Here is a 461,373-nt window from a genome sequence, read left to right as displayed (position 1 = left end):
TGCACCATCGAAAAAAAGCCCACCAGGGGTACTGGTGGGCAAAACAGCAAGAAACCGGTCCCTGATCTTCAGTCAGGTTTGCGCTTGAGTCTGTGCAGCGCATCATGACGGAGATGGCCGATGCTGCCGGTCAAAAACTCGTGCAAGGCGGCCAGTTGGCCCGGATTGTGCTGAGCAGTGGCCTTGATAATGTGCTGCGCAGCGTGTTCCATATTGGCGATCAGGCGTTTACATCGTTCCTGATTGGGGTAGAGGCAAGTCATGCGTCCATCGCGAGGGTGTGGCTTGCGAGTCAGATAACCAGCGTGCTCCAGCCGGGTAATCAGGGCGTGGTTGCCACTAGGGCTAAGGTGCAGGAGCTGGGCCAGCCTGCCCGGCGACAAGTGTTTGAGCTCCAGTACAAATTCCAGTGCCTTGTATTCGTTCAGGCTCAGGCCCGCTTCTTGTGCCAGTTCGTGCTTGTTGGCTTCCATATAGACATCGAACTGACGCACCATCATGCGCACAATGTCGCCTCGCATATGCCCTGACAGCACCGTATCCGGAGGATCGGTGTCGATCCAGGTCCTGGTCAGTGTCTGTTTATCTGGCATACGCACAAATCCTTAATGTGGTGCGCCACCCAGCAGTCCGCTGAGCAGACCCGTGACGGGGCTCAACAAACTGCTATTGGCTGCTGTTGTTGTGGAGCTGTCCGCAGGCAGTGATGCCTGCGCCTTATTTACGGGGCTGGTCGAGATATTGCCCAGCAAGCCTGTGACAGGCGTCAACAAACCATTATTGCTGTCTGGTGTATTGGGCAAGCCGCCTGCCAGTCCGCCCAGCAGATTGCTGACCGGAGCAAGCAGGCCGTTATTGCTTGTGTCGGTGTTGAGCAAGCCCCCGCCCGCAGCGTTGACCAGATTGGTGACGGGGGAGAGGAGATTTACGTTGCCAGGATTGTTGCTTGCCAGACCATCGAGCGGCCGGCTGTTGGCAGGTGCTTGAACTCCACCTTGACGCAGAGCGCCTGTTGCATTGGCTTGGCTGCCTGTCAAATCGGTAAGCGTGCTGCTAATGGGGTAAGGGCTGCCCGGATTATTTCTGACCAGGTCACCAACGTTGCCAACAGTGTCACTAACGACGTGGAGTACTGATCCGGCAGTTTGTCCTGCATTCAGGGGAAGCCACGTTAGTTCAAGCTCTTGAGCCAGATCGTCAACTTCCTGTCTTATTATATAGACAGCCGTCTTGTAAAACAGGTCATAATCTGTGGCGTAATAAAATAAGTCGAAAACGGGGAGGAGGGCGTTGGGCTGCTCCATTAGAGATGCTTTATCGAGTGCTGGATCGACATTCATCAAGCTCGTAGCAAATGTGCTGGATGCTGGCAGGGGCAGACTGTTGATACCCACGATGTCAGCCTGCGCGCTTAGTGAAACCAGGCTCGCTGTCAGGCCGAGTAAAATGATCCTGCTGGATGCAAAGCGTGTCTTTGTAGTCATGACTTACTCCATCTAGTGATCAGGATTGCTCAGACATTTCTGCTGGAGATGAGAGAGGTCCTGGGATTAGGGAATGGGGCGGTGTGTGCCCCATTCTCCTGTCCGGTTCAGCGAGAAGCGCCCAGCAGACCGCCGAGCAGCCCAGTTACGGGGGCTAGCAGCCCGTTTTGGTCTGCAGAGCTGTTGTCTACGATGTTGATTGCCCCTGTGGAGTCGTTAGTAGAGGGATGAGAAATCGGGTGAAGCAGGCCCTCTGCCAAAACGGTCACTGGTGCTAGCACGCCTGTGGAATTAGCATTCACTGCGGATAAGCTGCCCGTCAGCCCAGCAAGCAGATGTCCAGCTGGAGCTGACAAGCCATTGTTCGTGGGCAAGACACTTAGAGACTGCAGCTGATTGTCGTTCTGTAAGAGAGCAGTGGCTGCATCTGCCACCCCGCCGGTGACGTAACTGAGGGCTGACGTTAATGGATAGTGGGTGTCAGTTGCGTCATATAGCAATCCGCTAGCACTGCCAATTGCATCGCCTACGCTGTGAACGAGCAAGCCAGATGCTTCGCCCAGACCGAAAGGCAGATCGGATTGTTCAATAAGTCCTTCCAGGATATCGACAGCGTCACTTGACACAATGTTGATTGTTTCTCCTGTTTTGGAAACGACATAACCTAAGTCAATGGCGTCATATATGCGTTTTTCGTAATCCGAAATCTGTCGAATCTCCTCTACCAAGAGTGGCTGTTCCAGGTGAAAGTAGTTAGGTCTGTTTGGAAAGATAATGTCGACAGTTCTATCCAGGTTTCTCAGCGTCATTTCTGCTGGGCTGGTCGCCTCTGCAGTTGAAATAAGGTGTGCCGGAATATTTGAAACTGAAGGGGGGGCTTGGTGATCCATTGCCGGTCCGCTAGCATGGGCAGACAGCGCCAGTAAGGGGCCCAGCAGGCTGAATAAAATGGTCCTGCTGGATGCAAAGCGTATCTTTGTAATCATGACTTACTCCATCTAGTGTTCAGGATTGCTTAGCCATTTCAGGTAGCGATGCGAGAAGTCCCGGGATTCAGGAAGAGGGCGGTGCAGGCCCCATTCGCCCGTCTTGTTCAGCGAGGGGGGGCCAGCAAACCACCGAGCAGCCCGGTTACGGGGGCCAGAAGGCCGCCATTGCTGGTGTCTCCATTTCCATTAAGACCGGCAAGGACATTCGTGACGGGGGCAAGCAGACCATCAGTGGTTCCCGTATTCAGGCTTATTCGTGGGGCCGAGTCGGGTGCTAAGGTTGGCAAGGGAGACAAAAGAGTATTCCCTTGAAGTAAAGCGTCTGTAGCCGCAGCAATTCCGTTGGTTGCATGTCCCAATATGGACGCCAGGGGATTAGGTTCATTAGGGATGTCGTAGAGCAGGCCGCCTGTACTGAGAACGGCATCGCCTACGCCATGAAGCAGTCCCGATGCAGCCTGTCCTGCTTGCAAGGGCAAATCGGTAGCAGCCACGGTGTCACCCAGAGAGTCGAGTGATTCATGTGCCAACTGGAGCGCGGGGCTTAACACCTGCCCCGGCTTGAGCCAGGAATGAAGTTGATTGTGCAAAACTTCAAACGTCACCTCGAATTGGACGTAGTCTAGAACGGAGTTGTCCAGGCCCTGACCCAGTAGTGTTGTTGTCGGTTCAAGTTCAAGGGGAAGAAGATTGTCAACCGCCCTTCCCAAGTTGCCCAGACTGCTTTCTAGAACTTGGGCCTGCGCGGTCAGCGAAAACAGGCTGGCTGTCAGGCTGAGCAACATGATCCCGCTGGATGCAAAACGTGTCTTTCTAGTCATGACTTACTCCATCTAGTGATCAGGATTGCTCAGCCATTTCAAGCAGAACTGAGGGAGATCCTGGGGTTAAGGAATAGGGCGGTGTACGCCCCATCCCCTGTGCTTAGCGAGGGCCGCCAAGCAAGCCACCAAGCAGTCCGGTTACCGGTGCCAGCAAGCCGCCATTGTTGGTGCCTGCAGTGGCTCCACCACCAGCGCTTGCGTTGCCAGAGGCGCCTACATCAACCGATGCAGTGACACCACCCAACAGTCCGCCGGTCAGTCCACCAACCAAGCCGGTGACAGGAGACAGCAAGCCGCCGTTAGCGCCTTCGCCACCACCCAGGCCACCCAGCAGTCCTGTGACGGGGGCCAGCAAGCCACCGTTGCCAGCCTCACCGCTACCCAAGCCGCCGGTCAGTCCACCGACCAGGTTGGTGACAGGAGACAGCAAGCCGCCGTTAGCGCCTTCGCCACCGCCCAGGCCACCCAGCAGTCCTGTTACGGGGGATAGCAGGCCACCGTTGCCAGCATCACTGCCGCCCAAGCTGCCGGTCAGTCCACCAAGCAGGTTGGTGACAGGAGACAGCAGGCCGCCGTTAGCGCCTTCGCCACCGCCCAGGCCACCGAGCAGTCCTGTTACGGGGGATAGCAAGCCACCGTTGCCAGCATCACCACCGCCCAAACCGCCAGTCAGTCCGCCGAGCAAGCCGGTTACTGGCGAGAGCAGCCCGCCTTCCCCACTACCTGTCAGCCCGCCAGTCAAGGAGGCGACAGCTTGTGTGGCGTGATTCAGGGTGTTGCCCAGCGGGTTCGTGTTGGTATCTGTTTTATGCAAGAGGCCACCGACCGAGGCAACAGCCTGACCCAAGTGGTTAACGGTGCCGCCCAGACCCAGAGGGGTTGCGCCATCAATCTGCGTACCCACATTGCTCAGGGCGCTGCCTACGCCACCCAGCAAAGCATTGATAGGCTGACCAACACCCAGACCGTCACCCACTTGTTGGGTGACATGAGTGACCGTTGCACCAACAGGAGCGACTACGGTGTCCAGGGTCTCGCCGACATTGCCCAGGATGGGGTTCAAGCCAATGGGCAAAATGTTGTCGACTGTCTGGCCTACATTTGCCAAGGCAGGTTCCAGGATAGGGGCAGCATCAGCACCATTGAGCAAGTCGCCCAGCCCCAATTGTCCTGTCAGGGGATACAGCAGACTGCCTTCACCCAGCAGGGAGCCTGTCAGTGCAGCAACACCGCTGGTTGCATGGCCCAGTACGGCTGTCAGCGGCTTAGGATTGTTTGCATCAGCGTGAAGCAGGCCGCCTGCGCTGCCCACGGCATTGCCCAGACCGCTCAGCAAGCCTCCAACACCCTGGCCCAGATTCAGGGGCAGGCCGCTGTTACCCAATTGCTCGCCCAAGTTGGTGACGACGCCGCCAACTTGCTGTGTCAGACCATTGATGGGTTGGCCCAAGCCGGTTGCGCCACCAATTTGTTGAGTCAGACCTGTTGCCGTGTCCACGACAGGAGCGACTACGGTATCCAGTGTTTTGCCCAGTTTGCCGCCGGTATCTTGCAAGCCGACTGGCAGGACGTTGTCGACGGCTTCACCTACATTATTCAGAGTGGTTTCCAGTGGGCCCGGCGTACGCGTGGGGGGATTACCGCCGTTATCGCCACCGCCGTTGTCACCACCACCGTTGTCACCGCCGCCGTTATCACCGCCGCCGTTATCGCCACCGCCGTTATCACCGCCGCCGTTGTCGCCACCGCCGTTATCGCCACCGCCGTTGTCACCACCACCGTTGTCGCCGCCGCCGTTATCGCCACCGCCGTTGTCACCACCGCCGTTGTCGCCGCCGCCGTTGTCACCGCCGCCGTTGTCACCACCACCGTTGTCGCCGCCACCAGTGCCTGGGCCTGGATTGGTGGGGGTTTCCGATCCGCCGCCACCGCTGCCACTACTGCCACCACCGGATAAACTGCCGCAGGCAGTCAGCGCTAAAGTGCTGGCCATCAGGGTGGCCAGGAGTGTCAGGCGCAGGCCTGGTTTCTTGCTGTCTGTATTTTTATGCATTGCTTGCTCCAATAAATCATCGGGGGACTTGCTTGCTTCCTGAGTCTAGTTAAGCAATTCACGTGCCAATTTATTGGATTGCCTGCAAGCTGCATGTAAGCTGGGTTTGGTGAAAAGTAGAGGAAAAAAAGAGGGCTATTTGTTACGGGTTTTAGGGGCTGGGCGGAACGTGTTACGTAACAAAAAAAGAACCGCTGACAAGCAGCGGTTCCGTAGGGGCTGAGCAGGGTGCTCAGGAGGCTCGTGGCACCAGGGCCTTGGCATCCAGCCAGGCTTTGGTGTTTTGCCTGAAGGTGCTCATGCTGTCGACCAGAAAGTCGTACATGGCAATCAGCTGGGCAGGGTTTTGATTCGCTGCCGTGTTGATCGCCTGGTTGATAGCACGTTCCTTCACAGCCAGGACTTCACGGCATTTGTCCATTACCGGATGCAAGGCAATCACACGCTTGTCCAGGGGGTGGCGGCCGCGGGTAATGTAGCCCCTGTGTTCCAGACGGTTGATCAGGGCGCTGACACCGCTGGCACTCAAGTCCATCAAATGAGCCAACTGACCTGTAGGCAATGCATCGAATTCCATGATGTATTCCAGTGCTTTGAAATCATTCAAGGGGATATTCGCTTCTTCGGCCAAGCTGGCTTTCAGGGCTTCTGCGTAGATGGTGAACTGACGGCCCAGCATTTTGCCCAGATCCATCAACATCTTTTCTGACAACATGCTTTGCTCATCGCTGTGTGAGGACCAGTTGGAGCGGGCCCCGGCGCCTTGGGCGCCAGGATGAAAGCTTACTGGCAAACTGACCGGGTTCATGACTTTATTCATCATTTCCGGCCACCTCCCAGCAAGCCACCGAGCAGACCCGTTACCGGGGACAGCAAACCACCATTGGCTTGTTCGCCGCCGGCTGCGCCAGCGTTTGCCTGTACGTTGACGCCACCTGTCAGGCCACCGACGAGACCACCGACCAAACCGGTAACGGGTGCCAGCAATCCACCACCAGCCTGACCTTCCGCTGCTGCGCCACCACCGATCGAAACACTGCCTGTGATGCCACCCAAAAGACCCGTGACAGGAGCCAGCAAGCCACCGTTGGAGGCATCACCACCCGTCAGGCCGCCAGTCAAACCGCCCACCAGATTGGTGACGGGAGAGAGCAAGCCGCCGGCCGCGCCGTCATCGCCACTCAAGCCACCAGTTAATCCACCGACCAGATTGGTGACAGGGGAGAGCAAGCCGCCGCTCGCGCCGTCGCCGCCAGCCAAGCCACCAGTTAGTCCACCGACCAAGCTGGTGACAGGGGCCAGCAATCCACCGCTAGCACCATCGCCGCCACCTACACCACCTAACAGTCCGGTAATGGGTGCCAGCAAGCCACCACCTTCTCCACCTGTGATACCGCCCAGTCCGCCCGTCAGGGAGGCAACGGCCTGGGTGGCGTGATTCAAGGTATTACCCAGGGGGTTGGTGTTTGTATCAGTCTTGTGCAGTACACCACCCACCGAGGCGACGGCCTGACCCAAATGGCCTACCACACCGCCCAGCCCCAGAGGTGCTGCATTGTCCAGTTGGCTGCCCACATTACCCAAAGCGCTGCCAACACCACCCAGCAAGGCGTTGATGGGTCGGCCAACACCCAGGCCATCCCCCACTTGTTGGGTCACATTGGTGACGGTGGCAACCACAGGCGCTACCGTGTTGTCCAAAGCACCACCCACATCACCCAGAATCGGGTTCAGCCCCAGTGGCAGAATGTTATCTACGGTTTGTCCGATATTGCCCAGTGCAGGCTGCAGGACAGGTTCTCCCCCCTCTGCCAGCAAGATACCCCCCAGACCTAGCTGCGCTGTCAATGGATGCAGCAGGCTGCCTTCTCCCAGCAAGGAGCCGGTCAGCACTTCTATGCCTTTGGTGGCGTGGTGCAAGGTGTTGCCCAGTGGATTGGGGTTCTTGGGATCGTTGACCAGCAAGCCGCCGACCGAACCCACGGCTTGACCCAAGTGGGACAGCAGACCGCCCGCACCCTCACCCAGGTTCAGGGGCAGGCCGGTTTTGCCCAGTTGATCGCCCAGATTGGTCACTACACCGCCGACTTGAGTAGTCAAGCCGTTGACGGGCTGCCCCAGTCCGGTCACACCACCGACGGTGCGTGTGGCATCCGTCACGATATTGGTAACGGGTTTGAGCGCGCCATCCAGCGTTTTGCCCAGTTGATTGCCTGTTTTGCTCAGGTTCAAAGGCACTACGTTGTCGACAGCCTGGCCCAGATTGCCCAGTGCATTTTGGGTCAGGCTAGTGTCCTTGCCACCGCCGTTATTTCCGCCGTTATTGCCGCCGCCGTTGTCGCCACCGCCGGTACCGCCGTCACCGGGCTTGGGCAGGTTAGGGTCAACAACAGGGGGGCGAACCGACACATCCAGGCCGTCGCGAACACCGCCGCGCGAGGAGCAACCGGCCAGAACGGCGGCGCTGATGACCAATGTAGCGACAACGGCACGTTGCAAGTTGCGGTGTACCGAGGCGTTTCTTGCTGAATTCCTTGCTTTCATGTCTGACTCCGATTTGAAGTGTAAGCACGCCCTTCAAGGGCTGTTGATAGACATGAAGCAAGTAGCGTGCCAAGTTCTGTTTTTGTTGTTGTGTTTTATTTTTATTGTTGTTAATCAGCGGGTTGTGAGTTTTTCTGGTTTTTGTGGATCAGGATTTCATCAAAAAACAGGGTCGGTGTGAGCGTGTTTAGGGCTGTTTTTGTGGGGTGTTCCGTTCCTGTTACGTAACGTTTTTCGTAACACCTGAGGCCGGAATCTGCCGAAATGGAAAACAAAAAAGGCCATCTTGCGATGGCCTTGGGGAAAAATCGGCAGTAAGGGTACCGGCAGGATGCCTGCTAAAAACCGTCGTAGAAGAACAGAAAGTTGGTGTTCAAGCGTACTTTGCGTTTGTCGGAGTTAACCGGCAAATCGCCCAGCGGTTTGGCGACGTTGATGTCAAACAGATAGTGTTTGTTATTGGACAGCCGTACACCAATGGCAGCGGAACGCAGGCGTCGATTGTTATAGCTGTTCAGTCGCTCCAGGTTGTACCAGGCGCGTGCCCAGTCATAGGCAATATAGGGTTGAATGTTGTTGAGCCAGGTGGAGGAGTTCGTAAAGCGTCGATTGATTTCCAGCGTGGCGCCTATGCCTTTATCGCCAGCCAGCTCGCCTTGCGGATAGCCATAGCCATGTCGCCAGGCACCAAAAGAAACCTGTTCGGAGTTTGGCAGGACGTTCGAGCTGTACTGGCCGCTGGCCGAAAAGCTCATGCCAAATTGCCCTGGCAAGGCCAGATTCTGCTTGAAAGAGGCGGTCCAGCGGGTGAAGTCCAAGTCCAGATCGGACTCGGCATCACGTTGCAAGTAGGTGTTCAGAGACTTGCGGGCGCCCATGGCATCCAGGCCCTTGTAGACCCCCAGATTGACCTCGCGAGATTGACGCTGCGAGGCATCGGTATAGCGCAACTCAGCCTTCAGGGCGCGTACGTCGGTGGTGTTCTCGATCCAGACATTGTCCAGCGTCTTGTGGGTGTAGTCGTCCAGGGAGCGACTGGCATAAAAACCTGCCGTGCCTTTCAGACTGCGTTGATTGTTCAAAATAAAGGGATAGCTGATCGCCGCCCCGATACGTTCGTTGATGACCTTGCGGTTCCAGCCCTGGCTTTCCAGAACTTCATCACGCGGCTTGGAACGGTAGTGATAGCCATCAATCTCCAGATTCAAGCCATTACCGGTCAGGGGAATGGTCAGGTTGCCGCTGACGTACTTCACGTCCTCAGAGCTGGTGGGGATGGCGGCAGTCAGCTTCAGCTCTTCGCCCAAAGGCGTCAGGCTATTGGCGCTTAACTGCACCAGAGCCTGTTTGCTGGAGCCCATTTCCGCCACGCTGGCATTTGCGCTGAAAGATTTGTGCTGTGCATTGATGACCAGCTCGGAGGCGCCATCAGTACGTACGGGCATGTCCAGCTTGGGATCTATTTTCAGGCCCGGAACGGTGCGCAGCAGATTCATGGTGCGCTCCAGCGTGCGCTGGGTAAGCGGCTTTTCATCCACCATGGCTTTGGCGATACGCTCGATGCGAGCCTGGCTGCGACCTGGATCGCCTTCAATACGAACACTGCCTACATGCCCTTCCACCACTGTGACTTTGATGTGTCCTTGCGCAAAGTCCTGTTGCTGCAAGATGGCAAAAGACAGGGGGTAGCCCTGCTGCTGATACAGGGCGGTGATCTTGTTCACCTCGTTGATCAGCTGGGCAATGCTAAGCGTTTTACCGGCCAGTGGTTCCAGAATCGCGGTGATCTGTTCAAAAGGAATGCTGCGACTGCCGCTGACATCAAAGCTGCGCACCACCACTTGCAGTTGTAGTTGCTGCTGCAATTGAGTCTGGGCGGCAGCGGGCGGAATGTTTAGAGATGGCGCACGCGTGCTGGGGGCCGGTGCATTAATGGGCGGCAAAGAGTCGACCGGGTTCCCCCGCAAGGGGGCGTCCGCCCAACTTACTGAACCAGTAGCGGCCAGCCCCATAAATAATCCCAAGCTCACAATCAGGCTGGGATTTTTTTTTCTAAGGAAGGCCAGTGACAAGTGATGCTTGGGATTCATATTCATTAATCATTATTCGCTGTAAATCGGGCGCTTTTTTCTACTGTGCCGTAGTTTAACTTCGCTGTCACTTTTTGCTGTTTGAAAGCAGGGTATTTCCTGTTAGTGCTTTAAAACACTTTAACTATTACATTTTGAAACGTAAAAAAAATAGCCCTGATTTAGCTCGTTAGCAAACAGTCTTGTATGTCTGTATTCATGCTTAGTTGAGGCTGCGCGGGTTTTCCCTTGCTAACAGCAATAAATTGAAAAAAAGCTACTTTCTTTCAAGTAATTAAAGCTGGCTTGCAGACGTCTTGCAGCAGTAGCCGGTCAGTTTTTCTGTTGCATTCTGAAATGATAAAAACAGTAACATTAACAAACTTCGACACAATACAGGTAAGTAAAGGTTTCAAATTAGCTGTTTTTTGGCCTTTTTCTATGGGAAATTGGCTGTTGTAAATACACAATCATGCGTTTTTCGTATCTTTGGGCTAGAATTCGTTTGTGTATTTGATGTTTGTTACACGTAAACCCTAGTAAAAACAGATACATACATGGGTTTAAGATGATTTCAACTGAAAAATACAAAAATTGATAACAGTTAGCAGTGGAAGTTGCCAAAGTTGGCAAAGTGTTGTGCCCCAAGGGGCCTTGAATCCTCGCTGTTGAGGGTAATTTTTTCTTTTTGAATGGGGACAGTCATGAAGACTCAACTTCAGCAATTCTGGAACGATGAAGACGGTGCAACGGCTATTGAGTACGGCCTGATCGCAGGGCTGATCGCTGTGGCGATCATAGCGACATTGACCGCAGTGGGAACAGACTTGAAGGCAATGTTCCAAAAAGTCTCTGAGGCCGTTAGTGGTGCAACAGAAGCTAGTGGGACAAATTAAAGAGTAAGTCTTGTTTGAGCATCAGCCATTTAAATCCTGGCTGTGCCTTTTAGCTTGAATGGCTGATGCTTATGCCCGTTTTAATTAAGCTTTCCTTTATTTTTATTCTGCTTTTCTTTTCCTCTCAGATTATCTATAGCGATCTGAAGCTCCGGAAAATCCCTAATGCCTTATTAGTTTTTTATGGTTTGGCGGTTCTGTTGCACAAGGTTTTTGTCAGTGTGTCCTATGGCCTTCCCTGGGGATGGGTGGCGGGCTGGGGGGACTCCCTGATCGGTTTTGCCGCCGCCTTGATCGTGTTTTATCCAATCTGGTTATTGCGTTTGATGGGTGCGGCCGATGTGAAGCTGATGGCCGTGCTGGGCCTGGCCCTGGGGTGGAAGGAAGCAGGCATGGTGGTGTTGTTTGGCACGGTACTGGCGGGTTTGCATGCCTTGGTATTGGTGCTGATTCCATCCTTGGAACGTAAGTACGGATTTGCTTTGCCGGGAACCCGCGTCAAGGCGCGTAGTGTGCCTTTAGGGGCCTGGTTATCCCTTGCAACAATGGGGTGGGTATGGATTCAAAATCAATAAAGCCCCCACGAGAGGGCCAATTAGCAAAACGGCGTGGCGTAGATAAAAAATACCAATATGGAGCCTACGCACTGGAATTTGCATTCGTTTTCCCATTGTTGTTTCTCTTCATGTATGGCTTGCTGACGTTCGGTCTGATCATGACCGCGCAGCAGTCTCTTAATTTTGCGGCCGAATCCGGTGCCCGCGCTGCTTTGATTGAGCCAGGCGCAGGGCCGGGTGGCCCCATGCTCAGTCCGGATCGCCTGCAAGCACGAGTAAATCGGGCCAAGGAAGTGGCCGCCGATCAGGTTCAGTGGCTAAGCACTTGGGTAGGTAGTGAGCATGTGCGCATCACCACAGATTTGCTCAGTGATGAGCTGCGTGTGGGGATTGTGTACGACTACCTCCAAGCCCCCCTGATTCCTCGTTTTGCTCCCGATACCTTGTTTGCGCTGGTTGTGCCCGAACAGTTAAAGGGCAATGCGCAGATCAATCTGCTGGTTGCCGGTGAAGTGGGCACAGCGGGAGACACGCCATGACGCGTGCCGCCTGTTTCCTTTCTGCTGCACAACGTCAGCAAGGTGTTGCTGCCATCGAGTTTGCCTTGATGGTGGGGATTCTGTTGTTGATCTTCAGCGGCATCATCACCTTCAGCTCCTTGTTTCTGGCCAAGCAAAAAATGGACCATCTGGTCGGCGATCTTTCTCGCCAAGCGACGATGCAGGTCAAGAACGCCGATGAGATCGCGCCTTTTATAAATCAGGAACTGGCCAGGAACTATGGCAGGGGCCAAGCCAAGAGCGACGCGTTCTTGCATTGGTTTGGCGACCTGAGTGCGGATGTTCAATCCCAGGCTTGTGCCTCGGAGCCTCAGTATGACTGCGCCCAGCTTTCCCTGAAGCTGGAGCTTGAACCCGGAATTCTTTCTCAAACCCTGGATCTGTTCAGGCCTGAAGAGGGTCAGGCAGATCAATTGCGCAGCTTAAGCGCCAAGACACTACTCGTACTCAGGAGACCACATTAATGAGCGGCATTATGAAGGGGGCGGCAGTCCTTTTATTGCTGATCGCAGCCGTATTGGTTGCGTTTGCCTTGTACCTGGGCATGAAGCCCAAACCCGAGGTGGTCCAGCCTGTGCTCAGCACGCACAGCGTAGAGCCAGCGGCCAACTTGCAGGCGGTGGTCGTGCTCAAACGGGATGTGAAAGCGGGGGAAACCTTGCAGGCTGATGCTCTGGAATTGGCGCAGTGGCCTGCGGCCCCTGCCCAGTCTTTCAACACGCTGGAAGCCTTGAGCGGGAAAACCCTGCGTTTTGACTTGGGCCAAGGGCAGCCAGTGTTAAGCAGCTTCATCGCCAAAAGTCTGGCCAGCTATCTGGAAGAGGGTGAGCGCGCCGTCAGCATTCCCATTGATGTGATTACTGGCGCCAGCCACAGGGTAGAGCCGGGCGATCTGGTCGATATCTTCATTACCTTTAACAGCAACAACGAAGTCAATGACACCCAGGCCCGCCTGTTGATGTCGCGTGTGCGCGTGCTGGCCTATGGCGGCGCTTCGCTGTCCGGGCCAGATCCGGCAGAGGCCAATGCGACGAATCGTGCCGAGACTCAGGCGCGCCACGCCATGCTGGCCGTTCCCCTGGAGTCGGTGAACGAACTCCTGCTGGCCAGCCGTAGCGGCAGCCTGCAACTGGTCCTGCGTGCTCCCAAGGACGAGAGCTTGCCGGACGCCTCCTTGTTCCCTGAATTTGCGGGTCTGATTCCCGCGCGTGCTGGTCTGGATGCGGATCAGCGCGATGCCTTGAAACTGCCGGACAACCGCGCCATGGCCGGTTTGGGTTTGCGTGAATTTGCAATCAGCCAGACCGAAAAAGAACAGGTGCAGGCACGAGCCCTGGCCAGCGGAGAACCGCATGCTGCGCCGCCGCGCCGCACGGAAGTTATTCGCGGGGGCCGTTTAGAGGTCATTCAGTATTAAGCAATACAGAGCTTGTTGTGGGGACGGGTCAGCCTGCCTGTGAGGGCTGACGGGACGCGACGCAAGGCAGCATGGATTAAACACATGAGACAGAAAATCAAAAAAGCAGGTCTGGGTTTGGGGTGCTGGTATGCGCTCTGCTTGTCGGGTTTGGCACCGGTGCCTGTCATGGCGCAAACGGCTCAAACCAGCGCCAGTCAGAAGGTGATACGCCTGGTGGCCAACGATCAGGATATTTTGCGCTTGTCGCAAGTTCCACAGCGTGTGGCAATCAGCGATGAAAGCGTGGCGGATGTGCAAATTCTGTCCGCATCGGCCGGGCAGCGCGGCGAGGTGCTCCTGATCGGCAAACGCGCGGGTACGGCTGATTTGCGTGTCTGGATGCCTGGTCGCACGAATCCGGATCGCTGGACGATTGAGGTGACCAGTCAAGTGCAACAGCAACTGGCACAGGCGGGTCGCCCCATGTCGGCGCAGGTGTCCAGCGCCGGGCAGCAGTCCTTGATTACGGGTAGCAGCCCCTCTTTGCTGGATCACCAGGATGCCATGGCCGCCGCACGCTCCGGCACTGGTCCGGATGCGCCGGTGCTGGACCTGTCCGAGGTCAGCACCAGTGGCATGGTGCAGGTGGAAGTCAAAGTGGTGGAAGTTTCCCGCGAAGTCATGAAAGACATTGGCCTGAGTGCCAATGCCATTGGCGGCAAGCCCTGGTCGGGCGGGGTGAACTTGTTGCCCAAGGCTCTAACGGGTGGATTGAGCCTGGGGTACAACTCGAGCAACTTCAGTGCGACCTTGAATCTGCTGGAGCAAAATGGCCTGGCCCGTGTGCTGGCTGAGCCGACTTTGGTGGCCATGTCAGGTCATAGCGCCAGCTTTTTGTCCGGTGGCGAAATTCCTATCCCCAGTTCGGGCGGTTTGGGAACAACGACAGTGGAGTACAAACCTTTCGGGATCGGTCTGACGGTAACGCCAACGGTGCTGTCTCCCGAACGTATTGCCCTGAAGGTTGCCCCTGAAGCCAGTGATCTGGATTACTCGAATGTGGTGCAAATGCCCGGTGGCGGTGTGATGCCTTCTTTGCGTACCCGTCGAGCCGATACAACTATTGAGCTGGGTGATGGCCAAAGCTACATCATCAGCGGGCTGGTGTCGCGCCAAACCGCCGCTGCCGTCAAAAAGATTCCCTTCCTGGGGGATTTGCCGATTCTGGGTAGTTTTTTCCGCAACGTGCAGTACAGCCAGAAAGAGCTGGAACTGGTCATTGTCGTCACTCCCCGTCTGATCAAACCTATCCAGAAAGGCGCCACGATTGCCTTGCCGGGTGGTCGTCAGGAAAAACTGGATGACGCACCCAATGCCTGGGGCTACTTCTTGCTGGGCCGCCATGGTTACGAGCAGATGCCAGGGTTTTCGCGCTAAGCGCGTGGAGTGGTGACGTGCAACGATATCGGGAATACCTCTTGTGTACAGAGCACCCCGAGCTGGCTGTGATGATCAACACGGCAGCTGCCGGGCTCCTGACGGTAAGGGCGATTGAGCCCACGACCGAGAGTTTGCGCCGGGAGCTGGCCAAGCAAGCGGAACCTTTGGTGTTTTTTGACTTTGTTCATGGACAGCATGGGGAAGAGAACGGACAGGTAGTAAGTTTGGTACGCAGCCTGGCGCGGCTCGATGCCAGTGTGCAGCGTGTGGCGGTAGGGCGGGCATCCGTGCCCCAAGGCCCCGTCAATGCCTTGCGGGCGGGTGCCAACGAGTTCCTGAACCTGGACACGAACGAAGATCTGCATCATCAGTTGCAGATATTGATTGAAAAGCTGGGTCAGACCCAGCACAGCCCTTTACTGGACAAGCCTTTTCGCAGTGTGCTGTTGATGGGCGCGCGTATTGGTGTCGGTTGCAGTACCGCTGCCAGCAGTCTGGCCTGGCTCTTGCAACAAGAGATGAACCGCATGGGCAAGGAAGTACGAGGTTTGACGTCGGCCAAGCCCTTGCCGGTTGAACTGGTGCCGCTGTCCGAGCGAGTCGGTTTGCTGGATCTGGGAGCACCTACCGGGGACTGTGCCTTGTACATGGGCCTGGGTTCGGAATTTGACTTCATTCAGGCGGCATCACAGCGTCATCGAATGGACGACACCATGTTGCATTCGGCACTGGCACAACACAGCAGCGGCTTGAACCTGCTGTCTTTGCCCGCCGATGTGAATACCTTGAATCAAATCAGTCTGGAAGATTCGCTGGGTTTGTGCAGTTATTTGCGTGAACGCATGGGCTGCCTGGTGATTGATGCTGGCGGTTTTCCCAATCCGCGTTTTCTAGTGGAACTGGAATCGCTGGTGGACGAGGTGCTGGTGGTCACAGACCAAAGCATGGGGGCGCTGGTGTCTCTGGCCGAGTTCATGGCCTTGCGTGCGCAGTTCGATGCGCTGGCCAATGTGCGTCTGGTGGTGAATCAGTTTGATCCAGCTTACGGTTTTTCTGGGCAGGCCATTGCCGAGCGCTTTGATCTGGAGTTGGCCGCCGTGCTGCCGGATCGGCGTCTTGGGCATATGCGCAGCGCCGGTCTGGGCAAGATTCTGGTGCAAGTAGATGAGAAGGACCCCTATACCCGTGCCTTGCAAAGTTTGGCATCGGGTTTGACGGGGCGCAGGCAGGGGCTGTCACAAAACAAGGTCAGTACGGTTTTGGGACGGTTGAAATTCAGGTTCGGGGGCTGAACAGGCCCAAGCATGGAAAAGTAAGGCATGAACAATACTTCATTGCTCGGTGGGCGTCCCGACCTGATTCAGGTCCGGGAACAGGCCCATGAACATTTGCTGGCTCGCATCGAAGAGTTGGGAGCCGAGTTTGGTCGCTGGACACGGCAGGCCATACAGGATTTTGTTGGCATCGAATTGGCCAGCTTTGTTCGGTTGAAACGGGTGCCCGTCAACGAACAGGAAGTGCGCGAGATCGTGCAGGCGCTGACCCGCGAACTGGCGGGCCTGGGGCCTTTGGAAGACCTGCTGGAGGACCCGGCGGTTGAAGATATTCTGATCAACGGTTACGACAAGCTGTTTGTGTCGCGCGGTGGCGTGTTGGGCCAGGAGCCCAGTGGGTTTACGGATGATCAGCACGTGCTGCGTATCGTGCGCCGTATTCTGGCTCCGTTGGGACGCAGACTGGACGAGTCGGTTCCGATGGTGGATGCCCGCTTGCCCGATGGTGGCCGCCTGAATGTGGTCATTCATCCCCTGGCGGTGGATGGCCCCATGGTCTCTATCCGTAAGTTCCGCAAGGACCCGCTAAAGCCTGAAGACTTGATGCGTTTGGGCGCGTTTGACGAGCCGGTGGACCGGCTGCTGCAAGCCGCAGTGAAATCGCGTTGCAATATTCTGATTTCTGGCGGGACCAGCTCCGGCAAGACGTCCTTGCTCAATGCCCTGGCTTTTTACATCCCCAAAACCGAGCGTGTCGTAACGGTGGAAGATACCGCCGAACTGGCCTTGAATCACCCGCATGTGGTGCGCCTGGAAGCACGTCAGGCCGGGTATGACGGCAGCGGCGAAATCTCGATTCGCGAACTCCTGCGCAACAGCTTGCGTATGCGTCCGGACCGGGTGGTCGTGGGGGAAGTGCGGGGTGCCGAGGTCATCGACATGCTGCAAGCCATGAATACTGGTCACGAAGGCTCCATGGCCACGATCCACGCCAACTCGCCGCGCGAATGTGTGTATCGCGTAGAAATGCTGGCCGGGTTTGCGGGCTTTCAGGGCAGCGAGGACAGCTTGCGCAGACAGATCGCCAGCGCGCTGGACTTCATTATTCAGATTGGCCGCCTGCCCAATGGCAAGCGCCGGGTGCTGTCCATTACAGAAATTACCGGCATGGGTGATGGCGTGATTGCCATGCAAGAGCTGTATCGCCACGAATCCTATGTGCTGGATGATGGCACCGAGCAGGATCGCTGGGTCAGCCTGGGCATTCATCCTCATACCCGCAAGCTGATGCAGTACCGCGATCAACTGGCTAATGAGCAGGTTCAGGCTCAGGACAACACGCCTAAAGAAGGCGGTGGTTTCTGGGATTGGAGACGCTAAATGATGGCTTTGTATATCGCTTTGGCGGCTGTGATTCTGATGCTGGGCGCGGTGCTGCTCTGGGCCAAGGGTGCTCAGCGTCAGCAGGCCCAGCGTTCGGCACAGGTGCTCGAGCAGCAGCTGGCTTTGCGCCCGGCGGTGCAAAGTAGCGTACGAGCCCAGCCTAGTACGCAGGATGCCTGGTTGGGAGCACCCAAAGGCTGGCGGGAGTTCATGCTGCGCACCGGCATTCAGCCTTCACGCCGTTTTTATCTGATTCTTTTGCTGGGCACGCTGGTGCCGCCTGCCTTGTTGCTGGCCTTTGTCGGGCCGGTTGCAGGCGGGGCCATGCTGCTTGCCACCGTATTGGGCGCCTATACCTTTCTGTGGTTTCGCAGTGATAAGCGTCACCGCAAAATCGTCTCTCAAATTCCGGACTTTCTGGATCTGATGGTGCGCTTGATCACCATTGGCAACAGCATGGGAGCGGCCTTTTTGAATGCGGCTGACAACACGCCACAACCCCTGGGCCAGGTATTGCAGGATGCAAATTCCCTGCACCGTTCCGGGCAGGATCTGGACGTAGCCTTGCGTGCTGTTTCGCGTCAGCACGGCTTGCACGAGCTCTTTCTGGTTGCCGCTGTAATCAGTGTGGCAATGCGTTTTGGCGGTCGCAGTGATCAGACCATGGAACGTATGGCCGGCTTCATGCGAGACCGGGAAAACGCCCGCAGCGAGTTGGTGGCCTTGTCTGCCGAGGTGCGCCTGTCCGCCTGGATTCTGGCGTTATTGCCGATCCTGATCGGTGTCTACATTCTGATTTTCAATAACGAGCTGTTCCTGACCATGTGGAACGACCCCGTGGGGTTTCGCATGCTGCTGTTCGCAGCAGTCTTGCAGTGTGTGGGCTGTTATTGGCTGTATTGGATGGCACGCAATGTCTAGGAGCAAGACATGATGGCCTTGGAAGCACAAACCGTTCTGGTCTGGGGAGCTGTGGCTTGCGCTCTGGCTGGCCTGATTCTGTTTGCCTTGTGGTTTCACAACCATTGGCAGCAGCGTCAGCAAGCCATGCGTTTGAGCCAGGCGGTGGATGAACGCCTGAAAGGCGCGCCGCACATGACGCAGGCGCCCAGCCAGTCTCGCCAGACGGTGGAACAGATCAAGATGCAGGCAGGCAGTCTGGGCGAGCGCTGGCTGAAAGGGCGTTTCGGGTCCAGTCTGCTTAGCGAGGAAGATCGCGTACTCATCATGAATGCGGGCTTCAAGCACATTGATGTGGCGCGGCAGTATTTCGTCCTGAGTCGAGTCGGCCTGAGCATCGTTCTGATTGTCCTGTTCAGCTTGTTGCCCATGACTCGCAGGCTGAATGAGTATGTGCCGTTTGTGTCTGTGTTCATTGGCTTTGCCCTGGGCTGGATGCTGCCCAAATGGTGGCTGGCGCGCCGGGTCTCGCAACGTCGTCTGCGTATCGCTGCGGAGCTGCCCCTGTTTGTGGATTTGCTGCGTTTGCTGCAAGGCGTGGGCCTGTCCATGGACCAGACCTTGCACACTATCGAGCGCGAGTTCCATGACGTGATTCCCGTCATGGGCTCAGAGCTGACCATTGCGGTCGAGCAATATGCCCGTGGTCGTACTCGTGAACAGTCGTTGGAGCGGATTGCCAGCGGCTTTACCAACGAGGATCTGGCCGTGATCTGTCGCCTGATTGTGCAGGTGGACCAGCACGGTGGTGCGATGCAGGAACCCTTGCATCGCTTCGGTGTGCGCTTGCGCGAGCAGCGTCGCCTGGAGCTGAAAGCCAAGGTGGGCAAATTGACCGTAAAGATGACGGGCGTCATGGTGCTGACTTTGCTGCCTGCCTTGTTGATTATTACTGCGGGGTCAGGTTTTCTGGCCTTGTTCCGTGGCTTGAGCCAAGTGGCCGGAGGGTGACTTTGATGAAAATGTCGACATGGACTCGTCCCTTGATGCGCTGGGCTGCGCTGGGTTTGGGGAGTACTTTGCTGGTGGCGTGTTCCACCACGGACTCCGCCTATGAGCTGGTGCGTCAGCAACAGGAGCAGGAAGCCTTCTTGCAGAGCAAGGAAATTGAGCATTGGGAAAAGCGCAGGCCGACTGACAAGCAGATGGCGGTACGCATGCTGGAAGAGACGCAAAAACAGGGCCGCTACTTTGCGTCCCTGGCCTATGCCGAAGCCATGGAAAAGGAATATGGCGCAGACCCGGAGGTCATGGTGTTGCGGGCTGAAGCACAGCGTCAAACCGGACAGCTGGAGCAGGCAGCGCACACCTTCAAGTCCCTGTTGAATACGCCCGTGGCCGGACGGGCTTATCAAGGTTTGGGTTTGATTGCTGGCTCGCAAGAACACTTTGATCAGGCTGCTCATTTCCTTAAACAGGCGGCTGGCCAAGACCCCACGAATGCGATTGTGCAAAGCGATCTGGCTTATGCCTACTTGCGTTCCGGTCGCCCTCACGAAGCACGTCTGGCCCTGGGCAAGGCGGCCGAACTGGCCCCGGATAACCCCAAGATACTGAGCAATATGGCCTTGTATTTGCTGGTCAGCCAGGAAACGCAACGGGCTGGCTTTGTGATGCAGCAAGCAGGTATGGACGCCGCAACCCAGCAAGCCATTGTGCAGATGGCCGAACAGATTGGACAGGATCTGGAGCAATTGCACGCCCGTCAGCAAATGCAGAAACAACACGAGCTGCGCATGGCAGCGGCTGCAAAGGATGAGCAGGCCAGAGCCCAGGCGGTGGCATTGAGTCCGGCTACTCCGACGGCGATGGGCCAGGTCGTCTTGAACCGATCCGCCCAGGCACAAAACCCGGCCGTGGCTCGTCCTGCTGCGGTTGTGGTTTCTTCTACGCAAGCGGGCTTGAACCGTCCCTTGCTGGAAAGCCTGGGCCCTGTGTCTTCGTCAATGAATTGATTGCCGTTTTTTCAAGGATATCGCAATGAACCGATCCCGCATTTTGGCCTGCTGCACCTTGTTGATGGCCAGTAGTGCCTGGGCGCAGACACAAGCTCCGCTGACTGGAACCATGGTTTCAGGCACCAGCACCTACCCGGTCAGCACCAGCCCGGCAGCGGCCAGCAATCAGGGTGTGCACACACCGGCCGCTCCGGCGGCAGAAACAGCGCCTGCTGAGCGTCAGCCTTACGAGAAGTACCGCTTGAGTGATGAGGAAGTACACCCTTGGCCTGAAGTGGAGGGCCTGCCTGTGCATGTACAGAACGAGCGCCGCCATATTCCGCCGCGCATCGAGGTGGGGCCTGATACCCGCAGCCTGCTCAGCATGCAGGCCGACCCGGACCGAGAAGGCAAGGTCTTGCCGGTGCATGGTGCGGCAGCCAATCTGGCCTGGGAGCGCTATTTGGAGAGCTTCAAGCATCCCATTCCTGAGTACATGAAAGAGCGCATCAAAACAAACGGTAGTGATTAAAGCCCACAGGGCTGGAGTGGGTCAGGAGAGCGAGATGAAATGGGGAAGAACTCGAACCCAGAGCGAGCAGGCACATAAGCAGCAAGGTTCCATTATTGTGCCTGCAGCCGCCGCGTTGCTGGTGGGGCTGGTGTTGCTGGGGGCGGCGCATCTGGGGCATAACTTCCATGTGAAGCGGGGGCTGCAGAACGCGGCTGACCTGGCTGCACTGGCGGGGGCGCAGGCCTTGGGTTCCGGGGATGCGCTGGGCTGCCAGCAAGGTGAAAGCATGGCCAGGTTCAGCCTGAATAGCCAGCCCGATTCGCCTGCTGCGGGTTTGACGGGCGATGGTGCCAAAGTCTTTTGCGGTAAATGGAATAGCAGCCACAGTGATCCGGCCCAGCGTTTTGTTTCTGCCTTGCCCGCTGATTCCGTGCGCGTGCATTTGAGCTATCAGCCGCCTTCCCTGTTCCCTTTCTTTACTTCCTCGGTGATTGAGGCGGTTGCCACCGCCAAGAACAGTGAGCCGGTTGCGACCTTCTCCGTGGGCAGTCGCCTTTTGTCCTTGAAGCGCAATGGTCTGGTCTATAACCTGCTGCGCGGCGTGGGCCTGCGCCCGGACCAGTTGACGGTGCTGGACTCGGCCGGTTTGGTCAATGCCAAGATTACGCCTTCCGGTTTGTTGAAAGCCTTGGGATTGCCCGCCACGGTTATCGCAGGAGTGGGCACACCTGAAGAATTGGCCCGGCTGGAGCAGCTGACTTTGGCCGATTTGCTAAGTGCCAGTCTGGCCTTGCTGGACCAGCAAAAAACACTGGGTCTGGACGTTGGGGCCTTGCAGGAATATATCCGCTTGTTGCTGGGCGTCGGTCCTCTGGATTTGCCCGTCAAACTGCTGGGTGAGGGCGGTATTCTGGCCTTGATCGATGGTGTGGATCCCTTGTCGGCCTTGAATGTGAACCTGGACGTGCTGCAACTGGTCAACACGGGACTGGTGGTGGCTAATGGTCAGAATCTGATTGATTTGAACCTGACTGCGCTGCCTTCCGGTTTGACCAATATGTTCAATAACGCCCTGGATTTGCGAGTGCGGGTTGTGGAGCCGCCCAGCATCGCCATGGGCGGGATAGGCACTAAAGCGAACTCGGCAGGTGTACGAGTCTATCTGAATCTGGATACTTCCAAGATTCCATTGGCCGGCCCGATCCTGAAGGTGCTGGGAACCGAAGTCAGCTTGCCGGTCATTATCGAGTTGTCCCAAGCCACTGGGGAGCTCGTCAATATCTGCCGTGCCCCGATTGCCGAGAATCAGGCCACGATTGCGGTCAAATCCTCCTTGGTGAATGTGTGTCTGGGCAAGTTCCCGCATTCGGATTTCTTCTCGACCAGCAATAGCTGCAAGGACGAATCCTTCGGGCAGATTCAGCGCCATCGTGTCATCAATGTGCTGGGTATCTTGCCTTTGACTGCCAAAGTCACCTTGCCCCTGATTGATACCAAAAACCCGGTTCATGTGACGCTGACCGCGCCTCCGGGCGAGCCTTCGGAAGCAACCGTGAACGCAACTCAGCTGGACTTGTCCCGCAGTGTGCGCCTGCTCTCCGATGCGGTTCTGTCGGGAATTCTGGGCGACTTGCTGAACACGCCCTGGAGTGGCGCTTCCGGTAAACGTCAGATGGCAGAAAGTCTGGTCGGTGATGGGGCGGGCCGCTCAATTTCTGCCGTTGTGAACGAGATGAACTGGTCCAAGGAACGCATGGAGCAACTGTCCCGCACCATGAGCCAGAACGGTTTGATTGGTGTGTTGGGCGGAACTCTGGGCTTTGTCGATAATTTGCTGACAACCCTGCTGGGTGCTCCCTTGAGCGATCTGGCTTGTGTGATTGGCGGTATAGGGGGCCAGAAAGCCATGCGCGAGTGCCGGACAGGCGCGGTAGAGGTGCTGGTCTTTAAAGACTCCAACCTGGTGGGTGCCGTTCTAAGTTTGGTTGTCGCTTTGTTAGACCCTGTATTGCAAGGTTTGAGCGCGCTGCTGGAAGAACTGCTGAAGCTGCTGGGCCTGAGCCTGGTCGAGGCGGATGTGAAACTTCACGATGTGCAGTGCGGTACTGCCTATCTGGTGCAATAGGGCGGGAGGCGAATACAGCAATGAGCGTCAGCTTTATGGGTAATGAACCCGTTTTATACGTCTGGGAGGGGAGTTCCGATCTGGTGACGCGTGCCGAGCGCGCCATGGAACCCAGTTCGGTAGCGGTCATGCGCGTAGAGCCTTCCCTGGTGCTGGACGCCGAGCGTCATCCCACGCGCCATGCGGTTGCATTGGTGTCCGTCAGTGTGATGGCCCAGGGACGTTTTGAGCAGCACCAGTGGCTGGTCGAGCACGCCATTCCGGTGATCTGGGTGGCCTCGGAGGACCGAGGCTACGACCCGCGTTTTTACCCCTCGGCCTACTCCTATACTTTGCCGCTGTCTTTCAGTCAGGCTGAGCTGCGCACCCTGGTGGCCAAGCTGGCCGGGCTGACCGCACAGGTCGAGCGCGAAGGGCAGGGTGGTCCTCAACCATTAGTAGCCGTATCGCCTGTGATGCGGGCCTTGATTGCTGAAGCGGATATGTACGCCGATAGCGGGGCCAGTGTTCTGATTCATGGTGAAACAGGTGTGGGCAAAGAACGCATCGCTCAATTGCTGCACGAACGTTCTTCACGAGCGCAAGGGCCCTTTGTTCCGGTGAATTGCGGGGCGGTGCCTGAGGGACTGTTTGAAGCCCACTTCTTCGGCCACGCGAAAGGGGCTTTTACTGGTGCTATTGGTGCTCATAAAGGTTATTTCGAGCAGGCGGATCAAGGCACCTTGTTCCTGGATGAAATTGGGGATTTGCCCCTGCATCAACAGGTCAAATTGCTGCGTGTACTGGAACAGCGTTCCGTGACGCGTCTGGGGTCGACGCAACAGATTCCGGTAGATTTTCGTATGGTGGCCGCTACCAATAAAAACCTCTTGGGACTGGTGCAACAAGGCCAGTTCCGTGCGGACTTGTATTACCGTTTGGCCGTGGTTGAGCTGCTGATTCCGAATCTGGAACAGCGTGGCTCCCAGGAAAAAATCGCCATTTTCTGCGCCTTGCTGGAACAGGCCCTGGAGTGTGACGTCGAGGACATCCCTCAATGGGTTCTGGATGCGGTGGGCAGCATGCGCTTTAACGGCAATGTGCGCGAGCTGGCTAATCTGGTGGAGCGCGTTGCTGTCATGAGCAAGCAGTTTGGGGCCTGGGAGTCGGTGCAGTTGCGGCAAGTGCTGGAACGTTTCAATGCCCCCGTTATGGCCCCGGCTCTGGCTTTGCCTGAAGGTGCGCCCATTTTGGAGCGGCCCGAGCCCGTCATCAGCCTGAGCGCACAGGAGCAGGAAGAGCGTGCACGTATTATTTCGGTTCTGGATACCCAGAACTGGCGACGGCAGGATACCGCTGCCGTATTAGGGATTTCTCGTAAAGTTTTGTGGGAAAAGATGCGCAAATTCAACATAAAGGCACAAGATGCGACAAGCCGCGTTTAGAATACGGGCTGATTCTGTGTATCAAGCTAAACACAAAAAAATTGTTTATCAAGGGATGGGTATGGTGAACCTTAGTCAGAAGACGGCGGTGTTGCTGTCCTTGGGGGGACTTCTTTTCTTGTCAGCGTGCAGCTCGGTGTCTTTGGTGCAGGAGCCAGAGCGGCCCGTGGTCGCGCAAACCCAGGAACAAGAGGTTGAAGAGGTAGCCCCGGTTGCGGCTCCAGCTGCTCCAGCGCCCGCAGCGGCCCCGGCTTATCAAAACACCACTGTGGCTCAGTTGCAGCAGCTGATTCAGGCCCGTGCCGTGCAAGAGCTGCGTACCGCCTATAACGGTCGCTTCGGTGCCAGTCTGTTGTTCTCTGCCGAAAGCATGACCTACTACGTGGCCCTGTTCCAGCAGCGTGAGTTCTGGCGCGTCTTCAAGACCACCGACGAATCCCTGGCCGAGCGCATGTACACCCAGTACCGTCAGGACACGGTGGACTATGCCGCCGCCGATCTGGAGCGCATCAAGCTGCAGGCTGAAGTTGCCAAGGCTGAAAAGCAATTGAATGAAAGCGCCGATCAATTGACCGTGCTGCAGAACGACTTGGCGTTGCAGCGTCAGCAAGAGGCCTTGGCCATTGCTCAGCGCGAGGAGTCCCGTCGCGAAGCCCAGGCGCTGGCCGAACAAGAGCGTGAAGCCCGAGAGCAGTTGCGTGAATTGCAGAGTCAGATCAAGGATCTGGAGCGACAGCGTGCCGGGATGTTGCAGCGTCAACGAGGTCGCTGATCGCTGCAATAGCAAAGCCTGATTGAAAGCCCGCACAGTCGCAAGACTCTGCGGGTTTTTTAATCGTAAATAAAAAAAGACCCGAAATTCGGGTCTTTTAACTTGCTGCTTGATAAAGGTCTGATGCTACCGCGACAAGTACCGCATTGCCTCTTCCAGCCCTGCGCTGGTGACGGGGTACATATGGTCGGACATCAGATTCTGAATGATGGCAATGGACTGGCGGTACGGCCAGTAAGCCTGCGGCTCGGGGTTGAGCCAGGCAATACGTGGCCAGTGGTCGTTCAGTCTTTGCAGCCAGGCTGCGCCGGTTTCCTTGTTGTAGTGCTCGACAGAACCACCTGGGGCCATGATCTCGTAAGGACTCATGGTGGCATCGCCCACGATAATGACGCGCCAGTCCTCGTTGTACTTGCGCAGCAAATCCCAGGTTTCCAGTCGTTCGCTTTGGCGGCGTGAATTGTTCCGCCATACCGATTCATACACGCAGTTATGGAAGTAGTAGGCCTCCAGGTGTTTGAATTCGGAACGTGCGGCCGAGAACAGGGACTCAACCTGGGCGATGTGGTCATCCATGCTGCCGCCTATATCCAGCAACATCAGCACATTGACGCGGTTTTGTCGCTCGGCCTGCATTTGCAGGTCCAGCATGCCCGCATTGCGAGCCGTCTCGCGTATGGTGCTGTCCAGATCCAGCTCGGTAGGGGCACCTTGGCGTGCAAAGCGTCGCAGGCGACGTAGCGCCATCTTGAAGTTGCGTGTGCCCAGCTCTTGCTGGTCGTCGTAGTCCACGAACTCGCGCTTTTCCCAGACCTTGATGGCGGTACGGTTCCCTGCCGAAGGGCCACCAATGCGGATACCTTCGGGGTGATAGCCACCATGTCCAAACGGCGAGGAGCCGCCGGTTCCAATCCACTTGTTGCCGCCTGCATGACGCCCTTGCTGCTCTTTCAGACGTTCCTTGAACATCTCCAGCAGCTTTTCCAAGCCATGCTTTTCCAGTGCGGCTTTCTGTTCCGGAGTCAGGTTGCGCGTCAGGGTTTTGCGCAGCCAGTCCTCGGGCAGGGTTTTTTCTTTGGCCAGCGCTTCCAGCTGCGGCTGATAGAACTCCCCAAAGGCCAGATCAAAGCGGTCGTAAAGCGTTTCGTCCTTGATCAGCACCAGTCTGGATAGATGATAAAAATCGTCCAGCGTGGGCGGCATGATGCCTTTGCACAAGGCGTCCAGCAGCGTCAGGTGTTCCTGAATGGACACTGGCAGGCCACGTTCACGCAGGTGGTAGAAGAAATCAAGCAACATGGCTGTGCTGCCTTAGTTTGTCCAGCAAGTGGGCGCGGGTATCGGGCCACTCGCCTGCCATCAAGCTGTAGAACATGGTGTCGCGTATCGTGCCATCGCGGCGGATGGCATGGTGGCGGACACGACCATCGAAACGCGCTCCCAGCCGGGTGATGGCTTGCTGAGATTTGAAATTCAGGTGGTCGGTACGCCAGCCCACGACTCCGGCTCCCAAGGTCTCGAACGCATGTTGCAGCAGGAGCAGTTTGGCCGCGGTATTGACGTGGCTGCGCTGGGCGCTGCGCGCGTACCAGGTGTAGCCGATTTCCAGGCGGGACACTGGCGCAATAATGTCGTGATAGCGCGTAGTGCCGACAGCCCGGTCTGTTCTCAGGTCACGCACCAGAAAGGGCAGCATATGGCCTTGCTCCAGGCCGTCCAGCGCCTTTTTTACATAGTCCTGGGCCTGGCCGGGGGCGGGCACGCTGGTTACACGTACATTCCAAAGTTCGCCATCGGCAGCGGCGGCTTCCAGTAACTCCACGTGCGCCAATTGCAAAGGCTCCAGACGCACGTCCCATCCTTCCAGCGTCACGGGGGCCAATGGCTGGGAAAAAGCGCTTGTTTGCATATCAGCTCCGGCGCTGGCTGCGTTGGCTCATGGCGGCCAGACGCTGCATCAAGGACAAGTCCTGTTCGTTTTTCAGCAAGGCACCGGCCATAGGGGGCAAGCCTTCATCCAGCTCGTGCAGGGCATCGGCAGGAATGTCGTTGGCCAGCAGCAGACGCAGCCAGTCCAGGAATTCCGAGGTAGACGGCTTTTTCTTCAGACCGGGGACATCTCGCAGGGCAAAGAAGGTATCCAGGGCGCTGGACAGAATGTCGCTGCGCAGATTGGGGTAATGCACCGCCACAATCTGTTCCATGGTTTCGCGCTCGGGGAAGCGAATGTAATGGAAGAAACAGCGGCGCAGGAAGGCGTCGGGCAGGTCTTTTTCATTATTGGAAGTAATGATGATCAAGGGACGATGGCGCGCCTTGACGGTCTGGCGAGTCTCATAGACATGAAACTCCATGCGGTCCAGTTCCTGCAGCAAATCGTTGGGGAACTCGATGTCGGCCTTGTCGATCTCGTCGATCAGAACAACCGTGGGTTCCTCGGACTCAAACGCTTGCCACAATGTGCCTTGCACAATGTAGTTGCCAATGTCGCGAACTTTTTCATCTCCCAGTTGGGAGTCACGCAGACGCGACACCGCATCGTATTCATACAGGCCCTGGTGGGCCTTGGTGGTGGACTTGATGTGCCATTGCAGCAGGGGGCGTCCCAGGGCACGGGCCACTTCCAGGGCCAGCAGTGTTTTGCCGGTACCGGGTTCACCTTTGATCAACAAAGGGCGTTGTAGCGTCAAAGCGGCGTTGACGGCCAGCTTCAAATCATCAGTGGCAACGTACTGATCGGTGCCTTCAAAACGGGTCGTAGTAGTCATAAATCGGCTCAAACTTGTACTTAAAATGTTGATCTGTCAAGAATAGAAACTCGGGTATAAATACTAGTATCAGTCATCCTTGGCAATTATCATACAATCGACTCAGTACTCGTCGGTCAGCATCACAGAGCCAGGTGTCGCGTTGATTCCTTTTTGCTGCAATAGACGCAGAGCCTGACCCGGACCGTTTTCAACTCCACGACAAAGCGAATAGCGATGATGAAGTTGCAAATGAAGCGGTATGTCTCTTTCTTTCTTCTGGCCTCAAGCTCCTGTCTGCCCTGGGCAGCCCAGGCGCAGGATTCCGAGCCGATCAAGGCCAATCCCGAGGCGGCGCGCGACAAGATCTCCATGTGTATAGGCTGTCATGGCTTGCCCGGTTACAAGGCCAGCTTTCCCGAGGTCTATCACGTCCCCATGATTGCCGGGCAGGGGGCTGCTTATATAGAAGCAGCGCTCAAGGAGTATGCCAGCGGCGCTCGAACCTTCCCCACCATGCAAGCCATTGCGCTGAGCTTGTCCGAACAGGACATGGCGGATATTGCCGCGTATTACGCGGGCAACAAACCTTGAGGACGGGGAGGCACCTATGAGAAAAACAGTCTTGCTGGTGGCAATGGGGCTGATGGCCGGGGTGGCCGGTCAGGCAATAGCCGCTGAGGATCTGGCCAAGGCCGGCGGGGAAGCCTGGAAGAATCTGAATTGCGCATCCTGTCATGGTGACGATGCGAAAACGCCCTTGAACCCGGAATATCCCATTCTGGCCGGTCAGCATGCCGATTATTTGCGGCAGGCCTTGATGGCTTACAAGCGTGGGCAGGCCGGGGCACCGGCAACGTCCAATATCCGCAAGAATGCCGTTATGGGGGCTATGGCCAATACCATGAGCCAGGCGGATATCGACAGTATCTCCGTATGGCTGTCGCGTCAGCCCGGCCCCTTGAGCAATAGAAAGTAAGGCAGCCTGCGACTTTAGTCGCGCGTGCTGTGGCGCAAAATCAATTCGATATAGCGCTCGTTGTTCAGCGGTGTGCCCAGACGTTGTGCTTCCCAGATCACCTCGCCCAGCGCTTCCATAATGATGTGCGCTGCGGCGTGCTGATCGTGCCGGGTCAATAGGCGCTGATACGCTGCCTTGATGCCCGGAGGCTGGTCAATGGACAGTTGTTCATTGATAGCCAGGTGCATGGACAGATGCAGGAAGGGATTGCTGCGTCCTTGCTCCACGGAATAGTCCTGGTTGACGGCGTCGGCGTTGCGCAAGTCGTCGTGGTATTCAGGGTGCTGTTGCACCAGATCCACCGCCATGGTTTCCAGAGCGGTCAGCAGATGACCACTTTGGTGCTTGTCCCAAGCTTCAATGAAAAATTGGCGAACCTGCTCGCGAGAGGGGTTGAACATGGTGGAATCGAGATAAAAATAGTCAGAAAATGCGAATCTTCGGCGCGTGTTTTGCGTGAAATGGTGGGGGCGCAAGGCCGGCACAAGCTGCAATCGGGGCCGTGTAGAATGGATAAGTTGCCAAGAATGCAAGCATTTTTGGCAAGCTTTGAGTTTACAGGTGCCTGAATACGCGCGAATTAAGTTAAACTCTTATATAAGACTTCGGAAACGCGAAAGCGTTCCGTGTTTAGCTATCCCTAATATTGGAGCACAACTGGAGCATCCATGTCCTATCAGCATATCAAGATCCCCGCGTCGGGGCAGAAAATTACAGTTAACGCGGATTTTTCCCTGAATGTTCCCGATCAACCCATTATTCCTTACATCGAGGGTGATGGTACGGGCGTGGATATTTCGCCAGTCATGATTAAAGTGGTCGACGCTGCTGTTGCCAAGGCTTATGGCGGCAAGCGCAAGATCGAATGGATGGAAGTGTTCGCCGGTGAAAAATCCACCAAGGTGTACGGTTCCGACGTCTGGCTGCCAGAAGAAACTCTGGATGCCGTTAAAGACTACGTCGTGTCCATCAAAGGCCCTCTGACCACTCCCGTTGGCGGCGGCATCCGTTCCCTGAACGTGGCCCTGCGTCAGCAACTGGACCTGTACGTCTGCCTGCGCCCAGTGCGCTACTTCAAGGGTGTTCCTTCGCCTGTGCGTGAGCCAGAAAAGACCGAAATGGTCATTTTCCGCGAGAACTCCGAAGACATTTACGCCGGTATTGAATTTGCTGCCGAGTCCGAAAGCGCCAAGAAGCTGATCGACTTCCTGCAAAACACCCTGGGCGTGAACAAGATTCGCTTCCCCAATACCTCCGGTATCGGTGTCAAGCCTGTTTCCCGCGAAGGTACCGAGCGCCTGGTGCGCAAGGCCATCCAGTACGCCATCGACAACGATCGCTCTTCCGTGACCATCGTTCACAAGGGCAACATCATGAAGTTCACCGAAGGTGGCTTCCGCGATTGGGCTTACGAACTGGCTCAAAAAGAATTCGGCGCTGAATTGATCGACGGCGGCCCATGGTGCAAATTCAAGAATCCCAAGACTGGTCGCGAGATCATCGTCAAGGATTCGATTGCTGACGCCTTCCTGCAACAGATTCTGCTGCGTCCTGCCGAGTACGACGTTATTGCCACACTGAACCTGAACGGCGACTACATCTCCGACGCTCTGGCTGCTCAAGTGGGTGGTATCGGTATCGCTCCCGGTGCCAACCTGTCCGACTCCGTGGCCATGTTCGAAGCTACCCACGGTACTGCTCCCAAGTACGCTGGCAAAGACTACGTGAACCCAGGTTCGCTGATCCTGTCTGCCGAAATGATGCTGCGTCACATGGGCTGGACCGAAGCTGCTGACCTGATCATCTCCAGCATGGAAAAATCCATCACCTCGCGTAAAGTGACTTATGACTTTGCCCGTCTGATGGAAGGCGCGACTCAAGTGTCCTGCTCCGGCTTTGGCGATGTCATGATCGAAAACATGTAATGAATACAGGCTGTTAAAGCCGGTTTTCTGCATGACAAACCGCCGACCTTCGGGTCGGCGGTTTTTTTTCGTCTCATGCTGGCGCAGGCCATTTTTCTCTCTTTTTCTGCTTTTTTTTGTGCTCAAAATATTTTTGATCGTTAGTTTTATGCAATTAAAAATAAGCTTGGCACATGATTTTTACTAGGTGAAAACCCGAATAAACTCAATAAAACAAGCAGGTTTAGCGGTTTCCATGATTATTGATATTGCGATTAACTGACGATAGCTATAAATTTGCCATATCAAATAATTCTAAGGAGCTGTTATGACTATCACAGGAGCTACATTGGTCGCCGAGCGCGAGCGGATCACCGTTACCCAGGCGCCATCCCGTCAGGAGACAGAGGAGATTTTGGAGCGTATCCACGAGATCGGCCCGCTGCTACGTGAGTTGGCCCCGCAGGCTGACCGTAATCGCATGTTGTCAGACGAGGCGGTTCAGGCTTTGGAGTCCACCGGGGCCTGGCGCATTTCGGCCTTGAAGCGCTACGGCGGTTATGAGGGTGGGGCGGAGATGCTCTTGCAATGTGCCAGCGCCGTGGGCTATTACGATCCGGCAGCAGCCTGGTGTGTGGTGATCTCTAATGGTTCGGTCATGCTGGCCAACCGCTTTAGCGATGCCATGCTTGATGAGGTGTTTGCAGACGGTCCAATCCGTGCGGCGTCCATTTTTGCCCAACCCCAAGGCACGGCAACGCCGGATGGCGATGGCTGGCGCATTACGGGCAAGTGGCCTTTTGCCTCGAACAGCAATCACTCGGACTGGGCACTGGGGATTTTGTTCATCAAGGAAAACGAGCAGGTCGAGCCTACCGTGGGCTTTGTGCTGATGCGTCGTGATGAGTTTGAAATTCAGGATACCTGGTACACCATCGGTATGCGCGGCTCGGGCTCCAACACCATGGTGGCAGAAAACCTGTGGGTGCCCAAAGAGCGCCTGATTACGTTTCAGCAACTGATGGGTGATGTGCAGGAGCAAGATCCCTTGGCTACATTTGGTCGTCGTTTGACGCCGCATCTGACCATGTCCACCTGCATTCAAGCGCCATCTTTAGGGGCCGCGCAAGCCGCCGTGGATTTCACTACTGGTGTCAGTGGCAAGCGCGGCATTACCTATACCCATTACAAGAAGCAGTCGGATTCGGGGGCGTTTGTGCAGAACCTGGGAACGGCCAGTATTCAGATTGATGGTGCCCGCTTATTGTTGGAACGCGCTGCGGCTCAAATTGATGCTGCTGCCTCTGGCACCGTGCCCATGCCTTTGGAGCTACGTGCCCGTCACCGCGCCGGAATCGGCCATGCCGGACACGAACTGGTGGATGCGGTGAACAATCTGTGCTGGTTACATGGCACGGCCTCTTTTGCGGAAAACAGTTTGCTGGGCCGCATGTGGCGGGATATTAATACAGGTACTCGCCATGCTTCGATTACCGCCCCTATGGGTTATGAGCTACACGGTAACGGCATGACCGGTACGCCTTACATTTCCAACAAGCTCTAAACCATGACGGCGACATTGCTGGTCAATGCTCCCTCGCGACGTTGTCATGCCGATGGCGTAGAGGTGCGGGCCTGGTATGGCCTGCGTTACGCCCAGGGTACGCGTCGTTTTGAAGCGGCGCAGGCGGCGACGGGGCGAGTGGCAGCGACCTCTCTGGATCAGGTGCCCGTATTCCCGCAGCGCCCCAGCCGCCTTGCGGCGGTGATGGGCGCAGGCAGTGCCAATCCGCAATCTGAAGATGCTTATTTTCTGAATGTGTGGGCTCCCGCCCAAGCGCAAGGTCTGCCTGTGCTGTTCTTTATCCACGGTGGAGCCTGGATGAGTGGCGGCGCTTCTTTGGATTGGTATGACGGCACCCGCCTGGCAGCGCAGGGCATGGTGGTGGTCAATGTGAATTACCGTCTGGGTGCCTTGGGGCACCTGGGCGATGCACAAGCTGACGATTTGCCTTTGCCGGCAGCCGACCTGCTCTTGGCACTGCAGTGGATGAAAGATCGTATCCATGCCTTTGGCGGAGACCCGGACAAGATTACCTTGATGGGGCAATCGGCGGGTGGCTGGTATGCGCATTTGCTCAGCGTGCTGGAGTCCACACGAGGCTGGATTGATCGTGTTGCTTTGCTCAGCATGGGAACGCGCACGCCGTGGTCACCCGAGCAACAAAGGAAAACCACAGAGCGCCTGCGACAAAGCCTGGGTGATCAGTGGCTGACGGCGAACGTGGATATCTTGATGCAGCACGGCATGATGGCCTTGGACAAAGAGCCGCCACGTTTGGCTCATGCTCCTTCGGCATTCTTGCCTGTGGCCAGCGCCGGGATGCCGCCCGACTTCTTAAATCCTGACTGGGCGGCACAAGCCTGCCATGCGCAGGCGGTGTATCTGCGTTGTACTGCCCAAGAGTCCTCGGTGTTCTTTTTTGACGTGCCTTTTCATCGGCAGGCGACGCAAGAGCAGGTCGATCAGGCTTTGGGTGTATGGCCTGTGGGAGACTTGCCAGACAGCCTGCTGCGAAATGGGGTGTATCAGGGAGCAGGTTCGGGTCTGACGCCGTATCAGCAAGTGGTGGCCGCGTCGTCCTGGTTGCAATTCCAGCGTTTTCCCACGCAGTATGCGGCTAGTCTGAAAGCAGCGGGGCGCTCGGTGGTCTGGAGTGGCTTCATGGAACAAAGCCCGCTTGAAGCGGTGTTCAGCGGGCATTGTTTTGATTTGCCTTTCCAGTTTGGCAACTTCCGGGCCTGGCGGGATGCACCCATGATGCAGGGGGTGACGTCGGAGCGGTTTGAGCGCGTCGCCCAGGATTTGATGGGCGACATTGCACGCTTTGCAGGGGCCTGAGTAAAGGAGCAGGTTTACTCCGTGCCGCGGGCCTTCCAGTTTGGAATGGCCTGCTGCACGTGCTGCGAGCTCAAGGGACTAAGCAGTCGATGCAAGTCACCGAACAATTTGCGGGCGGTATTGCCTACCCAGTTGTCTGGCAATAGCTCGGGTGCCAGGCCTGGGTCCAGAAAGGGCAGTCTGCGCCAGCGTGTCACCATAGGCATATAGAGTCGGAAGGCTTCCAAAGGGTCGGCCGTGCCTTGGCGTAAAGCGGTTTGCCACGCTTCGACTTCGTGTTGATACGAGTTCAAGAAGGACTGGTACTCATTGGCCAGCTTGTCCCAATTCCACCAGCGGGAGATTTTTTCCTGAATATCGCTCAGGCCGCTGGGTTCGCAGGTGAACAGCTCAATATAGGGCCAGAGCTGGTGCTCGCGTATGTACTCGACAGCCTCTGCCTGCAAGCGCGCCGGACCTATATACAGGCCCGCATTTACCGTGCCAAACCCCATGCGAGCCAAGCCTGTACGAATCTTGTGACGGTTCTGGCGTTCGCTTTCCGGAACGGAGAAGGAGACCAGCAGCCAGGGGTCCCGAATATTCATGGAGGGGGAGGAAAAAATCCGCTCGTCACCGGCCTGCATATGCGGCTCCAGTTCGGCCGCCAAGGCATAGCCTTTGCCCGAGGCGGCTTGTTGGCTAACTAGTACGCCTTTTTTCTTGAGCCGGGAAATGGCGGAGCGCACGCTGGACGGTTCAGCACCCAGGTCGGCCAGTAGTTGAACCACGCTGGCCACGGGAATGATGACGCCGGTGGGGCGGGCGAACAGACCGTAGAGCGTCAGAATGTAGTGGTGCGGGGCAAGTTGCTCGTGCTCGCCATGGTCTCGGCTAGCGATGAACTCATCAATCGCGACGCTTGCTTTCATTCTGTTTTCCGGTGGTGGGGCTGATTGCTACCCATTTTTGATAGTAGGTTTGTAGCGGGCCATTTTACCGTGCGTGCCCCGGCGGCGCTAGCGTAGCCGCACTGGGGCTGCTTGCGTCCTGTTTGCCAGGGCGCCAGCTTGAGCTTCTTAGGGCAGGCTTTTCTCCAGCACGCTGTCCAGCACGACGATGTCCTGAATGTGCGGGGCGATGGCATCCAGCATGGCCTGGTGAGCATCACTCTGTCTGTAGGCGTCCAGTGCTTCTTGAGTGCGGAATACAGAAAGCAGGGCATGGCTGTAGCGCGCCGAGCTGCGTGACAGGTTCGGCACCCATTCAAAGCGTTCTATGCCGGAGCATTCCTGATGTATGCGGATAAAGGCCTGGTCCAGCTTGGGGGCGAGTTCCGGGCTGACAGGGGTGTGGGGTGCCATCAAAACGATATGTAGATACATGCTGTCCTTGTGGATTCCGGGAGGTTTTAAGCTCATAACTTATTGCAAATAAATAATGACGAAAGATAATACGCAATAATATTCGGTTGAATTGTATAGGCCTATAGCTTTTAAAACGACGAATTTTCATAGGGTTAATACCTAAATTCAACAAAAACCATCCTTATTTGCCTATTTTGTTATTGCAAATAAATGACGATCGAGACAGAATTGAGGCCAAGCGAGTGTGTTGTCGCAGAGCTCGCCTCATTTTGGGTTTTGGGTCTTTAACGCCTGAGCAGAGTCATCGTCATGAAAGAAAACATAAGTGGGTTGGGAGCCAGGGTGGTGCGCGAAGCCTTCGGACATTTTCCATCCGGGGTAGCGGCCATTGCCGCCGTACTCGATGGCAAGCCGCAAGTCATTGTTGCGTCCAGTTTTTCCGTAGGGGTTTCGCTGGATCCGCCTTTGGCCGCCTTTTTTGTGCAGAAAAGTTCCTCGACCTGGGCGCTGCTGTCTCGCGCCTCGCGTCTGGGGGTGTCAATTTTGAGTGCTGAACATGCGGCTATTTGCCGTCAGCTGGCCGGACCGGACAAGGACAGCCGATTCAGCGATATCGAGGTCGAGCTGACCGAGGAGGGGGCCGTCCATATACAAGGGGCATCAGTCTGGTTTGACTGCAGTGTTTTTCAAGTGCATCCCGCCGGGGACCACGATGCCGTGCAATTGCTTATCCACGATGTGCAGATCGAGCGCGAAATTTCGCCACTGATCTTTCATCGTTCTCGTTTCACGCAGTTGGTGGCCTGAGCCACCGGATCAAAAACAATAAACAAGAAGCATAACTATCACAGTGAAGGGGACATCTCTTGGACGCACATACACCATCTTTGCGCGAGCAGCCCATGACTGCCGCGCAGCGTCGACGCGTTATTTTGGGGGTTGGGGCGGGTAACGCCCTGGAGTGGTACGACTGGACGGCTTATTCGATTTTTGCCGCTTATTTTGCCAAGCAGTTTTTCCATAGTGAGGACCCGCTGGCGGCTTTGCTGGGCACACTGGCGGTATTTGCTGTGGGTTTTTTCATGCGCCCGCTGGGAGGCATCTTTTTTGGCTGGTTGGCCGATCGCAAGGGGCGGCGTTTCACCATGACCCTGTCCATGCTGGTGACAGCCTTGGGCAGTTTGGTGATTGGTATTGCTCCTACGTATGACATGGTGGGGCCGATTGCCGCCCTGTTCTTGTTGATGGGCCGTTTGTTGCAAGGGATTGGCCACGGTGGGGAGGTGGTTTCTTCCTTCACCTATGTCACCGAAATGGCACCTGCTCATAAACGTGGACTGTGGTCCTCCTCCGTGTTTGTGTTTGTCACGATCGGGGTATTGGCGGCTGTGTTGCTCAGTGCCTGCCTGACCAGTCTGCTGGGTGAGGATGTTGTTCGGGCCTGGGCATGGCGTGTGCCTTTTGTCTTGGGTGGGGCCTTGGGGGTATATGCGCTGTATCTGCGTAGAAAGCTGGATGAAACTCCCATGTTCAAAGCCCGTCAGGCCGCAGCGCAAGCGGCAGGCAAAACGGCGCGCCCGGGCGCCCGCGTGTTCTGGTCGGAGGTCTGGAAGTATCGCAGTGCCTGCTTGCGCGTATTTGCCTTGTCGGCCGGCGGCACCGTGCTGTATTACGTCTGGGCCATCATGGCGCCCACCTTTGCCATTACCTCCCTGGGCATGCCTGCCGCCAAAGTGATGTGGGTGGGGGTAGGGGCCAATCTTTTCCTGATTCTGTGCCTGATTTTCTGGGGCGCATTTTCGGATCGTTTTGGTCGCAAGGCGAACTGGTATTTCTTCTCCATCGGTTCAATCATCAGCATCATCCCGCTGACCATGGTGCTGACCGGCGGCCAGGGCGAGATCTGGCGTCTGGTGGTGTTCATGGCGGGCGGCATGCTGTTGATCTCGGCACCCACCGCCATCATGCCGGCCTTTTTCCCCGAGCAGTTTCCGACTCGCATTCGTGCGGTTGCCATGGGCTTGCCCTATTCGGTTGCTGGTGCCCTGACGGGCGGGACCGCTCCCTATTTGCAAGCCTGGCTGCATTCCATCAATCAAAAACAGGTTTTTGACTGGTACCTGATCGGCCTGTGCGTTCTGGCCCTGTGGGCCACCATTGCCTCGCCCGAGACCAAGGGCAAGGATTTGCACGACTGATGTGTACAGGCGCTGCCCGGTTGAACGAACCGCGCAGCGCCTTTTTTGAATTTTCAAGGAGTAGTGAGATGTTGCGTGAGCATATTGAAGGTAAGTGGATTGCTGATTTTGTAGAAGTGTTTGGACTATGCAAAGTACAACCCGGCGAAATGGCAGTCGTGCTGTCCGAGACGCAATCGCGCTCCGTGCTGGCCGAGCTGGCTGAGTTGGCCCTGACGCAAATGGGGGCACGGGTTTGCCATGTGAAACTGGTATCGCCACGTCTGAAAAGCAATATTGCCCTGCGCTCGACCGGGACGTCTTTGGCGCTGGAAGGTATGGACCCGATTGTCCAGGCTTTGGCGGGTAGCCAGTTCATTGTGGACTGCACCGTAGAAGGGCTGCTGCATTCGCCCGAGCGTGCTGCACTGTTGGCCAAAGGTGCCCGCATCATGATGATCAGCGACGAGCATCCCGAGATTCTGGAACGGGTCAAACCCAGTCCTGATTTGCAAAGCAAGTGCGATATTGGCGGCAAGCTGATTACCGATGCCAGTGTCATGCACATTAGCTCCGAAGCCGGCACGGACCTGACGGTCAGCCTGGCGGGTGTGATCGGGCGCGGCAGTGCCGGGATAGCCGACAAGCCGGGCAGCTTTGGGTATTGGCCTGCTGGCCTGTGCATTTGCTACCCCAGCAATGGCAGTGTGAATGGCACGCTGGTGCTGGATAGTGGAGATGTGAACCTGACCTTCAAGCGCTACCTGGAATCGGCGGTGACCCTGCGTATCGAAAACGATTATGTCGTGGCTATTGAGGGCAAGGGCGTGGATGCCGATTTGATCCGCTCCTATTACGCCAGTTGGAATGACAAGGATGCCTATGCGGTCAGTCATGTGGGCTGGGGCATGGCGCCGGCGGCACGCTGGGACTCCATGGCCATGTATGACAAGCGCGATACCAACGGAACCGAGTTGCGCGCCTTTGCCGGTAACTTCCTTTTCTCTACGGGCGCAAATCCAGCGGCTGGCCGTTTCTCCGATTGCCACTTCGACTACCCAATGCGCAATTGCACGGTTAGCCTGGATGGCCGTGAAGTCGTCAGCAAGGGGGTGTTGCAAGGCGATCTGGCCTAAAGCGCTAGCCAGGGCGGTACCAGCAGGCGAATGGGCCTACAGGGCCCGGCCGGCTGAGGCCGCCCTTTGATATTCCGTGGTACAAAACCAAGCTCAATGGTTTATGGCTAGATGGTTCAATAGTCATCAAGCTGTGCAGGCGTGTCGTTGCTGCTATTTTGTTTTGTGTGAAGGCAGCGCGACCCAGCCTTGCTTTGTTTTCAAGGGTACGGATTATGCGCGAAGGATTGGAGAAGCTACTGGCGGCAGGCAAGGATAATGCTTTGTTGCGCTTTGGCCTGGGCAATGCATGTATGGGCGAGGGCGATTTGGAAGCGGCTCGCGAACATTTGTCCAAAGCCGTGGAAATGAATCCGCGTTACACCGCAGCCTGGAAGCTGTTGGGCCGGGTGCTGGTGAACCTGGAGCAATTCAAACAGGCCAGGGAAATTCTGGAGCAGGGCTTGGTGATTGCCCAAGAGCAGGGCGACAAGCAGGCTGAGAAAGAAATGCAGGTGTTTTTGAAGCGGGCCGTGAAGGCTTTGGACCAGGCAGCAGAATAAAGACTGCGAATGGGCGACTGATATTTTCTTACCATGCGGGTATCAGTGCATTCCCTAAGTGTGACAGCTTTATAAATGGGGCACAATACGTTTCATGCAGGTGAGGAGACATAGCCCCGCAACGCTGGGCAATAAAGACCGAAATAAAACGGTCACTATTATAAAAGCAATAGGCAGTACAACATAACAACAACAAAAAAAAGGCCAGCGAAAGCTGGCCTTTTTTACGTCTGTACCTAATGGAAAAAATCAAACGCCGGGTTCGGACATGGCTTGCAGCACCAGTTTGACGGCACCTTGCCCACCTTCGTTGGGCGCGCATTCCATATAAGCCAGAACGCTGGGCAGCTGGGTTAACCAGCGACGCACGGCATGACGCAAAACGGGTTCGCCATTGCGCGAGCCGTAGCCCGTGCCATGGACAATTCGTACACAGCGCACGCCGTGCTCCAGACAGGAGCGCAGAAAGTTGTCCAGTCGCTCGCGGGCCTGTTCCAGATCCGAGCCATGCAAATCCAGGCTGGACTCAATCGGCCAACGGTTGCGTTCCAGATCGCGCAAGACATCGGTGCCACAGCCAGCACGCAAATGTCGTAGATCGTTGCTTTCACCTTGCACGCTGACATATTGATCAGAGGCCTGGGGCAGGGCAGGAGTATTGACGGGCGCACCTACCGCGTGGCGACGACGTTGCTCCAACTGTTCCGGGCTAGCCGCAGGACGGCTCATGACTACGCTTTGACCGCGTTTTTTCAAGGGGGCGACGTCCCGCATGGACTGGCGTAGCCAGGCCCTGTCGCTGGGGTCCAATAAGGAAACGGGGTCTTGGGCCGCTGTAGCATTACTGGCAGGAGCCAGTTTGGCTGGTTTGCCACCGGGATCCGGTGGGCGGGGGCGCTTGCGAGCCTGGGGACGGGCGGGGGCCGGGGGCGGATTGAGATCCTGGCGGACCTGACCTTGTAACTTCTTCAGGTCTGCCAGACTACGCCCTACGGCTTTGGGCTTATTTGTTTTCATCCAACCAGCGCTGTGCGTCCAGGGCGGCCATGCAACCGCTGGCTGCACTGGTAATGGCCTGACGATAGATATTGTCTTGCACATCGCCCGCGGCAAAAACGCCAGGAACGGAAGTCATGGTGGCCATGCCTTTCAGACCGCTGCGAGTCGTGATGTAGCCGTCGTGCATCTCCAGCTTGCCTTCAAAGATCCCGGTGTTGGGCTTGTGGCCGATGGCGATAAAGGCACCAGTCACAGCCAGGTCTTCAGTGGCCTGGGTCTGGTTATTGATGATGCGCACACCTGTCACGCCCGAAGCGTCACCCAGCACTTCTTGCAGTTCGCTGTGCAGTTTCAGCTGGATATTGCCATTCTGGACGCGGTCCATCAGCTTGTCGGTCAGGATGGGTTCGGAACGGAAGGTATCGCGACGGTGAATCAAGGTCACGGTCTTGCAAATATTGGACAGGTACAGGGCTTCTTCCACGGCGGTATTGCCACCACCGACCACGACCACGTCCTGGTTCTTGTAGAAGAAACCATCACATGTTGCGCAACCGGACACGCCACGGCCCATGAATTCCTGCTCCGTTGGCAGGCCCAGGTACTGAGCCGAGGCGCCTGTCGCAATAATCAGCGAATCGCAGGTGTAGACTGTGCCACTATCACCATTCAGGGTCAGGGGACGGGTGGACAGATCAACCGAGGACACCATGTCAAAGATTAATTCTGTTTCGAATCGTTCCGCATGAGCCTGGAAACGTGCCATAAGATCAGGTCCCTGGACGCCTTGGGCATCGGCTGGCCAGTTATCTACATCCGTGGTGGTCATCAGTTGGCCACCTTGCTCCATGCCAGTGACCAAGACGGGGTTGAGGTTGGCGCGGGCTGCGTAGATCGCTGCGGTATAGCCGGCCGGGCCTGAGCCCAGAATGAGTACTTTTGCGTGCTTAGTAGTCGACATCACAGAAAATCCGAAAAAGACGATCTCCAATTATAATGAGTCCATGGCAAGAATACCTGCAACATCCCCTCGTTCGTCCCGGTCATCCAAAAATGTGCGTAATGGGCCTTCAGCCCTGCAACAGCGCCTGACAGGACTGCTGCGCGAAGCACGGTGGATTATCTTCGCTGCTCTGGCAGCCTGGCTGGGCCTGGTACTGGCAACCTGGGATCCGGGCGATCCCGGCTGGTCGCATTCCGTGCACTCGGGTCTGACCCAAAACGGCGGGGGCATCTTTGGTGCCCACATCGCCGATTTCCTCCTGTTTCTATTTGGTCTGACGGCCTGGCTTTGGGTGGTGCTGCTGGTGCAGCGCGTGGCCGTGGGCTTTTACCGTCTGACTGCTTTGCTCTTGCCCAGCACAAAAAACGAGGATGTTCTGCCTCGGGTGCGCTGGGAAATTGGCATAGGCTTTTTCTTTTTGTTTCTGGGCAGCATGGGCCTGGAATCGCTGTTTTTTAAAGACCTGGGCCAGCAATGGCAGCTCCCTGCGGGGGCTGGCGGGCAGTTGGGCCAATTATTATCGCAACTATTAGTAACTTCGATAGGCTTTGGTGGAGCCTCTCTGGTGCTGATGGGCCTGCTCGCCGGTGGGGCCAGTTTGTTTTTCGGTTTCTCCTGGCTGACGTTGGCAGAACGTCTGGGCGGCTTCATCGAAGGGGCGATTCGCCGTGTGATGACTTTGTGGTCGGCCCGTCAGGATCGTCGCGTGGGCGAGGTCAAACGTGCCGAGCGTACGGAAAGCGTGGTCGCCAAGCAGGAGCAACTGGTACACGAACAGCCTGTGCGTATCGAACCTGCTTTTGTGGCTGTGCCCAAATCGGAGCGCGTCGAGAAAGAAAAGCAGCAGACCTTGTTCAAGGCGCCTCGTCAGGCTGGCGAAGCGGGCGATTTGCCTCCGCTGTCCCTGCTGGACCCCGCCTCTGACAATGTAGAGACGGTGTCGCCGGAAACCATTGAGTTCACCTCGCGCCTGATTGAAAAGAAATTGTCGGACTTCGGTGTTGCGGTGACGGTAGTGACCGCCCAGGCGGGGCCGGTCATTACGCGCTACGAGATTGAGCCTGCCACGGGCGTGAAGGGTAGCCAGATCGTGAATCTGGCCAAAGACCTGGCCCGCGCCTTGAGTCTGGTCAGCATCCGGGTGGTGGAAACCATTCCCGGTAAAAACCTGATGGGCCTGGAACTTCCTAACCCCCGCCGCCAAATGGTGCGTCTGGAGGAAATCGTAGGCTCGCAGACCTATCACAGCAGCGCCTCTTTGCTGACCATGGCTTTGGGCAAGGATATTGCCGGCAAGCCTGTGGTGGCGGATCTGGCCAAGATGCCTCACTTGCTGGTGGCCGGTACAACCGGCTCCGGTAAGTCCGTGGGGATTAACGCCATGATTCTGTCGCTGCTGTACAAGGCAGACCCGGCGGATGTGCGCCTGATCCTGATCGACCCCAAGATGCTGGAAATGAGTGTCTATGAAGGCATTCCTCATTTGCTGGCACCGGTGGTCACGGATATGCGTCTGGCCTCCAACGCCTTGAACTGGTGTGTGGCTGAAATGGAAAAACGCTACCGCTTGATGAGCAAGTTGGGCGTGCGTAATCTGGCCGGTTACAACGCCAAGATACGCGAGGCGCAAAAGCGTGAAGAGCCTATCCCCAATCCTTTCTCTTTGACGCCGGACGCTCCCGAGCCGCTGTCTGTTCTGCCCATGATTGTCGTCATTATTGACGAGCTGGCAGACTTGATGATGGTGCAGGGCAAGAAGATCGAAGAGTTGATTGCTCGTTTGGCCCAGAAGGCCCGTGCGGCTGGTATTCACCTGATTTTGGCTACTCAGCGCCCTAGCGTGGACGTAATTACAGGTCTGATCAAAGCGAACATTCCTACCCGTATCGCTTTCCAGGTGTCCTCCAAAATCGACTCGCGCACCATTCTGGATCAGATGGGTGCGGAAACCTTGCTGGGCATGGGCGATATGCTCTATTTGCCGCCCGGTACAGGTTTGCCTAAACGAGTGCACGGCGCTTTTGTCAGCGACGAGGAAGTTCACCGCGTGGTTGAACACTTGAAAGAACACGGCGAACCTGATTACATCGAAGGCCTGCTGGAAGGTGCTGTCGAAGGCGAATCGGGTGAGGGGGTCAACCCCGCTACTGGCATGGTCGATGCTGAAGCGGACCCGCTGTACGACCAGGCTGTTCAAGTCATTATCAAGAATCGTCGCGCTTCGATTTCGTCGGTGCAGCGTCATTTGCGTATCGGTTACAACCGGGCAGCCCGTCTGCTGGAACAAATGGAACAAGCCGGTCTGGTATCGGCTATGCAGCCTAACGGTAACCGTGAAATTCTGGTCCCCGCAGGAGGTGCCAAAGATGAAGATTAAGACACTGCTGGTCAGCATGTTGCTGGCCGCTACACCTGCCTTGACCATGGCCGCTTCGGCCAGCGAGCAATTGCGCTCTTTTGTACAAGATGTGCGTGCTGCAAAAGGCGAGTTTTCCCAGCGTACGGTCGATAGCAACGGCCAGTCCAAAGGTGCGCCGCAATCCGGGCAATTCGTGTTTCAGCGTCCCGGTCAGTTCAAATGGCATGTGCAACGCCCTTATGAACAATTGATCGTGTCTGACGGCAAGCTGCTTTATCAATACGACCCGGATCTGGCCCAGGTCACCGAGCGTGGTGTGGACCAGTCCATCGGCGCTTCGCCTGCTGCGATCTTGTTTGGTACTGGCAATCTGGAAGACTCCTTCCGTCTGGTTGAGCAAGATGCACGGGATGGATTGGAGTGGATCCGAGCCACGCCTTTGCAAAGCGATGCCGGCTTTTCCTACGTAGACATCGGCTTCAAGGATCGTGAGCCACGTCGTCTGGAATTGCAGGACTCGTTCGGGCAAACCACGTATATCGACTTCACCGGCTTGGAACCGAACCCTCGGATTACCTTGGGTACCTTCACGTTCAAGGCTCCTGCCGGAGTGGATGTCGTCTCCATGCCTTGATGCACATTCTGTTTTTGTGCAGCTATCGTCAGGGTCAGTGTTGGCTGGCTTTGACAAAACAAGTTTTCAATACAGACCTGGTCCGCTTGGCCAGGTCTTGCCATTTTAGGAAGGGCGATCGCCATGCGTGATTTGTTCGCTCAGGAACCCGCCGCACCCTTAGCCGAAGCACTACGCCCCAAAACTCTGGATCAGGTGGTAGGGCAGTCTCACCTGCTGGGCGAGGGCAAGCCACTACGTTTGGCTTTTCAGTCCGGCAAACCACACTCCATGATTTTCTGGGGGCCTCCCGGCGTGGGTAAAACCACGCTGGCACGTTTGACGGCCAGTGCATTCGAATGCGAGTTCATCGCCTTGTCCGCCGTCTTTTCAGGCGTGAAAGATATCCGAGCCGCCATGGAGCAGGCCCAGCAGAATTTGGCCATGGGCAAGCACACCATCCTGTTTGTGGACGAGATACACCGCTTCAACAAGTCTCAGCAAGACGCGCTGCTCCCTTATGCTGAAAGCGGCTTGGTGACCTTTATTGGTGCCACCACGGAAAACCCGTCCTTCGAGGTTAATTCGGCCTTGCTGTCGCGGGCGCAAGTCTATGTGCTCAAGTCCCTGACGGATGATGAACTCAAACTTCTGCTACGCCGTGTACAGGAACAAAATGCCCTGGATGGCCTGGAGTTTGAGGATCAAGCCGTCGACACCTTGATCGGTTATGCCGACGGCGATGCCCGACGCTTTTTGAACCTGCTGGAGCAGACCAATACGGCCGCCAAGACTTCCGGCACCGAGCTGGTCACGACAGACTTCCTGCAAAATGCGCTGACCCTGAACTCCCGGCGTTTTGACAAGGGGGGCGACAACTTCTACGACCAGATTTCTGCTTTGCATAAGTCGGTACGTGGTTCCAACCCGGACGCTGCCTTGTATTGGCTGACCCGGATGCTGGACGGCGGAGCAGATGCCCGTTATTTATCGCGCCGTATCATACGTATGGCTTGGGAAGATATTGGTCTGGCCGATCCGCGCGCCATGCAAATTGCCAACGATGCTGCCTTGACCTTCGAGCGCCTGGGCAGCCCCGAAGGAGAACTGGCGCTGGGGCAGGCCGTGATTTATCTGGCGATCGCGGCCAAGAGCAATGCCGGTTATATGGCATACAACCAGGCCCGCGCCTTTGTGAAGCAGGATAAAAGCCGCGAAGTGCCAGTGCATTTGCGCAACGCGCCGACCAAGCTGATGAAAGAGCTGGGCCACGGTCATGCGTATCGCTATGCGCATGACGAGCCTAATGCCTATGCGGCGGGTGAGACCTACTTGCCGGACGGCATTCCCGATCCCCACTGGTATCAGCCTGTGCCTCGTGGTCTGGAAATCAAGATTGCTGAAAAAATGGAGCGCCTGCGTCAGCTGGATGAGCAGGCCGGTAAAAAAGACACCTAAGACAGGACAGGCGTTGCCTGACCTGTCACCCCCGTATTTCCCGATACCTCAGTACTGCTTGCGCTGTGCTGCGCTTGTGGTGGCTTGTGGTTAAAATCACCAGATCAATCGGGATTGAACCATCACCTATATGGCTATTAAATGTTAGATCTGAACCAATTACGCAAAGACTTGGAGCCGCTGGTACAGGGCCTGGCGAAACGTGGCGTGCAATTTGACACCGAGCGTTTCCAGCAGCTGGAAGCCCGCCGCAAAGCGGTACAGGTGGAAACCGAAACCCTGCAGGCCGAGCGCAATGCATTGGCCAAACGCATCGGCCAGCTCAAGTCCAAGGGCGAAGACGCCAGCGAAGCATTGGCTCAATCCCAGCAAATTCCGGTGCGCCTGAAGCAGCTGGAGCAGGACTTGTCCCAAGTGCAGGCCGAGCTGTCCTCCTGGTTCGCCACGATTCCTAACCTGCCGCACGAAAGCGTGCCGGTAGGCGAGTCCGAAGAAGACAACGTCGAAGTACGTCGCTGGATCCCGGGTCCTAAAGATGATCAGGGCAAGCCTGCGCACATCACCTTTGAGCCGCGTGATCACGTGGATCTGGGTGAGCAGTTTGGTCTGGATTTTGAAGCTGCTCGCAAGCTGGCTGGCGCCCGTTTCATGGTTCTGCGTGGTCCTCTGGCTCGCTTGCACCGTGCTCTGGCCCAGTTCATGCTGGATACCCAAGTGGAAGAGCACGGCTATACCGAGTGCTACACCCCATACATCGTGAACGCGTCCACGCTGTATGGCACCGGACAATTGCCCAAGTTCAAGGACGATATGTTCTGGGTCACTAAAGGTGGTCAGGACAACGAGTCCACTGATCCCGCAGAGTCCAAACCTGAAGACCTGTACCTGATCTCCACCTCCGAGATCAGCCTGACCGGTATGGTGCGTGACGAGATTCTGGCTGGTGACGCCTTGCCGATGCGCTTGACGGCTCACTCGCCTTGTTTCCGTTCGGAAGCGGGTAGTGGTGGCCGTGATACACGCGGTGTGATCCGTCAGCACCAGTTCGACAAAGTTGAAATGGTGCAGATTGTTCACCCCGAGCAATCCTACGAAGCGCTGGAGTCTATGGTTGGCCACGCCGAGCACGTTCTGCAGGCTCTTGAACTGCCATACCGTGTAGTGCAACTGTGCACTGGCGATATGGGCTTTTCTGCTGCCAAAACCTACGATCTGGAAGTGTGGTTGCCTGCCCAGGACACATTCCGCGAGATCTCCTCGGTGTCGAACTGCGAGGCTTTCCAGGCTCGTCGTCTGCAGGCGCGTTTCCGCGCCGACAGCAAGGCACGTCCGGAGTTTGTGCATACGCTGAACGGCTCTGGCCTGGCCGTAGGCCGCGCCTTGGTGGCTGTGTTGGAAAACCACCAGCAAGAAGATGGCAGCGTGATTGTGCCCAAGGTTCTGCGTCCTTATATGGGCGGACTGGAACGTCTGGTGCCTGCGAAGTAACGCCTCTGCTTGAATAGCAAAAGGGCTGATGACCTTTGTGGTCCTCAGCCCTTTTTCATTCATGGTTCCGTAGTGATGGATTAGTCATCATCCCAGTAACGCTCCTGCTGTTTGCGCCAGCGCTTGTGAGCGCGTCGCTGCTCCTTGCGCCATTCCTTGTTGGAGCGACCATATTCCACGTAGCCGGGACGATAGACGTAACGTGGCGGGTGGTAAACCACTGGGGGTGGGGCGACATAAACCGGGCGTTCCACAACATGAGCGGGTGGGTAGTAGATCGGCCCGTAACCGATACCCGGAATACCGACATTGATATCGACATTTACACCGCCCGCAGAGGCGGCGCTGGTGCTCAAGGCCATTAAACCGGCTAATAGTAGTTTTTTCATAAGCTGCACCTCTAATGACACTAGCTGCAGCGATTGTTGCCTAAAACCCGTAGTCCAAACGTTAGGTAATCCTGGCAAAGCACTTCCAAACGCAACACGGCTCGTATGCGCTATGCCAGGGGTTTACCTTTCTTAACACATGTTTCTCCTTTTTCGGCAGGAGGGCATGAGTGCATCTAGAAGGTATGGCGTTCAACCTGACGATGGCGGACAGGGCGCCGGTTGTAGTTCGCGTGTAGTTGCCGACCGTGCACAGAATCCAGTTGCTTGTTCAAGTGTGGCGCATGGCGTACGTTGCGCTGCGCAGGCTCTGCACGTGGCTTGGAGTTGACTTCCAGAAACCAGAGACAGAGTGCGGCCCAGAAGAATAACGACAGGATATTGACCAGTCCGCCTCTCAAAGAAGCGTAGCCTGTCGCTTCTGAAGCCTGGATACGCAGTAGATCAGACAGAACCGGGATGGAGCCCAAGGTTTCAACTACCAGGCTGCCTGGTATCCGAAAAGCCCAGCGCAGAGTCTGGAGAACCTCATTCAGGCTGTATATGCCGTCGCCGTTGGCGTCGATAATCCATTGGAAGGTTTGCATGACAATTCCTTTTATCAAGTCCAGCAAGCTGCGCCGGAATTACAAGGACTGCCTTGGAGAGGCAGGGCTGCGATGCATCAATGTGTGTTTCCAATATAGGCCTGCGGCTCAGGGTGAACAAGTGAATTAGGCCAAAACAGAGGGTAAACCCTTGATTGAAAAGAGCTCTTTGGTTTGGTTGGCTAGTCTTATCAAGAAACTCCGCTCTTTGACGCAAGTGCTATGTCTCTTTAGTGCTTGTCAAAGAGTATTCTTTGATCTATATTTATGGGCTTGCTTGTAACCATATAAGCAATCGCGGACAGGTGGCAGAGTGGTCGAATGTACCTGACTCGAAATCAGGCGTACGTGCAAGCGTACCGTGGGTTCGAATCCCACCCTGTCCGCCACCTGGAATTTTGAAAGCCCTTGATTATTCAAGGGCTTTTTTATTTTCTGCTGGTTTGATCGTCCTGCTCCCTCAGCATGGTTTATTTGCTGTTTTGTCACATAAGAACGTTAAGGTAAAAGTGTCAGTCGCGGCCGATGTTCGGAAAACTCATCCGCAACATTGTGTATGGCCGACTTTTCCCCGCGCAGGCCGAAGTTCTAGGGGTAATGCGCTAGTACGTGGTCCGATGGTGTTTGGCCTTGTTTTGCAAGCCTTGATGATTGCGGACAAAACGAGCCCATTGCATTTCCCGGCAGTGCAGGCCGGCGAGTACACTTGGGGTTTCAGTTCCCTGTTGTCCATACTCACGAGGTATCTATGCTGAAAGGTAAAAAAGCGGTCGTAACAGGATCGACCAGTGGTATCGGTCTGGCCATGGCCACCGAGTTGGCGAAAGCCGGTGCAGATGTGGTGATCAATGGTTTTGGTCAGCCTGAAGATATCGAGCGCGAGCGCAGCACGCTGGAGTCCAAGTTTGGTGTCAAAGCCTATTATCTGAATGCTGATTTGAGCGACGCACAGGCCACGCGTGACTTTATTGCCAAGGCGGCAGAGGCCTTGGGCGGTTTGGATATTCTGGTCAATAACGCTGGTATTCAGTACACCGCGCCTATCGAAGAATTCCCGGTGGATAAATGGAATGCCATCATTGCCTTGAACCTGTCAGCCGTCTTCCACGGCACAGCGGCTGCCTTGCCCATCATGCAAAAGCAGGGTTGGGGGCGGATTATCAATATCGCCTCGGCACATGGTCTGGTGGCCTCGGTAAATAAATCGGCTTATGTGGCTGCCAAGCATGGTGTCGTGGGCCTGACCAAAGTGACCGCACTGGAAAATGCTGGCAAGGGTATTACCTGCAACGCAATCTGCCCGGGCTGGGTACGCACTCCCTTGGTGGAAAAGCAGATCGAAGCTATCAGCCAGCAAAAAGGGATTGATATTGAAGCTGCCGCACGCGAGCTGCTGGCTGAGAAACAACCTTCCCTGCAGTTTGTGACTCCTGAACAATTGGGCGGTGCTGCTGTGTTCCTGTCGTCTGCCGCCGCAGACCAAATGACGGGTACGACACTAAGTCTGGATGGTGGCTGGACGGCTCGCTAATTGCTGTCAAAGCGTGTTTTGTAGATGGCAGATAAAGGGCATGGCCCTTTATCTGTTTGGATAGAAAGGATATAGGCGCATGTTGTTATTGCTCTCGCCAGCGAAAAAGCTGGATTACGATTCCCCTGTACGCACGCAGCTGGAAACCCAGCCTCTGTTTGTGGAGCAGGCGCAAGGCTTGATTGATATTTTGCGCACTCAGTCCGAAGAGGATATTGCCGGCTTGATGAAGCTGAGCGACGACCTGGCGCGCTTGAATGTCCAGCGTTACCAGGAGTGGGAGCCCAAGTTTGACCGCTCCAATGCCCGTCAGGCCATTCTGGCTTTTAATGGTGATGTATATGAGGGCATGGCTGCAACGGATTTGTCGGACAAGGAGCTGAAGTGGGCGCAGGACCACATTGTGATTCTTAGCGGTTTGTACGGTGCTTTGCGTCCTTTGGATTTGATGCGTCCTTACCGTCTGGAAATGGGCACTCGCTTGAAGAATCCCGAAGGTGCCAATTTGTACGCTTACTGGGGCAGCCGGATTGCCAATTATTTGAACGAGCGTCAGGAAGGCGAAGCCAAGCCCGTTGTCTTGAACTTGGCCTCTGAAGAGTATTTCAAGGCAGTCGATCAAAAAGCCTTGCGTGCCCGTGTGGTTCAGTGCGTTTTCCAGGACGAGAAAAACGGTGTCTGGAAGATTATCAGTTTCTACGCCAAGAAAGCCCGTGGTTTGATGGCCCGCTTTGTCATCGACAAGCGTGTGCAAACAGTGGAAGGCTTGAAGGCGTTTGATCGCGAGGGGTATGTATTCCAGCCTGAGCTCTCCAGCGAGGACAAGCTGGTGTTCCGTCGCTCCGAGCAGGATGCCAAGGCTTGATAAGTAGTTAGCGTTGTTGCTTGCGCCGTAAGAACAGCTCTTTAGCTGATCTGCGGTCTTGCAGGTAAAAAAGGAAAGGCAAGGCCATGTATTTGCGCCTTGCCTTTTTATTTTTGGTCCTGCGAACTGAGGAGGGCTTGGCACCCTATGCTCTTTTGCTTTGTGCTTTGTGCTTTGTGCTTTGAGTTCTTGTTTATTTGGTCCCGACAACGAGCTCCAAATGTATACGGGACATGGCATGGCCATCAGGCCCCTTGCTGTTTCAGTTCCTGCTTGCGCTCAGGCGGCAGTTGCGGGCCAGCGCTGTATTCCAGGCCTCTCATATCCTGACGTATCAGTTGGGCGGCCTTGACCATCTGACGGATCGGGTAGGCCAGCATGGCCAGCTCACCGTCGGTTTCGATGGAAGCAGGCGGGTCGGCATCCTGGTCGTTAATCAGTGCGCCAATGGCATCCAGGGAGTTCTGGATGCCTGGCGGAATCTGACTCAAATTAGCCAGAAGCGGGGCAGCGGCGCTGATCTGCGAGGCCAGCACGTGGTTCTGAATCAGCAGATTATTCAGCAGGGATACATTGGCTTGTCGGCTAACTGGTTCATCCATCATGCGATAAAAGGCCGAGGCAAAGTTGCTAAAGGCAATGTGTACGTTCTTGTTTGCCACTTGCCAGGCGGTGTCGGCTTCCATCAAGTCCAGATCTACCTGGTTTTTCTGGGCCTCTGTCATAGTGGGTTCGCCTTCCTGGCCGCTTTTAAGGATCTGGTTATGCAGGCGGCTCAAGCGAGCGAATTCCAGCCCTGCACGCCAGAACTCTTTGTTGGCGGCCAAGGCTGCTCGGGCCAGACCTGTCATGGCGCTGGATTCCCAGTTGGGGAGCAAATAACTGGCGGCCATGGCAATACCGCAACCAATCAGCGTATCCACCAGACGTTCTCCAATAATGAAGGAGCCGCCCGTGGACAGGAATTGGAAGGACAAAATCACAAAGATTGTGTTGAACAGGGCCGATAGCAGGAAGTTCAGCTGAACCAGGCTGTTACCCAGCAGGTAGGCCAGCAACATGGCGATCAGATACAGCTCGCGGTTGTCCGTTAGCTTCAGGAGCAGGAAGGCCGCCCCGCAGCCCAGTACCGTGCCAAAAAGGCGCCAGCCATTGCGTTGGCGTGTGATGGCAAAGCCTGGCTTCATAATGACCAGAATCGTCAGGATGATCCAGTAACTGTGTGCTGTCAGGGCGCTGACCAGGCCCAGTTCGCTTTGGAAATGGGCGCTGAGTGCGCCAACTCCCAGGGCCACCATGGACGCAATGCTGACACGTGCCGCATAGCGGAAGTGCGAGGACTTCAGCTTCATATTGCTGCTGAGCATGCCCAAACGCAGTTCTTCACGCGAGAGCATGCGGCTTAGCGATTTATTCAGGTACTGATCGACTGGCAGGTTCTGGCTGGCACGATGTGATAGGCTTGCCATGCTGTCCACAATACGGTTCAGGTTACGCAGTCGGCGCAAGACCTGGACTAGCAGGGCGTAGGTTTCCGGGTCTGTTTGCGACATGCCCTGGCGTTTGTACTTCTCCAGCTCGTATTCCATGGCGCGGATTTCCGCTTTGACGCTGGAGCGACGGGTGGTGCGAGCGCTTCGTGAAACATTCATGGCAATGCGGCCGATATCCAACGAAAGCTTGTGCAAGCCATCACGCGCAAAAACCATGAAATCGCTGTCGGAAAGCTGACGGCGCAGGACGGTGTAGTCGGTATAGGTCGCGACCAGCGAGTCCAGAATGCTGACCATATTCAAGAAGATTGTCAGCAGTGCCTTGCGGTGGTGATCGCCTCGTCCATAACCGCGCGGCAATTCACGTAGCACCACGTCGCGAGCGGCCTGGTGCTTTTCGGTCATATTGGATTGAAGATTGATCAGCCGTCTATAGCAGGCGTCCAGATCCGAGGTGGAGTCATAGAATTGCGAGCGCGCTTCCATGTATTCAGCCGTGGCAAACAGGGCTACCGCCAGTGTCTGGCGCTCTTCCCGATACCAGAACAAGCGTCGGAACAGGGTGCTGAACAAGTAATAGGACAGACCACCGGCAAAGGAATACAGCGTGTGCGCCAATACCTCGTGAGGCTGCATGGGAAAGCGCATCGTCAAGGTCATCAGCAGCAGGGCGGCAAAGCCGATCAGCCCGCCGCGACGACCAAAGACGGAGAACATGCTGTACAGAAAGCACAGAAACGGTACGCACAGGACCAGCAGCAGCGGAGAGCTGGAGGCCAAACCTGTCAGGCCAACGGTGACCGTGCCCAGCGCAATACCGCCCAGCATTTCATTGTTGCGATAGCGGCGTGGGCCGCCGGGTTGGTCAATGATGGCAACGCAGGTGGCACCCATGGACGCAATGACGCCAATGTCATAGTGACCAAAGAAGCGGCCCAAAATAATGACCGGCAACAGCACACCGATGGACTGGCGCAGTCCGCCGAAAAAATAGTGGCTATACAGGAATTGTTTTAATTGTGGGATGGGCGATGCCATAAAATACCCGGACAGCTCGTCATAGGTAGACAGTATATCGTTTTACGTATGCAAGCTTTAAGCCTGTTTTTTTGCACTTTACCAACAATCACAGTTGCTCGGTTTGTGCAGTCAAGGTAAAGTAACCAGGTGTTTTTGCTCCTTATCCGAGCAAATTGTAGCGAGGCACTGTTAACCGGGCCATCCGCCCGGTTTTTTGCGCCTAAAAACTTTGTTGCTGGCCGCGTCACAAGCGTGGGATGCCAGGACTTCCGTTTCAAGCTAACGCATACGTTTTTGTATGCACGCACTGGGTGTCGAAGAGTGCAGGCCGGACGGTAATGTGTCTGGGTGGTGTGGTCCTGTGGGCCATGAAGCGCCAGATCATGTTGCTGACATCGGTTCAAGCTCGGACCGTCGTGGTCAGTCGATATTGCAGAGCAAGACTGAAAGGAAAACTCATGTCTGAATTAAATGGCGCAGATATTGTGGTGCGCACGCTCGCGGACGAAGGCGTGGAACACGTTTTCGGTTATCCGGGTGGTGCCGTTCTCTATATCTACGACGCAATCTTCAAGCAGGACCGCTTCCAGCACATTCTTGTGCGTCATGAACAGGCTGCTGTTCATGCTGCGGATGCCTATTCCCGTTCGTCCCAAAAAGTTGGCGTGGCACTGGTAACCAGTGGCCCGGGCGTCACCAATGCCGTCACCGGTATTGCGACCGCTTACCTGGACTCCATTCCGATGGTCATCATCAGTGGGCAGGTCAGCACCCAGGCAATTGGTGAAGATGCTTTCCAGGAGTGTGATGCCATCGGTATCACCCGTCCTTGCGTCAAGCACAACTTCCTGGTGCGCGATGTTCGTGATTTGGCCGATACCATTCGCAAGGCATTTTTTATTGCCACGACGGGCCGTCCCGGTCCTGTGCTGATTGATATCCCCAAAGATATTACGACTGCAACGTGCAAATACACGCCCAAGCGTGGCGAGGTCAAGATGCGTTCCTACGCACCTGTGACCAAAGGCCATCAGGGGCAGATCAAGAAAGCCGTCCAGATTCTCAATAGCGCCGAGCGCCCGCTGATTTATGTTGGTGGTGGTGTGGTGCTGGGTAATGCTGACAGTGAGCTCAATGAGCTGGTCAAGTTAAGCGGTGCTCCTTGCACGACTACCTTGATGGGTCTGGGTGCCTATCCAGGTACGGCGGATCAGTACATCGGCATGCCCGGCATGCACGGTACTTACGAAGCCAATATGACCATGCAGCATTGCGACGTTCTGATCGCAGTGGGTGCACGGTTTGATGATCGAGTGATTGGTAATACCCGCCACTTCGGTCAGAACCCACGCAAGATCATTCATATTGATATTGATCCTTCGGTAATTTCCAAGCGCGTGAAAGTTGATGTGCCTATCGTGGGCTGTGTCAAAGACGTGCTGACCGAGTTCAATGAGCTGTATGCGCAAAGCCGTCAGGAATCGCAGAACCAGCCCTCCCTGAATGATTGGTGGAAACAGATCAATGTCTGGCGGGGCAAGAACTCCTTGGCCTACGCCAAGTCGGACGAGCTGATCAAGCCGCAATACGTGGTGGAATCCCTGTGGGAAGTGACGGGCGGCAACGCTTTCGTGACTTCTGATGTGGGTCAGCACCAGATGTGGGCGGCTCAGTACTACAAATTCAATAAGCCTCGTCGCTGGATCAATTCCGGTGGCCTGGGCACGATGGGCGTGGGCTTGCCTTACGCAATGGGTGTGCAAATGGCCAACCCTGGTCAGGATGTTGCCGTCATCACGGGTGAAGGCTCCATTCAGATGAACATCCAGGAACTGTCTACGTGTAAACAGTACCGCTTGAGCCCCAAGGTTCTTTGCCTGAACAATCGTTATTTGGGCATGGTGCGCCAGTGGCAGCAAATCGACTACGGCTCGCGTTATTCCGAGTCTTACGTGGATGCACTGCCTGACTTTGTCAAACTGGTGGAAAGCTATGGTCATGTGGGTCTGGAGATCGACAAGCCAGCCGATGTGGTCCCCGCTATTCGCGAAGCCTTCACCACGCACAAAGACCGCCTGGTATTTCTGAACTTCATCACGGACCAAACCGAAAACGTGTTCCCGATGGTGAAAGCAGGCCGCGGCCTGACAGAAATGCTCTTGGGCCCGGACGATCTGTAAGGAGAGAATCATGAAACACGTCATTTCTATCCTTCTGGAAAACGAGCCCGGCGCACTGTCCCGTGTGGTCGGCCTGTTTTCGGCCCGTGGCTATAACATCGAGACCTTGACGGTCGCTCCAACCGAGGACGACACCCTGTCTCGCATGACTATCGTTACCCGAGGGGCGGACGACGTCATCGAGCAGATCACCAAGCACTTGAACCGTCTGGTTGACGTGGTCAAGGTGGTGGATCTGTCCGAAGGCCCACACATCGAGCGTGAACTCATGCTGATCAAAGTGCGGGCGGTGGGCAAGGAACGTGAAGAGATGAAGCGCATGGCGGACATTTTCCGTGGTCGCATCATTGATGTTACGGACAAGACATACACCATCGAACTGACCGGTGTTCAAGACAAAATTGCTGCTTTCATCAATGCGCTGGATCGTACGGCCATTCTTGAAACAGTGCGCACCGGGGTCTCTGGTGTCAGCCGTGGCGAACGTGTCTTAAAGCTGTAAGCCAAGGCTTTTTCAGGACATAATTACCGCTTTTATTCAAGGAGCTGCTTTTCAAGGCAGCTCCTTATAAAGGGTAAACACGGCCTGACGCTGTGTAGACCGCGGTGGCCCTGTTCTGAAAGTAATGAGTCAAGGTCCTTTTTGTGCCGCTGCTGCATGAGCGGCCATTCTCGAATTGCTGTTTAAGCGAAATTATTAAATTTGGAGCACCTGAAATGAAAGTTTTCTACGACAAGGATTGTGATCTTTCCCTGATCAAAGGCAAGACCGTTGCCATCATCGGTTACGGCTCGCAAGGCCACGCCCACGCCCTGAACCTGCACGAGTCCGGCGTGAACGTGGTTGTTGGTCTGCGTAAAGGCGGCGCTTCCTGGAGCAAAGCCGAGAACGCTGGCCTGAAAGTTCAGGAAGTGGCTGAAGCCGTCAAGAGCGCTGACGTCGTCATGATCTTGTTGCCTGACGAAAACATTGCCGAGGTTTACCGCAATCAGGTTGCCGAGAACATCAAGCCCGGCGCCGCTCTGGCATTTGCTCACGGCTTTAACGTTCACTACGGCCAAGTTGTGCCACGTGACGATATCGACGTCATCATGATTGCTCCCAAGGCTCCTGGTCACACTGTGCGTGGCACCTACAGCCAAGGCGGCGGCGTTCCTCACCTGATCGCTGTTTACCAGGACAAGACCGGCGCTGCTCGCGACGTAGCTCTGTCTTACGCATCGGCTAACGGCGGTGGCCGTGCCGGTATCATCGAAACCAACTTCCGCGAAGAAACCGAAACCGACTTGTTCGGTGAACAGGCTGTTCTGTGCGGTGGTGCGGTTGAGCTGATCAAGGCTGGTTTCGACACGCTGGTTGAGGCTGGTTACGCTCCTGAAATGGCTTACTTCGAGTGCTTGCACGAACTGAAGTTGATCGTGGACCTGATCTACGAAGGCGGTATCGCCAACATGAACTACTCGATCTCCAACAACGCCGAATACGGCGAATACGAGACCGGTCCGAAGATTGTTACCGACGAAACCCGCAAAGCCATGCGCCAGTGCCTGGAAGACATCCAGACCGGCGTGTACGCCAAGAACTTCATCCTGGAAAACGCCGCAGGCGCTCCTACCCTGATCTCGCGTCGTCGTATCAACGCCGAATCGCAGATCGAGCAAGTGGGTAGCAAGCTGCGCTCCATGATGCCTTGGATCGCCGCTAACAAGCTGGTCGACAAGTCCAAGAACTAAGTTTGATATCGGGGCAACCTCATAAGCTGCCCTGGTCTTGAGCCTGAACCGGCTGACGTCTTGCGGCGTCAGCCGGTTTTTTATTGCTGCAAGAATTTGGCTTTCAGTGCCGTCTCTGCTTGGGCTGAGAAAAGGATGGAAGCGCCTTGTTCTCGTCTTATAGCCGTATCGGTGAGGGCGCGATAAAATGCAGTGCTTGGTTTGACCATCGTGCCCCTGTTGGGGTGGTGCGCAAGCGGGTTCGATAAAATCCACTGTTTATCCATGAACTCCCTGGCCGCAGGCCTCTTGGCCATTTCTGTTCGCTCTGGCTCATATATGCTGGAATTATTTGCACTCTGTAGCCTTGGGGACAATGCTACATTCGAGTGTTCAGTCCTTAGCAACAACTCTTAAAGCATAAATTATGCCCAATTTGCTCAATGATGAAACCCGTCGTCGGCGTAGCATCTATCTTCTGCCCAACGCATTTACGACCGCCAATTTGTTCGCGGGGTTTTATGCTGTTGTGCAGGCCATGAATGGCCGCTTTGAGGCGGCAGCCATCGCCATTTTTCTGGCGCTGGTGTTTGATGGTATGGACGGGCGGGTTGCTCGTTTGACCAATACTCAGTCCGCCTTTGGTGAGCAATACGACTCCATGGCAGACATGATTTCCTTTGGTGCGGCGCCCGCGCTGGTCATGTACGTCTGGGCCATGCAGGGGCTGGGGCGTTGGGGCTGGTTGGCCTCCTTTATTTACGTAGCCGGTGGGGCACTGCGCCTGGCCCGCTTCAATACCAATATTGAAGTGGTTGACAAGCGCTTTTTCCAGGGCTTGCCCAGTCCGGCAGCCGCAGCGCTGGTGGCCGGCTTTGTCTGGCTGGCGGTGGACAACAAGCTGTCCTTGCAAGTGAATGTGATTCCCTGGGTTGCCTTTGGTTTAACCATTTATGCCGGCCTGGCCATGGTCTCCAATGCGCCGTTCTACAGCGGTAAGTCCTTTGCGATCAGCCGTAGCGTGCCATTTTGGGTCATGTTGCTTTTTGTGCTGGTCTTCGTGTTTGTCTCTACAGATCCGCCAGTCTTCCTGTTTGGCCTGTTCTGCCTGTATGGCTTGTCGGGCTGGTTTGTGATGGCCTGGCGCTGGCGTCGAGCCCGTGCTTTGGCACGACTTCGGCGTGGAAACAACTAAAATCCCCGGCTTTGGCAGGCCAGCTGGCCGAAATGCTTAACGCCTTGTCCGGTTTTTCGTTATAATCGTTTGCTTGCACTTGGCCTGATGGGCCCGGTGCACTCAATCTCATTTTCAACACGTTAGGGCACCTCGGTCCTAACGCAAGTCTTAGAGGCTAAATAAAATGGCAGTTGCAGATATCAAAAAAGTCGATATCGTTTCCGAGTTTCAGCGTAAACAAGGCGATACAGGCTCCCCAGAAGTGCAAGTGGCTTTGCTGACCGCTCGCATCAACGAATTGACCGGCCACTTCAAGGCTCACAACAAAGATCACCACTCCCGTCGTGGTCTGTTGCGCATGGTTAGCCGTCGTCGCAAATTGCTGGATTACCTGAAAGGTCGTAATCCAGACGCTTACCGTGCTTTGATCGAAAAACTCGGTCTGCGTAAGTGATACCGGGGCTGGCTCCCCGCTAAACAACCGTGCATTCGGCGAACTGGTTTCGCTGTGTGCACGGTTTTTTTATTGTAAGGATTCTCCTAATGTTCAATAAAGTCACCAAGTCTTTCCAGTACGGCGAGCATACCGTCGTTCTGGAAACCGGCGAAATCGCACGTCAGGCGTCAGGTGCCGTGCTGGTTTCGATTGAAGACACTGTTGTGTTGGCCACTGTTGTTGGCAAAAGCGAAGCGAAAGCGGGTCAGGACTTTTTCCCTCTGACCGTTGATTACGTCGAAAAAACATACTCCGCTGGCAAGATCCCTGGTGGTTTCTTCAAACGTGAAGGCCGTCAATCCGAGCGCGAGATCCTGATCTCCCGCCTGATCGACCGCCCACTGCGTCCTCTGTTTCCTGAAGGCTTCTACAACGAAGTTCAGGTCATCATTCACACGGTATCGGTCAACCCTGAAATTGATCCTGATATCGCTGCCATGATCGGCGCCTCGGCTGCCCTGGCTATTTCCGGCATTCCTTTCAACGGTCCTGTGGGCGCTGCCCGTGTGGGTTACGTTGATGGTCAGTACGTGCTGAACCCATCCGCTACTCAGCTGAAATCTTCGGCTCTGGATCTGGTTGTGGCTGGTACCGAGCAGGCTGTGCTGATGGTTGAGTCCGAAGCCAAGCAATTGTCCGAAGAAGTCATGCTGGGTGGTGTGGTGTTTGCTCACGAGCAAATGCAAGCAGCCATCAACTGCATTCACGAACTGGTTGAAGAAGCTGGCAAGCCCGAGTGGGATTGGCAGCCTGCTGCTGTTAACGAAAGCCTGTTGGCTGCGGTAACCGCTGCTGCTGAAGAAGGTCTGACACAGGCCTACCAGACTCGCGAAAAACAAGCTCGTACCGAGCAAGTGCGCGCTGTCTACGCTCAAGTTAAAGAAACGGTCAAGGCTCAAGCTGAAGCCGCCGGTCAGGATCAGCCTGATATGGTCGCCGTCGAAAACATGATGTTCGACCTGGAAAGCAAGATTGTGCGTTCGCGCATCTTGAGCGGCGAATCCCGTATTGACGGTCGCGATACCCGCACCGTTCGTCCTATCAGCATTCGTCTGGGCGTTCTGCCCCGTGCTCACGGTAGCGCCTTGTTCACACGTGGCGAAACTCAGGCCTTGGTGGTCACCACTCTGGGTACCAAGCAAGACGAGCAGATCATTGATTCGATCATGGGCGAGTACCGCGATCGCTTCATGATGCACTACAACATGCCTCCATTCGCCACTGGCGAAGCTGGCCGTTTCGGCGCTCCCAAGCGTCGTGAAATCGGTCACGGTCGTCTGGCCAAGCGTGCTTTGACTCCCTTGCTGCCAGCCGCTGAAGACTTCCAGTACTCCATCCGCGTGGTGTCCGAGATCACTGAATCCAACGGTTCCTCCTCCATGGCATCTGTGTGTGGTGGCTCCCTGTCCATGATGGACGCTGGTGTGCCTGTGCAGGATCACGTGGCTGGTGTGGCTATGGGTCTGATCAAGGAAGGCAACAAGTTTGCTGTGCTGACCGACATTCTGGGTGATGAAGATCACCTGGGCGATATGGACTTCAAGGTTGCCGGTACCGAGAAAGGTATTACTGCTTTGCAGATGGACATCAAGATCCAGGGCATCACCAAGGAAATCATGCAGGTTGCATTGGCTCAGGCTCACGAAGGCCGTATGCACATCCTGGGCAAGATGAAAGAGTCCATCGACGGTTCCCGTACCGAGATGTCCGAATTTGCACCTCGCATGCTGACCGTGAAGATCAACCCCGAGAAGATTCGTGACGTGATTGGTAAGGGTGGTGCAACCATCCGTGCCCTGACCGAAGAAACCGGTACACAGATCGATATTTCGGATGACGGCACCATCACGATCGCCAGTGCTGATCTGGACAAGGCCCGCGAAGCCGAGCGCCGTATTAAGGAACTGACCGCTGAAGTGGAAGTGGGTCAGGAATACGAAGGTCCTGTGATGCGTTTGCTGGACTTTGGCGCGATTGTGCAAGTGCTGCCAGGCCGTGACGGCTTGCTGCACATCTCCGAGATTGCCAACTACCGTATCGCCAACATCAATGACGTGCTGAAAGTGGGGCAGGTTGTTAAGGTCAAGGTCATCGAAGCTGACGAGAAAGGTCGTCTGCGTCTGTCGATCAAGGCTATCGGCGGTATCGAAGCTCAAGGCGGCCCAGCTGCTCCTGCTGCTTCCTGATAGCGCTTGCAGTCTGCTTGAAGAAAAACCCGCTGAAAGGCGGGTTTTTTGCGTTTGGCATTGCCCAGGGTTGGAGGGGGCTGGTTTGAATGCGCCATGTTTAAACGTTGTACATTCTGGCTAAAGCCTTGGTCTTCGTACTTTAGAGGAAATCTATCGTGGGTTTTAGTAGTGCTTGTCTTGGGTTTGCAGGGCTTTATTAAGCGCTGTCTGAATGTCGAGATCATAAAATCCATAAACAGAGAGTGATGCGATGTCATGCTGATCCAAGTTTGAGTTGTCGCTTGGGTGGGTACTGGCCGAGCATGATCAAAAGCTGAGGCAGGAGACAGTCAATGATGGGGATAAACAGGCTATTCAGGTGCTTGTGTGCTGTGATGCTAGTTGGGTCTACGGGGAGCGTTGGCGCTAATGAAGTCGCTGATACGATCTTTCTGGACGCGAAGATCTATACCGCTAATGCCAATTCACCTGATGCCGAGGCGATGGCCGTGAGCCAGGGCCGAATTCTGGCCATAGGCAAGAGCGAACAGATCTTGCACTATCAGGGAGCGAACACTCGCATGCTAAGCCTTGAGGGTCGACGCGTTATGCCTGGCCTGATTGATGCGCACTCCCACGCTATTTTTGCGGGCCTGGCTGCCTTGGCGCCAAACCTGGAGGATCAAGAGCTCAGTCCGCTTGAACTCGCTCAGCAATTGCAAACCTGGCTGGTGGAAAAAGAGTCCGGACCAGATGTGCCTATGGTGGTGTTTGGGGTGAATCCAGCGGTGTGGTCTGCGCCCGAGTCATTGAGCGATTTGCTGGATGCTGGGGCTTGGCAGCATCAGGCTGTGTTGCTGATGGGGGCTGACTATCATACGGCCTGGGCGAATCAGGCAATGCGTGAAAAGGCGGGAATTGACGCTGCTTACGTGCAGTCATTGCCTGCGAAGTCTCAACACACCATCGGTGTGGCCAGTAATGGACAGCCTGATGGGGTGTTGGTGGATGCTGGCCTGGATAAGGTAACGGTGATCTTGCCCAAACCAGCTGAAAAGCAGCTACTGGCAGCTGCAAAAATCGCTGTTGAAACCAATAATCGCTATGGCATTACGGCCTGGATGGATCCGGCGGCCAACGCCGGGCCGGGGGAGGCGTTGTTTTCTCGATCTCTTGGCAGTGTTGGAGAGGGCATATTGCCGGCTTACCGGGTTTTATCAGAAGCGGGTTTATTAACTGCTCATGTTGCTGCCTTGCTGGTGGCCAGTCCGGAGAGTGATGCTGCGGATCTGGAGCGGCTTGATAGTGTCCGAAAGCGCTTTGCGCACATCCCTAACCTGAGTTTGCCGGGTATCAAGGTGTTTGCTGATGGGGTGTTGGAGTATCCGGCTCAAAGCGCAGCCTTGCTGGGCCGCTATGAAAACTCTGGCAAGCAGGGCGAGCTGCTGCTGGAGCAGCACAAGATGACGCAGCTGGTTGATGCTATTGATCAGCGTGGCTGGCTGGTGCATATCCACGCCTTGGGTGACAGAGCAGTGCGTGTATCTTTGGATGCTATTGAGTCGGCGCGCAAAAAGCGTAGCAGTGGTGTACCGCATTCCATTACGCATCTGCAGTTGGTAAGCCCGGCTGATTATCCCCGCTTTAAACAGCTCGATGTGATGGCTGTCATGCAGTTGCACTGGGCCGAGCTTGATAACTATCTGCTTGATCTGGTCAAGCCTTATATTCCTGATTCGGAGTTTCAGGGTCAGTATCCAGCTCGATCGCTGCAGCAGCATGGAGCGGTGATTGTGGGTGCTAGTGATTGGCCTATTTCTACGGCGAATCCGTGGGAAGCCATGCATCATGCAATGACACGCTCTGGGCCGGGTGGCGGTTTGAATGCAGGCGAGCGTATGGATAAAGATAGTATGTTTAGGGCCTATACCATCAACGCGGCCAGGGCTATCCGAATGGAGAGGGAAATTGGCTCTCTGGAGGTGGGTAAGCAGGCAGACTTTATTATGCTGGATCGCGATGTGCTGGAGGTAGATGTAGAGGCTTTGAAGGACACTCAGGTTCTGGCGACTTACTTTGCCGGTCGGCAGGTCTACGGCGCAGCTCCGTAGAAGGAGCCTGGCAGTGTTTTTCTGATTGACAGGGTTTGAACAGGCAGTGTGTATGCCGTATACGGCTTATATAGAGGCAGATGGTTACTGCCCCATTCGATGGTTGGTGAAACAAAAAAGCCCACTATGCGTAGTGGGCTTTTTGTCGCCTGGTTTTTGCTGCAAAACCAACGCAGGTTCGGGCAAATTCAAGGCTTATGTATCAGTGCAGACCGCTTCAGGTCTATGGTGCATCCAGCCGGAATCGAACCGGCACGATCAAAGATCGAGGGATTTTAAGTCCCTTGCGTCTACCAATTCCGCCATGGATGCAGCGGGAGATGATGGCGGAAGCGGTGAGATTCGAACTCACGGATGGGTTACCCCATCGCCGGTTTTCAAGACCGGTCCATTCAACCGCTCTGGCACGCTTCCTGTCTGTCGGGCTTTTCTTCCTGACAAGTCACATGCGCAAAAAAGCACGGAGGCCAGGAAAGCCTTAAAGTGTAACGTATAAATTTGCCAGCGTCATCGAAATAATCTGTTTTCATGGCTGGAATAGGGCGTTGATGCCAGTGCCTGTGATAGATTGCAGCAGGTAAGGCGGCTGCTTATGGTTTGTACTTGCAGCCGCGCTGGAAAAATAGTCTAGATATCAGGGAGTAGGTATGCGAGCTGTTGAAATTACCGAGTTTGGAAAGCCGGAAGTGTTGCAAGTGGGCGAGCGCCCCATGCCACAAACAGGTCCGGGTGAAGTGCTGGTCAAGGTGCTGGCGGCGGGCGTGAACCGTCCGGACGTCTTGCAACGAGCAGGCGCTTACCCGCCGCCGGCTGGTGCCTCTGATATTCCCGGCCTGGAACTGGCCGGTGAAATCGTATCGGGCGATGTGCAGGGCAGTGAGTTCAAGATTGGGGATCAGGTCTGTGCGTTGGTCACTGGTGGTGGCTATGCCGAATATTGTGTGGTGCCAGTACAGCAATGCTTGCCTATTCCTGCGGGTTTCAGCTTGCTGGAGGCGGCGGGGCTGCCAGAAACTTTCTTCACTGTCTGGAGCAATGTGTTCGACCGTGGTCAGTTGAGCAAGGGTGAAACCCTGCTGGTTCATGGTGGTGCAAGCGGAATTGGAACAACAGCGATTCAGCTGGCGGTGGCTTTGGGGCATACGGTATATGCCACGGCAGGCAGTGATGAGCGCGTGGAGGCCATTAATCGCTTGGGCGGGATCGGCATCAACTATAAAACCGAGGTTTACGAAGACGTCATCAAAAGCAAAACAGGCGGCCGTGGCGTTGATGTGATTCTGGATATGGTCTCTGGCGACTACATCAACCGGGATTTGACGTGTCTGGCTGATGACGGTCGTATCGTCATTATTGCTTTGCTGGGTGGGGTGAAGGCCACGATTAATTGTGGGGAGATCCTGCGTCGTCGCCTGACTATTACCGGCTCAACCTTGCGGTCCCGCTCTGTCGAGTTCAAGGCGCAACTGGCGCAGGCTCTGAAAGAGCGTGTCTGGCCTTTGCTGGAAGCAGGGCAGGTACGTCCCTTGATTCATGCCACTTTCCCCTTGGAAAAGGCGAGCGAAGCGCATGCCATGATGGAGGCGGGTGAGCAGGTGGGCAAGATCATTCTTGTTCCATAAAAGCAGCAAGGGTGGCGCAGCCACCCTTTTTCTTGCTGTTCTGAAACGAATTTTCTGTCAAATATGCGCGAAACGGATTAGCACGCGCTACAATAGCCGGTTAGCTGCGCCTTGATTGTGGGCGTTGGTGTAACTTTTTGACTGGCATCAAGGGAGCAATGAGCGTACATTCTTCGCGTAAACGACTGGTTGCGGGTAATTGGAAATTAAATGGCTCGCTTGATGGCAACAGCCGTCTGCTGCAAGAACTGCTCGTTCAGCCTGGTGCGCAGGCAGATTGTGATGTGCTTGTATGCGTTCCTTATGTGTATTTGCCTCAGGTGGCAGGTATCTTGAAAGATTCGACCATAGCGGTCGGCGCTCAAGATGTCAGTGTCCACGCCAAGGGTGCATACACGGGGGAAATCTCGGCGGCAATGCTGGCTGATATCGGCTGTCGCTGGGTGATTGTCGGGCATTCCGAGCGCCGTCAGTATCACCAGGAAAGTAGCGCTCAGGTTGCCGCCAAAGTTGTTGCGGCACTGGATGCGGGCTTGACGCCCATTGTCTGTATTGGCGAGCAGTTGGCCGATCGTGAGGCGGGGCAGGAAACCTGTGTGGTGCAAGATCAGCTTGAACCCATCAAAGCTCTTGGGGCTGAAGTGGTATCCAAACTGGTCCTGGCGTATGAGCCAGTTTGGGCTATTGGTACGGGCCTGACTGCAACGCCGGAGCAAGCGCAGCAAATGCATCAACAGATTCGTGCCTATATGGAGTCGGATCAGTTGCGTATTTTGTACGGTGGCAGCGTGAAGGCAGATAATGCCGCCGAGCTGTTTGCCATGCCGGATATTGATGGTGCCTTGGTGGGTGGTGCATCTTTGGATGCGCAAGAATTTTTACGTATTGTGGCCGCTTAAAGGGTCTGGAGTCTTTAAATGCAAGATTGGATGTCTTCCGTTCTGATGGCGGTGCAGGTTATCTCCTCGCTGTTGATTATTGGTCTGGTTCTGCTGCAGCAAGGCAAGGGCGCTGATATGGGCTCGGCCTTTGGTGGCGGCTCGGCAGGGAGTGTGTTTGGTGCGGCAGGTGCGGCGAACTTTTTGTCGCGCATGACCAAATGGGCGGCAATCGTCTTTTTTGTGTCCACCGGTGGCTTGGCTTGGGTTGCTCACCATCCTGCGCAGAAAGTGGATGTGGGCGTGATGCAAGGTTACGAATCGTCTGTTCCTGGCGCAGCTCCATCGGGTGCAGCTTCGGTTCCGGCCCCTGACGCTTCTGTGCCAGCTGCTGTACCTTCAGCAACTCCTGAGCAAAGCGCTCCTGCGGTTCCTGCTGCTGAGTAAGTTCGATCTGCTTGGGGATTCAATGCTGCTCTATATATAGAAGACAGCAAGGATCAAAAGCAGGATCGGAAAATACGATATCAAAGCCCGCCCTAATGGCGGGCTTTATTCATTTGGCTGTGTTTGTGTGGAATATGCCTGCGTACGTGCTTTTTTAGGCGTTTTAGGCTGTTTTGTACTGACAGCTTTACTTTTGTCATGCTAATATCGCTGTCTTGATTGCTTGCCGACGTGGTGGAATTGGTAGACACGCTATCTTGAGGGGGTAGTGGCGAAAGCTGTACGAGTTCGAGTCTCGTCGTCGGCACCAAACAAAAAAGTTAAAAAGTTCTGCGATTGCGGAGCCTGGAAATAAAACCTGATCCTGGCAAGGGCAGGTTTTTTTTTCGCCAATTTTTGGGTGTTTTGCCTTCTTGTGTAAGTTGCTTGCGTTGTGATTTCCGGAATCCGTTCTTGATTGCCAGGAAAGTGATTGAACCGGGTCAGTGCATGCTGAATCCTATGTTGGTGTTAGCTCTCATAATGTGAGAATTTATCAGGTGAATTGAGTAGCCAGCTTTGGCGCTCGATAGGCTGGGGTCGGCGATCTTGTCTTTTTCGGTGCCGATTTCATTTTTTGCCTTGTTTGCAGAAAACCAGCATTGGCAACCGATTGCTCGGATCACTTAAAGCAAGTTCTTAAGAAGATTCCGGCTTTAGCCTGCTAATTGTCGTGCTTGCTCAAGGCGGCATGGAAAGCGGCTTCAAGTGGGTTTTTGTTGTGTATAGCCAACAAGCTGTGCACAAAGATTCACGTTTCCGAAGGGTTTCGTAGTCAAGCGACGGGAATTTTGATGCAATAGCGTTAACTTCCCATCGCGGAGTTAGAAAGAGCAGCAGCACTGTTGTAGTTGGGCTGCTCTGATTTACTCAAATCTACGGAGATTTCTTACATGAAAAAGACTCTGCTCGCTGCTGCTCTGATGGCCGGCTTCGCTGGCGTCGCACACGCAGAAACGTCTGTCACCCTGTACGGTATTCTGGACGCTGGTATTGGTTACCAAAAAGTTAAAGGTTCCGAAGGCTACGTTACCAGCGGCCCACAAACTGAAATCAACTCCAAGCGCACTGGTTTGATCAACGGTATTCAGTCCGGCAACCGCTGGGGCCTGAAAGGTTCCGAAGATCTGGGTGATGGCCTGCGCGCTGTGTTCGTTCTGGAAAGCGGCTTTGATCTGGGTACCGGTAACTCCAAGCAGGGCGACCGTTTGTTTGGTCGTCAAGCCACTCTGGGTCTGGCTGGCGACAGCTGGGGTCAACTGGACTTCGGTCGTCAAACCAACATCGCTTCCAAGTACCTGAGCGCTGTTGCTGATCCTTTCGGCGGTGGTTTTGATCAAGCTAACATCGGTGGTGCTTTCACAGCCGCTAACACCGTTCGTTACGACAACATGGTCATGTACCAAACCCCTAATTTCTCCGGTTTCCAGTTCGGCGTTGGTTATTCTTTCAATGCTGATGGTGACCAATCTTGGGATAAAGATCTGCCGTTGGTAAACGCTGCTGGTACTACAATTGGTACAGCTAACAACAAGGACTTCAATAACCAAGCTATTACTGCTGGCTTGCGCTACGCTAACGGCCCTGTCGGTGTGGCTGTGACGTATGACCAGATGCGTAAGCGTGGTTTGAACCCAGCTACCACCAGCACTGGTGCTGCCGCTGCTACTTACATTGATGCCGAGGATACTACGGTTAAATCGTGGAATATCGGTGGTAGCTACGACTTCGAAGTTGTCAAGGCTTACTTGGCGTTCGGTCAAACTCGTAACGGTCTGTTCGAAGGTCAGACTTTTGGTGAGTTGAAGGCTCCTTCTCTGTTGGGTAAGGGTCTGAAAGTTAACTCCTACCTGGTTGGCCTGTCTGCTCCCGTTGGTGCTGGCACCGTGATGGGTTCTTGGACTATGGCTGATCCAGACAAGGCCCCTGATTCGTTCTACAACACCTACGCTAACGATTCTTGGGAAATGAAGAAGCAGCACACTTTCAGCCTGGGTTACAGCCACCCACTGAGCAAGCGCACGAACGTGTACGCAATTGGCTCCTACGTCAAGAACGTGTACTTCATGCCTGATGCTAAGTCGACTCTGATCGGCGTTGGTCTGCGTCACCAGTTCTAATCGTTTTGCGTAGCATGTCTACGCATCGCGATGAGCAAGTCTTCGGGCTTGCTTGAGCTGAAGAAGTATAAAAAGCCATCCTTCGGGATGGCTTTTTTATTGCTCGCTATTTGGGGTGTTCAGGTCAGTCTGTTTGGATTGCGGCTCTTGGGCTGTTTTGAAACTGTTGCTTCTAGGGCTGTTGGTATGTGCTTCTCCTCGCTCTTGTGGTTTTGTGTGTGCAGCTCTGTTGAACGAGGTGGTGTTGTGGTCCTCTGTGCTTGGCGTCCGAAGCGGTTGTGAGTAGTGCTTGTCTATCTACTGTTCCGACTGCTCGGTCTTGTTTGCCTTGCTTACAAAATAAGCGCGAAAAATCGTTGTCTTGGCTGTTGTGGCTGACATTTTCCTTACAAAAGCGGGTAAGATAATTAATCAGCGCTTGAAAATGCAACCCTTAATAAAGTAAATAATCAATAGTTGAAGGGTTTTTGGTCAGGTAGCTGACAGTTTTTGCGGCATGGGTGCAACACCCGTGCATAGATGTAATGGTTTGGGGTTATCCCCCAAAACTGTGCTCTCAAAATGCTACAATCCAAGAGTTTATTTACTGCGATTGGATGCTTTGCATGAACCTGCAAGAGTACTTTCCCGTTTTGCTATTTATCATCGTCGCCACTGGGATTGGCCTGGCTCTACTTTTAGTCGGTCGAGTGCTCGGTCCAAACCGGCCCGATGCTGAAAAGCTCTCTCCTTACGAATGCGGTTTTGAAGCATTCGGCGATTCGCGCATGAAGGTGGACATTCGTTACTACCTGATCGCGATTCTGTTCATCATGTTCGATCTGGAAATCGCTTTTCTGTTTCCCTGGGCCATGGCCAATGGAACAGTAGGCCTGGTCGGTTTCTGGACCGTTATGGCGTTCCTGGCCGTTTTGACGGTCGGTTTTATCTACGAATGGAAAAAAGGCGCTCTGGACTGGGAGTAAACCCATCCATAGAGAACCCTGCTAGGGGTTTTCGCGTCTGCTGCTGGGCATAAGGGGCACGAGGATGCGTCTTGATGACAGCGGGTTTGGTCAGCAACAGGATAGGCCGGGGCTTCCCAGGGTCTGATCCGGCAAAAGGCAACTACTATGGCTATCGACGGCATTCTCAAAGAAGGTTTTGTGACGACCAGTGCAGACAAGTTTCTGAACTGGGCAAAAACAGGGTCCATGTGGCCCATGACATTTGGTCTGGCCTGTTGTGCAGTGGAAATGATGCACGCTGGTGCAGCTCGTTATGACCTGGACCAATTCGGCATTATTTTCCGTCCCAGCCCACGTCAATCTGACTTGATGATTGTGGCGGGCACCCTGTGCAACAAGATGGCACCCGCCTTGCGTAAGGTGTACGACCAGATGGCCGAGCCACGCTGGGTCGTCTCCATGGGCTCCTGTGCCAACGGTGGCGGTTACTACCACTACTCCTACTCGGTCGTTCGCGGCTGTGATCGCATCGTGCCGGTAGATGTGTACGTGCCAGGCTGCCCTCCGACTGCTGAGGCTTTGGTTTACGGCTTGCTGCAAATGCAGAACAAGATCCGTTTGACCAATACCATCGCACGCTGAACGGTTAGAACAGGCTAAACAAGACTATGACACGGCTAGAAACTTTAAAAACCAACTTGCTCTCTATCCTTGGCGAGCAGGCTGCGTTGACGCAAGCGCGCAATGAACTCACTTTGGAAGTGCCCGCTGATGCATGGGTCGACACTTGCACATTGCTTCGCGACCACGCTGATCTGCGCTTTGAGACCTGTATCGACTTGTGCGGGATTGATTATTCCGCCTGGAAAGCGCCCACCTATCAGGCTGCATCGGCTCAGTTCCCCCATCGCTTTGCCGTTGTACTGCACCTGATGTCCTTGAAGCACAACTGGCGCCTGCGTGTGCGCTGCTTTGTGCCCAACGACGATTTCCCCGCGTTGCCAACCCTGTTCGAGGTCTGGCCGTCGGTGAACTGGTTCGAACGCGAGGCGTTTGACCTGTACGGCATTATTTTCGAGAACCACCCTGATCTGCGTCGCATCCTGACCGACTATGGTTTCATCGGTCATCCGTTCCGCAAAGACTTCCCCATCTCCGGCTACGTCGAAATGCGCTATGACACCGAGCAGAAGCGGGTCATTTACCAGCCCGTCACCATCGAGCCGCGTGAAATCACGCCACGAGTGGTGCGCGAGGACGATTACGGAATTGGGCGATAAGCATCATGGCAGAAATTCAAAACTACACCCTGAACTTTGGTCCTCAGCACCCAGCCGCACACGGTGTGTTGCGTTTGGTGCTTGAGCTGGACGGCGAAGTCATTCAGCGTGCTGACCCCCATATTGGTCTGTTGCATCGCGCCACCGAAAAGCTGGCCGAGCACCGCACTTTCCTGCAAACCCTGCCATACATGGATCGTCTGGACTATGTGTCCATGATGGTCAACGAGCACGCTTACTGTATGGCCGTGGAGCGTCTGGTCGGTGTTGAGGTGCCGTTGCGTGCTCAATACATCCGCGTCATGTTTGACGAGATCACCCGCATCCTGAACCACCTGATGTCGGTCGGTTCGCATGCGCTGGACGTGGGTGCCATGGCCGTGTTCCTGTACGCCTTCCGTGAACGTGAAGACCTGATGGACTGCTACGAAGCGGTCTCCGGCGCCCGTTTGCACGCGGCCTACTACCGTCCTGGTGGCGTTTACCGCGATCTGCCCGGCACCATGCCTCAGTACAAGGCCAACAAATACCGCTCCGACAAAGAACTGAAAGCCATGAACGAAGCGCGTTCGGGTTCTTTGCTGGATTTCATCGAAGACTTCACCAACCGTTTCCCCGCTTGTGTCGACGAATACGAAACCCTGCTGACCGATAACCGTATCTGGAAGCAGCGTTTGGTGGGCGTGGGCGTGGTTGATCCCGATCGCGCCAAGGCGTTGGGCTTTACCGGCCCCATGCTGCGTGGTTCGGGCGTGGAGTGGGATCTGCGCAAGATGCAGCCCTACGAAGTCTATGATCGCGTCGAATTTGATATTCCTGTGGGTCGCAACGGTGACTCTTACGACCGTTACCTGGTTCGTATCGCAGAAATGCGCGAGAGCAACCGCATCATCCGTCAGTGTGTACAGTGGCTGCGTAACAACCCCGGTCCTGTCATCACGGATAACCACAAAGTGGCGCCGCCATCGCGCGAACGCATGAAAACCGGGATGGAGGACTTGATCCACCATTTCAAACTGTTCTCCGAAGGTATGCATGTGCCTACTGGCGAAGTGTATGCCGGTGTGGAGCATCCCAAGGGCGAGTTTGGCATTTATCTGGTATCTGACGGCGGTAACAAGCCTTACCGCATGAAGATCCGTGCTCCGGGCTTCGTCCACTTGCAGGCCCTCGATGAAATGAGCCGCGGTCACATGATTGCCGACGCGGTCACGATCATCGGCACGCAGGACATTGTGTTTGGCGAGATCGACCGCTAAGGTCGCGCCTGGAAAAACGGAACCGAATTATGTTGCTTTCCGAAAAAGCCTACCAACAGATAGATAAGGAACTGAGCAAGTTCCCGGCAGATCAACGTCGCTCTGCCATCATGGCCTCCCTGGCCATTGCCCAGCAGGAAAAAGGCTGGGTATCGCCAGAAATTATCGAGGATGTGGCCCAATACATTGGCGTGGAGCCTATCGCTGTGCAGGAGGTTGCGACCTTCTACAACATGTTCCACACCAAGCCCGTTGGCCGCGTCACCATTTCCGTTTGCACCAACTTGCCCTGTGCGCTGCGTGATGGCGTCAAGGCTGGCGAGTACCTGAAAGAGAAACTGGGTATCGAATACGGTGAAACCACGGCGGACGGCCAGTTCTCCCTGATCATGGGAGAGTGCATGGGTTCATGTGGTGATTCGCCCGTCATGCTGCTGAACAATCAGCACATGTGCGTGCGCATGGAAGCCGAGCGCATTGATGCCATGCTCGAAGAATTGAAGACACACGGAGAATCGGCATGATTGCACCGGACATTCTGCGCAAGTTCGCACAGGGATTGGAACCTAACCCTGGTGGCGACCTGTCGCGCAGCATGATTTTTCATGATCGTCATATTCAGCCACAGATTCTGGCTGGTTTGAACGGCGATAACTGGGGCCTGGAAGAGTACGTCAAGCGTGGTGGCTATGAAGCTCTGCGTAAAGTACTGACTACCGGCATGAAGCCCGAAGACGTGATTGCTGAAGTCAAGACTTCGGCCTTGCGCGGTCGTGGTGGTGCAGGTTTTCCATCGGGTTTGAAGTGGAGCTTCATGCCCCGCAGCTTGCCCGGTCAAAAGTACCTGGTATGTAACTCCGACGAGGGCGAACCCGGCACTTTCAAAGACCGCGATATCCTGCGTTTCAACCCGCACATCGTGATCGAAGGCATGGCCATTGCAGCCTACGCCATGGGTATTACCGTGGGCTACAACTACATCCACGGTGAAGTGTTCGAAATCTATCAGCGTTTTGAAGAAGCGCTGGAGCAGGCCCGTGCGGCTGGCTTTCTGGGTGACAAGATCCTGGGTTCGGATTTCAGCTTCCAGCTGCATGCGTTCCACGGTTACGGTGCCTATATTTGCGGTGAAGAAACTGCGCTGCTGGAGTCCCTGGAAGGCAAGAAGGGCCAGCCTCGCTTCAAACCACCATTCCCGGCCAGTTTTGGTCTGTACGGCAAGCCGACAACCATCAACAATACCGAAACCTTCGCGGCTGTACCCTGGATTTTGCGCAACAGCGGTCAGGAATACCTGGAAGTGGGTATCCCCAATGCGGGCGGTACCAAGATCTTCTCCATTACTGGCGACGTAGAGCGTCCCGGTAACTACGAAGTGCCTCTGGGTACACCGTTTGCCACCTTGCTGGAATTGGCAGGCGGCATGCGCGACGGTCGCAAACTGAAAGCTGTGATCCCTGGTGGTTCCAGCTCGCCCGTTTTGCCCGCCGACATCATCATGGCGACCAACCTGGACTATGACTCCATTGCCAAGGCTGGTTCCATGCTGGGTTCGGGCGCTGTCATCGTGATGGACGAGACTCGTTGCATGGTCAAGTCCCTGCTGCGCCTGTCCTATTTTTACTATCACGAAAGCTGCGGCCAGTGCACGCCGTGCCGGGAAGGCACAGGCTGGTTGTGGCGCATGGTGCATCGTATCGAGAACGGTCAAGGTCGCCCAGAAGATCTGGACATGCTCGATGACATCGCACAGAACATCATGGGTCGCACCATTTGCGCCCTGGGTGATGCTGCTGCCATGCCGGTGCGCAGTTTCGTTAAGCATTTCCGCGACGAGTTCGCACACCACATCGAGCATAAAGGCTGTGTGGTGCCTCAATATTTGTAGGCCAGGACAACGTAATGGTAGAACTCACCATCGATGGCATTAAAGTTGACGCCCCGGAAGGCAGCATGGTCATTCAGGCTGCCCATGACGCCGGGGTCTACGTGCCGCACTTCTGTTATCACAAAAAACTGAGTATTGCCGCCAACTGCCGCATGTGTTTGGTGGACGTGGAAAAAGCGCCCAAGCCTTTGCCTGCTTGCGCCACTCCCGTCACCAACGGCATGGTTGTGCGTACTCGTTCGGAAAAAGCCATTGCCGCTCAAAAAAGCGTCATGGAATTCCTGCTGATCAACCACCCCCTGGATTGCCCCGTGTGCGATCAGGGCGGTGAGTGTCAGCTGCAGGATCTGGCCGTGGGTTACGGTGGCTCCGAGTCGCGCTACAAGGAAGAAAAGCGCGTTGTGGCCGCCAAATCCATGGGCCCACTGATCTCGACCGAAGCCATGCAGCGTTGCATTCATTGCACCCGCTGTGTGCGTACTGGCGAAGAAATCGCCGGCGTTCAAGAGGTTGGTATGCTCAACCGCGGCGAGCACGCTGAAATCACCACCTTTGTGGGTCGCGCAGTCGAGTCTGAATTGTCGGGCAACATGATTGACGTTTGCCCCGTGGGTGCCTTGCTGTCCAAACCCTTCCGCTTCAATGCCCGTACCTGGGAATTGGCCCGTCGTCGCAGCGTTAGCCCGCACGACAGCGTAGGTGCCAACCTGGTGCTGCAAGCCAAGATGGACAAGGTACTGCGTGTTGTTCCTTTCGAGAACGACGAAGTCAACGAGTGCTGGATCAGCGACCGTGACCGTTTCTCCTACGAAGGCCTGTACACCGAAGATCGTCTGACTCGCCCCATGGTGCGCGGTGATGACGGCCAGTGGCGCGAAGCCTCCTGGAACGACGCCATGCAAACCATCGTTGCCGGCATGAACGCCGTGCGCGAGAAGTTTGGTGCAGATCAGCTGGGCTGTATTGGTTCGGCTACCTCCACGACTGAAGAACTGGCTTTGCTGGCTCGTCTGGGTCGTGCTCTGGGTACCGAAAACGTGGACTTCCGTCTGCGTCAGACCGATGCCCGTCTGGATGGTGCTCTGGCCGGTGTGCCTTGGTTGGGTATGCCTCTGACCGCCTTGAACGAGCTCGATCGCGTTCTGGTCGTGGGCTCCTTCCTGCGTAAAGATCACCCCTTGATGGCCCAGCGTCTGCGTCAGGCTGTCAAACGTGGCGCTCAAGTTTCCTTTATTGATTCGGCTGCCGATAATCCATTGTTCAATGCGATTGCTGGCCGCATGACGGTTGCTCCCAGCCAGTTGGCCAACTCTCTGGCTCAAGTGCTGGTTGCCGTTGCCAAAGCCAAAGACAGCGCAGTTCCTGCGGGTCTGGAAGGCGTGCAAGTTTCTGCTGAAGCTCAGCAGATTGCTGACAGCCTGGTTTCCGGCGAACGCGTCGCTATCTTGCTGGGCAATATGGCTGTCAACTCGGATCAGGCTAGCGTAATTGCTGCCAACGCCAATGCGATTGCACAGGCTAGCGGTGCCAAGCTGGGCTTCCTGACTGCCGGTGGTAACACCGTGGGTGGCTACTTGGCTAACGCCGTACCGGGCAAGGGCGGTTTGACTGCCGAGCAAATGCTGGCTCAAACCCTGCGTGCTTACCTGGTTCTGAATGTTGAGCCAGCACTGGACAGCGATCTGGGCGAACGTGCAGTAGAAACACTGAAGTCCGCCACCTTCTCGGTCGCGCTGACTTCCTATCGTTCCGCTGCCGAGCAGTGGGCCGATGTGATGCTGCCCGTGTCTCCTTTCACTGAAACCTCCGGCACCTTCGTGAACGCCGAAGGCCGTGTACAAAGCTTCAAGGGTGCTGCTGCTCCTGTGGGCGATACACGTCCGGCCTGGAAGGTTCTGCGCGTGCTGGGCAATCTGTTCCAGCTGGATGGTTTTGACGATGAAACCTCGGAATCGGTTCGTGACTCTGTCATGGCTGCCGGTGTGGAATCGCGTCTGTCCAACCAGATCAATCTGGCTGCCAGCGTTCTGCCTGCAGCAAGCGGTCTGGAGCGTGTGGCAGATGTGCCTATCTACCGCAGCGATGCGCTGGTACGCCGTTCGGCTCCCTTGCAGGAAACACCCGCTTCGGCAGCCCCTACGGCTCGCATGGCCGCTGCCACGCTGGCCCAACTGGGTCTGGCTGACGGCGATCTGGTAAAGGTTCGTTCTTCGCAAGGCGAAGTCAGCCTGCCAGCTCAGCTGGATGACACCGTGGCATTGAACTCGGTGCGTGTTGCCACCGCTTTTTCTGAAACAGCCGCTTTGGGTAGCGCATTCGGTCAATTGACAGTGGAGCGTGCATAACATGGAATTTCTCTCTGCCATCAATAGCTACGGCACGGATCTGCTGGGTCCGACTGCATGGTATGTGGTGTGGACGCTGCTGAAGGTTGTTGCCATCGCTGTGCCCGTCATTCTGTGTGTTGCCTACCTGACTTACTGGGAACGCAAGATGATCGGCTTCATGCACGTTCGTCTGGGACCAACCCGTGTTGGTTACCGCGGCTTGCTGCAGCCTTTCGCTGACGTTTTCAAACTGCTGACCAAAGAGCTGATCGTTCCTGCGAAGTCCAACAAGGTCCTGTACCTGTTGGCTCCGGTTGTGACGCTGATGCCTGCTCTGGCTGCCTGGGCTGTGATTCCTTTCAGCCCCGATGTGGTTCTGTCCGACGTTAACGCCGGTCTGCTGTACATTCTGGCGATTACTTCGCTGGGTGTGTACGGTGTGATCGTGGCCGGTTGGGCTTCCAACTCCAAGTACGCCTTGCTGGGTGGTCTACGCGCAGCCGCTCAGGTGCTGTCTTACGAACTGGCCATCGGTTTCGTGCTGATTACCGTGTTGCTGGTTTCCGGCACGCTGAATCTGTCGGGCATCGTGCTTGGTCAGACTCAGGGTTACTTTGCGGACAAGGGCTTGAACTTCCTGTCCTGGAACTGGCTGCCACTGCTGCCACTGTTTGTGATCTACGTGATTTCCGCCGTTGCTGAAACCAACCGTCACCCGTTTGACGTGGTGGAAGGCGAATCGGAAATTGTGGCTGGTCCCATGGTGGAGTACTCCGGTACCGGTTTCGCTCTGTTCTTCCTGGGCGAATACGCCAACATGATTTTCCTGTCGGCTCTGGCGTCCATCATGTTCTTGGGTGGCTGGACTCCCATTGTCGAGTTCGCTCCATTTACCTGGATTCCGGGGTGGCTGTGGCTGGGTCTGAAGACCTTTGTCGTGGTCTCCATGTTCATCTGGTTCCGTGCAACGTTCCCACGTTACCGCTATGACCAGATCATGCGTTTGGGCTGGAAAGTATTTATCCCGCTGACCGGTGTTTGGCTGGTTATTGTGGCGATCTGGATGCAGACGCCCTGGAACATCTGGCATTAAGGCTAAGGGGCAAGATTATGGAAGCAATCAAAGATTTCTTTGGCAGCCTGATGCTGTCCGAGATGCTCAAAGGCATGCGCCTGACGGGGAAGTATTTCTTCAAGCGCAAGGTAACCCTGCGTTATCCCGTTGAAACCACGCCCGCTTCGCCACGTTTTCGCGGTCTGCACGCTTTGCGTCGCTACGAAAACGGCGAAGAGCGTTGCATCGCGTGCAAACTGTGCGAGGCCGTATGTCCCGCCATGGCCATCTCGATCGAATCGGCAGAGCGCGAGGACGGTACCCGTCGTACTACGCGTTATGACATCGATCTGGCCAAGTGTATTTTCTGTGGTTTCTGTGAAGAAAGTTGCCCGGTCGATTCGATCGTGGAAACGCACATTCACGAGTACCACGGTGAAAAACGCGGCGATTTGTACTACACCAAGGACATGCTGCTGGCTATTGGTGACCGTTACGAAGACGAGATCGCTCGTCGTCGTGCCGCAGATGCACCTTATCGCTAAGGCCGGAGCTCTACACTCATGTTATTTACTACTGTTCTGTTTTATGTGCTGGCGCTGGTGATGGTGGTGGCCGCGTATCGCGTGATCGCTGCCAAGAATCCGGTTACAGCCGTATTGCATTTGATTCTGGTGTTCTTCACGGCCGCCATGATGTGGATCACGATGGGCGCCGAGTTCCTGGGCCTCTTGCTGGTGGTGGTCTATGTGGGCGCCGTGATGGTGATGTTCCTGTTCGTCATCATGATGCTGGACGTTCGTCAGGAATCCGCTGCCAAGAAATTCAAGGCTCACGTGCCTATGGGGCTGTTGATCGGCGCCATCATGGTTCTGGAAATGGGCTTTGTGCTGACCAAACTGTGGTTCACAACGGCACCTGCTGCCGCGGTGGCTGCGGACTACAACAACACCCGTGTTATTGGCGAGTTGATGTACTCCCAGTACGTGCTGGCGGTGTTGCTCGGTGGCATTGTGCTGCTGGTTGGCATGATCTCGGCCATTGCACTGACTCTGCGTAAACGTGAAGGTGTCAAACGCACCGTCTCCAGCGAACAAGTCAAGGTTCGTTCGCAAGACCGTCTGCGCATGGTTTCCATTCCTTCTCAAACCGAAAAGCCGTCGGCGTCCAGTTCGGCTGACGCTGTCGTGCCAGGAGACAAATGATGATGACGCTGACGCTTGCGCACTATTTGGTCCTGGGCGCTGTGCTGTTCACGATCGGCCTGTTCGGCTTTTTCCTGAACCGTCGCAACCTGATTATTTTGCTCATGTCTGTTGAGCTGATTCTTTTGTCGGCCAACATGAACTTTGTGGCCTTCTCCACCTGGATGGGCAACGAGGCAGGTCAGGTGTTTGTCTTTTTCGTCCTGACGGTCGCTGCGGCCGAGGCGGCCATTGGTCTTGCAATTCTGGTTCTGTTGTTCCGTAACCTTAATTCGATCAATGTCCAGGATCTCGACCAGCTCAAGGGTTGATGGGATAGCACACTAATGAACTCCATAAATCTTTACTTAACGATTGCGCTTGCTCCCCTGGTGGGTTCGGCGCTAGCCGGTTTGTTCGGTACCGGCTTTCTGGGTCGATTTATCGGCAAGACAGGCGCTCACCTGATTACGATCGCGGGCGTGCTGATTTCCTTTATCGGCTCGGTCATGGTCATGTTGCAGGTTCTGGAAGGCCAGACCTTCAATGGTCCGGTCTACACCTGGATCACCATTGGCAGCATTCAGTGGGATATCGGTTTCCTGATCGACAAGCTGACTGCCCTGATGATGGTGGTGGTGACGTCCGTGTCGCTGATGGTGCATATCTACACCATTGGCTACATGAAAGATGATCCGGGCTACCAGCGCTTTTTCTCCTACATCTCGCTGTTTACCTTCTCGATGCTGATGCTGGTCATGTCCAACAACATGCTGCAGCTGTTCTTCGGTTGGGAAGCGGTGGGTCTGGTGTCTTACCTGCTGATCGGTTTCTGGTATGAGCGCAAGACTGCAATTTTTGCCAACATGAAGGCCTTCCTGGTCAACCGTGTGGGTGACTTCGGTTTTGCTCTGGGTATTGGCTTGCTCTACGCCTACACCGGCTCCATGAACTACAGCGACGTGTTCGCCAAGGTTCAGGAACTGAGCACCATGACATTCCCCGGTACTGACTGGCAATTGCTGACCGTTGCTGCTCTGGCCCTGTTTGTGGGTGCCATGGGTAAATCGGCTCAGGTTCCTTTGCACAGCTGGCTGCCTGACTCCATGGAAGGTCCTACTCCTATCTCGGCGCTGATTCACGCCGCGACCATGGTGACGGCCGGTATCTTCATGGTGGCTCGTTTCTCGCCTGTGTTTGAACAGTCGACAACCGCGCTGTCCTTCATCATCGTGATCGGTGCAACGGGTGCCTTGTTCCTGGGCTTGCTGGGTATTATCCAGAACGACGTCAAACGCGTTGTGGCTTACTCCACCTTGTCCCAGCTGGGTTACATGACGGTAGCTCTGGGTGCTTCGGCTTACTCGGCTGCTGTGTTCCACCTGATGACACACGCTTTCTTCAAAGCCTTGCTGTTCCTGGGCGCTGGTTCGGTGATTATCGGTATGCACCACGATCAGGACATCCGCAATATGGGTGGTCTGCGCAAGTACATGCCTATTACCTGGCTGACTTTCCTGATCGGTACGCTGGCTCTGGTGGGTACGCCGTTCTTCTCGGGTTTCTATTCGAAAGAGCACATCATCGAAGCCGCAGGCGAAGCTGGTATCTGGGGTTCGACCTACGCTTACTACGCCACACTGATCGGTGTGTTCGTCACCTCGCTGTACTCCTTCCGTCTGTACTTCCTGGTATTCCACGGCAAAGAGCGCTTCCGTGACGTCAAGCACGACGAGTCGCATGGTCACGACGACCATCACGCTCACGGTGGCGATCCTCACGAGTCGCCTTGGGTGGTTACGCTGCCTCTGGTTCTGCTGGCCATTCCGTCGATCTTCGCCGGTATCTGGTTCGTTGATCCATTGCTGTTCGGTGGCTACTTTGAAGGCATTGTGACGGTTCTGCCTGAACACCCTGCAATGGCAACGCTGGCCGAGCACTGGACCGACTGGATGGCTTACGCCGTACACGGTTTTGGCACACTGCCATTCTGGCTGGTTGTGGCTGGTGCTGTGGTGGCCTGGTACATGTACCTGGTTAATCCTGCTTTGCCTGCCGCTATCAAAAAGAACTGCTCTTTTATCTACCGTATCCTGGAGAACAAGTACTACGTTGACTGGTTCAATGAGCAAGTGCTGTCTCGTGGCGTTCGCTGCCTGGGTACGGGCCTCTGGAAAGGTGCTGACCGCGGTCTGATTGACGGCCTGGTGGTCAACGGTAGTGCACGCGTAGTGGGCTGGGTGGCTGCAATCAGCCGTCATATCCAGTCCGGCTATGTCTATCACTACGCCTTTGCCATGATCCTCGGGATCCTGGCGCTCTTATCCTTTTTTGTACTGACGGTTCGGTAAATGGCTAGCGATATGGCGTCTTCTACTCTTCCTTGGTTAACGCTGGCGATTTTCGTACCTATCGTCGCTGGCCTGTTGGTGCTGGCTCTGGGGCGTGATGATCGTCCCACCTTCACCCGCTGGCTGGCTCTGCTGGGTTCGATTGCCGGTCTTGTTGTCACTATTCCTCTGTACACGGGCTTCAATCCCGGTACGGCCGACATGCAGTTTGTCGAGCTGGCCCCCTGGATTGATGCCTTCAAGGTGAATTACCACCTTGGCGTGGACGGTATTTCCATGTGGTTTGTTCTGCTGACCGCTTTCATCACGGTGATCGTGGTGCTGGCGGGCTGGCAGGTGATCAAGAACCGCGTGGCTCAATACATGGGTGCCTTCCTGATCCTGTCGGGTCTGATGGTTGGCGTGTTTGCCGCTCTGGATGGCTTGCTGTTCTACGTGTTCTTTGAAGCCACGCTGATCCCGATGTACTTGATCATCGGTATCTGGGGTGGTCCGAACCGCGTGTATGCATCGGTCAAGTTCTTCTTGTACACCTTGCTCGGCTCGCTGTTGACCCTGATCGCATTCATCTACTTGTGGAATGTGTCCGGCGGTACTTTCGATATCCTGACCTGGCATAAAGTGCCGCTGGATTACACCACTCAGGTGCTGATCTTTGCTGCTCTGTTCATGGCTTTTGCTGTGAAGGTGCCTATGTGGCCTGTCCACACCTGGTTGCCGGATGCCCACGTGGAAGCACCTACTGGTGGTTCCGTGGTGCTGGCTGCCATCATGTTGAAACTGGGTGCTTACGGTTTCCTGCGCTTTTCCCTGCCCATCGCTCCTGATGCTTCGCAAGGTCTGGCCGGAATCATCATTGCCCTGTCTCTGGTCGCGGTGATCTACATTGGTCTGGTCGCCATCGTTCAGGACGATATGAAAAAGCTGGTGGCTTACTCCTCTGTGGCTCACATGGGTTTTGTCACGCTGGGCTTTTTCGTGTTCAACACCACGGGTATGGAAGGCGCGATCATGCAAATGATCTCGCACGGTTTCGTGTCCGGTGCCATGTTCCTGTGTATCGGTGTTCTGTACGACCGTCTGCACAGCCGTCAAATCGCCGATTACGGTGGTGTGGTCAAGGTGATGCCTCGTTTCGTTACCTTCTTTGTGCTGTTCTCTATGGCCAACAGCGGTTTGCCAGGCACCAGCGGCTTTATCGGTGAGTTCACCGTCATCATGGGCGCGGTGGAGTACAACTTCTGGATCGGTCTGTTGACTGCAACAGCGCTGATTACAGGCGCGTCTTACTCGCTGTGGATGCTCAAGCGCGTGGCCTTTGGCCCCGTGGGTAACGACAATGTTGCCGGCATGAGCGACCTGAGTGGCCGTGAGTTCTTCGTTCTTGGCGTAATGGCGATTGCGGTGCTGGGCATGGGTGTGTATCCCAAGCCATTTACCGAGGTCATGCACGTTTCGGTTGAAGCGTTGCTGCAACACGTCTCCATCTCGAAACTGTAGGCCGAATCACTATGGATACTACCTTTAACTTTTCTCTGGCTTTGCCCGAGATCCTGCTCCTGGTTCTGGCTTCGTGTGTGCTGATTTTTGATGCGTTCAGCAAACACAAACAGCGCCACTCGACGTTTGTTCTGAGCCTGTTGACGCTTGCCGTGGTTGCGGCCAGCGTAGCCTGGCAGTGGTCCAAGGGCGTGAGCGGTGTCTCGTTTGGTGGCCTGTTCGTCGCAGACGAGTTGGCGCACTTTCTGAAGCTGCTTTCGTGTGTGGCCGTGGCTGCTACCCTGATCTACGGTCGTGAGTACGCCGAACAGCGCGACATGATGGAACGCGGTGGTGAACTCTACACTCTGACTCTGATGGCTCTGCTGGGCCAGATGATCATGATTTCGGCCAACAGCATGTTGACCGCTTATCTGGGTGTGGAGCTGATGTCCTTTGCGCTGTACGCACTGGTTGCCCTGCGTCGTGAACACCGTCAGTCCATTGAAGCGGCGTTGAAGTACTTCGTTCTGGGTGCGTTGGCATCGGGTATCTTGCTGTACGGTATGTCCATGATTTTTGGCGCTACCGGTCATCTGGAATTCCCACGTATCGCTGAAGTCATCGCTAACGGTCAAGCCGAGCGTCTGGCTCTGGTCTTCGGTGTGGTGTTTGTTGTGGCAGGTCTGGCCTTCAAATTGACGGCTGCTCCTTTCCATATGTGGACACCGGACGTCTATCAAGGCGCTCCTACTACCGTTACCCTGATCATCGGTGCTGCTCCTAAACTGGCTGCTTTTGCCGTAACCATGCGCTTCCTGGTTGAGGCTCTGCACGGTATTGCCGTGGACTGGCAGCCCATGTTGTTGATCATGGCTGTGCTGTCGCTGGCTCTGGGTAACCTGACTGCGATCATGCAAAAGAATCTCAAGCGTATGCTTGCGTATTCGACCATCTCGCACATGGGTTTCATTTTCCTGGGCTTGCTGGCTGGCGTGTTCAATGGCGAGACTCACTCTCAAGCCTACGGTGCTTCGCTGTTCTATGTGGTGATCTACGTTCTGACCACCCTGAGCACTTTCGGTCTGATCCTGATTCTGAGCCGTCGTGGTTTTGAATGCGAAAACATCAGCGACCTGAAAGGCCTGAACCGCCGTAACCCTGGTTTGGCTTTGATCTGGCTGCTATCCATGTTCTCCCTGGCTGGTATTCCTCCGCTGTCCGGCTTTGCTGCCAAGCTGAGTGTTCTGCAAGCTGTGGTGGGTGCGGGCTATGTCTGGCTGGCTGTGTTTGCCGTGATCATGTCCTTGATTGGTGCTTTCTACTACCTGCGTGTCGTGAAGGTTGTTTACTTCGACGAACCTGAAGGTGAAGAGCATCCTGTGGCAACGGGCTTGCTGACCAAGCTGGTCATGCTGGTAAACGGCGTTCTGATTATCGGCCTGGGCGTGTTGCCTGGTGGCTTGATGGACACCTGCATCCGCGTTATTCAGTCTTCCTTGCAGTTTTAAGTAGGTAGCACTATGGACCAAAGCCTTTCCATCTGGGTCTTGATTGTTCTTTCCGTGATTACGGCTAATCTGCCGTTTCTCGTGGAAAAGCCCTTGCTGGTTTTGCCTTGGTCCATGCCGGGCGAGCGCTCAGGTCTCTCGCCCTGGCTGCAACTGATTGTTGGCCTTGTGTACCTGGCCGTGCTGGCTGCTTTGGGTTTGGGAATCTACACGGTGATTGCCTCCAGCTCCGGCCTGAGCTCCTTGCCAGTCATGTTGGGCAAGTTGTTTTTGGGTCTGGCTTTGGTGGGGGCCATGTTTTACTTCCCGGCCTGGCGCTCTCGCCATCAGAAAGTTTCCAAAGGCTTTTTTTCTCGCCTTCTGGAAGTCTGTGCTTTTTACGGGATTATGGGTGCGTTCGGCTTTGCTTTTGAAGCCAGTATCGGTAACCCGTTCAAGCAAACTTGGGTGTTCTACACCATTACCTTTGCTCTGTTTTTGGTGATGGCGTACCCCGGCTTTGTGTATCGCTATTTGATGCGTCACCCCAAGGGCAAGTTTGAATAGTGCTGAATGCATGAAAAAAACCTCGCAATTTTGCGAGGTTTTTTTTGTCCTGAATGTCTGGGCCATGCCGTCAGCGGCTGGCTTTGACGCATGTGAGGGGCTGCACACCGCGTGTGCAGCCCGCAGAATCGATCAAGGTTTGTCCAGGGGAGCATGGGTAGCGCCAGCCACGCCCAGACGCTTGCAGACGCCCTGAGCCTCTTGGGCGAGAACCAGTGTCAGTTCCTCGGCAGGCAGGGCACGACCCAAGGCAGCGCTTTGTCCGCTCCAGAGGGAACTGAATTCGGTACGGCCTTGTTTTTCGGCTTCGATACGCAGCGGGCTGAGAGCCGAACCCGCATGGGGAAATACCGGAGCGCTGGCACTTAAAGGACCGATTTCATCCATCAGACGAGTGCGGATACTGCGGGCAGGGCGGCCGGAGAACAGATTGGTCAAGGCTGTGCCGTCCGAGCGACTATTGGACAGGGCTTCGCGATGCAGTGGAGTGATCTTGGATTCAGGGCAGAACAGGTAGGCCGTGCCAATTTGAGCGGCGCTGGCGCCCAAGGCCAGGGCGGCAGCAATACCGCGTCCATCGGCAATACCACCGGCCGCAATCACAGGAATAGTGACGGCATCGGCAATCTGGGGAACCAAAGACATGGTGCCCACTTGTGTATGCACTTTATCGTCCAGGAATATGCCACGGTGGCCACCGGCTTCCAGACCCTGGGCGATGATGATGTCGGCGCCGTGCTCTTGCAGCCAGACCGCCTCAGCCGTCGTGGTAGCGCTGGACATGACCAGGGCACCGGCTTTTTTTACACGCTGGACCAGCTCGGGGGAGGGCAAGCCGAAGTGGAAGCTGACGACTTCGGGTTTCAGGTCTTCGACCAATTCTGCATGCTGACTGGAGAAGGGCGCGCGTGCCGCTTTGGGCAATTCCTGATTGGGGTCCTGGCCGTATTCCTGGTAGTAAGGCATCAGGCGCAGACGCCACTCTTGCAGAGCCTCTGGCTCCAGGCGCAGGTCTTCATGACAAAAGAAGTTCAGATTGATAGGGGCCGATACGGCTTGCCGGAACAAGCCTACTTGTTCCCGAATCTGCTCCGGACTGAGCATGGCGCAGGCCAAAGAGCCCAGACCGCCAGCACGAGCAACGGCAATGGCCAGTTCGCTGTCTTGGGCGCCGGCCATAGGGGCTTGAACGATGGGGTGTTCGATGTGGAGCAGATCCAGCAAGGTATTGTTGGGCCAGATGTACATGGAGGGCGTCCTCGGTCATTTCGCGATAGCTTTTATCGTAGCAGGATGAGTTCAGGCTGAAAACTGACATTGTCGCCTGTTGGCAGGGCCGTGCCGGGGCTGTAGCAGGCTACAATAATCGTCTTTTGGCACAGTGGCTGTGCTGTATTTTCTTGCTTTGTGGACGATCTGATGTCTCATCTCATTCTTCAAGGGCCGCGCCTGGATAGCGCCATCATCGAAAAAATTGCGGCAGTGGTGCAGGCCGATGGAGTCCAGGAGTTGGGTCCTACCGCCGTGCGCCTGCTGGGTGCAGATGCTACGCAACGCGCTGAGGTGCAGGCCCTGTGCAAGACCGGCGCGATGGACTTTGCTTTTCTGGAGCAGATTGATCGCCTGAAAGAAATGCGTGTGCTGGCAATGGACATGGATTCCACGCTGATCAATATCGAGTGTATTGACGAGATCGCTGATATGGCTGGCCGCAAGGAGCAGGTTGCCACAATTACCGAAGCGGCCATGCGCGGCGAAATCAAGGACTTCACCGAAAGTCTGAATCGCCGTGTCGCATTTCTGGAAGGTGTGCCGGTCAGCGATCTGACTCGCGTCTATGAAGAGCGCTTGCAGCCTAACCTGGGTGCGGATCGTTTGATTGCGACGGCCCATGCCCACGGGGTGAAAACTTTGCTGGTGTCGGGGGGCTTCACCTTCTTCACCGAGCGCATGAAAGACCGTTTCAGTCTGAGCTACGCCCACTCCAATACCTTGGAAGTGGTGGACGGCAAGCTGACCGGTAAAGTGTTGGGCGCAATTGTAGATGGTCAGGCTAAAGCCCGTTTCCTGCAGGAACTGGCGGCTGAGCTGGGTGCAGGTCCAGAGCAGTGTATTGCGATTGGAGATGGGGCCAATGACTTGCCCATGATGTCCAAGGCCAAGTACTCGGTGGCTTATCGTGCCAAGCCGGTGGTGCAGGAGCAAGCCAGCTTTGCCTTGAATCACTCTCCGTTGGATGCCGTGTTGAACTGGTTCCGTTTGGACGTTTGATGTCGGCGGATCGTCAGCGTAGTCTGGCGAAAAAATGAAAGTGGGCGCCGCAAACTCAAGGCTTACCAAGAGTCGGTCTGTATATAGGCCTTCCAGCTCACCAGCGTAAACGCACAAGGCAGGAGTTTGGCTGTCAAAAATAAAAGAGCGCTGTCCTTGGGCAGCGCTCTTTTTTATATCCTAGCCTTGTTGTTAAGGCTTACTTCTCTTTGCGCAAGCTGTTCAAGACATTACGCACGGCTTGAATACGGTTCTTGATTTCCTCGCCTTTGGTAATTTCAACCTTGAGCTTGTCCGGCCCAGCCAGGCGTACCTGCTTGTTCTTTTGCACCAGTTCAATAATGCTGACCGCGTCCACATTGGGCTTGGAAGAAAACTGAATCGTCGCTTGAGCTTCGCTGGCATCGATTTTCACAATACCCAGCGGTTCGGCCTTGATGCGCAAGCGATGCACGGCTAGCAGGTTCTCGCCGGCTTCTGGTAGCAGGCCGTAGCGGTCGATCAGCTCCTCATGGATATGGATCAGGTCGTCTTCGGTACGGGCGTGTGACAGGGCTTTGTAGTGTCCCAGACGGGCATTCACATCCGGACAGTAGTTGGCTGGCAGCAGCGCAGAAGTATGCAGATTCACTTCGCACTGCAAGGCAAAGGGCGAGTCCAGATCAGGTTCTTCACCGGCCTTCAAGGCTTTGACAGCGGTGTTGAGCATATCCGCATACATGGAATAGCCCACTTCCTGAATGTCGCCGGATTGGGATTCGCCCAGCACTTCACCGGCACCCCGAATTTCCAGATCGTGCATGGCCAGGAAAAAGCCGGCACCCAGCTCTTCCATGGCTTGAATGGCTTCCAGTCGTTTTTTCGCATTGCTGGTGATGGCATCCTCGCCAGGGGTCAGCAGATAGGCATAAGCCTGGTGGTGGGATCGACCCACTCGTCCGCGCAGCTGGTGCAGTTGAGCCAGACCCAGGCGATCCGCACGATGGATGACGATGGTATTGGCCGTGGGTACATCAATGCCGGTTTCAATAATCGTGGTGCACAGCAGCACGTTGTAGCGTTTCTGGTAGAAGCCCTTCATGACGGCTTCCAGTTCGCGTTCCGGCATTTGGCCGTGGGCCACTGCAATACTGGCTTCCGGCACCAGTTCTTCCAGACGGGCACGGCGGTTGTGAATGGTCTCGACTTCGTTATGCAGGAAGTAGACCTGACCACCGCGTTTCAATTCGCGCAGCAGCGCTTCGCGTATGGTGCTGCCATCTTCACGACGCACGAAGGTCTTGATCGCCAGACGTTTTTGCGGTGCCGTGGCAATGACGGAAAAGTCCCGTATGCCTTCCAGGGACATGCCCAAGGTGCGTGGAATAGGTGTAGCGGTCAGGGTCAGGATATCGACTTCGGCACGCAGCTGCTTCAAGGCCTCTTTCTGGCGCACACCAAAGCGGTGTTCCTCGTCGATGATGACCAGACCCAGTTGTTTGAAACGCACATCCGAGGACAGGATTTTGTGCGTACCAATCACAATATCGACGCTGCCGTCGCGCAGGCCCGCAATCGCGGCCTGCGTTTCCTTGGTCGAGCGGAAGCGGGACAGTTCGGCAACACGGATGGGCCAATCGGCAAAACGGTCCGAGAAGGTCTGCGCATGTTGCTCGGCCAGCAGGGTGGTTGGGCACAACAGGGCAACCTGTTTGCCATTGGCCACGGCCAGAAAGGCGGCACGCAGGGCGACTTCGGTTTTACCAAAGCCCACATCCCCGCAGACCAGACGGTCCATAGGCTGGCCGGACGTCATGTCGTTCACGACGGCTTCAATGGCAGCAGCCTGGTCCGGTGTTTCCTCAAAGCCAAACCCTTCGGAGAAGGCTTGATAGTCATTGAGCGGCAGCTTGAACTTGAAGCCTTCACGAGCGGCGCGCTGAGCGTACAGGGCCAGCAATTCCGCAGCGCTGTCACGAGCTTGTTTCGCAGCGCGGCGGCGGGCTTTATCCCATTGGCCGGAGCCTAGCTGGTGTAGAGGTGCATGCTCGGGATCAGCACCGCTGTAACGGGCAATCACGTGCAACTGGGCTACGGGCACATACAAGGTGCTGCCTTTGGCGTATTCCAGGTGCAGGAACTCGACCGGGCCTTCGCCCAGGTCCATTTCTTTCAGGCCGCAGTAGCGTCCAATTCCGTGCTCGGCGTGAACGACGGGGTCACCTTCACGCAGTTCGGACAGGTCCCGCACCATGGCTTCCACATCGCTGCTGCGCTCGTTGCGGCGACGGCTGCTTTGGGTGCGAGTCTGGGTGGGGTAAAGGTCGTTTTCAGTCAGCAGGCTCAGGCTGTCATGCACCAATGCAAAGCCACGCGACAAAGGCGCGACGACCAGGGCAAAAGCCGCGTCTGACTCCAGGAAATCGGCCAGACTCTGGCAGTCTGTTGCGGGTGACAGATCATGTTCACGCAGCATCTGCAGCAGCGTTTCCCGACGACCTGCCGAATCTGCACACAGCACGGTCCGGTTTTTCGGGTCCAGCACTTCTTGCCGCAGTTGAGCCAATGGATCCTTGTCGCGTCGGTTCACCGCGACCACAGGCAAAGGCTCGAAATCGGGATGAGCGATAGGCTGGTTGTCAGCCTGGGCGCTCAGGCTCAGGCGGCTGAAAGGCTTGATGTCATTGAAAAACTGCTCGTCTGACAAAAACAGGCTTTCTGGCGGCAGAATCGGGCGTTCACGGTCGTTCTTCAGGAAGGAAAAACGGCTATGAGTATCGCTCTGGAAGCGGCCAATCGCGTTTTGTGCATCCCCGTGAGTAATGACCAGGCTGCCTTGGGGCACATAGTCCATCAAGGTGGCCGTTTCTTCAAAGAACAGCGGCAGATAGTATTCAATACCGGCAAAGGCAATGCCATTGCCTACATCTTTATAGGGCAGGGCGCGTGAAGGATCGCCTTCAAAGAACTCGCGAAAACGAGCCCGGAATTGTGTGCGCGCCTCTTCATCCATGGGGAATTCACGGCCGGGCAGCAGCTGGATTTCCTTGACCGGATACAGGCTGCGCTGGGTGTCGATATCAAAGCTGCGTATGCTTTCAATTTCGTTGTCGAACAGGTCCAAACGGTAAGGCAGCACTGAACCCATAGGGAACAGGTCAATCAGGCCACCGCGAATGCTGAATTCGCCTGGAGCGCTGACCTGTGTCATATGGGTGTAGTTGGCCAACATCAACTGGGCGCGCAGTTGCGCCTCATCCAGCTCGTCGCCCTGGCGGAATGAGAAGGTGTAGGCGGCCAGAAAGGAGGGCGGTGCCAGACGATACAAGGCGGTGGTGACGGGGACCGTCAGTACATCGACCTCGTGCATGGTCAGGGCATGCAAGGTGCGCAAACGCTCGGAGATCAGATCCTGGTGCGGAGAGAAGCTGTCGTATGGCAGTGTTTCCCAGTCCGGCAGTTGGCGCACGCGCAGGGCGGGGCCAAACAACAGGATCTCCTCGGCCAGCCTTTGGGCCGTCAGGGGATCGGCGCAGAGCACCAGAATAGGCGCTTTATGTTGGCGGGCCAGGTCGGCAATCAGGCAGGCATCACCCGAGCCGGGGGGCATGGGCTGCGAGTAGCGTTGACCGGGGCGTAAGGCAGCCAGCACATCTTGGGTGCTGGGCAGGGACAGGGAGTGCTGTTTTTCGGTTTCCATCAGGATTGTCATTATAAAATCACCCACCTATGAAGACTACCTTGATTGCAATTGTTCCAGCCGCCGGTATTGGCTCGCGCGCCCTGGATTCTGCCACGAAGGCGCAAGGCTTGCCCAAGCAATACCGTTTGCTGGGTGGGCAGCCCATGTTGCGCCGCTCGGTACAGGCTTTGCTGGCTGATGAGCGCATCAGCCAGGTGCGGGTGGCCGTGGCCCCCGGTGATACCTGGGCCGCCGCGGCACTGGAAGGTTTGCCGCGCACGATTTGTCTGCCTTGTGGTGGGGAAACGCGGGCAGAAACAGTGCTCAATACCTTGCAGGGCCTGGATAAGGACGAACAAGCCTGGGCTCTGGTTCACGATGCTGCTCGTCCCGGTTTGCCCAGGAAGGCTTTGGCGCGGCTGATCGATGCCTGCTTGCAGGCGCAACGCGGTGGCTTGCTGGCTTTACCCGTGCCTGATACCGTCAAGCGCGCAACGCCCGCCGAGCCAGCCGCGGTGCAGGAAACAGTGGACAGAGATGGACTGTGGTTAGCGCAGACTCCCCAGCTGTTTCCTGCCCATACTTTGCGTGAGGCTCTGCTAGCGGCTAAAGAACAGGGTTTTGCGGTGACGGATGAGGCCAGCGCCATGGAGTTGGCGGGCAGCCAACCCTTATTGATATTGGGTTCGGCGCGGAATTTTAAAGTCACCTGGCCTGAAGATTTTGAATTGATGGAGAAATGGTTATGAGCATGCCGATTCGCGTAGGACAAGGTTTTGATGTGCATGTGCTGTGCGAAGGCCGGCCTTTGATTCTGGGCGGCGTCACCATTCCGCATACGCATGGCCTGATGGGGCATTCGGATGCTGATGCCTTGCTGCATGCGATTACCGATGCGATTCTGGGGGCGGCAGGCCTGGGGGATATTGGCCGTCACTTTCCGGACACGGACCCAAAATACAAGGGGGCCGATAGTCGAGTGCTGCTGCGCCATGCTTATGAGCAGGTACGTGCGGCTGGCTGGTTGGTAGGCAATGTGGATGCCACGATTCATGCGCAAAAACCCAAGATTGCACCACATGCTCCGGCGATGGTGGCCAATATCGAGGCCGATCTGCAATTGGAACCCGGCAGTGTGAACATCAAGGGAAAAACAAACGAGGCGATCGGCTTTGTGGGACGCCAGGAAGGGATTGCGGTGACCTCAGTTGCCTTGTTGTACCGTGCTTGATCGACTGCGGGACTGAGTCCGGCCTTGGGCAAGGGCTGTCCCCTGCCCAAGGCTCATGGTACTCAGGAAGCTTTGGTGTCTTTATCGCCCTGGGTTCCAGGCGCATTACGACTGGCGCGGATGCGGGGCAATTGAATGCGGGCGGTCAAGCCCTCGGACGGAGCACTGACCAGCTCGAAGTGGCCGCCAACTTGTCCCAGCAAACGCTCCACAATAGCCAGTCCCAAGCCTGCGCCACTGACGCCTGTGCGTGCAGAGACGCCGCGCGAGAAGGGGCGCAGCAGGCGCTGGATATCGCCTTTTTCAATACCGGCTCCCTGATCCTTGACGGCAATCACCAGAATATTGCCATGCTGATGCGCCGACAGCTCAATGCGTGCCCGATCATCCTCAGGACTGCGTCCATAGCGACGGGCATTTTCGATCAGGTTGGATACGATGCGTTTCAAGTCGTGGGCGCTGATGCGGGCATACAGATTGGGTTCGACGGAGGCTGTCAAAATCCCACCCAGCGATTCGGTATGCGTGCGTTCGCGTTCGTAGACATCATTGAGCACGGCGGAAACATCAATGCCATGTTCAGGAACGGCAGCAGCGGGGCGGGCGTATTCCATCAGTTGACCAATACTGTGGTCAATCTGTGCCAGGTCCTCGTCAATGGCGGCGCGGGTTTCGTCCGATACCTGACTTAATTCAATTTCCAGACGCATGCGCGCCAGCGGTGTGCGCAAGTCGTGCGAAATGCCGGCCAGCATGATTTCCCTGTCGGCCTCCGTCTGGCGAATGTCGCGCGCCATGCGGTTAAAGGCAATATTCATGTCGCGGATTTCAACCGGACCTTTTTCAGGCAGGGTACTGGGGGTTTCGCCACGGGCCAGTTGCTGAGCCACTTTGGCCAACTGAGCCAAAGGCCGGTTCACAAAACGCACACTGACAGCGGCACCAATCAAGGCCAGCAGCAAGGCGGTAGCGCCCCAGCCCAGCCATTCCACGCCGGCAGTCAGACTTAATTGTTCGCGATCAAAGACCAGCCAATACTGATCTTCATTGATATCAAAGGAAACCCAGATGCCCGGCACGCTGTTGACCGACCACATGATCAAGGTCTGGCTGCCCAGTGCACCACGCACTTCGGTAGAGACGTGCTGCCAGTAGTTGGAGCGCGGCAGGGGTTCCAGTTCGTCCGTGTTCTCGCGTGGTTGCACGCGCAGACTTTCCTTGGTGGCCAGATCCAGCAACAGGGCAGGGCGTACCGCCGGGGGCGCGTACACCAGGGCCGAGCGGGTGATGCTGACAATGGACGCCACGCGCTGCGCCATTTGGGCTGCGCGTGGGCCTTCTTCCATACTGAAGAATACTTGCAGCCAGGCACCCAGGCTGACGAGCATCAACGCTGCGAGCAATAAAAAAGACCGGCTGAATAAACCCAGCCGGATACTTGAGTTTTTTGTTGCTCGGCGTTGGGCGGCCACGGCGGGCCGCCCTTCTTGCTGACCGGAAGACAAGGTCAGTTACCGCCGTCTGGAACAAAAACGTAGCCCAGACCCCAGACCGTTTGAATGAACACGGGCTTGGAGGCATTGGGTTCGATCAGCTTGCGCAGACGCGAAATCTGCACGTCCAGGCTGCGGTCAAAAGCTTCGTATTCGCGGCCACGCGCCAGTTCCATCAGTTTGTCGCGCGACAAGGGGATCTTGGGATGACGGGCAAACACCTTCAGCACGGAGAACTCGCCCGTTGTGATGGGGACGACTTCGTTGTTGCGTGTCAGTGTTCGTGTGGACAGGTTCAGCACATAGGGGCCGAACTCGATCGATTCATTTTCCTGACTAGGTGCGCCGGGGTGTTCCTCGGTACCACGGCGTCGCAAGATAGCGTTGACACGGGCTAGCAGTTCGCGGGGGTTGAAAGGTTTGATGAGGTAGTCATCGGCACCCATCTCCAGGCCCACGATACGGTCGATTTCTTCGGCCTTGGCAGTGAGCATGATGATGGGAGTGTTGTCGTGTCCGCCGCGCAGCCGACGACAGATGGACAGGCCATCCTCGCCTGGCAGCATCAGATCCAGTACCAGCAGATCGAAATGCTCGCGTTGCCAGAGTTTGGCCATTTCTTTACCGTCTTCGGCGACGAAAACGTTGAACCCTTGTTCAGACAAGTAGCGGCGCAATAAATCGCGCAGCCGGGGATCGTCGTCAACGACAAGGATTTTGCGGGTGAGGGGGGGGGTCGGCGTATTCATAGCGAAAATGTAACAGGCATCAGAAACCGCGTATAGGGGGGTGTAGAAAAATATTACACATTAAGCGTTTTGTACTATTTATGCGCCTTGCAGCGGATTTGGACTGGCTTCACAGAAGATTATATGGTGGCAAATAGTTTGACTGCCCGGCTTGAGTCAGGTCAAAAAAAGAGCGGCCAGAGGGCAAATACACCCGAAATTCCATGATGGACTGCTTTGTCCTTGTCCGATCCCAGGGAGCTGCCTATTTTGAGTCTGCTTAAACTAAAATAGCGCGATGGATGCACATATTCTTGCCCTGGAGACTTCCTCCAATCTCTGTGAACTGACCTTGTTGTCTCGCACCCAAGCGGGTATTTCGCTGGTGGAGCTGAGCCACGAGGGGACTGGCGATCATGCCGAACGCCTTTTGCCCATGGCTGAGCAACTGCTGGAGCAGGCCGGTCTGGATAGGCACGCTCTGACGGCGATTGCTTTCGGCCAAGGCCCTGGCGGTTTTACCGGCCTGCGCGTGGCCTGTGGTGTAGCTCAAGGTATGGCTTTTGCTCTGGACCTGCCGGTGCTGCCGGTCTCGTCCTTACTGGCGGCTGCTGCTTGCGGTACGCCTGTAGAAGGCACCGCCTATGTGGTGGCACAGGATGCGCGCATGCAAGAGGTCTATGCTGCTGTGTACTGCTGGACAGCTGAGAAGTCCTGGTCTGTGCTGCAAAGCCCGGTCTTGCTGGATGCCGCGCAGGTCACTACCTGGATCGCCCGTTTGCAGGCTGAGGGTTTGATCGCAGAGCAGCAGCCTATTCAAGTCGTCGGTGACGCATTGGAGCAGTTTCCTGATCTGGCCCCAGCTATCGTTGCGCAGGGCTGGGAAGTGGGCCAGACATGGCGTGCAACAGGTGCCAGCGTGGCGCATTTGGCTCTGCATGATCTGGATGAAGGGCGGGGTATCTCCCCGGATCTGGCCATGCCGCTGTATGTGCGCGAGAAAGTCGCCTACACCATCCAGGAGCGTGAGCAGGGCCTGGGCGGAAACCCGGCGGCTCTGGATCAACCTCTACAAATTGAAGCCATGCAGGCCGGGCATGTGTCCGCCGTGCTGGATATTGAACGTCGTGTGGAAAGCCATCCCTGGACGGCTGGCAACTTCACGGATGCCCTGGGCAATAGCGCGTACTGCTCCCGGATCATTCACAAGCAAGGCCAGGTGCAAGGCTATGCCATCTGGCTGCAAGCTCCCGATATGATTGAGCTTTTGCTGATTGGGGTGGCCCCTGAACAGCAGCGGCGCGGTCTGGCTCGGCAATTGCTGGATGACGGCCTGCTGTGGGCTCGTCAGCATCAACTAGAGCGCGTGGTTCTGGAAGTGCGGGCCTCGAATGCGCCAGCTATTGGTCTGTATCAGAAGTACGGTTTCAAGGCGGATGGTCTGCGTAAAAACTACTATCCGCTGGGCGATGGACAGCGTGAAGACGCGGTCTTGATGAGTCTGAACCTGGCCAGCAGGGCTGGGGCATGATCGATTTTCAGCCTATCTCCCCTCTGCAACGCACCTGGCTTTTGGAGTTGGGGCTGGAGCGTGCTTTTCTGGCGCGTCTGCCGCAGGCACAGCCGCTTGGGCAATCCGCAGCCATAGCAGCGGCCCCTGCGCAAGAGGCTGCAGCGGCCCCGCAGACGGCTCAGTTTGCAGGCCGAAATCTGGATGATGCAGGCAGCCCTGCGCCTGCTTCGGCTCCCGCAGCGGCTACTGATGCCATGTCGGCGCGTGATCAGGCGCTGGCGGTCTTGCGTAAATCCGGCGCTCGACCTGTTGCAGCGGCTCCTGTGGAGGAAGTGGTGCAGCGGCCTGCTGTACTGATTCAGCCCGAAAAAGCCCAGGATATGGCCAGCTTGCTGGAGCAGGTACAGGCTTGTCAGGAATGCGGTTTGCATACGGGCCGCGCTCAAGTGGTATTTGGTTCAGAACTCTTATCTGAACCGGACTGGATGATTATTGGTGAAGCGCCGGGCACCAGTGATGATCGCAGCGCCCAGCCTTTTGACGGCAAAGCCGGGCTGCTTTTGCAAGCCATGCTCAATAGCGCGATTCCTGATGCTTCGGTCTATAAAACGCATCTGGTGAAATGCCGCCCCTTGGGCAACCGTCCACCTACCCAAGAGGAGCTGGCCGCGTGTCGGGCCTTTCTGGATGCGCAGATTCGCTTGGTACAGCCACGTCGCTTGCTGGCCGTTGGCCATTTGGCGGCGGTGGCATTAAGTGGTCGTGATGAAGATCTGGAGGCTTTGCGGGGCCAGGCCCTGACGTATACCGATGCCCAGGGTCGTAGCCTGCCTTTGGTGGTGACTTACCATCCTGCCTCGCTGTTGCTGCGCCCGCAGCACAAAGCCAATGCCTGGCGGGATTTGTCCTTGCTGCGCGAGTTGCAGGGCCAGTCTTGATCTCAGTTCTTGCAGGTGGCTTTTAGCGCTGAGTTGCCTCGTCAGACGTCATCATGGAAAAACACCCCAAAGATTGGATTCATGTCCAACTTTTGGGGTGTAGTGCCTTTTTGGGGCTGTCCCTTACTTGGCCGTCAAGGCCTGCCCATGACCTTCCTGGCCTATGCAGGCTTCCAGCTCGGGGTGCGCGCGCAGATTGGCGTTTTTCCAGATGATGAATACCGTCATCAAGGACGCTACCATCAGGCCAAAGAACACAATGATGTAGTTGATGGGCAAACGCAGCCACAGCAGCAGGCTGTACAGCGCCAGCATGAACAGAATGTTCAACTGTTCATTGAAGTTCTGCACGGCAATGGAGTGACCGGCCGACAACATGACGTGCCCGCGATGTTGGAGCAGGGCATTCATGGGAACGACGAAAAAGCCGGACAAGCCGCCAATGCCCATGAGCAGGGTGTAGACCGCCCATTTCTCGTGTACCAAGGGCATGAGCAGAACCACAAAGCCCATTGCCACGCCTACAGGCAAAACAGCCAGTGATTTCTTCAGGGGAACGCGGGCGGCAAAGACGGCGCCAAAGACCGTACCCAATGCGGCCACGCCCATCAGAACCGAGGCCTGGTCCAGACGGTAGCCCAGATGCTGAGCGCCCCATTCGATCACAATGAATTGCAGTGTGGCACCGGCCCCCCAGAATAAAGTGGTTACCGCCAGCGAGATCTGGCCCAGCTTGTCACGCCACAGAATATGTACGTAGGTACGGAATTCCTTGAGCAGCAGAATGGGGTTCTTTTGTTGGGGCGGGTAGTCGATATTGGTGCGGGGAATCAGCAGATTGCACAGCGCTGCCGACAGATAGATAAAGGAAATCAGCAAGATAGCGACTTCGGCACGCGTCTGGGCCAAAGGTGCAATCAGTGGGTGTTCGGCTAGCGAACTGGCGATCGACGGGTTGATCAGAATGCCGCCCAGTACCGTGCCGCCGATGATGGACAGAACGGTCAGCCCTTCAATCCAGCTATTGCCCTTGACCAACTGTTCGGGCTTGAGCATTTCGGTGACGATGCCGTATTTGGCGGGAGAGTAGGCAGCAGCACCGATACCTACCAGGGTGTAGGAGACAAAGACCAGAACCAGCTGCTGGGAGTCGTTCATGCCAAAGTACTGGTGGCAGAACATCAACATACAGCCTATCAGCTTGATGGCATTGGTGGCGAACATCACCCGGCCCTTGGGATACGAGTCGGCAAAGGCCCCTACAAAAGCGGCCAATAGCACGTAGGACAGCGCAAACCACCATTTCATCATGGGGACCATCCAGATAGGTCCGTGCAGGTCAGCGATCAGGGCGATGGCGGCAATCAGCAAGGCATTGTCGGCAACTGACGACAATGCCTGCGCGGCCATGACCAGATAAAATCCTTTATTCAAAATACATCCCGAATACGTGTGCCCACAGGTGCAGTCTCGGGACTGCAGAGCACGAATCAAAGCCAGGTGTCAGGCCTGGGGAGCTTTTTCAAGGCGGCTCCCCATGGTTTTTCTGACCAAGCCTGAGCCGGTGTGAAATTTACGAAGAGAGATGGGGAGCAAGAATAACAGGGACTGCGGGGGCAGTGGTATCAGAAATTCATTGCGGCTATCTGTCTGCGCGGATTTTCTGGCCGGGCGGGCGCTGGCAAAGCGCTATTGTAAATGCCCTGTCTGACGCTCTTGTCCTGCTTGCCAAGCAGGGTAAACAGGACTTGACGGCAAGGGGGAGTTTACTGCCTTATCATCCCAGCAGCCGTGCCGTGGTTTTCATTTGTTTTTTGGCGTGTTTTGCTGTGGGTGGCAGGTGCTGCGGTATCATACGACTCGCGGTGCCGGGCAGATCAAGATGCGCCTGTGCGCCTGTTCAAATTGGTCTTTTCTGAGCTGACTTCTACCCTGTGCGTCTAACCCAGATCAAACTAGCTGGTTTCAAATCCTTTGTGGACCCGACCTCCATCCCAACTCCCAGTCAGTTGGTTGGCGTTGTCGGGCCCAACGGCTGTGGAAAATCCAACATCATCGATGCGGTGCGCTGGGTGCTGGGCGAGAGCAAAGCCTCCGAGCTGCGTGGCGAGTCCATGCAGGACGTGATTTTCAATGGCTCCTCGCAACGCAAACCGGCGGGCCGCGCATCGGTTGAGCTGGTTTTCGATAATTCTGAAGGGCGGGCCTCGGGTCAGTGGAGCACCTATGCCGAGATCTCGGTACGGCGTGTCCTGAGCCGGGACGGGACCAGCAGCTACTTTCTGAACAATCAGGCTGTTCGCCGGCGTGATATTCACGACATCTTCCTGGGTACGGGCTTGGGGGCGCGGGGTTACGCCATCATCGGGCAGGGCATGATCAACCGCCTGATTGAAGCCAAGCCGGAAGAACTGCGTGTGTTTCTGGAAGAAGCCGCAGGCGTGTCGCGCTACAAGGAGCGTCGCCGCGAAACAGAAAGCCGCTTGCGCGATACCCGTGAAAACCTGCTGCGAGTGGAAGACATTCAAAGAGAACTGGATGCGCAGTTGGAGAAATTGCAGGCGCAGGCCGAAGTGGCACGCCAGTATCGTGACTTGCAGCAAGACGGTGAGCTCAAGCAAAACCTGCTGTGGCTGCTGAAAGAGTCCAATGCACAGAGCGATCAAAAAGCCCGTTTCCTGGCGATTGAACAGGCTCAGACCAAGCTGGAAGAATCCATTGCCGGTTTGCGGCATGCCGAATCCACGTTGGAGTCGCAGCGACAAGCTCATTTACAGGCTGGCGATGCCTTGCATCTGGCGCAAAGCCAGTTGTATGAGGCAGGCTCTCAAGTGTCCAGCCTGGAAGCGGAAATCCGCCACGTGCTGGATTCGCGTAGCCGTATGGCGCAGCGCCGCGAGCAGCTGGAACAACAGCAGCACGACTGGATTGAGCAACAGGAGCATTGCCAGCTGGAGCTGGAAAACAGCGAGCAGCAACGCGAGGAAGCAGCGGTAAAGCTGGAAGAATTACAGATTCTGCTGGAGGAGGCGCAAGGCGCCTTGCCCGATCTGGAGCTGCGTGTACGCGAACAGGCCCAGCGTCGGGACGAAATGCGCATGGCTTTGGCGCGTCTGGAACAGAGCTTGGCCCTGGCTGCGCAATCACAGCGTGATGCCGACCGCCAGATTCAAGGCGTGGAGCAGCGTCAGGAGCGCTTGAAGCAGGAATTGCGCGAACTCAATGCCCCGGACCCGGACAATCTGGAGCGCCTGCAAGGCGATCTGAACATGCTGCAAAATCAGCTGCAGCAAGCTCAGGAACATATGCAGCATCTGGAGGCCCAGCTTCCTCGACTGGAAGAGGAGCGCAAGAAGGCGCAGGAGCAAGCCTTGCAAGGCGGGCAGGATATGGCCCGTCTGGAAGCACGTCATCTGGCCTTGAGTCGTTTGCAGGAGGATGTGGCGCGCAAGGGAACTCTGGAACCCTGGCTGGCCAAGCATGGACTGGAGAACATGAAGCGTCTATGGCAAAGCCTGGACGTGGAAAAAGGCTGGGAAACCGCGCTGGAGGCTGTGCTGCGCGAGCGCATGACGGCCTTGGAGCTGCGCCGCCTGGATATGGCCGCAGCTTTCGCCAGTGATGCACCACCGGCCCGTTTAAGTTTTTATCAGTTGCCCGAGGCGGGAGCGCCGGCCAAGCCTGCCCTGGATTTACCCTTGTTGACTTCGGTGTTGCGACAGCAAGAGGGTGGCTTGCGCAGCTTGCTGGATAATTGGTTGCACCAGGTTTATGTCTGTCAGGATTTGAAGCAGGCCCTGAGCTTGCGCGATCAACTGACAGAGCAAATGGCAATCGTGGTGCGTGACGGCCATTTGGTGGATAAGCACAGCATTCGCTTTTATGCACCCGACTCCGAACAAGCCGGGATGCTGGCACGTCAGCAGGAAATTGCTCATCTGGAGCGCGAGCTGCGCGGCGCTCAACTGATTGTCGATGAACTGGGCCATACCAGCACCCAGGCCGAAATGGCCTTGCAGCAAGTGCGTAACGGCCTGGTTCCGGCCCGAGCCCGCGTGGGCGAGCTGACAGCTCGGATGCACGATGTGCAGCTGGAGCACTCCAAGTTGGCCCAACAGGCGCAGCAGTCGCAAGAGCGTGGTAGCCGCATCAACGAAGAGTTGGAAGAACTGGCAGTACAGCGCGAAGAGCTGCAGGCGAACCGCGAGGAATTCGAGGCCCGCTTTGAAACGCTGGATGAAGAGCTGGCCGAACATCAGGGCGTGTTTGCCGAAGCGCAGATGGAAGGCGAGAAGGGCGCCGAACAGGCAGAACAGGCCCGCCGTACCGTACACGAGCGTGAGCGCGCCGTGCATGATGCCCAATTTGCCGAGCGTGCTTTGGTGCAGCGCATGGCCGAACTGCAGCGCAATCTGGCCCTGGCGCAGGAGCAGGCACAACGCACGGCCGGTCAGCTGGAAGGTTTGCAAGGCGAACTGCTGGATCTGGATGCGTCCGCCGCACAAGCCGGTTTACAAGATGCCCTGGAGTTGCGTGCCGAACGTGAAGAAGCCGTTCGTCTGGCAAAAATTCAACTCGATACGCTGGCTGCCCAATTGCGTGAGCATGAACAGGCCCGTGCCGAGAACGAAAAGAATCTGGCCCCCTTGCGCGAGCAAGTCACTGAATTGCAGTTGCAGGAACAAGCGTCGCGTCTGGCGGTCGAACAGTTTGCTGAACAGCTGGACAGCAGAAAGGTAAACCGTTCCGAACTGTGGAGCTTGTTACAGGAAAAGACACCGGAATGGCAGCGTGTGGGCTGGTTACAGTCTGAAGTGCAGCGCATCTCGCGCCAGATTGAAGGCCTGGGTCCGGTGAACCTGGCGGCCCTTGAGGAGCTGACTACGGCCCAGGAACGCAAGACCTATCTGGATGCTCAGCATAAAGATTTGAGTGATGCCATCGAGACTCTGGAAGATGCGATTCGCAAGATTGACCGCGAGACTCGCCAGTTGCTCATGGAAACATTCAACATCGTTAATCAGCACTTTGGCGAGCTTTTCCCAAGGCTATTTGGTGGTGGAGAGGCTAAACTGACGATGGTGGGCGATGAAGTGCTGGAAGCTGGGGTGCAGGTCATGGCTCAGCCACCAGGCAAGCGCAATAGCACGATTCATTTGCTCTCTGGTGGTGAAAAGGCATTGACAGCGACAGCGCTGGTTTTTGCCTTCTTCAAGCTCAATCCCGCACCCTTTTGTTTGCTGGACGAGGTGGATGCGCCACTGGATGATGCGAATACCGAACGCTATGCCAATCTGGTGGCCAGCATGAGTGACCAAACCCAGTTTTTATTTATTTCTCACAATAAAATTGCCATGCAGATGGCCAAACAACTGATTGGGGTCACCATGCAAGAGCAAGGTGTATCCCGAATTGTGGCAGTGGACGTAGACGCTGCCATGCAAATGAGCAGTGTGTAAGCCTGTTTTTTTTAATCCGCTAGTGTTGATTCGACGGAACTGACAATGAGTGATTTGCAAATCGCACTGATTTTATTGGGCATTTTGCTCATCTTGCTCGTGGTGGTCTTTAACTGGTGGCAAGACCGCCGAGTGCGCCAGCAGATGCAAAGCCAATTCCCGGATGGGGATACCGATCCCTTGATGAGCCAGCTCACCGAGCTGGAGCGCCGCGAGCCCAGCATGACGCGTGGCGGCGATTCTGCGTCTGCTGACGGTGAGCACGATGCGGCCGAGGCCGACTGCACGACCGAGGCCGTTATCGATATCAGTTTCAGCCAGCCCGTGGATGCTCAGGATCTGGCTCAGGCCTTGCAATCGGTATCGCGTACCGGTGCCAAGCCTGTGCGTTATTTCGCGGAATGCGAAGGGGGCGGTCATCGTGCTCGCCTGCGTTCGGGCGAGTCCTACGCCAGCATGCAGATTGCCGTTTTGCTGGCCAACCGTAGTGGCCCCTTGTCGGCGATCGAGTGGTCGCAGGTCTGGATGGCTGCGCAAGCGCTGGCACAGCAGTTTGATGGTTCGGTAGAAGGTCCGGAACAGGATGATGTGCTGCGTCGTGCGGCTGCCCTGGATAATACCTGCGCTGATCTGGATGCCCTGGTGGGCGTGTCGGTGCGCTTGCCTGGCCCCATGCCTGCCTCGTCCGTGATTCAAATGGTCAAGGATGCCGGCTTTCTGCCCTTTGGCCAGCAACTGGCCTGGTTGGCAGATTCGGGACAGCCCCGTTTCACCGCCATGTTCGATGGTGCTCAGCCCAAAGATATTCAGTCGGCCAGCATTGAGCGTATCGACTTGCTGCTGGATTTGCCCAACAGTCCGGCGGACGATCATGCCTTCAGCCGCATGGCAACGGTGGCCCGTGATCTGGCCAGCCGTCTGGACGGCGTGGTGCTGGATGATCAAGGTCGCCCCTTGCCCGAGAGCACCGACCAAAACATTGATGAACAACTAAGTAATCTGTACGAACGCCTGGAGCAGGCTGGCTTTACAGCAGGCCAGGAACGTACAGGCAGGATTTTTTCGTGAGCTTGAAGCGAGTACAGCAGTTACATGAAGAACTGGCCCAGCATAACTGGGCCTATTACGTTCAGGATGCGCCCAGCATTTCGGACGCGCAATACGACGCATTGATGAACGAGCTGCTGGCGCTGGAAGCCGAGCACCCGGAATGGATTACTCCGGACTCGCCCACACAGCGTGTGGGTGCAGCGCCTCTGGATGGTTTTGATACGGTTCAGCACGCTGTCCCCATGCTGTCCTTGGGTAATGCCTTTGATGCTGAAGAAGTTCAGGCCTTTGACAAGCGTGTCGCCGATACCCTGGTCGAGGCAGGTGTGGTGGGACTGGATCGTCGGGTAGATTATCTGGCCGAATACAAGTTTGACGGTCTGGCGATCAGCTTGCGCTATGAGCAAGGCCTGTTGGTACAGGCATCGACTCGCGGTGATGGCACCACGGGCGAGGACGTCACCAGCAATATTCGCACCATCAAGTCCATTCCTCTGCGCTTGCGTGGCGAGGCGGCACAATTGCCCGCCGTGCTGGAAGTGCGAGGCGAGGTTCTGATGAACCGGGCGGACTTTGAGCGCCTGAACGAGAACCAGACCAAGCGTGGCGAGAAAGTATTTGTGAATCCGCGCAATGCGGCCGCAGGCAGCTTGCGTCAGCTGGACCCGAAAATAACTGCTAAACGGCCTTTGCGCTTTTTCGCCTATGGTTGGGGTGAAGTCAGCCCCATGCCTGCCGCGAATCAGCCACAAAGTGCCTTGTTTGCGGAACCCGCTGGTGAGGCACTGCCTCGTGATACCCAATCGGGCATGATGGACTGGCTGGAAAGCCTGGGTATGCCGTTGAGCCGCGACCGTAAAGTCGTGAAGGGCGTGCAGGGCCTGCTGGATTTCTATGGTGAAACCCAGCAACGTCGTCCCGGTTTGCCCTTTGAAATTGACGGTGTGGTCTACAAGGTCAACTCTTTGGCTGCGCAGCGTGTTCTGGGCTATGTGGCCCGTGCGCCGCGCTTTGCCGTTGCTCATAAATTCCCCGCGCAAGAAGAAATGACGCGTGTGGAGAGTATCGAGTTTCAAGTGGGCCGTACCGGGGTTGTCACACCCGTCGCGCGTTTGAAGCCGGTGTTTGTGGGCGGTGTCACAGTCACTAATGCCACGCTGCATAACGAAGACGAAGTGCGTCGTAAAGATGTGCGAGCGGGCGATACCGTCGTGGTACGCCGTGCCGGTGATGTGATCCCTGAAGTGGTTGCTGTGGTGTTGGAGCAGCGTCCCGAGAGCAGCGTGCCTTTCGAGATGGTCAAGGAGTGTCCAGCTTGTCAGTCGGCACTGGAGCGTCTGGAAGGAGAGTCTGCCTGGCGTTGTACTGGTGGTCTGATTTGTCCTGCCCAGCGCAAGCAAACCCTGATTCACGCCGCCAGCCGTAAAGCGCTGGATATTGAAGGCTTGGGTGAAAAGCTGGTGGATCAGTTGGTGGAAACCGGGCTGGTGCATACCTTGGCCGATATCTTCAAGCTGCAAGTCGAAAAGTTGGTGCTACTGGAGCGTATGGGACGCAAATCGGCCGAGAATCTGATCGAGGCGATTGATAAGGTGCGCGAGCCGGCTTTGAATCGCTTGATTTACGCCTTGGGCATTCGCCATGTGGGTGAGACCACGGCGCGCGATCTGGCACAGCATTTTGGCTCCTTGCAGGCATTGGAGCAGGCTGATGAAGAAGCGCTGCTGCAAGTCAATGAGGTGGGCCCGGTTGTAGCGGCTTCCGTGCGGCACTTTTTCCAGGAGCCGCATAATCGTGAGGCCCTGGATGCGCTGCTGGCGGCTGGGGTCATACCTCAACAGGCGCAAGCCCGCGCCAATAGCGCTAATCTGCCGCTGGCGGGCAAAACGGTGGTCATTACGGGTACGCTACCCAGCATGAGCCGGGACGAAGCTACACGTCGTGTATTGGAAGCAGGGGGCAAGGCCAGTGGCTCGGTCTCCAAAAAGACGGCCTATGTGCTGGCAGGTGCAGAGGCGGGTTCCAAGCTCACCAAGGCGCAGGAGTTGGGCGTGACTATTCTGGACGAAGCCCAGTTCCTGGCTTTACTGGCGGGTGAATAGCGCAGGGGGAAGAAGTGAAGTTCTGCCACCTTGCAGGCTTAGCTTTTTTGCCAAGAGTCTATGAGTCAGCAGGATATTTGCTCTGGTAGCTATTTTTCGACTTTTAGGCAGTGCGCTAAGCACGCTCTGCCTTTTGTTTTAATGCGCGTTGAATAGTCCTGGTGGTGGTTCAGCAGTGATCTGGGCTTTTAATTACCGCATGAACGACCTGCACAACAAACAAATATGGCGCCATTGAGGCGCCATATTTGTTTTTCCTGCCAGCTGCTTTATCGGGAAAACAAAGCGGCTGTCAAAGCCATTACTTGATGTTGGCTTCTTTCAGGATTTTCTGCTGGTACTCAGCCAGCTTGCGCTGACGCATCATTTCTTCCAGCTGAGGCTTCACTTCGGCCATGGCGGGGAAGGTCACAGGGCGAGCATCGTCCACCTGGATGATGTGCCAGCCAAACTGCGACTGCACAGGTGCAGCGCTCAGCTCGCCTTTTTTCATCTTCTCTACAGCCTGAGCGAACTCGGGCACGTAGGTGGAGCTAGGAGCCCAGCCCAGATCGCCGCCTTGCTGGCCGCTGCCGGTGTCGATGGAGTCTTTCTTGGCGGCATCAGCAAAGCTGATTTTCTTGGACTTGATCTTGGCCAGCAAATCTTTGGCGGCAGCTTCGTCCTTGACCAGAATGTGGCGCACCTTGTATTCCTGCTGACCTTCTTCCATCGCCTTGATGGTGTTGTATTCCTTGGTCAGGTCGGCGTCGGTGACGGGGTTCTTTTTCAGGTAGTCAGCCATCAGGGCACGGACCAGAATGCTCTGGCGGGCCAGTTCCAGCTCTTGCTGAACCTGGTTGGTCTTGTCGATACCGGCTTTTTCAGCGGCTTGCACCACAGCCAGACGGTTGACCATTTCCTGTTTGACTTGCTCACGCAGCTCGGGCGAGTCCTTGGCGCCTTGCTCGACCAGAACGGCGACGAACTGATCCAGGTCTTTTTGCGTGAGGTTTTTGCCGTTTACGGTGGCAATCGTCTGTGCATAGACGGGAGCAGCCATAGCGCAGGTCAGGGCAAATGCGGCAATACGTTTCATGAGCATCCTTAAGCGGTGGTTTTGGCTTGAATAGCCAATGCGTGAATCGGGAAAGGCATTAGATCGTGGACGCGATCATACACAAGTCTGTGTCGTGCCAGTGTTGAAATTCCATCAAATTGTTTCGAGGCGATGATCACCCGAAAGTGGCTTGCACCACCTTGTGCACCGGCGTGGCCAGCGTGCAGATGGGACTCATTGATGATGTCCAGCTCCGACGGTTCCAGTGTCTGGAGCCGTTCGTGAATCAGGGAAGCAAGTGCGTCTGTCATGGCGAAATCAAGATTTTGGGGGAGTGGAGTTGTCGGAAGAGTCTTGCAGGTAGCGGCCCAGCCACAAGGATTGGGCAACGACAAACACCAGCATCAAACCCAGCAGGCCGAAGGCCTTGAAGTTGACCCATTGGGATTCGGTAAAGTGGCCCGAGAAGGCAACGTACAGATTGACCAGGCCCATGGCGACAAAAAAGCTTGCCCAGACCAGGTTTAATTTGTCCCAGACATGGCCGGGCAAGACCAGATGGGTGCCCATGAATTTTTGCATCAGATTGCGATGCATCAGGTAACGTCCGCCCAGCAGTACCAGAGCAAAGATCCAGTACAGCACCGTGGGTTTCCAGCGGATGAAGACATCATTGTGGAAAAACAGGGTGGCACCGCCAAAGACCACAATGACGGCCAGATTGATCCAGTGCGAGGTCTCGATCGCCTTGCGGGTGAGCTTCAGCCACAGTATCTGCAGGACCGAGGCGGCCATGGCCACGCCGGTGGCGACATAAATGTCGGAGAAGCGAAACGCCAGAAAGAACAGTACGAGCGGGAATAGATCAAATAAGAGCTTCTTCATGCTTCGGGTTCAAAAGTCATGGATAGAGAGTTAATGCAATATCGTAGCCCAGTGGGTGGGGGACCGTCTTCAAAGACGTGCCCCAAATGAGCATCGCAGACATTGCAAAGCACTTCGGTACGGCGCATGCCGTGACTGGTATCCAGCTCCTCGCGCACATTGTCCGGGTTCAGGGGCGTGAAGTAGCTGGGCCAGCCGCAACCGGCATCAAACTTCGTGTCCGAGGCAAACAGGGGCGTGCCGCAACCGACGCAGCGGTAGATGCCGGGCGTGGTGGTGTCCCAGTAGCGACCGGTAAAGGGGCGCTCCGTCCCTTTCTGACGGGTGACATAGAATTCTTCGGGGCTGAGCTGGGCGCGCCACTCAGCGTCTGTTTTACGTACTTTTTCCACGTGTGCTGCCTTATGAAAAACAGTTCAATGCCTACAGGAGGTGCAGTCCTACATAGTAATCGACAATTAGAGTGCGTTTGGAACAGAGGGTTCCAAAGTGCAGATCTTCCTGACCTCCAGTGGGCTCTCCAGTGAAGAAAATCGCGGCACAGGGCACTTAATTAGTGAGCTATCACTTTAGTTAGTGCACTATTTAAACTTTTAATATTTAAGGTAAACACCAATATCTGAAATTCTCGTGACTTGATACGTTTCTGGTATGTGCTGGTGATTATCTGTATTACGATTTTTTGACCGTTGAATCGGTCCACAACAATGAACAAAATTTGGGAGAAAAGGATGAACTGCATTACTACTGGTCGCCTGACGACATTGGCTGCAGCCCTGGCCTTGAGCCTGCCCGTGGCCGTGTCCGCGCAGATCAAGGTGGGTGTGACGGTGGCAGCGACAGGACCGGCGGCCTCGCTGGGCATTCCTGAGCGCAATACAGTCAGCCTGCTGCCTACTGAAGTGGCCGGCCAGAAAATCGAGTACATCGTTCTGGACGATGCAACCGATACCACCGTAGCCGTACGCAATATGCGCAAGCTGATCACCGATGACAAAGTGGACGTGGTGATCGGTACTTCCGTGACCCCTGGTTCCCTGGCCATGGTGGACGTTGCCGGCGAAACCAAGACTCCCATGATCAGTGTGGCCGCCAACGCCAAGATTGTTGATCCTGTGGAAGGCGCCCGTACCTGGGTGTTCAAGACCCCTCAGAATGACCAGTTGATGGCCGGTGCTCTGGCCGATGCCATGGTCAAGCAGAACGTCAAAACCCTGGGCTTTATCGGCTACAACGACGCCTACGGTGACGGCTGGCTGAACGTGATTACCGAAGCCGCTCAAGCCAAAGGCATCAAAGTGCTGGGCGCCGAGCGCTATGGCCGTAACGACACCAGCGTGACCGGTCAGGTTCTGAAGCTGCTGGGCACCAAGCCTGATGCCGTTCTGATCGCCGGTTCCGGTACCCCTGTTGCCTTGCCTCAGCGCGAGCTGAAAGGCCGTGGCTACGCTGGCATCATTTACCAGACACACGGTGCCGCCAACAGCGACGTGCTGCGTGTGTGTGGCAAAGACTGTAACGACATGATCTTGCCAGCCGGTCCATTGCTGGTTGCCGAACAACTGCCTGACAGCAGCTCGGTGAAAAAGACCGCCATGGACTACAAGGAAAAATACGAAGCCAAATACGGCGCTGGTTCCATCAATACCTTTGGTGGTCACATGTGGGATGCCGGTCTGCTCGTGACCGAAGCCATTCCGGAAGCCCTGAAGTCCGGCGCCAAGCCAGGTACCCCCGAGTTCCGCGCAGCCCTGCGTGATGCTCTGGAGCAAACCAAGGAACTGGCTGCTTCCCAAGGTGTGTTCAATATGTCTGCAACGGACCACGCCGGTCTGGACAAGCGTGCCCACGTGATTGTGAAAGTGGTCGACGGTAAATGGACGTATCAGCCTGATCTGTAATATCTGACAGGCAAAAACCGGCTCAAGAGCCGGTTTTTTCCAAGGCGGGTGCTGGCTGATCCTGGCACCCGTTCCCGCTACAGGCCTGCGTTTGCCGTAAGCCCTTTGCCCTTTTTGTTGTACAGGATGTTGTCCGACATGGATACCACCATCGCTTTAATTTTGTTGCAGGATGGCATATTGAATGGCGCCATCTATGCCTTGCTCGGGCTCGCCCTGGTTCTGGTTTTCCTGGTTACCCGCGTTATCTTTATCCCGCAAGGTGAGTTCGTCACCTTTGGCGCCTTGACCCTGGCCTTTGTGGTCAATGGCCGCATGCCGGGAACCGTTATTTTGCTATTGATCGCTGGTGCGCTGGTGTTCTTGCTGGAGTTGCTCTCTGCCTTGCGCAGCCGCAGCCTGGCCGGCATGCCCCGCAAGTTTCTGGTCAATATCGTGATCCCCGTCGCGGTTTACTTTGCCGCTCCCGCCATTGTCAGCTCGGAGCTGCCATTGTGGGTGGCCGTGCTGTTCTCGCTGGCGGTGGTGATTCCTCTGGGCCCTATGGTCTACCGCCTGGTATACCAGCCTATCGCCGAAGCCAGTGTGCTGGTGCTGCTGATTACCTCGGTCGCCGTGCACTTCGCGCTGACGGGTCTGGGCCTGGTGTTCTTCGGTCCGGAAGGCTGGCGCACGCCTCCCTTCATGGAAGGTGAGGTGTCCCTGGGGGCAGTGAGCTGGTCCGCTCAAACCTTCTTTGTGATGGGCGCTTGCGTGGTCCTGATTCTGGCCTTGTGGGGCTTTTTTGGTAAGACCCTTTACGGTCGCGCCCTGCGTGCAACGGCGGTGAACCGTCGTGGTGCCCGTCTGGTGGGTATCAGTACCAATATGTCCGGATCCCTGACCTTCACTCTGGCTGCGGCCATCGGTGCCTTGTCAGGCATGCTGATTGCGCCTGTAACGACCATCTACTACGACACGGGCTTTTTGATTGGTCTTAAAGGCTTTGTGGCTGCAATCTTTGGCGGCCTGATCAGCTACCCCGTCACCCTCTTGGGTGCCTTGTTCCTGGGGGTTCTGGAAGCGTTTTCCTCTTTCTGGGCCAGTGCCTACAAAGAAGTTATTGTATTTACCATGGTGATACCGGTGTTGTTGTGGCGCTCCTTCGGTAGCAAGCACGTGGATGATGAGGAGTAAATCACATGAGACACTGGCTGACGCTACTATTTATTGCGGTTCTATTGGTTTTGCCGCAGCTGGGCGCAACGCCCGAATTCTGGATTACCCAGCTTAACTATATTGGTTTGACCAGCTTGGTTGTGCTGGGTCTGGTGTTGTTGACTGGCGTGGGTGGTCTGACTTCTTTTGGTCAGGCTGCATTTGTGGGCCTGGGTGCATACACTACGGCGTACCTGACGGCTCGCCTGGGCTGGTCGCCCTGGTTCAATCTGCTGATTGGCATGGCCATTACCATGATGGTGGCCTACATTCTGGGCGCGATCACACTGCGCTTGTCCGGTCACTTCCTGCCCCTGTGTACCTTGGCCTGGGGCCTGGCCTTGTACTACCTGTTCGGTAACCTGGAGTTCCTGGGGCAGTACGATGGTATTTCCGGTATTGCTCCTTTGGAGTTCTTCGGTATTTCCCTGTCCTCCGGTCGGGATATTTACTACCTGATCTGGGCCTTTGCCTTGCTGGCCATGTGGGGTACGCGTAACTTGCTGAACTCCCGTCCCGGACGTGCTATTCGCGCTCTGAAGCATGGCAGCGGCATGGCCGAGTCCTTTGGTGTGAACATGGCCAATTACAAGGTCATCGTGTTCGTTTACGCCGCTTTGCTGGCTTGTGTGTCCGGTTGGCTCTACGCGCACTACCAGCGCGCCGTCTCGCCCAGCCCCTTCGGTTTGAACTACGGTATTGAATACCTGTTCATGGCCGTGTTGGGCGGAGCAGGCAGTGTCTGGGGTGCCGTTCTGGGTTCGGCCCTGGTGCTGAGCCTGAAAGACCAGTTGCAGAACTGGTTGCCCAAGCTGCTCAATACCGACATCAACTTCGAGCTGATCGTTTTCGGTATCTTGATGGTTCTGATTTTGCAGTACGCGCGCGACGGTTTGTGGCCCATTCTGCACAAGGCCTGGGAACAGGTTTTCGGTGCACAGAAGCGTCATCAGGCTGCTCCCCCACAAGCCGAGGCTTTGCCTCAACGTGAGCGTCCGCAGGCCGGTTCGCTGGTTCTGGAAGTGAACAAGATTCGCAAGGAGTTCGGTGGTCTGGTGGCTGTGAATGACATCAGCTTCACCTTGAATGCAGGTCAGATCATGGGCCTGATCGGTCCTAACGGTGCGGGCAAGAGCACGACCTTTAACCTGATTACCGGCGTGCTGTCGGCCACCAGTGGTCAGGTCAGCTTTCTGGGGCAGCGGATTGATGGCAAACCTGCACGCGAGATTTCTCGTCTGGGCGTGGGCCGTACCTTCCAGCACGTGCAGTTGCTGCCAACTATGACTGTGTTGGAGAACGTGGCACTGGGCGCTCACTTGCGTCGGAATGTCGGTGTGGTGTCCGCCGTCCTGCATACCGAGCGTCGCAGCGAAGCCGAGCTGTTGCACGAAGCGGCTGTTCAGCTGCAGCGTGTGGGTCTGGGTGACTATCTGTACGAAGAGGCGGGCAATCTGGCCCTGGGCCAACAGCGTATTCTGGAAATTGCCCGTGCTCTGGCTTCTGATCCGCTGCTTTTGCTGCTGGACGAACCGGCTGCCGGCTTGCGCTACAAGGAAAAGCAGGAACTGGCCAAAGTGCTGGATCAGCTGCGTAGCGAAGGCATGAGCATTCTGCTGGTGGAGCATGACATGGACTTTGTCATGAATTTGACGGACAAGCTGGTTGTCATGGACTTTGGCACCAAGCTGGCCGAAGGTTTGCCCAAGGAAATTCAGGAAAATCCAGCCGTGCTGGAAGCCTACCTGGGTGGTATTGATGACGACCTGGATCTGGATCAGGTCAATGAGCCCGCCTCGGCAGGAGCAGCGCTATGAGTTCGGCACAATCGAAAGACATTATTCTGAAGGTAGACAATCTGGCGGCTCAATACGGCAAAGTCAGTGCCGTGATGGGTGCCAGCCTGGACGTGCGTGCCGGCAGCATTGTGACCGTGATTGGTGCCAACGGCGCCGGTAAGTCCACTTTGCTCAATTCCATGATGGGTTCTTTGCCCAGCGTGGGCCGCAGCACAGGCTCGGTGCAGTACGAAGGGCAGGAGATCAGCCATTGGGAAGTGGAGCGTCGCGTTGCGGCCGGTATTTCCCTGGTGCCAGAACGCCGCGAGCTGTTTGGCAGCATGACAGTAGAAGACAATCTGCTGCTGGGCGGTTTTCGCCTGTATCGTGCCCGCCATCCCGGTTGGCGCGACACCATGGACAAGGTCTACACCTTGTTTCCACGCTTGAAAGAGCGTCGTACACAGCTGGCAGGGACTTTGTCAGGCGGGGAGCGGCAGATGCTGGCCGTAGGTCGTGCCTTGATGGCGCAACCCAAAGTGCTGATGCTGGATGAACCCAGTCTGGGCCTGGCGCCGCGTGTGGTGCGGGAGATCTTCATGATCATCGCCCGACTGCGCAGTACCGGTGTGGCTATCTTGCTGGTCGAGCAAAACGCTCGTGCCGCTTTGCAAGTGGCTGACTACGGTTATGTTCTGGAGACGGGCGATGTGGTGCTGCAAGGGCCCGCGTCTGACCTGGCTCATAATCCCCGAGTGATAGAAAGCTATCTGGGCTTGGGGCAGGGCAAACGCGAGCAGGAAGAGGCGACAGCTTAGAAGCGGTAGCCGACCCCGATGGTGGCAACCACGGGGTCCAGCTTGGCTTTGCCAATGGACTGGCCGTTCAGCTTCACGTCTGGGCGGATGCTGATGTAACGCACGTCAGCATTCAGGAACCAGTTCTTGTCCAGCTTGTAATCCACACCGACCTGGGCTGCAAACCCCCAGCTGTTTTTCAGCTTCAGGTCGGAACCCGCCAGAGCACCGCGCGACTCGGTGTCAAAGAACATGGTGTAGTTCACGCCCACGCCCACATAGGGCTGGAAGTCGCTGTCAGGCAGGAAGTGGTATTGCAGGCTCAGGGTTGGGGGCAAGTGCTTGGTCTTGCCGATACGACCCAGATTGCTGTCGATATTGTGCTGGAAGGGGAAAGCGCCCAGCAGCTCAATACCAATATTGCGGGTGGCCATGTAAGTCAGCGAGAAGCTGGGGCGGGCATTATTGCCTACGTCCAGCTTGACGGTGCCATCAGCCACAGAGCCGTTATTGGATTTTGGGGATACCCAGGTCACGCCACCTTTGAGCAAGAAATCACCCGCTTCGTGTGTTTGGCCTTGAGGCGCGTACAAAACAGCGGCCAGTCCAACAGCAAGCAAGGACAGGTGCAGACCTGGAATCAAGTGGCGGGATTTCATAGGAGCTCCGTAGGTGTGTGTAAAGCCTACAGAGTGCATGAGGGCTGGGCCTGCGGATTTGATCCAAAGCAAGCTTCAGAGGTAGTTGGCCGCCTGACCTTGTTGTAGATCAAGTAAGCAGAATTCATGCGGGGCCAATTTGGCCGCTATGTCTGTTTTTAGCATCACCTGGTAACAGCCCGGAAATGGAAAGCCTTGGAACCTGTCCGGTTATTTCTGGGCGTTTTTCCACTTTTCGGGATGCCTGTTTATTGGGATCCTGTATCTGCCTTCCAGGCAAGGACAAGCAGGGGGAAGACGCAGGTTTGGAGCTTGGCGAATCAAGTGCTCATACATTCAGGAGTGCGTGCAGGGCTTCGTATTTATGGCTTAATTCGTTGCGGCTGAATCGCTCGACAATTTGCCCTTGTTCCAGCACATGAAACTGATCGCTGAACTCTGCCGAGAACTGCGGGCATTGTTCGGCCAGCACAATGGTGTAGCCCTCATTGCGCAGCGTGCAGATCAACTTGCTCAGTGTCTGGGCCTGCACCGGGGCCAAGCCCTCGGATACCTTGTCCAGAAGCAGCAGATTCACACCCGTGCGCAGCAAGCGCGCAATCGCCAGTATCTTTTGTTCCCCAGTAGACAGGTGGGTAGCCATATGGTGGCGACGCTGCTCCAGACTGGGCAATAGTTCATAGATTTGTACCAGCGACATTCCACCACCCAAGGCTGTTCCTATGGCAGGTGGCAGCAGGAGATTTTCCTCGCAGCTCAAGCCGGTAAAAATGCTTTGTTCGTAGGGGCTGTAGCCCACGCCCAGATCTGCCAGCTGATGCTGGTTCAGGTGAATGGCTTCGGTGCCCTGGATACGGATGGAGCCGCGGCGGCTATCCGTTAAACCCACGATGGCGCGTAGCATGGCGCTGCGGCCGGCCCGGTTGCGGCTCAAGACAGTGCAGATTTCGCCGGAAGCGACCTGCAAATTCAAACCGCGCAAGAGCGGGAACTCTCGGTGCCAGGCGTACAGATTCTCAATATCCAGGGCAGCCCGTGTCATGAGAACGCTCCTTGTCGTGAGTCGTCAATATGGGCCTGTACGTTGGCTGGTCGGCGCAGGAACCCGTTACGCGTCCTTTGCCTCTTACCGCGGTGATTCCATCGCCAGCAAACTATAGGCAGAGTCCTTCATGCGTTTCAGTATGGAAGCGCCGACGAAGCAAAACTATGCGGGTTTGTCATAGGATGGTCCGGTTTAATGCACTGTTTGGTAAACAAATGTTGTTAAACCGGGTATGTGTTACTTAAGTGTTAACGGTTTTCGGTTTGAAGTCGCACAAATCCGAGATGCCGCACTGGGGGCACTTGGGCTTGCGGGCTACACAAATGTAGCGGCCATGCAAAATCAGCCAGTGGTGAGCGTCCAGCAAAAAAGGCTTGGGTATGACTTTCTCCAGCTTCTTTTCCACTTCGACCACGTTCTTGCCGGGTGCAATGCCGGTGCGGTTCGCTACACGGAAAATATGTGTGTCTACCGCAATGGTGGGCAGGCCAAACGCGGTGTTCAAGACCACGTTGGCAGTTTTACGACCTACACCGGGAAGCGCTTCCAGAGCGGCGCGATCACAGGGAACCTTGCCTTGATGCAAGTCCAGCAGCATCTGACAGGTCTTGATGACATTGGCGGCCTTGGTCTTGTACAGACCGATGGTCTTGATGGCCTCGCGCAAGCCTTCTTCACCCATGGCCAGAATTCCTTCGGGCGTGCCATGCTCGGGAAAGAATCGGGCTGTGGCCAGGTTCACGGAGCGATCAGTGGCCTGGGCCGACAAAATCACGGCAATCAGCAGCTGAAAGGTGTCAGCGTATTCCAGTTCGGTGGTGGGTTTGGGGTTGGCAGCCTGAAAACGACTGAAAATCTCGTAGCGCTTGGCAGCGTTCATGGTGTGGTTCCGCTTGCAGTCTTGCTGGCACGGCGGGCACGGGCGCGAGCCAGGGCAGAGGCGATGGATGCCTCGCGTTTATCAGCCTGATCGGCATCATTGGCCAGAACGGGTTTATTGGCCAGGGTACGGGCCGCCAGGTCCGAGCTTTCCTTGTGGCGATTCAGCAGGCGCTCCCGGCGCTGTTCGGTATCCAGGCGTGCTTGAGCGGCCTGTTCGGCGCTCCAGTCGTCGGTGGGCACCATGCTGATGCAGTCCACCGGACAGGGTGGTACACAGAGCTCACAGCCCGTGCAGCGATCGGCCAGCACGGTATGCATCAGCTTGTTGGCGCCAATAATGGCGTCCACCGGACAGGCCTGGATGCACAAGGTGCAACCAATACAGTGTTCTTCGATAATCACCGCCCGACTGGGGCCGGTGAATTCGCCACAGGACGGATCCAGGGGCAGGGCCTCACGACCCAGCAGCTCGGCCAGGGCTTGTACGCCTTCCTGCCCGCCTGGCGGGCAGCGGTTGATGGCCTCGCCCTCAAGCGCGATGGCTTGGGCATAGGGCAGACAGGCGTCGTAACCACAGCGGGTGCACTGGGTTTGAGGGAGCAGGGCGTCAATACGCCGTATTAAGGTGTCGGACATGAATGCAAAAACGGGGCCATCTGGCCCCGTCAGAAACGGCCTAAGCCAAATATCAGTTGTGCTGACGGATGAAGTCCCTGATTTTAGGACAGATCAGCGTGCGCCAGCGACTTCCGGAGAAAATCCCGTAATGCCCACAGTTGGGTGCGGTGAATTGTTGCTTGAGTTCAGGGGCAATTTTTGCGCACAGCGCTTGAGCCGAATGGGTCTGGCCCTGGCCGGAAATATCGTCCAGTTCGCCTTCAATGGTGAACAAGGCTACGCCATCAATATCTTGTGGACGAACCTGTTCGCCATGCACGTGCCATTGGCCCTTGGGCAGGCGGTGCTCCTGGAACACAATGCGGATCGTGTCCAGATAGAACTCGGCGGGCATATCCAGCACGGCATTGTATTCGTCGTAGAAACGGCGGTGTGCTTGTGCGTCGTCATCATCACCCTTGATCAGGTGCTGATAAAAGTCGTAGTGCGAGCTGACGTGACGATCCGGATTCATGGCCACAAAGCCGGCATGCTGCAAAAAGCCGGGGTACACGCGACGGTGAGCACCGGGGTACTTGGTGGGCACGCGATGAATCAGATTGTTTTCAAACCAGGAGTAGGACTTGGTCGTGGCCAGACGGTTCACTTCCGTAGGCGACTGACGCGTGTCGATGGGACCACCCATCATGATCATGCTGCGCGGCATCACGGCCGAGCGGCGGGTCGCCATTAGCGAGACGGCAGCCAGTACTGGCACTGTGGGTTGGCAAACCGACATGACGTGCACCTTCGAGCCCAGCGCCTGGATGAACTCCTGCACATACAGAACGTAATCGTCCAGATGGAAGGGGCCGGCCGAACGGGGCACCATGCGGGCATCAATCCAGTCGGTGACATAGACGGAGTGATCGGGCAACAGCGCACGTACGGTTTCACGCAGCAAGGTGGCGTGGTGGCCGGACAAAGGGGCTACCAGCAAAATTGTGGGGTCCTGAGCGGCTTTGGGGTGATCACGCTCGAAGTGGATCAACTTGCAGAACGGCTTGCTCAGGTGTTCGACCTCGCGCACGGCAACGGTCTGGCCGTCGATCTGGGTTTCGTTCAGCCCCCAGGCTGGCTTTTCGTAATCCTTGCCGATACGGTGTACCAGTTCAGAGGCCGCCGCCAGTTGGCGCGACAGGGGCGTGTAGGCCAGTGGACTGTATGGGTTGGAGAACCATTGGGAGCTGGTGCCGGTAAAGGCAGCCAGCGGGGCCAGAAAGGACCGCTGAAGTTCGTGCAGATCGTAAAGCATAGTGTGCGCCTTGGTGTTGCCTAATTTGATACAGAGGAATGTATATGCTTATTCCTGTGGGAAACAATACGACGTTTACCGTTCCTCTGTACTTGGGATTTTCCCTTGCTGCAGTGCGGCAAGTTTTTTTATCAAAAGGCGAGATTGGGCGCAAGAGTGGCTGGATAGGAACGCAGCCACCGGGTCGGACTTCTATAGAGCGAGCGAAGGGCTTAGCGCTCCAGATACTGTAGTTTGTTCTCCACACCGTTCCAGTCGTCCGCATCTTCCAGCGGTTTCTTGGAGCGGTTGATGCTGGCAAAAATAGGCGTCAGTTCTGCGTTCAGTTCGATGAAGGGAACTTGATCCTGCGGCACATCTTCTTCAGCAAAAATGGCATTGGCCGGGCATTCGGGAATACAGACGGCGCAGTCAATGCACTCGTCCGGGTCAATCACCAGAAAGTTCGGGCCTTCACGAAAACAGTCGACGGGGCACACATCCACACAATCGGTGAATTTGCACTTGATACAGTTTTCGGTGACGACGTGGGTCATTTCAGTAACACTCCTGCGGTATCGCTAAGGCGGTCAGTCACGGCAAAGGGCCGCGGATGGGGTGCGCGACAACGCACAGGGCCTGAACGATAAAAATGGGATTTAAATCGAATCTTTCGATTTTAACGAATATTCAGCTTCTTGCTTATTGAGATGGCGCAATAGCTCACCTGCTAGATAGCTGTACGCAAGAACTGGCGCCCGTGCTATGGTTGCGCAATCAAAATCGGTAGGTTTGTGATGATCATTACCTCTTTACTTGATACGGACCTGTACAAGTTTTCCATGATGCAGGTTGTTTTGCATCATTTCCCGGCTGCGCACGTGGAGTATCGCTATAAGTGCCGTACTCCCAATATTAATTTGAGCCAGTACCTGGACGAGATTCGGGCGGAAATTCACGCACTGTGCCAGTTGCGTTTTTCAGACGCCGAGCTGGATTATTTGCGTAGCCTGCGCTTTATCAAAAGCGACTTCGTCGATTTTCTGGGCTTGTTCCACTTGCCCGAGCGCTGCATTCAGGTGCAGGCCGGTGATGTGCCCGGCGAGATCGAAATTTCGGTTCAGGGGCCCTGGCTGCACACGATCCTGTTCGAGATCCCGGTGCTGGCCATTGTGAACGAGGTTTACTTTCGCAACGAATGTCCGCAGCCGCCATGGGCAGAAGGGCGCGAGCGTCTGCAGTCCAAGATGCGGCTGGTGGTGGATGATCCGGCCCTGAGCGACTTTCGTGTGGCTGACTACGGTACGCGCCGTCGCTTTTCCAAGCAGTGGCACGAAGAAGTGGTCACTACCATGATCGAGCAGATGAAGCCGCACTTTGCGGGCACCAGCAACGTCTGGTTGGCCATGAAGTATGGGGTGACGCCGCTAGGCACCATGGGCCACGAATACTTGCAGGCTTGTCAGGCTCTGGGCCCCCGTTTGCGTGACTCGCAGATTTTTGCTCTGGAAGTGTGGGCCAAAGAGTATCGCGGTGACTTGGGTATTGCCTTGTCGGATGTCTACGGCATGGATGCCTTCCTGCGCGACTTTGACATGTACTTCTGCAAGCTGTTTGACGGTGCTCGCCATGACTCGGGTGACCCATTCATTTGGGGCGAGCGCTTGCTGGCGCACTATCAGGCCAACCGTACCGATCCACGTACCAAGACCTTGGTGTTCTCTGACGGTTTGACCATACCCAAAGCCATTGAGCTGGCCCTGCGTTTTGCCGGCCGCTGCAAGGTGTCCTTCGGGATTGGCACCAACCTGACCAATGACCTGGGCCATGAGCCCTTGCAGATTGTCATGAAGATGGTGCGTTGCAATGGCCAGCCCGTGGCGAAAGTGTCCGATGCTCCGGAAAAGACCATGTGCGACGATCCGGCGTATCTGGCGTATTTGCGGCAGGTTTTTCAGCTGCCTCCGGCTTAGAGCTTGAGGCTTCCCTTCTTGAGGTCCTTGCTGCTTGAGGCAAATGCTGCTTGGGTAGGGGAGCTAAGGGCATCGTAGTCAGTGATGCTCGTGATTTCAGGCGGGTGGCATCGTTTTAAAGCGATAAAGCTATAGCACTAAAAGTTTGAATCAAAGCCCTTTGCACACGCAAAGGGCTTTTTCATAAACACAGCAGTGCTGCCAGATGCCCACCGGCTTCCCGAGCTTGGGCAATTTTCTCTTCGCTCAAGGTCTTGGGAGCCAGAATGGCTTCTGGCGTCTGGGCGTGAAAATTGAAGATGCGGATGGGGGCGGCCAGCTCCAGCCGCCAGCCCGTACAAATCCGTTCCAGTTGCCGTTGCGCACCTTGCCCGTCGCTACCCGCACTGATCAGGGCGGAATAAGGACGCCCGTTGAGTTGATCCAGCACCTCGTAGTAGTTGCGGTCCAGACACTCTTTCATGGCACCGCTCAGACTGCCCAGATTCTCGGGCGCGCAGAACAAATAGGCGTGGGAATCGCGCAAATTCTGTGCTTGCACCTGATCACAATGCAAGCGTTTGATACAGACCTGCTCTGTCTCGCCCAGTTCTTTGAGGACCTGCAGCGCGCCTTCCTCGGCCTGTTCGGCCAGTTGACGGGCGGCGCCGGTACGGGAGTGCCAAATCAACAGAAGCTGGCGGCATGTGTTCAGACTCATAAGCTCTTACTCGCGGTGATAGACTAGCGTCTACAGTATAGAGAGCCACTTCAGCGCTGAGTGGCCACATCGACGTAATCCACATGAATCACACCGCTTCTCCCCCTATGGCCGAGTCGGCCTTCAATCCTCAATGGTTCGCGCAAGCCAGCCACGGACTGGATGAAGCAGGGCGTACGCTATTGCAGGCGGCTGCCGACTGGGCGGGGCCTATTTTGCTGGATCTGGCCGGAAGTACCGGCGAACCCTTGGACAGCCATTGCGCTCAGGTCGCGCTTATTTTGGCTGGCTTGGGTGTGGACGCTCAAACCCGTGCCAGCGCCTTGTTGGCCGTTACTCCTGCTCCTGGGCCGGAGGTCAAGCAGGACCCGGTTCAGAAAGCCTTTGGTGCCGAAGTCATGACGCTGGTACGTGGCTCACGCGCCTTGTACCGTCTGGGCTCGCTGACCGGCCAGGCCAAGGAGCAGACAGGCGGGGGCGATCAAAAGGAAATGAAGCGCAAGATGCTGCTGGCGATGGCCGCTGACTTGCGCATTGTGATGATGCGCCTGGCTTCGCGCCTGCAGTCCTTGCGCTGGTATCGGCAGTCCAAGACCGTCTGCCCGGTCGAGTTTGCGCGTGAAACGCTGGAGCTTTATACGCCCTTGGCGAATCGTTTGGGGATTTGGCAGATCAAGTGGGAAATGGAAGATCTGGCCTTTCGCTTTCTGAATCCCGAGGTCTACAAGAATATTGCCAGTAAGCTGGAAGACAAGCGCGTAGAGCGCGAAACCCTGATCAGTCAGGTCCGCGACCAACTGCTGGCAGCCTTGAAACGCGAGCATATCGTGGCTGAGGTTTCAGGCCGGCCCAAGCATATCTTCAGTATCTGGAACAAGATGCGCAACAAGCATCTGGATTTCGATCAGCTGTTTGATCTGCGCGCCTTGCGTGTCATTGTTGATGACGAGCGCAGCTGCTACCACACCCTGGCGGTGGTGCATTCGCTGTGGACGCCGGTGCCCGAGGAGTTTGACGATTACATCTCCCGGCCCAAGCCCAATGGCTACCGTTCCCTGCATACCGTTATTGCGGATGCACAGGGGCGCTGCTATGAAATCCAGATCCGCACACGCGACATGCACCAGTTCGCGGAATACGGGATGGCTGCCCATTGGCGCTACAAGGAAGCTGGAGCCCAGGGCGGACAGCAGGTGGCCGATGGTGAGGACGATAGAAAGATCGCCTGGATGCGTCAATTGCTGGCCTGGGACAGGGAGGCGTCCACCTCGAACGCTACCGAGCCTGCCCCGCAAGCAGACAGCAGCAAAGATTCGGCTTCCGAAAAGGTAGTGGAGCCCGTTGCCAGCAAGAAACCAGCTGTTGCCAGGCCTTTGAAGGCTCAGGAAGACGAACATATTTATGTGCTGACGCCGCAGGCTCGGGTTATCGAGCTGCCTGTGGGGGCGACGCCGGTGGACTTTGCCTACTACCTGCATACCGATCTGGGCCATCGTTGCCGGGGTGCGCGGGTTGATGGGCAGATGGTGCCTTTGTCCACGCGCTTGTCGACTGGTCAGACGGTAGAGATTGTGGCGGCCAAATCCGGCGGTCCATCGCGTGACTGGCTGAACGTGCAGTTGGGCTTTCTGGCCAGCCCACGCTCGCGCTCCAAGGTGCGCGCCTGGTTCAACGCGATTGAGTTGCAGCAGCGCATCTCCCAAGGCCAGAGCATGGTCGAAAAAGAGTTGCAACGGCTGGGTCGTACGGCCGTGAATCTGGAGCAGATGGCGCAACAGCTGGGCTTTGCCAAGGCGGATGACTTGTATGTTGCCGTGGCCAAGGATGAATTCAGCCTGCGCCAGGTGGATGCCTTGTTCCGTGAGGATGTGCAGGAGGAAGAACCCGTACAGCGTGTGTTTGATGCGGCCCGGGAAAGTGTTTCCAAGACCGGGAAAAGCGGCGTGCTGGTGGTGGGTGTAGATTCGCTAATGACGCAACTGGCCCGTTGCTGCCGTCCCGCACCCCCTGATCTGATCGCTGGTTTTGTGACTCGTGGCCGGGGAGTGTCCATACACCGTGCCGACTGCAAGTCCTACCAGGAACTGGCTGATCGACAACCTGAAAGGGCTATTAGCGTCGATTGGGGCGATACGGGGGATACTCAGTATCCCGTGGATCTGGCCATTGAGGCTCAGGAGCATCCCAGCCTCTTGCGTGATCTCTCGGAAGTGTTTGCCCGCCTGCGTTTGAACGTAACGGGTATCAACACCTTGAGTCGCCGCTCGTTGACGCGCATGATATTTACTATTGAAGTGCGTGATGGCGAGCAAATTCAAAAGGCTTTAGCGGCCTTGAACGAGTTATCGGGCGTCAGCGCCCGCCGCTACTCGTCCTGAACTGCTAAAATCGGTAAACCTAAACCTCGCGGGCGTTGTGCCCGCGATTGTTCTTGTCAATCAAGAGAGCGAGCTTTGAAAACCTATACCTTGCCCGACCCGGATGGACATTTTGGTCAGTTTGGTGGTTCGTTTGTCGCTGAAACGCTGGTCCACGCCCTGGACGAGTTGAAAGCAGCCTACGAACAGTATCGGAACGATCCTGAGTTTCTGCGCGAGTTTCACTACGAACTCAAGCATTTTGTCGGTCGTCCCAGCCCCGTGTACCATGCCCGTCGATGGTCGGAGCAACTAGGTGGAGCTCAGATCTGGTTCAAGCGCGAAGATCTCAATCACACTGGCGCACACAAGATCAACAACTGTATCGGTCAGATTCTGCTGGCTCGCCGCATGGGCAAGCCCCGTATTATTGCTGAAACCGGTGCAGGCCAGCACGGCGTGGCAACGGCTACGGTCGCCGCCCGCTATGGTCTGGAGTGTGTGGTCTACATGGGTAGCGAGGACGTGCGCCGTCAGGCTTCCAATGTGTACCGCATGAAGTTGCTGGGTGCGACGGTCGTTCCTGTGGAATCCGGTTCGCGCACCCTGAAAGACGCGCTGAACGAAGCCATGCGCGACTGGGTCACCAATATCAGCAATACCTTCTACATCATTGGCACGGTGGCTGGCCCTCATCCTTACCCGATGATGGTGCGCGACTTCCAATGCGTGATCGGTGACGAGTGCGTGGAGCAAATGCCTCAGGACGCCGGTCGTCAGCCGGACTACGTTTTGGCGTCGGTGGGCGGTGGTTCCAATGCCATGGGCATTTTCTACCCCTACATCGAGCACAAGGATGTGGAGCTGATCGGAGTGGAAGCGGCTGGCCGCGGTCTGGATACTCTGGAGCACTCGGCTTCCCTGAACAAGGGCATGGTGGGTGTGCTGCACGGTAACCGTACCTATGTGCTGCAGGACGATGACGGTAACGTCATGCCTACGCACTCGGTGTCGGCTGGCCTGGATTACCCCGGTGTGGGTCCCGAGCACGCCTGGCTGAAAGATTGTGGCCGTGCGCAATACGCCACCTGCACCGATGAAGACGCCCTGAAAGCGTTTCACGATTGCTGCCGCATCGAAGGCATCATGCCCGCGCTGGAGTCCTCGCACGCGCTGGCGCATGCGGCTCGCATTGCCCCGACTTTGCCCAAGGATAAAATCATCCTAGTCAGTTTGTCTGGTCGCGGTGATAAGGACATGCACACGGTCGCCGAGTACGGCGGCTTGACTCTGTAAGCAATCGGGAACGGATATGTCGAGTAATGTGCGTCTGAAAAAGACGTTTGAAGGTTTGAACGGGCGCTGTGCTCTGGTGCCTTATATTACGGCCGGAGACCCTTCGGTGCCCGCTACCGTGGCCTTGATGCATGCCTTGCGTCAGGCCGGGGCAGATGTCATTGAATTGGGTGTACCGTTTTCTGATCCCACTGCCGATGGCCCGGTGATTCAGCAAGCGGCTGAACGTGCCATCAGCCGTGGTGTGGGCTTGCGTAAAGTGCTGGAGATTGTGCAGCAGTTTCGCTTGATCGACGAGGAAACGCCGGTTGTTCTGATGGGTTACGCCAATCCCATTGAGCGTATCGGTCAGGCTGAATTTGCTGTCATGGCAGGCAAGGCGGGTGTGGACGGTGTGCTGACGGTGGACTACCCACCTGAGGAGTCCGAGGATTTCACCCGTTTGCTGACCGAGCAGGGCGTGGATACCATTTTCCTGCTCTCGCCTACGTCCACGGACGAGCGTATTGCCAAGGTAGCCGCTTTGGCGCAGGGCTATGTGTATTATGTGTCCCTGAAAGGTGTGACCGGTTCGGCCCAGATTGATGTGGCTGATGTGGAACACCACTTGCAGCGTATTCGTCAGCACGTCAAAATTCCGGTCGGAGTGGGTTTCGGGATTCGGGACGCGCAAAGCGCCAAAGCCATTTCCCGTAGCGCGGACGCGGTTGTCATTGGCTCCAAGCTGATCCAGACCATGGAACAGGCTGTGCAGGAGAACGCTGGCAAGGAGCAAAAGGATATGGATGCGGCTGCGGTTGCAGCAGCCAGCCAATGGCTCGCACAGATACGTCAGGCACTGGATAATTAGCCTAAATACCTATTCCGCGTATAGAATCATCTGCCTGTTCTTTAGGAACAGGCGCTTTTTTTCAGAATAAAGAGCTTGGTGGGCCGGGTGCCGGCCAGGCGAAAACAGGATCTAACAATGAGCTGGATCGAGAAAATACTCCCGCCGCGAATTAACCGTAACCCCGAAAGCAGCCGTCGCGTTCCCGAAGGGCTGTGGGTGAAATGTCCGTCGTGTGAGTCTGTGCTCTACAAGGAAGATCTCCAGGCCACCTTGAATGTCTGCCCCAAATGCAGCCATCACATGCGCATTGGTGCTCGTGCCCGGATCAAGTCCTTGCTGGACCCCGAAGGCCAGACCGAGATTGGTTCCAACACCCGTCCTATGGACCCCTTGAAGTTCCGCGATTCGCGCAAGTACACCGAGCGCGTTTCCGAGGCGGCCAAGCAGACGGGCGAAACTGAAGCCATGGTGGTCATGAGCGGCACGATTCTGTCTGTGCCTGCCGTGGTGGCCTGCTTCGAGTTTGAATACATGGCCGGTTCCATGGGTTCCGTGGTAGGCGAGCGTTTCACACGTGGTGTGCAGGCGGCTATTGCCAACCGTAGTCCTTTTATTTGCGTGGCCGCTTCGGGTGGTGCGCGTATGCAGGAGAGCTTGTTCTCTCTGATGCAGATGGCCAAGACGACGGCTATTTTGGCTGAATTGTCCGATGCGGGTTTGCCGTTTATCAGCATTTTGACTGACCCCACCATGGGTGGTGTGTCGGCCAGTTTCGCTTTTATGGGCGATGTGGTGATTGCCGAGCCTAATGCCTTGATCGGTTTTGCCGGTCCTCGCGTGATTGAGCAGACTGTGCGCGAGAAACTGCCCGAAGGCTTCCAGCGTGCCGAGTTCTTGCTGGAGAAGGGCGCTATCGATATGGTGGTTGATCGTCGCGAGCTGCAGCGTGAGCTGGCCGAGTTGCTGGCTTTGCTGACTCGTCAGCCTGCTGAGGCTGTGTCGCGGCATTCTTGATTGCCAAGGAATTGCTAAAGAAGAACGCCACCTGGGTTTAGGTGGCGTTTTTTTTTGGGCTGATGTTTTTTTGGGTGGAGAGGTTTGTGCTATTGAAGCATAGGCTTCTGGGTGGAGACCTCAGGGCGAGATTGGCTTGGTTTTCTTGGTGTGGGGAGTACGGCTCTGGGGCGGGGCCTTGGCCCGTGCTGCGCACGGGTACCCTTGGCTATTGAACAATCCAGGCGCCCAGTGAACTCACCAGGTACTTGGTCCCCCGGACCAAGTACAAGCGTCTGGCTCGAACAGCACTGGGCTTGCACCCTGGATTGTTCAATGGCCCGCGGCCAAGTCCCTGACTCGCCCCAGAGCCGTACTCCCCACACCAAGAAAAAAGGAATATCGCAGAGGGTTCAAGAAGAGGGAGAAGGAGCCTAGATGGCTGCTCTTTATGGATACGAGAGGAAAAAAAAACGCCGCCCCAAAGGGCGGCGTTTTTAGTCTTGCTGTTTACTGCGTTTCGACCTGTTGCAGCGGCTCGCTGTTCTCGGTTTCTGCAGCACGTTGCTTGCGTGGGCGACCCAGGCGCACTGGTGCGGGCTGGTAGTCGTCCTGTGTTGCCGAGCGAACGGTTTCCACCAGTTCGATGCCCGCTGCGTTTAGTACGGCTTCCAGAGGGGCGGCTGCGGGCTTCTGTGCTTGTTCGGCAGCAGGGGCTTTTGCAGCTGCAGTCGTTTGAGTCTCAACGCGAGTCTCTACGGCTGTGGTTTCCACTGGAGTGGCTTCAACGGCCGGGGCTTCAACTGCAGGTTGTGCTTCTGCGGGAGTAGCAGTTGTCTCCACGGCTTCAGCTTGAGCTTCGGTGGCTTCTGCTTTGGCTGGTTCGGCAGCAACTTCTGCTTGCGCAGGAGCAACAGCTTCTTCAGCGGCAGGAGCTTCTGGCGCTACCTCGGCCTGAGCGGCTGGAGCAGCAACTTCTTCCTGGGCAGTAGCGGTTTCTACGGCTGCAGTTTCCACTGGAGCGGCTTCAACGGCTGGGGTTTCTGCTGCGGCTTGCGTTTCTGCGGGCGCTGCGGCTGTTTCTACAGCTTCAGCTTGAGCTTCGGTCACTTCTGCTTTGGCAGGTTCGGCGGCAGCTTCTGCTTGCACAGGAGCAACGGTTTCTTCTGCGGCTGGAGCTTCTGGAGCAACTTCGGCCTGAACGGCTGGAGTGGCTACTTCTTCCTGGGCTGGAGCGGTTTCAACAGCGTTTACCGGGGTCGTAGCGACTTCTTCAGCTTGTTGTGCGGCTTGAGCAGCGGCAGGAGCTTCTTCAGAGGCCTCTACGGCGACAGGAGCTGCTTCTCGGGCTGCAGGTGCCTCTACGGCTGCTTGTGGCTGTTCAGGCTCGGCTGCTGCGGTTTGGGCGGCAGCTTGTTCCTGGGCATCCAGGGCAGCGGGGTTGAAGCTAGGTGTTTCGTGAGCAACGTAGGCGCTGGTATTGCCTTCTTCGTTGTTCTCTTCGCTCTCGGCTACGGCGTTGGCGTCGGTATTGCGACGACCACGACGGCTACGACGACGGCGACGTTTGCGCTCTGGGTCCAGAGCGCCGTTTTCGCTGTTCTCGTCGGTTTCGGCATCCGAGTTGTCGCTGGTATCAGCGCTGTCGGCCTCGGCCAGCTGTTCAGCGCGGTTTTGCGCTTCTTGCTTGGTGGCGGCCACGGCAGCAACTGCGGCGACGCTGGCCACTGCGGCAGCAGCCTGTTCGGGCTGGGTTTCTGTGCTGGCGACGTCTTTGTTCAGCTCGACGTTTTCTGCGCTGCCTTCTTCACGGCGTTGACGGCCACGGCCACGGCGGTTGCGTGGGTTGCGGCTGTTGCTGCTGCCTTCGTCGGCAGTGGCGGGCGTCGTGTTGGCGCTTTGTGGAGTTTCTAGAGCAGATTCGTTACCTGCTGAGGCGTTGCGGCGGCGACCACGGGTATTACCGCCGGTGCTTTCCGTGCTGGCTTTTTCTTCCTGAGCCGCTTCCGGGCGGTTGGACTGGCGACGGCCACGACTACCTTGGCCACGGCCACTATTGGATTGGCCGGGACGACCTTGGCGGCGGCCAGAGGAGGATTTGCTGCCTTCGGATTTGGTGGTCTCGGCCACGGGTTCGGCAGGTGCGCCGGACAACCAGTTCAGCAGGCGCTTGAGCAGGCCGGGTTTGTTGTCGCTAGCAGCGGCGCTGGCGGCTGCGGCGGCAGCAGGCTTGCTCATGGGAGCTGGCTGGGCCGGTGTGGTGCTCTTGACCAGGGCTTCTGGACGAGGCTTGATTTCGTGGCTGCGGTGCGGCACCAGGCTGTCTTGCTGCTCAGGCTGCTGGACCAGCTCGTAGCTGCTGCGCAGTTCATCCAGGCGTGGGTCGTCGTGGCGCAGGCGCTCGATGATGTGGTGCGGGGTTTCCAGATTCTTGTTCGGAATCAGGATCAGGGCAATGTTCAGGCGCGATTCGATCTTGGTGATGTCAGCGCGTTTTTCGTTCAGCAGGAAGGTAGCCACATCCACCGGCACCTGAGCGTGCAGGGCGGCCGTGCCTTCTTTCATGGCTTCTTCTTGCAGCAGACGCAGTACATGCAGAGCGCTGGATTCGGCATCGCGAATGACGCCAGTGCCGGTGCATCGTGGGCAAGTGATGTGGGAGCCTTCATTCAGGGCAGGGCGCAGGCGCTGACGGGACAGTTCCATCAGACCAAAGCGCGAGATCTTGCCCATCTGGACGCGAGCACGGTCCAGGTGCAGGGCATCGCGCAGGCGTTGTTCGACAGCACGCTGGTTCTTGCTGTCTTCCATATCGATAAAGTCGATAACAATCAGGCCACCCAAGTCACGCAAACGCAACTGGCGGGCCACTTCGTCGGCGGCTTCCTGGTTGGTGCGCAGGGCGGTTTCTTCAATGTCGGCACCACGTGTGGAGCGGGCCGAGTTCACGTCAATGGCAACCAGGGCCTCGGTGTGGTCGATAACGACAGCACCGCCCGAAGGCAATTGCACGGTACGCGAGTAGGCGGTTTCGATCTGGTGTTCGATCTGAAAGCGCGAGAACAGCGGGATGTCATCGCGGTACATCTTTACGCGATGCAGATTGTCGGGCATGACCACGCTCATGAAAGCGGCGGCCTGCTCGTGAATCTCGTCCGTGTCGATCAGGATTTCGCCAATATCGGGCGAGAAGTAATCACGGATGGCCCGGATAACCAGGCTGGATTCCAGATAAATCAGGATAGGAGCTGCATTGTCGCGGGCAGCGCCGTCAATGGCGGTCCACAACTGCATCAGGTAGTTCAGGTCCCACTGCAGTTCCTCGACGCTGCGGCCGATACCTGCGGTGCGGGCGATGATGCTCATGCCCTGCGGGATGTCCAGCTGGTCCATGGCTTCGCGCAGTTCCTGGCGGTCTTCGCCTTCAACGCGGCGCGATACGCCACCCCCACGGGGGTTGTTGGGCATCAGAACCAGATAGCGGCCTGCCAGGGAAATGAAGGTGGTCAGGGCAGCGCCCTTGTTGCCACGCTCTTCTTTTTCAACCTGGATGATCAGTTCCTGGCCTTCAACCAGGGCGTCCTGGATGCGGGCGCTGCGTACATCAACCCCTTCCTTGAAGTAGCTGCGAGCTACTTCCTTGAATGGCAGAAAGCCGTGACGCTCTTCACCGTAGCTGACGAAGCAGGCTTCCAGGCCGGGTTCGATGCGGGTGATGACCCCTTTGTAAATATTGCCTTTGCGCTGTTCGCGCCCGGCTGTTTCGATGTCGAGGTCAATCAGTTTTTGACCGTCGACAATGGCGACGCGTAGTTCTTCTTGATGCGTCGCATTGAACAACATGCGTTTCATGAGTGTGGATCTCCGTTGTCATGGAGCACCGAAATATCGGCGCACGACCGCGGGTCACAGGTGTGTAGCGCTATAGCTGCATCAGTTTGGTGCAGGCAGGCAAAATCGGCCTACCGGCTTATAGTCTGGGAGGCACGAGTCGCGCCAAAGCGCGAAGTTCAATCAGCAGGGGGGTCAGAGTCACGGTGTGTGTTTGACGAATATAAAATTGCTGGGGGAACGGCAGCCGCATAAATCATGCGGCTGGTGCAAAAGAGCGGGACAATCTGTGCAGGAATTCAGCGCCGCACGCGGGAGGAAAACATCTCTTGGAAAGCGGGCCTTCTTGCCACACGACTTTCGCTATTTCGGACTCACCCCGGCGACCTTATGACCCGGAAGCTGGAACTCAAGGATACAATTATCAGTCCTTGGTCATCCAACGGAGACGCACCCTTTGCATCTCTACGCTGGACCCAGTCTCAGCTTCCATAGGCTGAAGCGATTATATGCCCCTTTTTGTTATGTGCAAACCTCATGAATCACAAAGATCAGCCCCTCAAGTGCGAATATTACGCATTGATGAAACGCGGGCAGGTCAGCGTATAGATAATTTTTTGTTACGTGAATGTAAAGGGGTGCCAAAAAGCCACATTTACAAAGCGATCCGTGGCGGTCAGGTGCGCGTGAATAAAGGCCGTATCAGCAGTGACTATCGTTTGCAGGACGGCGATATGGTGCGCATTCCGCCGCTGCGCCTGCCCGAGCCCGAGCAGCCGCGTCATGTTCCCGCTGCCGTTTTCCCGGTGGTGTTCGAGGACGAGCACCTGATGGTCATCGACAAGCCTGCTGGTGTTGCCGTGCATGGTGGCAGTGGTGTGTCTTTTGGTGTCATCGAGCAGTTGCGTGCTGCCCGTCCTCAGGAGCCCTTTCTGGAGCTGGCCCACCGTCTGGACCGGGATACCTCCGGTTTGCTGATTATCGCCAAGCGTCGTGCTGCCCTGGTTGGTTTGCACGATATGTTCCGCGAAATCCGTGCTCGCAAATTTTATTGGGCGCTGGTGCAGGGCGATTGGGTGAACGATCGCCAGCATATCCGTTTCCCCTTGCTGCGCTGGCTGACCGAAAGCGGGGAGCGGCGCGTCAAGGTTGACCCCACAGGCAAGCCTGCGCATACCATCATCACCATGCAGCGCCGTTTTGGTCGCTTTACTTTGGTACAGGCGGAGCTGAAAACCGGCCGCACTCACCAGATCCGGGTTCATTTGGCCCATTCGGGCTTTCCGATTGTGGGCGACGACAAGTATGGCGACGATGCCATTCGCGATCAATTCGCCCGCCAGGGCTTCAAGCGCATGTTCCTGCATTCGGGGCGCCTGGAGTTCAATCATCCTGTCACCGGACAGCCTCTGGTTCTGGAGGCCGCCTTGCCGGCTGCCTGTCAGGCCGTTCTTGAGCGTTTGGAGAAGTAGTTATGACGCGTTACGCCGCCGTTCTGTTTGATTGGGACGGCACAGTTATGGATTCGACGTACTCAATTGCCAGTTCTATTCAGTTGGCCAGTGCGGATCTGCAATTGCCTGTGCCCTCGATTCAGCAAGCCAGCTGGGTTATTGGTTTGTCGCTGGAAAGCGCCTTGTATCGCGCTGTGCCGGATTTGACTGCCGAGCAGATGCCGCTGTTTCTGGAGCGCTATCGACATCACTTTATGCAGCGCGACCCGCATATCAAGCTGTTTGACGGAATTTTGCCTTTCATGGGTGAACTTCGTGGCCGCCAGATTGCCTTAGGAGTGGCAACGGGTAAAAGTCGTCAAGGTTTGGATAGAGTGCTGCAGCAGGTCAATCTCAGCACTTTTTTTGATGCTACCCGTTGTGCAGATGAAACCCGCAGCAAGCCGGACCCGGAAATGCTGCATCAATTGCTGGCCGAATTGATGTTGGAGCCCGAGCAGGTCTTGATGGTGGGCGATACCGTACACGATATTCATATGGCGGCCAATGCGGGCATGGATAGCGTGGCTGTCACTTACGGCGCGCATGATCCTCAAACCCTGGCCAAGGCTGAGCCCACGGTCATGGTTGATAATGTGGCGCAAATGCGCGATTGGGTATTGGCACGGATTTAATAGGCGGCAAGCCGGTTTGACGACCATCTTGCCAGACAGGTTCAGGAGATGGAGATGTTCAAATCACGTTCGCAGCCCATACGTCCCTCTGAAATTACCGACGAGTCGGTCTGGCGGGCGCGCCGCCGCCTGCTTTTGCAGGCTCCCGGCGCCTTGGCCCTGGCGGCCAGCTTGCCGGGTCGGGCTCAGGCGGTCCCGGTAGGGCAGGACTTGTCGTTCACGCCTTCCCAGCGCTGGAAACTGGACGATATGCCCACCAGCGAGTCCGATGTCACCTCCTACAATAATTTCTACGAATTTGGCACGGGCAAGGAAGATCCTGCCCGCCATTCGGGGAAATTCAAGACTGAACCCTGGACTTTGCAGATTGACGGTTTGGTGAACAAGCCGCTTACCTTGGATATGGACCAGATATTGAAGCTGGCCCCTTTGGAAGAGCGTATTTATCGTCTGCGTTGTGTTGAAGCCTGGTCCATGGTGGTGCCCTGGGTGGGCTATTCCTTGTCGGCCTTGCTAAAGCAGGCGTCGCCCCAGGGCTCGGCCCGCTTTGTTCGGTTTGAAACAGCGGCGGACCCGGAAACCATGCCGGGTCTACGCTCTCGTATCTTGGCCTGGCCCTATGTGGAGGCGCTACGGTTGGACGAGGCCATGCATCCTTTGACTCTGCTGGCTACCGGTCTGTACGGAAAAAGCCTGCCTGTTCAGAATGGAGCGCCTGTGCGGCTGATCGTGCCGTGGAAGTATGGGTTCAAATCGGCCAAGTCTTTGGTGCGCATCACCTTGACGGACATCATGCCCGAGTCCAGCTGGATGAAGGTGGCTCCGCATGAGTATGGCTTTTACGCCAATGTGAACCCGGAAGTGCCGCATCCCCGCTGGAGCCAGGCCACTGAACGTGTCATCGGTTCGGGATTCTTCGCCACCAAAAAGCCGACTTTGCCTTTTAACGGCTATGCCGAAGACGTGGCAGGTCTGTATGCCGATATGGACTTAAGGCGTTACTACTGATGAGTACCTGGAAGGCTGCGCAGTTGGATAGGCTCAAGCCCTTGGTATTCTTGCTGGGCTTGTTTCCCTTGGGGCGCTGGGTATGGTTGGGTTTCAACAATGGCCTAAGTGCCAATCCAGCTGAATTTTTGACCCGATCCAGTGGGGTTTGGGCCTTGGTGCTCTTGCTGCTGACCCTGGCTTTAAGTCCTGTAAGGCGTTTGCTGGCTCAGCCCGCCTTGGTGCGTTGGCGCCGCATGTTGGGCTTGTTCAGTTTTTTTTATGCAGCTTTGCATACCTTGGCCTGGGCCTGGTGGGATCGCTCGGGCGACTGGCTGTCCATGTGGCAGGACGTGATGCAGCGGCCCTTGATTGCGATCGGGGTAGTGGCTGTGCTGATTTTATTGGCCCTGACCCTGACCTCCACGCATGGCTGGCAGAAACGTTTGGGTCGTGGCTGGAGCCGCTTGCATCAAACCGTGTATTTGGCGGCGGTCCTTTCCATCCTGCACTTTTACCTGATTCGTACTGGTAAAAATGATGTGGTGGAAGTTTATGTCTATGGTTTGGTTCTGGTGGGCTTGCTGGTTTTGCGCCGCTGGCCCGTATTGAATAAGACAGCGCACTAAGAAAAACAGGTAATGAGCATAAGCCCATTGCCTGTTTTTTTATCAATCCAGACTTTGCAGAATGGCGGCTGTTTCGGCATCCAAAGTGCCGTCGTAGCGGGCTGGGCGGTAGTGCATCTGGAAGGCGGCGATCACGTTTTGTGTGGCCTTGTCGAACACGCCGCTGTCAGGCGTTTCGTAGCCTGCTTTGCGCAGCAGGGCCTGGGTTTGAGCAGCAGAGGGCAGGGGGCGCGTGGCGTACTGCGCCTGCAGTGCTCGGGCCTGTGATTCCTTGTACCAGCGGCCTATGCCTGCTTGGGCCAGTTCCTTCCAGGGGAAATGAGGGCCGGGGTCCAGCTTGCGTTGTGGGGCAACATCGCTGTGGCCAATAATATTGCGGGCAGACACGCCATGGCGCTGAGCCAGGTCTTTCAACAGTGCTTTGATTGCTTCAATCTGCCCGGACGTATACGGAGCCCAGCGACCATCTGCCAAGCGGCCCATATTAACGATTTCGATGCCGATAGAGCCGGTATTCAGGTCTGTGAAACCGTACCAGGAGCCCAGACCTGCATGCCAGGCGCGGCGTTCCTCTGGAACCAGACGGTAGACAGTGGGACGGCGCTCATCACTGACCAGGTAATGGGCGCTGACATCACGCTGTGTCAGCACCTTCAGGGAGGTGGCGTGGTCGCCAGCGGTGTAGTGCATGACCAGATAACGCACTCGGCTGTTCTGGCCCTGAGCGCTATAGCTGTCATCAAGTTTGAAGGGGCCGCTACTGCCACAAGCCGCCAATAAGGCCGTCAGGCTAAGTACGCCAATCTGAACGCTGCGCTTCAAGGCGGGTGTAAGAAAAGACAGGGATTTCATCTTAACGACCAGCCAGAAACAGGAAAATGCAGGGGGTTTTATCCAGGGCAGGCGGCTGGCGCTCGCGCCATTGTTCAACTGTGGCGGTCTGGATCAATTCACGCGTACCTGTCAGGTCACGAGCCAGGCACAAGCGTGTTGTGGGCTTGAGGGACTGCAGCAAGGTGCTGTACATGGCCTGGTTGCGATAAGGTGTTTCGATCAGGATCTGGGTTTGTTTCAGGGCTTGGGACTGGCTTTCCCATTGTTTGAGCTGCTTGGCGCGTGCGCCGCCATCCACGGGCGCATAGCCGTGGAATACAAACTGCTGACCGTCCAGGCCGCTGGCCATCAGGCTCAGCAAAATGGAAGAGGGGCCAACGTGAGGGCGTACGGGGATCTTCATTTCGTGGGCCATGGCAACCACCAGCGCACCGGGGTCGGCGACGGCGGGGCAGCCAGCTTCCGATACCAGACCAATGGCTTGACCTTGCAGGGCTGTTTTCAACCACTCACGCATTTCACCGGGTTTATTGCCGCGCTTGTCCAGCGTGTGAATAGTGATTTCTTGCAGAGGTACCACGGGCTCAACCAGTTTCAGGAAAGCACGGGCGGTTTTGGCGTTCTCGGCAATAAAGACGGTCAGTTCGCGCGTCAAAGCCTTGACGTCGGCGGGTAGCCAGCCGCTGATCGGGCTCTCGCTTAAGCCTACGGGGATCAGGTGCAAAGGGGCGGCTTGGGGCATGGCGTATCAGTCCTAAACGGAAGGGGGCAAAAGGGTGGGGCGCAAGGGGTTCAAGCCAAAGTGACGCAGCATGGTGCACAGCTCGATCAGCGGCAGGCCAATGATAGCGGTTGGGTCGTCCGAGCGCATGGACTCCATCAGGGCAATACCCAGGCTTTCGGCCTTGGCGCTGCCAGCGGTGTCATACGGTTTTTCCTGCAGCAAATAGTGCTCGATTTCTTCATCACTCAATGTGCGAAAACGACAATTGGTAACAATATCGCTGCACAGAAATTCCTGGCCATCCGTCACGCATAAAGCGCTATGGAAATCGATGTCTTGACCGCTCAGGCGACGCAGTTGTTTCTGCGCACCGGCATGGTCGCCAGGCTTGCCAATAGCATCCTGGCCCGATGTGGCGACCTGATCGGAGCCGATCACGAGGGCGCCTGGGTTCAACTGGCTGATACGGGCCGCTTTTTCACGCGCCAGACGCAGGCTGAGCTGGGCGGGAGCCTCTGCGGGAAGTGGGGTTTCATCAATGTCAGGAGACTGACAGGTGAAAGGCAAGCCCAAACGCGCTAACATAGCGCGGCGATAGACTGAGCTTGATGCAAGGATGAGACGCATAGTGTGTTTTAGCTGTGCTTTGGTTTGACTGCCTTGTGCTTGGCACGGTATTATCTAATGTTTTCTTCGTTATTGAAATGGTTGTGGGCTAGCTTGGCGGTTTGCCGACTGCGCTTTACATGCTTCAATACCGAGGGGCAGGAAAAAAAGCAGTACAAGAAAAAGTGGTAGAGCCCCCAAGCGATACCAAGGCAGTGAAACAAGCAAGCAGCAAACAAGCGAAAGCGACAAATAAAGCAGAACAAACAAGCGGTTCCAGATCCTGGTAAAACCGTGGTTTGATGCCCTAAGCATACTTATGACGACACAGTATATCGACACCTTGAATCTAGCCCGTGCCCCTCAGGAAATATCGGGCCAGGTGCTGGTGGAAGATTTGTCTCGTCTGGTATCCGATTTGCCCGATCAAGGCGATTTGCGCATTGACTGGAGTGTGTCGGGTCGGGAAGATTCTGCCCGGCGTCGTTTTGTGCATGTGCAGGCCAAAGGTAGTGTCATTTTGGAATGCCAGCGCTGTGTGAAGCCTTTTGAGTGGCCCATCGATATTTCCAACGAAGTACAGATTGTGGCAACCGAGGACGAACTTGAGCTGGATGATGACGATACGGAAGGTCCTGATCGCATCTTGTGTGAAGGCCAGTTGGATGTCCTGGGACTGGTCGAGGACGAGCTGATTCTTAGCGTGCCTTATGTGCCGCGCCATGAGGTTTGTCCCGACGCGCAGTCGCTGTCCATGGAAGCCAAGTCTGACGACCTGGATGAGTCCGCCTTTGAGCGGCCGTCCCCGTTTGCCGTATTGGGCTCGCTCAAGAAGTCTTGATTGTTTGTTACTAATTCGTTAATTTTTTCGGGCTGCACCCATTTATTCGGGGTTGTCCATCTACAGGAGTCATCATGGCTGTTCAGCAGAATAAAAAGAGCCCGTCCCGGCGTAACATGCGTCGTTCGCACGACGCGCTTACTGGTCCTTCGACGGCTATCGAGCCTACGACTGGCGAACTGCACCTGCGTCACCACATCAGCCCTAACGGCATCTACCGTGGCCGTAAAGTGCTGAAAACAAAGAACGACGAGTAATAGTCTCTTTGTCGTTGCAAGCAACATAGGTTGCATGCTTGATGTCTAACAAAAAAATACGTATTGCCATCGATTGCATGGGCGGCGATATCGGTTTATCCGTCACTGTCCCTGCAGCGCTGCTTTTTGCCAAGCGCTATCCGGATGTGCACTGCTTATTGGTTGGCGAGCCTCAGGCCATCGAGCAAACATTGCGTGCGCAAGGTAATGTCGATACCTCCTGGTACGACATTCTTCCCGCATCCGAAGTTGTCACCATGGCCGATTCGGTCGAGGTGGCCCTGCGCCGCAAAAAAGACTCCTCCATGCGAGTGGCTGCTCAGTCCGTCAAGGATGGGATAGCTGATGCCTGCATTTCTGCGGGCAATACCGGCGCATGGATGGCAATTTCGCGCTACGTACTCAAAACTCTGGATGGGATTGATCGCCCAGCTATTGCCACGTCCATCCCGAACCAAAAGGGCGGGGCCACGATCATGCTGGATCTGGGTGCCAATGTGGATTGCTCCGCAGAACACCTGTTGCAGTTCGCCATTATGGGATCTGCCCTGGCCAGTATCGTGGATCGCCACGAGCGTCCCACCGTGGGCTTGCTCAATATTGGGGAAGAGGTCATCAAAGGCAACGAAGTCGTCAAAAAGGCGGCTGAACTGTTGCGTTCCAGCGGACTGAATTTTTACGGCAACGTAGAAGGTGACGATATCTGCAAAGGTACCGTCAACGTGGTCGTGTGCGACGGTTTCGTGGGCAATGTGGTCCTTAAATCCATTGAAGGGCTGGCCAAGATGGTCGGCAGTATGCTGCGCGACGAATTTACCCGTGACCCATTGAGCAAAGTGTCCGCTTTGCTGGCTCGTCCTGTCTTGAATCGTTTCCGCGACAGGGTGGATAATCGCCGTCATAACGGTGCGGCCCTTTTGGGTTTACGCGGTATTGTTATCAAGAGTCATGGTTCTGCCGATGCCTACGCTTTCGGTTATGCTTTGCAACGGGCCCGCGGTGCGGTGCTCAATGGTCTGCTCAGCGGTACCAGCCAGGCAGTCGAACGCATCATGCAAAGTGTGAGCTTGCATGAAGAGCAAAGCGGCGAACCAGATACACGCCATACTTCAGAGCCCTCGTCCTCATAAGAACGGGCTTGATCGGGAACATAAAATGACGATATTTGCCAAGATTATCGGTACAGGCGGCTACCTGCCTCCTCGGATTGTGTCTAACGATGATCTAGCGGTGGAGCTGGCTCAAAAGGGTATCGAAACCTCCGATCAGTGGATTGTCGAGCGTACCGGTATTCACCAGCGTCATCTTGCCGATCCCGGTGTCCGTACCAGCCACTTGGCAACCCAGGCCGCGCGTCAGGCGCTGGAAGATGCGGGCATTGCTGCCCAGGATCTGGACCTGATTGTGGTGGCTACTTCCACTCCCGATTACGTTTTCCCCAGCACCGCGTGTCTGGTGCAGGCCGAATTGGGCAACAAGGGCGCTGCCGCGTACGACGTACAAGCGGTGTGCAGCGGCTTTGTCTATGCACTGACGACTGCCGACGCCATGATCAAGGCTGGCCGTGCGCGCAATGCGCTGGTCATCGGTGCCGAAGTGTTCTCCAGCATCCTGGACTGGAACGACCGCTCTACCTGCGTCCTGTTTGGCGACGGTGCGGGCGCTGTGGTTCTGCAAGCCAGCGATGAACCCGGTGTTCTGGCTGCCCAGCTCAATGCAGATGGCAGTCAAATGGGTATTTTGTGCGCGGCCGGCAATGTCTCGCACGGTCAGGTAGTGGGCGATCCCTTCCTGCGTATGGATGGTCAGGCTGTGTTCAAGCTGGCTGTCACTTCTCTGGCCGCTTCGGCCAATCAAGTCTGCGAACAGGCTGGCGTCTCTCTGGCCGATATCGATTGGCTGGTGCCGCACCAGGCCAACGTTCGTATCATCAATTTTCTAGGTCGTAAGCTGGGTATCCCCTCCGAGAAGGTGGTTATCACGGTTGATCAACATGCCAACACCTCGGCAGCCAGTGTGCCTTTGGCCCTGAATGCCGCTCGCCGGGATGGTCGTATCCGTGCCGGTGATCTGGCGCTGTTGCAAGGCGTGGGTGGCGGCTTTACCTGGGGTTCGGTGCTGGTCCGCTGCTAAGTAGCGCGATCCGGATTACCGCCTCATCTCTTTGGGTTTTTCTACCATGAAAATTGCGTTTGTCTTTCCAGGACAAGGCTCGCAGTCCGTAGGCATGCTCGATGCCTGGGCCGAGTCTGCTGTCGTACAGCAAGCCATTGCACAAGCCAGCCAGTCGCTGGGCCAGGACCTGGCTCAGTTGATGGCACAAGGGCCTGCCGAGGCTCTGAACCTGACTACCAATACTCAACCTGTCATGCTGGCTAGCGCCGTGGCCATGTATCAGGCCTGGATTCAGGCCGGTGGCCCCGCTCCTGCCGTGATGGCCGGTCATAGCCTGGGTGAATACTCGGCCCTGACTGCTGCCGGTGCTCTGAGCCTAGAACAAGCAGTTCCGCTGGTTCGCATCCGTGCCGATGCCATGCAAGCTGCCGTACCTGTGGGTGTCGGTACCATGGCTGCCGTGCTGGGTCTGGATGACGATCAAGTGCGCGATGTGTGTGCTCGTGCCTCTGAGGGGCAGCAGATTGTTCAGGCTGTTAACTACAATGCGCCTGCTCAGGTTGTGATAGCCGGGAATGTGGAAGCGGTAGATCGTGCATGTGCGCTGGCTAAAGAAGCCGGTGCCAAGCGTGCCTTGGTGCTGCCTGTATCGGCTCCTTTCCACTCCAGTCTGTTGGAACCGGCAGCTGCTGTGCTGGCCCAGGCTCTGGCCTCGGTTCAAGTGCAAACGCCTGCTATTTCCGTGATCAATAACGTGGACGTAGCCGCGCCTACCGACCCCGAACAGATTAAAGATGCGCTGGTCCGTCAGGCCTGGCATCCCGTGCGTTGGGTTGAGACCATCCAGGCCATGAAGGCTCAAGGAGTCACCCACGTGGTCGAGTGTGGTCCAGGCAAAGTGCTGACGGGACTGGTCAAGCGTATTGACCGTGATCTGGTCGCCTTGTCGATCAGTGACCCTGCGTCCTTGCAGGCCACTTTGGAAGCCCTGGAGGGAGCATAAATGCAAGAATTGGACCTAAGCGGCAAGACTGCACTGGTAACCGGCGCATCGCGCGGTATCGGTCAGGCGATTGCTAAAGAATTGATGGCACGAGGTGCCAAGGTGGTTGGTACCGCTACTTCCGAGTCCGGCGCACAGGCGATTTCCGCTGTGCTGGATCAGAATGGCAGCTACGGCCATGTTTTGAACGTGGACGACCCGGCTGCTTGCGAAGCGCTGATTTCGGCTTTGAGCAAAGAAGACGGTGGCCCGCACATTCTGGTTAATAATGCCGGTATTACGCGTGACAACCTGGCCATGCGCTTGAAAGATGAAGACTGGGACGCCGTTATCCAGACCAATCTAAGTGCCGTGTTCCGCCTGTCGCGTGCCGTTATCCGCCCCATGATGAAAGCCCGCTGGGGCCGTATCATCAGCATCACTTCGGTGGTGGGCGAGAGCGGTAACCCCGGTCAAGCCAACTACGCAGCTGCCAAAGCCGGTGTCGCCGGCATGAGCCGTGCCTTGGCGCGCGAGCTCGGTAGCCGTAACATTACAGTTAATTGTGTCGCTCCGGGCTTTATTGATACGGACATGACACGCTCTCTGACCCCTGAGCAGTCGGCGGCAATTTTGTCGCAAATCCCCCTGGGACGACTGGGTGCTGCTGAAGATATCGCTAATGCGGTAGCCTTCCTGGCCGGGTCGCAAGCGCAATATATTACGGGCAGCACCATCCATGTGAATGGTGGTATGCACATGTAAGGCTTGGCATCGCGCCCGGCTGAGGTAAAATTGCGGGATTATTTGGGGCCTATTGCTTGAGCCGGCGTTGTAAGAATAACGTTGGGCCTCATACAAGAACGCCGTTTTTTGTCATAGCTTATCCCTCTTAGCAGTATGGATTGGCTATAATTTGCGGGAATTTTTCCCAACTTGGAGAATCTGCATGGAAAGCATCGAACAGCGCGTCAAGAAGATCGTCGCTGAACAACTTGGCGTTAACGAAGCCGAGATCAAAAACGAATCTTCTTTTCTCGACGACCTCGGTGCCGACTCGCTCGACATGGTCGAGCTCGTGATGGCGCTCGAAGACGAATTCGAAACCGAAATACCAGACGAAGAAGCTGAGAAAATCACGACGGTCCAGCAAGCTGTGGACTACATCAATTCTCACAGCAAGCAGTAAGTTCAATTAAGAGGGTGGGCGGCATTGTGCACGCCCTCGCTCCAGAGCGGTTTCCAGAGAGTAGCCTGTGCCCGGCGGCTTTAGCTTGCAAGACGCAGTTATTCCCTTTAAACCGCTTTTTTTGTGTTTAGGAGTCATCCGTGAAACGACGTGTCGTGATTACCGGGCTGGGTATTGTTTCCCCGGTCGGCAACGATATTCCTACCGCGTGGGATAACATCGTCAATGGGCGTTCGGGCATCGGGCGTATTACCCGTTTCGATCCTTCGGCCCTAACAGCCCAGATAGCGGGTGAGGTCAAGGATTTTGATTTAACACCATACATTTCGTCCAAAGAAGCCAAGCAGATGGATACCTTTATCCATTACGGCGTGGTCGCAGGTATGCAGGCCTGGAAGGATTGCGGTCTGGATATCAACAGCATCAATGCTGAGCGTGTGGGCGTTATCGTCGGTTCGGGGATTGGTGGTTTGCCCCGCATTGAAGAAACCCAAAAAGATTATCTGGAACGGGGCCCACGTCGGATTTCCCCGTTCTTTGTGCCTGGCTCCCTGGTCAACCTGGTGTCTGGACAACTGTCCATCGGCCTGGGCCTGAAAGGTCCTAGCTACGCTGTTGTGTCGGCATGTACAACCGGCCTGCACTCCATTGGTGACGCTGCTCGCTTGATCGAGTATGGCGACGCTGATGTGATGATTGCCGGCGGTGCCGAATCCACCGTGTCCCCTCTGGGCATTGGCGGTTTCGCCGCCATGCGTGCTCTGTCCACCCGTAACGACGATCCTGAAACAGCCTCGCGTCCTTGGGACATGGACCGTGACGGCTTCGTACTGGGTGAGGGCGCTGGTGTGCTGGTGCTGGAAGAGTACGAGCATGCCAAGAAACGTGGCGCACGCATTTACGGCGAGTTCTCCGGCTACGGCATGAGCTCTGACGCTCACCACATCACTTCGCCTGACCGTGACGGTCCGCGTCGTGGCGTGATGAATGCCTTGCGTAACGGTGGCATCAACGCTGACGAAGTTCAGTACGTCAACGCACACGGTACTTCTACGCCACTGGGCGACGTGAACGAGTCCGAAGCATTGAAACTGGCTTTTGGCGATCACGCTTACAAGCTGGTGGTCAACTCCACCAAATCCATGACGGGTCACCTGCTGGGTGCGGCCGGTGGTATTGAAGCGGTGTTCACCACCTTGGCGGTGTATAACCAGATCTCGCCTCCAACCATCAACATCTTCAACCAGGACCCTGCCTGCGACCTGGATTACTGCGCCAACCAGGCGCGTGACATGAAGATTGATGTCGCTCTGTCCAACTCTTTCGGGTTTGGCGGCACTAACGGTTCGATGGTGGTTCGTCGTCTTCGCTAAGTTAGACTGCCCCACTCGTAACGCCCAGTCCTGGTCGATCGGAGCTCCGGCTCCGGTGCGCCGACTGGGCGCTTTTGTCTGTGCCTTGCTTGCAGCAGGCCTGGCCTGGACAATGTCTAGCTGGCAATGGCCCTGGGGCCTGGCAATATTGGCAGGTGCTTTGTGGGCTTATTTTTTGTATGCTCGCAGTCGTGGGGCATGGGATGAGCGCGCTACACTAGCGCATCGTGCAGGGCTATACTCCTTGCAGTGCGAGGGGGCAGCAAAGGAGTCCGTGCAAATAGAGCAGATCTGGCGTTGTGCCTGGTTCATGACCTTGCATTTGCGCCGTGATTGCACCAAGGCTTGCCGTACCGTGACCGTATGGCGCCGCGCCCAGTCGCAGCAGGACTGGTGGGCCTTGTCTCTATGTGCCAACCGACTGTCTCATCAGGTCCGTGCTCAGAATAAGGATTCTTAATGAGTGAACGCGATACCGATGCCGAACTAGTTGCACGTGTTCAGCGTGGGGATAAGCGAGCCTTTGACCTGCTGGTACTGAAGTACCAGCGCAAAATCATGCGTCTGCTCAGCCGCATGGTACGTGACCCGTCTGAAGTCGAGGACGTGGCTCAGGAAACCTTCATCAAAGCGTACCGAGCTCTTCCCCAGTTCCGGGGCGAGAGTGCTTTTTACACCTGGCTGTACCGCATTGCGATCAACACGGCCCGTAACTGGCAGGCCTCGGCCGCCCGACGTCCCAATACTTTGCAGAACGTCGAAACTGAAGAAGGTGAAACTTTTGACCGAATCGACAACCTAAGCGATATAAGCACGCCAGAATCCATGATGGTCAGTCGCCAGATTGCTGAGACGGTAAATACAGCGATCCAGGCACTGCCCGAAGAGTTGCGGACGGCTATCGTGCTACGTGAAATAGAAGGTATGAGCTACGAAGATATTGCTCAGACCATGGACTGCCCTATAGGAACTGTACGCTCACGCATCTTTCGAGCCCGTGACGCCATTGCTGCGCAATTGCGTCCCATACTCGATGGTGAAGATAGTGAACGACGGTGGTAAGGATTGATGATGCAAGCCCTGAAATCCCATTCCGATGATGATCAACTCAATGCCTGGGAGGCCGCCGTGTCTTCCTGGGTGGATGGCGAGGCTGAAATACGCCCCGAGGAACTGGACTCCCCCTACGGGCGTCAAGTCTGGGATACCTATCATTTGATTGGTGACGTCATGCGTACCGATGCGCTGGCGATCCGTACGTCGGATCGCTTTTACGCGCGTCTGTCCAAAGCAATCGACGAAGAGCCTACCGTGCTCGCCCCGAATGCCATGAAACGGCCCCTGGTGCAGCGCTATGGTGTTAGCGGCCTGGCCGTGGTGGCTGCCGTGGCTGCCGCCTTGTGGGTGGGCCTGCCGTATATGGGGGTGAACTCCGTGCCAGGCACGCTGGTGGCCAGCGCCCAGGATGATCAGCTCTGGAATGATTACGCGGATTTGCACCGCGACTTTGTTGGTACCGGTCCGGTACGCCATGTTTCCTTTGAAAGTGGAGCCCTGGGTCAATGAGGTCTGTACGTATGCCGTCGCAGGTGGGCTTGGCGCGTCTCTATAAGGGCTTGTTTGCCCTTTCTCTGGCGGTGCTGTGCACACCTGTACTGGCTCAGGATGCCAGCGGGCTGGAGCCCCTGGATCTGCCCTGGTTGCAGAAAGTCCATAAAGCGGCGCGTGACCTGGATTACTCCGGGGTCATTATTTACACCCAGGATCAGGCCAGCCAGTCCATGAAGCTGGTCCACATTATTGACGGCACCGGCGAGCGCGAGCGTCTGGAGATTCTGGACGGCGAGCCGCGTGAGTTTCTGCGTCAGAACGAAGTCACCCAATGCCTGATTCCCGAAAAGAAAATGGTGGTGATCGAGCGTCGTGAAAACGAGCGCTTTCCCAGTTTTCTGGTCGGTGATGTCAGCCAATTACCCAATTTTTACGATATGCGCCGCTTGCCATCGCGCGAGCGTGTGGCCGGTCGCCCTTGCGACCTGATCGAGCTGGTTCCCAAGGATGATCAGCGTTACGGCTACCGCGTGTGTGCCGATACCGATCATCATTTGCTATTGAAAATGCAGACTCTGGACCCACAACAAGCGGTAGTGGATCAGATCGCTTTTGCCTCTGTTGCCTTTGGCGAGCAGGTGGATTTGCAGGAACTGCGTACCAGTTGGAACCCCAGCAAGTGGGAAGTGGTCGAACCCGAAGTACGAAAAATAGATTTGAACGAGCTGGGTTGGCATCTGGCCATGCCTGCCGGTTTTACCTTGCGGTCCGAAATGCTCCGACCCATGCGTGCGGGGCGTCAGGTTACCCATTTGATGCTGTCTGACGGTCTGGCTGCCATATCCGTGTTTCTGGAGAAGGTAGGCACCCCCGAAGCAGAAGAAAACAGCCTGGGGGCCTTTCACCGTGGCTCCATGAATATGTACCGCAGTCGCATTAATGATTATGTTTTGACCAGCACGGGTGCCGTACCTGTACAGACCTTGCGCGCCTTGCTGGAAGGTACCCAGTTCACCCCTCTATCCCGGACACATTGACTATCGTCCACCAGGAGTATTTGAATGGAAAAATCGAGTCAAAAAATGCGTATTCCTGTTCTCTCGGCCTTGACGGTGGCCGTGATGCTGGCGGCGGGTGCGCCTATGGCCCACGCGCAGGCTCAGCCTGTCACGACAACCGAGCAAGTCCAGAGCACGACGCTGGGGCTGCCTGACTTTACTGGCGTTGTTGCCAAGACCGAGGATGGAGTAGTCAATATCCGTACCACCGAGGCCGTCCGGGTGCGCTCCCCCGCCATGGGTCCGGGTTCGGATCCTTACGATATGTTCCGCTGGTTCTTTGGGCCCGATTTCATGCCGCCCGGCATGGCGCCGCAGCGCCCTCGTGGCGGTGGCAATGAAGGCCAGCAACCTCAAGAGCGCACAGTACCACGTGGTGTGGGTTCGGGTTTCATCATCTCTGCTGATGGCTACATCCTGACCAATAACCATGTGGTGGCCGACTCCAACGGCATTTTCGTCACGCTAAGCAATGGCAAGGAATATCCAGCCAAGATCATCGGGACGGACGAGCGCACCGACGTGGCCCTGATCAAGATCGAAGCCAAAGACCTGAAGCCCATGGTGATAGGGGATTCCAAACAGCTCAAGAAAGGGCAGTGGGTTCTGGCTATCGGTTCGCCCTTCGGTCTGGAATCCACCGTGACTTCCGGGATTGTCAGCGCTATCAACCGTGAAACCGGCGATTACCTGCCTTTCATTCAGACCGATGTGGCTGTGAACCCCGGTAACTCCGGAGGTCCGCTGATCAATCTGAATGGCGAAGTAGTGGGTGTGAACTCCCAGATCATTTCGCGTAGCGGTGGCTTCATGGGTATTTCCCTGGCCATTCCTATCGACGAAGCCATGAATGTGGTCGAGCAGCTCAAGTCTGACGGCAAGGTGACTCGCGGTCGTATCGGTGTGCAGATCACTCCGGTAGCCGATGATGTCGCTACCGCGCTGGGTCTGAAAGACAGCAAGGGTGCCTTGGTCAGCAGCGTGGAAGAGGGCGGTCCTGCCGCCAAGGCCGGTATCCAGTCTGGCGACGTGATCCTGAAGTTCAACGGTCGCACCATTGATCAAATGACAGACCTGCCCCGTATTGTGGGTGGTACCAAGCCAGGTCAAAGCTCCACGCTGGAAATCTGGCGCAAGGGCAAGTTGCAGACCATCAAGATTGATGTCGAAGAAATGCCTTCCAGTAGCCCCACTGCTGCCGCCAAGGACGAGAAAGGCAATCCTGCTGCCAGCACGGCCGATGCCTTTGGCTTGAAAGTGACGGCAGTTCCTGCCGCTGATTTGAAGCGTTTGGGCGTGGAAAGTGCGGTTCAGGTAACAGAGGCCACGGCTCCTGCCAGCGAAGCCGGTCTGCAGCCTGGTGACCTTATTTTGCGTGTCAACGATAAAGACGTAGGGACGCCGGATCAATACGCTAAAATGGTGGCTTCCTTGGATAAATCCAAAGCAGCAGCCTTGCTGGTTTTGCGTGCGGGCCAGTCGCAATGGGTTTTGATTACGCCATCGAAATAAAAATTCTGTAAAACGGCTAAAATGGTAGTCATTGATGAACTCCGGCCAGGGGCCGGAGTTTTTCCGCCGCTATTCGCGGGGGCAGTTTGCCCCGAATGGATACTGGCTCCACGTGCGCCCGTCTGACAGGACGGGTCTTGCGTTTTCGGCGCGTGGACTGAAAAGGGGCGTCATGGGCGCCCCTTTCTTGTGCCGTCTCTCTGGCATTGCGCCTCAACATTTTCTTTGTTTATTAACGGGTTTATGGATCACATCCGCAATTTCTCTATTATTGCCCACATCGATCATGGCAAATCGACCTTGGCTGACCGCCTGATCCAACGCTGTGGTGGCCTGGCCGACCGCGAGATGTCGACCCAGGTTCTGGATTCGATGGACATCGAGAAAGAGCGTGGCATCACGATTAAGGCCCAGACCGCCGCTTTGCACTACAAGGCTCAGGATGGCAAGGTTTACAACCTGAACCTGATCGACACCCCCGGCCACGTTGACTTCTCCTATGAAGTCAGCCGTTCCTTGTCGGCCTGTGAAGGTGCCTTGCTGGTCGTGGACGCTTCCCAAGGTGTGGAAGCGCAGACTGTAGCCAACTGCTATACCGCTTTGGATCAGGGCGTGGAAGTGATTCCAGTGCTCAACAAAATGGACTTGCCCTCGGCTGACCCGGATGCCGCTCGCCAGGAGGTGGAAGACGTGATTGGCATTGATGCCAGTGACGCAATTGCCGCCAGTGCGAAAACCGGCCTGGGTATCGACGAGATCCTGGAAACCATCGTGGCGCGTGTTCCCCCGCCAGTGGGTGATCCTACCGCTCCCTTGCAAGCCCTGATCATTGACTCCTGGTTTGACAATTACGTGGGCGTGGTCATGCTGGTGCGCATCGTCAACGGTGTGCTCAAGCCCAAGGAAAAAATTCTGCTGATGGCCACCCGTGCGACGCACCTGGTCGAGCATATCGGTGTCTTTACCCCCAAGTCTGAAAACCGTCCTCATCTGTCTGCAGGCGAGGTGGGTTTCATCATTGCCGGTATTAAAGAGCTGGAACACGCCAAGGTGGGTGACACCATCACTCTGGCCGGCAAACCGGCTGAAAAAGCCTTGCCGGGCTTCAAGGAAGTGAAGCCTCAGGTGTTTGCCGGTTTGTACCCGGTGGAGAGCAGTGAGTACGACCAGCTGCGCGACTCCCTGGAAAAGCTCAAGCTGAACGACTCGTCCCTGATGTTCGAGCCCGAAGTGTCCCAGGCGCTGGGTTTTGGTTTCCGTTGCGGCTTCCTGGGCCTGCTTCATATGGAAATCGTCCAGGAGCGTCTGGAGCGCGAATTCGACATGGATATCATCACCACCGCGCCGTCGGTGGTGTACGAGGTCGAGCGTCGTGACGGCGAAGTCTTGATGATTGAAAGCCCTTCCCGCATGCCGGAAGTGTCCCATATCGAAGACGTACGCGAGCCTATTGTTGTGGTTTCGCTGCTAATGCCGCAGGAATACGTGGGCCCGGTCATGACCCTGTGTACAGCCAAGCGCGGTTTGCAGTTAAATATGACCTATCATGGCCGTCAGGTGAACCTGGTCTATGAGATGCCTCTGGCCGAGATCGTGCTGGACTTCTTTGACCGACTCAAATCGGTATCGCGCGGCTACGCTTCCATGGACTACGAGTTCAAGGAATACCGTTCGGCCGATGTGGTCAAGGTGGATATCCTGATCAACGGCGACCGGGTTGATGCCCTGTCCATGATTGTGCACCGTAGCAACGCCCGTTACCGTGGACGCGAAGTGGTCGCCAAGATGCGCTCTCTGATTCCGCGGCAGATGTTTGATATTGCGATTCAGGCTGCCATTGGCGCCGAAGTTATTTCTCGCGAAAACGTCAAGGCATTGCGCAAGAACGTGCTGGCCAAGTGTTATGGCGGTGACATCTCTCGCAAGAAGAAGCTGCTTGAGAAGCAAAAAGCCGGTAAGAAGCGGATGAAGCAAGTTGGGAACGTGGAAATTCCGCAGGAAGCCTTTTTGGCAATTTTGCAGGTCGAGGATAAGTAATGCTCTGGTCGGCAGCTCAAGCCGACCACAGCCAGGACTGCTTTAATTTCTTTAAAGGAAACCGATGAGCTGGGATTTCGCTCTGATTTTGTTTGTACTGCTGATACTGACCGGCGCAATCTGGTTTTTGGATCGTTTTTCCCTGCGCTCGCGCCGTCTGGCGCGTGCGCAGGCCGCGATGCAGGCGGTACCGGAAACGGCAGCTCAAGACCCCGAGCACTTGCAGCAACTGCGCCAGGACGCTTATGACCAGGCCAACCGCATGCCGTGGTGGATTGAGTATGGCGTCAGTTTTTTCCCAGTCATTCTGTTCGTGTTTGTATTGCGCTCTTTTATCATCGAGCCTTTTCGCATTCCGTCGGGCTCCATGTTGCCCACGCTGAAAAATGGCGATTTGATTCTGGTGAACAAATACGAGTACGGCATTCGCCTGCCTGTCAGTGGTACCAAGGTTGTGCCTTTGGGCCATCCTGAGCGTGGCGATGTGATTGTGTTCCGCTATCCCGTTGATACCACTGTGGATTACATCAAGCGTGTGGTTGGTGTGCCGGGTGACCGCGTGGAGTACCGCGACAAGGTATTGTCCGTGAATGGTCAAGTCATTACCCAAGTGCGCAGTGGCGATTACTACGAGCCGGATCGCTCCGCTTACATTGGGCGCTATCTGGAAGAGCTGGGCAAAGTGCAGCACAACATCTTGCTGAACAAGACTCAGCCTCAGGGTTTGATGCCTATCGTGGCGTTCCCCAACCGCGACTCCTGTGAGTATTTCTCCAACGGTATCTCTTGTGTGGTGCCCGAAGGTAATTACTTCGTCATGGGAGATAATCGCGACAATAGTCTGGACAGTCGTTATTGGGGCTTTGTGCCCGATGAGAATATTGTGGGACGCGCCTTCTTTATCTGGATGAATTTCCGCGAACTTAGCCGTATAGGTCGCTTCCATTAATGAAACGTCTTGCTTTGCTTGAAGCCGCTATCGGCTACTCCTTCAAAGACACAGGCCTGCTTGAGCAGGCCTTGACCCATCGTAGCCACAGCGCTCGCCATAACGAGCGGCTGGAGTTCCTGGGGGATTCGGTCTTGAACTTCACGGTTGCGGCCTTGTTGTTCGACCGTTTCCAACGCATTGATGAAGGCGATCTGTCCCGCCTGCGAGCGAATCTGGTCAAACAGGCCGCTCTGGCGGAAATCGCTACCCGTCTGGGTTTGTCGGATTATTTGCGTCTGGGGGAAGGGGAGCTGAAAAGCGGTGGTTTCCGTCGTCCCTCCATTCTGGCAGACGCGCTGGAAGCCATTTTTGGCGCTGTCTTTCTGGACGCGGGCTTTACGCAAGCCCAAACCGTCATCACCCAGCTTTATGAGCCCATGCTGGTAGATGTGGACCCCAAAACCTTGGGGAAAGATCCCAAGACCTTGCTGCAGGAGCTGCTGCAAGGTCGCAAGCTGGATTTGCCGGTGTATACCGTGGTGGCCACCCATGGCGCAGCCCACGATCAGCTCTTCGATATCGAATGCACGATCGCCAAGCTCAACATCCATGTTCGTGCCAGTGGCAGCAGCCGTCGCGCTGCTGAACAAGCCGCCGCGACGCAGGCCATTGCTATTTTAGAAGCTGAATTTCCAGCCAAGACGATGCGCGCCAGTCGCCATCGTCGCCCCTCACAATTGACATTGCCCGTGGCAGTGTCGCAGGAAACAGAATGACAGAGACCCCTTTTCGCTGCGGCTTCGTGGCTATTGTTGGACGACCGAATGTCGGCAAGTCCACGCTGGCCAATGCCCTGATCGGCAGCAAGATTTCGATCGTGTCGCGCAAGGCGCAGACCACGCGTCACCGCATCAACAGTGTGCTGACGCGTGATCACGATCAAATGGTGTTTGTGGACACCCCCGGTTTTCAGACCAAGCACGGCGGGGCCATGAACCGCATGATGAACCGCGTCGTGACCCAGGCCCTGGCCGATGTGGACGTGGTGGTGCATGTGGTTGAAGCCGGCAAGTGGTCCGCTTCGGACGCCGAATTGCTGCCCATGCTGCCTAAAGGCGGCAAGACCATTCTGGTCATCAACAAGGTTGATGCCTTGAAAAGCAAGAATGACTTGCTGCCTTATATCGCCCGCCTGTCGCAGGAGTTCGAGTACGGCGCCGTGATTCCGGTCAGTGCTGCCAAGCGCCTGCAACTGGACCCTTTGCTGAACGAGATCGCCTCCCGCCTGCCTGAAGGTGAGGCCATGTTTGACGCTGACACCATTACCGACCGCTCGGTGCGCTTCATTACCTCGGAGCTGCTGCGCGAGAAGATCTTCCGCCTGGTGGGTGACGAGCTGCCGTACGGGTGTACCGTGGTTATCGAACAATGGGACGAGAACGAGCAGGGCGCGCGTATTTCGGCTTGCGTGGTCGTAGAACGCGAAAGCCACCGTCCGATTCTGTTGGGAGCGGGTGGCATGCACATGAAGCGCATTGCTACGGAAGCTCGCCAAGATATTGCCAAGCTGATCGACAAGCCCGTGTTCCTGGATGTGTATATCAAGGTGCGCAAGGGCTGGTCCGATCGTGAAGCGGTCCTGCGCGACCTGGGGTATGAGTAATCCCCGTCATCGCTTTCAGGACGAAGCGGGCTACATACTGCACACCAGTGCCTGGCGTGAAACGTCCCTGATCTGTCATGCCTTTACGCGTAACCACGGGCTGGTGCCTCTGGTCGCGAAAGGCGCCAAAAGGCCGCATTCCATTTTGCGGCCTGCTTTGTCTGTGTTTCAGCCTTTGTTATTGGCCTGGTCGGGCAAAAATGAAGTCAAAACGCTGACACGGGCGGACTGCGCCGGGATGCGCCCCTTGAAAGGTCGTGCTCTGATGTCGGCCTGGTACATGAACGAATTGTTGATTCGTTTGTTGCCGCGTGAAGACCCACATCCTGTTTTGTTCGATGCCTACGAAGAGGCTCTGGTGCACTTGGCCCAGATACCTCGTCCACCCGTGGCGGGGGCCTTGCGGCGCTTTGAGTGGGTGCTGCTGACCGAAACCGGGTATGGCTTTGATGAAGCCACGCCAGACTTCGACGATCCTGTTGGTGAGCCTGAGTTGCGCATACGCTTGCGTGAACGCCTGAACAGCTTGCTGGGTCGTCCCTTGCATACCCGCTCCGTTCTTATGCAGCTGCAACGCTATTGATATGGCCGTCTCCCTTCCTTCCGTGCTGGTTCTGGATACCTGCGTACTGATCTCCAACGTACTGCGCCGCTTGCTCCTGGCCCTGGCTGACGAGCAGTTGTTCAAGCCTGTCTGGAGTCCGGTGATCGGGGACGAATGGCGGCGTAATGCGGGCAGGTTGTGGAAAGTCATGCCCACCTCTATCGAGGAGCAGTGGGAAGCGCTGCAACAGCGTTACCCCGAAGCCGATTTAGGCGATAGCAGCGAGTTCAAGAAGGACTTGCGTTACTCCGATGCCAAAGACTGGCATGTGATCGCCACTGCCCGTTTGGCACAGCAGCGTTATCCCGATCAGCCGGTCGGCATCTTGACCCGTAATCTGAAAGACTTTAATCGTTCCGAGCTGCGTCGCCTGGGGATCAGCTTGTGGGAGCCGGATCAGCTTTTGAGTTTGTACATGGCCGCGCACCCGGATTTGATGCAGCGTTTGCTGGATGGTTTGCCCGCTTTGATGCTGACGCCCGAAGCGCAGGCACTGGATACGCATACCTTGTTAAAGCGTGATCGTCTGTTCAGTGTGGGGCAGGCTTATTTGCGGCGTCAGAAAATGGACGAGGCGCACTCATGAAGCAAGGTGTATTGCTGTCGGTTCTGGCCTCCGCTTTATTTGCCTGCCTGTACTACTACGCTACCGTCTTGCAGCCGCTTAGTGGCGAGCAGGTTTTTGCCTGGCGTATTGTGCTGGGGCTGCCTGCTTTGGCTTTGGTGATCACTCGGGCACGGCGCTGGCGGGAAGTGCGTTGGGTATTGCGTCACTGGCCCGGGAATTGGCGCTATTTTGCCTTGCTCTTGCTGGCTGCAGCCCTGGTCGGGGTACAGCTCTGGATTTTTGTCTGGGCGCCTTTGCACCAGATGGCGCTGGACGTGTCCCTGGGCTACTTCCTCTTGCCGCTGATGATGGTGCTGGTAGGGCGGGTGATCTACAAAGACAGATTGAGCACTATTCAGTGGATTGCTGTGGCATTGGCCGGCGTGGGTGTGCTGCACGAGCTGTTCCGCGTAGGGAGCGTCTCCTGGGCGACAGCGGTGGTGGTTGTGGGTTATCCACCTTATTTCATGCTGCGCCGTTATCTGCGTCTGGGCTCGCTGGCTTCACTCTGGTTTGATCTGAGCTTCTTGTTCCTGCCAGCTTGCTGGCTGCTCTTTGTTCAAGACACGCAGATGTGGGGCCTGTTCGCGGATCAGCCTCGCTTGATCTGGCAGGTCCCGGTTCTGGGCCTGATCAGCTCGGTTGCGTTGGTCAGCTATCTGTCTGCCAGTCGTCAGTTGCCTTTGGCCTTGTTTGGCATTCTGGGCTATGTGGAGCCGGTGCTCTTGTTCTGGGTGGCGTATTTGCTGCTGGACGAGCCCATGAGCGCGAATCAGTGGTGGACCTATATTCCGATCTGGATTGCCATTTCCTTGATGGCTATAGAAGGTTTCATCAAGATGTGGCGACCCGGACCGCCTGTGCCGCCTCCCAAGGCGTAAACTCTGCTTGTTAGTACCCAGCCAGTGCCGAAGGGCAGTTAGCGTCTACCCAGACGTTCTGGGGGCTTCCTGAATGATGCGGAACTCCAATAGAAAACGACTCCTGAGAGTCCCTCTTCAAAGTTGGATAGCTATCCATGCTTTTTGGAAGGACATGACAGGAGTCGTTTTTTTTACTACGGGGCTCTTCTAGAGGAGATAGTCCGGGCCGTACCAGACTGGGTCCTGCGCGATATAAGCAGGCTGCTTAGCGCAGTTTCTCCGGGCAGTCAGGTTGATTGCGCAACAAATTTGCCTGGGTCACCGAACAACCCGCTGGTACGTCTTCCGTAATCCAGACATTACCGCCAATCGTAGAACCTGCACCCAGAGTGACGCGCCCCAGGATGGTGGCACCCGCGTAAATAACCACGTCGTCTTCCACGATGGGGTGACGTGGCTGACCTTTCAGCAGTAAGCCTTTTTCGTCCTTGCTAAAGCGCTTGGCACCCAGGGTGACGGCCTGATAAATACGAACCCGCTTGCCGATGATGGCGGTCTCGCCAATCACAACGCCGGTGCCGTGGTCGATGAAACAGGAATGGTCAATTTGCGCGCCGGGGTGAATATCAATACCGGTCTGGCTGTGGGCCAGTTCTGCAATAATGCGCGCCGTCAGGGGCAGTCCCAGATTGGTCAGAGCATGGGCGATGCGGTGATGGATCATGGCCAGCAGACCGGGATAGCACAGCAGTACCTCGTCCACATTGCGGGCAGCCGGGTCGCCTTGATAGGCGGCGACCACGTCCAGATCCAGGGTGCGGCGTAAGTCTGGCAGCTTGTTGGCAAAAGCCTGTATGGCCTTGTGTGCCTGCTCTTCAATGGTTTCGCGGTCGTACTTGTCACCACGGAGCAGGGCAGCGCGTTGCAGCTCGATACGCGCCTGTTGCAGCAGCGTATTGAGCGCCTGGCCCAGGTGGTGGCCGACAAAGTGATCTTCGTACTCGCGACGCAGCTCCGGGCTGCCCAGGCGCATGGGAAACAGGATGCCTTTGAGCTGCTCGGTCACTTGAATCAAAGCTTGTACCGACGGAAATTCCTGGCCTTCAAGCTCGTTCAAGCGTTGATGCGCCTGTCGCCACTCTTCGCGGGCCCCGCGCAGATTGTCGACGATATGTTGAGTTTCAAAGACTGCCACCAGTGTTCTCCAAAGGGGAAATTTTCTACAAGGTTTACTATACCCGCGCGTCAGAGCAAGGACACGAAAAACAGGGCGCTGCGTCAGGGTGATTCCCTTTGCCATGGCTCAGGCCTGGTCGTGCCGCTTCAAGGCCCCATGAGCTTGGGGCAAGATCAAGCAGATGAGGGGCATGGTCAGGTTTTCAAGCCAGCGTGCTTGAGCGTGCGGATAATAAAAAAGCCCCCTTCGAAAAGGGGGCTTGGGGAGTGCGGGGTCCGCGATCTTATTCGCGGTTACCGCCCAGCACGCCTAAAAGCACCAGCAGGTTGCTGAAAATGTTGTAGACGTCCAGATAGATCGCCAGGGTGGCCGACACGTAGTTGGTTTCACCACCGTTGATGACGCGCTGCAGATCAACCAGCAAGAAGGCCGAGAAGATACCGATAGCCATCACGGAGATGGTCAGCATCAGCGCAGGCAGTTGCAGGAAGATGTTGGCCAAGGCCGCAACCAGCAAGATAACGGCACCGACAAACAGGAATTTCTGCATGCCGGAGAAATCACGCTTGGTGGTGCTGGCAATAGTTGCCATGGCGCCAAAGACTGCGGCGGTACCGCCAAAGGCCAGCATGATCAGTTGTGCGCCATTACCCATGCCCAGGACAAAGCCCAGCAGACGGGACAGCATCACACCCATGAAGAAGGTAAAGGCCATCAGCAGGGCGACACCCAGCGAGCTGTTCTTGTTCTTTTCGATCAGGAACATCAGGCCAAAGGCACCGACCAGGAAAACAATGGCGCTCAGGCCTGGGCTGGCGCCCATAACCCGGTTAATGCCGGAGGACAGGCCCAGCAAGGCTCCCAGCACGGTGGGAATCATGGACAGGGCCAGCAGCCAGTAGGTGTTGCGCAGGACGCGATTGCGAGCAATCAGCGACTGGGCGCCCAGGGTGCCGTTATGCTCAGGCAAGCTTGATTGACGAAATTCGCTCATGATGAGTCCTTAGAATACAGAGAGATCAGTGGTCAAGAATAACTGACAACTACCTGAATAATCAAGAATCTTCTTTATTATTCAAGCACCCAGTTTATGAGCATGCACTTGGCAGCCTTGCGCCTGGTAGACACGCCAGCGTTCGCGAGCCTGGGTACGGTCAGCTTCCCGTTCGGAGACAATTTCCAATATACGCGGGAATTGTTCAAAACCGGGCGGGCATTGGGCATCCAGATTCAACAGCCAGCTTTGCTCACCTGCGGGCACGGGGGCGGCACTGGTCAACAAAACAGGGGTGGTGGCTGCCAAGGGGTCTTCCACTCCGACGTGCGGGACAAAAGCCGTGGATTCAAAACCCCAGAGCAGGCGATCGAAACGGGCCAGTTGGCGGGTATCGGAAAGATACACCACCACCTGACGGCCCGCCTCGTAGTGCTTGCGCACGACCTCGCAGGCCATACGCAAGCGATCTGGCGCGCCGAAAGCGAAATCGACGCGGCTCATGCTTAGCGACACTGATTAAGCAGGTACTGAACCAGCAAAGGCACGGGACGGCCTGTGGCGCCCTTGTCCTTGCCGCTGCGCCAGGCAGTACCGGCGATGTCCAGGTGAGCCCAGCGGTACGCTTTGGTGAAGCGGGACAGGAAGCAGGCGGCGGTTACCGAACCGGCTGGTGGGCCACCAATATTGGCCATATCAGCAAAATTCGAGCGCAGTTGCTCCTGGTAGGCGTCGTCCATGGGCATGCGCCATGCCGTGTCACCCGTTTGCTTGCCGGCTTGCATCAGTTCATCAGCCAGGTCGTCGTCGGTCGAGAACAGGCCGGTGTTGACGTGGCCCAGAGCGACCACGCAAGCGCCGGTCAGGGTGGCCATATCAATCACGGCAGCGGGTTTGAAGCGCTCGACGTAGGTCAGGGCATCGCACAGGACCAGACGGCCTTCGGCGTCCGTGTTCAGGATCTCGATGGTCTGGCCAGACATGCTGGTCACGACGTCGCCCGGTTTATTGGCGCGGCCGCTGGGCATGTTTTCGCAAGAAGCCACCACAGCGATCACTTCACGGTCGATGTTCAGTTCGGCAATGGCGCGCATGGTGCCCAAAACGCTGGCAGCACCGCCCATGTCGTACTTCATTTCGTCCATATTGCCGGCTGGCTTGATGGAGATACCGCCCGAGTCGAAGGTCAGGCCCTTACCCACCAGAACGATAGGGCCGTCCTCGTGTTTGGTCTTGGTGTTGGGGGTGTGGCGCAGCACGATGAACGCAGGCGGTTCATCCGAACCCTTGGCCACCGACAGGAACGAACCCATCTTCAAGGCTTCGATCTGCTTGCGCTCCAGCACTTCGGCTTTCAGTGTCTTGAATTCCTTGGCCAACTGCTTGGCGGTTTTGCCCAGGTAGGTGGGGGTGCAGATATTGCCGGGCAGGTCAGCCAGCAAACGGGTCAGGTTCACACCGTTACCAATGGCCTGACCTTGCTCCAGACCCGCCTTGGCTTCGCTGGCTTGGGTGCGGGCCGTCCACAGCAGGAACTGGCTCAGTTGGGGAGCAGGTTCGGGCTTGCTGAACGTGGCGGTGTAGCGGTAGCTGGCGCGGCATACGGCCACGGCAGCGTCCTGAGCGCGGCTGCGCAAGGTGGTGCCTTTGCAATCAATGCTGGCCAGGGCCGAAACGGCTTCTTTCAGGTCTGCTTTCAGGCAGTAAGAAGCAAGGCAGGCCTGGGCTTGCGTATGAGTTGCTGCTTTGTATTCCTCTTGAGCGCCTAAGCCGACTAAAATAACGCGTTCGGCCTTAACACCGGGCAGATTGCGCAGCACCAGGTGGGTATTGGGCTTGCCTTTAAACTCGGCTTTGACAGCAGCGCTCACAGCTCCGTTGCTGGCGCGGTCGATAAGTTCCGCTGCGGGGCTTAGAATGCCCTCGGCAAAGACGCCTACGCCTAGTGCGGCCGTCTTAATTTGGTGCAAAGAAGCGGATGTCTGTGTGCTAAATTCCATTCAACTATCCTCAGTGTGTCGCAAATCGTACCTGCGATTATCTCGCAAATTCTCATATGTCTCTATTTAAACGCTCTGCGGTATCCGAAATCTTAAGTCACAGTGGCGTTGTACTGTCCACTTTGCTGATTGTGTGGCTTAGTGTACTTCTGGTGCGTTTGTTAGGCGAAGCGGCCAATGGCACGATTGGCCCTGATGTGGTGCTGGGTCTGGCCGCCTTTTCCAGTATTACCGCCTTGCCGATTATTCTGGCCGTTTCCCTGTTCATTGCCGTGCTCACTACGGTGACGCGCAGCTTTCGGGAATCCGAAATGGTGGTCTGGTTTGCCAGCGGCCTGTCCTTGAAAAACTGGGTAACGCCCGTTTTGCAGTGTGCCGTGCCGGTTGCCATTCTGATTGCCGTTCTGACCTTGCAGGCTTCGCCCTGGGCTTATCGTCAGATTGCCGAGTACCGCCAGCGTTTTGAGCAGCGCTCGGACCTGAGTAAAGTGACCGCCGGGCAGTTTATCGAGTCCGATGATGGTGCCCGTGTGTTTTACGCCGACTCCCCAGAAAAAGAAGGGGATGAGCTGGGTAATGTGATCGCCCGCGTGATCGACCCGCAGTGGCTCAGCATTGTGACTGCGCAAAGTGCTCGCATGGAAGAGCAGCCCAATGGCGATCGCTTTCTGGTCTTGAGCGAAGGCCATCGCTACGACTTGAAGCCCGGTCAGGCCGAATTCCGTATGGTGGACTTTGAAAGTTACGGCATGCGTCTGGAGAGCCGTGATGCAGGCAATACCGCTGAAACGATCCGCGCCCGTGCCGAGCAGCAGATCAAGGCTCGTCAAACCACCTTGTTACTCAGTGATGACGATGCCGAGGCGCGCTCACAGATCATGTGGCGCTTGGCTTTGCCCCTGGCGGCACTGAATCTGGCCTTGCTGGCGATTCCTCTGGGAGCGGTGAATCCCAGGATGGGACGCTCAGGCAATATTCTGGTGGCTGGTCTGGTAGGTCTGCTCTATATGAACCTGATCAACCTCTCGCGCGGCTGGATTCGTAATGGCCAATTGGGTTTTGAAATCGGTTTGTGGCTGGTTCATGCCATCTTCTTGCTGATCATGGTCTTCATGATGTGGCGTAAATTGCGCATCAAGGCACCTAAACCACCAGCGACAAGCTGAAGTAGAAAAGGGGCGTGACGCCCCTTTTTTGTACCTGTTACTTTTGGCTTGATTGAGCGATTCAAGCTCCATCCAGCAAGTCTTGTCGCTCCTGAACAGACTGCTTCAGAAAGTGCCAGAGCCGGGTCAGGCTGGGGTTTTGGCGTTGCTCCTCATGGCAGAACATCCAGAAGCGTCGACGCAATTCCACCTGGTCGGGTAGAACACAACGCAGGCGCGGATCGGTTTTTGCCAGGAAGCAGGGCAGAACGGCAATTCCTTGTCCCTGCAGGGTAGCCTGATACTGCGCAATCACGCTGGTGCTGCGAAAGCGTACGGCGGCGGATCTGACGATTTCTTCCAGATAGCGCAGGCTGTCGCTGAACACCAGATCATCCACATAGGCAATAAAGCGATGCTGGGACAAATCCTGCACGCTTTCTATGGGCGGATGGCTGTTCAAATAATCCTGATGGGCATAGAGCCGCAAGCTGTAGTCTGCCAGGCGCGTACACCAGTAAGGGCCGCGTTGGGGGCGCTCCAGTGCAATGGCCAAGTCGGCATCCCGGCGTGACAGACTGATAGGGCGGGGTACAGGCAACAGCTCCAAGGTCAGCTCTGGGTATTGGGCCTGGAAAATGCTGAGCAAGGGCGTCAGGACATAACTGCCAAAGGCTTCAGTGCAGCCCAGGCGCAGCTTGCCGGTCAAGGGTCTGGCCTTGCCCGTAATCGCATCGCGAGCCGCCAGCAAGCGGCTTTCTACCGGCTCCATACGTTGCTGCAGATTCTGCCCTTCGCTGGTCAGGCTATAGCCGCTGACCGTGGATTTGTGGAACAGCCGCAAGCCCAGCTCCTGCTCCAGCGCCTGGATACGGCGTGCCACGGTGCTGTGTTGAACGCCCAGCCGTTGAGCGGCAACGCTGATACGCTGGCAGCGGGCCACTTCCAGAAAGTAACGCAGATTATCCCAGTCCATCGTGATGGGCCCGCCCTGAAAAAGACTTGTGCATAAATGCCCAGCTCCTGTGCATTTTTCAACATGGTAAACGGGTCTTGAGGCTTCTACACTCGATGAGAACCCTCATACAAGTGGGATAACAAATAAGGCTTAGCCGCCTGAGCAATTCATTGGAGACATGCTATGACGGAAGTGGTTCGTGTACCTTTGCTGATCGATGGACAACATGTTCAATCCAAGAGCACCCGTTGGGACGATGTGCTCAATCCAGCCACCCAGGAAGTCGTGGCCCAAGTGCCTTACGCCACGATGGAAGAGCTGGAAACCATTATTGCCAGCTCGGCCAAGGCTTATGAGAGCTGGCGCCATTCCAGCCAGGGCGCGCGCATGCGCGTCATGCTGAATCTGCAGCGTCTGGTGCGTGAAAACAGTGCCAAGCTGGCTGAAGCCATTTCGCGTGAACACGGCAAGACCATGCCTGACGCTGAAGGTGAAGTAGGCCGCGGCCTGGAAGTGATCGAATACGCGTGTTCCATTGCTTCGATGCAATTGGGCGAATACGCAGAAAACGCTGCGGGCGGTATTGATGTCTACACCCTGATCCAGCCCTTGGGCGTGTGTGCCGGTGTGACCGCGTTCAACTTCCCGGTGATGCTGCCCTGCTTCATGTTCCCGCTGGCTGTGGCTTGCGGTAATACCTTCGTGCTCAAGCCTTCCGAGCAGGATCCTAGCGCCAGTCTGATGCTGGCTGAACTGGCTCTGGAAGCTGGCCTGCCTCCAGGCGTGCTGAACGTGGTCCACGGCGGTGCAGATATTGCCAATGCCCTGGTGACCCATCCTGAAGTCAAGGCTGTGTCCTTTATTGGTTCGACAGCTGTTGGCACCGAAATTCACCGTCGTGCCACTGAAGCTGGCAAGCGCTCGCAAGCCATGATGGGCGCCAAGAACCACTGCATTGTGATGCCTGATGCGGATCGTGATGTGGCGATCAACCAATTGCTGGGCGCTGCTTTTGGCGCGGCCGGCCAGCGCTGCATGGCGATCTCGGTAGCCGTGATGGTCGGCGAAACTGGCGAGTGGGTTGATGAACTGGTCAAACGTGCTGCCACCATGAAGGTCAACGTAGGTACGGACCGTCAGGCCGATCTGGGCCCCTTGGTCTCGCCGCGTGCTCGCCAGCGTGTGGAATCCTTGATTGAAGCCGGTGTACAGGAAGGTGCCAGCCTCTTGCTGGATGGCCGTGGCGTGAAAGTGCCTGGCTATGAAAGCGGTAACTTTGTAGGCCCAACCATCTTCAATGATGTGAAAGCCGATATGCGCATTTATGAAGAAGAAATCTTCGGACCCGTGCTGTGCATTGTGCGTGTCAACACGCTGGAAGAAGCGGTGCAGTTCATCAACCGCAACCCCAACGGTAATGGCGTGTCCATCTTCACCCAGGACGGCGGCCATGCGCGCTACTTCCAGAACCGTATCGACGTAGGCCAGATCGGTATCAATATTCCTATCCCTGTGCCGGTGGCCTGGTTCAGCTTTACTGGCTCGCGTGCGTCCAAGCTGGGTGATCTGGGTCCGAACGGCAAACAAGCCGTTCAGTTCTGGACACAGACCAAAACCGTGACGGCCCGTTGGCAAGCTCATGCCAATACGATGAATACAACAATCAGCATGACGTAATTGTTGAATCTATATATATAACTTAATGCAATAAGTGAGCTGTTCCTTATTACATATAATAGCCCTGTACCTGGGGCTATTAACATATGAATATTCAACAATTCCGCTTTGTCCGAGAGACCATCCGACGTAACTTCAATCTGACTGAAGCCGCTCGCTCGCTCTATACCTCCCAGCCGGGGGTGTCCAAAGCGATCATCGAGTTTGAAGATGAACTGGGCATCAAGATTTTTGAACGTCATGGAAAACGCATTAAGGGCTTGACCCGACCGGGCGAAGCTGTCGCCGAGGTGATTGACCGCATCATGCGCGAGATCGACAACCTCAAGCGTGTCAGCGACGACTTCGCCCGCCGTGATGAAGGCACCTTGGTGATCGCTTGTACCCACGCCCAGGCACGATATTTGCTGCCCAAGGTGATCCCTGAATTTCGCCGTCGCTTTCCCAAGGTCCATATGTCCTTGGCTGAAGGCAGCCCGCCTGTGCTGGCCCAGATGGTGATACATGAGCAGGCTGACGTGGCCATCGCTACCGAAACCCTGGCACTGACGCCGGGCCTGGTCGCCTTGCCGGTTTACACCTGGGAGCATACGGTGGTGGTGACGCCGGACCATCCACTGGCTGATCTGCCTGCCAACAAGCAGTTGTCCATTGAAACCCTGGCGCAATACCCCATCGTGACTTACGACCATGCTTTCTCGGGCCGAGGTTCGATCGACGAGGCCTTTGCCAAGCACGGCATCACTCCGGATATTGTGCTGGAAGCTATTGATGCTGACGTGATCAAAACCTACGTTGATGTCGGTCTGGGTATCGGTATCATCGCGGGCATCGCGTTCGATCCGCGTCGTGATAAGGGTCTGGTGGGCCTGCCAGCAGGGCATTTGTTTGGCGCACACCACACCAAGGTGGCGGTGAAAGCCGGGGCTTTCCTGCGTGACTATATTTTTGAACTGCTGGAGATGCTGGCACCGGAATTGACCCGGGATGTGGTGCTGAGCGCTCTGGACGAGAAACAAGCTGGTGGCCCGTTGTAGAGCTAGCCACTGTTTAGTTGGCAATAAGGGCCATCGTGATTCCACGGTGGCCCTTATTGTTTGTGCGGTCGGCGTGGTTTTGCAGGGCAGGTGAGAGCTTATGGTCAAAGGCTATAAGTAAAAATTGAAACAAGCTATCGACTCAATTGACTATGATAATAAGAATGATTATCATTATCCAACTTTCTTAGCCAATGGAGCTTCCTGTGTCTCAATACGTCAGTGCAGTCGTGGTTGGAGCAGACCGTCTGGGGAACATTCCTGACTTGCTCAAGATCCACAATATCTCGATCAAACATCATATTAGCGGGCGTGATCCAGCCCACCAGAAAAAAACCCTGCAGTTGCCTTCCGGCACCGATTTGCTGATTTTGCTGACCGACTTCTTGGGTCACAACGTCATGAAAACCTTCCGGGCCGCAGCCTTGAAGTCCGGTATTCGAGTAGTTGCCTGCCGACGCTCGGTTTGTAGCATGAAGCAAGCCTTAACCCAATGCGGCTATTGTGAATCTTGTCCGCTCGGTAAGTCCAAGAGCCACTAGATTGGCGGCATGACTTACTGGGGCAAAGAAGGAATCTTTACAGACTAAAAAAAAGCCACTGTTTCATAACAGTGGCTTTTTTGTGTGCTGCCGGTTTGGCAGCAGGGCGGTCTTATTTGACGCTACGCAAACGAGCTTCGGACTGCTGCGTATCGGCAGCCGCCAGACGGCGTGCGCCGTTATAGCGTTTTTTCCAGTAACCCACTTCCATGCTCTCGACGCGGACAACCGCGCCAGTGCGAGGAGCGTGGACAAATTTGTCATCACCCAGGTAAATGCCTACGTGAGAGAAACGAGCGCCACGAGTATTGAAGAAGACCAGGTCACCTTTGCGCAGCTCGCTACGGTTAACCGAAGTGCCTTCTTTGGCAATGTCCTTGGATTGGCGGGGCAGTTTCAGACCCAGGGACTTTTCAGCCACGTAGGACACTAAACCGCTGCAATCAAAGCCAGTGCTGGGAGCATCGCCACCAAAACTGTACTTCACGCCCAGGAAGTTCAGGGCGGCGTTGGCAAGGCCGTGGGTAGAGGAAGAAGCTTGGCTACTGCGGCTTTCGGCGCGCCCCTGGCGACGATCGCTGCTGTAAGCAATATTGATGTCATTGCGAGCGCGGTTAGCTAGATATGTACCCAGCGGGTCGGACTCGGTCTGGAATTCGTAGTCGGCGTAATAGCCGTGATCCAGTTCTGCACGATCTTTGTTCTGGCTGGACTGTTGAGTTCCAGTGGTGGCACACCCTGTCAGAGCGAGCGCGCCGGCTAACAAAAGATACTTGGCGCTGCGATAGGTAATGTGCAAAAGTGCGGGTGGATTCAGGTAATGTGGCGGCATGACCAGGGCTTTTTTAAGGACTTGGTGGGCAGCAGCACAACCTTGATGCCTATTTTTGCTGAAATTAGCAGCAATTGATGGGTATCAGGGCTGTAAGTATGGCTAAAAGCACCATACTTTGCCGGACGTTGCTGTGCGTTGAATGTTTGGCAGTGTACCGGATGATAATTGCACCGTAAAGCATTGTAGGAGTGTATTTTGCGATTGAATCATACTGTTGCAAAGTGCGGCTGACAGCGGTTTTCAAGCCCTGTGCATGGGTCCAGTGCTGTTCTTGCTGACTTGTTGAAAGTTAGCCGAAATAGAGCGAAGTTTTACTGTTTATAGGGATTGAATGATGCGATTTATGGGACAAGCCCTAGGGAAAGCCCTAAACGAAGGAGTACGGCTGCGCGAGTTGTGGGCTTGGGCTATGTATGATTTCGCAAACTCTGGCTACACCACCGTCATTTTGACCAGTGTTTACAGTGCCTATTTTGTTGGTGTCGTCGCCGAAGGCCGCAGCTGGGCTACCTTGGCGTGGACCTTGGCCTTGTCCGCTTCGTATTTGAGCATCATGTTGACCATGCCGGGGCTAGGTGCAAAAGCCGATGCACGTCAAGGCAAAAGGCGGCTTTTGTTCAGCAGCACCATAGGCTGTGTGTCGGCAACCGTGATGCTGTATTGGGCCGGTCCCAATGACATTGTCTGGGCCCTGGTTTTCATCGCTTTATCCAATTATTGCTATTGCATAGGCGAGTCCATCATCGGCGCTTTCTTGCCGGAAATTGCCCGGCCTGACGCCTTGGGGCGTGTCTCCGGTTGGGGCTGGGGTTTTGGTTATTTTGGTGGCATGTTGGCCTTGGGCCTTTCCCTGGCTTTTCTGACCTGGGCGACATCGCAAGGATGGACGGCCCAAGAGTATGTGCCCGGTATCGCCCTGATTACGGCTGCCTTGTTTGCCTTGTCAGCCTTGCCTTCTTTTCTGTTTCTGCGCGAACGCAGTGCACCCAGCGGGGCAGAGCAGCAGGGCATGTTGTCGCGCCTGATTGCATCGGCGCGTGATGTGCATCAGCATTTTCCCGATTTCCGCACCTTGTTGTTATGTGGTGCTGCCTATCAAGCCGGAATTGCCGTCATTATTACTTTGTCGGCGGTGTACGCCACCGAGGCCATGGGTTTCACCATGGCGCAAACCATGACGCTGATTTTTACCGTCAATATTGCGGCCGCTGTGGGGGCTTTGTTGTTTGGACATGTGCAAGATCGCATCGGCCATAGACGTGCTCTGGCACTGACGCTGTGTGCCTGGCTGGTCATGGTGGGAATTGCTGTCAGCACGCGTTCCTTGGCCGGGTTCTGGGCGGCGGCAGCCGTCGCCGGGCTATGCATAGGGAGTAGCCAAAGTGCGGGGCGAGCCATGGTTGGACTGCTGGCTCCCAAGAGTCGTCTGGCTGAGTTTTTCGCCTTGTGGACCTTTGCCATTCAACTGGCCGCAGTATGTGGTCCGCTGTCTTACGGTCTGGTGACTTGGCTAAGCGGCGGGAACCACCGCTTGGCTCTGGCCTGCACGGGATTATTCTTTCTGGCGGGCCTGCTGATCCTGTCGCGTTTGAATTTTCAGCGCGGCATTTTGGCCAAGAATCAAGCCGATCTCAGTTGTCAGGATTGAGTAAGTAAGGCGCGTTACGTTTATATAAAATTAAGCTGGGCTGCCCATGCGTGGCCCAAAAAAAACACCAAATCTGGAAAATAAAGGAGCCAACACCATGAGCGGTCCAACGTCTATTGAATCCGTCCTGTCGGAAAGCCGAGTCTTTCCCGTGTTCCCCAAACTGGAACGCGAAGCAAGCATTGCTGGCATGGCGGCCTACCAGGAGCTTTGCCAGAAAGCCGAGCAGGACAACCCCGGTTTCTGGGCGGAGTTGGCCCGCGATCGTCTGGTCTGGACCAAGCCTTTTACCCAGGTTCTGGACGACAGCAAGCCCCCGTTTTACAAGTGGTTCCATGATGGCGAGCTGAACGTCTCGGCCAACTGTCTGGACAAGCACCTTGGCACCCCCACTGAAAACAAAACTGCACTGATCTTTGAAGCCGACGGTGGTGAAGTCACCAAAGTGACCTTCCGCGAGCTGTATGAACAGGTTTGCCAGTTTGCCAATGGTTTGAAAGCCCTGGGTTACAAGACGGGCGAACGTGCCCTGATCTACATGCCCATGTCGGTGCAGGCCATTGTGGCCATGCAAGCATGTGCCCGTTTGGGTATTACTCACTCCGTCGTGTTTGGTGGTTTCTCGGCCAAGAGCCTGCACGAACGTGCCGTGGACGTGGGTGCCTCCTTGGTCATTACCGCTGACGAACAGCGTCGTGGTGGCCGTGCCATCCCCCTGAAAAATGCAGTTGACGAAGCCCTGAGCGGCGGTGACTGCGAAGCCGTGCGTCACGTCATTGTGTACAAGCGCACGGGCGGTCCCGTTGCCTGGCATGAAGGTCGCGATCTGTGGTGGGAAGATGCTGTCAAAGGTCAAGGTAGCGAGTGCCCAGCCGTGTCCGTGAATGCAGAGCACCCTCTGTTTGTTCTGTACACCTCCGGCTCTACGGGCAAGCCTAAAGGCGTGCAGCACTCCTCGGCAGGTTATCTGCTGGGTGCCATGCTGAGCGTGCAGTGGACCTTTGATGCCAAGGACAGCGATGTGTTCTGGTGTACCGCCGATATCGGTTGGGTAACAGGCCACACCTTCATTACTTACGGCCCTCTGGCTGCCGGCGTGACGCAGGTTGTGTTTGAAGGCGTGCCTACCTACCCGGATGCCGGCCGTTTCTGGAACATGATTGAACGCCACGGCGTGACGGTGTTCTACACCGCACCCACCGCTATTCGCTCCTTGACCAAGGCAGCCGAAGCGGACGAGGCCATTCACCCCAAGCAATACAATCTGGACACCCTGCGCATCATCGGTTCGGTGGGTGAACCCATCAACCCCGAAGCCTGGATGTGGTATTTCAAGAATGTGGGCCGCGAGCGTTGCCCCATTGTGGATACCTGGTGGCAAACGGAGACCGGCGGTCACGTCATTACTCCCTTGCCTGGTGCCACTCCTCTGAAACCCGGTTCCTGCGGCCTGCCGTTCCCCGGCATGGACGTTGCCATTGTGGACGAGGTGGGTGAAGAAGCGGAACGCGGCAATGGCGGTTTCCTGGTCATTCGCAAGCCTTGGCCCAATATGATCCGCACCATCTGGGGCGATCCAGACCGTTTCGTGAAAAGCTACTTCCCACCCGAGCTGAAAGGCTATTACCTGGCCGGTGACGGCGCACAGCGTGATACTGACGGTTACTTCTGGGTCATGGGCCGTATCGACGACGTGCTGAACGTTTCGGGTCACCGCTTGGGCACGATGGAAGTGGAGTCTGCTCTGGTGGCACACCCGCTGGTCGCTGAAGCCGCTGTTGTGGGCAAGCCTGACCCAACGACAGGTGAAGCCATTGTGGCCTTTGTGGTGCTGAATGGCGATCTGCCTTCCGGCGAAGAGGCCGACAAGGTTGCCACTGAGCTGCGCAATTGGGTAGGCAAGGAAATCGGTCCTATCGCCAAGCCTCGTGAGATCCGCTTTGGTGAAAACCTGCCCAAGACACGTTCGGGCAAGATCATGCGTCGTTTGCTGCGCTTTGTTGCCAATAACGAGCCGATCACCCAAGACGTATCCACGCTGGAGAATCCGGCCATTCTGGATCAGTTGTCCGAAGCACACTAATTTTTTTGGTAGTTCCTGTTTGACCCTGGTTTCTTTGCAGAGCCAGGGTTTTTTTATTTCTCCTGATTATTTTGTTACTGAAAACCTGCGCAGTGTGGAATTAGCCTAGCATTGAGTCCGTGGCCAAAACATCGGTCCATGAATTCAAAGAAAAGGGGAAAGGTTTGAGCGGGGAACAGCAGGCAGACAGGGGCGCTTTGGCGCTGATGGGCTTGGTGGTACTGACCTGGGGCATGAGCTGGGTCGTGATGAAGGCGATGACCGTCTACATCGGGCCAGTGGATCTGATTGCAGCACGCTATGCGGTGGCATTTGTTTTTTTATGGCTGGTGCTGCGTCTTAAAGGCGGGCATTTACGGCCTACGCCATGGAAGCTGAGCCTGGGTGTTGCCATTTTCCAGACTACCGGCTTTCAACTGCTTAGCCAGTTTTCCTTGCAAGCCGGTGGGGCAGGCAAGATGGTGGCCCTGGCCTACACCATGCCAATCTGGATTCTGCTGTTGTCCTGGCCCATGTTGGGGCAACGACCTCAGAAACGTCACGTAATGGGTATGGTGCCCGCGATTTTGGGCTTGATGCTTCTGATTGCGCCCTGGGAAGGAATGGGCGGCATACTTGGTTCGGTTCTGGCGACATTGAGTGGCGTGAGCTGGGCCTTGGGGGCGGTGTTCTCCAAACAGCTATTTGAGCGCCATCGAGTGGAGCTGCTCAATGCCACTGTCTGGCAGTGTCTTCTGGGGATTGTGATTGTTCTTCCCTTGAGCTTCCTGATTCCCCAGCGTCCTATCGTGATGGAATGGCAGATGTTCAGTGGCGTTCTGTACCTGGGCGTGATTGCAACTGGGGTAGGTTGGCTGCTGTGGATGGCGGTAGTCAGTCGTGTCAGCGCGACCTTGGCGGGGATGTCCAGTCTGGGCGTGCCTGCACTGACTGTTTTGCTGGCCTGGCTGTTGTTGGACGAATGGCCAACTCAACTGGAGTTAATGGGGACAGGCCTGATTCTATTGGGGCTGTTCGTAGTGAACTGGCCCAGCCGATCTCGCAAGTCATAGAGCAAAAAAAAGCCACCCTGAGGGGTGGCTTTTTCGACATTAATACTTCTGGCCTTGGCGGTGACACCAAGGCCAGAGTTGTTTTTACATGCCGTTGTACACCGGACCTTCGCCGCCTTGCGGGGGAACCCAGACGATATTCTGGGTGGGGTCCTTGATGTCACAGGTTTTGCAGTGCACGCAGTTCTGTGCATTGATCTGCAGCTTGTCGTCGCCGGTTTCAGTCTTGATGAACTCGTATACGCCAGCCGGACAGAAACGGGCTTCGGGGCCACCGTAGCGAGCCAGGTTCACCGCCACAGGAACGGACGGATCTTTCAGCGTCAGGTGGACAGGTTCGTCTTCTTCGTGGTTGGTGTTTGAAATAAACACGGAGCTGAGACGATCGAAGGTGATCTTGCCATCTGGCTTGGGGTAGTCGATACGCGCGCATTCGGCTGCAGGCTGCAAACAGGCGTGGTCAGGCTTGTTGTTGCGCAGTGTCCAAGGCATTTTTCCTTTGAACAGGCCTTGCTCCACAAAGGTCATGACGGACGCAATCGAGCGGCCTTTCTTGAACCATTGCTTGAAGTTGCGGGCCTTGTTCAGCTCCTCATGCAGCCAGGACTGTTTGAACTTCTCGGCAAATTGTGACAGCTCGTCTTGCTTGCGTCCGGCTTGCAAGGCTTCAAAAGCGGCTTCAGCGGCCAGGGAGCCGGATTTGATCGCAGCGTGGCTACCTTTGATGCGTGAAGCATTCAGGAAACCGGCATCACAACCGACCAAAGCACCACCGGGGAAGCTGAGCTTGGGTAATGCCAGCAAACCACCGGCGGTCAGGGAGCGAGCCCCGTAAGCAATGCGCTTGCCGCCTTCAAACGTGGCGCGCAGGGCAGGGTGGGTTTTGTAGCGCTGAAATTCTTCAAAGGGAGACAGCCAGGGGTTGGCGTAATCCAGACCGACTACCATCCCGACCATGACCAGATTGTTATCCAGGTGGTACAGGAAAGAGCCGCCGTAGGTGTCCGAATCCAGTGGCCAGCCAGCGGTGTGGATCACCAGGCCGGGCTGCGATTGGGAGGGGTCTACTTCCCACAATTCTTTAATGCCAATGCCGTAGCTTTGGGCATTGCGGGACTCGTCCAGCTTGAAACGTTCGGTCAGCTCACGGCCCAGGTGGCCACGCGAACCTTCGGCAAAAATGGTGTAGGACGCCAGCAGTTCCATGCCGGGTTGATAGTGGGCGGTGTGCGTGCCGTCACGGGCCACACCCATATCGCCCGTCAGGACGCCACGGACCGCGCCGTTGTCGTCATACAGAATGTGGGCAGCGGCAAAGCCGGGGAAAATATCCACGCCCAGGGCCTCGGCCTGTTCACCCATCCATTGCACGACATTGCCCAGGCGAACAATGTAATTGCCATGGTTTTTAAAACAGTCAGGCAGCAACCACATCGGGGTGCTGCGTGCGCCTTTTTCGGTCAGGAAAAGGAATTTGTCTTCAGTCACCTCTACCGAAATAGGAGCGCCTTGCGCTTTCCAGTCTGGCAGCAGCTCGTCCAGGGCGCGCGTGTCCATGACTGCGCCTGACAGGATATGGGCACCCACTTCAGCGCCTTTTTCCAGGACACAGACGCTGATTTTTTGTTCTTTTTCTTGGGCGAGCTGTTTAAGACGTATCGCGGTGGCCAGGCCTGCAGGGCCAGCGCCGACGATAATAACGTCATATTCCATCGATTCACGTTCAGACATTGCTGCTGATCTCCTATTACGGCTTAGCGCTTTGTTCTTGATTGTTGGCGGGTGAAATTCGTGTACTGTGCGTACGGTCGATTGTATTGTAGTCTGAGCAATCCCGTTTTGAGTTCAGAGGCCAGAGGCAGTGCCCCTTGGCTTCCGGCTTCATCAGTAAATATCAGTAAGGAGAGCATGTAATGACACAAGTAGTAGATTCTGGTGCAGGAGCCACTTTTGATATTGCCGTGCGCTGGGGCGATCTGGATGCCATGAATCATGTTAACAATACGGTCTACTTTCGCTACATCGAGGAAGCCCGGGTCCAGTTAATGATGAAGCTGGGCATGGTGCCACCTTCTCCACGTACCGGGGTGCTGGCGCACGCCAGCCTGGATTTCCTGCGTTCGGTCCTGTATCCGGCCACTGTGCGGATTGTGCACAAATTGCTGAAAGTCGGTGGCAGCAGCATTGAGTTGGAAGTCTTTGTATGTGACGCAAATCAAGCTGATGTCATTTATGCACGTGGCCGCTGTGTGCTAGTGTCCATTAACCCCCAAGGCGGCTCACAACCTTGGACCGAAGATGAGCGTAAACAGATACACTCGGTTTTTCAGGGTTAAGCTTTACGTATACGGAAAGCATAGTCAAGTCGTAGAATGCCTGATAGCACTGTATGGTGCATAGCGGCATTATTGGACAAAGTTTGCTGTTTAGGCCAATTAAAGAGTTATTGGAGAGTCAATTGAATAAAGTCTATCCAAGCGCCAAGGAGGCGTTGCAGGGGGTCGTTGCCGACGGACAGACAGTCGCGGTAGGTGGATTCGGCCTGTGCGGAATTCCCGAAGCGCTGATTGCTGCGCTGCGCGATAGCGGAGTCAAAAACCTGACCTGCATTAGCAATAATGCCGGGGTGGATGGCTTTGGTCTGGGTCAGTTGCTGGAAACACGCCAGATCCGCAAGATGATTTCCTCCTATGTGGGCGAAAACAAGGAGTTCGAGCGCCAGTATCTGGCGGGCGAGCTGGAACTGGAGTTCACTCCTCAGGGCACACTGGCTGAAAAGCTGCGTGCCGGTGGCGCAGGCATCCCTGCGTTCTTTACCGCAACGGGTGTGGGCACTATCGTGGCTGACGGTAAGGAAATCCGCGAGTTCAATGGTCAGCAATACGTGATGGAAGAGGCCCTGGTGCCCGATGTATCGCTGGTTAAAGCTTACAAGGCCGACCGCAGCGGCAACCTGGTGTTTCGCAAGACCGCGCGCAACTTCAACCCGAACGTGGCCATGGCTGGAAAAATCACCATTGTCGAGGTCGAGGAAATTGTCGAGACCGGCAGCCTGGACCCGGATGATGTGCATTTGCCCGGCATTTACGTGCACCGTATCGTGCTCAATGCCCAGCCCGAAAAGCGCATTGAACAGCGTACCGTTCGTTCTTCCTGATTAGCGAGGCAAGATAATAATGGCTTGGAATAGAGATCAAATGGCGGCACGCGCCGCTCTGGAGCTTCAGGACGGCTTTTACGTCAACCTGGGTATCGGTTTGCCTACGCTGGTTGCCAACCACGTGCCCGAAGGCATTGAGGTCTGGCTGCAGTCGGAAAACGGTTTGCTGGGTATCGGCCCCTTTCCGACTGAGGACAAGATTGACGCTGACCTGATCAACGCCGGCAAGCAAACCATCACCACCTTGCCCGGTTCGTCCATCTTTTCCTCGGCAGACTCGTTTGCCATGATTCGTGGCGGCAAGATCAATATCGCGATTCTGGGTGCCATGCAGGTGTCGGAAAAGGGTGATCTGGCCAACTGGATGATTCCCGGCAAGATGATCAAGGGCATGGGTGGTGCCATGGACCTGGTCGCTGGCGTTGGCCGTGTCGTGGTTCTGATGGAACACGTGGCCACCAAGAAAGACGGCACAGAAGACCTGAAAATTCTGCCTTCTTGCACCTTGCCCCTGACTGGCGTGGGGGTAGTTGACCTCATCATTACCGATCTGGGGGTGATGGAAGTGACGGAAAATGGTTTAAAGTTGCTTGAGTTGGCACCAGAAGTCAGCCTTGAGTACATTCAGTCCAAGACAGGCGTCCCGCTGGACGTCAGTGCTTTGGCCTGATCGGTCTCTCTGGCTAAAAAAGCTTCGGCGCGAGTCGGAGCTTTTTTTATGCTTGATCGGTGCGTGAACGCTGTTTATGTAAAGGAAGTTGGCATGGCCCATCCCCCCGTTGCCGCACGCTTGCAGGCGCTGCGCGAACAAATGCAATTTCAGTCCGTGCAGGCAAGTATCTGGCCTACATCTGACCCCCATCTGTCTGAATACCTGCCCGATCGCTGGAAAAGCCGTCAGTGGCTCAGTGGCTTTGTTGGCTCGGCGGGCTTGCTGGTGGTGACAGCGGATTGGGCCGGTCTGTGGACCGATAGCCGTTATTGGGAACAGGCGGCCAAGGAACTGGAAGGCAGCGGCATTCAATTGCAGCGCGCAGGGGAGGCGGGTGTGCCCGAGCCCGCCAACTGGCTGGCGGAACATTTACCTGCCCAGTCGCGAGTCGCGCTGGATAGCCAGTCGGTGTCGGCACAAAGTCTGCTGGCCTGGCAAAAGGCTACGCCGGAGCTGGAGTGGGTGCTGGAGGCCGACTTGCTCAGCCCGATCTGGACGGAGCGACCTGCTGCACCTGTTGGTCAGGTGGTGGAGCATTTACCCCCGTTTGCCTGCCGCACTCGTCAGGAAAACTTGAACAGCACGCGGGCGGCCATGCAGGAGCAGGGGGCACATTGGCATTTGCTGAGTGCGCTCGATGATATTGCCTGGACCTTGAATTTACGCGGCAGCGATGTGTCCTATAACCCGGTGTTCCTGTCGTACCTGCTGATAGGCCCGGATCAGGCGTTTCTGTTTGTGGATAGCAACAAGCTGTCAGCAGGCATACAGGAGGCGCTGGTTGCGGATGGCGTGCAAGTTCAAGGCTATACCGAACTGTCCTCCTTCATGCGCGCCTTGCCTGCCTCCATGCCCATCTTGCTGGATATGGCTCGGACCACGGCCTGGGCCGCCCAACTGGCTGCGCATCTGAATGTGGTCGAATACATCAACCCGGCTCAATTGCTCAAGTCCTGCAAGACCGATGCCGAGCTGGATCATGTGCGTGAAACCATGGAAAAAGACGGCGCTGCCTTGTGCGAGTTCTTTGCCTGGTTTGAACAGCAAAGCGATGTCAATGAGCTGGATGTGGACGAACATATCTGCGCGGCGCGTGCTCGTCAGGAAGGTTTTGTCAGCCCCAGCTTTGGTACGATTGCCGCCTATAACGCCAATGGTGCCATGCCGCACTATCAGGCTACCCAGCAGTCCCATGCCCGTATTGAGGGTAATGGCCTGTTGCTTATCGACTCAGGTGGGCAGTATCAGGGTGGGACGACCGACATTACCCGTGTCGTGCCGGTAGGTCAGGTATCTGCCGAGCAGATTCGTGACTTCACGCTGGTGCTCAAAGGCATGGTGTCCTTGTCCATGCTGGTGTTCCCGGAAGGCATTGCCGGTCAGCAAATTGATGTACTGGCCCGTCAGCCTTTGTGGGAGCAGGGCCTGGACTTCGGTCATGGCACTGGCCATGGCGTGGGTTACTTCATGAATGTGCATGAAGGCCCGCAGTCCATTTCCTGGCGCGGTCGTATCGGACCTCATTCCGCCATGCGTGCCGGCATGATTACCTCCAACGAGCCTGGCTTGTATCGTCCCGGCCAATGGGGCATTCGCATCGAGAATCTGGTGGCGGCGGTTCCGGCCCTGCGCAGCGAGTACGGGCAGTTCCTGCGTTTTGAAACCCTGACCCTGTGCCCCATTGATACGCGTTGTATAGATGCCGCACTACTGACGGCTGCCGAGCGTAACTGGCTCAATGAATATCATCAGCAAGTGCGTGAACGTCTCTTGCCTCGTGTTCAGGGGGATGCACGCAAGTGGCTTGAGCAAAGGACGCAGGCGGTCTGATCGCCACCCTCTGCTCTTGTCAATAGCTGTAAGGGCTAGTGGTATTTCCGCTGTGAAATGCCACTAGTCGGGTCGCCAAGCATGGGCGCTTGCCGTTATAATCCAAATTTCCCGCTATCGCCTGATTTGACCTCAGGCGCCTTTTATAATGACCACCAAATATGTATTCGTAACGGGAGGCGTTGTGTCCTCCCTGGGCAAAGGTATTGCGGCTGCATCCCTGGCTGCCATCCTGGAGTCCCGCGGTTTGCGCGTGACTATGCTCAAGCTGGATCCCTACATCAACGTAGATCCGGGCACCATGAGCCCATTCCAGCACGGTGAAGTGTTTGTTACTGAGGATGGTGCGGAAACCGACCTGGACCTGGGCCACTACGAGCGCTTTATTTCCGCTCGCATGCGCAAGGTCAACAACTTCACCACGGGCCAGATTTACGAATCCGTGCTGCGCAAAGAGCGTCGCGGGGACTATCTGGGCAAGACCGTGCAGGTTATCCCGCACATCACCAACGAAATCCAGGATTTCATCATTCGTGGCGCCAAGGCTGCCTACAATGGTGAGGCCGATGTTGCCATCGTCGAGATCGGCGGCACAGTGGGTGATATCGAATCCCAACCTTTCCTGGAAGCTGCCCGCCAGATGAATCTGCGTCTGGGCCGCAACAACACCGCTTTTGTTCACCTGACGCTGGTGCCTTTCATTGCATCGGCAGGCGAGCTGAAAACCAAACCTACCCAGCACTCGGTGCAAAAGCTGCGTGAAATCGGTATTCACCCACACGCTTTGCTGTGCCGTGCGGATCGCGTCATTCCTGACGACGAACTGGCCAAGATTTCGCTGTTCTCCAACGTGCCCATGGACGCCGTGATTTCGGTGTGGGATGCGGATTCCATCTACAAGATTCCAGCCATGCTGCACAAGCAAGGTCTGGACAGCCTGGTGTGCGATGCACTGGCGCTGTCGCCTCCACCGGCTGATCTGTCCATGTGGGATCGTCTGGTGCAGGCCCTGGAAAATCCGGAGCACGAAGTGCGTATCGGTATGGTCGGCAAGTACGTAGACCTGACCGAATCCTACAAGTCGCTCAGCGAAGCACTGGTTCACGCCGGTATTCACACCCGTACCCGTATCAATATCGAGTACCTGGATTCCGAAGTCATCGAGAACGAAGGCACCGATTGCCTGAAAGGTCTGGACGCCATTCTGGTGCCAGGCGGCTTTGGCAAACGCGGTACCGAAGGCAAGATTCGCGCCATTCAATACGCTCGTGAAAACGGCGTGCCATTCCTGGGTATCTGCCTGGGCATGCAATTGGCGGTGGTTGAATTTGCTCGTAATGTGGGCAATCTGGTGGGCGCGAACTCGACTGAATTCGATCCATCGGCCGTGCACCCGGTTGTGGCCTTGATTACCGAATGGGCAGACCGCGAAGGCAAGATTGAGCACCGTGATGGTTCCTCCGATTTGGGCGGCACCATGCGCAAGGGCGCACAGCGTTGCCCAGTGAAGCCAGGTTCGCGTGCTGAAGCCATTTACGGTCCGGAAGTAAATGAACGTCACCGCCACCGTTTCGAAGTGAATACCTTGTATGTGCCACGTCTGGAAGAAGTGGGCATGGTGATTTCCGCTCGTACTCCTACCGAGAACCTGCCGGAAATCATGGAACTGCCTGATCATCCCTGGTTCATGGGCGTGCAATTCCATCCGGAATTCACTTCCACTCCGCGTGATGGCCATCCGCTGTTTACCAGCTATATCAAAGCTGCTCTGGACCACCAGAAAAAATCAGCCTGATAATTTGGTATGACTGAAAAGGCCCGCGCTACGCGGGCTTTTTCATTCGGGGCGACAGAGTGTGTTGCCCGCTTTCCTGGGAGTAATCATGATCGAACAGCTGGATCATTTGGTGCTGACCTGTACCGACCCGCAAGCCACGACCCATTTCTATACACAAGTGTTGGGCATGAAGCAGGAAGTCTTTGGGCAAGGACGCATTGCCTTCTGCTTTGGCTCGCAAAAGATCAATTTGCATGTGCGTGGGCAGGAGTTCGAGCCCAAGGCGCATTTGCCGGTGCCGGGGGCGCTGGACCTGTGCTTTATTGCCAGCATTCCGCTGGAGCAGGTGATCGCGCATCTGCAGTCACAAGCTTGGCCCATTATTGAAGGGCCGGTGCAGCGTACAGGAGCTACCGGCCCGATTCGCTCAGTCTATGTGCGCGACCCGGACTTGAACCTGATCGAAATCTCCGAACGATTGGGCTGACAGGCTTGCTGCACTGCGGTGCAGCAGCGCCGTCAGGAATGTGGGAGAATGCAGAAATACTGAAACGAGGTCTATTATGGATTTATGCGGTTACGACGTTGGCCTGGATCGGCCCTTTTTTCTGATCGCTGGCCCTTGTGTGATTGAATCGCGTCAAATGGCGTTTGATACAGCGGGCCAGCTTGCCGAGATTACTTCGGCTCTGGGTATCCCCTTTATCTACAAAAGCTCGTTTGACAAGGCCAACCGGAGTTCGGACAAGTCTTATCGTGGCCCCGGCATGGCCGAAGGTCTGCAGATTCTGGCGGATGTGCGCTCGCACTACAAAGTGCCGGTCCTGACCGATGTGCACGACAAGGACCAGGTCGATGATGTGGCGGCCGTCGTGGATGTGCTGCAAACCCCGGCTTTCCTGTGCCGTCAGACCGACTTTATTCAGGCCTGCGCTGCTACCCTGAAACCTGTGAATATCAAGAAGGGCCAGTTCCTGGCTCCTCAGGATATGGTGCAGGTGGTGGCAAAAGCACGTGCGGCAGCGATGGAAATGGGCGGAGATGGCTCCACCATCATGGTCTGTGAGCGTGGTGCTTCCTTTGGCTACAACAACCTGGTGTCCGATATGCGGTCCCTGGCGATCATGCGCGCCACGGATTGCCCGGTCGTGTTTGATGCCACGCACTCGGTACAGTTGCCGGGCGGGCAGGGCACGACATCGGGGGGGCAGCGTGAGTTTGTGCCCGTCCTGGCGCGTGCTGCTGTCGCAGCGGGTGTGTCGGGCGTGTTCATGGAAACTCACCCTAACCCGGACAAGGCCTTGTCTGACGGCCCGAATGCTGTCCCTCTGTCGCAGATGGCAGACTTGCTGCGGACATTGCAGCAGATCGATTCGATTGTTAAAAACAGCGGTGCCTTACAGCACGGCTATTAAAAGTAGTTTGGAGACACTATGTCCGCATTTTTGATTGCTAATGTCGAAGTAACCAACCCCGAGCAGTACAAGCAGTACCAGGAGTTTTCCAGCATTGCCATGAAAACCCACAACGTGAAAGTGTTGGTACGTGGCGGTGAAACGGTCACTCTGGAAGGCAATGCGCCTTTGCGTACCGTGGTTATGGAGTTCGACACACTGGAACAGGCCCAGGCGTTCCACGATTCCGAGGAATACCGCCGTGCTCGTCAAGCACGTGAGGGTGCTGCCAACATGACGATGTACGTGGTGCAGGGTCTGTAAGAAGCGGACTACGCCATGTAGTCAGGCAGGAAAAAGGGAGTGTGAGAACACTCCCTTTTTTGATGCTTGCAGGGACACAGTCCGACCTTCTTGAGCACGATGGCAGGAAGGAGTTGTGTGGCTGTTTAGAAACGCGGATCACGCAGGGCTGGTAGGGTCAGCTCGCGTATAAAGCTGGCGGGAGACAGTTGCAGCAGGCTACGCACAATCGTGAGCACGTCATGCACTGGAATCGTCTCGCCCTGGTCACGCTCTGCGGCGGCGTGCAGTGGCACATCCAGGCCGTCTTCCGTATTCAGGTAGCCCAGTTGCAGGCAAGTGACGGCCAGGCCTTGATCTCTATAGCCTTCACGCAGACTGTCTGCCAAACCATTCAAGGCAAATTTTGTCGCTCCGAAGGCAACTTCTGGGCGACCGCTTTGACGCAGACCCGAGGTGGAGCCAGTCAGAATCAGGCGGGGCTTTTTGCTGCGCAGTAAATGAGGCAGCAGATGACGTATGGCCAATAAGGCTCCAGTCAGATTCACATCGACCAGACGACGGATAGCCTGATCGTTTTGCGACAGAAAATCGTAATCCTCACTGAAGGCAGTGTCTTCCCAAATCCCAAGGTTATAAATCAGCACGTCCAGTGATTGCGGGCAGGCGGCTGCTAATTGGCTGGCGGCGTCAGGCTGGGACAAGTCGGCACTGATCCAGTGTTGATTGATGCCGGGATCGGGACTGAGCGGGCTGGCCGATGGTGCGGGTGTCCGGCGAGCCACGCCATAAAGCGTGTTGCCGTCTTGGGCCAGGCCGTCCATCAAGGCGCGTCCCAGCCCCATGCTGGCACCGACAATCATGATATTCATACTGTTTTCCTGTGGGGAGGATGTGCTTGGAAAGCGGTGCTTTCCGGATGGTCGCTATTGTGTACCGGGATGCCGGGATAAGGGTTGATTCAGGCAGCGCTTGTCAGGTTTTTATCACTCTCGTAAAATTGTTGACTAGGCAATAATTGCATGGTCAATGGAAATGGTAAACGTATCGGAAACAGCACAAAAGACGCCGGGGCGGGTCTTGTCAGTCACAGAGTCCATACTGGCGATGATGGGGCTGTGCTTTGTGGTGATGTTGGTGGCAATTGATCAGACTGTGGTCGGGACAGCCTTGCCCACCATTGTCTCCGAGCTGCATGGTTTTGAACTGTATGCCTGGGTGGCAACGGCGTATTTGCTGACTTCAGTGATTACCGTGCCTATTTTTGGCCGTCTGGGAGATTTTTATGGGCGCCGCCGCTTTGTGCTGGTGTCCATCGTTTTGTTTACCCTGGCTTCCGTGCTCTGCGGCATGGCGCAAAGCATGTTGCAGCTGGTACTGGCACGTGCCTTGCAAGGGATTGCGGGGGGCATGCTGGTGGGGACCGCATTTGCCTGTGTGCCTGATCTGTTTCCTGACCCCCGTGTGCGTTTGCGCTGGCAAGTCATGCTGAGCGCTTCCTTTGGGATTGCGAACGGGATAGGGCCCTTTCTGGGCGGAATTCTGACCGAGCACTATGGCTGGCGCTCCGTGTTTTATGTGAATCTGCCCGTGGGTTTGTTAAGCCTGTATTTTGTCTATCGCTATTTGCCGCAGATCCGTCATTTTCGTCAAACCCAGGTCCGCATGGATTACTTGGGTGCTTTCTTGTTGATGGTCGGTTTGGCCTGTATCCAGTTGCTGGTAGAGTTGCTGCCGCAATATGGGGGCAGCTATTTGATGGTTTTGCTTGGCCTGTGCAGTGTGGCCGCTTTTGTTCTGCTGGTGACCTGGGAGCGACGGGTGGCAGAACCTTTGCTGCCCCTGGTCTTGTTCAGTAGCCCAGCCCAATTCTCTTTGCTGGTTCTGTCTGCGGGCTTGGGCTTTATTCTGTTTGGTCTCTTGTTCTATGCGCCCTTGTTGTTGCAAGGGGGGTATGGGCTGCGACCACAAACCGCCGGTTTGTTGATCACACCCTTGGTCGTGTTCATTACGGTGGGCAGTATCATTAATGGCCGTACGATTACACGCCTGCGTCGTCCTACCTTGATGCTGTATCTGGGCCTGGTGTTGTTGACGATCGCCTGCCTGGGTATGGTGTTCATCAAGAAAACCGATCCGCACTGGCATTTTGTGATCTATGCCACTATTGCTGGCACCGGGGTCGGTTGCATCATGCCCAATCTGACGGTATTTGCGCAGGAAATTGTGGAACGCTCCATGCTGGGCATTGCCACGGCCATGCTACAGTCCATGCGCATGGTGGGTGGCATGTTGGGTACTGCTGTGGTCGGAACCCTGATCAATTATCAGTATGGGGAGGCCATCCGCACGCAATTGGAGGCTTTGCCCACAAGCTTGGTCAACTCCCTGCAAGATCCGCAAGTTCTGATGAGTGTGAGTCAGCAGACGCGGTTTCTGGAGCAGGCCGGGCAGGAAGGGCAGGTGTATCTGGGCTTGGCCCGCGACGCCCTGGCACATGCCGTCAATATGGGGATGGCCGTGACCTTGCTGCTGATAGTCTGGTGTTTTTATTGGGTACGCAAAGTGCCACCGATACGATTTAATCGTCAAGAACAGTCTTGAACATGATGAATGAATTTCCGCAACTTCAAGCGGCTCAGCAGCTGGGGCGCACGTATCGCAGCCTGATGGCGGCATTTGACCAGCAGTTGGGGATGCCCTTGCCACGCTGGCGTATCCTGATTTCCCTGTACCAGGAAGAGGGCAGCTTGTCTCAAAAGCAGTTGGTGCGTCTGCTGCGCATTGATCCGGCTGCGGTGACACGGCAGCTTAAAAGCATCGAGTCCCTGGGGCTGGTCGAGCGTTTCACGGATGAGCAGGACAACCGGCTGACCAATGTGCGTCTAAGCCCCGCTGGCCGCGAGCTGGTGGAAGCCACCTTGCCCCGGCGTCGTCGTCTGGTGGAAGCCATGCTGCAAGACTTCTCTGATCAGGATCTGAATCAGTTGATCACCTTGCTGGGCAACTGGGAAAGCGCCTTGTTGAAAGCGGCCGACAAAGATTTACTTTGAGACGTATCGGTACTTTTTGTATTTACAGAGACGCCGCCTAGTCTCGGAATTTCTGGTGATAATAAACACGTGCCGGTTTCGATCAGGATGAAGGCAGGGTCTTGAATCCAGGCTTTTTTCCAGCTTTCGGGACCAGACATGGCACGGCTGTGTCATGGGCAGGTACAATCCTGTTTTAGCAGGAGGGCAGGGGGCGCTGATTGCACTATAGCTGTCGCGCTTGCTGATCTTTTCAACTTCCAGGCTAGGCGCCTTTTCAAGCTGATTTTCACATCGGCTTACGGCGATATGCCCGGCAGCAGGATTGTTTAACTTATCTAGCTTAATGCTACTTCAGGCAGGACTGTCAAAATCATGAGTGCAATCGTAGATATTATTGGCCGCGAGATTCTGGACTCCCGTGGTAATCCAACGGTGGAGTGTGATGTATTGCTCGAATCGGGCGCTATGGGGCGTGCCTCCGTTCCATCTGGTGCATCCACTGGCGCTCGCGAAGCGTTGGAGCTGCGTGATGGTGACAAGAGCCGTTACCTGGGCAAAGGTGTTTTGCGCGCTGTCGAGAACCTGAACACAGAAATCTCCGAAGCCTTGATGGGCTTGGATGCTCAAGAACAAACCTTTATCGATCGTACCCTGATCGAGCTGGACGGCACCGAAGACAAGAGCCGCCTGGGCGCTAACGCCATGCTGGCTGCCAGTATGGCTGTGGCCCGTGCCGCTGCTGATGATTCGGGTCTGTCCCTGTACCGCTACTTCGGTGGCAGTGGTGCCATGGCCATGCCCGTGCCGATGATGAACGTCATCAACGGTGGTGCACACGCCAACAACACCCTGGATCTGCAAGAATTCATGATCATGCCCGTGGGTGCCAAGAGCTTCCGCGAATCGCTGCGCATGGGTGCAGAAGTATTCCACACCCTGAAAGGCCTGATCCACGATCAAGGCATGTCCACCGCTGTGGGCGATGAGGGTGGTTTTGCTCCTAACGTGGCCAATCATGAAGCCGCTATCGAACTGATCCTGCGCGCTATCGAACAAGCTGGCTACGAGCCCGGCACCCAGATCGCTCTGGCCCTGGATTGCGCGGCTTCCGAGTTCTACCGTGACGGTAAATACCACCTGGCTGGTGAAGGCGGCGTGTCCCTGAGCTCGCAAGACTTTGCCAACCTGTTGGCCAACTGGTGCGACAAGTACCCCATCATCTCCATCGAAGACGGCATGGCCGAAGACGATTGGGACGGCTGGCGCATTCTGAGCCAGCAACTGGGTGACAAGATCCAGTTGGTTGGTGACGATTTGTTTGTGACCAACACCAAGATCCTGAAGAAAGGGATTGAGCTGGGTATCGGTAACTCCATCCTGATCAAGATCAACCAGATCGGCACCCTGACCGAAACCTTTGCTGCCATCGAAATGGCCAAGCGCGCTGGTTACACCGCCGTGATTTCGCACCGCTCGGGTGAAACCGAAGACTCCACGATTGCGGATATCGCTGTGGCTACGAATGCCATGCAGATCAAAACAGGCTCCCTGTCCCGTTCCGATCGCATGTCCAAGTACAACCAGTTGTTGCGTATTGAAGAAGAATTGGCAGAAGTTGCTACCTTCCCAGGTCGCGAAGCGTTCTATAATCTGCGCTAATTCTGTTTGATGAACCGGGTCGGAAGACCCGGTTCTTATATCGCCATGCGCCTTATCGTCCTGCTTCTGCTGTGCCTGACCCTGGTAACCCATTACGCTTTATGGTGGGGCAAGGGCGGTTGGCTGGATGTACGGCAAATGCAGACCAGGCTGGTTGCGCAAAAAGAAACCAATGAAGCCCTGACGGCGCGTAATAACGCCTTGCTGGCCGAGGTTCAGGATTTACGCTCGGGTACCCATGCAGTCGAAGAGCGCGCCCGTAGCGAGTTTGGCATGATGCGTGAAGGCGAGATCTTTGTGCAGATTGTGCCTCCCGGTGGTTCGGCTTCCACAACAAGCAGCCCACGTTAAGAAGTAGCGCGCAAGGCGCTGCTGGAACGGCTGTTCAGCCGGTTCCTTTCTGATAATTCTTCTTTTTTCCCTTATTGCTGTCCCGACTACGGCCACAACTGCTGATTGCGGCGACTGTACGTCTGTTTCCCGCTTGGGTCAGGAATGCGTTTATCGCGTCCTATGCTGCCGCCACCTGCCACCCGCTCTGGCTGGCTCGGCGATTAGTAGCAAGCAGGGTTTGGAGGTGAGTAGTCAGCTCCTCCTGAGTCTGGTGTGGGGGCGGCAGGCCCTGGAGAAGGGGATGCATCACCTGATCCTTGAGCAGGGCCATCCCATGATGGCAGACGGCCATCCCCGTCCGTTGATGGCGGTTCTGCTGGCTCCAGGTCTGTGGACCAGCCTGTTTGGGAAACTGGCAAGGCAAGCTCGTTTTCAGTCTGCTGGGCATAGACGACCCGACCGTCAGCCAAGTCATCCCACTGCACGGCATTGGACTGCATAGGGTGTCTGATTTCCAGGCGTAGCCAGACCGCTGCCGAACCTGAAGGGCCAGGCATGCTGGCAGCAAGCTTGGGTAGCAGGCGAAGCAAGGAAAGAGGGCCCGGCTTATGGGCATAGAGCAGGTACAAGTGCAATGTGTTGGCCTGGTAGATGCTGGGGCCGCCGTGGCTGGCTTGATCCGCTTGTTGTGCCTGCCAGCCCTGGGTAATGCTTGTACGCCCCTCATGAAGCCGGGAAGGCCTGCCATGCAGTATAAAAGCCTGTGGCGAGGGCGACAGGATCTGGATCTGCCATTGATCGTGCAGTGGCACTTTGGCAGCAGCCAGTGTTTGGCTGAATGCCAGGGCAATGGTTTCAGGCCGGGCATGCTGCACACTGGCCTGGCGAGCCGCCTGTAACAGGCCGTGCTGCAGGCGTACGCGCAAGGAGTACAGCGTCAGCACGTCCAGCACCAGCCAGCTCAGCAGGATGATCGCAAGCAGGGCTCCCATGATGTGAGCGCCAGCCAAACCAGATTGAGGATGGGGTGAGGAAAAAGAATCAGCCATGATGCTGCCATCATGGCTGAGTGTCTTTTAGCTTGGTAGAAGGACTTGTGCGGGTGTAGTCCTTCGTAGCGGTTTCTGCTTAGTGCAGGGTATCGTCACCAGGCTGGGTATCGCCCTTGTCGACAAACAGGGACGCGCAGTCAATTGCATCGTACTGATAGGGCTTGCCGCAGAAGTTGCAGGACACATTGATGGTGTCTTGTTCTGCCAGCATTTGCTCGATTTCTGCCCGGCCCAGCATGCGCAGCATATTGCTGACGCGTTGACGGGAACAGGGGCAATGCCAGCGCACGGACTGAGGTTCAAAGACCTGCAGGTCTTCTTCCCAGAACAGGCGATGAATCAAGGTGTCGCTATCGAGTTGCAGCAATTCTTGTGTCTGGACGGTGGAGCCCAGCGCCAGGGCGCGTTCCCAGGTGTCCAGGTTTTGCGCCAGGCTGTGGCCGCCTTGGGGCGGGATACGTTGCAGCAACAGCCCTGCACAACGGTTTGCGTCGGCGGCCAGCCACAGGTGGGTATCCAGTTGCTCGGAGGTGCGCATATAGGTTTGCAGAACCTCGGCAACGGTCTCGCCTTCCAGAGGCACCACGCCTTGGTAGGGGCGGAAATCCTTGCTGCTTTGACGCGGAGCCAGTACTACGGTGAAGCGGCCTTGGCCTTGCGGGTTCAGCAGGGTTTGCAAGGTGCCGGTTTGGGGCACGGGATGGTTCTCACGCAGCGACACCGTTGCGCGTATGTCCATGTCCGACGTGCATTCCACCACCAGCAAGGCGATCGGGCCGTCGCCCTGGATTTGCAAAATCAGGGAGCCGTCAAACTTGAGGTTGCCCGCCAGCAGTACCGAAGCGGCTACCAGCTCGCCCAGCAAGTCGCGGATGCAGGCAGGATAGTGCTGGTGTTCCAGACCCATTTGCCAGGCTTGCTCAAGATGAACAATCTGGGCTCGTGTGCTTTGGTCGGCGAACAAGTATTTTTTTAAAATGTCAGTCATGACTTTGCTGTACTACTAAAAAATGAAGAGGCAGCCTGCCTGCTCAGGTGGCTGCCGAAGTAACACGGGTAGGGCGCGCATCGATCAGGCGAGTCTTGCTAAGACGGTCGTGCAGGAACTGCTGGTCTTTGTCGAACCAGGTCCAGATGAAGTTCAGAAAAGGCGTAAACACGATAAGCAGGTCCGTGGACGCATAGCCTGTGTAGCCAGACAGAAGCTGAACCAGCAAAGCTCCCAGCAAGGGCAGGGGCCATAGCAGAATATAACGCAGCAGCAGGGTACGCAGGGCAGGAATCTGACCTTGCTCGTCTACCAGTCTCATATGCCAGGTTTTCATGGGCAGGGTCTGGCCCACTTTGCGCCAGCACAGCACGAAATAAATCCCCAGCGCAATAAATAGAACGACCTGACGCACATGACGCAGATCCAGGCCGCTACGGCTTTGGGTCAAGGTGTCAAACAGATAGCCGGTGGTGAAAATAACGCCAAATAGCAGGATGGATTCATACATCATGCAGGCAAAGCGTCGCCAGCGGCCAGGAGTAGTGAAAGTGGGTGTCATGGTGCGTCTTGAGGCAGGGAAGACTGCCATTATCGCGTATATCGCTGCCTAACGGAATGCTGCCGGTTCGGGGCTGGAACAGAAGGCATGGAGTCGGGCGGGCCCCAGAAGGGTAGAAAAGTAATCAAGATATGGGGGGCTTGTTTCAATAAACAAGGGCCAAGCCATTTTCATGGACTTGGCCCTTGTCGCCTTGTGCAAGACGGCTTGACGCTTACTCGGCGCTGGCTGAGTCTTCGCTGGCGTTCGAGGCTGTCTCGTTATTGCGATAACTGGCCGGAACCATGTCAAAGCAGAACAGACGGCAATCCAGAGCACCGTTGTACAGCGGGTAACGACGCTTGGGCTTGAGGCGCATATGACGTGGCAGCTCCAGGTCGCTGCTGATCATGTTCACGCTCCAGTTGGCGAAGTTTTGCTTGAGGTTGCTGGCCCAGTTTGGCCAGAAGTCCTCGTCCTGATGTTCCAGGCGCTCGCCGTAGGGAGGATTGGTGACAATCCAGCCGGCTTCCGTTTCTGGACGAATCTTCAGGGCATCGCCTTGCTCGAAGCGAATCGTCTCCAGCGTCAGGTGCGAACGTTCCAGGTTGGAACGGGCCGCATCCAGAACGGTGGGGTTGATGTCGTAGCCAATCAATGGAGTATCCAGACGAGGAGCGATCATGGAACGCGCTTCGTCTTTGATATCACGCCACAAGCGCTGGTCGTGGCAGCGCAGACGCTCGAAGTGGAAGGGACGCCAGATGCCGGGAGGCGCTCCCAGGGCCATCCAGGCGGCTTCGATCAGAATCGTGCCACTACCGCAGAAGGGGTCGATCAAAGGCTTGCTGGGATCCCAGCCAGACAGGGCCAGCAGGCCCGCTGCCAGGTTTTCACGCAAAGGCGCATCGCCCTTGTCGTGACGCCAGCCGCGCTTGAACAGAGACTCGCCACTGGTATCCAGGTAGAAGGTGGCACTGGTCTCGTCCAGGAACAAATGCACCTTGGCATCCGGGCGTACGGTATCGATGGAAGGACGTGCGCCTTCCAGATCACGCAGGCGGTCACAAATCCCGTCTTTGGCGCGCAGATTGCAGTACTGCAAGCTTTGCATGGGGCTGCGTACGGCCGAGGTGTCGACACGCAGTGTCTGCTCGGGGCCAAACCAGCGTTCCCAGGGAGTCACCCGAGCCAGGGCCAGAATGTCCTCTTCGTTGGTGACAGGAGCGTGCGAGACTTCCAGCAAAATGCGTGTCGCCAGTCGCGAGGACAGGTTGGCACGCATGACACCGATCCAGTCCGCATCAAAATGGCAGCCCGCACGGCCGGTTTGAACGTTCTCGTAGCCTAGTGCTTGCAGTTCCAGCGACAGCGCTTCTTCCAGCCCTTGTGGGCAGGGAGCAAACAGACGGTAGCGTTCCCCTTGCAGAGCCTTGACCTGGACGCGCTCGTTTTGCTCGATATTGCTATCGGGCAGGCGCTGACCGGGCTTGGGGGCCTGGGGGCTGTCTACACGCTGAATAGGCGAGACATATTGAGGAAAGGCATCGGAGTCACCGGCCGGGCTAAACAGCTTGCTGGGCATTTTGCCGGCAGGGGTACGCTCCGAAGATTCCTTGTCGCCCTTGAAGGCTGGACGCTCGCGGCGTTCACCCGAGAAATTGCGGCGCTCGCCCGTTTGAGGGCGGCTGTCGCGGTCACGATTGAATGCAGGGCGTTCACGACGCTCACCGGAGAACTCACGACGTTCGCCCGATTGCGGACGGCTGTCACGGTCACGGTTGAATGCGGGACGCTCACGGCGTTCGCCGGAGAATTCACGACGTTCGCCCGATTGCGGACGGCTGTCTCGGTCACGGTTGAATGCAGGACGTTCACGACGCTCGCCGGAGAATTCGCGACGTTCGCCCGATTGCGGACGGCTGTCTCGGTCACGGTTGAATGCGGGACGCTCACGACGCTCACCGGAGAATTCACGACGTTCACCCGATTGAGGACGGCTGTCACGATCGCGGTTGAATGCAGGACGTTCGCGGCGCTCGCCGGAGAACTCACGACGTTCACCGGAGAATTCACGACGTTCGCCTGATTGGGGACGGCTGTCACGGTCACGGTTGAATGCGGGACGCTCACGGCGTTCACCGGAGAATTCACGACGTTCACCCGATTGCGGACGACTGTCACGATCGCGGTTGAATGCTGGACGTTCGCGGCGCTCACCGGAGAACTCACGACGTTCGCCCGATTGTGGACGGCTGTCGCGGTCACGGTTGAATGCGGGACGCTCACGACGTTCACCGGAGAACTCACGACGCTCGCCTGATTGTGGGCGGCTGTCGCGGTCACGATTGAATGCGGGTCGTTCACGACGTTCGCCCGAGAATTCCCGACGTTCACCGGAGAATTCACGACGTTCCCCCGATTGCGGACGGCTGTCGCGGTCACGGTTGAATGCGGGGCGTTCACGACGCTCGCCGGAGAATTCCCGGCGTTCACCGGAGAACTCACGACGCTCGCCTGATTGTGGACGGCTGTCGCGGTCACGGTTGAATGCGGGGCGTTCACGGCGTTCGCCCGAGAATTCCCGGCGTTCACCGGAGAACTCACGACGCTCGCCTGATTGTGGGCGGCTGTCGCGATCACGGTTGAATGCGGGACGCTCACGGCGTTCGCCTGAAAATTCGCGACGCTCGCCCGATTGAGGACGATCTGCGCGGTCGCGGTTGAAAGCAGGGCGCTCGCGGCGGTCCTGGTCACGTTTCTCTACGTAGGGGCGGGCCTCGCGCTTGGGGCCGCCCTGGCGGTCTTGCTGCAGGCTGGCTGCTCGTGCGCGCGCACCCGAGCGCACGCGGGGTTCCGCATTGCTGGCTTTCTTTTTAGTGCCTGGGTTCAGGCTTAGTGTCTTGCGTTCAGATTGGTCTGACATGAATAAGGTATTAGAAGGGTTTTATGACCACCAGGATGAGGACCAGCAGCAGAACGATGACCGGAATTTCATTGAACCAGCGGAAGAATACGTGTGAGCGGCTTTGTTGCCCTTGCTGGAACTGCCGCAGATAGCGTCCGCACACACCGTGAAAGGCAAACAGGATCAAGACCAGGGTCAGTTTGGCGTGCATCCAGCCCTGTCCTTTGCCTATGCCGTAATACAAAAACAATCCCAGGCCTGTCAGCAAAGTCAAAATGGCCAGAGGAGCCATAAAGCGATACAGGCGCCGGGCCATGCCCAGAAGCGTTTCATAGGTCTTGGCATCTTGCTCCTGGGCCAGATTGACATAGATGCGGGGCAAGTAGAACAGCCCTGCAAACCAGGAGGTCACAAACAAGATGTGAAATGTTTTTAGCCAAAGCATGATTTAACCACGCATTTGGCCATTGCCGTGCAAGACCCATTTGTAGGTCGTCAGGCCTTCCAGGCCAACAGGGCCGCGGGCATGAAGACGGTTGGTGGAAATGCCGATTTCTGCGCCCAGGCCGTACTCGAAGCCGTCGGCAAAACAGGTAGGCAGGTTCACCATGACGGAGCTGGAGTCTACTTCGCGCTGGAAGCGTTCGGCCAGGCTCAGGTTTTCCGTCACGATGGATTCGGTGTGCTCTGAGCTGTACTGTGCGATATGGTCCATGGCCTGGTCCATGGAGTCCACAATGCGGATTGCCAGAATGGCCGCGGCAAATTCGGTTTCCCAGTCTTCCTCGGTAGCAGGGGCCACATTGGCAACCAGGGCACGGGTCTGCTCACAGCCACGCAGTTCCACCCCTTTTTCCTGCAATTGGCGGGCCATTTCTGGCAGGAAAGCGGGTGCAATGCTGCGGTGAACCAGCAAGGTTTCCATGGTGCCGCAAATACCGTAGCGGTAGGTCTTAGCGTTGAATACGATGCGGGTCGCTTTTTCCAGATCGGCAAATTCGTCCACATAGACGTGGCAGTTGCCGTCCAGGTGCTTGATCAGAGGAACCGTGGCTTCGGCGCTCAGTCGCTGGATCAGGCTCTTGCCACCACGCGGGACAATGACGTCCACGTAGTCGTTCATGGTTACGAGCAAGCCAACAGCATCGCGGTCCGTGGTGGGAACCACTTGCACGGCTTCTTTGGGCAAACCAGCACGTTCCAGGCTGCTGGAGATGATCTGCGCCAGGGCCTGGTTGGAATGAAAGGCTTCGCTACCACCGCGCAGAATCGTGGCGTTGCCCGATTTCAGGCACAGGGCAGCGGCGTCAATAGTCACATTGGGGCGCGACTCGTAAATGATGCCGATGACACCCAAAGGGACACGCATCTGAGCCACGCGCATGCCATTCGGGCGGGTACGCGAGGCGCTGATCTGGCCAACCGGATCGTCCATATCGGCAATTTGACGCAGGCCGGTGGTCATGATGTCCAGGGCACGGTCGGACAGGACCAGGCGTTCGATCATGGCCGGGGCAATCTGACGTTCACGTGCCGCTTGCAAGTCCAGCTCGTTGGCTGCTTGCAACTGGGCTTTTTGCTCAATCAGGGCATCAGCCATATAGCGCAGGGCGTCGGCCTTGGCTTTGCCTGTGGCGGCGCGCATACGACGGGCAGCAAGCTGGGCGCGCTTGCCCAAATCTTGCATCATGGAAGACAGATCGCCGACCTGGGTGGCGGCAGAGGACTGGGTGATATCGTTCATAGCCGTGTAACTCTCCGGTTCAAGAGAGCATTATCGCAACAATTAAGAAGTTAAGGGGTATCGGACGCTTAGCGGCGGGGCGCTTGTGTCGCGACCGCGATACGCATGGTCAGGCGGCGCATTTCTTCCCACGGGTCTTGCTGACGTCCGTTGGGGTGCAGGCCTTTGATCAAACGGTCTATATCGTGTGCATGCAGAACCGAAGCGGGCCAGCTTTGAGGCGGGATACGGTCCAGGGCCTGACGAACGAGTTTTTCACGCGGGCCAAAAATGCGGTACTGGCGAAACAGGTTGGACAGGTCCTGTCCTTGCTGACGCGCTTGTGACAAGCGGGCCAAGGTACGCACTTCTTCGCCTACAGCCCACAAGACCAGGGGTAGGGCTTCGCCTTCTGCCTGCAAGCCATCAAGCACCGTCAGGGCGCGTTGACTGTGACCTGCCAGCATGGAGTCACGCAGATCAAACACGCTGTAGCGGGCTACGTTCAGAACCGCGTTTTCCAGTTCTTCCTGACTAAGCTGGCCTGGTGGGTAAATCAGGGCCAGTTTCTGAATTTCCTGATGGGCGGCCAGCAGGTTGCCTTCAACCTTGTCAGCCATCCATTCCAGGCTGTTGCGCTCCAGGCTTTGGTCCTGGGCTTTCAGGCGTTGGGCAATCCAGCCCGCCAGAGAGTTGCGGTTGATGGGCTGAATGTCAACCCAACAGGCCACCTGCTCCAGAGCCTGACACCATTTACTGTTGCGCGTGGCCTTGTCCAGCCGGGGAAGTTGAATCAGAAAGCTGGTGCCATCCATTTGCCCCCCGCTGATCTGCTCGCACAGCTTTTGCAGGGCGTCGCCGCCTGGCTTGCCAGGTTTGCCGCTGGGAATATTGACATCCACCAGTTTTTGATCGCCAAACAGGGAAATGTTCTGGGCTACAGCAAACAGCTGCGACCAGTCGGCCCGTGCATCCAGGGTAAAACTGCTGCGTTCGGTAAAGCCGTCCTGGCGGGCGCGGGCGCGCACCGCATCCGCCGCTTCAACCAGCAACAGAGGCTCGTCACCGGACACCACATAAAGCGGTTGGAAAGCGGCGGTTGGCGTGGCCAGTTCGCGCAGCAAGGTGTCGTGGTCGGCCCTGCGTCCCATTCTTACAGCGGAGCCTGTTGTCGAGTGGGCAGCAGTTCCATCTCTTCCATGGAGCTGGCCTCTGGTTGGCTGCTTATGTAATGGTAGGCGCTGGTCACGTCGGGCGAGCTCAAGCGACGCACAATGCGATTGATCAAAGACTGTTCCATATCGCGGAAAATCATCTCGATTTCGCTATCTTTGGCTTGTACAGCCTCGGCATCGTACGGTACTTCACGAATGACGTTCAGTGTTGTGGGCGGCAGGATCACGCGGCCTTTGGCGTCCAGCAACTCGAACACAAAGGTCAGTTGCAGTTCGTACTCTTCCACCTGGCCTTTGGCGTTGATGGAGATTTCGCGTTGATTACGGCTGTGGGAGAGCTGTTGCAAGATGGCTTCAGCGTCTTGCGGGCGCTCCACAAAGCGGGTTTGCGGTGAACTGGCCGACAAGGTTCGACGCAGATTCGCGCCAAACGCACTGTTGTCCGTAATGTTGGTGTAAATCGTGTCGAACGGCAGCGGGGCCACCCCTTTCAGGTGAAAGCCACACGCTGTCAGAACAACACTGAGCAGGATCATCAAGCCCGCCAGTCCCCAGAACCTGGGTGCAGGAACAGACAAGGAGCTGGAAGGAAGCAGGCGGGCTAGGTGCATGATTAACCTACGACGTTAACGAGTTTGCCAGGCACCACAATGATGCGCTTGGCGGGGCGGCCTTCCAGATACTTGAGCACGGCAGCGTGTTCGGCTGCGGCTTGTTCAATGGCGGCTTTTTCCGCTCCCTGAGGCACGACCAATGAACCGCGCAGCTTGCCATTGACTTGCAGCATCAGCTCCACTTCGTCAGCAATCAGGGCTTGTTCATCCACAGCAGGCCATTGGGCGTCGAGCATATCGCCCAGGCTGTCTGCCCAACCCAGTTCACGCCACAACTGCCAGGTGATGTGAGGGACGACAGGGTACAGCACGCGCAACAGAATGGACGTGGTTTCAGCCAGTGCACGTTGTGCGGCGGGAGTGTCTTCCCATTGAGTCTGCTCCAGGGTGTTGAGCATCTTCATGCAAGCCGAAACCACGGTGTTGTATTGAATACGCTCGTAGTCGTAATTGGCTTGCTTGAGCAAGGAGTGAATTTCCAGACGGGTACGCTTGGCGGCCGCATCCAGGTCGCTCCAGTCGGTGGCTTGTTGGGCGTTGCCAGCGCGCAGAGCATCGGCGTGGTTATAGCAGAAGGCCCACAGGCGACGCAGGAAGCGGTTGGCGCCATCCACGCCCGAATCCGACCACTCCAGGGTTTGCTCTGGCGGGCTGGCAAACATGATGAACAGGCGGGCGGTATCCGCGCCCAGCGTGTCGATCAGGGATTGGGGGTCCACGCCGTTATTCTTGGACTTGGACATGGTGCCGATGCCGTTGTACTGCACGGGCTGACCATCGCTCTTCAAACGGGCACCGATAATCGCGCCTTTTTCGTCGTAGACGTTTTCGACGGTTTCAGGCCAGAAGTACTCGATACCACCTTGAGGTGTGCGGCGGGTGTAGCTGTGGTTCAGCACCATGCCCTGGCACAGCAGGCGGGTGAAGGGCTCGTCAATCTTGACCAGGCCCATGTCGCGCATGACTTTGGTCCAGAAGCGGGCGTACAGCAAGTGCAGCACAGCGTGTTCGATACCACCGATGTACTGATCCATGGGCATCCAGTAGTCGGTGCGTGGATCGGTCATGGAGTCGTTCAGTTTGGGCGTGGTGTAGCGCAGGAAGTACCAGGACGAGTCCACAAAGGTGTCCATGGTGTCCGTTTCGCGACGTGCAGGCTTGCCGCAAGAAGGGCAGGTGCACTTCAGGAAGGCTTCGTGCTTGTTCAGCGGGTTGCCGCTGCCATCGGGAATCAGCTCTTCGGGCAGAACCACGGGCAGGTCTTTTTCTGGAACAGGAACCGGGCCGCAATCCTCGCAGTGGATGATCGGGATCGGGGTGCCCCAGTAACGCTGACGGGAAATGCCCCAGTCGCGCAGACGGTAGGTGGTTTGTTTCTCGCCCAGCTCTTGAGCATTCAGGTCTGCCGCAATTGCGTCCACGGCGGCGGCATGCGCCAGGCCGTCGTACTTGCCGGAATTGATGGTTTGGCCTTGCTGCTTGTCGCCGTACCAGTCATGCCATTGAGTGGCGTCGTACTCTTTGCCTTCAACGCCAATCACTTGTTGAATAGGCAATTGGTATTTCAGGGCAAAGGCGAAGTCGCGCTCGTCGTGAGCAGGCACGCCCATGACGGCACCGTCGCCGTAGCTCATCAAGACGTAGTTACCGACCCAGACAGGAACGTCCGCACCGGTCAGTGGGTGCTTGACGCTCAGGCCGGTAGGCAGACCTTCTTTTTCACGGGTGGCCATGTCGGCTTCCGTGGTGCCGCCTTTCTTGCATTCTTCAATAAAGGCAGTCAGCTCGGGATTGTTGCGGGCAGCCAGGGCAGCCAGCGGGTGTTCAGGGGCAACAGCACAGAAGGTAACGCCCATGATGGTGTCCACGCGGGTGGTGAACACGTACAGACGACCGTCCTGAATCAGTTGGCCCTGCTCGTCACGAATATCGTGAGGGAAGGCAAAGCGCACACCCTGGCTCTTGCCGATCCAGTTTTCCTGCATCAGGCGCACACGCTCGGGCCAGCCGGGCAGGCCGGTTTTCACGGTGTCCAGCAGCTCTTCAGCGTAGTCGGTAATGCGCAGGTAGTAGCCGGGGATTTCACGCTTTTCAACCAGCGCGCCCGAGCGCCAGCCACGGCCTTCAATAACCTGTTCGTTGGCCAGAACGGTTTGATCCACCGGATCCCAGTTCACAGTCTGAGTCTTGCGGTAGGCAATGCCTTTTTCCAGCATCTTCAGGAACAGCCACTGGTTCCATTTGTAGTATTCGGGATCGCAGGCACACATTTCACGCGACCAGTCGATGGCCAGACCCATCGCCTGCATCTGCTTTTTCATGTAGGCGATGTTGTCGTAAGTCCACTTGGCGGGCGGAACCTGCGATTTGATGGCGGCGTTTTCAGCGGGCATGCCAAAGGCATCCCAGCCCATGGGCATGAGAACGTTAAAACCGCGCATGCGTAGCTGGCGCGCCATCATGTCGTTGATGGTGTAGTTGCGCACGTGGCCCATATGTAGCTTGCCACTGGGGTAGGGCAGCATGGAGCATGCGTAAAACTTGGGTTTGAGCGAGCCATCGGGAGCGGTGGCGTTTTCGACGGCGCGATAGGCGTCCCGATCGGTCCAGTTTTGCTGAGCGAGTTGTTCAACCTCGCTGGGGTTGTAACGTTCCTGCATGAGTGGCAATACCGTTTTAGACAAAAGTAAAGGAGTATCCGCCATTATACGGGGCAAATCTCGCTGTGGACGGCTGCAAGGTGGGCAGTGTGCATGAGCGTAATGGCAGACAGGAGGCAGGCCTGTCACAGCAGCCTGTGAAGGGCAAAAAAAACCCCTGCAGGGCAGGGGCTTTTTTTGAAAACCAATCCGCTGCAGGAGCGGTGCGCGAATTAACGCAACTTGGTTTCTTTGTACTCGACGTGCTTGCGAACGACGGGGTCAAATTTCTTGATCACCATCTTTTCAGGCATGTTGCGCTTGTTTTTGGTGGTGGTGTAGAAGTGACCGGTGCCGGCGGACGATTCGAGTTTGATTTTTTCGCGTATACCTTTAGCCATGATGAGCTCCTGGTTAAATGTTTAAGAAGCGCAGCTTAGTATTTTTCGCCGCGGGAGCGCATTTCGGCCAGAACGGAGTCGATACCGTTCTTGTCGATGGTGCGGATAGCGTTAGCGGAAACGCGCAGGCGAACCCAGCGGTTTTCACTTTCAACCCAGAAACGACGGGACTGCAGGTTTGGCAGGAAGCGACGCTTGGTTTTATTGTTGGCGTGCGAAACATTGTTGCCCGACATTGGGCCTTTTCCGGTCACTTGGCATACGCGTGCCATGGTCATACCCCTTGAGATCTAAATCAGCCTCCGCTAAACGAAAAAAGCCGCGGGCGATTGTAAAATTAGGATCGTGTTAACCCCAGTGCTGGGGTACAAAGAAGATTATTCTAATATGGAAAAATCACTTAGATCAAGTTTTACCGTGCTTTCCTTGCTGCGTTGCGGCCAAACAGCCACGATAAGACGGCACAACTGGCCAATACGGCGGTCAATGGCAAAGCATTGGAAGAGGACCAGCTGCTGACCGCAAAACCGGCCAGTGCACCACAAAGCATTTGCAAAGCGCCCATCAGGGCCGAGGCCGTTCCCAGGCGATGGCCTTGTTCAGACAGGGCCAGGGCCGCGGAATTGGGGTTCACAAAGCCTTGGCACGCCATAAAGCCCATCAGCGTCACCATCAGCCAGGTCAGGTCCAGTACGCCCAGCAGGGTCAGAACGGCACCCAGCAGGGTAAAGATCACTTGCAGTCCCTGTGCCACGCGCAGCAAAGTGGGCGGGCTGTACGTATTGAGCAAACGGGCGCTGACTTGAGAGAAAACAATCAGACAGGCGGCATTCGCGCCAAAATAAAAACCGAAATGGCGCGGCTCGACTGCAAATAAATCAATAAAGACGCGTGGCGATCCGGCGATATAGGCAAACATGCCTGCAGAACTGAAACCGGCGGCCAGCGAATAAAACATGAAAGGCCGGTCGCGTAACAAGGCACTGTAATTATGGGCAATCAGTTTGGGTTGCAGTGGCAGGACTCGTTCGGGGGTCAGGGACTCTTTCATGGTGAAAAAAGTCAGCAGCCACAAGAGCACGCCACAGCCAGCCATGAAGTAGAAAATACCGCGCCAGTCGCTAAACAGCAGGATCTGACCACCGATCAGCGGGGCCAGAATAGGCATGACGCCCATAATCAGCATCAGCATGGACAGGGCGCGGGCGGCTTCACGGGTCTCGAAACGATCCCGGATCACGGCACGGGGAATAGCCATGCCAGCGGCACCACCAAAGGCCTGCACAATGCGCCACACGGTCAATTCATCAATATCGCTGGCGCGTGCACAGAAAAAGGAAGCGGTGGTGAAAATCAGCACGCCCAGCAGCAAGGGCAGCTTGCGCCCGAAGCGGTCGGCCATGGGGCCGTACACTAATTGAGCCACGCCCACACCCAGCAAGAAACCCGCCAGCGTGCGCTCTACCATGCCCGCCGAGGTGTTCAGACTCTGGGCCATTGCCGGGAAGGCGGGCAGGTACATATCAATGGCCAGTGGCCCCAGGGCAGTGAGCAGCCCCATCAAGATGAGCCAAGGGGGAAATGCAGGGGAGTGGTTGCGTGTCATCGGGCCAAGTATTAAGGTGGGGCAGATCCTGGCCGAGAGCCTGAACCCACTACCCTGTGCCGAGCATCAATGCAAACCGATGCAATGGGCCAAAGGCAGGCAGTTTAGCATGGGGTAAGGTCAATTCCGGTCTAAGTGCTTTAGGTGTGAAGCACATGATTCGTGACTTTGACGCAACGGATTCAGGGGCTGATTGTATTAGGCTACAGGATTGACAGCTTACGGGCGGTGTGTCGAAAGAGGCGACACATTGTCATCTTTGTTTGTTTACATACAAGGAGGCGAAGTTGAGTTCAATTTCATCAATGGTCCAGGCCAAATTAGATCAACTCAGCATCCCGGTTCGGCTGACTTTGCCCAACGGCGAGCAAGTTGGCACGGCTGATGCAGCAGTTCATCTGATCATTAAAGATAATGCCACCTTGGCGCAGCTGGCCGCCGGGCAATCCGGGCAGTTGGGAGAAGCCTACGTGGAAGGGCGTATGGACTTTGAGGGCTCCATGCGGGATCTGATGCAGCTGGCAGCGGATATTTTGCCGGGCTCTCCGGTTGACGCTGCCCAGGCAGGCTGGCTGACTTCCATCGTCAAGCACCTTACCTCGGTTTGGCGTCACTCCCAGGAAAGGGATGCCAAACAGATCCAGTTTCATTACGACTTATCGGACGATTTCTACGCCTTGTGGCTGGACCCGCGTCGGGTCTACTCCTGCGCCTATTACCGCGAACCGGACATGACGCTGGCGCAGGCTCAGGAAGCCAAGCTGGACCACATTTGCCGCAAGCTGCGTCTGCAGTCGGGCGAGCGCTTTCTGGATGTGGGGGCCGGGTGGGGCGGGCTGCTGATGTGGGCGGCTGAAAACTACGATGTGGACGTGACGGGCATCACCTTGTCCCGTAACCAGCATGCCTATGTGAACGGGCTGATTGAGCAGAAAGGTCTGTCGGGCCGGGCCCGCATGATGTTGCTGGATTATCGCGAGCTGGATGAACTCAAGCCCTATGACAAGCTGGCCTCGGTCGGGATGTTCGAGCACGTGGGCCGCGCCCAGCTCAGCGCCTATTTCGACAAGTTGCGCCGTTTGGTCAAACCCGGTGGTTTGATTCTGAATCACGGCATTACGGCCGGTGGCGTGGATAATAGCCAGCTGGGTGCCGGGATGGGCGACTTTATCGAGAAATACATTTTCCCCGGCGGAGAGCTGACCCATATCAGCCATGTGCTGCGTCATCTGGCCGAAGGTGGTCTGGAAGGCCTGGACATTGAGAATCTGCGTCCGCACTATGCGCGCACGTTGTGGGCCTGGAGCGATGCCTTGGAAAGTCAGTTGGACAAGGCCAAGGCCACGCTGGATTCCGAGCAGGGTCAAAAATCCTTGCGTGCTTACCGGGTTTATCTGGCTGGTTGCGCCATGGGTTTTGAGCATGGCTGGATTGCCTTGCATCAAGTTTTGGCTCAGGCGCAAAGTGCTGGGCGGGCACAGGAGCTGGATTACGCGCCAGACCTGGTGTATCCATGGCGTCGGGACTATATGTATCAGCGTTAGAGGGCGCGGTCTGGAGGGGCAAATGACAAGGCTATATGCCTTGTCATTTGTCTTTTTTGGGGCTGCTTTTACGCCACTCCATCAATTCTGAATTAATAAGTAACAAAAAAAAGTTTAGAAAATCGCTAAAACCACGCCAAACAAGGGTTTTGTTGCGTTTTTGCCATTGACATATTCCAAGGTTTTGATGGTTTTGCGCAGTAAGAATTTGTTTTTGATTGCAAAGGCCCGTAGAATGGCCTCCTTACCAGATTCATCAATTCGATCTAGAACCGCCTGAAACTGCGTGTTCTATTCGCACCAAATCATCGCCCCGCGCGGTGTAACCCTGGCCCAGCCGTTTTGTTTCGGTCAAGGCAGCGAACAGTACCAAAAGGGCTCAGCCCTGAATATTGTTCCGGGTTTTTCGTGAGTGCCTGGCACTCGCTCTATACGTAGGTATGTATTGGCGATAAGAGCATCGTCTTCCGCACACCCCTTTAGCCTTGGCGCCGACTGATCATGCAGGACGCGTCCACAGTAACTCAAGGAGGAGCATCATGTCTTCATACTTCCCTCACACCGGTGCCAAGTCGCGCTTGCACCGCTTTCCCCTGATTCAAGCCTCTGTGCTGACCAGCGTGTTGCTGGGTTTGTCGTCCGCCGCACAAGCCGCTACCCCGGTTGCCTGCGAACTGGACCGCACGGTTCGCTTTGGCGGCATGAATTGGGAATCCAATCTGGTCCTGACTGAAGTCGAGCGTTTTATCGCTGACAAGGGTTATGGCTGCAAGACTGAGGTCATCTCGGTCGAGACGCTTCCGGCCTTGGCCGCATTGGAGCGAGGCGACCTGGATGTCAACACTGAAATCTGGCTCAACAGTGTGGCTGATCCCTGGAAACAGGCTGAAGCCAAGGGAAATGTAAAACGTATTGGCGATATTTATATGGGTGGCGAAGCCTGGTTCATTCCACGCTACACCGCCGAGCGCCTGCCTGAACTGAAGTCCGCTGCGGACTTGCCCAAGTTCAAGGATGAATTCAAGGACCCTGAAGAACCCGGTAAAGGCCGCTTCTATGGCTGCCCGGCAGGTTGGGGTTGTGAAGTGGTCAGCGGCAATCTGTTCAATGCCCTGAAGCTGGGTGATACCTTCACCTTGTTCTCGCCCGGTACTGGTGCCACGCAGAAAGCGGCTCTGACCTCTGCTTATCAGCGCAAGGAAAACGTGGTGTTCTACTACTGGTACCCTACGCCGCTGGTGGGTTCCATGGATCTGGTCAAGCTGGAACTGCCCGCTTATGACGAGAAAAAGCACGGGTGTCTGACGGACCCGGATTGTGCCAATCCAGAGCCTAGCGATTACCCCGAAAATCCGGTGTTCACTGCTGTGAATACGGAGTTCTCCAAGCAGGCTCCCGAACTGACGGCCTTCCTGGCCAATGTCAGCATGCCCCTGGAGCTGATGAACGACACCATGGCCCACATGGAAAAAACCGAGGGCGAGCCTGAGGATGTGGCGCACTGGTTCCTGAAAGAGCACGAGGACACCTGGTCCAAGTGGGTGCCCATGGAAGTGGCTCAGCGCGTAAAAGCCGCTCTTTAGTATTCGTGTCGTTGTAGGGCGAGGCCGGCCTCGGTGACTGCACCCCATGTGGGTGCGGGTACTGAGCCGTACCTCGCTTTTCTGCCTGGTCCCATTGTGGCCGGCAGGCTCATGGCCGGGCGATATGCCCGCGCCGCATGCACGAGTTTTACGGAGTGTTTTTTATGTTTCCTGAGTTGATTGATCCGCGCGCCTTACGTTTGCCCATCGATCAGTTCGTGGGTGATCTGGTTGCCAATTATTCCAGTACCTTGCGCGCCATGACCCAGCCTTTGCTGGACATGCTGGTCTTTATGGAGTCCATCTTGCGCAGCAGTCCCTGGTGGGCCGTTGTGCTGGTGGTGGTCGTGCTGGGCTGGGCTGCCAGCCGTCGCGTCCTGTTTTCCGTGGCCATGGGTGCCATGCTGTTCGTCATTGGTTTGATCGGCCTGTGGGATGCTGCCATGCAGACCCTGGCGCTGATGATCGTGGCCGTTTTCCTGTCTGTCCTGATAGGCATACCGCTAGGTCTGTTGATGGCCAGCTTCAACTGGCTGCGCCGCATCATGATGCCGGTGCTGGACGTGATGCAAACCATGCCCAGCTTTGTGTATCTGATTCCGGTAGTGATGCTGTTCAACCTGGGCAAGATCGCCGCCCTGATTGCCACCATTATTTACGCCATTGCGCCGGTAATTCGTCTGACCGATCTGGGTATACGCCTGGTCGACAGCGAAGTGCTGGAAGCCTCGCGCTCCTTCGGGTCCAACCGCTGGCAGCAGCTCTACGGGGTGCAATTGCCATTGGCCATGCCCAACATCATGGCGGGTATTAACCAGACAACCATGATGGCGCTGGCCATGGTAGTGATCGCCTCCATGATTGGTGTGCGAGGTTTGGGCTACGAAGTGCTGCAAGGTATCAACCGCCTGCAAGTAGGCCGTGGCCTGATGGCCGGTTTGGGTATTGTGCTGCTGGCTATTCTGTTTGACCGTATCACACAAGAATTTGGCCGCCGCTTTCAGACACGGGAGGCCTCATGAGCAAGATTGAAGTTCGCAATATCTACAAGATCTTTGGCTCCCAACCCGAGCGCTGGCTGGAAGAAGCTCGTAACGGCGTTCGCAAGGATGAGCTACTGGCCAAAAGCGGTCACACCTTGGGGCTACGTGACATCAGCCTGTCCATTGAACATGGCAGCATTTACGTCATCATGGGTTTGTCCGGTTCGGGCAAGTCCACCCTGATCCGCCATTTCAACCGCCTGATCGAACCGACAGCCGGGCAGATTCTGGTCGATGATGTGGATGTGATGAGCCTGGATGGCAAGGCGCTGATGCAGTTCCGCCAGCAAAAGATCAGCATGGTCTTCCAGCGTTTTGGCCTGTTCCCGCATCGCACGGTGCTGGAGAACGCGGCTTACGGTCTGCAAGTGCAGGGCATAGGACGTGCCGCCCGTGAAGAGAAAGCCACTTACTGGCTGGAGCAGGTAGGGCTTCAAGGCTTCGAGAATCAGTATCCGCATCAGTTGTCTGGCGGTATGCAGCAACGTGTGGGTCTGGCGCGTGCCTTGGCCACCGATGCCGACATTCTTCTGATGGACGAAGCCTTCTCTGCGCTGGATCCGCTGATTCGACGTGAAATGCAGGACCAGTTGCTGGAACTGCAGGCCCGTCTGAACAAGACCATTGTGTTTATTACGCATGATCTGGACGAAGCTCTGCGCCTGGGTAACCGGATTGCCATTTTGAAAGATGGCGAGTTGATCCAGGAAGGTTCGCCCGAAGATATTCTGCTGTCACCCGCCAGCGATTATGTGCAGGCTTTCTTGCAGGATGTGAACCGCAGCAAGGTGCTGAATGCCGCCCATGCGGTGCGCGATTCCAGCAAGACATTGACCTTCACCATGCGTACCCGTGCTGTTCATGCGCTGGAGCGCTTGAGCGAACGGGGCGTGCGTTATGCGCCTGTGCTCGATGGCAAGCGTCTGGCCGGTGTCTTGATGCGTTCCAGTGCTCAAGAGGCGGTGCAGCAAGGTGCACGGGATATTTCCGGTTTTGTGGACGAGATGAGTTCCGTTCCCGCCACCATGGGTCTGGATGAAATCCTGGGGCAATTGCTGCGTAGCAGCGAACCTTTGGCCGTCACGGGCGAGAACGACGAGTTCCTGGGCCTGCTCTCGCGCAGCAAGGTTGTGGACCTGGTCAGCCCGCTTATTGATGCGGTTGAAGCGTCGCCGGATGCGGCTGCCGAGTCGACTCCGAGCGATACTGCCAAGATCGTGGAAGCAATTGAAGGCAGTAAACCTGCTGCCTGAGTTAGCCTTGTCTTGCTAAAGCGATAAAGAAAACGGGACCCGTTGAATAACTGGCCCCGTTTTTTTTGTTTGTGCTTTGATGGATTGGCTTATTTTGGCCTTAGGCTTCTACTGCTGAGCAAAGAGCAAAGCGCCGCTGGATGTCTGAGTCTGCCATGGAGCTGAATGCCAGCAGCTCATGCTTTGCTTGTTAGGACGCCCGCGCCTTGCGTCTTGCCGGATTGTAGATACGTAGAATATGGCTGTACCAGAACAGCAGCAGCAAGGCCGAGGCCCCCAGGCCCAGGCTGGACATGGTCCACAAACTGGCCGCACCCACAGGCGCACCCGGCGCCAGCCACTGAATGACCCCTTCCAGTGATCCGGCTGCCGGTCCAAACCCTAACCACCAGCCACCGCCCAGGCCCAGCACGCTCAAGGCAAAGAATTGCAGCAGCATGGGGACAAAAGCCACTTTATAGGCGCGCAGCAGATAGGAAATCAGGCACTGGAACGCGTCGCAAAAGTGGAAGAAGGGCAGCAGTTGCAGCAAGAGCAGGGCGCGCAGGGCTACGTCGGCATCGTCGGTATAGGCATGGGCCAAGGTAGGGCGCAGCAGAACCAGCAGGCTGATCGTCAACGTGACCCCCGCCAGCACAATCCCCAGACTTAACATTCCCACATGGCGGGCACGATGATATTGCCCGGCTCCAATGGCTTGAGCGCTGACCGAGGCCGCAGCAACACCCACGGCCATGGGCACCATAAAGCAGACAGCGGCCAGATTGGCCATGATCTGGTGAGCACCCGAAGCAAAGACCCCTTCGCGGGCTACCAGCAAAGCCATGAAGCTGAAGGCGCAGATCTCGATCAGGTAAGAGCCGCCCATGGGCAGGCCCAGGCGCAGCAGTTCTTTCTGCGCCGTCCAGCTAGGCAGGCCCAGTCGCAAGCTAAAGGGCTTGTAGAAGCGGTCGGCGCGCAGCAGCCACAGGCCAGCAGCCAGCATTAGCCAGGAAACCACGGTGGTCGCCAGGCCCGAACCGACGGCTCCCATGGCTGGTAAACCGAATTTCCCGAAAATCAGCATCCAGTTGAACAGGGCCTTGAAGGCCACGCTGAACAGATTGATCAGCATGACGGCCTTGGGGCGAGAGGTTGCCGTGCCCAGGCAGTAAATCGTTCGGAAAACCAGGGAGGCGGGCAGGGCCAGAATCAGGCTGCGCAAATACCAGGTCACCCGGTCGTGAACCTCAGGGCTCAAATCGCCCGACCAGCTTAGCCATATATTGGGAAAGGCCAGCGCCAGGGTGCCGATCAAGGTCAGCAACAGGGCCAGCCACACGCCTTGCCCCCACCAGCGGCCTACTTCAGTCAGGCGGCGCGCGCCAAATTGCTGCGCAATGATAGGAATCAGGGCGTGGATGACACCCATCAAGCCAATGAAGACGGTGATGTAAATGGATACGCCCAGGCCCATGGCCTGCAAGTCGACCGGACTGCTGTGGCCGACCATAACGGTATCCAGCACCCCAAAGGCGATACCCGCCCAGGAGCCGACCAGCACAGGCCAGGCCTGACGCAGGATTTGGCCTGCCTGGCCTTTCCAGTTGTGATGAAACACGGAGGACATGATTGAAACTTACTGAGCTTGTACTCGCAGCAGACGGAAAGCCTCGTGACGATCTGGCCCGCGTTTACCTTGCCAGAGCTGGACCGCATTGTCAGGAATGGGGGCCTTGCCATCTTGCAGGTCGCGCAGGGAGAACTGTTCCAGCACCAAAGAGCAGCGGTTGTCGAAATTGATCTTGATGTTGTTAAACACCAGGAAGGAGGCTCGTTGTCCCGAACCCAGGCCCCAGGAGCGCAGGCATTCGCCGGGCTGCCTGTGTTCGCGCAGGGCGGCGGACAGTTCACCGGAGACGTCCCGGTAACTACGTACGTAGTCCAGCGAGGGCATCCACAGGGTAACCAGCAGGAGCCAGGTCGTGATCAGGCCACCTGCAGACAAGACCGTGCCGCGCAGCAGCCCTGGCGGGTTGGTGGACAGGCGCCAGCGTACCAGGGCGATCCAGGCCAGCGTACCCAGCGCAGCAATAATCATGACCGGCCAGGAGATAAAGGTGTCATAACCTTGAGTCTGGCGGGCGATATTGTGCGAAATCTGACGTGGCCAGCCGGTTTGTTGCGCAATCCAGCCCAGCCAGACTGTGGTTGCCGTCAGCGAGAAGCACATGATGGCAAACCAATCCAGCGTATTGACCACGCCACGCCGCAAGGTGGGCAGCGAGAACGCGGCCAGGACGGCGCAAGGTACGACCAGCAGGGCGTATTCGGGCTCGAAGGCATCGCGGATAAACAGCAGGCTCAGCAGCGGGACCAGCAGGCTGATGGCAGGCACATAAATATGTGGGGCCTTGAACCAGCTGCGCCACTGCCACAGTGCCAGCAGTGCCAAAGGCCAGGTCGGCCAGAGGAACCACAGCAAGTCACGCAGATTATTCAGTTGTTCCTTGAAACCCGCCCAGCCCCAGGCGGCCAGATGCCACAGACGCCACTGTTCAGTCCAGTACACGCTGACGCGTTTGGCGGGAATCCACCAGGCCATGATGATGGCCAGGGTCAGGACGGCACTCAGGGCTAGCCATTGGCTGTGCTGACGCAAGGGGCCGCGTGGAATGAAGCACAGGACGGTGGCCAGCATGATGGGGCCAGCGCCCAGCCAGCCACGGGTCAGAAAGCAGGCGCCCAAAGACAGGCCCAGCATGATCGCACCGGAAGCGGGACGGTCAAACATGCGCACCAGGCTGTACAAAGCCAGAGCCTGGAAGGCAATGATGGCTGGCACTTCCGAGGTTTCGTGCATACGCCAGAGGATGCCGACCGTGGCTACCGTCAGCAGCAAGGTGGCGTCGGCAATCATGCGCCCATAGGCCGTGGGCGAGGGCTCGCCCCCAAAGGGCAGGCGCAGCGGTTGGGCCTCAGGGCGTCGAGCCAGCCAGTAGGCGCTGTGCCAGACCGAAGCCGCCAACATGCCGAACCACAGCAGGTTAGGCAGTCGGGACGCCACAATATTGGCGTTCAGCTCGGAGGTAAAGAGCTTGAGCAGTGGCGCAAACAGCGTAATGAACAGGGCACCCAGCCAGGTGGTCAGCGGCCCGTCCTGGGCATGTGCCAGATCGCCCACCTGCGGCAACAACAGGGCCTGACCGCTGGGATCTGACAAAGCGGTAAGTATGGTTGCCAGCCCGATGACATCGTCTGCCTTCCAGGGATCGCGGAAAAACAGACCCGCAAGAATGTAAATAGTCCCAACGACCAGCAGGACCAATCGGGGAAGTTTGACGGCAGCGGTAGCAGTCAGGCGAGCAGGGGTAGAGGTGGGTATGAGGCTGGATGACACGTCTAGGGTAAAACAGTCTGTTGATTCGCCCTATCTTAATGCAAAGGGGGCGCCTTGGCCGGGAAATGTGCGGTAAAAAAAAGGCAGCCGAAGCTGCCTTTTTTGCGCTGAACGCGGTATGCCGAGAAAGAGAGCTTATTCGCCTTTCTTGACGGTACCAGCCGTACGGGCAAAACGGGCGCGGAATTTTTCAACGCGGCCAGTTTCCACGATACGGGTTTGAGCGCCCGTGTAGAAGGGGTGCGACTCGGACGTCACGTCACACTTGAACAGCGGGTAAGTCTGACCGTCTTTTTCGGTGGTTTCGCGAGTCTGGACAGTGGAACGGGTGATAAAGGAGTTGCCCGTTTGCAGGTCCAGAAACACCACGTCACGGTATTCTGGGTGAATGCCTTCTTTCATGATGATTCCTGTTTTAACAAATAAGGACCGCCAGCAAGGCACGTATTTACAAAAATAAAGCTGCGCAGGGCAGATTTCCAATCTTGTAAGTACCGGCACTAAAAAGCTAGAGGGCTGTTTTTTTAACCGGGTTTGGGTTTTGACATCCTGCCCGATTGAATAATGCCTAAAGACTTTTTGCCACGTATCCGATGAAGCCTGAAATTTTAGCATTGAGCCGCCGCTTTTCAAAGAAAACTCCATCAAAGCGCGGCACAAGTGCAACAAGAAGCCGCCTAATGATAGGCGTCAGGTCCCGAAACCCGGAGATTGTCAGGGTTCGGGGCGTCTTGCTTGATGGTCGATAAGGTCGTCAGTCGATCTGTTTGCGCTTGCGGAAAGACAGAATCCAGATGCCGACCGCCAGCTCAAGTGCCGCAATAATCCACAAACCACTTTGGAAATTACCGCTGGCGTCTTTCAGGGCACCCAACATGAAGGGCGCGCCAAAGCCGGCCAGGTTGGCGACCGAGTTGATGAAGGCCACGCCAATAGCTGCTGCCGAGCCTGCCAGAACGGCGTTAGGCAGTTGCCAGTACACCGGAATGCAACCCATGGTGCCGGACACGGCAATAATCAGGCTGATGAAGGCCATGGTCGTGTTGTTGTCCAGGAAGAGTCCTACGCCTGCCAGACCGACTGCGCCAATGATGACGGGAATTCCTGTATGCAGACGGGCTTCGCGTCGACGGTCGGCACTAAAACCCAGCGCCAGCTGGAAAATCGCCCCAAAGACATAGACCAGGCCAACCAGCAAACCAACTTGCAGCGGGTCGGTTGGCCCTAGCGAGCGCACCAGGGTGGGGGCAAAAAAGGCCAGTGTGGAGTTGGCCGCCACGATGCCAAAGAACATCAGGGTCAGGGTCCACAGATCGGTATTGCCCAGGGCTTTCTTGAAACTGTGCTCGCGTGGGCCTGCAGCCTTGGCGTCCAGCACCAGCTCCTGCTTGATCAGGTCTTTTTCACGCTGGCTTAACCAACTGGCTTTTTCCGGACTGTCCACGATGAACATCACCGCCAGAATACCCGCGAAAATTGTGGGCAGGCCTTCCAGCAGAAACAGCCATTGCCAGCCGGACCAGTCATTGACACCATCCAGGCGCGTCATGATGAAACCGGCCAGGGGCGCGCCCACAACCGAAGCCACTGCCGAGGCAGAAATAAAGACCGCAAAGGCTTTGGCGCGTCGATGGGCCGGGAACCAGAAGGTCAGAAACAGCAGCACGCCGGGCTGGAAGCCCGCTTCAAAAGCCCCGAGCAAAAAGCGCATCACATAAAAGTAAGCGGCTGTTTTGGTAAACATCATCAGCACACAGATCAGCCCCCAGCCAAAGGCGATACGGGCCAGGGTCTTGCGCGCACCAATACGCAGCAGCAACCAGTTGCTGGGTACTTCAAAAAAGAAGTAGCCCAGAAAGAAGATACCAGCGCCTATGCCGTAAACCGTTTCGGAAAACCCCAGTTCGGGCTGCATTTGCAGCTTGGCAAAACCAATATTGAGCCTGTCTATCCAGGCCAGCATCCAAAGCAAGAAGATGAAGGGCAAAATGCGCCACATCACTTTCTTGTAAATCTGATCCAGTTCTTGCTTGCTGGCGGATAAAGCCTGACTTCCGTGCGCAAGGGTGCTGCTTGTCATGGGGTGTCTCCTTGTGTGGTACAGCGTGTTATGGCTGATCTGGGGGCAGGCGCTCGGCCATAAGCTCGCAGGCAGCAATGATGGGATTGATCACCGGCACAGCCAGCCTGCTTTGCAGGGCCTGGGCGCTTTGGGCCAGTGGGCCGCCGCCGATGATGACGGCGCGGGCACCGTCCTGTTCGATACATGCCGCGACGCTATCGGCCAGTTCCTGATCCTGACGATCAGGGGCCTGGGCCAGATCCAGTGGGGCGGTAGGGGTCAGGCGCAGGCCGGAGAATTGTTCGCTCCAGCCATAGCGCTGTACTTGATCCAGAATGGATTGCTCCAGACCGGGGGTGGTGGTGGCAATGCCAAAAGGCGTGCCGGCTCGGGCAGCCAGCATCATGGAGGCCTGACCGATGCCGATGACCGGAACCGTGAGGCGTTCAGTCAGGGCTTGCAGGCCGGGATCTCCAAAAGCGCCGACGATGACGCCGTCAACGTCTTGCGCCTGGGCTAGCACCTGCGGGTGCCTGGATATGGCGGCGGCCTGCTCCAGTTCTTCCATTTCGGTCAACATGCCCGGTCCCTCAGGGGCGGTCAGCCCCCGGACCTGGATGTCGCGGCGCTGCAGGCTCTGGAAACAAGCCTGGGCAAGCGCCACCATCATGTCCGTGGTGGGACGGGAAGTATTGGGGTTGATGAGCAGTACGGTATGAGACATAAATACAAGGGCCGCAGCAAGGCGGCTTTTTAAGTGAATCAGGTATCCAGGGGGCGACCAAAGGTTTCGGGCGCCAACTGCAGGACAGCGGCAAAGGTGATGTACATGCCCGCCATCAAGGTGAACATGCCGGCTACACCGTAGCCTTCCAGCACCCAGCCGCTAAGCGTAGGGATAAATGCGCCCGCCAGGGTGCCCAGCGCCAGAATGAAGGCGGTGCCAAAGGCGCGGACGCGGGTGGGATACAGTTCGGGGGAGAAAATCCAGATCGTGGTGTTCAGCAGCAGCACGCAGAACTGGAAAGCAGCACCGAACAGCAGCACCAGGTAGATATTGAAACTCAGGAAGCCAAAGGCCAGACCGCTGGCGCAAGCCAGTAACGCTCCGTAGGTGAAGACGCGCTTGCGAGGCACGCGGGAGCCCAGGTAAGAGGCGGTCAAGGCACCCAGCAGGCTGCCCGACTGCATCAGGATCGTGAAGGTATAGCTTTTCACCAAAGAATAGCCTTGCTCCACCAGCAGGGTAGGCATCAGGGTCAGAACCGTCAGCTGTGCGCCATAGGTCATGCACACGGCAATGCCGGTTACCAGGGTGCGCATGGCCAGCGGACCTTGAAAAATCTCGTTCAAACGCACCCGCTCTGCTTTTTGTGCCTGCGGGCCGCTGTGCAAATAAGGATAGGGATTGGCAACGTGACGGCCCAGCTTGCCCGAGGCCAGAATATTCAAAACCTGATTGGCCTCGTCGATACGCCCTTGCGACACCAGGAAACGGGGCGTTTCAGGAATGTAGCGACGGTAAAACAGCACCATGAAGGCAGGCATGACCAGCAGGCCAAACACCCAGCGCCAGCTTTCTGGGCCGGGAAAGAGGGTGAAGACCAGCAAGCCGAAGGCCGGGGCCAGCATATTGCCCAGACCGCCACCTGCGACGTTGATCGTGCCGACAGCCGTGCCGCGAAAGCGCGAGGAGCAGAACTCGGCCAGCATGGTGACGGCAATCGAGATCTCGCCACCCAGCCCAAAACCCACAATCATGCGACCCAGGCCCAGTACCCAGTAGCTGGGGGCCAGGGCGCAGATCAGGGCGCCCAGCGTGAACAGGGCCAGATTGATGGTCAGCATGACACGGCGACCGTAGTGGTCGGCGATATAGCCGGACAGCAAACGTCCCAGGGCGGCGGCAGCGAAGGTCAGGGTGTTCAGAAACCCGACATCACGAGGCGTCAGCCCCCAGTGTTCCTGCAGCAGCGGGCCGACCAGGCCCACGGCATTTTGCTCGAGTACGTCAAACAGGACGCCCAGCAAAATCAGGGCCAGCACTTTGCGGTGCGAGTTGGTGACGCCTATGGTTTCCAGCGAGTTTTCCAGTTGCTGCTGAACCGTGTGATTGTTGGCCGTAGAACTGGCCTGTGCCTGCCCGGTATCGGCTGGCAAGGTTTGCTGCTTGCTAGACATGGTTTCTCCTCGTTTCAGGGCGTGTATGAGCCCAGCATTATTTTTTCAATCATTATTGGTATGAAAAAATATTTTCAAAACTAGGGTAAACGAGAAAGATTTTGCAGTGTCTGCAGATTGTCGGAGCAGGGCGTTGATATACAAGGATTTTTAATAAAAAAAAGGATCATCGCCGTTTGCGTATGATCCTTATCTGATTCCAGCCATGAAACTTCTAGGCTGGCTTGTCTACGGAGTGCCTGATATGGGCCTGCAATACGAGAGTAGCGGTTTACAGCTCCAGAAAGCTGTCATGGAAAGCCTCCACCAGACCTAGATGACGACGCCCGGCAGGACCGGCCTGATCCATCACCTGGCTCAGGATCAGATGGCACAGCCCGATCACCGCCACGTGGTTATCCAGCACACCAGGCGATTGGACATCACAGCGCAGAGTCCAGCGACAAGCACTTTTCTCCGGGCTGAGCTGGTCAGTGATGTGCAACACATTCGGGTTCAGCTGCGCCATCTGCCCAATCAGCTGATCCATATTGCGCACCCGGCGACGCAGGGCAAAAATCACCACGACATCGTCAGCGTGTATGCCTGCCAGATGTTCCCCCATGGTCTCGCCAGGGCCGGGAATCAGTTGAGCCTCAGGGACGATTTGCAGCAACTGCCAGCGAAAGTAATTGGCCAGGGCATGGCTGGATCGAAACCCGAGAACCCATACTTTGCGCGCACCCAGAATGGCCTGGGCGATTTCTTTCAGTAACGAGTCGGGGATGCGTCTATAGGTAGCGGCCAGGTTGTTCTGACTTTGCTGCAAGTGTGTGGCCAGCGAGCGCTCGGCTTCTGTTTCAGTGGCTGCCAGCAACAGGGGTGAACCTGCTTTCTTTTCGGAGCGCACTTGTTTGCGGGCGGCCTCGTAATTGCTGTAGCCCAGGCGTCGAATAAAGCGGGTGACCGTCGCATTGGACACATTGGCCAGGGAGGCCAGCTCCGAGGCGGTGTAACCGGCCAGGTCGCCCGGAAAGTCCAGGGCAAATTCCGCCAGACGTCGCTCTGATGGGGATAGATCGTGAAGAATGTCACGTACGCGTCCAACAAAGGACTTGACGGCGGGATCAGACATGGCGCTCCGTACTCTTGTAGTGTGTTCTGGATTTTACGGGGAAGCTCATGGAACTGTATCAAAAATAAGGTGGCATTCACCGCCCTGAACCGTCTATAGATCTCCGCGCTCGGCCATGGAGACAGTCTGGCTGGGCGTGACAATAATGTGGTCCAGCAAGCGTATATCGACCAAAGCCAGTGCCTGACGAATGTGCCGGGTCAGCCGGATATCGGAGACGCTGGGATAGGCGGCACCGGAAGGGTGATTGTGCGCCAGAATAATGGCACAGCTGTGGTGACGCAGGGCGGCGCGCAAAATCTCCCGTGGGTAGACTGAAGCCTGGTTGACTGTGCCCCGGCTGATCTCCTCGGCGCAGATCAGTCGTAGCTGATTGTCCAGAAACAGGGCCAGGCAATGCTCCACAGGTAAATGTCCAATATGGGCCAGACAATATTCGCGCACCTTGTCCGCCTGGTTCAGCACCGGCAAGTCCGTGAGTGATTCCAGGGCACAGCGGCGTTGCAGTTCCCGGATAACCAACAGTTCCGCACATTTGGCCGGCCCGATTCCGTCCAGTTGGCGCAGGGCAGATGCATCAGCCGATAATAATCCTTTGAGTCCGTTAAAATGGTCCAGCAACATCTGGCCCAGCTCGACAGCATTGCGCCCGCGTGTACCGGTGCGCAGGACAATGCCCAGCAGTTCCGGGGTGCTCAGACAGGCAGGGCCGTGCGCCAACATGCGCTCACGGGGCCCTTGGCGGCGTAAAGTGGATGTGGCCATAAGAAACGCTAAAATGCGGTAATTGAATGATTTTCTATAGTGAGCGATCGTGAGTAACTCTGCTAGTTCCGAGCTTGGAATTGTCCGTCAGGATTCCTACCTGACTTTGCACTATCGTATAGAGCTGGCCAGTGGCCCGGCGGCAGGCTCTGTATTTGCGGATACCTTTACGGGCCGCCCGGCGACCTTGCAACTGGGCAATGGTCAGTGGGCCCCCGGTATGGAAGAGAAACTGCTGGGTCACCGTGAAGACGAGCGCTTTCAGCTCGACATTACTCCCGAGGATGCATACGGCGCCCGTAATCCGGACCTCTTGCAGCGCATCACTCGCGAAATGCTGGCCAGCAACGCCGCCGAAGGCGCGGAATTCGTGCCCGGTGATATGGTGGAGTTTGCCGCCCCTAATGGCAGTCGCTATTCGGGCGTGCTCAAGGAAATCGACGACAAGACCGCCTTGTTCGATTTCAACCATCCTTTGGCCGGTGTGGCTTTGCGCCTGGATGTTCATATTTTGGGGATTCTGTAATGAGTCAAGCTACTCCCGTTCAGAACGCTGAGGTTGTTCTGGCCCAGCCCCGTGGATTCTGTGCAGGGGTCGATCGCGCGATTGATATTGTCGAACGCGCTTTGGAATTGCACGGTGCACCAATCTACGTGCGCCATGAAATCGTCCATAACCGTTACGTGGTGGAAGACCTGCGCAATAAAGGGGCGATCTTTATTAAAGAGCTGGACGAGGCTCCCTCGGGTGCAATCGTTATTTTTTCGGCTCACGGCGTATCGCGTCAGGTACGTGACGATGCCGAAAAGCGTGGCCTGAAAGTCTTTGACGCCACGTGTCCGCTGGTGACCAAAGTGCATATCGAGGTCTCTCGCATGCGCGCCGAAGGCCGGGAAATCATCATGATTGGTCACGTCGGACACCCTGAAGTCGAGGGTACGCTGGGGCAGGCTGATGGCGGCATGTACCTGGTGGAAACGCCCGAGGACGTCGCCAACCTGAAAGTGGCCGATCCCGACAAGCTGGCCTTTGTGACGCAAACCACCTTGTCCGTGGACGATGCGGCAGTTGTGGCCCAAGCCTTGCGCGAGCGCTTCCCCAATATTGTGGAACCCAAGAAAAGCGATATCTGTTATGCCACACAGAACCGTCAGGATGCGGTCAAGATCATGGCTCCACAGTGTGATCTGGTCCTGGTGGTGGGCAGTACCAATAGCTCCAACTCCAATCGTTTACGCGAAGTCGCCGAGCGCAAGGGGGCTGAAGCCTATCTGCTGGATAAACCGGAAATGATTGATCCGGCCTGGCTGGTCGGTAAAAAGCGCGTGGGGGTGACGGCCGGCGCGTCGGCACCGGAAGTTCTGGTGAATCAGGTGATTCAGCGCTTGCAGGAACTGGGCGTAGGTAAAGTGCGGGCCCTGGATGGTGTGGAAGAAAACATTGCCTTCCCGCTGCCCCGAGAGCTGTCGCGCAAGATTGAAAGCCTGAACAAATAAAAAACGATTTTTGCAGGGTGGACAGGAGACAAGATGATTCTGTATAGCTACTTTCGCAGTTCCGCTGCTTACCGGGTGCGGATTGGTCTGAACCTCAAGGGTCTGGACTACCAGATCAAGCCTGTACACCTGCTCAAGGATGGTGGTCAGCAGCATCAGCCCGATTATGTGCAGGTCAATCCCGTGCAACTGCTGCCCGCTTTGGATGATGATGGTCTGATCATCACGCAGTCCCTGGCCATCCTGGAATATCTGGACGAACGCTATCCTGAACTGCCTTTGTTGCCTAAAGCGTCGGCAGAGCGGGCCTGGGCACGTTCCATGGCCCAAACCGTGGCTTGCGATATTCATCCGCTGAATAATCTGCGCGTGTTGCAGTATTTGAAAAACGAGCTGCACGCCCAGGAAGATGCTCGCAATCAATGGTATCGCCATTGGGTCAGCGTAGGGTTGGAAGGCCTGGAAGCCTTGGTGCAGCGCCATGGCAAAAAAGATCATGATTTTATTTTTGGCGATACTCCTGGTCTTGCCGAAATCTGCCTGATTCCCCAAATGTTCAATGCCCGTCGTTTTGACATTGATCTCAGCACATTTCCACGCCTCTTGGCTGTGGAGGAAAAATGTCTGGAGCTGTCTGCCTTTCAGGAAGCGGCCCCCGACCGCCAGCCCGACGCGGCTTGAGTATCAGCATAAGGGCGGTCCCTTGTTGGGCCGACCAGACTTCACCCGCCTGACAGGCGGGTTTTTCTTGCCCCGTTTCAATTGGCTGGATGATGTTGGGGGCGTAAAGGACGAGACATGAATATTGGTTTTTGTGGTTTGGGCCGTATGGGTCAGCCTATGGTGCGCCGCTTGTTGAATGCCGGTCATCAGGTTCGTATCTGGAATCGTTCCAAGGACAAGGGGCAAGCCCTGATCGAAGCCGGTGCTCACTGGTGCGATACCCCGGCGCAAATGGCCGAGCAGTGCGAAGCCGTGTTCCTGTGCGTCTTCGATGCACAGGCGGTGCACGACACGGTCCTGGGCGAGCAGGGCCTGGCGTCGGTGCAGGGAGCCTTGCGGATTGTGGTGGACCATTCCTCGATTCCTCCACAGGCCACACGCGAGATGGCTGCCCAATTGCAGCAACGTTGCGGGGCTCATTGGCTGGATGCTCCGGTATCCGGTGGTGTGGGCGGAGCAGAACAAGGCACGCTGGCCATCATGGCGGGCGGGCAGGCGGCGCAGCTGGATCGTGTTCGTCCGGTGCTGGCCGCGTATTCGCAGCGCGTCACCTTGATGGGGGCGGTAGGGGCCGGCCAAGTAACAAAGTTATGCAATCAGACTATTGTGGCCACCACCTTGACCGCTATCGCCGAGGCCTTGAGCCTGGCCAATGACAATGGCGTGGACGCCTCCAAAATCAGTGAGGCCCTGGGGGGCGGTTGGGCCGATTCGGTTTTGCTGCAATTGTTCGTGCCGCGCATGACTACGCCCGACAATCAAGTAAAAGCGTCGGTCGATACCATGTTGAAGGATTTGAATACCGTGGCGGAGCTGGCCAGTGCCAGTCACACCAGCATGCCAGTGGCTCATGCAGCCCAGCAAACCTATCGTGCGGCCCATCGTCTGGGCTTGGGCGCAGACGATGTCGCTCGCATTACGCATGTGAATAGTTACAATTACGGGGAATAAACTACCATCAGTCAAACTTAGTTTCGGTATTATGTCGGCTATTTGAAGTTGGGACTGTAGGTCTACAAAAGGGAAGTCATGAAGAAAAGTACAGGGCTGGTCACACTGGTTGTCGTGTTAGCGGCCGCATACGGCGGTTCGACCTGGTACACCGGTAAGAAAACTGAAGCGCTGGTGGGTGAGAAAGTGGCCCAGTTCAATACCCTGGCTGCCGAGCAGATGCAGCAAATGGGCATGAGCGAGTCGGTCGTCATGAACGTGGTGGACTACCAACGTGGCGTATTTTCCTCTACTGCTCGTTACACCATCACCATCAAGCCTTCCGACGCTGAAGAGAAGCCTCTGGAGCTGACTTTTGATGACAAGATCAGCCATGGCCCGCTGCCTATGTCGGCAATGGCTCTGGGCAACTTCACCCCTGTTGCCGCCTTGTCGCACAGCACTTTGGTCAAGACTAAAGACACCGAAGGCTGGTACAAGCTGACGGGCGACAAGACCCCTTTGTGGGCGGACAGCCTGGTCGGTTTTGACGGTGCCGTGGACTCCAATGTGCATTTTGAAGCCATCAAGCACCAAGGCGACGAAGTCAAAGTAGACTTCAGCGGCGGTCAATTGCGCACCAAAGCCGGTGGCAAGAGCAAAGATATTGTTGTGACCGGCAGCTTCCCCAAGCTGTTTGTTGATGACATCAGCGCAGATCCCTTGAAGCTGGAAGCCTCCAACTTCGTGGTGGACTTCAAGCAAGACGGAGACATCAATGTCAGCGGCACCCAGGTCGGCAAGCTGAGCGTCGATGACGTCAAGATGCAATCTGCCGAGACCGATGGCATCACCTTCAAGCAGATCGCCATCAATTCCGATGCGGTCACCAAAGACTCCGTCAGTGATACCAAGGTTGTTTACGCGCTGACTGATCTGGTGTTTGAAGACAAGGTCAAGCTGGGTTCGGTTGAGCTGTCGATGAACTTTGACCGTGTTTACGCACCTGCAATCTCCGCCCTGTCCAAGCTGATTTCCGATTCCAATCTGCAAAACGATATGGACTCGGTAGATGGCCCAACGGCTCAGAAGATGATGGAACTGGTGCTGCAGGCGCTGGAGCACAAACCTGTGCTGCGTGTTGAGCCTCTGCGTTGGTACACCGCCGCTGGCGAGTCCAAAGCCACACTGCGTATGGACTTCCAAAAGCCCAATGCGACTTTGCAAGAGCTGCAAACCAGCCCTGAAATGTGGATTGAAGCCATTCCTGCTGCTCAGCTGGATGTTCTGATTTCCAAGCCCATGCTGCGTGGCCTGGCTGCCGAGATGGACAAGGCTGAAGGCCTGTCGCCTGAAGAAGGCAATGCTGCCATGCTGGACATGATTCTGGATGCGGCTGTCGCTCCTTACGCTGAATCCAATATGGTCAAGAATGACGAGAACGGCATTTCCACGGCCATCAAGTACGACGGCAAGGATCGCGTGTTCGACATCAACGGCCAGCGTTTCACTTCCGAGCAATTGCTTGGTCTGGTCCTGATGGGCATGATGTAATTCGTCTGGGCCTGGTCCAGCGTAAAGCCCACCGAAGTTCGGTGGGCTTTTTTTTACTGCCGGGCGGCTCCAAGGTGGAGCGCAAGTCAAAGGCGCAGCGTGGGGGCCTATTTTACCGCCGGGCCGTCCCAAGGTAAAAACGCCCCCTTGGGGGGGCAGCAAGCCGAAGGCGCAGCGTGGGGGCCTTTTTTATTTAATCAGCGAAGGGAGCCAGATTTTATGGCCAGCTTATCGGATCAGCTGTCTCGGCTGGTGTACAGCACGGAACAAGGGCGTATGTGTCCTGATTGCGGGCAGCCACAAAAGCAATGTCGTTGCGAGGAAAATCGGCGCGAGCAAAGCCTGTCTCAGACTCAGGGGCCGGTGCGCTTGAGTCTGGAAACCAAAGGGCGAAAAGGGAAGGGAGTGACCGTGGTGACGGGCCTGGTGATGCCCGAGGAGCAGCTCAAGGCGCTGGTCAAGGAACTGAAGAACGCCTGTGGAGCGGGCGGGACGCTGAAAGAGGGAACGCTGGAGATTCAGGGCGATCATCGAGCCGTTGTGCAGGCTCGCCTGGAACACAACGGCTTGACGGTCAAGCGGGTCGGCAGACCCTGACAGGAATTTAGAAGCTGTAGCCCAAGCCTACGCCGCCAAAGACGCTGCTTTTCTTCTCGACTAGCGGGCTGTCTTTGGCTTCTTCACCCAAGGTGTTTACGCCCAGCAGACCTTGCAGGGACCAGCTTTCGCTGATCTTGTGGGTGTACTGGCCGTACAAAGCATAAGAGCGCAAACCAGCGTCAGGGCGGTAGGTGCGCAGTTGTCCATTGCTGCCAGCAGCTTCATGCGACTTCACGCCAAAATAGGTGCGCATGGCTTTTTCGTTGGACCATTTCAATTCGGCACCCAGCGAGAAGCTGCTGTCCTGATCGTTCCAGAGGCGGTAGCTCAAATCCAGAACGGCCGTGGCGCCATAACCGCTTTTCAGTGCCTGGTAGTAGCTGCCTTCAATCTTGGCATTGCCCAGTTGGTAAGCAGTAAATACACCCAGATTGCCGTGACGATCAATATCATCAGTTCCGTACAGGCGGTCGGCATCACCGGATTTACGGGCACGGGCCAGAGCGGCGTAAGTACCGATAGTCCAGTTGTCTGTCAGATTGGTTTGCAGACCGATGGCAGGCATGCCTGCTTTGGGGGCCAGGAAGAAGTGGCCGTTACGGTGCGAGAGCAGAGGGTAGAAACGGCCATCGTAGCTGTCAGCCCCTTCGTACTTGGGGGCAAAACCAACACCGACACCCACGGTAGTTTGCTGTGCAAGTGCCTGACTGGTTCCTAATGCACATAAAGCCAGTAAAAGGCAGGGACGCAGAGCAGAACGGACGAGGGTGGGCATGACAGATTCCTTGTGATACGGGTAAAAACAGGCCCGCTTGTCGCGAGCCTAGCTATCGTATCAAGGTTTGGACGGGGGCAGGCAGAATCATGACCGGCCAGTATGGTCTGTTGTTCTGGCCCTACACCCCATCAGGCCCGAATGTAAATCCAGTTTTCTGCCTGTAGTTTCACCAGGGCGGTGATGGCCCCTTGCTCCAGGGTTTGGAAGCGTTCTGGCGCACTGAGGGACTGATTGCGCAGTGTGTTGGGGCACAGGTAGGTGTAGGCGTCGCAATCGTGTTCCGCGCCTTCTACGCAGGCTTTAACGGCCTGCGCATTGGCGATGATGCGAATCTGGGCATCTGGTATGTCCTTGAGCAAGTTGCGCGCATTGCTGCGGGCACGCTCCAGGGCATCGGCGGTGGGGGCATGCAAGAGAACACGAGTACTCATGAATAAATGTCCTGCTTGAAATTAGCGTGGGCCAAAAACGCGTTCGGCAATGTCGGGTGAAGCACCAGTCTGCATTTGAATGCGGCCTTGCTCATCTTGCCAGACCATGGCGGGGGTGGCACGCAAATCCCAGCCCATCATCAGATCTTCATTACGGGTCAGATCGGCTTCAATATCGCTGGGCACACTGTCCAGGCCTTTCACACCGGCACTGCGATCTTTCAACATGGCCAAAGAGTGCTCGTTCAAGGCCTTGGTGGGATCCTTGGCAGCCAGGATGGCGGCCGATTTCAGGCTGCTGCTGGGGGCCAGAATGCCCACCATGACGTGGCGCAGCTGTACTTTGCCGGACTCAACCCAGGGACGAGCCATTTGCCAGAACTGCATGCAGTAAGGGCAATTCGGGTCGGTAAAAACGTAGACCACGCGTGGGGCCTTGTCGTCGCCGTCCTTGATCCAGCGGGATTTTTCCAGTTTGCCCAACATGTCCTTGGCAATGGCGGGTTGCACCAGCTCGTCCAGACCGGCTGGGCGTACCTCTTCACCCTTGGCATCGATCATGGTGCCCACCATCATGTGCTGCCCATCGGGCAGGTTATAGATGGCCAATGCGCGATTCCCGCTATACGCACCCCAGGCTTTCAGGCCACCGGGAGCATCAAACTCGCCCACAATGGACAGCCCTTGTTCTTCCAGGGCCTTCAGGGCAGCGGGGCGGTCGGCGGCTTGGACGACGGTGCTGGCGCACAGCAAACCGGCCAAGGCAAGACGGATCGAAAAAGAGGAAAGCGGCATGGTGGTTCATCCTGCAAAACAGTCGGTGAATGTATATATCCAGAAAATATATACTAAGATCCAAATTGAATAAAAGAATGGGACTAGGCCGGGTGCGGATAGTTCCCCATTCCTGTTCTGATCAGGCTGTTTCTCTGCGTTGGCCGATCTTTAAGCGCGGATCTTCAGATTGGCCAGTTCCAGCAAGCGGTAGGTTTCGTGAACGGGCAAGCCCATCACACCGGTATAACTGCCACTCAAGTGGCTGATAAAAGCGCCGCCCAGACCTTGAATGCCATAGGCTCCGGCTTTGCCCATAGGCTCGCCGCTGGCGCAGTATTCCGCGATTTCTTGTTCGTTCAGAGTTTTGAAGCTGACTTCGCTGACGCTGATACTTTCAAACTCCACACCACCTACGCCCAGGGACAAGGCGGTCATCACTTTGTGACGGCGGCCCGAGAGCTCGCGCAAGATGCGTGCGGCATCGGCCAGATCAGCAGGTTTGCCAAAAATGGTCTCGTCCATGCAGACAGTGGTGTCGGCACTCAAAATGGCGCGCTCCTGATCCAGACTGCTTTCCTGTGTTCGCCATTCCAGGGCGCGCAACAGCTTGTCGCGGGCCGTGCGACGGACATAATCCAGCACCGCTTCCTGTTCCAGACGCGGCTCATCCTCGCCCGGAGGGCTGGGCACATGCAGGACTTCATGAGTGATCTGGATGCTGTTGAGCAGATCGTGGCGACGTGGACTGGCAGAGGCCAGATAGATGGGCTGAAAAGGCATAAGAAACCAGGGCTAAAAGAAGGTTCAGGCGCGGTGATAAGGATGCCCGGTCATGACGGACCAGGCGCGATACAGTTGCTCGGCCAGAAAGATGCGGACCAAGGGGTGGGGCAGGGTCAGGGAGGACAGACGCAGCATGCCGTGGCAGCTTTGCTTGAGTGCTGCATCCAGCCCGTCCGGGCCACCGACCAGAATGGCAATATCCTGACCGCTGTTGCGCCAACGTTCCAGCTCCTGAGCCAGCTTGACGGTGGTCAGATCCTTGCCGCGTTCGTCCAGAGCGATACGCATCGCCTGGGCGGGAATGGCCGCTTCAATGCGTTTGGCCTCGGCCTGCATCATCTGGGCAGGCGTCTTGCCGCTGGTACGTGGCTCGGCCTTGATTTCGCGTAGCTCGATGGCGCAGTCCTGGGGCATGCGGCGTGCATATTCCTGCCAGCCTTGTTCCACCCAGTCGGGCATGCGCTGACCTACCGCGATGACAATGAGTTTCATGGAATGTCGTAAAAGAAAAAAGGCCGCATCGTAAGCTGCGGCCCGGGTATTGCCGACAGGACAGAGGAAGGGTTTAGTCTTCGTCTTCGTCGGCGCTGGCAAAAAAGCCAGCCGGTGGAACTTGACGCGATTGCGGCAGCAGTTCCACTTCGACAGGGCGCTCGCCCCAAAGTTCTTCCAGGTTGTAGTACTGGCGGATGGCCGGCTGCATGCAATGCACCACGATGTCACCCAAATCCAGCAACACCCATTCGCCGGTGTCTTCGCCTTCATGGGCCAGGACTTCGACCTTGTTTTGGCGTGCCTTGTCAAACACGCTCTGGGCCAGAGCGCGGGTTTGCCGGTTGGAGGTACCACTGGCGATGACCACACGATCGAACAGGCCGGTCATGTGGGTAGTGCTAAAGACCTTGATGTCTTGAGCTTTGACGTCCTCGAGGGCATCGATGACGAGTCGTTGAAGTGTTTCTATATTCATAAAAAGAACTATACAGGGCGCGCCTGTGGGTGGGAAAGATAGAGCCGTTTTTTGTCAATGTATTGAGCGACTTCTTCCGGGACCAGGGTGGTGATGTTGTCACCGCGCTGCACTCGCTCCCGAATCTGGGTGGCCGAGATGTCCATGGGCAGAAAGTCGATCTGATGCAAACGGCGCTGAAGTCGACTCAGTTCCTGCTGCAAGGCTATGGGCGTCTCCAAAGGACTGCCGGGGCGCTGGGCAACAGCCAGTTCGACGTATTCAAGAATTTCTTGCCAATCGTTCCAGCTGCAAAAATTATGCAGTTGGTCGCTGCCTAAAATCCAGTAGTAGCGCGACCCGGCGGGCAAGCTGCGCACCGTGTCGATGGTGTAGGTTGGGCCACCGCGCTCGATCTCTACGGGGTTGACCTGCAAGCCGGGATGGCTTCGGGCAGCCAGCTCGGCCATGGCCAGACGATCCTGGGTACTGGCACCCAAGGCGTCGCGTTGCCAGGGCTGGGCAGCGGGCAGCAACTGAACCTGGTCCAGCTGCAGTTGCTTGAACGCGGCAAGCGCCAGCGCCACATGAGCTTTATGGATGGGGTCGAAACTGCCACCCAGGAGCCCGACACGCTTTAAATCCATTCGCGAGGCACCAGATATTGCGCCAGGGCCGCTTCTGGCGTGCCGGGTTCAGGCGACCAGTTGTAGCGCCAGTTCGCCTGGGGTGGCATGGACAGCAGGATGGATTCCGTACGGCCACCCGATTGCAGGCCAAACAGGGTGCCACGGTCAAAGACCAGATTGAATTCGACATAGCGGCCGCGACGAATGGCCTGAAAGTCTCGATGCGCCTGGGTGTATTCCTGATCCATGCGGGCACGCACGATAGGCGCATAGGCATCGGTAAAGGAATTGCCCACGGAGCGGGTCAGGGCAAAGCTGGCGTCAAAGCCGGGCTCGTTCAGGTCGTCGTAGAAAATGCCACCAATGCCACGGGTTTCGTTGCGGTGCTTCAGATAAAAATATTCGTCGCACCAGCGCTTGTAGCGCGGGTAGTAATCCGCACCGTGTGGGGCCAGAGCATCGTGGCATACCTGATGGAAATGGCGGGCATCGTCTTCGTGCAGGTAGTAGGGCGTCAAGTCCAGACCGCCGCCAAACCAGAACACATCCTCTTGATCCGCTGTTTGGGCCTGGGCCACAAACATGCGCACATTCATATGAGTGGTGGGCACAAAGGGATTGCGCGGGTGAATCACCAGCGAAACACCCATGGCTTCCCAGGGGCGTCCAGCCAGTTCGGGGCGGTGGGCGCTGGCCGACGGAGGCAGGGTGTGGCCTTTGACATGGCTGAACAGAACGGCAGCCCGTTCAAAAACAGGGCCGTTCTCCAGCAGGCGGGACAAACCACCGCCGCCTTCTGGACGATCCCACTGGTCCGACTCGAAAGGCGTGCCATCCAGCTGCTCAAGAGTGTCCACGATGTGGCTTTGCAACTGACGGAAATAAGCCTGGACGGTATCAATGGGTAAAGACATGAAAAGACCTTGCTGCGACAATCAGGATTCACTGCTGGGCAGAGCGCGCCAGCCGATATCGGTGCGAAATTGCTTGCCGTCGAAATGCGTTTGGGAAATGGCCTCGTAGGCGGCTTCCTGAGCGCGACGAATGGAGTCGGCCATGGCGGTGACACACAATACACGACCACCTGTGGTGACCACGGTGCCGTCTTTCATCTGCGTGCCTGCATGGAAGGTGATGCACTCGTCGGTGTCTTTCGCAAATTGCGTGATGGCATCACCAGTACGAGGCTCTTCGGGGTAATTGGCCGCGGCCAGTACCACGCCAATGGCGGTGCGACGATCCCATTCGATGGTGGCTTCGTCCAGCTTGCCGGCCAGAGCCAGTTCGAAGGTTTCGGTCAGATCGCTCTTGATGCGCATCATGATGGGCTGGGTTTCAGGGTCGCCCATGCGGCAGTTGAATTCCAGCACCTTGATGGGGCGGGTGGCGTCCGGGCCATCGTCAATCATCACGCCAGCGTACAGAAAGCCGGAGTAGGGCAAGCCTTCCTTGGCCATGCCTTGCATGGTGGGGTGAATGACTTCGCGCATGATGCGGTTATGCAGCGTGGGGCTGACGATAGGGGCGGGGGAGTAAGCACCCATGCCGCCCGTGTTCGGGCCCTGATCGCCGTCTTTCAGGCGTTTGTGGTCCTGGCTGGTGGCCATGGGCAGCACATTCTTGCCGTCGCACATCACGATGAAGCTGGCTTCTTCGCCGGTCAGGCATTCTTCCACGACCACGCGGGCACCGGCGGCACCAAAGCGGCCATCGCCCAGAATATCGTCAATGGCACCCAGCGCTTCTTCCAGCGTGGTTGCCACAATCACGCCCTTGCCAGCGGCCAGGCCATCGGCCTTGACCACAATGGGAGCACCTTGCTGACGGATGTAGTCCTTGGCGGCGTCCGGATCGGTAAAGGTCGCGTAGGCTGCCGTTGGGATGTTGTGGCGCACCATGAAGGCTTTGGCGTAGTCCTTGGAGCTTTCCAGCTGTGCGGCAGCCTGAGTGGGACCAAAGATTTTCAGACCGGCCGCACGGAAGGCGTCCACAATGCCTGCGGCCAGCGGTGCTTCCGGGCCGACGACGGTGAAGGCAATTTTTTCTTGCTTCACAAAGGCAATCAGTTCCTGGATATCGGTGATGGCCAGGTTTTCAATACGTTCGGCACGCGCGGTACCGCCATTGCCCGGGGCAACGTAGACAGTCTGCACACGTGCAGATTGGGCCAGGCGCCATGCCAAGGCGTGTTCACGGCCGCCGCTGCCGACAACAAGTAGCTTCATAGTGATGAGTCGGGCAGGGCCCGCAAAGAGGAGTTTTCAGAAATAGCTTATTCGGCTTCGTCCATGACGGCGGTGGTGTAGACCTCTTGGACATCGTCCAGGCCTTCCAGTGCGTCCAGAAGTTTTTGCATTTTGACGGCATCGTCGCCGCTCAGTTCGGTCTCGTTCAGGGCTTTCATGACCACGCCTTCTACTTCAGGCGTCAGGCCAGCAGCCTGGAATGCGGCCTGTACAGCCGGGTAGTCCGTAGGAGCGCACAGCACTTCGATCAGGCCTTCTTCATCGGTCACGATATCGTCGGCACCGGCTTCCAGGCCGATTTCCATAATCGTGTCTTCCGAAGTGCCTGGAGCGAACAGAAACTGACCGCAGTGGCGGAATTGAAACACGACCGAGCCGTCCAGACCCAGATTGCCGCCATTTTTTGTAAAGGCGTGACGCACATCCGAGACCGTACGCTGACGGTTGTCGGTCATGCAGTCCACAATCACGGCTGCGCCGTTAATACCGTAGCCTTCGTAGCGAATTTCTTCGTAGTTGGCATCGTCTGCACCGCCTGCGCCGCGCTGGATGGCGCGCAAAATGTTGTCTTTGGGCATATTGGCAGCGGTTGCTTTGTCCCAGGCCATGCGCAAACGTGGGTTGGACTCGGGGTCAGGGCCACCGGCACGTGCGGCCACGGTGACCTCACGAATGATCTTGGTCCAAAGTTTGCCCCGTTTTGCGTCTTGACGACCTTTACGGTGCTGAATATTCGCCCATTTACTATGTCCGGCCATAAAGTATTACCAATTCAGTAGACTACGTTCAAAGAAAAACAGATCTATTTTAACCTGTCTGCGCGACAAGGCCCGAGCTTGGGCGAAAGTCGCTAGAATCTAGGCACTTGGCATTCTATCCGGAAGAGAACAAACAATCATGGCTGATCCAATTTTGCTTGCTCAGAATAGCGATACTCCCATTTACCTGTTGCCTGCGCTGGCCAATCGGCATGGTTGTATTACGGGGGCCACAGGGACGGGGAAAACCGTCACCTTGCAGGTACTGGCCGAAGCCTTTTCCCGTCTGGGAACGCCGGTTTTTCTGGCCGACGCCAAAGGCGACTTGAGCGGGATCTCCCAGGCCGCCCAGCCCAATCCCAAGTTGCAGGAGCGTCTGCAAAAGCTGGGCCTGCCCGAGCCAGCCTGGGGTGCAAACCCGGTCACCTTCTGGGATATTTTTGGCGAGCAGGGTCATCCGGTCCGCGCCACGATTTCCGATATGGGGCCCTTGCTGCTGTCCCAGATCCTGGAGTTGAACGACACCCAGGAAGGGATTCTGAATATTGTCTTTCGCTTGGCGGACGATGAAGGTCAGCTGATTCTGGATCTGAAAGATTTGCGCGCCGTGCTGCAAAACGTATCGGATCGTGCCGCCGAGCTGCGCAATCAGTATGGCAATATTGCGGCAGCCAGTGTGGGGGCAATCCAACGCGCCTTGCTGCGCCTGGAAACGCAGGGGGCGGATCGCTTCTTTGGTGAACCGGCGCTGGATGTGATGGACTGGATTCGTACCGACTCGGCCGGGCGCGGCATGATCAATGTGCTGGCAGCCGACAAGCTGATGCAGTCCCCCCGCTTGTATGCGGTCTTCCTGCTGTGGATGCTGGCCGATCTGTACGAGCGCCTGCCGGAAGTGGGCGATCTGGACAAACCGCGTCTGGTTTTCTTCTTTGACGAAGCCCACTTATTGTTTACAGGTGCACCAAAGGCCTTGCTGGAAAAAGTCGAGCAGGTTGTGCGTCTGATCCGCTCCAAAGGTGTGGGTATTTATTTCGTGACACAAAACCCGCTGGATATTCCCGATACCGTTCTGGGTCAGCTGGGTAATCGAGTACAGCACGCCTTGCGCGCCTTTACACCGCGTGATCAGAAAGCCGTCAAGACAGCAGCGCAAACCATGCGCCCCAATCCCGGTCTGGATATTGAAGCGGCCATTACCGAATTGGGTGTGGGCGAGGCCCTGGTGTCCATGCTGGATGCCAAGGGGATTCCCACGCCTACCGAGCGTGCTTGGCTGGTGGCCCCGGGCAGCCGAATTGGGCCCGCTACCGATGCGGAGCGGCAAACGGTACGACAGGCGTCCTTGTTTGGCTTGAAGTACGACCAGGCAATTGACCGTGAATCCGCCTACGAGGTGCTGGCCAAAAAAGCGGCTGATGCGGCTGCCAATGGTGCCGCGGGTGCCACGCAGCCGGGAGCGGCGGCTGGCAAGGACGACGGCCTGATGGGCGTTGTGAATGACTTTCTGTTTGGATCAACCGGGCCGCGTGGTGGCAAGAAGGACGGCTTGGTGCAAAGCATGATCAAAACCGAGACCAAACGGGCTGCCACCAAAGTGCTGCGTGGGGTATTGGGTTCTTTATTTGGAGGGAAACGTTAATGCCCACACAACTGCCTCATTTAATTGTTGCCACCACAAGGCCATCAGAAACAACACGTTGGGCGGATGAATTCCGCAAAGCCTATCCCGATTGGAAAGTTGATGAGTTTGTAGCGGGTCAGCCCAGCACCGGGGCGACCTACGCCATCGTCTGGCAGCCGGATGCGGCCTTGTTCAAGCAAGAACCCCATTTGCGCGCCACCTTCAATCTGGGGGCGGGTGTGGATGCCGTCGCAGGGACCATCCCGGCCGAGATGCCTTTGTACCGCTTGGAAGATGCGGGCATGGCCGAGCAAATGGCCGAATATGCCTTGTATGGCGTGCTGCGTGCGGTAGGCCGTTTTCAGCCCTACGAGGAACAGGCGCGTGAAGGAAAGTGGAAAGCCTACCGCCCGATCGACCGCCGCCAATGGCCAGTCGCTGTGCTGGGGCTGGGCGCGATTGGCAGCAAGATTGCCAAGGTCATCGCCAGTCTGGGCTATCCCGTACATGGTTGGTCGCGTCGTCTGCACGAGGCGGACTTCCCTTGCTATGCCGGTGAAGAGGGCTTGAAAGAGTGCGTCTCTGCCAGCCGTATCCTGGTCAACGCCTTACCACTGACTCCGCAAACAGAAGGTTTGATCAACCGCGACGTATTGTCGAATTTGCAGCCTGGTGGCTATTTGATCAACGTCGCTCGCGGTGGCCACTTGGTCGATGCCGATGTGCTGGACGCCCTGAAGAGCGGTCATCTGTCAGGCGCTTTGCTGGATGCCTTTACCCAGGAGCCGTTGCCAGCCGATCATCCGTATTGGGGTATTCCTTCTGTGATGGTTACGCCTCATATTTCGGGTATCACCGTTCGTGAATTGGCATTGGAGCAAATTGGCTCGCGCATCGAGCTTTTGCAGCAAGGCAAGCCTGCGACTGGTCGGGTGAATCACAGTCAGGGCTATTAATCCTGAACCGATTTGGACTAGCCTGCCGGCACCGTGGAAGCTGGCAGGCTAATTGCTGTTTTGTGAACAGAGCAGCGTCTTTTCAGAATAAGGCCGTGGAGGCCATGTAAAACCACAAGGAAAGAGGAATGAGTAAAGTTCATCGTATTGCCGTGATCGCGGGAGATGGGATCGGCAAGGAAGTCATGCCAGAAGGGCTGCGTATTCTGGAAGTGGCCGCTCGCCGTCACGCCATCAATTTCGATTGGAAAGTGCTGGACTGGAGCTCGGACTACTACCAGAAGCACGGCACCATGATGCCTTCGGACTGGAAAGCCCAATTAATGGATACCGAGGCCATTTTCTTTGGCGCCATGGGCTGGCCTGATCTGGTTCCCGACCACGTTTCGCTGTGGGAATCTCTGTTCAAGTTCCGTCGTGAATTTGATCAATACATCAACTTGCGTCCTGTGCGTTTGATGCCTGGTGTGCGTTCGCCACTGGCAGGTCGTGAGCCCGGTGATATCGATTTCTTTATCGTGCGCGAGAACACCGAAGGTGAATACTCCAATAGCGGCGGCATCATGTTTGAAGGCACGCAGCGCGAAGTGGTGATTCAGGAAAGTGTCTTTACCCGCACGGGTACGGACCGAGTCTTGAAGTTCGCTTTTGAACTGGCTAAAAAACGCGGTAAACACGTGACTGCTGCGACCAAGTCCAACGGTATTTCGATTTCCATGCCCTGGTGGGATTCCCGCGTGGCCGCCATGGGCGAGCAATACCCGGATGTGAAATGGGACAAGTATCACATCGATATTCTGTGTGCACACTTTGTGCAGCACCCGGACTGGTTTGATGTTGTTGTAGCTTCCAACCTGTTTGGCGATATCTTGTCCGATCTGGGCCCGGCATGTACCGGCACCATCGGCATTGCACCGTCGGCCAACCTGAACCCCGAACGCGTATTCCCCTCCTTGTTTGAGCCCGTGCACGGCTCGGCTCCGGATATTTATGGCAAGGGCATTGCCAACCCGGTCGGTCAGATCTGGAGTGGTGCCTTGATGCTGGATTTCCTGGGCTACCCCCAGGCAGCCGCCGAAGTAGTGCAAGCCATTGAGCAGGTTCTGGCCAATGGCCCACGTACCCCTGATTTGGGTGGTCAGGCCAGCACAACACAAGTAGGCGAGGCGATCGCCCAAGTGTTGGAAGCGATGGCTTAAGCCATCAGTTGGACTTGGGTGGGCGCAAGCCTGCCCAAGTGATGGCTCCAATCATGATGGCGCCACCCAGCAGCGCACGGCTGCTGGGGTATTGAGCGAAAAGCAGCGCCGCAAAAGCGATGGCGTAGACAGGCTCCAGGGCGATCACAATCCCGGCACTGCGAGCATTCAGAACGGTTAGCGCAGAGACCAGCAGGTAGTGCGACAAGGCCGTACAAAACACCCCCAGCAGTGCAATCCATACCCAGTCCACCAGCGTGCTGTCGCCCAGCAGCGGTATGGCAAAAGGCCAGCACATCAGGGCGACAAACAGGTTTTCCCACCAGGCCACTTGCTGTGCCGACAAGTGCTTGGCTGCGCGTCGGTTGATGAGGGTGAACATGGCGAAAGTAAAGCCGGAGGCAATGGCCCAGGCCAGGCCAATGGTGGATTGATCCTGGAAATCAAAAGAGGGGGTCACCAGCAACAAGCCCACGGTGACCAAGGCCAGAATGATCCACTCCGATACGGTGACGCGCTCGCGCAGTACGGCCCATTCACACAAGGTAATAAAGGCCGGGAAGCTGGCAAAGCCCAAGGTGGCAATGGCCACGCCGCCCACTTTGACGGCCACAAAAAAAGTGGCCCAGTGAATGGCCAGCATGATGGAGGCCATTAGCAGGGTGCGAAAGTCCGCTGCTTTCATGCCCTGACCCAAACCGCGCCCTTGAGAGCGAATGCTGATAAACAAGGCCAGGACTGCAAAGCTGGCTCGGCCCGCGGTGATCAGCATGGCGCCGACCTGAATGAGTTCACCAAAAATGCCGGTCAGTCCGAACAGTACGGCGGCCACATGAATGGCAGCCAGAGCACGTCCATGCGTCATGGAAAGCGATCCGAGAAAAAAGGAGTCAATTTAGGCTATTCTGGTGTTTTATATCAGCCAGTGATAGGGCTAGTGGGTCGGGCAGGCAATAAGAGCAAGGCATTATTCTAAGACATTGCTACGGGCCCCTCATCAAAGGAGTAAAACAATGACGCAGACGGTTAAGGCGATACGGATTGAGCGTAATGGTGGTCCGGAGGTATTGCAGTGGGCTTCGGTAGAGCTGCCCGCTCCGCAGGAGAAGGAAGTCACCATACGCCAAAAAGCAGTGGGCTTGAACTTTATCGACATCTATTTCCGTAATGGCCTCTACAGCAATCCCTTGCCGCATGGTTTGGGTTTTGAAGCGTCCGGCATTGTGGAAGCAGTCGGTTCGGGTGTCACGCATCTGAAAGTGGGTGACCGTGTTGCCTACGGTCAAAGCCCGCTGGGTGCGTATGCCGAGGCCCGTAATGTGCCTGCTGATCGTGTGGTACGCATTCCTGATGGCGTCACTTTTGAGCAGGCGGCGGCCATGATGCTCAAAGGTTTGACGTGCTGGTATTTGCTGCGCCAGACCTATCGCGTGCATGAAGGCCAGACGATTCTGTTTCATGCCGCTGCGGGTGGCGTGGGCTTGTACGCCTGCCAATGGGCACGTGCTTTGGGCGTGAAGTTGATCGGTACGGTGTCCAGTCCCGAGAAAGCCGCTTTGGCGAAAGAGAACGGTGCGTGGGAAGTGATTGATTACTCCCACGAAGACGTGGTGCAGCGCGTGCTGGAACTGACCAATGGCCAGAAAGTACCAGTCGTATATGACGGCGTGGGCAAGGATACCTGGGAGCGCTCGCTGGATTGCTTGCAGCCGCGTGGCCTGATGGTCAGCTTTGGCAATGCCTCCGGCCCGGTAACCGGTGTGAATCTGGCGACGCTGGCATCCAAGGGCTCCTTGTATGTGACCCGTCCTGTGCTGGGGGCTTATGTGCCTACACAGGAAACCATGCAAGATGCCGCTGACGAAATGTTCGAGCTGGTGCTGCAAGGCAAGATCAAGCCGCTGATTGGTCAGCGTTTCCCGCTGGATCAGGTTGCCAAGGCCCATGAGGAATTGGCAGGGCGTCGTACCACGGGCTCGACGGTGTTGACGCTGGATTAAGGCGGATTATCGGGTAAGAAGGGGGATGAACAGCTAGCCCTTGCTCAGCGCTGCGCTTGATATAACAGGTGTAAGTCAGGCATCCACTCTTCTGGCGTTGCTTGTTTTTCCTGATGTCCCGATTTGTATGTCAGGTATTTTGAAAGCCCGATAAGCACGCAGCCCCAATAGTTCTACTTATAAAAAATGGCCTCCGCTAAGGAGGCCATTTTTATTTAGCAGTGCGGCAGCCGCTGAGATTCAGCGGACAGGAATCAGCCTTGCTCGTGGTACTGACGCACGCGCTCGACTTCATTGCGCGAACCCAGAATCACACCAATGCGCTGGTGCAGTTCGGTAGGTTGTACGTCCAGAATGCGTTGTGTACCGTCAATCGACATGCCACCGGCCTGCTCGACCAGGAAGCTCATGGGGTTGGCTTCGTACATCAAACGCAGCTTGCCCTTGCGACCGGAGGCACGGGCATCGCGCGGGTACATGAAGATACCGCCACGGGTCAGGATGCGGTGTACATCGGCCACCATGGAGGCGATCCAGCGCATATTGTAGTTTTTGCCCAGTGGGCCGTCCGGGCCAGCCAGGCAGTCGTCGATATAGCGTTTTACCGGGGCTTCCCAGTGACGCATATTGGACATATTGATGGCGAATTCAGAGGTGTCCTCGGGGATGGTGATGCGCTCGGTGGTCAGCACCCAGGAGCCCATTTCCTTGTCCAGAGTGAAGGCGGCGACGCCGTCACCGACAGTCAGAACCAGCATGGTTTGCGGGCCGTAAATGGCATAGCCGGCGGCAACCTGACGCACGCCGGGTTGCAGGAAGTCTTGCTCTTCGATGACGCGATCACGTGCTTCAGGTGGGACGCTCAGGACCGAGAAGATCGTGCCGATGGACACGTTCACGTCAATATTGGACGAGCCATCCAGCGGATCGAACAAGAGCAGGTTTTCGCCCTTGGGGTAGTAGTCGGGAATGCGGTGCAGGGTATCCATTTCCTCGGAGGCCATGGCCGCCAGGTTACCGCCCCATTCATTGGCTTCCAGCAGGATTTCGTTGGACAGCACATCCAGCTTTTTCTGAACTTCGCCCTGGACATTCTCGGAGTCCAGAGAACCCAGAACGCCGCCCAGCGCTCCTTTGCTGACGGCATGGCCAATGGCCTTGCATGCGCGAGCCACTGTTTCCAGCAGCAGGCGCACGTCGGCGGTGACCGTTTTCTTCTGGCGCTGTTGCTCCACCAGATACTGAGTAAGGTTTTTCTTCAAGACAGACTCCGAGGTCAAAGAGTTAATGCTTTATGTACGATTTCGGCCACATTGCCCGACAGGCCAGGTTCGGCCTGAATACGCTCCAGCGCTGCCTTGAGCAGGTCGCGGGCTTCGGGTTCAAAGCGGGCCCAGTTATCAAACACACGGGCCAGACGGGCAGAGATTTCCGGGTTGAGCTTGTCCAGGGCAATGACTTGCTCAGCCCAGAAGGCATAGCCTTCCGGCGTGTGTACAGCCTGCATATTATTCATGCAGAACTGGAAAATCAGAGAGCGGGCGCGGTTAGGATTGCGCATCGAGAAAGCGGGATGCAGCATCAGGGCGCGCACCTGGGCAACTTGCGTGCTGGGGGCGGTGGCCTGCAAGCTGAACCAGCGGTCCAGCACCAGAGGATTGTCCTGCCAGCGCTGGAAAAAGTCATCCAGGCCGTCTTGACGATCCTCTTGGTCACCGTAATTCACCAGAGCGCTCAAGGCACCCATGCGATCAGTCATATTCGTGGCCTGATCGTATTGATTGCGTGCCAACTGCGGGCCGGTATTCACACCGGCAACCAGCAGGTAATTCAGGGCCAGATTGCGCAAGGAGCGCTGGCCAGCCTGCAAGGCGTCGGGGCTGTACGGGGCTTGTTCCAGGCTCAGGTACTGATACAGTTCCTGCCAGTAGGGAGTCAGGGCCAGGCCCAGCTCACGTTGCAGCTGACGACGGGCCTGAACAACGGCGCGCGGGGTCATGGGCTTGGTTTGTTCCAGCAATTCGCGCTCGCTGGGCAGGGACAGGATGCGCGCCTTGTAAGCAGGGCTCAAGGCCGGGTCTTGTACCAGCGCATGCCAGGTTTGCACCACGGTCGCCAATTGTGCGGCCGACGGTGTGCGTCCCGATGCCGAGGACAAGATCAGACGGGTCGCTAGCAGTTGAGCCGCTTCCCAACGTGCAAATGGATCCGTGTCGTGACGGGCCAGCAAAGCCAGCTCGGAATCCGGACGGTAGTAGTCCACCCGCACAGGCGCAGAGAAATTGCGCAACAAGGATAGGACGGGCGCCTCAGGAATCTGCGTGAAGGTCCAGCTTTGTTCGGCTTGCGTGAAATCCAGTACCAGCGTATCGCCTTGCTGACCATCCAGGTGCAGGGTCAGTGGTGCGCCTTGCTGATCCAGCATGCCCAAGGCAAAGGGGATGTGCAAAGGTGGCTTGGGTGTGGATTTGTTTTCGATCCCGGCGGGTGCATTGCTTTGACGCAGGGTCAGCGTAGCGGTTTGAGTGGCAGGGTCGTGCTGCAGGCTGACCTGAACGCGTGGCGTTCCCGCTTGCTGATACCAGCGGCGGAACTGTTCCAGGCTCTGGCCGGGTTTGACCTGGCGATACACGCTATCCATGCTGTCCACGAAATCGTCGCAAGTGACTGCCTGGCCGTCATGGCGCTTGAAGTACTCACGAATACCAGCCTGGAAGTTTTCTTCACCCAGCAAGGTGTGCTGCATGCGAATGACTTCCGCACCTTTCTCGTAAATTGTGGCGGTGTAAAAGTTGCTGATTTCCTGATAGCTCTCGGGGCGGATGGGGTGAGCCATTGGGCCGGCATCTTCAGGGAACTGGGCCGCGCGCAGGACGCTGACATCATCAATGCGTTTGACGGCGCGGGCGCTGGCGGCTTGAGCGCCGTCCAGCCCTTGAGCCAGCATGTCGGCCGAAAACTCCTGATCGCGGAAAACCGTCAGACCTTCTTTCAGGGATAGCTGGAACCAGTCGCGGCAAGTGACGCGGTTGCCGGTCCAGTTATGGAAGTACTCATGGCCAATAACTGCTTCCACGGCGTGAAAGGACGCATCGGTAGTGCTTTGTGCATCGGCCAGCACGTAGGCGGCATTAAAGATGTTCAGGCCCTTGTTTTCCATCGCGCCCATATTGAAGTCGCGAGCGGCCACAATCATGAAGCGGTCCAGATCCAGTTCCAGCCCAAAACGTTGTTCATCCCAGCGTACCGAATGTTCCAGGCATTCCATGGCCCATTCTGTTTTATCGCCGTCACCACGATCGCAATAAACCTGCAATAGGGCAGGCTGGCCATTGGCTTTTTTGATTTCGCGCTCGCGCACATCAAAGTCGCCAGCAACCAGTGCAAATAAATAAGAAGGCTTTGGAAATGGGTCTTCCCAAATGGCCTGGCTGCGTCCATCGTCCAGCGTAGTGCTTTCCAGCAAATTGCCGTTGGACAGCAGATAAGGGTAGAGCTTGGCATCGCCGCGCAGGACCACTTCATAACGGGACATCACATCAGGACGGTCCGGGAAGAAGGTAATACGACGAAAGCCCTGGGCTTCACATTGGGTAAACAGGTTCTGGCCCGAGACATACAAGCCCATCAGCATGGTGTTGTCTTGGGGGCGGCAACGGCTCACCAGCACCAGATCACATTCTGCGGTCTGGGGCGAGAGCGTCAGGCCCTGTTCATCAAGCTGGTAATCCTGGGCGGTCAGGGCGACCCCGTTGAGGCTGACTTCAAGCAGTTCAATGTCTTCGCCATCCAGTACCAGGGGGCGGATCTGGCCGTCCCGGCTGCTGGCTCGAAAAGCCAGACGAACCAAGGTTTGCTCGGCCGCCAAATCAAATTCCAGCCGTACCTTATCTATTTGATAAGGGTAGGGCTGGTAATCGTGGCGGGAGATCGTAGGTAAGGTGTCTGTGCGCATGTGATCCTGGTCCGACAATCGAAAAAGATGGTCTATTGTAATGTTGTTTGAACGCCCACACTGGACGCCAGAAACAGGCAGTAAACTAATTGTTCGTCGGCGCTACGGCGCTGCCATTAATCGGGCTTGAACGTGCAAGCGAAAAACAAGCAAGGGTGAAACTATGACGTTATTTTCTGAAGGGTTTTCCTGGCGCGCCCTACGCCTGATGAGCCTGGTATTGGCGGTTTTGACCACGGCTTGCGCTGCGCCTAGCTGGTCCGCCAAATTGACGCGTTATCAGCAATGGCCCACGGCGACCAGTGGCGATACCTATTACATCAAGTCCTCGCCGGACAAAAGCAGTAGTCTGCAATACCAGTCTTTTGCAGATTCTGTACGGGCCTCTATTGGTGTGACCGGACTGGTGCAAGCAGCGGATCTGAAGTCTGCGCGTTTTGTGGTGCAAATGGATTATGGCAATCCGCAAGAACAAAGCTGGGTGCCTCAATTTGCAGATAGTTTTTATGGTCCATCGGCGTGGGGAATCGGGCGCGGCTATTATGCGCCAAATGATGGTTGGGGCGGAGGTTTCTTTTATTCTCCGAATGTAGTGAATGTTCCTGTCACTGTGTATAAAAATTATCTAAATGTAATCATTACAGATAATCAAAACTCGGGCGCAGAAGTGTATCGCGCCACCGCCGTGTCTTATAGCCATTCCGACAACCTGGACCAGCAGATGCCGTTTTTGTCCCAGGCCATATTTGATGGTTTCCCGGGTAATAATGGACAAGTGATTGATATCCGATATCCATTAGCTCGGGATTGAGTCGCCAGAACCCCGGCATTATGTAGGGGATTTATATCAATAAGAAAGGGACCGCTTTTTCAAGCGGTCCCTTTCTTTTGTTTGGTTCCCAAAACTTATTTGATAAGGAACTCTTCACGGCTGCGACCATTGGCTTCAGCATCGATAATCCAGCGTGGTGGGCGGCCACGGCCCGTCCAGGTGTCCTGGGTGCCGGGGTGGCGGTATTTTGGAGGCAGGCTGGTTTTAGGGCCGTTGGAACCAGCACCAGCGCCGCGGCGGGCGGAATTTTCCAGCGCTTCAGCGACTTCTTCAATCGTGATCTCGTTATCTTGCATGGACTTGACGATAGACGCGATGACAGGACGACGCTGTTTGACTCGAAGGGATTTCATCTGCTTTTGCAGACGCAGAATCTCTTTTTCTATCTTTTGCTTCGCGGAGCTGTAAGTTTCGACTGACATATGGGATTCCTGTTTCATGATTGTAGTTATCTGATAAACCCTGCCTGTACAAGCTCGTGTTTATCATGCGAAAACAGTGTACTTTGATTTTCTTGAAAAGATAAGTGGTTTGGATAAAAAATAAACGCTTAATCAAAAAGGTGTTTGGTTTTTGTAATTATTTAAGGTCATTAGACAATTCAATGGCTCTTGATTATTTAATCTAATCAGGGGTTATCATGAATTTGAATGGGTTTATATCAAAACCATATAGGTGGGTTTCTAATTAGGAAGATTTTAAAATAGTTTTAATTCCGTATCAGAAAATGTCGTAATTGGAATTTTTGAACCTATTAGTTCAACAGGCTGATTCATGGTTCTGAAAGCCCGGAAACTGCCCGATCAGTACGTCGGCATCGCATACGGGGGCACATTCTGTTTTAATGCTCAGATGGACGGAAGCCAAGTTGATGTCAGCACGTCTTTTGGTACCCATTTTCGTCCCTTGCAGCCATGGGTTTGCCGGGGATCTGTCAGTAGGAATAAACGATGAAGTTAGTTGATCCGGCTATCAATGCCCTGGAATGCGCCCGTGGACTGTTGCTTGAGCCCTGGGGCTTGAATGAAAGCCATTTGTCCGGCGCGCTCGGTGAGATCTTCACCCATCAGGCTGACTATGCCGACCTGTATTTTCAGTACACCCGCAGCGAAGGCTGGGCGCTGGACGAAGGAATCGTCAAAAGCGGCAGCTTTTCCATTGAGCAGGGCGTGGGTGTGCGCGCATTAAGTGGCGAGAAAACCGCCTTTGCCTATTCGGATTCCCTCAGCCCCGAGGCTTTGCTGTCTTCGGCCCGTGTGGTGCGCTCGATTGCCCGCCAGGGCGGTTCAGGCAAAAGCGGCATTTTGGTGCCAGCCGACAGGCAGCGCCCCACCTTGTATACGGGCACAGACCCTATTGCCAGCCTGCCTGCTCCTGACAAAGTAGCCCTGTTGGGGCGACTGGATGCCTTGGCTCGTGCAGCGGACCCGCGCGTGGTGCAGGTCATGGCCAGTCTGGGTGCGGAATACGATGTCGTGCTGGTGGCCGGTAGCGATGGTCGTCTGGCCGCCGATGTACGCCCCTTGGTGCATTTGTCCTTGTCGGTCATTGTTGAACAAAATGGCCGCCGTGAACGCGGCTCGGCGGCAGGTGGTGGACGGGTTGATCTGTCCTACTTCTCCGACGATATGCTGCGCAGCTACGTGGATAAGGCCGTGCGTTCGGCCATGACGAATCTGGAAGCCAAACCTGCGCCTGCCGGTCAGATGACGGTGGTTCTGGGCCCAGGTTGGCCAGGGGTCATGCTGCACGAAGCCGTGGGCCACGGTTTGGAAGGGGACTTTAACCGTCGTGGCAGCAGCCTGTTCTCGGGTCGTATTGGCCAGCGCGTGGCGTCCAAGGGCGTGACCGTCATTGACGATGGCACCCTGGAAAACCGCCGTGGCTCCCTGAATATGGATGATGAGGGCAATGCCACACAACGTACCGTCTTGATTGAAGACGGTATTTTGAAAGGCTATTTGCAAGACACTCATAATGCGCGTCTGATGGGCGCTGCCATTACGGGCAACGGTCGACGCGAGTCCTACGCCAGCCTTCCTTTGCCACGCATGACCAACACTTTTATGTTGGGTGGCGATAAAGACCCTCAGGAAATTATTGCCTCGGTTAAAAAGGGTTTATATGCCGTAGACTTCGGTGGCGGCCAGGTCGATATTACTAGCGGTAAGTTTGTTTTCTCGGCCTCGGAAGCCTGGGTGATTGAAAACGGCAAACTGATGTATCCCGTCAAAGGTGCCACTTTGATTGGTAGCGGCCCCGATGCCATGAACCAAATCAGCATGATCGGTAATGACATGCAGTTGGATTCAGGAGTGGGGACTTGCGGTAAAGAAGGTCAAAGCGTTCCGGTTGGAGTCGGTATTCCTACCGTGCGGATGGAAAATCTGACCGTAGGTGGAACCGCCTGATTTAATTTGTTGGCTAATCAAAGTAGATAAAAAGAACCGCCCCCCTTAATTCAAGGTTGGGCGGTTTTTTTTATGCTGTTTTTATTGCAGTGCAGCAAATAGAATTTAATTTTGATTTTTGCTCATCAGGCACAGCCGTGCCCGGATTAATGAATATGGTTTTTCAGGTAGCACTTTTCATTGGCCTGGGTTTGCAGACCCGGATGGCCAGCCAGCACAACAAGGCGCCCGAACACACCATGGCCGAGCCTTGCCAGAAGCTTGGCGTCAAGGGAGCCTGCAGCAAAAAAGTAGACAGGGCGGCTGACAATACTGGAATGAAGTAGGAGGCGCCGGCCAGTATGGTGACATTGCCGTGCAAAATACCCACGTTCCAGGCCGCATAGCCAAAGCCCATCGCCATGGCCGCCAGCAGCAAGTAGATCAGTGCTGGAAGGGTAAAGGTCATTGCAGGTGCTCCTTGGCCCAGATATTTCATCCACAAGACGGTGGCTGTCAGCATGAAAAACAAGGTAATGCCATTTTTGCCCTGGCCGATGCGTGCAGTCATGGTGCTGTAGCCCGCCCAGATCAGTGCGCCACTAAAGGCCAGGCCGTAGCTCAAGGGGTTGTCCTGCACATTCAACCAGATGCCGCGCAGACTCAAACCTTGCTCACCGCCCAGAATCCAGCTGATACCCATCATGGACAAAAGCAGGCCAGGTGCGATCAGCCAGTTGGCTCTTTGCTTGTTGAACAAAATAGCGGCCACGATGGTAAAGGTGGGCCACAGATAATTAACCATTCCCACTTCAATCGCTTGCTGGCTGTTGTGGGCGTAGCCAATGGACAGAGCCAGGCACAGCTCATAGCAGACGAACAAAACGCTGCCCCAGATTAGGTAGCGGCGCGGAAAGTCGCGCAAGCGTACCCAGCTAAGCGATAAAAGAAGAAAGACAGAGGCCAGGGTGTAGATCAGTGCGGCGCCGCCAGTCGCACCCAGGTAGTCGCTGACGCTGCGTATCAGGCCGACAATCATGCTCCAAAGAACAATGGCGATCAGACCAATCAGGGTTGCCTTATCAGATTGCTTCATGCGGGTTTCAGTGTCTGCAAGGCACGGCGAGAACAGGAGCAGGCTTTACTTGGCCAAGAGACTTATGGGTTAATGGACCGGGTTTGTATCAGGCTGTGCCGGTTTGCAAGCAGGGCTGTGACGCGGCACACCCGGTCTTGAGTGAAAACCGACAGGCCCCCACGGCAAGGGCTCGTGGCAGTTTACTGTAAGCGGCGTGTCGGCTCGAGCCACTCAAGGCGAAAAGGGGAGCAGGCAGGGTATTTTCTGCGCCTTGCTGGTCCGCCCCCGTAAGCCAGGGTACTTACATTTTTTTGGACTTTGAGTCAGAACCGCTTGTTTATGCTCTCTATGATTTTGAGTGTAAATCGGTTTGACTTGAATCTTTTCTAGGCATATCATTTCAACACGAATTAATCGTGCTGAATTATTTTGTTTGGCTAATTAAATGACCACAGATCAACACTACGATTTACGAATTTTGCGGGCTTTGCGCCAGATCACGCGCTCGATTGCCCTGCATTCCAGGCAGCTGTCGGCGTACAGCAATATCACCGCGCCCCAGTTGATCTGCCTGCGCACCATTATCGAAAAAGGCCCGTTGACGGCCACGGCCATCAGCCGCGAAATGCACGTCAGCCCCAGCACCGTGGTTGGTATTCTGGACCGCCTGGAAGACAAGAAGCTGGTGCTGCGCGAGCGTGGTCGTGAAGATCGACGCATTGTATTTGTCAGTGCGACACCAGAAGGGGAGACCCTGGCACGCGATACGCCGTCCCCCTTGCAAAAGAAGTTGTCGGACGCCTTGAAAGAGTTGCCCGAGCTGGAACAGGCCACCATGACCTTGTCCCTGGAGCGCATTGTGCGCTTGCTCGATGCTGACCCGGATGTTGTGCTGGAGGCCGACGATACGGCCTCGCCTATTCTTGAGGTCCCGGAAGGGGATGTCCCCCCCGAATCCGGGTTGGTGGTTTGACGGACCGACCTAGTCCGGGCAGCTCGGCAGGCAGCAAGACTGCCGCCGACCCTGCCCCCAGTGACCCGGCGCTGATACTGCGTGCGCCCCTGTTGCGTGATGCGGCCGCAATCCATCAGCTGATTGCCGATAGCCCGCCACTGGATCTGAATTCTGAATATCTCTATTTGCTGCTCAGCGAGCACTTTTCCCAGACCTGCGTTGTCGCGCAGCGTGGGGAACAAATAGACGGTTTCATCTCTGCCTACTTTCTCCCCGACCGTCCTGATGTGCTCTTTGTGTGGCAAGTGGCCGTGCATGAGCGCGCCCGTGGGCGTCGTCTGGGGCAGGCCATGCTGGAGCATCTGCGACAGCGTCTGCGTGGCCGTTCCCTGCGCTATCTGGAAACGACGGTCAGCCCCGGAAACCGGGCTTCGCGTGGCCTGTTTGCGGCCATGGCCCGGCGTTGGGGCGCCCCCATGCAGGAACAGGAATTCTTTGATACCGCCTTGTTTGCCGCACAGGCTCACGAGGCAGAACCTCTATTACGAATCGGCCCCTTGGACTCTGGATAAGAGGGGACTTTACGCAAATGAACGGTAGAGCCGGTCTGGTTCGCTGATTGTTGTTTGTCGGCTCAAGACACGCCGTTCTATAACCAGGAGAGGAAATATGACTGATTTAAAAATATTCGACCGGATGGAGTCTGAAGTAAGGGGCTACGTCCGGTCCTTCCCGGTCATTTTCAACAAAGCCCGAGGCTCGGTTTTGGAGGACGAGTCAGGCAAGCAATACATCGATTTTTTCAGTGGAGCCGGTACGCTCAACTATGGGCATAACAATCCCCATCTGAAAGAAAAGCTGATTGAATACCTGAACACCGACGGCTTGGTACACGGTTTGGACATGGCCACCAGCGCCAAGAAATACTTTCTTGAAACGGTGGACAAAGTGCTGCTCAAACCGCGCGGGTGGGACTACCGCTTGCAGTTTACGGGGCCTACCGGCACCAATGCCGTGGAGGCGGCGTTAAAACTGGCACGCCAGGTCAAGGGCCGCCAGAATGTGATTTCCTTTACGCACGGTTTCCACGGCGTCAGCACGGGTTCCCTGGCAGTGACGGCGAACTCCAAGTTTCGTAGTGCAGCGGGTGTGGCCCTGGGCAATACCTCGTTCATGCCCTATGACGGCTACTTGGGACCGGACGTCAATACGATGGCTTATCTGGAGCGCTTGCTGGAAGACCCCAGCAGTGGTCTGGACCATCCTGCCGCGGTCATCGTGGAAACCGTGCAAGGTGAAGGGGGCGTGAACGTTGCTACACAGCGCTGGCTGCGTGAACTGCAACGTCTGTGCCGCGAGCACGACATGCTGCTGATTGTCGATGACATTCAGGTCGGTTGTGGTCGCACGGGCCGCTTCTTCAGCTTCGAGCAGGCCGGTATCAGCCCTGACATCATCACCTTGTCCAAATCCTTGTCCGGTTTTGGCTTGCCCATGTCTCTGGTTTTGTTGCGTCCTGAACTGGACGTATGGAAACCCAGCGCCCATAACGGCACCTTCCGTGGCAATAACCTGGCTTTCGTGACTGCGGCTCAAGCTCTGGAAAGCTACTGGGCCAACGAGGACTTTGAAGCCGAGATCCAGGGTAAGGAGCGTCAAGTGCGCGACTGGCTGGAAAACCTGGTGCACAGCTATCCAGATCGTGGTTTGAGCGTACGTGGTCGCGGCCTGATCCAGGGCCTGGTGACGCCGCCCGGTGCCGGTCTGGCCAATGAAATTGCTGCACAGGCTTTCAAGCAAGGTCTGGTGATTGAAACCTCGGGCGCCCACGACGAAGTTCTGAAGCTGCTGCCTGCCTTGACGATCAGCAATGAAGAGCTGACTCAAGGCCTGGACATTATTGAACGCAGCGTGGCCCAGTGCCTGTCCAAGCGCGGCAGCCAGGCCAAGATTCTGAAGATTGGAGGAGCACGCTAATGTTGGTCAAGAACGTACAAGATGTGATTGGAACCCGTGACGAGGTGCGCACAGACACCTGGGTCAGCCGCCGTGTTTTGCTCAAGAAAGACGGCATGGGTTTTTCCTTTCATGAAACCGTTATTTTTCCTGGCACCGAGACTCACATCCACTACCAGAATCACCTGGAAGCGGTGTGGTGCATCGAGGGCGATGGCGAAATCGAAACCGTTGCCGACGGCAAGAAATACGATTTGGGCCCAGGCGTAGTTTATGCCCTGGACCAGCACGATGAACACTATCTGCGCGGTGGCAAAGAGCCGCTGCGAGTGATCTGCGTGTTCAATCCGCCCCTGACCGGTCAGGAAGTTCACGATGAGAAAGGGGTTTACCCAGCCATCGTGGAAGACTGAAGACCTAAGGAGAGCATGATGACAGTGACCATGAGCGATCTGTACACATCCCGTACAGAACGAACGGCGGCCATCGTCAGCCGCCAGGAGCCGGTGGTGTATCCGGATCCGGTAGGTAGCCAGCCTTTGAACAAGTCCCAGCTGCGGGAGTACGAGGACAATGGCTTTTTGCTGCTGCCTGATTTGTTCAATGCGCAGGAAGTGCAAGCCTTGCTGGGTAATGTGGAAGCCATGAGCACCGATCCCGGCATCTTGTCGCGTGAAGAAGCGGTGGTGGAAAAGGGCAGTCAGGCCGTGCGCTCGATCTTTCGAGTGCACGAGTTAAGCGAGCTGATTGCCCGCCTGGTGCGCGACCCGCGTGTACTGGATGTGGCCCGCCAGATTCTGGGCTCGGAGGTGTATGTGCATCAGTCCCGTGCCAACCTGAAACCGGGCTTTACCGGCAAGGAGTTTTACTGGCATTCGGACTTCGAGACCTGGCATATCGAAGATGGCATGCCGCAAATGCGCGCCTTAAGCTGCTCGGTGCTGTTGACTGACAATAATGTGTGCAATGGCCCCTTGATGCTAGTGCCGGGTTCGCACCGCCAGTTCATCTCTTGCACAGGGCAGACACCGGACAACCATTACAAGGAGTCCTTGCGCAAGCAGGAGTATGGCGTACCCGATCCGATCAGCCTGCGTTTGCTGGTGGATCAGGGTGGCATTGAAGCCATTACTGCCAAGGCCGGTTCGGTGATCTTTTTTGACTGCAATACCTTGCACGGCTCGGCCAGCAATATCTCGCCTTGGCCACGAGCCAATGTGTTTACGGTCTATAACAGCGTGGAAAACTGCGTGGGTGATCCCAAGCAGGGGCTGACACCCCGTCCTGCGCATGTGGCCACTCGCGGGCAGTTCCCTGTCCTGACGCCGTTGAACGGACCGCTGCTGGAGTCCTAGGCAGAAAGAAGGTCTGCGCCTTGTGCGCAGACCTGGCCGGATAAGACGCTCCCTGGATTTATTTCAGGGGGCGTTTTTTTGTGGGCTCAGGATTGTGAAGAAGAGGGGAGCGGCCAGCGTCTGGGGGCGGGCGTTGGTAAATGACGGGTCTGCACCGTACTGATTGGCCGGCGTCCGGAAAAGCAGTTATCGGAGATGCTCATCAGATATGACTCGGCATGTCCAGGAGTCCTTGTGATGGCTGCTGGACGGGATCAACTGTGTTAATGCACCCAATTAGCAACAATCGTTTATTTTTACCCGGGTAATATTGACTAATTAATATCATCCGGGTAAAAATAGAACCTTCTTACTTGAAGCTCTGGTTTTGACATGAAAACGACTTACCCCAATACCTACACCAGCTTTATGGGCCACCGCCGTATCGCGTCCGGTCCCATGCTGACCAATGTGCTGGCCGTGAAGAAAGTGCTGGAGAGCCGGGTTAACGATCCCGTACTGATCTTTGACGATGTGACAGGCCGTTTTGTGGATGTGAACACCCAAGGGACGGACGAAGAGCTGGCGCAACGCTATGCGCCAGTGGATGCTCCTGAAGTAGAGGTCGAGCAGACAGAGGAAGAAGCTCCACGCGGCCGTGGTCGCCCTAAGCTGGGCGTGATTCCTCGTGAAGTGACCTTGTTGCCACGACATTGGGATTGGCTGGCGACTCAACCCGGAGGGGCATCGGTTGCGCTACGCAAACTGGTTGAAGAAGCTCGCCGTGCCAGCGCCGCCAAAGATCAGCGTCGCCAGGCGCAGGAACGAGCCTATAACTTCATGACGGCAATCGGTGGAGATTTGCCTGGCTTTGAGGAAGCGATGCGAGCCTTGTTTGCTGATGAGCTGGAGCGCTTCAAAACCCTGCTGGCTGGCTGGCCGGAAGATGTGCGGGACCATGCTATCAAGCTGGTTCAAGATGTCGATGCATCTGAGGTGCAATAAAGCTTAAAAAAGTATCCTCTCCCTCTGTTAATCCCACTTGAAGCCGGGTCTGCGGAGGGAGAGGTCTATGCGGCCTTCAAGCTCTGCCTGGATGGCCTATCTGGTCGAAGACTCGCTGCTGTGATAACCCAGTAGTTGGGACAGTTCTGTTGCAGCGGTGCGCACAGTATTGACTAAAGACGAGGTGTCCAGTTTGCCGGAGCGCAAGTAACTGACCGGAATCGTCACACCCAGTGCGGCTACGATATGCCCCTGCTTATTGCGTATCGGGACAGCTGCACTTCCTACTTCAGGCTCAAAATACCCTTCGTCGTAACCATAGCCACGCTCGGCATCTTGGCGGATGAGTTCGTACAGCATATCCGTGGTCGTAGGAGTCCGCTCAGAAAATCTGGGCAGTGTGTTTTCTGGGTACAGCTGCAGCAAATCCGCCGGTTTCATATCACTTAACAGCACTCGCCCCAGCAGGGTGGCATGCAGCGGCAAACGGGTACCTACATGTACGGTGCTGACAAATGGGGTGGGGGCGGCCACTTTGCTAATGATGACGGCGCTATGTTCATCTTGAATCGCCAAGTTGCACGAGAGCCCGGTTTGATCACGTACGCGCTCCAGAATCGGTGTCCCTAATTGGGTCAGCTCCAGAGAAGCCAAATACTCAAACCCCAGTCGCAAAATGGCCATGCCCAATTTATACGTATGGCCACCTTCCACGCGCTGTACAAAGCCCAGATTTTCCAGTGTCGCCAATAATCTGAACGTGGTGGTGCGGGGAAGCTCCAGTCTTTTGGCTAGTTCCGGCGCCGTCAAAGTCTGCTCGTTCCGGTTGAATTCGAACAACAAGCGCAGGCCACGCTCTAGTCCTGGCACGGTGTAGTTTTGTTGTGCCGGCAAAGTCGTACTCATAAGCTCTCTTGGGTATTGGTCACAGCGGTTTAGTTGATGTGGCTAAGTATAAGAGTGGGCGCCGCTATTGTGATAGACAGCGGCGTGCCCGTCTGAAGTGATTCATGCTTAAAGGGTTTCTACTCATTTCTCTCGAAGTTTAAATGATTTTATACTTTCTGTTCCTAATATAAAACAACATTTCACTAGTGAAACAGAAAGGGTAAGGGATGAGTAAAGGACGAATGGGGGCAGTAGTGGGTGTATTGGTCATGGCGTGTGCTGGGCACGGCGCTGCGTTGGCCCAGCAAAGCAGCGTGCAGCTCTACGGCTTGCTGGACAGCGGCCTGTTGCTGGAAAAACAGTTGGATGACAGCAGAAAGTTTGGAATGGCCAGCGGGATTGCCGGTCAATCGCGCTTTGGTATCCGCGGCAGTGAAGACCTGGGTAATGGTTATTCCGTGACCTTCCAAATGGAAGGCGGCTTGTTGACGACGACCGGCACCTCCACCCAAGGCCGCCTCTTTGGACGGCAAGCAACCTTAGGAATCAAGGGTGGTTTTGGTGAACTGAAGTTTGGTCGGCAAACTGTTTTTGGCTATTCGTGGACGCCCTTTATTGCCAGCCCGTTTGGCGTGGCATGGTCTGGTAACGGCATCGGTTCTACCTTCGGGTATAAAAGCGGCGACTACGGTGCAGATGGTCGCTTGAGCAATGCGGTGACGTATCAGACGCCTGTTGTCGGTGGGCTGGAAGCCGGTATTGGTTATAGCTTTTCCACTGCTGATGAACAGTCTTTTGGCTCATCCAACAACAATCGTGTTCTGACCGCTGGCTTGCGCTATAGCAATGGCCCCTTGAAGGCGGCGCTGACCTACGAGCGCTTGAATCCTATTAAAGATAGTAATAATCGCAAGGCGCAAAACCTGCAGTTTGGTTTGTCTTATGACTTTGGCGTCGTGCGTTTGTTCAGCGGCTATAACGAGCAGCGCAACATTAACCTGAACCCTGCGCCTGGCTATGTGAAAACAGGGGGCGACAAAGATCGCGCCTTTACGGTCGGCGCGTCCATTCCTACTGGAAAAAGAGGGACGGCCATGCTGAGTTATCAGCGCGCCATGCTCTCGAACAATGGCGGTTTTGCAGCAGGTTACCGCTATCAACTCTCCAAGCGCACCAACGTGTATGCGATGGGCAACGTGTACAGCGTGCGCAACCACTTTATTGACGAAAAACAGCGCAAACACCAGCTCGGTGTTGGGCTGCAGCATTCATTTTGATTGATTTGATGTTTTGGGAGTAGAAAGGAAAGCCATGAGTGATATGACAACAGAACAAATTGTGCCGGTTCCCGATCAGGAATCTCCTCTGTTTGCGAGCTGGAAGCGTCCACAGGACAAGAGTTTGCAAGAGTGGATTGAATCACGCATCGCTCGCCGCAAAAGCCGTCAGTACGATTGGAATGCACTAGGTTGGCAAGCAGAGGTGAACCCGACGTACCGTCGAGCGCAAACTCGCTACATCGGCACAGGAGCAGCGGGCGTAACCCATGACGACAACGTCATTCCGGCAGAGCATTTCACGTTTTCCACCATGATCTTGCCTGCTGGTTGTGAAGGCCCCTTGCATGTGCACCACGACGTTGAGGAAGCTTTTTTCATTTTGCGCGGCGACAGTATCCGTCTGTTCCTGGAATACAAGGGAGAGCGTTGCGAAGTTGTCTTGAATGAACGTGACGTAATTTCGGTGCCACCGGGTGTGTACCGCGGTTTGCGCAATGAGGGTCAAGAAGAGTCCTTGATGTGCGTGATGCTGGGGGCGAACCGGCCTGATTTGCCTGACTATCCCGAAGACCATCCGCTGACTGCCGCCAAGAAGCTGCGTATGCAGGCAAAGGCCGCTGCGCAAAACAAGCAGCCCACCTAAATCCTATCAAGGAGCGATTCCATATGAACCGCAGGAAATTTCTGGTTTATAGCGCCGGCGCCTTGGGGGCAATGAGTTTGCCCCTGAGCGCCAGCGTGGCCTTTGCCAAGGCAAGGGGGACCTACACGTACCTGACCCCTTTCACGCTGTCCCTGGCCTTCGCGCCCGTCTTGTATGCCAGCGCGTCGGGTGGTTTCGACAAACTGGATGTGAACGTCAAAGTAGAAGTGGGCAGGGGGGCCGGTCAGGCCATACAGCTGGTTGCCGCCAAGCAGGTAGAAGCTGGCCGCACCGGTGGCGCCAATTATCTGTCTGCGCGCGCCCAAGACAACTCCGATGTTCTGGCCTTTGGCACGGTGTCACAGATTTCACCTTTTGTGGTGATTTCTTCCCAGAGCCACCCAGTTCGGGACGTGAAGGAACTGGCAGGGAAAGTGGTTGGCGTGGCGTCATTCGGTGGTTCTATGGAGGCCACCTTGAACTTGATGCTGGCCAAAGCAGGCGTGGACCCCAAGTCGGTGCGTCGTGAGCGTGTTGCTGACGGTCCGGCGTCGTTCGCGATGGTGGAGGCGGGCCGTATTGCCGCATTTTTTGGCAATGCCAGCACGGTATCGCGCCTGCGTGCTGCCGAACTGCCTTTGGTGGCGCTGCCTGTAGACGACGGTGTGCCTGGTCAAGTCTATGTGGCCAGTGAAGAGGATCTGGAATCCAACCGCGAGCAGCACGTCGCATTTTTGCAAGGCACCCGCTCGGCGATCTTGGCGATGGCGGATATGGACGATGCGCAACTGCTGGAAGTCATTCGCACGATTGCGCGTCGTTTCGATGTGCCAGGTATTGAAAAAGAAGATATTGCGCTGGGCGACCTGAAAGGCAACCGTGAGTTGTGGTTGGCGCACGGTAAAGAAAATGTCTTGCGTAATGTGCCCGAGCAGTGGGATGAAGCGACTCGCTTGTTGCAGGGTGCCGGTCTGATGAAGGAAACCTCCAGACAGCTCTATACCAATGCCATCTGGGAGTCTACCGTTGTCTGAGCTAGCAAAAAAACCGTCCACTGACGCACCGCCCATCGTTCGTTTTGACCGTGTCTCCAAGCATTTCAAGACCTCTACCGGTACGACCATTGCTTTGCAAGACATTAATCAGCACATCATGGCCGGTGAGTTTGTGGCAGTAATTGGTCCATCAGGCTGCGGCAAGTCCACCTTGCTGCGCTTGTTATGTGGTTTGGAACAGCCCACCTCCGGTCAGGTGAACTGGCCCGCTACGGCCGACAAGAAAACGCCCGATATCGGTGTGGCATTTCAAGAGCACCGACTTTTGCCGTGGATGAATATCCAGAAAAATATCCTGCTGCCCAAGTTGATGCAAGCGGGCAGTTACAGCGCTGAAGATGAACAGCGGGCGCTGTTGCTATGCGACATGGTGGGGTTGAAAGGCTTTGAAACCAAGAGCCCGGCTGAGCTGTCCGGTGGGATGCGCCAACGGGCGTCTTTTGCGCGCGCCCTGTTTTCCCAGCCCGATTTATTGCTGCTGGATGAACCGTTTGGGGCATTGGATGCCTTGACCCGGGAAAAAATTATCGCTGATGCAGAGCGTATCTGGATGGATCAGAAATTTGGTGCTTTCCTGATTACGCACTCTATCAGTGAAGCGGTGCACTTGGCGGATCGGGTCATTGTGATGTCGGCGCGCCCGGGACGTGTGGTAGCCGAAATTCCTATTACGTTGGAGCGTCCGCGCACAAACTTTTTGGGTGATCCCGAGTTTGCCCGTCTATGTGATGAACTGCGTCAGCATCTGGAGTTGTAAGTGAATCGTCTACTTATTCAAATCATTTCCGTGCTGGTGTTTTTCCTGCTCTGGAAAGCCTATGTCAGTGGTTTTGACGTGTCCCCCCTGGTCTTGCCCCCACCGGAAGATGTGGTGCACGCCCTGGTGCGGCTGATGCAGCGTGATGATACCTACTATCACATCTACACCACCTTGGCCGAGTGCCTGGGAGGCTTTTGTATCGCGGTAATTGTGGGAACCTTGCTGGGGCAGTTGCTGGGACGGATCGCCATCTTGGACACGATCTTCAAACCCTTTGTGATCGCCTTGCAGCTGACGCCTAAAGTGGCGCTGATTCCCCTGTTCATTTTGTGGTTTGGTTTTGGAATCGAATCCAAGATCATCATCTCGGCGCTATTGGCTTTCTTTCCGGTTTTCTCCAATAGTTATCTGGGGGCCAAGTCTGTCGATACGGGTTTGATTGAAGTGTTTCAGGTGGGCAAGGCAAGCACCTGGCAGCGCTTCAAACTGCTGGTGATCCCTGCCTCCTTGCCTTACATCCTGACGGGTATGGAGATGGCAATTGTGCTGGCCATTATTGGTGCCGTGGTGTCTGAGTTTGTGGCTGGTTCGCGTGGTCTGGGCTACTTGGCCACCATCAAGCTGCAGGATCTGGAAGTGGATACCTTGTTTGCCGTTGTAATCCTTTTGGCGATGATTGGTTTCGTGCTGTATTTCACCGTTGGTTCACTGCGTAAAGTTGTGATCCCTTGGCATGAGTCGGCAAAAGCGGCCAAGAAATAAGCCATCGCACGAAAGTAGGAGGCAAAACATGCCACTGAGCACACAGAGTGCGATGCGTAAGACGGCTTCTGGCCTGTCTTATTGGGATAACGGGGAGCAGCAAGGCGATGTGTACGTCTTGCTGCACGGCATCAGTTCGGCTGCGGGTTTGTGGGCCAAGCAGTTTGCAAGCCAAGCGGGGAAAAACCGGCTGATAGCCTGGGATGCGCCGGGCTATGGCGACAGTGTCGCTTTGGCCTCGGCCACTCCCAGCGCTGCTGATTACGCTCAGGCACTGAGAACCTTGGTGCAGGAGGTGGGTTTGCCCGCCTTCACGCTGGTGGGGCATTCCTTGGGCGCATTGATGGCCACTGCCTATGCCTCGCTGTATCCGGAGGATGTGTCACGTTTGGTGTTGGCCAGTGTGGCACAGGGCTATGGCAAAACCTCGGCAGAGCAGCAACGGCAGGTATACGAGAAACGTCCACGACTGCTCGAAGCGCTGGGCCCGGAAGCCATGGCGCAAGAGCGTGGGCCGTTTCTGTTGGGGCAAGTGACACCCGAAAACATGCAGATGGTGACGCAGGCAATGAAACGACTGCGTCTGGAGGGATTCCAAGCGTCTTCCTATCTCTTGGCGTACGACAGTATTGATGATTACCTGCCGAGTATTCAAGGTGACATAGAGGTTTTGTACGGCACAGAGGATGGCATTACTCCACCTGCTGGGATGCAGGCCTTACAGCACAGTTACCCACGGCTGAAATTACAGGCAGTGCCGCAAGCTGGCCATTTGCTGTACGTGGATCAACCTGCGCTATTTGATCGCCTGGTCTTTGGCCATGCCGAGCAGGACAAGAAGGAGAGCAGCATATGAGTTTTCAAGTTAGCGGCAAAGTGGCCGTCGTGACGGGAGGCTCCTCAGGCATAGGTCTGGAAACCGTACGGCTATTGCTTGAGCAAGGCGCATACGTTGCCTGGTGCGGACGGGATTCCGGGCGCCTGCAGGATTCCTGGGAAGCAATGGCGGCCTGTTTTGAGTCGGATCGTCTGTATATACAGTGTTGCGACGTGTTGAATGCGGATGCCGTCAAACAATTTATTGAGCAGGTAGCGCAGCGTTTCGGCGGTGTGGACATGCTGATCAACAATGCGGGCCAGGGAAAAGTTGCCAGCTTTGAAGACACCTCGGATGAAGAGTGGATACGGGAAGTGCAGCTGAAGTACTTCAGTGTGTTAAATCCCGTGCGGGCCGCCTTGCCGTATCTGCGCCAGTCAAGCATTGCGTCCATCGCCAATGTGAACTCCTTGCTGGCTTACAAACCTGAGCCGCACATGATGGCAACTTCAGCCGCCAGAGCGGGTTTGTTGAATTTGAGCAAAGGTTTATCCAAAGAGTTTGTGGCTGCAGGCATTCGAGTGAACTCCATTTTGATTGGTATGGTGGAGTCCGGGCAGTGGCAACGTCGCTACCTGGATAGATCAGATCCTGACCAAAGCTGGGAGGATTGGCTCGCGGGCATTGCCCGCAAGCGTGGCATACCGATGGGACGTCTGGGCAAGCCTGTGGAAGCGGCTCGGGCTTTGGTGTTTTTAGCGTCGCCGTTGTCTTCCTATACAACGGGATCAGTCATTGACGTGTCTGGCGGGTTTAGTCAGGAAATTTAGGGCAGAACGATGAAAAAAGTAGCATTTATTGGCTATGGGGCCATGGCAAAAACGGTGCATGCCCTGTTGCCTGAATCCATTGAACTGGCATGGGTGATTGTCACTGAAGCGGGTGTGGCCGCCATGCAACAAGAGCTGGGGCCTGCTGTGCAAGTGATCAGCCATGTGGATGACATGGTGGGAACGCCAGATCTGGTGTTGGAGATGGCCGGGCAAGCTGGTTTGAAAGCCCATGCCAAAGCGGTATTGCAGCGCCAATTGCCTTTGGCCGTGATTTCGGTGGGGGCGTTTGCCGACAGTGTGTTTGAGCAGGGGATACGTGAATTTGCGGTTGCACAGGGCGCACAGCTACAGATTTTGCCTGGCGCTATTGCGGGGGTTGATGGTATTGCCGCGGCACGCACAATGGGTTTGGATAGTGTGGTGTATCAAGGGCGTAAAAAACCAGCCAGTTGGAAAGGCAGCTATGCCGAGCAACTGGTCGATTTGGATGCGCTAACCGAAGCGACCGTATTTTTCCGAGGCTCGGCTCGTGAGGCGGCACAGAAGTTTCCGGCCAATGCAAACGTGGCAGCGACCATCGCCCTGGCAGGGGTGGGCATGGACGCAACTCAGGTTGAGCTGATTGCTGATCCTGCCATGACACGAAACCAGCATCGTATCCGTGTCGAAGGAACGTTTGGTGAGATGCAAATAGAAATGCAGGGCGTCGCTTTAGCCAGCAATCCTAAGACGTCCACCTTGGCAGCACTGAGTGTGGTGCGCGCTTGCTATCAACTGGGTGACGCCCTGGTCATCTAGGCGGAGAAAAACATGAAAGCATTATTTTTGGCCGGCCATTGGCGGCAAGGCCGGGGGGCAGTTGCGCGCAGCATTTTTCCAGCAGACGGTAGCGTGAATGCCGAGTTTTCTACCGCCAGCCTGGAAGATGTGCAAGAGGCCGTTCAAGCCGCGCACTGGGCCTGGCAAGAGCCCTCCTGGCGCAATAGCTTGCCCGTGGAGCGGGCTCGGGTGCTCTATAAAGTGGCCGATCTGATCGAGCAGAATGTGGCCGAGCTGGCCGCTTTGCAAACAAGAGACAACGGCAAGCCGCTGGCAGAAACGCGTGGTTTGGTGATGAGTGCTGCCGCCACGGCCCGTTATACCGCCGCGTGTCTGGAAACCCTGGATACAGAGCTGACCAATGCCCGGTCCAGAGAGTGGTTGACCATGAGTGTGCATGAGCCCTTGGGGGTGGTGGCCGCCATCACACCCTGGAACTCGCCCATTGCCTCTGAAGTGCAAAAACTGGCACCCGCTTTGGCAGCGGGTAATGCCGTGATCTTGAAACCAGCCGAAGCGACATCCTTGATCGCCTTGGAACTGGCGCGCCTGTTTGAGCAAGCGGGGCTGCCTCCCGGCTTGCTAAGCGTGTTACCGGGTAAAGGTTCAGTCGTGGGCAATGCCATTGTGCAGCATCCACTGGTGAAGAAAATTTCCTTCACAGGCGGGACGAGCACAGGACGTCAGCTGGCTCATATTGCAGCAGAGCGCTTGATTGGTACCTCCCTGGAGCTGGGAGGCAAGTCGCCGACGGTGGTGTTGGAGGATGCCGATCTGGATCTGGCCGTAAATGGGGTGATCTACGGCATTTTCAGTTCCTCAGGGCAGGCTTGCATCGCCGGTGCGCGCTTGTTTGTACACGCAAACGTGTATGAGGCCTTTATGCAGCGTTTGGTCGCTAAAACACAAGCGCTGCGTGTGGGGCATCCCGAGCACGCCGCGACTCAAGTTGGCCCACTGATAGACGAGAAACACTTGAGTTCGGTTGACGCCTACGTGCGACGCGCCGAACAGGAGGGCGGGCAGATTGTAGTTGGTGGGCACCGTCTGACCGAGGGTGATCTGGCGCAGGGCAATTACTACGCCCCCACCATTATTACCGGGCTGGGTAACCGGGCCAGCGTGTGCCAGGAAGAGATCTTTGGCCCCGTGCTGGTGGTATTGCCGTTTGAGGACGAGCACGACTTGTTGCAGCAAGCCAATGACAGTGTCTACGGCTTGGCCGCCGGCCTTTGGACTGAAAACTACCGCAAGGCCTGGCAACTGGCCCGAGCACTGGATGTAGGCACGGTCTGGATTAATACCTACAAGAAATTCTCTATCTCCACACCCTTTGGCGGTTTTAAAGAAAGCGGCGTGGGCAGGGAGAAAGGCAGGCTGAGTATTTTGTCGTACATGCAGCAAAAAAGCATTTATATGGGGCTGAGTACACAGCCTGATCCGTGGTGTGAAGGATGAGAGACACAAACATGACAGAAACCATTTCCGTGGGTGAGGCCATTGCCCGTGTGTTGGAGAGCCACCAGGTACGCAATGTGTATGGCGTGATTTCCATTCACAATTTGCCCATTGCCGATGCGCTGGGCCGCCGCAAGCAGGTGCAGTTTGTATGCGCCAGGGGCGAGGCGGGTAGCGTCACCATGGCCGACGCAGAATCACGTTTCACCGGTTTGGGCGTGGCCTTGACCAGTACGGGGGCAGGGGCTGGCAATGCCGTGGGCTCGCTCATCGAAGCCTGCAATGCTGCCAGCCCTGTACTGCATTTGACGGGCCAAGTTGAACGTGAGTATCTGGACAGAGATGCCAGTTTCATTCATGAAGCCAAAGATCAGTTGGGTTTCTTGCGCGCGTCCAGTAAAGCCGCGTATCGCATCACCAGCCCGGAAAACGCGGTGGGCACGATTCAAGAGGCCATACGCGTTGCGACCACCGTTCCCATGGGGCCGGTAAGTGTTGAAATTCCTATTGATGTGCAGGCTGCACACATTGCCTGGCCCATCTCGCTGGAACCGGCCGCCCCCTTGCAATTGCCTGCTTTGCAAGAGCGCGACAGAGCCCGACTGGCCGCAGCCGTTAAAGCCGCAAAACGTCCCATGCTCTGGATAGGGGGGGGAACCCTGAAAGCGGGTAAAGCCGTCCGTCAGTTGGCGGATATGGGGATTCCAGTGGTGTCGTCTACACATGCACGTGGCGTCCTGGCAGATAGTCACCCTCGCAGTTTGGGTGCATTTCACAATACGGCTGAAGTGGAAACGCTGTTGGCCGACGCGGATTTGTTCTTGGTGGTCGGTTCGCGTTTGCGCAGCAATGAAACCAAAACCTATTCCATCCAGTTTCCTGCCAACACCCTGCAAATTGATGCGAACCCGGCTGCACAACAGCGAAACTACGCCATCAGCCAGTTCGTCTGCGCAGAGGCCAACGAAGCCCTGACAGCCTTGGTGCAAGATCTGCAGGGCTGCAGCTTTGTCGATGCGGATTATGATGCCGCGATTACCCAGGCCCGTGAAGCCGCCATACTCCAATTGACTGAACAGTTGGGGCCGTATGCCGAGCTATGCTTTGCCCTGCGTGCTGCCATGCCTGAAGATGCGATCCTGGTGCGCGATATCACCATGTCCGGAAGTACCTGGGGCAGTCGGCTGTTCCCTGTACACGCCCCCTTGCAAAACATCCACTCCTTGGCAGGGGCGATCGGCTTGGGGCTGGCACACGCGATCGGTACGGCCAAAGCGAACCTGGATAAGAAGGTGGTGGCCTTGGTGGGTGATGGTGGCTTGATGCTGGGTATTGGTGAAATGGCCACGATGGTGCAAGAGCAAAGCAACCTGGTTTTGCTGGTGATGAATGACGGCGGCTATGGCGTGATGCGCGGCATACAGAAGCGCTACTTTGAAGATCGGCAGTATTACAACCAGCTGCACACACCTAGCTATCGTGATGTGGGTCGGGCGATGGGGTGCCAGGCGTATCTGGTGTCGTCCTTGGACGAATTCAAAACAGTGGTGAAGCAGGCCATTGAGCATCAAGGCCCCTCGGTGGTCGAAGTGGATATGGCTAGCATCGGACCACTACGTTTTTCAGGCCCACCTCAGAAAAAGCTGTACTGATTAATTTCATGTGGCAGAGCAGGGTGGCATGCTGCGTAAGGTAGTGCCACCCCGGCTGGATTGTGTGGAACCGCAGCTTGTGGATATCCGCTTCCGGCGGTTGCAGACCTCGCCTCTGTATCATCCTGTTCAGCTTGGTGTTGTCTGCTAAATCTGGATGGTTTTTTATCAGCCACTCTTTCTTGTTGCCACGTTTTTGGGGTTATGGAGGCAGCGAACAGACGTGTCGCTGGTCTATACGCTCCCTCTGATCCGCCCTGTGAACAAAAAGAATTAGGCCGCCTGAATAAAGTTGCTCAGGAACGCCTGCGTCCGCGCTTCCTGCGGATGGCAGAACACTTGTTCGGGCGGGCCAGACTCCACGATCACGCCTTTATCAAAGAAGCAGACACGGTCTGAGACTTCCTTGGCAAATTGCATTTCGTGGGTCACCAGCAGAATCGTCAGATCCTGTTCCTGACTCAGCTTTTGAATCACGCCAAGCACTTCACCCACCAGTTCCGGGTCCAGAGCCGAGGTAGGTTCGTCAAACAGCAGAATGTTCGGTTCCATCGCCAGGGCCCGGGCGATGCCCACGCGCTGTTGCTGTCCGCCAGAGAGCTGGCTGGGGAATTTGTCGGCATGGTCGATCAGGCCCACCAGATCCAGATATTTGGTGGCCCGTTCGCGCGCCTGTTCTTTGGACAGGCCCAGCACATGGGTGGGCGCTTCAGTCACATTGCGCATCACCGTCATATGCGGGAACAGGTTGAACTGCTGGAACACCATGCCCATTTCCTTGCGCATCTCGCGTAAGTGGTTCTGGCTGGCGGGCACCAGCTTGTCATCGACCCGCTCGTGCCAGAGGGGTTTGCCCGCTACCGTGATGACACCTTCGTCGATGGTCTCCAGCGTCATCAGAATGCGCAGCACGGTGGATTTACCGGAACCGGAAGGGCCGATGATGGTGACTTTTTCACCTGGTTCCACCTGGAAGTTCAAGGCGTCCAGTACGGTGACGTCACCAAATTTCTTGGTGACATTGTCAAATTGAATGATGGGGTTCGTAGAGTCAGTCATCGCAGGGGGATTCCTTGCTTGGGCAAACGCTGGTCCAGCGCTCGTACCCCAGCGGATGCCAGGAGGGTCAGCAGCAGATACAGGCCGCCCACCATGGACAGGGGAATGATGTAGTTAAAGGTACGGTCACCGATAATCTTGGCCACATTCAGAACTTCCAGTACCGATACAACAGAGAGTACAGGCACGTCTTTCATGATGGACACCAGATAATTACCCATGGCCGGAATGATGCGCGGGATGGCCTGGGGCAGAGTGATGACCATAAAGGTACGCAGCGGGGAAATGTCCAGTGCGCGGGCTGCTTCAGTCTGGCCATGGGTAACGGACTCCAGACCGGCTCGGTAGACCTCGGACAGATAGGCGCTGTACTGCACCCCCAGCGCCAGTGCGCCGGTCAGAAAGGCGGGCAGCACAATGCCGTAGTCCGGTAGCACGTAGTACAGGAAAAACAATTGCACCAGCAAAGGCGTGTCGCGCAGGAATTCGGTCAGCACATAGGCGGGCCAGGAAATCAGGCGCAGACGCACACTTTTCAGGCCTGCCAGAATCAGTCCCAAGACAGCCGCAACACCAAAGCCCAGTACGGCGGCCTGGATGGTGACCCATAAGCCTTTAAGCAAAATAGGCAGGATAGACAGCGCAAATGCTCCGTTGCTGCTGGTGTCCCATTCAATACCAAACAGCATGTTCAGCTCCTTTGCGCACGCCAGCGGCCGGTTGCGCGTTCCAGCAATTTCATCAGGACGGTCAGCACCAGTGCCATGCCGAAGTACATCAGCAAGAGCAGGGTATAGATGGTGGTGCTGTCCTGGGTGAAGTTGCGTATTTGTTCAGCTCTGAAGCTCAAGTCGCCCAGACTGATCAGGGAGACCAGGGCGGTGTCTTTCAGATTTTGCACGGCCAGATTCCCGAAGCTGGGCATCATCTCTGGGATGGCCTGGGGCAGGCTGATGCGCCACAGGGTTTGGCGCTCTGTAAAGTCCAGGGCCTTGGCCGCTTCCAGTTGGGAGTGTGGCACGGCCTGGATGGCGCCGCGCACCACTTCGGCACCGTAAGCGCCAATGTTCAGGCCCAGGGCCAGGGTGCCGGCCACGACCGGGTCCAGACGCCAGTCCAGCCCCATGGACTCGCCCAGAATAGGCAGGGCAAAGTACAGCCAGAACAGCTGTACCAATAAAGAGGTGCCGCGAAAAACTTCAATAATCGTGACGGACAGCGAGCGCAAGGCGACCGAGTGGGACAGCCTGCCTATGCCCAGGGCAAAGGAGGCGATGGCTCCCACCACGGTTGAATACAGGGTGAGCTGTATGGTGACCCAGGCTCCGTCCATCAGGGCCGAGCTGTAACTTAACCAATCCATATCAGGTTCCAGACAAGGGCAGGCGGTACACCTTCAGTGCGCTGTCGGCCCTTGCAAGGGGCCGCGCAGGCCCGTGCGGCCGCCTTACCCGCAGGTGAAGGATCAGGCTTTACACAGCTGTTCCGTGGATTTCTCAAATGAGTGCTTGGCGTCTTCTTCGGTAAAGCCGTGTTTGCTCAGGATGGCTTTCCATTCATCGGTTTTCTTGAATTCGGCCAGCTCCTTGTTCACGGCGTCGCGCAGGTCTTCGGATTCCTTGGCAAAGGCAAAGCCGCCCCAGCTACGAACCGGGTTGCCATCAATGATGGGGTCCTTGAACTCGGCGGCCAGCTCGACTTTGCCGCCCCCTTTGGAGGCCAGATCACTGGCAGTCTGGCCAGTTGCGGCATAGGCATCGGCACGGCCGGTTGCCACGGTGGAGATTGCATCCGCGTTGTTGGAAATAGTGATCATGCGGTTATCGGGCACGCCCAGGGCCTGCATCATTTCCAGTTGATCGGCACCGGCCATGATGGCGATCTTGTGATCAGTCTTGGCGAAGTCTTCGTACGAGTGAATGTTCTTGGGGTTGCCCTTGGCGACCAGCAGGCCTTCACCGTAGGAGCTGTTGGGCTCGGAGAACAGCACGGTATTGCAACGTTGCGGCAGGATGGCCATTTCGGCGGCCACCATATCAAAGCGTTTGGCTTGCAGGCCGGGGATCAGGGAACCGAAATTAGCGGTTTCCCATTTGATTTCTTTGACGCCCAGACGCTCCATGATGGCCTGGGCCACTTCGGGGCCAGCGCCTTGGGCTTTGCCGGACATGTCCATGTATCCGTACGGAATTTCATTAGCAACGGCGACGCGAATCACGCCGCGCTCTTTGACTTGTTCCAGCGTGACTGCCTGGGCGCTGGAGGCGGCAGCCAGGGTGCCCAGCAGGGCAAAGGCCAACGCGCAGAGGGGCTTGGATTGTAGTTTCATCATGAGTCCTTTTCTCGCCTATACCATTTCGTTATAAATGATTTGTTTTACGAAAGATTTGCAGGGAAATCATAGCTTATAAAATCATTCGTACTCAAATTAAATGTATAGAAACTATCAAGTAAAGGGCCTGCTTAGCATTTCTATATAAGGAAAGTGGCAGGTCTTAGGGAAAATGCGTGGTGTCTTGAGTACGTGTTTTCACTATGCTCCCAAGGATTAAAGAGCGCTTGTCCTCTCAAAAGCGCCTGGCTTATGCCTACCCCAGATTGATTCATGAATGAGTTCGGCGCGCCTTCGGGCGCGCCGACACCCTTTTGGAAAGTGCGCTTTGGCGCGCTTTCAAACCCTGCCGGTTCGGGAAATGCACGGTACCAAACGACTGTGCTGACCCCGCAAGAACGCCTGCCACACTCGGTATTGCGTCTCTTGTGCAGGCAGCTGGCGACTTCTTCAGATCAGAAGCGCGGCCAGAAGAAAAAGTTGGTGACAGGCTTACTTAATGCAAAATCGTGGAGGCTCTATGAGCAGAGAAGAGGGCGGTTTTATAAAACAGCATCTGATTTGGGTGCTGGTTGCGGTGCTGGGGGCCTTTGCCCTGGGAACGGTGGCACTAAGCCGGGGGGAGAGCATCAATGCTCTATGGATCGTAGTCGCCGCAGTCTGCGTCTATTTAATTGCCTATCGTTATTACAGCCGTTTCATTGCTCGCAAGGTTTTTGAGCTGGACGCGACCCGCATGACGCCAGCCTGGCGTCATAACGATGGTCTGGACTACGTACCGACTAATAAACACGTGCTTTTTGGGCACCATTTTGCCGCCATTGCAGGGGCTGGCCCTTTGGTCGGGCCAGTGCTGGCGGCGCAAATGGGTTATCTGCCCGGCATGCTCTGGATTCTGGCCGGTGTGGTGTTTGCGGGGGCGGTGCAGGACTTCACGGTTCTGTTCATCTCCATGCGCCGCGACGGGCGTTCGCTGGGGGATCTGATCAAGTCTGAACTGGGCACGGTGCCCGGTGTGATCGCCTTGTTTGGCGCTTTCATGATCATGGTCATCATTCTGGCTGTGCTGGCGCTGATTGTGGTCAAGGCTCTGATCAATTCGCCATGGGGCACCTTCACGGTGGCAGCGACGATTCCGCTGGCTATCTTCATGGGGATTTATCTGCGCTTCCTGAGGCCGGGCCGTATTGGCGAAGTCTCGGTGATCGGACTGATCTTTCTGCTGGCCGCGATTGTGTATGGTCAGGACGTAGCGGCGCACCCGACCTGGGGGCCGTTCTTCACCCTGAATGGCGAAGAGCTGACCTGGGCGCTGATTATTTACGGCTTTATTGCTGCTGTGCTGCCCGTGTGGCTGCTGCTGGCTCCGCGTGACTATCTGTCCACCTTCCTGAAAATTGGCACGATTGTGGGTCTGGCCATCGGGATTGTGATTGTGGCGCCCGAGCTGAAAATGCCAGCGACTACCAAGTTTATTGATGGCACAGGCCCGGTCTGGTCCGGGAGCTTGTTCCCCTTCCTGTTCATTACCATTGCTTGCGGTGCCGTGTCCGGTTTCCACGCTTTGATTTCCTCGGGCACCACGCCCAAGATGATCGAAAACGAAACCCAGGCGCGCTATATCGGCTATGGCGGTATGTTGATGGAGTCCTTTGTAGCCATCATGGCCCTGGTTGCGGCTTGCGTGATCGAGCCGGGCATTTACTACGCCATGAACAGCCCAGCCGCCTTGATTGGCACCACGCCTGAGCAGGCCGCGCAAGTGGTGTCCAGCTGGGGCTTCCTGATTACTCCCGCTGATCTGACCCAAATGGCCAGCGACGTGGGTGAAAACAGCATTATTTCCCGTGCCGGTGGTGCTCCTACCCTGGCGGTGGGCATGGCCTTCATCTTGCATAACGTCATCGGCGGGCCGGCGATGATGAGCTTCTGGTATCACTTCGCCATTCTGTTTGAGGCCCTGTTCATTCTGACGGCGGTAGATGCCGGTACGCGTGCAGGCCGCTTCATGCTGCAAGACTTGATGGGTACTTTTGTGCCGGGCTTGCGGCGTACGGAGTCGCTGGTCGCCAACCTGATTGCCACATCCTTGTGCGTGGCGGCGTGGGGCTACTTCCTGTATCAGGGTGTGGTCGATCCACTGGGTGGTATCAACACCTTGTGGCCTTTGTTCGGTATTGCCAACCAGATGCTGGCAGCGGTGGCATTGGTATTGGGTACGGTGGTGCTCTTCAAGATGAAGAAAGACCGCTACGCATGGGTGACCGTGGTTCCCACTATCTGGCTGCTGATTTGCACGCTGGTGGCAGGCTTTCAGAAAATGTTCCACCCCGACCCCAAGATTGGCTTTTTGGCCCACGCCAAGGTTTATCAAAAAGGTCTGGCGGAACAAACTGTCATGGCGCCGGCCAAATCTCTGGAGCAGATGCAGCAGGTGATTTTCAACGATTACGTGAACTCCACCTTGTGCGGTCTGTTCATCTTTGTGGTCTTGAGCATGGTGTTCTTTGGCATCCGTTGCGTGCTGAAAGCACGTCGCAGCACGGAGCCGCATTCTGCCGAGACTCCGTACGAGCCATTACCGGCTCAAGCGGCAGCAGGAGCTTGATATGAAAGGATTATTGACAGGAGCCATTTCCCGCAGTGCCCAGGCAGGGCGGGGCACCGGGCGTTATCTGGCCACAACCTTGCGTCTGATGGTGGGCGTGCCTGATTACGAAACCTATCTGAATCATATGCGGGTGAACCACCCGGATCAGAAACCGATGGAGTACGCCGAGTTTTTCCGGGAGAGACAGCAAGCCCGGTACGGTGGCAAAGGGCGTATAGCCTGCTGCTAAATTAGGCGGCTAAGGGCCAGAACCCAGTGTTCTGGCCCTTTTGCATTTGTGCCTGGCAGTGTGCCATCAGGTTTGTATGTAGATGTAAAAATAAGACAAACAAGGCATCTAAACGATTTATCGTGGTTTTTCGCGATAACACGAAACAAAAGGGCCAATAAAAAACTCAAAACGAAACAATGATTTCGTTTGGTGGTGTTTTTTAGGGTCCTGTTGGTATAAATATTTTGTTGTTCTGCGTTTTTGTGGATGAATCTTGCTGGTTTTGTTGGCGGCGCGTCAGGAACTGTGTTAGGATTTTTCCCATGACTTTCGCAACCCCCGTTTTCTTCTTTTATTTTTATGCTTTTCCGATGCCGCTGGTGGAGGAAAGGACGGGTTGCACCAAACACAAGTAAGACCTAAATCCTGAAATAAGCCGCCAGCATAGACCGGGCGGCTTTTTTTTCGTTTGCCCCCGGACCTGGCAAACCAACTGGAGTTCAATCGTGTCGCACAATACTGATGATTTACGGATTCGTGAAATTAAGGAGCTGTCTCCCCCATCCCATGTGATGCGCGAGTTCCCGTGTACCTCTGCTGTATCGACGACGGTTCACAAGGCCCGCCGCAGCATTCACAAGATCCTTCACGAACGCGATGATCGTCTGGTGGTCGTGGTGGGTCCTTGTTCCATCCACGATACCGAAGCCGCCATGGACTACGCGCGTCGCCTGACGGTCGAGCGCAAGCGCTTTGCCCCCGAGCTGGAAATTGTGATGCGCGTGTACTTCGAAAAGCCACGTACCACCGTGGGCTGGAAAGGGCTGATCAACGACCCCTTCATGGATGGCAGCTTCAACATCAATCAGGGTTTGCGTACGGCGCGTGAATTGCTGCTGGCCGTCAACCAGCTGGATTTGCCCGCTGGCTGCGAGTTCCTGGACATGATTACTCCCCAGTACATTGCTGATCTGGTTTCCTGGGGCGCCATTGGTGCTCGCACGACAGAGAGCCAGGTTCACCGTGAACTGTCCTCCGGATTGTCCTGCCCCGTCGGCTTCAAGAATGGCACGGATGGCAATATCCGTATTGCTCTGGACGCGATCAAGGCCGCTTCCCAGCCTCACCATTTCCTGTCGGTCACCAAGGGCGGTCACTCCGCCATTGTGTCCACCGTGGGCAATAACGATTGCCACGTGATTTTGCGCGGTGGCAAGACGCCGAACTACGACGCTGAAAACGTTGAGGCAACCAGCCAGGCCATGATCAAGGCCGGCATGGTGCCGCGTGTGATGGTCGATGCCAGCCACGCCAACAGTAATAAAGACTACCGCCGTCAGCCCGAAGTGCTGGCCGATGTTGCTGGTCAGATCTCGGGCGGCGATATGCGTATCTGCGGCGTGATGATCGAAAGCCATCTGGTAGGCGGCCGTCAGGACGTGGTGGAAGGCAAGCCTTTGACCTACGGCCAAAGCATTACCGACGGTTGCATCGATTGGGATGACACGGTGGTGGTTCTGGAAAAACTGGCTGAAGCGGTGCGTCAGCGTCGTCAGGCGCGAGTCGCTCTTGAAGAGGGGGCACTTAGCCACTCATAATAGGGTTTTGCCTTTTTGGAATGCTCATGAATGCTCCCGGTCATGCCGACCTAGCGCGGCGCCCTTTACCTGAAGGTTTTGTAGAAGCCTTGCAGGCTCAGTTCCAAGAGCGTTGCTCGCTTTCTCACGCTGTGCGTGAACACCATGGACGGGATGAATCGCCGTATCCACCCATGCTGCCTGATGTGGTTGTTTTTGCTCGCAGCACAGAAGAAGTGGCCTGGGTGGCACGTCATTGTCATGAACACCATGTGCCCCTGATTCCTTACGGGGCTGGTTCCTCGCTGGAAGGGCATTTTCTGGCGATTCAAGGTGGCGTCAGCCTGGACTTGTCCGGTATGGATGAGATCGTGGCGATTAATGCCGAAGATTTCACCGCCACAGTGCAAGCTGGCGTGACACGCATGGCCTTGAACGAGCACATCCGTGATACGGGCTTGTTTTTCCCCATCGACCCCGGTGCGGATGCCAGCCTGGGCGGGATGGCCGCAACGCGTGCGTCGGGTACCAATGCCGTGCGTTACGGCACCATGCGCGAAAACGTCCTGACTTTAAAGGTTGTGACGGCAGATGGCCGCATTATTGATACGGCTAACCGTGCCAAGAAATCCTCTGCCGGTTACGACCTGACCCGCTTGTTCATCGGTAGCGAAGGCACGCTGGGCATCATTACCGAAGTGACGGTGCGTCTGTACCCGCAGCCCGAAGCCATTTCGGCGGCTATCTGTAATTTCCCCGATCTGCGCTCTGCCGTGCAAAGCGTGATCGAGGTCATTCAAATGGGTATCCCGATTGCGCGTGTCGAATTCATGGATACGGCCGCCGTACGTGCCACCAATGCCTACAGCAAGCTGACGCTGAAAGAGTCGCCCTTGCTGCTGTTTGAATTCCACGGCAGCCCCAGCGGTGTGCAGGAGCAGGCTCAGGTGGTTCAGGAAATCACCCGTGATAACGGCGGCATGGATTTTGAGTGGGCCGATAAGGCCGAGGATCGTTCCCGCTTGTGGACGGCGCGACACAATGCCTACTTTGCCGGTTTGCAACTGCGTCCCGGCTGCCGCTCCAGCACCACGGACGTTTGTGTTCCCATTTCCGCTTTGGCAGAGTGTGTGGCAGAAACTGCGGCCGATATGGATCAGGCTCCGTTCCCGTACACCATCGTGGGTCACGTGGGCGATGGCAACTTCCACGTCCTGATGCTGCTGGACGCCGATAGTCAGGAAGAGTGGGACGAGTCCGAGCGCTTGAACCATCGTCTGGTAGAGCGTGCCATTGCCATGCAGGGCACCTGCACCGGCGAACACGGTGTGGGCTTGCACAAGATGGAGTTCATGCTGGCCGAGCACGGTCAGGATGCACTGGATGTAATGAGCAGCATCAAGCAGGCGCTGGATCCTCACAACATCATGAATCCCGGCAAGATGTTGCCCCCGCGTCCTCTGGACTGATTCTGCGGTAGTCGCCTTGAAAGCCCAGACCATGTCGTCTGGGCTTTTGTGTCTTGGGCAGCACAGTTTTCCAGAAACCCCAGGTACGGGCGGTGTCTGCCTGTACATGTGTCAGGGCAGGCGTACAATGCCTTTTTTAGTTAGTCAGGTGCGCACCGGGCGCAAAGCCCAGCCAAAGCGGCACCTCTCATCATCACTGCAATGACTATTTCCACCAAAAAAGGTCGCGTCGTTATCGGAATGTCCGGCGGCGTGGACTCCTCTGTCTCGGCCTGGCTCCTTAAAGAGCAAGGTTATGAAGTCGTGGGCCTGTTCATGAAGAACTGGGAAGACGACGATGACTCCGAATTTTGCTCTTCGCGCCAGGATTGGCTGGACGCGGCCAGCGTGGCCGATCTGGTCGGGGTCGAGATCGAGGCGGTCAACTTCGCTGCGGAATATAAGGACCGCGTGTTTGCGGAGTTCTTGCGGGAATATTCGGCAGGTCGCACCCCGAATCCCGATGTTCTGTGCAATGCGGAAATCAAGTTCAAGGCCTTTCTGGATCACGCCATGACCTTGGGTGCCGACTGGATTGCCACCGGCCATTACGCCCGTGTGCGTGGCGTGCCCATGGCCGGGGGCGGCACCGACTATCAATTGTTGAAAGGTCTGGATGCTTCCAAGGATCAAAGTTATTTTCTGCACCGCCTGAACCAGGCGCAGCTGTCGCGCACCTTGTTCCCCTTGGGCGAGATCAACAAGCAGGAAGTACGCCGTATTGCCGAGGAACTGAAGCTGCCCAATGCGGCTAAAAAAGACTCGACCGGCATTTGCTTTATTGGTGAGCGTCCTTTCCGCGAGTTCCTGAATCGCTATCTGCCCACTCAACCCGGTCCTATCAAAACACCGGAAGGCCAGGTATTGGGTCAGCACGTGGGTCTGGCTTTCCACACCTATGGTCAGCGCAAGGGTTTGGGCATTGGTGGTGTCAAGGGCAAGCAGCGCGAAGACGGTACCGCCGACGCCTGGTATGCCGCCCGCAAGGATCTGGCCACGAACACGCTGTATGTGGTGCAAGGGCACGATCACCCCTGGCTGTTGCAGTCTGAACTGAAGGCCGAGCAGACCAGTTGGGTAGCGGGCCATCCGCCAGCGCTGGGCCCGACTCATGCCAAGACCCGTTATCGCCAGGCCGATGCTGCCTGCACGATCCTGGCTGCCGAAGGCGACAGCCTGTCTCTTCATTTTGATCAGCCCCAATGGGCCGTAACGCCGGGCCAATCCGTGGTCTTGTACGACGGTGACCGCTGCCTGGGCGGCGGCATTATTCAATAAGAGGCGGGCATGGATCCCATTCTTGTCATCAGTTTGCTGGTGCTGGGTGCCGGTATTGGTTTGGCCGCCGGGCTGCTGGGGATTGGCGGAGGCATGATTCTGGTGCCGTTCCTGACCTTCCTGCTACCGCTGTTTGGTGTGCCGCAAGAGCTGGCCGTGCATGCTTCCATCGCCACGGCCATGGCCACGATTTTGTTCACCTCCTTGTCCAGCGTGAGGGCGCACCATAAACATGGTGCCATTCGCTGGGATGTGGTCAAGGTCATGGTGCCCGGCCTGATCCTGGGTGGGCTGCTGTCGGGCGGCGCGATTTTTGCCATGATCAACAGCACGGCGCTGGCGATTGTGTTCGGTGTGTTCGTCCTGTATTCGGCCTCCAAAATGGCACGCAAGTCGGCCCCGGTGCAAGGCCGCTCTTTGCCAGCCCCATTCTGGATTGCTGCCATGGGAGCCTTGATCGGTTTCGTGTCCGGTCTGCTGGGGGCGGGTGGGGCCTTCTTGTCTGTCCCCTTCATGCTGCGCGGCAATGTGCCTGTGCGGCAGGCCGTCGCTACCTCGGCCGCCTTGGGCTTTTTCATTGCTCTGGCCAATAGCGTGGGTTATATCTGGTCCGGGCAGGCTACCTTTGGCAGCCACCCCGGCATGATTGGTTTTATCTACTGGCCGGCCTTGTTGATTGTCTCGGCCACCAGTATTTGTACCGCCCCCCTGGGGGCCAGTCTGGCCCACAAGATCGATCAGGTGACGCTCAAGCGCATCTTTGCTGGCATGTTGACTGTGCTGGCGATCTACATGATTACGCAGGCCATCACACAGGCTTGATGTTTTCTGGCTGGACTTTGCCATACGCACAGTCCAGCCCATTCAGTTCGGTTTCTTCTGCCGGCTCAAAAACTCCCCCAGCTGTCCAGTGAATTGCTGTCTGTAGCGCAGTCATTGCCTGCTCGCTTTGCGGTAGTGTGCTGCCGTAAGCATGAAATTCGTGCGTCATATCCGGCCAGACATCCAGCCGTATATTGGCCCCCTGCTTGTGCGCCTCTCGGGCAAAATCCCGGATCATGTCGACCAGAATTTCCTTGCCGCCTGCCTGAATGTAGATGGGGGCCAGATGGCGCAGATCCTGTGCAATGGGTGAGAGCCGATCATCACTCCAGGGGCCGTTGCCCTTTAGCCATTGACCGTATTGCAGCGTTTGATAGCCCTGCACCATATCGTAGCGATCATGACCAAACTGGCTGGCGCCGCGTCGTCCTATATCCGTCCAGGGGCTTAGTGCCAAGGCCAGAGAAGGTTGGGGCAGTCCCGCTTGACGCAGGCTGACCAAGCTCATCAGCACCAGGTGTCCGCCTGCCGAGTCGCCTGCCAGGACAATATCCTGGGCGGGGATTCCACGTCCAAGCAGATAGCGGTAGGCGTCTAGCGCATCTTCCTGTTGGGCCGGGTGAGGGTGCTCCGGGGTCAGGCGGTAGTCCACGGCGAAGATGGGTATTTGCAGCTTGTAGGCCAGCAGACGAATGAAGTGGCGCGACACGATTGGGTAGAAAGCATAGCCGCCGCCATGAAAGTACAAGATGGTTTTGCTGCTGTTCGGGCGATCTGGAATGAACCAGTCACCCCGTGGTTCTGGGGACGTGCTGGCCTGCATCTGGACGGGCAAGTCCGGTTCGGCAATCGTGTACAGGCTGTCGAAGTAGGCGCGGCCTTCAGCTATGGTTGGCAAGCGGAAGGCGTGGTTGAACTGCTTGCGATAGAACAGGGTGGCGATTTCAAAAGGCACAGACCAGCCGGGCACTAGCGGCTTGGCGATGATACGTCGAGCCAGTACGTCTATGGTGGTGGCCCAGAGGGCGAGGGCGCTTCGGCAACGATGAGACCAGGATCCTTGCAAGATAGTTTTGGGCATAAAAGGGCGGGGCTGAAGTAGGATAAAAGGACTTTCAGTGTGGCCCGGCTTGCCTGGGCCGGATAGAACGGAAACGACCTCCCATGTCTGCTTTGCCTTGTGCCCGTTTGCATCACCCCAGCCGAAAAACGGCGTCCATTATCCATCTGGGTGTGGAGCGTGATACCCGTGCTCTGGATCTGCTGCCGCAGCAACGTCTGAACTGTTATCCGGCTTCGCCCCTGGTGGTGTTGTCCTGGGTTTTCCATGGCCAGCTGCACATGGTGCAGACGCCCGTGGATGGAGGGAGTCCGGTACTGTCAGAGCCCCTGCCCGGCATGCTGTTTGCCGGGCCTTCGCGCGCACCTTCCATTAGCTGGTCTCCGGGGCCTGTCCGTGCGATTTCGATTGGACTGTACCCGGATGCCTTGAAACGTGTGTTTGGTATCGAGGCCAGCGACTTTCTGGATCAGGTACTGCCCATGGAGCAGGTCTTGCCCGCTGCCAGCTGTCAGACACTTGGGCAAGCTGGCACAGAAGAAGGCCCTTTATTCGAACAACTGGAGGCGGCAATTCATCGTTGTGCTCATGGCTGTCTGGCGACAGAAGGTGCTGCCACCTTGCATCATTGGTTGACGGCATTGGGGATGAGGATGGCAGCAACACGCACGGGAACGGGCTTGCGTCAGATGCAAAGGCAATTCAAGCGTTGGGCCGGGCAGAGCCAGCGTGAGCTGCAGCTGTATGTGCGTGCCGAGCGTGCTTTTGCCTTGGTGCAGCAGCAGGAAAATCCTGTCTGGTCTGATGTGGCGTTGCAAGCCGGGTATAGTGACCAGTCTCATTTTGGCAGAGAGGTCAAACGGGTTTCGGGCTTTTCGCCTGCCCAGTTCGCCCAGCGCATGAAGTCTGATGAGGCCTTCTGGATGTACCGATTGCTGGGCGAGGCCTGAACCAGCAGACATAAAAAAACCCATTCAAAAGAATGGGCCCTGGCTTGCTGGCGCAACGCTCACTGCGTAGGCGGTAAGGTGCTGGCAAACGAGGGGCGCGCTTGGAGTTTTTCATCCAGGCGTTGCAGATTGCCGTACTGCGAGCGCCAGTCCAGTTCAGGAAAGCGCAGATCCAGATAACCCAGTGCGCAGCCTACGGCAATGTCGGCCAGGCTAAAGCTGGTGCCCATGCAAAAGGACTGGTCACCCAAGGTGTTGTTCATGGATTGCAGGGCGGCGGTAATCTTGCTGTTTTGGCGGTCAATCCAGGCGGGTAGACGCAGCTCTTGGGGACGGCGTTTTTCCACCACGATGGCAACGCAGGCATCAAGCAAGCCATCGGCAATGGCTTCCCAGCATTTGACTGCAGCGCGATCACGTCCGGCTTGGGGAATCAGGCGGCCGACGGGCGAGAGGGTATCCAGATACTCGACGATCACGCGGGAGTCAAACAGATTTGCCTGATCATCCATAATCAGACAGGGGACTTTGCCCAGTGGATTGTGCTTCAGAATATCGCTGTCATCGGCCCACACATCCTCCAGAATCAGCTCGTAGTCGAGCTTTTTTTCCGCCATGACAACACGCACTTTGCGCGCGTATGGGCTGGTGAGGGAAGCTAGAAGTTTCATAAAAAGCTATCAAAAGTTGCAGGCTCAAAAAGTATAGCAGGAACCTATGGGCGAACGTCCCGCAGGCCGGGCCTGAACCTGTCGCTGGAAACAATGTTGGAAAACTGTGGTTTATTCGTCAAAGCCTCCAACAGCCGTCGCATTCTGACCCCATGCTGAACGCGTGGCATACGGGTGCCAGCCTGCAATGTTAGAATGCGGGCTGACTTTATTCCCCCTTCTTTTCTGTAGAACGATGCACATAGCCGATACCCTGAGCACTCTGAATGCCTTGTCGCCATTGGACGGGCGTTATGGCAGCCGTACCGCCCCCTTGCGTGGCCTGTTGTCCGAAGCCGCATTTATGTGGCATCGCGTAGAGGTCGAAGTGGCCTGGTTGATCGGCCTGTCCGACGCGGGTCTGCCCGAACTGCCTACTTTCTCCGCCGAAGCTCGCGAGGTACTCAAGAGCCTGGTGCAGAACTTCTCGGAAGACGATGCCGCCCGCATCAAAGCCATCGAGCGCACTACGAACCACGACGTGAAAGCCGTGGAATACTGGTTGAAAGAAAAAGTGGCCGACCACGCCGAGCTGTCCGCTGCGGCTGAATTCATCCATTTTTCCTGCACCTCTGAAGACATCAACAACACCTCGCATGCGCTGATGCTGACGCGTGCCCGTGAGCAGGTGATCCTGCCGCAACTGCAAGAAGTGTGTGATGCCATCAAGGCTCAGGCCCGCTTGCACGCCGAGCAGCCTTTGCTCTCGCGCACCCACGGTCAGCCAGCCAGCCCCAGCACCATGGGCAAGGAATTTGCCAACGTGGCCGCTCGCCTGCAAAACGCCATTGCGGCCATTGCTGCGGTCCAGCCTCTGGCCAAAATGAATGGTGCCACCGGCAACTACAACGCTCACTTCTCGGCTTACCCCGAAATTGATTGGCCTGCATTCAGCCAGAAAGTGCTGGCTGGTCTGGGTCTGACGCAAAACGTCTACACCATTCAGATCGAACCCCACGACTGGATGGCCGCTCTGTTTGACGCCATCGCCCGCGCCAACACCATCTTGCTGGACTTCAACCGTGACGTCTGGGGCTACATCTCCCTGGGTTACTTCAAGCAGCGCCTCAAAGAAGGCGAGATCGGTTCGTCCACCATGCCGCACAAGGTCAACCCGATTGACTTTGAAAACTCGGAAGGCAACCTGGGCCTGGCCAACGCCATGCTGCGCCACCTGTCCGAAAAGCTGCCTATCTCCCGTTGGCAGCGTGACCTGACCGACTCGACCGTGCTGCGTAACCTGGGCGTGGCTCTGGGTTACAGCGTGGTGGCTTACGACGCCTGCCTGCGTGGTCTGGGCAAACTGGAACTGAACGCCGCGGCTGTCGATGCGGACATCGACGCATGCTGGGAAATCCTGGCCGAGCCGGTTCAAACGGTGATGCGCCGCTACGGTTTGCCCCAGCCTTACGAGCAACTCAAAGCCCTGACACGTGGTCGTGGTATTACTCAGGAAGCGTTGCGCGAGTTTATTGGCGGTCTGGAACTGCCCGCCGACGCTAAAACCTATTTGCTTGAGCTAACTCCACGCAGCTATCTGGGCGTGGCAGTAAAGTTGGCCCAGGCGATCTAAATCCAAACGGCTGTGTTCTTGCACAAGGGCACAGCCGGCCGGGTTTCTTGAGCCAGTGCTTTATGAAGTGTTTTATGTTTCATCACACAGGAGTTCACATGAAAAAATTCGCGTTTCTGACTGCCGCTGCCGCCTTGTGCGCTGCGTTTGTCACGCCTGCTACCGCCCAGTTTGCCAAGCCAGAACAGGCCGTGAACTACCGTCAAGCCAGCATGTCGCTGATTGGCTCGCACTTTGGTCGTATGGCTCCCGTGGCCAAAAAAGAAGCACCGTATGATGCGGCTGCAATCGCTAAAAACGTAGAAGTGCTGACGGTTTTGGCGGCTTTGCCTTGGGGCGCATTTGGCGCTGGTACCGAAGGCGGCGAGACCAAAGCTGAGGCCTGGAGCGATGCTCAGGGTTTCAAGCAAGCTACCGATGATTTCACCGCTGCCATCGACAAGCTGAAAGTGGCTTCCGATTCGGGCGACTTTGATGCCTTCCGCGTGGCTTTCGGTAATGTGGGCAAGTCCTGTAAGACTTGTCACGACGCTTACCGCAAAGAAAAATAAGCAACAGGTTTGCTTATAAAAAAAGCCCTCGAAAGAGGGCTTTTTCTTTTAGGCCTGTGCCTGTGTTTAAAGGGAGCAGTTTGCCTGCAGGCAAGATTGGCAAGAATCATGATGGGATCTCAGTGTTGATAACCCGTTTCACCGTGGGTACGGATATCCAGACCTTCGCGCTCGTGGTCAGCATCGACACGTAAACCGCCGCAGACTAGCTTGGCAATGGTGAAGGCAATCCAGGCAGCCACACCGGACCAGACCAGCGTAACCAGCACGCCTTCGAGCTGAATCCACAACTGCATCCAGATACTGTTACCAGCGGCAGTACCAGGACCACCCAGAACAGGTGCGTTGAACAGACCTGTGAGCAAAGCGCCCACAATCCCGCCCAAACCGTGAATGCCAAAAACGTCCAGCGTATCGTCGGCGCGTAACCAGCGCTTCAGAACATTCACACCCCACAAGCAAGCCAGGGAGGTAATCAGGCCAATGGCCAGTGCGCCGGAAGGAGCCACAAAACCGGCTGCCGGGGTAATGCCGACCAAACCTGCGATCGCACCCGAGCAGGCACCCAGCAAGGAAGGATGACCTTTGCTGATCCATTCACCCAAAGTCCAGGCCACAACGCCGATGGCGGCTGCCAGCATGGTGTTGAAGAATGCCAGCGTGGCATTTTCATTGGCCGACAAAGCCGAGCCTGCGTTGAAACCGAACCAGCCTACCCACAGCAGAGCAGCACCAATAAAGGTCAGGGGCAGGTTATGAGGTGGCATGGCTTCACGACGGTAGTTCAGTCTGGGGCCAATCATCCAGGCACCGACCAGACCGGCAATACCGGCGTTGATATGCACTACCGTGCCACCGGCAAAGTCCAGCGCGCCACGGGAGTTGAGCAAGCCGCCGTTCTGTTCATCGGCAAACCAGACCATATGGCAAATGGGCAGATAGGCCAAAGTGAACCAGATCACGGTAAAGACCAGGATGGCGGACAGGCGGGTACGTTCTGCCAGACTACCGACAACCAGGGCGCAAGTCAGGCCGGCAAAGGTGGCCTGAAAAGACGCAAACAGCAGTTCAGGCAAGGTGCCCGACATGGAGAACTGTTGGTCAGCAGCGGTGAACATGCCGTTGAACAAGACCTTGTCGAAACTGCCAATCAAGGGATTGCCAGCGGTAAAGGCCAGTGAGTAGCCATAGATAAACCACAGCACCACCCCCAGACTGAACACCAGCAAGGTCTGGGACAACATGGACAAGGCATTTTTTTGACGCACCATCCCCGAGTAAAACAGGGCCAGGCCCGGCGCGGCCATCATCAGTACCAGAAGCGTGGAGACCAGCATCCACGATAGATCAGCGTTGTTCATGATGGAGTCTCCGATTACAGGGCTTGCTCATCGCATTCGCCGGTGCGGATGCGGATGACATGGTCCAGCGGCTGGACAAAGATCTTGCCGTCACCAATACGTCCGGTGCGGGCACTGCTTTGAATGGCCTCCAGAACGCTTTGCAACTGCTCGTCGGGAATAGCCAGTTCAATGCGGATCTTGGGCAGGAAGTCGACTGCATATTCCGCACCGCGGTAAAGCTCGGTGTGGCCTTTCTGGCGACCAAATCCCTTGACCTCGGTAAGCGTCATCCCCTGTATGCCCAGATCGGAAAGGGCCTCGCGTATCTCGTCAACCTTGAAGGGTTTGACGATGGCGGTAATCAATTTCATAGGTGTTCCTGAAGTAAACACAGGCAAGCTGGCCTTGCGGATGCAAAGGAACACCGAGAGGGGTAGGAGACGGTTGAGAGGGGGCCGACCGGGATGGGTAATCCTGGTGGATGGCTTGAGTGCAACCGGGCAACGCCGGTTTGAGCGACTCTCCGGCTGTCAGCAGGGTGTGCGACAGCGCGAACGCAAGTGGTAGGCAAGCGGACCTGTGTTGTAGGTTGAAGAGCAACACAATTCCGGCAAGGCGAGTAAGCTAGCTAGGCACGTGACCCCGGTCTTGCCTAGTCGGTGGGCAGCGAGATAACAGCAGCGCTCTGTGACGCCTGTCTCCGCTCATCTCACCACCGCAGGAACAACGACTATGGAAAAATAATATATGTTGCGGCGCAACAAGTGCGCATTTTTTTTTAATAGTCTTAACTTTGCAACATTCGGTTCAGAAAAATGACCGGCTGCAGAGTAGGCAAAACAGACCTGTTCGTGCTGGAATTGCCGTGTCTGAATGGCATGGCGCCAGGAGGATCGACAGGGCAGCCCGCGTGTCAGCGCTGCCCGTGTATCGATAGAGCTAGTTCTGCGACTAGCAAGGATCAAGAGAGCAGCTCAGGACCTTTGTGCTTTCTGGTTTTCTTGCTGTCTGTGCTCTGAGTGGGGAAAGTAAGCGGTACATGCCGCCGGTTAAATGCCTGCAGGCCTCCTTGCCATAATTTGAATCCCAGGCAGGCGTCCCATTTGTCGCGTTGGTATAGCCAATGGGTGTGACAAACAGTGCAGTGATACAGACTTTCGGTGCTTGGTTCGTCAGTGTCATCGACTCGTCTGATGGGTTTGAGGTAAGGATGTCGTTGAGCGTTGGGTTGCGATAGTGGAAGGGTTTGGCACATGATGCACATGGTGCCTCGGTCTAGCTGGGCCATACAATGCTCCTCAAATAATTTTGTGGTTGATGTAATAGCGTTTGCAAACTGGCTTGCCAATTAGCGTAGGGTGATGGTTTGTAATAAATATCACCACGATTCACTGTACTGCAGAAAATGTGACAGCCGTTTCAGGCCGCATCTCAATGTAATGACATGCGACCTGCGTATGGCGAGCAAGTGTTCAAATTCCTGCAAATACCAGCGTCAAAAGCTCTGGCCTTTGACTATTTTTTGGATGGCGGCTCATTGCCAGGAATCTTTTTAGGGTCCGGCTCGGGGTTGGGCGTTTTGCCGGGAGGAGTGGTGTCGGGCGCTTTGGTGGGATCAATGGCAATTGGCATGAACATCTCCTGACTGAAGTGATCTTCCAGCGTATCGGATTTAGGGCGCAGCTAAAGTAAACAACTATGACTGCAGGGCAGGCCGCTCTTGTTTTTTCTTGTTGCATCGAAAAGAAGCTGGGTAGCCAATCGGCGAAGCCATTGCCTGGCGATGCTATGATCAAACTCCTTACAGAAAGCGGACTAGCGCCTTGGGAAGCGAGTTGGAAAAAACCACCCTGGACCTGGAGAATTTTCTCCCTTATCAAGTCACGATATTGGCCTCGCATATTGCGGTGACCTTTGCGCGTCAGCATGCACAGCAATTTGGTTTGTCCATTCCAGAGTGGCGCATCATTGCGACCCTGGGACGCTATGGCACCCTGACCTCGGGCAGTTTGACCGAGCGCACCAGCATGGACAAGGCCAAGGTCAGCCGTGCCGTTTCTCGCCTGACAGCCGCTCAGTTAATTGCTCGTCGCGATAATGAAAACGATATGCGCAGCAATCTGCTGTGTCTGACCGAGCAGGGCCAGCAAGTGCACGATCGCATTGTGCCCATCGCTCTGGGTCTGGAGCAGGAGCTGACGTCCGTGCTTAGCCAGGAAGAGCTCAGCTCCTTTAAAGAGATGATGACGCGCCTGGAGAACCGTATGGTCCAGCGCTTTGGCAGCGATTTCAGCGGCGATGCACATATTTGAAGTCTCAAGGGTAATCACCGAGTTGTGCTGGATATTTCTCACGCTAATATTGTTTCGTTTGAAACGAAACAATATTCAGGAGAGGATCATGACGCAGTTCGTAGACAGCCCAATCGCAGCCAGCCGCTTGGAAACCACAATCATGTCGCCCGCTATCGGTGTCGAGGTAGCGGGTGTCGATTTGACTCAGGCCCTGGAGGATACGCAGGTACAGGAGCTGCGCGCCTTGTTGTTGAAGCATCAATTGCTGGTGTTTCGCGACCAGCCTTTGAATGCGGCACAGCATGTTGCATTTGCCCGTTGCTTTGGTGAGCTGGAAGTGCATCCGGTTTTTCCACACGATCCGGACTATCCCGAGCTGGTGCTGCTGGGGGGCAATAACACGCAGCCGGGGCGTGAGAATATCTACCATAGCGATGTCAGCTGGCGGGCCGAACCTTCCATGGGTTCCATTCTGCGTTGCATTGAATGTCCACCCGCCGGGGGCGATACGATCTGGTGCAATATGGCACTGGCCTATGAGAACTTGCCGCCTCACATCAAAGATATTTTGCACGAGCTGGAAGCCGTACACGATTTATTGCCCGGTTTCATAGACCGTATCCCCGAGGAAGACAGAGCTGCGTTGCGAGATCGTTTTCCAGCGCAGACTCACCCTGTGGTGCGCACTCATCCAGAAACTGGCCAGCGGATTTTGTATGTCAGCAGCTGGACTACCCATCTGGCCAATTACATCGAAACCGGCTTTTTCCGTGGCATGCCCGAGCTGCAAAGCGGCGCTCATTTCCTGCTGCAGTATTTGGTGGATCAGGCCCGTCACCCGGAGTATCAGGTGCGCTTGAAATGGCAGCCTCACACCATTGCGTTTTGGGACAACCGGGCCACTCAGCATTATGCCGTTCAGGACTATTTTCCTTTGCCCCGCAAAATGGCCCGAGCCACCATTATTGGTGACCGTCCTTATTGATCGTATCGCTGCACTTTTGACAAGTTGGGGGGAGACATGGAAAACCAGAAAAAGTATTTCCCAGGACAGCGCTACGTCGTGGTGTTCTTGTTGTTTTTGTTCATGGTGATCAACTTTGCCGATAAGGCGATATTTGGTCTGGTCGCCGTGCCGTTGATGGAGGAGCTGGCCATCGGGCCACAGCAGTTTGGCACCATTGCAGGCAGCTTTTTCTTCCTGTTTGCGATCTCGGGCATTGTGGTGGGTTTTGTGTCCAATACGGTGTCCTCGCGTTTGCTGCTGGTGGGGCTGGTCATTATCTGGTCTGTAGCCCAGGTTCCGATCGCTATGGGAGCCAGCACGATTATTGCCTTGATGGCTTGTCGCATTTTGCTGGGAGTAGGGGAAGGCCCTGCCTACCCCCTGGCCTTGCACGCGTGCTACAAGTGGTTTCCGGATCAGGAGCGTACCTGGCCTACGGCCATTGTGATGCAGGGTGGGCAAGTGGGCATGCTGTTGGCAGGCCCCCTGGTGGGGTATTTGACCATCAGCCACGGCTGGCGCTCGGTGTTTTGGGTGACAGCGGCAGCGGGGCTGATGTGGCTGGTGGTATGGGCCTTACTGGGCAAGGATGGTCCCATCAGTGCGAATCCGGCGCCCGCCGTTGGCAAGAGCAAGCCGCAGTCTCGCTGTTCGTACCGTGATGTGCTTTTGAATCGTAGTTTCATCGGCAACCTGCTGATGTACTGGGTAGCGTACTGGTGTGCTGCGCTGGTCTTTACCTGGTTGCCTGCTTATTTGCAACGCGGTCTGAACTTCTCGTCGGACACGGCTGGATGGCTATTTTCCCTGTGTATTTTTGTGGCAATCCCGATTGTGTCGGGCGGCTCTTACCTGTCCAACCGCTTCTTGCGCCAAGGGTATTCGTCCCGAGTGGCACGCAGTCTGGTCACGGTCGGTTTCTTGTTGGCAGGGGCCTTGTGCCTGCTGGCGGCCGCTTACTTGAAGCTGGGTCCGACTGCGGGGATTGTGCTGATCGCCTTGGGCTTGAGTTTTCCCCAGGTCGGTTTTGTGCTCTGTTCGGCAATCTCAGCGCAAATCAGCCCGATTGAAAAGCGGGGTTCCACACTGGCCATCACCAATTCATTGTCCACAACAGCGGGCCTGGTTGCGCCCATTGTGATGGGAAGGCTGATTCAGGCCGAGCCCGGTCTTGCCGGTTTTCACCAGGGCTTTGCCTTGACGGCCGTGCTTTTACTAATGGGAGCCGTGTTGGGTTTCATCTTGGTGGATCCTTCCCGCACGCTGTCGCAGATTCAGGCAAAGGCAGGAGGTCCTGTGAGCGGTCCGGCCTCTGTTTAAGGCAAGGTTTTGAAGAACACAGAGTGGCACTGCTTACCGTGTTTTTCTATACACTTGCCTGGATGGACAGTATGGAGATTCAGGAAAAGATGATGGCAAGCTACCAGAAGTTCGATCTTGAGAGTTGGGGGCGGCGTGAGCATTTTGAAGTCTTTAAAACGTATGCTCAAAATGCGTTCAGTATTACGGTTGAAATTGAAATTACCGGGTTTCTGAACTGGGTGAAGGCCAGGCGCTGCAAGTTTTACCCGGCAATGATCCATGAGGTAGCTGCTGTCCTTAATCGCTATCCCGAGTTTCGTATGGCCATGAAGGACGATGAGCTGATTGTCTACGATCGACTCAACCCCAGCTACACCATCCCGCACGTGCAGCAAGAAAGTTTTTCATCTATTTGGAGTGAGTACCACGAGAAGAAAGAGGACTTTCTGGCCGAGTATGAGCGGGATCTGGAAAAGTACGGCGAGGACACTCGTTACTTTCCACGATCCGATACGCCTGAAAACGTATTCTATATTTCCGCCTTGCCGTGGGTTTCCTTCACCAGCTTCAGTATGCAGTTCGCGAGCCTGCATAATTTGTTCACCCCTATTGTCACGCTAGGCAAATACTTTGAACGGGACGGCAAGGTTTATATTCCCGTGGCCATTCAGTTGCATCATGCTGTGTGTGACGGGTTTCATGCGGGCCGCTTCATGACCGAATTACAGAAGGGGTGCCACGACTATTGATCGTGTTCAGTACTTACTGTCACCAAAGCTTTGCCGATCCTTGCATGGCAGGGCTACTGAGCCTCGCTGAGCTTGTATTCAGACGCAAAAAAGCCCGCTCTATAGCGGGCTAAAATGCTTTTTGCGGAGCAAGGTACATTTTGCGGAGCAGAAATTTACCTTGAAAACTCTCACAAGTCGCAGGGTGCTTGGTGGGTCGTGACAGACTCGAACTGTCGACCAATGGATTAAGAGTCCAGTGCTCTACCAACTGAGCTAACGACCCCCGTTTCCTGCGAAGAAAAAGATTATAGAACGGAAATTATCTAGCGCAAGACGAGGTTACATAATTTTACGTTTATCAGGAGACCGGATCAGGACGGGTGAAGGTGTCGCACATTTTCAGCTGTCCGGTTTTATAGCCTTCCATGAACCAGGCCATGCGTTGTTGCGAGCTGCCGTGGGTAAAGGAATCGGGGACCACATAGCCTTGCGATTGCTTTTGCAAGGTGTCATCGCCTACGGCTTGAGCGGCATCCAGGGCCGAGCGAATATCGCCTGGTTCCAGAATCTGGCGTTGCGCGTCAGCGTGGTTTGCCCAAATACCGGCATAGCAATCAGCCTGAAGCTCCAGGCGTACGGAGGCTTGACGAGCCTGAGAGGCGGAGCCGCTGCGACGGGCCTCATCGACACGACGCATCATGCCTAACTGGTTCTGAACGTGGTGGCCCACTTCATGCGCAATCACATAGGCAGGGGCAAAGTCGCCCTTGACGCCCATCTTTTGCTCCATCTCGGTGAAAAAGCCCAAGTCTATATAAAGCTTTTGATCGGCAGGGCAGTAAAACGGCCCCATAGCAGATTGACCCGCCCCGCAGGCGGTCGGGGTAGCGCCCCGGTACAGCACCAGCACGGGATCGCGGTAGCTGCCATTGGTTTGCTTGGCAAAAACATCACGCCAGACATCCTCGGTTTCGCCCAGGATCTTGGCAATGGTTTGGCCCTGTGCATCCGAGGCTGCAACGGGTTGAGACTGAGGGGCGCTGGTAGGGCCGTCGGCCAGGTTCAGCACCACACTGGGATCCACCCCAAAGTACATGGCCACCAGGGCCAGCACGATTGTCCCCAAGCCGATCTTGCCGCCGCTCAATCGTGGCCCATTGGCACGGCGGTCCTCGACATTACGGCTGGAGCGAGACTTATCCAGACGCATCACGCTCTCCTTGAATTGGAAAACGTCAATGTACTCTGATTTCCGTGGATAGAGCAGGGGCATTTTCGATTCTTGTCATCGGAAAACGGGTAGGGGGCGTTAATTACCCCACCATGACAAGTCATTGAATTGCTTGGCTTAATGTGACTTGTCCAAAGGCTATCCCCGAGCTTGCCCACCGAAAATGTGGATAAGTGGATAAGTAAGTCACCGGGACACTGCGGTATGCTACTTTTCTCAGAGCGTACCCTACTGGAGAGCGAGTATGTTGGGAGGAACCTTGTTGGCCTTGCGCGACCATGCACGAGTCCGTGCCATTGGAGCGGTCATAGCTCGATACGGGATTGGGGATGTGATGCATCGCCTGGGCTTGTCGGACCTCCTGCCCGGTAACAAGACCCCGGTGGCGGCCGAGATGCCCGAGCGTTCGGCACCTGAACGTTTGCGACGTGCGCTGGAAGAGCTGGGTCCGACCTTTATCAAGCTGGGTCAGATTCTGGCTACACGTAATGATTTGTTGTCGTTGGAGTGGACGCAGGAGCTGGAGAAGCTGCAAGGTCATGCCGCGCCGGTGCCTTGGGAAACGATCAGACCCGAGCTGGAGCAGGCTTTGGGTCAAACGGTTGAGCAAGCCTTTGCGCGCTTTGACACCCAGGTGCTGGCCTCGGCCTCCATGGCACAGGTGTATCGCGCCTGTTTGCGGGATGGCACCGAAGTCGTGGTGAAGGTGCAGCGCCCTGGTCTGGAGCCACTGATTCAGGCTGACTTGCGTTTGTTGAAACAGATTGCCCGCCTGGTCCAGCAACAAGGCCTGCTGCCCGAGTATCGCCCCTACGATATCGTGCGTGCCCTGGCTGAAGCCATTGCCGATGAGCTGGACTTCACCCGCGAAGCGGCCAATACCTTGGCGGTGCGCGAGAACATGCAGCCTTTCAAGGACATTGTGGTTCCGCGTGTCTATATGGAGTGGACCAGCGCGACCGTCATGGTGCAGGAGTTTGTCCCCGGGGTCTCGCCCATTCAAGAGGCACAGTTGCAAGCCATTGAGGCGGATCGTCCTTTATTGGCCCGCCGAGGTGCCTTGGCGTTCCTGCATATGGTGCTGGAGGACGGGCTGTTTCATGCTGATCCGCACCCCGGCAATATGATGGCCTTGCCGGGCAATAAGGTTGCCTTTATTGATTTCGGCTTGGTGGGCCATTTGACGGAACGTCGCCGCCAGCAATTGCTGGTGTTGCTACGGGCGATTGTGGATGGACAGGCAGATGGGGTGGCAACGACCTTGCTGGACTGGTCCGGGGCAGAGGACTTTGATTGGAGCCGTCTGGAAGAAAGTGCCCAGCGTTATGTAGCCCGACAAAGCAGTGGGCTGTTGTCCATCTCGGCTGCCTTGCTGGACTTCATGGCTCTGGCGCGCGAGAACCATTTAATTCTGCCGCCGGATCTGGCCTTGCTGTTCAAGGCTTTTATCACGGCGGACGGTGTGCTGAAGCGTCTGGACCCGCAGTTTGATGTGGTCGAAGTCGCGCAGCCCGTGATCATGGGCTTGATGCGCAAGCAGTACTCGCCACGTCGTGTTTATGCGGACCTGCAACGCAGTTTGCTGGAGTCCCGGCAGTTGGCCATGGATGCGCCCCAATTGCTGCGTCTGTTGATGCATAGGGTGCGGCAAGGAAAGATCTCCGCGCGTATTCAAATCGAGGGAATGCCGCGTCTGGCCTCGTCGCTGGAAAAGGCGGCCACCCGTCTGGCCATTGCGATTGTGACGGCGGCTTTTGTATTGATTTTGGGTCCGGTGCTGGTTACGCGCGGTCCCGCATGGCTGGGTCTGACTATTTTCAGCTGGGCGGGTTTATTAGCCGCTGTGCTGGGTCTGGTTCTGGTTTTGTGGGGATTTTGGCGACGGCGCTAAGAAGTATCTTGAGGCCGTCGCTTTCTGCGCAGGAAGTGCTCAAGCGGCTAGTCACCGTCCAGTTTAAAAGACGGCTAGTAAAAATGCGGCTCAGCCCAAACAGTCCCCGCATTATCCCCAGGTTTATTCACAGCTTCTGGGGATAAGTCGGGCTTACATAAAGTCGTCCATGCCACCGCCTACGGGTGCCAGACCTGTCATCCAGTACACACCCCAGGCAATCAGCGCCACAATGATCAGAGCGAGAAAACGGGTTTTCCAGCTGTCTTTGCTGGCAGGCAGGCTGGCATCGGCGGGAACCGGCATGCTGCCCTTGACCATGACGCTGGTTAATTTCTGACCACGCAACACGCGATACAGGAAAATAGCCAGGATATGCAAGGCAATAATGGCCAGCATGATCCATTCATTGGCTTTGTGCAGGCCGGTCAGGGTTTTGGACCAGTCGCTGCTCAGATAGGCCAAAGGGCCAGTCGTGAAGATGTCGTCATTGGCAAACAGGCCCGAGACCGCTTGAAAACCGAACACAATCAACATGATCCAGACGGACCAGGCACCGATGGGGTTGTGGCCGGGGTAAACCGCGGGCTTGTCGCGCAAGTAGCGCAGGCTTCGTACAGGATTGGGCAGGAAGTGACTAAAGCGGGAGTAGTAACCACCAATCAGACCCCAGACCAGACGAAATGCCAGCAGCCCCAGAGCCAGCAAGCCAAAGCGTACGTGCCAGTCCATCCACAAACCGCCAACCTTGATCGTTACAAAACAGCCCACGATGCTGATCACGAGCAGCCAGTGGAACAGGCGGGTGGGTAGATCCCAGATGAGTAAAGGGCGAGTCGAGGAGGCGTGCATAGGGAAAATCCGGAGAGACTAAGACATCTGATTATAGTCAGTGTTGTCTTGGAGTCCGTTTTCCGCCGCGGGTTCCTTCTCTTATTGAGTGCGGTGTTTGCGCTTGCGCAAACTGATCTTGCGACCGTCGTAACGGTACTCGTCGATCAGGGTGGGATTATCCAGGCTGGGGGTTTCCATGATCAGGGTTTGGCCCTGGTGGCGTACTCGAATTTGTGCGCTGCAAGACCCAAACGCTGGCGAGACGGTATAGCCCTTGGATGACACTGTGACCCAGTGATAATAAATCGAGCAACCCCCCAGGCCGTTGTCCACCGAAATCAACGCTGTCTGGTTGTTGGATTGTCTGAAGGCGTAGGGAATATTGATCAAGCCCTTGAGTTCGGGAGCGATGATTTGCGAGTCCAGTTGCAGTTGCGCTTCATAGACATAATCGCTTTGGCTCACTTGCAAGGTGCCGTAGGGGCTGTCCAGACTTAATTGAGAAGGAGGCTGGGGCCAGGTCTGGCTTGCCGCACTATGGGCGACAAACGGTTGCAGGGCCAAGCCGAGCCCAATCACAACATAACGAATAAAGACCTTAGTGGCGGGCATGATCAATCAAGTAAGAGGATGATCAAGGCTCAGTGAAAAACACAAAGCGCCATAGATCATCTGTATTTGTAAGTTTCATAACATTTTATGTATTTTCTTGTTGCGTAGAATACCGGATCGCAGAACTTTTCGCTATAAGGATAGGCACATAAGGTGAATGTTTCATGTCTGTGTCATAGGGGCACTGGCGAAATTAGTCCTGAAAAGCATCTTGCCTCAGGCTTAAAGAAATGGAGTGAATTGGGCTATCATTGCTAGGTTGCCCCGGATGGGGCCAAGCCGCATTTCTTCGTTGCAGCAGAGACTCATTATGCAATCCATCCCGGATGCCGCACTGGCATCAGAATCGGACTCCACGCTGGCTGCCCAGCAGGCCAAACCCGGCGCTTTATTGGACTACGTCAGCTCCAGCCGTTTGCCTACCCCCTGGGCCGTATTCCAAATCCATGTATTTGTAGAGCGCAGCAATCAAAAAGAACACGTCTTGTTGACCCTGGGGGATGTGGCCGACGGCGAGCCTGTCCTGGCCCGTGTCCACTCCGAGTGTCTGACGGGCGATGCCTTGTTCAGCCTGCGCTGCGATTGCGGCCCTCAACTGCAATTGGCGCTGGAACGTATTGCTACGGCAGGCCGTGGTGCCTTGATGTATTTACGCCAGGAAGGGCGGGGTATTGGTCTGGTGAACAAGATCCGTGCCTACAACCTGCAAGATCAGGGGGCGGATACGGTAGAAGCCAACGAGAAGCTGGGGTTTCCTGCGGATATGCGTCGCTATGATATTTGCAAGGATATGCTCGAGCACGTCGGTATCCAGAAGCTGCGTCTGATGACCAATAATCCGCGCAAGGTAAAAACCCTGCAGGAAATTGGTATTGATGTGGTGGAGCGTGTGCCGCATCAAATTGAAGGTAATCCCTTTAACGAGGCTTACCTGAACACCAAGCGTCTGCGTTTGGGCCACTGGCTGGAAACAGACGAATAAAAAGGGGCGCGCGGGCAGAAATTGATTCTGCTCCGATTTCGTTCCTGCTTATCGCGGTATCAACACAAAGGGCCATCAATTGGCCCTTTGTGTTTTTCTCTGGTGGAGATTCAGCGCGATCAGGATGTGCTACCTGCTGGCAGGCAATGCAAAAGAGAAAGCCGGATCCGATGTCCACGCAGGGATTGGGATCCGGCTTTATCTTTGCTTGCTCAGGCTTGAGCGCTGAAGGGGCGGGTGGCTGCTTGTGCAGAACTAAACAGCCAAGGCCTGGTCGAACCAGGCCTTCCCGGTCTTAGGCAGGACTCTTTTCCAGCAAGGCGCTGACACTGGCCTTGGCGTTCTCTACAATCTGATCACGCAGCTCTGGGGTTTTGCCCAGACCTTCGGCGTACACAATACGCAGGTCCGTTACACCCATGAAGCCGAACATCACACGCAGGTAGCTTTCCTGATGTTCCATGGCCTGGCCTTGCTCCGATTCGGAGTAGATGCCACCACGGCTCAGAACCAGGTAAACCGTTTTGTCGCCAGCCAGACCTTCCGGGCCATTGCTGGTGTAGCGGAAAGTGCGGCCAGCTTGAGCCAGACGGTCCATCCAGGCTTTCAGTTGGCTAGGAATGGTGAAGTTGTAGAAGGGGGCGCCAATCACCACCACATCGGAAGCCAGGAACTGGCTCAGGTATTGTTCGGTGATGGCGTTCTCGGCACGCTGGCGCTCGCTCAGGGTGGCTGGGTCCAGACCCAGACGCATGCCCAGGGAGTCAGCCGAAAAGTGAGGTGGCGGGTTCAGGGCCAGATCTACATGCTCCACTTGGACTTGCTCATTTTGCTGGCGCAGCTGATCAACCACAAATTGCGAAAGTTCGCGGGAAACGGAGTTGGCGCCGGTGATACTGGAGTCTACGTGTAGCAGTTTCATGATGTTTGGTGTCCAAAGCGATGAAGGAATGGTGTCATTATGTTTGATGCCCATACCTTTGATAAGCCGGTTTTTCTGAGAAAGATTATTCTACTTTTGTCTGTAATCCTGGAAAACTTCCCTGTATGTATGACTTAAATGACATGGTGCTATTTACCGAAGTGGTACAGCGTGGCGGCTTTAGTGCTGCTGCCCGACACTTGGGCATGCCGCCATCGCGAGTATCGCGACGTCTTAGCCGTCTTGAGGCTGAAGTCGGTGTGCGCCTGCTGCAACGCACCACGCGCAGCCTGTCTCTGACCCCTGCTGGAGAGGTGTTCCTGCGCCATTGCCAGGCCATGCGTGACGAGGCCGAAGCTGCGTATTCTGCGGTGGCTCAAGTGCAGCAAGAACCGCGTGGTCTCTTGCGTATCAGTTGCCCGGTCACCTTGGCCCATACGGTCTTGTCGACCGTGTTTGCACAGTTTCTGATTCGCTACCCTCAGGTTGAGCTGGAGGTGGAAGTCAGCAACCGGGTGGTTGATCCGGTGGCGGACGGGATTGATGTGGCTTTGCGAGTGCGCAGCACCTTAAGTGATAGTGCGAGCTATATCGTCAAGCGCCTGGGTGAAACAGGGGCGATTCTGGTTGCTCAGCCTGAACTGCTGGCGCGTTTTGATCCGGTGCGCGGCCCGGCTGATTTGGTGAAATTGCCCACGGTGGCCATGTCGGCCCGACAAGGTCAAAACGAATGGGAGCTGTATGGTCCCGAGGGCGCCAGCCTGACGGTAACGCACAGGCCGCGCTATATGGCCTCGGATTTGCTGACGTTGCGTGAAGGGGTGGAGCAGGGCATAGGCGTGGGTATCTTGCCCGACTATATGTGTTGCGAGGCCTTGAAAGCCGGACGCCTGGTGCAGGTATTGCCACAGTGGGCACCCTTGCCGGGGATTATTCACGCTGTGTTTGCTTCCCGCCGAGGCATGGCCCCGGCGGTACGACATTTTCTGGATTATCTGGGTGAGCAACTGCCGGTGCATCACCCTAAAATTTAAGTGATTCAGCGGGCGGTGGCTGCAAAGGGGCAGCTGCTTTGTGCGGGCAGAATGGCCCAGTTCAGATCAATCATGGGACTGCGCTCGGAAGACCAGCGCTGCTCGGCCTGCCCCTTGATAGGGGCTTGCTCGTACAGCTGGAGCAAGGATGCGGGAGGTTTCCCACGGGTCTGAATGCTGTACACAATCAGAGCGCCGCATTCCATATCCTGCGGGAGTGTCAGCCAAGGTGAAGCAGCCGGGTCAGCATCAATAAAGACCATCACATCCTGGCCGGCATGAACGGCAATATTGCCGCCTAGCCAGGTATCGGCTACTACGACTTTAAGTGGGATGCCGGGCATGTGTTCGTTCCAGATGGCTTGCATTTGGGCAGACACTTCCGGGCCGGGGAAGGTGGAGCGAGAGTCCCGACCTTTATGCCAGGCCAATGGGCCACGAGCCAAGGCGTAGCCCGATGCCAGCAAAATCTGCAACACGATCACAATAATAGTCACGCGCCGCAGCTGGATCTTGTCCTTGCCGTGCATGACCCAAAGAGCAAAAAAGCCATACAAAACAAAGAAGGTGGTGGCCCAGGAAGCGACCAGACGGGTGCCCATCATGGCTGAAATCAAGACGGTGCTGACGATCGGAGTCAGGCCCACCCATAGCAGGAATTGCTTGTCGCTGCGGGAAATATCATCGGCGTAGCGTTGCTTGTTTTGCAAGGCCGCGTCGGATGGGGCCAGCTTTTTTCTGTCGCGACGATTCCAGATACCCAGCGCAATCATGGCCACAACCATGGGGCTTAGTCTCCCCAACTGGTCCAGGCTAAACGCCAGCAGTTCCTTGTAGGCCTCCCAGCGGGTGTGTGTTTCCAGCGAGCCGTCCATATAGCGGAAGGGGGCGAAGTCGTGCTTCACCAGCCAGTACAGATGGGGCGACAAGACCAGCACATAGGCAAGCAGGGCCAAGCCCAGCCCTATCCAGGTCTGCCGCTGACGCCACATACCGCTGCGCAGGAAATACAAAAAGAAGGCGGTGAACAGAATCACGGCACTGTATTTGGTGACCGTAGACAGCGCAGCGACGGCGCCCAGCCATAACCAGTCTGCCGGTTTCTGGTCGCGGCTGGCGCGATAGAAAAACCAGGTCGCGGCGGTTACGGACCACAGTTGTGCCGTGTTGTGATTAAAAATGGTGCCGCGCAAGGAAAAGTAAATACTGACAGAACTGATCAGCAAGACCATGAAGGCGCGTTCGGGATTCAGAAATTCGCAGGCCAGTTTCCAGATAAACCATAGCCCCAGCACCGAAGCTGTCATGCCCGCGGCAAAGGTCAGCCAGGCCGGGCGTCCGACTACGCTGGTCAAGGCGGCCATCACCCACGCTGGGAAGGGCGGATGCTTCAAATAGCCCAGCTCGAAGCTGGCCGACCAGACCAGTTCTTCCATGCCGTCCAGATCGGGGGCTTTATGGCTAATTGCCATCAAAACGGTCCACAGCAAAATCATGAATAACAGATACAGCAGCACATAGCGCTGGTAGGTGTTGGGCTGAGCCGATGCTGGGTTTTGGGCAGTCATGCGTCTGGTGAAAGCGTGAAAATAAGCAAGTGTACTTCTTGTGCGTTGAAAAGCTCCGATTGGACAGGCGTCTTAATCTGGGCTACGATGCGCTTCGTCATTAGGGAGTAGCCGCTTCGGTTTACCGAAGATCAGCGTCAACATACTTGACCTACACAGGGTCATGGCGCTGATAGCAACTTAGCCTGGCAAGACTTTTGACCATGGACCTTCGCGTTTGGCCGGGAGGGTTTGTGGTCATTTGTCTCTTATCCGGCCAGGAGTTGTTATGGAAGCGTTGTTTATCTCCACGGGTGTGGTTGCCTTGGCAGAAATTGGGGACAAAACCCAATTGTTGGCTTTTATTCTTGCAGCCCGCTACAAACGCCCTTGGCCCATCATTCTCGCTATTTTCATAGCAACCTTAGTTAATCACGGTCTGGCTGGCGCCATTGGTGCTTGGGTTCCCGCTTTGCTGGATCCTGAAGTGCTGCGTTGGGTGTTGGGTATTTCCTTTCTGGCCATGGCCATCTGGATTCTGATTCCTGACAAGATCGATGATGCCGAAGCCACCCGTACGCGTTTTGGTGTTTTTGGCACCACGCTGGTGACCTTCTTCCTGGCCGAGATGGGCGACAAGACACAGATTGCGACGGTCGCTTTGGCTGCTAAATATCAAGAGTTCGGTTTGGTGGTGCTGGGCACGACCTTGGGCATGATGTTGGCCAACGCACCTGCCGTTTTGTTTGGCGAGCGCATTGCCCGCCGTTTGCCGACTCAGTTGGTACACCGGATTGCTGCCTGTATCTTTGCCGTGCTGGGTGTGCTGGCCTTGTTGGGAGGGGCTGAAAGCCTGGGCTTTTAGCGAACTCAGGTACTGGATGCCAATTGTCGTAGTCGGCCTGGGTGGGCTGGTTTGCGACGAGCGGCGTCCATTTTCACAACCGGGGCCAGGATCAAGGGGGCAGCAGAGCGAGTGGGTGGGTGAGTATGCGCACTTTCTCCGTGATTCAGGACACTGATAGCCTCTTGCAGTTCGGCCCCATTCTGGTTCAGTTCCTGCGCTGTTTCACTCAAGTCATGGACCAGAGCGGCATTGTCGCTGGTGATTTGGTCCACCTGTTTCAAGGCCTGGGTCAACTGGCCCAAACCGATGCTCTGCTCGCTGGTGGCAGCAGAAATCTCACCCATCAAACCCGCAACCTCAGACACGGATGTCAGGATTTCCTGCATGGTCTGCCCCGCATGGGCGGCGTGGGTGGCACCTTCAGCACTGAGGGTTTGGGTTTCGGTGACCAGTTGCTTGATTTCATCGGCCGCTTGAGCCGCTTGCTGAGCCAGCGAACGCACGGCAGAGGCAACCACCGCAAAGCCTTTACCGGCCTCTCCGGCGCGGGCCGATTCAATTGAGGCGTTGATCGACAGGATATTGGTCTGAAAGGCGATGTTATTGATCATCGACACGATATTGCCAATATGCTGGGAGCTTTCCAGAATCTGCTGCATGGATGAGCTGACTTTCTGAACCGCCTCGTTCCCGCGACCCGCGATCTCCGCGCTGCGGCTAGCCAGTTCGTGGCTGGCCTTGGCGTTTTCCGCGGTCTGTAGAACGGCTTGCCCAAAGGAGCTCATACTGGCAGTGGTCTGCTGCATGGAGGCCGCTTGCTCTTGAGTGCGTGCTTCCAGCAGGGCGCTGTTATCCGAGAGCTTGCGTGACACCATTTGATTGTTGCTGCAGCTATGGTCCACGTCGGTACTAATGCTCATCAGGCTCTTACGCATCAGATCCAGATTCTGGCCCAGCGTTTCCAGCTTCTTCACAGCGGGTCCGCGTGTGTTGACTGTCAGGTTGCCTGCGGCAATTTGTTGGGCGATGTGCGTGGCCGTTTTAAACGATCCCAAAACCCGTCGCATCAGCACGGCCTGATAGCCCAAAATCATCAGTGTCCCCACCCCCAGAGAACTGGCTAGGAGGATCATGCTTTGCTGTGGCATTTCCGTATTCAGGATCATGGCAATAATCCCGCCGGTAATACCCAGATTCAACAGGCCTTTTCGTAAAAAGGCGGCCAACAAACTGGGACCAGCCAGGAAACGAAGGCCGGCAAAAGGGCGACGCCAGCTGCGAGCTGTAATTTGGCCAGCGCGTATCGTTCGGGAACGATTTCGACCTTCGCGCAATTCCTGATAAAACTGTTCAGCTGCTTGAATATCCTGAGGTTTTGCGCGCACACGAACCGACGCAAAGCCGGTTAATTCCCCTTGTTCAATAATGGGACTGGCATGGGCCAGAACCCAATAAAAACCGCCGTCTTTACGGCGATTCTTTACCACCCCCACCCACGAACGGCCCTGTTTTAAGGTATGCCACAAATCTGCAAAAACTTCGGATGGCATATCGGGGTGACGCACGATATTGTGCGGCTCGCCAATCAATTCTTCCCGACTAAACCCGCTCACCTCGACAAAGGCCGGGTTCGCATAAATGATGCGCCCGGCCAGGTCAGTTTTGGAAATGAGATATTGCTCGTCCAGCAGCTCGGTTTCGATGCCGGTAATTGGTAGATTCTTGCGCATAGCCTTTCCCTTTGTATTTTTGTATCAGCAAAAGACTCGAGATAAACGGATCAATTTCTTGTTGTGAATTTTCGTGAATAGTATCATTTGATTCGTTTTTTATGTCTAAAAATAAAAAAATGATAATCAAATGAAAATTTTTGTCACAAAAAGATCGAAATTGAAAAAATTGATCCTGGCTGATAAAGGGAAGAGGACGTGCTCAGGAGGGCAGGTATTGGGCGTGGAAGGCTTCGCTGAGCAGCTGCAGGAGCAGGGCAATGGGAATGGGCTTGGCCAGGGCTGTTGCTTTGCCGGGCAGACCGCCACGCGCGTGAATATCGGCGGCGCTCAATGCAGAAATCACATAAATCTGGGTATGTTCGGTTTCAGGGGCATCGGCCAGCGCCTTGAGCATGGCAAAACCATCCAGTTTGGGCAGGTTCAGGTCCACGATCAGCACATCGGGGTAGAAATTGCCGGCAGCAATCAGACCTTTCAGTCCATCTTGTTCGCAGCGCAATTCGACCGGGAAGGGCAGATGTTCCATGGCCATGCGGTAAATCGCCAGCAAATCCAGGTCGTCTTCAACGACCAGTACGCGCAGGCAGGGTTCACCGCTGCAAACAGGTAGGCTGGGAGTGATCGGAGCATCAGGCGTCGGGGGGCTGGTTTGCCCACGGCGCTCTTGCAAGATGGCTTGTACGGAATCGCGGTCGATGCGTCGGTGCCCGCCTTGGGTTTTCCAGGCTTTCAGGGTCCCGGCTTCTACCCAAAGTTGTACGGTGCGTACAGACACACCTAGTAAATCAGCAGCCTGCCGAGTGGAGTAAACGGCGTCGTTCATGGAGTCAACAAAATGAAAGCAGGCCAGACCGGGGAAAGAAAGGCTATGGGCCCCGATGTAGCAGTGCAGAGTGTAGAGACGGTATTAGTAAGTACAGAAATACTACTAATGGCAATGGGAAGTGGCCTGTTCACGCCAAGTGATAGGCAGAGTATTGGACACACATGCTTCTAATATCTCCGATTTTCAGATGTTCATGCTTCATCAGGGACTCACTTCAATCGGGCGGGCCTGTGAACCTGGACTCGCCTTGCTGATTTTACGCGTATCCCTTGCGCTGTCGTGTTACCGGACGGGCCCAGTGTGGGGAGCTGAACACACTTATAAGTGTTGATGTTACGGGCGGGTCCGGGCGGTGCTCGGCTTGTCGGGCCAAGAAAAAGGGTGTTAGCACCCTAGCACTTGTTTTTATCGTTAGTCTTGATCCTGGTCAGTCTTTATGAAATAAATAGGAATCCATTTTGTACAAGTTCCCTTGTTTCCTCAAAGAAAATTTATGCGCCTTATGATACGGCTGTTTCTGCCGTTAAGCAGTATGGGCGGTGGTTTTGGAGTAAAACTTTTAAAAAGTACTAATCCCTTTCTTATTGTTCCGCCTGATTGTTATGAAATTTATTTATTAGGCGATTAACCGTTTTTTCACCCAGGCTGATGCAAAGGCATTGGCAGATCAGTAATCCCATCTAGAAAAATGCTTGGTTTATCCGCTGGACTGGCTTTTTGTCGCATGGAGATTGAAACCACACTGAGGCAGGCCTGGTGCTTGTTTTGGGACGAAAATAGGGGATTGGCTTGTTGCTCACACTATTTACCAGTTTTTTGATCGGGCAACGTTTGTTTGACCGAGCGAGCGTGCCTAAATGGCCGGGACAGGCTTATGAAAAAGCACATCGCTTTGAGCAAATGCTGGATGCCTTGCCCGATGCCATTGTCATGTTCGATTCCTGTGGGCGAATTGAGGGTTGTAATCGGGCCATGCGGCGTTTGCTGGATACGCCGGAATTGGCCAATGACAACGATGATTTAATCGATTTTTTCCAGAATCTGGAAAAAGGAATACGGGCAGATTTAGCGTATTTGCTCCCTGGGATTAGTCAGGTTATTAACCGCGAAAAAAATCCTTTTTACTACATGCACCGGGATGGGGAAGGGGAACAGGCCCGTGCCCTGGAGTTTCATGCCTACGCGGCCTCCGATTCAGACAGCGCAACGTTGTTAATGATTCGCGATGTCAGCACAAAAATGCAACAGGAGCGCGATCGTGCCGACTGTTTTGCCATGGCTGCCCATGAAATACGCTCCCCGCTGGCCGCCATCAGCGGCTATATCCAATTGCTGCAACTGGAGACAACCCCGTCAGCCTGGGCCAGCAAGATCTACTCTCAATTACATGAAAAGGTTCGTGGCGTTGATGTGCTGCTGGATGATTTGACGCGCTTGAATCGCATGGAGTACGAGGGGACGAGCATGCAGGAATGGCGCGAGTCCGATTTGCGTGCCGTGCTGCGCCTGAGTCTGCGCCCTTTTCACGAACAACGCCACCGCATTTACCTGGATGTGCCCGAGTATGGCTTATGGGCCAAGGTGGATATCGTTCCTTTATTGGTAGCTCTGCGCAATGCGCTGGAAAATGCCCTGAAGTACTCCGCGCCAGACACCATGGTGACCCTGCGCTTGCAGCCGGGCGAAACCGGTTGGGCTCGGATAGAGGTCCTGGATCAAGGGCCGGGAATTGATCCGCTCTATAAAGAGAAGGTCTTTGACAAGTTCTATCGCCTGCCCGGCCAACAGGTGCAAGGAAGCGGTCTGGGCTTGTCCATTTTGCGCTCGATTGTTCACCACCACGGGGGCAGAGTCTATTTCAAGGACCGTCCGGGTCCAGGAGCGCATTTGGTCATGGAATTGGTTCTGCTGCCTTCCGCGTCGTATATACCTTAATCTTCCCTAAAATAGGGTTATTTTCATATATTTAAGTTTGATATAAGGTACAATTTGCGCTCTTTTCGATGAAGCGAGGTGATCGCCATTCCAGGTGCACCTCGCTTTGAAGTTTTTATGTTGCGGTCGTCTCGTTGGTAGGGAGCGCAAAATCTGTTAAAGGAGCACACGATTATGCAAGGCTTGCACTTGACCGCAGACCTTTACCAATGTGCATGCAGCCCGGAGCTGCTGATCGATGCCCAGAAACTGGCTGATTTTTGCCGTCAGCAGACTATTGATGCAGGGCTGACGATTGTTGGTGAAGAGTGGCAGGCATTTCCCGAATTTGAAGGGCAGCCTGGTGGTGTTACCGGGGTACTGTTATTGGCCGAGTCTCACTTGGCCATCCATACCTGGCCAGAGCGTGGTGGCGTGACGCTGGACGTCTATGTCTGCAATTTCATGCAGGACAATTCGGGCAAGGCGACCCGCCTGATTGACGGTATTGAGCAGGCTTTCAAGCCCGGCCAAGCCCAGCGTAATCGCTTGTGGCGTGGCGAGGCTGATGGCCCGGCCCATGCTGGTGAACTGCTGACGGAAAACCTGAATCAGGATGCGCTGTACGGCTTTCGCTTCACCGAGCGCTTGCTGGAGCGCCAGACTGCTTTTCAGCGTCTGGAGTTGCTGCGTTCCGAAACCTTGGGTAAGACCTTGCGCCTGGACGGTTGCATGATGACTTCCGAGGCCGAAGAGTTCTTCTACCACGAAGGTCTGATTCACCCGGTCGCGATGTCTCACCCGAATCCACGCCGTGCCCTGATTGTGGGCGGTGGGGATGGTGGAGCCCTGGAAGAGTTGTTGAAGTACCCCAGCTTGGAGCGAGTCTCTCTGGTTGAGCTGGATGGGGAAGTGATCGAGGTGGCTCGCGAGCACTTGCAGTCCATTCACAAGGGGGCGTTTGATAACCCGCGTGTACAAATTCAGATCGAAGACGGCGCGAAGTTCCTGGCCAATACACAGGAACGCTTTGACTTGATCTATCTGGACCTGACCGACCCCGAAACTCCGGCCGGTCCCTTGTACACGGCGGCCTTCTTTGAGTCCTGCAAACGTGCGCTGGCAAGTGGTGGTGCTTTGGTATTGCACCTGGGTTCGCCTTTCCACGAAAGTCAGCAGGTCAAGAACTTGAGCGAATCTCTGGCCAGTGTGTTTGCACAAGTGCATGGCTACGGTCTGCATATCCCGCTGTACGGCTCTTACTGGGGGCTGGCAATTGCCTCCGACGAGCTGAACCCGCGTGCTTTCTCCGCCGAGCAAATCCAGGAACGACTGGAGCAGCGTATGAGCAACGAGAACCAGGATTCCCTGCAGTTCTACAACGCTGACATTCATGGCGCCTTGTTTGCTCTGCCTACTTTCTACCGCCGCCTGATGCCTGTGAATGAGGTCAATCTGGAAGAGGTCTGTTGAGCAGGTTCTGGACAGTTTGAGTCTGCCTTCGGGCAGGCTCTGTTATGAGAAAAAGCTCCTGATCCTATGAGGTCAGGGGCTTTTTTTGTTTCACGACGGCACCTGTCTTGCTCTGTGCTGTACCCAATCGAAGTTCTATACAGCGGATTTATCCATGGCTGAGACGAGCTCAATCTAAGCTCGTGCGAATGTCTATCGCTCTCCTTGAGACAGAAGGTCACCGCAACGGTGCATAAGCTGCGCGGCAGTGGAGGTGTGAGAAGTGGGACAGATAGAGCAATCTCTACTGGCTGTTCTTGCGGCGGGGTTTGGCTTGGGGCTTGTCCCGCGAAGCGGGAAAAACACGAGCACTCAGGAAATCGATGAAGACCCTCACTTTCGGTGAGAGATGTCTGCTGGAGGGCCAGAGGATGTGGAAAACGCCAGTGCGCTCTGCATGGTCGGCCAGAACGGTCTGTAGCCGTCCATCCGCCAGAGGCCCTCTGATCGAGAATTCTGGCAAATAGGCGATGCCCAAGCCTTGCAAGGCAAAGCACACGCGTGTCTCGATGTTGTTGCAAATCATCGAGGTAGGTAGCGTCAGTTCGGGCTCATCTGTCGCGCGGCGTAAAGCCCACGGCTCCAGCTTGCCGCTGTTGGGAAAGCGGTAGTGCAGGCAGGTGTGATTCAGCAGATCAGCAGGTACTTCGGGTATTCCTTGCCGCGCCAGATAGTCGGGCGAAGCGACCAGTAGCGACCGGAAGGAGCCAAGCCGACGGGCGGAGAGGCGCGAGTCAGTTGGGTCGCCCGTTCTGATCACGGCATCGAAACCTTCCTCAATCACATCGACCAGCCGGTCGGTGAAATCCAGATCCAGCTCAATCTCGGGGTATTCACGCATGAACTCACCGAGCACGGGCAACACCAGTGAGCTGACTAGCGGCAAACTGACTCGCAAACGGCCGCGTGGCGCAGCGCTTGCTTGCGATAGTTCCTGCTCGGCCGCCTCGATTTCGGCAAGAATGCGGCGGCTGCGCTGCAAGAACAGTGTGCCTTCGGCCGTAAGTGTGACACTGCGAGTGCTGCGGTGGAACAGGCGTACACCCAGCTTTTCCTCCAGCCGCGCCACACTCTTGCCGACAGCGGACGCCGACACGCCCAGCAGCCGACCAGCCGCAACAAAGCTACGTACCTCAGCTACCTGGACGAACACTGTGAAGCTGTTGAGACTGTCCATCATCACACCTTAATTACGGACATAAAGTTCCGCTTAAAACGGAACTCTACCTTACTTTTTCTTTAATTTCAGGCTTTCTATCATGACATTTAGGTCGATTGATGAAAGGAATTACCTGTGATGACTTCCGTAATTACGCGATGCGCTGACGCTCCGACTGCGCATCTTTCCACCCGTGTACAGACCATAGCTCAACAGGCACTGGACCAGGGCCGTCTGGTTGGTGCGGTCGTGCTGGTAGCCCGTGATGGGAAACTGATTCATCGCCAGGCGTATGGCTGGGCCGACCATGAAAGTCGTCGTGCGATGACGGTGGATACGGTCTTTCGCCTGGCCTCTGTGAGCAAGCCCATTGTCTCCACCGCTGCACTGGTATTAGTGGCGCAAGGACGCATGGGGCTTGATGACCGCATTCACAGTTGGCTGCCTGAATTCCGTCCGAGTTTGGCTGACGGTCGTCCTGCGCAGATCACGGTTCGGCAACTGCTCAGCCATACGGCTGGATTGGGCTATCGCTTCCTTGAGACTGATGCGCAGGGACCTTATGCACGGGCGGGTGTATCGGATGGCATGGATGCGACTGGTATCAGTCTGAGGGAGAACCTGCGTCGCATCGCCACTGTGCCGCTCCTGTACGAGCCAGGAACCGCCTGGGGCTATTCATTGGCGATCGACGTGCTGGGTGCCTTGATCGAGCAGGTGTATGGTGCGCCGTTGGAGGTGGCGGTGAGCCAGCTTGTGACGGGTCCGCTGCGCATGGTGAATACCGCTTTTATCGCGTGGGATGCGCAACGCGTGGCGACCGCCTATGTGAATGGCACGCCTGAACCGCATCCACTGCGAGAAGGCGAGACGGTCTCGCCTTTTGAAGGGACGGTGGGTATTTCGTACAGTCCTGCTCGCATTTTCGATTCGCAGGCATTTCCTTCGGGGGGAGCGGGAATGGCGGGCACGGCAGGCGATTTTTTGCGCTTGCTGGAAGCCTTGCGTCAAGGGGGCGGCGGCTTGCTGACCAGTGAAATGGTCGCGGAAATGGGGCGGGATCAGACGAAGGGCTACGAATTGCCGGATGCACCGGGGTTCGGTTTTGGACTGGGCTTTTCGATCCTGCGCGATCGAGCATTGGCAGCGTCGCCCGAGTCCAATGGAACCTGGCGCTGGGGCGGAGCCTACGGTCATTCATGGTTCGTCGATCGGGCGCAAGGGCTTGCTGTGGTCGCCTTCACCAATACCTTGTACGAAGGGATGTCCGGTCGCTTCGTCACCGATTTGCGTGATGCGATCTATGGTGCCCCGGAGGCCGGACAATGAGTAGTGCTACCTCTATGAACCGCTCAGCCTGCTTGCAGAAAGGCAATGGGGCACTTGTGACCCATCAGGATCGTCTGCCGCTACCGGCCTTGTTGGCCTTGGCGATGGCAGCCTTCATCACGATCCTGACCGAAGCTCTGCCTGCCGGTCTGTTGCCTCTGATGGCGCAAAGCCTGACGGTATCCGAGGCCTTGGTCGGCCAACTCATCACCATTTATGCGATTGGTTCACTGCTTGCCGCGATCCCATTGACAGCGGTCACGCAGAGTTGGCGGCGACGGCCATTGTTGCTGATCGCCATCAGCGGCTTTGGCCTTGTCAATATGGTGACCGCCGTTTCTGACAGCTACACCGTTATACTTGTCGCCCGCTTCTTCGCGGGTGTATTTGCAGGGCTGCTTTGGGCCCTGGTGGCTGGCTATGCAGCGCGTTTGGTGCCCAGCCACTTGAAGGGACGTGCTATTGCGATTGCCATGGCGGGCACGCCGATTGCGCTTTCCCTTGGTATTCCTGCCGGCACTCTTTTGGGTGTGGCTTCCGGCTGGCGAGCGATTTTTGGTCTTATGAGCGTGTTGACCATGATCCTTGTGTTCTGGGTGATCGCCAAGGTGCCGGACTTTCCAGGACAAGTGCGTGGAAAAGGGGTTGCACTTAGGATGGTTTTCACTTTACCGGGCATTCGGCCGATCCTGTTCGTCACGCTAGTTTATGTGCTGGCCCATAACATCCTCTACACCTACATTGCGCCTTTTCTTGTTCCAGCCGGTATCGCGGATCGGACTGATCTCGTACTGCTGGTTTTTGGCGTAGCCGCGCTATTGGGCATCTGGATTGTGGGTGTGTTGATCGACCGTTGCCTGCGTGAACTGGTGCTGGTCAGTACGACACTGTTTGCACTTGCCGCGCTGGCACTTGGTCTTGTTGGTCACGTACCGGTTGCTGTCTACGCGTCTGTCGCCGTCTGGGGGCTAGCCTTTGGCGGTTCGGCAACGCTCTTTCAAACGGCCTTGGCCAAGACGGCAGGGGACGCCACCGACGTGGCGCAATCCATGATGGTGACGGTGTGGAATATCGCTATTGCCGGTGGCGGATTCGTCGGCGGTATTCTGCTCGAGACCTTTAGCGTGTCTGCTTTCCCGTGGAGTGTGTTGGTGCTGCTCGTTGCAGCATTAGCGGTCACTGTCGTTGCTCGCTTACATGGCTTTCCGTCATCGAAACAGACATCTGCTACAGGCCGTGCTTAGCAACTCCCAGCACAGCTTGATGCTTGAGTCTGTACGATTTGGCCCTGGCTTTTCCACGCCGTCCTGCCCGATCTCAATCCGGGCAGGACGGTGTAGCAAGATACCGCTTTATTCCTTATCCGCCCCACGATAGCGCTGGTAAGGCAGGACGTTCCAGGTCCTTTTGGTCAACTGCTTGGCAGAAATCACGGTCGGAATATCATCCAGCAAGCTGCGGGCCGAATGCAGCTCGCGCACGACTTCCTGCTTGTCCTGATACATGAACTCGTCCGAGGCTTCTTCCGGTGCTTGCTGCTGCTTTTCTTCCAGATCGCTGATCAGACGTTCCTGCTGGAAGCGCAGGGCAGCACGTGCATCCTCGATCCAGGCGGCTTGCATGCTGCGGTTGTGATCCACCACGGCGCTGTACTCGGTGTACACCCCGTTGTAGATATCTCCCGCATGGTGCCGCACGTCGTGGCTGGCGATTTCCAGATCGCGCACCGTCAGCTGAGATGGATCCAGCGGTTCACTACGCTTGGCCCCGCCCAGACGGGTGTACTGGGTGTAGTAGGGGAACATGCTCTGGATAACCTTGCTGACAGGCTGGATTGCTTCGCCTTCCTCGCACAGTCCTTTGGGCTGGACGCCTTGCATGGCCGGCAGAATGGATTCAGGGCGGCAAATTTCCTTGGGCGGCATGATGCCGTGACGCAGCATCTCGCGAATGCCGGTGCCGGAGATGGTCAGCCTGAAGCGATCATCGTGCGGGCAGGTCTCGGAAGTGGCATGGCAGGCACAACGCGTGCAGTAAAACACTTCGTGGAACAGGCGCACATCAATGCCCATTTCCTTGGGGCTGAACTGATCGAAAATACTGTGGCTGGCGTACTTGTCGTAGTAGCTGCCAATCCCGGCGTGATCCCGACCAATCAAGGCGTGGGTGCACCCATAGTTCTTCATGATCAGGGCATGCAAAATGGTTTCGCGCGGACCCGCAAAAATATAGGTGACGCGCAGCGGCGAGAGGATGGCACGGTCCTTGGGGTAGTAGGTATCCAGTACGTTTCGGTAGGCCATCATGCGGAACTCGTGGCGCACGTATTCACGCTTGGCCATCTCTACCAGTGGCTGCAGGAACAGGCCATCAATCCCTTCCAGCGCATTGCGGTGAATGTACTCGTGGCCACGGTGCAGCGGATTCGCACCGGTGATAAAGCCTGCCACGGAATTGAATTTCTTTTCTTCGTAGAACAGGCGCCACGTGTCTTTGGGTTCGCGGCGCAGCTTCTCGAACGGGCCCCAGTCCACACGCTGCAGCAGGTGCAAGGTGCCACCCAGGGACACATCGCCCATGCGGCGGTAAATGGAGTCCACACCGGGGTGATTTCTGTCCGTGGTGCCAAACAGTTGCTGAGCGCGCTGCTCCTTGTCGTAGGAGAAGATGTCCTCGATGCTCAGGATGGCTACCGGCTCGTTGTCGCTATTGGTCAGCGCCACTTCAGAGCCGACCGAAAGTCCTTTAATAATGTCGCGGTTGCGATCGCCAATCGGGGCGAAGCTCAGCGGCACAGGCCACACCACACCATTACTCAAACGACCCTCTTTGAGCACGGAGTTGTAGTCGGCCTCGTTCATGAAGCCTTTGTTGGGGGAGAGCACGCCCGTAGCAATCATCTCGATGGTGATGACGGCTTCCAGATCCACGCGGATGCTGGGCAGGGTGCGCGCACGTTCGATCTCGTCCTTGACGCGATCCTCCGGGACAACCTGGTTGACCAGTGTTCCACCGTGCGGTTGCTGTGGATAGCGATCAAAGTTCAATGTTGAGTGGTTCATATTGCCTCCTTTAATTTGCCCCGCATGACGATGAAAGATAGTTTTTTTGTCGGGGCGTTTTTCGTTTGCGAGTGATAGATGAGTTCTGGACTGGAGCAGTGACTCCCCGGTTTCAAACGCTCTATTTCTTCTTGTGATGCCAGACGAAAGCTCTTCGTCCAAACAGGTGATGCAGCGCTGGCTTGAATACCGCCTGCGCATTGTTTTGCTGCGCTTGTTAAATGCGACATGAGGACAGGAATGCAGGCATCGTTCCGGGTTTATCGGTGCGTGAGGTGATCCTCGCCGTGGCTCATGATGCTGCGGGTGCTGCCTGCCCCAGGAGATCTGTCCTGAAAATCAAATTGGGTATAGGTGATAAGCCCTAGTTTTCCGAGCTCAGATCCTGCTGGAACTGTCTTAGTATTACTCACAATCGCGAGAAAAATCATCGCGTTATACCAAAGTAGGAGACAGTGCAGATGACGCCAGCTTGGGTGGTGTTGGCCTCGTTGATTTACGCCGCAATTTTGTTCGCCATTGCCTGGTTCGGGGACAGGAATCCTTTGTATACCCAGCGCCCCTGGTTGCGACCTACGGTCTACAGCCTGGCCCTGGCTGTGTACTGTTCGTCGTGGACGTTTTACGGCGCGGTCGGGTCGGCCGTGCGCTATGGCATTGGTTTTCTGCCTATTTATCTTGGCCCCATGCTGATGCTGCTGTTTGGCTGGCGGATTATTGAACGCCTGGCGCTGGTGGCTCAATCCCAGAACACGGTTTCCATTGCGGACTTCATGGCCAGTCGTTATGGGCGCTCGCAGCGCTTGGCGGCCATGGTGGCGGGGATTGCCGTGGTGGCGGCCGTGCCGTATCTGGCCCTGCAATACAAGGCGGTGGCCTTGAGTTTAAGTGTGCTGGCCGGGACGGAGTTTCACGCCGGGCTGTTTGGTGATCCGGCCTTGTATGTCGCGATTTTGATGGCCTTGTTTTCCATTCTGTTTGGAACACGCCAGGTGGACGCGACCGAGCATAGACCGGGTTTGATGCTGGCCGTGGCCTTTGAGTCCGTGGTGAAACTGGTGGCCTTGGTGGCGGTTGGCCTGTTCGCCTTTCGCTGGTTTGGCAAGACTGAACTGAATATGGTGGGGGCCGTCAGCACACTGTTCGAGAACAGTCCGCCGGTGGGTTTTGTCGGTCAAACCTTGCTGGCCTTTGCCGCGATTATTTGTTTGCCCCGTCAGTTCCATGTGGCCATTGTGGAATGTGGGGACGTGGTGGATATACGGCGGGCGCGCTGGTTGTTTGGGGCGTATCTGCTGGTGGTCAGCGTCATGGTCTTGCCTATTGCTGCGGCAGGTGTCAGCCTGTTTGGCGTCGGGGGCGAGGGCGTGGCGCCGGATAGTTTTGTGCTGGCCTTGCCCCTGTCGCAAAACCAGGTTGGCTTGGCCTTGATGGTTTACATAGGCGGTTTTTCGGCCGCAACTGGCATGGTCATTGTGACCAGCGTGGCGCTCTCAACCATGGTCAGTAATGACTTGGTGATGCCTTTGTTGCTGCGTCGTGGCTGGGCACAGTATCAGCAAAGTACGGTGGCTTCCACAGTGCTATGGATACGCCGTGTCGCCATCATGGCGCTGGCGGGTGTGGCTTACGGCTATTACATGCTCAGCGGCAGCGATACGACCCTGGCCGCGTATGGGCTGATGGCCTTTGTGGCGGTTGCGCAGTTTGGGCCGGGCTTGATTGGTGGTTTGTATTGGCGCGGTGCCAGTCGACAGGGCGTAGAGGCCGGACTGCTATTGGGCTTTGCCATCTGGGTCTATACCTTGCTCTTGCCGACGCTGACCGAGGTGGGCTGGCTGGCGGATGATTGGTTGTATCACGGGCCATTTGGCCTGTCCTGGCTGCGCCCTTATCAACTTTTTGGCGTAGAGGGCTGGGACCCGCTGACACATGGCACTTTCTGGTCCCTGCTGTGCAATATCAGCGCCTTTTTGTGGGTGTCCTGGCGCCGGCGTCCGGGCTTGGGAGAGCGCTTGCGGGCCGAACCGTTTCTTAATCCTTATGCGGAGCGGCAGACCTTGGCGGCCCGTCATTCTTATGGGGATTTGTCGGTCCAGGATTTGCTGCTTTTGGCAGAGCGTATCGTTGGTAAAAAAATGGCGAAGCGGGCTTTTGAAACGCAGGCCAGACAGGCCAAGCAATCGCTGGAGCCTGGTTTGCGGGCGGATAGTTCCTGGGTGCATTTCACGGAGCTATTGCTGGCAGCTGCGGTGGGGGCCGCGTCCGCGCGCCTGGTGCTGACCAGCGCCTTGCGTGGTTCGGGCATGGAGGTGGCTGCCATCATGGCCGTGCTGGATGAGGCGGGGCAGGAACTGCGTTTCAATCGGGATATTTTGCTGGCCACCCTGGAGAACATTGATCAGGGTGTCAGTGTGGTGGATGCGGACATGCGGCTGGTCGCCTGGAACCAGCGCTATCAGCAGTTATTCGATTACCCGCCCAGCATGTTGTACGTGGGGAGGTCCGTAGCGGATCTGATTCGCTTTAATGCCGAGCGGGGCAAGGTCGATGGCGTGGAAAGCATAGGGGTGGAACAAGCCATAGAACGTCGTATTCAGTTCATGCGCGAAGGCTCTTCCTATGTGACTCAGCGTATGTTGAATGACAAGCAGGTGATCGAGCTGCGGGGGCGGCCTTTGCCGGGCGGCGGTTATGTCACCAGCTATAGCGATATCACGCACTACAAGCGCGTGGAGCGCGAGCTGCGAGAGATGAACGACAGCCTGGAGCAGCGTGTCGCGGTGCGTACGCAGGAGGCGGAAAAAGCCCAGGAGTCTCGTACCCGATTCCTGACGGCCGTCAGCCACGATGTGTTGCAACCGATTAACGCGGCACGTCTGTTTGCGTCGGCCTTGCGCGATACGCATGACCTGGCGGAGATGCCCAATCTGGCCGAACGAGTCGATACCTCTTTGCGTACGGCGGAGGAATTGCTGGAAGGCCTGCTGGATATTTCCCGTCTGGATGCCGGAGCCTTGAAGCCGGATCTGGGCGTGATCAATGTGCAGCATCTGCTGCAGCATTTGGCAGACCAATACGCTCCTATGGCTGCAAGACGTGGTATCCAGTTGCGGATTCATGCTCGACCTTTGCAGGTGTATAGCGACCATCGTCTGTTGCGGCGCGTGCTGCAGAATTTCCTGGCCAATGCCTTGCGCTACACCCAGGAAGGACGAGTGGTGTTTGGCGTTCGTGTCCGGGGCGAGGAGCTGGAGTTTCAGGTCTGGGACTCAGGCCAGGGTATCCCGCCACATCATATTCAGCAGATTTATGCGGAGTTTCATCGCTATGAACAAGCCTTCGATTGGGATGGCCGTGGCCTGGGCTTGGGCCTGTCCATTTGCCAACGTATTGCGGTCTTGCTGGGGCACACGCTGGATGTGCGATCCGAAGTGGGGCGTGGCAGCATGTTCTCCATTCGCGTTCCTTTGAGTGACGCTACGCAGGCCAGCAGTCAGCAAAATAACGAGTCCAGCAAGCCTGCCGATGGCTTGCCTTTAACAGGCTTGCGTGTGCTGTGTCTGGATAACGATCTGGATATTATTGCGGGTATGGAAGTGCTGCTGGGGCGTTGGGGAGCACAAATTATCACCGCCAATACGGTAGATAGCGCTTTGGAGAAAATTGCCTTGAGTCCCGATGTCTTGCTGGTGGATTATCACTTGCATGATAGGCTGGACGGCTTGCAGGCACTGCAACTATTGCGTCTGCATCTGCCTCATGCGCAAGGCGCTTTGTTGACGGCGGATGGTAGCGACGAGCTGAAAGCAGCGGCTCGACAGTATGGCTATCTGGTGCTGACCAAGCCGGTAAAGCCCGCTTCGCTGCGAGCTTTTCTGACCGCGCAAATTAAAACGTATTAGCGTCCTGGGATTCGTCCTGGTTCAGGCCAAGATGACTGGCCATCAAGACGGCCTGAGTACGATTGGAAGCACCCAGCTTGCGCAGGATGGCGGTCATGTGCGCCTTGATGGTGGCCTCCGAGACATTCAGTTCGTAGGCAATTTGCTTGTTCAGTTGTCCGGTACTAAGCATCTGCAGAACGCGAAATTGTTGCGGTGTCAGCTCGCGCAATTTCGCCGCGACCTCCCGTTCGTCCAGACTGATGCCCGGAGAGGAAGAGCCGATTTCCGGCAACCAGGTGCCACCATCCAGAACCACCTGCAGGGCTACGCCCAGCGTCTGTGCATCAATGGATTTTGGGATGAAGCCCATGGCTCCGTGATCCATGGCGCGGCGCATGAAGCGTGCCTCTTCATGGGCGGTGACCAGAATGATGGGCAGGCAGGGGTAGGTCGCGCGTAAATGGACTAAAGCGCTGAAACCGATTGCCCCTGGAATATCCAGATCCAGCAAGAGCAGATCGGCGTCAGGATGGTCGTCGACCAGGGGATACAAATTGGAGATACGATCCGCTTCGTAGATGGCCGTGCCGGGAAACAGGTTGGCGACGACGCCTCGTAACGCCTCACGAAATAGTGGGTGATCGTCAGCAATGAGCAGTTCATTCATGTGGGGATTATGCCATGTTCAAGTATCTGTAATGGTGCCTGCCAGGATGAGCTGCACATCAGTAAAAACAGGGCACCGAAATGCCCTGTTTTTTGTCCCTGCGTGCTGATTAAGTCAGCGTTAAAAAGGTTTAGTGAGCGCTGGCGCTGGCAGCACCAATGCCGGTTTGACTGCGTACGGTCAGAGCCTCGAAGGCTTCGCGTTCCTGGGTAGCGCGGGCGCTGTTATCCAGGGTCGAGAACAGCCAGATCGAGAAGAAAGCCAACGGAATGGACAGGATGCCAGGGTTAGGGAAGGGGGTGATGGGCTCGGCAAAACCGAATACATCCACCCACACCGTGCTGCTGAGGACCACCCACACCGTGGCGGTGACCAGGCCCAGAAAACCGCCAATGGTGGCACCACGCGTGGTGCAGCCACGCCAGGCAATCGACAGCACCAGGACCGGGAAGTTGGCACTGGCTGCAATGGCAAAGGCAAGGCCCACCATGAAGGCGACGTTCTGGTTTTCAAAGATAATGCCCAGCAAAATCGCCAGCACACCCAACACCACTGTGGAGATACGCGAAATGCGCATCTGGTCTTTTTCGGTGGCGCGGCCTTTGGCAATGACGTTGGCGTACAGGTCATGCGAAATGGCGGCGGCACCGGCCAAGGCCAAGCCTGCAACCACGGCCACAATCGTGGCGAAGGTAACTGCTGCCAGGAAGCCCAGCAACAGGTTGCCGCCTACTGCATTGGCCAGGTGCACCGCCACCATATTGGTGCCGCCAATCAGGTTGGTCAGCATGTTGAAGGAGCCGTCCGGACCCGTCTGGAAGTACTCGGGATGCTTGACCAGCAAGGCAATCGCACCGAAACCGATGATGAAAGTCAGCAGGTAGAAGTAACCAATAAAGCTGCTGGCGTAGATCACGGATTTGCGGGCTTCCTTGGCGTCCGCCACGGTGAAGAAGCGCATCAGGATATGGGGCAGACCTGCGGTACCGAAGGCCAGTGCAATACCCAGGGACAGTACGTTCAGCGGATTGCTGCTGACGGCAGCGCCGGGCTCAAGAATGGCGTGTCCGGTAGGGTGCGTTTCCACGGCAGCGGCCAGCATGCTGTCCACATCCCAGTAGAATGCTGCCAGAACCAGAATTGTCATCAGCGTGGCACCGAACAACATCAGTACGGCCTTGATGATTTGCACCCAGGTGGTGGCCGTCATGCCGCCAAAGGTGACGTAAATCATCATCAGCGAACCTACAATCACCACGGCCACGTTGTAGTCCAGACCAAACAGCAGCACGATCAGCTTGCCAGCGCCGACCATTTGCGCGATCAGGTACAGGGCGATGATCAATAGGGAGGCACTGGCCGCCAGAATCCGCATGGGGTTTTGCGACAGGCGAAACGAGGTGACGTCGGCAAAGTTGTAGCGGCCCAGATTGCGCAGGCGCTCTGCAATCAGGAACATCACAACCGGCCAGCCGAACATGAAGCCGATGGCGTAAATCATGCCGTCGAAACCGCTGACGTACACCATGCCCGCAATCCCTAGGAAAGAAGCGGCGGACAGATAGTCCCCGGCAATTGCCAGGCCGTTTTGAAAGCCGGTCAAACCGCCACCGGCGGTGTAAAAGTCGGACGTGGTGCGTGTACGGCGGGCCGCCCACCAGGTAATGACCATGGTCCCGGCAATAAAGATCAGGAACATCACAATGGCAGAGGTATTGGCCTGGCCGGAAGAGGCTGCCATGGCATTGCCACTGGCCATGCCAAACAGGCCCAGGCTCAGAAGTAGTTTCTTCATGTCACGTCCTTCATGATTTGAGCCAGCAAGGGGTCATACACCTTGTTGGAAATGTAGACGAAGGTGGACACCAGGACGACGGCACTAATGAGCACAATGGCGGCGCTAAGTACGCCAATGGTCATGGTCATGGAACCGACAGAACGGCTGAAAAGTTCGGGGTCAAAGGCCAGGGTCAAGATAAAACCGGCGTACACAATCACGGTCAAGCCGAAAAAAATCAGGCTCATGCGGTTGCGTCTTCTAAGCAGTTCTTGATAGGCAGGGTGCTGAGTTACTGCCGTCACGACAGTATTGGCTGAGCTCATTCTTATGTCTCCTTATGGGGTTTGATGATTCTTGGCATCGAGGCTCTCTAAACACGGCGTGTACAGAGAGTTGGCGCTTGAGGGCGCTCTGTGTACAGCATGTATAGAACGAATCAACTTTTCCCAACAGGCGACTTTGGTCGTAGATGACGAAGGAGAAGGCTCTGATTTTGGAGCCTTGGTTTAGCTGGGCGGGGCAAATGATGCAGGAGACGCACAGGCACAAGAGCTGGTCTCTTCTGCTCTGAGTAGCTTGCAGAGCTTGAGAAGGGAGTTTTTTGTTAGTTCAAAACAGCGCGTCAGCGGTGGCCAGTTCTTGTTCTGATTCATCACGGCGATCAGCGCCACGTACTTTCAGTATTTCGGACAGCAGCAGATGAGACAGGCTGGCAACGGCCACCGAATTATCAGGCAGCGCTTCAGGCCCAGGCTGGCAGGGAAGGGACCAGCGGGTCTTGGGCCGCTCTTTGTAATCCTGGTCGGTGATCAGCACGATGTCCGTACAGCGTGTTTCCAGGCGTCCGATCAGCTCCGGCATGTGGCTGGGGCGTGGATGCAAATCAAAAACAATCACGACATCCTGGTGCTGAATGTCGGCCAGGTAGTCGGAGACGGTTTGCCCCGCTCCGGGGATAAGCCGTACGCCCGGCATGAGTTTGGACAAATGCCAGTAAAAATGCCCGGCCAGAAAGTAGTTTGCCTGCAAACCCACCAGCCAAACCTGCCGCGCACGGCTGATGGCCTGACTGGCTTCCTGCAGAACAGAATGGGACAGATGCCGATAGGTATTGCCCAGCTTGCTATAGCTTTCCTGCAAGTGTGAGTGCAAGGCGGCCTCGCCCGGAGATAGCGGCTGGTGGACCGAGGTAAAGGAGTCATCCGTTCTTTCCGTGCGAATCTGCTTGCGTGCCGCTTCGTAGTTGGCGTATTCCAGACGACGGATCAGACGTGTGACAGTGGCATTGGAAACTTGGGCCAGACTGGCGAGTTCCGAGGCGTTGTAGCTGGATAAATCACCCGAGAAATCCAGTGTGAATTGGGCCAGACGTCGCTCGGAGGCGGGGAGATCACTAAGAATGGCGCGTACACGATCAAGAAAAGAGATGTTGCTGGTGTCTGGCATGGTGCTGGGCATAGCCCTGTTTTTTTGATTCAGGAAAAGCGGGTGCTGCGGGGAACCAATTGTGGTTCCTGTGTACGGGCAGGGAGTTTCAAGTTCACATCATACCTGAGTACAAGATGCGTTTAATTTCCCTGAAAAACGTTTAATTTTGACTCTGTTTGACTGCTTGTGATTGATTAATCAGCAGTATTTTTTCCGAAAATGAATTAGCCAATAGCTTTGAAATAATCCTGTGCGGCGATCAGGGCATCTGTAAAGGAACCGTGTACAAACTCCGTGCTGATCGCCACCATCAAGTTCGAGGGCAGGCCAAAGTCTTCGATCAGCGCACCATTGCGATCACGCCAGATCTGGCTGGCCGGGTCCAGCACAACTGGGCTGTAGTGCTCGCGTACGGTGTCTAGAACGGTATCGGCGGTAGAGCGGTAGGTAAAAACAGGCAGGCCCTGGGCTACGGCGTAACCGATTTCAAAAGCGGTGCCGGTATCAATCTCTGCGCCTCGAAAGGGCGTGATGTTGGCCAGAACCGCATCGGCTTGGTCCAGCAGACGAATATTATGGTGGTAGATAGCCGAGGCCTCGATCTCTTCCTGATCAACGGGATGCAAGGGCTTGAAGCCAAAGTCTCGTACCAATTGCTTGTGCAGCTTGGCACGCTCGGTGGCATCGCTGAAAAACACATCAGGACCCGCTAAATAGATACGCTTCATCTTGGCTCCTTGTTGATTCGGGGTGAAGGGAAATCGTGCCGGTTCAGGCTGGGCTGCTGGCCGCTGGGGCAAACCGGAATTTGTGAGACATGGCTGTTCTGAACCCATAGCAGGCTATTCGTGGTGGCCATCTGAATGATGATATACGATCCCATCAGCCTGAACATGGCGCTGGGTGTAAGGACCTGGCACGGGTTTGCGGTTTGTCGTTTGGCCTGTTGCTCTAGCGTCACGGATGGTGAGGTGCAGTCTTGTGGTAGGCAAGACTGGCTTGCAGCACATAAGAAAAAGGGACCGATTCAGGTCCCTTGTTTTCCTTGGAGGTTGCGATCTTCAGTTGGCATTACCGCGTCGATACAGACTTAACGCAATACCCAGACCTGCCAGCATGCCAGCACAAGCCCGGTTCAACCAACGCATAGCCTTGCCGGAAAGCAGCCGCATGGCGTGATGGCCACCCACGGCGTAGACAGTCATTAAAGCCATATCAATCAGGGCTGTGACCAAGGCCAGTGTGATGTACTGAACGGCAACTGCTTCTTCCGGACGAATGAATTGCGGCAAAAATGCAGAGAAGAACAGCAGCGCTTTAGGGTTGGACAGGGCAACCAGCAAAGATCGCAGAAAAGCCGCGCGACCCGTCCGAACTTTTTCCGTGGGAGTGTCTGTCTGGATAGAGCTGACCGGAGCGTGCCAGAGACCATAGGCCAGATAGAGCAGATACGCCGCACCTATCCACTTCACCACTGTGAAAAGCTGCTCGGAGGCAAGCAGCAGCGCGCCCAGTCCACAGCCGACAGCAGCAATCAGAATCAGGTCCGAGAGCGCCGCACCCGCAATACCGCATGCTGCGATCCGTTTGCCGCCATGTGCACCATTGTTCAAGGCAAGCAGCATGGTGGGACCCGGCATGATAGTGACGGCCGATACTGCAACGATATACAGAGAAAGGCTGGCTAAATCCACGAAGATTCCTTGGTAAGAGTCTGATTGCAGAAGCATTGAGTGCCTGCGCACTCAAGCATGGCGGCGGGTACTTGGGCTGAGGCAATCAGGCGTTGCTTGATCGGCCTACAAAAAAGGCCAGCCTGAATGGCTGGCCCCTTGTGCGTCAAGATATCAAATCAGGCACGGCCTGGTTCGAGTGTTGCCGCAGCGGTAAACAGCACGTCGGTCGAGGAGTTCAAGGCCGTTTCTACCGAGTCTTGCACCACCCCAATCACGAAACCTACACCAACGACTTGCATGGCGACATCGTTGGAAATTCCGAACATATTGCATGCTAGTGGAATCAGCAGCAAAGAGCCACCAGCAACACCCGATGCACCGCAAGCTGCAATGGTAGCCACCAGGCTCAGCAGCAGGGCGGTAGGCAGGTCAGCCGGGATTTCCAGTGTGTGCACCGCAGCCAGCGTCAGGACGGTAATCGTAACGGCAGCACCGGCCATATTGATGGTGGCACCCAGTGGAATTGAAACCGAGTAGGTATCTTTATGCAGGCCCAGGCGTTCGCACAAAGCCATGTTCACAGGGATGTTGGCCGCAGAACTGCGGGTGAAAAAGGCTGTGATACCGCTTTCACGCAGGCAGGTGAATACCAGCGGGTAGGGGTTGCGACGAAGCTTGGCAAACACGATCAAGGGGTTGACGACCAGAGCCACCACCAACATGCAGCCTACCAACACGAGCAGCAGCAAACCGTATTGGCGCAGCGCATCAAAGCCGGACTCGGCAATGGTGACGGCTACCAGACCAAAAATACCTAGCGGCGCAAAGCGAATGACCAGGCGCACCAAGGACGACACGGCATTGGCCATATCGGTCAGCAGGTCGCGAGAACCTTGCGAGCCGTGTTTCAGTGCCAGGCCCAGAGCAATAGCCCAGGCCAAAATGCCCATGTAGTTGGCGTTGAGCAAGGCATCAACCGGGTTCACCACAATGCTGGTCAGCAGATCCAGCAATACCTCAACGATATTGCCAGGAGGGTTCAAGGTGGCATCGGCCAGATCCAGCTTGAGCTTGACGGGGAAGGCGAAGCTGGCGATTACGGCAATCAGTGCAGCCAGGAAGGTGCCCAGCACGTACAAGAGCAAAATAGGACCCATGCGGGTGGAGGACTGGGCTTTTTGGTTGGCAATGGAAGACATCACCAGAACAAACACCAGAATTGGCGCAACCGACTTCAAGGCAGAGACAAATAATTGGCCCAGCAGGGCGATCGAGTGCGCGGCATCGGGAGCAAAGCGTCCCAGCAAAATACCGGCGACCAAACCGATCACAATTTGAGTAACAAGACTGCCGTGCAGGATAAAGCCTAATGGGCCTCTGGCTTGATTGGCGGGATGGGCCATGAAAAGCGACTCCAAACAAATGGGTAGGCGTGAAGTACGTGAAAAACGCTCTGGCGAGGACTCAGCCAGAGCGCGGAAGAGGGTTATTCTAGCACCAGGTGCTATACATTTTGTAGCCGATGTGATATGGTTGCTAATCCACATGGGGTCGACATGGCTTCGACGTGGGTCAAGAAGCAGATCAGGGCGTGTCGAGCACCAGTACGCTCGTAAATCCACTGGAAAACTACAAACGCCAACGACGAGCGTTTCGCTCTAGCCGCTTAAGGCTGGGCCACTGCACTAATTTGTCTTTGGGTTAGGTAGGGCAACCTACAGCAGTGTTATTTACAAAGAATCGAATCGGCCTGCGCCACGAAGTCCGGTTCTAAAACTTAGTGGATCGCCAAGGAAAGGCCTGTCAATTGGCACAGTCCAAGGTTAAAACTTAAAATTAATTGACTACACATGTAGAACTGTCTGTGGACGGCTTGCGGACGGGGGTTCAATTCCCCCCGACTCCACCAAGATATCCCAAGAAACCCAACAGCTTAACGGCTGTTGGGTTTTTTGTTTTCTGCTTGCCCAACAAGGCTTCAGCGTCATAATGATCCTTTCGTTTTATGGACAAAAGGAGATCGACATGTCTCGTTGGGTGTTCTATTCCGCGCCAGGGACCTGCGCGCTTGCCACTCATATTGCACTGCATGAAGCAGGGGCTGACTTTGATGTGGTCAAGCTGGATTTTGGTGCGAATCAACAGCAAAGCCCGGAGTTTCTGCGCGTCAATCCCAAGGGGCGTGTGCCGGCACTGGTGACAGAGCAGGGGGCTTTGACGGAAACTCCGGCTTTGCTGGCTTTTGTGGCGCAGAGCTTTCCGGATGCCAAGCTGGCGCCTGTGAATGATCCTTTTGGATTCGCCCGTATGCAGGAGCTGCATAGCTATCTGGCGTCCACGGTGCATGTGGCTCACGCACATAAGCGCCGTGGCTCTCGTTGGGCCGATGATCCAGCGGCGGAAGAAGCCATGCGCGCCAAGGTGCCGCAGAACATGACGGTTTGTGCGGCTTATCTGGAGTCCTTGATTGTGGGTCCCTGGGTGTTGGGCGATCAGTTCAGCGTAGCTGATGCTTATCTGTATACAGTAGGTGGTTGGCTGGAGGGGGATGCAGTCGATATGAGCCAATTTCCCAAACTAAGTGCTTATCTGGAGCGGGTAGGGGCGCGTGAAGCCGTGCGCAAAGCGGTAACCGAGGCCGCTGCCTGAACGGCATTCTTTATATGCGTTGCGCTGTGTTCGGCATGGCGTAACGCCTTTCTTCCTATTCCCGAATCAAAATCGTAACAAACATAGTTTCATGAGTTGACCTGTTTTTCTCTAATACGTAACATGAAAAGATACGTTAAAGAGAAGGTGAATTTATGGACTTCGACATCATCATCGTCGGTGGCAGTTTTGCGGGTCAGGCTGCGGCGATTCAATTGGGTCGGGCGCGGCGGCGCGTACTTTTATTGGACGCGGGACAGCCCCGGAATCGCTTTGCCCAGGCCTCTCATGGTTTTCTGGGGCAAGACGGGCAGGCTCCGGCGGCCATCATGGCGACGACAAAACTTCAGCTTGCGAAGTACGAGACGGTCGAGCAGCGAGCCGGGCGTGCTGTGGAGGTTCATGCCATTGAGGGTGGGTTTCAGCTATTGACCGAGGACGCCCAGACAGTCCGTGCGAGTCGCCTGATTCTGGCCACTGGCGTCAAGGACAGCTTGCCTGATATTCCCGGTGTGCAGGAACGTTGGGGCAGCAGCGTGCTGCATTGTCCTTATTGCCATGGCTTTGAGCTGAACCAGCAGCCGTTGGGTGTGTTGGCCAGCAGCGAGCTGGCTATACATCAAGCCATGCTGGTGCCAGATTGGGGGCCGACCACTTTGTTTACTCAAGCTGCATTTACACCGAGTGCAGAGCAGGAAGTCCAACTGATAGCGCGTGGCGTGCAGATCGAAAAGACACCGATTGCAGAGCTGTTGGGAAGCAAGCCTGGGCTGGAGGCAGTGCGTTTGCAGGATGGCAGAATCGTGGCTATTTCCGGCCTGTTTGTAGCGCCCAAAACAGAGCTGGCCAGTGACCTGGCCATACAGCTGGGTTGCAAGCTGACAGCGGGCCCTACGGGGTCTTTTATTGCTGTGGACCCCATGCAGCACACGTCCGTGCCGGGTGTGTTTGCGGCCGGTGATGCCGCCAGTCCCATGGCTAATGCCACCATCTCTGCCGCTGCGGGGGTAATGGCGGCGGGTGGGGCACATCATTCCTTGATTTATGGCTTGGCGGAGCAGGCTGGAGCCAGCTCGGAAAAGGCTGCATGAGGCCAGAGCAATGTCCAGCGCCAAACTCCACGCAGACCGAGTAATGGCATAGGGTGTACCCATGCCATTGCTTACCACCCGCTCAGGATTTCAATGAAGACACCCACTTCCGTCCAGCCCTTTAGCGATCCTGCATTGGTCGCCCGGTATGCCGATACAACACCACAGCGCATTCCTGGCTTCCATGATCTTCATCGCATGGCCTTGATCCTGCTTTCCGAACGAGCAAAGAGCAATGCCAGGATTCTGGTTCTGGCAGCAGGTGGCGGGCTGGAGTTGAAGTCTTTTGCGCAAGCCCGTCCAGATTGGTGGTTTGCGGGAGTCGATCCCTCGCAAGCCATGCTGGATCTGGCGGCCCAGGTGCTAGGGCCTTTGGGTTCGCAAGTCGATTTGATACCAGGCTATGTGGACGATGCCCCGTTGGAGCTGTTTGATGGTGCTACTTGTCTGCTGACTCTGCATTTCTTGTCAAAAGCAGAGCGCTTGTCGCTGTTGAAGTCCTTGCTCGCACGCTTGAAACCGGGGGCGGCGCTTGTGGTGGCCCATCATTGTCGGCCAGAGGAGGGGGCAACTGAGGACTGGCTAGCCCGATCCATCGCCTTTGCTACAGGGACGGAAACTACGGCGGAAGCGATAGGTTCTGCATCAAATATGGCCCGGCATTTGACGCTGTTAAGCCCGCAGGAGGAAGAGGGTTTGTTGCGGGAGGCGGGGTTCACCGCACCAGCCTTGTTCTATGCAGGGCTCTCGTTCCGGGGTTGGGTAGCCTATGCGGATGATCAGGCATAATTGCTCAGCCTTTGCTCTTGTATTGATTCTGCCCTGAACCAAGCAGAGCCTGCAGATTATTGCTCCGCCATTTTCCTGTCCAGCTCTGCCATTTCTGCCTTATAGAGTTGCTCAAACTCAGCCAATAGCTCTGCCAGGGGGATGGCTTCCAGCCTTTGCATGACCAGGGTTTCCGCTTCCTTGAGCACATCGCCCAAGGCGGCGTTAACCACTTTGGCGACACCGCAGCTTGGGTTCTCGTTCTCGTGGCCGATAAAGAAGATACGCGGTCCCCCAACCGCCTTGTGTATGTCCAGCAGCGTGACTTCTTGCAGATCACAGCTTAGTGTCCAGCCGCCCCCGTGGCCTTTTTCGGAGCGCACGTAACCCGCCTTGCGTAAGCCCGCCATGGTGCGTCGGACGACCACAGGATTGGTGCTGAGCATGGTGGCGATTTGCTCGGAGGTAAATGGCTGATCGTGCCTGGCCATGTGCAGCAAAACATGCAGCATGCGGGAGAGCCGACTATCACTTCTCATATTCTTGACCTTGTAATGCACCGGGGAAGGAAGGGGGGAGGGTGTCCCGGTGCACGATGTCACATTATAAGTAGCAAGAAGGGGATAGTCCGAGCGGGGTGGTTTGTACTTTGCAGTTGGCCGTCCCCTTGCTTATTTCGTGGCCTCTTGTGCCCGTTTGTCTACTGCCACCGCCTGCATCGCACTGCCAATGAAATGATCTCCCTGGCTGATTAATGCTGCTGATGCGGCCTCCACATCCCGAGCCTCCTTATTCTGGCTCAGCTTGGTTTTGCCGATCAGCCGAGTGATCTCAATTTCAATTCCGACAATGGCTTTCAGCATGGCGTCGATATAGTCCTTGGGGCCATCCGTCATCTTCCAGGGCACGGGCTGGCTGGCTTCGTGGATGCGGGTCAAACGTGCCACGGCACCGCGAACATAGCGTTCTTCATCGCGTATTCTTACTCGCCCATAGGCGTGTACCACGATGTAGTTCCAGGACGGGACTTGCTTGTGTGTTTCCAGTTTGCTTGGAAACCACTGTGGGGAGATGTAGGCGTCTCCTGCACGGAATATCACCATCACTTCGTCGCCGTTTTCCAGGTCTTGCCAGACGGGATTGTTTCTGGCGACGTGGCAGTGCAGTACTCCTTGTGCACCTTCCTGGGGATGCAGCATGAAGGGCAGGTGATTCGCGCTTAATCCGCTTTTGCCATGGGCGACCAGAATGCCCAGGGGATGCTGGGCGATCAGCTCGTGCAGTGGTTCAGGCCGGGATTCATTGAAGTGAGCGGGGATATACATCGTTGTCTTTCTTGGCTTGGGATTCAGGATCAATGTGTCTATTATTGGTCTATTCTGGATCATTAATCTGTACCAGTTTGGCGCTATTTTTATGGACCACAATTCATGTCTCGTACTGCTCATAATCCAAAGATTCCTTCCCTTGGCGAACTGGACCGAAGTGCAGGGGGCCTGGGCCGTCAGTTGGCGCAGAAGTTGCGCGAAGCAGTAAAAAACGGTGCGCTCAAGCCGGGTGAATCCTTGCCCTCCACACGAGCCTTGGCAGCGTCTTTGGGTGTCGCCCGTGGCACGGTCGTAGAGGCTTTCGAGCAACTGATTGCCGAAGGTTTTCTGGAGTCCTCGCTGGGCGTAGGTACTTACATCGCTCACTCGCTGGCCAATCCCGAAACAAGGCCGAAGAAGCGCAGGGTGGCATCGCTGCCCGCCCAGCCTGCACCACTTGCCGCCCAGCCATTCAATACGGTTGCGGCTCAATTTCAGCCTTTGCCCTCTGCCCCGTTTGCCGTGTCGATCCCCTTGGGTGCCGCCGCGCCAGGCCCCATCTGGCGACGCTTGGGGAATCGCTTGCGGGCCCATGGTCAGGGCGCGCCGGGTGGTTATGGGGACCCTCAAGGCGCCTTGCCATTACGAGAGGCTATTGCAGAGTACGTGCGCCGGTCACGCTCGGTGCGCTGCGAGGCGGAGCAGGTCATTGTGACGACGGGTACACAGCAGGGCTTGTTTCTGGCTTGTCTGGTGTTGATGGGCAGGCAGGATTTTGCCTGGGTAGAGAACCCCGCCTATCCCGGTATTACCGCGATCTTGAATACGATAGGTTCGCCGGAACGGATGGTTCGTGTACCTGTGGATGAAGAGGGGCTGGATGTGGCTGCGGGCATACGTTTGCAAGCAGATGCGCGGCTTGCCTTTGTCACTCCCTCGCATCAATATCCTTTGGGCATGCCCATGAGCATGGCGCGGCGCAATGCCTTGTTGGCCTGGGCACGCGATAGGTCCGCCTGGATTGTCGAAGATGATTACGACAGCGAGTTCCGCTACAGTGGCCATCCCTTTCCTTCCTTGCAGGGCCTGGACCCGGAGCGAGTGGTCTATCTGGGGACCTTCAGCAAGGTGTTGTTTCCCTCGCTGCGCCTGGGCTATGCGATTGTGCCGCCGCAGTTGGTCCAGGCTTTTTGCGGAGCGCGCGTTCTGCTGGATCGGCATCCGCCCAGTGCAGACCAGCATGTCTTGGCCAGCTTTATTTCAGAGGGGCATCTGGAGCGCCATATTCGGCGTATGCGCGGGATCTACACCCAATGTCGTAACCACCTTTTTGAGATTGTGCGCGAGGTTTTGCCCAGTGACTTGGCCAGCTTGCAGCCAAGCGATCAAGGCATGCATTCCGTCTTGTGGCTGGCCTCGCCGGTTGATGATGTGGTGGTGGCGCAGCGGGCCATGAAGGAAGGCGTGGCAGTGCGTCCCGTCTCACCCATGTATCACGCTGGGCAGGGGCCTTCGGGACTGATTCTGGGTTTGAGCGCATTCAGTCCCGAGCAGATGAAGGAAGCGGCGCAGAAGCTGGCGCGCATTATTTCTGAGCTTGCCCGACCTTCCAGAACCAAACGAAAGTCCTGAGTGCTGTTCTCGACAAGTCTGTGGCAAGAGCCGGCATGAGTCAGACTTCTGCCATTTTCCTGAAGTGGAAAACTCCACCCATTGTTTTCCCGTACGGACCTCAAAGAGCTGTTCAAGAAGGCGCTGGCAGCAATGAGGTGCGGGTCGCTTCTTGAAGGGCCCTACCCATATTGCGCAAGGTGTCGGAGCGGATAGCCGCATGTTGCCAATACAAAGGCACATCCAGCCAAAGGCCGGGGGCGACTAAAGCCAGCTCTTCGACGGCCAAGGCATCGCTGACCATGGAGTCGGGTGCCAGACACCATCCCAGGCCCAAAGCCGCTGCTTTCACAAAGCCGGTGGAGGTGGGCAGGTAGTGGATGGGAGGGGCTACGGATTCATTCGTGATTTGGCGTATAAAGCGCCACTGTAATTCGTCCTTGCGGTTAAAGACGATCATGGGGGCTTGAGCCAGGGATGCTGCGTCTATTCCCCATCCAAAATGGCGGGCCACAAACTCGGGAGAAGCAATGGCCTGATAGCGCATGATGCCCAAGGCCTGCACCTCGCAGCCTTGAAGGGGGGCAGGTTCGGCAGTGACCGCACCCAGCACGGAGCCATTGCGTATCAATTCCAGTGTGTGGTCCTGATCATCCACGCGCACATCAAACAGGTAGCCATATTCCTGACTTAGCCGGGACAAGGCTTCCAGAAACCAGGTGTCCAGCGAGTCACTATTGACCGCAATGGCGATAGGCCGTCGTGGGCCATTTTGCTCTGGCAGGAAGTCTGCGACGGCCTCGGATTCCAGAACCTGCATGGGCCGTACACGGCGCAGCAGCAACTCTCCCGCCGGTGTTGGACGACAAGGCGGCTGGCGCAGGACCAGCACTTGCCCCAGTCTGTCCTCCAGCGCTTTGATACGCTGCGAGATGGCTGAGGTGGTGATGTACAGCTTGCGCCCGGCTGCTTCAAAACTGCCTTCTTCCAGGACGGCCGTAAATGCTCGTAGTTGTGGGTGCAGCAGATCCATAATTGGCTTGTTTGATTAATTATTCTTAATTAAGTGAAGAATAATTAGCTTTTCTTAAACTGTAAATGACAGCACCATAACGCAGTTTTTCAATTCTGTGGATGGCTGGCATGTTCTTCTCTGTTGTTGCAACTGGCTTTCTGACGGGGGCGGGCCTGATCATGGCTATCGGCACTCAAAATGCCTTTGTGTTGCGACAGGGCTTGGAGCGTAATCATGTGGGGCTGGTGGTGGCAATCTGCGCGCTGGCCGACATTGTCCTGATTCTGGGGGGCGTGGCTGGCATTGGTACGTTGGTACAGGAATGGCCTGGTTTGCTGCAAGTTCTGCGCTTTGGTGGCGCGGCTTTTCTGGCCTGGTATGGGCTGCTGGCCGCGCAGCGGGCCTGGACGGGTAAAGGAAGCCTGATGGCCGGGCAGGGGAGCGAGCGCAATCGACGCCGTATCTTGCTGACCTGTCTGGCGTTCACCTTTTTGAACCCCCACGTCTATCTGGATACGATGGTGCTGTTGGGCAGTCTGTCCACGCCTTATCCCGGTAACTTGCAGTGGGCATTTGCTTTGGGGGCCTGTGCGGCCAGTGCCAGCTGGTTTCTGGCCTTGGGCTATGGGGCGCGGTTGCTGCAACCTGTGTTTCGTCAGCCGTTGGCCTGGCGTGTACTGGATGGCAGCATCGCTGTTTTCATGCTGGCTTTGTGTGCTTTATTGCTGTTGAGGCCTTTGCATTAAGCCTTGGACTCCTTAGAGATTTTCTGTGGATGCGATTGCTGCCTGGATAACAGCCCGCTGCACAGGCTACAGAAAGTCAGTTTTTTTGAATCAAAAGATAACTGTCTGAACTTTAGAGCGGCTTTCTGAAATTAAATAGGCTTTAGGGAAGAGCTCGTACCTAATGAAGTCTTGGTTTTTGAACCTTCAATCAGGAGAAAACTATGAATGTCGTGAAGATGCTTGCCTCTGCTGCCTTGATCAGTAGCCTGGCTGCGCCGGCGTTGGCGCAGGATGTGAAGCGCCATCCTATTCCCAATTCGGATTTCCCGATTCTGACGGCAGTGGAAGTGCCTGCCGGTAAAACCACGGTGTACTTGAGCGGTACCGTTCCCGCTGTGCGCGACAAGTCGGCTGATGCAGCCAGCACGGCAGCCTATGGCAATATGCAGCAGCAAACCGAGTCCATCATGGAGCAGATCAAGGCTCAACTGGAAGGGATGGGCATGTCGGTAGGGGACATTATCAAGATGCAGGCCTTCCTGGTTGCTCCGGAGGGTGGCAAGTTGGATTTTGACGGCTTCATGGCAGGCTATTCCAAGTACTTTGGAACCAAGGAGCAGCCAAATCTGCCTGTGCGATCAGCCATGGCGGTCCAGGCTCTGGTGAACCCAGGCTGGCTGGTCGAGCTGGAGGTGACGGCCGTGCGGCCTTGATCGCCGCCAGATTTTTCTTGAAAAGGATGTGTTGTGATCTCTATTCGTCCGATTCAGGGGCGGGAATGGCGCACGTATCAAGCATTGCGTCTTGGCGCCTTGCGTGATTGTCCCGATGCATTTGGGAGTACCTATGCCGTGGAGTCCACACATCCAGAGCATTTCTGGCAGGAGCGGATTCAAGCTGCTTGTGCGTCCGAGACGGACCGCGTCTTGTTCGCTGAAAAAGAGGGGCAGGCTTGCGGCCTGGTCTGGTGCAAGTTGTCTGTCTCAGAGCCCGTTCTGGCCGATATTTATCAGATGTGGGTGGCGCCGTCGGCGCGAGGTTTGCGAGCGGGTTTTGCTCTGCTGGATACCGCAGTGCAATGGGCAAAAAGCAGGCAAGCAGCCTGTGTTCGCTTAGGCGTGACCCTGACGAATGAAGCAGCCGTCCGGCTATATGAGAGTTACGGCTTTGTGCCCAGCGGAGAGCCCGAGCCTTTGCGTGAGGGTTCGTCCTTGATGTCGCAGACCTTGGTGCTGGATTTAGCAGACTGAAGCCCAGCTGATACAGACAGCCCCTTGTCGAATCTGACAACAAGGGGCTGTTTTTATGCCTTGCCGGATCTGTTGAGCAGTCAAGGCATAAGGTCTGGATTACTCCAGGTTCAAGGCTTGGCGCAGCTTGTGGATTTCCGCTTGCCAGACCTCTTGCAAGCCAGGCTTTTGATGCTTGGGCTTGCGTGCCAGATCAGCCTCCAGTTTGCTTTCCAGTTCAATCAGTTGCTCCAGCAATGTGTCGTCGCTGGAGGGGGCTGATTGAGCCCTTGTTGTGCTCCCTGTGCCCGGACTGAAGACTGATGAGGATTCCTCTGGCTGATCTGTCTGGACCAGAGCAGCATACAACTGCGTCAAGCCCTGCATTTCCGTCAAGGAACCTTCGTCCACCAGCCAGAAGCGATTGCAGCTTTTCTCCAGCAGCTCCCGGTCATGGGTGACCAGGATAAAACCGCCTTTGAATTCGCACAGTTCCTCTGCCAGTTCTTCCTTGCCTTCCAGATCCAGGTGGTTGGTTGGCTCGTCCAGAAAGAGCAGATGATAGTTGGCCAGCGACAGGGCAATAAACATCAGCCGAGCACGCTCGCCACCACTCAAGCTATCCACTTTCTGTGCATGCCGCAGATAAGGAAAACCGGCACTGATCAGCGCCATTTTCCTGACATCGTCCGGCAAGGGCGAAAAGTCCTGCAAGGCATGCAGCAAGGTCTTGGAACCATCCAGTTGCTGTTGGTCCTGGTCGTAATAACCAATGCGGCATTGCGGGTGAAACCTCAGCCCGTCCATGTCCGCCTCGTCCTGCCAGTAGCGCCATAGCTGACGCAATAAAGAGGATTTACCGCAACCATTGCGACCGACCAATCCGATGCGATCCCCGCTGCGCACTTGCAGGCCATGGGCTTGAAAGAGAGCAGGCAGGTTCTGTGCCGGGCTGACGACCATATCTGCAATATCCAGTAGGCGATCTGCCTTCATGTCCAGGCCATGCAGCTGCAAGGTCCAGGGTGTGCCATCCGTCAGATCGGTCTGGTTTTCACGCAGTTTGGACAGGCGCTTTTCCATGCTTTGGGCTTTGCGGGAAAAGGTCTCGTTGTCGTAGACCTGTCCCCAGATAGCCAAGCGTTTTGCGCTTTGTTCGATGCGATCAATTTCCTTTTGCTCGCCTTGGTAACGACGCAAATCCGCCTCGTCTCGATTGCGCAACGCTTCACGCGCAGCCGAGCAGGGCAGAGAGAAAAAAGACAGCGTACGATCGCGCAAAATAATGGTGCTGTTGCACACGCGATCCAGCAAGCGCTGGTCGTGAGAGACCAGCACAAATGTGCCGCGCCAACTGCTTAGAAAGCCTTCCAGCCAAAGCAGGGAAGGCAAGTCCAGATGGTTGCTGGGTTCGTCCAGCAAGAGCAGATCAGGCTGGGTAATCAAGGCCCGTGCCAGCAGCAGGCGAGTGTATTGCCCACCACTTAAGGCACTGACCTGGGTATGCCAGTCCAGTTCCTGAAAGCCCATCTCGCCAAGCAAGCTTTCTGCGCGCCAGGCATCCGTATCGTGCTGCTCTGCGGGCAGGGCAGCCAGTACGGCGTTCAGCAAACTCAAGGCGTGCAGATCCGCTGGCAGGTATTGCTCAACACGCGCCAGAATGCAGTGGTTTGCTAGTGAAATACTGCCTTGCCTGGGCGTCAGTTCGCCGCAAAGCAGGCTGATTAAGGTGCTTTTGCCACAACCGTTGTGGCCTATAAGTCCCACTCGATCTCCGGCCTTGATAGTGAAGGCAATTTCTTTGAATAAAGGACCGGAAAGGGTTTCGTAAGAGAGTGAGTGGACCGACAGTAATGTACTCATGACATGCTCAAGTTTCTTGGGTGCGCGGGTACAGCGCATCCTCGTCAATAGAAGCTGACGATAATTCTTGAGGCCTGAGTGAAGTCCTTCAGTAAGTTAATGCTTCGCTCAAGTCTAGATTATCGCGCTGCGAAATCGAAAACTTGAGCCGTTCTCTATACCAAAGAAGAGTGCATAAATGAATGTGCACATAGGTGTAGGATCTCCTCTTAATCAATGGGTTAGCCATGCTTGAAGCGGGTACAAAAGACTTGTTGAATCAACAAGCTTGTGGCCTCAGGGCAGGGTAAGGACTGGTTGTGCCTGGGAAAGAAAGACGGGTATGAAACACCGTTCGTCCCGACAAAACCGCAAGAGTGTGATTGTAATCAGGAAGCAGAACGATAGAAAACCCAGGAGTTGGTTTTTGGAGGGGTGTGTAGCATTCAAGATGCATTGTCCCTGTAGTAGCAGGGGCGTGCCTGACGGGTGTGTCACTGGCTACTGTGCCTTCATCTGGCCGCAAGGAACTGGTTTTTAGACTGTTTTTCGGTGTTCAGGCACCTGCTTGCAAGCTTCTGGATGGTTTGTTCCGCAGTAAAAAAAGCAGAATTATTACCATTTTAAAAATAGAGTATGACCATAATCTATCCTTGCTTTCCCAGGAAAGCTGTGCAAGGATAGCTGCCATCCATAATCTATTTACGCGGGCAGCGACGCGCACTCACACACTTTCTGGAGAGTATTCGGATGAGCCTTAAAGCACCTGTCTATCTTGAGGATCTGGCCCTGGGAATGGAGTTTCGCAGCGCAGAACATGCTCTGGATGAAGCGCAAATTATCAGCTTTGCCCGCCAGTTTGATCCGCAGCCTTTCCATCTGGATGCAGAGGCGGCCAAGGGCACGTTCTTTCAGGGGCTGGCCGCCAGTGGATGGCATACCGCCGCCATTACCATGAAGCTTTTGGTGGACAGCCTGGTATTCAGTCAGGGGATTATTGGTGCAGGCGGGCAAATCGATTGGCCACGGCCTACGCGCCCTGGCGATGTCTTGCATGTGCTCAGTAAAATCATCGACATTCAGCCCTCCCGCTCCAAAGCGGACAGAGGCATGGTGGTGGTGGAGTCTCACACCCTGAATCAGAACAATGAGGTGTGCCAGCGCCTGATTGCCAAGCTGATTGCCTTTCGTCGTCCGGAGGTTTGAATGGGGCGTGTCTCGCGTGAGCAGGCCGAACGCAACCGCGAGCGTGTGCTGGAGACGGCTTGCCGACTGTTTCGCAAACATGGAGTGGAAGGGGTCTCGATCGGGGACATCATGAAAGAGGCGGGCTTGACGGCAGGCGCTTTCTACAAGCAGTTTGTCTCCAAGGAGGCTTTGATTGACGAGGCCTCCCGATTTGCTTTTACCCAGTCTTCCGAATCCTGGGAGCGTATCAACCAGCGCTATGAACAGGACGCCGTGCAAGGGTTTCAAGCCTTGATGCGGCGATATTTCAAGCACCGTCCTCAAACCCAAAGCTGCCCGATCCTGGCCTTTTCTTCCCTGGCCAGCGGCCTGCCTGCGGATGCGCAGACCACGGCAATTTACAGTGAAGGCGTAGAGAGCTTGTTTGAGCAGTTTCGTGGCGTTGCCATGCAAGCGTGTGCCGAGCAGACCGAAGAGCAAGTCATGCTCTTGTTTGCCGCCATGTTGGGGACAGGGATGATCAGTCGGGCCATGGGCGATACCGCGTTTACGCAAAGTATGCAGGCTGCAGTATTGGCCGCATTGCCTGGCAGTGAGTCCGATTAGCACGATTAGCCTATCGATCAAGGCGACAAGCGCTTGCGTATCAGGCTTGTTCGGGCAGTTGCGCCACTACCTTGATCTCGAACTGAAAGCCTGACAACCAAGGCACCCCTACACCTGTCAACGCCGGGTAGGGCGCATCACCCCAGTAGTCCGGCAGAACCTTCCACAGGGTTTCCAGATTGGCTTCCGGGTTCACCAAAAACAGCGTCACATCCAGCACATGAGCAAAGCTGCAACCTGCTGCGGCCAGCACGGTATTGAGGTTCTCAAAGGCCAGGCGTATTTGCTGTTCCAGGTCCGGCTCGGGTGAGCCGTCTTCGCGGCTGCCGACCTGGCCAGAAATAAACAAAAAGCCATTGGAACGAATCGCCGGTGAGTAGTGACCACGCTCATACAAGGCTTGGCGTTCGGTGGGGAAGACGGCTTGGCGTAAGGTAGTCATCATGCTTTCCAGTGCCTGCTGGGCAGGTGAAGTTCATTGAGCTATGCACTGTAGGTCTTGTGCGTGGACAGATAAACGCTGGATGGCAGACAACACTATTTCTATAATCCAAACAATCACTGCAACCGATTGGGGACAATACGTGGACCGTTTCGAAGCGATGCGTACCTTTGCCAAGGTGGTGGAAACGGGCAGCTTTACCAAGGCGGCCCAAGCTTTGCATCTGAGCCGAACCCGGGCCACGCATCTGGTGCAGCAATTGGAGGCACGCTTGCAGGTGAGCTTGCTGCATCGCACGACGCGCAAGGTCAGTGTGACCAGCGCTGGGGCACTTTATTTTGAGCGTGTGGTGCAATTGCTGGCCGATCTGGAAGACAGTGAGCGGGATCTGGCCCAAGCCTTGGCTTCGCCCAGTGGCCGCTTGCGGGTAGATGTGCCCAGCCCTTTAGCCAGCCGTGTGCTGGTGCCTGCCTTGCCGTCGTTCTACGCACGCTACCCGGATATTCAGCTGGATATGGGCGTAGGCGACAAGACGGTAGATCTGCTCGATGAAAGCATGGACTGTGTGGTTCGAGGTGGTCAGATTCAAGACCAGTCCTTGATCGCCAAGCGGGTGGGGGCGCTGCATCTGTCCATCTATGCTGCACCCTTGTATCTGGAGCGGTTTGGTACCGTTGTGCATCCTGAAGAGCTGGACGGGTCTGCACATCGAATGGTGGGGTACCTGTGGGAACATCAGAACAAACCGTTTCCTTATGCCTTGCGTCGCGATAAAGAACGGGTTTCTTTGCCAGGCCGTTATGGCTTGGCCGTGAATGATGGCAACGCCTATCTGGCAGCGGGTGAAGCGGGTTTGGGGCTGGTTTGCCTGCCGGCGTATTTGGCCAAGGAAGCGGTGCAAGCAGGGCGCCTGATCGCGTTATTCCCGGATTGGACGATGGACCCTATGCCCTTGTATGTGGCTTTTCATCGCAGCAAACATACGAATGTTCGGCTGCGTGTTTTTATTGATTGGGTTGCGGAGCAATTGACTCAAGTATCTTGAGTGCCAGAAAAAAAGCCAAGGAGAATGAATCCTTGGCTTTTTTCATTGAGTCCGATTTTTATTCAGCTTCGGCGCTGTCTACGACTGGAATGGTCGCCTGGGCAAACTCAGGCCGTTCTGTACCGTGCTTGATACGGTAGTCTTTCAGGAACTTGGCGATGCGGTTGATGGCCTCGCGCAGGTCCGGCTCGTGGGGCAGAAACACCATGCGGAAGTGATCCGGATGAGGCCAATTAAAGCCCGTGCCTTGCACCAGCATCACGCGGGTGGCTTCCAGCAGTTGCAGGAAGAATTGGCGGTCGTCCTTGATGGGATAAACCTCGGGATCCAGACGCGGGAACATGTACAGGGCAGCGTGGGGCATGACGCAGCTGACCCCGGGAATCGCGGTGATCAACTCGTAAGCCAGATCGCGCTGACGGCGCAGGCGTCCACCTTCGCATACCAGGTCGTTAATGCTTTGATAGCCACCCAAGGCGGTCTGAATGGCCCATTGGCCGGGCACGTTCGCGCACAGCTTCATATTGGCCAGCATGCTCAGGCCTTCGATGTAGTCGGCACCGGCTTTCTTGTCGCCCGAAATCACCAGCCAGCCTGCGCGGTAACCACATGCGCGGTAGCTCTTGGACAGGGAGTTGAAGGTCAGGGTCAGTACGTCGTTGGACAGGCTGGCCATGGCGGTGTGCTTCATGTCGTCGAACAGGACCTTGTCGTAGACCTCGTCGGCCAGCAGCACCAGATTGAATTCGCGAGCAATATCGACCAGAGCTTGCAGCACCGAGTCGGGGTAGAGCACGCCGGTGGGGTTGTTTGGGTTGATGACAACCAGGCCCTTGGTGCGTGGGGTGATCTTGGAGCGGATATCGTCCAGGTCCGGGATCCAGCCTTTGGATTCGTCACACAAGTAGTGCACGGGTGTACCGCCGGACAGGCTGGTTACAGCCGTCCACAGCGGATAGTCGGGCATGGGCAGGAGCAGTTCATCACCGTCGTCCAGCAGGGCGTTGGTGGCCATGGCAATCAGCTCAGAGGCGCCATTGCCCAGGTAAATATCTTCCAGCGTCACGCCCTTGATCCCTTGTTCCTGGGTGTAGTGCATGACGGCTTTGCGCGCGGCAAAAATACCTTTGCTATCCGAGTAGCCCGAAGAGTTGGGCAGGTTGCGGATCATGTCGAGCTGGATTTCTTCCGGGGCGTCAAAACCGAATACCGCCAAGTTGCCGATATTGAGCTTGATCAGTTGCTGGCCCTCGTCTTCCATTTGTTTGGCCCGGTCCATGATGGGGCCGCGAATATCGTACAAAACATTCGCCAATTTGCTCGATTTCTTGATGCTATTCATGATGCTGGTAATCGGATTCCATGTGTGCTGCTAATGAACGGTGGCAGGGCTGATGCCTGACCAGCCTTATACCTTACCGCATGCGTGGGCCTGTCTTGTAAGCATCAAGCTTAAAATGTGGCATTGTCGAATTTTGGCGACACTCTTTTGTCGATAGGCTCCTTACTACCTGGACATATTCCGCTTTATGGATTGGATTGGCATGATGTGAAATCAGCCCTCCTTTATTTTTCTTGTTTTTGAAGCGCTCTGAGATTAAGATTCGACATCAAATCATTTGATATCGAACTATGAAACTGGAAGCGAAATATCGGGCCTTGCTCTCGCACGCAGAGCAGCAAAAGGGCGTCAATGTTCAGGGCATGTCCCTGTGTTTTCAGCTCCTGTCCTTGTCTGCCCGTATTGATCGAGACTGCGCCGCCTTGTTGGCGCCCCATGGCTTGAGTGAGGCCCGTTTTGTACTTTTGTTCCTGCTGGAGGAAGCACCCGACGGCATGCCTTCCCACATCCTGGCTGAACGGGCAGGCGTGACGCGGGCGACTGTCACAACTCTGGTGGATGGGCTGCTGAAAGCGGGCTTGGTGCAGCGCTTTGCGGCCCAGACCGATCGGCGTTCTGTCATGGTGAAACTCAGCCCTCAGGGGGCGGAGTTGGCCAGGACGCTGGTAGGAACTCATGCCCAGTGGATAGGCGAATTGTTCCGGCATTTGTCCGAGGCGGAGTGCACCCAGCTTAGCGCCTTGTTGAACAAAGCCGCTGGCGGAGAAGACGCGTCATGAGTATCGAGAACCGCAAGGCTTATGCCAAGGTTGCGGATATACCGGCTGATATTTTGCTGGCTCTGTCCAAGGGGGAAATCCAGGGTCTTACTCTGACCGAGTCCTTGGCCATCGATCAGCGCGTGCTGGTGGCGACCGTATTTCCGGAATTGGATGAGCAGGGCGCAGAGCACATCGACACCCTGGCCCAATTGGGCATTCTCAAGCGCATGAAAGCCATTGGGGAATACTTGCTGGACACGTATGGCGAGATGGCCTGGACGCGCTGTTTAGATCACCCGGCTGATGTGGTGCGGGGCTGGGCCTGCTTTATGGTGGGAGCCCGTGCATCTTTAAGTGTGCCTCAGCGCCTGGAGGTACTGCGCCCTTTGGCAGATGATGCGCATTTCGGTGTGCGTGAATGGTCCTGGATGGCGGTACGTCCTCATTTGGTGGCCGAGCTGGATGCGTCGATTCAGAGCTTGCAGCAGTGGGCGCGCTCAGACTCGGAATATCTGCGTCGTTTTGCGTGTGAGGCTTTGCGCCCTCGGGGAGTGTGGTGCGCACATATTGCCATCCTGAAAAAAGAACCGGAACGCATGTTGCCGATTCTTGAGCTCTTGTATCGGGATGGCAGTGTGTATGTGCAGGACTCGGTAGCCAATTTCTTGAATGATGCGGCCAAGGATCAGCCGCAGTGGGTGCGTGATCTATGTGCTCAATGGCAGATGCAAGCGCCGGATAATGCTGCTGTGCAGCGCCTGTGTCGACGGGCGCTGCGCAGCGTGTCTTGATGCTCCGGTTCCAGTCCTGGAATCAGGAGGCGCGCAAGGTAATCAAGGTGATTTCTGAGGCGCGCCCCAGTCGCAGCGGGAAGCCCGCCCACAGTCCGGCACCGTAGCTGACGTACAGCTGCATATCCCCCACTTGATACAGTCCACCCACATAGCCATCATTGGCCATCTGCACGATCTTGTGCATGCCCACAATATGGCCGCCATGGGTATGGCCCGACAACTGCAAGGTCGCCCCGGCTGCAGCGCTTTCCTTGGCGGTGTCAGGGCGGTGGGCCAACATGATGATGGGCATGCCAGCAGGGATCCCGGCGACTGCTGCAGCCACATCGGGCATGGGTTGCCCATGCACGGCTGCCGACTTGTCGGTAATGCCAGCCAAAGCAAAAGCAGCATCGTCTTGTTCAATAATGCTGTGCTCGTTCAGAAGCATACGTAGCCCAAGGCTGTTGAAGTGCTCGATCCAGGGCTGGTACTGGGTGTAGTACTCGTGGTTGCCTGCAATTACCCACACCCCTTGCGGGGCAGACAGGGCTTGCAAGGGGGCGACATCATCGCGGCGCGCTTTCACCGTGCCATCGACCAGATCACCAGTAATGACGATCAGATCCGGTTTCAAAGCCTGTGTTTTATCAACAATGGCTTGTATCCAGGGGCCTTGAAGCAGACGACTGGCGTGCAGATCAGTCAGTTGCACCAGTTTGAAACCATCCAGCTTGGGGGACAGGCCCTTGACCTTTACTTCGATGGACTTGAGCTCGGGGACTTGCACTGCCTGCCAGACACCCAGTGCGGACAGGCTGACCGCTGCGATGCCCAGCATGCCCCGCAAGGTAGGGGAGCGCAACAGAAGCAGCTCGGCTGGCTTGTACAGAACGCGCATCAGTAAACCTGCCAGATCCGTGATCAAGGTAAAGCAGGCGGCCAGCAGGACTGCCCCAAAAGCCCAGCCCAGGACCATGATGACTTGTGCGGGAATTTCCGGTGAGGCCCGTGAGCCCCAGAACAGCGCTACGGTGTAGTGGTGGAAGGTGGCGGCGACGGCCAAGATGCTGAGCAGCCATTTGATCCAGGGTTTGATCTTCAGCGGTTTGATCAGTCGCCAGGCGACATACAGGGCGAAAACGAGAGCAGCGACTTGAAACACAAAATCATTCCAAAAAGAAACGGGGGCTCGTGCTTGAGCGGGCGATAAAGCGTGCTCAGTATAGAGCGAGGAAGTGGGCATGATGTCAGAGCTCACCAGACAGTTACGGCTCTGTCACGAAAAAAGGTGGACATGCTTGATTACGTTTTGAGAGATTGCTTCGCACATCAAGTCATTAAAACTTCTAGGCTTTTTCCCAAGGGCACCCCAGTGGAACGGGGTTTTCGTTTGATTTGATTGGAGGACATATGGTGACGAAAAAATCCGCAGCCAAAACCAATCAGGATGCCGTGGGGCAAGGTGGGGAGTTACATCAGTTTGGCCATGCTGAGTTGACGACCAATCATGGCGTACCGATATCGGACAATCAGAATTCCTTGCGTTTCGGGGCGCGTGGCCCGACCTTGTTGGAAGATTTTGTCCTGCGCGAGAAAATATTCCATTTCGACCATGAACGTATACCGGAGCGCATTGTTCATGCTCGCGGCACAGGAGCACATGGTTATTTTGAATGCACGCAAGCAATCCCGGAGTTGACCCAGGCCTGTGTATTTCAAAAGGAAGGACATCGGGTGCCGGTGTTCTGTCGTTTCTCAACGGTAGCCGGCTCTAAAGGCTCCAAAGACACACCACGCGACGTGCGTGGTTTCGCGGTCAAGTTCTATACCGAGCAAGGCAACTGGGATCTGGTGGGCAACAATATGCCCGTTTTTTTTATCCAGGACGCCATCAAGTTCCCGGATCTGATCCATGCCGTCAAACCCGAGGCGGACCGGGGCTTTCCCCAGGCAGCGTCAGCCCATGACACATTCTGGGATTTTGTCTCCCTGATGCCCGAGTCTTTGCATACCGTGATGTGGCTGATGTCTGATCGAGCCTTGCCACGGTCCTTTCGCATGATGCAGGGCTTTGGTGTGCACACTTTCCGTTTTGTGAATGCCAAGGGCAAGTCGCACTTTGTGAAGTTTCATTGGAAACCCAAGCAGGGCTTGCAGTCCACCCTGTGGGATGAGGCGGTCAAGATTTCCGGGGCGGACTCGGATTATCTACGACGCGATTTGTACGAGGCGATTCAAAGCGAAGCCTTCCCGGAGTGGGAACTGGGTGTGCAGGTCTTCGATCAGGAGTGGGCGGACAAGCAGGACTACGATGTGCTGGATGCGACCAAACTCATTCCCGAGGAAAGTCTGCCCGTCAAAATTGTGGGTCGTATGGTTCTGGATCGTTATCCCGACAACTTCTTTGCAGAGACCGAGCAAGTTGCTTTCTTGCCATCCAACATCATTCCGGGAATCGACTTTACGGATGATCCCTTGCTGCAAGGCCGCTTGTTCTCCTACCTGGATACGCAAAAGTCTCGACTGGGAACGGTCAACTTTCATCAGATTCCTATCAATGCACCCCGCTGCCCATTCAGTAATATGCAGCGCGACGGCATGATGCAGACGCAGGTTCCCAAGGGCCGTGCGACCTACGAGCCCAATAGCCTGGAGGAGGCGGGTGAATCGGGCGGACCGCGCGCGCAGCCCCATGGCTTTCGCACCTTCCCCAGTACCGTAGACGATGGCGCAAAACTGCGTGTACGGGCTGAGTCGTTCTCGGACCATTACAGCCAGGCCCGATTGTTTTATCGCTCTCAGACTGAAGTTGAGCAGGAACATCTGATTGCCGGGCTGGTATTTGAACTGTCCAAGGTCCAGCTCAATCATGTTCGTGTGCGTGTGCTCTCGCACATGCGTGTCATTGATGAGGACCTGGCCAAACGAGCGGCTCAGGGATTGGGGCTGGATTTGCCGCCTCCTGCCAAGCCCGCCCGCAAGCCGATCGACATGGCACCTTCCAAAGCCTTGTCCATACTGGCTCAGAAGTCGCCGATTGCCGGTCGGATGCTGGGTATTCTGGTAACGGACGGAGCTGACAAGGGCTTGCTGGAAATGCTGCTGACAGGGGCTCAGGAAGCCGGGGTGGCCGTCAAGCTTATCGCTCCGCAAGTAGGGGGAGTGACGCTGTCAGACGGCACACACTTGGCTGCCGACGAAAAGATTGCGGGTGCGCCTTCGGTTCTGTTTGATGCGGTGGCCTTGCTGCTTACCCAGGAAGAGGCTTCAAAACTGTGCACTAACAAGGCGGCAGTGGATTTTGTAGCCGACGCCTATGGACACTTGAAAGCAATTGGTCATAACGGCGCAGCCCAGCCCTTGCTGGACCGGGCAGGCGTTTCAGTGGACAAGGGGGTGTTCGTCATCAAAACCGGTGATGATCTGCTTGAAAAAGTGTCTTCACGGTTCTGGGAGCGACGCCATCAGGTAGATGGTATGGCCTGATGTCTTGTGAAAAGGGGGCGGTGCCGCCCCTTTCACGTGCCGTCAGTAGCGCCAGCTCAGCCCCAGCACGGGGCCCGACATGCGAGTGTCAAAGACATGGCCGGAGCGACGATAGTCCACATCCAGCATCTTGTATCCGGCAGCGATGGAGAAGTTCTCTGACAGGTCGTAGTTCAAGGTCAAGGTAACTTGATAGCTCAGGCGCGAGCCCACGCCAAAGCCGCCCAAGTGGATCTGGGCTTGAGTGGAAAACTCCGGGGTGAAACGATAGAACGCACGCAGTCCTATCATGGGGTCCACCCAATTGAAGCTCTCCTGATGATGTCGGGTTCGGCCCGCCGTACTCAGATGGGCACGGGTGCGTATATCCCAAAAAGAAAAACCGGCCAGTGCGTCCAGGCTGGCTTGTTCAGTGTCGTAGATGCGGTAACCACCTTGCAACGTGGCCATGAACAGACGTGTGTCCACGGTCCCTTCTGCAGCACCGACCAAAGGCAAACCACCTACCACTTCACTTTCGCGTGTGTTCACGTAGAGCAGGTCACTGTTGAACACATAGCGGTCGCGACGCACCCAGGCGTTCAGAAAGGCCGCGGCACGCAGATCGTGCAGGACATCTGAAAAGGACTTTTCTATATCCAGGGAGGGCGCGCGTTTGAAGGGGGAGGACTCACCCGACAAGCCGGTAATCCAGGCATAGGGTGTAATCTGCACGGCATAGTGTGGCGAAGTCGTGCTGTCGGACATGGCGTCTGGACCTTGAGCACTCACTTGGGCATGAGCCAGACTGGCCAGTGGCAAGACTCCCAATAATAGCCAGCGGGAATGAGTGAGTTTACGCATCATTGTCATGGACCCCCTTTTTAATTCTGTAAATGACGGCGCACTAGCGCCAGTCTTGTGTCTTTCGGTATGCTGGACTAGCCGATCACCAACCCGTGGAGAACGTGTCATGCATGTGTTTTACCTTAGCAAGCAAGATATTGATAATTTGTTGCCCTTAGTGCAAGCGGCGTTACACGCTGATCGCACCGGACAAGTTGGTTTCACGGACGAAGAACTGGCCTTGCGCGCTGCCCTGGAGGCGATGCAGGACCCCAAGCTGTCCGAGCTGCTGGCCGGTGCCCGTGTCGAACCGGGCCGCATAGCCGTTGGATTGGCTGAAGAAGATTACCGGGAAAACCTGCTGGCTCTGGAAACCCGTGACAGTGCTTATGTCATTGACCAGCTTATGGATAGCTATGCAGGATTGCCGGGGTTTTTTGATTGCCTGGAGTTTTAGACGAATTTGCAAAACAGCCCGTAACGGGCTGTTTTTTATTGCATGTTATTGAAGTCCGTGTCGAGGCATTATGCCGTTCCTTGTGCCTACGGATAGGATTTGGCCATTCCTGGTCATTAATGATCTTCTAGTTCTGGGTAAAAGATTTCGAGCACACATCGCCTGTGTTTTCAGACCTGAATGACTATTTTTAAGTTTTTTAAAAACAAGAAAAAGGCGTGTTTAGTTTGGAGATCGTATTTGGTTCATTTATACGCGGGCTGATAAGGCAGCTACCCACGTTTTCAGAGTGAAAAGCGCAGCTTCAAGGCGATCAGGAAGAAAAAATAATATTGCGGTCGATCATGAGTTAGCAAATGTTTTTATTCTCAAAACAAGGGATTTCATGCTCTGTTTTTGTCGGTCTTGCACCACAAGACTTAACTTGGCTTGACGCAATGTCCTAATCCTGTTTTTGTTACACCCGTGTCCAATGTATCGGCTGTGTAAGCAGTCGGTTTTTTTGTTTTATTGATTGGGCGGCTAGCCGTCTCTGGAGAGAAAGATGTTGCTAAAAAAATGTCGTCGTACTTTGCTGGCATGCGCAGTTGGGCTGGCTTTGGTGCCTGCGGCCTCTCAGGCGTGTACCCGAGCTGTTTTTCTGGGTGATAACGGACAGGTGATTACCGGTCGTTCCATGGACTGGAAGCTGGATGTCGGCACCAACCTCTGGATTTTTCCTCGCGGTGAAAAACGTACTGGCGAAGCTGGCCCCTCGTCCATTGAGTGGACCTCGAAATACGGCAGCGTGATTGCGTCGGGTTATGACATTGCTTCTACCGACGGGGCCAATGAAAAAGGTTTGAACGTCAACTTGCTGTGGCTGGTGGAGTCCCAATATCCAACGCCTCAAAAAGGCGATAAGACCTTAAGCATGTCTTTGTGGGGACAGTACGTCTTGGATAATTTTGCAACCGTGGCAGAAGCGGTTGCTGCTTTAGAAAAAAATCCCTTTGTAGTCGTTACTGCCAAGGTCAAAGGTGAAGATCGCTTGGCAACTTTGCACCTGTCCATGTCGGATGCCACAGGGGATAGTGCGATTATCGAGTATATCGACGGTAAGCAACACATCCACCATAGTCGTAAATACCAGGTTCTGACCAATTCGCCCACATTTGATCAGCAATTGGCCATCAAGGATTACTGGCAACAGGTGGGGGGCATGAACATGTTACCCGGCACTAGCCGTGCTGCAGATCGTTTTGCTCGCGCCTCTTTTTACATTGATGCAGTGCCACGCAACCTGAGTGATGACAAGGCCGTAGCCAGTGTGTTGAGCGTGATACGTAACGCTTCTACTCCATATGGCATGACAGTGCCCGATCAGCCCAACAACTCATCGACACGCTGGCGCACGGTATTCGACCATCAACGTAGTTTGTATTATTTTGACTCGGTTCTGTCACCCGGTGCATTCTGGGTGGATATGAAAAAAGCAGATTTTTCGGCAGAAACCGGCAAAGTGATGAAGCTGGATCTGGGGCCGGAGCAAAGCAAGGTCTACATGGGTGAAGTGCTGGAGCACTTCAAACCAGCCCAGCCATTCAAGTTCGAACCCGCCGAACCGCCCGCTGTTTAATGGGGCAGTGGTATATGCCACTCTAGGCTGAATACCCGGGGCATAGCCGACAGCGATCACATGATGTTCATGTTCAGCTGTTATGCTATGCCCCGTCTTTATTTGTTGAAGTAGCTGTTTCATGACCTATGTAGTGACGGAAGCCTGTATCCAGTGCAAGTACACCGATTGTGTGACGGTGTGCCCCATGGATTGTTTTTTTGAAGGCCCGAATTTCCTGGTCATTCATCCTGACGAGTGCATTGATTGCTCCATCTGCGTGGCCGAGTGTCCGGTGGGGGCGATTGTCAGTGATCAGGATGTGACGCCCGAGCAGCAGGTCTATGTGGAACTGAACCGGACCTTGAGCGGGGACCCGGCCTGGAAGCGTATCAGTCAACAAAAAGCGCCCTTGCCGGATCATGAGTACTGGGCGACTCAGACCGACAAGTTGGCGCTGTTGAAGAAAGATTAATGGGCTTTCTGATGCCTGTTGTTGCGTTGGAAGTACCAGACCGCCAAGGCCGCCATCACCAGCAAAGCCGTACAACTGGCCAGTACAGCGACATAGCCTTTATCAAAAGAGTCGCGGGCCAGTTCACTTAAGGTCAGAGCCAGATTCTGTGGCATGGTTTCTGCCATCAACAAGGCCTGATCCAGGCTGTCGTAGGCCAGGGCGCGGTCACTTAATTCCTGTGGCAAGATCAGGCTGGCGCTATATACGAAGGACAGCAGGCTACCCATAATGGTCACGCCCAGCGCACCACCCAGTTCATAAGACATTTCCTCGACCGAGGCCACCATGCCAGCGCGTGAAGGTGGCACGCTTTGCATGATAGTGCTGGAAGCCGCCGTCATGGCCGCACCGATACCCAGGCCCAGCATGACCAGGCTGATCACTTGTAGAGGCTGTGCACTGTTATGCCACAGCAGATAAGCGGCCATGCCTGCTCCCGCCAGGCTCAGGGCGCCAATCAGCAGTCGCTTGCTGCCGATGACGACCAGCAGGCGCCCGGCCAAGGGACCGGCTATAAAGGCTGCCAGTGGCAAAGGAATAATGGCCAGGCCCGCTTCCAACGGTGAGAAACCCAGTACCAATTGCAGGCGTTGGCTGAAAACCAGTTCCATGCCGATCAAGGCCGCTGAGGCCGTCAAGGCAGAGAGTACGGCGGTGCTTAGCGTGGCGTCCTTGAACAGGGCAAAGTCCAGCAAAGGGAAAGGGCTGCGGTTTTGTTGACGGACAAACCAGCTCAGAAACAAGATGCCGATCAGCAGGGCGGCAGCGGTCAAACCCCAATCCGTATGCAGCTTGCCCATTTCCTTGATAGCCAGGGTGCTGGCTACCAGGCCCACCATGATCAGCAAGGAGCCTTTGATATCCCAGGGGCGCGATGCATCTGGCGTGGAGCGGGGCACCAGAATCCAGCCCATAGGCAGCGCGATCAGCACGATGGGCACGTTGATCAGAAAGACGGATCCCCACCAGAAATGTTCCAGCAGGAATCCGCCCAGAACCGGACCAAAGGCGGCACCACCGGAGGCGATAGAAGACCAGACACCGAAGGCCACCGCACGTTCGCGCTCATCATGAAAGGTGATGCGTATCAGCGATAAAGTGGCGGGCATCATCATGGCCGCTGCCACACCTAAAAAGGCGCGTGCGGCGATCAAGGCCGTTGGGTTCGGAGAGTAGGCGGCTGCGACTGAAGCCAGACCAAACATGGCCAGACCCGACAGGAACAGGCGCTTGTGACCCAGGCGGTCACCCAGGGTGCCCATGCCCAGCAGCAGTCCGGAGACGACCAGAGCGTAGCTGTTGATGATCCACAGCTTGTCCGAGGCCGAGGCCTGCAGATCATGGGTCAGGCGTGGCAGGGCGGTGTAGAGCACCGTCATGTCCACCACAATCAGTAGAAGAGCTGCCGACACAATTGCCAGGATCAACCAGCGACGGCTTGGGGATAGGGGAGCAGTGTGGGCTTGATGGGTAATCGAGCTGTGCAGCATAAAAGACCAGATGGGTAGGAAAGCAAGTATGATCTATCAATATTATCAACAGTCAAAGTTGATTAGCATCTATAAAATAGATAAATGGATTGGACACTAGAACGTATTCGACATTTTGTCGCTGTGGCAGAAACTGGCTCCATGACTCAGGCCGCGAAAGAGTTGGGCAAGGTGCAGTCAGCCGTCAGCACCTCGATTTCCCTGCTGGAAGCGGATCTGAATCTGGAGCTGTTTGATCGTTCACGACGAACGTTAAGCCTGACGGTGCCGGGCGAAATCATGCTGCTGGAAGCCAAGGCTTTGTTGCGTCAGGTAGACGTGTTGAATCGTCGGGCCCTGGATTTCTCGCAAGGGCAACCGACCAGACTGGAAATTGCTCTGGATGAAGCCTTGCCTCAAGAGCCCTTGCGGCTGCTGCTCAAGGAGCTGGCTGAACGCTGGCCTGCGCTGGAGTTGACGGTCTGGAACGGAACCGCTTCCGAGGTGATGGACTATGTGCAGGAAGGCCGCTCGGATATGGCTTTTCAGTTTGATCGTGGAGCTGATGCCACGTCATTTGCGCAAAGCTATATTGGCGCTGTGCCCCAAGCAATTTGTGTGGCGCGTACGCACCAGCTTGCCAGTCAGCATCAGGTCAGCCGTAAAGAGCTGACGGCACATCGACAATTGCTGATTCATATCGAAGGGACAGAGCAGACGGTTGTCAGCCCCAGTGTGTGGCGCTCAGACAGCTTTTATGTCATTGCCGATATGGTGGCCGATAGTCTGGGCTGGGCGATTTTGCCGCTGAACATTGCGGAGTATGAAAACTTGCGCAACAAGTTGGCGCAGTTGCATTGCCGGGAGATGGTTTTGCCACCCTTGCCAGTGCGGATGCTGTGGCGACAGGGGCAAACTTTGCCCCCTGCGGCAGTGTGGATGCAGCAGCGCCTGTCGGAGCTGCTGCCTTAAGCCTGTTCAGCAGGCCAGCGGGGAAGGGCGGGATAGCTGACCGTTGGCCCAGCGTTGTACGCCTTCCCAGATATCAGAGGCGTGATGCACGGTCATATCGGCTTGCCAAGTGCTCAGGCTGTCGTCCTGCGCGCAGTAGCCGTAGGCGGCAATCATGGTAGCCATGCCCGCCGCCTGACCTGCCTGGATGTCGCGCAGATCATCACCTACGTACAGGCAGTCTTTGGGATCAAAGCCCGTTTTCTCGGCGGCATACAGCAAGGGGGCGGGATGAGGCTTGGTGTGCTGGGTGGTATCGCCACCGACGGTGACTGCGCAACCCGCTTCCAGTCCTAAATGACGGATCAGGGGCAGGGCCAGGTATTCCAGCTTGTTGGTGACGATGCCCCAGGTGTAGCCGGCCTGCTCTAGCTGTTTCAGCATGGGGGCTACGCCCTCAAACAGATAGGTCAGCTCCGTCATGTGATCGTTGTAGTCCTGCAGGAACTGCGCTCGCAATTGTGCGTAGTTGGGGTGATCGGTATTGATATCCAGCGCTACCTTGAGCAGCCCCCGTGCACCGTGCGAGGCATAGGGACGCAGCGCTTCGTAGGGCAAATCAGGCAGGCCATGTTCCTTGCGCATGCGATTGGCCGTAGCAGCCAGATCTGGAGCAGAGTCGGCCAAGGTGCCGTCAAAATCGAATAGAACCAGTTTATTCATGAGGGCTTAGCTTTGGCGGCGGCTGGCCAGCAGGTAGTTGACGGAGGTGTCGCCAGACAGGCGATAGTGCTCGGTAATCGGGTTGTATTCCAGACCTTTCAATGCCAGGGCATCCAGACCACTGCGGCGGGCCGAGGAAATCAGCTCGCTGGGTTTGATGAAGCCCTCATAGCTGTGCGTGCCCTTGGGAATCAGGCGCAAGAGGTACTCGGCACCCACAATGGCAAACAAGAAAGATTTGGGATTGCGATTCAGGGTCGAGAAAAAGACCCAGCCACCTGGTTTGACCAGTTTGGCGCAGGCCGCAATGATGGAGCCCGGATCGGGGACATGTTCCAGCATTTCCATGCAGGTGACAACGTCAAAACGACCAGGGTGCTGATCAGCCATGTCTTCGGCGCTGATCATCTCGTATTTGACGGGTACGCCCGATTCCAGACTGTGCAAACGGGCAATCTTCAAGGAGCGCTCGGCCAGGTCAATGCCGGTGACGTCGGCGCCGGACTGAGCCAGGCTTTCCGACAAGATTCCGCCACCACAACCGACGTCTAATACCTGCTTGCCCGCCAGGGAGCCGGTGTAGGACAGAATCCAGTCCAGACGCAAAGGGTTGATGGCGTGCAGCGGTTTGAACTCGCTGTCAGGGTCCCACCAGCGGGATGCCAGTGCACTGAATTTATCGATCTCTGCGGGATCGACATTGACGTTAGTGACGGTGGAAGCGGTCATGGCTCATCCAAAAAAATTAAGGCCCCGCAAAAGCGGAGCCTTAATTGTAGCCTTAGCTACAGAAATACGTGATGCAGCAAGAATTACTTGCGGTTGCCCACGATTTCGATTTCTACGCGACGGTTTTGAGCACGGCCTTCGCGGGTCTTGTTGGACGCCACTGGCTGAGCTTCGCCCTTGCCTTCGGTGTAGATACGGTCTGCAGGTACGCCCTTGTTGACCAAGTATGCTTTAACAGCATTGGCGCGACGCTCGGACAGCTTCTGGTTGTAAGCTTCAGCGCCGATCGAGTCAGTGTGACCGGTAGCGATCAGAGTTTCCAGATCGATGGACTGAACGGTGTCAGCCACTTGATCCAGAACCTGGCGGCCTTCTGGCTTGATGGTGGATTTGTCGAAGTCGAAGAACGTGTCAGCGTTCAGAGTCACTTTGGTGACAGTAGGAGCGACGACAGGAGCTTCGGGGGCTTGGGCAACGGGCACACCGTCACAACCTGGAATACCTGTAGCAGGTGTCCAGAAGTTGTTGCGCCAGCACAGTTCGTTGGTGCCGTTTTTCCAAACGTCGCCGAACGGATTGCGCCAGTTGTTAACTTCGCCGGACTCTTGTGCGGAAACTGCACTAGTGGCCGATGCGGCGGCAATGGCGAGTACAAGTGCGATTTTGGAGGGTTTGTTCATATTTCTCCTCGTTGAGCTGATGCTGTTAAGTGACCGCAGCGAACCCCTGCCGCTGATTAACGGAACCAGTATAGCAATCCTTTGAACGGAACAAAGACTTGCTTGCGCTGGGTTTCATGCGTGTTAGGTCGAATCTTAAGACATTTCGGCCACATGCGTGAGGGGGACGGGGAACGATTCGTGAAGATGCGTGGAATTAGCCTTGTTCTTTCCTTTTATTGTTGGTTTTAGGCAACAGGGAAAGGGTGGGGCCGCTTCTTCAATCCATCATCGATACGATTAGTGGACGATGGATTTTTGACGAATCGACCGTTTCAATCACATATCGCCCGCCTTCTCGCCTCGCTACGCTGCGTCCCTCTATGTGAAAGTGCTAGAATTTCCTCTTGTCCGTTTACGGCTGGCTTACTGCTTAACCCATATCTATAAAGAATTGACCTATGGATTCCTTTGCCAAGGAGACGCTTCCCGTTTCGCTTGAAGAGGAGATGCGCCGCAGCTACCTCGATTACGCCATGAGCGTGATTGTGGGCCGTGCTCTTCCCGACGTGCGAGATGGTTTGAAGCCCGTGCATCGCCGTGTTCTGTTCGCCATGCATGAACTCAATAACGACTGGAATCGTGCCTATAAGAAGTCGGCTCGTATCGTCGGTGATGTGATCGGTAAGTACCACCCTCATGGTGACTCTGCCGTCTATGACACTATCGTGCGTCTGGCGCAGGACTTTTCCATGCGCTACACCCTGGTCGACGGACAAGGTAACTTTGGTTCCATCGACGGGGATAACGCCGCGGCCATGCGTTACACCGAAATCCGTCTGGCCAAGATCGCCCACGAACTGCTGGCCGATATCGACCAGGAAACCGTGGATTTCGTGCCTAACTATGATGGCAGCGAAAAAGAACCGGCCCTGTTGCCTTCGCGCTTGCCCAACCTGCTGGTCAACGGCAGCTCGGGTATTGCCGTGGGTATGGCTACCAATATTCCGCCGCATAACCTGGCTGAAGTGGTCAACGGCTGTCTGTACTGTCTGAGCCACCCCGAGTGCACGGTTGATGAGCTGATCGAATACATCCCGGCCCCCGACTTCCCGACCGGCGCCATTATTTATGGCATGTCCGGTGTGCGCGAAGGCTATCGCACGGGCCGTGGCCGCGTCATTATGCGTGCCAGTACACACTTTGAAGACATGGAAAAGGGCAACCGTCAGGCCATCGTGGTCGACGCCATTCCTTACCAGGTCAACAAGAAGTCGCTGCAGGAACGCATTGCCGAGCTGGTCAACGAAAAACGCATCGAGGGTATCTCCGATATCCGCGACGAGTCCGACAAGGACGGTATGCGTTTGGTCATTGAACTGAAGCGCGGCGAAGTGCCGGAAGTTGTGCTGAACAACCTCTACAAGAATACGCAGTTGCAAGAAACCTTCGGGATGAACATGGTGGCACTGGTCGATGGCCAGCCCCGTCTGCTCAACCTGAAACAGCTGGTGGATTACTTCCTGAGCCACCGCCGCGAAGTGGTTACTCGCCGTACCGTATTCCAGTTGCGCAAAGCGCGCGAGCGCGGTCATGTGCTGGAAGGTCTGGCTGTAGCCCTGGCCAATATTGATGAGTTCATCGAAATCATCAAAGCGGCTCCAACGCCACCGGTTGCCCGTGTCGAGCTGATGGCTCGGTCCTGGGATTCCGGTTTGGTGCGCGAGATGCTGGCCCGTGCCGACACCAGCGCCATTGTGGGCGGCCGTCAGGCTTACCGTCCGGATGATTTGGGTGCTGAATTTGGCATGAACACAGACGGTCTGTACCGTCTGAGCGAAGTGCAGGCCCAGGAAATCCTGAACATGCGCTTGCAGCGCCTGACTGGCCTGGAGCAGGACAAGATTGTTCAGGAGTACCGCGAGGTCATGGACAAGATTGCTGACTTGCTGGATATCCTGTCTAACCCGGCTCGTGTGTCTGCCATTATTGGTGACGAACTGATCGCCGTGCGCGACGAGTTCTCGGCGACTGGCAAGGACGTTCGTCGCTCGCAAATCGAGCACAACGCCACCGAGCTGGATACCGAAGACTTGATCACCCCTATGGATATGGTGGTGACGCTCTCGCATACCGGCTACATCAAGAGCCAGCCGCTGTCCGAGTACCGGGCCCAGCGTCGTGGTGGCCGTGGCAAGCAGGCCACCGCCATGAAAGAGGACGACTGGATCGACAAGCTGTTCATCGCTAATACCCACGATTACCTGCTGTGCTTCTCCAACCGTGGCCGTGTGTACTGGCTCAAGGTCTGGGAAGTGCCACAAGGTTCGCGCAACTCGCGTGGCCGTCCTATCGTCAATATGTTCCCTCTGGAAGATGGCGAGAAGATCAACGTGGTGCTGTCCGTCAAGGAATTCAGCGAAGATCAGTTCGTGTTCATGGCGACCTCGCGCGGCACGGTCAAGAAGACCCCGCTATCCGACTTCTCCAACCCCCGTAAGGCCGGCATTATTGCTGTGGGCCTGGACGAGGGCGACTACCTGATCGGTGCTCAGCTGACCGACGGCGTCCATGACGTCATGTTGTTCTCTGACGCCGGCAAGGCCGTGCGCTTTGATGAGGGTGATGTGCGTCCAATGGGCCGCGCTGCCCGTGGCGTACGCGGCATGACGCTGGAAGAAGGTCAGTCCGTGATTGCCCTGCTGGTGGCCGAAGACGAAACCCAGTCCGTGCTGACCGCCACCGAGAACGGTTTCGGCAAGCGTACCCCGATTGGCGAATACACGCGTCACGGTCGTGGCACCAAGGGCATGATTGCCATCCAGACCTCGGCCCGTAACGGCAAGGTCGTGGGTGCGGTGCTGGTTCGTGAAACCGACGAGATCATGCTGATCACCAACGCCGGTGTGCTGGTACGCACTCGCGTGGCTGAAATCCGCGAAATGGGTCGTGCGACTCAAGGTGTGACCTTGATCAGCGTGGACGATGACAGCGAGCTGTCTGGTGTGTACCGCGTGGTGGAGACCGATGACGAGGTCGACGCCGAGCTGGCCGAAGAGGGTCAGGCGCCAGAAGGTCAGGAGCAGGATAATCAACTTGATTCCGCCCAAGACCAGGCGGACCCTTCCGGCGAGGAAAACGAGTAATGCGTGTATGGAATTTTTCGGCAGGCCCGTCAATGCTGCCGTTGGAAGTGCTGGAGCAAGCCGCTGCTGAAATGACAGATTGGCATGGCACCGGCATGTCCATCATGGAAATGAGCCACCGTAGCAAGGACTATATGGGTGTGCGTGACGAGGCAGAAGCCGATTTGCGCAGCTTGCTGTCCGTGCCCGATGACTTCGCGGTGCTGTTTGTTCAGGGTGGGGCACAAGGCCAGAATGGCCTTTTGCCCTTGAACCTGATTCAGCGCAATGGCAGTGGCAAGGCCGACTACGTGCTTTCGGGCAGTTGGTCGGTCAAGTCCTGCGAAGAGGCTCAGCGCTACGGTGATATCCACGTTGCCGGTACCAGTGGTCAGGCGTGGCAGGATCAGGGCAAGGAATGGGCGCCCTGGACCTGGTTCCCCGAGCCTTCCCAATGGGATGTGCGCTCGGATGCGGCTTACTTGCACGTTTGCACCAATGAAACCATTGGTGGCGTGGAGTTCAATGATATTCCCAAGCTGGATGTCCCCGTCGTTGCTGACGTGTCGTCCAACATTCTGTCCTGCCCGATCGATTTCTCGCGCGTGTCGGTTGCTTACGCCGGTGCCCAGAAAAATGCCGGCATGTCCGGTATTGCCTTGATGATGATACGCAAGGACTTGCTGGGCCATGCCATGGATCTGTGCCCGTCGGCGTTCAACTACGCCAACATTGAAAAGCAGCAGTCCATGTTCAACACGCCGCCTACGTACTCGATCTACATGGCCGGGCTGATGTTCAAGTGGCTGGAGCGCCAGGGTGGTGTGGCTGCCATGCAGGCACGCAATGCGGCCAAGTCCGAGGCCTTGTACGGCTTTCTGGATGCGTCCGAGTTCTACAACAACACCGTGCATCCGGCGTATCGCTCGCGTATGAACGTCCCGTTCCTCTTGCGTGATCAGTCCCTGGATTCCCTGTTTCTGGAACAGGCTACGGCTGCAGGCCTGACTTCCCTGAAAGGACACAAGAGCGTGGGCGGTATGCGCGCTTCAATCTATAACGCCATGCCGCTGGAGGGTGTGCAGGCACTTATCGATTTCATGACTGAATTTGAACGACGGAATGGCTAATACCTTAACTGAGCGCCTGCTCCCTTGGCGCAATCGTATTGATGAGCTGGATCGCCAGATCCTGGAGTTGCTCAACGAGCGTGCTCGTGCGGCTTTGGAAGTGGGCAAGATCAAGCAGGACTTCAATACAGAGGAAGTCATCCTCAAGCCCGAACGCGAGGCACGTATTGTGCGTCGCTTGCAGTCTGAAAATGATGGCCCGTTCACACCGGCAGCAGTCGAAGCGGTGTGGGGACAGATTATTTCTGCCTGTCGCGGTCTGGAAAGCGTATTGCGCGTGGCTTATCTGGGCCCACAGGGCTCTTTTTCCGAGCAAGCCGCCTACGAGCATTTCGGCCATGCTTTGGATGGCCTGCAATGTGACTCCTTCGACGAGGTTTTCCGCAGCGTCGAGGTGGGTCAGGCTGAAGTAGGCATGGTGCCCGTCGAGAACTCGACCGAAGGTGCTGTGAACCGCACGCTGGATTTGCTGCTGAACTCGCCCTTGCGTGTCCTGGGCGAGCGCTCGATTCGTGTGCATCACAATCTGCTGACCCAAACTGGCACGATGGAAGGCGTCACCCGTGTGATGGCCCATCCTCAGGCTTTGGCGCAGTGCCAGAACTGGCTGCAAAAGCATTACCCACAGCTTTTGCGTGAGGCCGCCTCCAGCAACGCTGAAGCAGCACGCATTGCGTCGTCCGATCCTACGGTTGCAGCGATTGCGGGCAATACAGCTGTTACCGCCTGGAATCTGGGTGTGGTCGAGGCCGGTATTCAGGACGATCCGCACAACCGCACCCGTTTCCTGGCCATTGGCAATATCGAGTCCCTGCCTAGCGGCAATGACAAGACCAGCATCATTCTGGCGGTGCCCAACCGGGCTGGCGCTGTTTATGACATGCTGTCTCCTTTGGCTGTGCATGGCGTGTCCATGACTCGCCTGGAGTCGCGTCCTGCACGGACAGGGCAGTGGGAATATTATTTCTACGTAGACCTGATCGGCCATCGTGATGAGCCAGCCATGGCTGCTGCTTTGGCAGAACTGAAGAAACAAGTCGCCTTTTTCAAGATTCTGGGTTCTTACCCCGTAAACGACTTTTAAGCATCAGCAACAAGAAAGGCCTGGGGGGCTTCCCCCTCAAGGCCTTATTGTCTGTGTGGGACATGCCTGTTCAGGACGTGCCTTGTCAGGACATGCCTTGTCAGGACGAGTGGCTCGCACAGGATCTGCTTGTTTCGGTCTGTCTTGCGCAGTTGCTTGGTGCGCTGTGTCATCAAGAGCTGGCTAGACAAAATAGAGGCTTTGCGTGTTGCTTGAATCCTTTGATGGGGTTTGGGCGGCAGTCTGGCAAAGTCTGCATCAATATCCCGGTTTTGCTCGTGCTATTTCACGCAATACGCGCAGCATGGACGGCCTGAGAGGGAACGGAATTAATCATGATAGCGTCATCAGAAACTATGGCGCCGCCGCCCTTGGTTCCGGTGCTGGCGGTCGTCGGAGTCGGTTTGATTGGCGGCTCTTTGGCTCTGGCGCTCAAGCGCTCCGGGGCGGTAGGAAAAGTGCTGGGCGTAGGTCGGCAGCTGAAAAGCTTGCGACGTGCCCAAGAACTGGGCCTGATTGACGATGTCGCCACGCTTGAGCAAGCCGCGCAGCAAGCGGACCTGATTGTGTTGGCTACGCCTATCGGGGCCATGGCCTCGGTATTGAAAACCTTGCGTCCCCATCTGCGTGACGACACCTTGATCAGCGACGCGGGTAGCACCAAGGTCGATGTGGTCAGTGTGGCGCGTGATGCGCTGGGTGATCGTATCAGCCAGTTTGTTCCCGGCCACCCCATTGCCGGTGCGGAAACCGTAGGTCCCGAAGCGGCGCGTGCTGATCTGTACGACGGTCGCAACGTCATCTTGACCCCCCTGGAAGAAAACAGTGCCAGCGCACGCGAGCGTTTGATTGCCGTGTGGGAGGCTTGCGGGGCGCGTGTCATGTTGATGGACCCGGCTACGCATGACGAAGTGCTGGCATCGGTCAGTCATGTGCCGCACTTTTTATCCTCGGTTTTTATGTGGCAGGTGGCCTCCAGTGCCAACTCGGATCAGCGTTTTGCCTTGGCAGGAACTGGCTTTCGGGACTTCACCCGCATTGCAGCCGGATCAGCCGAAGTGTGGCGCGACATTTTTCTGAGCAACCGCGAGGCTGTCTTGGGCCAATTGCAGGAAGTACGTCAGGCCCTGGATCAGGCCGAGCAGGCTTTGCAGGACCAGGATGGTCAGGCTTTATACGAATTTTTAGAGCGTGCTGCCTTGGCGCGCCGTTTTTGGGCAAGTAGGAGTGGTTTGCAATGAGCCAAAGCGACAGTCTTGTTTTGAACCCCGTCAGCCGCGCTAGCGGACAACTGCAATTGCCAGGGTCCAAGAGCATTTCCAATCGAGCCCTGTTGTTGGCCGCCTTGGCTCAAGGGCAAACACGCCTGGAAGGCTTGCTGCATTCGGACGATACCCGCGTCATGATGGCCGCTCTGCAGCAAATGGGCGTGGCTGTGCAGGACCTGGGGCAGGGCACGGTAGTGATCGACGGTGGGGCTCCTTTTGCGCATCGCGATGCGGATCTGTTTTTGGGTAATGCCGGTACGGCTTTCCGCTCCTTGACCGCTGCTTTGGGCTTGATGGGTGGTCGCTTCAACCTTAGCGGTATTGCCCGCATGCACGAGCGCCCCATTGGGGATCTGGTGGATGCGCTGCGCAGCCTGGGAGCTGAGGTGCAATATCTGGGGGCAGAGGGCTATCCTCCCTTGGCGATTGGTGAGTTGGCACAGGCTGATCAGCGTCGTGTGTCGGTGAAAGGCTCGGTATCCAGCCAGTTCCTGACAGCCTTGTTAATGGCCGCTCCCTTGTTGACTGCTCGTACGGGCCAGCCTTTGCGTATCGAGGTGGAAGGGGAGTTGATCTCTCAGCCTTATATTGAAATCACGCTGGCCATGATGGCGCGTTTCGGTGTGCAGGTGGAGCGCGACGGCTGGAGCAGCTTTACTGTCCCCGCCGATGCGGCTTATGTCAGCCCCGGCTTGTACGTGGTGGAGGGCGATGCCTCGTCCGCTTCGTATTTCATTGCTTTGGGAGCTATTGGCGGTGGCCCGCTACGTATTCAGGGCGTGGGTACAGAAAGTCTGCAAGGCGATATTCAGTTTGCGGATGTGGCCCAAGCCATGGGTGCTCGTATCGAGCGTCATGCCAATGAACTGATCGTTTCTGGTCAGTGCGTAGCCAAGGGCGACAAGCTCAAGGCCTTTGATCTGGATTTCAACCATATTCCTGACGCCGCCATGACGGCAGCTGCCATGGCCATGTTTGCTGATGGTCCTTGCACCTTGCGCAATATCGCCAGCTGGCGCGTGAAGGAGACAGACCGTATTGATGCCATGCAGGCCGAATTGCGCAAGCTGGGGGCAACAGTAGAATCCGGGCCGGACTGGCTGACTGTGCATCCTATTGCCGCCGATCAATGGCGTTCGGCTAGCATCGAAACGTATGATGACCACCGCATTGCCATGTGTTTTTCACTGGCCAGCTTTGGCCCGGTGCCGGTCACCATTCTGGATCCCGGCTGTGTCAGCAAGACGTTCCCCGAGTATTTTTCTGTTTTTGAACAATTGGTGCAGGCATGACAGAGCAGAGCATTCCCGTCATAACCATTGATGGCCCTACCGCTTCCGGTAAAGGGACGATTGCTTCCCTGGTCGCGCAGCGGCTGGGCTGGCATACGCTGGACAGCGGTGCCTTGTATCGCCTGACTGCCTTGTCCTGCCTGCGTCGCGGCGTGGATGTCCAGGACGAGGCCCAGGTCCAGCATGCGGCCCAGAGCCTGAACGTGCAGTTTGACTACCCCCATATCTACATGGATGGCGATGACGTCAGCGACGCTATTCGTCAGGAAGAGGTAGGAAATCTGGCCTCTCAGGTGGCGGCCTTGCCTCTGGTGCGTGAGGCACTTTTGCAACGGCAGCGGGATTTTCGCGTTGCCCCCGGTTTGGTGGGCGATGGGCGCGATATGGGCACAGTTGTCTTCCCGGACGCACCTTTAAAGATATTTTTGCTGGCAGATGCGGAGGTGCGGGCCCAAAGACGCTGTAAACAGTTGAGCGAAAAGGGTATTTCTGCTAATCTTACGAGTCTTTTGGCGGACTTGCGTGCGCGCGACGAACGTGATCGTTCTCGAACTCATGCTCCGCTTGTGCCTGCGCCGGGTGCCCACATTGTGGATTCTTCCCAGCTCAGCATCCAGGAAGTTGTAAATAAGGTGCTCGACCTTTGGTCGGGCATTGCGGTCCCGACAGCCTAATCCCGTGCTGATCGGGCTTTGTTCACTCCACCGGGTTCTGCCTGGTGTGTTTTTTATGGCCATTTTGGCTAACGGATTGATTTAATGTCCACTAACCTTCACACAGACGCAACGGGCGGCGAAAGCTTTGCCGATTTGTTTGCAGAAAGCATTAAAAACCAAGACCTGAAAAGCGGCGAAGTTATCTCCGCCGAGGTTCTGCGTATTGACCACAACTACGTTCTGGTCAATGCTGGCCTGAAGTCCGAAGCACTGATCCCTCTGGAAGAGTTCCTGAACGATCAGGGCGAACTGGAAGTTCAAGCTGGTGACTTTGTTTCCGTGGCAATCGACGCCTTCGAAAACGGCTACGGTGACACCATTCTGTCCCGCGACCGCGCCAAGCGTCTGTCGGCCTGGTTGTCCCTCGAGCAAGCGCTTGAGTCCGGCGAACTGGTCAACGGTACCATCACTGGTAAGGTCAAGGGCGGTCTGACCGTCATGACCAACGGCATCCGCGCCTTCTTGCCCGGTTCGCTGGTTGATCTGCGTCCTGTCAAGGACACCACGCCATACGAAGGCAAGACCCTGGAATTCAAGGTCATCAAGCTCGATCGCAAGCGTAACAACGTCGTGTTGTCGCGTCGCGCTGTGCTGGAAGCCTCCATGGGCGAAGAGCGTCAGAAACTGCTGGAAACCCTGTCCGAAGGCGCTATCGTCAAAGGTATCGTTAAGAACATCACCGATTACGGTGCGTTCGTGGATCTGGGCGGCATCGACGGTCTGCTGCACATCACCGATATGGCATGGCGCCGTGTTCGTCACCCATCCGAAGTTCTGCAGGTGGGTCAGGAAATCGAAGCCAAGGTCCTCAAGTTCGATCAGGAAAAGAGCCGCGTCTCCCTGGGCGTCAAGCAGCTGGGCGAAGATCCATGGATCGGTCTGGCACGTCGCTACCCACAAAACACCCGTCTGTTCGGCAAGGTTACCAACCTGACCGACTACGGTGCATTTGTTGAAGTGGAAGACGGTATCGAAGGTCTGGTTCACGTATCCGAAATGGATTGGACCAACAAGAACGTTGACCCACGCAAGGTTGTGACCTTGGGTGAAGAAGTCGAAGTCATGGTTCTGGAAATCGACGAAGATCGTCGTCGTATCTCCTTGGGCATGAAGCAGTGCCGTGCCAACCCATGGGAAGATTTCGCCATCAACTTCAAGCGCGGCGACAAGGTTCGCGGTGGCATCAAGTCCATCACCGACTTCGGCGTGTTTGTTGGTCTGCCTGGCGGCATCGACGGTCTGGTTCACCTGTCCGACCTGTCCTGGTCCGAGACTGGCGAAGAAGCCGTTCGCAACTTCAAGAAGGGCGACGAAGTTGACGCCGTGGTTCTGGGCATCGACACCGACAAAGAGCGCATTTCCCTGGGTATCAAACAGCTGGAAGGCGATCCGTTCAACAACTTCGTAGCAACCTACGACAAGGGTGCCGTGGTTAGCGGCGTCGTCAAGTCCGTGGAAGCCAAGGGTGCTGTTGTAACTCTGTCGCTGGACGTTGAAGGCTACCTGCGCGCCTCCGAGATCTCCTCGGGCCGTGTTGAAGATGCCACGACGGCTCTGAAAGAAGGTCAGGAAATCGAAACCATGATCTTGAGCGTGGATCGCAAGACCCGTTCGATTCAGCTGTCCATCAAGGCTCGTGATACCGCCGAAACCGCTCAATCCATGGCCCGCCTGACCGAAGCCAGCGCTTCGTCCGGTACGACCAATCTGGGTGCTCTGCTGCGTGCCAAGCTGGACCAGCAGCAACGTGACGACGGTTAATCAGCGTGACAAAGTCTGAGCTGATCGCGCTGTTGGCCAGCCGCTATCCGCAGCTGGCTCTGCGCGATATGGATTTCGCCGTGAAAACGGTTTTGGATTCTATGACCCAGGCCCTGGCCAGCGGTCAACGGATCGAAATCCGAGGGTTTGGCAGCTTTTCGCTCTCTACCCGCTCGCCGCGGGTAGGGCGCAATCCCAAATCGGGTGAAAAAGTGATGGTGCCTGGCAAACAGGTGCCGCACTTCAAAGCCGGCAAGGAATTGCGCGAGCGAGTCGATTCTGTCTTTCTCGAGCAAGAGCAAATCGAAGCAGACGACCAGTCGTCTGCCTTCGAGCAGCTCAATGCGAGAGTCCGTCACGGTTAAGACCTACTTGCACACTGATTACACAGGCCCTTTTCAGGGCCTGTTTTGCGTGTGCGCTAAATTCCGCTTGCACGTACAATCAGACATTATAAAAACACTGTTGGAGCCCTAAAAATGCGCTATCTAGTCTGGGTACTGCGTCTGCTCGTTTTTGTGATCGTGCTGCTGTTCGCACTGAAAAACACGGAACCGGTGCAAGTCAGCTTTTTCGCCGAGCATATTATTCAAGACGTTCCGCTGATCGTCGTAATGCTGGCCGCGTTTATTTTAGGTTTGGTGTTGGGGCTGCTTTTGATGGTGGGCGCGGTGATGCGCCGCCGTCGCGAGGTCAACCGCTTGCGCCGCGAAATGGACCGCCTGCAAGACAGACTGGAGCAAGCGCAGCAATCGCCCGTGAATACGGCTGCTGTGGCGCCCGAGACCGTCGCCCCGCTGGCGCCTTTGTAAGTCCTTGGAGTAAACAGTGGATTTTGAAACCTGGTGGTTGGTTTTTGTACCAATTCTATTTGCCTTGGGCTGGGTCGCCGCGCGGGTGGATTTTCGACAGATGATGTCCGAAACTCGCACCTTGCCGGACTCCTATTTCAAGGGTTTGAACTTCCTGCTCAATGAAGAGCCGGATCGTGCCATTGACGCCTTTGTGGAAGTGGCCAAGCTGGACCCCGAAACCACCGAGCTGCACTTTGCACTGGGTAGCCTGTTTCGCCGTCGTGGTGAAATGGAGCGCGCCATCCGAGTGCATCAAAGTCTGCTGTCGCGCGCTGATCTGCCGGTTGCTGATCGTGAAAATGCCCAGTTTCAGATTGCCCAGGATTTTCTGAAAGCTGGCATGCTGGACCGGGCCGAGGCCGCTTTTGAAGCGGTGCGTGAAACGCGCTTTGCTATTCCGGCCATGCGCGCCTTGATCCGTATTTATGAGTCCGAGCACGATTGGCCGCGTGCCATTGAAGCGGTGCGCCGTTTGCGTGCCTTGGTCGATGAGCCTGTGCCGCAACTGGTGCATTACCAGTGTGAGCAGGCTGAAGGGGCGTTGCAAGGCAAGCAGCCTGATTTTGAACGTGCCGCCAAAGCTTTGGACGAGGCGGATAATGCCATTCGCAAGCTGGGCACGGGCCAAGGCATGTATGCTTCTCAGGCGCGGGTTGCCGGTTTGCGTGCTCGTGTGGCGCGTATGCAAGGCCAGAGCGAGCAGGAGCGGGCTTACCTGGTTTCCATTTTGAGCAGTGCGCCTGAATATGTGGGCCTGTACGCGACCGAGCTGCTGGACAGTTACCGCAAGCTGGGTCGGGGCGAAGAGGGCGTTGCCATGTTGCGCAGTCATTATCAGCAGCATCCCAGCCTGGATATTTTCAATGTGCTGTTCCGTGTTCTGCGCGAACAGGAAGGCCATTTGCAGGCCTGGGCGTTTGCCCGTGATGCCTTGCGTGCCCATCCTTCTTTATTGGGTCTGGACAAGATGCTGGAAGTTGAACTCCAGGATCAAGGGCAGGGCAAGGAAAGTACCGAAGGCGCGGAGGCTGTCGGTGTCGATCAGATTATTGCAGGTGCGGATTTAAGCCTGCTGCGTTCCTTGATACATCGTCACACCCAGCGTCTGGATCGTTATTCCTGCAGTTCTTGCGGTTTTGAGGCTCGCCATTTCTATTGGCAATGTCCCGGCTGCAACTCTTGGGAAACCTATGCACCTCGCCGCCTTGAGGAGCTGAAATGATGACCTTCCCTGGTGAAGCTGTTGCTGCCAGCCGTGTGCTGGTCGTGGGTGACGTCATGCTGGACCGTTACTGGTTTGGCGATGTGGATCGTATCTCCCCCGAAGCCCCCGTTCCTGTGGTCAAGATGGGGCGGGTAGAGGACCGTCTGGGTGGTGCCGCCAACGTGGCACGCAATATTGCCGCTTTGGGTGCCCAGGCCAGCCTGCTGGGCGTGATCGGGCAGGACGAAGCGGGCAAGACTGTGCGTGAACTGGCTGAAGCGGACCATGTTCAGGCGCATTGGGTGCAAGATCCGGTCATGCCCACATCGCTGAAGCTGCGCGTGCTGGGTCGCCAGCAACAATTGTTGCGCGTGGATTTTGAAGAAAGCCCGGCCAGCAGTGCTTTGGATCAGTTGCAGCAAAGCATGAGCGACTTGCTGGATCAGCATCAGGTGCTGGTCTTGTCGGACTATGCGAAAGGCGCTTTGGCCCAGGTAGAAAGTTTGATTGCGTTGGCACGATCGAAGAACATTCCTGTTCTGGTCGATCCCAAAGGCAAAACCTACGAGCGCTATCAAGGGGCTACTATCCTGACGCCGAATCGTTCGGAAATGCAGGAAGCCGTGGGCGCTTGGAAAGATGAAGATGATTTGATGCGACGCGCTCAAGATTTGCGTCGCAAGCTGAATTTGGAATGCTTGCTGATTACCCGTTCCGAACAAGGGATGACCTTGTTCACCGAGCAGGGGCGTGAGCATGTGGATGCGCAGGCACAAGAGGTGTTCGATGTCTCGGGTGCCGGGGACACGGTATTGGCAACGCTGGCGGTGATGCGAGCGGCGGGTCTGGACTGGTTGCAGGCCATGCGCTGGGCGAACCGCGCGGGTGGTATCGTGGTCGGAAAATTGGGTACGTCCATTGTGACGGCAAAGGAATTGGCATGATCGTAGTGACCGGTGGCGCTGGCTTTATTGGCAGCAATTTGGTAAAAGGCCTGAACCAGCAGGGTGTGACCGACATTCTGGTGGTGGACGACCTGAGCGATGGCGACAAGTTCGTCAATCTGGTGCATGGCCAAATTGCCGACTATATGGACAAGGACGATTTCCGTGCCCGGTTGGCGCGCGACGAGTTCTCCAATATTGAAGCCGTACTGCACCAGGGTGCATGTTCGGATACGACCGAGCGCAATGGTCAGTTCATGATGGACAACAACTACCGCGTGACGCTGGAAATCTTCGAGTACTGCCAGGCCAAGCGTATTCCTCTCTTGTATGCTTCGTCCGCCGCTGTTTACGGTGCGGGTCCCTTGTATGCCGAGGACCTCAGCAACGAAGCGCCGTTGAACGTCTACGGCTATTCCAAGTTTCTGTTCGACCAAGTGCTGCGTCGTCATCTGGATAGTCTGCGTGCGCCAGTGGTCGGCCTGCGTTACTTCAATGTCTATGGTCCACAAGAGCAGCACAAAGGTCGTATGGCCTCGGTGGCTTATCACAATATGCTGCAATACCGTCGCGACGGTCATGTGCTCTTGTTTGGTGGCTGGGATGGCTATGTGGATGGTGGTCAGCAACGTGACTTCGTCTTTATTGATGATGTCGTGTCGGTGAATCTGCATTTCCTGGGTCAGGACAAGCAGTCGGGCGTGTTCAACTGCGGTTCGGGACGTGCCCAGCCGTTCAATGATGTAGCCCAGACCGTCGTCAACACCTTGCGTGAGCATGATGGCTTGCCTACCCTGACATTGGAAGAGTTGGTGACGCAGCAGTTTCTGCAATACATCCCGTTTCCCGATGATCTGAAAGGCCGTTATCAAAGCCACACCCAGGCAGACCTGACACAGCTGCGTGCGGCTGGTTACGACAAGCCTTTCCACGATGTACAGACGGGTGTCGCTGAGTACGTACGCCGTCTGCTGCAGTCGGGGGCTCTGCGCTAAGCAGTAGGGCTTTAAAGTCCATGCGGGCTGCCACGCATGGCTAAATGCGGTCTCCGGCCCGCTTTTGCATTCACCCAGGCAGCACCATAAAGGCTTCTTTCCAAGGAGCCTTTATCATGTCTACCTCCCTGATCTTGTCACCCGTTTCCCATCGCTGGTTGCACTCAATGCAAGGTTGGCGTGCGTCCGTTCTTCGCTTTCTGCTTGCCCTATGCTTATTGGGGCCCTGGAACTTGGCTGCCGCGGTGGATTTGAATACGGCTGATGCTCAACAATTGCAGCAAATTAAAGGTATAGGCCCCCGCACGGCCGAGTTGATTCTGGAGGAGCGGCAGCGGGGTGGCCCTTTCGACTCTTTGCAGGATTTGGCGGACCGGGTCAAAGGGATAGGCGCGAAAAAGATCGTTACGATGGAGCAGTCGGGCCTGAAAGTGGAGCCTGCCAAAGCCGCCAGCAAGGCGGTTTCCAATACGGTCGATGCGGATATAAGAAGAAAGCCGTAGCCCTGGGCGTAGACTCGCTTTAAGCTAGTAGTTTGTTTAGTCTGCATGGGCAGTCAGTGCGAGCTGGCTGCCTTCTTGCTCAAGGTAAGAGATTGATCGATGAAAAACTATCCCACCATTGAAGATACCGTTGGCCAAACCCCCTTGGTTCGCTTGCAGCGTATTCCAGGCGAGTTTGGGCAGGCACGCGGTAATGTCGTGTTGGCCAAGCTGGAAGGCAATAACCCTGCCGGTTCGGTGAAAGACCGTGCTGCCAGTTCCATGATTCAAGAGGCCGAGCGCCGCGGTGATATCAAGCCGGGAGACACCTTGATCGAGGCCACCAGTGGCAATACTGGTATTGCCCTAGCCATGATTGCGGCCGTGCGTGGCTACAAAATGATTTTGATCATGCCCGATAACCTGTCGCTGGAACGTCGTGCTTCCATGACAGCCTATGGCGCGAAGTTGATTCTGACGCCTGCGGATCAAGGCGGTATGGAATATGCCCGTGATCTGGCGTTGAAGATGCAGGCTGAAGGGCAGGGCAAGGTGCTGGATCAGTTTGCCAACAAGGATAATCCAGCGGCGCACGTGCATAGCACCGGCCCGGAAATCTGGCAGCAAACCGATGGTCAGGTCACTCACTTTGTCAGCGCCATGGGCACGACGGGCACCATCATGGGGGTGGGTAATTACTTGCGCAGCCAGAACAGCGGCATAGTGGTAGTGGGGGCTCAGCCTGCACCAGGGGCGCAAATTGCCGGCATTCGTAAATGGCCAGAAGAGTATCTGCCCAAAATTTACGATCCCTCCAAAGTGGATATGTTCGAGGAAATTGGCCAGCAAGAGGCCGAGATCATGACGCGCCGTATGGCCGCTGAAGAGGGGATCTGTGCCGGTATTTCGTCCGGCGGTGCCTTGGTGGCTGCCATGCGCGTTGCTCAGCGCGTAGAAAACGCCACGATCGTTTTCATTGTGTGTGACCGTGGCGACCGTTACCTGTCTACCGGCATCTTTAATTAATTAGGGTTGCCATAGCCCATTTGTTTGGCCAGTTCGGAAGCCAGATCGGCGACCGAGCTGGCATAAAAGTAACTGCGGTTGTAATGGGTAATGGCAAAGAAGTTGGGCGTGCCCAGGCGATACTCGGTGGTATTGCGTGGCTCGTCCACCAGGTTCACTACACCTAATTGAGCCTGCTGCCAGGGGCCTGCGTTCTGGCTCTGACCTTTCACCGTTGCACCGGCATTATTCAATTGTGCCCAACTAAGTTTGGGATAAATGCCGCCGTCCACCATCGCTTTACTTGCGTTGCTCAATTCGACCGGAGCGAAAACCGGCAGGCCGGGTTCCCAGCCGTGTGCACGCAAGAAGTTGGCAATCGACGCCATGGCATCGGCTGGGTTATTGCGCAGATCAATACGGCCATCTCCATCGCCATCGACGGCATAGCGTATCAAGCTGCCGGGCATGAACTGGGACATACCCATGGCGCCTGCGAATGAGCCCTGAACAATCCGTGCGTCCAGCTCGCCTTGGTAATGCAATTCGATCAGGTCAGCCAATTGGTCGCGGAACAGTTGCCCACGCTCGGGACGGCTGTCATCCGGATAGGCAAAGCCCAGCGTAAACAAGGCATCCAGCACTTTGAAGTCGCCCATGATTTTGCCGTAGACGGTTTCCACGCCCAGGATGGCCACAATAATAGAGGGCGGTACACCATAGTCTTTGGAAATCTGGTCCAAGGCCAGGCGATGTTTTTGCCAGAACTGGACGCCACCTTGAATGCGGGCCGGGTCTACATTGCGTTTTTTATACGTTACCCAACTGCGCTTGATGCGCCCTTTGGTGGGGCGCATTAATTTGGCGGCGGTCTCGTTATATTGAGCTTGCTGCAACATATCGGTGACGACATCCAGCGGGATCTTGCGTACTGTCGCCACTTCCTGGGCGTAGCTCGCAATGTCATCGTTTAATTCACCGTTTAATTTGAAAAATTGTGTCCGACCAGAGCGAGATTCACCGGCCTGAATGGACGCAGGTTCGGCCAAAGCCTTGATTGCGACGGTGCCGGTTTTTTTTACCGAGGTCTGGAAAGCCGCGCCGCTGCTGGGTTTGGTGTCCGTGGTCGGAGCTTGGGAAGTGGTTGTGGCGCAGCCGGCAGTGCTCAGCGCGATCAGTACTGCTTGCAAAATTCGAGTGGGTCTGAACATAATCCATCCTCATGGAGACACTATATTTTATCCATCCATCATGCCATTTGCATGAGATGGGCCGATGGCATCCGGAAAGTCCGCAGCGACTGGATGCCATAAACGATCAACTGCTATCAAGCGGTCTGGCATCCTATCTGGCTCAGCGACAGGCAAGGCTGGCGACGGATGAGGATATCTTGCGGGTACACGATGCCGCTTATGTGCAAAAGCTCAAAGAGCAATTGCCGCAGCAGGGGTATTTCAATATCGATCCGGACACCTTGATGAATCCGCACACTCTGGAAGCAGCCTATGCCGCTGCCGGAGCGGGCCTGGATGCAGTCGATGGCGTCATGAGCGAAGGGGCGACGGGCGCATTTTGTGCGGTACGACCTCCCGGTCATCATGCCGAGCGGGCGCGGGCGATGGGGTTTTGTTTTTTTAACAATATCGCTGTGGCCGTGGCCTATGCGATGGAAAAATATGGCCTCAAGCGTGTGCTGATCGTAGATTTTGATGTGCACCACGGCAATGGAACCGAGCAGATTTTTGCCGGCGACGAGCGGGTTCTGATGTGCAGTTTCTTTCAGTCCCCGTTTTTTCCTGATTCCTTTCAGGACCCGGCGGCGCAAAACATGGTAAATATACCGGTTGAGGCCTACACCAAGTCTGCTCAGATTATCGATCTGTTCAAACAGGTTTGTTTGCCCCGCATAGAGGCGTTTGCCCCTGAAATTGTCTTCTTCTCGGCCGGCTTTGATGCCCACCGTGAAGATGAAATGGGACAGCTCAGCTTGGTTGAGGCCGATTATGCGGAATTGACCGCTATGGTGGTCCAGGCCAGTGCGCCTAGTGCCGGACAACGTCTGGTCAGTATGCTGGAAGGGGGGTACGATCCCTCGTCCCTGGGGCGCAGCGTGGTGGCTCACATCAAGGCCTTCGCCGGGCTTTAGGCGAGTGGCTTCGGGCTTTGGAATTCTTCTAAAGCCTTATTTCAACAGAATAATTTTTATTTAAGACTGCACTGGAGAACATTACATGAAGGTGTTAGTACCCGTGAAACGCGTAGTTGACTATAACGTCAAGGTGCGCGTGAAATCTGACCAAACCGGGGTGGACATTGCCAATGTGAAAATGTCCATGAACCCCTTTGACGAAATCGCTGTCGAAGAGGCCACTCGCCTCAAAGAAAGCGGTGCAGCCACTGAAGTGATCGCTCTTTCTTGCGGCGTTGCACAAAGCCAGGAAACGCTGCGCACGGCCTTGGCCATTGGTGCGGATCGGGCCACCCTGGTGCAAACCGACGCTGAATTGCAGCCCTTGGCCGTGGCCAAGCTGATCAAGGCCGTGGTGGACAAAGAGCAGCCTCAGCTCGTGATCCTGGGCAAACAGGCGATCGACGACGACGCTAACCAGACTGGTCAGATGCTGGCTGCCTTGCTGGACTGGCCACAAGCCACTTTTGCCAGCAAAGTTGAAGTTTCGGGCGACAGTGTGTCGGTCACTCGTGAAGTGGACGGCGGTCTGGAAACACTGAAACTGAGCTTGCCCGCTGTGATCACCACCGACCTGCGCCTGAACGAGCCTCGTTACGTGACACTGCCCAACATCATGAAGGCCAAGAAAAAGCCTTTGGAAACCCTGACTCCCGAAGAGCTGGGCATTGATGTGGCTCCTCGTATCAAAACTCTGAAAGTGACTGAGCCTCCAGCTCGTGCTGCCGGCATTATGGTGCCCGATGTTGCCACACTGGTCGAGAAACTGAAGAACGAAGCGAAGGTGATTTAAATGGCTATCCTTGTTATTGCCGAGCACGACAATCAGCAGCTGAAGGCTGCAACGCTCAACTCCCTGGCTGCCGCTCAGAAGATCGGCGGTGATGTGCATGTTCTGGTCGCAGGTAACCAGGCTGCTGGCGTGGCCCAGGCGGCTGCCAAGGCTCAGGGTGTCAGCAAAGTTCTGTTGGCCGATGGCCCTGCATTGGCTGAAGGCCTGGCCGAGAACGTGGCTGCCCAAGTGCTGGCCATCGCCTCCAATTACAGCCACATCCTGTTCCCGGCAACCGCTTCGGGCAAGAACATTGCCCCTCGCGTTGCGGCCAAGCTGGATGTTGCCCAAGTGTCGGACATTTTGTCCGTGGAGTCGGCGGATACCTTCACCCGTCCTATTTATGCCGGTAATGCTGTGGCGACCGTTCAGTCCAGCGATGCCGTTAAAGTGATCACCGTGCGTACCACCGCCTTTGACGCTGTGGCCGCTGAAGGTGGTAGCGCCGATGTTGAAGAGCTGAGCGCCGTGGCTGATTCGGGCCGTTCTACGTTCGTCAGCCGTGAAGTGGCCAAGAGCGACCGTCCTGAGCTGGCGGGTGCCGGTGTGGTCGTGTCCGGTGGTCGCGGTATGGGCAGCGCCGAAAACTTCAAATTGCTGGACGGTCTGGCTGACAAGCTGGGTGCCGCGCTGGGTGCTTCGCGCGCTGCAGTGGACGCCGGCTATGCTCCGAACGACTGGCAGGTGGGTCAGACAGGCAAGATCGTGGCTCCTCAGCTGTACGTGGCCGTGGGTATTTCCGGTGCCATCCAGCACTTGGCTGGCATGAAAGACTCCAAGGTTATCGTGGCGATCAACAAAGATCCCGAAGCGCCTATTTTTGGCGTGGCCGACTACGGTTTGGTCGCGGATCTGTTTGAAGCTGTGCCTGAGTTAGAAAAAGCGCTCTAAGCGCCCATCGGCCTGCTGGGGACTTCTCCAGCAGGCTTTTTTTCAGTGCGTATATCCTAGGGGCCTGATTGTGGCTTCGGTCCTTTTTGTTTCTGTGTAGGAGTGTTCATGACGTATCGTGTACCCACCCAAGACATCCGCTTTGCACTTACAGAGCTGGCTGATCTACCTGGTGTGCTGGAATTGCCTGGCTTTGAGGATTTCTCGGCCGAGTTGATCGATGCCATTATTGATGAGAACGCCCGCTTCGTTGAGCAGGAAGTAGCACCTTTGAACCGCGCCGGTGATCAGAATGGCGCCAAGTGGAATGATGGTGTGGTCACCACCACACCCGGCTTCAAGAAAGCCTTTGAAGAATTTGCAAAAGCTGGCTGGCAGGGTTTGCAGCACGAAGCCGAACTGGGTGGCCAAGGCTTGCCCAAGCTGATCGGCGCCGTGGCATGTGAAAACATCAATGCTGCCAACCTGGCTTTTTCCCTGTGCCCTTTGCTGACCGACGGCGTGATCGAAGCCGTGTCCATGGTTGGCTCGGAAGAACAGAAACAACGTTTCCTGCCTCCTTTGCTGGAAGGCCGCTGGACCGGCACCATGAACTTGACCGAGCCTCAGGCCGGTTCGGATCTGGCCCAGGTTGCCAGCCGTGCTGTTCCTCAGGATGACGGCAGCTACCGCATCAGCGGTCAAAAGATTTTCATCACCTACGGCGAGCACGATATGGCCGAGAACATCGTCCATTTGGTGCTGGCCCGTACGCCTGATGCACCTGCCGGTGTGAAAGGGATCTCGCTTTTCATCGTGCCCAAGTTCATGGTGAACGACGATGGCTCCCTGGGTGCCCGTAACGACGTCTGGTGTGCTTCGTTGGAGCACAAGCTGGGCATCCACGGTAGCCCAACCGCTGTGCTGCTGTATGGCTCGGGCAAAGGTGATGTGGGCGAGGGTGCCGTCGGCTACCTGGTCGGCAAGGAAAATGAAGGCCTGAAGTACATGTTCATCATGATGAACGCGGCCCGTTACGCGGTGGGCGTGCAAGGTATCGCCGTGGCCGAACGTGCATTCCAGCAGGCTCTTGAATACGCCAACGAGCGTGTGCAGGGTGCTCCTTTGACTGGCGGCAAGGCTGTGTCGATTGCCCATCACCCCGACGTGCAGCGCATGCTGGTGCAAATGCGTGCTCTGACAGAAGGCTCCCGTGCCTTGGCTTACTTTGCTGCCGGTGTGAACGACAAGGCGCGTCACAGTGCTGACGAAAATGCCCGCAAGCGCTACCAGGCTCTGTACGAGTTCCTGGTGCCTGTGGTCAAGGGTTTCAGCACTGAAATGTCCCTGGAAGTGACTTCCCTGGGCGTGCAGGTGCACGGTGGTATGGGCTTTATCGAGGAAACGGGTGCGGCCCAGCACTACCGCGACTCGCGCATTCTGCCTATCTACGAAGGGACAACCGCGATTCAGGCCAATGACTTCATCGGTCGCAAGGTTCTGCGGGATGCCGGCGCTGTGATCCAAGGCCTGGCTCCCGAGTTAGGCGCGACTGTTGCCAAGCTGCGTGAACGTGCGGCTCAAGGCGGTGATCACAAAGCTGCCTTGACCTTGATCGCCGATCGTCTGGAAGCCGGTGTGAAGAGCGTGGAACGCGCTGCCATGTTCACCTTGATGAACGCTCAGAAAGACCTGCCTGCCGTGTTCCTTGGCAGCGTGCCATTCTTGATGCTGTCCGGCTATGTGCTGACTGGCTGGCAAATGGCCCGTGCCGCTTTGGCTGCAGAGAAAGCATTGAGCGAAGGCAGTCAGGATCCATTCCTGCGCCGCAAGCTCTCGACCAGCGTGTTCTTTGCCAGCCACTTGCTGCCACGTGCCGGTGCCTTGGCACAGTCCGTAGCGGATGGTGTGGAGCTGACTCCTTACCTGTCGACTGAGTTGCTGTAACTCGATCAGCCCCAAGGCATGAAGGCCCGCGCAGCTTCTTTGGCTGCCGGGCCTTTTTTGGGTATATTGATATAACGTTTAATTATTTGAAACGTACTCTTTATACTGACAAAATCATCTGACTAGTCCTGATTATTTAAGTCGGTGATCTCCTGATCGCGGCTGCATTTCGAAAAGAGGAACGTAATGGCTACACTTCGTCTGGGTGACCTGGCCCCTGATTTTGAACAAAAATCCTCCGCTGGCACCATCAAGTTTCACGAGTTCTTGGGTAATAGCTGGGGCGTTCTGTTCTCCCACCCAGCCGACTTTACGCCTGTGTGCACCACCGAACTGGGTTACACCGCCAAGCTGGCGGATGAGTTCGCCAAGCGCGGCGTGAAAGTGATTGCCGTTTCCGTTGACGACGTTGATTCCCACGGCAAGTGGATTGATGACATCAACGAAACTCAAAAAACCACCGTTAACTTCCCCATCCTGGCTGATGCTGACCGCAAGGTGTCGGATCTGTACGATATGATCCACCCCAACGCCAGCACCACCGTGACAGTGCGTTCGGTGTTCATCATCGACCCGGCCAAGAAAGTGCGTCTGATCATCACTTACCCAGCCAGCACGGGCCGCAACTTCAACGAAATCCTGCGCGTGATCGATTCCCTGCAACTGACCGACAGCCACAGCGTGGCCACGCCAGTGAACTGGGAAGACGGCGACGACGTGATCATCGTTCCCAGCCTGAAAGATCCGGAAGTTCTGAAGCAGAAATTCCCCAAAGGCTACACCGAGATCCGTCCTTACCTGCGTGTGACGCCTCAGCCTAACAAGTAATCGCCACTTGGCCTTTAGGCTCAGTCAGAAAGCCCTCCTGCTTATGGCACGAGGGCTTTTTTGTGGGTACAGCCTTTCCAGGTAGACGGCTCTCGCTTGGGCTCAGCGCATCAGTGGACAAGGCGCAACATCAGCGCAGGTACTAATTGCGCTCGATGCTGGTTTTAAGTACAGTACTGTATAAGAAAACAGTAAACGGAGTTAGCCATGTCCAGTCCAAGCCGTCATTACCGTCCTCAAGCCACTCCACGTTTCCGTGGACCAGTCCGTTCCGCAGCCTCGTCCAGTCCGTTCACCAAGCCTCTGTCTTTCAAGGCCAAGGTCATGGATGTGTGTTTGGTTGCCGTGTGGGGTGCCAGTATTCCTGGCTTGTTGTGGTTGGGCAGCATGGGCGGGTTTTAAGGCCACGCCCTTGTGCTGTTCCAAGGGGCGATCAGGGCACCAGTTGTGTCCAGTCGTTTGACAGGAAACGGTCACGTGCCAGTTTTTCGGCCTGCTCCAGTGTGGGTGTTTCCAGTGTGCGGGGTTGAAGTGCCGTCTTTTTGCGGAACACGTCCAGCATGGCTTCAATCACAGCCTGGCGGCTCATGCCGGTTTGACTGCGGATAGGGTCCACGCGTTTCTTGGCGCTGGTGGTGCCTTTATCCGAGAGCTTTTCTTTGCCAATGCGCAAGACTTCCAGCATCTTGTCAGCATCAATGTCGTAGGCCATGGTCACATGGTGCAAGACAGCATTGCCACGGCGTGCTTGTGCGGCACCGCCAATTTTTCCACCGGCGCTGGTAATGTCGTTCAGCGGTTGGTACCAGGCATCAATACCAATTTCGCGCAGGGCTTCGATCACCCAGGAATCCAGAAACTCGTAGGACTCCTGAAACGTCATGCCGGCTACAAACTGCTTGGGTACGCTGAGCGAATACGTTATGGTGTTGCCTGGCTCGATGAACATGGCACCACCGCCGCTGATACGACGCACGACGCGTATACCGTGACGGGTAGCTGCCTCGGCTTCAATTTCATTGCGCAAGGACTGGAAACGCCCAATCACCACCGCCGCTTCCTGCCACTCCCAGATGCGCAGGGTGGGGGCGCGGGTGCCTTCACTGACTTCCTGGGTGATGATTTCATCCAGGGCCATATGCAGGGCAGCGGGTTGCGGCTCCATATGGACCAGTTCCCAAGGCAACTCGTTCCAGCTCATCATGCCAAGGCCCTCCGCACGACCACGCCAATGGCTTGCGGGTCCAGACCGAACATTTCAATGTCCTTGGGCAGGGCGCGGCTAACGTGAGCCGCAATTTCTTCGGCACTGCTGTTGACGGACAGACCCTGCAGGGCCTGGTTAATCAGGCTCAGTGCTTCGGGGGGTTCCAGAAAAAAGTCGCCGCTCAATCGTGCTTGTTCGATCATATGGTCTTTGACATCCAGATCGATCACGACCAGCTTGCCGCCAGGGACTTTGTATTCAGCATGCATAGACTGTGTCCTTTGATAAGGTCGGCCCCTTTTTGCCAAGGGGAGGGCGAAGCGAGTAAATTTCCGCCTTTGCTGCGTTTAATACGGGGGCACCGTGCCCAAAGTGTCGTATTTTAGCGTAGTTAAACGCCGGGAAACGACGCTGCGATCAGTCAAAAAGCTTGGTAATTCAGGCTTTTTGCTGATAGAATCATGGGCTAATCATTTTTTCATCCTCTGTCAGCGCGATTTTTATAATGTGTGCGGCTGATACGATGGTTTTGGAGTCAATCGTGGATTTGATCGCTATTCTTGAGCAAGAAGAAATCCAGCGCCTGACCGGTGGCAAGCTGCCTCCCGAGTTCGGTCCTGGTGACACTGTTGTTGTGAACGTAAACGTGGTTGAAGGTACGCGTAAGCGTGTCCAGGCTTACGAAGGCGTGGTTATCGGCCGTCGCAATCGTGGTCTGAACTCTTCTTTCATCGTTCGCAAGATTTCTTCGGGCGAAGCTGTTGAGCGTACATTCCAGCTGTATTCCCCTCAGATCGCCAGCATCGAAGTCAAGCGTCGTGGCGCTGTGCGTCGTGCTAAACTGTACTATCTGCGCGATCGCTCGGGTAAAGCCGCTCGCATCAAAGAAAAACTCGTCCGTCGTTCGGGTAACTAATTCCCAAGCGAACAGCGATGCAAAGGCACCCAGGCGGGTGCCTTTGTTTTTATGTGGGATCACATACCAGTTCTTATGGATAAGCCTCGTATCAGGCCCGTTATCGTTCCTGGATTCGACCCTCGCAGCCAGCCTCTGGTTGCATTAGACTCTTTGCCTGAATTGCCTGCTCAGGCCCAGCAACTGGATTTTCTGCGTAGCGCTTTTGCCCAGCCCATACAGTGGCAGGTCGAGCCTTTGTTTCGCAGCTCCTTTTATCCAGAGTTTTTGCCCGGTTCCATGAATGTGCGCTCCGCCGTCTGTATTGGCGTGATGCAGCGCCCCGAAGGGCCCACCGTCATTTTTACGCGTCGGGCCATGCACCTGCACAATCATGCGGGGCAGATCAGTTTTCCCGGTGGTCGTATTGAAGCCTCGGATCTGGGGCCAGTCGAAGCCGCCTTGCGTGAAACCCAGGAAGAGATCGGCATCGAGCCGCGCTTTGTGCGTTATCTGGGTCAGCATCCTATTTTTGTAACCAGTACCCAGTTTGCGATGCGCCCCATTATTGGCGAGCTGCAAGAGGGTTTTCAGGTGTTGCCCGATAGCTCGGAAGTGGCCGAGGTCTTTGAAGTGCCCTTGTCGGTCCTGCTGGACCCGCAGCGTCATCAATTGCATCACGCCGATTTGCCGGACGGGGCAGGGCGTTACTACTTCTCCATCCCTTGGGGGCCGTACTTTATCTGGGGTGCTACGGCGGTCTTGATCCGTAATCTTTATCACCACTTGTCGGCTGCCTGGGTGCAGTTGTCTGCCGGTGGGGATACTCACGCCAAAGGCCTGTAATCAGGCCTGACAGGCGGGCGCTTTGCAGCGTATCCCGCCTTCACAAAAAAGGGGCGTTTTGCTTTGCCCCTTGTTCCCTTAATAGCGTGGCTTGTTTTCGTGCTCGGCCAGCAAACGCTGGTATAGCGCGTGCCGTTCAGGGTGAATGCTGCCTGCTTCGATGGCCGCCAGTACGCCACAGCCCGGTTCATGCCTGTGGGTGCAGTTATAAAAGCGGCAGGACTCCACCGCTTTTCGGAAATCGGGGAAGCCGTGCGCAATATCTTCCTGTGTCATATGCGACAGGCCAAAGGCCTGGAAGCCGGGGCTGTCGATCAGGTCGCCGCTATTGGGCAGGTGATACAGGCGGGTGCTGGTGGTTGTGTGTCGGCCCGCCCCCAAGGCTTGCGAGTATTCCTGGGTCAGCGCGCCGGCATCGGGGACCAGGGCATTGAGCAGGGTGGATTTACCCATGCCGCTTTGCCCCAACAGCAAGGTACGTTTGTTCGCCAGCCAGGGGGCCAGCGCTTCCCGTGTCTGTTCTGGCTCCAGCGCCACCATTTCCAGAATAGGGACGCCCAGGGCGGCGATAGGGGCCAGCTTGGCGCGTGCGCGCTCTAGGTGGGTGCTCAGATCGGCCTTGTTCAGAATAATCACCGGCTCAATATCCACACTCCAGGCCGCGACCAGGGCGCGCCCCAGCAAGTCTTCGGAGTAAACGGGTTCTGGCGCCACCACAATCAGAAGCTGATCAATATTGGCGGCAAACTGCTTGGTGCGGAAGTCGTCAGAGCGATATAGCAGATTGCGCCTTTCTTGCACCGCCTCAATAGAGCCTTCCCCTTTGGCCTGCATCAACACATCGACTTGATCGCCAACCGCAATCCCGGCTTTTTTTCCACGAGGGAAGCACTTGATCGTTTCGCCATCAGGCAGTTCGACAAAGTAGTGACGACCGTGGGCGGCGGTCACCAGACCGCTAATGTATTTAGATGTCATGCCAGGCTTTTCAGGTGTCGAATGCGATCAATCGCGTTGGGGTGGCTATCGTAAAAGGCAGAGTGCATAGGGTCGGGCGTCAAGGTTGCGGCATTGTCGTTATAGAGCTTGAGCAAGGCGCTGATCAAGTCCTGGGCCTGGCTGTGCTGGGCGGCAAAGCTGTCGGCCTGATATTCGTCCCGGCGCGAGAGCAGGGCGCTCAAGGGGCCCATCCAGAAGGTGAAGGTGGGGACCACCATAAAGAATAGAATCAGGGCCAGGGCGTCGTTGGGGCGACCTAACTGGGGAATCACGCCCAGCCCGGTATAAAAGCCCACCTTGCCCCAGGCCCAGCCGGCCAGCAGAAAAAAGATCAGGGATGTGAATACGCTGATCAGCAGACGGCGTTGGATATGGCGATGCTTGAAGTGGCCCAGCTCATGCGCCAGCACGGCTTCCACTTCTTCGGGCTGGAGCTTGTTCAGCAAGGTATCAAAAAACACGATGCGCTTTTGGCGACCCAGGCCGGTGAAGTACGCATTGCCATGGGCGGAGCGGCGCGAGCCATCCATCACATACAAGCCATTGGTTTGAAAGCCGCAACGCTGCGCCAGGGCATTGATGCGTTCACGCAGGCTGGCATCTTCCAGTGGTTTGAAGGTATTGAAAATAGGGGCGATAACGCGCGGGTACAGCCACAGCACCAGCAGATTGAAAACCAGCCACAGACCCCAGCCGTACCAGGGCCATGAAGGGCCTGCCCAATCCATCAGACTGAGCAGGGCGGCACACAAGGGTGTACCCAGAATCAGGACGATGATCAGAGTTTTGGCGGTATCGGCAAAGAACAGGGCAGGCTTCATGCGGTTAAAACCAAAGCGCGCTTCCAGTACAAACTTGCGATACCAGGCAAAAGGCAGGCCCACGACACCCATAATCGCCAGGACAGCGCCAATCAGGGTTAGCTGACGCAGCAGTTCATGACTGATCCAGTTGCCCAGCGTGACATCCAGCCATTGCAGACCGCCCAGCAGCGTAAAGCCCAGCAAGACCAGGGCCTCTACCAGGCGCTCGCTTAAACCCAGCCGGGTGCGTGCGATGGTGTAGCGTGCCGCACGTTGATGGCTATGCAGGCCAATGCGTTCGGAAAACTCGGCCGGCACCTCGTTCTGATGACGATAAACGTGCCGGATCTGCCGCAGGCCTAAATAAAAGCGCAGCAAAACGTCTGCAAGCAGAAAGATAATGAACAACAAAGTCAGCATGTAGGCGGCTATATGTAAAATGGGCGTTTTGAGGAATGATTATATGGCGGTTCATACACAGCGTCTGGTCTGGCTCGATATGGAGATGACAGGACTGGATCCGGACAAAGAGCGCATCATCGAAGTTGCGGTCGTGGTAACAGAAGCAGACTTGACTCTGGTGGCGGAAGGCCCGGTTCTGGTGGTTCATCAAAGCAATGCATTGCTCGATGGCATGGACGCCTGGAACAAGGGTACGCATGGCCGTAGCGGCCTGATCGACAAGGTCAAAGCTTCTACCCTGACCGAAGCGCAAGCCGAGGATCAGTTGCTGGAATTCCTGAAAGAGCACGTACCGGCTGGCAAGTCGCCCCTGTGTGGCAACACCATCAGCCAGGACCGTCGTTTCATGTACCGCTACATGCCTCGTCTGGAGGCTTTCTTCCACTATCGCAATCTGGATGTCAGCACTCTGAAAGAACTGGCTTTGCGTTGGAAGCCTGAAGTGGTTAAAAGTTTCGTCAAGCAAAGCCGCCACGAGGCCTTGGCCGATATTTACGAGTCCATTGACGAGCTGAAACACTACCGCGAGCACTTCATCCGTCTGTAAACGGGAAGGGCAGGCAGGGCAGAAGGGATGCGGGTCCCGGCACGGTTCGTGAGCGCGCTGCAGCTGTAGGCGGGGACACATTGGCAGGATCAAAACCGAGGATAGCGATTTGTCGCACCTCGGTTTTTTTACGTCTAAGTATTTACCCTTAAAGTATCTGCTTCAAGGCCATATGATACGGTTTTACGATTGACATCACATTTTTCGTATTAAATAATGAAGTGTATATGGTTTGCGTCGAAACAAATTTGTTTGGGCGCTTTCTGCACTCTTACCGGGGATGGTCATGTATGCACAACTTGTAGAGACAGGCGTCAAGCAGGTCCAGGATATCGAGCAGATGTCCGACGAAGAGCGTCGGTTCCAAGAGCGCATCGATGAGGGTGTCCGCATCGAAGCCAGGGACTGGATGCCCGAAGCCTATCGCAAAACCTTGGTTCGCCAGATTTCTCAGCACGCACACTCCGAGGTTGTCGGGATGCTGCCCGAAGGTAACTGGATTACCCGCGCCCCTTCGCTCAAGCGCAAAGCCATCTTGATGGCCAAGGTGCAGGACGAGGCCGGTCACGGTCTGTACCTGTACAGCGCGGCCGAAACGCTGGGCGTAAGCCGTGACAAGCTGGTCGACGATCTGCTGTCGGGCAAAGCCAAGTACTCCAGTATTTTTAACTACCCAACATTGAACTGGGCTGATATCGGCATGATCGGCTGGCTGGTCGATGGCTCGGCCATCATCAACCAGATTCCGCTGTGCCGCTGCTCCTACGGTCCTTATGCCCGTGCCATGGTGCGCGTGTGCAAGGAAGAGTCCTTCCACCAGCGCCAGGGTTACGACTTGCTGATTCAGATGTGCCTGCACGGTACGCCGGAGCAAAAGGCCATGGTTCAGGATTCCATCAACCGCTGGTGGTGGCCTGCCTTGATGATGTTCGGTCCTTCGGATGCGGACTCCACCAACAGCGCCCAGTCCATGCAGTGGAAGATCAAGCTGTTCTCCAACGACGAACTGCGCCAGAAGATGGTGGACCAGACCGTGCCTCAGGCCGAGTACCTGGGTCTGACCATTCCTGACCCTGATCTACGCTGGAACGAAGAGCGCGGTCACTACGACTTTGGCGAGATCGACTGGGAAGAATTCTGGGCGGTGATCAAGGGCAATGGTCCCTGTAATCGTGAGCGACTCGAAGCCCGAGTCCAGGCCCACGAGAACGGCGCCTGGTTCCGTGATGCACTGGATGCACATGCCCAAAAGCAGGAAGCCGTCCGCAAGGTGGCCTGATCAAGAAGGCTAGGAAACCAGCACGGTTTCTGATTCGATCCGATTCGCAGCAGGCGCTTTGACAGCGCCGCTGCACAGCAAGGAATTTTCAGTTATGAGCAAGAACGATTGGCCCCTGTGGGAAGTTTTCATTCGCAGCCAGCATGGCTTGGCCCACAAGCACGTAGGCAGCCTGCATGCTCCGGACGCCGAAATGGCCATCAACAATGCCCGTGATGTGTACACCCGCCGTAACGAAGGCGTGAGCATCTGGGTCGTACGTGCAGCCGATATCGCTGCTTCCAGCCCTGGTGACAAAGGCCCGCTGTTCGAGCCATCCAACACCAAGGTCTACCGTCACCCTACGTTTTTCCCCATGCCTGACGGCATCAATATGTAGGAACTGGTATGGACAAAGCTTTGTTTTCCTACGCCCTGCGCATGGGCGATTCCACCCTGGTGCTGGCTCAGCGCCTGGGTGAGTGGACTGGCCACGGCCCGGCTCTGGAAGAAGAACTGGCCTGTGCCAATACGGCACTGGACTTGCTGGGTCAGGCCCGTATGTGGCTGACACTGGCAGGCGAGACCGAAGGTCAGGGCCGGGACGAAGATCGTCTGGCCTATCACCGAGACGTCCACGAGTACACCAACTACTTGTTGGTGGAGCGTGAGAATGGTCACTACGGCGACACGCTGGCACGTCAGTTCCTGTTTGATGCCTGGCATTGCTTCCTGCTGGAGCAGTTGATCGAATCCAGCGACGAGCAGATTCGCGAGATTGCCCAGAAGGCACATAAAGAAGTGCTGTATCACCTGCGCCGCTCGACCGACTTGATCGTGCGCCTGGGTGATGGCACCCCGGAAAGCCACAAGCGCATGCAAAAAGCCATTGATGATGCCTGGTTCTACCTGGGTGAGCTGTTCCTGGATGACGAGGTCACTGAGGAACTGGCTCAGCGTCAGGCTGTGCCTTTGATGGCCAGCCTGTGGCAGCCTTGCCTGGAGTACATCCAGAATGCGCTGGAGCGCGCCACCTTGCGTTGCCCGGCCGAGCAGGATGCTCAGCACAAGGCCTACCGTGGTGGTCCCCAAGGCCGTCACACGGAAGCGTTAGGGTTTCTGTTGGCAGAAATGCAGCACCTGCCACGTATGTATCCTGACGCCACTTGGTGATCGCCATGACACAGACCTGGAGCACCGAGCAGGTCATGCAAGTGCTGGCCACGGTGCCAGACCCGGAGATCCCCGTGATCTCCCTGCTGGACCTGGGCATTGTGCGTGACGTGAGTTGGGAGCAGGACGTGTGTGTGGTCACCATCACACCGACCTACTCCGGTTGTCCGGCGATGTACGAAATGAGCCACTCGATTGAACAGGCCTTGCAACAGGCCGGTATCGAGCAGGTTCGGGTGGATACCAAGTTGTCACCGGCCTGGACGACCGATTGGATGAGCGAGCAGGGCAAGCTGGCCTTGCGCGACTACGGTATCGCTCCTCCGGCCCAAAGTGCGGTTGATATTTCTGGTTTGCTGCGTCAGCCCGAGGCGCCCGTGGTGGCCTGTCCTCAATGCGGCTCCACGCATACACGGGTGATCAGCCAGTTTGGCTCCACACCCTGTAAAGCGCTGTATCGCTGCATCAGCTGCGGTGAACCATTCGATTACTTTAAGGCGCATTAGTCCTATGAGTCAGTTTTATTCTCTTCCTGTGGCTTCGGTCTCCCGCAGCACCCGCGACGCCGTGGTGGTGGCCTTTACCGTGCCCGAGGATTTGCAGGATGTGTTTCAGTTTCGTCCCGGTCAGTATCTGACCTTGCGCACTCACCTGGATGGCCAGGAATTGCGCCGCTCCTACTCGATCTGTGCGGCTCCGCACGATCGGTTGCTGCGCGTGGCGATCAAGCGTGTGAATGATGGCGCTTTCTCCACCTGGGCCAATAGTCATCTGGAAGCGGGCGCCACCCTGGAAGTGATGCCGCCTGATGGCAACTTCACCGTGGACTTTGATCCCAGCCAGGCTCACCGTTACGCCGCCTTTGCGGTCGGTAGCGGCATTACACCGATTCTGTCGCTGGTAAAAACCGCGCTGGATACCGAGCCCAAGTCCACTTTCACGCTGTTTTTCGGTAACCGTGCTTCCTCGGCCATCATGTTCCGCGAAGAGATCGAGGACCTGAAAAACACCTATATGGAACGTTTCTCCATCGTGTATATCATGAGCCGGGAAACGCAGGATATCGACCTGTTCAACGGCCGTCTGGATGGCGAAAAAGTGCGCCAGTTGATGCAGCAATGGTTTGACCCGGCCAGTGTGGACGTGGCCTTTGTGTGTGGTCCCCAGGACATGAGCGAGCAGGTGGTTGCTGCCTTGCAGGAAAACGGCCTGGAAAAATCCCAGATCAAGTTCGAGCTGTTCGGCGCTCCCAAAGGCCCACGTGCACTGCGTACGGGCGAAGAGTCGCGCAAGGCTCCGGGCAAGGAAGAGTGCGAGCTGACCGTGATTCAGGACGGCATTACCCGCAACCTGACTATCAGCAAAAGCAACAGCAGCATTCTGGACGCGGCACTGGAGCAAGGGCTGGAATTGCCTTACTCCTGTAAAGGTGGGGTTTGTTCTACCTGCCGTTGCAAAGTGGTAGAGGGCGAAGTGGACATGGACGCCAACTTTGCATTGGAAGATTACGAAGTAGCCCGCGGTTTCGTGCTCAGTTGCCAAAGCTTTCCGGTTACCGACCGGGTGGTGATTGACTTCGATCAGGAAACCTAAGACCGCAGCAACATAGCGGTTTTTCAAGAATCTGGACGCCAGCTTCCCAGCTTGGCGTCCTACTAGTTTCAGGAGCACATTGTATGGCAGCAGATTTTTTCAAGACGCATCAGGCAACGCTGGATCAGGCTTTGAGCAGTATTCTGGAGCGCAACTTCTGGAGCGCTTATCCTGAAAATCCCAGCCCGCGCGCCTACGGTGAAACCGCGGCTCAGGATGGTCAGGCTGCTTTTGAAGCCTACCGTGGCAAAGCCTTTCCCTTGACGCTGGAAGGCGCACAAGGTGAAGTCGGCAACGAGCAATCGCCTTTTGGTTTTGATCTGGGCATTAGCTACCCCAAAGTGCCGGTGGACCAATTGCTGGCTCAGTCGCAACTGGCGCTGGACAGCTGGCGCGATGCTGGCCCGCAAGCCTGGGTTGGCATTTGCCTGGAAATCCTGCATCGTTTGAATCAGCGCAGCTTCGAGATCGCTCACGCTGTGCAGCACACCACGGGTCAGGGCTTCATGATGGCCTTCCAGGCCGGTGGCCCTCACGCTCAGGAACGTGCGCTGGAAGCCGTGGCCTACGCCTGGCAGGAAATGTCCCGTATCCCCGGTCTGGTTGACTGGATCAAGCCCCAGGGCAAGCACGATCCCATCCAGATGAAGAAACAGTTCAAAGTCGTGCCCCGTGGCATTGGTCTGGTGATTGGTTGCTCCACCTTCCCAACCTGGAACGGTTACCCAGGCCTGTTTGCTTCCTTGGCAACCGGCAATACCGTGATTGTGAAGCCGCACCCTGGCGCGATTCTGCCTTTGGCCATTACCGTTGCTGTCGCCCGCGAAGTGCTGGCCGAAGCCGGTTTCAATCCTAATGTGGTCTTGCTGGCCGCTCACGAGCCATCGGAAGACACCGCCCAGCAATTGGCACTGAACAAGGCCGTCAAGCTGATCGACTTTACCGGCAGCAGCCAGAACGGCAACTGGTTGGAAGAAAATGCTCGCCACGCTTTGGTCTACACCGAAAAAGCTGGTGTGAATCAGGTGATTATTGATTCGGTTGAGGATTTCAAAGCGGTTGCCCGCAACCTGGCGTTCTCCTTTGCGCTGTACTCCGGCCAGATGTGTACCGCCCCTCAAAACATTTACGTGCCTCGTGACGGTATCCGTACTGCCGATGGCGTGATGAGCTTTGACGAAGTGGCTCAAGGTCTGGCCCAGGCAGTGCAAAAGCTGGTGTCCGATCCGGACCGTGCCGTTGAAATTACGGGTGCCGTGCAAAACGAAGCCTGCGCAAAGCGTATTGATCAGGCTCGCCAATTGGGCATGCCTATCCTGGCTGACAGCCAGACGCTGGAACACCCCGCATTCCCCGGTGCCCGCGTACGTACACCGTTGGTCTTGCAGGCCCGTGTGGATCAGCCCGAGATTCAACAAGAATGGTTCGGCCCCATCGTTTTTGTGGTGCAAACCGATTCGACCGAGCAAAGCATTGAAGTGGCAGGTCGCAACGTGATCGAGCACGGCGCACTGACCTTGTCGGCTTACAGCACCGATGATGCCGTGACCGCCAAGATTCAGCGCATGGCCGAGCGTTCCGGCGTATCCCTGTCCCTGAACCTGACCGGCGCTGTGTTCATCAACCAGACCGCAGCCTATAGCGACTTCCACGGCACTGGCGCCAACCCGGCTGCCAACGCATCCCTGTCGGATTCGGCCTATGTTGCTAACCGCTTCCGTGTCGTTCAGACTCGCTGGCATTTCTAAAGGAGGGTGGCCAGGTGACTGACCAAAGTATTCAATTTCAGCTGGAAAATGGCGTAGCACGCATTACCTTGAATCGTCCCGACAAGCTCAACAGCTTCACGGCCGATATGCACGGCGAGCTGGCTCAGGCTCTGGATAAAGTGGAACAGTGCGCGGATCTGCGCGTACTGATTCTGACTGGTAATGGCCGTGGCTTTTGCGCCGGCCAGGACCTGTCCGAGCGTCAGATGAGCGCGGGCGATGCCCCCGTGGATCTGGGTGCCACCATTGAAAAATTCTACGCACCGCTGGTGCGCCGTCTGCGTGCGCTGGCGGCCCCTGTGGTGGTGGGTGTCAATGGTGTGGCCGCCGGTGCTGGCGCGAACCTGGCTCTGGCCGGTGACATCGTGATCGCCACTCGTTCGGCCAGCTTCATCCAGCCATTCTGCCGCCTGGGCTTGCTGCCTGACACTGGCGGTACCTTCTTCCTGCCTCGTCTGGTGGGCACGGCACGCGCGATGGGCCTGTCTTTGCTGGGTGACAAGCTCTCGGCCGAGCAGGCAGCGCAGTGGGGCCTGATCTGGGAGTGCGTGGACGATGACGCTTTCCAGGCTCGCCTGAACGAACTGGCCGCCCATTTTGCGCAGGCCCCGACCAAAGGTCTGGCCTATGCCAAGAAAGCGATTTATGCCAGTGATGCCCATTCGCTTGATCAACAGTTGGATCTGGAACGCGACTTGATGCGTGAACTGGGTGCATCCGAAGATTACCGCGAGGGTGTTAATGCATTCCTGGGCAAGCGTGCCCCCCAATTTAAAGGAAAGTAATGCAAAGCAACGCAATGGCTGTTGAAGACCCACAAGCACTGGCCCAGCAGGTCAGTGACCATATGTATGGCAATGACCAGGCATCTCAGGCTTTGGGCCTGAGCCTGGATAGCGTGGCACCGGGCAAGGCCGACATGAGCATGACGGTGCGCGCCGACATGCTCAACGGGCACAAGACCTGTCACGGTGGTTTCATTTTTGCGTTGGCTGACAGCACCTTTGCGTTTGCCTGCAATTCTCGCAATGCACCGACTGTTGCGTCCGGCTGCACTATCGATTACCTGGCTCCTGCCTTTGAAGGGGACGTCCTGACCGCTCGTGCGGTCGAGGCCTCCCTGGCCGGTCGCACCGGGGTGTATGACATCGAGGTGGTCAACCAGAACAACAAGCGCGTTGCCTTGTTCCGTGGGCGCTCGTACCGGCTAAATGGCACGGTATTGGGCGGGATTGAAAAAAAATAATTTTTTGACGATACATACCCTGTAGACCCGGGGGGGTCGGAAGTACCACACCAGCGGCAGGGCAGGAGTACACCATGACAGCAATTAAAGAACAGGTTGGCCGCGATGCCATTGAGCATGCAAGTATTGATGAAATCCGCAACTTGCAGCTGGAGCGTCTGAAATGGACGCTAAAGCATGCTTACGAGAATGTGCCGCACTATCGGCAGAAATTTGATGAAGCGGGCGTGCACCCCGACGATTTGAAGCAGTTGTCGGACATTTCCAAGTTCCCCTTCACGACCAAGCAGGACCTGCGTGACAACTACCCCTTCAAGATGTTTGCGGTTCCCCGTGAACAGGTAGCACGCGTGCACGCTTCCAGTGGCACCACGGGCAAGCCCACCGTGGTGGGCTACACTGCCAATGACATTTCCACCTGGGCCGATCTGTTTGCCCGTTCCATGTGGGCCGCCGGTGCCCGCCCCGGTGATATTGCCCATGTGGCTTACGGCTACGGCCTGTTCACCGGCGGTCTGGGTGCGCACTACGGTGCCGAGCGCCTGGGTTGTACCGTGGTTCCCATGTCTGGTGGCCAGACTGAAAAACAAGTTCAGCTGATTCAGGATTTCCGTCCCGACGTGATTCTGGTTACCCCTTCGTACTTCTGCAATATCGTCGAAGAGATCGAGCGCCAGGGCATGGACCCCCGCGATACCTCCTTGCGTATCGGTATTTTTGGTGCCGAGCCCTGGACCGGCCAGATGCGTCTGGATATTGAGCAGCGCGCTGGCATCGACGCCGTGGACATCTACGGTCTGTCCGAAGTGATGGGCCCGGGCGTGGCCATGGAGTGTGTGGAAAGCAAGGACGGCCCAGTGGTATGGGAAGACCATTTCTACCCCGAAATCATCAACCCTGAAACCGGCGAGCCTGTGGCTGAGGGTGAAAGTGGTGAACTGGTCTTTACCTCGCTGAGCAAGGAAGCCATGCCCGTCATTCGCTACCGCACTCGCGACCTGACACAACTGTTGCCGCCCACTTCGCGCAGCATGCGCCGTATTGGCAAGATTACGGGCCGCAGCGACGATATGGTCATTGTGCGTGGCGTGAACCTGTTCCCGACCCAGGTCGAAGAACTGGTTCTGAAGATGCCCGAGCTGGCCGCCCAGTATCAGTTGGTATTGAGCCGTAACGGCAATATGGACGAACTGGAAATTCTGGTTGAAGTGCGTCCCGAGTTCAATCACCTGAACGACGCCGAGCGTGAGCAAATGGCCCGCCGTCTGAGCCACTCCATCAAGACCTTTATCGGTGTCAGCGCACGAATTCGTGTGCAGTCCTCCGGCATGGTCGAGCGTACCGTGACGGGCAAAGCCAAACGTGTGATCGACAAGCGCGCGTTCTAAGTCTGGCGGATTGACGTCAAAAAAACGGCTCTGCTCTGGCAGGGCCGTTTTTGTATTCCGCGCTCTCACGGTATCATTGCAAGCTGGTAGGCGGCCCAGGCCGCTTTTGCAGTATTTTTTCTGATGACATCATGCCCCCAATACCGTCCGGTTTGATTGCCGGCATCGGCACCGACCTGATCCGTATCGAGCGGATCGAGCGCGCCTTGGCTCGTCATGGTGATCGCTTTGTAAAGCGCATTCTGGGCGAGCAGGAGCGAGAGGTCTATGCCCGCCGTCAGGCACGCGACCCGGTGCGCGGCCTGCGCTATCTGGCCACCCGTTTCGCAGCCAAGGAAGCTTTTTCCAAAGCGGTGGGGCTGGGCATGCGCATGCCTATGGCCTGGTCACGCATGCAAACCTTGAACGCGCCTGGTGGCCGCCCGGTAGTGCGCCTGTCTGCTGATTTGCAAGACTGGTTTGACGCCCGCTTCGGGGCCGTTCATATTTCCCTGACAGATGAATCCGATATGGCCATGGCCTTTGTGGTGCTGGAAGCCAAAGCGCCTGCCATTCCTTCCTTATCCTTAGCTGAGTCTGATACTAAATGAGTTCTTCCTCGCAAGCAGTGCTGCCTCCGGGCCCGGTCATGGTGGACGTGCAGGGCATGGTCCTGACGGATCAGGAGCGTGAGCGCCTGCGTCACCCTCTGGTCGGTGGCGTGATCCTGTTCAGCCGCAACTTTGAAAATCGTGCTCAGCTGACCGCCCTGTGCCAGTCCATTCACGAAGCGCGGGATGAGCCTTTGCTGATCGCCGTGGACCACGAGGGGGGCCGGGTACAGCGTTTCCGCGAGGATGGCTTTACCACGCTGCCCGCCATGAGCCAGTTGGGTCAGCTGTGGACGCGCGATGCCGTCAAGGCCGCTGCTGTTGCCGCCGATACGGGCTATGTGCTGGCGGCCGAGCTGCGCGCTTGCGGCGTGGATATGAGCTTTACGCCGGTACTGGATCTGGACTGGGGTGTCAGCAAGGTGATTGGTGATCGCTCTTTCCACCGTAATCCCCGTGCCGTCTCCATGTTGGCGGCCGGCTTGATCCGTGGTCTGAACAAGGCCGGTATGGCTGCCTGCGGCAAGCACTTTCCTGGCCATGGCGGCGTAGAGGCAGATTCGCATCACGAGATTCCCGTTGACGACCGTACGCTGGAAGAGATTCTGGACGAGGATGCCGCTCCTTATGGCTGGCTGGGCACCTTGCAGCTACCTTCGGTGATGCCGGCACACGTGATTTATTCCAAAGTGGACCCGTTGCCAGCCGGCTTTTCGCCATACTGGATTCAGCGTGTGCTGCGCAAGGCCCTGGCTTATGACGGCGTGATTTTTTCCGACGACCTGACCATGGAAGGCGCCACTGTCGTGGGCGATATCCTGGCACGTGCTCAGGCTGCCCTGGGTGCTGGTTGCGACATGGTGCTGGTATGCAATCGTCCCGATCTGGCCGACGATCTGCTCTCGCGCCTGGATTTCACGATTTCCGAGGAATCCCAAAATCGCATCCGTCGTCTGATGCCGACGACGCCAGCCTTGGATTGGGACGCTTTGCAAGCGGATGAACACTATCAATATGCCCGCGGACTTCAATCTAAAATCCTTTCTGTCTGATTTGCCGAATCTGCCGGGCGTGTACCGGCATATCGACGAACAGGGCGAGGTACTGTATGTGGGCAAGGCGCGTGATCTCAAGCGCCGTGTCAGCTCGTACTTCCAGAAAACGCTGAGCAGCCCCCGTATTGCCCATATGGTGGCGCGCGTCGCGCGCATCGAGGTAACCGTTACCCGCAGCGAGGCCGAGGCCTTGCTGCTGGAAAATAACCTTATCAAGCGCCTGCGGCCGCGCTACAACATTCTTTTCCGGGACGACAAGTCCTACCCCTACCTGATGATCAGCGCCCATCAGGCGCCTCGTATTGCCTATTACCGGGGCAGTACCAGCGGGAAAGGGCATTTTTTCGGCCCTTATCCCAACTCCTGGGCGGTGCGTGAAACCATTCAGATCCTGCAACGGGTGTTTCGTTTGCGGACCTGTGAAGACAGCGTTTACGCCAACCGCAGCCGTCCCTGTTTGCTGCATCAGATCGGGCGCTGTTCGGCCCCCTGTGTGAACTTGATCGCGCCCGAGCAGTATCAGCTGGATGTGCAGCGTGCCATCAGCTTTTTGGACGGGAATACCTCTGAAATTCTGGGCGAGCTGCAAGAGCGCATGATGCAGGCTTCGGACTCGCTGGATTTCGAGCAGGCAGCGATTTTGCGCGACCAGATGAAAGCCCTGTCCGCCGTACTGCAGCAGCAAAGCATGGAGCAGGTGGGCAAGGAAGACGTAGACATTATTGTGGTGCTGAACGCCGGTGGTAAGTTCTGTGTGAACCTGGCCATGGTGCGTGGCGGTCGTCACTTGGGTGACCGTGCTTTCTTCCCCACCCAAATCAACGATGACACCCCTAGCGATGTGCTGGCCGCGTTTATCGCCCAGCACTATCTGGAGCGCCGCATGCCGCCGGTTCTGGTCTGTTCGCACGCTTTGCCCGATGCAGACCTGATGCCATTGCTGGCTGAGCAAACCGGTGTGAAGGCGCGTGTGGTGGTGCGCCCCCAAGGGGTACGCAAGATCTGGCTGGAGCAGGCCACCAAGAATGCCGGCCTGGCCTTGGCCCGTGTGCTGAGCGAATCCACCGCTCGCGCTGACCGTACCCGAGCCCTGGCCGAAGCCCTGCAACTGGACCTGGATGAGGCCCAGCTTGATACCCTGCACATCGAATGTTTCGATATTAGCCATACCGCAGGGGAGGCCACCCAAGCCTCGTGTGTGGTTTATAAACACCACGAGATGCAGAACTCGCTTTATCGCCGCTACAACATTGCAGGCATCACGCCCGGCGATGATTATGCGGCCATGCGCCAAGTGCTGAACCGACGTTTCTCGCGGGTTGCCGAAGGTTTGGCGCCTTTGCCCGACATTGTGTTGATCGACGGTGGCAAGGGGCAGGTGGAAATTGCCCGCCAGGTTTTTGTGGAACTGGGCCTGGATATTCACGTCCTGGTCGGCGTTGCCAAGGGTGAAAAGCGTAAAGTAGGTCTGGAAACCCTGGTATTTGCCGATGATCGCCCGCCTGTGGCTTTGGGTGTGGAGTCGGCGGCACTGATGCTGGTCGCTCAGGTGCGTGACGAAGCGCACCGTTTTGCCATTACGGGCATGCGTGCCCAACGTGCCAAAACGCGCAATGTGTCACGCCTGGAAGATATTGACGGGATTGGCGCCAAACGGCGTCAGCGTCTGCTGGCTCGCTTTGGTGGTTTTAGTGGCGTTGCGGACGCAAGTATTGATGAGCTTAGTGCGGTTGATGGAATATCCACTGAACTGGCCGAACGCATTTATCATGCTTTACGATAGGCGAGAGCCTTTGTTTTAAATTAGGTTGGTATCCAAGCTATGCCTTTTAATCTGCCCATAGCCCTGACGTGGCTTCGCATCGTTCTGATCCCCTTGATCGTCGCCCTGTTTTATCTGCCAGCGGATTGGCTGAGCATGGAAACACGCGATCTGTGGGCCGCTTCGGTGTTTATCGTGGCCGCCGCAACGGATTGGTTTGACGGCTGGCTGGCTCGCCGCTGGAACCAGACGTCCTCATTCGGGGCCTTCCTGGACCCGGTTGCGGACAAACTCATGGTCAGTGCCGCTTTGCTGGTCTTGCTGGATCTGGGCCGTGTGGATGCCTTTATCGCCCTGATTATTATTGGCCGTGAAATCACCATTTCGGCATTGCGGGAATGGATGGCTAAGATTGGTGCCAGTGGTAGTGTGGCAGTTCATCGCTTGGGTAAATTCAAAACCGCCGCGCAAATGGTTGCCATTCCTTGTTTGTTGTACTGGTCGCCTGTCATGGGCCTGCCGACACGGATTATTGGGCAAGCCCTGATTATTGTGGCCGCGGTTCTCACGGTCTGGTCCATGTGCTATTACTTGCAGAAGGCCTGGCCGGAAATCAAGAAAAAGCAACTCTAATACAAATGGCTAATTCATCAACAACGACGCTGGATGGGGCGGGGCCTGACGGTTCACAGGACTGGCGGGTTATTGGCGTTATCGGTATCGCACACGCCAGTTCGCACTTCTTTCAGCTGATTCTGCCCACACTGTATATTTCCCTTGGCCAAGAGTTCGGTTACGACTTCCTGACCTTGGGTGGTCTGGTGACCACCTTTTATCTGGTGTCCTGTTTTGGGCAGGCCTCTTCCGGTTTTCTGGTTGACCGTATCGGAGCCTTGCCGGTCCTGAAAGTGGGCCTGTCCTGTTTTGTGGTGGCGGCCTTGCTGATCGGGACGGCCAATGGCTATGGCATGTTGCTGGCGGCGGCCTTGATCGGTGGCGTGGGTAATGCCGTGTTCCACCCAGTGGATTACTCCATCCTGAATCATCGTGTCAGCCCGGCTCGTTTGGGCCACGCTTTTAGCGCACACGGTTTGACTGGGAATCTGGGCTGGGCCCTGACGCCGGTCTTTATTACCACGCTGACCATTTATTTCAACTGGCGCGTTGCTGTACTGTCGGCGGCAGCCCTGATTGCGGCTATTCTGGTGCTGGTTCTGATGAACCGGGATGCTTTGGCAGGGCGCACGGCCTCGGGAGCAGCGCCTGCGCGTCCGCAGGCCAAGGAGTCGGTCTGGACGACCTTGTCTACCTTGTTGTCGCGTCCTTCCTTGTGGGGTGCCTTCCTGTTCTTTGCCTTTGCTACAGCAGCGATGGCCGTGGTGCAGAATTACACCATTCCTATGCTGCACAACACCTATGGCATTGATAAGGTAACGGCGGGTACGGCCTTGTCCGGCTTCATGCTGGCTTCGGCAGCGGGCATGTTTGTGGGTGGTTTTATTGCTTCCACGACACCACGTTCTGAATTGATTGTGTTTGTGTCCCTGTGCGTATCGGGCGCTTTGCTGCTGGTACTGGGTGCTGGTTGGGTCATGCCTTCGCTGGCCTTGTTTGTGGTGGGGGCGGCTGGCTTTTGCTCGGGCATTGCCTCGCCATCGCGGGACATGCTGATACGCCGTGTCACCCCCAAAGGGGCTACCGGCGCAGTGTATGGCCTGGTGTACTCGGGCATGGACGTAGGTTCTTCCCTGGCACCAGTGGGCTTTGGTTTGCTGCTGGACGTGGGTTTGACCCAGGCTCCCTGGTATGGTGCCGCCATCGGGTATTGGACCGCGGCCGGTTTAGCTGTGTATGTGGCCTCTACAGTAAGCCGCGCGACCAAATCCTGATCTGCCCGTTGCTATGCAAGGCCGCTTCGGAAGGCCATAAAAGAAAACCCCAAAAACTTGATAGGTTTTTGGGGTTTTTTCTTGCCCTGCCTTAAAGCAGGGGGGAAGCTTGTAGCCGTGAACTCAGAAAAGCACATTGGTTTTTCCGGTTCAAGCATCTCTATATAGCTATATAGAGATCACTGACGCGCCAGGCGTGGTTCTTCCACGCTATCAGCATGGCTGCTGCGCCAGGGGTTGATATCCAGGCCCCCACGGCGGGTGTAGCGCGCATACACCAGCAAACGCTCAGGCTTGCAGCTTTGCTGGATATCGCTGTAGAGACGTTCCACGCAATGTTCATGGAACTCGGTGTGACGGCGCAGTGAGACGATATAGCGCAGCAAGGAAGCGGGATCAATCTGCGGGCCGGTATAGCGTACTTGCACACTGCCCCAGTCGGGTTGACCGGTAACGGGGCAATTGGACTTGAGCAAATCAGAGACCAGAGACTCGGTCACGATGGGGGTGTTTGGCAGGCATTGCAGCAAGCCGCTTTGTGGTGTGTAGTCTTGAATGCTGATGTCCAGCTCATCAATGCAGTGGCCTTCCAACTGGCTGATAGGCTGACCGTTCAAGGCCTTGAGCGGAATTAGCGTCACATTGACAGCGGCACCGGCAACCGCGCTCAAGTCTTGCTCCATACGCTGCACAAGGCTGGCCATATCTTCCACCACTTCATCATTAAACGAGTTCAGATAAAGCTTGAAGGATTTGGACTCGATGATGCGTGGGCTATTCCAGGGAATAACAAAGCGCGCCAGGGCGACGACAGGTTTGCCTTTGGGATTGAGCCAGGAGATCTCGTAACCGTTCCAGATATCGGCGCCGTACCATTGCTCGGGAACCTGAAGCGCCTGACGGTTCAGGGAGCGCTCAATACCGAACAGGACACTGGGATCGTACTGTGTGGGATAAACCACATCGTGCCCAAGAGGCGAGTCTTTAAGAGGGGAGTTGTTGCTCATTGACGGGTGCTGCAGAAATAAAACGGGAAACCGGTGCAGCGAGCAGGCGCTCACCGGGCGGTATAAAGGCGATTATCCCACATTGTGAAATCCTTGTCTCAGTATGCAAAAAACGGCTTGCGCGCCGCACAGATTTTCATTTCACAAACAGGTAAGTAATTTCATATCTCGAAATTAATTATATATCTATATGATTTTTAAAAGAAAAATATTTACTCTTATATAAGATAGAAAACATGGATGCGGTGCAGCATTTGGGTAGACTGTAGTCATCTTGTTCACTGTTAAATCCATCTTAGGAGTTCACCATGAATGCTCGAGAAACTGAGATCCGCAATTTGCAAAAACGCTGGGCAGAAGACCCACGCTGGCAAGGTATCAAGCGTGGTTACACCGCTGAGGAAGTGATTCGTTTGCGTGGTTCTCTGGTTGAGGAGCACACCCTGGCTCGCCGTGGTGCTGAGCGTCTGTGGCAATCCATCAATCAGGAACCCTTTGTGAACGCACTGGGCGCCCTGACGGGTAACCAGGCCATGCAACAGGTCAAGGCCGGTTTGAAAGCGATTTACCTGTCGGGTTGGCAAGTGGCTGGCGACGCTAACAGCGCTGGCGAAATGTACCCTGACCAGTCGCTGTACCCCGTCAACTCGGTGCCATCCGTGGTGCGTCGCATCAACAACTCCCTGGCCCGCTGTGATCAGATCCAGTGGATGGAAGGGGTGAACCCGGGTGACGAAGGCTACGTGGATTACTTCGCTCCTATCGTGGCCGACGCGGAAGCCGGTTTCGGTGGTGTGCTGAACGCATTTGAACTGATGAAGGCCATGATTGTGGCTGGCGCTGCTGGCGTTCACTTCGAGGACCAGCTGGCTTCGGCCAAGAAGTGTGGTCACTTGGGTGGCAAAGTGCTGGTGCCAACTCGTGAGGCCATCTCCAAACTGGTGGCTGCTCGTCTGGCTGCTGACGTTCTGGACGTTCCCACCATTCTGGTTGCCCGTACGGATGCGGATGCAGCGGACCTGATCACCAGCGATGTGGACGAGTACGATCGCCCCTTCATTCTGGATGAGCGTACGGTGGAAGGTTTCTACCGCACCCGTGCCGGTCTGGATCAAGCCATTGCCCGTGGTCTGGCCTACGCTCCTTATGCCGATCTGGTCTGGTGCGAAACCTCCACACCGGATCTGGAGTACGCCCGCCGCTTCGCGGAAGCCATCCACCGTCAGTTCCCTGGCAAGCTGCTGTCCTACAACTGCTCGCCATCGTTCAACTGGAAGAAGAACCTGGACGACGCCACGATTGCCAAGTTCCAGCGCGAGCTGGGCGCCATGGGCTACAAGTTCCAGTTCATCACTCTGGCTGGTTTCCACGCACTGAACTACGGCATGTTCGAGCTGGCCCACGGCTACGCCCGCAACCAGATGAGCGCCTTCGTTCAACTGCAGGAAAAAGAGTTCGCCGCTGCACCCCTGGGCTTTACCGCTGTGAAACACCAGCGCGAAGTGGGTACAGGCTACTTTGATGCTGTCACTCAGACAGTTGAAGCCGGTAAGTCCTCGACGACCGCACTGGCCGGCTCCACAGAAGCCGAGCAGTTTGCGCCCTCCGAGGCATAAGCAGGACAGGGAAGGGTAGATAGCCCCTTCTCTGGTTGCAGGCAGCCCACCGTACGCTCCAGTCGGTGGGCTGCTTTTTTATTGGCACACTTTTTTGCTTAAAAGCTACATATTTCAAATATCAAATTTGAAGGCTTGATATTTGGTGGCAGCTGTTTTGAACAGACTTTGAAAGTATGGAAAGAGGGAGCGGAAACAAGCCCGAAAAGGCTTGCAAAGCGGGTGGTCAGACCTGCCTGTTCTTCAATTCAAGGTGCACGTTTGCGTGGATTGATTTGCATTCACAGCGCTACATTATTTCGTCATGAAAAGTCTTGATAATCAAGGCATTCTCATAGGGAAAAGGCGTGGTAGACTTTGGCCGCGCAAGGGACGCATAAGCAGTGCGAAATCCTTGCACTGTGTTGCGGATGGAATAAAAAAAAGGCTGCCAATAAGCAGCCTTGAAAGCATTGAACAGTTAGCGCCGCGTTGGGGGGGTAACGGCCTGAACAAGATGCATAAGGACAACGATATAGGATCGAAGCAAAGTCGTATTGATTTAAATCAAGAATGAAGAAATATCAGTGGCTTATAGTCCTTCCATGCGCGCATATTCGATTTTTTCTCTTCCAAAGCCCCTCACCGATGAGCAGCGGTCGCGTCGGCGACACACATTAGCCCGTTTGGGCCTGTCCTGGCTGGCTGCCATGCAGGTGATGATGTTTGCTTTCCCCGGCTATATGCGCTCTTTCAGCACTCGCGCTGAAGACATTGAATCTCTCTCGCAAGTCATTGTGCTCATGAATTGGGCGGGCCTGTGCTTGACCATGCCTGTCGTGCTGTACTGTGCCTGGCCCATCCTGAAAGGGGCTGTCAAAAGCTTGTCCGAAGGTCGTGTAGGCATGGATGTGCCGGTGGCCTTGGGTATTGTGGGTGCTTTCCTGCCTAGTGTGTACAACACCTGGATCCAGCAGGGCGAGGTGTACTACGACTCGGTCACGATGTTCGTGGCCTTTTTGCTGACTGCCCGTTATCTGGAGCTTTGCGCCCGCCAGTCGGTGACGCAGTCCGCATCCCATGACCTGATCGAACGCTTTCGCCAGTCCGTGACAGGTCATGCCAATACTCTGGCATTCTGGTTCGTCAGCATTCAGCTGGTATTGGCCGCCGCCTTTGGTCTGGTCTGGTACTGGATGGACCCTTCGCATGTCGTTCCTGTTGTGGTTGCCATGCTGGTCATGAGCTGTCCCTGTGCCATGTCCATGTCGGTTCCCTCCGCCGTCGCTTCGGCGCATGCCGGCTTGCTGGCCCGACCTGCCAGGAATGAATTTGAAGTTGTACAACTGACCCAGCAAACTGGCCGCATCGCCCGTCAAAACCTGTACGGTTCGATTGTCTGGCACTTGCTCATGACTCCATTGGCGGCCTTGGGCATTGTGGCCCCCTGGCTGGCCGCCGTCAGCATGCTGGTGTCCTCTTTGGCCGTGGCGGCCAACTCCTGGCGCATCTATCGCAGCCGCACCCGCGAGGTGCCGGCTCAGTGGACCGGTCCAGCAGCAAGGCAGGGCTGATATGTTTGGCTCTTTGCTGGTCCTGATCCCCATCTCCATTTTTCTGGTCATTGTTATCGGTGTCTCTTTCTGGTGGGCCATTTTTGCTGGCCAGTTTGAAGACACGGGCAATGCGGCTGATTCCATCTTGCTGGACGACGACTCCACAGCGGGTTTGTCGGGAGCAGAGCGTCCACCCGATTCCTGATACCTTCCAATTTTTTTGTTTTTTAGCCCTGCAAATGGTCGGCGACACACAGTCTGCGGGGCGGAAACACGCGCGAGCGCGTGCTTTCCGAAGTTTTTTGATAAGCATCAAGTAGCAGATTACCGACTTGCTGGATGATGTAGCTTGTTGTCGCTTGTATTAACAATGTTTGTTTAGGGGAAGCAAATGGGCACTTCCGATGCAGTCGGAAATAACGCCGAAGTCTTCAATTACGGGATTGTGAGGCAGTTCGCCATCATGACCGTATTTTGGGGCGTCATCGGCATGGCAATAGGCCTTTTTATTGCCTTGCAGTTGATTTGGCCAGAACTCAATTTCGACACACCGTGGCTTAGTTTTGGACGTCTGCGTCCACTGCATACGAACGCTGTGATTTTTGCCTTTGGTGGCACCGGTTTGTTCGCGACATCCTACTATGTCGTGCAGCGTACCTGTCAGGCCCGTTTGTTCTGCGACAAGCTGGCAGCCTTCACCTTCTGGGGTTGGCAAGCCGTGCTGGTGGCCGCGGTCATTACCCTGCCTATGGGTTACACCAGCTCCAAAGAATACGCCGAACTGGAATGGCCGATTGACATCCTGATCACGCTGGTCTGGGTGGCTTACGCCATTGTGTTCTTTGGCACGATCGTCAAGCGCCGTGTGCGTCACATTTATGTGGCCAACTGGTTCTTTGGCTCCTACATCGTTACCATCGCTGTACTGCACATTTTCAATAACCTGGAACTGCCAGTCAGCTTCATGAAGTCCTACTCGGCCTACGCCGGTGTGCAGGACGCCATGGTGCAGTGGTGGTACGGCCATAACGCCGTGGGCTTTTTCCTGACCACGTCCTTCTTGGGCATGATGTACTACTTCATCCCCAAACAGGCCAACCGCCCCATCTACTCCTACCGTTTGTCCATCGTTCACTTCTGGGCTCTGGGCTTTACGTACATGTGGGCAGGTCCTCACCACTTGCTGTACACCTCCTTGCCAGACTGGACTCAGTCCCTGGGCATGACTTTCTCCCTGATTCTGCTGGCTCCCTCCTGGGGCGGCATGATCAACGGCATCATGACTTTGTCGGGTGCCTGGCACAAGCTGCGTACTGACGCGATCCTGAAGTTCATGGTTGTGGCTCTGTCCTTCTACGGTATGTCTACCTTTGAAGGTTCCATGATGGCCATCCGTACGGTGAACGCGCTGTCGCATTACACCGACTGGACCATTGGTCACGTGCACTCCGGCGCGTTGGGCTGGGTTGCCATGATTACCTTCGGTTCTCTGTACTACTTGATCCCCCGTCTGTACGGCCGTACTGAAATGGCTCGTCCTCGTCTGATCGACCTGCACTTCTGGCTGGCTACCCTGGGCGTGGTGCTGTATATCGCCGCGATGTGGATTGCCGGTGTGATGCAAGGTCTGATGTGGCGTGCTACCGGTGTTGATGGCACCTTGACGTACAGCTTTGTGGAAGTCGTGAAAGCTACTTACCCCTTCTACGCAATCCGTGCTCTGGGCGGCGCCTTCTTTGTGGCCGGTATCTTGCTGATGTCCTGGAACGTGTTCCTGACCATCCGTGCAGGCGAGAAAGGCATCAACCCTGTTGTGCCCCTCAAGAACCCAGACGCCCGCGATCCAGCCCTGGTGGGTCCAACCCCTGTGCTGGCCTAAGGAGTAAATCATGGCTAATGACACTAATAAGCGCTTTTCGCACGCCACGATCGAGAAAAATACCGGGCTGCTGATCATCCTGAGTATCTTGGTGATTTCCTTCGCTGGCCTGGTACAGATCGTACCTTTGTTCTTTCAACACTCGACCACGCAGCCTACCGAAGGCATCCAGCCATACGAACCTTTGCGACTGATTGGTCGTGACATCTACATCCGTGAAGGATGTGTGGGCTGTCACTCCCAGCAGATCCGTATGCTGCAGTCCGAAGTGCAGCGCTACGGTCCTTACTCGCTGGCCGGTGAGTCCGTGTACGACCACCCCTTCCTGTGGGGCTCCAAGCGTACCGGTCCTGACCTGGCCCGCGTAGGTCAGCGTTACAGCGACGAATGGCACCGCATTCACTTGCGTAACCCACGTAACGTGGTCAAAGAGTCCAATATGCCCGCCTACCCATGGCTGCAGAAGAACTCGGTGGAAGGTGAAAACGTGCAGGATCGCATGAAGGTGCTGCGTACCCTGGGCGTGCCGTACACGCAGGAACAAATTGATGCTGCTCCTCAGGAGCTGGTAGGCAAGACCGAAGAAGATGCAGTGGTTGCTTACTTGCAGGGCCTGGGCGTAGCCAGTCGCGACGCAGCCGCCAAGGCTGTGGAGCAGGGGAGCCACTAAATGCTAGCCATCATCAACGCTGTTGTGACCGCTTTGGCGATGGCTACCTTCCTTGGCATTTGCTGGTGGGCGTTCTCTCGGGGACGCCGCCAGGCCAACGAAGAAGCAGCGCTTCTGCCTTTCGCCTTGCCCGACGAGGGAATCAACGATAAAAACCCTGGGGGTTCCGAATGAGTGACTTTTTTAACAATGGCTGGAGCCTCTGGATTTCCGGCATCGCCTTGTTAGGCATCATATTTTGTTTGTGGCTGTTATTTACTCAGCGTGCATTTCTGGGCAAGACGGTCGATGTGGAAGAAACCGGCCACGTCTGGGATGGTGACCTGACCGAGCTGAACACTCCAGTGCCTCGCTGGTGGACCGTGATGTACATCGGTTTGTGTGTGTTTGCCTTGGGTTACCTGGTGCTGTATCCCGGCCTGGGCAGTTTCAAGGGCACATTGGGTTTTAGTTCCGGCCAACAGGTCAAGCAGCAACAGGCCGAGATCAATGCTCGCCTGGAGCCTGTGTACGCCCGTTACCGCGAAATGCCTATTGAAGAGATCGCTCGCGATCAGGAAGCTCGCGAAATTGGTCAGCGCCTGTTTCTGAACAACTGCGCCCAGTGTCACGGTTCTGATGCACAAGGTGCTCCCAGCTTCCCTAACCTGGCCAATAAAGCCTGGTTGTGGGGTGGCGAGCCCGAGCAGATTCTGCACACCATTACCGAAGGTCGTACCGGGATGATGCCGCCACAAGCGCAATTCACCCCCGCTCAAGCCTCCGACGTGGCTCAGTATGTGCGCTCCTTGTCCGGCCTGGCTGCAGATCCTCTGCGTCTGGTGGCTGGTAAGCGTGTTTATGACAGCGCATGTTTTGCCTGTCACGGTGCGGATGCCAAGGGCAACACCTTGTTGGGCGCTCCTGATCTGACGGACGATTACTGGTTGTATGGCAGCTCCGAAGCCACCATCGTTCAGACCGTCTTGCAGGGTCGTACCAACCAGATGCCGGCTCAGAAAGCCACTTTGACTCCTGAGCAGATTCGTTTGCTGGCGGGTTGGGTCTGGGGCTTGTCGAACAATGCCGAGCCTGCCCAGGCTAACTAATGTGTTTTAAATTGATCTGACGCCTTCAGGACTTGCAATGAGTAGTGATTCTTCCCAACCCAGCGCTGATAACGCGCAGGGAACTGTGCCCAAGTGGCAACCTCCACGTAACACCAAGGGAGCGGGTGGAACCTCTCCGCAAGTCGAGAAGGCGCTGGTCGATGTACGCAGCAAAATCTATCCACGATCCGTCAAGGGCGTATTCGCCCGCTGGCGGATCTGGATGGTGTATTTCACGCAGATCATTTTCTATGGTCTGCCCTGGTTGGAATGGCATGGCCGTCAGGCCGTGCTGTTTGACCTGCTGGAACGCAAGTTCTACATCTTTGGCATGATTTTGTGGCCCCAGGACGTTATTTACCTGACGGTGCTGCTCCTGATATCTGCCTTCTCCTTATTCCTTTTCACCGCCATGGCCGGACGTTTGTTCTGTGGCTATGCCTGTCCGCAGACGGTCTACACCGAGATCTTCATGTGGGTTGAGCGCAAGGTGGAAGGGGACCGTCTGGCGCGTATCCGCTTGGATGAGCAAGCCTGGAACGCCCGCAAACTACGTCTCAAAGCAACCAAGCACTTCCTGTGGATCGTGATTGCTTTGTGGACCGGCTTTACCTTTATCGGCTACTTCGCTCCTATCCGTGAACTGGGTGGCGAGCTGATCGCCCTGTCTCTGGGCCCTTGGCAGTGGTTCTGGCTCTTGTTCTACGCCTTTGCCACCTGGGGTAACGCCGGTTTCATGCGCGAAGCCGTCTGTAAGTACATGTGCCCCTACGCACGTTTCCAAAGTGCCATGGTGGACAGCGATACCTTTGTGGTGACCTACGATTTTGTGCGTGGTGAAACCCGCGGTGGTCGATCTCGCAAGATTGACCACAAAGAAGCCGGTATGGGCGACTGTGTGGACTGCAGCCTCTGTGTTCAGGTCTGTCCGACCGGTATTGATATTCGTGATGGCCTGCAATACATGTGTATTGGCTGTGGCGCCTGTGTGGACGTCTGTGACCAGGTCATGGACAAGATGGGCTATGAAAAGGGCCTGATCCGCTACACCTCGGAGCGCGCCATTAAAGAGCGCATGACGCAATCGCAGGTGCGACGTCGCATGCTGCGCCCGCGCGTGCTGTCTTATATCCTGATTCTGGCCGTCATTTGCGGTGCCTTCGTCTACACCTTGGCAACCCGTACCCCGATGCGTGTGGACGTGATTCGTGACCGTGGTGCTCTGGGCCGTGAAGTGCCTGGCGGCATGATCGAAAACGTGTTCCGTCTGCAAGTCATCAATACCTCGGAAGAGGCGATGGAGTTGCAGTTGTCCGTAACAGGTCTGGAAGGTGCACGCATTCACTTGACCGAGAACGGCCAGGATCACATTCATGTGGCCCCTGCAGGCAATAGATTATTGCCTGTCGTGGTGCAAGTCCCAATTAGTAGTGCCAAGCCAGGCCTGTATGATATTTCCATTCAGGCAGTCGGCGAGCATGAAGGGGGCCGCAAAACCTACGTGAATGAACGCAGTAGTTTTTATATTCCTCAGTAACTTTATAAAGAGCAAAAAATGGACGAATCAAAGGACAGTGGACCCTGGTGGCGTGAACCGTGGCCCTGGTTGTTGATGGCCGGCCCGGCTCTGGCTATCGTGGGCTGCGTCATTACCATTGTGCTGGCGTTCCAGAACTTCAGTAATCAGGGAGTGACGGACGGCGGCGTCAAGCAAGGTCTGGTCGTCACCAAAGGCGAGCCTGCCCGCGAGCAGCGCTAAAAGTAGTTGATACACCGTTACGCTAGGGTTGAGAGAAGTATGTTTCCGTTCAAGAAGGGGGTACGAATGACCATCCGATCGTTGATGTGGATACTGTGGCCTTCATTCCTGGTCGCTGGGGTACTGAGTGCAATTGTGTTTGCTTTGGTAGACCCGTTGGACATCGTTGTGCTTGGACATATGCAAGTAGATCGACTGACCTTTTATACGGTGGCGTTTTTTCTGTTCTGGGTGGCCGCTGCGGTGGCTTGTACGCTTAGCCTGTATATGTCCTCTGGTTCGCCAGCGGTACTGGCTGAACCGGCAGATAGTCTGGACTGATTTCGACAAGCGCCAAAAGACAAAAAAGCACATGCAAACTGCATGTGCTTTTTTTTGTGCGCGCTTGGTGCTGGGGAGTGATGCAGCAGGCCCTAGAGACGTTCAGAGCCTTGCGTAAGCCCTAGGCAATGCCAGGTAAAGCAAGTAGCCAGCCAGTGGCTTTAATCGCACTCCGTGCCTGCCAGCGTGCGCAGGGCGGCCAGATCCAGCAAGTGGACTTCACGCTGGGAGATTTTCAGCAGACCTTCGCGCGCAAAACGCGAGAACAGGCGGCTGACCGTTTCCAGTGTCAGGCCCAGGAAGTTGCCGATTTCTTCGCGGCTCATGCGCAGAATGAATTCGTAAGGGGAGTAGCCAAGCAGCGACAGGCGCTGGGACAGGTTCAGCAAGAAGGCGGCCAGGCGCTGCTCGGAACGCAGTCCGGCCAAGGTCATCATCAGTTGATGGGCGCGGTTGATTTCCTTGCTCATCAAGCGACGGAATTGTTGTTGCAAGATAGGCAGTTGGGCCGACAGGCGGTCCAGATCATCAAGGCGGATCACACAGACTTCGCTGTCTTCCAGGGCGATGGCATGAGAGACATGGCGGTTTTCAACCAGGCTATCCATGCCAAGGATTTCTCCTGGTAATAAAAAGCCCGTAATCTGGATGTGGCCGGTGGAATCTTCCAGCTGCATCTTGATAGAACCAGAGCGCAGACCATAGATTCCCTCGACTGAGTCGGCTAGTCGAAACAGCACGCCGCCCTTGGGGATGCGGATGCGCTCCTTGACTAATTCGTCCAACCGCTCCATTTCATGCTTAGGCATCCCAAGAGGTAGACATACCTCATTGAGCATACAACTGGAGCAGCGTATGGAGTCAGCGGTAACCGAGATACGTTTTTGCATAAGGAATAATGTCAGATGGCGAAACGCTAAATCTTTGAGTCAAATCAAGTGTAATTGTAGCTTTTTATTGGTTGGTATTCCCGCTAATCCTTAATATGTTTAGTTCTTAAGGGCCGCGCCATGCGGGAAGCGGCTGCCCATGCCGGGTACAGCGCGGTCAGACTGCTCTTGCCAGGTTGTTGTTTAAAAGCGATCCAAACACTTGAATACTTGGTTTTTGTCCTTATCTTCAATTCATCCTGTTATTTGTTGCGAGATCTGGGCGAGCAGTATTTAGTAACTGTTTGCTTTAGCTTATCGCATATTTTCTCAAGTGAAAATTCTATGCGAATCGATAAATTGACAACGAAGTTTCAACAGGCTCTAGCCGATGCGCAGAGCCTGGCTGTTCGCGAAGACAACCCCTATCTGGAACCCGCCCACGTACTGGTCGCCTTGCTGGCCGATGCCGATTCCGGCACTGGCAGCTTGCTGGCTCGTGCGGGCGTCGCCATTCCCCGTCTGGAAAATGAGCTTAACCGCCTGATCTCCAATCTGCCCAAGGTACAAGGGGCGGAAGGTCAGCAGCAGCTCAGCTCGGCTCTGCAAGCCGCTTTGGCGAAAACCGACAAGGAAGCCGCCCAGCGCGGTGATACCTATATCGCCAGCGAGTTGTTCCTGCTGGCCCTGGCTGACGACAAAGGCGAAACCGGTCGTGCCTTGCGCGATGCCGGCTTGCAGCGCCGTGCCTTGGAAGCGGCCATTGAGGCCGTACGCGGTGGTGCCAATGTGAATGATGCCGAAGGTGATAGCAACCGTGAGGCGCTGGACAAGTACACCACTGACCTGACCGAGCGTGCCCGTCTGGGCAAGCTGGACCCGGTGATTGGCCGTGACGACGAAATTCGTCGCACTATCCAGATTCTGCAGCGTCGCACCAAGAACAACCCCGTGTTGATTGGTGAGCCTGGTGTGGGTAAGACCGCCATTGTGGAAGGCTTGGCGCAGCGTATCGTGAACAACGAAGTGCCCGAAACCCTGAAGGGCAAGCGCGTTCTGGTGCTGGACCTGGCTGCCTTGCTGGCGGGTGCCAAGTACCGTGGCGAATTTGAAGAGCGTCTGAAAGCCGTCTTGAAAGAGCTGTCCAAGGACGATGGCAAAACCATTGTCTTTATTGACGAGTTGCACACCATGGTGGGCGCCGGTAAGGCCGAAGGTGCCATGGATGCCGGCAATATGCTCAAACCCGCCTTGTCGCGCGGCGAGCTGCACTGTATCGGTGCTACTACGCTGAACGAGTACCGCCAGTACATCGAGAAAGACGCGGCTCTGGAGCGTCGTTTCCAGAAAGTGCTGGTTAACGAACCGGACATGGAGTCCACCATTGCGATTCTGCGCGGTTTGCAGGAGCGCTACGAGCTGCACCACGGTGTGGCGATTACTGACCCGGCCATTGTGGCTGCGGCCGAGCTGTCGCAGCGCTACATTACGGACCGTTTCCTGCCCGATAAGGCCATTGACCTGATCGACGAGGCCGCGGCCCGTATCCGTATGGAGATCGACTCCAAGCCCGAGGTCATGGACAAGCTGGATCGCCGCATCATTCAGCTGAAGATCGAGCGTGAAGCGGTCATCAAGGACACGGACGAAGCCTCTCAGCGCCGTTTGCAGGCCATCAATGACGAGATGGAGAAGCTGCAGCGTGAGTACAACGACTACGAAGAGATCTGGAAAGCCGAAAAAGCGGCAGTTCAGGGCTCGCAAGTCGTTAAAGAGGAAATCGAGAAAGTGCGTGCCGAAATGGCCGAGCTGCAACGCAAGGGCCAGTTCGACAAGTTGGCCGAGCTGCAATACGGCAAGCTGCCCGAGCTGGAAGAGCGCCTGAAAGCGGCTGAAGCCAATATGGACAAGGCTGATCAGGACAAGCCTCGCTTGTTGCGTACACAGGTTGGTGCCGAGGAAATCGCGGAAGTGGTTTCGCGTGCAACCGGTATTCCTGTGTCCAAGATGATGCAGGGCGAGCGTGAAAAGCTCTTGCAGATGGAAGACTACTTGCACAAGCGTGTGGTCGGCCAAGGTGAAGCCGTACGTTTGGTGTCGGATGCCATCCGTCGCTCGCGCGCCGGTCTGTCTGATCCGTCCCGCCCTTATGGTTCCTTCCTGTTCCTGGGGCCAACCGGTGTGGGCAAGACCGAACTGACCAAGGCATTGGCCAACTTCCTCTTTGATTCCGAGGATCACATGATTCGTATCGACATGAGCGAATTCATGGAGAAACACTCGGTGGCTCGTTTGATCGGGGCGCCTCCCGGCTACGTGGGCTATGAAGAGGGCGGTTACCTGACCGAGGCCGTGCGTCGCAAACCTTATTCGGTGATTTTGCTGGATGAGGTCGAGAAAGCACACCCCGACGTCTTTAACGTGCTCTTGCAGGTGCTGGACGATGGTCGTTTGACCGATGGTCAGGGCCGTACGGTGGACTTCCGCAATACGGTGATCATCATGACCTCCAACCTGGGTTCGCAGCATATCCAGCGTTTGTCGGGCGAACCTTACGATGTGATCAAGGAAGTGGTGTGGGAAGAAGTGAAGCAGCATTTCCGCCCCGAGTTCCTGAACCGTATCGACGAAGTGGTGGTATTCCACGGTCTGGAAGCAGAACACATCGAGTCCATTGCTCGTATCCAGCTTGAACGTCTGGATCAGCGTCTGGCTCAACGTGACATGCATCTGGAAGTCAGCGAGGCTGCTTTGGCTCAGTTGGCCAAGGCCGGGTTTGACCCTGTGTTTGGCGCACGTCCTTTGAAACGTGCCATTCAGCAGCACATTGAGAACCCGGTGGCACGCTTGATTCTGGAAGGCCGCTTTGGTCCTAAGGATGTGGTGCCTGTGGACTGGAAGGACGGCGAGTTTACGTTCACCCGCAGTATCCAGTAATGAGCAGGCTCTGATTACTGCTGTGCTGGTGAGCGTTGAGCAGTAGAGCGGACCAGCGCATGCAGTAAGCCTTAGTTGAAACGGCAGTAAAAAAAGCGCCTTGGGCAACCAAGGCGCTTTTTCTTTGGCTAGACGGATTGTTTCAAGCTTGGGTTGCTTTACCTGTGATCTGTGCCCCCCACTTGGGTTTTAGCAAAGACGAAGCTATTCAGAATCTTGGTGTGGCTCAGCCATGCAGTGTTTGTATAAAGGGTAGCTGTCAAGCAGAGACTGTCTTAGTCACGTGTACTGAGACCGTAAGGACGACCGTTCAGGCCTCGCTTAGGCGTTCTCGTGCGCCGGTGCTGGGGGCGGAGTCAGATCCAGTTCATCCTTGCCGTAGAACTTCACACCGATCTCGACACGAGGGCGGCCTTGCGAGCGGCGGTGGCGGTTGGTGTCGCGCAGCGAGTACACGCAGCCGCAATATTCCTGCTGATAGAAGTTCTCGCGCTTGCTGATCTCCAGCATGCGTTGCGAGCCGCCACCTTTGCGCCAGTTGTAGGTCCAGTATTTCATCTCCGGATAACGGGCTGCGGCGCGTTCGCCACAGTCGTTGATCTGGTTCATGTCTTTCCAGCGCGAGATACCCAGGACGCTGGAGATGATGTCATAGCCATTTTCATGGGCGTAGAGGGCTGTGCGCTCAAAGCGCATGTCAAAACAAACCGTACAACGCTCGCCACGTTCGGGAGCGTGTTCCAGGCCGCGTACACGTTCAAACCAGTTATCCACGTCGTAGTCGGCATCAATAAATTCGATACCGTGCTGTTCGGCAAAGCGGATGTTTTCCTGCTTGCGCAGTTCATATTCGCGCACCGGATGGATATTGGGGTTGTAGAAAAAAACGGTGTATTCAATCCCCGAGGCGTGCAAGGCCTCCATCACCTCGCCCGAACAGGGGGCACAGCAGGAGTGCAGCAGCAATTTCTCGCGCTTTTCCGGCATGGTTAAAACTGGACGATTGAGCTGAGTGGACATGAATCTGAATCCGAGAAAAAGGGCGTCCCGAGTCGGTCGCACAATAAATCAATGCGACTATTGTAGATTCTTGGCAAAGTTTAGTGAAATCAATCTGTTGCCTTAGTACCCCAGGACCTCGTCCCATAGTCGCGTCACGGCCTGTCGTTCCTGAGTCAGTTCGGTCTGCGGCACACGGGCTTTTTCCGCCCCTTCCAGACGTAAAGCGTGCTGACGACGGCGCAGGGCGCGGTAGGCATCGGCCACCTCCTGAGCATGGTCAACCGCAATCAGGCCCGCTTGCGCGGCAATGCCCAGCAAGGCGATATTGCCCAGGTTTTCCAGCAGTTTGGGATGCTCGCGGCTATGGCACAGCACCAGATACTGGGTGATGAACTCCACATCCACCATGCCGCCACGGTCGTGCTTCAAATCAAACAGCTCGCTGCGGTTGGGGTGCCCGGCACTGATCTTGTCACGCATGTCCAGAATGTCTGCGTGCAGTTTGCGACGGTCGCGTTCCATCAACAAGATGGAGCGGCGGATTTCATCGAAGCGTTCCTTGATCTGGGCATCCCCGGTCACAAAACGGGCACGGGTAATGGCTTGATGCTCCCAGGACCAGGCGCTACGGGTTTGATACTGCTCGAAGGCATCCACACTGACGGCCAGCAAACCGGCATCGCCATCCGGGCGCAAACGCAGGTCAATATCGTAGAGACGACCGGAGGAGGTCATGGCCGACAACCAGCTGGTCATGCGGCGAGCCAGTTTGATGTAGCGCTCCACATTATCCTGGCTGGGGTCGTCATAGAGAAACACCAGATCCAGGTCCGAGGCGTAGCCAATTTCCTTGCCGCCCAGCTTGCCGTAGGCGATGACGGCAAAGCGGGGCGGGGTGTCGTGTTCAGGGCCCAGGCTGCGGGGGCGCGTCAGAGGCCAGGTACGCTCCAGCGTCTCGGCCAGCATCATATCGGCCAGGGCCGAGAGCTGGTCGGCCAGTGCCTCTACCGTCAGCACGCCCTCCAGATCCTGAGCCAGCAACTGGAAGGTGATCTGGTGTTGCCAGTCGCGCATCATGTTCATTTGCTGTTCGACATCAGCCTGGCCATCGGGCAGGCGGCAGGCGTCCAGATCGCGGCACATTTGCTCGGACAGGGCTGCAAAGTCCGGAATTTCCATTAGCGAATGCCATTCGATCAGGCTGTCCAGCAGGAGCGGGTATTGAGCCAGATACTGGGCGGCCCAAGGGCTGGCCGAGACAATACGGGCGACGCGGGCCAACGTATCGGGGTATTCAGCCAGCAAAGCCAGATAAGCACTGCGTTGGGCGATCAGCTCGATCAGGTTGAAGAGCCGTGTCGCTGTCATTTCCGGGTTTTCGGAGCGGTAGGCGTAGTCCTCAGCCAAGGGGATCAAGCGTTGTACGCGATCCAGGCTGGCATTGGGCAGGCTGCGCAGGCGATGGCTGTTCAAAAGGGCCTGACGTAATTGTTCGATGCGTTCCTGCAAAGCCTGATCTTGCTCGGCGCTGTTGACTTCGAGGGTGGGGGCTGCCGCTACAGGAGGCTCGGCACTGGCTTCTTCCCCCATACCCGCTAGACGGAAGGCATTGCGGAAGGTATGCGACACAAACTTTCTGTGCTGGCCTAACTGTTCATCGAAGTCGGGCAGGCTCAGGCCCAAGGTGGCGGCCAGCTCGGTGCGCAGTTCCTCGTCCTGGGGCAGCAAATGGGTTTGTTCGTCTTCGCGGTACTGCAAGCGGTGTTCGACACGTCGCAAGAAAGTATAGGCGGCCAGCAGCTTGTCGCAGACCTCCTGGTCCAGCAGACCGGCCGCGCATTGACCGCGCAGGGCCTTGTGCAGGCTGGTGGTTTGCAGGGAAGGTTGCCGTCCACCGCGTATCAGTTGATTGAGCTGGACCACAAACTCAATTTCTCGAATCCCGCCATCCCCCAGCTTGATGTTGTGCCAGGTCTCCACGCCATTGCGGTTCAGGGCGCGGCGTGTCCAGTCCTGACGGATGCGCTCGCGCAGGCCGCGCAGGGCGGACAGGGCATCAAAGTCAAAATACTTGCGATACACAAAAGGGGTACGCAGCGCTTCGAAGTGATGTATATCGCCGGCGCTACGGCTGCCTTCAAAGGCCTGGGCCTTGATGGGGCGCGCCTTGATCCAGGCATAGCGTTCCCACTCCCGGCCTTGATTGACCAGATAGTTTTCCAGGGCCTGCATGCTCCAGGCCAGCGGTCCCGAATCACCGTCCGGGCGCAGGCGCAAGTCGGTGCGAAACACCTGGCCGAAGGCGTCAGTATCAGACAGCACGGGCATCATGCGCTGGGTTACTTTGCCGTAAAACTCGTGATAGCTCAGGGGGCGGCGACCCTCGGTTTCGCCGTCCTCGTCGTAGAGCATGATCAGGTCAATGTCCGAGGAAACGTTTAATTCCCCCCCGCCCAGCTTGCCCATACCCAAAATAATCATCTCTTGGGGCAGGCCGGTTTCCGAGTTTCTAGGAATACCGTGTACGTCAGCCAGTTGCCGGGCCACGGTCTCATAGGCTTGCGCCACGGCCAGATCAGCCAGGCTGCTCATGGCTTGCATGACTTCATCCAGGGGCGCCAAGCCATTGATATCGCGGATCATCAGCACCAGAAAGACCCGTTCGCGCAGTTGGCGCAAGGCCTGGCGCACTTGTGCCAGACGATCATTATCGGGCTCGGGCAGCAAAGTCCTATACCATTGCGTAATCAATGCGGGGGTGACAGGGTGTTGGGCTTGCTCTTCCAGCCACGCTCCAAATTGCGGCTGAGCGTTTACTTTTCGACGCAAGGGGCCGGACCATTGCATCACGGGCTTCAATATAATGGACTGGCTCATACGATAAGAGGCTTTTCGGATAAGGGGGAACGACAAGTGAAATGACTTGTCTGACTAGGCCGGAAATGACCGCATCTAACTATACTCGGGAATTGATTGCATGGTAGTTCGAGGGCTTGTGCGACTGGCGCTAGTGCTCTATTTTGCGCTGATGCTAGGCCTTGTCGGGCTACGTTACTTGCTCGTGCCGCAACTGGATAATCTGCGTCCCTATCTGGTGCAGAAAATCAGTGAGCAAACCGGCCTGCAAGTCCAGATCCAAGAATTAAAAGGCGACTGGCAGGGCTGGAATCCCCATCTTTCCGTGACAAACCTGTCGCTGGCAGAACCTGGGCAGGAGCCCATGTTGCACCTGCCCAAACTGCAAGCCGATATCAGCTGGAAGTCCTTGTTCAGCGGCTCGCTGCAATTGCGCCAGCTGGATGTGCAAGGTTTGACGATCCCGGTGCGGCGCGACCCCCAGGGTCAGATTCTGGTGATGGGTCAGGTGCTGGATCTGAATGATGAGAGTGCCCCGTCCGAACCCGAAGCCTGGCAAGGACCGGTTCGCTGGTTGCTGGAGCAGCGTGGCATTCGCATTCATGGTACGTCCTTGCAATGGCAGGATGATCTGCGTGGCGCGCCTGTCTTGAGTCTGCCTTCGATTGAATTGCAGATCGGCTACAGGCAGGGCTGGCATGAGGTCAATCTGGCGACAGCCTTGCCCGCCAATTTGGGCGAGTCCCTGGCTTTGGCCTTGCGTGTGCAGGGCAAGCGTCGTCTGCCCGAGAGTGTGGATGTGATGGACCTGCCCTGGGAACTGACGGTTCAGGCTAAAGGGGTGGATGCTCCTGCGCTGCGCCCTTGGCTGGATGTGCCTGTGGCCCTGGACAAGGGCTGGGTCGATGTGCGCGCTCAAGCCACTCAGCCTAAAGCGGCCCAGACCGTACAGATGCAGATGGCCGCCCAGTTGCGTGATGTGGCGGTGCTCACCGATAGCGATGATCGCCTGCAACTGCAGCAAGCCAATCTGGAACTGGCGGGGGGGCTGAATGATATGCAGGCGCTGGCCCAAGGCAAGCAAAGTGGTGATGTGCAGTGGGCCTTGTCGATGAACAGTTTTGGTCTGCGTGTGCCGGATCTGTTTGCCCAGTATTTGGCTGTGGATCAGCTCAATGCTCAAGGCACCGTCCACCGGGATGAGCAGGCCAGACTGAGCGTCAGCAAAATGAATCTGGCTTTGCGTAATCCTGATCTGGATGCACAGTTGACAGGTAGCTGGCGCGAGGATGCCACGTTCGAGGCCGGTGTGGCTGACTGGCAGGGGCAGTTCAAACACCTGAATCTGGCGGCTTTGGTGAATTACCTGCCTTTGACGGTCAATCCTCTGGCGCGTGAATGGATGCAAGCTGGATTGGTGCAGGGGGCGGTACGAGACGGGACAATCCGTCTGCAAGGCGGCCTGGATACCTTCCCGTATGGCTTGAGTCCGGAGGATGGCAGCTTTGAAGTGGCGGGGGCTTTGGATCAGGGAATTGTGGATTATCAGCCCGCCCGTCCCAAGCGGTTGGCCTGGCCGCGTCTGGAAGGCGTGCAGGGCAGCATACGCATGCATAACGACAATCTGGATATTGTGGCTCAGCAGGCGCGCATGCCGATTGCCAAGCAGCAGGATATCGTGCTGCGCGATATTCAGACCCACATTACCTCCTTGGAGCAAAACAGCTTTCTGAAGCTGGAAGGTCTGTCCCAGGCACCGGCGACCAGTTATCTGGCCCTGGTGCATCAATCCCCCTTGAATGCCTTGCTGGATGGCTTGCTGGCCGACAGCCGTGTCAAAGGGGATTGGACCGTACCGGTCAAGTTGCAGATTCCTTTGGATAATGCTGATGAAGCCCAGGTACAGGGCCAAATCCAGATGAACAATGGCGAGTTTCAGTACATGCCTGAAGCCCCTTCGTTTACAGCGTTGAAAGGTGAGCTGGCCTTTAGTGAAAAAGGCGTCAGTGCCCAAACCTTGACGGGCAAGATGCTGGGCGGCGACACCCAGATCAGCGGTGTGCTGGAGCCCGGCAAACCCGGTTTACGCCTGAATGGTGTGCTGACGGCCAAAGGCCTGGAGCAATACCTGGAGTTGAAGGGCTTGCAGCGTTTGCAGGGTCAGACACCTTATAGCGTGTTGATGAAGCTAGACGCCAAGGGCGCTTTTTCTTTTGGGGCCGAGTCGAACCTGACAGGTTTGGCACTGAATTTGCCTGAACCTTTCCACAAGCCTGCCGAGCGTGCGGCCAAACTGAAGGCGGATTGGAGTAGCGATTCCGTCGCCAAGATGGACCGTCTGCAAATCAGCTTGGAGGACAGACAGAGCTTTTTGCTGAACCTGCTGCACGCTCAAGGTTCCCGTGATGGCAGCTACTTTCAAAGTGGCAGCATGGGAACACCGGGATTGGTGAATTGGCCCCAACGCGGTTTTGAATTACATAGTCGCTATGATCGTATGGACCTGGATGCCTGGGAAAGGGTGGTGGGGGAGTTTGGCCAGAATCTGGATGGCAGTCCCTTACCTCCTTCGGCCCGCCCCTTGCTGCCTTTGCTGGAGCGGGTGCGTCTGAAAGCGGATCAGGCGTTTTTCCGAGGGCAACTGCTGGATCAGCTGGAAATGGAAAGCACGGAAGATGCCGCTGGCAGACTGTTTCTAAGCATGAAGGCCAAGCAGGCCGAAGGGCGTTTGCAGGCGCAGCATCAAGGTGGCCACTACACCGGCATGTTCAATGCCAACTTCTCCCATCTGTACATTGACAGTGGCAGGCCTGATTGGGCTTGGCCCGACGCCGACTTGCCCATGAATGACGACCTGCGTTTGCCCGCGATCTCGTTCAAGGTGGATGATTTGCAGATTCAGGGTGTTCGCTTTGGCAAGCTGGAAGCCAAGGGCAAGCCCGCTGGAAAGGGACAAAAGTGGACGTTGGAAAACATTTCTCTGAATGCCCAGGGTATGCAGCTGAATGGTTACGGCTCTTTGGCATTGAGTGGGCCGCAGCGTGGCCTGGAGTTGGTGGCAAACAGCCAGGTAAGCAATTTGGGACAGTTTGTGGATGTCAGTGGCTTGCTGACCGAGTCCATCAAGGATGGTGACGGCACGGTACAGGCGGCCTTGTTCTGGAGCGACTTTCCCTGGTCTTTTGACAAGCGCAACATCCGTGGCCAGTTCAATGTGGATTTGCGCAAAGGGCGCTTTATCAGTCTGAAGTCGCGTTCGGCCAAATTGCTGGAACTGCTTAGCTTGCAGTCCATCTCGCGCTTGAGCCGTCTGGATCTGGATTTGTTTGGGGCGGTGAAACAAGGCTTTGCGTTCGATAGCCTGACCGGGCGCATGAATCTGTCGCAGGGCAAGCTGGAGCTGGATAATTATCAGATCAAGGGGCCGGCAGGGGCGATCAGCCTGAAAGGCTGGATTGATATCCGGGATGAGACGCTGGATTTGATTGCGGTGGTAGACCCGAATCTGGATATGAGCGGTGCGGCGATTGCAGCGTACTTTACTGTCAACCCGATGGTGGGAGTTGGGGCCTTGCTGACACAGTGGCTGATGCAGATTCCGATGAGCAGTCACCTGTCTGTCACGTATGCGGTAACAGGCAAGATGGATGATCCCCAGCTCAAAGAGTTGGAAGTCCCTGCGGTTGGTAGCGCGAAACAAGAGAAACAGCCTCGGATCGAGCCTTGATGGCAAGCGCCTCACCCAAACGATTCGCGTCGCTTGTTGTCAGGGTTGCAGCCAGGCTTTTCCGTGTTTTAACCCTTATGCAAAGGATGGGCCGATGAGCGCACAGAGACTGAAACAACTGGCAGCGACCTTGCTCGTGGCGAGCCTGCCGTTCCATGCGCTTGGAGCGCAAACGCATCCTGTGGCTCAGGCCGCACAAGTGGTCGAACAATCCTTGCAGGCCCGTGTCGGACTGGCTGTACTGGATACGACAGATGGGCAGTTGTGGCAATACCGTGCCGATGAACGCTTCCCTATGGCCAGTACCAGCAAGGCCTTGATCTGCGCGGCGTTGTTGGCCCGAGGGCCGGGTGCCATGAAGACCGCCTGGCTGGTCAAGGAAGAGGCCATTCAATCTTACGCCCCGACGACAGAAAACCTGATAGGACAGCATGTGCCAGCGTCGCAATTGTGTGCGATCACGATGCGCAACAGCGACAATACTGCGGCCAATGGGGTTCTGGAGATGCTGGGCGGGCCTGAAGCGATCACGTCCTTTCTACGCAGCGTGGGTGACACGGTGACGCGTCTGGATCGCAACGAGCCCAGCTTGAATGAAGCTACGCCTGGTGATCCACGGGATACAACAACCCCGCAAGCCATGGTGCATACCTTGCAGAATCTGGTTTTGGGCGATGCGCTTAAAGCCCCAGATCGTGATCGCTTGATTGACTGGCTGCGCCATAACGAAGTGGGTGGGCCTTTGCTGCGGGCTGGCGTCCCGGAAAGCTGGACTGTGGCAGACCGAACCGGGGCAGCGGCTTACGGCACACGCGGTGTCGTGGCGGTGATGTGGCCCCCTGGACGTGCGCCGCTGGTGGCTGCCGTCTACATCACGGAAACCAAGGCTTCCATGGAAGAGCGCAATGCGGCCATCGCCACGATTGGCAAGGCCATTGCAACGGCTGTGGATCAGAAAGCACAGCCCTGATCACCGGGCAGATACCGGCAGCGGCAGGATCCCTAGCCGGTCTGACGCTCCAGCATTTCATCCAGTGTCGCGTAATAGCTCATGGACGCATGGCGCAGATTCGTGCGTACATGCTCGCGTGCCTGTTCTGGGTCCTTGTCCAGAAAAGATTGCAGGATGCCTCGGGTTGCCTGCATGGAGAGCTCCCGATAGCGCGTGTCGCGCAAGGTAGCCAGACGTACCGCTTCCACGTGATCACTCAGACGAAAAATCATGGTGCTCAAGTGCGGGTTGGGGCATAGCGAAATCCAGCTTTCCCGAAACGCATCGTTGGCAATCATGTACTGCATGGGGTCGGCGGCGGCATGGGCTTTTTCTGAGGCATTGGCAGCCTTGTTCATCAAGGCCAACCCTTCCAGATTGGCCTGCAAGCAGGCAGCAGCGGCTGCTTCGGGTTCCAGCAACATGCGTATTTCAAAAATCTGCGCAATATCGGCCGGAGTAAAGCGCCGCAGCATGAAGCCGCGTGAGGTGCCCTCCAGCAATCCTTCGTTGGTCAGTTGCAGCAAGGCTTCGCGCACAGGCATGCGTGAGACTTGCAGTTCAGCAGCAATTTCATGGTCGACCAGACGGTCGTCATAGCTGATGTCGCCACTGCGCATGCGGCTGCGCAGGTGTTTGTAGACCTGCTGGCGTATGTTCAGTTTGGGGGCGGCAGGCTGGTTTTTATTCATTGGTTTTGGGCAAGACGGTGAACAGGCAGTCGGCATGAAATCCCTGTGCGCAGCAGTGTGTTTCCTGCACCTGGACGTGCTGATCGTAGATCAGTTGGCCGACGGCTGTAAGCATACCAACGATAGGGCGGCACAGGGGCCGATCATGGGGGCCAAATCCCCATGCAAAGGGACTGTTTTTCACGCGGACCTGCAAGGCTCCCGTGGCCTTTGTTTGAATGTCCCAGTTCCCCCAACCCAGCTGAGCCGAGATATCGGCAATGCTGTGCAGCAAGGCCTGCGGGTCGTGATTGATGGCTTCCCAATACGCCTTGGCTGACAAACCACCTTGTTCCATTACGGCCTGCCCCAATGCATCTAGCGCCTGTGTTCGGGCGGGTTCATCCAGCCGGCGAAACAGCCCCATCAACACGTCGACACGCATCATCAAGTAGCGCCGATCGTCGTCCAAAATCTGGCCCTGTGCCGTATCCCAGCTTAATCTGTCTCTGAATTCTGTCATTTTAAAGTAAAAGTATATTGTTTTGTTTTTAGATAATAGATTGATATTAAAGCAAATAAATTATAGGGAAAACCATTATCTATTTAATTTAAGAATAAAATATATACTTTTTAGCAAGGCGGACTAACGCTGGAATGAAGTGCATAACAAAAGGGGACAAATGGTGAAAGCGTTGCGAAAAAGCGTAATGGGGCTGGCCTTGGGGGCAGCCTTGATGATGGGCTGGGGGACGGTCAGCCAGGCAGCCGGGAGCGAGTTGAAAATTGCTTTCCCGGTCGATATCCCGTCCTGGGATCCGACCTCGGTTACCTTTCCGGCGGGCCAGTCGATTTACAAGGCCGTGTTTGATTCACCCCTGTTTGTGGGTGACGATTTGAAGGTGGCACCGCGTCTGATCGAGTCCTGGGAATGGGCGGACGAGCAAGGCCAGGCCCTGAAGGTGAAGCTGCGCGACAAGGTGAAATTCCATGACGGCAGCGACATGACGGCTGAAGACTTGAAGTTCACCTTTGATCGTGCGATCAACAAGAAAACCCTGGCCCTGAACGGTATGCTGCCCACCCTGAAGTCGGTGGAAGTCACCGGCCCGCTGGAAGCCATTATCCATTTCAGCTCGCCCACGCCAACGGCCCCCAAAGGCCTGGCCTTCTTGTCGGCCTATATCCTGCCCAAAGCCTATTTCGAGAAGGTGGGGGAAGAGGAGTTCCTGAAGCGTCCAATTGGCGCAGGCCCCTACAAGCTGAGCGATTATCAGCGTGGTTCCCGTATCACCCTGGAAGCCTTTGAGGACTACTGGCAAGGTGCGCCAGACCTGAAGCAGGTCGTGTTTGAAATCGTGCCGGATTCCTCGGCGCGTGTTGCTGCGGTTGAGTCCGGTCGGGCAGATGTCTCGGTACAGATTCCGGTGCGCGAAATTACCCGCCTGGAAAAGAATCCCAAGCTGGAAGCCAAGGTCTACCCCTATAGCGAGATCTACATTCTGCAAATGCCCAGCTATGTAGACAGCTTCAAGGATGTGCATGTGCGTCGCGCCATGAATATGGCGATCGACAAAGCTGGTCTGTCTCGTGCCTTTTACAAAAATGTCGCCCAGCCCTTGTCGGTTCTGGCCACCAAAGGCTCGCCTGGTGATGTACCGGATCTGAATATTCCCTTCGACAAGAAAGCAGCGGTAGAGGAACTGGCCAAAGCGGGTTACAGCACGGAAAAACCGCTGACCATTACCTTGTACTCCACCAATAACACCTTCCCTTCGGACTATGACGTGGCCCGTGCGGTGGCGCAGATGTGGAGCCAGATCGGTGTGCAGACCACGGTTGAAGAAATTACTGTGGCCAAGTATCTGGAGCTGAGTCATTCGTCCAAATTGACGGGTGTGATGCTGTACAGCTGGGCTAATGCAACTGGCGATCCGGAGATTTTCACGGGCCGCATTCTGGACCCGCGCCTGCGTTTTTCCACCTGGAAAGAAGAGCGTCTGGCGGGCACGCTGGATGAGCTGAACCGTCAGATGGACGAGGACAAGCGAGTAGCCGGCTATCAGGCGCTGAATCGTGAAGCCGCGGAACAGGCCTGGAGTCTGCCGGTGCTGCAGTCCATCTCCACCATTGCCTATAAAAAGGGCTTGAAGCTCAACACCTATCAGACAGGCTACATCCTGCCGCAGGAATATTCCTGGCAGTAAGCCTTTCATGCGCCCCGCAGCCTCGCGCTGCGGGGTGGTCTACCGGGTTTGACCCGGCGTATTTTCTCCTGCGGTTCTCTTCATGAAAAACGTTTGCTTCCTGATGGCGCGCAAGCTCGTCTTCGTGCTGGTGACGGCGTTCCTGCTGTCCATGATCGTGTTCTTCATGCTGCGCGTCATTCCCGCTGACTCTCTGGGCATGATGCTGCCTCCTTCGGCCACGGAAGCCGATGCACAGGCACTGCGTGTTGAGCTGGGCATGGATGGTTCGGCCTTGCATCAGTACCAGGTTTGGTTGAGCGGTGTGTTTCGCGGCAATCTGGGCAACTCCATCTTCTTTCATCAGCCGGTGACCGGTCTGCTGGCCCAGGCTTTGCCGCCCACGCTGGAGCTGGCCTGTATCAGCTTGTTGATGGCTTTGTTGATCTCCATTCCCGGCGGCATTGTTCTGTACCTGCTGGACAAGAAAAAGATCGAATTTGTGGCCGACTTTGTGCTGGTGCTGCTTCTGTCAGTGCCGTCCTTTTTGTGGGGCATTATTTTGATCGTGGTGTTCGGTGTGCTGTTTCCGGTCTTGCCCTTTATGGGACGGATGGAAGGGACACCCGCCGTGGATGGCGGCACGGGCTTTTTGCTGTTTGATCTGCTGGTACGTGGCCAATGGCAAGCCTGGTGGGATGCCTTCTCGCATCTGCTTCTGCCTGCTCTGGCCTTGGCGCTGGCATTCAGCCCCATCGTGATTCGCGTCCTGCGTTCCAGCCTGATTGAAACGGCGACCAGCCAATACGTGAACGTCGCCCGTCTGCGCGGTGTGCCTGAGTGGCGAGTGCTCTTGGTGCACATGCTCAAGAATGCCGCTTTGCCTACCTTGACCTTGATCGGCGTGCAATTTGGCTTTTTGTTTGGCGGCACCTTGCTGATTGAAGTCATTTTCTCCTTTCCCGGTATTGGCAATCTGATGGTGCAAGCGATCAAGAACCACGACCTTCCCCTGATTCAGGGCGTGGCTCTGGTGTTCTGTTTGATGGTGCTGGCCGTCAACTTCTGTGTCGATGGCTTGTACAGCGTTATGAATCCACGTTTGAGGTCCGCATGAGCGCGCATCCCCATTCTTTCTGGCAAGCGCGGCTGCGGCCTGTGCTGGCCCATCCCAAAGTGCTGCTTGGCGGCACTCTGGTCTTGATCTTTGCCCTGGTGGCCTTGTTTGCTCCCTTGCTGGCGCCCAATGATCCCAATGCACAGGATTTGCTGGCAACACTTTTGCCACCGGCCTGGCAGGAGGGCGGTCTGACGCAGTATCCCTTGGGAACAGATGGCCTGGGCCGATGCATTTTGTCGCGCCTGATTTATGGCAGTCGTGTGGCCTTTCAGGTGGCAGTAACCGCCGCGGCAGGCACGATGGTGCTGGGTACGGTGCTGGCGATTTTGGCGGGCTATATCGGTGGCTGGTTCGACCGAGGAGTCAGCTCCCTGGTGGTGTTGTGGATGGCATTCCCGCCCGTGGTGTTTTCCATGATGTTGATGGTGGGCTTGGGCACGGGCCTGTTCAACGTGATTCTGGCCGTGGTGCTGGTGGACTGGACTCGTTTTTATCGCGTGGTTCGGGCGGAAGTGCTGGTGGCGCGTCAGCGTGATTATGTGTATGCCGCGCATTTGTTGGGCTTTTCTCATCTGCGCATCATGTTGCGTGAAGTATTGCCTAGCGTGGCGCCACTGATCGTCACCTTGTTCAGCCTGCAAATGGGCGTGGCCATTGTGGTTGAAGCAATCCTCAGTTTCGTGGGCCTTTCTGTTCCGTCGGATGTGGTGGCCTGGGGCGTGATGCTGGCCGATGGCCGTGACCAGATTTACCAGGCGGGCTGGGGCCTGATGGCGCCGGTAATTGGCATTGTGTTTGCAGTGCTGGGTTTCAATTTGCTGAGTGATGGTTTGCGCACCACGCTGGATCCTCGGCTCAAGCAACGAGGAGCGCACTGATGAGCGTGCCGGTTATTGAATTCAAGCAAGTCAGTGTCTCGGTGCCGGTACAAGGGCAATCGGTCGAGCTGCTGCGCAAGGTCTCGTTTGCAGTGCAGGCAGGTCGTACCTTGGGGCTGGTCGGGGAGTCCGGCGCGGGCAAGAGCATGATAGGGCGGGTAATCTCGGGCATGTTGCCCAGTAATCTGCGTCTGTCCTCAGGGCAGGTCTGCTTTCAGGGTTCGGTGGTGACGGGTGCGCAAATGCGCCGCCTGTTGGGTCGCAAAGTGGCTTTTGTGCCGCAGGAGCCTTTGTCCTCGTTGAATCCGGTGCTGACCATACGCCAGCAGATGTTCGAGCATTTGGCTCGACTGGGCATTCCCCGCGCATCGCGCGAGCAATATTGCCTGGAGCGTCTGCATGAGGTGGGGCTGCCCGATCCGCCGTCCATGCTGGGGCGCTATGCCCATGAGCTATCGGGTGGGCAGTGTCAGCGCATTTTGATTGCCATGGCTTTTTCCGGTGATCCGGAATTGATTGTGGCCGACGAACCCACCACAGCGCTGGACGTGATTACCCAAGCGCAAATCATCCGGATTCTGCGCGATGTACAGCAGCGGCATCAAACCGCCGTGATTCTGATCACTCACGATCTGCGTATGGCTGCCCATGTCTGTGACGAGGTGGCCGTGCTGTATGCCGGGGATGTGGTTGAACAAGGTCCCGCTGCAGATGTCTTGGATACACCTTTGCATCCTTACTCCTGGGCCTTGAAGAATGCGACGCCAGCACTGAATGGCCCTTTGTATGCCTTGCCGTCGCTGGCCGACATCATGCCGGGCTTGAAAGACATGCGGGATCTGCCGGGCTGTCGTTTTGCCCGTCGTTGTCCTACGCGTAATGCGGTCTGTGAACAGCGCGCGCCAGAGTTGGAAGCGGTGAAACCCGGTCATTGGGTAAGTTGTGCCGGTCCCTGTATGACGCGCGATACGGCTGCTCAAACCCAGCTGCATGTCTTGCCGCAAGGGCCGTCTGATGAGTCCGCGCCGCTGGTGGAGTTCCAGAATGTGGAGCGCAGCTACCGAGTCACACGCAACGGCCGCCGCAGCCTGATGTATGCCTTGCGGCCCCTGTCCTTGAGCGTACGTCCCGGCGAGATGGTTGGCGTGGTGGGGGAAAGCGGTAGTGGCAAAAGCACTGTCGCCCGTTTGATGGTGGGCTTGTTGCAACCTAGTGGTGGGCAAGTGCTGGTGCAAGGTCAGTCCCGCGAGCAGTTTGCCAAAGGGCAAGGCGAGTCCTTGTCTCAAACGATTCAGATGGTGTTTCAGGACCCTGACTCGGCCTTGAACCCACGTCGTAGCGTGCAGCAGCTGGTGACGCAGGTGCTGGAGTTGCAGCCGGGTATGACGCCCGAGCAGCGTCGTCAGAAAGCCGATGAATTGATGGCGCAGGTGGGCATTGCCCAGGATGCCGGTTTGCGTTTTCCCTCGGAGCTGTCCGGCGGGCAAAAGCAACGCGTGAACATTGCCCGCGCCTTATGTGTGCAGCCGCGTCTGCTGGTGGCGGACGAGATTGTGTCCGGTCTGGATGTGTCGGTGCAGGCGCTGATTTTGAATCTCTTGCTGCGACTGAATAAGGAGTTGGGCGTTGCGGTGGTGTTCATCTCGCACGACTTGTCCGTGATTCGCTATTTGTGCACACGAGTGCTGGTGATGAAAAACGGTGAAGTCGTGGAGCAAGGAAATAGCGCCGAGGTGTTTGCCGACCCGCAGCATCCCTATACCCGTCTTTTGCTGGGCAGTGTGCCGCCGGATGATTCCAGCCAGATCTGGCCTGCGCCTTTGGACTGTCCATCCCAAACCGTGAGTGAGGCTGCACCCGCCTTAGTACCCGCTATGGCGGTCTGAATCCCGTTTTACTCGTATTTACAGGAAGCACTATGAGTTATGCCAATAACGAGGCCGCCTTGTCGGGCCTGACCCAGGACCATCAGGTCCATCGGGATGCCTATCTGGACGAGGATGTCTTTCAACTGGAAATGGAACGGCTGTTCAGCCGTGCCTGGCTCTATGTGGGCCATGAAAGTCAGGTGCCCAAAACGGGCGATTATGTCTCGGTGACCTTGGCACAAAGCCCCGTCATCATGCTGCGCCATAGCGATGGCTCGGTGCGGGTGGTGATGAACCGTTGCGCTCACAAGGGGGCCAGACTGGTCAGCGAACCCAGCGGCAATGTGGGCAAGATGCTGCGTTGTCCGTACCACGCCTGGACCTACAAGCTGGATGGCTCGCTGCTGGCGGTGCCGCTGAAAAATGCCTATGAAAACACGGAGTTTTCGCAATGTCCGGCTGCGGGCGGCCTGTCCACACCGGGGGCGGTAGAAAGCTATCGGGGCTTTGTGTTTGCCCGCCTCAGCAAGGAAGGTTTCAGCCTGCAAGAGTATTTCGGGGATGTGCTGCAGGCTTTGGACAATATGGCGGATCGCTCTCCGGAAGGGGAGTTGCAGGTGGCAGGCGGTTCGATTCGTACCGTCATCAACTGCAACTGGAAGATGTACATGGAGAACATCAACGACACCGTGCATCCCATCTCCACGCATGAGTCGGCCTCCAGCTCGGCAGCCAAAGTGGGTGAAGTGTTCAAGGAAGAAGACCCTACCGCACTGGAGCAATTGCTGCCCTTCGGTTCGGGCTACGACTTCTATTCACGTATGGGCGTGGAAACCTACCCGAACGGGCACAGCATCCTGGGCACCAAGTTCAGCATTCATACCGACTACTCCGGGATTCCGGGCTACGAGGCCATGATGAACGAAGCCTGGGGCGAGGAAAAAGCGGCTCGGGTGCTGGGTTTCAATCCACAAAATGTGGTGTTTTACCCCAGCATGGCAGCCAAGGGTTCGCCGCAGATTATTCGTGTATTGCGACCTTTAGCGGTTGATCGCACTTTGCTGGAAGTATGGGTGTTTCAGCCCAAAGGAGCGCCGCGTGAAATGCTGGATCGCGGCCTGACGTACAGCCGTCTGGTGTATTCCCCCATGAGCGTCGTCGCCCATGATGATGTGCACTTGTTCGAGAGCCAGCAAGCCAGCCTGAAAGCCCAAGGCAATCCGTGGGTGAATCTGCTGCGTCAATACGATGCGCAAGAAGGCGAGCAGGGCAAGGGCAGCTTTGACGACGCGAATAATGAATGGGTCATACGCAACCAATACCGTGCCTGGAAGCAAGGCATGAAGCAGCAGGAGCAGGAATGATGGGGATGGGGCAAGAGCAGGGCCAGCGTAGCGGTCGAGGAGAGCATGCATGGCAAGATGGTCAGCAACAGCAATATCAACATGAGGCGCAGCAGCCATTGAATCCGCAGCAAAACCAGCGTCTGGGCCAAATGGAGAGTCTGAAACAAAGCCTGCAAGACTTTGTATGGCAAGAGAACGCCCTGCTGGACGAGGGGCGTTTTGACGAATGGTACGAGCTGTTCGCACAGGATGGGCTGTACTGGATTCCTGGTGAGTCCGGCCAGGAAAGCCCGGAAGGGCGCATGAGTATTGCCTTGGAAAACCGTATGTTGATGCGCTTGCGTATCGACCGCCTGTCGCACCATCGTGCCTTTTCCTTGCAACCCGGCGTACGTGGTCTGCGTGTGATTCAACATCCACGTGTTCAGTCCGAACATCCTGATGAAGATGGCTGCTATACCGTGCGCACCAATCTGATTTATTCGGAGTATCAGAAGCAAAAAACCGAGGTTCTGCCCGCTACTGCCTCTTACCGTTTGCGCGCCGTCGATCAGGCTTGGGAGATCGTGGAAAAGCGGGTGGACTTGCTGAGCGTGGATGGCTATTTGCCCACCATTCAGCTCTTCATTTAGGCCCTATATGCACATGAATGACCCATCACCAGGCTATCGCAGCCTGCCGTGTGAAGGCATGGACGACAGCATGGCTTATCGCCTGCTGACGTCCCTGATCGTACCGCGCCCCATTGCCTGGGTATGTACCTTGGAGGAGTCGGGCAGTGTGAATCTGGCACCGTTCAGCTCCTTTAACTATGTGGCGCACAGCCCGCCCATGCTGGCGATCAATATCAACCGCAATGAGGATGGCAGCTTGAAGGATACGGCCCGTAATTTGCAGGCCAATAAAGAGTGTGTGGTGCAGTTATGTCGTCAGTCTGATCTGGCTGCGGTACATGCCAGTGCTGCTGCTTTGCCGCCCGGCCAGAGTGAGGTACAGGAGTTGGGCATGCACCTCGTGCCCAGTCAGCATGTGCGTGTACCTCGTCTGGATGGCGCTGCCGTGCAGATGGAGTGCAGGCTGGATCAGGTGGTGGATTTGGGACGGGGAGTTAACCAGCTGCATATTCTGGAAGTGCTGGCCTTCCATGTGGATTCATCCTTGATGGACGAAAAAGGGAGAGTGGATCTGGAGGCGTATCGGCCTTTGGCTCGGTGGGCTGGACCGTATTATGCACAGCGGGGAGATATTCTTCTTCCTTGATGTCATTGCCTGTTGATTGGTTTTCGTCCTGGCTGTGTTTGTAGATCAGTGAGTTTTGGCTAAGGGCCTGCTTTTTTGCTCTACACAGATGACTGAAACATAGACAGCTTTCAAGGGCAGATAACATCAAGCCTGCAATAGACGCTTTCGGTTGGGCCAGAAACAAAAAAAAACCGCCTTGTGGGCGGTTTTTTTGACTACTGAGCAAGGCGCAAAACTTAATAAACGCCTTGATGACGCATGGCATTGGCGACTTTGACAAAGCCGGCAATATTGGCGCCGTTAACGTAGTTGATGAAGTTGCTTTCTTGACCATAGTTCACACAATTTTCGTGGATGTCACGCATGATGGAGTGCAGCTTTGCGTCAACTTGTTCGCGTGTCCAGCTCAAGCGCTGGGCGTTTTGGCTCATTTCCAGACCGGATACGGCAACACCGCCCGCATTGCTGGCTTTGCCTGGGGCATACAGGATCTTGGCGTGGATAAAGGCATCGACTGCATCCAGCGTGCTGGGCATATTGGCACCTTCGGCAACGCAACGTACACCGTTCTTGATCAGGATTTCTGCATCCTTGCCGTCCAGTTCGTTCTGGGTGGCGCAAGGCAGGGCGACATCCACAGGGATATGCCAAGGACGTTTGCCTTGTTCGTACAGCAGGTGATGTTGCTGGGCGTAATCGACCAGACTGCCACGCTGTACATTTTTAACGTGCATCAGGGAAGCCAGTTTTTCACGCGTAAAGCCATCCATGTCCACCACGCAACCTTGCGAGTCGGAAACGGTAACGACTTTGGCACCCAGATCCAGGCATTTTTCAATGGCGTACTGAGCCACATTGCCCGAGCCGGAAACGGACACTGTCATGCCGTCCAAGGATAGCCCTTTACGTGCCAACATTTCCTGTACGAAATATACGGTGCCATAACCGGTGGCCTCAGGACGAATCAAACTGCCGCCAAAGCACAAATCCTTGCCGGTGAACACACTGGCTGCGCTGTTGGAGAGTTTTTTCATCATGCCGGCCATAAAGCCCACTTCACGCGCGCCCACGCCGATATCACCAGCAGGAACGTCGGTATCTGGGCCCAGGTGACGGTACAGCTCAACGATCAGGGCCTGGCAAAAGCGCATCACTTCGCCATCCGACTTGCCTTTGGGATCAAAGTCCGAGCCGCCTTTGCCGCCGCCCATGGGCAGAGTGGTCAAGGCATTCTTGAAGGTCTGTTCAAACGCCAGAAACTTCAAAATGGACAGGTTCACCGAAGGGTGAAAGCGCATGCCGCCCTTGAAAGGACCGATGGCATTGCTGTGCTGAATACGGAAGCCGCGATTGACCTGAACCTGGCCGCGATCATCTACCCAGGAAATACGAAACTGGATAGCACGTTCGGGTTCGACCAGACGCTCGAGCAGACCATGGTCGGCGTACTGGGGGTTTTTCTCGATGAAGGGCCACAAGCTGGTCATGACTTCCCGAACGGCCTGCATGAATTCAGGCTGGTTGGGGTCGCGGGACTGCACTCTGGCTAGGAACTGTTCTAGAGAGATAGATTTCATTGCAAGCGAACTCTGTTTGCAATACTGAGAACTCGAGTCGAACTCAGCAGATTGAAAGAATGGATGCACGGGAATGCACCCGATCATACGCCCATCGCAAGCAAGCCTCTCGTATAGAGAGGCTTGCGCAGGATGTTCGATTTACTTCTTCATCATGTCGAAGAATTCGGAGTTGGTCTTTGTGGCCCGGATTTTGTCCAGGATAAACTCCATGGCTTCAATTTCATCCATCCCATGGATGAACTTGCGCAGAACCCAGACCTTTTGTAGAAGGTCGGGCTTGATCAGCAACTCTTCGCGACGTGTGCCTGATTTGTTCAGGTTGATGGCTGGGTAAATACGTTTCTCGGCCAGACGGCGCTCCAGATGGATTTCGGAGTTGCCGGTACCTTTAAATTCTTCATAGATGACTTCGTCCATGCGGCTGCCGGTTTCGATCAGGGCAGTACCGATGATGGTCAAGGAGCCACCTTCTTCCAGATTACGGGCAGCGCCAAAAAAGCGTTTGGGGCGCTGCAGGGCGTTGGCGTCCACACCACCGGTCAAAACCTTGCCCGAAGCAGGGACCACAGTGTTGTAGGCGCGAGCCAGACGGGTAATGGAATCCAGCAGGATCACCACGTCTTTTTTCAATTCAACCAGGCGTTTGGCCTTTTCAATGACCATCTCGGCCACTTGCACGTGACGTGTGGCGGGTTCGTCAAAGGTGGAGGCCACCACTTCGCCGCGCACCGTGCGCTGCATCTCGGTTACTTCCTCGGGGCGCTCGTCCACCAGCAGGACGATCATGATGGCCTCGGGGTAATTGGTCGTGATGGCGTGAGCCATGTGCTGCATCATCACGGTTTTACCGGATTTGGGGCTGGCCACGATCAGGGCGCGCTGGCCTTTACCGATAGGCGAGAAGATATCCAGGATACGGCCTGTGATGTTCTCCTCGCTTTTGATGTCGCGCTCCAGGCGCATGGGCTGGTCCGGGTGCAGCGGCGTCAGGTTCTCAAACATGATGCGATGTTTGATGGCCTCAGGCTGCATGCCGTTAACCTTGTCAACTTTTACCAGGGCAAAGTAGCGCTCGCCGTCTTTAGGGGTGCGCACTTCACCTTCAATGGAGTCACCCGTGTGCAGATTGAAACGACGTATCTGCGAAGGGGAGATGTAGATATCGTCTGTGCTGGCCAGGTAAGAGGTTTCTGGCGAACGCAGAAAGCCGAAACCATCAGGCAGGACTTCAAGCACCCCGTCGCCGAAAATCTGCTCGCCCTTTTTGGCGTGCTTTTTCATGATGGCGAACATCAGCTCTTGCTTGCGCAAGCGGTTCGCGTTGTCGATTTCCAGAGTGGCAGCCATTTCTAGCAGCTGCGAGACGTGCAGAGCTTTTAATTCGTTCAGGTGCATGGGAGTGGGGAAGGGCTTTCAGCAGCAGACCGCAGGCCAGCGAAGGGCCTGCGTGCGGTTAATCAGAGATTACAGGGAGCTGTCGAGAAACGCGCTAAGTTGGGACTTGGAAAGTGCACCGACTTTAGTTTCGGCCACTTTGCCGTCTTTAAACAGCATGAGCGTTGGAATACCGCGAACACCATATTGAGCTGGGGTGTCGGGATTTTCATCGACGTTGAGCTTAGCGATGATAACACGACCTTGGTACAGTTCGGCTGCCTCATCAAGCAAAGGGGCAATCATTTTACAGGGACCGCACCAGGCAGCCCAGTAATCGACCAGAACGGGGAGGTCGGCGTTAAGGACGTCAGACTCAAAGGAGGCGTCCGTGATGTGTTTAATGGAGTCGCTCATGGCTAGATACAAAAAAAGTGAGGATAACGAAAAACTATACGTGTGGCGTGACCTGAGCACAATGTATTCTACGGCCAATTGCGACGGTCTTGTTGCCAATTTTTGACAGGATACCATTGCGTCTGGTTGATAATGTGCATTCGCTGCGCAACGCGCGCCAATAAAGCGTTTCCCCACTGGCGCCTAACCACTCGTAAAATAGCGTTTTTCTGTACGATCTACCGGGAATCAAGTTGTCTACTACACGTTACGACGAATCTTCTATACGGGTGCTCAAAGGGCTGGAACCGGTCCGTCAGCGCCCGGCCATGTATACCCGCACGGATAATCCCCTGCATATTGTGCAGGAGGTCATCGATAACGCGGCCGACGAAGCCCTGGCTGGTTTTGCCCGCACACTGACTGTCACCTTGCTGGAGGACGGCGGCATACAGGTTGAGGATGACGGGCGCGGTATTCCTGTTGGCTTGCACCCTGAAGAAAATGCGCCGGTGGTTGAACTGGTGTTCACGCGACTGCACGCCGGGGGCAAGTTCGACAAGCTCAATGGCGGTGCCTACGCCTTTTCTGGTGGTTTGCACGGGGTGGGTGTGTCGGTGACCAACGCCTTGTCGCGCCGTCTGGAAGTGCTGGTCTGGCGCGATGGCCAGGCTAACGAGATTGTGTTTGCCGACGGCGAGCTGGAGCAGCCCCTGACCCAAACGGGCACGGTGGCCAAGCGCAAGACGGGTACCCGTGTGCGGGTCTGGCCCGATGCCAAATATTTTGACTCCGCCCAGATTCCCCTGGCCCAACTGACTCATATCCTGCATAGCAAGGCCGTCCTGCTGGAAGGCGTGACGGTGGAACTGGTGCAGCAAAAAACCGGTCAGCGCCAGCAGTGGCGCTACGAGGACGGTTTGCGCGGCTACCTGCAGGAGGAAATGGAAGGGGTGGAGCTGCTGGTTCCCCTGTTTGAAGGCCGCCAGTACGCCCCGCAAGATGACGATAATTTCTCCGCCGGCGAAGGTGCGCATTGGGTGGTGGCCTGGGCGCTGGACTCCAATATTGTGCGTGAGTCCTATGTCAATCTGATCCCAACCCCAGCGGGGGGAACACACGAATCGGGCTTGCGCGATGGCTTGTATCAAGCCGTGCGCAGTTTTGCCGAACTGCATAGCCTGATTCCCAAAGGCGTCAAGCTGCAGGCCGAGGACGTCTTTGCCCGTGCCAGCTTTGTGCTCTCGGCCAAAGTGCTGGACCCGCAGTTTCAAGGGCAGATCAAGGAAAAGCTCAATAGCCGTGATGCCGTGCGTCTGGTCAGTGGCTATGTGCGCAATGCGCTGGAACTGCATCTGCATGCCAATGTGGATCAGGGTCGCAAATTGGCTGAAGTGGCGGTGCGTCAGGCTCAGGCCCGTACCCGTTCGGCGCAGAAAGTGGAGAAACGCAAGAGCTCGGGCGTGGCCGTGTTGCCCGGCAAGCTGACGGATTGCGAGTCGCACGATCTGGAAAGTTCGGAACTGTTTCTGGTCGAGGGTGACTCGGCTGGCGGTTCGGCCAAGATGGGCCGTGACAAGGAATTTCAGGCTATCTTGCCCCTGCGCGGCAAGGTTCTGAATGCTTGGGAGGTCGATAAGGACCGCTTGTTCGCTAACCAGGAAATTCACGATATTTCCGTGGCGATCGGCGTGGACCCGCACGACGCCCAGTCCGAGCCGGATCTGTCCGGTTTGCGTTATGGCCGTATCTGTATCCTGTCTGATGCGGACGTGGACGGCTCGCACATTCAGGTGCTGTTGTTGACGCTGTTCTTCCGTCACTTCCCCAAACTGATCGAGGCGGGCCACGTGTATGTGGCGCGTCCCCCCTTGTTCCGCGTAGACGTGCCTGCCGCCGGCAAACGCCCGGCTCGCAAGATCTACTGTCTGGATCAGGGCGAGCTGGACGCGACACTGGAAAAGCTGCGCAACGAAGGTATACGTAACGAGTCCTGGAGCATCAGCCGCTTTAAAGGTCTGGGTGAAATGAGTGCGGAGCAGTTGTGGGATACCACCATGAATCCGGACACCCGCCGCTTGCTGCCTGTGCATTGGGGCGAGGATGGCCTGAGCGATACCCAAGCCATGTTCACCATGCTGATGGGCAAGGGTGAGGCCTCGGCCCGCCGAGCCTGGTTGGAAGAAAAAGGCAATTTGGCCGATCTGGACGTCTGAGCCCGACTTAAGAGTTATTTATGGATAGCAATCAATTGGATTTTGAACCGGCGGGATCGGACGATAGCATCACGCTGGCGACTTACGCGGAACAGGCTTATCTGGATTACGCCGTTTCAGTGGTACGTGGACGTGCCTTGCCCGATCTGACCGATGGCCAGAAACCGGTGCAGCGCCGCATTTTGTACGCGATGGATGCCATGGGTCTGGGCCCGACGGCCAAGCCCGTGAAATCGGCCCGTGTGGTGGGGGATGTGCTGGGTAAATATCACCCGCACGGTGACCAGGCGGCCTATGACGCCATGGTGCGTATGGCGCAGGATTTTGTGCTGCGTTATCCGCTGGTAGACGGGCAGGGCAACTTTGGCTCGCGCGACGGCGACAATGCCGCCGCCATGCGTTACACGGAAGCACGTTTGACACCGTTCTCGCGTCTGCTGCTGGACGAGCTGGACGAAGGCACAGTGGACTTCATCCCCAACTACGATGGCAGCCAGAAAGAGCCGGTGACTTTGCCTGCACGCCTGCCCATCATGCTGCTTAACGGCGCATCGGGGATTGCCGTCGGGATGGCGACCGAGATTCCTTCCCACAACCTGCGTGAAGTTGCCCAAGCTTGCGTCAGCTTGCTGCGCAATCCGAATTTGAGCGATCAGGACATACACGAGATTGTCCCCGGCCCGGACTTTGCGGGTGGTGGTCAGATTATTTCCGCCGCAGACGATATTGCGGCGGTGTACGCCCAAGGCCGTGGTTCCATCAAGGCTCGTGCCCGTTGGGTATTCGAGGAAATGGCCCGTGGCCAATGGCAATTGGTCGTCACAGAATTGCCGCCCGGCAGCTCCTCCCAGCAGATTCTGGAAGAGATTGAAGAGCGCACCAACCCCAAGGTCAAGGCTGGCAAGAAATCGCTGAGCACCGAGCAACAGCAAACCAAAGCCTTGATGCTGAACATGCTTGACGCCGTGCGTGACGAGTCGGGCAAGCAGGCTGCGGTGCGCCTGGTCTTTGAACCCAAATCCCGCGCGATTGATCGGGACGAGTTCGTGACCACCTTGCTGGCGCAGACCAGCCTGGAGCGCAACGTCTCCATCAACCTGGTATGTATTGATACGGATGGCCGTCCCGGTCAGCGTTCTTTGCGCCAGGTGTTGCTGAACTGGCTGGAATTCCGCCGTCACACGATGGAGCGTCGTACTCGCTACCGTCTGGATAAGGTCACCGACCGTATTCATGTGCTGCAAGGGCGCATGGTGGTGTACCTGAATGTGGATGAAGTCATCCAAACTATTCGTGAATCCGACGAGCCGCGTGCCGCCCTGATGGAGCGCTTTGATCTGAGCGAGCGTCAGGCCGACGATATTCTGGAAATGCGCTTGCGTCAGTTGGCGCGTCTGGAAGGCTTCAAGATCGAGAAAGAGCTGAAAGAGCGTCTGGACGAGCAGGAGTCTTTGCAAAAGCTGCTGGACGATCCCAAAGCCTTGAAGCGTCTGATGATTCGTGAGATTGAAGCAGACGTTAAAACCTATGGTGATGACCGTCGTACCCTGATTGAAGCGGCCGAGCGCGCTGTGCTGGAAACCAAGGTGGTTGACGAGCCGGTTACCGTGATTGTGTCGCGCAAAGGCTGGCTGCGTTCACGCCAGGGCCATGGCCATGACGCCTCGCAATTCAGTTTCAAGACCGGCGATGGCTTGCGCGATGCGCTGGAGTGTCGCAGTACCACGGACCTGGTCGCCATCGGCACCGATGGCCGGGTCTATACTGTTCCGGTCTCCAGTTTGCCTTCAGCGCGTGGCGATGGTCAGCCCATTACCTCCATGATTGAAGTCAGCCCCAGTGCGCCCATTGAGCACATTCTGGGGGCGCCTTTGGACCAGAACTACTTGCTGGCTGCCTGCGACGGTTACGGTTTTGTGGCTTCTCAGGGCGACATGAATACACGGCAGAAAGCGGGCAAGCAGTTTGTCACCGTCGAGGATGGCAAAAAGCTGCTCAAGCCCTTGGCCTTGCGCCCGGATGATCAGTACGTGGGTCTGCTCAGCGAGCAGGGACGTTTCCTGGTGGTGGACATCAAGGAGCTGAAAGTGCTGTCCAAAGGGGGGCGTGGCACGGTGCTGATCAAACTGAACGAGGGCGATAAGCTCAGTCAATGGGTTGCCTTTGGTGAGGCGGGTCTGGCCGTCAGCGGAGTGAACCGCAAGCGTCCGTCCACCATCGTGATGGATCTGGACATGCTGGCCAATTATCTGGGCAAGCGGGCAGGCAAGGGCAAGGCCCTGTCGCTTAAATTGAACGACCCTGTGCTGCATCGGCCTGAAGAGTCCTGAATTTGTATAGCCGCCGGAGGCTGGCCCTCCGCCTGATAGATTTCTTTTTTGAGTGTTGGATATGAGTTTCAAAGTCACGGTTCAGCCCAGCGGGCACAGTTTTGACGTACAGCCCGGACAGTCTGTGCTGGATGGCGCGCTCAATGCCGGTATTGTCTTGCCCTACAGCTGCCGCAATGGCACCTGTTCGTCTTGCCGTGGCAAGGTCATTGAAGGCGAATACGATGCAGGCCGTGCACCCGAGCAATTGCTGAGCGAAGAGGACCGCGCTGCAGGTTACACCCTGTTCTGTCAGGCCAAGCCCAGCAGCGACATGTTGATCGAATCGCACGAAATTCGCATGGCGACCGATATCCAGATTCGTAAAATGCCGTCGCGCGTGGTGGGTCTGGAAAAAGTGCGTGATGATGTGATGGTGGTGCGTCTGCAAATGCCATCGTCCGAGCCATTCCGTTACTACCCAGGTCAGTATCTGGAGTTCATCCTGAAGGACGGCAGCCGTCGCAGCTACTCCATGGCCACACCGCCACGGGAAGACAATCAGGTGGAATTGCATATCCGTCACATGCCCGGTGGCGTGTTTACCGACCACGTCTTTGGTGCCGGTGCTACCGCCATGAAAGAGCGCGAGATTCTGCGCGTGGAAGCACCTTTGGGTTCTTTCTTCCTGCGTGAAGATAGCGCGGCTCCTATGGTGTTCCTGGCCAGCGGTACAGGTTTTGCTCCTATCAAGGCTTTGATCGAGCGCCTGATTCAAACCGGCAGCCAGCGCGAAGTCGCCCTGTACTGGGGCGGGCGTCGACCCAAGGATCTGTACCAGTCCGAACTGGCCGAGAAATGGGCCAGTGAACTGCCTAACTTGCGTTTCATTCCGGTGATTTCCGACGCTCAGCCTGAAGATGGCTGGACAGGTCGTACGGGCTTTGTGCACCAGGCGGTACTGGCTGATTTGCCTGATCTGTCGGCCTGGCAGGTGTACGCCTGTGGCGCGCCGGGTATGGTTGAAGCAGCTCGCAAGGACTTTGTGGAGCAGGCTCAACTGAATCCGGACAATTATTTTGCAGATGCCTTTACGTCGCTGGCAGACGTAAAGTAAGTGTCTTGATCAATAGCTCAACAAGCGGACAGTACACATGAAAGTAGCAGTTCTGGGCAGCGGCATTATCGGGGTATCAACTGCCTGGTGGCTCAGCCAGCAAGGTTGTGAGGTGGTGGTCGTGGATCGGGGAACCGGTCCCGCGCAGGAAACCTCGCGTGCCAATGGCGGGCAAATCTCGGTCTCGTATGCCGAGCCCTGGGCCAACCCGAAAATGCCGCTCAAACTGCTGAAATGGTTGTTGCAGGACGATGCTCCCTTGTTGTTCCGTCCGCGTCTGGACCTGCGCCAGTGGCGCTGGTGCCTGTCTTTCTTGCGAGAGTGCCTGCCGGGGCGGGTTACGCCCAATGTGCGCGCGCTGGTGGCCATGGCGGAATACAGCCGCAGCACGCTCAAGCAATTGCGTCCCAGTCTGGATTTTGATTATCGCCATCAGGAAAAAGGCATCATTACGTTTTACCGGGATGCCCAAAGCCTGGACGACTCCCAGCAAATGGCCGACGTCATGCGAGATATGGGAGTGGACCGCCGCATCATGAGCGTGGACGAACTGGTGCAGCTGGAGCCTGCCCTGGCATCAGCGCGCGGCCAGATCGTGGGTGGCGACTACACCAAAGATGATGAGTCGGGCGATGCCAATCAATTCACCTGCGGTTTGGCGGCCATGGCCAGGCGAGCCGGAGTGGAATTTCGCTTTTCTACTCAAATCACCCGTTTGCTGACGGCCAAGGGCCGAGTGGTGGGGGTCGAGGTCATAGGCGCGGATGGTGCGTACGACTCCATACAGGCAGACGCCTTCGTGGTGGCCATGGGTAGTTTCAGCCCTACCGTCCTGCAGCCGCTGGGAATTTCCTGCCCCGTTTATCCGGCCAAAGGCTATTCGGCCACCTTCCCGGTGCTGGTCCCCGAGGGCGCGCCTACTGTCAGCCTGACAGATAAAGATCACAAACTGGTTTTTTCCCGCCTGGGCGATAGCCTGCGGGTTGCTGGAACGGCCGAATTGTCGGGCTATACGCGTAGCTTGAACCCCGCCCGCTGTCAGGCTTTGTTAACGCATGTGGCTGATCTGTTCCCAAGCGCATTGGATTTTGATAATGTTCATTTCTGGTCAGGACTGCGTCCTGCCACAGCATCAAATGTCCCACTGATAGGCCGATCCTCCATTCCCAACCTGTACCTGAATACCGGGCATGGCACCTTGGGGTGGACCATGGGCATAGGCTCTGGCCGAGCCTTGGCGGACCTGGTCATGGGGCACAAACCCGAACCTGAATTTCCTTTTTTATCTTGAAGGATGTATGAAAAATCTACGCGGATTACTGTTGAAACGTGGTGTTATGGCTTTGGCGATGGCAGCGGGTGGCTCAGCCGCTTTGCTGTTCGGGTCGACCGCCCTGGCAGCCGTTGATATTCAGGTCTGGACCGCTTTGAACTCGCACAATCAGGACGAGTTCGAACGCTTGGTTCGGGATTTCAATCGTAGCCAGAGCGACGTCAAGGTGTCGGTCAAGGCGCATGACACAGAAGCCTCTTTGGAGCAGGTCATGCAAGCGGGCAAGGATTTGCCCAATCTGGTGCAGTTAGGCGAGATGTCCGGCCTGGACGAGGTCGCCGACCGCTCCTACATCATGCCCATGCACACCTTGCTGGCTCGGGAAAAAATGGACAATGTGTCCTGGTTCCTGGCCTCGAATTCCTTTGTGCGCAATGGCCGTGGCCAATTGCAAGGCTTCCCCTATATGGCCGAAATTCCGGTCATGTACTACAACCTGGAAGCGTTTGATAAAGCCAAGATTGAGCCTCCCGTGCCCAGCCGTGTCTGGCTGGACTTGCAAGCTCAACTGGTTGATCTGGCCAATAAAGGCTCGCGCCGTTGTCCTTTGACCTCCGACCAGTCTGTCTCCATCAACCTGGAGAACCTGGCAGCGGTTAATAACCAGATTTACGGTCTGGCACCCGGACCCAAGGTTAAAGGCAAAGTGGGCTTTGATTTTGACGTGATGTATATCCGTCACTTGTCCATGATGATCAGCTGGGTGAAATCCGAGCTGATGGTCAAACCCGGCACCTTGCCCGAGTCGCCCCAGCGTTTTGCCAAGGGTGAATGTGCAGTCATGTTCTCCAACTCCGGCCATATCGGTGAGTACAGCGACACGCGCGGCCTGAAGTACGCTGTGACTGGTCTGCCTTACTACCCTGAAGTCACCCAAACCCCCGGCAAGCCTTTTGTGACCGGCTCGGCGCTGTGGGCGGTGAAAGGCCATAACGCTGAACAGAACCAGGCTTCGGCCCGCTTCATCAGCTGGTTAGCTCAGCCAGAGAACGCCGCTCGCTGGTATCAGAAAACAGGCTTTTTGCCCGTCAGCCGCGAAGCCTTTAATGCCACGGGTAGCGACTACTACAAGGACAAGGGCGACTGGATGCACCTGGTGGGCGCCTACAGCAGCGGTACATCGGGTACAGCCAAGGGCAACTTCCGGAACTACCGCCAGATTCGCGCCGTGTTCAACCAGAGCCTGGAAAGCGCGCTGGACGGTCAGCAACCTGCCATGACGGCCTTGCGTACCGCCGCCACGGAAGCCAACCGACTGGTGGCTCAGAAAGGACGCTGATTTATCTGTGCGTACAAGCCGATCTAGCGGCTTGAGCGAGCATCCTTGAAGATAAACCCCATGCCCTTGACGGGACATGGGGTTTTTTCTTTGGGTGCTCGCAATGCGTTTTCTTGTCCGTTTCTGCGTCTTGCTGATGTGTGGCCTGGGGTTGTCTGCCTGTCAGACCAGTCAGGGGCCTGATGGCCTGTTGGCTGATCCGGGAACACGCGTCTTTAACTTCGATTGGCGCTTGTCTGGCGACCCTCAAGTCGGCCCTATGCAGGTGTTTGATAACGGCAGGCGTATCTGGCTGCATTTTGCACCGGAACAGATGCTGCCAGCGGTGTTGGGGCGCAGGAATGGACAGGAAACGCTGCTGTCTTTGAAGCCCTTGGGGCAGTTTCAAGTGATTGAAGGCCTGTGGACGGAGTTGATATTTCGGGCCGGACGAGCACAGGCGCAGGCTAGTTTCGGGCGCAAGAGTGCCCATGCTGAGGGTGCTGCAACACTTGGCGTAGAGGCATCGGATGCCTTGCCACAGGACCGTAGTCAACAGAAGGATCAGCAGCAAGCCCGAGCCAGTCTCTCCCAGCGTAGTGATTCTTCGCCAAGCCATTTCCCCCTAAGTCGTTCTGATATCCGCTCTTCCGAGCAAAGTAGTCTGTTTTCTGGAAAGCCTGCGCCAGATTGGATGGCGGCTCAAGTGAAGGAGGGCGAGCCTGCTCCCGGGAACGTGTTGCAGACACAAGCCTTTCAAGCCCGTTCAGAGTTGCTGCCAGTCTCAGCTCCTGGTGTGGATGCACAGTCCATTGCAGAGCCTGTTTTTGAACTGCGAATCAAGGATAGAACCTTGAGGCAGGCATTAGTCCGATGGGCTAAGCAAGCGCAATGGGTTTTTGCACCTGAGCATTGGACTTTGGAGGTCGATTTCCCTATCAAGGCGGCGGCTCGCTTTGAGGGGGACTTTGAGACTGCTGTGGCTCAGTTGTTGGCGGCTGCCCAACTGAATGCTCATCCTTTGCAGGCCTGTTTTTACTCAAATCAGGTGCTCAGGATTCTGGCTTGGCCGCAAGCCTGTGATCCCAGCGCTTCGCCCGAGGGACAGTCATGAATTATCTCTGTCTCTTGCTTTTGCCGCTGATAGCGGCTTGCAGCTTGCAAACAGCAGGGCAGCATGTTGATCAGGCTCAGGCTCAGGCTCAGGCTCAGGCATGGCTGGATGATGCCGTGGTGTTGGATGGCAACAGTCCATCCTCCGTGGCCCATGCTCAGTCTGTCGACAAGCCCTGGTTGCTGGGGGCGGCGGTGCCTTTACGAAAACCGGCTGCCTTGCCAGCGGCATTGCGCTCCAGACAAACCTTCAGTTTTTCTTTGGAAGCGCCTTTGCCCGATCTGGATGAGCTGGCGCGTCGTTTGTCTTTATTGTCTGATCTGAGCGTTTTCATTAGCCCGCAGGCTCGTTTGCCTTTAACGCATTTCCCGCCACGAACCGCTGGGCAGGAGGGGCCGGAATCGGCTCGGCAGGGAGGTCTGATTTTTGAACAACTGCGTTTGTCAGCCTTGTTGGATCAGGTTGCAGCGGTATATAGCCTGAAGTGGCGTTATCAGGCAGGCCGTATTGAGCTGTATCGCGATGAGAGTTCTCTGGCTTTGAGGCAGCAGTCTGGATTGCGACAAGTAGACGGGTCAGGGACAGGGGACTTAATTGGTCGAGGTGTGAAATGAGTTCTGTCTTGCCTGAGCGGGAGTACTGGTTTGGGTTGCAGTGGGTGGATGCCGGGGACGGTATGCGGCGGACTGAAAATCGTCGGATGAAGAGATCGTATTGGACTTGCTCGATGGGAGTGGGAGGGGGGCTGAGAGAACAGGCGCGTAAACGAACGGAAAGGCAAATAGAAGAACTACAACAAGTACAGGAAAAGACTGATGAGGATGTAGCAGGACAAAGAGCAGGGCAAACAGCAGGACGAACAGCAGGACGAACAGCAGGGCAGGCAATGGCTTGGGTTCCAAGTTGTTGGCTGAACAGCCGGAGGACCCAATCTGTCTTGCGCTTGGCCCAGAATGGGCCTTCAAGAGCCAGACTAACGCGAGTTCAGGCTTATTCGGCGGCTGCCTGTATGGCTGCCCACCACCCTCAGGACGCAGTTTTTCTTTTATGGACGGTGGCTCCTGGCCGTTTGTGGTTTCTGGTGCTTGAACATGGTCAGGTGATGGAAGGTAGCGATTGCCTCCTGGCTCAGATCGGACAAGTGCAGACCCTACGGTGGGCCATGCAGGCGCGTTATCCCTCTATACGTGAACTGCGGCAACCTGCTGATTTATGGGTCTGTCTGGAACAGGGCAGAAGACCGCAGGGCCGTATGCTGCGCCAGCCTGTCGGGCGTGTTGGTGGGTGTGAAAAGATCCCGCTTCGTCTGGCGGTTCTTTCTTTGCTGGTGTTGGCTACGCTTGGAAGCGTGTTTTCCCTTGATCTTCGGGCTCGCTTGGCTGCCATGGCGTCTGATTGGGAGCAAAGTCCATCACAGGAAGAGCATGGTTTGACGAGTATTCAATCTGTGTTGGGCTTGATTGAGGAGCTTCCTGCTAAGGGGGCAGACTGGCAATTGCAGCAGGTGGATTGTCGCCGTCAGGTCGGCTTGTGGGAGTGCAGGGCACATTATGGGTTTGAGGATGTGCAAAGTTTTAGTGCGGCCATGAATAGCCAGATTCGTGAGCCGAATGTGCTGGAGTTCACCGGCTTGGGGCAGGGGGCTTTGAGTATCCGGCGCGGGTATCAGACATGGATTCCTCAGCTCTTGGAAACGAAAGATCAGACGCGAATGCCAACTGCGGCATCTCCAGGTTTGCATGCCAAGCTGGCGGCCGTGCAGCCTGCTTTTATGCGCTTGTCATTGAGCCCCGCTCAGTGGGTTGAATCCTCCGCCGAAAATGAGCAAACAAGGGCAGGCGTGTGGCGCCGTTCCTGGCTCAGTCAATCGCCCCTGCGTTCGGTGTACTTACTGGCGGCCCAGTTTCCTGAACTGCACTGGGAGCGTATGAGCTTGTCATTGAACTCGCGGTCCTACCCCTCGCTGCTGGGCAGCGCTTTTATCGTGGAGCTGGAAGGCTATGTTTATGAATCTGCGCAGCGGGATCTGGCTGATCAGGATCTGGCCGACTACATGCAGACCCCTTTTGAGCATTCTGTTTGGTCTGACGCTGATGTTTAGTGCACCGGCTTGGGCGATGGAAACCATGGCGACGATAGTAAGGGAGATGCTGTTGCTGGAAGCCGAACAGGCGCGGCAAAACATGTCGTCCTGCTTGAGGACACCACAGGAGCAAGAGGGGGCAAGTCAGCCTGATGTGGCCAAGATCAAATCCAGTAAGCCCACCCCTGCATTGAAGCTGAAAGCGATCTATGGAAAAGACACCCAGTTGCTAGCCGAAGTGCAGCATGAGCAGCGTCTGCTCCTGTTTCAGCAAGGACAGCTTTGGCCGATAGGGCGTGAGCGAGATAGGTCCATGCGCCTCTTGTCTTTGAGTAGTCGCTGTATTGAGCTTGAAATCGGGCAAACCCAGGCTCAAGCTGCGCAACCGCAACCGCAACCGCAACCGCAACCGCAACCGCAACCGCAACCGCAACTGGAATTGCAATCCATCAAACTATGTTTGCCTTCCGGGCAGGGCCAAGTGTGACAGGACTTCTGCGATCCGCAGAAGCCCAGGCTTATTGCTTTGCAGGTTTCAAGCCTGACTGTTCTTGAATCAGCAAGGCCGTGGGTTCGTGCAGCAGCAGACCAGACAGGTGGCTTCATAGAACCGAAGCAAGAAAAAACCCCGACATGATTTTCATCATATCGGGGTTGGAAGTTACTACGGAGCTTGTCGCTCGTCAGGCTTGAGCCTTGTTCTGCATTAGTCGCGGGTACCGCTCCAAGCGGCAATGGCGGCACGCTCTTCGTCGGTCATTTGCGTCATGTTACCCAAGGGCATGTACTTGGAGTGCACTACGGTCTTGACCTGTTCGGCGTGCAGTACTGTGTTGTCGATGGTATCGAGCAACATGCCGGCAGGGGCAGCCGTAAAGCCGAAGTCGGCATTGGGCTTGACCGCGTGACACTGAACACATCGTGCGTCCATGATTTCCTGGACACGGGCAACACTGATTGTTTCCGCACCGTTGGCAGCTTCAGGTGCACTGGCAACTTCACCCTTCAAGCTGGCAGGAGCCGCCAGGTAACCCACGATCAGCAGCAGCACAACACCGGCAGCCGGGTAGGCAGGCTTTTTGATGCCAGCGTGCATCAGCACGAAGTATTGACGGATCAGGGCACCGGCAAAGATGAACAGCACCATGATGATCCACGCATTGGGGTTGTTATACGTGAACGAGTAGTGGTTGCTCAGCATCAGCAGCAGGACAGGCAGCGTGAAGTAGGTATTGTGTACCGAACGCTGTTTGCCGCGCTTGCCATCCAGAGGGTTGGGCGCCTGACCGGCTTTCAGTGCCTTGACCATGCGGCGCTGGCCGGGAATGATCCAGAAGAACACGTTGGCCGACATGCTGGTGGCCATGACAGCACCCGTCAGCAAGAATGCAGCACGACCCGAGAAGATGTGGGCGCTCAGGTAAGCCACGACCACCATCATGATGGCTACTGCCACGCTTAGCAGGCCGTCGCGGTTCATGTTGGGGCTGATCAGGCGGCACAGGCCGTTATAGACCACCCAGCCCAGTACCAGGAAGGCAATGGCCATGACGTTGGCCTGAGTGCCTGTCATTTGGGCCGCCCATTCCCAGGGACTGTTGGGGTTGACCAGATAGAACTCGGGTTTGGTCAGGTAGAGCAGGGCGAACAGGAAGAAGCCGGACAACCAGGTGGTGTAGGACTTCCAGAAAGACCAGTGCAGGTCATCAGGCAGTTCAGCCGGGTTGGTCAGGTATTTCTGGTTGTGATAGAAGCCGCCGCCGTGGACAGCCCACATCTCGCCAAACACACCGCGTTTCTTGCTTTCTTCGCCTTTGGGCGGTTTCAGGCCATTGTCCAGCATCACAAAGTAGATGGACTCGCCGATCCAGGCGACAGCCGCAATCACGTGCAACCAGCGCAACAGCAGGTTGCCGTACTCAAGTAGGTAAGCGTACATAAAGATCTCGTATCAGAGTGGTTTCGTATAGAAGCGAAAAGTCGACTTGGATACGCGATCAGCTGCCGCGATAGGTAGACCAGGACCAGGGGGTCACGACCAGAGGTACGTGGTAATTGGCATTGGCATCAGCGATACCAAAGCGAATGCCGACCTGATCCACAAAGCGTGGCTCGGGCAGGGTCACACCATTGGCGGCAAAGTAGTCACCTGCATGGAACACCAGTTCAAAAACGCCCGTGTGCATGGCCTCGCCTTGCAGCAGGGGCTCATCACAGCGACCGTCGCTATTGGTGTGAGTGGTTTTGATCAGAGTGCGTTGATCGTTTTCGATGGAATAAAGATCGACGCGCACGCCGCTGGCTGGGCGCCCTTGAGTCGTGTCAAGGACATGGGTTGATAGCTTTCCCATAAATGTCTCCGGTTTATGGTGATCAAAAAAGGTCCAGCGAGCCCAGTTTTGAGAACCGGCCGGGGGCCAACGGTGCAAGGATCAGTGCGCTGGGTTGAGGCCCCGAAACTGTCGCTCTGTTTGAGGAATCAGATTGTCGACAATTTATGTTGACGATTTTGTCGGGGTACCGAATAATTGTCAATAGTCAATAACGAGAAATTCTATGCTTCAGATACGGCGGCAAGAGGGGATGAGCAGTGAATCCCAAGCGCCCAGCGCCTCCTCGCTGCTAGAGGGAGGCATGGCAGATACTGAGGTCGGGCGTGTTTATAGCCAGATCTTTGATGCGGTCGTTGACCGTCGTCTTTTGCCTGGAACCAAACTGACGGAAGCCACGCTGTGCACGATTTTCGAGTGCTCGCGGGCGACCGTTCGTGCGGCGCTGGCTGCCCTCGAACACGACAAGATTGTGGTTATCGAGCCCAATCGTGGCGCTTTTATCTGGAAGCCGACGGCCAAGCAGACACGGGATGTGTTTGAACTGCGACGAGACCTGGAAGCGCTGATTCTGAAAAAACTGATCAGCTACCCGGATCTGCCGGAGCGTTTGGCTGGCCTGTATGAAATGGTGGAACGTGAACAGCACGCTTTTGAACACGGCGACCGCATCAGCTGGTTGCGCCTGTCAAACGCGTTTCACGTGATGCTGGCGCGCTGCGCTGGCAATGATGAGCTGACCGAGTTGATGCACACCTTGTGCGCCCGCACCACGCTCATCATTGCCTATCACGACACACCGGGCGAACAGGCTTGCTCGTTTTACGAGCACAAAGAGATTTTGGACAAGCTTAGTCAGGGCGACGCCGACGGCGCGCATCTGGCTATGCATCATCACTTAAGTGATTGTGAACATCGCATGAGCGAAGCGGGTGATGGCAGTGCTGCTGATCCTTGGCTGGCCCTCAGCGTAAAACGCTAAACGGAGACGGTATGTCCTTGAGTAAGTACCCTCGTGACCTGGTTGGTTACGGTAAAAACGTGCCTCATGCACAATGGCCTGATCGGGCGCGCATTGCGGTGCAGTTTGTCTTGAACTATGAAGAAGGCGGCGAGAACTGCGTTCTGCACGGTGATCCGGGCTCTGAACAGTTCCTGTCCGAAATCATTGGTGCGGCGGCTTACCCGGACCGTCACCTGTCCATGGAATCCATTTACGAATACGGCTCGCGTGCCGGTGTCTGGCGGATTCTGAAAGAGTTTGAGAAACGCGGCTTGCCCATGACCATTTTCGGTGTGGGTATGGCGTTGGAGCGTCACCCCGAGCTGGCACAGGAATTCGTGCGCCTGGGTCACGAAATTGCTTGCCATGGCTACCGCTGGATTCACTACCAGAACGTGTCCGAAGAGGTGGAGCGCGAGCATATGCGCCAGTGCGTGAAAGTGCTGACGGACTTGCTGGGCCACCATCCCGAAGGCTGGTACACCGGCCGCGACAGCCCTAACACCTTGCGTCTGGTGGCAGAAGAAGGCCAGTTCCTGTACAGCTCCGATTACTACGGTGATGATCTGCCGTTCTGGACCGAGGTTCAACTCAGTGACAATACGGTCAAGCCGCAATTGATCGTGCCTTACACCCTGGATAGCAATGACATGCGCTTTGCGGCTCCTCAGGGCTTTAACACCGGCGATCATTTCTTCTCCTACCTGAAAGACGCGTTTGACGTGCTCTACGAAGAGGGTGAAGAAGCCCCCAAGATGTTGTCCATCGGTTTGCATTGCCGTCTGATTGGCCGTCCTGGCCGCTTCCGTGCCTTGCAGCGCTTCCTGGATTACGTGCAATCGCACGAGCGTGTCTGGGTTTGCCGTCGTGTGGATATTGCCCGTCATTGGGCCGAGCATCATCCCCATCAGCCCAAGGCCTGATCGAGGCAGGGCCAGGGTTCATGCCTCCTGGCCCATCAAGACGACATCCTGAATATGAGCAGGGTGCCTTCACATTCCGACTCGCCAGGGTCGGAATTGTTGTTTCTGCCCGCTGAAAACAGTACTATTTGACGCTTACGCAGCCGCTCGTACAGGGAGTGTGGCGTCCTGGCTTCTCACTGCTTTGCCGGGGCGGCAGGTGTTGTGCCAGCGCAGCGCGCGCATGGGCTGCAAGGCTGATCGTCTTATAATAGGCAGTTAAATTTTCCATCGCGTTGCATGTAATGAAAACCTCAGAAATTCGTCAGAAGTTTCTTTCTTTTTTTGAATCCAAGGGACATCACATCGTCTCCTCGGCTTCGCTGGTACCAGGCAATGACCCTACCTTGCTGTTCACTAACGCAGGGATGGTGCAGTTCAAAGATGTGTTCACGGGCAAGGAAACCCGACCCTACAACCGTGCAACCAGCTCTCAGCGCTGTGTTCGTGCCGGTGGCAAGCATAATGACCTGGAAAACGTGGGCTACACCGCCCGCCACCACACCTTTTTTGAAATGCTGGGCAACTTCAGCTTTGGCGACTACTTCAAGCAAGACGCCATTCGCTATGCCTGGGAGCTGCTGACGACGGTTTACAAGCTGCCTGCAGAGAAACTCTGGGTCACCGTCTATCAAGAAGACGATGAGGCCTACGATATCTGGGCTTCGGAAATTGGTGTGCCCAAAGAGCGCATCATCCGCATCGGCGATAAGGGTGGCGTACGCTACAACTCGGACAACTTCTGGCAGATGGCCGATACCGGCCCCTGTGGTCCTTGTTCGGAAATCTTCTACGATCACGGCGCTGACGTTTGGGGTGGCCCTCCCGGATCGCCTGAAGAAGACGGCGACCGCTATATCGAAGTATGGAATCTGGTGTTCATGCAGTTCGAGCGTTCCGCCGACGGCACCATGACGCCGCTGCCCAAGCCTTGTGTGGACACTGGCATGGGCCTGGAGCGTATTTCGGCTGTGCTGCAGCACGTGCATTCCAACTACGAAATCGACCTGTTCCAGTCTCTGATTCAGGCCGCCGCACGCGAAACCAAGACCAGCGACTTGAGCAATAACTCGCTCAAGGTGATTGCTGACCACATCCGTGCTTGCAGCTTTCTGATTATTGACGGGGTCATCCCCAGCAATGAAGGCCGTGGCTATGTGCTGCGCCGTATTATTCGCCGTGCCTTGCGTCACGGTCACAAACTGGGTCAGAAGGGCTTGTTCTTCTACCGTTTGGTACAGGACCTGGGTCTGACCATGGGCGAGGCCTACCCCGAGCTGATTAGCCAGCGCGAGCGTATCGAACAAGTGCTGCGCCAGGAAGAAGAGCGTTTCAGCGAAACCCTGGAAAACGGCATGCGCATTCTGGAAGGGGCTTTGGCCAACCTGCCAGAGAATGCCAAGCTGGACGGCCAGACGCTGTTTACCTTGTATGACACCTACGGTTTCCCTGTGGACTTGACTGCCGACATCTGCCGCGAACGTGGCATTGAGGTCGATCTGGACGGTTTTGAAGTTGCCATGGAGAACCAGCGTCAGATGGCACGCGCTTCGGGCAAGTTCAAAACAGCCGAAGGCCTGAGCTACTCCGGCGTGCAAACCCGCTTTGATGGTTACACCACCCTGGAAGGCAGCGGCACGGTTACCGCCTTGTATGTGGATGGCACCTCGGTGCAGTCCGTGGCCCAGGGCCAGCAAGCGGTGGTGGTTCTGGATGCCACCCCTTTCTACGCCGAATCCGGTGGTCAGGTGGGGGATGCCGGTATCTTGAGCGATGCCAAGGGCCTGTCCTTTGAAGTGCAAGATACTCAAAAGATTTCCAATCAGGTTTTCGGCCACCAAGGGGTGCTGAACGCGGGCACGCTGACAGTGGGCCAGACCGTTCAAGCCCAGGTGGATACCGAGCGTCGTGAGCGCGTGATCCGTAATCACTCGGCCACGCACTTGATGCACAAGGCCTTGCGTCAGGTGCTGGGCGGTCACGTGCAGCAACGTGGTTCCCTGGTGGACGCCGAAAAGACCCGTTTTGACTTTGCTCACGATGCCGCCATGACGGCCGAGCAAATCGCTCAGGTCGAAGCCATTGTGAATGAGCAGGTTCTGGCTAACCAGGCCGTGCAAGCCCAGCTGATGTCCTTTGATGACGCTGTTAGCGGTGGTGCCATGGCTTTGTTTGGCGAAAAGTACGGCGATGAAGTGCGCGTACTGGATATCGGCTTCTCGCGCGAGCTGTGCGGCGGTACTCACGTTCAACGTACGGGCGATATTGGCTTGTTCAAGATTGTCTCGGAAGGTGGTGTAGCCGCTGGCGTGCGCCGTGTCGAGGCCATCACCGGCACCAACAGCCTGCATTGGGTACAAGCGCAGGAACGCTTGTTGAACGACGCTTCTGCCAGTCTGCGTACGCAGCCAGAGGGTCTGGTTGCCCGTATCAGCGCCTTGCAAGGTCAGATCAAGGATCTGGAGCGCGAGCGCGAACAAATGCAATCCAAGCTGGCTGCTTCGGCAGGCCAGGATCTGCTGGCTCAGGCTGTCCCGTTGAATGACAGCAGCCGCTTGCTGGTTGCCACGTTGCAAGGCGTGGAAGCCAAAGCCTTGCGCGAAATGGCGGATCAGTTGAAGAACAAGCTGCAGTCTGCCGTGATCCTGCTGTCTATCGTGGCAGACGGCAAAGTCAGCCTGGTGGCTGGCGTGACGCCTGACCTGACCTCCAAGGTCAAGGCGGGTGAACTGGTGGGCTTTGTGGCCTCGCAAATGGGCGGGAAGGGCGGTGGTCGTCCTGACATGGCCATGGGCGGCGGTACCGATGCCAGCGTTCTGCCGCAGGCCAATGCTTCGGTGCAGGCCTGGGTTCAAAGTAAATTGGGTGCGTAATGACGATGTCCGAGACCGGCGCATTGCCCAACAGCGATCTGCAGGTTGATGCAAGTGGGCTGAAATGCCCCTTGCCCATCTTGCGTGCCAAGAAAGCCTTGGCACAGCTGGAATCCGGGCAAGTGTTGCAGGTCATCACGACCGATCAGCACGCCATTCAAGATTTTCAGGCTTTTTGTCGCCAAACTGGCAACGAACTGTTGGCTCAAGAGCAGCAAGCCGAAAAAACTCTGCATTTTTTACGCCGTCGTTGAGCCGACGGCGGTAGAATACTGCTTTGTCTGTTGCGTATCTAGCACTGAATCTGCTATCTTAGCGTGTTACTTTTGGCATGCTTGCCAGAATAGTGCTAGAATTTTTTGTTTACCTTACACAATAAAGGGATTATCAATGGTGGTAATTCGCTTGGCCCGTGGTGGCTCCAAAAAGCGTCCTTTTTACAACGTAGTAGCCGCCGAGGCTAGCCAACGCCGTGATGGTCGCTTCATCGAACGTCTGGGTTTCTACAACCCCGTTGCTGGCGAAGGTCATGAAAACCTGCGTCTGCAAATGGACCGCGTTAAGCACTTCACCGACAACGGTGCTCAGGTTTCGCCTGCTGTGGCTCGCCTGTTGAAAGAATACTCGGCTAAGGTTGCTTCGGCTGCCTAAGTTGATTCACCTGTTTTTTTAGCAGCGTTTAGTGTGAAGCAATCTGCGATTCCTGCTGACCTTGTTGAGCTCGGTCGTATTGTTTCCGCTTATGGTGTGCGTGGTTGGGTCAAGATCCAGCCGCATTCCATGCAAACCAAGGCGCTGCTGAATGCAAAGACATGGTGGTTAAAAACGCCCCGGCCTGAATCTCAGGCGGGCGTTTTTGCGTCTGTGTCACCCAGACAGATACAAACCGCAAAGCAGCATGGTGCAACCATCGTGGCGCAGTTTGAGGGTCTGGATAATCGAGAGCTGGCTCAAGCTCTCAAGGGGCATACCGTTTGGGTATCCCGTGCCGCTTTCCCCAAAGCGGACGAAGACGAATTTTATTGGGTCGATCTGATCGGCTGCCGCTTCTTTGGCGAGCAGGACGGCCAGGCTGAAAGCCTGGGCGAAGTGGTGGAAGTGCTGGATAACGGCGCGCATGCCATTTTGGTCGTGCACCGCGGCTCCTGGGATGCCGAAGGTGTTTTTACACCTGTAAAGGACGAACAGGGCAGGCCGCTTGAAGAGCTGGTTCCCTTTGTGCAAGCCATTGTGCATACGGTGGATATGTCCGCCCGCGAGCTGCACAGCCACTGGGCGATTTGATCGTTTCAATCCTGCGCACCTGCATGGCTCTGGCCTGACTGGTCGAGCCTTGTAAAGCGTATCCGCTTTTTCCTCTTGCCGAGTCCTCATGCGATTTGATGCCCTGACCCTGTTCCCGGACATGTTTGATGTGGTCAGCGAGGCTGGGGTTACCGGCCGTGCGCACAAACAGGGCATCTGGCAGATGCGGACCTGGAACCCGCGCGACTACACCACTGACGTGCACCGTACCGTAGATGATCGTCCTTACGGCGGTGGCCCAGGCATGGTCATGCTAGCTGACCCCTTGAATGATGCCCTGGATCAGGCTTTGGCTGATCGTGGCGATAGCCCGGAAGTAATTTTGCTAAGTCCCACAGGGCGACGCTTTGATCAGGCTGTGGCTCAGGAACTGGCTCAAGGTCCCGGTGCGGTTCTGGTTTGCGGTCGCTATGAAGGTATCGATCAACGCTTTATTGATGCGCGCGTCACCCAGGAACTGTCTTTGGGGGACTTTGTGCTGTCTGGCGGCGAAATTGCCTCGCTGGCGATTATTGATAGCGTGATTCGGCTTTTGCCCGGCGTGTTGAATGACGCTGACTCGGCTCGTCAGGACTCTTTCCATGCCGACAATAGCGGCTTGCTGGATAGCCCGCATTACACGCGTCCCGAGGTATACCGCGATCAGGCGGTGCCCGACGTGTTGATGTCTGGTCATCATGGTCGTATCCAGGCATGGCGGCGTGAGCAATCCCTGCGTTTGACAGCCTTGCGGCGGCCCGAGTTGATTGAGCAGGCCCGTCAGCGTGGCGAACTTAGCAAGGCAGACGAGCGCTTTTTGGCATCTTTGGCTTCCTTGAGCGAATAGCTTTGTTTAAAGCGTTCGCCAAACCTTAACGGTCCGTTTTTATGCGGGCCGTTTTGTATCTGGGTGACTTTGTTAGTCGTACTGGCCAAGCTGCAGTTGCGAATTTTCCGCAGGGGTGTTGTCCTTGGTATTCAGTGTCTGCCGTCCCCAGCTCATCAGGGCCATCCCGCTAATTGCCAGCAAACCTCCGCCGATCAAGGATGGGTTCAGGGTCTCCTTAAGCCACAGGCTGGACAGTAAAACGCCAAACAGCGGTACCAGGGCCAGATAGGCGCCTGCGGATGTGGCACCCAGGCTTTTCACGCCGTGCATATACCAGGCGAAGGCCAGAGCCGTTGAACCCAGGCCCAAGGCCAACACGCTGTACCAGGCTTGGCTTGGCGCATGGATCAGGCTGCCCCAGGCCGAAAGACCCTCCACCCCCAAGCTGCTGATGGACAGCAACACTGCGCCAATCAATGTGGTCATGCTGGTAGCGGTCAGAGAATCTACGGTGGTCAGTACGGTGCGGCCAATCAAGGTGTAGCTGACCCAGCACAGAGCACAGCCCAGTAATAGCCATTCGCCTATTCCGCTCTGGCCCGGCATGAGGCTGCTGATAGAGCCGGCACTCAGGGCATAGAGAGCCCCTGATACGGCCAGGATCACCCCCAGGCTCATCTTTTTGTTGACTGGCTCGCGAAACAACAAAGAGGCCAGAATCAGGATCAGGACCGGGTTCAGGGCAACGACCATGCTGGCCTTGCCTGCTGGCACCAGTTTCAGGGCCAGAAGAAAGAAAATTGAATAGCCAAATACCCCAAAAGCCGAGGCGTTAAGCAGACCTAGCCATTCTCGGGAGTCAAGTGTGCATAGGGCTTTCAGTCGGCCGCTCCAGCTCATCCAAAGCAGCAGTGCGACACTGGCAATCAGGAAGCGCAGACTGGCTGCCGCCAAAGGCGGCATGGCTTGCGCCACGACTCGGCCCCAGGGCCAGGAGGCCCCCCACAGAGCGGCCATGCCAATCAGACTTAGGTGTACGGAGTAGTTGGGAAATTTCATTAAAGCCACTATGGAGAAGATTTCAGCAGGGGTACTATTTACTTTTATTGCCTCATAGTCGAATGAGTAAACGCTCATGACCTTCACTCAACTAGAAATCTTTTCCGTGCTGGCCAGGATAGGCAGCTTTTCTCGAGCAGCCAGCGCCTTGGGGATTACGCAAAGTGCGGTCAGTCATGCGCTCAAGCAGCTGGAGGCCGATTTGGGTGTCTGCCTGTTTTCTCGTGGCCCGACCTCAGTGGAGCTGACAGAAGTGGGGGCTAAGTTGCTGCAACGTGCCAACGATATCCTGCAGCAGAAGGAGGCCTTGCATCAGGAGGCCTGCTACGAGCAGGGAATTGCCCGTGGCACCTTGCGTATTGCTTCTTTTGGGGCTTCCTCGTCCTTGCATTTGCTGCCGCATTTATTGGCTTGCTACAGGCAGACGCATCCCGAAGTGGAGGTGCAGATTGACGAGGGTATTGATAGTGAAGTGGCGCAGTGGCTGCTGGAGCGGCGTGTGGAGCTGGGCTTTGTGATCTTGCCAGATGATCGCTTTGACTGCTTGCCCTTGGCCCAGGATGAGCTGGTGGCCGTGCTGCCGGCAGAGCATCGTTTGGCCGTTTGCGCCCGTGTTTCTGCCAGTGACTTCCATGACTTGCCGTTTATTCGGACTGCGGCAGGCTCTGGCCCGCATGTAGATCAGTTTCTGGCGGCAGCAGGGGCGGTCCCCAGGACCTTGTTCCGCTTTGAGCAGTTGTCTTCCATGTTGGGCTTTGTCGCGCAAGGAGTGGCTGTGACCATCGCGGGCAGGCTGGCCTTGCCGGAGCCACCAGAAGGGGTGATTTATCGCAGCCTGGAGCCGTGTAGGCCTCGTGAAATTGCTCTGGCGGCTCTGAATTTCGAGCGGCTTTCTCCTGCTGCTCAGGCGTTTTTGCGGATAGCCCGGAAAATACATCACAAGAGGTGATGCGCTCAGGATGGCTTCTGTGCGCGACCGGTCTGCGCTGGTGTGATGCTCCTGTGTTCTTCTGTTTCGTATGAACAGGGAGGGTGTGTTACGAGTAATCGGAATAGTGCCGCTGGATTGAAGGACCATAGATGCAAAAAGGCCCTGCACTAGTGCAGGGCCTTTTCTCGTCACCGAGACCTGATTCAGGCGATTAGCCCAGACGCTCAAACTGCTGTTTCACCTTGGCCAGTGTCTCACCGAATTGAGCCACGCGCAGGCGCTCCTGTTCAACCACGGCGGCAGGTGCACGTTCTACAAAGCTGGCGTTGCCCAGTTTGGCTTCGGCCTTGTTGATCTCGCCTTGCAGACGTTCGATTTCCTTGGACAGGCGGATGCGCTCCGCTTCCACGTCAATCTCTACGTGCAGCATCAGCTGAGTGGTGTCGACCACTTGTACTGGGGCGCCGGCGTCGGTGGGCAGTTGATCCACGATGTCTACGCTTTCCAGTTTGCACAAGCTGGCCAGATAGGGGCTGTTGGCGCTCAGGATTGCAGCGTCACCTTGGGCAACCAGTGGCACGCGCTGAGCGGGCGAGAGGTTCATCTCGCCGCGCAAGGCGCGAATCGCGTCCACTTGGGCTTTCAGTTCTGCAACCTGTGCCATGGCCTGTTCATCAATGGCGGCCGGATTGGCGATAGGGTAGGGCTGGACCGAAATACTGGTGGTTTCATTGGCAGCACGTTTGCCAGCTACCACCGAGACTTTCTGCCACAGCTCTTCCGTAATGAACGGGATGATGGGGTGTGCCACGCGCAACACCACTTCCAGTACACGGATCAGGGTGCGGCGGGTGCCCAGCTGCTGCTCGGGCGTGCCGTTCTGGATCTGGGTCTTGGCCAGTTCCAGGTACCAGTCGCAGTACTCGTCCCAGACAAAGTGGTAGATGGCGTTGGCGACATTGTCGAAACGGTAGTCGGCAAAACCGCGCTCGGCGTCCTGTTCCAGGCCTTGCAGTAGGCTGATGATCCAGCGGTCTGCAAAGCTCAGTTCGGCAGCAGCGTCGGTGTGCAGTTCATGGCCTTCGGTGTTCATCAGCACAAAGCGGGTGGCGTTCCACAGCTTGTTGCAGAAGTTGCGATAGCCTTCACAGCGCTTCATGTCGAAGTTGATGTTGCGACCCAGGGTGGCGTAAGCGGCCATGGTAAAGCGCAGCGCGTCCGTACCGAACGCGGGGATGCCATCGGGATAGTCCTTCTTGGTGCGCTTGCTAATGCTTTGAGCCTGCTTGGGATTCATCAAGCCAAAGGTGCGCTTGTGTATCAGGCTTTCCAGGTCGATGCCGTCGATCAAATCCACCGGGTCAATCGTGTTGCCCTTGGATTTGCTCATCTTCTTGCCTTCCATATCGCACACCAGTCCGTGAACATAGACGGTGTTGAACGGAACGCGGCCGGTCAGGTGCATGCTCATCATGACCATGCGGGCCACCCAGAAGAAAATAATGTCGAAGCCAGTTACCAGCACGCTGGAGGGCAGGTAACGAGCCAGATCCGGGGTTTCTTCAGGCCAGCCCAGATCGGTAAAGGGCACCAGAGCAGAGGAGAACCAGGTGTCCAGTACGTCCTCGTCGCGGCGCAGTGGGCCGGTCACGCCAGCGGCACGGGCTTGCTCCAGAGCGTCTTCTTCGGAGCGGGCGACAAACAGGCTGCCGTCTTCGGCGTACCAGGCGGGAATCTGGTGACCCCACCACAGCTGACGGGAAATACACCAGTCCTGAATATTGTTCAGCCACTGGTTGTAGGTGTTGGACCAGTTGTCGGGGTAGAAGCGCACACGGCCATCGGCCACTACATCCAGGGCAACCTGGGTGATGCTCTTGCCGGGGTGCAGGGAATCTTCAGGTGCAGGCTTGCTCATGGCGACAAACCACTGGTCGGTCAGCATGGGTTCGATAACCGTATTGGTGCGGTCGCCACGTGGCACCATCAGCTTGTGTGGCTTGACGGCCTTGAGCAGGCCCTGGGCTTCCAGGTCGGCCACGATTTGCTTGCGTGCAGCAAAGCGCTCCAGGCCTTGGTAGGCTTCGGGGGCGGTGTCGGCAATGTGGGCATCCAGCGTCAGGATGCTGATCATTTCCAGGCCGTGGCGCTGGCCAACAGCGTAGTCATTGAAGTCGTGGGCGGGCGTAACCTTCACCACGCCGGTACCAAAGGCCGGGTCTACGTAGTCGTCTGCAATGATCGGGATGGAACGGCCAACCAGGGGCAGGGTAACGGTTTGACCGATCAGGCCGATATAGCGCTCGTCTTCAGGGTGCACCATCAGGGCAACGTCGCCCAGCATGGTTTCGGGACGGGTGGTGGCCACCGTCAGGTGGGTCAGACCGCCTTGAGGTGTGGTCAGCGGATAGCTGATTTCCCACAGATGGCCGTCTTCTTCCTCGCTGACCACTTCCAGATCAGACACGGCGGTGCCCAGCACGGGGTCCCAGTTCACCAGGCGCTTGCCGCGGTAAATCAGGCCTTGCTCGTACAGACGGACAAAAGTTTCCAGCACGCCACGGGACAGATTGTCGTCCATGGTGAAGTATTCGCGGCTCCAGTCACAGGACGCGCCCAGGCGACGGAACTGGCCGGTAATGGTATTGCCCGACTTCTCTTTCCACTCCCAGACTTTTTCCAGGAATTTCTCGCGGCCCAGGTCGTGGCGGCTGATGTTCTGGGCATCAAGCTGGCGTTCCACGATGATCTGGGTCGCAATCCCGGCGTGGTCGGTACCGGGAATATAGACCGTGTCGTCGCCTTTCATGCGGTGGTAGCGCGTCAGGCCATCCATGATGGTCTGATTAAAGGCGTGGCCCATGTGCAAAGTCCCGGTGACGTTTGGTGGTGGGGACTGGATCACAAAGGGTTCGGACTGATGATCACCCAAGGGCTGGACATGTTGGCCACCCTTGAAAAGGTCGGCTTGCTCCCAGCGCGCGTACCAGCGCGTTTCGATTTCCTGGGGTTCAAAGCTCTTGGATAATTGCTCGTCGGAGGTCGTAGCGGATGAGTTGGTCATGGTGATGCGGTCTGCCTGCCCCTTATTGCACGTTCAGTGCCAGATAGGGCGGGACTAATCCTGGGTAAAAAACGAATTTAAGATGCACTATTTTAAGATGTGGCCGTGCGTCTTTGGCGTGGTAAAATGCCGGGTTGCCGTAAATCTGATGAAAGTGCTTGTTTTCATTAAAAAATTTAGCGCGAACCGTCGGATCTGCATTTTGCTTTACGCAGCAAAGACTACACTATATTGTTCTTATTTGGATTTTCACATGGCTATTGAACGCACTCTGTCCATTATCAAGCCCGACGCTGTTGCTAAAAACGTGATCGGTCAGATTATTTCCCGCTTTGAAGGCGCTGGCCTGAAAGTGATCGCTGGTCGCCTGGTTCACCTGTCCCGTGGCGAAGCCGAGCGCTTCTACGGCGTGCACGCCGAGCGTCCTTTCTTCAAGGATCTGGTCGACTTCATGGTTTCCGGTCCTGTATTCGTACAAGTTCTGGAAGGCGAAGGCGCCATTGCCAAGAACCGCGAACTGATGGGCGCTACCGACCCCAAGAAAGCTGACGCTGGCACCATCCGTGCTGACTTCGCTGAAAGCATCGACGCTAACGCTGTTCACGGTTCCGACGCTCCTGAAACCGCTGCTGTCGAAATCGCTTTCTTCTTCCCAGAGTGCAACGTTTACAGCCGTTAATTCGTTAAACCGCGCAGTACTGGCGGCACTCTGAGCAAGACTTGCCCGGCACACCGGAATGGGTGTGCCGGGCAAATCCGCAAAAAGAGGCTTTTTTGCCCTCCTGCAAGAAAGTAATAGCCAGACCGCGTGAAGGTATTATTTTTTTATGTCATCGCTCGAACCTACTAACCTTCTGGGCCTGGGCCCGGAGCAACTTGTTGAACTGGTCGCCCAATGGGGTGGCAAGCCTTTCCGCGCGCGCCAATTGCAGCGCTGGATACACCAGCGTCAACAAGACGATTTTGGGCAGATGACGGATCTGGCGCGCGAGTTCCGCGAGCAGCTGACCGCTAATTGCGTTGTCACCGCGCCCAGCATGTCGCACGAACATATTTCTACCGACGGCACTCGTAAATGGCTGTTTGATGTAGGCAGCAATAACGCCGTCGAAGCGGTTTTCATTCCCGAGGACGACCGGGGCACCCTGTGTATTTCCAGCCAGGCTGGCTGCACGGTGGCCTGTCCATTCTGTTCCACGGGCTATCAAGGCTTCAACCGCAACCTGACGACCTCTGAAATCATTGGTCAGTTGTGGTTTGCTCGCCGTGCTTTGCTGAATGCGCCGGAAACCGCCCGTATTGGCGATGCCGAGCACACCAGCACACGTGTTATCAGCAATGTGGTCATGATGGGCATGGGCGAACCCTTGCTCAATTACGATCAGGTGCTCGGTGCCTTGCGCCTGATGCTCGATGACAATGCCTACGGTCTGTCGCGCCGCCGCGTGACGGTCTCCACCTCCGGGGTGGTGCCCATGATGGATCGTCTGGCCAAAGATTGCCCGGTCGCACTGGCCGTATCGCTGCACGCGCCCAATGATGCGTTGCGTGATCGCCTGGTGCCCCTGAACAAGAAGTACCCGCTGGCCGAGCTTCTGGATGCCTGTAATCGCTATCTGGAGCACGCGCCGCGTGACTTCATCACGTTTGAATACATCATGCTGGACGGCATCAACGATACCGACCAGCATGCGCAGGAACTGTTGGATATCGCACGCATTGTGCGCTGTAAATTTAATTTGATTCCTTTCAATCCTTTTCCGCAGTCCGGTCTGAAACGCTCTTCAGCTGCACGGGTCAAACAGTTTGCCCAACGGCTGATGGATGGTGGGGTGGTAACCACAGTGCGCAAGACGCGCGGCGATGATATTGCTGCCGCTTGTGGACAGTTGGCGGGCGATATTCGTGATCGCACCCGTATCGAACAACGTTTGCCTGATCGTGCTGTCATTCAAATCAAACAGGAACGTGCATGAGCGAGACTCTGGTCCCCTCCAACCAATCGGCTCCGGAAACGGACTCAGGTGTAGGCCCAACATTGCGTGAACTGCGTCTGGCGCGATCCTGTACGCTGAACGAAGCCTCCACTCGCCTGAAGTTTTCGGTTCGCCAGCTAGAGGCCCTGGAGGCCCAGGAGTGGGACCAATTGCCCGGTGGGCAGCCGTTGCGGGGCATGGTGCGCAATTACGCGCGCTTTCTGGAGGCCGACGTATCGGCTGTGCTGGTCATGCTGGAAGCTCAGGTCAGCGATACCGCTGCGCCCAAGCCCGTGCCGCGCAATCATTCGGGTGCGGGCTTGTCCAGTGCGGACTTGAGCCTGTATTCGGACTCGCGCGGCGGGTTTGGCTGGATCTGGATTCTTATCATTATTGTTTTGCTGTTGGTCGCTGGTTTTTACGCCATTGATCGGGGCTGGGTTCCCGAAGAGTGGCTGGTGTTCGATTGGCTCAAGGACTTGAAGAAATGACGCAGGGTCCCGAAACTCCCTCTGCTTGCCAACCTCTGCCGGTAGGCGCTCAACCCAAGCGGGTGACGCGTACGGTTGATGTGCGCTGGGGTGATCATGTTGTGAAACTGGGGGGCTCGGCGCCGGTCGTGGTGCAGTCCATGACCAATACGGATACGGTCGATGCCATTGCAACGGCTATCCAGGTCAAGGAACTGGCGCGTGCCGGTTCTGAAATGGTGCGTATCACGGTCAATACCCCCGAAGCGGCCCGTGAAGTGCCTGCCATTCGCGAGCAGCTGGACCGCATGGGCGTAAATGTCCCCTTGGTGGGGGACTTCCATTACAACGGCCATAAATTGCTGGCAGATTACCCCGAGTGTGCTCAGGCCCTGTCCAAGTACCGGATCAATCCGGGCAATATGGGCGGTGGCAAGCGCCGGGACGATAACTTCGCCAAGATGATCGAAATCGCCTGCCGTTACGACAAGGCTGTGCGAATTGGCGTGAACTGGGGCAGCCTGGATCACGAGCTGATGGCCCGCATGATGGATGAGAATAACGAGCGTGCTCATCCCTGGACGGCTCAGGCGGTGATGCGCGATGCTCTGGTTATCTCTGCCATCAGCAACGCCCAGCGTGCCGAGGAACTGGGGCTGTCGGGCAATCGTATTGTTCTGTCCTGCAAGGTCAGCCATGTGCAGGACCTGATCACCGTCTACCAGGATTTGTCGGCTCGTTGTGACTACGCCTTGCACCTGGGTTTGACCGAAGCGGGGATGGGCAGCAAGGGGATTGTGGCTTCCACCGCCGCCTTGGCTGTCTTGTTGCAGCAAGGCATTGGTGACACCATTCGTATTTCCCTGACTCCTGAACCCGGTGGCGATCGTGCTCGTGAAGTGGTGGTGGCTCAGGAAATCTTGCAGACCATGGGTTTGCGTGCTTTCACCCCTATGGTGGTGGCGTGTCCGGGTTGTGGTCGCACCAGCAGTACGGTGTTCCAGGAGCTGGCCAACGATATTCAAAGCTATTTGCGTGACCAGATGCCTGTTTGGAAAGATCTGTATCCCGGCGTGGAAACCATGAACGTCGCGGTGATGGGCTGTGTGGTCAATGGTCCGGGGGAAAGCCGCCACGCCGATATTGGCATCAGCTTGCCAGGAACCGGGGAAGTCCCTTCGGCACCCGTCTATGTGGATGGCGAGCGGGTGGTGACCCTGAAGGGTGATACTATCGCTCAGGAATTTCAGACCATTGTCCAGAATTACGTTGAGCGCCGCTACGGCAAAACATCAACGGTTTGATCAACACGCTTGTCAGTCTATGGCGAGCAAACCATTAGAATTATGACGCAGCAGTTTCAAAAGCTCCGCGCCCTGACGGGCATGAAAGACACCTTACCGGGTGAAAGCGCACAGTGGGAAGCCCTGGAGGCTCTTGTGCGGGAATGGTTGGCCAGCTATGGCTATCGCAATATGCGTACCCCCGTGCTGGAACATACCCAGCTGTTTGCTCGTGGTATTGGCGAAGTCACCGACATTGTCGAAAAGGAAATGTATTCCTTTACCGATTCGCTCAACGGCGACAAGCTCACCATGCGTCCCGAATTTACGGCGGGCATGGTGCGCGCCACTATCGAACATAATCTCTTGTACGATCGCCCTCATCGCGTTTATGCGATGGGACCGGTGTTCCGTCACGAACGCCCGCAGCGTGGCCGCTACCGTCAGTTCCACCAGATCGACGTGGAAGCGTTGGGTCTGCCAGGGCCGGACGTTGATGCCGAGCTGATCGTCATGCTGGCCCGTTTGTGGAAGAAGCTGGGTCTGACGGACATCCGTCTGGAACTGAACTCCCTGGGTCAGGCTGAAGAGCGTGCCGCCCACCGTGCGGCCTTGATCGAGCACCTGGAAGCGCACAAGGATGTGCTGGACGAAGAAGCCCAGCGTCGCATGTATACCAACCCCTTGCGCGTGCTGGATACCAAAAATCCGGCTATGCAGGAAATGGCCAATGCGGCCCCACGTTTGTTCGACTTCCTGGGTGAAGAGTCTCGTGCTCACTTCCAGGGCGTCTGCGATCGTCTGGATGATGCCGGTATTGCCTACACACTGAACCCGCGCTTGGTGCGTGGTCTGGATTATTACAATCTGACCGTGTTCGAGTGGGTAACGGATCGCCTGGGTGCTCAAGGGACGGTGTGCGGCGGTGGCCGTTACGACGGCCTGATCGAATTGATGGGTGGCAAGCCTTCGCCCGCCGTGGGTTTTGCTATTGGTGTGGAGCGCTTGCTGGACCTGTGCTCGCAAGATGGCGAGCAGCCAGCCATTCCCGAATGTCAGGTGTATATGGTTCACCAGGGTGAGGCAGCCCAGCGCAAGGCCTCGCTGTTGGCCGAGCAATTGCGGGATGCCGGTTTGCAGGTGATAGTCCATGCAGGCTCCAGCGGCTTCAAGTCCCAGTTCAAACGGGCTGATGCCAGTGGTGCGCAGGCCGCCGTTATTTTGGGTGACGACGAACTCCAAAAAGAACAGGCCAGTGTGAAATGGTTGCGTGCTGCGGATGGCGCCGAGCAGCAACAGTCTGTTGAATTTTCTGAACTCGCCAGTGTTTTGTCAGCAAGGATTTGAGCATGGCCTACGATCTTGAAGAACAGGAAAAACTAGATGCCATGCGAGCATGGTGGGACCGCTGGGGCACCTTGTGCATCGTGCTGGCTTTTGCTGCCTTGGCAGCAGTAGCCGGCTGGCGCGGTTGGCAGTGGTATCAGGGGCATCAGGCCGGTCAGGCCATGGGTTACTTTGAGGCGCTGGAAAGTGCGGCTGCCCAGACCGGCGAAGAGGCCGATGCCCGCGTGCTGGCTGCCAGCACGACCTTGCGTAACGATTTCCCCAAGTCTGGCTATACCTCCCGCGGTGTCTTGCTGGCTGCCCAGGCTTTGCAGCAACGCGGCAATCTGACGCCTGCTCGTGAGCAATTGGAGTGGATGGTCAAAACCAATCACGACCCGGCGCTGACTCCGCTGGCGCGTTTGCGTCTGGCTGGTATCTTGCTGGAACAGAAGAATTACGATGATGCCCTGGCTCAGCTGACAAATCCTCCTGCCAGCTTTGCCGGTCTGTTTGCGGATCGCAAAGGCGATATTCTGGCCGCCCAAGGGCAGAACGATGCAGCACGCGAAGCCTGGACGCAGGCCGTGGAGTTGCTCAAGCAAGACCCTATTTCGCAGTTGGTACAGATCAAACTTGATGCCCTGGCAGGAGCTTAATTCATGTCTCTTCCTACTATTCGCAAATCGCCATCCTCTGCCATGCGTGTCCTGCGCTTGAGCGCTCTGGCCCTGAGCCTGACCGCTTTGGCTGGTTGCTCCATGTTCTCCAGCAAGGATCCTCGTTTCGAGCCTACGCCCCTGACGGAATACACCCCTGGTGTGGCCGCCAAGATCAGCTGGAGCACCTCGATTGGTAGCGGCGCAGACTCCGGCTTTGCACCGCAAGTCAGTGGCTCTTCGGTCTACGCCGCGACGGTCTCGGGTCAGGTCAGCAAGGTGGATCTGGATACGGGTCGCGTGCAGTGGTCGGCCAATGCCGGCAAGAAGTTGACCGCCGGTGCAGGTTCGGACGGTGTGGTGACTGCGGTCGCTTCGGTGGACGGGAACGTCATTGCGTTTGACGACTCGGGCAAGGAGTTGTGGCGCAGTCGTAGCAGCAGCGCTGTGAATGTGCCGCCTGCTGTGGGTGCCGGTGTGGTTGTGGTGCGTACCAGCGACTACCGCTTGCAGGCATTTGATGCCAGCACAGGCGATCTGCGCTGGAGCCTGCAGCGTCCTGGTCCCGCCTTGTCGCTGAAAACCAGCATGCAAATGCGCATTATTGATGGTTTGTTGTTGGCAGGAATGCCCAACGGCCGTTTGATGGCCATTGACGCGGCTCAAGGTCATCTGGTGTGGGAAGGCAGTATTTCTGTCTCCCGTGGCGCGACGGACCTGGAGCGCATTAATGACGTCGTGGGTGCTCCCCAGGTCGTCGATCCCCTGCTGTGCGGTGCAACCTACCAAGGTCGTGTTGCCTGCTTTGACGTCTCCCAAGGTGGACGACTGGTGTGGGATAGGGAATTTTCGGCCGGTACCGGTATCGCAGCGGACAACCATATGTTGTATGCCGCCAATAGCCGCGACCAGATTGAAGCGTTTGCCATGACAGACGGGCAAACCATCTGGACGCAGAATGCTTTGCGTAACCGTGGTCTGGCTCCTTTGGCCGTCATGCCCCAGGCGCTCGCCGCCGGTGACATGGAAGGCTATGTTCACTTTCTATCGCGACTGGACGGCACCTTGTTGGGTCGGGTCAGTGTCGGCGGTGGTGCCATTGTGTCGCCTTTGATCGGAACCCCGCGTGGGGTCCTGGTTCAGACCGGCAATGGTAATTTGGTCTTGGTTGGAATCAATTGAAAAGCGTTTCTTTTAAGCCCGTAGTGGCTTTGGTCGGTCGGGCCAACGTCGGCAAGTCCACTTTGTTCAACCGCCTGACGCGCTCGCGCGCGGCGCTGGTGGCGAACTTCCCAGGCCTGACCCGCGACCGTCATTATGGCGAAGGCCGGGTTGGCAGCCGCCCCTATATCGTGGTCGATACGGGTGGTTTCGAGCCTGTGGCCAAAACCGGCATGTTGCTGGAGATGGCTCGTCAGACCCAGCAGGCGATTGCCGAAGCTGACGTGGTCGTCTTTCTGGTCGATGCCCGTGAGGGCGTCAATGCACTGGATCTGGAAATTGCGCAGTTGCTGCGCAAGCTGGGTCAGAAAGTGCTGCTGGCCGTCAACAAGGCCGAAGGCATGCGTTACGAGGCCGGTGGCGTGGAATTCCACGAACTGGGCCTGGGTCAGCCGTACCTGATCTCCGCTTCCCACGGCGATGGCGTGGAAGAGCTGATCAACCTAGCACTGGAGCAAGTGCCCAATCCTGAGCCTGAAGAGGATGGCCAGGATGACGATGAATTTCAGCACCGTATCAAGCTGGCGATTGTGGGCCGCCCCAATGTGGGTAAATCCACCTTGATCAATACCCTGGTGGGTGAGGATCGCGTGATTGCGTTTGACCAGCCCGGTACGACGCGTGATGCCATTGAGATCGAGTTCGAGCGCAACGGGGTGGAATACACCCTGATCGACACGGCCGGTTTGCGCAAGCGCGGCAAAGTATTTGAAGCGGTTGAAAAGTTCTCCGTTATCAAGACCTTGCAGGCGATTGAAGCGTGTAACGTGGTCTTGCTGATGATTGACGCTCACACGGAAATTTCCGACCAGGACGCCAGCATTGCGGGCTTTGTGGTGGAAACCGGCCGTGCGCTGGTGGTGGGCATCAACAAGTGGGATGGCCTGGACGAGTACCAGCGTGAGTGGATCAAGCGCGAGTTCGATCGCAAATTGCGCTTCCTGAACTTTGCCAAGATGCACACCTTGTCGGCCTTGAAAGGGCAGGGGATCAATCCCTTGCTCAAGTCGGTCAATGCCGCTCATGCGGCTGCCTTCTCCAAGCTGTCCACGCCCAAGCTCACTCGCGTCATGCAAGAAGCGGTGGAACAGCAACAGCCACCGCGCAAGGGCATTTTCCGTCCCAAGTTGCGGTATGCTCACCAAGGTGGCATGAACCCGCCGATCGTGGTGATTCACGGCAACGCCCTGGATGCCATTTCGGACAGTTACCGCCGTTATCTGGAGACGCGTTTTCGCGAGGCCTTCAAGCTGGAAGGCACGCCTTTGCGCATCGAATTCAAATCATCTAAAAACCCTTATCTGAAGGACGCGTAATGAGCCGTTTGTGGAGTGATCATGTAGCGGGGCTTTCACCCTATGTACCGGGTGAGCAGGTCAAGCTGGATAACCTCTTGAAGCTGAACACAAACGAACATCCTTTCGGTCCGTCGCCTAAAGCGCTGGAAGCGATCCGCCAGGCGGCGACCGATGATTTGCGTCTTTACCCTTCCTATAGCGCGCAGGAACTGCGTGATGCTGTGGCGCACAACCACGGCGTGAAAGCCAATAATGTCTTTTTGGGCAATGGCTCGGACGAAGTGCTGGCCCATGTGTTCAGCGCCTTGTTCCTGCGTGGCGTGCGCCCGGTCCTGCTGCCTGATATCACGTACAGCTTCTACACCACTTACTGTTCGTACTTCGGTGTGCCTGCTGATATCGTGCCGCTGCGCGAGGACTTCACGTTGAATGTGCAGGACTATGTGCGCAAGCGCAGTCTGCCACCTGCCGGCATCATTTTTGCCAACCCCAATGCGCCTACCGGTATTCCGCTGTCTTTGGCAGATATCGAAACCATTCTGGCTGCCAACCCGGACACCACGGTTGTCGTGGACGAGGCTTACGTGGATTTCGGCGGCACGTCTTCGGTCAGCCTGCTGGAAAAGTATGACAACCTGGTTGTCATCCAAACCATGTCCAAGTCGCGTGCGCTGGCAGGCCTGCGTGTGGGTTATGCCCTGGCCAGCGCTGACATCATCCAGGCGCTGGAGCGTGTGAAAGACAGTTTCAACTCCTACCCCATGGACACGATCGCCCAGGTGGGAGCCGTGGCTTCCTTGAAGGATACGGAGTATTTTGCCCGACAATGCCAGGCTGTGATTGATGCACGCGAGCAGTTGCGCGCTGATCTGGAGCAGCTGGGTTTCGAGATTTTGCCCTCGAAAGCGAACTTTTTGATGGCAACTCACCCTAAGCATTCGGCAGCTGGTATTCAGCAGGCCTTGCGTGAACAGGGGATTTTGGTTCGCCATTTCCGTCAGCCACGCATTGAGCAGTATTTACGTATTACGGTAGGATCGCCCGAGCAATGTGCCCGACTGTGCAACAGTTTGCGGCAGATTTTAGGGCAAGGCGCCTGATATACACCTATTAGATAAAAATCTCCAGTTTGGAACGTGCGAATTCAGGGAAAACCCGGTAAAGTAGTGGGATTCGCTTCCATTTCTGGAAAAACAACATAACCGGAGCCTCACCAATGAGCAATAAAGGGCAAATTCTACAAGACCCGTTTTTGAACGCGCTGCGCAAGGAGCATATCCCTGTGTCGATCTACCTGGTCAACGGCATCAAGCTGCAAGGTCAGATCGAGTCCTTCGATCAGTATGTCGTACTGCTGCGCAATACAGTCACTCAAATGGTGTATAAGCACGCGATCTCTACCGTCGTTCCTGCACGCCCCGTTACTTTGGCTGCGGATGAGCAGGCTGAATAAATCCTCACCCAGTTCTTTGTACTCTGAAAGACCCGTCTCGCGGTGCCCGCGGGCGGGTCTTTGTTTCTGGAGCAAGCGTTGAAGGCACTGGTAATTAGTGTGGATATGGGCGAGCTGGACTACAAGGCCCATGCTGAAGAATTCGTCATGCTGGCTGAAGGGGCGGGCGCCCAGATTATGGAACTGATGGTCGTGCGTCGGTCCCGTCCAGATTCTGCCTACTACATCGGTACGGGCAAGCTGGAAGAGGCCGTCGCCCTGGCCAAGGCAACTGGCGCCGAAGTCGTGCTGTTTGATCATGCCTTGAGCCCGGCCCAGCAGCGTAATCTGGAGCGCAAGCTGGAGCTGCGTGTGGTTGACCGGGTTGCCCTGATTCTGGATATTTTTGCCCTGCGTGCGCAAAGTCACGAAGGTAAATTGCAGGTGGAACTGGCCCAGCTGCAGCACCTGACTTCCCGATTGACCCGGATGTGGACGCACTTGGAACGCCAAAAGGGTGGTATCGGTATGCGCGGTCCAGGTGAATCGCAGCTGGAAATGGACCGCCGGATGATTGGCGACAAAGTCCGTACCTTGCGTGAGCGTCTGGCCAAGGTGCAACGCCAGCGCAGCACCCAACGCCGTGCTCGTTCTCGTAGCGGCACCTTGTCGGTGTCTCTGGTGGGCTACACCAACACGGGAAAATCCACGCTATTTAACGCCTTGACCCGAGCGGACGCCTACGCAGCTGACCAGTTATTTGCTACCTTGGATACCACCACGCGTCGTATCTGGATTGAAGGGGCAGGGCAGGTCGTAATTTCGGATACGGTGGGCTTCATTCGTGAATTGCCACCGACCTTGATTGCCGCTTTCCGGGCCACTTTGGAAGAGACCGTCCATGCAGACGTATTGCTGCATGTGGTCGATGCGGCCAACCCTCAACGCGATGAACAAATCGCTGAAGTTCATAAGGTTCTGGAGGACATCGGGGCTCATGAAATACCTCGCATTCTGGTCTATAACAAAATTGACCAAGCCGGCTATGAGCCACGGGTAGAGCGGGATGAACATGGTACTATTGCCCGAGTCTTTGTTAGCGCTTTAGAGCGCATCGGATTGGATGGCTTGCGTACAGCAATCGTCGAATCAGGTCATTTCGCGGAAAACAATGCGTCTGAACAATAAAATATTCAATCTCAATGATCCCGGTTGGGGACGAGACAGTGGCAAAAACGGTTCCGAGCCACCTCGCCGCCCCGAGAAACAAGATGGCCCGCCTGACCTCGACGAGGTATGGCGTGACTTCAACAGTCGCTTGGGATCTTTATTCGGCAAAAAGGGACGTCGCTCCCCTCCCGGTGGCATGCCTCCGGGTAGCGGTAATGGCCCATCCATCCCCAAAGGCTCGCCCAAGCTGCTGATCATCGGCGGTGTGGTCGCGGTCGGTCTGTGGATGGCCAGTGGCTTTACCATCGTGCAGGAAGGTCAGGTTGCCGTGGTGACTCGTTTTGGCGAGTACACGAAAACTCTGAATCCCGGTTTGCAGTGGCGTTGGCCCGCTCCCATCGAAGATCACCAGACTGTGAATATTTCGCAGTTGCGTACCTTTGAAGTGGGCTACCGCGGCAGTGCACGCAATAAAGTTCTACCTGAATCGTTGATGCTGACAACTGACGAGAATATCGTCGACATGCAGTATGTGGTTCAGTACCGTTTGCTGCCTACAGGCGCACCGGACTACCTGTTCAACACCAATAATCCGGACGAGTCGGTACGTCAGGCGGCTGAAACCGCCATGCGTGAAGTCGTGGGCAAGCAGCCCATGGACTCCGTGCTGTACTCCGGCCGTACCCAGATTGCATCGGACGTGCAGCAGTTGGCCCAGTCCATTCTGGACCGCTACCGTACCGGCATTCAGATCAGCACCGTAGCTATCCAGAACGTGCAGCCGCCCGAGCAGGTTCAGGCCGCCTTTGACGATGCCGTCAAGGCCGGTCAGGACCGCGAGCGTCAGATCAACGAAGGTCAGGCTTACGCCAACAAGGTGTTGCCCGAAGCCGCTGGTCAAGTGGCTCGCATGATGCAGGAGTCTGAGGGTTACAAGGCTCGTGTGATCGGTGATGCCAAGGGTGATACCGCCCGTTTTGGTAGCGTCGAGGCCGAGTACGTGAAGGCTCCGGGTGTAACGCGGGATCGTCTGTACCTGTCCACAATTCAGGAAATCCTGGAGAGCACCAGCAAGGTACTGGTTGATACCCGTAGCGATAACAACATGATCTATCTGCCCTTGGACAAGATCGTGCGTCAGGTGGGTAGCCGCACAGATATGGAGCCTTCCGCTCCTGTCGCTTCGGCCGCTTCGCAAGGACAGGTCAGCCGTCCAGTTCCCGCTGCGGCACCCAAAGCGCCTGCGCCAGCCAATCCAGCCGGTCTGGATACCTCGCTGGGCTCTTTGGTCAGTCCTTATTCCCCATACGCACGCTAGGAGAGCTTGATGCAACGTTTATTTCCTGCTCTGGTGGCCCTGGCGGTAATTGTCGGTCTGCTGCTGTCTTCCGTATTTATCGTGCGTGAGCGCGATGCGGCTCTGGTTTTTGCCCTGGGTGAGGTGCGCGGCACCATCACGACTCCCGGTCTGTATTTCAAGTTGCCGCCACCGTTTGAAAACGTGGTGTTTCTGGACAAGCGTCTACAGACGATTGAAACCAAGGATCCTGAGCGTATTCAGACGGCTGAAAAGAAGAACCTGCTGATCGACTCGTACGTCAAATGGCGCATTTCCGATCCACGCCTGTTTTACGTGACCTTTGGCGCAACGGATCGTGGTGCTGTCGAGCGTTTGCAAGCCCAGATTCGTGACGCCCTGAACGCTTCGGTGAACGTGCGCACGGTGAAAGAAGTGGTTTCCACCGAGCGTGATGCCATCATGCGTGAAGTGCTGACGGCCGTTGAGGCCCGTGCCCGTCCTTTGGGTGTGGAAGTGATTGACGTGCGTTTGCGTCGTATTGACTTCGCTCCCGAGATTTCGGAATCGGTGTACCGTCGTATGGAAGCTGAACGTACACAAGAAGCCAACCGTTTGCGTGCAACCGGTGCTGCTGAAAGTGAGCGTATCCGTGCCGAAGCCGAACGTCAGCGTGAAGAGTTGCTGGCCGACGCGTATGCCCAAGCTCAGGCCATCCGTGGTCAGGGTGATGGTGAAGCCGCTGCCATTTACTCCGATAGTTATGGCAAGAACCCCGAGTTCTATCGTTTCTACCGCAGCCTGGAAGCCTACCGCAGTGCTTTCAGCAAACAGACCGACACACTGGTCATCAGCCCTGACTCTGATTTCTTCAAGTATTGGGGCAAGCAAGGATCACCCGCAGCACCTGCGAACTGATCCCCGCTAGAGAACTTAGGGCCGCTGGGTGTTCCACCCGCGGCCCTGATCGTTTATACTAGCGTGTAAGTTACTAACACCACTTCGCATGCGACTTGGGCGGCTTACAGGCCCCAAGTCGCTTTTTGTTTGGCTGGAACTTTCGTTTATAAGTAGTCCGAGGCACGAGTATGTCCAATTGGTTGTTGCCAGAGAGCCTGGCTGATATCTTGCCTGCAGAGGCGCGCCGCATCGAAGAACTGCGCCGCGATTTGCTAGACTTGTATCGTACTTACGGGTTCGAACTGGTAGCTCCACCTTTGGTGGAGTATCTGGAATCCCTGCAAGCGGTTTCTGGCACAGATCTGAATCTGCGTACCAGCAAAGTCGTCGATCAAATCTCGGGTCGTACCATGGGCGTACGCGCCGACATGACCCCCCAGGTGGCACGTATCGACGCTCACTTGCTTAACCGCGAAGGCGTCACTCGGCTTTGCTACTGTGGTTCGGTCTTGCATGCCCGTCCGGCTGGTTTGTTGTCGGATCGTGAATTGCTGCAGATTGGCGCGGAAATTTTCGGCCATGCTGGTATTGAGTCCGATCTGGAAGTGGTGCAACTGGCGCTGGAAAGCGTGGGTCGGGCAGGGGTGCATCATCCTCGCCTGGACTTGAACTACCCCGATCTGGGGCGCTTCCTGATCGAGCGCGATCCTATTTTGAAAACCCGCGTGGCAGAAGTGTGTGAGCTTCTGAACGCCAAAGATGTGTCGGGCCTGCGCGCCCTGGGTCGTGAGTCGGGCTGTCTGCCTGAAACCACCCGCTATCTGCTGGCTTTGACCTCGCTGTATGGCGATGGCAGCGTACTGGAGCGTGCCCGCAGTGTTCTGCCAGACGAACCGGAAGTGCGCGAAGCTCTGGGTAGCCTGCGCAGCTTCATTGATGCCTTGCCTGGCCACGAAATTACGGTGGACCTGGCCGACATCGGCAGCGGTTATGCCTACCATTCGGGCCTGATCTTTTCGGTTTACGCCGAAGGCTGGCACGATGCCTTGGTCAAGGGCGGACGCTTTGACGGTATTGGCCGCATGTATGGTCGTGCTCGTCCTGCAACCGGCTTCAGCCTGGATTTGCGCAAGCTCTCGGCTGGCTTGGCACCGGCTCAGGCAGCCCGTGCAGTACGTGCTCCCTGGGGGAGTGATGCGGCCCTGACGGCAGCGGTCAAGCAGCTGCGTCAAAACGGTGAAATTGTGATTCAGATGCTGCCCGGTCAGGAGCTGAATCTGGATGAATTCGTGATCGATCGCGAGCTGGTCTCGTTGGACGGTCAGTGGCAAGTTAGGGCGCTGTAAGCCAGGCGGCTTGTAGCGTTGGTGATTGTTATTGGTCCGGCACCGTGCCGGCCTCCTTTATTCTGATACTAGACATGAGCAAAAACCTTGTGGTGATTGGCACCCAGTGGGGTGACGAAGGCAAAGGCAAGATCGTCGACTGGCTGGCCGAGTCCGCGCATGGCGTGGTTCGTTTCCAGGGTGGGCATAACGCTGGCCATACATTGTGGATTAATGGCAAGAAGACCATTCTGCGCTTGATTCCGTCGGGCATCATGCACGAGCACGTCACTTGCTACATTGGCAATGGCGTGGTGCTGTCGCCTGAGGCCCTCTTGACTGAAATCGCCGAGCTGGAAGCTGCCGGTCTGGACGTGCGTTCGCGCCTGCAGATCTCGCCCGCTTGCCCGCTGATTTTGCCCTACCACATCGCCGTGGACCAGGCTCGTGAAAAGCGTAAAGGCGACGGCAAGATCGGTACGACCGGTCGCGGTATCGGCCCTGCTTACGAAGACAAGGTGGCACGCCGTGCCCTGCGTGTTCAGGACCTGTACGATCCCGAAATCTTTGACGAAAAATTGTCCGAAGCGCTGGATTACCACAACTTCGTGCTGACCCAGTACCTGGGCGCTGAAGCTGTTTCCGCTGAACAGGTTCGCGACCTGGCCATGAAGCACGCTGAACAGCTGGCTCCTATGGTCGCTGATGTATCCAACAACCTGTACCAGGCCAAGAAAGCAGGGCAGAAACTCCTGTTTGAAGGTGCCCAGGGTGCATTGTTGGATATTGACCACGGTACATACCCCTTCGTGACCAGCAGCAACTGCTTGTCCGGTGCCGCTTCCGCAGGTTCGGGTGTGGGTCCTCAGGAATTGAGCTACGTGCTCGGTATCGCCAAGTCCTACACCACTCGCGTGGGTTCGGGTCCATTCCCGACCGAGTTGCTGGATGACACCGGCATGCGTCTGGCTACGGTTGGCAAGGAATTCGGTTCCGTTACCGGTCGTCCACGTCGTTGCGGCTGGTTTGATGCGGCGGCCATGAAGCGTTCGGTCATGATTAACGGTATTTCCGGTCTGTGCATTACCAAGCTGGACGTGCTGGACGGCGTTGAGCAGATCAAGATTGGCGTGGGTTACCGCTACAAGGGCGAGTTCCTGGACGTCCTGCCCTACGGCGCACACGCGGTTGCCGAAGCCGAGCCTGTCCTGGAAGAAATGCCCGGCTGGACCGAGTCCACTGTGGGCGTGACCGACTACGACAAGTTGCCTATCAACGCTCGTCGTTACCTGGAACGCATTGCTGAACTGTGCGATGTACCTATCGACATGGTTTCCACAGGGCCAGATCGCAACGAAACCATCGTATTGCGCGATCCGTTTACCAAATAAGCGATTTATCGCGGTATAATGCCTTGCACCGTTGTACGGTGCGTACAGAGCGGCCTGAAGGGCCGCTTTGTCGTTCTGGACGCTGCGTTGGCCTACCAGACTCTTGTTTTGCAGGTACCAAAGCGCAGCTAGTGCATTTATATCTGGAATACATATGAGTCTGCCCCCAAATAGCGATACTGATGAATGGGTTTCCTGGGAACAATACAATCGCCTGATTGAACAATTGGCCCTGAGCATTCATGAATCAGGCTGGAAATTCGACAAAATTGTTTGCCTGGCCCGAGGCGGTATGAGAGTGGGAGACGTTATTTCGCGCATCTATGATGTACCTCTGGGTATTTTGGCCACCAGCAGCTATCGCGAAGCCGCCGGTACCGAACAGGGTGATCTGGATATTGCGCAATACATCACCATTACCCGTGGCACCCTGGATGGCAATGTGCTGCTGGTCGATGATATGGTCGATACGGGCAAGACTTTTATGCGTGTACGTGATCACCTGCGTGCACAGTTTCCCGCGATCACCGAGCTGAAAACCGCCGTTTTGTGGTGGAAAGGCCACGCCCAGGTCGACCCAGACTACTACGTGTCCAAGTTGCCCACAAATCCCTGGATTCATCAGCCTTTTGAGGACTACGATAGCATTCGCCCTCATCAGCTGGACGCCTGGATCCGTAAGGGTACCGGCCAGGCTTGATCGCTGGCATTCAGATAATTGGTGGATAGCCTAATTGCGCCTTGCTTGGTGTATGCCAGCAATCGTGCTACCATATTGGGCTATCTGTTACGCTAACTCTTTTTACAAAGGTCAGGGATTACATGTCCATTGTTCGCCTGAAAGAAAACGAACCCTTTGAAGTTGCTCTGCGCCGCTTCAAACGCACTATTGAAAAAACCGGTCTGTTGACCGAGCTGCGTTCGCGCGAATTCTACGAAAAGCCAACGGCTGAGCGCAAGCGCAAGCACGCTGCCGCCGTGAAGCGTCACTACAAACGCATCCGCAGCCAGCAACTGCCTCCACGCTTGTATTGATCCCTGAATCTTTTGTTCAGGAACTGCTCGCCCGTGTCGATGTCGTAGATGTCGTCGGGCGGTACGTGCAGTTGCGTAAAGGCGGGGCCAACTTGCTTGGCCTGTGCCCTTTTCACAACGAAAAATCCCCTTCATTTACAGTCAGTCCCACCAAGCAGTTTTACCATTGCTTCGGTTGTGGCGCTCACGGATCGGCTATCTCGTTCCTGATGGAACACACAGGGGCTTCATTCCCCGAGGCGGTACGCAGCTTAGCTGGTTCCGTCGGAATGACTGTGCCCGAAGCAGATCGCACCCCACGCCAACGTGCTGCCGATGCGCGTCGTAAAGACGAGTTGTCGCGTCAGCATCATATTCTTGAAACGGCACAGGGGCACTACCTACGTCAGCTAAAACAGTCACCCATTGCTATCGACTATCTAAAACGTCGTGGCCTGGATGGGGAGACGGCTGCCCGTTTCGGTTTGGGCTGGACAGGTACGGAGCGACGCGGCTTATCGGCTGTATTTCCGCAGTACGAAGACAAGCAGCTGGTTGAGTCCGGCTTGGTGATCGAGTCCGAAGATGGTCGTCGCTACGACCGTTTCCGTTCACGCATCATGTTTCCGATCCGCAGTACCAAGGGCCATATCATTGGCTTTGGTGGCCGTCTGATCGAAAAAGGTGAACCCAAGTACCTGAATTCGCCGGAAACCACGCTGTTTTCCAAAGGACACGAGCTGTACGGCTTGTGGGAAGGACGTCAGGGCATACGCAAAGAAGGCTTTGTCCTGATTGTTGAAGGTTATATGGACGTGGTGGCGCTGTCGCAACATGGCTTGCACAATGCCGTAGCGACCTTGGGCACCGCGACAACCGAATACCACATCACCAAATTGATGCGCGCCAGCGACAGGCTGGTGTTTTGCTTTGATGGTGACGGGGCAGGGCGCAAGGCCGCCTGGCGTGCCTTGAATACCTGCTTGCCGCTGGTACGTGACGATGTGTCCATCCGCTTCATGTTCCTGGCGGATAACCACGACCCCGATTCTTTTGTTCGTGAGCACGGCGCTGCCGCGTTTCGCGAGCAGGCCCAGGAAGCAGCAGCTTTGTCGCGCTTCTTCCTGGACGAGCTGGCAGCCCGCCATCGCATGGACGAGGCCGAAGGCCGCGCGGCTTGCGTGCACGAGGCTTTGCCTTTGTTGCTGGAACTGGCTGACAGTACCTTGAAGGTGCAGATTCAGCACGAATTTGCCCGCATGGTGCTGCTGACGCCAGACGAGCTGGCGCAGCGCCTGAGTACCGTAGAGCCGGTTCGCCGGCCTGCCGTGGATACGCCGCCGGCTCAGGATGGTCTGGTAGCCAGACCACCGGTTCCGGCACAGCCAGCACCATCTTCAGATGGCATGGAGCCGTTTGAAGACGGTTTTGACGGTTCCTTTGCTGACAGCCTGCCTATGGATGGCTGGCAGGACGAGCCCGATTGGCAGCCTCAGGAGCAATATCAGGAGCGGCCAGCATCAGGTCGCGGCAAGGGTGGCAAGAATAATCGTCAACGGCAAGAGCGCGCTGTCCTGGGTGGCAGCCGCGCCGTGACTCCGATGGCCAAGCGATTGCTGCGCTTGCTCATTGGGCATCCAACCCTGGTGGGAGGGTTGGGTGATCAACAACTTGAAATTTTGGCGCAAAGTCCCCACTTACGTTTAGTGCAAGAGCTGATTGCCTTAAGCAATATCAGCTCGGCGCGTCACGCAGGTGCGTTGCTGGAGGCCGTGGACCCCGAGTCCGACCTGGCCCCCGTGCTCGAAGCGCTGGCCACGGAGCTCTTGGGCGAAGAAGAATTGCCCGATCCGCAGGGTGAATGGCGTGATGCGCTGCATCGCATCGAACTGGATGCGATCAAGGCAGAGCAGTCGGCATTGGTGGCCACGGGCTTGCAAGAGCCCGAACAGCGTCAGCGTTATCAAGAATTGACACGCCGTATTGCTTTGTTGAATGCTGCTTATACTCGGCAAGTGAAGTAAAATATTGGGTTATGTGTTGTGTTTGTGGCCGGCCAGGGGGTTAAAACTGGTACGCGAGCAAATGCGGCGGGTTAGCGGATTGTGAACCACCTTATGCCTTGAGCCCATGAGCCAGGGATTAAATGACTTAGGGTTCGCTCGCGCAACACGCCCAGGAGCAAGCCGGTTGTGAACACGCTCATTATCAGGCTCTTGCCTGTACGACTCGGTGGCTACATATTTAGTGCCACAGGGGTAAATGGCGTCTATGGAAGAAAATATGACTCAAACGACTGGTAAAACCTCGACGACGGTCTCTCGGTCTGCTAAGAAAACCTTGGCCGCGACAGCAAAATCAGGGGCATCAAGCTCGGTAGAGCTCGATGAGCTTCACGAAAGTGGAGAGCCAGGCGCAGCGCCTGCCAAAAAGGCAGCTAAAAAGGCGGCTGCTAAAAAAACGGTAGCCAAAAAAGCGGCTGCCAAGAAAACAGCGGCTAAAGCCGCTACCGGCGGTCGCCGTGGACGTCCTGCAAAGAATGCCAATAACGACGGTATCGACTTTGTCGATGACGACGAAATGGGCGAAGAAGAGGTCATTCCTGATCTCAAGCCAGTGGCCAAGCGTGGTGCCAAGCGCGCCAAAGCCGAAAAAGATGTATTCGGTGTCCGTGGTCAACTGAGCCCTGAAGAACAGGAAGCCCGCCGCAATCGTCTCAAAGCCCTGATCAAGCTGGGTAAGGACCGCGGTTACCTGACCTACAGTGAAATCAACGATCACCTGCCCGATGATCTGGTGGATGTCGAAGCCATTGATGGCATTATCGGCACCTTCAGTGACATGGGTATTTCGGTTTACGACCAGGCTCCCGACGCTGACACCTTGCTCATGAGCGATAACGCGCCCATGGCATCCAGCGACGACGACGTCGAGGACGAAGCTGAGGCCGCTTTGACGACCGTGGATTCCGACTTCGGTCGCACGACTGACCCTGTGCGTATGTACATGCGCGAAATGGGTTCGGTGGAACTGCTGACCCGCGAAGGCGAAATTGAAATCGCCAAGCGTATCGAAGATGGCTTGAAGCACATGGTGATGGCTATCGCCGCGTGCCCAACCACGGTTAACGAGATCCTGGCCTACGTTCAGCGTGTACGCGAAGGCGTCATGCAGATCGACGAAGTGGTTGATGGTCTGGTGGACGATGATGGTGAAGAATACGCCGGTTCCGGTGTCACCGCTGACGACGAGGACGAAGGTCCAGCCGGCGGCATGAGCAGCAAGCAGATTGAATACCTGCGCAACAAGTCGCTCAAGAAATTCGACATTATTGGCGAATGGTTTGACAAGATGCGCGTGTCCTTCGAGTCCGAAGGTTACAAGAGCGCAGGCTATGTGCAAGCCCAGGAAACCATCCTGAATGAATTCATGGGCATTCGCTTTACCGCCAAGATGGTGGAAAAGCTGGCCGATACCATGCGTGAGCAGGTTGCCATCGTTCGTCAGCACGAGCGCGAAATCCTGAACATCTGTGTGGATCGTGCTGATATGCCACGTGCACACTTCATCAAGGCTTTTCCCGGCAACGAAACCAATCTGGATTGGGTGGTGCAGGAGGTGGCTGCAGGCCATCCTTACAGCTCGATTCTGGAGCGCCACATCCCTGCCATTCAGGAAGTTCAGCAAAAGCTGATCGACCTGCAAACCAGCGTTGTGCTGCCTTTGAAGGACCTGAAAGAAGTCAACAAACGCATGACCACGGGCGAAGCCAAGGCACGTAAAGCCAAGCGCGAAATGACCGAGGCCAACTTGCGTCTGGTAATCTCCATCGCCAAGAAGTACACCAACCGTGGCTTGCAGTTCCTGGATCTGATTCAGGAAGGCAATATCGGTTTGATGAAGGCAGTGGACAAGTTCGAATACCGTCGCGGCTACAAATTCTCGACGTACGCCACGTGGTGGATTCGTCAGGCCATTACGCGTTCGATCGCTGACCAGGCCCGCACGATTCGTATTCCCGTTCACATGATCGAGACGATCAACAAGATGAACCGTATCAATCGTCAGATCCTGCAGGAAACCGGCGTTGAGCCCGATCCCGCAACCCTGGCCCAGAAGATGGACATGCCCGAAGACAAGGTTCGCAAGATCTTGAAGATCGCCAAAGAGCCTATCTCCATGGAAACGCCTATCGGTGACGATGACGATTCCCACCTGGGCGATTTCATCGAGGACAACAACACCGTTTCGCCATCGGATTCCGCTTTGCACGGCTCCATGCGCGATGTGGTGAAAGATGTCCTGGATTCCTTGACGCCACGCGAAGCCAAAGTGCTGCGCATGCGTTTTGGTATCGAGATGAGCACTGACCAGACTCTGGAAGAAGTGGGTAAGCAGTTTGACGTTACGCGTGAGCGTATTCGTCAAATAGAAGCCAAGGCTTTGCGCAAGCTGCGTCATCCTAGCCGTGCCGACAAACTGAAGAGCTTCCTGGAAAGCCAGTAAGTCATTAGCAAGTCTGCTTGAGCAAGATAAAAAACCCGGTCTGAATAAGACCGGGTTTTTTTGTGCTCATTGCCCAGCCTTTTAAAATCTCTTTTCAAGGGTTAGGCGCTGCAGTTGAGAAAAGCTTACTAGGTCTTTGGTCTTGCCTGTCGCAATGAGTTTTTGGTGCTCTTGGCGACACCGTTCGTGCAGATAAGTTTGCCGTTTCAGGATATCAGGACGGATCCAGATCCAGCTTGAATACACAGCCTTTGCCATTCGGCCCGCTTTGTACACTTAAACTCCAGCCTTGCGCCAACGCCAGTTGGCGTGCCAGTGCCAGGCCTATGCCTCTGTGGCCTTCTTCACGCAGTCCTGTCGTCAGTTGTCTCCCCTGGCTGAAGTGGCGCTCAAAGATCAGGATTTGATCTTGTTTGGCAATGCCGGGGCCGTCGTCTTGCAAAGCCAGGACTGAGGGGGCAATCCAGCTCAGTTGCAGCTTGCAGGGGGCGGCGTGATCGATGGCATTGCGCATCAGGATGCGCAGCAACATGGACAGGGCATAGGGGTCCAAGGTGTAGAGTAAGTGGTCAGGCACCAAATTGCTCCAACGTACTTGCTGGCTATCCGCATCCAGCAGGGCGACGGCCTGCCAGGTCTGTTGAGCCAGCTCGTGGACCTCGACTTCGCGCACATGGCGCTCTGCGGTGTAAGCCAGGCTTTCTGCGGCATCCAGGCTGGCGGTGACGGCATCGGCGTGGACCATCATGCGTTGCAGGCGCTGTTGTTGCGGGCCTTCGGGCAGTTGCAGCAGCAAAAGCTCGCAATCGCTGCGTATGGCGGTCAGCCCTGTACGCAGCTCGTGGCCCAGATTGGCGGCGAACTCGCGTTCATGCGTCAGTAGTTCCTCAACTTGCTCCTGCATGCGATTAAAGGCTCGGATCAGCCGGCCAGCTTCATCATCCTGATGTTCGGGTAGGCCGGAGCGGCCGGGTGCCCAGTTTTCCAGATGGCGGGACAGGGTCAGCATGGGAGCCACAGCGTGGCGGGCTACTCGACGCCCGAGTAAAAACACCAGCAATATCGTGGCCGAACCGATCAGGAGCAGAATCAGGCCAAACTCGCGTACTCGGTCTTCGTGAGGGGTGGCGCGATACACCAGATACAGCTGGCCTTGCTCTTTGTCCTGGCGCAGCACGTGCCAGGTGTCACTACCCAGATGAAATTCGTAAATGCCCGGTTCGGGAACACGGGCAAATTCGGGCAAGTTGTCCAGAGTTTGGCCCGGCAAAAACCAATAGCTGTCCAGCTCTGCGCCCAGGGCTTCACTGCGGTCGTAGGCGCTGTCGGGTAAAAGAGTGGGGTTGCGAGCGTAAGAGACCAGCATGGCGTTGACCATCTCGTCTTCCATGCGCGCAAAGGCGACATAGGCCAGTCCCCCCATAATGAT

418 protein-coding genes, 5 tRNA genes, 1 other RNA gene and 1 riboswitch (1 of these 425 cut by a window edge) are annotated in these 461,373 nt (G+C 56.2%); of the genes, 283 read left to right on the top strand and 141 right to left on the bottom strand.

What is annotated here, in order from left to right; translation table 11 throughout:
• Nucleotides 1-68: 68 nt before the first annotated feature.
• From OSH04_RS04595 to OSH04_RS04560, 8 genes are all read right to left on the bottom strand, one after another.
• Nucleotides 69-593 (bottom strand): MarR family winged helix-turn-helix transcriptional regulator, encoded by a 525-nt coding sequence (locus tag OSH04_RS04595; RefSeq protein WP_266108005.1) that lies wholly within the window; start codon nt 591-593, stop codon nt 69-71.
• 12 nt (nt 594-605) lie between these two features.
• Complete coding sequence (locus OSH04_RS04590; protein ID WP_143241162.1) at nt 606-1,484, bottom strand: hypothetical protein; 879 nt, start codon at nt 1,482-1,484, stop codon at nt 606-608.
• A 107-nt stretch (nt 1,485-1,591) separates the two neighbouring features.
• A complete protein-coding gene (locus OSH04_RS04585; protein WP_266108004.1) occupies nt 1,592-2,470 on the bottom strand; it encodes a hypothetical protein in 879 nt (292 codons plus the stop codon).
• A gap of 107 nt (nt 2,471-2,577) precedes the next feature.
• Nucleotides 2,578-3,294: a hypothetical protein gene (locus OSH04_RS04580; RefSeq protein ID WP_266108003.1), complete on the bottom strand. Its 717-nt coding sequence runs from the start codon at nt 3,292-3,294 to the stop codon at nt 2,578-2,580.
• A gap of 103 nt (nt 3,295-3,397) precedes the next feature.
• Complete coding sequence (locus OSH04_RS04575) at nt 3,398-5,350, bottom strand: collagen-like triple helix repeat-containing protein (RefSeq protein ID WP_266108002.1); 1,953 nt, start codon at nt 5,348-5,350, stop codon at nt 3,398-3,400.
• Nucleotides 5,351-5,582: 232 nt separating this feature from the next.
• The gene (locus OSH04_RS04570) at nt 5,583-6,173 is read right to left on the bottom strand and encodes a MarR family winged helix-turn-helix transcriptional regulator (RefSeq protein WP_226348979.1); all 591 of its coding nucleotides are present in this window, start codon (nt 6,171-6,173) and stop codon (nt 5,583-5,585) included.
• Entirely contained in the window at nt 6,170-7,894 is a 1,725-nt protein-coding gene (locus tag OSH04_RS04565) for a collagen-like triple helix repeat-containing protein (RefSeq protein ID WP_266108001.1), read from the bottom strand. The genes OSH04_RS04570 and OSH04_RS04565 overlap by 4 nt, the downstream gene beginning before the upstream one ends.
• A gap of 338 nt (nt 7,895-8,232) precedes the next feature.
• Nucleotides 8,233-9,906, bottom strand: coding sequence for a ShlB/FhaC/HecB family hemolysin secretion/activation protein (locus tag OSH04_RS04560; RefSeq protein WP_203145860.1), 1,674 nt, complete (start codon nt 9,904-9,906; stop codon nt 8,233-8,235).
• A gap of 761 nt (nt 9,907-10,667) precedes the next feature.
• On the opposite strand from OSH04_RS04560, the gene OSH04_RS04555 reads away from it, so the two are divergent.
• The 15 genes from OSH04_RS04555 (at nt 10,668) to OSH04_RS04485 (ending at nt 25,204) form a co-directional block, all read left to right on the top strand.
• Nucleotides 10,668-10,859: a Flp family type IVb pilin gene (locus OSH04_RS04555; RefSeq protein WP_115634052.1), complete on the top strand. Its 192-nt coding sequence runs from the start codon at nt 10,668-10,670 to the stop codon at nt 10,857-10,859.
• Nucleotides 10,860-10,924: 65 nt separating this feature from the next.
• Nucleotides 10,925-11,434, top strand: coding sequence for an A24 family peptidase (locus tag OSH04_RS04550; RefSeq protein ID WP_338150058.1), 510 nt, complete (start codon nt 10,925-10,927; stop codon nt 11,432-11,434).
• Nucleotides 11,416-11,955: a TadE family protein gene (locus tag OSH04_RS04545; RefSeq protein ID WP_266107999.1), complete on the top strand. Its 540-nt coding sequence runs from the start codon at nt 11,416-11,418 to the stop codon at nt 11,953-11,955. The genes OSH04_RS04550 and OSH04_RS04545 overlap by 19 nt, the downstream gene beginning before the upstream one ends.
• A complete protein-coding gene (locus OSH04_RS04540; RefSeq protein ID WP_035272108.1) occupies nt 11,952-12,440 on the top strand; it encodes a TadE/TadG family type IV pilus assembly protein in 489 nt (162 codons plus the stop codon). The genes OSH04_RS04545 and OSH04_RS04540 overlap by 4 nt, the downstream gene beginning before the upstream one ends.
• A complete protein-coding gene (gene cpaB, locus OSH04_RS04535) occupies nt 12,440-13,393 on the top strand; it encodes a Flp pilus assembly protein CpaB (RefSeq protein ID WP_266107998.1) in 954 nt (317 codons plus the stop codon). The genes OSH04_RS04540 and cpaB overlap by 1 nt, the downstream gene beginning before the upstream one ends.
• 84 nt (nt 13,394-13,477) lie before the next feature.
• Nucleotides 13,478-14,812: a type II and III secretion system protein family protein gene (locus OSH04_RS04530; RefSeq protein WP_203145588.1), complete on the top strand. Its 1,335-nt coding sequence runs from the start codon at nt 13,478-13,480 to the stop codon at nt 14,810-14,812.
• Between the two features lie 17 nt (nt 14,813-14,829).
• The gene (locus tag OSH04_RS04525) at nt 14,830-16,107 is read left to right on the top strand and encodes an AAA family ATPase (protein ID WP_238441763.1); all 1,278 of its coding nucleotides are present in this window, start codon (nt 14,830-14,832) and stop codon (nt 16,105-16,107) included.
• A 27-nt stretch (nt 16,108-16,134) separates the two neighbouring features.
• Nucleotides 16,135-17,469 (top strand): CpaF family protein, encoded by a 1,335-nt coding sequence (locus tag OSH04_RS04520; protein ID WP_051316243.1) that lies wholly within the window; start codon nt 16,135-16,137, stop codon nt 17,467-17,469.
• Nucleotides 17,470-18,393 (top strand): type II secretion system F family protein, encoded by a 924-nt coding sequence (locus tag OSH04_RS04515; protein WP_060186403.1) that lies wholly within the window; start codon nt 17,470-17,472, stop codon nt 18,391-18,393.
• Nucleotides 18,394-18,402: 9 nt separating this feature from the next.
• Nucleotides 18,403-19,383: a type II secretion system F family protein gene (locus tag OSH04_RS04510; protein WP_009456782.1), complete on the top strand. Its 981-nt coding sequence runs from the start codon at nt 18,403-18,405 to the stop codon at nt 19,381-19,383.
• A gap of 5 nt (nt 19,384-19,388) precedes the next feature.
• Entirely contained in the window at nt 19,389-20,387 is a 999-nt protein-coding gene (locus tag OSH04_RS04505; RefSeq protein ID WP_251196810.1) for a tetratricopeptide repeat protein, read from the top strand.
• 25 nt (nt 20,388-20,412) lie between these two features.
• On the top strand, nt 20,413-20,901 hold the full coding sequence (locus OSH04_RS04500; protein ID WP_052159417.1) for a DUF3613 domain-containing protein: 489 nt from the start codon (nt 20,413-20,415) through the stop codon (nt 20,899-20,901).
• 34 nt (nt 20,902-20,935) lie between these two features.
• Nucleotides 20,936-23,008, top strand: coding sequence for a pilus assembly protein TadG-related protein (locus OSH04_RS04495; protein ID WP_266107996.1), 2,073 nt, complete (start codon nt 20,936-20,938; stop codon nt 23,006-23,008).
• Nucleotides 23,009-23,028: 20 nt separating this feature from the next.
• Nucleotides 23,029-24,432: a sigma 54-interacting transcriptional regulator gene (locus tag OSH04_RS04490; RefSeq protein ID WP_009456771.1), complete on the top strand. Its 1,404-nt coding sequence runs from the start codon at nt 23,029-23,031 to the stop codon at nt 24,430-24,432.
• A gap of 61 nt (nt 24,433-24,493) precedes the next feature.
• A complete protein-coding gene (locus OSH04_RS04485; RefSeq protein WP_266107995.1) occupies nt 24,494-25,204 on the top strand; it encodes a DUF2968 domain-containing protein in 711 nt (236 codons plus the stop codon).
• A gap of 126 nt (nt 25,205-25,330) precedes the next feature.
• Here OSH04_RS04485 and OSH04_RS04480 read toward each other — a convergent pair whose 3' ends face one another.
• The 3 genes from OSH04_RS04480 to OSH04_RS04470 are packed head-to-tail and all read right to left on the bottom strand — an operon-like array spanning nt 25,331 to nt 27,972.
• Nucleotides 25,331-26,503, bottom strand: a complete 1,173-nt coding sequence (locus OSH04_RS04480; protein ID WP_266107994.1) for a vWA domain-containing protein — start codon at nt 26,501-26,503, stop codon at nt 25,331-25,333.
• A complete protein-coding gene (locus OSH04_RS04475) occupies nt 26,493-27,113 on the bottom strand; it encodes a GNAT family N-acetyltransferase (protein ID WP_266107993.1) in 621 nt (206 codons plus the stop codon). Before OSH04_RS04475 ends, OSH04_RS04480 begins: the two co-directional genes overlap by 11 nt.
• A 1-nt stretch (nt 27,114) precedes the next feature.
• Nucleotides 27,115-27,972, bottom strand: a complete 858-nt coding sequence (locus OSH04_RS04470) for an AAA family ATPase (RefSeq protein WP_009456767.1) — start codon at nt 27,970-27,972, stop codon at nt 27,115-27,117.
• Between the two features lie 216 nt (nt 27,973-28,188).
• On the opposite strand from OSH04_RS04470, the gene OSH04_RS04465 reads away from it, so the two are divergent.
• Complete coding sequence (locus OSH04_RS04465) at nt 28,189-28,545, top strand: c-type cytochrome (protein WP_009456766.1); 357 nt, start codon at nt 28,189-28,191, stop codon at nt 28,543-28,545.
• Nucleotides 28,546-28,561: 16 nt separating this feature from the next.
• Nucleotides 28,562-28,930 carry a c-type cytochrome gene (locus tag OSH04_RS04460; protein WP_026483220.1) on the top strand — a complete coding sequence of 123 codons (369 nt, stop codon included), beginning with the start codon at nt 28,562-28,564 and terminating at the stop codon, nt 28,928-28,930.
• A 14-nt stretch (nt 28,931-28,944) separates the two neighbouring features.
• Here OSH04_RS04460 and OSH04_RS04455 read toward each other — a convergent pair whose 3' ends face one another.
• Nucleotides 28,945-29,373 carry a DUF1841 family protein gene (locus tag OSH04_RS04455; protein ID WP_009456762.1) on the bottom strand — a complete coding sequence of 143 codons (429 nt, stop codon included), beginning with the start codon at nt 29,371-29,373 and terminating at the stop codon, nt 28,945-28,947.
• A gap of 267 nt (nt 29,374-29,640) precedes the next feature.
• Between OSH04_RS04455 and icd the strand changes: the two genes are divergently transcribed.
• The 3 genes from icd to OSH04_RS04440 all read left to right on the top strand — a co-directional run bounded on the left by icd (nt 29,641) and on the right by OSH04_RS04440 (nt 33,778).
• Nucleotides 29,641-30,897 carry an NADP-dependent isocitrate dehydrogenase gene (gene icd / locus OSH04_RS04450; RefSeq protein ID WP_026483219.1) on the top strand — a complete coding sequence of 419 codons (1,257 nt, stop codon included), beginning with the start codon at nt 29,641-29,643 and terminating at the stop codon, nt 30,895-30,897.
• Nucleotides 30,898-31,204: 307 nt separating this feature from the next.
• Complete coding sequence (locus OSH04_RS04445) at nt 31,205-32,440, top strand: acyl-CoA dehydrogenase family protein (RefSeq protein ID WP_035274528.1); 1,236 nt, start codon at nt 31,205-31,207, stop codon at nt 32,438-32,440.
• Nucleotides 32,441-32,443: 3 nt separating this feature from the next.
• Nucleotides 32,444-33,778 (top strand): carboxylesterase family protein, encoded by a 1,335-nt coding sequence (locus tag OSH04_RS04440; protein ID WP_266107991.1) that lies wholly within the window; start codon nt 32,444-32,446, stop codon nt 33,776-33,778.
• Nucleotides 33,779-33,792: 14 nt separating this feature from the next.
• Here OSH04_RS04440 and OSH04_RS04435 read toward each other — a convergent pair whose 3' ends face one another.
• Both OSH04_RS04435 and OSH04_RS04430 read right to left on the bottom strand, forming a co-directional pair.
• A complete protein-coding gene (locus OSH04_RS04435) occupies nt 33,793-34,689 on the bottom strand; it encodes a PaaX family transcriptional regulator (RefSeq protein WP_083053247.1) in 897 nt (298 codons plus the stop codon).
• 147 nt (nt 34,690-34,836) lie between these two features.
• Entirely contained in the window at nt 34,837-35,178 is a 342-nt protein-coding gene (locus OSH04_RS04430; protein ID WP_257112159.1) for a Dabb family protein, read from the bottom strand.
• 255 nt (nt 35,179-35,433) lie between these two features.
• On the opposite strand from OSH04_RS04430, the gene OSH04_RS04425 reads away from it, so the two are divergent.
• The 4 genes from OSH04_RS04425 to OSH04_RS04410 all read left to right on the top strand — a co-directional run bounded on the left by OSH04_RS04425 (nt 35,434) and on the right by OSH04_RS04410 (nt 38,979).
• Nucleotides 35,434-35,931 (top strand): flavin reductase family protein, encoded by a 498-nt coding sequence (locus OSH04_RS04425; RefSeq protein ID WP_009456753.1) that lies wholly within the window; start codon nt 35,434-35,436, stop codon nt 35,929-35,931.
• 59 nt (nt 35,932-35,990) lie between these two features.
• Nucleotides 35,991-37,322 (top strand): MFS transporter, encoded by a 1,332-nt coding sequence (locus OSH04_RS04420; RefSeq protein WP_235484276.1) that lies wholly within the window; start codon nt 35,991-35,993, stop codon nt 37,320-37,322.
• A gap of 68 nt (nt 37,323-37,390) precedes the next feature.
• A complete protein-coding gene (locus tag OSH04_RS04415) occupies nt 37,391-38,437 on the top strand; it encodes a M29 family metallopeptidase (RefSeq protein ID WP_009456751.1) in 1,047 nt (348 codons plus the stop codon).
• Between the two features lie 215 nt (nt 38,438-38,652).
• Complete coding sequence (locus OSH04_RS04410; protein WP_009456744.1) at nt 38,653-38,979, top strand: tetratricopeptide repeat protein; 327 nt, start codon at nt 38,653-38,655, stop codon at nt 38,977-38,979.
• A gap of 249 nt (nt 38,980-39,228) precedes the next feature.
• Here OSH04_RS04410 and OSH04_RS04405 read toward each other — a convergent pair whose 3' ends face one another.
• Both OSH04_RS04405 and trxB read right to left on the bottom strand, forming a co-directional pair.
• The gene (locus OSH04_RS04405) at nt 39,229-39,996 is read right to left on the bottom strand and encodes a Smr/MutS family protein (RefSeq protein WP_266107990.1); all 768 of its coding nucleotides are present in this window, start codon (nt 39,994-39,996) and stop codon (nt 39,229-39,231) included.
• The gene (trxB, locus tag OSH04_RS04400) at nt 39,983-40,939 is read right to left on the bottom strand and encodes a thioredoxin-disulfide reductase (protein WP_009456742.1); all 957 of its coding nucleotides are present in this window, start codon (nt 40,937-40,939) and stop codon (nt 39,983-39,985) included. The genes OSH04_RS04405 and trxB overlap by 14 nt, the downstream gene beginning before the upstream one ends.
• A 43-nt stretch (nt 40,940-40,982) precedes the next feature.
• Here trxB and OSH04_RS04395 point away from each other — a divergent pair, with 43 nt between their 5' ends.
• The 4 genes from OSH04_RS04395 to serS all read left to right on the top strand — a co-directional run bounded on the left by OSH04_RS04395 (nt 40,983) and on the right by serS (nt 46,899).
• A complete protein-coding gene (locus OSH04_RS04395; protein ID WP_060186455.1) occupies nt 40,983-43,358 on the top strand; it encodes a DNA translocase FtsK in 2,376 nt (791 codons plus the stop codon).
• Nucleotides 43,348-43,974: an outer membrane lipoprotein chaperone LolA gene (gene lolA, locus OSH04_RS04390; protein ID WP_060186456.1), complete on the top strand. Its 627-nt coding sequence runs from the start codon at nt 43,348-43,350 to the stop codon at nt 43,972-43,974. Before OSH04_RS04395 ends, lolA begins: the two co-directional genes overlap by 11 nt.
• Nucleotides 43,975-44,097: 123 nt before the next feature.
• Nucleotides 44,098-45,411 carry a replication-associated recombination protein A gene (locus tag OSH04_RS04385; protein ID WP_009456739.1) on the top strand — a complete coding sequence of 438 codons (1,314 nt, stop codon included), beginning with the start codon at nt 44,098-44,100 and terminating at the stop codon, nt 45,409-45,411.
• A 141-nt stretch (nt 45,412-45,552) separates the two neighbouring features.
• Nucleotides 45,553-46,899, top strand: coding sequence for a serine--tRNA ligase (gene serS, locus OSH04_RS04380; RefSeq protein ID WP_266107989.1), 1,347 nt, complete (start codon nt 45,553-45,555; stop codon nt 46,897-46,899).
• 80 nt (nt 46,900-46,979) lie between these two features.
• On the opposite strand, the gene OSH04_RS04375 is transcribed toward serS, so the two are convergent.
• Nucleotides 46,980-47,288, bottom strand: a complete 309-nt coding sequence (locus OSH04_RS04375) for a hypothetical protein (RefSeq protein ID WP_026483206.1) — start codon at nt 47,286-47,288, stop codon at nt 46,980-46,982.
• A gap of 176 nt (nt 47,289-47,464) precedes the next feature.
• The gene (locus OSH04_RS04370; protein ID WP_026483205.1) at nt 47,465-47,875 is read right to left on the bottom strand and encodes a hypothetical protein; all 411 of its coding nucleotides are present in this window, start codon (nt 47,873-47,875) and stop codon (nt 47,465-47,467) included.
• Nucleotides 47,876-48,174: 299 nt separating this feature from the next.
• Between OSH04_RS04370 and OSH04_RS04365 the strand changes: the two genes are divergently transcribed.
• From OSH04_RS04365 to yaaA, 3 genes are all read left to right on the top strand, one after another.
• A tRNA-Ser gene (locus tag OSH04_RS04365) sits at nt 48,175-48,264 on the top strand.
• Between the two features lie 359 nt (nt 48,265-48,623).
• Complete coding sequence (locus tag OSH04_RS04360) at nt 48,624-49,406, top strand: 3-hydroxybutyrate dehydrogenase (RefSeq protein ID WP_060186460.1); 783 nt, start codon at nt 48,624-48,626, stop codon at nt 49,404-49,406.
• 79 nt (nt 49,407-49,485) lie between these two features.
• Nucleotides 49,486-50,271: a peroxide stress protein YaaA gene (gene yaaA / locus OSH04_RS04355; protein WP_009456706.1), complete on the top strand. Its 786-nt coding sequence runs from the start codon at nt 49,486-49,488 to the stop codon at nt 50,269-50,271.
• Between the two features lie 245 nt (nt 50,272-50,516).
• Here the strand turns inward: yaaA and OSH04_RS04350 are convergent, their stop codons facing one another.
• Complete coding sequence (locus OSH04_RS04350) at nt 50,517-52,802, bottom strand: FUSC family protein (protein ID WP_115633931.1); 2,286 nt, start codon at nt 52,800-52,802, stop codon at nt 50,517-50,519.
• A gap of 440 nt (nt 52,803-53,242) precedes the next feature.
• On the opposite strand from OSH04_RS04350, the gene ilvB reads away from it, so the two are divergent.
• From ilvB to OSH04_RS04315, 7 genes are all read left to right on the top strand, one after another.
• Nucleotides 53,243-54,964 carry a biosynthetic-type acetolactate synthase large subunit gene (gene ilvB, locus OSH04_RS04345; protein ID WP_035272452.1) on the top strand — a complete coding sequence of 574 codons (1,722 nt, stop codon included), beginning with the start codon at nt 53,243-53,245 and terminating at the stop codon, nt 54,962-54,964.
• Nucleotides 54,965-54,974: 10 nt separating this feature from the next.
• Nucleotides 54,975-55,466, top strand: coding sequence for an acetolactate synthase small subunit (gene ilvN, locus OSH04_RS04340; RefSeq protein ID WP_003801075.1), 492 nt, complete (start codon nt 54,975-54,977; stop codon nt 55,464-55,466).
• A gap of 215 nt (nt 55,467-55,681) precedes the next feature.
• Nucleotides 55,682-56,698 (top strand): ketol-acid reductoisomerase, encoded by a 1,017-nt coding sequence (gene ilvC / locus OSH04_RS04335; RefSeq protein ID WP_009456705.1) that lies wholly within the window; start codon nt 55,682-55,684, stop codon nt 56,696-56,698.
• 406 nt (nt 56,699-57,104) lie between these two features.
• Nucleotides 57,105-57,872, top strand: a complete 768-nt coding sequence (pssA, locus tag OSH04_RS04330) for a CDP-diacylglycerol--serine O-phosphatidyltransferase (protein ID WP_035272453.1) — start codon at nt 57,105-57,107, stop codon at nt 57,870-57,872.
• 166 nt (nt 57,873-58,038) lie between these two features.
• The gene (gene rpsO / locus OSH04_RS04325) at nt 58,039-58,308 is read left to right on the top strand and encodes a 30S ribosomal protein S15 (protein WP_003801068.1); all 270 of its coding nucleotides are present in this window, start codon (nt 58,039-58,041) and stop codon (nt 58,306-58,308) included.
• An 89-nt stretch (nt 58,309-58,397) separates the two neighbouring features.
• Complete coding sequence (pnp, locus tag OSH04_RS04320; protein WP_035272454.1) at nt 58,398-60,536, top strand: polyribonucleotide nucleotidyltransferase; 2,139 nt, start codon at nt 58,398-58,400, stop codon at nt 60,534-60,536.
• A 377-nt stretch (nt 60,537-60,913) separates the two neighbouring features.
• Nucleotides 60,914-62,629: an amidohydrolase gene (locus tag OSH04_RS04315; RefSeq protein WP_266107988.1), complete on the top strand. Its 1,716-nt coding sequence runs from the start codon at nt 60,914-60,916 to the stop codon at nt 62,627-62,629.
• Between the two features lie 226 nt (nt 62,630-62,855).
• Here the strand turns inward: OSH04_RS04315 and OSH04_RS04310 are convergent.
• Together OSH04_RS04310 and OSH04_RS04305 are read right to left on the bottom strand one after the other, a co-directional pair.
• Nucleotides 62,856-62,941, bottom strand: a tRNA-Leu gene (locus tag OSH04_RS04310).
• A 12-nt stretch (nt 62,942-62,953) separates the two neighbouring features.
• Nucleotides 62,954-63,043 (bottom strand) — tRNA-Ser (locus tag OSH04_RS04305).
• A 233-nt stretch (nt 63,044-63,276) separates the two neighbouring features.
• Here OSH04_RS04305 and OSH04_RS04300 point away from each other — a divergent pair.
• From OSH04_RS04300 to OSH04_RS04205, 20 genes are all read left to right on the top strand, one after another.
• The gene (locus OSH04_RS04300; protein ID WP_035272457.1) at nt 63,277-64,251 is read left to right on the top strand and encodes an NAD(P)H-quinone oxidoreductase; all 975 of its coding nucleotides are present in this window, start codon (nt 63,277-63,279) and stop codon (nt 64,249-64,251) included.
• A gap of 158 nt (nt 64,252-64,409) precedes the next feature.
• Nucleotides 64,410-65,150 carry a triose-phosphate isomerase gene (tpiA, locus tag OSH04_RS04295; RefSeq protein ID WP_060186464.1) on the top strand — a complete coding sequence of 247 codons (741 nt, stop codon included), beginning with the start codon at nt 64,410-64,412 and terminating at the stop codon, nt 65,148-65,150.
• A gap of 18 nt (nt 65,151-65,168) precedes the next feature.
• Nucleotides 65,169-65,576 carry a preprotein translocase subunit SecG gene (gene secG, locus OSH04_RS04290; protein WP_266107987.1) on the top strand — a complete coding sequence of 136 codons (408 nt, stop codon included), beginning with the start codon at nt 65,169-65,171 and terminating at the stop codon, nt 65,574-65,576.
• 225 nt (nt 65,577-65,801) lie between these two features.
• Nucleotides 65,802-65,886 (top strand) — tRNA-Leu (locus tag OSH04_RS04285).
• 622 nt (nt 65,887-66,508) lie between these two features.
• Nucleotides 66,509-67,735: a porin gene (locus OSH04_RS04280; protein WP_266107986.1), complete on the top strand. Its 1,227-nt coding sequence runs from the start codon at nt 66,509-66,511 to the stop codon at nt 67,733-67,735.
• A 605-nt stretch (nt 67,736-68,340) separates the two neighbouring features.
• The gene (locus OSH04_RS04275; protein WP_003801061.1) at nt 68,341-68,700 is read left to right on the top strand and encodes an NADH-quinone oxidoreductase subunit A; all 360 of its coding nucleotides are present in this window, start codon (nt 68,341-68,343) and stop codon (nt 68,698-68,700) included.
• 147 nt (nt 68,701-68,847) lie between these two features.
• Nucleotides 68,848-69,324 carry a NuoB/complex I 20 kDa subunit family protein gene (locus OSH04_RS04270; RefSeq protein ID WP_003801059.1) on the top strand — a complete coding sequence of 159 codons (477 nt, stop codon included), beginning with the start codon at nt 68,848-68,850 and terminating at the stop codon, nt 69,322-69,324.
• Between the two features lie 26 nt (nt 69,325-69,350).
• A complete protein-coding gene (locus OSH04_RS04265; RefSeq protein WP_009456690.1) occupies nt 69,351-69,962 on the top strand; it encodes an NADH-quinone oxidoreductase subunit C in 612 nt (203 codons plus the stop codon).
• 5 nt (nt 69,963-69,967) lie between these two features.
• A complete protein-coding gene (locus OSH04_RS04260) occupies nt 69,968-71,221 on the top strand; it encodes an NADH-quinone oxidoreductase subunit D (protein WP_003801056.1) in 1,254 nt (417 codons plus the stop codon).
• Nucleotides 71,222-71,250: 29 nt separating this feature from the next.
• Nucleotides 71,251-71,745, top strand: a complete 495-nt coding sequence (gene nuoE / locus OSH04_RS04255; protein WP_026483139.1) for an NADH-quinone oxidoreductase subunit NuoE — start codon at nt 71,251-71,253, stop codon at nt 71,743-71,745.
• Complete coding sequence (gene nuoF, locus OSH04_RS04250) at nt 71,742-73,109, top strand: NADH-quinone oxidoreductase subunit NuoF (protein ID WP_009456684.1); 1,368 nt, start codon at nt 71,742-71,744, stop codon at nt 73,107-73,109. Before nuoE ends, nuoF begins: the two co-directional genes overlap by 4 nt.
• A 14-nt stretch (nt 73,110-73,123) precedes the next feature.
• On the top strand, nt 73,124-75,454 hold the full coding sequence (nuoG, locus tag OSH04_RS04245; RefSeq protein ID WP_035272463.1) for an NADH-quinone oxidoreductase subunit NuoG: 2,331 nt from the start codon (nt 73,124-73,126) through the stop codon (nt 75,452-75,454).
• Between the two features lies 1 nt (nt 75,455).
• Complete coding sequence (gene nuoH, locus OSH04_RS04240) at nt 75,456-76,529, top strand: NADH-quinone oxidoreductase subunit NuoH (RefSeq protein ID WP_060186470.1); 1,074 nt, start codon at nt 75,456-75,458, stop codon at nt 76,527-76,529.
• Between the two features lie 17 nt (nt 76,530-76,546).
• Complete coding sequence (gene nuoI, locus OSH04_RS04235) at nt 76,547-77,035, top strand: NADH-quinone oxidoreductase subunit NuoI (RefSeq protein WP_003801051.1); 489 nt, start codon at nt 76,547-76,549, stop codon at nt 77,033-77,035.
• Nucleotides 77,036-77,053: 18 nt separating this feature from the next.
• A complete protein-coding gene (locus OSH04_RS04230; RefSeq protein WP_009456678.1) occupies nt 77,054-77,695 on the top strand; it encodes an NADH-quinone oxidoreductase subunit J in 642 nt (213 codons plus the stop codon).
• Nucleotides 77,696-77,697: 2 nt separating this feature from the next.
• A complete protein-coding gene (gene nuoK / locus OSH04_RS04225; protein WP_026483136.1) occupies nt 77,698-78,006 on the top strand; it encodes an NADH-quinone oxidoreductase subunit NuoK in 309 nt (102 codons plus the stop codon).
• 15 nt (nt 78,007-78,021) lie between these two features.
• A complete protein-coding gene (nuoL, locus tag OSH04_RS04220) occupies nt 78,022-80,025 on the top strand; it encodes an NADH-quinone oxidoreductase subunit L (protein WP_086061087.1) in 2,004 nt (667 codons plus the stop codon).
• Between the two features lie 12 nt (nt 80,026-80,037).
• On the top strand, nt 80,038-81,525 hold the full coding sequence (locus OSH04_RS04215) for an NADH-quinone oxidoreductase subunit M (RefSeq protein WP_026483134.1): 1,488 nt from the start codon (nt 80,038-80,040) through the stop codon (nt 81,523-81,525).
• Between the two features lie 11 nt (nt 81,526-81,536).
• Entirely contained in the window at nt 81,537-83,015 is a 1,479-nt protein-coding gene (nuoN, locus tag OSH04_RS04210; protein ID WP_083053262.1) for an NADH-quinone oxidoreductase subunit NuoN, read from the top strand.
• 12 nt (nt 83,016-83,027) lie between these two features.
• The gene (locus OSH04_RS04205; RefSeq protein ID WP_009456672.1) at nt 83,028-83,561 is read left to right on the top strand and encodes a DUF2818 family protein; all 534 of its coding nucleotides are present in this window, start codon (nt 83,028-83,030) and stop codon (nt 83,559-83,561) included.
• Nucleotides 83,562-83,693: 132 nt separating this feature from the next.
• Here the strand turns inward: OSH04_RS04205 and OSH04_RS04200 are convergent, their stop codons facing one another.
• Nucleotides 83,694-84,809 carry an NAD(P)H-dependent flavin oxidoreductase gene (locus tag OSH04_RS04200; protein ID WP_115633925.1) on the bottom strand — a complete coding sequence of 372 codons (1,116 nt, stop codon included), beginning with the start codon at nt 84,807-84,809 and terminating at the stop codon, nt 83,694-83,696.
• Between the two features lie 171 nt (nt 84,810-84,980).
• Here OSH04_RS04200 and serB point away from each other — a divergent pair, with 171 nt between their 5' ends.
• Entirely contained in the window at nt 84,981-85,832 is an 852-nt protein-coding gene (gene serB / locus OSH04_RS04195) for a phosphoserine phosphatase SerB (RefSeq protein WP_009456669.1), read from the top strand.
• 199 nt (nt 85,833-86,031) lie between these two features.
• On the opposite strand, the gene mfd is transcribed toward serB, so the two are convergent.
• Nucleotides 86,032-89,511: a transcription-repair coupling factor gene (mfd, locus tag OSH04_RS04190; protein WP_407066152.1), complete on the bottom strand. Its 3,480-nt coding sequence runs from the start codon at nt 89,509-89,511 to the stop codon at nt 86,032-86,034.
• Between the two features lie 29 nt (nt 89,512-89,540).
• Here mfd and ispD point away from each other — a divergent pair, with 29 nt between their 5' ends.
• Nucleotides 89,541-90,242, top strand: coding sequence for a 2-C-methyl-D-erythritol 4-phosphate cytidylyltransferase (gene ispD / locus OSH04_RS04185; RefSeq protein WP_266107984.1), 702 nt, complete (start codon nt 89,541-89,543; stop codon nt 90,240-90,242).
• Nucleotides 90,239-90,724 (top strand): 2-C-methyl-D-erythritol 2,4-cyclodiphosphate synthase, encoded by a 486-nt coding sequence (gene ispF, locus OSH04_RS04180; RefSeq protein WP_021446886.1) that lies wholly within the window; start codon nt 90,239-90,241, stop codon nt 90,722-90,724. The genes ispD and ispF overlap by 4 nt, the downstream gene beginning before the upstream one ends.
• 62 nt (nt 90,725-90,786) lie before the next feature.
• On the opposite strand, the gene OSH04_RS04175 is transcribed toward ispF, so the two are convergent.
• The gene (locus OSH04_RS04175) at nt 90,787-92,112 is read right to left on the bottom strand and encodes a sensor histidine kinase (RefSeq protein WP_088450541.1); all 1,326 of its coding nucleotides are present in this window, start codon (nt 92,110-92,112) and stop codon (nt 90,787-90,789) included.
• 119 nt (nt 92,113-92,231) lie between these two features.
• Nucleotides 92,232-92,966, bottom strand: a complete 735-nt coding sequence (gene ompR / locus OSH04_RS04170; RefSeq protein ID WP_003801024.1) for an osmolarity response regulator transcription factor OmpR — start codon at nt 92,964-92,966, stop codon at nt 92,232-92,234.
• A 277-nt stretch (nt 92,967-93,243) separates the two neighbouring features.
• Between ompR and tsaB the strand changes: the two genes are divergently transcribed.
• On the top strand, nt 93,244-94,476 hold the full coding sequence (gene tsaB / locus OSH04_RS04165) for a tRNA (adenosine(37)-N6)-threonylcarbamoyltransferase complex dimerization subunit type 1 TsaB (RefSeq protein ID WP_266107983.1): 1,233 nt from the start codon (nt 93,244-93,246) through the stop codon (nt 94,474-94,476).
• On the top strand, nt 94,473-95,396 hold the full coding sequence (locus tag OSH04_RS04160; protein ID WP_035272473.1) for a uracil-DNA glycosylase: 924 nt from the start codon (nt 94,473-94,475) through the stop codon (nt 95,394-95,396). The genes tsaB and OSH04_RS04160 overlap by 4 nt, the downstream gene beginning before the upstream one ends.
• Nucleotides 95,397-95,519: 123 nt before the next feature.
• Here the strand turns inward: OSH04_RS04160 and lplT are convergent, their stop codons facing one another.
• The gene (gene lplT / locus OSH04_RS04155; protein ID WP_060186478.1) at nt 95,520-96,830 is read right to left on the bottom strand and encodes a lysophospholipid transporter LplT; all 1,311 of its coding nucleotides are present in this window, start codon (nt 96,828-96,830) and stop codon (nt 95,520-95,522) included.
• 500 nt (nt 96,831-97,330) lie between these two features.
• Here lplT and smc point away from each other — a divergent pair, with 500 nt between their 5' ends.
• From smc to ligA, 3 genes are read left to right on the top strand one after another with little or no spacing between them, the layout of a single operon-like run.
• Nucleotides 97,331-100,855: a chromosome segregation protein SMC gene (smc, locus tag OSH04_RS04150; protein WP_266107982.1), complete on the top strand. Its 3,525-nt coding sequence runs from the start codon at nt 97,331-97,333 to the stop codon at nt 100,853-100,855.
• 45 nt (nt 100,856-100,900) lie between these two features.
• Nucleotides 100,901-101,923 (top strand): cell division protein ZipA C-terminal FtsZ-binding domain-containing protein, encoded by a 1,023-nt coding sequence (locus OSH04_RS04145; protein WP_035272478.1) that lies wholly within the window; start codon nt 100,901-100,903, stop codon nt 101,921-101,923.
• Nucleotides 101,920-104,007, top strand: coding sequence for an NAD-dependent DNA ligase LigA (gene ligA, locus OSH04_RS04140; RefSeq protein ID WP_266107981.1), 2,088 nt, complete (start codon nt 101,920-101,922; stop codon nt 104,005-104,007). Before OSH04_RS04145 ends, ligA begins: the two co-directional genes overlap by 4 nt.
• Before the next feature lie 301 nt (nt 104,008-104,308).
• Here the strand turns inward: ligA and OSH04_RS04135 are convergent, their stop codons facing one another.
• The 4 genes from OSH04_RS04135 to msrB are packed head-to-tail and all read right to left on the bottom strand — an operon-like array spanning nt 104,309 to nt 106,323.
• Nucleotides 104,309-105,085 (bottom strand): peptidylprolyl isomerase, encoded by a 777-nt coding sequence (locus OSH04_RS04135; protein WP_026483124.1) that lies wholly within the window; start codon nt 105,083-105,085, stop codon nt 104,309-104,311.
• Nucleotides 105,086-105,093: 8 nt separating this feature from the next.
• The gene (locus OSH04_RS04130; protein WP_088450531.1) at nt 105,094-105,357 is read right to left on the bottom strand and encodes a BolA family protein; all 264 of its coding nucleotides are present in this window, start codon (nt 105,355-105,357) and stop codon (nt 105,094-105,096) included.
• Between the two features lie 7 nt (nt 105,358-105,364).
• Entirely contained in the window at nt 105,365-105,931 is a 567-nt protein-coding gene (locus tag OSH04_RS04125) for a septation protein A (RefSeq protein WP_266107980.1), read from the bottom strand.
• On the bottom strand, nt 105,928-106,323 hold the full coding sequence (gene msrB, locus OSH04_RS04120) for a peptide-methionine (R)-S-oxide reductase MsrB (RefSeq protein ID WP_009456637.1): 396 nt from the start codon (nt 106,321-106,323) through the stop codon (nt 105,928-105,930). The genes OSH04_RS04125 and msrB overlap by 4 nt, the downstream gene beginning before the upstream one ends.
• 339 nt (nt 106,324-106,662) lie before the next feature.
• Here msrB and OSH04_RS04115 point away from each other — a divergent pair, with 339 nt between their 5' ends.
• The 4 genes from OSH04_RS04115 (at nt 106,663) to OSH04_RS04100 (ending at nt 111,625) form a co-directional block, all read left to right on the top strand.
• Nucleotides 106,663-107,832: an ABC transporter substrate-binding protein gene (locus tag OSH04_RS04115; protein ID WP_009456635.1), complete on the top strand. Its 1,170-nt coding sequence runs from the start codon at nt 106,663-106,665 to the stop codon at nt 107,830-107,832.
• Between the two features lie 138 nt (nt 107,833-107,970).
• A complete protein-coding gene (locus OSH04_RS04110) occupies nt 107,971-109,008 on the top strand; it encodes a branched-chain amino acid ABC transporter permease (protein ID WP_035272757.1) in 1,038 nt (345 codons plus the stop codon).
• Nucleotides 109,009-109,013: 5 nt separating this feature from the next.
• Nucleotides 109,014-110,846 (top strand): branched-chain amino acid ABC transporter ATP-binding protein/permease, encoded by a 1,833-nt coding sequence (locus OSH04_RS04105; protein ID WP_052159445.1) that lies wholly within the window; start codon nt 109,014-109,016, stop codon nt 110,844-110,846.
• On the top strand, nt 110,843-111,625 hold the full coding sequence (locus tag OSH04_RS04100) for an ABC transporter ATP-binding protein (RefSeq protein WP_026483121.1): 783 nt from the start codon (nt 110,843-110,845) through the stop codon (nt 111,623-111,625). Before OSH04_RS04105 ends, OSH04_RS04100 begins: the two co-directional genes overlap by 4 nt.
• On the opposite strand, the gene OSH04_RS04095 is transcribed toward OSH04_RS04100, so the two are convergent.
• From OSH04_RS04095 to fdxA (OSH04_RS04070), 6 genes are all read right to left on the bottom strand, one after another.
• Complete coding sequence (locus OSH04_RS04095) at nt 111,622-112,263, bottom strand: OmpW/AlkL family protein (RefSeq protein WP_009456629.1); 642 nt, start codon at nt 112,261-112,263, stop codon at nt 111,622-111,624. The two genes, OSH04_RS04100 and OSH04_RS04095, sit on opposite strands and share 4 nt — an antisense overlap.
• A 328-nt stretch (nt 112,264-112,591) precedes the next feature.
• The gene (locus OSH04_RS04090; RefSeq protein WP_226349210.1) at nt 112,592-113,305 is read right to left on the bottom strand and encodes an ATP-binding cassette domain-containing protein; all 714 of its coding nucleotides are present in this window, start codon (nt 113,303-113,305) and stop codon (nt 112,592-112,594) included.
• A 244-nt stretch (nt 113,306-113,549) separates the two neighbouring features.
• Nucleotides 113,550-114,188: an endonuclease III gene (gene nth / locus OSH04_RS04085; RefSeq protein WP_026483118.1), complete on the bottom strand. Its 639-nt coding sequence runs from the start codon at nt 114,186-114,188 to the stop codon at nt 113,550-113,552.
• On the bottom strand, nt 114,185-114,826 hold the full coding sequence (locus OSH04_RS04080) for an RnfABCDGE type electron transport complex subunit B (RefSeq protein WP_009456623.1): 642 nt from the start codon (nt 114,824-114,826) through the stop codon (nt 114,185-114,187). Before OSH04_RS04080 ends, nth begins: the two co-directional genes overlap by 4 nt.
• 52 nt (nt 114,827-114,878) lie before the next feature.
• Nucleotides 114,879-116,102, bottom strand: coding sequence for a polyhydroxyalkanoate depolymerase (locus OSH04_RS04075; RefSeq protein WP_083053269.1), 1,224 nt, complete (start codon nt 116,100-116,102; stop codon nt 114,879-114,881).
• A gap of 212 nt (nt 116,103-116,314) precedes the next feature.
• Entirely contained in the window at nt 116,315-116,638 is a 324-nt protein-coding gene (gene fdxA / locus OSH04_RS04070; protein WP_009456619.1) for a ferredoxin FdxA, read from the bottom strand.
• 240 nt (nt 116,639-116,878) lie between these two features.
• Here fdxA (OSH04_RS04070) and pncB point away from each other — a divergent pair, with 240 nt between their 5' ends.
• Nucleotides 116,879-118,054 (top strand): nicotinate phosphoribosyltransferase, encoded by a 1,176-nt coding sequence (pncB, locus tag OSH04_RS04065; RefSeq protein ID WP_035272486.1) that lies wholly within the window; start codon nt 116,879-116,881, stop codon nt 118,052-118,054.
• 181 nt (nt 118,055-118,235) lie between these two features.
• Here the strand turns inward: pncB and OSH04_RS04060 are convergent, their stop codons facing one another.
• Nucleotides 118,236-118,754: a flavodoxin family protein gene (locus OSH04_RS04060; protein ID WP_266107977.1), complete on the bottom strand. Its 519-nt coding sequence runs from the start codon at nt 118,752-118,754 to the stop codon at nt 118,236-118,238.
• 83 nt (nt 118,755-118,837) lie between these two features.
• On the opposite strand from OSH04_RS04060, the gene OSH04_RS04055 reads away from it, so the two are divergent.
• From OSH04_RS04055 to accD, 4 genes are all read left to right on the top strand, one after another.
• A complete protein-coding gene (locus OSH04_RS04055) occupies nt 118,838-121,132 on the top strand; it encodes a RelA/SpoT family protein (RefSeq protein WP_031232614.1) in 2,295 nt (764 codons plus the stop codon).
• Between the two features lie 75 nt (nt 121,133-121,207).
• Complete coding sequence (gene trpB / locus OSH04_RS04050; RefSeq protein ID WP_009456612.1) at nt 121,208-122,407, top strand: tryptophan synthase subunit beta; 1,200 nt, start codon at nt 121,208-121,210, stop codon at nt 122,405-122,407.
• A 16-nt stretch (nt 122,408-122,423) separates the two neighbouring features.
• Complete coding sequence (gene trpA / locus OSH04_RS04045) at nt 122,424-123,257, top strand: tryptophan synthase subunit alpha (RefSeq protein WP_009456611.1); 834 nt, start codon at nt 122,424-122,426, stop codon at nt 123,255-123,257.
• Between the two features lie 117 nt (nt 123,258-123,374).
• Complete coding sequence (accD, locus tag OSH04_RS04040; protein WP_035272491.1) at nt 123,375-124,253, top strand: acetyl-CoA carboxylase, carboxyltransferase subunit beta; 879 nt, start codon at nt 123,375-123,377, stop codon at nt 124,251-124,253.
• A 489-nt stretch (nt 124,254-124,742) separates the two neighbouring features.
• Here the strand turns inward: accD and OSH04_RS04035 are convergent, their stop codons facing one another.
• Nucleotides 124,743-128,084 carry an Rne/Rng family ribonuclease gene (locus tag OSH04_RS04035; RefSeq protein ID WP_266107976.1) on the bottom strand — a complete coding sequence of 1,114 codons (3,342 nt, stop codon included), beginning with the start codon at nt 128,082-128,084 and terminating at the stop codon, nt 124,743-124,745.
• 488 nt (nt 128,085-128,572) lie between these two features.
• Between OSH04_RS04035 and OSH04_RS04030 the strand changes: the two genes are divergently transcribed.
• The 4 genes from OSH04_RS04030 to OSH04_RS04015 are packed head-to-tail and all read left to right on the top strand — an operon-like array spanning nt 128,573 to nt 131,807.
• Nucleotides 128,573-129,535 carry an RluA family pseudouridine synthase gene (locus tag OSH04_RS04030; RefSeq protein WP_264180248.1) on the top strand — a complete coding sequence of 321 codons (963 nt, stop codon included), beginning with the start codon at nt 128,573-128,575 and terminating at the stop codon, nt 129,533-129,535.
• Nucleotides 129,536-129,537: 2 nt separating this feature from the next.
• Nucleotides 129,538-130,191, top strand: a complete 654-nt coding sequence (locus OSH04_RS04025) for an HAD family hydrolase (protein WP_009456607.1) — start codon at nt 129,538-129,540, stop codon at nt 130,189-130,191.
• 54 nt (nt 130,192-130,245) lie between these two features.
• Nucleotides 130,246-131,199 carry a protein-methionine-sulfoxide reductase catalytic subunit MsrP gene (msrP, locus tag OSH04_RS04020; RefSeq protein ID WP_266107975.1) on the top strand — a complete coding sequence of 318 codons (954 nt, stop codon included), beginning with the start codon at nt 130,246-130,248 and terminating at the stop codon, nt 131,197-131,199.
• Entirely contained in the window at nt 131,199-131,807 is a 609-nt protein-coding gene (locus OSH04_RS04015; RefSeq protein ID WP_083053273.1) for a protein-methionine-sulfoxide reductase heme-binding subunit MsrQ, read from the top strand. The genes msrP and OSH04_RS04015 overlap by 1 nt, the downstream gene beginning before the upstream one ends.
• A gap of 42 nt (nt 131,808-131,849) precedes the next feature.
• On the opposite strand, the gene OSH04_RS04010 is transcribed toward OSH04_RS04015, so the two are convergent.
• The 3 genes from OSH04_RS04010 to OSH04_RS04000 are packed head-to-tail and all read right to left on the bottom strand — an operon-like array spanning nt 131,850 to nt 133,950.
• Entirely contained in the window at nt 131,850-132,659 is an 810-nt protein-coding gene (locus tag OSH04_RS04010; protein ID WP_115633915.1) for an N-acetylmuramoyl-L-alanine amidase, read from the bottom strand.
• Between the two features lies 1 nt (nt 132,660).
• Nucleotides 132,661-133,383: an SAM-dependent methyltransferase gene (locus OSH04_RS04005; protein WP_088450515.1), complete on the bottom strand. Its 723-nt coding sequence runs from the start codon at nt 133,381-133,383 to the stop codon at nt 132,661-132,663.
• Nucleotides 133,384-133,395: 12 nt separating this feature from the next.
• Nucleotides 133,396-133,950 (bottom strand): Maf family protein, encoded by a 555-nt coding sequence (locus tag OSH04_RS04000; RefSeq protein ID WP_266107974.1) that lies wholly within the window; start codon nt 133,948-133,950, stop codon nt 133,396-133,398.
• Nucleotides 133,951-134,290: 340 nt separating this feature from the next.
• On the opposite strand from OSH04_RS04000, the gene OSH04_RS03995 reads away from it, so the two are divergent.
• From OSH04_RS03995 to rarD, 20 genes are all read left to right on the top strand, one after another.
• Nucleotides 134,291-134,812, top strand: a complete 522-nt coding sequence (locus OSH04_RS03995) for a YceD family protein (RefSeq protein ID WP_266107973.1) — start codon at nt 134,291-134,293, stop codon at nt 134,810-134,812.
• Nucleotides 134,813-134,886: 74 nt separating this feature from the next.
• Nucleotides 134,887-135,069 (top strand): 50S ribosomal protein L32, encoded by a 183-nt coding sequence (gene rpmF / locus OSH04_RS03990; RefSeq protein ID WP_003800968.1) that lies wholly within the window; start codon nt 134,887-134,889, stop codon nt 135,067-135,069.
• Nucleotides 135,070-135,110: 41 nt separating this feature from the next.
• The gene (gene plsX / locus OSH04_RS03985; RefSeq protein WP_266107972.1) at nt 135,111-136,199 is read left to right on the top strand and encodes a phosphate acyltransferase PlsX; all 1,089 of its coding nucleotides are present in this window, start codon (nt 135,111-135,113) and stop codon (nt 136,197-136,199) included.
• 25 nt (nt 136,200-136,224) lie between these two features.
• Nucleotides 136,225-137,202, top strand: coding sequence for a beta-ketoacyl-ACP synthase III (locus tag OSH04_RS03980; protein ID WP_009456588.1), 978 nt, complete (start codon nt 136,225-136,227; stop codon nt 137,200-137,202).
• Nucleotides 137,203-137,248: 46 nt separating this feature from the next.
• Nucleotides 137,249-138,187, top strand: a complete 939-nt coding sequence (gene fabD / locus OSH04_RS03975) for an ACP S-malonyltransferase (RefSeq protein WP_021446871.1) — start codon at nt 137,249-137,251, stop codon at nt 138,185-138,187.
• Complete coding sequence (fabG, locus tag OSH04_RS03970) at nt 138,188-138,931, top strand: 3-oxoacyl-ACP reductase FabG (RefSeq protein ID WP_021446870.1); 744 nt, start codon at nt 138,188-138,190, stop codon at nt 138,929-138,931. It begins immediately after the preceding gene.
• A gap of 184 nt (nt 138,932-139,115) precedes the next feature.
• Nucleotides 139,116-139,355 carry an acyl carrier protein gene (acpP, locus tag OSH04_RS03965; RefSeq protein WP_003800961.1) on the top strand — a complete coding sequence of 80 codons (240 nt, stop codon included), beginning with the start codon at nt 139,116-139,118 and terminating at the stop codon, nt 139,353-139,355.
• Between the two features lie 140 nt (nt 139,356-139,495).
• Nucleotides 139,496-140,728, top strand: a complete 1,233-nt coding sequence (gene fabF, locus OSH04_RS03960) for a beta-ketoacyl-ACP synthase II (protein WP_021446869.1) — start codon at nt 139,496-139,498, stop codon at nt 140,726-140,728.
• A 274-nt stretch (nt 140,729-141,002) separates the two neighbouring features.
• A complete protein-coding gene (locus OSH04_RS03955) occupies nt 141,003-141,188 on the top strand; it encodes a hypothetical protein (RefSeq protein WP_238441765.1) in 186 nt (61 codons plus the stop codon).
• Nucleotides 141,188-141,790 (top strand): RNA polymerase sigma factor RpoE, encoded by a 603-nt coding sequence (rpoE, locus tag OSH04_RS03950; protein WP_009456579.1) that lies wholly within the window; start codon nt 141,188-141,190, stop codon nt 141,788-141,790. Before OSH04_RS03955 ends, rpoE begins: the two co-directional genes overlap by 1 nt.
• 6 nt (nt 141,791-141,796) lie before the next feature.
• Nucleotides 141,797-142,294 (top strand): sigma-E factor negative regulatory protein, encoded by a 498-nt coding sequence (locus OSH04_RS03945; protein WP_009456577.1) that lies wholly within the window; start codon nt 141,797-141,799, stop codon nt 142,292-142,294.
• Nucleotides 142,291-143,316 (top strand): MucB/RseB C-terminal domain-containing protein, encoded by a 1,026-nt coding sequence (locus OSH04_RS03940; RefSeq protein WP_247966612.1) that lies wholly within the window; start codon nt 142,291-142,293, stop codon nt 143,314-143,316. The genes OSH04_RS03945 and OSH04_RS03940 overlap by 4 nt, the downstream gene beginning before the upstream one ends.
• A gap of 24 nt (nt 143,317-143,340) precedes the next feature.
• Nucleotides 143,341-144,849 (top strand): DegQ family serine endoprotease, encoded by a 1,509-nt coding sequence (locus OSH04_RS03935; RefSeq protein ID WP_266107971.1) that lies wholly within the window; start codon nt 143,341-143,343, stop codon nt 144,847-144,849.
• Between the two features lie 243 nt (nt 144,850-145,092).
• Nucleotides 145,093-146,886 (top strand): translation elongation factor 4, encoded by a 1,794-nt coding sequence (gene lepA, locus OSH04_RS03930; protein ID WP_026483097.1) that lies wholly within the window; start codon nt 145,093-145,095, stop codon nt 146,884-146,886.
• A 64-nt stretch (nt 146,887-146,950) separates the two neighbouring features.
• Entirely contained in the window at nt 146,951-147,835 is an 885-nt protein-coding gene (gene lepB / locus OSH04_RS03925) for a signal peptidase I (protein ID WP_009456564.1), read from the top strand.
• The gene (gene rnc, locus OSH04_RS03920; RefSeq protein ID WP_266107970.1) at nt 147,835-148,593 is read left to right on the top strand and encodes a ribonuclease III; all 759 of its coding nucleotides are present in this window, start codon (nt 147,835-147,837) and stop codon (nt 148,591-148,593) included. The genes lepB and rnc overlap by 1 nt, the downstream gene beginning before the upstream one ends.
• Nucleotides 148,590-149,480, top strand: coding sequence for a GTPase Era (gene era, locus OSH04_RS03915; protein WP_026483096.1), 891 nt, complete (start codon nt 148,590-148,592; stop codon nt 149,478-149,480). Before rnc ends, era begins: the two co-directional genes overlap by 4 nt.
• The gene (recO, locus tag OSH04_RS03910) at nt 149,473-150,063 is read left to right on the top strand and encodes a DNA repair protein RecO (protein ID WP_266107968.1); all 591 of its coding nucleotides are present in this window, start codon (nt 149,473-149,475) and stop codon (nt 150,061-150,063) included. The genes era and recO overlap by 8 nt, the downstream gene beginning before the upstream one ends.
• Nucleotide 150,064: 1 nt before the next feature.
• Complete coding sequence (locus tag OSH04_RS03905) at nt 150,065-150,670, top strand: PIN domain-containing protein (RefSeq protein ID WP_035272512.1); 606 nt, start codon at nt 150,065-150,067, stop codon at nt 150,668-150,670.
• Nucleotides 150,667-151,572 (top strand): EamA family transporter RarD, encoded by a 906-nt coding sequence (gene rarD / locus OSH04_RS03900; protein WP_266107967.1) that lies wholly within the window; start codon nt 150,667-150,669, stop codon nt 151,570-151,572. The genes OSH04_RS03905 and rarD overlap by 4 nt, the downstream gene beginning before the upstream one ends.
• A gap of 247 nt (nt 151,573-151,819) precedes the next feature.
• On the opposite strand, the gene epsC is transcribed toward rarD, so the two are convergent.
• The 4 genes from epsC to OSH04_RS03880 all read right to left on the bottom strand — a co-directional run bounded on the left by epsC (nt 151,820) and on the right by OSH04_RS03880 (nt 155,725).
• Complete coding sequence (gene epsC / locus OSH04_RS03895) at nt 151,820-152,749, bottom strand: serine O-acetyltransferase EpsC (protein WP_021446866.1); 930 nt, start codon at nt 152,747-152,749, stop codon at nt 151,820-151,822.
• Between the two features lie 265 nt (nt 152,750-153,014).
• Nucleotides 153,015-153,725, bottom strand: coding sequence for a Bax inhibitor-1/YccA family protein (locus OSH04_RS03890; protein WP_009456559.1), 711 nt, complete (start codon nt 153,723-153,725; stop codon nt 153,015-153,017).
• Nucleotides 153,726-153,806: 81 nt separating this feature from the next.
• The gene (locus OSH04_RS03885) at nt 153,807-154,229 is read right to left on the bottom strand and encodes a DNA polymerase III subunit chi (RefSeq protein WP_266107966.1); all 423 of its coding nucleotides are present in this window, start codon (nt 154,227-154,229) and stop codon (nt 153,807-153,809) included.
• A 2-nt stretch (nt 154,230-154,231) separates the two neighbouring features.
• A complete protein-coding gene (locus OSH04_RS03880; protein ID WP_009456557.1) occupies nt 154,232-155,725 on the bottom strand; it encodes a leucyl aminopeptidase in 1,494 nt (497 codons plus the stop codon).
• 56 nt (nt 155,726-155,781) lie between these two features.
• Between OSH04_RS03880 and lptF the strand changes: the two genes are divergently transcribed.
• Nucleotides 155,782-156,891 carry an LPS export ABC transporter permease LptF gene (lptF, locus tag OSH04_RS03875; RefSeq protein ID WP_035272521.1) on the top strand — a complete coding sequence of 370 codons (1,110 nt, stop codon included), beginning with the start codon at nt 155,782-155,784 and terminating at the stop codon, nt 156,889-156,891.
• Nucleotides 156,892-156,952: 61 nt separating this feature from the next.
• On the opposite strand, the gene OSH04_RS03870 is transcribed toward lptF, so the two are convergent.
• Complete coding sequence (locus OSH04_RS03870) at nt 156,953-157,846, bottom strand: LysR family transcriptional regulator (RefSeq protein ID WP_035272524.1); 894 nt, start codon at nt 157,844-157,846, stop codon at nt 156,953-156,955.
• Nucleotides 157,847-158,011: 165 nt separating this feature from the next.
• Between OSH04_RS03870 and OSH04_RS03865 the strand changes: the two genes are divergently transcribed.
• From OSH04_RS03865 to OSH04_RS03855, 3 genes are all read left to right on the top strand, one after another.
• Complete coding sequence (locus OSH04_RS03865; protein ID WP_009456555.1) at nt 158,012-159,505, top strand: CoA-acylating methylmalonate-semialdehyde dehydrogenase; 1,494 nt, start codon at nt 158,012-158,014, stop codon at nt 159,503-159,505.
• 86 nt (nt 159,506-159,591) lie between these two features.
• The gene (locus tag OSH04_RS03860; RefSeq protein WP_009456554.1) at nt 159,592-160,542 is read left to right on the top strand and encodes a CysB family HTH-type transcriptional regulator; all 951 of its coding nucleotides are present in this window, start codon (nt 159,592-159,594) and stop codon (nt 160,540-160,542) included.
• Nucleotides 160,543-160,748: 206 nt separating this feature from the next.
• A complete protein-coding gene (locus tag OSH04_RS03855) occupies nt 160,749-161,084 on the top strand; it encodes a DUF2325 domain-containing protein (RefSeq protein WP_009456553.1) in 336 nt (111 codons plus the stop codon).
• 112 nt (nt 161,085-161,196) lie between these two features.
• Here the strand turns inward: OSH04_RS03855 and OSH04_RS03850 are convergent, their stop codons facing one another.
• Nucleotides 161,197-161,916, bottom strand: a complete 720-nt coding sequence (locus OSH04_RS03850; RefSeq protein ID WP_026483087.1) for a C40 family peptidase — start codon at nt 161,914-161,916, stop codon at nt 161,197-161,199.
• Between the two features lie 346 nt (nt 161,917-162,262).
• On the opposite strand from OSH04_RS03850, the gene OSH04_RS03845 reads away from it, so the two are divergent.
• The 3 genes from OSH04_RS03845 (at nt 162,263) to OSH04_RS03835 (ending at nt 166,702) form a co-directional block, all read left to right on the top strand.
• Nucleotides 162,263-163,567, top strand: a complete 1,305-nt coding sequence (locus tag OSH04_RS03845) for an MFS transporter (protein WP_026483086.1) — start codon at nt 162,263-162,265, stop codon at nt 163,565-163,567.
• Between the two features lie 97 nt (nt 163,568-163,664).
• Entirely contained in the window at nt 163,665-165,650 is a 1,986-nt protein-coding gene (acs, locus tag OSH04_RS03840; protein WP_026483085.1) for an acetate--CoA ligase, read from the top strand.
• Between the two features lie 164 nt (nt 165,651-165,814).
• A complete protein-coding gene (locus OSH04_RS03835) occupies nt 165,815-166,702 on the top strand; it encodes a DMT family transporter (protein WP_239054489.1) in 888 nt (295 codons plus the stop codon).
• An 84-nt stretch (nt 166,703-166,786) separates the two neighbouring features.
• On the opposite strand, the gene OSH04_RS03830 is transcribed toward OSH04_RS03835, so the two are convergent.
• The gene (locus tag OSH04_RS03830; protein ID WP_266107964.1) at nt 166,787-168,433 is read right to left on the bottom strand and encodes an electron transfer flavoprotein-ubiquinone oxidoreductase; all 1,647 of its coding nucleotides are present in this window, start codon (nt 168,431-168,433) and stop codon (nt 166,787-166,789) included.
• 182 nt (nt 168,434-168,615) lie between these two features.
• Here OSH04_RS03830 and OSH04_RS03825 point away from each other — a divergent pair, with 182 nt between their 5' ends.
• The 8 genes from OSH04_RS03825 (at nt 168,616) to OSH04_RS03790 (ending at nt 175,899) form a co-directional block, all read left to right on the top strand.
• The gene (locus OSH04_RS03825) at nt 168,616-169,038 is read left to right on the top strand and encodes an acyl-CoA thioesterase (RefSeq protein WP_009456536.1); all 423 of its coding nucleotides are present in this window, start codon (nt 168,616-168,618) and stop codon (nt 169,036-169,038) included.
• A gap of 122 nt (nt 169,039-169,160) precedes the next feature.
• A complete protein-coding gene (locus OSH04_RS03820; RefSeq protein WP_009456533.1) occupies nt 169,161-169,859 on the top strand; it encodes a CoA transferase subunit A in 699 nt (232 codons plus the stop codon).
• A 19-nt stretch (nt 169,860-169,878) separates the two neighbouring features.
• Entirely contained in the window at nt 169,879-170,532 is a 654-nt protein-coding gene (locus OSH04_RS03815; protein ID WP_009456529.1) for a CoA transferase subunit B, read from the top strand.
• A gap of 93 nt (nt 170,533-170,625) precedes the next feature.
• Entirely contained in the window at nt 170,626-172,404 is a 1,779-nt protein-coding gene (locus OSH04_RS03810; protein ID WP_266107963.1) for an aminopeptidase P family protein, read from the top strand.
• Between the two features lie 148 nt (nt 172,405-172,552).
• Complete coding sequence (locus OSH04_RS03805; protein ID WP_009456525.1) at nt 172,553-174,199, top strand: CTP synthase; 1,647 nt, start codon at nt 172,553-172,555, stop codon at nt 174,197-174,199.
• A gap of 88 nt (nt 174,200-174,287) precedes the next feature.
• Nucleotides 174,288-174,668, top strand: coding sequence for a VOC family protein (locus OSH04_RS03800; protein ID WP_266107962.1), 381 nt, complete (start codon nt 174,288-174,290; stop codon nt 174,666-174,668).
• Nucleotides 174,669-174,744: 76 nt separating this feature from the next.
• Nucleotides 174,745-175,596, top strand: a complete 852-nt coding sequence (kdsA, locus tag OSH04_RS03795) for a 3-deoxy-8-phosphooctulonate synthase (RefSeq protein ID WP_009456521.1) — start codon at nt 174,745-174,747, stop codon at nt 175,594-175,596.
• A gap of 18 nt (nt 175,597-175,614) precedes the next feature.
• Nucleotides 175,615-175,899, top strand: coding sequence for a DUF1330 domain-containing protein (locus OSH04_RS03790; RefSeq protein ID WP_009456520.1), 285 nt, complete (start codon nt 175,615-175,617; stop codon nt 175,897-175,899).
• Nucleotides 175,900-176,024: 125 nt separating this feature from the next.
• On the opposite strand, the gene OSH04_RS03785 is transcribed toward OSH04_RS03790, so the two are convergent.
• Entirely contained in the window at nt 176,025-176,750 is a 726-nt protein-coding gene (locus tag OSH04_RS03785; protein WP_266107961.1) for an SDR family NAD(P)-dependent oxidoreductase, read from the bottom strand.
• A 163-nt stretch (nt 176,751-176,913) separates the two neighbouring features.
• Here OSH04_RS03785 and OSH04_RS03780 point away from each other — a divergent pair, with 163 nt between their 5' ends.
• The 4 genes from OSH04_RS03780 to ftsB all read left to right on the top strand — a co-directional run bounded on the left by OSH04_RS03780 (nt 176,914) and on the right by ftsB (nt 180,923).
• A complete protein-coding gene (locus tag OSH04_RS03780; protein ID WP_266107960.1) occupies nt 176,914-178,482 on the top strand; it encodes an MFS transporter in 1,569 nt (522 codons plus the stop codon).
• A gap of 2 nt (nt 178,483-178,484) precedes the next feature.
• A complete protein-coding gene (locus tag OSH04_RS03775) occupies nt 178,485-178,931 on the top strand; it encodes a MarR family winged helix-turn-helix transcriptional regulator (RefSeq protein WP_052159446.1) in 447 nt (148 codons plus the stop codon).
• Nucleotides 178,932-179,285: 354 nt separating this feature from the next.
• Nucleotides 179,286-180,572 carry a phosphopyruvate hydratase gene (gene eno / locus OSH04_RS03770; RefSeq protein ID WP_009456510.1) on the top strand — a complete coding sequence of 429 codons (1,287 nt, stop codon included), beginning with the start codon at nt 179,286-179,288 and terminating at the stop codon, nt 180,570-180,572.
• Nucleotides 180,573-180,617: 45 nt separating this feature from the next.
• Complete coding sequence (gene ftsB / locus OSH04_RS03765) at nt 180,618-180,923, top strand: cell division protein FtsB (RefSeq protein WP_088450492.1); 306 nt, start codon at nt 180,618-180,620, stop codon at nt 180,921-180,923.
• Nucleotides 180,924-181,126: 203 nt separating this feature from the next.
• Here the strand turns inward: ftsB and OSH04_RS03760 are convergent, their stop codons facing one another.
• From OSH04_RS03760 to OSH04_RS03705, 12 genes are all read right to left on the bottom strand, one after another.
• Entirely contained in the window at nt 181,127-181,954 is an 828-nt protein-coding gene (locus OSH04_RS03760) for a hypothetical protein (RefSeq protein WP_266107959.1), read from the bottom strand.
• A gap of 79 nt (nt 181,955-182,033) precedes the next feature.
• The gene (gene hslO, locus OSH04_RS03755) at nt 182,034-182,945 is read right to left on the bottom strand and encodes an Hsp33 family molecular chaperone HslO (RefSeq protein ID WP_266107958.1); all 912 of its coding nucleotides are present in this window, start codon (nt 182,943-182,945) and stop codon (nt 182,034-182,036) included.
• A gap of 43 nt (nt 182,946-182,988) precedes the next feature.
• Complete coding sequence (locus tag OSH04_RS03750) at nt 182,989-183,507, bottom strand: RDD family protein (protein WP_026483072.1); 519 nt, start codon at nt 183,505-183,507, stop codon at nt 182,989-182,991.
• A gap of 214 nt (nt 183,508-183,721) precedes the next feature.
• On the bottom strand, nt 183,722-185,071 hold the full coding sequence (locus tag OSH04_RS03745; RefSeq protein ID WP_266108053.1) for a THUMP domain-containing class I SAM-dependent RNA methyltransferase: 1,350 nt from the start codon (nt 185,069-185,071) through the stop codon (nt 183,722-183,724).
• A 1,351-nt stretch (nt 185,072-186,422) separates the two neighbouring features.
• A complete protein-coding gene (locus OSH04_RS03740; RefSeq protein WP_035272539.1) occupies nt 186,423-186,839 on the bottom strand; it encodes a CopD family protein in 417 nt (138 codons plus the stop codon).
• A gap of 3 nt (nt 186,840-186,842) precedes the next feature.
• The gene (locus OSH04_RS03735) at nt 186,843-188,138 is read right to left on the bottom strand and encodes a glutamate-5-semialdehyde dehydrogenase (protein ID WP_152602628.1); all 1,296 of its coding nucleotides are present in this window, start codon (nt 188,136-188,138) and stop codon (nt 186,843-186,845) included.
• A gap of 68 nt (nt 188,139-188,206) precedes the next feature.
• Nucleotides 188,207-189,268, bottom strand: a complete 1,062-nt coding sequence (gene holA / locus OSH04_RS03730) for a DNA polymerase III subunit delta (RefSeq protein WP_266107957.1) — start codon at nt 189,266-189,268, stop codon at nt 188,207-188,209.
• 2 nt (nt 189,269-189,270) lie between these two features.
• Nucleotides 189,271-189,903 carry an LPS-assembly lipoprotein LptE gene (locus OSH04_RS03725; protein ID WP_026483068.1) on the bottom strand — a complete coding sequence of 211 codons (633 nt, stop codon included), beginning with the start codon at nt 189,901-189,903 and terminating at the stop codon, nt 189,271-189,273.
• A gap of 2 nt (nt 189,904-189,905) precedes the next feature.
• Nucleotides 189,906-192,566, bottom strand: coding sequence for a leucine--tRNA ligase (gene leuS, locus OSH04_RS03720; RefSeq protein WP_266107956.1), 2,661 nt, complete (start codon nt 192,564-192,566; stop codon nt 189,906-189,908).
• A gap of 212 nt (nt 192,567-192,778) precedes the next feature.
• Nucleotides 192,779-192,946 carry a 50S ribosomal protein L33 gene (gene rpmG, locus OSH04_RS03715; RefSeq protein ID WP_003802781.1) on the bottom strand — a complete coding sequence of 56 codons (168 nt, stop codon included), beginning with the start codon at nt 192,944-192,946 and terminating at the stop codon, nt 192,779-192,781.
• Nucleotides 192,947-192,981: 35 nt separating this feature from the next.
• Nucleotides 192,982-193,218 carry a 50S ribosomal protein L28 gene (rpmB, locus tag OSH04_RS03710; protein ID WP_003802782.1) on the bottom strand — a complete coding sequence of 79 codons (237 nt, stop codon included), beginning with the start codon at nt 193,216-193,218 and terminating at the stop codon, nt 192,982-192,984.
• A gap of 140 nt (nt 193,219-193,358) precedes the next feature.
• Nucleotides 193,359-194,507 carry a Bcr/CflA family multidrug efflux MFS transporter gene (locus OSH04_RS03705; RefSeq protein WP_035272768.1) on the bottom strand — a complete coding sequence of 383 codons (1,149 nt, stop codon included), beginning with the start codon at nt 194,505-194,507 and terminating at the stop codon, nt 193,359-193,361.
• A gap of 350 nt (nt 194,508-194,857) precedes the next feature.
• On the opposite strand from OSH04_RS03705, the gene OSH04_RS03700 reads away from it, so the two are divergent.
• The 4 genes from OSH04_RS03700 (at nt 194,858) to OSH04_RS03685 (ending at nt 199,975) form a co-directional block, all read left to right on the top strand.
• Nucleotides 194,858-196,096, top strand: coding sequence for a class I SAM-dependent methyltransferase (locus OSH04_RS03700; protein ID WP_035274497.1), 1,239 nt, complete (start codon nt 194,858-194,860; stop codon nt 196,094-196,096).
• 539 nt (nt 196,097-196,635) lie between these two features.
• Entirely contained in the window at nt 196,636-197,679 is a 1,044-nt protein-coding gene (locus OSH04_RS03695; protein WP_137430163.1) for an ABC transporter substrate-binding protein, read from the top strand.
• A gap of 164 nt (nt 197,680-197,843) precedes the next feature.
• Complete coding sequence (locus tag OSH04_RS03690; RefSeq protein ID WP_009456478.1) at nt 197,844-198,701, top strand: ABC transporter permease; 858 nt, start codon at nt 197,844-197,846, stop codon at nt 198,699-198,701.
• Entirely contained in the window at nt 198,698-199,975 is a 1,278-nt protein-coding gene (locus OSH04_RS03685) for a quaternary amine ABC transporter ATP-binding protein (protein ID WP_009456471.1), read from the top strand. Before OSH04_RS03690 ends, OSH04_RS03685 begins: the two co-directional genes overlap by 4 nt.
• A gap of 190 nt (nt 199,976-200,165) precedes the next feature.
• On the opposite strand, the gene OSH04_RS03680 is transcribed toward OSH04_RS03685, so the two are convergent.
• The 8 genes from OSH04_RS03680 to radC all read right to left on the bottom strand — a co-directional run bounded on the left by OSH04_RS03680 (nt 200,166) and on the right by radC (nt 209,476).
• Nucleotides 200,166-201,584, bottom strand: a complete 1,419-nt coding sequence (locus OSH04_RS03680; protein ID WP_115633905.1) for an MATE family efflux transporter — start codon at nt 201,582-201,584, stop codon at nt 200,166-200,168.
• Nucleotides 201,585-201,593: 9 nt separating this feature from the next.
• Complete coding sequence (locus OSH04_RS03675) at nt 201,594-203,354, bottom strand: ArnT family glycosyltransferase (RefSeq protein WP_266107955.1); 1,761 nt, start codon at nt 203,352-203,354, stop codon at nt 201,594-201,596.
• A gap of 135 nt (nt 203,355-203,489) precedes the next feature.
• Nucleotides 203,490-203,756, bottom strand: a complete 267-nt coding sequence (locus OSH04_RS03670; RefSeq protein ID WP_009456467.1) for a type B 50S ribosomal protein L31 — start codon at nt 203,754-203,756, stop codon at nt 203,490-203,492.
• A 352-nt stretch (nt 203,757-204,108) separates the two neighbouring features.
• Entirely contained in the window at nt 204,109-205,434 is a 1,326-nt protein-coding gene (locus OSH04_RS03665; protein ID WP_266107954.1) for an MFS transporter, read from the bottom strand.
• 28 nt (nt 205,435-205,462) lie between these two features.
• Nucleotides 205,463-206,140, bottom strand: coding sequence for an aspartate/glutamate racemase family protein (locus OSH04_RS03660; RefSeq protein ID WP_035272554.1), 678 nt, complete (start codon nt 206,138-206,140; stop codon nt 205,463-205,465).
• A 38-nt stretch (nt 206,141-206,178) separates the two neighbouring features.
• Nucleotides 206,179-207,597 carry an MFS transporter gene (locus tag OSH04_RS03655; RefSeq protein WP_266107953.1) on the bottom strand — a complete coding sequence of 473 codons (1,419 nt, stop codon included), beginning with the start codon at nt 207,595-207,597 and terminating at the stop codon, nt 206,179-206,181.
• A 271-nt stretch (nt 207,598-207,868) separates the two neighbouring features.
• Nucleotides 207,869-208,711 (bottom strand): MurR/RpiR family transcriptional regulator, encoded by an 843-nt coding sequence (locus OSH04_RS03650; RefSeq protein ID WP_009456462.1) that lies wholly within the window; start codon nt 208,709-208,711, stop codon nt 207,869-207,871.
• Nucleotides 208,712-208,804: 93 nt separating this feature from the next.
• On the bottom strand, nt 208,805-209,476 hold the full coding sequence (radC, locus tag OSH04_RS03645) for a RadC family protein (protein WP_035272558.1): 672 nt from the start codon (nt 209,474-209,476) through the stop codon (nt 208,805-208,807).
• 49 nt (nt 209,477-209,525) lie between these two features.
• Between radC and OSH04_RS03640 the strand changes: the two genes are divergently transcribed.
• From OSH04_RS03640 to OSH04_RS03615, 6 genes are all read left to right on the top strand, one after another.
• A complete protein-coding gene (locus tag OSH04_RS03640; protein WP_230940668.1) occupies nt 209,526-210,002 on the top strand; it encodes an FKBP-type peptidyl-prolyl cis-trans isomerase in 477 nt (158 codons plus the stop codon).
• Entirely contained in the window at nt 210,002-210,973 is a 972-nt protein-coding gene (ispH, locus tag OSH04_RS03635) for a 4-hydroxy-3-methylbut-2-enyl diphosphate reductase (protein ID WP_009456459.1), read from the top strand. Before OSH04_RS03640 ends, ispH begins: the two co-directional genes overlap by 1 nt.
• Nucleotides 210,974-211,006: 33 nt before the next feature.
• Complete coding sequence (maiA, locus tag OSH04_RS03630) at nt 211,007-211,654, top strand: maleylacetoacetate isomerase (RefSeq protein ID WP_009456458.1); 648 nt, start codon at nt 211,007-211,009, stop codon at nt 211,652-211,654.
• A gap of 117 nt (nt 211,655-211,771) precedes the next feature.
• Nucleotides 211,772-212,647, top strand: a complete 876-nt coding sequence (locus OSH04_RS03625; RefSeq protein WP_083053291.1) for an NAD(P)-dependent oxidoreductase — start codon at nt 211,772-211,774, stop codon at nt 212,645-212,647.
• Nucleotides 212,648-212,725: 78 nt separating this feature from the next.
• A complete protein-coding gene (locus OSH04_RS03620; RefSeq protein WP_137430169.1) occupies nt 212,726-214,180 on the top strand; it encodes a YdgA family protein in 1,455 nt (484 codons plus the stop codon).
• Between the two features lie 219 nt (nt 214,181-214,399).
• A complete protein-coding gene (locus OSH04_RS03615) occupies nt 214,400-214,777 on the top strand; it encodes an SUI1 family translation initiation factor (RefSeq protein WP_137430170.1) in 378 nt (125 codons plus the stop codon).
• Between the two features lie 7 nt (nt 214,778-214,784).
• On the opposite strand, the gene OSH04_RS03610 is transcribed toward OSH04_RS03615, so the two are convergent.
• From OSH04_RS03610 to OSH04_RS03565, 10 genes are all read right to left on the bottom strand, one after another.
• Nucleotides 214,785-215,555 (bottom strand): MipA/OmpV family protein, encoded by a 771-nt coding sequence (locus tag OSH04_RS03610; protein WP_009456452.1) that lies wholly within the window; start codon nt 215,553-215,555, stop codon nt 214,785-214,787.
• A gap of 131 nt (nt 215,556-215,686) precedes the next feature.
• Nucleotides 215,687-215,989, bottom strand: coding sequence for a DsrE family protein (locus OSH04_RS03605; RefSeq protein WP_257112110.1), 303 nt, complete (start codon nt 215,987-215,989; stop codon nt 215,687-215,689).
• A 21-nt stretch (nt 215,990-216,010) separates the two neighbouring features.
• A complete protein-coding gene (gene dsbG, locus OSH04_RS03600) occupies nt 216,011-216,784 on the bottom strand; it encodes a thiol:disulfide interchange protein DsbG (RefSeq protein ID WP_257112108.1) in 774 nt (257 codons plus the stop codon).
• Nucleotides 216,785-216,934: 150 nt separating this feature from the next.
• The gene (locus OSH04_RS03595) at nt 216,935-217,546 is read right to left on the bottom strand and encodes a Maf family protein (protein ID WP_266107952.1); all 612 of its coding nucleotides are present in this window, start codon (nt 217,544-217,546) and stop codon (nt 216,935-216,937) included.
• A 24-nt stretch (nt 217,547-217,570) separates the two neighbouring features.
• Nucleotides 217,571-218,041 carry a 23S rRNA (pseudouridine(1915)-N(3))-methyltransferase RlmH gene (gene rlmH / locus OSH04_RS03590; RefSeq protein ID WP_247966626.1) on the bottom strand — a complete coding sequence of 157 codons (471 nt, stop codon included), beginning with the start codon at nt 218,039-218,041 and terminating at the stop codon, nt 217,571-217,573.
• Nucleotides 218,042-218,114: 73 nt separating this feature from the next.
• Nucleotides 218,115-218,519, bottom strand: a complete 405-nt coding sequence (rsfS, locus tag OSH04_RS03585; RefSeq protein WP_009456142.1) for a ribosome silencing factor — start codon at nt 218,517-218,519, stop codon at nt 218,115-218,117.
• An 8-nt stretch (nt 218,520-218,527) separates the two neighbouring features.
• Nucleotides 218,528-219,145 (bottom strand): nicotinate (nicotinamide) nucleotide adenylyltransferase, encoded by a 618-nt coding sequence (gene nadD, locus OSH04_RS03580; RefSeq protein WP_266107951.1) that lies wholly within the window; start codon nt 219,143-219,145, stop codon nt 218,528-218,530.
• Nucleotides 219,136-220,041 carry an oxygen-dependent coproporphyrinogen oxidase gene (hemF, locus tag OSH04_RS03575; RefSeq protein WP_266107950.1) on the bottom strand — a complete coding sequence of 302 codons (906 nt, stop codon included), beginning with the start codon at nt 220,039-220,041 and terminating at the stop codon, nt 219,136-219,138. The genes nadD and hemF overlap by 10 nt, the downstream gene beginning before the upstream one ends.
• A gap of 21 nt (nt 220,042-220,062) precedes the next feature.
• Entirely contained in the window at nt 220,063-221,352 is a 1,290-nt protein-coding gene (purD, locus tag OSH04_RS03570) for a phosphoribosylamine--glycine ligase (RefSeq protein ID WP_022983309.1), read from the bottom strand.
• Nucleotides 221,353-221,399: 47 nt separating this feature from the next.
• Nucleotides 221,400-222,131, bottom strand: a complete 732-nt coding sequence (locus tag OSH04_RS03565) for a YebC/PmpR family DNA-binding transcriptional regulator (RefSeq protein WP_026483044.1) — start codon at nt 222,129-222,131, stop codon at nt 221,400-221,402.
• A 139-nt stretch (nt 222,132-222,270) separates the two neighbouring features.
• Between OSH04_RS03565 and OSH04_RS03560 the strand changes: the two genes are divergently transcribed.
• The 3 genes from OSH04_RS03560 to OSH04_RS03550 all read left to right on the top strand — a co-directional run bounded on the left by OSH04_RS03560 (nt 222,271) and on the right by OSH04_RS03550 (nt 225,910).
• Nucleotides 222,271-223,773 (top strand): helicase HerA-like domain-containing protein, encoded by a 1,503-nt coding sequence (locus tag OSH04_RS03560; protein ID WP_060186915.1) that lies wholly within the window; start codon nt 222,271-222,273, stop codon nt 223,771-223,773.
• Nucleotides 223,773-224,711 (top strand): 2-hydroxyacid dehydrogenase, encoded by a 939-nt coding sequence (locus OSH04_RS03555; protein ID WP_083053296.1) that lies wholly within the window; start codon nt 223,773-223,775, stop codon nt 224,709-224,711. The genes OSH04_RS03560 and OSH04_RS03555 overlap by 1 nt, the downstream gene beginning before the upstream one ends.
• Nucleotides 224,712-224,839: 128 nt before the next feature.
• A complete protein-coding gene (locus OSH04_RS03550) occupies nt 224,840-225,910 on the top strand; it encodes a tartrate dehydrogenase (RefSeq protein ID WP_009456162.1) in 1,071 nt (356 codons plus the stop codon).
• Nucleotides 225,911-225,914: 4 nt separating this feature from the next.
• On the opposite strand, the gene OSH04_RS03545 is transcribed toward OSH04_RS03550, so the two are convergent.
• The gene (locus OSH04_RS03545) at nt 225,915-226,775 is read right to left on the bottom strand and encodes a DMT family transporter (protein WP_203145633.1); all 861 of its coding nucleotides are present in this window, start codon (nt 226,773-226,775) and stop codon (nt 225,915-225,917) included.
• A gap of 148 nt (nt 226,776-226,923) precedes the next feature.
• On the opposite strand from OSH04_RS03545, the gene OSH04_RS03540 reads away from it, so the two are divergent.
• Nucleotides 226,924-227,910 (top strand): quinone oxidoreductase family protein, encoded by a 987-nt coding sequence (locus OSH04_RS03540; protein ID WP_035272583.1) that lies wholly within the window; start codon nt 226,924-226,926, stop codon nt 227,908-227,910.
• Between the two features lie 254 nt (nt 227,911-228,164).
• On the opposite strand, the gene OSH04_RS03535 is transcribed toward OSH04_RS03540, so the two are convergent.
• Both OSH04_RS03535 and pepN read right to left on the bottom strand, forming a co-directional pair.
• On the bottom strand, nt 228,165-229,190 hold the full coding sequence (locus OSH04_RS03535; RefSeq protein ID WP_009456167.1) for a class 1 fructose-bisphosphatase: 1,026 nt from the start codon (nt 229,188-229,190) through the stop codon (nt 228,165-228,167).
• Entirely contained in the window at nt 229,187-231,865 is a 2,679-nt protein-coding gene (gene pepN / locus OSH04_RS03530; RefSeq protein WP_083053297.1) for an aminopeptidase N, read from the bottom strand. The genes OSH04_RS03535 and pepN overlap by 4 nt, the downstream gene beginning before the upstream one ends.
• A 163-nt stretch (nt 231,866-232,028) precedes the next feature.
• Between pepN and OSH04_RS03525 the strand changes: the two genes are divergently transcribed.
• The gene (locus OSH04_RS03525; protein WP_026483038.1) at nt 232,029-232,676 is read left to right on the top strand and encodes a DUF4136 domain-containing protein; all 648 of its coding nucleotides are present in this window, start codon (nt 232,029-232,031) and stop codon (nt 232,674-232,676) included.
• A gap of 95 nt (nt 232,677-232,771) precedes the next feature.
• On the opposite strand, the gene OSH04_RS03520 is transcribed toward OSH04_RS03525, so the two are convergent.
• Nucleotides 232,772-233,119, bottom strand: coding sequence for an H-NS histone family protein (locus tag OSH04_RS03520; protein ID WP_009456182.1), 348 nt, complete (start codon nt 233,117-233,119; stop codon nt 232,772-232,774).
• Between the two features lie 528 nt (nt 233,120-233,647).
• On the opposite strand from OSH04_RS03520, the gene tldD reads away from it, so the two are divergent.
• Entirely contained in the window at nt 233,648-235,108 is a 1,461-nt protein-coding gene (gene tldD, locus OSH04_RS03515) for a metalloprotease TldD (protein WP_266107949.1), read from the top strand.
• Between the two features lie 163 nt (nt 235,109-235,271).
• Here the strand turns inward: tldD and yddG are convergent, their stop codons facing one another.
• Entirely contained in the window at nt 235,272-236,183 is a 912-nt protein-coding gene (yddG, locus tag OSH04_RS03510) for an aromatic amino acid DMT transporter YddG (RefSeq protein ID WP_266107948.1), read from the bottom strand.
• A gap of 427 nt (nt 236,184-236,610) precedes the next feature.
• On the opposite strand from yddG, the gene OSH04_RS03505 reads away from it, so the two are divergent.
• The 6 genes from OSH04_RS03505 to OSH04_RS03480 all read left to right on the top strand — a co-directional run bounded on the left by OSH04_RS03505 (nt 236,611) and on the right by OSH04_RS03480 (nt 241,415).
• Entirely contained in the window at nt 236,611-237,138 is a 528-nt protein-coding gene (locus OSH04_RS03505; protein WP_009456186.1) for a MarR family winged helix-turn-helix transcriptional regulator, read from the top strand.
• Nucleotides 237,135-237,692 (top strand): diaminobutyrate acetyltransferase, encoded by a 558-nt coding sequence (gene ectA, locus OSH04_RS03500; RefSeq protein ID WP_035272586.1) that lies wholly within the window; start codon nt 237,135-237,137, stop codon nt 237,690-237,692. Before OSH04_RS03505 ends, ectA begins: the two co-directional genes overlap by 4 nt.
• Nucleotides 237,693-237,789: 97 nt before the next feature.
• A complete protein-coding gene (ectB, locus tag OSH04_RS03495) occupies nt 237,790-239,097 on the top strand; it encodes a diaminobutyrate--2-oxoglutarate transaminase (RefSeq protein WP_137430173.1) in 1,308 nt (435 codons plus the stop codon).
• A complete protein-coding gene (locus tag OSH04_RS03490; RefSeq protein WP_009456191.1) occupies nt 239,097-239,489 on the top strand; it encodes an ectoine synthase in 393 nt (130 codons plus the stop codon). Before ectB ends, OSH04_RS03490 begins: the two co-directional genes overlap by 1 nt.
• 18 nt (nt 239,490-239,507) lie before the next feature.
• Entirely contained in the window at nt 239,508-240,431 is a 924-nt protein-coding gene (thpD, locus tag OSH04_RS03485; RefSeq protein WP_035272589.1) for an ectoine hydroxylase, read from the top strand.
• 372 nt (nt 240,432-240,803) lie between these two features.
• Nucleotides 240,804-241,415, top strand: a complete 612-nt coding sequence (locus OSH04_RS03480; protein ID WP_266107947.1) for a DUF2239 family protein — start codon at nt 240,804-240,806, stop codon at nt 241,413-241,415.
• A 96-nt stretch (nt 241,416-241,511) separates the two neighbouring features.
• Here OSH04_RS03480 and OSH04_RS03475 read toward each other — a convergent pair whose 3' ends face one another.
• Nucleotides 241,512-242,321, bottom strand: a complete 810-nt coding sequence (locus OSH04_RS03475) for an IclR family transcriptional regulator (protein ID WP_035272592.1) — start codon at nt 242,319-242,321, stop codon at nt 241,512-241,514.
• Between the two features lie 209 nt (nt 242,322-242,530).
• Between OSH04_RS03475 and OSH04_RS03470 the strand changes: the two genes are divergently transcribed.
• Genes OSH04_RS03470 through OSH04_RS03425 form a run of 10 tightly spaced genes read left to right on the top strand, consistent with a single transcriptional unit; the run spans nt 242,531 to nt 252,382 of the window.
• Nucleotides 242,531-243,580 (top strand): porin, encoded by a 1,050-nt coding sequence (locus OSH04_RS03470; RefSeq protein WP_035272594.1) that lies wholly within the window; start codon nt 242,531-242,533, stop codon nt 243,578-243,580.
• A gap of 43 nt (nt 243,581-243,623) precedes the next feature.
• A complete protein-coding gene (locus OSH04_RS03465) occupies nt 243,624-244,226 on the top strand; it encodes a cupin domain-containing protein (RefSeq protein ID WP_052159462.1) in 603 nt (200 codons plus the stop codon).
• Nucleotides 244,227-244,249: 23 nt separating this feature from the next.
• The gene (locus tag OSH04_RS03460) at nt 244,250-245,260 is read left to right on the top strand and encodes an ABC transporter substrate-binding protein (RefSeq protein ID WP_052159448.1); all 1,011 of its coding nucleotides are present in this window, start codon (nt 244,250-244,252) and stop codon (nt 245,258-245,260) included.
• On the top strand, nt 245,253-246,038 hold the full coding sequence (locus tag OSH04_RS03455; protein ID WP_042481933.1) for an ABC transporter ATP-binding protein: 786 nt from the start codon (nt 245,253-245,255) through the stop codon (nt 246,036-246,038). Before OSH04_RS03460 ends, OSH04_RS03455 begins: the two co-directional genes overlap by 8 nt.
• A complete protein-coding gene (locus tag OSH04_RS03450; protein WP_035272595.1) occupies nt 246,039-246,803 on the top strand; it encodes an ABC transporter permease in 765 nt (254 codons plus the stop codon).
• A gap of 28 nt (nt 246,804-246,831) precedes the next feature.
• Nucleotides 246,832-247,659 (top strand): alpha/beta fold hydrolase, encoded by an 828-nt coding sequence (locus OSH04_RS03445; protein WP_254002085.1) that lies wholly within the window; start codon nt 246,832-246,834, stop codon nt 247,657-247,659.
• Nucleotides 247,656-248,450 carry an SDR family oxidoreductase gene (locus tag OSH04_RS03440; protein WP_035272596.1) on the top strand — a complete coding sequence of 265 codons (795 nt, stop codon included), beginning with the start codon at nt 247,656-247,658 and terminating at the stop codon, nt 248,448-248,450. The genes OSH04_RS03445 and OSH04_RS03440 overlap by 4 nt, the downstream gene beginning before the upstream one ends.
• Nucleotides 248,451-248,459: 9 nt before the next feature.
• Entirely contained in the window at nt 248,460-249,251 is a 792-nt protein-coding gene (locus tag OSH04_RS03435; RefSeq protein ID WP_035272597.1) for an aspartate dehydrogenase, read from the top strand.
• 12 nt (nt 249,252-249,263) lie between these two features.
• Nucleotides 249,264-250,730 (top strand): aldehyde dehydrogenase, encoded by a 1,467-nt coding sequence (locus OSH04_RS03430; protein ID WP_266107945.1) that lies wholly within the window; start codon nt 249,264-249,266, stop codon nt 250,728-250,730.
• Between the two features lie 11 nt (nt 250,731-250,741).
• Entirely contained in the window at nt 250,742-252,382 is a 1,641-nt protein-coding gene (locus OSH04_RS03425; protein ID WP_266107944.1) for a thiamine pyrophosphate-binding protein, read from the top strand.
• Between the two features lie 273 nt (nt 252,383-252,655).
• Here the strand turns inward: OSH04_RS03425 and ehuA are convergent, their stop codons facing one another.
• From ehuA to ehuB, 4 genes are all read right to left on the bottom strand, one after another.
• The gene (gene ehuA, locus OSH04_RS03420; RefSeq protein ID WP_009456195.1) at nt 252,656-253,441 is read right to left on the bottom strand and encodes an ectoine/hydroxyectoine ABC transporter ATP-binding protein EhuA; all 786 of its coding nucleotides are present in this window, start codon (nt 253,439-253,441) and stop codon (nt 252,656-252,658) included.
• On the bottom strand, nt 253,438-254,130 hold the full coding sequence (gene ehuD / locus OSH04_RS03415) for an ectoine/hydroxyectoine ABC transporter permease subunit EhuD (protein ID WP_083053302.1): 693 nt from the start codon (nt 254,128-254,130) through the stop codon (nt 253,438-253,440). The genes ehuA and ehuD overlap by 4 nt, the downstream gene beginning before the upstream one ends.
• A gap of 2 nt (nt 254,131-254,132) precedes the next feature.
• Nucleotides 254,133-254,804, bottom strand: a complete 672-nt coding sequence (ehuC, locus tag OSH04_RS03410; RefSeq protein WP_009456199.1) for an ectoine/hydroxyectoine ABC transporter permease subunit EhuC — start codon at nt 254,802-254,804, stop codon at nt 254,133-254,135.
• Nucleotides 254,805-254,906: 102 nt separating this feature from the next.
• The gene (gene ehuB, locus OSH04_RS03405) at nt 254,907-255,773 is read right to left on the bottom strand and encodes an ectoine/hydroxyectoine ABC transporter substrate-binding protein EhuB (protein WP_035272602.1); all 867 of its coding nucleotides are present in this window, start codon (nt 255,771-255,773) and stop codon (nt 254,907-254,909) included.
• 520 nt (nt 255,774-256,293) lie between these two features.
• Between ehuB and OSH04_RS03400 the strand changes: the two genes are divergently transcribed.
• From OSH04_RS03400 to OSH04_RS03375, 6 genes are all read left to right on the top strand, one after another.
• Nucleotides 256,294-258,381 carry a carbon starvation CstA family protein gene (locus tag OSH04_RS03400; RefSeq protein ID WP_088450435.1) on the top strand — a complete coding sequence of 696 codons (2,088 nt, stop codon included), beginning with the start codon at nt 256,294-256,296 and terminating at the stop codon, nt 258,379-258,381.
• A gap of 1 nt (nt 258,382) precedes the next feature.
• Nucleotides 258,383-258,613 (top strand): YbdD/YjiX family protein, encoded by a 231-nt coding sequence (locus tag OSH04_RS03395; RefSeq protein ID WP_009456207.1) that lies wholly within the window; start codon nt 258,383-258,385, stop codon nt 258,611-258,613.
• Between the two features lie 485 nt (nt 258,614-259,098).
• Nucleotides 259,099-260,193: a 3-deoxy-7-phosphoheptulonate synthase AroG gene (aroG, locus tag OSH04_RS03390; RefSeq protein WP_269465265.1), complete on the top strand. Its 1,095-nt coding sequence runs from the start codon at nt 259,099-259,101 to the stop codon at nt 260,191-260,193.
• 26 nt (nt 260,194-260,219) lie between these two features.
• Complete coding sequence (locus OSH04_RS03385) at nt 260,220-261,641, top strand: FAD-binding oxidoreductase (protein WP_026483026.1); 1,422 nt, start codon at nt 260,220-260,222, stop codon at nt 261,639-261,641.
• Nucleotides 261,642-261,842: 201 nt separating this feature from the next.
• Nucleotides 261,843-262,958 (top strand): tRNA 2-thiouridine(34) synthase MnmA, encoded by a 1,116-nt coding sequence (mnmA, locus tag OSH04_RS03380; RefSeq protein ID WP_254002081.1) that lies wholly within the window; start codon nt 261,843-261,845, stop codon nt 262,956-262,958.
• A gap of 9 nt (nt 262,959-262,967) precedes the next feature.
• Nucleotides 262,968-263,780: a sulfite exporter TauE/SafE family protein gene (locus tag OSH04_RS03375; protein ID WP_009456212.1), complete on the top strand. Its 813-nt coding sequence runs from the start codon at nt 262,968-262,970 to the stop codon at nt 263,778-263,780.
• Here OSH04_RS03375 and OSH04_RS03370 read toward each other — a convergent pair.
• A complete protein-coding gene (locus OSH04_RS03370) occupies nt 263,767-264,861 on the bottom strand; it encodes an alpha/beta hydrolase (protein WP_266107943.1) in 1,095 nt (364 codons plus the stop codon). The two genes, OSH04_RS03375 and OSH04_RS03370, sit on opposite strands and share 14 nt — an antisense overlap.
• An 83-nt stretch (nt 264,862-264,944) precedes the next feature.
• Here OSH04_RS03370 and OSH04_RS03365 point away from each other — a divergent pair, with 83 nt between their 5' ends.
• A complete protein-coding gene (locus tag OSH04_RS03365; RefSeq protein WP_266107942.1) occupies nt 264,945-265,790 on the top strand; it encodes a helix-turn-helix domain-containing protein in 846 nt (281 codons plus the stop codon).
• A 59-nt stretch (nt 265,791-265,849) separates the two neighbouring features.
• Here the strand turns inward: OSH04_RS03365 and OSH04_RS03360 are convergent, their stop codons facing one another.
• On the bottom strand, nt 265,850-266,461 hold the full coding sequence (locus OSH04_RS03360) for a glutathione S-transferase family protein (protein ID WP_009456225.1): 612 nt from the start codon (nt 266,459-266,461) through the stop codon (nt 265,850-265,852).
• Nucleotides 266,462-266,696: 235 nt separating this feature from the next.
• Here OSH04_RS03360 and purB point away from each other — a divergent pair, with 235 nt between their 5' ends.
• Both purB and OSH04_RS03350 read left to right on the top strand, forming a co-directional pair.
• On the top strand, nt 266,697-268,073 hold the full coding sequence (gene purB / locus OSH04_RS03355; RefSeq protein ID WP_009456227.1) for an adenylosuccinate lyase: 1,377 nt from the start codon (nt 266,697-266,699) through the stop codon (nt 268,071-268,073).
• Nucleotides 268,074-268,171: 98 nt separating this feature from the next.
• A complete protein-coding gene (locus OSH04_RS03350) occupies nt 268,172-268,624 on the top strand; it encodes a c-type cytochrome (protein ID WP_083053307.1) in 453 nt (150 codons plus the stop codon).
• Nucleotides 268,625-268,743: 119 nt separating this feature from the next.
• Here the strand turns inward: OSH04_RS03350 and OSH04_RS03345 are convergent, their stop codons facing one another.
• Nucleotides 268,744-269,985: an ammonium transporter gene (locus OSH04_RS03345; protein WP_083053308.1), complete on the bottom strand. Its 1,242-nt coding sequence runs from the start codon at nt 269,983-269,985 to the stop codon at nt 268,744-268,746.
• 14 nt (nt 269,986-269,999) lie between these two features.
• Nucleotides 270,000-270,338: a P-II family nitrogen regulator gene (gene glnK / locus OSH04_RS03340; RefSeq protein ID WP_009456229.1), complete on the bottom strand. Its 339-nt coding sequence runs from the start codon at nt 270,336-270,338 to the stop codon at nt 270,000-270,002.
• A gap of 1,464 nt (nt 270,339-271,802) precedes the next feature.
• Between glnK and OSH04_RS03335 the strand changes: the two genes are divergently transcribed.
• From OSH04_RS03335 to OSH04_RS03320, 4 genes are all read left to right on the top strand, one after another.
• Nucleotides 271,803-272,279, top strand: a complete 477-nt coding sequence (locus OSH04_RS03335) for a MarR family winged helix-turn-helix transcriptional regulator (RefSeq protein ID WP_009456231.1) — start codon at nt 271,803-271,805, stop codon at nt 272,277-272,279.
• A gap of 88 nt (nt 272,280-272,367) precedes the next feature.
• Nucleotides 272,368-273,246, top strand: coding sequence for a TauD/TfdA dioxygenase family protein (locus tag OSH04_RS03330; protein ID WP_266107941.1), 879 nt, complete (start codon nt 272,368-272,370; stop codon nt 273,244-273,246).
• A 36-nt stretch (nt 273,247-273,282) separates the two neighbouring features.
• Nucleotides 273,283-274,587 (top strand): MFS transporter, encoded by a 1,305-nt coding sequence (locus tag OSH04_RS03325; protein ID WP_266107940.1) that lies wholly within the window; start codon nt 273,283-273,285, stop codon nt 274,585-274,587.
• A 71-nt stretch (nt 274,588-274,658) separates the two neighbouring features.
• Nucleotides 274,659-275,318 (top strand): CatA-like O-acetyltransferase, encoded by a 660-nt coding sequence (locus OSH04_RS03320; protein ID WP_407066151.1) that lies wholly within the window; start codon nt 274,659-274,661, stop codon nt 275,316-275,318.
• 189 nt (nt 275,319-275,507) lie between these two features.
• Here OSH04_RS03320 and OSH04_RS03315 read toward each other — a convergent pair.
• Nucleotides 275,508-275,583: transfer RNA gene (locus OSH04_RS03315), tRNA-Lys, on the bottom strand.
• 75 nt (nt 275,584-275,658) lie between these two features.
• Nucleotides 275,659-276,510: a KPN_02809 family neutral zinc metallopeptidase gene (gene ypfJ / locus OSH04_RS03310; protein ID WP_060186892.1), complete on the bottom strand. Its 852-nt coding sequence runs from the start codon at nt 276,508-276,510 to the stop codon at nt 275,659-275,661.
• Between the two features lie 265 nt (nt 276,511-276,775).
• On the opposite strand from ypfJ, the gene OSH04_RS03305 reads away from it, so the two are divergent.
• The gene (locus tag OSH04_RS03305; RefSeq protein ID WP_035272623.1) at nt 276,776-278,422 is read left to right on the top strand and encodes an ABC1 kinase family protein; all 1,647 of its coding nucleotides are present in this window, start codon (nt 276,776-276,778) and stop codon (nt 278,420-278,422) included.
• A 153-nt stretch (nt 278,423-278,575) separates the two neighbouring features.
• On the opposite strand, the gene OSH04_RS03300 is transcribed toward OSH04_RS03305, so the two are convergent.
• The gene (locus OSH04_RS03300; RefSeq protein ID WP_115633886.1) at nt 278,576-279,274 is read right to left on the bottom strand and encodes a cytochrome b/b6 domain-containing protein; all 699 of its coding nucleotides are present in this window, start codon (nt 279,272-279,274) and stop codon (nt 278,576-278,578) included.
• Nucleotides 279,275-279,355: 81 nt separating this feature from the next.
• On the bottom strand, nt 279,356-279,868 hold the full coding sequence (locus tag OSH04_RS03295; protein WP_239054461.1) for a hypothetical protein: 513 nt from the start codon (nt 279,866-279,868) through the stop codon (nt 279,356-279,358).
• A 310-nt stretch (nt 279,869-280,178) separates the two neighbouring features.
• On the opposite strand from OSH04_RS03295, the gene ribA reads away from it, so the two are divergent.
• Nucleotides 280,179-280,850 carry a GTP cyclohydrolase II gene (gene ribA / locus OSH04_RS03290; protein WP_080748089.1) on the top strand — a complete coding sequence of 224 codons (672 nt, stop codon included), beginning with the start codon at nt 280,179-280,181 and terminating at the stop codon, nt 280,848-280,850.
• A gap of 295 nt (nt 280,851-281,145) precedes the next feature.
• Here ribA and OSH04_RS03285 read toward each other — a convergent pair whose 3' ends face one another.
• Nucleotides 281,146-281,772 carry an FMN-dependent NADH-azoreductase gene (locus tag OSH04_RS03285; RefSeq protein ID WP_026483011.1) on the bottom strand — a complete coding sequence of 209 codons (627 nt, stop codon included), beginning with the start codon at nt 281,770-281,772 and terminating at the stop codon, nt 281,146-281,148.
• Between the two features lie 125 nt (nt 281,773-281,897).
• On the opposite strand from OSH04_RS03285, the gene OSH04_RS03280 reads away from it, so the two are divergent.
• Nucleotides 281,898-282,806, top strand: a complete 909-nt coding sequence (locus tag OSH04_RS03280; RefSeq protein ID WP_009456252.1) for a LysR substrate-binding domain-containing protein — start codon at nt 281,898-281,900, stop codon at nt 282,804-282,806.
• A gap of 5 nt (nt 282,807-282,811) precedes the next feature.
• Here the strand turns inward: OSH04_RS03280 and OSH04_RS03275 are convergent, their stop codons facing one another.
• A complete protein-coding gene (locus OSH04_RS03275; RefSeq protein ID WP_251196221.1) occupies nt 282,812-284,374 on the bottom strand; it encodes a glycosyltransferase family 39 protein in 1,563 nt (520 codons plus the stop codon).
• Between the two features lie 90 nt (nt 284,375-284,464).
• A riboswitch (yybP-ykoY riboswitch) is annotated at nt 284,465-284,642 on the top strand.
• Here OSH04_RS03275 and OSH04_RS03270 point away from each other — a divergent pair.
• Nucleotides 284,643-285,218, top strand: coding sequence for a TMEM165/GDT1 family protein (locus OSH04_RS03270; protein WP_009456260.1), 576 nt, complete (start codon nt 284,643-284,645; stop codon nt 285,216-285,218).
• A gap of 5 nt (nt 285,219-285,223) precedes the next feature.
• Here OSH04_RS03270 and OSH04_RS03265 read toward each other — a convergent pair whose 3' ends face one another.
• Both OSH04_RS03265 and OSH04_RS03260 read right to left on the bottom strand, forming a co-directional pair.
• On the bottom strand, nt 285,224-286,930 hold the full coding sequence (locus OSH04_RS03265; RefSeq protein WP_035272633.1) for a methyl-accepting chemotaxis protein: 1,707 nt from the start codon (nt 286,928-286,930) through the stop codon (nt 285,224-285,226).
• A 202-nt stretch (nt 286,931-287,132) separates the two neighbouring features.
• Nucleotides 287,133-287,756: a helix-turn-helix domain-containing protein gene (locus tag OSH04_RS03260; protein WP_026483008.1), complete on the bottom strand. Its 624-nt coding sequence runs from the start codon at nt 287,754-287,756 to the stop codon at nt 287,133-287,135.
• Between the two features lie 852 nt (nt 287,757-288,608).
• Between OSH04_RS03260 and OSH04_RS03255 the strand changes: the two genes are divergently transcribed.
• Together OSH04_RS03255 and speE are read left to right on the top strand one after the other, a co-directional pair.
• Entirely contained in the window at nt 288,609-289,694 is a 1,086-nt protein-coding gene (locus tag OSH04_RS03255; RefSeq protein ID WP_230940667.1) for a sensor histidine kinase, read from the top strand.
• Nucleotides 289,695-289,868: 174 nt separating this feature from the next.
• Nucleotides 289,869-291,146, top strand: a complete 1,278-nt coding sequence (gene speE, locus OSH04_RS03250; protein ID WP_266107936.1) for a polyamine aminopropyltransferase — start codon at nt 289,869-289,871, stop codon at nt 291,144-291,146.
• A gap of 283 nt (nt 291,147-291,429) precedes the next feature.
• On the opposite strand, the gene OSH04_RS03245 is transcribed toward speE, so the two are convergent.
• Nucleotides 291,430-292,362: a LysR family transcriptional regulator gene (locus tag OSH04_RS03245; protein ID WP_083053919.1), complete on the bottom strand. Its 933-nt coding sequence runs from the start codon at nt 292,360-292,362 to the stop codon at nt 291,430-291,432.
• A 120-nt stretch (nt 292,363-292,482) separates the two neighbouring features.
• On the opposite strand from OSH04_RS03245, the gene OSH04_RS03240 reads away from it, so the two are divergent.
• Nucleotides 292,483-293,673: a serine hydrolase domain-containing protein gene (locus tag OSH04_RS03240; protein WP_266107935.1), complete on the top strand. Its 1,191-nt coding sequence runs from the start codon at nt 292,483-292,485 to the stop codon at nt 293,671-293,673.
• Nucleotides 293,674-293,687: 14 nt separating this feature from the next.
• A complete protein-coding gene (locus OSH04_RS03235; RefSeq protein WP_266108052.1) occupies nt 293,688-294,917 on the top strand; it encodes an MFS transporter in 1,230 nt (409 codons plus the stop codon).
• A gap of 108 nt (nt 294,918-295,025) precedes the next feature.
• Here OSH04_RS03235 and OSH04_RS03230 read toward each other — a convergent pair whose 3' ends face one another.
• Nucleotides 295,026-296,735, bottom strand: a complete 1,710-nt coding sequence (locus OSH04_RS03230) for a sulfate adenylyltransferase (protein WP_035272635.1) — start codon at nt 296,733-296,735, stop codon at nt 295,026-295,028.
• Nucleotides 296,736-297,196: 461 nt separating this feature from the next.
• Here OSH04_RS03230 and OSH04_RS03225 point away from each other — a divergent pair, with 461 nt between their 5' ends.
• Nucleotides 297,197-300,640 carry a hybrid sensor histidine kinase/response regulator gene (locus tag OSH04_RS03225; RefSeq protein ID WP_022983262.1) on the top strand — a complete coding sequence of 1,148 codons (3,444 nt, stop codon included), beginning with the start codon at nt 297,197-297,199 and terminating at the stop codon, nt 300,638-300,640.
• On the opposite strand, the gene OSH04_RS03220 is transcribed toward OSH04_RS03225, so the two are convergent.
• The 7 genes from OSH04_RS03220 to sstT all read right to left on the bottom strand — a co-directional run bounded on the left by OSH04_RS03220 (nt 300,627) and on the right by sstT (nt 307,576).
• A complete protein-coding gene (locus OSH04_RS03220) occupies nt 300,627-301,289 on the bottom strand; it encodes a response regulator transcription factor (RefSeq protein ID WP_035272636.1) in 663 nt (220 codons plus the stop codon). The two genes, OSH04_RS03225 and OSH04_RS03220, sit on opposite strands and share 14 nt — an antisense overlap.
• A 130-nt stretch (nt 301,290-301,419) precedes the next feature.
• Nucleotides 301,420-303,084, bottom strand: coding sequence for a cation acetate symporter (locus OSH04_RS03215; protein ID WP_035272637.1), 1,665 nt, complete (start codon nt 303,082-303,084; stop codon nt 301,420-301,422).
• Entirely contained in the window at nt 303,081-303,392 is a 312-nt protein-coding gene (locus OSH04_RS03210) for a DUF485 domain-containing protein (protein ID WP_009456280.1), read from the bottom strand. Before OSH04_RS03210 ends, OSH04_RS03215 begins: the two co-directional genes overlap by 4 nt.
• Nucleotides 303,393-303,678: 286 nt before the next feature.
• A complete protein-coding gene (locus tag OSH04_RS03205; RefSeq protein WP_052159451.1) occupies nt 303,679-304,527 on the bottom strand; it encodes a MurR/RpiR family transcriptional regulator in 849 nt (282 codons plus the stop codon).
• Nucleotides 304,528-304,721: 194 nt separating this feature from the next.
• Nucleotides 304,722-305,225: a nucleoside 2-deoxyribosyltransferase gene (locus OSH04_RS03200; RefSeq protein ID WP_009456284.1), complete on the bottom strand. Its 504-nt coding sequence runs from the start codon at nt 305,223-305,225 to the stop codon at nt 304,722-304,724.
• Between the two features lie 333 nt (nt 305,226-305,558).
• A complete protein-coding gene (locus tag OSH04_RS03195; protein ID WP_266107934.1) occupies nt 305,559-306,191 on the bottom strand; it encodes a LysE family translocator in 633 nt (210 codons plus the stop codon).
• A gap of 158 nt (nt 306,192-306,349) precedes the next feature.
• Nucleotides 306,350-307,576: a serine/threonine transporter SstT gene (gene sstT, locus OSH04_RS03190; RefSeq protein WP_239054458.1), complete on the bottom strand. Its 1,227-nt coding sequence runs from the start codon at nt 307,574-307,576 to the stop codon at nt 306,350-306,352.
• A gap of 144 nt (nt 307,577-307,720) precedes the next feature.
• Between sstT and ssrA the strand changes: the two genes are divergently transcribed.
• From ssrA to OSH04_RS03170, 4 genes are all read left to right on the top strand, one after another.
• Nucleotides 307,721-308,082, top strand: a transfer-messenger RNA (tmRNA) gene (gene ssrA, locus OSH04_RS03185).
• 116 nt (nt 308,083-308,198) lie between these two features.
• Nucleotides 308,199-308,822 (top strand): glutathione S-transferase family protein, encoded by a 624-nt coding sequence (locus OSH04_RS03180; RefSeq protein ID WP_257112078.1) that lies wholly within the window; start codon nt 308,199-308,201, stop codon nt 308,820-308,822.
• A 155-nt stretch (nt 308,823-308,977) separates the two neighbouring features.
• A complete protein-coding gene (locus OSH04_RS03175) occupies nt 308,978-309,913 on the top strand; it encodes an NAD(P)/FAD-dependent oxidoreductase (protein WP_266107933.1) in 936 nt (311 codons plus the stop codon).
• Between the two features lie 93 nt (nt 309,914-310,006).
• Nucleotides 310,007-310,702 carry a class I SAM-dependent methyltransferase gene (locus tag OSH04_RS03170; protein WP_266107932.1) on the top strand — a complete coding sequence of 232 codons (696 nt, stop codon included), beginning with the start codon at nt 310,007-310,009 and terminating at the stop codon, nt 310,700-310,702.
• A 56-nt stretch (nt 310,703-310,758) separates the two neighbouring features.
• Here the strand turns inward: OSH04_RS03170 and OSH04_RS03165 are convergent, their stop codons facing one another.
• Both OSH04_RS03165 and OSH04_RS03160 read right to left on the bottom strand, forming a co-directional pair.
• A complete protein-coding gene (locus OSH04_RS03165) occupies nt 310,759-311,220 on the bottom strand; it encodes an Rrf2 family transcriptional regulator (protein ID WP_197314042.1) in 462 nt (153 codons plus the stop codon).
• Between the two features lie 132 nt (nt 311,221-311,352).
• Nucleotides 311,353-312,006: an FMN-binding negative transcriptional regulator gene (locus OSH04_RS03160; RefSeq protein WP_266107931.1), complete on the bottom strand. Its 654-nt coding sequence runs from the start codon at nt 312,004-312,006 to the stop codon at nt 311,353-311,355.
• A gap of 105 nt (nt 312,007-312,111) precedes the next feature.
• On the opposite strand from OSH04_RS03160, the gene pdxR reads away from it, so the two are divergent.
• A complete protein-coding gene (gene pdxR / locus OSH04_RS03155) occupies nt 312,112-313,620 on the top strand; it encodes a MocR-like pyridoxine biosynthesis transcription factor PdxR (protein ID WP_266107930.1) in 1,509 nt (502 codons plus the stop codon).
• 112 nt (nt 313,621-313,732) lie between these two features.
• Here pdxR and OSH04_RS03150 read toward each other — a convergent pair whose 3' ends face one another.
• Nucleotides 313,733-314,632, bottom strand: coding sequence for a LysR family transcriptional regulator ArgP (locus OSH04_RS03150; protein WP_266107929.1), 900 nt, complete (start codon nt 314,630-314,632; stop codon nt 313,733-313,735).
• A gap of 110 nt (nt 314,633-314,742) precedes the next feature.
• Here OSH04_RS03150 and OSH04_RS03145 point away from each other — a divergent pair, with 110 nt between their 5' ends.
• From OSH04_RS03145 to OSH04_RS03135, 3 genes are all read left to right on the top strand, one after another.
• Nucleotides 314,743-315,360, top strand: coding sequence for a LysE/ArgO family amino acid transporter (locus tag OSH04_RS03145; protein ID WP_266107928.1), 618 nt, complete (start codon nt 314,743-314,745; stop codon nt 315,358-315,360).
• Nucleotides 315,361-315,563: 203 nt separating this feature from the next.
• On the top strand, nt 315,564-316,055 hold the full coding sequence (locus OSH04_RS03140) for a RidA family protein (protein WP_009456291.1): 492 nt from the start codon (nt 315,564-315,566) through the stop codon (nt 316,053-316,055).
• Nucleotides 316,056-316,088: 33 nt separating this feature from the next.
• Nucleotides 316,089-316,592: a GNAT family N-acetyltransferase gene (locus tag OSH04_RS03135; RefSeq protein WP_266107927.1), complete on the top strand. Its 504-nt coding sequence runs from the start codon at nt 316,089-316,091 to the stop codon at nt 316,590-316,592.
• Nucleotides 316,593-316,691: 99 nt separating this feature from the next.
• Here the strand turns inward: OSH04_RS03135 and OSH04_RS03130 are convergent, their stop codons facing one another.
• Entirely contained in the window at nt 316,692-318,434 is a 1,743-nt protein-coding gene (locus tag OSH04_RS03130) for an ABC-F family ATP-binding cassette domain-containing protein (protein WP_266107926.1), read from the bottom strand.
• Nucleotides 318,435-319,163: 729 nt separating this feature from the next.
• Between OSH04_RS03130 and OSH04_RS03125 the strand changes: the two genes are divergently transcribed.
• Complete coding sequence (locus OSH04_RS03125) at nt 319,164-319,619, top strand: MaoC family dehydratase (RefSeq protein ID WP_035272656.1); 456 nt, start codon at nt 319,164-319,166, stop codon at nt 319,617-319,619.
• Nucleotides 319,620-320,207 carry a TetR/AcrR family transcriptional regulator gene (locus tag OSH04_RS03120; RefSeq protein ID WP_088450381.1) on the top strand — a complete coding sequence of 196 codons (588 nt, stop codon included), beginning with the start codon at nt 319,620-319,622 and terminating at the stop codon, nt 320,205-320,207. It abuts the gene before it with no gap.
• Nucleotides 320,208-320,247: 40 nt separating this feature from the next.
• On the opposite strand, the gene OSH04_RS03115 is transcribed toward OSH04_RS03120, so the two are convergent.
• On the bottom strand, nt 320,248-320,649 hold the full coding sequence (locus OSH04_RS03115; protein WP_022983255.1) for a RidA family protein: 402 nt from the start codon (nt 320,647-320,649) through the stop codon (nt 320,248-320,250).
• 142 nt (nt 320,650-320,791) lie between these two features.
• Here OSH04_RS03115 and OSH04_RS03110 point away from each other — a divergent pair, with 142 nt between their 5' ends.
• Nucleotides 320,792-321,694, top strand: a complete 903-nt coding sequence (locus tag OSH04_RS03110) for a LysR family transcriptional regulator (protein WP_266107925.1) — start codon at nt 320,792-320,794, stop codon at nt 321,692-321,694.
• A 58-nt stretch (nt 321,695-321,752) separates the two neighbouring features.
• Here the strand turns inward: OSH04_RS03110 and OSH04_RS03105 are convergent, their stop codons facing one another.
• Complete coding sequence (locus OSH04_RS03105) at nt 321,753-323,036, bottom strand: pyridoxal phosphate-dependent aminotransferase (RefSeq protein WP_009456304.1); 1,284 nt, start codon at nt 323,034-323,036, stop codon at nt 321,753-321,755.
• A gap of 290 nt (nt 323,037-323,326) precedes the next feature.
• On the opposite strand from OSH04_RS03105, the gene OSH04_RS03100 reads away from it, so the two are divergent.
• Complete coding sequence (locus OSH04_RS03100; RefSeq protein WP_022983289.1) at nt 323,327-323,815, top strand: MarR family winged helix-turn-helix transcriptional regulator; 489 nt, start codon at nt 323,327-323,329, stop codon at nt 323,813-323,815.
• Complete coding sequence (locus tag OSH04_RS03095; RefSeq protein ID WP_035272663.1) at nt 323,812-324,588, top strand: DNA alkylation repair protein; 777 nt, start codon at nt 323,812-323,814, stop codon at nt 324,586-324,588. Before OSH04_RS03100 ends, OSH04_RS03095 begins: the two co-directional genes overlap by 4 nt.
• 22 nt (nt 324,589-324,610) lie before the next feature.
• On the opposite strand, the gene OSH04_RS03090 is transcribed toward OSH04_RS03095, so the two are convergent.
• The gene (locus OSH04_RS03090) at nt 324,611-325,735 is read right to left on the bottom strand and encodes a metallophosphoesterase (RefSeq protein ID WP_266107924.1); all 1,125 of its coding nucleotides are present in this window, start codon (nt 325,733-325,735) and stop codon (nt 324,611-324,613) included.
• Nucleotides 325,736-325,983: 248 nt separating this feature from the next.
• Here OSH04_RS03090 and OSH04_RS03085 point away from each other — a divergent pair, with 248 nt between their 5' ends.
• On the top strand, nt 325,984-328,059 hold the full coding sequence (locus tag OSH04_RS03085; protein WP_266107923.1) for a catalase: 2,076 nt from the start codon (nt 325,984-325,986) through the stop codon (nt 328,057-328,059).
• A gap of 42 nt (nt 328,060-328,101) precedes the next feature.
• Here the strand turns inward: OSH04_RS03085 and OSH04_RS03080 are convergent, their stop codons facing one another.
• On the bottom strand, nt 328,102-328,905 hold the full coding sequence (locus OSH04_RS03080; RefSeq protein ID WP_266107922.1) for a hypothetical protein: 804 nt from the start codon (nt 328,903-328,905) through the stop codon (nt 328,102-328,104).
• Between the two features lie 106 nt (nt 328,906-329,011).
• Here OSH04_RS03080 and OSH04_RS03075 point away from each other — a divergent pair, with 106 nt between their 5' ends.
• The 3 genes from OSH04_RS03075 to fdxA (OSH04_RS03065) all read left to right on the top strand — a co-directional run bounded on the left by OSH04_RS03075 (nt 329,012) and on the right by fdxA (OSH04_RS03065) (nt 331,413).
• Nucleotides 329,012-329,341, top strand: coding sequence for a hypothetical protein (locus OSH04_RS03075; protein ID WP_009456315.1), 330 nt, complete (start codon nt 329,012-329,014; stop codon nt 329,339-329,341).
• 544 nt (nt 329,342-329,885) lie between these two features.
• A complete protein-coding gene (locus OSH04_RS03070) occupies nt 329,886-330,959 on the top strand; it encodes a linear amide C-N hydrolase (RefSeq protein WP_035272672.1) in 1,074 nt (357 codons plus the stop codon).
• 121 nt (nt 330,960-331,080) lie between these two features.
• On the top strand, nt 331,081-331,413 hold the full coding sequence (gene fdxA, locus OSH04_RS03065) for a ferredoxin FdxA (RefSeq protein WP_035272674.1): 333 nt from the start codon (nt 331,081-331,083) through the stop codon (nt 331,411-331,413).
• Here the strand turns inward: fdxA (OSH04_RS03065) and OSH04_RS03060 are convergent.
• Nucleotides 331,410-332,945: an MFS transporter gene (locus OSH04_RS03060; protein ID WP_266107920.1), complete on the bottom strand. Its 1,536-nt coding sequence runs from the start codon at nt 332,943-332,945 to the stop codon at nt 331,410-331,412. The two genes, fdxA (OSH04_RS03065) and OSH04_RS03060, sit on opposite strands and share 4 nt — an antisense overlap.
• Before the next feature lie 84 nt (nt 332,946-333,029).
• Between OSH04_RS03060 and OSH04_RS03055 the strand changes: the two genes are divergently transcribed.
• Nucleotides 333,030-333,896, top strand: coding sequence for a LysR family transcriptional regulator (locus tag OSH04_RS03055; RefSeq protein WP_035272676.1), 867 nt, complete (start codon nt 333,030-333,032; stop codon nt 333,894-333,896).
• A 6-nt stretch (nt 333,897-333,902) separates the two neighbouring features.
• Here OSH04_RS03055 and gph read toward each other — a convergent pair whose 3' ends face one another.
• The 3 genes from gph to ompA all read right to left on the bottom strand — a co-directional run bounded on the left by gph (nt 333,903) and on the right by ompA (nt 336,007).
• Nucleotides 333,903-334,598: a phosphoglycolate phosphatase gene (gene gph / locus OSH04_RS03050; RefSeq protein ID WP_083053339.1), complete on the bottom strand. Its 696-nt coding sequence runs from the start codon at nt 334,596-334,598 to the stop codon at nt 333,903-333,905.
• Between the two features lie 6 nt (nt 334,599-334,604).
• The gene (gene ubiG / locus OSH04_RS03045) at nt 334,605-335,327 is read right to left on the bottom strand and encodes a bifunctional 2-polyprenyl-6-hydroxyphenol methylase/3-demethylubiquinol 3-O-methyltransferase UbiG (protein WP_009464176.1); all 723 of its coding nucleotides are present in this window, start codon (nt 335,325-335,327) and stop codon (nt 334,605-334,607) included.
• Between the two features lie 83 nt (nt 335,328-335,410).
• Complete coding sequence (ompA, locus tag OSH04_RS03040; RefSeq protein WP_009464175.1) at nt 335,411-336,007, bottom strand: outer membrane protein OmpA; 597 nt, start codon at nt 336,005-336,007, stop codon at nt 335,411-335,413.
• Nucleotides 336,008-336,447: 440 nt separating this feature from the next.
• On the opposite strand from ompA, the gene gyrA reads away from it, so the two are divergent.
• The 14 genes from gyrA (at nt 336,448) to cysM (ending at nt 351,867) form a co-directional block, all read left to right on the top strand.
• Entirely contained in the window at nt 336,448-339,132 is a 2,685-nt protein-coding gene (gene gyrA / locus OSH04_RS03035; protein ID WP_035272681.1) for a DNA gyrase subunit A, read from the top strand.
• Nucleotides 339,132-340,241: a 3-phosphoserine/phosphohydroxythreonine transaminase gene (gene serC, locus OSH04_RS03030; RefSeq protein ID WP_083053340.1), complete on the top strand. Its 1,110-nt coding sequence runs from the start codon at nt 339,132-339,134 to the stop codon at nt 340,239-340,241. The genes gyrA and serC overlap by 1 nt, the downstream gene beginning before the upstream one ends.
• Nucleotides 340,234-341,325, top strand: a complete 1,092-nt coding sequence (gene pheA / locus OSH04_RS03025; RefSeq protein WP_009463912.1) for a prephenate dehydratase — start codon at nt 340,234-340,236, stop codon at nt 341,323-341,325. Before serC ends, pheA begins: the two co-directional genes overlap by 8 nt.
• Before the next feature lie 356 nt (nt 341,326-341,681).
• Nucleotides 341,682-342,566 (top strand): prephenate dehydrogenase, encoded by an 885-nt coding sequence (locus OSH04_RS03020; RefSeq protein WP_266108051.1) that lies wholly within the window; start codon nt 341,682-341,684, stop codon nt 342,564-342,566.
• Nucleotides 342,563-343,885, top strand: coding sequence for a 3-phosphoshikimate 1-carboxyvinyltransferase (gene aroA, locus OSH04_RS03015; RefSeq protein ID WP_266107919.1), 1,323 nt, complete (start codon nt 342,563-342,565; stop codon nt 343,883-343,885). The genes OSH04_RS03020 and aroA overlap by 4 nt, the downstream gene beginning before the upstream one ends.
• The gene (cmk, locus tag OSH04_RS03010) at nt 343,882-344,559 is read left to right on the top strand and encodes a (d)CMP kinase (RefSeq protein ID WP_203145669.1); all 678 of its coding nucleotides are present in this window, start codon (nt 343,882-343,884) and stop codon (nt 344,557-344,559) included. Before aroA ends, cmk begins: the two co-directional genes overlap by 4 nt.
• A gap of 84 nt (nt 344,560-344,643) precedes the next feature.
• Nucleotides 344,644-346,362, top strand: coding sequence for a 30S ribosomal protein S1 (gene rpsA / locus OSH04_RS03005; protein ID WP_022983279.1), 1,719 nt, complete (start codon nt 344,644-344,646; stop codon nt 346,360-346,362).
• 5 nt (nt 346,363-346,367) lie between these two features.
• Nucleotides 346,368-346,727, top strand: coding sequence for an integration host factor subunit beta (locus OSH04_RS03000; protein WP_026482971.1), 360 nt, complete (start codon nt 346,368-346,370; stop codon nt 346,725-346,727).
• 114 nt (nt 346,728-346,841) lie between these two features.
• Nucleotides 346,842-347,174: a lipopolysaccharide assembly protein LapA domain-containing protein gene (locus OSH04_RS02995; protein ID WP_009456012.1), complete on the top strand. Its 333-nt coding sequence runs from the start codon at nt 346,842-346,844 to the stop codon at nt 347,172-347,174.
• Nucleotides 347,175-347,190: 16 nt separating this feature from the next.
• Nucleotides 347,191-348,438: a lipopolysaccharide assembly protein LapB gene (gene lapB, locus OSH04_RS02990; protein WP_009456011.1), complete on the top strand. Its 1,248-nt coding sequence runs from the start codon at nt 347,191-347,193 to the stop codon at nt 348,436-348,438.
• Nucleotides 348,435-349,364: a D-glycero-beta-D-manno-heptose-7-phosphate kinase gene (gene rfaE1 / locus OSH04_RS02985; protein WP_250755868.1), complete on the top strand. Its 930-nt coding sequence runs from the start codon at nt 348,435-348,437 to the stop codon at nt 349,362-349,364. Before lapB ends, rfaE1 begins: the two co-directional genes overlap by 4 nt.
• Nucleotides 349,361-350,359, top strand: a complete 999-nt coding sequence (rfaD, locus tag OSH04_RS02980; protein ID WP_083053346.1) for an ADP-glyceromanno-heptose 6-epimerase — start codon at nt 349,361-349,363, stop codon at nt 350,357-350,359. Before rfaE1 ends, rfaD begins: the two co-directional genes overlap by 4 nt.
• A 116-nt stretch (nt 350,360-350,475) precedes the next feature.
• Nucleotides 350,476-350,862, top strand: coding sequence for a ComEA family DNA-binding protein (locus OSH04_RS02975; RefSeq protein WP_115633863.1), 387 nt, complete (start codon nt 350,476-350,478; stop codon nt 350,860-350,862).
• 99 nt (nt 350,863-350,961) lie between these two features.
• On the top strand, nt 350,962-351,867 hold the full coding sequence (cysM, locus tag OSH04_RS02970) for a cysteine synthase CysM (RefSeq protein ID WP_009456005.1): 906 nt from the start codon (nt 350,962-350,964) through the stop codon (nt 351,865-351,867).
• On the opposite strand, the gene mltB is transcribed toward cysM, so the two are convergent.
• Entirely contained in the window at nt 351,864-353,057 is a 1,194-nt protein-coding gene (gene mltB, locus OSH04_RS02965) for a lytic murein transglycosylase B (protein ID WP_266107918.1), read from the bottom strand. The two genes, cysM and mltB, sit on opposite strands and share 4 nt — an antisense overlap.
• Nucleotides 353,058-353,068: 11 nt before the next feature.
• Between mltB and OSH04_RS02960 the strand changes: the two genes are divergently transcribed.
• The 6 genes from OSH04_RS02960 to OSH04_RS02935 all read left to right on the top strand — a co-directional run bounded on the left by OSH04_RS02960 (nt 353,069) and on the right by OSH04_RS02935 (nt 358,913).
• Entirely contained in the window at nt 353,069-353,992 is a 924-nt protein-coding gene (locus tag OSH04_RS02960) for a histone deacetylase family protein (RefSeq protein ID WP_266107917.1), read from the top strand.
• 85 nt (nt 353,993-354,077) lie between these two features.
• On the top strand, nt 354,078-354,827 hold the full coding sequence (locus tag OSH04_RS02955) for an electron transfer flavoprotein subunit beta/FixA family protein (RefSeq protein ID WP_009456000.1): 750 nt from the start codon (nt 354,078-354,080) through the stop codon (nt 354,825-354,827).
• Nucleotides 354,828-355,757, top strand: coding sequence for an electron transfer flavoprotein subunit alpha/FixB family protein (locus OSH04_RS02950; RefSeq protein ID WP_266107916.1), 930 nt, complete (start codon nt 354,828-354,830; stop codon nt 355,755-355,757).
• Between the two features lie 108 nt (nt 355,758-355,865).
• Nucleotides 355,866-357,683 carry an acyl-CoA dehydrogenase gene (locus tag OSH04_RS02945; RefSeq protein WP_060185276.1) on the top strand — a complete coding sequence of 606 codons (1,818 nt, stop codon included), beginning with the start codon at nt 355,866-355,868 and terminating at the stop codon, nt 357,681-357,683.
• A 186-nt stretch (nt 357,684-357,869) separates the two neighbouring features.
• The gene (locus OSH04_RS02940; RefSeq protein WP_009455994.1) at nt 357,870-358,511 is read left to right on the top strand and encodes a peroxiredoxin; all 642 of its coding nucleotides are present in this window, start codon (nt 357,870-357,872) and stop codon (nt 358,509-358,511) included.
• A gap of 207 nt (nt 358,512-358,718) precedes the next feature.
• Nucleotides 358,719-358,913 (top strand): hypothetical protein, encoded by a 195-nt coding sequence (locus tag OSH04_RS02935; protein WP_026482961.1) that lies wholly within the window; start codon nt 358,719-358,721, stop codon nt 358,911-358,913.
• 31 nt (nt 358,914-358,944) lie between these two features.
• Here the strand turns inward: OSH04_RS02935 and OSH04_RS02930 are convergent, their stop codons facing one another.
• Entirely contained in the window at nt 358,945-359,715 is a 771-nt protein-coding gene (locus OSH04_RS02930) for a lipoate--protein ligase family protein (RefSeq protein ID WP_266107915.1), read from the bottom strand.
• Nucleotides 359,712-359,987, bottom strand: coding sequence for a lipoate protein ligase C-terminal domain-containing protein (locus tag OSH04_RS02925; protein WP_035272700.1), 276 nt, complete (start codon nt 359,985-359,987; stop codon nt 359,712-359,714). Before OSH04_RS02925 ends, OSH04_RS02930 begins: the two co-directional genes overlap by 4 nt.
• A 272-nt stretch (nt 359,988-360,259) precedes the next feature.
• Between OSH04_RS02925 and rplS the strand changes: the two genes are divergently transcribed.
• Together rplS and OSH04_RS02915 are read left to right on the top strand one after the other, a co-directional pair.
• Nucleotides 360,260-360,634, top strand: a complete 375-nt coding sequence (gene rplS, locus OSH04_RS02920) for a 50S ribosomal protein L19 (protein ID WP_003799181.1) — start codon at nt 360,260-360,262, stop codon at nt 360,632-360,634.
• A gap of 153 nt (nt 360,635-360,787) precedes the next feature.
• On the top strand, nt 360,788-361,459 hold the full coding sequence (locus OSH04_RS02915; protein WP_052159464.1) for an NUDIX hydrolase: 672 nt from the start codon (nt 360,788-360,790) through the stop codon (nt 361,457-361,459).
• 78 nt (nt 361,460-361,537) lie between these two features.
• Here the strand turns inward: OSH04_RS02915 and rsgA are convergent, their stop codons facing one another.
• Both rsgA and OSH04_RS02905 read right to left on the bottom strand, forming a co-directional pair.
• Nucleotides 361,538-362,437 (bottom strand): ribosome small subunit-dependent GTPase A, encoded by a 900-nt coding sequence (rsgA, locus tag OSH04_RS02910; protein WP_083053351.1) that lies wholly within the window; start codon nt 362,435-362,437, stop codon nt 361,538-361,540.
• Nucleotides 362,434-363,681 carry a M48 family metallopeptidase gene (locus OSH04_RS02905; RefSeq protein ID WP_009455986.1) on the bottom strand — a complete coding sequence of 416 codons (1,248 nt, stop codon included), beginning with the start codon at nt 363,679-363,681 and terminating at the stop codon, nt 362,434-362,436. Before OSH04_RS02905 ends, rsgA begins: the two co-directional genes overlap by 4 nt.
• Nucleotides 363,682-363,724: 43 nt before the next feature.
• Between OSH04_RS02905 and orn the strand changes: the two genes are divergently transcribed.
• The 15 genes from orn to OSH04_RS02830 all read left to right on the top strand — a co-directional run bounded on the left by orn (nt 363,725) and on the right by OSH04_RS02830 (nt 377,993).
• On the top strand, nt 363,725-364,270 hold the full coding sequence (gene orn, locus OSH04_RS02900) for an oligoribonuclease (RefSeq protein WP_009455985.1): 546 nt from the start codon (nt 363,725-363,727) through the stop codon (nt 364,268-364,270).
• Nucleotides 364,271-364,556: 286 nt separating this feature from the next.
• Entirely contained in the window at nt 364,557-365,549 is a 993-nt protein-coding gene (paaA, locus tag OSH04_RS02895) for a 1,2-phenylacetyl-CoA epoxidase subunit PaaA (RefSeq protein ID WP_009455984.1), read from the top strand.
• A gap of 94 nt (nt 365,550-365,643) precedes the next feature.
• On the top strand, nt 365,644-365,928 hold the full coding sequence (gene paaB, locus OSH04_RS02890) for a 1,2-phenylacetyl-CoA epoxidase subunit PaaB (protein ID WP_003799192.1): 285 nt from the start codon (nt 365,644-365,646) through the stop codon (nt 365,926-365,928).
• An 8-nt stretch (nt 365,929-365,936) separates the two neighbouring features.
• Entirely contained in the window at nt 365,937-366,701 is a 765-nt protein-coding gene (gene paaC / locus OSH04_RS02885; RefSeq protein WP_035272706.1) for a 1,2-phenylacetyl-CoA epoxidase subunit PaaC, read from the top strand.
• 5 nt (nt 366,702-366,706) lie between these two features.
• A complete protein-coding gene (gene paaD / locus OSH04_RS02880; RefSeq protein ID WP_009455982.1) occupies nt 366,707-367,207 on the top strand; it encodes a 1,2-phenylacetyl-CoA epoxidase subunit PaaD in 501 nt (166 codons plus the stop codon).
• A gap of 4 nt (nt 367,208-367,211) precedes the next feature.
• Nucleotides 367,212-368,294: a 1,2-phenylacetyl-CoA epoxidase subunit PaaE gene (gene paaE / locus OSH04_RS02875; RefSeq protein WP_009455981.1), complete on the top strand. Its 1,083-nt coding sequence runs from the start codon at nt 367,212-367,214 to the stop codon at nt 368,292-368,294.
• Between the two features lie 83 nt (nt 368,295-368,377).
• Nucleotides 368,378-370,042: a phenylacetic acid degradation protein PaaN gene (gene paaN / locus OSH04_RS02870; RefSeq protein ID WP_266107914.1), complete on the top strand. Its 1,665-nt coding sequence runs from the start codon at nt 368,378-368,380 to the stop codon at nt 370,040-370,042.
• A gap of 14 nt (nt 370,043-370,056) precedes the next feature.
• Entirely contained in the window at nt 370,057-370,848 is a 792-nt protein-coding gene (paaG, locus tag OSH04_RS02865; protein WP_009455980.1) for a 2-(1,2-epoxy-1,2-dihydrophenyl)acetyl-CoA isomerase PaaG, read from the top strand.
• Nucleotides 370,848-371,309 carry a hydroxyphenylacetyl-CoA thioesterase PaaI gene (gene paaI / locus OSH04_RS02860; protein ID WP_257112053.1) on the top strand — a complete coding sequence of 154 codons (462 nt, stop codon included), beginning with the start codon at nt 370,848-370,850 and terminating at the stop codon, nt 371,307-371,309. Before paaG ends, paaI begins: the two co-directional genes overlap by 1 nt.
• Nucleotides 371,310-371,383: 74 nt before the next feature.
• Nucleotides 371,384-372,697 (top strand): phenylacetate--CoA ligase PaaK, encoded by a 1,314-nt coding sequence (gene paaK, locus OSH04_RS02855; protein ID WP_026482951.1) that lies wholly within the window; start codon nt 371,384-371,386, stop codon nt 372,695-372,697.
• Nucleotides 372,698-372,828: 131 nt separating this feature from the next.
• A complete protein-coding gene (acpS, locus tag OSH04_RS02850; protein WP_060185274.1) occupies nt 372,829-373,287 on the top strand; it encodes a holo-ACP synthase in 459 nt (152 codons plus the stop codon).
• Entirely contained in the window at nt 373,284-374,339 is a 1,056-nt protein-coding gene (nagZ, locus tag OSH04_RS02845; RefSeq protein WP_035272713.1) for a beta-N-acetylhexosaminidase, read from the top strand. The genes acpS and nagZ overlap by 4 nt, the downstream gene beginning before the upstream one ends.
• Entirely contained in the window at nt 374,302-376,125 is a 1,824-nt protein-coding gene (uvrC, locus tag OSH04_RS02840; RefSeq protein WP_035272716.1) for an excinuclease ABC subunit UvrC, read from the top strand. Before nagZ ends, uvrC begins: the two co-directional genes overlap by 38 nt.
• Nucleotides 376,126-376,164: 39 nt before the next feature.
• Nucleotides 376,165-376,737, top strand: coding sequence for a CDP-diacylglycerol--glycerol-3-phosphate 3-phosphatidyltransferase (pgsA, locus tag OSH04_RS02835; protein WP_026482947.1), 573 nt, complete (start codon nt 376,165-376,167; stop codon nt 376,735-376,737).
• A 5-nt stretch (nt 376,738-376,742) separates the two neighbouring features.
• A complete protein-coding gene (locus OSH04_RS02830) occupies nt 376,743-377,993 on the top strand; it encodes an MFS transporter (protein WP_083053353.1) in 1,251 nt (416 codons plus the stop codon).
• A 179-nt stretch (nt 377,994-378,172) separates the two neighbouring features.
• On the opposite strand, the gene queF is transcribed toward OSH04_RS02830, so the two are convergent.
• Nucleotides 378,173-379,000: an NADPH-dependent 7-cyano-7-deazaguanine reductase QueF gene (queF, locus tag OSH04_RS02825; RefSeq protein WP_083053354.1), complete on the bottom strand. Its 828-nt coding sequence runs from the start codon at nt 378,998-379,000 to the stop codon at nt 378,173-378,175.
• Nucleotides 379,001-379,308: 308 nt separating this feature from the next.
• On the opposite strand from queF, the gene aceA reads away from it, so the two are divergent.
• The 10 genes from aceA to OSH04_RS02775 all read left to right on the top strand — a co-directional run bounded on the left by aceA (nt 379,309) and on the right by OSH04_RS02775 (nt 387,868).
• Nucleotides 379,309-380,616, top strand: a complete 1,308-nt coding sequence (gene aceA, locus OSH04_RS02820) for an isocitrate lyase (RefSeq protein ID WP_009455950.1) — start codon at nt 379,309-379,311, stop codon at nt 380,614-380,616.
• 584 nt (nt 380,617-381,200) lie between these two features.
• Nucleotides 381,201-382,169: a hypothetical protein gene (locus OSH04_RS02815; protein WP_051359093.1), complete on the top strand. Its 969-nt coding sequence runs from the start codon at nt 381,201-381,203 to the stop codon at nt 382,167-382,169.
• 1 nt (nt 382,170) lies between these two features.
• Nucleotides 382,171-382,356, top strand: a complete 186-nt coding sequence (gene ccoS, locus OSH04_RS02810; RefSeq protein ID WP_009455947.1) for a cbb3-type cytochrome oxidase assembly protein CcoS — start codon at nt 382,171-382,173, stop codon at nt 382,354-382,356.
• 186 nt (nt 382,357-382,542) lie between these two features.
• Entirely contained in the window at nt 382,543-384,030 is a 1,488-nt protein-coding gene (gene ccoN, locus OSH04_RS02805; protein WP_021446465.1) for a cytochrome-c oxidase, cbb3-type subunit I, read from the top strand.
• Between the two features lie 10 nt (nt 384,031-384,040).
• Entirely contained in the window at nt 384,041-384,700 is a 660-nt protein-coding gene (ccoO, locus tag OSH04_RS02800) for a cytochrome-c oxidase, cbb3-type subunit II (RefSeq protein WP_035272720.1), read from the top strand.
• Nucleotides 384,701-384,874, top strand: coding sequence for a cbb3-type cytochrome oxidase subunit 3 (locus OSH04_RS02795; RefSeq protein WP_035272721.1), 174 nt, complete (start codon nt 384,701-384,703; stop codon nt 384,872-384,874).
• Complete coding sequence (gene ccoP / locus OSH04_RS02790; protein WP_035272722.1) at nt 384,871-385,788, top strand: cytochrome-c oxidase, cbb3-type subunit III; 918 nt, start codon at nt 384,871-384,873, stop codon at nt 385,786-385,788. Before OSH04_RS02795 ends, ccoP begins: the two co-directional genes overlap by 4 nt.
• 37 nt (nt 385,789-385,825) lie before the next feature.
• On the top strand, nt 385,826-387,325 hold the full coding sequence (gene ccoG, locus OSH04_RS02785) for a cytochrome c oxidase accessory protein CcoG (RefSeq protein WP_026482942.1): 1,500 nt from the start codon (nt 385,826-385,828) through the stop codon (nt 387,323-387,325).
• A gap of 18 nt (nt 387,326-387,343) precedes the next feature.
• Entirely contained in the window at nt 387,344-387,547 is a 204-nt protein-coding gene (locus OSH04_RS02780) for a FixH family protein (RefSeq protein WP_009455940.1), read from the top strand.
• Nucleotides 387,548-387,613: 66 nt separating this feature from the next.
• On the top strand, nt 387,614-387,868 hold the full coding sequence (locus OSH04_RS02775) for a hypothetical protein (RefSeq protein WP_022983138.1): 255 nt from the start codon (nt 387,614-387,616) through the stop codon (nt 387,866-387,868).
• Nucleotides 387,869-388,029: 161 nt separating this feature from the next.
• Here OSH04_RS02775 and OSH04_RS02770 read toward each other — a convergent pair whose 3' ends face one another.
• On the bottom strand, nt 388,030-388,758 hold the full coding sequence (locus tag OSH04_RS02770) for a helix-turn-helix domain-containing protein (RefSeq protein WP_009455938.1): 729 nt from the start codon (nt 388,756-388,758) through the stop codon (nt 388,030-388,032).
• Between the two features lie 324 nt (nt 388,759-389,082).
• On the opposite strand from OSH04_RS02770, the gene clpB reads away from it, so the two are divergent.
• The gene (gene clpB / locus OSH04_RS02765; RefSeq protein WP_009455937.1) at nt 389,083-391,674 is read left to right on the top strand and encodes an ATP-dependent chaperone ClpB; all 2,592 of its coding nucleotides are present in this window, start codon (nt 389,083-389,085) and stop codon (nt 391,672-391,674) included.
• 321 nt (nt 391,675-391,995) lie between these two features.
• Here the strand turns inward: clpB and OSH04_RS02760 are convergent, their stop codons facing one another.
• Nucleotides 391,996-392,694 carry an epoxyqueuosine reductase QueH gene (locus OSH04_RS02760; protein ID WP_026483517.1) on the bottom strand — a complete coding sequence of 233 codons (699 nt, stop codon included), beginning with the start codon at nt 392,692-392,694 and terminating at the stop codon, nt 391,996-391,998.
• A 102-nt stretch (nt 392,695-392,796) separates the two neighbouring features.
• On the bottom strand, nt 392,797-395,553 hold the full coding sequence (gene glnE, locus OSH04_RS02755; RefSeq protein ID WP_266107911.1) for a bifunctional [glutamate--ammonia ligase]-adenylyl-L-tyrosine phosphorylase/[glutamate--ammonia-ligase] adenylyltransferase: 2,757 nt from the start codon (nt 395,551-395,553) through the stop codon (nt 392,797-392,799).
• Nucleotides 395,554-395,653: 100 nt separating this feature from the next.
• Here glnE and OSH04_RS02750 point away from each other — a divergent pair, with 100 nt between their 5' ends.
• Entirely contained in the window at nt 395,654-399,259 is a 3,606-nt protein-coding gene (locus OSH04_RS02750; protein WP_266107910.1) for a YhdP family protein, read from the top strand.
• Between the two features lie 94 nt (nt 399,260-399,353).
• Nucleotides 399,354-400,229: a class A beta-lactamase gene (gene bla / locus OSH04_RS02745; RefSeq protein ID WP_266107909.1), complete on the top strand. Its 876-nt coding sequence runs from the start codon at nt 399,354-399,356 to the stop codon at nt 400,227-400,229.
• A gap of 32 nt (nt 400,230-400,261) precedes the next feature.
• Here bla and OSH04_RS02740 read toward each other — a convergent pair whose 3' ends face one another.
• Both OSH04_RS02740 and OSH04_RS02735 read right to left on the bottom strand, forming a co-directional pair.
• Entirely contained in the window at nt 400,262-400,942 is a 681-nt protein-coding gene (locus tag OSH04_RS02740) for a GntR family transcriptional regulator (protein ID WP_035272726.1), read from the bottom strand.
• The gene (locus OSH04_RS02735) at nt 400,935-401,444 is read right to left on the bottom strand and encodes a V4R domain-containing protein (RefSeq protein WP_035272728.1); all 510 of its coding nucleotides are present in this window, start codon (nt 401,442-401,444) and stop codon (nt 400,935-400,937) included. Before OSH04_RS02735 ends, OSH04_RS02740 begins: the two co-directional genes overlap by 8 nt.
• 163 nt (nt 401,445-401,607) lie before the next feature.
• Between OSH04_RS02735 and OSH04_RS02730 the strand changes: the two genes are divergently transcribed.
• The 7 genes from OSH04_RS02730 to OSH04_RS02700 all read left to right on the top strand — a co-directional run bounded on the left by OSH04_RS02730 (nt 401,608) and on the right by OSH04_RS02700 (nt 409,579).
• Nucleotides 401,608-403,128: an ABC transporter substrate-binding protein gene (locus tag OSH04_RS02730; protein WP_226348409.1), complete on the top strand. Its 1,521-nt coding sequence runs from the start codon at nt 401,608-401,610 to the stop codon at nt 403,126-403,128.
• Between the two features lie 82 nt (nt 403,129-403,210).
• Nucleotides 403,211-404,224, top strand: coding sequence for an ABC transporter permease (locus OSH04_RS02725; RefSeq protein WP_026483510.1), 1,014 nt, complete (start codon nt 403,211-403,213; stop codon nt 404,222-404,224).
• Entirely contained in the window at nt 404,221-405,105 is an 885-nt protein-coding gene (locus OSH04_RS02720; RefSeq protein ID WP_266107908.1) for an ABC transporter permease, read from the top strand. Before OSH04_RS02725 ends, OSH04_RS02720 begins: the two co-directional genes overlap by 4 nt.
• Nucleotides 405,105-406,991 carry a dipeptide ABC transporter ATP-binding protein gene (locus OSH04_RS02715; RefSeq protein WP_266107907.1) on the top strand — a complete coding sequence of 629 codons (1,887 nt, stop codon included), beginning with the start codon at nt 405,105-405,107 and terminating at the stop codon, nt 406,989-406,991. The genes OSH04_RS02720 and OSH04_RS02715 overlap by 1 nt, the downstream gene beginning before the upstream one ends.
• Nucleotides 406,992-407,023: 32 nt before the next feature.
• Nucleotides 407,024-408,337 (top strand): aromatic ring-hydroxylating dioxygenase subunit alpha, encoded by a 1,314-nt coding sequence (locus OSH04_RS02710; protein ID WP_063690659.1) that lies wholly within the window; start codon nt 407,024-407,026, stop codon nt 408,335-408,337.
• The gene (locus OSH04_RS02705) at nt 408,334-408,951 is read left to right on the top strand and encodes an aromatic-ring-hydroxylating dioxygenase subunit beta (protein ID WP_266107906.1); all 618 of its coding nucleotides are present in this window, start codon (nt 408,334-408,336) and stop codon (nt 408,949-408,951) included. Before OSH04_RS02710 ends, OSH04_RS02705 begins: the two co-directional genes overlap by 4 nt.
• A 13-nt stretch (nt 408,952-408,964) precedes the next feature.
• Nucleotides 408,965-409,579, top strand: coding sequence for a flavin reductase family protein (locus OSH04_RS02700; RefSeq protein WP_266107905.1), 615 nt, complete (start codon nt 408,965-408,967; stop codon nt 409,577-409,579).
• A gap of 218 nt (nt 409,580-409,797) precedes the next feature.
• Here OSH04_RS02700 and gdhA read toward each other — a convergent pair whose 3' ends face one another.
• The 3 genes from gdhA to trxA all read right to left on the bottom strand — a co-directional run bounded on the left by gdhA (nt 409,798) and on the right by trxA (nt 412,932).
• The gene (gene gdhA / locus OSH04_RS02695; protein ID WP_009455932.1) at nt 409,798-411,138 is read right to left on the bottom strand and encodes an NADP-specific glutamate dehydrogenase; all 1,341 of its coding nucleotides are present in this window, start codon (nt 411,136-411,138) and stop codon (nt 409,798-409,800) included.
• Between the two features lie 141 nt (nt 411,139-411,279).
• Nucleotides 411,280-412,536: a transcription termination factor Rho gene (gene rho / locus OSH04_RS02690; RefSeq protein ID WP_009455931.1), complete on the bottom strand. Its 1,257-nt coding sequence runs from the start codon at nt 412,534-412,536 to the stop codon at nt 411,280-411,282.
• Between the two features lie 69 nt (nt 412,537-412,605).
• Nucleotides 412,606-412,932 carry a thioredoxin TrxA gene (gene trxA, locus OSH04_RS02685; protein WP_009455930.1) on the bottom strand — a complete coding sequence of 109 codons (327 nt, stop codon included), beginning with the start codon at nt 412,930-412,932 and terminating at the stop codon, nt 412,606-412,608.
• A gap of 233 nt (nt 412,933-413,165) precedes the next feature.
• Between trxA and OSH04_RS02680 the strand changes: the two genes are divergently transcribed.
• The 9 genes from OSH04_RS02680 (at nt 413,166) to OSH04_RS02640 (ending at nt 424,828) form a co-directional block, all read left to right on the top strand.
• Entirely contained in the window at nt 413,166-415,127 is a 1,962-nt protein-coding gene (locus OSH04_RS02680; protein WP_035272235.1) for a DNA topoisomerase IV subunit B, read from the top strand.
• Between the two features lie 20 nt (nt 415,128-415,147).
• Nucleotides 415,148-417,457 (top strand): DNA topoisomerase IV subunit A, encoded by a 2,310-nt coding sequence (gene parC, locus OSH04_RS02675; RefSeq protein ID WP_060185254.1) that lies wholly within the window; start codon nt 415,148-415,150, stop codon nt 417,455-417,457.
• Nucleotides 417,458-417,518: 61 nt separating this feature from the next.
• Nucleotides 417,519-418,553, top strand: a complete 1,035-nt coding sequence (locus tag OSH04_RS02670) for a CDP-6-deoxy-delta-3,4-glucoseen reductase (RefSeq protein ID WP_009455928.1) — start codon at nt 417,519-417,521, stop codon at nt 418,551-418,553.
• 37 nt (nt 418,554-418,590) lie between these two features.
• Entirely contained in the window at nt 418,591-419,844 is a 1,254-nt protein-coding gene (locus OSH04_RS02665) for a D-amino acid dehydrogenase (protein ID WP_226348393.1), read from the top strand.
• Nucleotides 419,845-419,875: 31 nt separating this feature from the next.
• The gene (locus OSH04_RS02660; RefSeq protein WP_230940551.1) at nt 419,876-421,165 is read left to right on the top strand and encodes an extracellular solute-binding protein; all 1,290 of its coding nucleotides are present in this window, start codon (nt 419,876-419,878) and stop codon (nt 421,163-421,165) included.
• Between the two features lie 103 nt (nt 421,166-421,268).
• The gene (locus tag OSH04_RS02655; RefSeq protein WP_266107904.1) at nt 421,269-422,258 is read left to right on the top strand and encodes a TcpQ domain-containing protein; all 990 of its coding nucleotides are present in this window, start codon (nt 421,269-421,271) and stop codon (nt 422,256-422,258) included.
• Complete coding sequence (locus OSH04_RS02650; RefSeq protein WP_266107903.1) at nt 422,255-422,872, top strand: hypothetical protein; 618 nt, start codon at nt 422,255-422,257, stop codon at nt 422,870-422,872. The genes OSH04_RS02655 and OSH04_RS02650 overlap by 4 nt, the downstream gene beginning before the upstream one ends.
• A gap of 395 nt (nt 422,873-423,267) precedes the next feature.
• Nucleotides 423,268-424,359 (top strand): hypothetical protein, encoded by a 1,092-nt coding sequence (locus tag OSH04_RS02645; protein WP_266107902.1) that lies wholly within the window; start codon nt 423,268-423,270, stop codon nt 424,357-424,359.
• Nucleotides 424,325-424,828, top strand: coding sequence for a hypothetical protein (locus OSH04_RS02640; protein WP_266107901.1), 504 nt, complete (start codon nt 424,325-424,327; stop codon nt 424,826-424,828). Before OSH04_RS02645 ends, OSH04_RS02640 begins: the two co-directional genes overlap by 35 nt.
• A gap of 219 nt (nt 424,829-425,047) precedes the next feature.
• Here OSH04_RS02640 and OSH04_RS02635 read toward each other — a convergent pair whose 3' ends face one another.
• Both OSH04_RS02635 and uraH read right to left on the bottom strand, forming a co-directional pair.
• Nucleotides 425,048-426,280, bottom strand: a complete 1,233-nt coding sequence (locus tag OSH04_RS02635) for a urate hydroxylase PuuD (RefSeq protein ID WP_009455921.1) — start codon at nt 426,278-426,280, stop codon at nt 425,048-425,050.
• Between the two features lie 58 nt (nt 426,281-426,338).
• The gene (uraH, locus tag OSH04_RS02630) at nt 426,339-426,692 is read right to left on the bottom strand and encodes a hydroxyisourate hydrolase (protein WP_035272247.1); all 354 of its coding nucleotides are present in this window, start codon (nt 426,690-426,692) and stop codon (nt 426,339-426,341) included.
• 283 nt (nt 426,693-426,975) lie between these two features.
• Here uraH and OSH04_RS02625 point away from each other — a divergent pair, with 283 nt between their 5' ends.
• From OSH04_RS02625 to trmD, 7 genes are all read left to right on the top strand, one after another.
• Nucleotides 426,976-427,653: a GntR family transcriptional regulator gene (locus OSH04_RS02625; RefSeq protein WP_238441771.1), complete on the top strand. Its 678-nt coding sequence runs from the start codon at nt 426,976-426,978 to the stop codon at nt 427,651-427,653.
• An 11-nt stretch (nt 427,654-427,664) separates the two neighbouring features.
• A complete protein-coding gene (puuE, locus tag OSH04_RS02620; RefSeq protein ID WP_266107900.1) occupies nt 427,665-428,597 on the top strand; it encodes an allantoinase PuuE in 933 nt (310 codons plus the stop codon).
• Nucleotides 428,598-428,881: 284 nt separating this feature from the next.
• Nucleotides 428,882-431,509 carry an alanine--tRNA ligase gene (gene alaS, locus OSH04_RS02615; protein ID WP_247966683.1) on the top strand — a complete coding sequence of 876 codons (2,628 nt, stop codon included), beginning with the start codon at nt 428,882-428,884 and terminating at the stop codon, nt 431,507-431,509.
• Nucleotides 431,509-431,763, top strand: coding sequence for a sulfurtransferase TusA family protein (locus OSH04_RS02610; RefSeq protein WP_247966684.1), 255 nt, complete (start codon nt 431,509-431,511; stop codon nt 431,761-431,763). The genes alaS and OSH04_RS02610 overlap by 1 nt, the downstream gene beginning before the upstream one ends.
• A gap of 136 nt (nt 431,764-431,899) precedes the next feature.
• Nucleotides 431,900-432,160 carry a 30S ribosomal protein S16 gene (rpsP, locus tag OSH04_RS02605; RefSeq protein WP_009455906.1) on the top strand — a complete coding sequence of 87 codons (261 nt, stop codon included), beginning with the start codon at nt 431,900-431,902 and terminating at the stop codon, nt 432,158-432,160.
• Between the two features lie 33 nt (nt 432,161-432,193).
• Nucleotides 432,194-432,793 (top strand): ribosome maturation factor RimM, encoded by a 600-nt coding sequence (gene rimM / locus OSH04_RS02600; RefSeq protein WP_060185248.1) that lies wholly within the window; start codon nt 432,194-432,196, stop codon nt 432,791-432,793.
• An 88-nt stretch (nt 432,794-432,881) separates the two neighbouring features.
• A complete protein-coding gene (gene trmD / locus OSH04_RS02595) occupies nt 432,882-433,640 on the top strand; it encodes a tRNA (guanosine(37)-N1)-methyltransferase TrmD (RefSeq protein ID WP_060185247.1) in 759 nt (252 codons plus the stop codon).
• A gap of 72 nt (nt 433,641-433,712) precedes the next feature.
• Here the strand turns inward: trmD and OSH04_RS02590 are convergent, their stop codons facing one another.
• Nucleotides 433,713-434,681, bottom strand: coding sequence for a DMT family transporter (locus tag OSH04_RS02590; protein ID WP_266107899.1), 969 nt, complete (start codon nt 434,679-434,681; stop codon nt 433,713-433,715).
• 76 nt (nt 434,682-434,757) lie between these two features.
• Between OSH04_RS02590 and OSH04_RS02585 the strand changes: the two genes are divergently transcribed.
• Nucleotides 434,758-435,630: a LysR family transcriptional regulator gene (locus tag OSH04_RS02585; RefSeq protein ID WP_251196178.1), complete on the top strand. Its 873-nt coding sequence runs from the start codon at nt 434,758-434,760 to the stop codon at nt 435,628-435,630.
• 193 nt (nt 435,631-435,823) lie between these two features.
• On the opposite strand, the gene OSH04_RS02580 is transcribed toward OSH04_RS02585, so the two are convergent.
• The gene (locus OSH04_RS02580; protein WP_266107898.1) at nt 435,824-438,676 is read right to left on the bottom strand and encodes a valine--tRNA ligase; all 2,853 of its coding nucleotides are present in this window, start codon (nt 438,674-438,676) and stop codon (nt 435,824-435,826) included.
• Nucleotides 438,677-438,929: 253 nt separating this feature from the next.
• On the opposite strand from OSH04_RS02580, the gene ndk reads away from it, so the two are divergent.
• The 19 genes from ndk (at nt 438,930) to rpoD (ending at nt 459,944) form a co-directional block, all read left to right on the top strand.
• The gene (ndk, locus tag OSH04_RS02575; RefSeq protein ID WP_009455885.1) at nt 438,930-439,355 is read left to right on the top strand and encodes a nucleoside-diphosphate kinase; all 426 of its coding nucleotides are present in this window, start codon (nt 438,930-438,932) and stop codon (nt 439,353-439,355) included.
• Between the two features lie 148 nt (nt 439,356-439,503).
• Nucleotides 439,504-440,652: a 23S rRNA (adenine(2503)-C(2))-methyltransferase RlmN gene (gene rlmN / locus OSH04_RS02570; protein ID WP_035272265.1), complete on the top strand. Its 1,149-nt coding sequence runs from the start codon at nt 439,504-439,506 to the stop codon at nt 440,650-440,652.
• The gene (locus tag OSH04_RS02565) at nt 440,649-441,143 is read left to right on the top strand and encodes a helix-turn-helix domain-containing protein (RefSeq protein WP_035272268.1); all 495 of its coding nucleotides are present in this window, start codon (nt 440,649-440,651) and stop codon (nt 441,141-441,143) included. The genes rlmN and OSH04_RS02565 overlap by 4 nt, the downstream gene beginning before the upstream one ends.
• Nucleotides 441,140-442,426, top strand: coding sequence for a flavodoxin-dependent (E)-4-hydroxy-3-methylbut-2-enyl-diphosphate synthase (ispG, locus tag OSH04_RS02560; RefSeq protein ID WP_035272271.1), 1,287 nt, complete (start codon nt 441,140-441,142; stop codon nt 442,424-442,426). The genes OSH04_RS02565 and ispG overlap by 4 nt, the downstream gene beginning before the upstream one ends.
• A gap of 42 nt (nt 442,427-442,468) precedes the next feature.
• The gene (gene hisS / locus OSH04_RS02555; protein ID WP_060185243.1) at nt 442,469-443,752 is read left to right on the top strand and encodes a histidine--tRNA ligase; all 1,284 of its coding nucleotides are present in this window, start codon (nt 442,469-442,471) and stop codon (nt 443,750-443,752) included.
• A gap of 2 nt (nt 443,753-443,754) precedes the next feature.
• Nucleotides 443,755-444,390, top strand: coding sequence for a YfgM family protein (locus OSH04_RS02550; RefSeq protein ID WP_009455880.1), 636 nt, complete (start codon nt 443,755-443,757; stop codon nt 444,388-444,390).
• 3 nt (nt 444,391-444,393) lie between these two features.
• Nucleotides 444,394-445,572: an outer membrane protein assembly factor BamB gene (bamB, locus tag OSH04_RS02545; RefSeq protein ID WP_035272276.1), complete on the top strand. Its 1,179-nt coding sequence runs from the start codon at nt 444,394-444,396 to the stop codon at nt 445,570-445,572.
• Nucleotides 445,569-446,927, top strand: a complete 1,359-nt coding sequence (der, locus tag OSH04_RS02540) for a ribosome biogenesis GTPase Der (protein ID WP_009455876.1) — start codon at nt 445,569-445,571, stop codon at nt 446,925-446,927. The genes bamB and der overlap by 4 nt, the downstream gene beginning before the upstream one ends.
• Entirely contained in the window at nt 446,927-448,009 is a 1,083-nt protein-coding gene (gene hisC, locus OSH04_RS02535; protein WP_251196175.1) for a histidinol-phosphate transaminase, read from the top strand. The genes der and hisC overlap by 1 nt, the downstream gene beginning before the upstream one ends.
• A 116-nt stretch (nt 448,010-448,125) precedes the next feature.
• Nucleotides 448,126-448,362: an RNA chaperone Hfq gene (gene hfq, locus OSH04_RS02530; protein ID WP_003799329.1), complete on the top strand. Its 237-nt coding sequence runs from the start codon at nt 448,126-448,128 to the stop codon at nt 448,360-448,362.
• A 78-nt stretch (nt 448,363-448,440) separates the two neighbouring features.
• A complete protein-coding gene (gene hflX, locus OSH04_RS02525) occupies nt 448,441-449,529 on the top strand; it encodes a GTPase HflX (RefSeq protein ID WP_009455872.1) in 1,089 nt (362 codons plus the stop codon).
• Nucleotides 449,513-450,829, top strand: a complete 1,317-nt coding sequence (gene hflK / locus OSH04_RS02520; protein WP_060185241.1) for an FtsH protease activity modulator HflK — start codon at nt 449,513-449,515, stop codon at nt 450,827-450,829. The genes hflX and hflK overlap by 17 nt, the downstream gene beginning before the upstream one ends.
• Nucleotides 450,830-450,838: 9 nt before the next feature.
• Nucleotides 450,839-451,726 carry a protease modulator HflC gene (gene hflC / locus OSH04_RS02515; RefSeq protein WP_021446479.1) on the top strand — a complete coding sequence of 296 codons (888 nt, stop codon included), beginning with the start codon at nt 450,839-450,841 and terminating at the stop codon, nt 451,724-451,726.
• A 170-nt stretch (nt 451,727-451,896) separates the two neighbouring features.
• Nucleotides 451,897-453,054, top strand: coding sequence for an ATP phosphoribosyltransferase regulatory subunit (locus tag OSH04_RS02510; protein ID WP_009455869.1), 1,158 nt, complete (start codon nt 451,897-451,899; stop codon nt 453,052-453,054).
• Between the two features lie 74 nt (nt 453,055-453,128).
• Nucleotides 453,129-454,424: an adenylosuccinate synthase gene (locus OSH04_RS02505; protein WP_009455867.1), complete on the top strand. Its 1,296-nt coding sequence runs from the start codon at nt 453,129-453,131 to the stop codon at nt 454,422-454,424.
• Between the two features lie 154 nt (nt 454,425-454,578).
• A complete protein-coding gene (locus tag OSH04_RS02500; RefSeq protein ID WP_021446480.1) occupies nt 454,579-455,124 on the top strand; it encodes a phosphoribosyltransferase in 546 nt (181 codons plus the stop codon).
• 122 nt (nt 455,125-455,246) lie between these two features.
• Nucleotides 455,247-455,459: a 30S ribosomal protein S21 gene (rpsU, locus tag OSH04_RS02495; protein ID WP_003799344.1), complete on the top strand. Its 213-nt coding sequence runs from the start codon at nt 455,247-455,249 to the stop codon at nt 455,457-455,459.
• On the top strand, nt 455,456-457,462 hold the full coding sequence (gene dnaG / locus OSH04_RS02490; RefSeq protein WP_035272287.1) for a DNA primase: 2,007 nt from the start codon (nt 455,456-455,458) through the stop codon (nt 457,460-457,462). Before rpsU ends, dnaG begins: the two co-directional genes overlap by 4 nt.
• Before the next feature lie 259 nt (nt 457,463-457,721).
• Nucleotides 457,722-459,944, top strand: coding sequence for an RNA polymerase sigma factor RpoD (gene rpoD, locus OSH04_RS02485; protein ID WP_021446482.1), 2,223 nt, complete (start codon nt 457,722-457,724; stop codon nt 459,942-459,944).
• 214 nt (nt 459,945-460,158) lie between these two features.
• Here rpoD and OSH04_RS02480 read toward each other — a convergent pair whose 3' ends face one another.
• Nucleotides 460,159-461,373, bottom strand: partial view of a sensor histidine kinase gene (locus OSH04_RS02480; protein ID WP_266107897.1) — the 3' portion only. 90 nt of this gene lie beyond the right edge of the window; only the last 1,215 of its 1,305 coding nucleotides appear in the window; its start codon lies off the right edge, out of view; the stop codon is at nt 460,159-460,161.

This window comes from Alcaligenes nematophilus (genome assembly GCF_026344155.1).
Classification (GTDB): domain Bacteria; phylum Pseudomonadota; class Gammaproteobacteria; order Burkholderiales; family Burkholderiaceae_B; genus Alcaligenes; species Alcaligenes phenolicus.
This window is presented reverse-complemented; position numbering and strand designations above follow the sequence as displayed.

Bases quoted from the DNA above. Each gene is read 5' to 3' on its own strand.
- rpmF (WP_003800968.1), top strand. From the start codon at position 134,887: ATGGCTGTTCAGCAGAATAAAAAGAGCCCGTCCCGGCGTAACATGCGT.
- OSH04_RS04460 (WP_026483220.1), top strand. From the start codon at position 28,562: ATGAGAAAAACAGTCTTGCTGGTGGCAATGGGGCTGATGGCCGGGGTG.
- OSH04_RS04430 (WP_257112159.1), bottom strand. From the start codon at position 35,178: ATGAGCTTAAAACCTCCCGGAATCCACAAGGACAGCATGTATCTACAT.
- pnp (WP_035272454.1), top strand. From the start codon at position 58,398: ATGTTCAATAAAGTCACCAAGTCTTTCCAGTACGGCGAGCATACCGTC.
- OSH04_RS02770 (WP_009455938.1), bottom strand. From the start codon at position 388,758: ATGCAAAAACGTATCTCGGTTACCGCTGACTCCATACGCTGCTCCAGT.
- OSH04_RS02505 (WP_009455867.1), top strand. From the start codon at position 453,129: ATGAGCAAAAACCTTGTGGTGATTGGCACCCAGTGGGGTGACGAAGGC.
- serS (WP_266107989.1), top strand. From the start codon at position 45,553: ATGTTAGATCTGAACCAATTACGCAAAGACTTGGAGCCGCTGGTACAG.
- OSH04_RS02780 (WP_009455940.1), top strand. From the start codon at position 387,344: ATGGACGAATCAAAGGACAGTGGACCCTGGTGGCGTGAACCGTGGCCC.
- OSH04_RS04075 (WP_083053269.1), bottom strand. From the start codon at position 116,102: ATGCTTTACGATCTGCACGAACTTCAGCGGTCCTTTCTGGCCCCGCTG.
- OSH04_RS03625 (WP_083053291.1), top strand. From the start codon at position 211,772: ATGAATATTGGTTTTTGTGGTTTGGGCCGTATGGGTCAGCCTATGGTG.
- OSH04_RS03200 (WP_009456284.1), bottom strand. From the start codon at position 305,225: ATGAAGCGTATCTATTTAGCGGGTCCTGATGTGTTTTTCAGCGATGCC.
- OSH04_RS04265 (WP_009456690.1), top strand. From the start codon at position 69,351: ATGACACGGCTAGAAACTTTAAAAACCAACTTGCTCTCTATCCTTGGC.
- aceA (WP_009455950.1), top strand. From the start codon at position 379,309: ATGAATGCTCGAGAAACTGAGATCCGCAATTTGCAAAAACGCTGGGCA.
- OSH04_RS03830 (WP_266107964.1), bottom strand. From the start codon at position 168,433: ATGTCTGAACGTGAATCGATGGAATATGACGTTATTATCGTCGGCGCT.
- OSH04_RS04080 (WP_009456623.1), bottom strand. From the start codon at position 114,826: ATGTCCGACACCTTAATACGGCGTATTGACGCCCTGCTCCCTCAAACC.
- fdxA (WP_009456619.1), bottom strand. From the start codon at position 116,638: ATGACCCACGTCGTCACCGAAAACTGTATCAAGTGCAAATTCACCGAT.
- ispD (WP_266107984.1), top strand. From the start codon at position 89,541: ATGAAGACTACCTTGATTGCAATTGTTCCAGCCGCCGGTATTGGCTCG.
- nuoH (WP_060186470.1), top strand. From the start codon at position 75,456: ATGGAATTTCTCTCTGCCATCAATAGCTACGGCACGGATCTGCTGGGT.
- OSH04_RS02740 (WP_035272726.1), bottom strand. From the start codon at position 400,942: ATGAATAAAAACCAGCCTGCCGCCCCCAAACTGAACATACGCCAGCAG.
- uvrC (WP_035272716.1), top strand. From the start codon at position 374,302: ATGCCCGCGGACTTCAATCTAAAATCCTTTCTGTCTGATTTGCCGAAT.
- OSH04_RS02775 (WP_022983138.1), top strand. From the start codon at position 387,614: ATGACCATCCGATCGTTGATGTGGATACTGTGGCCTTCATTCCTGGTC.
- OSH04_RS03505 (WP_009456186.1), top strand. From the start codon at position 236,611: ATGACCACAGATCAACACTACGATTTACGAATTTTGCGGGCTTTGCGC.
- OSH04_RS03425 (WP_266107944.1), top strand. From the start codon at position 250,742: ATGACAGAAACCATTTCCGTGGGTGAGGCCATTGCCCGTGTGTTGGAG.
- maiA (WP_009456458.1), top strand. From the start codon at position 211,007: ATGATTCTGTATAGCTACTTTCGCAGTTCCGCTGCTTACCGGGTGCGG.
- gyrA (WP_035272681.1), top strand. From the start codon at position 336,448: ATGGATTCCTTTGCCAAGGAGACGCTTCCCGTTTCGCTTGAAGAGGAG.
- lptF (WP_035272521.1), top strand. From the start codon at position 155,782: ATGTCTCTATTTAAACGCTCTGCGGTATCCGAAATCTTAAGTCACAGT.
- purD (WP_022983309.1), bottom strand. From the start codon at position 221,352: ATGAAGCTACTTGTTGTCGGCAGCGGCGGCCGTGAACACGCCTTGGCA.
- ypfJ (WP_060186892.1), bottom strand. From the start codon at position 276,510: ATGCGTCTGGATAAGTCTCGCTCCAGCCGTAATGTCGAGGACCGCCGT.
- ispF (WP_021446886.1), top strand. From the start codon at position 90,239: ATGAGCATGCCGATTCGCGTAGGACAAGGTTTTGATGTGCATGTGCTG.
- OSH04_RS03445 (WP_254002085.1), top strand. From the start codon at position 246,832: ATGCCACTGAGCACACAGAGTGCGATGCGTAAGACGGCTTCTGGCCTG.
- OSH04_RS04090 (WP_226349210.1), bottom strand. From the start codon at position 113,305: ATGACACGGGCTGCCCTGGATATTGAGAATCTGTACGCCTGGCACCGA.
- icd (WP_026483219.1), top strand. From the start codon at position 29,641: ATGTCCTATCAGCATATCAAGATCCCCGCGTCGGGGCAGAAAATTACA.
- pheA (WP_009463912.1), top strand. From the start codon at position 340,234: ATGGCTAATACCTTAACTGAGCGCCTGCTCCCTTGGCGCAATCGTATT.
- OSH04_RS04110 (WP_035272757.1), top strand. From the start codon at position 107,971: ATGGATACCACCATCGCTTTAATTTTGTTGCAGGATGGCATATTGAAT.
- OSH04_RS03620 (WP_137430169.1), top strand. From the start codon at position 212,726: ATGAAGAAAAGTACAGGGCTGGTCACACTGGTTGTCGTGTTAGCGGCC.
- OSH04_RS02975 (WP_115633863.1), top strand. From the start codon at position 350,476: ATGTCTACCTCCCTGATCTTGTCACCCGTTTCCCATCGCTGGTTGCAC.
- OSH04_RS04585 (WP_266108004.1), bottom strand. From the start codon at position 2,470: ATGATTACAAAGATACGCTTTGCATCCAGCAGGACCATTTTATTCAGC.
- gdhA (WP_009455932.1), bottom strand. From the start codon at position 411,138: ATGAAATCTATCTCTCTAGAACAGTTCCTAGCCAGAGTGCAGTCCCGC.
- OSH04_RS04510 (WP_009456782.1), top strand. From the start codon at position 18,403: ATGATGGCCTTGGAAGCACAAACCGTTCTGGTCTGGGGAGCTGTGGCT.
- OSH04_RS03295 (WP_239054461.1), bottom strand. From the start codon at position 279,868: ATGCCCGCCACTAAGGTCTTTATTCGTTATGTTGTGATTGGGCTCGGC.
- OSH04_RS02950 (WP_266107916.1), top strand. From the start codon at position 354,828: ATGGCTATCCTTGTTATTGCCGAGCACGACAATCAGCAGCTGAAGGCT.
- OSH04_RS04480 (WP_266107994.1), bottom strand. From the start codon at position 26,503: ATGTTGCTTGATTTCTTCTACCACCTGCGTGAACGTGGCCTGCCAGTG.
- OSH04_RS04370 (WP_026483205.1), bottom strand. From the start codon at position 47,875: ATGCAAACCTTCCAATGGATTATCGACGCCAACGGCGACGGCATATAC.
- OSH04_RS04100 (WP_026483121.1), top strand. From the start codon at position 110,843: ATGAGTTCGGCACAATCGAAAGACATTATTCTGAAGGTAGACAATCTG.
- ccoN (WP_021446465.1), top strand. From the start codon at position 382,543: ATGGGCACTTCCGATGCAGTCGGAAATAACGCCGAAGTCTTCAATTAC.
- OSH04_RS04130 (WP_088450531.1), bottom strand. From the start codon at position 105,357: ATGACAGACGCACTTGCTTCCCTGATTCACGAACGGCTCCAGACACTG.
- OSH04_RS04010 (WP_115633915.1), bottom strand. From the start codon at position 132,659: ATGAAATCCCTGTCTTTTCTTACACCCGCCTTGAAGCGCAGCGTTCAG.
- OSH04_RS03655 (WP_266107953.1), bottom strand. From the start codon at position 207,597: ATGTCTAGCAAGCAGCAAACCTTGCCAGCCGATACCGGGCAGGCACAG.
- ehuD (WP_083053302.1), bottom strand. From the start codon at position 254,130: ATGCTGTTTGGTATTGAATGGGACACCAGCAGCAACGGAGCATTTGCG.
- accD (WP_035272491.1), top strand. From the start codon at position 123,375: ATGAGCTGGATCGAGAAAATACTCCCGCCGCGAATTAACCGTAACCCC.
- OSH04_RS04005 (WP_088450515.1), bottom strand. From the start codon at position 133,383: ATGCCCCAAGCCGCCCCTTTGCACCTGATCCCCGTAGGCTTAAGCGAG.
- parC (WP_060185254.1), top strand. From the start codon at position 415,148: ATGGATAGCAATCAATTGGATTTTGAACCGGCGGGATCGGACGATAGC.
- OSH04_RS04415 (WP_009456751.1), top strand. From the start codon at position 37,391: ATGTTGCGTGAGCATATTGAAGGTAAGTGGATTGCTGATTTTGTAGAA.
- ompA (WP_009464175.1), bottom strand. From the start codon at position 336,007: ATGAACAAACCCTCCAAAATCGCACTTGTACTCGCCATTGCCGCCGCA.
- OSH04_RS03780 (WP_266107960.1), top strand. From the start codon at position 176,914: ATGGTAAACGTATCGGAAACAGCACAAAAGACGCCGGGGCGGGTCTTG.
- OSH04_RS03470 (WP_035272594.1), top strand. From the start codon at position 242,531: ATGAGTAAAGGACGAATGGGGGCAGTAGTGGGTGTATTGGTCATGGCG.
- OSH04_RS04030 (WP_264180248.1), top strand. From the start codon at position 128,573: ATGCCCCTTTTTGTTATGTGCAAACCTCATGAATCACAAAGATCAGCC.
- OSH04_RS03435 (WP_035272597.1), top strand. From the start codon at position 248,460: ATGAAAAAAGTAGCATTTATTGGCTATGGGGCCATGGCAAAAACGGTG.
- OSH04_RS03085 (WP_266107923.1), top strand. From the start codon at position 325,984: ATGGTGACGAAAAAATCCGCAGCCAAAACCAATCAGGATGCCGTGGGG.
- OSH04_RS03615 (WP_137430170.1), top strand. From the start codon at position 214,400: ATGGCCAGCTTATCGGATCAGCTGTCTCGGCTGGTGTACAGCACGGAA.
- OSH04_RS04490 (WP_009456771.1), top strand. From the start codon at position 23,029: ATGAGCGTCAGCTTTATGGGTAATGAACCCGTTTTATACGTCTGGGAG.
- OSH04_RS02795 (WP_035272721.1), top strand. From the start codon at position 384,701: ATGCTAGCCATCATCAACGCTGTTGTGACCGCTTTGGCGATGGCTACC.
- OSH04_RS03540 (WP_035272583.1), top strand. From the start codon at position 226,924: ATGACGCAGACGGTTAAGGCGATACGGATTGAGCGTAATGGTGGTCCG.
- serC (WP_083053340.1), top strand. From the start codon at position 339,132: ATGCGTGTATGGAATTTTTCGGCAGGCCCGTCAATGCTGCCGTTGGAA.
- OSH04_RS03555 (WP_083053296.1), top strand. From the start codon at position 223,773: ATGCCCACACAACTGCCTCATTTAATTGTTGCCACCACAAGGCCATCA.
- trxB (WP_009456742.1), bottom strand. From the start codon at position 40,939: ATGTCGACTACTAAGCACGCAAAAGTACTCATTCTGGGCTCAGGCCCG.
- ompR (WP_003801024.1), bottom strand. From the start codon at position 92,966: ATGAATACGCCGACCCCCCCCCTCACCCGCAAAATCCTTGTCGTTGAC.
- ribA (WP_080748089.1), top strand. From the start codon at position 280,179: ATGCAATCCATCCCGGATGCCGCACTGGCATCAGAATCGGACTCCACG.
- OSH04_RS03980 (WP_009456588.1), top strand. From the start codon at position 136,225: ATGACGATATTTGCCAAGATTATCGGTACAGGCGGCTACCTGCCTCCT.
- OSH04_RS04300 (WP_035272457.1), top strand. From the start codon at position 63,277: ATGCGAGCTGTTGAAATTACCGAGTTTGGAAAGCCGGAAGTGTTGCAA.
- tldD (WP_266107949.1), top strand. From the start codon at position 233,648: ATGAAGTTAGTTGATCCGGCTATCAATGCCCTGGAATGCGCCCGTGGA.
- OSH04_RS03850 (WP_026483087.1), bottom strand. From the start codon at position 161,916: ATGCCGCCACATTACCTGAATCCACCCGCACTTTTGCACATTACCTAT.
- OSH04_RS03690 (WP_009456478.1), top strand. From the start codon at position 197,844: ATGTTTCCTGAGTTGATTGATCCGCGCGCCTTACGTTTGCCCATCGAT.
- OSH04_RS03275 (WP_251196221.1), bottom strand. From the start codon at position 284,374: ATGACTGCCCAAAACCCAGCATCGGCTCAGCCCAACACCTACCAGCGC.
- rpoD (WP_021446482.1), top strand. From the start codon at position 457,722: ATGACTCAAACGACTGGTAAAACCTCGACGACGGTCTCTCGGTCTGCT.
- OSH04_RS03480 (WP_266107947.1), top strand. From the start codon at position 240,804: ATGAAAACGACTTACCCCAATACCTACACCAGCTTTATGGGCCACCGC.
- OSH04_RS04520 (WP_051316243.1), top strand. From the start codon at position 16,135: ATGAACAATACTTCATTGCTCGGTGGGCGTCCCGACCTGATTCAGGTC.
- OSH04_RS02940 (WP_009455994.1), top strand. From the start codon at position 357,870: ATGGCTACACTTCGTCTGGGTGACCTGGCCCCTGATTTTGAACAAAAA.
- OSH04_RS04555 (WP_115634052.1), top strand. From the start codon at position 10,668: ATGAAGACTCAACTTCAGCAATTCTGGAACGATGAAGACGGTGCAACG.
- acpS (WP_060185274.1), top strand. From the start codon at position 372,829: ATGCCCCCAATACCGTCCGGTTTGATTGCCGGCATCGGCACCGACCTG.
- OSH04_RS04575 (WP_266108002.1), bottom strand. From the start codon at position 5,350: ATGCATAAAAATACAGACAGCAAGAAACCAGGCCTGCGCCTGACACTC.
- rpoE (WP_009456579.1), top strand. From the start codon at position 141,188: ATGAGTGAACGCGATACCGATGCCGAACTAGTTGCACGTGTTCAGCGT.
- OSH04_RS02655 (WP_266107904.1), top strand. From the start codon at position 421,269: ATGCGTTTTCTTGTCCGTTTCTGCGTCTTGCTGATGTGTGGCCTGGGG.
- OSH04_RS02650 (WP_266107903.1), top strand. From the start codon at position 422,255: ATGAATTATCTCTGTCTCTTGCTTTTGCCGCTGATAGCGGCTTGCAGC.
- OSH04_RS03300 (WP_115633886.1), bottom strand. From the start codon at position 279,274: ATGCACGCCTCCTCGACTCGCCCTTTACTCATCTGGGATCTACCCACC.
- rlmH (WP_247966626.1), bottom strand. From the start codon at position 218,041: ATGAAACTCATTGTCATCGCGGTAGGTCAGCGCATGCCCGACTGGGTG.
- OSH04_RS02585 (WP_251196178.1), top strand. From the start codon at position 434,758: ATGACCTTCACTCAACTAGAAATCTTTTCCGTGCTGGCCAGGATAGGC.
- OSH04_RS04405 (WP_266107990.1), bottom strand. From the start codon at position 39,996: ATGAAAACAAATAAGCCCAAAGCCGTAGGGCGTAGTCTGGCAGACCTG.
- nuoK (WP_026483136.1), top strand. From the start codon at position 77,698: ATGACGCTGACGCTTGCGCACTATTTGGTCCTGGGCGCTGTGCTGTTC.
- OSH04_RS03235 (WP_266108052.1), top strand. From the start codon at position 293,688: ATGAACCGCTCAGCCTGCTTGCAGAAAGGCAATGGGGCACTTGTGACC.
- bla (WP_266107909.1), top strand. From the start codon at position 399,354: ATGAGCGCACAGAGACTGAAACAACTGGCAGCGACCTTGCTCGTGGCG.
- leuS (WP_266107956.1), bottom strand. From the start codon at position 192,566: ATGCAGGAACGTTACAACCCCAGCGAGGTTGAACAACTCGCTCAGCAA.
- OSH04_RS03100 (WP_022983289.1), top strand. From the start codon at position 323,327: ATGAAACTGGAAGCGAAATATCGGGCCTTGCTCTCGCACGCAGAGCAG.
- OSH04_RS03845 (WP_026483086.1), top strand. From the start codon at position 162,263: ATGGGACAAGCCCTAGGGAAAGCCCTAAACGAAGGAGTACGGCTGCGC.
- ehuB (WP_035272602.1), bottom strand. From the start codon at position 255,773: ATGATGAAACTACAATCCAAGCCCCTCTGCGCGTTGGCCTTTGCCCTG.
- OSH04_RS03225 (WP_022983262.1), top strand. From the start codon at position 297,197: ATGACGCCAGCTTGGGTGGTGTTGGCCTCGTTGATTTACGCCGCAATT.
- glnK (WP_009456229.1), bottom strand. From the start codon at position 270,338: ATGAAATTGATTACCGCCATCGTCAAACCCTTCAAGGTTGACGAGATA.
- OSH04_RS02610 (WP_247966684.1), top strand. From the start codon at position 431,509: ATGACGATGTCCGAGACCGGCGCATTGCCCAACAGCGATCTGCAGGTT.
- OSH04_RS03725 (WP_026483068.1), bottom strand. From the start codon at position 189,903: ATGCACCTAGCCCGCCTGCTTCCTTCCAGCTCCTTGTCTGTTCCTGCA.
- OSH04_RS02725 (WP_026483510.1), top strand. From the start codon at position 403,211: ATGAAAAACGTTTGCTTCCTGATGGCGCGCAAGCTCGTCTTCGTGCTG.
- OSH04_RS04105 (WP_052159445.1), top strand. From the start codon at position 109,014: ATGAGACACTGGCTGACGCTACTATTTATTGCGGTTCTATTGGTTTTG.
- OSH04_RS03020 (WP_266108051.1), top strand. From the start codon at position 341,682: ATGGCGCCGCCGCCCTTGGTTCCGGTGCTGGCGGTCGTCGGAGTCGGT.
- OSH04_RS02760 (WP_026483517.1), bottom strand. From the start codon at position 392,694: ATGTCCACTCAGCTCAATCGTCCAGTTTTAACCATGCCGGAAAAGCGC.
- paaI (WP_257112053.1), top strand. From the start codon at position 370,848: ATGCAAAGCAACGCAATGGCTGTTGAAGACCCACAAGCACTGGCCCAG.
- paaK (WP_026482951.1), top strand. From the start codon at position 371,384: ATGACAGCAATTAAAGAACAGGTTGGCCGCGATGCCATTGAGCATGCA.
- OSH04_RS03695 (WP_137430163.1), top strand. From the start codon at position 196,636: ATGTCTTCATACTTCCCTCACACCGGTGCCAAGTCGCGCTTGCACCGC.
- lepA (WP_026483097.1), top strand. From the start codon at position 145,093: ATGGATCACATCCGCAATTTCTCTATTATTGCCCACATCGATCATGGC.
- OSH04_RS03525 (WP_026483038.1), top strand. From the start codon at position 232,029: ATGACGTTATTTTCTGAAGGGTTTTCCTGGCGCGCCCTACGCCTGATG.
- OSH04_RS04410 (WP_009456744.1), top strand. From the start codon at position 38,653: ATGCGCGAAGGATTGGAGAAGCTACTGGCGGCAGGCAAGGATAATGCT.
- ehuC (WP_009456199.1), bottom strand. From the start codon at position 254,804: ATGGATTGGTTAAGTTACAGCTCGGCCCTGATGGACGGAGCCTGGGTC.
- OSH04_RS03210 (WP_009456280.1), bottom strand. From the start codon at position 303,392: ATGAGCTCAGCCAATACTGTCGTGACGGCAGTAACTCAGCACCCTGCC.
- OSH04_RS03995 (WP_266107973.1), top strand. From the start codon at position 134,291: ATGACGACACAGTATATCGACACCTTGAATCTAGCCCGTGCCCCTCAG.
- OSH04_RS02815 (WP_051359093.1), top strand. From the start codon at position 381,201: ATGCGCGCATATTCGATTTTTTCTCTTCCAAAGCCCCTCACCGATGAG.
- paaB (WP_003799192.1), top strand. From the start codon at position 365,644: ATGAGCAAGAACGATTGGCCCCTGTGGGAAGTTTTCATTCGCAGCCAG.
- OSH04_RS03440 (WP_035272596.1), top strand. From the start codon at position 247,656: ATGAGTTTTCAAGTTAGCGGCAAAGTGGCCGTCGTGACGGGAGGCTCC.
- OSH04_RS04540 (WP_035272108.1), top strand. From the start codon at position 11,952: ATGACGCGTGCCGCCTGTTTCCTTTCTGCTGCACAACGTCAGCAAGGT.
- hflC (WP_021446479.1), top strand. From the start codon at position 450,839: ATGCAACGTTTATTTCCTGCTCTGGTGGCCCTGGCGGTAATTGTCGGT.
- rfaE1 (WP_250755868.1), top strand. From the start codon at position 348,435: ATGATGACCTTCCCTGGTGAAGCTGTTGCTGCCAGCCGTGTGCTGGTC.
- nuoI (WP_003801051.1), top strand. From the start codon at position 76,547: ATGGAAGCAATCAAAGATTTCTTTGGCAGCCTGATGCTGTCCGAGATG.
- OSH04_RS03750 (WP_026483072.1), bottom strand. From the start codon at position 183,507: ATGACACCCACTTTCACTACTCCTGGCCGCTGGCGACGCTTTGCCTGC.
- fdxA (WP_035272674.1), top strand. From the start codon at position 331,081: ATGACCTATGTAGTGACGGAAGCCTGTATCCAGTGCAAGTACACCGAT.
- OSH04_RS03520 (WP_009456182.1), bottom strand. From the start codon at position 233,119: ATGTCAGTCGAAACTTACAGCTCCGCGAAGCAAAAGATAGAAAAAGAG.
- OSH04_RS02550 (WP_009455880.1), top strand. From the start codon at position 443,755: ATGGCCTACGATCTTGAAGAACAGGAAAAACTAGATGCCATGCGAGCA.
- OSH04_RS04515 (WP_060186403.1), top strand. From the start codon at position 17,470: ATGATGGCTTTGTATATCGCTTTGGCGGCTGTGATTCTGATGCTGGGC.
- OSH04_RS02590 (WP_266107899.1), bottom strand. From the start codon at position 434,681: ATGAAATTTCCCAACTACTCCGTACACCTAAGTCTGATTGGCATGGCC.
- hslO (WP_266107958.1), bottom strand. From the start codon at position 182,945: ATGACTGACATTTTAAAAAAATACTTGTTCGCCGACCAAAGCACACGA.
- OSH04_RS04095 (WP_009456629.1), bottom strand. From the start codon at position 112,263: ATGAAATCCCGCCACTTGATTCCAGGTCTGCACCTGTCCTTGCTTGCT.
- OSH04_RS04035 (WP_266107976.1), bottom strand. From the start codon at position 128,084: ATGAAACGCATGTTGTTCAATGCGACGCATCAAGAAGAACTACGCGTC.
- OSH04_RS03370 (WP_266107943.1), bottom strand. From the start codon at position 264,861: ATGCCCAAAACTATCTTGCAAGGATCCTGGTCTCATCGTTGCCGAAGC.
- OSH04_RS03475 (WP_035272592.1), bottom strand. From the start codon at position 242,321: ATGAGTACGACTTTGCCGGCACAACAAAACTACACCGTGCCAGGACTA.
- puuE (WP_266107900.1), top strand. From the start codon at position 427,665: ATGTCCTTGAGTAAGTACCCTCGTGACCTGGTTGGTTACGGTAAAAAC.
- nadD (WP_266107951.1), bottom strand. From the start codon at position 219,145: ATGGATTTAAAGCGTGTCGGGCTCCTGGGTGGCAGTTTCGACCCCATC.
- OSH04_RS04270 (WP_003801059.1), top strand. From the start codon at position 68,848: ATGGCTATCGACGGCATTCTCAAAGAAGGTTTTGTGACGACCAGTGCA.
- OSH04_RS02625 (WP_238441771.1), top strand. From the start codon at position 426,976: ATGGCAGATACTGAGGTCGGGCGTGTTTATAGCCAGATCTTTGATGCG.
- mnmA (WP_254002081.1), top strand. From the start codon at position 261,843: ATGACTATTTCCACCAAAAAAGGTCGCGTCGTTATCGGAATGTCCGGC.
- OSH04_RS03610 (WP_009456452.1), bottom strand. From the start codon at position 215,555: ATGCCCACCCTCGTCCGTTCTGCTCTGCGTCCCTGCCTTTTACTGGCT.
- OSH04_RS02580 (WP_266107898.1), bottom strand. From the start codon at position 438,676: ATGACCAACTCATCCGCTACGACCTCCGACGAGCAATTATCCAAGAGC.
- OSH04_RS04440 (WP_266107991.1), top strand. From the start codon at position 32,444: ATGACGGCGACATTGCTGGTCAATGCTCCCTCGCGACGTTGTCATGCC.
- trpA (WP_009456611.1), top strand. From the start codon at position 122,424: ATGTCGAGTAATGTGCGTCTGAAAAAGACGTTTGAAGGTTTGAACGGG.
- OSH04_RS04455 (WP_009456762.1), bottom strand. From the start codon at position 29,373: ATGTTCAACCCCTCTCGCGAGCAGGTTCGCCAATTTTTCATTGAAGCT.
- OSH04_RS03245 (WP_083053919.1), bottom strand. From the start codon at position 292,362: ATGGACAGTCTCAACAGCTTCACAGTGTTCGTCCAGGTAGCTGAGGTA.
- era (WP_026483096.1), top strand. From the start codon at position 148,590: ATGACAGAGACCCCTTTTCGCTGCGGCTTCGTGGCTATTGTTGGACGA.
- fabG (WP_021446870.1), top strand. From the start codon at position 138,188: ATGCAAGAATTGGACCTAAGCGGCAAGACTGCACTGGTAACCGGCGCA.
- nuoE (WP_026483139.1), top strand. From the start codon at position 71,251: ATGTTGCTTTCCGAAAAAGCCTACCAACAGATAGATAAGGAACTGAGC.
- OSH04_RS04315 (WP_266107988.1), top strand. From the start codon at position 60,914: ATGCTAGTTGGGTCTACGGGGAGCGTTGGCGCTAATGAAGTCGCTGAT.
- yddG (WP_266107948.1), bottom strand. From the start codon at position 236,183: ATGAAGCAATCTGATAAGGCAACCCTGATTGGTCTGATCGCCATTGTT.
- OSH04_RS03385 (WP_026483026.1), top strand. From the start codon at position 260,220: ATGAATGCTCCCGGTCATGCCGACCTAGCGCGGCGCCCTTTACCTGAA.
- OSH04_RS04580 (WP_266108003.1), bottom strand. From the start codon at position 3,294: ATGACTAGAAAGACACGTTTTGCATCCAGCGGGATCATGTTGCTCAGC.
- holA (WP_266107957.1), bottom strand. From the start codon at position 189,268: ATGGGACGCAGGGCCGACCACGACACCTTGCTGCGCGAACTGGCCACG.
- eno (WP_009456510.1), top strand. From the start codon at position 179,286: ATGAGTGCAATCGTAGATATTATTGGCCGCGAGATTCTGGACTCCCGT.
- rpsU (WP_003799344.1), top strand. From the start codon at position 455,247: ATGTCCATTGTTCGCCTGAAAGAAAACGAACCCTTTGAAGTTGCTCTG.
- OSH04_RS04350 (WP_115633931.1), bottom strand. From the start codon at position 52,802: ATGGCATCGCCCATCCCACAATTAAAACAATTCCTGTATAGCCACTAT.
- OSH04_RS03490 (WP_009456191.1), top strand. From the start codon at position 239,097: ATGTTGGTCAAGAACGTACAAGATGTGATTGGAACCCGTGACGAGGTG.
- OSH04_RS03080 (WP_266107922.1), bottom strand. From the start codon at position 328,905: ATGATGCGTAAACTCACTCATTCCCGCTGGCTATTATTGGGAGTCTTG.
- ilvB (WP_035272452.1), top strand. From the start codon at position 53,243: ATGTCTGAATTAAATGGCGCAGATATTGTGGTGCGCACGCTCGCGGAC.
- nuoL (WP_086061087.1), top strand. From the start codon at position 78,022: ATGAACTCCATAAATCTTTACTTAACGATTGCGCTTGCTCCCCTGGTG.
- OSH04_RS04495 (WP_266107996.1), top strand. From the start codon at position 20,936: ATGAAATGGGGAAGAACTCGAACCCAGAGCGAGCAGGCACATAAGCAG.
- hemF (WP_266107950.1), bottom strand. From the start codon at position 220,041: ATGTCTTTACCCATTGATACCGTCCAGGCTTATTTCCGTCAGTTGCAA.
- OSH04_RS03790 (WP_009456520.1), top strand. From the start codon at position 175,615: ATGTCCGCATTTTTGATTGCTAATGTCGAAGTAACCAACCCCGAGCAG.
- OSH04_RS03545 (WP_203145633.1), bottom strand. From the start codon at position 226,775: ATGACGCATGGACGTGCTCTGGCTGCCATTCATGTGGCCGCCGTACTG.
- rfaD (WP_083053346.1), top strand. From the start codon at position 349,361: ATGATCGTAGTGACCGGTGGCGCTGGCTTTATTGGCAGCAATTTGGTA.
- OSH04_RS03865 (WP_009456555.1), top strand. From the start codon at position 158,012: ATGACGGAAGTGGTTCGTGTACCTTTGCTGATCGATGGACAACATGTT.
- ilvC (WP_009456705.1), top strand. From the start codon at position 55,682: ATGAAAGTTTTCTACGACAAGGATTGTGATCTTTCCCTGATCAAAGGC.
- OSH04_RS03285 (WP_026483011.1), bottom strand. From the start codon at position 281,772: ATGAAACTGCTACACGTAGACTCCAGTATCACCGGCGCCAACTCCGTT.
- OSH04_RS04060 (WP_266107977.1), bottom strand. From the start codon at position 118,754: ATGAGTCTGAACACATGCCGCCAGCTTCTGTTGATTTGGCACTCCCGT.
- OSH04_RS03205 (WP_052159451.1), bottom strand. From the start codon at position 304,527: ATGCCCAGCACCATGCCAGACACCAGCAACATCTCTTTTCTTGATCGT.
- OSH04_RS04280 (WP_266107986.1), top strand. From the start codon at position 66,509: ATGAAAAAGACTCTGCTCGCTGCTGCTCTGATGGCCGGCTTCGCTGGC.
- OSH04_RS02830 (WP_083053353.1), top strand. From the start codon at position 376,743: ATGGCTAATTCATCAACAACGACGCTGGATGGGGCGGGGCCTGACGGT.
- pgsA (WP_026482947.1), top strand. From the start codon at position 376,165: ATGCCTTTTAATCTGCCCATAGCCCTGACGTGGCTTCGCATCGTTCTG.
- OSH04_RS02710 (WP_063690659.1), top strand. From the start codon at position 407,024: ATGAGTTATGCCAATAACGAGGCCGCCTTGTCGGGCCTGACCCAGGAC.
- OSH04_RS04125 (WP_266107980.1), bottom strand. From the start codon at position 105,931: ATGAAGAAGCTCTTATTTGATCTATTCCCGCTCGTACTGTTCTTTCTG.
- OSH04_RS04505 (WP_251196810.1), top strand. From the start codon at position 19,389: ATGAAAATGTCGACATGGACTCGTCCCTTGATGCGCTGGGCTGCGCTG.
- OSH04_RS04500 (WP_052159417.1), top strand. From the start codon at position 20,413: ATGAACCGATCCCGCATTTTGGCCTGCTGCACCTTGTTGATGGCCAGT.
- OSH04_RS04565 (WP_266108001.1), bottom strand. From the start codon at position 7,894: ATGAAAGCAAGGAATTCAGCAAGAAACGCCTCGGTACACCGCAACTTG.
- ilvN (WP_003801075.1), top strand. From the start codon at position 54,975: ATGAAACACGTCATTTCTATCCTTCTGGAAAACGAGCCCGGCGCACTG.
- hisC (WP_251196175.1), top strand. From the start codon at position 446,927: ATGAGCCGTTTGTGGAGTGATCATGTAGCGGGGCTTTCACCCTATGTA.
- OSH04_RS04590 (WP_143241162.1), bottom strand. From the start codon at position 1,484: ATGACTACAAAGACACGCTTTGCATCCAGCAGGATCATTTTACTCGGC.
- OSH04_RS02665 (WP_226348393.1), top strand. From the start codon at position 418,591: ATGAAAGTAGCAGTTCTGGGCAGCGGCATTATCGGGGTATCAACTGCC.
- OSH04_RS03605 (WP_257112110.1), bottom strand. From the start codon at position 215,989: ATGAGTACTCGTGTTCTCTTGCATGCCCCCACCGCCGATGCCCTGGAG.
- nth (WP_026483118.1), bottom strand. From the start codon at position 114,188: ATGAACGCTGCCAAGCGCTACGAGATTTTCAGTCGTTTTCAGGCTGCC.
- OSH04_RS03890 (WP_009456559.1), bottom strand. From the start codon at position 153,725: ATGAGCGAATTTCGTCAATCAAGCTTGCCTGAGCATAACGGCACCCTG.
- purB (WP_009456227.1), top strand. From the start codon at position 266,697: ATGCACATAGCCGATACCCTGAGCACTCTGAATGCCTTGTCGCCATTG.
- OSH04_RS03430 (WP_266107945.1), top strand. From the start codon at position 249,264: ATGAAAGCATTATTTTTGGCCGGCCATTGGCGGCAAGGCCGGGGGGCA.
- speE (WP_266107936.1), top strand. From the start codon at position 289,869: ATGCAAGGCTTGCACTTGACCGCAGACCTTTACCAATGTGCATGCAGC.
- OSH04_RS03825 (WP_009456536.1), top strand. From the start codon at position 168,616: ATGACACAAGTAGTAGATTCTGGTGCAGGAGCCACTTTTGATATTGCC.
- OSH04_RS03230 (WP_035272635.1), bottom strand. From the start codon at position 296,735: ATGAACCACTCAACATTGAACTTTGATCGCTATCCACAGCAACCGCAC.
- paaC (WP_035272706.1), top strand. From the start codon at position 365,937: ATGGACAAAGCTTTGTTTTCCTACGCCCTGCGCATGGGCGATTCCACC.
- OSH04_RS04200 (WP_115633925.1), bottom strand. From the start codon at position 84,809: ATGTACATCTGGCCCAACAATACCTTGCTGGATCTGCTCCACATCGAA.
- OSH04_RS03945 (WP_009456577.1), top strand. From the start codon at position 141,797: ATGATGCAAGCCCTGAAATCCCATTCCGATGATGATCAACTCAATGCC.
- OSH04_RS02750 (WP_266107910.1), top strand. From the start codon at position 395,654: ATGGTAGTTCGAGGGCTTGTGCGACTGGCGCTAGTGCTCTATTTTGCG.
- OSH04_RS04015 (WP_083053273.1), top strand. From the start codon at position 131,199: ATGAGTACCTGGAAGGCTGCGCAGTTGGATAGGCTCAAGCCCTTGGTA.
- ispG (WP_035272271.1), top strand. From the start codon at position 441,140: ATGACGCAGGGTCCCGAAACTCCCTCTGCTTGCCAACCTCTGCCGGTA.
- rpmG (WP_003802781.1), bottom strand. From the start codon at position 192,946: ATGGCTAAAGGTATACGCGAAAAAATCAAACTCGAATCGTCCGCCGGC.
- OSH04_RS04485 (WP_266107995.1), top strand. From the start codon at position 24,494: ATGGTGAACCTTAGTCAGAAGACGGCGGTGTTGCTGTCCTTGGGGGGA.
- ectB (WP_137430173.1), top strand. From the start codon at position 237,790: ATGACTGATTTAAAAATATTCGACCGGATGGAGTCTGAAGTAAGGGGC.
- rsgA (WP_083053351.1), bottom strand. From the start codon at position 362,437: ATGACATCTAAATACATTAGCGGTCTGGTGACCGCCGCCCACGGTCGT.
- OSH04_RS02930 (WP_266107915.1), bottom strand. From the start codon at position 359,715: ATGATGAGCTGGAACGAGTTGCCTTGGGAACTGGTCCATATGGAGCCG.
- OSH04_RS04375 (WP_026483206.1), bottom strand. From the start codon at position 47,288: ATGAAAAAACTACTATTAGCCGGTTTAATGGCCTTGAGCACCAGCGCC.
- OSH04_RS04530 (WP_203145588.1), top strand. From the start codon at position 13,478: ATGAGACAGAAAATCAAAAAAGCAGGTCTGGGTTTGGGGTGCTGGTAT.
- OSH04_RS04275 (WP_003801061.1), top strand. From the start codon at position 68,341: ATGAACCTGCAAGAGTACTTTCCCGTTTTGCTATTTATCATCGTCGCC.
- OSH04_RS03220 (WP_035272636.1), bottom strand. From the start codon at position 301,289: ATGAATGAACTGCTCATTGCTGACGATCACCCACTATTTCGTGAGGCG.
- OSH04_RS03350 (WP_083053307.1), top strand. From the start codon at position 268,172: ATGAAAAAATTCGCGTTTCTGACTGCCGCTGCCGCCTTGTGCGCTGCG.
- OSH04_RS02935 (WP_026482961.1), top strand. From the start codon at position 358,719: ATGTCCAGTCCAAGCCGTCATTACCGTCCTCAAGCCACTCCACGTTTC.
- OSH04_RS04145 (WP_035272478.1), top strand. From the start codon at position 100,901: ATGAGTGATTTGCAAATCGCACTGATTTTATTGGGCATTTTGCTCATC.
- secG (WP_266107987.1), top strand. From the start codon at position 65,169: ATGCAAGATTGGATGTCTTCCGTTCTGATGGCGGTGCAGGTTATCTCC.
- OSH04_RS04545 (WP_266107999.1), top strand. From the start codon at position 11,416: ATGGATTCAAAATCAATAAAGCCCCCACGAGAGGGCCAATTAGCAAAA.
- OSH04_RS03165 (WP_197314042.1), bottom strand. From the start codon at position 311,220: ATGAGAAGTGATAGTCGGCTCTCCCGCATGCTGCATGTTTTGCTGCAC.
- thpD (WP_035272589.1), top strand. From the start codon at position 239,508: ATGACAGTGACCATGAGCGATCTGTACACATCCCGTACAGAACGAACG.
- OSH04_RS04160 (WP_035272473.1), top strand. From the start codon at position 94,473: ATGATCGATTTTCAGCCTATCTCCCCTCTGCAACGCACCTGGCTTTTG.
- acpP (WP_003800961.1), top strand. From the start codon at position 139,116: ATGGAAAGCATCGAACAGCGCGTCAAGAAGATCGTCGCTGAACAACTT.
- ubiG (WP_009464176.1), bottom strand. From the start codon at position 335,327: ATGACCGCTTCCACCGTCACTAACGTCAATGTCGATCCCGCAGAGATC.
- dsbG (WP_257112108.1), bottom strand. From the start codon at position 216,784: ATGCCGCTTTCCTCTTTTTCGATCCGTCTTGCCTTGGCCGGTTTGCTG.
- nagZ (WP_035272713.1), top strand. From the start codon at position 373,284: ATGAGTTCTTCCTCGCAAGCAGTGCTGCCTCCGGGCCCGGTCATGGTG.
- OSH04_RS04230 (WP_009456678.1), top strand. From the start codon at position 77,054: ATGTTATTTACTACTGTTCTGTTTTATGTGCTGGCGCTGGTGATGGTG.
- lepB (WP_009456564.1), top strand. From the start codon at position 146,951: ATGAGCTGGGATTTCGCTCTGATTTTGTTTGTACTGCTGATACTGACC.
- rsfS (WP_009456142.1), bottom strand. From the start codon at position 218,519: ATGAATATAGAAACACTTCAACGACTCGTCATCGATGCCCTCGAGGAC.
- serB (WP_009456669.1), top strand. From the start codon at position 84,981: ATGTCTCATCTCATTCTTCAAGGGCCGCGCCTGGATAGCGCCATCATC.
- OSH04_RS03940 (WP_247966612.1), top strand. From the start codon at position 142,291: ATGAGGTCTGTACGTATGCCGTCGCAGGTGGGCTTGGCGCGTCTCTAT.
- rpmB (WP_003802782.1), bottom strand. From the start codon at position 193,218: ATGGCACGCGTATGCCAAGTGACCGGAAAAGGCCCAATGTCGGGCAAC.
- OSH04_RS04560 (WP_203145860.1), bottom strand. From the start codon at position 9,906: ATGGGGCTGGCCGCTACTGGTTCAGTAAGTTGGGCGGACGCCCCCTTG.
- rlmN (WP_035272265.1), top strand. From the start codon at position 439,504: ATGTCATCGCTCGAACCTACTAACCTTCTGGGCCTGGGCCCGGAGCAA.
- hisS (WP_060185243.1), top strand. From the start codon at position 442,469: ATGACGCAGCAGTTTCAAAAGCTCCGCGCCCTGACGGGCATGAAAGAC.
- recO (WP_266107968.1), top strand. From the start codon at position 149,473: ATGAGTAATCCCCGTCATCGCTTTCAGGACGAAGCGGGCTACATACTG.
- mfd (WP_407066152.1), bottom strand. From the start codon at position 89,511: ATGGAAACCGAAAAACAGCACTCCCTGTCCCTGCCCAGCACCCAAGAT.
- aroA (WP_266107919.1), top strand. From the start codon at position 342,563: ATGAGCCAAAGCGACAGTCTTGTTTTGAACCCCGTCAGCCGCGCTAGC.
- OSH04_RS03320 (WP_407066151.1), top strand. From the start codon at position 274,659: ATGGAGATTCAGGAAAAGATGATGGCAAGCTACCAGAAGTTCGATCTT.
- OSH04_RS03130 (WP_266107926.1), bottom strand. From the start codon at position 318,434: ATGAGTACATTACTGTCGGTCCACTCACTCTCTTACGAAACCCTTTCC.
- pdxR (WP_266107930.1), top strand. From the start codon at position 312,112: ATGTCTCGTACTGCTCATAATCCAAAGATTCCTTCCCTTGGCGAACTG.
- lolA (WP_060186456.1), top strand. From the start codon at position 43,348: ATGAAGATTAAGACACTGCTGGTCAGCATGTTGCTGGCCGCTACACCT.
- OSH04_RS03260 (WP_026483008.1), bottom strand. From the start codon at position 287,756: ATGAACGACGCCGTTTACTCCACTCGGCAGGCTGCTGATTTACTAGGT.
- OSH04_RS03550 (WP_009456162.1), top strand. From the start codon at position 224,840: ATGAGTAAAGTTCATCGTATTGCCGTGATCGCGGGAGATGGGATCGGC.
- OSH04_RS04595 (WP_266108005.1), bottom strand. From the start codon at position 593: ATGCCAGATAAACAGACACTGACCAGGACCTGGATCGACACCGATCCT.
- OSH04_RS03215 (WP_035272637.1), bottom strand. From the start codon at position 303,084: ATGAAGAAACTACTTCTGAGCCTGGGCCTGTTTGGCATGGCCAGTGGC.
- tsaB (WP_266107983.1), top strand. From the start codon at position 93,244: ATGGATGCACATATTCTTGCCCTGGAGACTTCCTCCAATCTCTGTGAA.
- OSH04_RS02705 (WP_266107906.1), top strand. From the start codon at position 408,334: ATGATGGGGATGGGGCAAGAGCAGGGCCAGCGTAGCGGTCGAGGAGAG.
- paaE (WP_009455981.1), top strand. From the start codon at position 367,212: ATGAGTCAGTTTTATTCTCTTCCTGTGGCTTCGGTCTCCCGCAGCACC.
- OSH04_RS03265 (WP_035272633.1), bottom strand. From the start codon at position 286,930: ATGCGCAAGAATCTACCAATTACCGGCATCGAAACCGAGCTGCTGGAC.
- OSH04_RS03680 (WP_115633905.1), bottom strand. From the start codon at position 201,584: ATGTCCTCCGTGTTTCATCACAACTGGAAAGGCCAGGCAGGCCAAATC.
- OSH04_RS04025 (WP_009456607.1), top strand. From the start codon at position 129,538: ATGACGCGTTACGCCGCCGTTCTGTTTGATTGGGACGGCACAGTTATG.
- OSH04_RS03075 (WP_009456315.1), top strand. From the start codon at position 329,012: ATGCATGTGTTTTACCTTAGCAAGCAAGATATTGATAATTTGTTGCCC.
- cysM (WP_009456005.1), top strand. From the start codon at position 350,962: ATGAAAAACTATCCCACCATTGAAGATACCGTTGGCCAAACCCCCTTG.
- OSH04_RS03760 (WP_266107959.1), bottom strand. From the start codon at position 181,954: ATGGCTGATTCTTTTTCCTCACCCCATCCTCAATCTGGTTTGGCTGGC.
- OSH04_RS03140 (WP_009456291.1), top strand. From the start codon at position 315,564: ATGAATGTCGTGAAGATGCTTGCCTCTGCTGCCTTGATCAGTAGCCTG.
- ccoO (WP_035272720.1), top strand. From the start codon at position 384,041: ATGGCTAATGACACTAATAAGCGCTTTTCGCACGCCACGATCGAGAAA.
- ccoP (WP_035272722.1), top strand. From the start codon at position 384,871: ATGAGTGACTTTTTTAACAATGGCTGGAGCCTCTGGATTTCCGGCATC.
- OSH04_RS03465 (WP_052159462.1), top strand. From the start codon at position 243,624: ATGACAACAGAACAAATTGTGCCGGTTCCCGATCAGGAATCTCCTCTG.
- paaN (WP_266107914.1), top strand. From the start codon at position 368,378: ATGGCAGCAGATTTTTTCAAGACGCATCAGGCAACGCTGGATCAGGCT.
- OSH04_RS04475 (WP_266107993.1), bottom strand. From the start codon at position 27,113: ATGCAAACAAGCGCTTTTTCCCAGCCATTGGCCCCCGTGACGCTGGAA.
- OSH04_RS02960 (WP_266107917.1), top strand. From the start codon at position 353,069: ATGGAGACACTATATTTTATCCATCCATCATGCCATTTGCATGAGATG.
- OSH04_RS03685 (WP_009456471.1), top strand. From the start codon at position 198,698: ATGAGCAAGATTGAAGTTCGCAATATCTACAAGATCTTTGGCTCCCAA.
- OSH04_RS04135 (WP_026483124.1), bottom strand. From the start codon at position 105,085: ATGAAACGTATTGCCGCATTTGCCCTGACCTGCGCTATGGCTGCTCCC.
- OSH04_RS02905 (WP_009455986.1), bottom strand. From the start codon at position 363,681: ATGCTGACTTTGTTGTTCATTATCTTTCTGCTTGCAGACGTTTTGCTG.
- OSH04_RS03880 (WP_009456557.1), bottom strand. From the start codon at position 155,725: ATGGAATTTAGCACACAGACATCCGCTTCTTTGCACCAAATTAAGACG.
- mltB (WP_266107918.1), bottom strand. From the start codon at position 353,057: ATGTTCAGACCCACTCGAATTTTGCAAGCAGTACTGATCGCGCTGAGC.
- OSH04_RS04465 (WP_009456766.1), top strand. From the start codon at position 28,189: ATGATGAAGTTGCAAATGAAGCGGTATGTCTCTTTCTTTCTTCTGGCC.
- ispH (WP_009456459.1), top strand. From the start codon at position 210,002: ATGAGTCAAGCTACTCCCGTTCAGAACGCTGAGGTTGTTCTGGCCCAG.
- OSH04_RS03735 (WP_152602628.1), bottom strand. From the start codon at position 188,138: ATGAACGATATCACCCAGTCCTCTGCCGCCACCCAGGTCGGCGATCTG.
- OSH04_RS04425 (WP_009456753.1), top strand. From the start codon at position 35,434: ATGAAAGAAAACATAAGTGGGTTGGGAGCCAGGGTGGTGCGCGAAGCC.
- glnE (WP_266107911.1), bottom strand. From the start codon at position 395,553: ATGAGCCAGTCCATTATATTGAAGCCCGTGATGCAATGGTCCGGCCCC.
- pncB (WP_035272486.1), top strand. From the start codon at position 116,879: ATGATCATTACCTCTTTACTTGATACGGACCTGTACAAGTTTTCCATG.
- OSH04_RS04395 (WP_060186455.1), top strand. From the start codon at position 40,983: ATGGCAAGAATACCTGCAACATCCCCTCGTTCGTCCCGGTCATCCAAA.
- alaS (WP_247966683.1), top strand. From the start codon at position 428,882: ATGAAAACCTCAGAAATTCGTCAGAAGTTTCTTTCTTTTTTTGAATCC.
- OSH04_RS03860 (WP_009456554.1), top strand. From the start codon at position 159,592: ATGAATATTCAACAATTCCGCTTTGTCCGAGAGACCATCCGACGTAAC.
- OSH04_RS03460 (WP_052159448.1), top strand. From the start codon at position 244,250: ATGAACCGCAGGAAATTTCTGGTTTATAGCGCCGGCGCCTTGGGGGCA.
- OSH04_RS03805 (WP_009456525.1), top strand. From the start codon at position 172,553: ATGACCACCAAATATGTATTCGTAACGGGAGGCGTTGTGTCCTCCCTG.
- OSH04_RS03280 (WP_009456252.1), top strand. From the start codon at position 281,898: ATGTATGACTTAAATGACATGGTGCTATTTACCGAAGTGGTACAGCGT.
- ccoG (WP_026482942.1), top strand. From the start codon at position 385,826: ATGAGTAGTGATTCTTCCCAACCCAGCGCTGATAACGCGCAGGGAACT.
- OSH04_RS04570 (WP_226348979.1), bottom strand. From the start codon at position 6,173: ATGATGAATAAAGTCATGAACCCGGTCAGTTTGCCAGTAAGCTTTCAT.
- OSH04_RS03240 (WP_266107935.1), top strand. From the start codon at position 292,483: ATGACTTCCGTAATTACGCGATGCGCTGACGCTCCGACTGCGCATCTT.
- OSH04_RS04260 (WP_003801056.1), top strand. From the start codon at position 69,968: ATGGCAGAAATTCAAAACTACACCCTGAACTTTGGTCCTCAGCACCCA.
- paaD (WP_009455982.1), top strand. From the start codon at position 366,707: ATGACACAGACCTGGAGCACCGAGCAGGTCATGCAAGTGCTGGCCACG.
- OSH04_RS04115 (WP_009456635.1), top strand. From the start codon at position 106,663: ATGAACTGCATTACTACTGGTCGCCTGACGACATTGGCTGCAGCCCTG.
- OSH04_RS03095 (WP_035272663.1), top strand. From the start codon at position 323,812: ATGAGTATCGAGAACCGCAAGGCTTATGCCAAGGTTGCGGATATACCG.
- plsX (WP_266107972.1), top strand. From the start codon at position 135,111: ATGTCTAACAAAAAAATACGTATTGCCATCGATTGCATGGGCGGCGAT.
- OSH04_RS04175 (WP_088450541.1), bottom strand. From the start codon at position 92,112: ATGCTCGTCAGCCTGGGTGCCTGGCTGCAAGTATTCTTCAGTATGGAA.
- OSH04_RS03330 (WP_266107941.1), top strand. From the start codon at position 272,368: ATGACGCAGTTCGTAGACAGCCCAATCGCAGCCAGCCGCTTGGAAACC.
- OSH04_RS04000 (WP_266107974.1), bottom strand. From the start codon at position 133,950: ATGTTAGCGCGTTTGGGCTTGCCTTTCACCTGTCAGTCTCCTGACATT.
- OSH04_RS03145 (WP_266107928.1), top strand. From the start codon at position 314,743: ATGTTCTTCTCTGTTGTTGCAACTGGCTTTCTGACGGGGGCGGGCCTG.
- OSH04_RS03935 (WP_266107971.1), top strand. From the start codon at position 143,341: ATGGAAAAATCGAGTCAAAAAATGCGTATTCCTGTTCTCTCGGCCTTG.
- cpaB (WP_266107998.1), top strand. From the start codon at position 12,440: ATGAGCGGCATTATGAAGGGGGCGGCAGTCCTTTTATTGCTGATCGCA.
- OSH04_RS03885 (WP_266107966.1), bottom strand. From the start codon at position 154,229: ATGAGCCGCGTCGATTTCGCTTTCGGCGCGCCAGATCGCTTGCGTATG.
- ehuA (WP_009456195.1), bottom strand. From the start codon at position 253,441: ATGACTGACTCTACGAACCCCATCATTCAATTTGACAATGTCACCAAG.
- OSH04_RS03180 (WP_257112078.1), top strand. From the start codon at position 308,199: ATGTCTCGTTGGGTGTTCTATTCCGCGCCAGGGACCTGCGCGCTTGCC.
- OSH04_RS04055 (WP_031232614.1), top strand. From the start codon at position 118,838: ATGAATCACACCGCTTCTCCCCCTATGGCCGAGTCGGCCTTCAATCCT.
- radC (WP_035272558.1), bottom strand. From the start codon at position 209,476: ATGGCCACATCCACTTTACGCCGCCAAGGGCCCCGTGAGCGCATGTTG.
- yaaA (WP_009456706.1), top strand. From the start codon at position 49,486: ATGTTGTTATTGCTCTCGCCAGCGAAAAAGCTGGATTACGATTCCCCT.
- OSH04_RS03400 (WP_088450435.1), top strand. From the start codon at position 256,294: ATGAGCAGAGAAGAGGGCGGTTTTATAAAACAGCATCTGATTTGGGTG.
- queF (WP_083053354.1), bottom strand. From the start codon at position 379,000: ATGAGCAACAACTCCCCTCTTAAAGACTCGCCTCTTGGGCACGATGTG.
- OSH04_RS04205 (WP_009456672.1), top strand. From the start codon at position 83,028: ATGGACCAAAGCCTTTCCATCTGGGTCTTGATTGTTCTTTCCGTGATT.
- clpB (WP_009455937.1), top strand. From the start codon at position 389,083: ATGCGAATCGATAAATTGACAACGAAGTTTCAACAGGCTCTAGCCGAT.
- OSH04_RS02715 (WP_266107907.1), top strand. From the start codon at position 405,105: ATGAGCGTGCCGGTTATTGAATTCAAGCAAGTCAGTGTCTCGGTGCCG.
- ccoS (WP_009455947.1), top strand. From the start codon at position 382,171: ATGTTTGGCTCTTTGCTGGTCCTGATCCCCATCTCCATTTTTCTGGTC.
- nuoF (WP_009456684.1), top strand. From the start codon at position 71,742: ATGATTGCACCGGACATTCTGCGCAAGTTCGCACAGGGATTGGAACCT.
- rpsP (WP_009455906.1), top strand. From the start codon at position 431,900: ATGGTGGTAATTCGCTTGGCCCGTGGTGGCTCCAAAAAGCGTCCTTTT.
- OSH04_RS04360 (WP_060186460.1), top strand. From the start codon at position 48,624: ATGCTGAAAGGTAAAAAAGCGGTCGTAACAGGATCGACCAGTGGTATC.
- OSH04_RS02635 (WP_009455921.1), bottom strand. From the start codon at position 426,280: ATGTACGCTTACCTACTTGAGTACGGCAACCTGCTGTTGCGCTGGTTG.
- OSH04_RS04550 (WP_338150058.1), top strand. From the start codon at position 10,925: ATGCTTATGCCCGTTTTAATTAAGCTTTCCTTTATTTTTATTCTGCTT.
- OSH04_RS02955 (WP_009456000.1), top strand. From the start codon at position 354,078: ATGAAGGTGTTAGTACCCGTGAAACGCGTAGTTGACTATAACGTCAAG.
- OSH04_RS03650 (WP_009456462.1), bottom strand. From the start codon at position 208,711: ATGTCTGATCCCGCCGTCAAGTCCTTTGTTGGACGCGTACGTGACATT.
- OSH04_RS03800 (WP_266107962.1), top strand. From the start codon at position 174,288: ATGATCGAACAGCTGGATCATTTGGTGCTGACCTGTACCGACCCGCAA.
- OSH04_RS02925 (WP_035272700.1), bottom strand. From the start codon at position 359,987: ATGCATGCTGAATACAAAGTCCCTGGCGGCAAGCTGGTCGTGATCGAT.
- sstT (WP_239054458.1), bottom strand. From the start codon at position 307,576: ATGGCCCATCCCGCCAATCAAGCCAGAGGCCCATTAGGCTTTATCCTG.
- OSH04_RS03360 (WP_009456225.1), bottom strand. From the start codon at position 266,461: ATGAAACTTCTAGCTTCCCTCACCAGCCCATACGCGCGCAAAGTGCGT.
- OSH04_RS03115 (WP_022983255.1), bottom strand. From the start codon at position 320,649: ATGACTACCTTACGCCAAGCCGTCTTCCCCACCGAACGCCAAGCCTTG.
- OSH04_RS03700 (WP_035274497.1), top strand. From the start codon at position 194,858: ATGGTCCAGGCCAAATTAGATCAACTCAGCATCCCGGTTCGGCTGACT.
- OSH04_RS02700 (WP_266107905.1), top strand. From the start codon at position 408,965: ATGAATGACCCATCACCAGGCTATCGCAGCCTGCCGTGTGAAGGCATG.
- OSH04_RS03160 (WP_266107931.1), bottom strand. From the start codon at position 312,006: ATGTATATCCCCGCTCACTTCAATGAATCCCGGCCTGAACCACTGCAC.
- OSH04_RS02500 (WP_021446480.1), top strand. From the start codon at position 454,579: ATGAGTCTGCCCCCAAATAGCGATACTGATGAATGGGTTTCCTGGGAA.
- OSH04_RS04385 (WP_009456739.1), top strand. From the start codon at position 44,098: ATGCGTGATTTGTTCGCTCAGGAACCCGCCGCACCCTTAGCCGAAGCA.
- OSH04_RS03170 (WP_266107932.1), top strand. From the start codon at position 310,007: ATGAAGACACCCACTTCCGTCCAGCCCTTTAGCGATCCTGCATTGGTC.
- OSH04_RS03595 (WP_266107952.1), bottom strand. From the start codon at position 217,546: ATGCCTTTTCAGCCCATCTATCTGGCCTCTGCCAGTCCACGTCGCCAC.
- OSH04_RS02995 (WP_009456012.1), top strand. From the start codon at position 346,842: ATGCGCTATCTAGTCTGGGTACTGCGTCTGCTCGTTTTTGTGATCGTG.
- OSH04_RS03270 (WP_009456260.1), top strand. From the start codon at position 284,643: ATGGAAGCGTTGTTTATCTCCACGGGTGTGGTTGCCTTGGCAGAAATT.
- trmD (WP_060185247.1), top strand. From the start codon at position 432,882: ATGCGATTTGATGCCCTGACCCTGTTCCCGGACATGTTTGATGTGGTC.
- OSH04_RS03375 (WP_009456212.1), top strand. From the start codon at position 262,968: ATGGATCCCATTCTTGTCATCAGTTTGCTGGTGCTGGGTGCCGGTATT.
- OSH04_RS03150 (WP_266107929.1), bottom strand. From the start codon at position 314,632: ATGGATCTGCTGCACCCACAACTACGAGCATTTACGGCCGTCCTGGAA.
- OSH04_RS03070 (WP_035272672.1), top strand. From the start codon at position 329,886: ATGTTGCTAAAAAAATGTCGTCGTACTTTGCTGGCATGCGCAGTTGGG.
- OSH04_RS02645 (WP_266107902.1), top strand. From the start codon at position 423,268: ATGGCTGCCCACCACCCTCAGGACGCAGTTTTTCTTTTATGGACGGTG.
- OSH04_RS03175 (WP_266107933.1), top strand. From the start codon at position 308,978: ATGGACTTCGACATCATCATCGTCGGTGGCAGTTTTGCGGGTCAGGCT.
- rpsO (WP_003801068.1), top strand. From the start codon at position 58,039: ATGGCAGTTGCAGATATCAAAAAAGTCGATATCGTTTCCGAGTTTCAG.
- OSH04_RS03705 (WP_035272768.1), bottom strand. From the start codon at position 194,507: ATGGGGCTGCTCACTGCCCTGGGGCCACTGGCCATTGATATGTACCTG.
- OSH04_RS04435 (WP_083053247.1), bottom strand. From the start codon at position 34,689: ATGAAAGCAAGCGTCGCGATTGATGAGTTCATCGCTAGCCGAGACCAT.
- OSH04_RS03565 (WP_026483044.1), bottom strand. From the start codon at position 222,131: ATGGCCGGACATAGTAAATGGGCGAATATTCAGCACCGTAAAGGTCGT.
- OSH04_RS03120 (WP_088450381.1), top strand. From the start codon at position 319,620: ATGGGGCGTGTCTCGCGTGAGCAGGCCGAACGCAACCGCGAGCGTGTG.
- OSH04_RS03325 (WP_266107940.1), top strand. From the start codon at position 273,283: ATGGAAAACCAGAAAAAGTATTTCCCAGGACAGCGCTACGTCGTGGTG.
- OSH04_RS03660 (WP_035272554.1), bottom strand. From the start codon at position 206,140: ATGTCTCATACCGTACTGCTCATCAACCCCAATACTTCCCGTCCCACC.
- OSH04_RS03060 (WP_266107920.1), bottom strand. From the start codon at position 332,945: ATGCTGCACAGCTCGATTACCCATCAAGCCCACACTGCTCCCCTATCC.
- OSH04_RS03365 (WP_266107942.1), top strand. From the start codon at position 264,945: ATGTCTGCTTTGCCTTGTGCCCGTTTGCATCACCCCAGCCGAAAAACG.
- kdsA (WP_009456521.1), top strand. From the start codon at position 174,745: ATGGATTTATGCGGTTACGACGTTGGCCTGGATCGGCCCTTTTTTCTG.
- OSH04_RS03560 (WP_060186915.1), top strand. From the start codon at position 222,271: ATGGCTGATCCAATTTTGCTTGCTCAGAATAGCGATACTCCCATTTAC.
- OSH04_RS03905 (WP_035272512.1), top strand. From the start codon at position 150,065: ATGGCCGTCTCCCTTCCTTCCGTGCTGGTTCTGGATACCTGCGTACTG.
- OSH04_RS03305 (WP_035272623.1), top strand. From the start codon at position 276,776: ATGTTGGGAGGAACCTTGTTGGCCTTGCGCGACCATGCACGAGTCCGT.
- OSH04_RS03670 (WP_009456467.1), bottom strand. From the start codon at position 203,756: ATGAAAGAAGGCATTCACCCAGAATACCGTGACGTGGTGTTTCTGGAC.
- pepN (WP_083053297.1), bottom strand. From the start codon at position 231,865: ATGCGCACAGACACCTTACCTACGATCTCCCGCCACGATTACCAGCCC.
- OSH04_RS03810 (WP_266107963.1), top strand. From the start codon at position 170,626: ATGGCCCATCCCCCCGTTGCCGCACGCTTGCAGGCGCTGCGCGAACAA.
- OSH04_RS03665 (WP_266107954.1), bottom strand. From the start codon at position 205,434: ATGACAAGCAGCACCCTTGCGCACGGAAGTCAGGCTTTATCCGCCAGC.
- OSH04_RS02735 (WP_035272728.1), bottom strand. From the start codon at position 401,444: ATGACAGAATTCAGAGACAGATTAAGCTGGGATACGGCACAGGGCCAG.
- OSH04_RS02510 (WP_009455869.1), top strand. From the start codon at position 451,897: ATGTCCAATTGGTTGTTGCCAGAGAGCCTGGCTGATATCTTGCCTGCA.
- cmk (WP_203145669.1), top strand. From the start codon at position 343,882: ATGACAGAGCAGAGCATTCCCGTCATAACCATTGATGGCCCTACCGCT.
- orn (WP_009455985.1), top strand. From the start codon at position 363,725: ATGGCGGTTCATACACAGCGTCTGGTCTGGCTCGATATGGAGATGACA.
- OSH04_RS03870 (WP_035272524.1), bottom strand. From the start codon at position 157,846: ATGGACTGGGATAATCTGCGTTACTTTCTGGAAGTGGCCCGCTGCCAG.
- uraH (WP_035272247.1), bottom strand. From the start codon at position 426,692: ATGGGAAAGCTATCAACCCATGTCCTTGACACGACTCAAGGGCGCCCA.
- acs (WP_026483085.1), top strand. From the start codon at position 163,665: ATGAGCGGTCCAACGTCTATTGAATCCGTCCTGTCGGAAAGCCGAGTC.
- OSH04_RS03125 (WP_035272656.1), top strand. From the start codon at position 319,164: ATGAGCCTTAAAGCACCTGTCTATCTTGAGGATCTGGCCCTGGGAATG.
- OSH04_RS03105 (WP_009456304.1), bottom strand. From the start codon at position 323,036: ATGAATAGCATCAAGAAATCGAGCAAATTGGCGAATGTTTTGTACGAT.
- rpsA (WP_022983279.1), top strand. From the start codon at position 344,644: ATGTCCACTAACCTTCACACAGACGCAACGGGCGGCGAAAGCTTTGCC.
- OSH04_RS03740 (WP_035272539.1), bottom strand. From the start codon at position 186,839: ATGCTTTGGCTAAAAACATTTCACATCTTGTTTGTGACCTCCTGGTTT.
- fabD (WP_021446871.1), top strand. From the start codon at position 137,249: ATGAAAATTGCGTTTGTCTTTCCAGGACAAGGCTCGCAGTCCGTAGGC.
- OSH04_RS03775 (WP_052159446.1), top strand. From the start codon at position 178,485: ATGATGAATGAATTTCCGCAACTTCAAGCGGCTCAGCAGCTGGGGCGC.
- OSH04_RS02670 (WP_009455928.1), top strand. From the start codon at position 417,519: ATGAGTTTCAAAGTCACGGTTCAGCCCAGCGGGCACAGTTTTGACGTA.
- rho (WP_009455931.1), bottom strand. From the start codon at position 412,536: ATGCACCTGAACGAATTAAAAGCTCTGCACGTCTCGCAGCTGCTAGAA.
- OSH04_RS02945 (WP_060185276.1), top strand. From the start codon at position 355,866: ATGACGTATCGTGTACCCACCCAAGACATCCGCTTTGCACTTACAGAG.
- trxA (WP_009455930.1), bottom strand. From the start codon at position 412,932: ATGAGCGACTCCATTAAACACATCACGGACGCCTCCTTTGAGTCTGAC.
- OSH04_RS04445 (WP_035274528.1), top strand. From the start codon at position 31,205: ATGACTATCACAGGAGCTACATTGGTCGCCGAGCGCGAGCGGATCACC.
- OSH04_RS03345 (WP_083053308.1), bottom strand. From the start codon at position 269,985: ATGAACAACGCTGATCTATCGTGGATGCTGGTCTCCACGCTTCTGGTA.
- rnc (WP_266107970.1), top strand. From the start codon at position 147,835: ATGAAACGTCTTGCTTTGCTTGAAGCCGCTATCGGCTACTCCTTCAAA.
- nuoN (WP_083053262.1), top strand. From the start codon at position 81,537: ATGGATACTACCTTTAACTTTTCTCTGGCTTTGCCCGAGATCCTGCTC.
- ftsB (WP_088450492.1), top strand. From the start codon at position 180,618: ATGCGCCTTATCGTCCTGCTTCTGCTGTGCCTGACCCTGGTAACCCAT.
- pssA (WP_035272453.1), top strand. From the start codon at position 57,105: ATGCCCAATTTGCTCAATGATGAAACCCGTCGTCGGCGTAGCATCTAT.
- OSH04_RS03815 (WP_009456529.1), top strand. From the start codon at position 169,879: ATGGCTTGGAATAGAGATCAAATGGCGGCACGCGCCGCTCTGGAGCTT.
- OSH04_RS03395 (WP_009456207.1), top strand. From the start codon at position 258,383: ATGAAAGGATTATTGACAGGAGCCATTTCCCGCAGTGCCCAGGCAGGG.
- hflK (WP_060185241.1), top strand. From the start codon at position 449,513: ATGCGTCTGAACAATAAAATATTCAATCTCAATGATCCCGGTTGGGGA.
- ndk (WP_009455885.1), top strand. From the start codon at position 438,930: ATGGCTATTGAACGCACTCTGTCCATTATCAAGCCCGACGCTGTTGCT.
- paaA (WP_009455984.1), top strand. From the start codon at position 364,557: ATGTATGCACAACTTGTAGAGACAGGCGTCAAGCAGGTCCAGGATATC.
- tpiA (WP_060186464.1), top strand. From the start codon at position 64,410: ATGAGCGTACATTCTTCGCGTAAACGACTGGTTGCGGGTAATTGGAAA.
- bamB (WP_035272276.1), top strand. From the start codon at position 444,394: ATGTCTCTTCCTACTATTCGCAAATCGCCATCCTCTGCCATGCGTGTC.
- OSH04_RS03745 (WP_266108053.1), bottom strand. From the start codon at position 185,071: ATGCCCAGCAAGCTGTTTAGCCCGGCCGGTGACTCCGATGCCTTTCCT.
- gph (WP_083053339.1), bottom strand. From the start codon at position 334,598: ATGAATAAACTGGTTCTATTCGATTTTGACGGCACCTTGGCCGACTCT.
- rarD (WP_266107967.1), top strand. From the start codon at position 150,667: ATGAAGCAAGGTGTATTGCTGTCGGTTCTGGCCTCCGCTTTATTTGCC.
- OSH04_RS03055 (WP_035272676.1), top strand. From the start codon at position 333,030: ATGGATTGGACACTAGAACGTATTCGACATTTTGTCGCTGTGGCAGAA.
- OSH04_RS04215 (WP_026483134.1), top strand. From the start codon at position 80,038: ATGGCGTCTTCTACTCTTCCTTGGTTAACGCTGGCGATTTTCGTACCT.
- hfq (WP_003799329.1), top strand. From the start codon at position 448,126: ATGAGCAATAAAGGGCAAATTCTACAAGACCCGTTTTTGAACGCGCTG.
- OSH04_RS03785 (WP_266107961.1), bottom strand. From the start codon at position 176,750: ATGAATATCATGATTGTCGGTGCCAGCATGGGGCTGGGACGCGCCTTG.
- nuoG (WP_035272463.1), top strand. From the start codon at position 73,124: ATGGTAGAACTCACCATCGATGGCATTAAAGTTGACGCCCCGGAAGGC.
- OSH04_RS02720 (WP_266107908.1), top strand. From the start codon at position 404,221: ATGAGCGCGCATCCCCATTCTTTCTGGCAAGCGCGGCTGCGGCCTGTG.
- OSH04_RS04470 (WP_009456767.1), bottom strand. From the start codon at position 27,972: ATGACTACTACGACCCGTTTTGAAGGCACCGATCAGTACGTTGCCACT.
- OSH04_RS02565 (WP_035272268.1), top strand. From the start codon at position 440,649: ATGAGCGAGACTCTGGTCCCCTCCAACCAATCGGCTCCGGAAACGGAC.
- msrP (WP_266107975.1), top strand. From the start codon at position 130,246: ATGTTCAAATCACGTTCGCAGCCCATACGTCCCTCTGAAATTACCGAC.